At 41.2% G+C, this 461373-nt stretch carries 451 protein-coding genes, 1 tRNA gene, 1 other RNA gene, 9 pseudogenes, 3 riboswitches and 9 other annotated features (2 of these 474 only partly in view); of the genes and pseudogenes, 98 read left to right on the forward strand and 364 right to left on the reverse strand.

The genetic code is table 11. The features are described from left to right. The 4 genes from MHI41_RS11595 to MHI41_RS11610 all read right to left on the reverse strand — a co-directional run. Positions 1-91 carry the 5' portion of a Fur family transcriptional regulator gene (locus MHI41_RS11595; RefSeq protein WP_003217433.1) on the reverse strand. It extends 338 nt beyond the left edge of the window, so only the first 91 of its 429 coding nucleotides appear in the window; it begins with the start codon at positions 89-91; its stop codon lies beyond the left edge, outside the window. Then, positions 69-929: a metal ABC transporter permease gene (locus tag MHI41_RS11600; RefSeq protein WP_007501274.1), complete on the reverse strand. Its 861-nt coding sequence runs from the start codon at positions 927-929 to the stop codon at positions 69-71. The genes MHI41_RS11595 and MHI41_RS11600 overlap by 23 nt, the downstream gene beginning before the upstream one ends. Further along, positions 929-1705 (reverse strand): ABC transporter ATP-binding protein, encoded by a 777-nt coding sequence (locus tag MHI41_RS11605; protein ID WP_008342368.1) that lies wholly within the window; start codon positions 1703-1705, stop codon positions 929-931. The genes MHI41_RS11600 and MHI41_RS11605 overlap by 1 nt, the downstream gene beginning before the upstream one ends. 136 nt (positions 1706-1841) lie before the next feature. Beyond that, complete coding sequence (locus MHI41_RS11610) at positions 1842-2723, reverse strand: YitT family protein (protein ID WP_007501276.1); 882 nt, start codon at positions 2721-2723, stop codon at positions 1842-1844. 140 nt (positions 2724-2863) lie between these two features. Here MHI41_RS11610 and MHI41_RS11615 point away from each other — a divergent pair, with 140 nt between their 5' ends. After that, complete coding sequence (locus tag MHI41_RS11615; protein WP_008342377.1) at positions 2864-3118, forward strand: DUF2624 domain-containing protein; 255 nt, start codon at positions 2864-2866, stop codon at positions 3116-3118. Between the two features lie 49 nt (positions 3119-3167). On the opposite strand, the gene MHI41_RS11620 is transcribed toward MHI41_RS11615, so the two are convergent. Continuing rightward, positions 3168-4061, reverse strand: a complete 894-nt coding sequence (locus MHI41_RS11620) for a deoxyribonuclease IV (protein ID WP_048001534.1) — start codon at positions 4059-4061, stop codon at positions 3168-3170. Between the two features lie 9 nt (positions 4062-4070). Beyond that, the gene (locus tag MHI41_RS11625) at positions 4071-5390 is read right to left on the reverse strand and encodes a DEAD/DEAH box helicase (protein ID WP_048001533.1); all 1320 of its coding nucleotides are present in this window, start codon (positions 5388-5390) and stop codon (positions 4071-4073) included. 155 nt (positions 5391-5545) lie between these two features. On the opposite strand from MHI41_RS11625, the gene vrrA reads away from it, so the two are divergent. Together vrrA and MHI41_RS11635 are read left to right on the forward strand one after the other, a co-directional pair. After that, positions 5546-6241 carry a VrrA/YqfQ family protein gene (gene vrrA / locus MHI41_RS11630; protein ID WP_050827415.1) on the forward strand — a complete coding sequence of 232 codons (696 nt, stop codon included), beginning with the start codon at positions 5546-5548 and terminating at the stop codon, positions 6239-6241. Positions 6242-6397: 156 nt separating this feature from the next. Further along, positions 6398-7342 carry a 4-hydroxy-3-methylbut-2-enyl diphosphate reductase gene (locus MHI41_RS11635; RefSeq protein WP_007501283.1) on the forward strand — a complete coding sequence of 315 codons (945 nt, stop codon included), beginning with the start codon at positions 6398-6400 and terminating at the stop codon, positions 7340-7342. A 36-nt stretch (positions 7343-7378) separates the two neighbouring features. Here MHI41_RS11635 and MHI41_RS11640 read toward each other — a convergent pair whose 3' ends face one another. From MHI41_RS11640 to rpsU, 25 genes are all read right to left on the reverse strand, one after another. Further along, positions 7379-8500 carry a Nif3-like dinuclear metal center hexameric protein gene (locus MHI41_RS11640; RefSeq protein ID WP_048001530.1) on the reverse strand — a complete coding sequence of 374 codons (1122 nt, stop codon included), beginning with the start codon at positions 8498-8500 and terminating at the stop codon, positions 7379-7381. Continuing rightward, complete coding sequence (locus tag MHI41_RS11645; RefSeq protein WP_017367620.1) at positions 8493-9209, reverse strand: tRNA (adenine(22)-N(1))-methyltransferase TrmK; 717 nt, start codon at positions 9207-9209, stop codon at positions 8493-8495. Before MHI41_RS11645 ends, MHI41_RS11640 begins: the two co-directional genes overlap by 8 nt. A 120-nt stretch (positions 9210-9329) precedes the next feature. Continuing rightward, positions 9330-9689: a cytochrome c550 gene (cccA, locus tag MHI41_RS11650; RefSeq protein WP_008342390.1), complete on the reverse strand. Its 360-nt coding sequence runs from the start codon at positions 9687-9689 to the stop codon at positions 9330-9332. A gap of 301 nt (positions 9690-9990) precedes the next feature. Beyond that, positions 9991-11112 carry an RNA polymerase sigma factor RpoD gene (rpoD, locus tag MHI41_RS11655; protein WP_008342392.1) on the reverse strand — a complete coding sequence of 374 codons (1122 nt, stop codon included), beginning with the start codon at positions 11110-11112 and terminating at the stop codon, positions 9991-9993. A 203-nt stretch (positions 11113-11315) separates the two neighbouring features. After that, positions 11316-13145: a DNA primase gene (gene dnaG, locus MHI41_RS11660; protein ID WP_008342393.1), complete on the reverse strand. Its 1830-nt coding sequence runs from the start codon at positions 13143-13145 to the stop codon at positions 11316-11318. A gap of 33 nt (positions 13146-13178) precedes the next feature. Next, positions 13179-13679 carry a YaiI/YqxD family protein gene (locus tag MHI41_RS11665; protein ID WP_008342395.1) on the reverse strand — a complete coding sequence of 167 codons (501 nt, stop codon included), beginning with the start codon at positions 13677-13679 and terminating at the stop codon, positions 13179-13181. 261 nt (positions 13680-13940) lie between these two features. Continuing rightward, positions 13941-14762, reverse strand: a complete 822-nt coding sequence (locus MHI41_RS11670) for a pyruvate, water dikinase regulatory protein (RefSeq protein WP_108611178.1) — start codon at positions 14760-14762, stop codon at positions 13941-13943. A 25-nt stretch (positions 14763-14787) separates the two neighbouring features. After that, positions 14788-15426, reverse strand: a complete 639-nt coding sequence (locus MHI41_RS11675; RefSeq protein ID WP_024423017.1) for a helix-turn-helix transcriptional regulator — start codon at positions 15424-15426, stop codon at positions 14788-14790. A gap of 166 nt (positions 15427-15592) precedes the next feature. Continuing rightward, positions 15593-17638, reverse strand: a complete 2046-nt coding sequence (glyS, locus tag MHI41_RS11680; protein ID WP_046344006.1) for a glycine--tRNA ligase subunit beta — start codon at positions 17636-17638, stop codon at positions 15593-15595. Continuing rightward, entirely contained in the window at positions 17631-18518 is an 888-nt protein-coding gene (glyQ, locus tag MHI41_RS11685) for a glycine--tRNA ligase subunit alpha (protein WP_003217487.1), read from the reverse strand. The genes glyS and glyQ overlap by 8 nt, the downstream gene beginning before the upstream one ends. Positions 18519-18847: 329 nt before the next feature. Continuing rightward, complete coding sequence (gene recO / locus MHI41_RS11690) at positions 18848-19618, reverse strand: DNA repair protein RecO (RefSeq protein ID WP_007501304.1); 771 nt, start codon at positions 19616-19618, stop codon at positions 18848-18850. Between the two features lie 35 nt (positions 19619-19653). After that, positions 19654-19797, reverse strand: a complete 144-nt coding sequence (locus MHI41_RS11695) for a YqzL family protein (RefSeq protein ID WP_008342408.1) — start codon at positions 19795-19797, stop codon at positions 19654-19656. A gap of 147 nt (positions 19798-19944) precedes the next feature. Then, positions 19945-20850 carry a GTPase Era gene (gene era / locus MHI41_RS11700; RefSeq protein ID WP_007501305.1) on the reverse strand — a complete coding sequence of 302 codons (906 nt, stop codon included), beginning with the start codon at positions 20848-20850 and terminating at the stop codon, positions 19945-19947. Next, positions 20843-21241: a cytidine deaminase gene (locus MHI41_RS11705; RefSeq protein WP_008342410.1), complete on the reverse strand. Its 399-nt coding sequence runs from the start codon at positions 21239-21241 to the stop codon at positions 20843-20845. The genes era and MHI41_RS11705 overlap by 8 nt, the downstream gene beginning before the upstream one ends. Positions 21242-21353: 112 nt before the next feature. Then, the gene (locus MHI41_RS11710) at positions 21354-21740 is read right to left on the reverse strand and encodes a diacylglycerol kinase family protein (RefSeq protein ID WP_008342413.1); all 387 of its coding nucleotides are present in this window, start codon (positions 21738-21740) and stop codon (positions 21354-21356) included. Next, the gene (ybeY, locus tag MHI41_RS11715) at positions 21718-22197 is read right to left on the reverse strand and encodes an rRNA maturation RNase YbeY (RefSeq protein WP_017358013.1); all 480 of its coding nucleotides are present in this window, start codon (positions 22195-22197) and stop codon (positions 21718-21720) included. The genes MHI41_RS11710 and ybeY overlap by 23 nt, the downstream gene beginning before the upstream one ends. Then, complete coding sequence (locus tag MHI41_RS11720; protein WP_173408463.1) at positions 22198-24288, reverse strand: HD family phosphohydrolase; 2091 nt, start codon at positions 24286-24288, stop codon at positions 22198-22200. A gap of 138 nt (positions 24289-24426) precedes the next feature. Further along, positions 24427-25386: a PhoH family protein gene (locus MHI41_RS11725; protein ID WP_008342419.1), complete on the reverse strand. Its 960-nt coding sequence runs from the start codon at positions 25384-25386 to the stop codon at positions 24427-24429. A gap of 3 nt (positions 25387-25389) precedes the next feature. Continuing rightward, positions 25390-26580: a sporulation protein YqfD gene (yqfD, locus tag MHI41_RS11730; protein ID WP_041506935.1), complete on the reverse strand. Its 1191-nt coding sequence runs from the start codon at positions 26578-26580 to the stop codon at positions 25390-25392. Positions 26581-26598: 18 nt separating this feature from the next. Continuing rightward, on the reverse strand, positions 26599-26880 hold the full coding sequence (gene yqfC, locus MHI41_RS11735) for a sporulation protein YqfC (protein ID WP_012010618.1): 282 nt from the start codon (positions 26878-26880) through the stop codon (positions 26599-26601). 206 nt (positions 26881-27086) lie between these two features. After that, on the reverse strand, positions 27087-27566 hold the full coding sequence (locus tag MHI41_RS11740) for a hypothetical protein (protein WP_272511712.1): 480 nt from the start codon (positions 27564-27566) through the stop codon (positions 27087-27089). A 31-nt stretch (positions 27567-27597) separates the two neighbouring features. Next, positions 27598-28590, reverse strand: a complete 993-nt coding sequence (floA, locus tag MHI41_RS11745; protein WP_272511713.1) for a flotillin-like protein FloA — start codon at positions 28588-28590, stop codon at positions 27598-27600. A 27-nt stretch (positions 28591-28617) separates the two neighbouring features. Beyond that, positions 28618-29931, reverse strand: a complete 1314-nt coding sequence (locus MHI41_RS11750; protein ID WP_007501318.1) for a nodulation protein NfeD — start codon at positions 29929-29931, stop codon at positions 28618-28620. Between the two features lie 141 nt (positions 29932-30072). Then, the gene (locus tag MHI41_RS11755) at positions 30073-30522 is read right to left on the reverse strand and encodes a GatB/YqeY domain-containing protein (protein ID WP_007501319.1); all 450 of its coding nucleotides are present in this window, start codon (positions 30520-30522) and stop codon (positions 30073-30075) included. Positions 30523-30536: 14 nt separating this feature from the next. Continuing rightward, positions 30537-30710: a 30S ribosomal protein S21 gene (gene rpsU / locus MHI41_RS11760; protein WP_003152957.1), complete on the reverse strand. Its 174-nt coding sequence runs from the start codon at positions 30708-30710 to the stop codon at positions 30537-30539. Between the two features lie 182 nt (positions 30711-30892). Between rpsU and MHI41_RS11765 the strand changes: the two genes are divergently transcribed. Beyond that, complete coding sequence (locus MHI41_RS11765; protein ID WP_116307164.1) at positions 30893-31822, forward strand: Na/Pi symporter; 930 nt, start codon at positions 30893-30895, stop codon at positions 31820-31822. A 40-nt stretch (positions 31823-31862) separates the two neighbouring features. Here the strand turns inward: MHI41_RS11765 and mtaB are convergent, their stop codons facing one another. From mtaB to gpr, 12 genes are all read right to left on the reverse strand, one after another. Then, positions 31863-33221, reverse strand: coding sequence for a tRNA (N(6)-L-threonylcarbamoyladenosine(37)-C(2))-methylthiotransferase MtaB (mtaB, locus tag MHI41_RS11770; protein ID WP_017367626.1), 1359 nt, complete (start codon positions 33219-33221; stop codon positions 31863-31865). Beyond that, positions 33221-33991 carry a 16S rRNA (uracil(1498)-N(3))-methyltransferase gene (locus tag MHI41_RS11775; RefSeq protein WP_039964037.1) on the reverse strand — a complete coding sequence of 257 codons (771 nt, stop codon included), beginning with the start codon at positions 33989-33991 and terminating at the stop codon, positions 33221-33223. Before MHI41_RS11775 ends, mtaB begins: the two co-directional genes overlap by 1 nt. Before the next feature lie 23 nt (positions 33992-34014). Next, the gene (gene prmA / locus MHI41_RS11780) at positions 34015-34950 is read right to left on the reverse strand and encodes a 50S ribosomal protein L11 methyltransferase (protein WP_035390850.1); all 936 of its coding nucleotides are present in this window, start codon (positions 34948-34950) and stop codon (positions 34015-34017) included. 22 nt (positions 34951-34972) lie between these two features. Continuing rightward, complete coding sequence (gene dnaJ, locus MHI41_RS11785; RefSeq protein WP_008342467.1) at positions 34973-36106, reverse strand: molecular chaperone DnaJ; 1134 nt, start codon at positions 36104-36106, stop codon at positions 34973-34975. A gap of 165 nt (positions 36107-36271) precedes the next feature. After that, positions 36272-38110: a molecular chaperone DnaK gene (gene dnaK, locus MHI41_RS11790; protein ID WP_008342469.1), complete on the reverse strand. Its 1839-nt coding sequence runs from the start codon at positions 38108-38110 to the stop codon at positions 36272-36274. Between the two features lie 24 nt (positions 38111-38134). Continuing rightward, positions 38135-38692, reverse strand: a complete 558-nt coding sequence (gene grpE, locus MHI41_RS11795; RefSeq protein WP_008342471.1) for a nucleotide exchange factor GrpE — start codon at positions 38690-38692, stop codon at positions 38135-38137. 63 nt (positions 38693-38755) lie between these two features. Next, positions 38756-39787 carry a heat-inducible transcriptional repressor HrcA gene (gene hrcA / locus MHI41_RS11800; protein ID WP_008342473.1) on the reverse strand — a complete coding sequence of 344 codons (1032 nt, stop codon included), beginning with the start codon at positions 39785-39787 and terminating at the stop codon, positions 38756-38758. 81 nt (positions 39788-39868) lie between these two features. Beyond that, the gene (gene hemW, locus MHI41_RS11805) at positions 39869-41008 is read right to left on the reverse strand and encodes a radical SAM family heme chaperone HemW (protein ID WP_342494204.1); all 1140 of its coding nucleotides are present in this window, start codon (positions 41006-41008) and stop codon (positions 39869-39871) included. Between the two features lie 114 nt (positions 41009-41122). Continuing rightward, positions 41123-42961: a translation elongation factor 4 gene (lepA, locus tag MHI41_RS11810; protein ID WP_008342476.1), complete on the reverse strand. Its 1839-nt coding sequence runs from the start codon at positions 42959-42961 to the stop codon at positions 41123-41125. Positions 42962-43126: 165 nt separating this feature from the next. Further along, on the reverse strand, positions 43127-43459 hold the full coding sequence (locus MHI41_RS11815; protein WP_019743214.1) for a YqxA family protein: 333 nt from the start codon (positions 43457-43459) through the stop codon (positions 43127-43129). A 13-nt stretch (positions 43460-43472) separates the two neighbouring features. Next, entirely contained in the window at positions 43473-44681 is a 1209-nt protein-coding gene (locus MHI41_RS11820; RefSeq protein ID WP_242730687.1) for a stage II sporulation protein P, read from the reverse strand. A 66-nt stretch (positions 44682-44747) separates the two neighbouring features. After that, positions 44748-45863, reverse strand: coding sequence for a GPR endopeptidase (gene gpr, locus MHI41_RS11825; RefSeq protein WP_008342483.1), 1116 nt, complete (start codon positions 45861-45863; stop codon positions 44748-44750). Between the two features lie 198 nt (positions 45864-46061). Between gpr and rpsT the strand changes: the two genes are divergently transcribed. After that, entirely contained in the window at positions 46062-46328 is a 267-nt protein-coding gene (gene rpsT, locus MHI41_RS11830; protein ID WP_008342485.1) for a 30S ribosomal protein S20, read from the forward strand. 134 nt (positions 46329-46462) lie between these two features. On the opposite strand, the gene holA is transcribed toward rpsT, so the two are convergent. Further along, on the reverse strand, positions 46463-47482 hold the full coding sequence (gene holA / locus MHI41_RS11835) for a DNA polymerase III subunit delta (RefSeq protein ID WP_017358025.1): 1020 nt from the start codon (positions 47480-47482) through the stop codon (positions 46463-46465). 238 nt (positions 47483-47720) lie between these two features. Between holA and MHI41_RS11840 the strand changes: the two genes are divergently transcribed. After that, positions 47721-47855, forward strand: coding sequence for a YqzM family protein (locus tag MHI41_RS11840; protein ID WP_008342491.1), 135 nt, complete (start codon positions 47721-47723; stop codon positions 47853-47855). A 39-nt stretch (positions 47856-47894) separates the two neighbouring features. Here the strand turns inward: MHI41_RS11840 and MHI41_RS11845 are convergent, their stop codons facing one another. From MHI41_RS11845 to MHI41_RS11855, 3 genes are all read right to left on the reverse strand, one after another. Further along, positions 47895-50222 (reverse strand): DNA internalization-related competence protein ComEC/Rec2, encoded by a 2328-nt coding sequence (locus tag MHI41_RS11845; RefSeq protein ID WP_317329485.1) that lies wholly within the window; start codon positions 50220-50222, stop codon positions 47895-47897. Continuing rightward, positions 50215-50784: a ComE operon protein 2 gene (locus tag MHI41_RS11850; RefSeq protein ID WP_008342495.1), complete on the reverse strand. Its 570-nt coding sequence runs from the start codon at positions 50782-50784 to the stop codon at positions 50215-50217. The genes MHI41_RS11845 and MHI41_RS11850 overlap by 8 nt, the downstream gene beginning before the upstream one ends. Positions 50785-50849: 65 nt before the next feature. Further along, the gene (locus MHI41_RS11855; protein WP_342494205.1) at positions 50850-51479 is read right to left on the reverse strand and encodes a helix-hairpin-helix domain-containing protein; all 630 of its coding nucleotides are present in this window, start codon (positions 51477-51479) and stop codon (positions 50850-50852) included. Positions 51480-51569: 90 nt separating this feature from the next. On the opposite strand from MHI41_RS11855, the gene comER reads away from it, so the two are divergent. Beyond that, positions 51570-52418 carry a late competence protein ComER gene (comER, locus tag MHI41_RS11860; protein ID WP_039964044.1) on the forward strand — a complete coding sequence of 283 codons (849 nt, stop codon included), beginning with the start codon at positions 51570-51572 and terminating at the stop codon, positions 52416-52418. A gap of 47 nt (positions 52419-52465) precedes the next feature. Here the strand turns inward: comER and MHI41_RS11865 are convergent, their stop codons facing one another. Genes MHI41_RS11865 through MHI41_RS11900 form a run of 8 tightly spaced genes read right to left on the reverse strand, consistent with a single transcriptional unit; the run spans position 52466 to position 57483 of the window. Beyond that, on the reverse strand, positions 52466-53209 hold the full coding sequence (locus MHI41_RS11865) for a class I SAM-dependent methyltransferase (protein ID WP_017367636.1): 744 nt from the start codon (positions 53207-53209) through the stop codon (positions 52466-52468). Next, positions 53206-53562, reverse strand: a complete 357-nt coding sequence (gene rsfS / locus MHI41_RS11870) for a ribosome silencing factor (protein ID WP_008342502.1) — start codon at positions 53560-53562, stop codon at positions 53206-53208. The genes MHI41_RS11865 and rsfS overlap by 4 nt, the downstream gene beginning before the upstream one ends. 12 nt (positions 53563-53574) lie before the next feature. Then, positions 53575-54138 carry a bis(5'-nucleosyl)-tetraphosphatase (symmetrical) YqeK gene (yqeK, locus tag MHI41_RS11875; protein ID WP_017367637.1) on the reverse strand — a complete coding sequence of 188 codons (564 nt, stop codon included), beginning with the start codon at positions 54136-54138 and terminating at the stop codon, positions 53575-53577. Continuing rightward, positions 54128-54697 carry a nicotinate-nucleotide adenylyltransferase gene (locus MHI41_RS11880; RefSeq protein ID WP_045034392.1) on the reverse strand — a complete coding sequence of 190 codons (570 nt, stop codon included), beginning with the start codon at positions 54695-54697 and terminating at the stop codon, positions 54128-54130. The genes yqeK and MHI41_RS11880 overlap by 11 nt, the downstream gene beginning before the upstream one ends. Positions 54698-54710: 13 nt before the next feature. Continuing rightward, positions 54711-55001 (reverse strand): ribosome assembly RNA-binding protein YhbY, encoded by a 291-nt coding sequence (yhbY, locus tag MHI41_RS11885; protein ID WP_008342507.1) that lies wholly within the window; start codon positions 54999-55001, stop codon positions 54711-54713. Then, positions 54995-55837, reverse strand: a complete 843-nt coding sequence (aroE, locus tag MHI41_RS11890) for a shikimate dehydrogenase (protein WP_342494206.1) — start codon at positions 55835-55837, stop codon at positions 54995-54997. Before aroE ends, yhbY begins: the two co-directional genes overlap by 7 nt. A 21-nt stretch (positions 55838-55858) precedes the next feature. After that, positions 55859-56959, reverse strand: a complete 1101-nt coding sequence (gene yqeH / locus MHI41_RS11895; RefSeq protein ID WP_007501357.1) for a ribosome biogenesis GTPase YqeH — start codon at positions 56957-56959, stop codon at positions 55859-55861. A gap of 2 nt (positions 56960-56961) precedes the next feature. Beyond that, positions 56962-57483 (reverse strand): YqeG family HAD IIIA-type phosphatase, encoded by a 522-nt coding sequence (locus MHI41_RS11900; RefSeq protein ID WP_008356191.1) that lies wholly within the window; start codon positions 57481-57483, stop codon positions 56962-56964. A 362-nt stretch (positions 57484-57845) separates the two neighbouring features. On the opposite strand from MHI41_RS11900, the gene MHI41_RS11905 reads away from it, so the two are divergent. Continuing rightward, positions 57846-57986 carry a sporulation histidine kinase inhibitor Sda gene (locus tag MHI41_RS11905; RefSeq protein ID WP_003217327.1) on the forward strand — a complete coding sequence of 47 codons (141 nt, stop codon included), beginning with the start codon at positions 57846-57848 and terminating at the stop codon, positions 57984-57986. 136 nt (positions 57987-58122) lie between these two features. On the opposite strand, the gene MHI41_RS11910 is transcribed toward MHI41_RS11905, so the two are convergent. The 4 genes from MHI41_RS11910 to MHI41_RS11925 all read right to left on the reverse strand — a co-directional run bounded on the left by MHI41_RS11910 (position 58123) and on the right by MHI41_RS11925 (position 61179). After that, positions 58123-58272: a hypothetical protein gene (locus MHI41_RS11910; protein ID WP_003217499.1), complete on the reverse strand. Its 150-nt coding sequence runs from the start codon at positions 58270-58272 to the stop codon at positions 58123-58125. 78 nt (positions 58273-58350) lie between these two features. Next, positions 58351-59079, reverse strand: coding sequence for a GDSL-type esterase/lipase family protein (locus MHI41_RS11915; protein ID WP_224563799.1), 729 nt, complete (start codon positions 59077-59079; stop codon positions 58351-58353). Between the two features lie 71 nt (positions 59080-59150). Beyond that, positions 59151-59891 carry a polysaccharide deacetylase family protein gene (locus tag MHI41_RS11920; RefSeq protein ID WP_322535879.1) on the reverse strand — a complete coding sequence of 247 codons (741 nt, stop codon included), beginning with the start codon at positions 59889-59891 and terminating at the stop codon, positions 59151-59153. A 166-nt stretch (positions 59892-60057) separates the two neighbouring features. Next, the gene (locus tag MHI41_RS11925; RefSeq protein ID WP_058214208.1) at positions 60058-61179 is read right to left on the reverse strand and encodes a tetratricopeptide repeat protein; all 1122 of its coding nucleotides are present in this window, start codon (positions 61177-61179) and stop codon (positions 60058-60060) included. Positions 61180-61569: 390 nt separating this feature from the next. Here MHI41_RS11925 and MHI41_RS11930 point away from each other — a divergent pair, with 390 nt between their 5' ends. Then, complete coding sequence (locus MHI41_RS11930) at positions 61570-61881, forward strand: sigma-70 family RNA polymerase sigma factor (RefSeq protein ID WP_342494765.1); 312 nt, start codon at positions 61570-61572, stop codon at positions 61879-61881. Here MHI41_RS11930 and spoIVCA read toward each other — a convergent pair. Continuing rightward, positions 61789-63249: a site-specific DNA recombinase SpoIVCA gene (gene spoIVCA, locus MHI41_RS11935; protein ID WP_342494766.1), complete on the reverse strand. Its 1461-nt coding sequence runs from the start codon at positions 63247-63249 to the stop codon at positions 61789-61791. The two genes, MHI41_RS11930 and spoIVCA, sit on opposite strands and share 93 nt — an antisense overlap. Beyond that, positions 63207-63385, reverse strand: a pseudogene (locus tag MHI41_RS11940) (hypothetical protein). The gene spoIVCA and the pseudogene MHI41_RS11940 overlap by 43 nt, the downstream one beginning before the upstream one ends. 316 nt (positions 63386-63701) lie before the next feature. Here MHI41_RS11940 and MHI41_RS11945 point away from each other — a divergent pair. Both MHI41_RS11945 and MHI41_RS11950 read left to right on the forward strand, forming a co-directional pair. Further along, positions 63702-64040, forward strand: coding sequence for a hypothetical protein (locus MHI41_RS11945; RefSeq protein ID WP_342494207.1), 339 nt, complete (start codon positions 63702-63704; stop codon positions 64038-64040). Positions 64041-64112: 72 nt separating this feature from the next. Continuing rightward, positions 64113-64337 carry a HEPN domain-containing protein gene (locus MHI41_RS11950; protein ID WP_342494767.1) on the forward strand — a complete coding sequence of 75 codons (225 nt, stop codon included), beginning with the start codon at positions 64113-64115 and terminating at the stop codon, positions 64335-64337. A gap of 103 nt (positions 64338-64440) precedes the next feature. Here MHI41_RS11950 and MHI41_RS11955 read toward each other — a convergent pair whose 3' ends face one another. Further along, positions 64441-66408 (reverse strand): hypothetical protein, encoded by a 1968-nt coding sequence (locus tag MHI41_RS11955; protein ID WP_342494208.1) that lies wholly within the window; start codon positions 66406-66408, stop codon positions 64441-64443. A gap of 144 nt (positions 66409-66552) precedes the next feature. Here MHI41_RS11955 and MHI41_RS11960 point away from each other — a divergent pair. From MHI41_RS11960 to MHI41_RS11980, 5 genes and pseudogenes are all read left to right on the forward strand, one after another. Beyond that, a pseudogene (locus MHI41_RS11960) lies at positions 66553-67023 on the forward strand (tetratricopeptide repeat protein); the annotation flags it as partial. After that, positions 67019-67102 (forward strand): annotated as a pseudogene (locus MHI41_RS11965) (hypothetical protein); the annotation flags it as partial. The pseudogenes MHI41_RS11960 and MHI41_RS11965, both read left to right, overlap by 5 nt. A gap of 321 nt (positions 67103-67423) precedes the next feature. Then, positions 67424-70405: a hypothetical protein gene (locus MHI41_RS11970; protein WP_342494209.1), complete on the forward strand. Its 2982-nt coding sequence runs from the start codon at positions 67424-67426 to the stop codon at positions 70403-70405. Positions 70406-71459: 1054 nt separating this feature from the next. After that, positions 71460-71691: pseudogene (locus tag MHI41_RS11975) on the forward strand (ImmA/IrrE family metallo-endopeptidase); the annotation flags it as partial. Between the two features lie 8 nt (positions 71692-71699). Next, positions 71700-72092, forward strand: a pseudogene (locus MHI41_RS11980) (sigma-70 family RNA polymerase sigma factor); the annotation flags it as partial. A 132-nt stretch (positions 72093-72224) separates the two neighbouring features. Here MHI41_RS11980 and MHI41_RS11985 read toward each other — a convergent pair. The 3 genes from MHI41_RS11985 to MHI41_RS11995 form a co-directional block, all read right to left on the reverse strand. Then, on the reverse strand, positions 72225-72740 hold the full coding sequence (locus MHI41_RS11985) for an Imm6 family immunity protein (protein WP_342494210.1): 516 nt from the start codon (positions 72738-72740) through the stop codon (positions 72225-72227). Positions 72741-73077: 337 nt separating this feature from the next. Further along, positions 73078-73494 (reverse strand): Imm1 family immunity protein, encoded by a 417-nt coding sequence (locus MHI41_RS11990; RefSeq protein ID WP_181891355.1) that lies wholly within the window; start codon positions 73492-73494, stop codon positions 73078-73080. 32 nt (positions 73495-73526) lie between these two features. Continuing rightward, positions 73527-73952, reverse strand: a complete 426-nt coding sequence (locus MHI41_RS11995) for an NUDIX hydrolase (protein ID WP_224563805.1) — start codon at positions 73950-73952, stop codon at positions 73527-73529. Positions 73953-74087: 135 nt separating this feature from the next. Here MHI41_RS11995 and MHI41_RS12000 point away from each other — a divergent pair, with 135 nt between their 5' ends. After that, on the forward strand, positions 74088-74219 hold the full coding sequence (locus tag MHI41_RS12000; RefSeq protein WP_263485752.1) for a hypothetical protein: 132 nt from the start codon (positions 74088-74090) through the stop codon (positions 74217-74219). Between the two features lie 47 nt (positions 74220-74266). Here the strand turns inward: MHI41_RS12000 and MHI41_RS12005 are convergent, their stop codons facing one another. From MHI41_RS12005 to MHI41_RS12025, 5 genes are all read right to left on the reverse strand, one after another. Continuing rightward, a complete protein-coding gene (locus tag MHI41_RS12005; RefSeq protein WP_017367648.1) occupies positions 74267-74458 on the reverse strand; it encodes a hypothetical protein in 192 nt (63 codons plus the stop codon). A 97-nt stretch (positions 74459-74555) separates the two neighbouring features. Beyond that, the gene (locus tag MHI41_RS12010) at positions 74556-75968 is read right to left on the reverse strand and encodes a polysaccharide deacetylase family protein (protein ID WP_342494211.1); all 1413 of its coding nucleotides are present in this window, start codon (positions 75966-75968) and stop codon (positions 74556-74558) included. Positions 75969-76122: 154 nt separating this feature from the next. After that, positions 76123-76677: a hypothetical protein gene (locus MHI41_RS12015; protein WP_039956011.1), complete on the reverse strand. Its 555-nt coding sequence runs from the start codon at positions 76675-76677 to the stop codon at positions 76123-76125. Continuing rightward, positions 76631-77185, reverse strand: a complete 555-nt coding sequence (locus tag MHI41_RS12020) for a GNAT family N-acetyltransferase (RefSeq protein ID WP_072368055.1) — start codon at positions 77183-77185, stop codon at positions 76631-76633. The genes MHI41_RS12015 and MHI41_RS12020 overlap by 47 nt, the downstream gene beginning before the upstream one ends. A gap of 140 nt (positions 77186-77325) precedes the next feature. After that, a complete protein-coding gene (locus tag MHI41_RS12025) occupies positions 77326-77619 on the reverse strand; it encodes a CotD family spore coat protein (RefSeq protein ID WP_317327657.1) in 294 nt (97 codons plus the stop codon). A 180-nt stretch (positions 77620-77799) separates the two neighbouring features. Here MHI41_RS12025 and MHI41_RS12030 point away from each other — a divergent pair. Both MHI41_RS12030 and MHI41_RS12035 read left to right on the forward strand, forming a co-directional pair. Beyond that, positions 77800-78119 (forward strand): annotated as a pseudogene (locus MHI41_RS12030) (hypothetical protein). A gap of 27 nt (positions 78120-78146) precedes the next feature. Next, positions 78147-78368 carry a hypothetical protein gene (locus MHI41_RS12035; RefSeq protein WP_224558471.1) on the forward strand — a complete coding sequence of 74 codons (222 nt, stop codon included), beginning with the start codon at positions 78147-78149 and terminating at the stop codon, positions 78366-78368. 36 nt (positions 78369-78404) lie between these two features. On the opposite strand, the gene MHI41_RS12040 is transcribed toward MHI41_RS12035, so the two are convergent. The 4 genes from MHI41_RS12040 to MHI41_RS12055 all read right to left on the reverse strand — a co-directional run bounded on the left by MHI41_RS12040 (position 78405) and on the right by MHI41_RS12055 (position 83591). Next, complete coding sequence (locus MHI41_RS12040; RefSeq protein WP_007501378.1) at positions 78405-79745, reverse strand: sugar porter family MFS transporter; 1341 nt, start codon at positions 79743-79745, stop codon at positions 78405-78407. 83 nt (positions 79746-79828) lie between these two features. Beyond that, the gene (araA, locus tag MHI41_RS12045) at positions 79829-81250 is read right to left on the reverse strand and encodes an L-arabinose isomerase (RefSeq protein ID WP_342494212.1); all 1422 of its coding nucleotides are present in this window, start codon (positions 81248-81250) and stop codon (positions 79829-79831) included. 17 nt (positions 81251-81267) lie between these two features. Further along, complete coding sequence (locus tag MHI41_RS12050) at positions 81268-81972, reverse strand: L-ribulose-5-phosphate 4-epimerase (protein ID WP_007501382.1); 705 nt, start codon at positions 81970-81972, stop codon at positions 81268-81270. Next, positions 81966-83591, reverse strand: a complete 1626-nt coding sequence (locus MHI41_RS12055) for an FGGY-family carbohydrate kinase (RefSeq protein WP_342494213.1) — start codon at positions 83589-83591, stop codon at positions 81966-81968. The genes MHI41_RS12050 and MHI41_RS12055 overlap by 7 nt, the downstream gene beginning before the upstream one ends. A gap of 272 nt (positions 83592-83863) precedes the next feature. Between MHI41_RS12055 and MHI41_RS12060 the strand changes: the two genes are divergently transcribed. Then, positions 83864-84976, forward strand: a complete 1113-nt coding sequence (locus tag MHI41_RS12060; RefSeq protein ID WP_206113974.1) for a GntR family transcriptional regulator — start codon at positions 83864-83866, stop codon at positions 84974-84976. 5 nt (positions 84977-84981) lie between these two features. On the opposite strand, the gene MHI41_RS12065 is transcribed toward MHI41_RS12060, so the two are convergent. From MHI41_RS12065 to MHI41_RS12125, 13 genes are all read right to left on the reverse strand, one after another. Next, positions 84982-85998: a serine hydrolase gene (locus tag MHI41_RS12065; RefSeq protein ID WP_342494768.1), complete on the reverse strand. Its 1017-nt coding sequence runs from the start codon at positions 85996-85998 to the stop codon at positions 84982-84984. A gap of 10 nt (positions 85999-86008) precedes the next feature. Beyond that, entirely contained in the window at positions 86009-86464 is a 456-nt protein-coding gene (locus MHI41_RS12070; RefSeq protein WP_317327662.1) for a MarR family transcriptional regulator, read from the reverse strand. 94 nt (positions 86465-86558) lie between these two features. After that, complete coding sequence (locus tag MHI41_RS12075; protein ID WP_017358064.1) at positions 86559-87284, reverse strand: DsbA family oxidoreductase; 726 nt, start codon at positions 87282-87284, stop codon at positions 86559-86561. A 148-nt stretch (positions 87285-87432) separates the two neighbouring features. Continuing rightward, entirely contained in the window at positions 87433-87990 is a 558-nt protein-coding gene (gene hxlB / locus MHI41_RS12080) for a 6-phospho-3-hexuloisomerase (protein WP_035702682.1), read from the reverse strand. Then, entirely contained in the window at positions 87987-88619 is a 633-nt protein-coding gene (gene hxlA / locus MHI41_RS12085) for a 3-hexulose-6-phosphate synthase (RefSeq protein ID WP_007501390.1), read from the reverse strand. Before hxlA ends, hxlB begins: the two co-directional genes overlap by 4 nt. A 338-nt stretch (positions 88620-88957) precedes the next feature. Next, positions 88958-89296 (reverse strand): winged helix-turn-helix transcriptional regulator, encoded by a 339-nt coding sequence (locus MHI41_RS12090; protein WP_034646559.1) that lies wholly within the window; start codon positions 89294-89296, stop codon positions 88958-88960. Between the two features lie 89 nt (positions 89297-89385). Then, a complete protein-coding gene (locus MHI41_RS12095) occupies positions 89386-90255 on the reverse strand; it encodes an alpha/beta hydrolase (protein WP_035702679.1) in 870 nt (289 codons plus the stop codon). A 301-nt stretch (positions 90256-90556) separates the two neighbouring features. Beyond that, positions 90557-90778: a YxiJ family protein gene (locus MHI41_RS12100; RefSeq protein ID WP_342494214.1), complete on the reverse strand. Its 222-nt coding sequence runs from the start codon at positions 90776-90778 to the stop codon at positions 90557-90559. A gap of 198 nt (positions 90779-90976) precedes the next feature. Then, positions 90977-91453, reverse strand: coding sequence for a hypothetical protein (locus MHI41_RS12105; protein WP_099496628.1), 477 nt, complete (start codon positions 91451-91453; stop codon positions 90977-90979). A 428-nt stretch (positions 91454-91881) separates the two neighbouring features. Beyond that, positions 91882-92250 carry a hypothetical protein gene (locus tag MHI41_RS12110; protein ID WP_099496629.1) on the reverse strand — a complete coding sequence of 123 codons (369 nt, stop codon included), beginning with the start codon at positions 92248-92250 and terminating at the stop codon, positions 91882-91884. Positions 92251-92255: 5 nt separating this feature from the next. Further along, entirely contained in the window at positions 92256-99296 is a 7041-nt protein-coding gene (locus MHI41_RS12115) for a DNRLRE domain-containing protein (RefSeq protein WP_342494215.1), read from the reverse strand. Positions 99297-99465: 169 nt separating this feature from the next. Then, on the reverse strand, positions 99466-100254 hold the full coding sequence (gene blaBPU, locus MHI41_RS12120) for a BPU family class D beta-lactamase (protein WP_035390929.1): 789 nt from the start codon (positions 100252-100254) through the stop codon (positions 99466-99468). A 115-nt stretch (positions 100255-100369) separates the two neighbouring features. Then, on the reverse strand, positions 100370-101539 hold the full coding sequence (locus MHI41_RS12125) for an acyl-CoA dehydrogenase family protein (protein ID WP_282833829.1): 1170 nt from the start codon (positions 101537-101539) through the stop codon (positions 100370-100372). Between the two features lie 120 nt (positions 101540-101659). Here MHI41_RS12125 and MHI41_RS12130 point away from each other — a divergent pair, with 120 nt between their 5' ends. Genes MHI41_RS12130 through MHI41_RS12145 form a run of 4 tightly spaced genes read left to right on the forward strand, consistent with a single transcriptional unit; the run spans position 101660 to position 104726 of the window. After that, on the forward strand, positions 101660-102448 hold the full coding sequence (locus MHI41_RS12130) for an amino acid ABC transporter ATP-binding protein (RefSeq protein ID WP_083495524.1): 789 nt from the start codon (positions 101660-101662) through the stop codon (positions 102446-102448). Beyond that, positions 102445-103305: an amino acid ABC transporter substrate-binding protein gene (locus MHI41_RS12135; RefSeq protein ID WP_142155560.1), complete on the forward strand. Its 861-nt coding sequence runs from the start codon at positions 102445-102447 to the stop codon at positions 103303-103305. The genes MHI41_RS12130 and MHI41_RS12135 overlap by 4 nt, the downstream gene beginning before the upstream one ends. Then, on the forward strand, positions 103302-104000 hold the full coding sequence (locus MHI41_RS12140) for an amino acid ABC transporter permease (RefSeq protein ID WP_282833828.1): 699 nt from the start codon (positions 103302-103304) through the stop codon (positions 103998-104000). Before MHI41_RS12135 ends, MHI41_RS12140 begins: the two co-directional genes overlap by 4 nt. Positions 104001-104012: 12 nt before the next feature. Further along, positions 104013-104726 (forward strand): amino acid ABC transporter permease, encoded by a 714-nt coding sequence (locus tag MHI41_RS12145; RefSeq protein WP_342494216.1) that lies wholly within the window; start codon positions 104013-104015, stop codon positions 104724-104726. A gap of 41 nt (positions 104727-104767) precedes the next feature. Here the strand turns inward: MHI41_RS12145 and MHI41_RS12150 are convergent, their stop codons facing one another. The 5 genes from MHI41_RS12150 to MHI41_RS12170 all read right to left on the reverse strand — a co-directional run bounded on the left by MHI41_RS12150 (position 104768) and on the right by MHI41_RS12170 (position 111055). Further along, a complete protein-coding gene (locus MHI41_RS12150) occupies positions 104768-105808 on the reverse strand; it encodes a 2,3-butanediol dehydrogenase (RefSeq protein WP_017358082.1) in 1041 nt (346 codons plus the stop codon). A gap of 70 nt (positions 105809-105878) precedes the next feature. Continuing rightward, positions 105879-107099 (reverse strand): MFS transporter, encoded by a 1221-nt coding sequence (locus tag MHI41_RS12155; RefSeq protein ID WP_282833826.1) that lies wholly within the window; start codon positions 107097-107099, stop codon positions 105879-105881. Positions 107100-107474: 375 nt separating this feature from the next. Beyond that, positions 107475-108224, reverse strand: coding sequence for a glucose 1-dehydrogenase (locus tag MHI41_RS12160; RefSeq protein WP_017367675.1), 750 nt, complete (start codon positions 108222-108224; stop codon positions 107475-107477). A 234-nt stretch (positions 108225-108458) separates the two neighbouring features. Beyond that, positions 108459-109616 carry an iron-containing alcohol dehydrogenase gene (locus MHI41_RS12165; RefSeq protein WP_282833825.1) on the reverse strand — a complete coding sequence of 386 codons (1158 nt, stop codon included), beginning with the start codon at positions 109614-109616 and terminating at the stop codon, positions 108459-108461. Then, the gene (locus MHI41_RS12170; protein ID WP_187424760.1) at positions 109613-111055 is read right to left on the reverse strand and encodes an alanine/glycine:cation symporter family protein; all 1443 of its coding nucleotides are present in this window, start codon (positions 111053-111055) and stop codon (positions 109613-109615) included. Before MHI41_RS12170 ends, MHI41_RS12165 begins: the two co-directional genes overlap by 4 nt. A gap of 130 nt (positions 111056-111185) precedes the next feature. On the opposite strand from MHI41_RS12170, the gene MHI41_RS12175 reads away from it, so the two are divergent. Beyond that, a complete protein-coding gene (locus MHI41_RS12175; RefSeq protein ID WP_057079274.1) occupies positions 111186-112079 on the forward strand; it encodes a LysR family transcriptional regulator in 894 nt (297 codons plus the stop codon). 96 nt (positions 112080-112175) lie between these two features. On the opposite strand, the gene fdhA is transcribed toward MHI41_RS12175, so the two are convergent. After that, positions 112176-113390 (reverse strand): formaldehyde dehydrogenase, glutathione-independent, encoded by a 1215-nt coding sequence (fdhA, locus tag MHI41_RS12180; RefSeq protein WP_342494217.1) that lies wholly within the window; start codon positions 113388-113390, stop codon positions 112176-112178. Between the two features lie 427 nt (positions 113391-113817). After that, positions 113818-114420, reverse strand: a complete 603-nt coding sequence (locus MHI41_RS12185; RefSeq protein WP_017367683.1) for a methyltransferase domain-containing protein — start codon at positions 114418-114420, stop codon at positions 113818-113820. Positions 114421-114738: 318 nt separating this feature from the next. On the opposite strand from MHI41_RS12185, the pseudogene MHI41_RS12190 reads away from it, so the two are divergent. Continuing rightward, a pseudogene (locus MHI41_RS12190) lies at positions 114739-114813 on the forward strand (YjcZ family sporulation protein); the annotation flags it as partial. Between the two features lie 43 nt (positions 114814-114856). On the opposite strand, the gene MHI41_RS12195 reads toward MHI41_RS12190, so the two are convergent. The 7 genes from MHI41_RS12195 to MHI41_RS12225 form a co-directional block, all read right to left on the reverse strand. After that, positions 114857-115012: a hypothetical protein gene (locus MHI41_RS12195; RefSeq protein ID WP_223255651.1), complete on the reverse strand. Its 156-nt coding sequence runs from the start codon at positions 115010-115012 to the stop codon at positions 114857-114859. A 165-nt stretch (positions 115013-115177) separates the two neighbouring features. Then, a complete protein-coding gene (locus MHI41_RS12200) occupies positions 115178-115312 on the reverse strand; it encodes a YrzI family small protein (protein WP_008342648.1) in 135 nt (44 codons plus the stop codon). 445 nt (positions 115313-115757) lie between these two features. After that, positions 115758-115988 (reverse strand): YrhC family protein, encoded by a 231-nt coding sequence (locus tag MHI41_RS12205; RefSeq protein ID WP_035391005.1) that lies wholly within the window; start codon positions 115986-115988, stop codon positions 115758-115760. A 72-nt stretch (positions 115989-116060) separates the two neighbouring features. After that, entirely contained in the window at positions 116061-117209 is a 1149-nt protein-coding gene (locus MHI41_RS12210; RefSeq protein ID WP_338705656.1) for a bifunctional cystathionine gamma-lyase/homocysteine desulfhydrase, read from the reverse strand. Between the two features lies 1 nt (position 117210). Beyond that, on the reverse strand, positions 117211-118134 hold the full coding sequence (locus MHI41_RS12215) for a cysteine synthase family protein (protein WP_007501427.1): 924 nt from the start codon (positions 118132-118134) through the stop codon (positions 117211-117213). 46 nt (positions 118135-118180) lie between these two features. Continuing rightward, positions 118181-118876, reverse strand: coding sequence for a 5'-methylthioadenosine/S-adenosylhomocysteine nucleosidase (mtnN, locus tag MHI41_RS12220; protein WP_317327678.1), 696 nt, complete (start codon positions 118874-118876; stop codon positions 118181-118183). Positions 118877-118891: 15 nt separating this feature from the next. Further along, positions 118892-119533: a class I SAM-dependent methyltransferase gene (locus MHI41_RS12225; RefSeq protein WP_135226663.1), complete on the reverse strand. Its 642-nt coding sequence runs from the start codon at positions 119531-119533 to the stop codon at positions 118892-118894. Positions 119534-119720: 187 nt separating this feature from the next. Between MHI41_RS12225 and MHI41_RS12230 the strand changes: the two genes are divergently transcribed. Then, positions 119721-119924 (forward strand): YrzA family protein, encoded by a 204-nt coding sequence (locus MHI41_RS12230; RefSeq protein WP_052320851.1) that lies wholly within the window; start codon positions 119721-119723, stop codon positions 119922-119924. Between the two features lie 150 nt (positions 119925-120074). On the opposite strand, the gene MHI41_RS12235 is transcribed toward MHI41_RS12230, so the two are convergent. The 11 genes from MHI41_RS12235 to MHI41_RS12285 all read right to left on the reverse strand — a co-directional run bounded on the left by MHI41_RS12235 (position 120075) and on the right by MHI41_RS12285 (position 131714). Beyond that, positions 120075-120740, reverse strand: coding sequence for a YrrS family protein (locus MHI41_RS12235; protein WP_144625302.1), 666 nt, complete (start codon positions 120738-120740; stop codon positions 120075-120077). A 67-nt stretch (positions 120741-120807) separates the two neighbouring features. Next, complete coding sequence (locus MHI41_RS12240) at positions 120808-122550, reverse strand: penicillin-binding protein 2 (protein WP_342494218.1); 1743 nt, start codon at positions 122548-122550, stop codon at positions 120808-120810. A 50-nt stretch (positions 122551-122600) separates the two neighbouring features. Then, positions 122601-123074: a transcription elongation factor GreA gene (gene greA, locus MHI41_RS12245; RefSeq protein ID WP_007501433.1), complete on the reverse strand. Its 474-nt coding sequence runs from the start codon at positions 123072-123074 to the stop codon at positions 122601-122603. A 648-nt stretch (positions 123075-123722) separates the two neighbouring features. After that, on the reverse strand, positions 123723-124355 hold the full coding sequence (gene udk, locus MHI41_RS12250; RefSeq protein WP_007501435.1) for a uridine kinase: 633 nt from the start codon (positions 124353-124355) through the stop codon (positions 123723-123725). Positions 124356-124362: 7 nt separating this feature from the next. After that, positions 124363-125631, reverse strand: coding sequence for a U32 family peptidase (locus MHI41_RS12255; RefSeq protein ID WP_017358097.1), 1269 nt, complete (start codon positions 125629-125631; stop codon positions 124363-124365). 20 nt (positions 125632-125651) lie between these two features. After that, a complete protein-coding gene (locus MHI41_RS12260; protein WP_317327684.1) occupies positions 125652-126581 on the reverse strand; it encodes a peptidase U32 family protein in 930 nt (309 codons plus the stop codon). After that, the gene (locus tag MHI41_RS12265; RefSeq protein WP_008342672.1) at positions 126578-127243 is read right to left on the reverse strand and encodes an O-methyltransferase; all 666 of its coding nucleotides are present in this window, start codon (positions 127241-127243) and stop codon (positions 126578-126580) included. Before MHI41_RS12265 ends, MHI41_RS12260 begins: the two co-directional genes overlap by 4 nt. 212 nt (positions 127244-127455) lie before the next feature. Continuing rightward, positions 127456-128538 (reverse strand): endolytic transglycosylase MltG, encoded by a 1083-nt coding sequence (mltG, locus tag MHI41_RS12270; protein ID WP_035701691.1) that lies wholly within the window; start codon positions 128536-128538, stop codon positions 127456-127458. Between the two features lie 73 nt (positions 128539-128611). Continuing rightward, entirely contained in the window at positions 128612-129700 is a 1089-nt protein-coding gene (locus MHI41_RS12275; protein ID WP_342494219.1) for an acetyl-CoA C-acyltransferase, read from the reverse strand. Further along, positions 129688-131145, reverse strand: coding sequence for an acyl-CoA synthetase (locus MHI41_RS12280; RefSeq protein WP_342494220.1), 1458 nt, complete (start codon positions 131143-131145; stop codon positions 129688-129690). The genes MHI41_RS12275 and MHI41_RS12280 overlap by 13 nt, the downstream gene beginning before the upstream one ends. Then, on the reverse strand, positions 131145-131714 hold the full coding sequence (locus MHI41_RS12285) for a biotin transporter BioY (protein WP_272511741.1): 570 nt from the start codon (positions 131712-131714) through the stop codon (positions 131145-131147). Before MHI41_RS12285 ends, MHI41_RS12280 begins: the two co-directional genes overlap by 1 nt. A gap of 288 nt (positions 131715-132002) precedes the next feature. On the opposite strand from MHI41_RS12285, the gene MHI41_RS12290 reads away from it, so the two are divergent. Beyond that, positions 132003-132872 carry a hypothetical protein gene (locus MHI41_RS12290; protein WP_342494221.1) on the forward strand — a complete coding sequence of 290 codons (870 nt, stop codon included), beginning with the start codon at positions 132003-132005 and terminating at the stop codon, positions 132870-132872. 313 nt (positions 132873-133185) lie between these two features. Here the strand turns inward: MHI41_RS12290 and MHI41_RS12295 are convergent, their stop codons facing one another. The 5 genes from MHI41_RS12295 to MHI41_RS12315 all read right to left on the reverse strand — a co-directional run bounded on the left by MHI41_RS12295 (position 133186) and on the right by MHI41_RS12315 (position 138293). After that, positions 133186-133470: a DUF1292 domain-containing protein gene (locus MHI41_RS12295; RefSeq protein ID WP_017358102.1), complete on the reverse strand. Its 285-nt coding sequence runs from the start codon at positions 133468-133470 to the stop codon at positions 133186-133188. Positions 133471-133485: 15 nt separating this feature from the next. After that, a complete protein-coding gene (gene ruvX / locus MHI41_RS12300; RefSeq protein ID WP_003216519.1) occupies positions 133486-133902 on the reverse strand; it encodes a Holliday junction resolvase RuvX in 417 nt (138 codons plus the stop codon). Between the two features lie 3 nt (positions 133903-133905). Next, positions 133906-134172: an IreB family regulatory phosphoprotein gene (locus MHI41_RS12305; protein ID WP_024718370.1), complete on the reverse strand. Its 267-nt coding sequence runs from the start codon at positions 134170-134172 to the stop codon at positions 133906-133908. An 89-nt stretch (positions 134173-134261) separates the two neighbouring features. Next, positions 134262-136898 carry an alanine--tRNA ligase gene (alaS, locus tag MHI41_RS12310; protein WP_017358103.1) on the reverse strand — a complete coding sequence of 879 codons (2637 nt, stop codon included), beginning with the start codon at positions 136896-136898 and terminating at the stop codon, positions 134262-134264. 79 nt (positions 136899-136977) lie between these two features. Continuing rightward, positions 136978-137185, reverse strand: a binding site (T-box leader). A 43-nt stretch (positions 137186-137228) separates the two neighbouring features. Continuing rightward, the gene (locus MHI41_RS12315; RefSeq protein ID WP_017358104.1) at positions 137229-138293 is read right to left on the reverse strand and encodes an AI-2E family transporter; all 1065 of its coding nucleotides are present in this window, start codon (positions 138291-138293) and stop codon (positions 137229-137231) included. Positions 138294-138517: 224 nt separating this feature from the next. Here MHI41_RS12315 and MHI41_RS12320 point away from each other — a divergent pair, with 224 nt between their 5' ends. From MHI41_RS12320 to MHI41_RS12335, 4 genes are all read left to right on the forward strand, one after another. Next, positions 138518-139246 (forward strand): amino acid ABC transporter ATP-binding protein, encoded by a 729-nt coding sequence (locus MHI41_RS12320; protein WP_007501456.1) that lies wholly within the window; start codon positions 138518-138520, stop codon positions 139244-139246. A 14-nt stretch (positions 139247-139260) separates the two neighbouring features. Then, on the forward strand, positions 139261-140070 hold the full coding sequence (locus MHI41_RS12325; RefSeq protein WP_008342689.1) for a transporter substrate-binding domain-containing protein: 810 nt from the start codon (positions 139261-139263) through the stop codon (positions 140068-140070). Positions 140071-140150: 80 nt separating this feature from the next. Continuing rightward, positions 140151-140804: an amino acid ABC transporter permease gene (locus MHI41_RS12330; protein WP_007501460.1), complete on the forward strand. Its 654-nt coding sequence runs from the start codon at positions 140151-140153 to the stop codon at positions 140802-140804. Between the two features lie 15 nt (positions 140805-140819). Beyond that, entirely contained in the window at positions 140820-141470 is a 651-nt protein-coding gene (locus MHI41_RS12335) for an amino acid ABC transporter permease (RefSeq protein WP_048001804.1), read from the forward strand. Between the two features lie 38 nt (positions 141471-141508). Here MHI41_RS12335 and MHI41_RS12340 read toward each other — a convergent pair whose 3' ends face one another. The 8 genes from MHI41_RS12340 to MHI41_RS12375 all read right to left on the reverse strand — a co-directional run bounded on the left by MHI41_RS12340 (position 141509) and on the right by MHI41_RS12375 (position 148523). Next, on the reverse strand, positions 141509-141640 hold the full coding sequence (locus MHI41_RS12340; protein ID WP_008362324.1) for a YrzQ family protein: 132 nt from the start codon (positions 141638-141640) through the stop codon (positions 141509-141511). A gap of 20 nt (positions 141641-141660) precedes the next feature. Next, the gene (locus MHI41_RS12345; RefSeq protein ID WP_003216308.1) at positions 141661-141852 is read right to left on the reverse strand and encodes a hypothetical protein; all 192 of its coding nucleotides are present in this window, start codon (positions 141850-141852) and stop codon (positions 141661-141663) included. Between the two features lie 13 nt (positions 141853-141865). Next, positions 141866-142324 (reverse strand): PRC-barrel domain-containing protein, encoded by a 459-nt coding sequence (locus MHI41_RS12350; RefSeq protein WP_342494222.1) that lies wholly within the window; start codon positions 142322-142324, stop codon positions 141866-141868. A 286-nt stretch (positions 142325-142610) separates the two neighbouring features. Next, positions 142611-144995 carry an ATP-dependent RecD-like DNA helicase gene (locus tag MHI41_RS12355; RefSeq protein ID WP_317327691.1) on the reverse strand — a complete coding sequence of 795 codons (2385 nt, stop codon included), beginning with the start codon at positions 144993-144995 and terminating at the stop codon, positions 142611-142613. 19 nt (positions 144996-145014) lie between these two features. Beyond that, positions 145015-145668 (reverse strand): tetratricopeptide repeat protein, encoded by a 654-nt coding sequence (locus tag MHI41_RS12360; protein WP_058214178.1) that lies wholly within the window; start codon positions 145666-145668, stop codon positions 145015-145017. 61 nt (positions 145669-145729) lie between these two features. Then, positions 145730-146848 (reverse strand): tRNA 2-thiouridine(34) synthase MnmA, encoded by a 1119-nt coding sequence (mnmA, locus tag MHI41_RS12365; RefSeq protein ID WP_008342709.1) that lies wholly within the window; start codon positions 146846-146848, stop codon positions 145730-145732. Positions 146849-146942: 94 nt separating this feature from the next. Next, the gene (locus MHI41_RS12370) at positions 146943-148085 is read right to left on the reverse strand and encodes a cysteine desulfurase family protein (RefSeq protein WP_342494223.1); all 1143 of its coding nucleotides are present in this window, start codon (positions 148083-148085) and stop codon (positions 146943-146945) included. 18 nt (positions 148086-148103) lie between these two features. Continuing rightward, positions 148104-148523 (reverse strand): Rrf2 family transcriptional regulator, encoded by a 420-nt coding sequence (locus tag MHI41_RS12375; RefSeq protein WP_008342713.1) that lies wholly within the window; start codon positions 148521-148523, stop codon positions 148104-148106. 207 nt (positions 148524-148730) lie between these two features. Between MHI41_RS12375 and MHI41_RS12380 the strand changes: the two genes are divergently transcribed. After that, positions 148731-149996, forward strand: a complete 1266-nt coding sequence (locus tag MHI41_RS12380) for a replication-associated recombination protein A (protein ID WP_008342715.1) — start codon at positions 148731-148733, stop codon at positions 149994-149996. A gap of 235 nt (positions 149997-150231) precedes the next feature. On the opposite strand, the gene MHI41_RS12385 is transcribed toward MHI41_RS12380, so the two are convergent. From MHI41_RS12385 to MHI41_RS12405, 5 genes are all read right to left on the reverse strand, one after another. Further along, positions 150232-150996: a tRNA threonylcarbamoyladenosine dehydratase gene (locus MHI41_RS12385; RefSeq protein WP_008342718.1), complete on the reverse strand. Its 765-nt coding sequence runs from the start codon at positions 150994-150996 to the stop codon at positions 150232-150234. Between the two features lie 92 nt (positions 150997-151088). Continuing rightward, positions 151089-151269, reverse strand: a non-coding RNA gene (ssrS, locus tag MHI41_RS12390) — 6S RNA. A 77-nt stretch (positions 151270-151346) separates the two neighbouring features. Continuing rightward, the gene (gene aspS, locus MHI41_RS12395; protein ID WP_035391010.1) at positions 151347-153125 is read right to left on the reverse strand and encodes an aspartate--tRNA ligase; all 1779 of its coding nucleotides are present in this window, start codon (positions 153123-153125) and stop codon (positions 151347-151349) included. Positions 153126-153143: 18 nt separating this feature from the next. Then, on the reverse strand, positions 153144-154418 hold the full coding sequence (hisS, locus tag MHI41_RS12400; RefSeq protein WP_017358112.1) for a histidine--tRNA ligase: 1275 nt from the start codon (positions 154416-154418) through the stop codon (positions 153144-153146). A gap of 73 nt (positions 154419-154491) precedes the next feature. Then, positions 154492-154731 (reverse strand) — a binding site (T-box leader). Between the two features lie 58 nt (positions 154732-154789). After that, a complete protein-coding gene (locus tag MHI41_RS12405) occupies positions 154790-154960 on the reverse strand; it encodes a YrzK family protein (protein WP_003216250.1) in 171 nt (56 codons plus the stop codon). 137 nt (positions 154961-155097) lie between these two features. On the opposite strand from MHI41_RS12405, the gene MHI41_RS12410 reads away from it, so the two are divergent. Then, positions 155098-156678, forward strand: a complete 1581-nt coding sequence (locus tag MHI41_RS12410) for an SH3 domain-containing protein (protein WP_017367705.1) — start codon at positions 155098-155100, stop codon at positions 156676-156678. Between the two features lie 93 nt (positions 156679-156771). On the opposite strand, the gene dtd is transcribed toward MHI41_RS12410, so the two are convergent. The 8 genes from dtd to MHI41_RS12450 all read right to left on the reverse strand — a co-directional run bounded on the left by dtd (position 156772) and on the right by MHI41_RS12450 (position 166249). Beyond that, positions 156772-157215, reverse strand: a complete 444-nt coding sequence (gene dtd / locus MHI41_RS12415; protein WP_008342725.1) for a D-aminoacyl-tRNA deacylase — start codon at positions 157213-157215, stop codon at positions 156772-156774. An 18-nt stretch (positions 157216-157233) separates the two neighbouring features. Continuing rightward, complete coding sequence (locus MHI41_RS12420) at positions 157234-159444, reverse strand: bifunctional (p)ppGpp synthetase/guanosine-3',5'-bis(diphosphate) 3'-pyrophosphohydrolase (RefSeq protein ID WP_007501480.1); 2211 nt, start codon at positions 159442-159444, stop codon at positions 157234-157236. Between the two features lie 142 nt (positions 159445-159586). Continuing rightward, on the reverse strand, positions 159587-160099 hold the full coding sequence (locus MHI41_RS12425; protein ID WP_008342729.1) for an adenine phosphoribosyltransferase: 513 nt from the start codon (positions 160097-160099) through the stop codon (positions 159587-159589). A gap of 23 nt (positions 160100-160122) precedes the next feature. Then, positions 160123-162456, reverse strand: a complete 2334-nt coding sequence (gene recJ / locus MHI41_RS12430; protein WP_342494224.1) for a single-stranded-DNA-specific exonuclease RecJ — start codon at positions 162454-162456, stop codon at positions 160123-160125. Positions 162457-162537: 81 nt separating this feature from the next. Then, a complete protein-coding gene (locus tag MHI41_RS12435) occupies positions 162538-162894 on the reverse strand; it encodes a lipopolysaccharide assembly protein LapA domain-containing protein (protein WP_286108431.1) in 357 nt (118 codons plus the stop codon). 99 nt (positions 162895-162993) lie between these two features. Beyond that, complete coding sequence (locus MHI41_RS12440; protein ID WP_008342734.1) at positions 162994-163482, reverse strand: cation:proton antiporter regulatory subunit; 489 nt, start codon at positions 163480-163482, stop codon at positions 162994-162996. A 200-nt stretch (positions 163483-163682) separates the two neighbouring features. Beyond that, entirely contained in the window at positions 163683-165911 is a 2229-nt protein-coding gene (secDF, locus tag MHI41_RS12445; protein WP_342494225.1) for a protein translocase subunit SecDF, read from the reverse strand. A gap of 41 nt (positions 165912-165952) precedes the next feature. Beyond that, entirely contained in the window at positions 165953-166249 is a 297-nt protein-coding gene (locus MHI41_RS12450; RefSeq protein WP_003216788.1) for a post-transcriptional regulator, read from the reverse strand. Between the two features lie 116 nt (positions 166250-166365). Between MHI41_RS12450 and spoVB the strand changes: the two genes are divergently transcribed. Then, positions 166366-167916, forward strand: coding sequence for a stage V sporulation protein B (gene spoVB / locus MHI41_RS12455; protein WP_019743030.1), 1551 nt, complete (start codon positions 166366-166368; stop codon positions 167914-167916). Position 167917: 1 nt separating this feature from the next. Here spoVB and MHI41_RS12460 read toward each other — a convergent pair whose 3' ends face one another. Next, a complete protein-coding gene (locus tag MHI41_RS12460) occupies positions 167918-168580 on the reverse strand; it encodes a DUF421 domain-containing protein (protein ID WP_019743031.1) in 663 nt (220 codons plus the stop codon). Positions 168581-168744: 164 nt separating this feature from the next. Here MHI41_RS12460 and MHI41_RS12465 point away from each other — a divergent pair, with 164 nt between their 5' ends. Then, on the forward strand, positions 168745-169122 hold the full coding sequence (locus tag MHI41_RS12465) for a TIGR04086 family membrane protein (RefSeq protein ID WP_007501492.1): 378 nt from the start codon (positions 168745-168747) through the stop codon (positions 169120-169122). Between the two features lie 49 nt (positions 169123-169171). Here MHI41_RS12465 and yajC read toward each other — a convergent pair whose 3' ends face one another. The 7 genes from yajC to MHI41_RS12500 all read right to left on the reverse strand — a co-directional run bounded on the left by yajC (position 169172) and on the right by MHI41_RS12500 (position 174200). Then, on the reverse strand, positions 169172-169438 hold the full coding sequence (yajC, locus tag MHI41_RS12470) for a preprotein translocase subunit YajC (protein WP_003216659.1): 267 nt from the start codon (positions 169436-169438) through the stop codon (positions 169172-169174). A 47-nt stretch (positions 169439-169485) separates the two neighbouring features. Beyond that, positions 169486-170631 (reverse strand): tRNA guanosine(34) transglycosylase Tgt, encoded by a 1146-nt coding sequence (tgt, locus tag MHI41_RS12475; RefSeq protein WP_007501495.1) that lies wholly within the window; start codon positions 170629-170631, stop codon positions 169486-169488. Between the two features lie 31 nt (positions 170632-170662). Continuing rightward, a complete protein-coding gene (queA, locus tag MHI41_RS12480; protein ID WP_007501498.1) occupies positions 170663-171691 on the reverse strand; it encodes a tRNA preQ1(34) S-adenosylmethionine ribosyltransferase-isomerase QueA in 1029 nt (342 codons plus the stop codon). A 34-nt stretch (positions 171692-171725) separates the two neighbouring features. Further along, on the reverse strand, positions 171726-171926 hold the full coding sequence (locus tag MHI41_RS12485; RefSeq protein WP_008342752.1) for a DUF2905 domain-containing protein: 201 nt from the start codon (positions 171924-171926) through the stop codon (positions 171726-171728). After that, a complete protein-coding gene (gene ruvB / locus MHI41_RS12490) occupies positions 171919-172923 on the reverse strand; it encodes a Holliday junction branch migration DNA helicase RuvB (protein WP_007501501.1) in 1005 nt (334 codons plus the stop codon). The genes MHI41_RS12485 and ruvB overlap by 8 nt, the downstream gene beginning before the upstream one ends. Before the next feature lie 11 nt (positions 172924-172934). Continuing rightward, positions 172935-173540 (reverse strand): Holliday junction branch migration protein RuvA, encoded by a 606-nt coding sequence (gene ruvA, locus MHI41_RS12495; RefSeq protein WP_017358123.1) that lies wholly within the window; start codon positions 173538-173540, stop codon positions 172935-172937. A gap of 147 nt (positions 173541-173687) precedes the next feature. After that, positions 173688-174200, reverse strand: coding sequence for an intercompartmental signaling factor BofC (locus MHI41_RS12500; RefSeq protein WP_025207711.1), 513 nt, complete (start codon positions 174198-174200; stop codon positions 173688-173690). A 226-nt stretch (positions 174201-174426) separates the two neighbouring features. Between MHI41_RS12500 and MHI41_RS12505 the strand changes: the two genes are divergently transcribed. After that, a complete protein-coding gene (locus tag MHI41_RS12505; RefSeq protein WP_017367714.1) occupies positions 174427-175071 on the forward strand; it encodes a serine/threonine protein kinase in 645 nt (214 codons plus the stop codon). Between the two features lie 232 nt (positions 175072-175303). Here the strand turns inward: MHI41_RS12505 and MHI41_RS12510 are convergent, their stop codons facing one another. Then, on the reverse strand, positions 175304-175486 hold the full coding sequence (locus tag MHI41_RS12510; protein ID WP_008342761.1) for a hypothetical protein: 183 nt from the start codon (positions 175484-175486) through the stop codon (positions 175304-175306). A gap of 192 nt (positions 175487-175678) precedes the next feature. Between MHI41_RS12510 and MHI41_RS12515 the strand changes: the two genes are divergently transcribed. After that, positions 175679-175828 (forward strand): hypothetical protein, encoded by a 150-nt coding sequence (locus MHI41_RS12515; protein ID WP_008342763.1) that lies wholly within the window; start codon positions 175679-175681, stop codon positions 175826-175828. Positions 175829-175860: 32 nt separating this feature from the next. Here MHI41_RS12515 and thiC read toward each other — a convergent pair whose 3' ends face one another. Beyond that, entirely contained in the window at positions 175861-177621 is a 1761-nt protein-coding gene (gene thiC, locus MHI41_RS12520; RefSeq protein WP_065461567.1) for a phosphomethylpyrimidine synthase ThiC, read from the reverse strand. Positions 177622-177747: 126 nt separating this feature from the next. Further along, a riboswitch (TPP riboswitch) is annotated at positions 177748-177857 on the reverse strand. 238 nt (positions 177858-178095) lie between these two features. Between thiC and MHI41_RS12525 the strand changes: the two genes are divergently transcribed. Then, the gene (locus MHI41_RS12525) at positions 178096-178728 is read left to right on the forward strand and encodes a LysE family transporter (protein ID WP_008342767.1); all 633 of its coding nucleotides are present in this window, start codon (positions 178096-178098) and stop codon (positions 178726-178728) included. Positions 178729-178774: 46 nt separating this feature from the next. Here MHI41_RS12525 and MHI41_RS12530 read toward each other — a convergent pair whose 3' ends face one another. The 5 genes from MHI41_RS12530 to nadB all read right to left on the reverse strand — a co-directional run bounded on the left by MHI41_RS12530 (position 178775) and on the right by nadB (position 184387). After that, a complete protein-coding gene (locus tag MHI41_RS12530; protein WP_057079257.1) occupies positions 178775-179395 on the reverse strand; it encodes a YhcN/YlaJ family sporulation lipoprotein in 621 nt (206 codons plus the stop codon). 133 nt (positions 179396-179528) lie between these two features. Then, positions 179529-180743, reverse strand: a complete 1215-nt coding sequence (gene safA, locus MHI41_RS12535) for a SafA/ExsA family spore coat assembly protein (RefSeq protein ID WP_342494226.1) — start codon at positions 180741-180743, stop codon at positions 179529-179531. 131 nt (positions 180744-180874) lie between these two features. Beyond that, positions 180875-181984 (reverse strand): quinolinate synthase NadA, encoded by a 1110-nt coding sequence (gene nadA / locus MHI41_RS12540; protein ID WP_007501511.1) that lies wholly within the window; start codon positions 181982-181984, stop codon positions 180875-180877. After that, positions 181971-182834 carry a carboxylating nicotinate-nucleotide diphosphorylase gene (gene nadC, locus MHI41_RS12545; protein WP_342494227.1) on the reverse strand — a complete coding sequence of 288 codons (864 nt, stop codon included), beginning with the start codon at positions 182832-182834 and terminating at the stop codon, positions 181971-181973. Before nadC ends, nadA begins: the two co-directional genes overlap by 14 nt. Next, on the reverse strand, positions 182816-184387 hold the full coding sequence (nadB, locus tag MHI41_RS12550) for an L-aspartate oxidase (protein WP_342494228.1): 1572 nt from the start codon (positions 184385-184387) through the stop codon (positions 182816-182818). Before nadB ends, nadC begins: the two co-directional genes overlap by 19 nt. 92 nt (positions 184388-184479) lie before the next feature. Between nadB and MHI41_RS12555 the strand changes: the two genes are divergently transcribed. Both MHI41_RS12555 and MHI41_RS12560 read left to right on the forward strand, forming a co-directional pair. After that, positions 184480-185628, forward strand: a complete 1149-nt coding sequence (locus MHI41_RS12555) for an IscS subfamily cysteine desulfurase (protein WP_060781240.1) — start codon at positions 184480-184482, stop codon at positions 185626-185628. Positions 185629-185631: 3 nt separating this feature from the next. Further along, positions 185632-186171 carry a transcription repressor NadR gene (locus tag MHI41_RS12560; protein WP_017358132.1) on the forward strand — a complete coding sequence of 180 codons (540 nt, stop codon included), beginning with the start codon at positions 185632-185634 and terminating at the stop codon, positions 186169-186171. 24 nt (positions 186172-186195) lie between these two features. Here the strand turns inward: MHI41_RS12560 and pheA are convergent, their stop codons facing one another. The 20 genes from pheA to MHI41_RS12660 all read right to left on the reverse strand — a co-directional run bounded on the left by pheA (position 186196) and on the right by MHI41_RS12660 (position 204276). Further along, on the reverse strand, positions 186196-187074 hold the full coding sequence (gene pheA / locus MHI41_RS12565; RefSeq protein ID WP_048001816.1) for a prephenate dehydratase: 879 nt from the start codon (positions 187072-187074) through the stop codon (positions 186196-186198). Positions 187075-187092: 18 nt separating this feature from the next. Next, positions 187093-187536 carry an ACT domain-containing protein gene (locus MHI41_RS12570; protein WP_008342790.1) on the reverse strand — a complete coding sequence of 148 codons (444 nt, stop codon included), beginning with the start codon at positions 187534-187536 and terminating at the stop codon, positions 187093-187095. Between the two features lie 55 nt (positions 187537-187591). Continuing rightward, the gene (gene obgE, locus MHI41_RS12575) at positions 187592-188878 is read right to left on the reverse strand and encodes a GTPase ObgE (RefSeq protein WP_007501521.1); all 1287 of its coding nucleotides are present in this window, start codon (positions 188876-188878) and stop codon (positions 187592-187594) included. A gap of 21 nt (positions 188879-188899) precedes the next feature. Next, positions 188900-189493: a sporulation initiation phosphotransferase B gene (locus tag MHI41_RS12580; protein WP_007501522.1), complete on the reverse strand. Its 594-nt coding sequence runs from the start codon at positions 189491-189493 to the stop codon at positions 188900-188902. Between the two features lie 277 nt (positions 189494-189770). Continuing rightward, positions 189771-190055, reverse strand: coding sequence for a 50S ribosomal protein L27 (gene rpmA / locus MHI41_RS12585; RefSeq protein ID WP_003216586.1), 285 nt, complete (start codon positions 190053-190055; stop codon positions 189771-189773). 12 nt (positions 190056-190067) lie between these two features. Further along, positions 190068-190406 (reverse strand): ribosomal-processing cysteine protease Prp, encoded by a 339-nt coding sequence (locus tag MHI41_RS12590; RefSeq protein WP_007501524.1) that lies wholly within the window; start codon positions 190404-190406, stop codon positions 190068-190070. 14 nt (positions 190407-190420) lie between these two features. Continuing rightward, positions 190421-190729 (reverse strand): 50S ribosomal protein L21, encoded by a 309-nt coding sequence (rplU, locus tag MHI41_RS12595; RefSeq protein WP_342494229.1) that lies wholly within the window; start codon positions 190727-190729, stop codon positions 190421-190423. A 12-nt stretch (positions 190730-190741) separates the two neighbouring features. Then, positions 190742-190815: a sequence feature (ribosomal protein L21 leader region), on the reverse strand. Positions 190816-190881: 66 nt separating this feature from the next. Further along, positions 190882-191751, reverse strand: coding sequence for a M50 family metallopeptidase (locus MHI41_RS12600; protein ID WP_076822351.1), 870 nt, complete (start codon positions 191749-191751; stop codon positions 190882-190884). Beyond that, positions 191744-192535, reverse strand: coding sequence for a M23 family metallopeptidase (locus MHI41_RS12605; protein WP_050827517.1), 792 nt, complete (start codon positions 192533-192535; stop codon positions 191744-191746). The genes MHI41_RS12600 and MHI41_RS12605 overlap by 8 nt, the downstream gene beginning before the upstream one ends. Positions 192536-192644: 109 nt before the next feature. Then, positions 192645-193448, reverse strand: coding sequence for a septum site-determining protein MinD (gene minD, locus MHI41_RS12610; protein WP_017358134.1), 804 nt, complete (start codon positions 193446-193448; stop codon positions 192645-192647). Positions 193449-193450: 2 nt separating this feature from the next. Further along, positions 193451-194134 (reverse strand): septum site-determining protein MinC, encoded by a 684-nt coding sequence (minC, locus tag MHI41_RS12615; protein ID WP_007501533.1) that lies wholly within the window; start codon positions 194132-194134, stop codon positions 193451-193453. A gap of 54 nt (positions 194135-194188) precedes the next feature. Continuing rightward, positions 194189-194707, reverse strand: coding sequence for a rod shape-determining protein MreD (gene mreD, locus MHI41_RS12620; RefSeq protein WP_025207721.1), 519 nt, complete (start codon positions 194705-194707; stop codon positions 194189-194191). Beyond that, the gene (gene mreC / locus MHI41_RS12625; RefSeq protein ID WP_007501536.1) at positions 194704-195603 is read right to left on the reverse strand and encodes a rod shape-determining protein MreC; all 900 of its coding nucleotides are present in this window, start codon (positions 195601-195603) and stop codon (positions 194704-194706) included. Before mreC ends, mreD begins: the two co-directional genes overlap by 4 nt. A 27-nt stretch (positions 195604-195630) precedes the next feature. Next, the gene (locus tag MHI41_RS12630) at positions 195631-196650 is read right to left on the reverse strand and encodes a rod shape-determining protein (protein WP_007501538.1); all 1020 of its coding nucleotides are present in this window, start codon (positions 196648-196650) and stop codon (positions 195631-195633) included. A 90-nt stretch (positions 196651-196740) separates the two neighbouring features. Then, complete coding sequence (gene radC, locus MHI41_RS12635; protein WP_026050121.1) at positions 196741-197415, reverse strand: DNA repair protein RadC; 675 nt, start codon at positions 197413-197415, stop codon at positions 196741-196743. Positions 197416-197463: 48 nt separating this feature from the next. Further along, the gene (locus MHI41_RS12640; protein ID WP_007501543.1) at positions 197464-198033 is read right to left on the reverse strand and encodes a Maf family protein; all 570 of its coding nucleotides are present in this window, start codon (positions 198031-198033) and stop codon (positions 197464-197466) included. A 176-nt stretch (positions 198034-198209) separates the two neighbouring features. Next, complete coding sequence (locus tag MHI41_RS12645; RefSeq protein ID WP_342494230.1) at positions 198210-199403, reverse strand: SPOR domain-containing protein; 1194 nt, start codon at positions 199401-199403, stop codon at positions 198210-198212. A gap of 14 nt (positions 199404-199417) precedes the next feature. Continuing rightward, on the reverse strand, positions 199418-200101 hold the full coding sequence (locus MHI41_RS12650) for a prepilin peptidase (RefSeq protein WP_317329496.1): 684 nt from the start codon (positions 200099-200101) through the stop codon (positions 199418-199420). Between the two features lie 162 nt (positions 200102-200263). Next, positions 200264-201568: a folylpolyglutamate synthase/dihydrofolate synthase family protein gene (locus MHI41_RS12655; protein WP_342494231.1), complete on the reverse strand. Its 1305-nt coding sequence runs from the start codon at positions 201566-201568 to the stop codon at positions 200264-200266. A 65-nt stretch (positions 201569-201633) separates the two neighbouring features. Next, positions 201634-204276 carry a valine--tRNA ligase gene (locus MHI41_RS12660; RefSeq protein ID WP_342494232.1) on the reverse strand — a complete coding sequence of 881 codons (2643 nt, stop codon included), beginning with the start codon at positions 204274-204276 and terminating at the stop codon, positions 201634-201636. 60 nt (positions 204277-204336) lie between these two features. Further along, positions 204337-204566: a binding site (T-box leader), on the reverse strand. 166 nt (positions 204567-204732) lie between these two features. Here MHI41_RS12660 and MHI41_RS12665 point away from each other — a divergent pair. After that, complete coding sequence (locus tag MHI41_RS12665; RefSeq protein WP_024718406.1) at positions 204733-204924, forward strand: hypothetical protein; 192 nt, start codon at positions 204733-204735, stop codon at positions 204922-204924. A gap of 74 nt (positions 204925-204998) precedes the next feature. Here MHI41_RS12665 and ysxE read toward each other — a convergent pair whose 3' ends face one another. The 8 genes from ysxE to hemA all read right to left on the reverse strand — a co-directional run bounded on the left by ysxE (position 204999) and on the right by hemA (position 213699). After that, on the reverse strand, positions 204999-206030 hold the full coding sequence (gene ysxE, locus MHI41_RS12670; protein ID WP_255835821.1) for a spore coat protein YsxE: 1032 nt from the start codon (positions 206028-206030) through the stop codon (positions 204999-205001). A 37-nt stretch (positions 206031-206067) separates the two neighbouring features. Beyond that, positions 206068-207312: a LysM peptidoglycan-binding domain-containing protein gene (locus MHI41_RS12675; protein ID WP_282833774.1), complete on the reverse strand. Its 1245-nt coding sequence runs from the start codon at positions 207310-207312 to the stop codon at positions 206068-206070. A gap of 132 nt (positions 207313-207444) precedes the next feature. Then, positions 207445-208737 carry a glutamate-1-semialdehyde 2,1-aminomutase gene (hemL, locus tag MHI41_RS12680; protein ID WP_282833773.1) on the reverse strand — a complete coding sequence of 431 codons (1293 nt, stop codon included), beginning with the start codon at positions 208735-208737 and terminating at the stop codon, positions 207445-207447. Positions 208738-208764: 27 nt separating this feature from the next. Then, a complete protein-coding gene (gene hemB / locus MHI41_RS12685; protein ID WP_282833772.1) occupies positions 208765-209736 on the reverse strand; it encodes a porphobilinogen synthase in 972 nt (323 codons plus the stop codon). Beyond that, a complete protein-coding gene (locus tag MHI41_RS12690) occupies positions 209733-210524 on the reverse strand; it encodes a uroporphyrinogen-III synthase (protein WP_008342826.1) in 792 nt (263 codons plus the stop codon). The genes hemB and MHI41_RS12690 overlap by 4 nt, the downstream gene beginning before the upstream one ends. Further along, complete coding sequence (hemC, locus tag MHI41_RS12695; RefSeq protein ID WP_017358143.1) at positions 210521-211456, reverse strand: hydroxymethylbilane synthase; 936 nt, start codon at positions 211454-211456, stop codon at positions 210521-210523. Before hemC ends, MHI41_RS12690 begins: the two co-directional genes overlap by 4 nt. Positions 211457-211493: 37 nt before the next feature. Next, on the reverse strand, positions 211494-212324 hold the full coding sequence (locus MHI41_RS12700) for a cytochrome c biogenesis protein (RefSeq protein ID WP_008342830.1): 831 nt from the start codon (positions 212322-212324) through the stop codon (positions 211494-211496). A gap of 7 nt (positions 212325-212331) precedes the next feature. Further along, complete coding sequence (hemA, locus tag MHI41_RS12705) at positions 212332-213699, reverse strand: glutamyl-tRNA reductase (RefSeq protein WP_008342832.1); 1368 nt, start codon at positions 213697-213699, stop codon at positions 212332-212334. Between the two features lie 240 nt (positions 213700-213939). Between hemA and MHI41_RS12710 the strand changes: the two genes are divergently transcribed. Further along, the gene (locus MHI41_RS12710) at positions 213940-214425 is read left to right on the forward strand and encodes a hypothetical protein (RefSeq protein WP_017358144.1); all 486 of its coding nucleotides are present in this window, start codon (positions 213940-213942) and stop codon (positions 214423-214425) included. A 43-nt stretch (positions 214426-214468) separates the two neighbouring features. Here the strand turns inward: MHI41_RS12710 and yihA are convergent, their stop codons facing one another. The 14 genes from yihA to ilvE all read right to left on the reverse strand — a co-directional run bounded on the left by yihA (position 214469) and on the right by ilvE (position 232820). Further along, positions 214469-215056 (reverse strand): ribosome biogenesis GTP-binding protein YihA/YsxC, encoded by a 588-nt coding sequence (gene yihA / locus MHI41_RS12715; RefSeq protein WP_007501562.1) that lies wholly within the window; start codon positions 215054-215056, stop codon positions 214469-214471. Continuing rightward, positions 215053-217377: an endopeptidase La gene (gene lon / locus MHI41_RS12720; protein WP_268448758.1), complete on the reverse strand. Its 2325-nt coding sequence runs from the start codon at positions 217375-217377 to the stop codon at positions 215053-215055. Before lon ends, yihA begins: the two co-directional genes overlap by 4 nt. A gap of 171 nt (positions 217378-217548) precedes the next feature. After that, on the reverse strand, positions 217549-219210 hold the full coding sequence (gene lonB, locus MHI41_RS12725) for an ATP-dependent protease LonB (protein WP_007501566.1): 1662 nt from the start codon (positions 219208-219210) through the stop codon (positions 217549-217551). A gap of 138 nt (positions 219211-219348) precedes the next feature. After that, positions 219349-220614, reverse strand: coding sequence for an ATP-dependent protease ATP-binding subunit ClpX (clpX, locus tag MHI41_RS12730; protein WP_060781248.1), 1266 nt, complete (start codon positions 220612-220614; stop codon positions 219349-219351). A gap of 251 nt (positions 220615-220865) precedes the next feature. Then, positions 220866-222140, reverse strand: coding sequence for a trigger factor (gene tig, locus MHI41_RS12735; protein WP_017358146.1), 1275 nt, complete (start codon positions 222138-222140; stop codon positions 220866-220868). A gap of 240 nt (positions 222141-222380) precedes the next feature. After that, complete coding sequence (gene ddcA, locus MHI41_RS12740; RefSeq protein ID WP_008342841.1) at positions 222381-223388, reverse strand: DNA damage checkpoint antagonist DdcA; 1008 nt, start codon at positions 223386-223388, stop codon at positions 222381-222383. Between the two features lie 123 nt (positions 223389-223511). Next, positions 223512-224111 (reverse strand): 3-isopropylmalate dehydratase small subunit, encoded by a 600-nt coding sequence (gene leuD / locus MHI41_RS12745; RefSeq protein ID WP_008342843.1) that lies wholly within the window; start codon positions 224109-224111, stop codon positions 223512-223514. A 15-nt stretch (positions 224112-224126) separates the two neighbouring features. Continuing rightward, positions 224127-225542 carry a 3-isopropylmalate dehydratase large subunit gene (leuC, locus tag MHI41_RS12750; RefSeq protein WP_007501575.1) on the reverse strand — a complete coding sequence of 472 codons (1416 nt, stop codon included), beginning with the start codon at positions 225540-225542 and terminating at the stop codon, positions 224127-224129. Between the two features lie 42 nt (positions 225543-225584). Beyond that, on the reverse strand, positions 225585-226682 hold the full coding sequence (gene leuB, locus MHI41_RS12755; RefSeq protein ID WP_019744119.1) for a 3-isopropylmalate dehydrogenase: 1098 nt from the start codon (positions 226680-226682) through the stop codon (positions 225585-225587). Between the two features lie 18 nt (positions 226683-226700). After that, a complete protein-coding gene (locus tag MHI41_RS12760) occupies positions 226701-228254 on the reverse strand; it encodes a 2-isopropylmalate synthase (protein ID WP_008342850.1) in 1554 nt (517 codons plus the stop codon). Next, positions 228241-229269 (reverse strand): ketol-acid reductoisomerase, encoded by a 1029-nt coding sequence (ilvC, locus tag MHI41_RS12765; protein WP_007501581.1) that lies wholly within the window; start codon positions 229267-229269, stop codon positions 228241-228243. Before ilvC ends, MHI41_RS12760 begins: the two co-directional genes overlap by 14 nt. Positions 229270-229287: 18 nt before the next feature. Further along, positions 229288-229806: an acetolactate synthase small subunit gene (gene ilvN, locus MHI41_RS12770; RefSeq protein WP_007501584.1), complete on the reverse strand. Its 519-nt coding sequence runs from the start codon at positions 229804-229806 to the stop codon at positions 229288-229290. Beyond that, positions 229803-231527, reverse strand: a complete 1725-nt coding sequence (gene ilvB, locus MHI41_RS12775) for an acetolactate synthase large subunit (protein WP_008342854.1) — start codon at positions 231525-231527, stop codon at positions 229803-229805. Before ilvB ends, ilvN begins: the two co-directional genes overlap by 4 nt. A 122-nt stretch (positions 231528-231649) precedes the next feature. Then, positions 231650-231897: a binding site (T-box leader), on the reverse strand. 8 nt (positions 231898-231905) lie between these two features. Further along, entirely contained in the window at positions 231906-232820 is a 915-nt protein-coding gene (ilvE, locus tag MHI41_RS12780; protein ID WP_060781250.1) for a branched-chain-amino-acid transaminase, read from the reverse strand. Positions 232821-233252: 432 nt separating this feature from the next. Here ilvE and MHI41_RS12785 point away from each other — a divergent pair, with 432 nt between their 5' ends. After that, positions 233253-234296 carry a lactonase family protein gene (locus tag MHI41_RS12785; RefSeq protein WP_008342861.1) on the forward strand — a complete coding sequence of 348 codons (1044 nt, stop codon included), beginning with the start codon at positions 233253-233255 and terminating at the stop codon, positions 234294-234296. A 195-nt stretch (positions 234297-234491) separates the two neighbouring features. Here the strand turns inward: MHI41_RS12785 and MHI41_RS12790 are convergent, their stop codons facing one another. The 7 genes and pseudogenes from MHI41_RS12790 to MHI41_RS12820 form a co-directional block, all read right to left on the reverse strand. Beyond that, positions 234492-234911 carry a YkvA family protein gene (locus MHI41_RS12790; RefSeq protein WP_058213892.1) on the reverse strand — a complete coding sequence of 140 codons (420 nt, stop codon included), beginning with the start codon at positions 234909-234911 and terminating at the stop codon, positions 234492-234494. 95 nt (positions 234912-235006) lie between these two features. Next, a complete protein-coding gene (gene dltD / locus MHI41_RS12795; RefSeq protein ID WP_017358151.1) occupies positions 235007-236173 on the reverse strand; it encodes a D-alanyl-lipoteichoic acid biosynthesis protein DltD in 1167 nt (388 codons plus the stop codon). Continuing rightward, positions 236173-236409, reverse strand: coding sequence for a D-alanine--poly(phosphoribitol) ligase subunit 2 (dltC, locus tag MHI41_RS12800; protein WP_003216498.1), 237 nt, complete (start codon positions 236407-236409; stop codon positions 236173-236175). Before dltC ends, dltD begins: the two co-directional genes overlap by 1 nt. A 21-nt stretch (positions 236410-236430) precedes the next feature. Then, positions 236431-237615, reverse strand: coding sequence for a D-alanyl-lipoteichoic acid biosynthesis protein DltB (dltB, locus tag MHI41_RS12805; protein WP_008342868.1), 1185 nt, complete (start codon positions 237613-237615; stop codon positions 236431-236433). Beyond that, positions 237612-239117 carry a D-alanine--poly(phosphoribitol) ligase subunit DltA gene (gene dltA, locus MHI41_RS12810; protein WP_342494233.1) on the reverse strand — a complete coding sequence of 502 codons (1506 nt, stop codon included), beginning with the start codon at positions 239115-239117 and terminating at the stop codon, positions 237612-237614. The genes dltB and dltA overlap by 4 nt, the downstream gene beginning before the upstream one ends. A 14-nt stretch (positions 239118-239131) precedes the next feature. Continuing rightward, entirely contained in the window at positions 239132-239281 is a 150-nt protein-coding gene (locus MHI41_RS12815; RefSeq protein ID WP_024427820.1) for a teichoic acid D-Ala incorporation-associated protein DltX, read from the reverse strand. Positions 239282-239535: 254 nt separating this feature from the next. Continuing rightward, a pseudogene (locus MHI41_RS12820) lies at positions 239536-239676 on the reverse strand (DUF1668 domain-containing protein); the annotation flags it as partial. Between the two features lie 146 nt (positions 239677-239822). Between MHI41_RS12820 and MHI41_RS12825 the strand changes: the two are divergent. Continuing rightward, on the forward strand, positions 239823-241433 hold the full coding sequence (locus MHI41_RS12825; protein WP_342494769.1) for a T7SS effector LXG polymorphic toxin: 1611 nt from the start codon (positions 239823-239825) through the stop codon (positions 241431-241433). 20 nt (positions 241434-241453) lie between these two features. Next, positions 241454-241843, forward strand: a complete 390-nt coding sequence (locus MHI41_RS12830; protein ID WP_224558517.1) for an immunity 50 family protein — start codon at positions 241454-241456, stop codon at positions 241841-241843. A 443-nt stretch (positions 241844-242286) separates the two neighbouring features. On the opposite strand, the gene MHI41_RS12835 is transcribed toward MHI41_RS12830, so the two are convergent. The 18 genes from MHI41_RS12835 to MHI41_RS12920 form a co-directional block, all read right to left on the reverse strand. Then, on the reverse strand, positions 242287-242889 hold the full coding sequence (locus MHI41_RS12835; RefSeq protein ID WP_061419831.1) for a recombinase family protein: 603 nt from the start codon (positions 242887-242889) through the stop codon (positions 242287-242289). Positions 242890-243357: 468 nt separating this feature from the next. Beyond that, a complete protein-coding gene (locus MHI41_RS12840) occupies positions 243358-244863 on the reverse strand; it encodes a restriction endonuclease subunit S (protein WP_342494234.1) in 1506 nt (501 codons plus the stop codon). Beyond that, the gene (locus tag MHI41_RS12845; RefSeq protein WP_342494235.1) at positions 244860-246290 is read right to left on the reverse strand and encodes an N-6 DNA methylase; all 1431 of its coding nucleotides are present in this window, start codon (positions 246288-246290) and stop codon (positions 244860-244862) included. Before MHI41_RS12845 ends, MHI41_RS12840 begins: the two co-directional genes overlap by 4 nt. 114 nt (positions 246291-246404) lie before the next feature. Continuing rightward, positions 246405-249611 (reverse strand): type I restriction-modification system endonuclease, encoded by a 3207-nt coding sequence (gene hsdR, locus MHI41_RS12850; RefSeq protein WP_342494236.1) that lies wholly within the window; start codon positions 249609-249611, stop codon positions 246405-246407. A gap of 480 nt (positions 249612-250091) precedes the next feature. After that, the gene (locus MHI41_RS12855; protein WP_342494237.1) at positions 250092-250553 is read right to left on the reverse strand and encodes a hypothetical protein; all 462 of its coding nucleotides are present in this window, start codon (positions 250551-250553) and stop codon (positions 250092-250094) included. A gap of 283 nt (positions 250554-250836) precedes the next feature. Further along, the gene (locus MHI41_RS12860) at positions 250837-251490 is read right to left on the reverse strand and encodes a hypothetical protein (RefSeq protein ID WP_317327723.1); all 654 of its coding nucleotides are present in this window, start codon (positions 251488-251490) and stop codon (positions 250837-250839) included. Beyond that, a complete protein-coding gene (locus MHI41_RS12865; RefSeq protein WP_317329502.1) occupies positions 251487-252428 on the reverse strand; it encodes a type I restriction enzyme HsdR N-terminal domain-containing protein in 942 nt (313 codons plus the stop codon). Before MHI41_RS12865 ends, MHI41_RS12860 begins: the two co-directional genes overlap by 4 nt. Positions 252429-253296: 868 nt before the next feature. Next, complete coding sequence (locus MHI41_RS12870; RefSeq protein WP_317327724.1) at positions 253297-253545, reverse strand: tyrosine-type recombinase/integrase; 249 nt, start codon at positions 253543-253545, stop codon at positions 253297-253299. A 438-nt stretch (positions 253546-253983) separates the two neighbouring features. Then, positions 253984-254057, reverse strand: a tRNA-Arg gene (locus MHI41_RS12875). Positions 254058-254177: 120 nt separating this feature from the next. Continuing rightward, on the reverse strand, positions 254178-254702 hold the full coding sequence (locus MHI41_RS12880) for a metallophosphoesterase (RefSeq protein WP_008345914.1): 525 nt from the start codon (positions 254700-254702) through the stop codon (positions 254178-254180). A 14-nt stretch (positions 254703-254716) separates the two neighbouring features. Continuing rightward, positions 254717-255319 (reverse strand): XTP/dITP diphosphatase, encoded by a 603-nt coding sequence (locus MHI41_RS12885; protein WP_202734306.1) that lies wholly within the window; start codon positions 255317-255319, stop codon positions 254717-254719. Between the two features lie 10 nt (positions 255320-255329). Beyond that, the gene (gene rph, locus MHI41_RS12890) at positions 255330-256058 is read right to left on the reverse strand and encodes a ribonuclease PH (RefSeq protein WP_342494238.1); all 729 of its coding nucleotides are present in this window, start codon (positions 256056-256058) and stop codon (positions 255330-255332) included. Between the two features lie 151 nt (positions 256059-256209). Continuing rightward, entirely contained in the window at positions 256210-257271 is a 1062-nt protein-coding gene (locus MHI41_RS12895; protein ID WP_035701809.1) for a GerMN domain-containing protein, read from the reverse strand. A gap of 101 nt (positions 257272-257372) precedes the next feature. After that, positions 257373-258191 carry a glutamate racemase gene (gene racE / locus MHI41_RS12900; RefSeq protein ID WP_273542933.1) on the reverse strand — a complete coding sequence of 273 codons (819 nt, stop codon included), beginning with the start codon at positions 258189-258191 and terminating at the stop codon, positions 257373-257375. Between the two features lie 7 nt (positions 258192-258198). Next, a complete protein-coding gene (locus MHI41_RS12905; protein ID WP_007501606.1) occupies positions 258199-258639 on the reverse strand; it encodes a MarR family transcriptional regulator in 441 nt (146 codons plus the stop codon). Positions 258640-258788: 149 nt separating this feature from the next. Continuing rightward, a complete protein-coding gene (gerE, locus tag MHI41_RS12910) occupies positions 258789-259013 on the reverse strand; it encodes a spore germination transcription factor GerE (RefSeq protein ID WP_003184172.1) in 225 nt (74 codons plus the stop codon). Positions 259014-259219: 206 nt separating this feature from the next. Beyond that, positions 259220-260536, reverse strand: coding sequence for a citrate:proton symporter (locus tag MHI41_RS12915; protein ID WP_017358236.1), 1317 nt, complete (start codon positions 260534-260536; stop codon positions 259220-259222). 155 nt (positions 260537-260691) lie between these two features. Continuing rightward, on the reverse strand, positions 260692-261552 hold the full coding sequence (locus MHI41_RS12920; RefSeq protein WP_007501609.1) for a LysR family transcriptional regulator: 861 nt from the start codon (positions 261550-261552) through the stop codon (positions 260692-260694). 135 nt (positions 261553-261687) lie between these two features. Between MHI41_RS12920 and MHI41_RS12925 the strand changes: the two genes are divergently transcribed. Then, positions 261688-262818, forward strand: a complete 1131-nt coding sequence (locus MHI41_RS12925; protein WP_282833767.1) for a PrpF domain-containing protein — start codon at positions 261688-261690, stop codon at positions 262816-262818. A gap of 123 nt (positions 262819-262941) precedes the next feature. Here MHI41_RS12925 and MHI41_RS12930 read toward each other — a convergent pair whose 3' ends face one another. From MHI41_RS12930 to MHI41_RS12950, 5 genes are all read right to left on the reverse strand, one after another. Next, positions 262942-263658 carry a biotin--[acetyl-CoA-carboxylase] ligase gene (locus MHI41_RS12930; RefSeq protein ID WP_282833766.1) on the reverse strand — a complete coding sequence of 239 codons (717 nt, stop codon included), beginning with the start codon at positions 263656-263658 and terminating at the stop codon, positions 262942-262944. A 71-nt stretch (positions 263659-263729) separates the two neighbouring features. Further along, on the reverse strand, positions 263730-264188 hold the full coding sequence (locus tag MHI41_RS12935) for a thioesterase family protein (RefSeq protein WP_007501614.1): 459 nt from the start codon (positions 264186-264188) through the stop codon (positions 263730-263732). 123 nt (positions 264189-264311) lie between these two features. Then, positions 264312-265076, reverse strand: coding sequence for a succinate dehydrogenase iron-sulfur subunit (gene sdhB / locus MHI41_RS12940; protein ID WP_072367454.1), 765 nt, complete (start codon positions 265074-265076; stop codon positions 264312-264314). A 1-nt stretch (position 265077) separates the two neighbouring features. Next, positions 265078-266838 (reverse strand): succinate dehydrogenase flavoprotein subunit, encoded by a 1761-nt coding sequence (gene sdhA, locus MHI41_RS12945; protein WP_008345971.1) that lies wholly within the window; start codon positions 266836-266838, stop codon positions 265078-265080. Positions 266839-266875: 37 nt separating this feature from the next. After that, entirely contained in the window at positions 266876-267484 is a 609-nt protein-coding gene (locus MHI41_RS12950) for a succinate dehydrogenase cytochrome b558 subunit (protein ID WP_007501622.1), read from the reverse strand. Positions 267485-267767: 283 nt separating this feature from the next. On the opposite strand from MHI41_RS12950, the gene MHI41_RS12955 reads away from it, so the two are divergent. Then, on the forward strand, positions 267768-268211 hold the full coding sequence (locus tag MHI41_RS12955; RefSeq protein ID WP_008345974.1) for a YslB family protein: 444 nt from the start codon (positions 267768-267770) through the stop codon (positions 268209-268211). 168 nt (positions 268212-268379) lie between these two features. Here the strand turns inward: MHI41_RS12955 and MHI41_RS12960 are convergent, their stop codons facing one another. The 15 genes from MHI41_RS12960 to zapA form a co-directional block, all read right to left on the reverse strand. After that, the gene (locus tag MHI41_RS12960; protein WP_202734303.1) at positions 268380-269615 is read right to left on the reverse strand and encodes an aspartate kinase; all 1236 of its coding nucleotides are present in this window, start codon (positions 269613-269615) and stop codon (positions 268380-268382) included. A 131-nt stretch (positions 269616-269746) separates the two neighbouring features. After that, positions 269747-269924, reverse strand: a riboswitch (Lysine riboswitch). Between the two features lie 61 nt (positions 269925-269985). Beyond that, positions 269986-271758, reverse strand: coding sequence for an excinuclease ABC subunit UvrC (uvrC, locus tag MHI41_RS12965; protein ID WP_007501627.1), 1773 nt, complete (start codon positions 271756-271758; stop codon positions 269986-269988). A gap of 140 nt (positions 271759-271898) precedes the next feature. Continuing rightward, positions 271899-272213: a thioredoxin gene (gene trxA, locus MHI41_RS12970; RefSeq protein WP_057079227.1), complete on the reverse strand. Its 315-nt coding sequence runs from the start codon at positions 272211-272213 to the stop codon at positions 271899-271901. A 246-nt stretch (positions 272214-272459) separates the two neighbouring features. Then, positions 272460-273938, reverse strand: a complete 1479-nt coding sequence (locus MHI41_RS12975) for an alpha-N-arabinofuranosidase (RefSeq protein ID WP_057079226.1) — start codon at positions 273936-273938, stop codon at positions 272460-272462. 75 nt (positions 273939-274013) lie between these two features. After that, a complete protein-coding gene (locus MHI41_RS12980; protein ID WP_041092509.1) occupies positions 274014-274991 on the reverse strand; it encodes an electron transfer flavoprotein subunit alpha/FixB family protein in 978 nt (325 codons plus the stop codon). 44 nt (positions 274992-275035) lie between these two features. Further along, a complete protein-coding gene (locus MHI41_RS12985; RefSeq protein WP_007501632.1) occupies positions 275036-275809 on the reverse strand; it encodes an electron transfer flavoprotein subunit beta/FixA family protein in 774 nt (257 codons plus the stop codon). A 31-nt stretch (positions 275810-275840) separates the two neighbouring features. Beyond that, entirely contained in the window at positions 275841-276620 is a 780-nt protein-coding gene (locus MHI41_RS12990; RefSeq protein WP_008345984.1) for an enoyl-CoA hydratase, read from the reverse strand. Positions 276621-276645: 25 nt separating this feature from the next. After that, positions 276646-277230 (reverse strand): TetR/AcrR family transcriptional regulator, encoded by a 585-nt coding sequence (locus tag MHI41_RS12995; RefSeq protein ID WP_017358246.1) that lies wholly within the window; start codon positions 277228-277230, stop codon positions 276646-276648. A gap of 174 nt (positions 277231-277404) precedes the next feature. Next, on the reverse strand, positions 277405-279114 hold the full coding sequence (locus MHI41_RS13000; RefSeq protein WP_008345988.1) for an AMP-binding protein: 1710 nt from the start codon (positions 279112-279114) through the stop codon (positions 277405-277407). 100 nt (positions 279115-279214) lie between these two features. Further along, positions 279215-279670: an Imm63 family immunity protein gene (locus tag MHI41_RS13005; RefSeq protein WP_317327736.1), complete on the reverse strand. Its 456-nt coding sequence runs from the start codon at positions 279668-279670 to the stop codon at positions 279215-279217. A gap of 162 nt (positions 279671-279832) precedes the next feature. Beyond that, positions 279833-280237 carry a DUF350 domain-containing protein gene (locus MHI41_RS13010; RefSeq protein WP_008345990.1) on the reverse strand — a complete coding sequence of 135 codons (405 nt, stop codon included), beginning with the start codon at positions 280235-280237 and terminating at the stop codon, positions 279833-279835. A 14-nt stretch (positions 280238-280251) separates the two neighbouring features. Then, on the reverse strand, positions 280252-282609 hold the full coding sequence (locus MHI41_RS13015; protein ID WP_342494770.1) for an endonuclease MutS2: 2358 nt from the start codon (positions 282607-282609) through the stop codon (positions 280252-280254). 21 nt (positions 282610-282630) lie between these two features. Continuing rightward, on the reverse strand, positions 282631-284343 hold the full coding sequence (gene polX / locus MHI41_RS13020; RefSeq protein ID WP_317327738.1) for a DNA polymerase/3'-5' exonuclease PolX: 1713 nt from the start codon (positions 284341-284343) through the stop codon (positions 282631-282633). 114 nt (positions 284344-284457) lie between these two features. Continuing rightward, positions 284458-284991, reverse strand: coding sequence for a CvpA family protein (locus MHI41_RS13025; RefSeq protein ID WP_282833760.1), 534 nt, complete (start codon positions 284989-284991; stop codon positions 284458-284460). Between the two features lie 7 nt (positions 284992-284998). Continuing rightward, positions 284999-285256 (reverse strand): cell division protein ZapA, encoded by a 258-nt coding sequence (gene zapA / locus MHI41_RS13030; protein WP_008345998.1) that lies wholly within the window; start codon positions 285254-285256, stop codon positions 284999-285001. Positions 285257-285390: 134 nt separating this feature from the next. Here zapA and rnhC point away from each other — a divergent pair, with 134 nt between their 5' ends. Next, positions 285391-286314: a ribonuclease HIII gene (gene rnhC, locus MHI41_RS13035; RefSeq protein WP_144610569.1), complete on the forward strand. Its 924-nt coding sequence runs from the start codon at positions 285391-285393 to the stop codon at positions 286312-286314. A gap of 42 nt (positions 286315-286356) precedes the next feature. On the opposite strand, the gene pheT is transcribed toward rnhC, so the two are convergent. The 3 genes from pheT to MHI41_RS13050 all read right to left on the reverse strand — a co-directional run bounded on the left by pheT (position 286357) and on the right by MHI41_RS13050 (position 290941). Next, entirely contained in the window at positions 286357-288771 is a 2415-nt protein-coding gene (gene pheT / locus MHI41_RS13040) for a phenylalanine--tRNA ligase subunit beta (protein WP_342494239.1), read from the reverse strand. A 15-nt stretch (positions 288772-288786) separates the two neighbouring features. Next, on the reverse strand, positions 288787-289821 hold the full coding sequence (gene pheS, locus MHI41_RS13045; protein ID WP_008346004.1) for a phenylalanine--tRNA ligase subunit alpha: 1035 nt from the start codon (positions 289819-289821) through the stop codon (positions 288787-288789). 376 nt (positions 289822-290197) lie between these two features. Then, positions 290198-290941 (reverse strand): RNA methyltransferase, encoded by a 744-nt coding sequence (locus MHI41_RS13050; RefSeq protein ID WP_282833757.1) that lies wholly within the window; start codon positions 290939-290941, stop codon positions 290198-290200. Between the two features lie 113 nt (positions 290942-291054). On the opposite strand from MHI41_RS13050, the gene sspI reads away from it, so the two are divergent. Beyond that, positions 291055-291276: a small acid-soluble spore protein SspI gene (sspI, locus tag MHI41_RS13055; RefSeq protein ID WP_008346010.1), complete on the forward strand. Its 222-nt coding sequence runs from the start codon at positions 291055-291057 to the stop codon at positions 291274-291276. 45 nt (positions 291277-291321) lie between these two features. Here the strand turns inward: sspI and cstA are convergent, their stop codons facing one another. Together cstA and MHI41_RS13065 are read right to left on the reverse strand one after the other, a co-directional pair. Next, positions 291322-293118 (reverse strand): carbon starvation protein CstA, encoded by a 1797-nt coding sequence (gene cstA / locus MHI41_RS13060; protein ID WP_008346013.1) that lies wholly within the window; start codon positions 293116-293118, stop codon positions 291322-291324. Between the two features lie 351 nt (positions 293119-293469). Then, positions 293470-294558, reverse strand: coding sequence for a M42 family metallopeptidase (locus MHI41_RS13065; protein WP_282833756.1), 1089 nt, complete (start codon positions 294556-294558; stop codon positions 293470-293472). Between the two features lie 179 nt (positions 294559-294737). Between MHI41_RS13065 and MHI41_RS13070 the strand changes: the two genes are divergently transcribed. After that, positions 294738-295142: a hypothetical protein gene (locus MHI41_RS13070; protein ID WP_008346017.1), complete on the forward strand. Its 405-nt coding sequence runs from the start codon at positions 294738-294740 to the stop codon at positions 295140-295142. Between the two features lie 17 nt (positions 295143-295159). On the opposite strand, the gene MHI41_RS13075 is transcribed toward MHI41_RS13070, so the two are convergent. The 8 genes from MHI41_RS13075 to MHI41_RS13110 all read right to left on the reverse strand — a co-directional run bounded on the left by MHI41_RS13075 (position 295160) and on the right by MHI41_RS13110 (position 300736). Beyond that, complete coding sequence (locus MHI41_RS13075) at positions 295160-295426, reverse strand: DUF1294 domain-containing protein (RefSeq protein WP_008346019.1); 267 nt, start codon at positions 295424-295426, stop codon at positions 295160-295162. Positions 295427-295489: 63 nt separating this feature from the next. After that, on the reverse strand, positions 295490-295849 hold the full coding sequence (gene rplT / locus MHI41_RS13080) for a 50S ribosomal protein L20 (RefSeq protein ID WP_007501659.1): 360 nt from the start codon (positions 295847-295849) through the stop codon (positions 295490-295492). Positions 295850-295880: 31 nt separating this feature from the next. Next, a complete protein-coding gene (gene rpmI, locus MHI41_RS13085) occupies positions 295881-296081 on the reverse strand; it encodes a 50S ribosomal protein L35 (RefSeq protein WP_003216324.1) in 201 nt (66 codons plus the stop codon). A gap of 25 nt (positions 296082-296106) precedes the next feature. Continuing rightward, a complete protein-coding gene (gene infC / locus MHI41_RS13090) occupies positions 296107-296622 on the reverse strand; it encodes a translation initiation factor IF-3 (RefSeq protein ID WP_024718649.1) in 516 nt (171 codons plus the stop codon). Between the two features lie 71 nt (positions 296623-296693). After that, positions 296694-296825: a sequence feature (ribosomal protein L20 leader region), on the reverse strand. Positions 296826-296953: 128 nt separating this feature from the next. Next, a complete protein-coding gene (gene lrgB / locus MHI41_RS13095; protein WP_172673019.1) occupies positions 296954-297649 on the reverse strand; it encodes an antiholin-like protein LrgB in 696 nt (231 codons plus the stop codon). Positions 297650-297663: 14 nt separating this feature from the next. Continuing rightward, positions 297664-298107 (reverse strand): antiholin-like murein hydrolase modulator LrgA, encoded by a 444-nt coding sequence (gene lrgA, locus MHI41_RS13100; RefSeq protein ID WP_035391171.1) that lies wholly within the window; start codon positions 298105-298107, stop codon positions 297664-297666. Between the two features lie 137 nt (positions 298108-298244). Next, positions 298245-298982: a LytTR family transcriptional regulator DNA-binding domain-containing protein gene (locus MHI41_RS13105; RefSeq protein WP_048002761.1), complete on the reverse strand. Its 738-nt coding sequence runs from the start codon at positions 298980-298982 to the stop codon at positions 298245-298247. Next, a complete protein-coding gene (locus MHI41_RS13110) occupies positions 298979-300736 on the reverse strand; it encodes a sensor histidine kinase (RefSeq protein ID WP_138826244.1) in 1758 nt (585 codons plus the stop codon). The genes MHI41_RS13105 and MHI41_RS13110 overlap by 4 nt, the downstream gene beginning before the upstream one ends. A gap of 177 nt (positions 300737-300913) precedes the next feature. Here MHI41_RS13110 and MHI41_RS13115 point away from each other — a divergent pair, with 177 nt between their 5' ends. Continuing rightward, positions 300914-301693 (forward strand): HAD family hydrolase, encoded by a 780-nt coding sequence (locus MHI41_RS13115; RefSeq protein ID WP_019743726.1) that lies wholly within the window; start codon positions 300914-300916, stop codon positions 301691-301693. Positions 301694-301748: 55 nt separating this feature from the next. Here MHI41_RS13115 and MHI41_RS13120 read toward each other — a convergent pair whose 3' ends face one another. From MHI41_RS13120 to MHI41_RS13215, 20 genes are all read right to left on the reverse strand, one after another. Then, complete coding sequence (locus MHI41_RS13120) at positions 301749-302669, reverse strand: methyl-accepting chemotaxis protein (protein ID WP_282833755.1); 921 nt, start codon at positions 302667-302669, stop codon at positions 301749-301751. A gap of 171 nt (positions 302670-302840) precedes the next feature. After that, a complete protein-coding gene (gene thrS, locus MHI41_RS13125; protein WP_282833754.1) occupies positions 302841-304781 on the reverse strand; it encodes a threonine--tRNA ligase in 1941 nt (646 codons plus the stop codon). Positions 304782-304826: 45 nt separating this feature from the next. Further along, positions 304827-305074: a binding site (T-box leader), on the reverse strand. Positions 305075-305117: 43 nt separating this feature from the next. After that, entirely contained in the window at positions 305118-305987 is an 870-nt protein-coding gene (ytxC, locus tag MHI41_RS13130) for a putative sporulation protein YtxC (RefSeq protein WP_282833753.1), read from the reverse strand. A 60-nt stretch (positions 305988-306047) separates the two neighbouring features. Continuing rightward, positions 306048-306686 (reverse strand): TVP38/TMEM64 family protein, encoded by a 639-nt coding sequence (locus MHI41_RS13135; protein ID WP_007501676.1) that lies wholly within the window; start codon positions 306684-306686, stop codon positions 306048-306050. 32 nt (positions 306687-306718) lie between these two features. Continuing rightward, positions 306719-307648 carry a primosomal protein DnaI gene (dnaI, locus tag MHI41_RS13140; RefSeq protein ID WP_008346034.1) on the reverse strand — a complete coding sequence of 310 codons (930 nt, stop codon included), beginning with the start codon at positions 307646-307648 and terminating at the stop codon, positions 306719-306721. 17 nt (positions 307649-307665) lie between these two features. Beyond that, entirely contained in the window at positions 307666-309090 is a 1425-nt protein-coding gene (locus tag MHI41_RS13145; protein ID WP_052320466.1) for a replication initiation and membrane attachment family protein, read from the reverse strand. Between the two features lie 99 nt (positions 309091-309189). Further along, positions 309190-309648 carry a transcriptional regulator NrdR gene (gene nrdR / locus MHI41_RS13150; protein WP_003216720.1) on the reverse strand — a complete coding sequence of 153 codons (459 nt, stop codon included), beginning with the start codon at positions 309646-309648 and terminating at the stop codon, positions 309190-309192. A 4-nt stretch (positions 309649-309652) separates the two neighbouring features. After that, a complete protein-coding gene (locus MHI41_RS13155) occupies positions 309653-310039 on the reverse strand; it encodes a hypothetical protein (RefSeq protein ID WP_057079219.1) in 387 nt (128 codons plus the stop codon). 185 nt (positions 310040-310224) lie between these two features. Further along, positions 310225-310605, reverse strand: a complete 381-nt coding sequence (speD, locus tag MHI41_RS13160; protein ID WP_003216492.1) for an adenosylmethionine decarboxylase — start codon at positions 310603-310605, stop codon at positions 310225-310227. A gap of 235 nt (positions 310606-310840) precedes the next feature. Next, positions 310841-311863, reverse strand: coding sequence for a glyceraldehyde-3-phosphate dehydrogenase (locus MHI41_RS13165; protein ID WP_008346043.1), 1023 nt, complete (start codon positions 311861-311863; stop codon positions 310841-310843). Positions 311864-312035: 172 nt separating this feature from the next. Further along, positions 312036-312641 (reverse strand): dephospho-CoA kinase, encoded by a 606-nt coding sequence (gene coaE / locus MHI41_RS13170; RefSeq protein ID WP_079919754.1) that lies wholly within the window; start codon positions 312639-312641, stop codon positions 312036-312038. Between the two features lie 13 nt (positions 312642-312654). Further along, complete coding sequence (gene ytaF / locus MHI41_RS13175; RefSeq protein ID WP_048001856.1) at positions 312655-313287, reverse strand: sporulation membrane protein YtaF; 633 nt, start codon at positions 313285-313287, stop codon at positions 312655-312657. Positions 313288-313461: 174 nt separating this feature from the next. Further along, positions 313462-314295: a DNA-formamidopyrimidine glycosylase gene (gene mutM / locus MHI41_RS13180; RefSeq protein ID WP_017358266.1), complete on the reverse strand. Its 834-nt coding sequence runs from the start codon at positions 314293-314295 to the stop codon at positions 313462-313464. A gap of 25 nt (positions 314296-314320) precedes the next feature. Next, a complete protein-coding gene (gene polA, locus MHI41_RS13185) occupies positions 314321-316960 on the reverse strand; it encodes a DNA polymerase I (protein WP_342494240.1) in 2640 nt (879 codons plus the stop codon). A 254-nt stretch (positions 316961-317214) separates the two neighbouring features. After that, the gene (locus tag MHI41_RS13190) at positions 317215-318957 is read right to left on the reverse strand and encodes an ATP-binding protein (protein ID WP_342494241.1); all 1743 of its coding nucleotides are present in this window, start codon (positions 318955-318957) and stop codon (positions 317215-317217) included. Beyond that, a complete protein-coding gene (locus MHI41_RS13195) occupies positions 318950-319678 on the reverse strand; it encodes a response regulator transcription factor (RefSeq protein ID WP_007501691.1) in 729 nt (242 codons plus the stop codon). Before MHI41_RS13195 ends, MHI41_RS13190 begins: the two co-directional genes overlap by 8 nt. Before the next feature lie 187 nt (positions 319679-319865). Next, entirely contained in the window at positions 319866-320804 is a 939-nt protein-coding gene (mdh, locus tag MHI41_RS13200; protein WP_007501693.1) for a malate dehydrogenase, read from the reverse strand. Between the two features lie 34 nt (positions 320805-320838). Beyond that, positions 320839-322110 (reverse strand): NADP-dependent isocitrate dehydrogenase, encoded by a 1272-nt coding sequence (gene icd / locus MHI41_RS13205; protein ID WP_008346060.1) that lies wholly within the window; start codon positions 322108-322110, stop codon positions 320839-320841. Between the two features lie 146 nt (positions 322111-322256). Further along, positions 322257-323375: a citrate synthase gene (gene citZ, locus MHI41_RS13210; RefSeq protein WP_008346063.1), complete on the reverse strand. Its 1119-nt coding sequence runs from the start codon at positions 323373-323375 to the stop codon at positions 322257-322259. 375 nt (positions 323376-323750) lie between these two features. Further along, positions 323751-324215: a DUF441 domain-containing protein gene (locus MHI41_RS13215; RefSeq protein ID WP_017367832.1), complete on the reverse strand. Its 465-nt coding sequence runs from the start codon at positions 324213-324215 to the stop codon at positions 323751-323753. A gap of 100 nt (positions 324216-324315) precedes the next feature. Here MHI41_RS13215 and ytvI point away from each other — a divergent pair, with 100 nt between their 5' ends. Continuing rightward, positions 324316-325434 (forward strand): sporulation integral membrane protein YtvI, encoded by a 1119-nt coding sequence (gene ytvI, locus MHI41_RS13220; protein ID WP_008346068.1) that lies wholly within the window; start codon positions 324316-324318, stop codon positions 325432-325434. Positions 325435-325458: 24 nt separating this feature from the next. Here the strand turns inward: ytvI and MHI41_RS13225 are convergent, their stop codons facing one another. The 7 genes from MHI41_RS13225 to dnaE form a co-directional block, all read right to left on the reverse strand. Continuing rightward, a complete protein-coding gene (locus MHI41_RS13225; RefSeq protein ID WP_007501703.1) occupies positions 325459-325848 on the reverse strand; it encodes an FxsA family protein in 390 nt (129 codons plus the stop codon). 100 nt (positions 325849-325948) lie between these two features. Beyond that, positions 325949-327709: a pyruvate kinase gene (pyk, locus tag MHI41_RS13230; protein WP_282916954.1), complete on the reverse strand. Its 1761-nt coding sequence runs from the start codon at positions 327707-327709 to the stop codon at positions 325949-325951. A gap of 27 nt (positions 327710-327736) precedes the next feature. Continuing rightward, positions 327737-328696: a 6-phosphofructokinase gene (pfkA, locus tag MHI41_RS13235; RefSeq protein WP_017358271.1), complete on the reverse strand. Its 960-nt coding sequence runs from the start codon at positions 328694-328696 to the stop codon at positions 327737-327739. Between the two features lie 339 nt (positions 328697-329035). Continuing rightward, positions 329036-330013 (reverse strand): acetyl-CoA carboxylase carboxyl transferase subunit alpha, encoded by a 978-nt coding sequence (gene accA, locus MHI41_RS13240; protein ID WP_008346075.1) that lies wholly within the window; start codon positions 330011-330013, stop codon positions 329036-329038. Further along, positions 329998-330873 (reverse strand): acetyl-CoA carboxylase, carboxyltransferase subunit beta, encoded by an 876-nt coding sequence (accD, locus tag MHI41_RS13245; protein ID WP_017358273.1) that lies wholly within the window; start codon positions 330871-330873, stop codon positions 329998-330000. Before accD ends, accA begins: the two co-directional genes overlap by 16 nt. A 305-nt stretch (positions 330874-331178) precedes the next feature. Further along, entirely contained in the window at positions 331179-332411 is a 1233-nt protein-coding gene (locus MHI41_RS13250; protein ID WP_007501712.1) for a malic enzyme-like NAD(P)-binding protein, read from the reverse strand. Between the two features lie 141 nt (positions 332412-332552). Continuing rightward, on the reverse strand, positions 332553-335888 hold the full coding sequence (gene dnaE, locus MHI41_RS13255; RefSeq protein ID WP_342494242.1) for a DNA polymerase III subunit alpha: 3336 nt from the start codon (positions 335886-335888) through the stop codon (positions 332553-332555). Positions 335889-336025: 137 nt separating this feature from the next. On the opposite strand from dnaE, the gene MHI41_RS13260 reads away from it, so the two are divergent. From MHI41_RS13260 to MHI41_RS13270, 3 genes are all read left to right on the forward strand, one after another. Further along, the gene (locus MHI41_RS13260; RefSeq protein ID WP_007501717.1) at positions 336026-336367 is read left to right on the forward strand and encodes a YtrH family sporulation protein; all 342 of its coding nucleotides are present in this window, start codon (positions 336026-336028) and stop codon (positions 336365-336367) included. Beyond that, positions 336364-336867 (forward strand): sporulation membrane protein YtrI, encoded by a 504-nt coding sequence (ytrI, locus tag MHI41_RS13265; RefSeq protein ID WP_007501718.1) that lies wholly within the window; start codon positions 336364-336366, stop codon positions 336865-336867. Before MHI41_RS13260 ends, ytrI begins: the two co-directional genes overlap by 4 nt. 109 nt (positions 336868-336976) lie before the next feature. Next, positions 336977-337162 carry a hypothetical protein gene (locus MHI41_RS13270; RefSeq protein WP_008346082.1) on the forward strand — a complete coding sequence of 62 codons (186 nt, stop codon included), beginning with the start codon at positions 336977-336979 and terminating at the stop codon, positions 337160-337162. Positions 337163-337211: 49 nt separating this feature from the next. On the opposite strand, the gene MHI41_RS13275 is transcribed toward MHI41_RS13270, so the two are convergent. Then, positions 337212-338153: a bifunctional oligoribonuclease/PAP phosphatase NrnA gene (locus MHI41_RS13275; RefSeq protein WP_243824396.1), complete on the reverse strand. Its 942-nt coding sequence runs from the start codon at positions 338151-338153 to the stop codon at positions 337212-337214. 147 nt (positions 338154-338300) lie between these two features. Between MHI41_RS13275 and MHI41_RS13280 the strand changes: the two genes are divergently transcribed. Beyond that, the gene (locus MHI41_RS13280; protein ID WP_008343164.1) at positions 338301-338603 is read left to right on the forward strand and encodes a YtpI family protein; all 303 of its coding nucleotides are present in this window, start codon (positions 338301-338303) and stop codon (positions 338601-338603) included. Positions 338604-338806: 203 nt separating this feature from the next. Here MHI41_RS13280 and MHI41_RS13285 read toward each other — a convergent pair whose 3' ends face one another. The 14 genes from MHI41_RS13285 to sppA all read right to left on the reverse strand — a co-directional run bounded on the left by MHI41_RS13285 (position 338807) and on the right by sppA (position 352176). Continuing rightward, on the reverse strand, positions 338807-340129 hold the full coding sequence (locus tag MHI41_RS13285; protein WP_017358275.1) for a CBS domain-containing protein: 1323 nt from the start codon (positions 340127-340129) through the stop codon (positions 338807-338809). A gap of 144 nt (positions 340130-340273) precedes the next feature. Continuing rightward, positions 340274-340957 carry a metal-dependent hydrolase gene (locus MHI41_RS13290; RefSeq protein WP_035391153.1) on the reverse strand — a complete coding sequence of 228 codons (684 nt, stop codon included), beginning with the start codon at positions 340955-340957 and terminating at the stop codon, positions 340274-340276. 66 nt (positions 340958-341023) lie between these two features. Beyond that, complete coding sequence (locus MHI41_RS13295; RefSeq protein ID WP_008343153.1) at positions 341024-341779, reverse strand: SDR family oxidoreductase; 756 nt, start codon at positions 341777-341779, stop codon at positions 341024-341026. 95 nt (positions 341780-341874) lie between these two features. After that, complete coding sequence (locus MHI41_RS13300; RefSeq protein WP_282833751.1) at positions 341875-342780, reverse strand: phosphotransferase; 906 nt, start codon at positions 342778-342780, stop codon at positions 341875-341877. Between the two features lie 119 nt (positions 342781-342899). Beyond that, complete coding sequence (gene argH / locus MHI41_RS13305; protein WP_025207780.1) at positions 342900-344273, reverse strand: argininosuccinate lyase; 1374 nt, start codon at positions 344271-344273, stop codon at positions 342900-342902. Next, positions 344270-345481 (reverse strand): argininosuccinate synthase, encoded by a 1212-nt coding sequence (locus tag MHI41_RS13310; RefSeq protein WP_008343148.1) that lies wholly within the window; start codon positions 345479-345481, stop codon positions 344270-344272. The genes argH and MHI41_RS13310 overlap by 4 nt, the downstream gene beginning before the upstream one ends. A 173-nt stretch (positions 345482-345654) precedes the next feature. Next, positions 345655-346170, reverse strand: coding sequence for a molybdenum cofactor biosynthesis protein B (locus MHI41_RS13315; protein WP_342494243.1), 516 nt, complete (start codon positions 346168-346170; stop codon positions 345655-345657). Positions 346171-346269: 99 nt separating this feature from the next. Continuing rightward, on the reverse strand, positions 346270-347454 hold the full coding sequence (locus tag MHI41_RS13320; protein WP_007501728.1) for an acetate kinase: 1185 nt from the start codon (positions 347452-347454) through the stop codon (positions 346270-346272). 229 nt (positions 347455-347683) lie between these two features. After that, positions 347684-348658, reverse strand: a complete 975-nt coding sequence (locus MHI41_RS13325) for a class I SAM-dependent methyltransferase (protein ID WP_268448832.1) — start codon at positions 348656-348658, stop codon at positions 347684-347686. A gap of 88 nt (positions 348659-348746) precedes the next feature. Further along, on the reverse strand, positions 348747-349247 hold the full coding sequence (tpx, locus tag MHI41_RS13330) for a thiol peroxidase (RefSeq protein WP_007501731.1): 501 nt from the start codon (positions 349245-349247) through the stop codon (positions 348747-348749). 112 nt (positions 349248-349359) lie between these two features. Beyond that, positions 349360-349812, reverse strand: coding sequence for a GerW family sporulation protein (gene ytfJ / locus MHI41_RS13335; protein WP_007501733.1), 453 nt, complete (start codon positions 349810-349812; stop codon positions 349360-349362). Positions 349813-349826: 14 nt separating this feature from the next. Next, positions 349827-350534, reverse strand: a complete 708-nt coding sequence (locus tag MHI41_RS13340) for a DUF2953 domain-containing protein (RefSeq protein ID WP_148780120.1) — start codon at positions 350532-350534, stop codon at positions 349827-349829. Between the two features lie 101 nt (positions 350535-350635). After that, the gene (locus MHI41_RS13345) at positions 350636-351160 is read right to left on the reverse strand and encodes an RDD family protein (protein WP_008343136.1); all 525 of its coding nucleotides are present in this window, start codon (positions 351158-351160) and stop codon (positions 350636-350638) included. A gap of 14 nt (positions 351161-351174) precedes the next feature. Then, positions 351175-352176 carry a signal peptide peptidase SppA gene (gene sppA / locus MHI41_RS13350; protein ID WP_008343134.1) on the reverse strand — a complete coding sequence of 334 codons (1002 nt, stop codon included), beginning with the start codon at positions 352174-352176 and terminating at the stop codon, positions 351175-351177. A 447-nt stretch (positions 352177-352623) separates the two neighbouring features. Here sppA and MHI41_RS13355 point away from each other — a divergent pair, with 447 nt between their 5' ends. From MHI41_RS13355 to MHI41_RS13390, 8 genes are all read left to right on the forward strand, one after another. Continuing rightward, entirely contained in the window at positions 352624-353427 is an 804-nt protein-coding gene (locus tag MHI41_RS13355; protein WP_008343132.1) for an NAD kinase, read from the forward strand. 116 nt (positions 353428-353543) lie between these two features. Continuing rightward, positions 353544-354986, forward strand: coding sequence for a DEAD/DEAH box helicase (locus MHI41_RS13360; RefSeq protein WP_017367842.1), 1443 nt, complete (start codon positions 353544-353546; stop codon positions 354984-354986). Positions 354987-355175: 189 nt separating this feature from the next. After that, positions 355176-356225, forward strand: coding sequence for a fatty acid desaturase (locus MHI41_RS13365; RefSeq protein ID WP_008343127.1), 1050 nt, complete (start codon positions 355176-355178; stop codon positions 356223-356225). Between the two features lie 117 nt (positions 356226-356342). Then, positions 356343-357479: a sensor histidine kinase gene (locus tag MHI41_RS13370; RefSeq protein ID WP_165379033.1), complete on the forward strand. Its 1137-nt coding sequence runs from the start codon at positions 356343-356345 to the stop codon at positions 357477-357479. Then, on the forward strand, positions 357476-358075 hold the full coding sequence (locus MHI41_RS13375) for a response regulator transcription factor (protein WP_035391139.1): 600 nt from the start codon (positions 357476-357478) through the stop codon (positions 358073-358075). The genes MHI41_RS13370 and MHI41_RS13375 overlap by 4 nt, the downstream gene beginning before the upstream one ends. A 190-nt stretch (positions 358076-358265) precedes the next feature. Beyond that, the gene (locus tag MHI41_RS13380) at positions 358266-359186 is read left to right on the forward strand and encodes an iron-hydroxamate ABC transporter substrate-binding protein (protein WP_281215583.1); all 921 of its coding nucleotides are present in this window, start codon (positions 358266-358268) and stop codon (positions 359184-359186) included. A 110-nt stretch (positions 359187-359296) separates the two neighbouring features. Further along, positions 359297-359986 carry a response regulator transcription factor gene (locus tag MHI41_RS13385; protein ID WP_058213913.1) on the forward strand — a complete coding sequence of 230 codons (690 nt, stop codon included), beginning with the start codon at positions 359297-359299 and terminating at the stop codon, positions 359984-359986. Beyond that, complete coding sequence (locus MHI41_RS13390; protein ID WP_255234020.1) at positions 359986-360990, forward strand: sensor histidine kinase; 1005 nt, start codon at positions 359986-359988, stop codon at positions 360988-360990. The genes MHI41_RS13385 and MHI41_RS13390 overlap by 1 nt, the downstream gene beginning before the upstream one ends. Positions 360991-361064: 74 nt before the next feature. Here MHI41_RS13390 and MHI41_RS13395 read toward each other — a convergent pair whose 3' ends face one another. Together MHI41_RS13395 and MHI41_RS13400 are read right to left on the reverse strand one after the other, a co-directional pair. Then, positions 361065-362309, reverse strand: coding sequence for an FtsW/RodA/SpoVE family cell cycle protein (locus MHI41_RS13395; RefSeq protein WP_282833747.1), 1245 nt, complete (start codon positions 362307-362309; stop codon positions 361065-361067). After that, complete coding sequence (locus tag MHI41_RS13400; protein WP_148943429.1) at positions 362300-362644, reverse strand: PadR family transcriptional regulator; 345 nt, start codon at positions 362642-362644, stop codon at positions 362300-362302. The genes MHI41_RS13395 and MHI41_RS13400 overlap by 10 nt, the downstream gene beginning before the upstream one ends. A 298-nt stretch (positions 362645-362942) precedes the next feature. Between MHI41_RS13400 and MHI41_RS13405 the strand changes: the two genes are divergently transcribed. Together MHI41_RS13405 and MHI41_RS13410 are read left to right on the forward strand one after the other, a co-directional pair. After that, the gene (locus MHI41_RS13405) at positions 362943-363704 is read left to right on the forward strand and encodes an ABC transporter ATP-binding protein (protein ID WP_272511781.1); all 762 of its coding nucleotides are present in this window, start codon (positions 362943-362945) and stop codon (positions 363702-363704) included. Then, on the forward strand, positions 363694-365631 hold the full coding sequence (locus MHI41_RS13410) for an ABC transporter permease (RefSeq protein WP_342494244.1): 1938 nt from the start codon (positions 363694-363696) through the stop codon (positions 365629-365631). The genes MHI41_RS13405 and MHI41_RS13410 overlap by 11 nt, the downstream gene beginning before the upstream one ends. Positions 365632-365675: 44 nt before the next feature. Here the strand turns inward: MHI41_RS13410 and MHI41_RS13415 are convergent, their stop codons facing one another. Beyond that, a complete protein-coding gene (locus tag MHI41_RS13415) occupies positions 365676-367025 on the reverse strand; it encodes an amidohydrolase family protein (protein ID WP_317327787.1) in 1350 nt (449 codons plus the stop codon). A 105-nt stretch (positions 367026-367130) separates the two neighbouring features. Next, a complete protein-coding gene (locus tag MHI41_RS13420) occupies positions 367131-367718 on the reverse strand; it encodes an NAD(P)H-dependent oxidoreductase (RefSeq protein WP_268448844.1) in 588 nt (195 codons plus the stop codon). Between the two features lie 119 nt (positions 367719-367837). On the opposite strand from MHI41_RS13420, the gene MHI41_RS13425 reads away from it, so the two are divergent. Continuing rightward, positions 367838-368269, forward strand: coding sequence for a MarR family transcriptional regulator (locus tag MHI41_RS13425; protein ID WP_342494245.1), 432 nt, complete (start codon positions 367838-367840; stop codon positions 368267-368269). Between the two features lie 52 nt (positions 368270-368321). Here MHI41_RS13425 and MHI41_RS13430 read toward each other — a convergent pair whose 3' ends face one another. The 6 genes from MHI41_RS13430 to MHI41_RS13455 all read right to left on the reverse strand — a co-directional run bounded on the left by MHI41_RS13430 (position 368322) and on the right by MHI41_RS13455 (position 373953). Continuing rightward, positions 368322-368498 (reverse strand): hypothetical protein, encoded by a 177-nt coding sequence (locus MHI41_RS13430; RefSeq protein WP_268448850.1) that lies wholly within the window; start codon positions 368496-368498, stop codon positions 368322-368324. A gap of 243 nt (positions 368499-368741) precedes the next feature. Then, positions 368742-369356, reverse strand: coding sequence for a LysE/ArgO family amino acid transporter (locus tag MHI41_RS13435; RefSeq protein ID WP_268448853.1), 615 nt, complete (start codon positions 369354-369356; stop codon positions 368742-368744). 136 nt (positions 369357-369492) lie between these two features. Continuing rightward, entirely contained in the window at positions 369493-371073 is a 1581-nt protein-coding gene (locus MHI41_RS13440) for an acyl--CoA ligase (protein WP_041092562.1), read from the reverse strand. Positions 371074-371298: 225 nt separating this feature from the next. Then, a complete protein-coding gene (locus MHI41_RS13445; protein ID WP_003216385.1) occupies positions 371299-371511 on the reverse strand; it encodes an alpha/beta-type small acid-soluble spore protein in 213 nt (70 codons plus the stop codon). 89 nt (positions 371512-371600) lie between these two features. Beyond that, a complete protein-coding gene (thiI, locus tag MHI41_RS13450) occupies positions 371601-372806 on the reverse strand; it encodes a tRNA uracil 4-sulfurtransferase ThiI (RefSeq protein ID WP_007501769.1) in 1206 nt (401 codons plus the stop codon). A gap of 4 nt (positions 372807-372810) precedes the next feature. Then, a complete protein-coding gene (locus MHI41_RS13455; RefSeq protein WP_342494246.1) occupies positions 372811-373953 on the reverse strand; it encodes a cysteine desulfurase family protein in 1143 nt (380 codons plus the stop codon). A gap of 202 nt (positions 373954-374155) precedes the next feature. On the opposite strand from MHI41_RS13455, the gene brnQ (MHI41_RS13460) reads away from it, so the two are divergent. Both brnQ (MHI41_RS13460) and brnQ (MHI41_RS13465) read left to right on the forward strand, forming a co-directional pair. Next, entirely contained in the window at positions 374156-375499 is a 1344-nt protein-coding gene (brnQ, locus tag MHI41_RS13460; protein WP_057079202.1) for a branched-chain amino acid transport system II carrier protein, read from the forward strand. Between the two features lie 209 nt (positions 375500-375708). Next, positions 375709-377052 (forward strand): branched-chain amino acid transport system II carrier protein, encoded by a 1344-nt coding sequence (gene brnQ, locus MHI41_RS13465; protein ID WP_142155744.1) that lies wholly within the window; start codon positions 375709-375711, stop codon positions 377050-377052. Between the two features lie 40 nt (positions 377053-377092). Here the strand turns inward: brnQ (MHI41_RS13465) and ezrA are convergent, their stop codons facing one another. Further along, entirely contained in the window at positions 377093-378796 is a 1704-nt protein-coding gene (gene ezrA, locus MHI41_RS13470) for a septation ring formation regulator EzrA (protein WP_342494247.1), read from the reverse strand. A gap of 336 nt (positions 378797-379132) precedes the next feature. Between ezrA and hisJ the strand changes: the two genes are divergently transcribed. After that, positions 379133-379948, forward strand: a complete 816-nt coding sequence (hisJ, locus tag MHI41_RS13475) for a histidinol-phosphatase HisJ (protein WP_050827565.1) — start codon at positions 379133-379135, stop codon at positions 379946-379948. Here the strand turns inward: hisJ and refZ are convergent. Beyond that, positions 379918-380583 (reverse strand): forespore capture DNA-binding protein RefZ, encoded by a 666-nt coding sequence (refZ, locus tag MHI41_RS13480; protein WP_008343081.1) that lies wholly within the window; start codon positions 380581-380583, stop codon positions 379918-379920. The genes hisJ and refZ overlap by 31 nt on opposite strands. A gap of 126 nt (positions 380584-380709) precedes the next feature. Between refZ and MHI41_RS13485 the strand changes: the two genes are divergently transcribed. The 3 genes from MHI41_RS13485 to MHI41_RS13495 all read left to right on the forward strand — a co-directional run bounded on the left by MHI41_RS13485 (position 380710) and on the right by MHI41_RS13495 (position 382920). Continuing rightward, positions 380710-381210, forward strand: a complete 501-nt coding sequence (locus MHI41_RS13485) for a GAF domain-containing protein (protein ID WP_046344223.1) — start codon at positions 380710-380712, stop codon at positions 381208-381210. A 310-nt stretch (positions 381211-381520) separates the two neighbouring features. Next, positions 381521-382123 (forward strand): 30S ribosomal protein S4, encoded by a 603-nt coding sequence (gene rpsD / locus MHI41_RS13490; RefSeq protein ID WP_007501777.1) that lies wholly within the window; start codon positions 381521-381523, stop codon positions 382121-382123. A gap of 236 nt (positions 382124-382359) precedes the next feature. After that, on the forward strand, positions 382360-382920 hold the full coding sequence (locus MHI41_RS13495) for a hypothetical protein (protein ID WP_342494248.1): 561 nt from the start codon (positions 382360-382362) through the stop codon (positions 382918-382920). An 8-nt stretch (positions 382921-382928) separates the two neighbouring features. Here MHI41_RS13495 and MHI41_RS13500 read toward each other — a convergent pair whose 3' ends face one another. The 3 genes from MHI41_RS13500 to MHI41_RS13510 form a co-directional block, all read right to left on the reverse strand. Beyond that, positions 382929-383471, reverse strand: a complete 543-nt coding sequence (locus tag MHI41_RS13500) for a cysteine hydrolase family protein (protein WP_342494771.1) — start codon at positions 383469-383471, stop codon at positions 382929-382931. Positions 383472-383577: 106 nt separating this feature from the next. Next, the gene (locus MHI41_RS13505; RefSeq protein WP_342494249.1) at positions 383578-383790 is read right to left on the reverse strand and encodes a hypothetical protein; all 213 of its coding nucleotides are present in this window, start codon (positions 383788-383790) and stop codon (positions 383578-383580) included. A 94-nt stretch (positions 383791-383884) separates the two neighbouring features. Next, positions 383885-384526 carry a triacylglycerol lipase gene (locus MHI41_RS13510; RefSeq protein ID WP_148943407.1) on the reverse strand — a complete coding sequence of 214 codons (642 nt, stop codon included), beginning with the start codon at positions 384524-384526 and terminating at the stop codon, positions 383885-383887. Positions 384527-384734: 208 nt separating this feature from the next. Between MHI41_RS13510 and MHI41_RS13515 the strand changes: the two genes are divergently transcribed. After that, positions 384735-385073 carry an antibiotic biosynthesis monooxygenase gene (locus tag MHI41_RS13515; protein WP_250026742.1) on the forward strand — a complete coding sequence of 113 codons (339 nt, stop codon included), beginning with the start codon at positions 384735-384737 and terminating at the stop codon, positions 385071-385073. Positions 385074-385227: 154 nt separating this feature from the next. On the opposite strand, the gene tyrS is transcribed toward MHI41_RS13515, so the two are convergent. Both tyrS and acsA read right to left on the reverse strand, forming a co-directional pair. Continuing rightward, positions 385228-386496, reverse strand: coding sequence for a tyrosine--tRNA ligase (gene tyrS / locus MHI41_RS13520; RefSeq protein ID WP_342494250.1), 1269 nt, complete (start codon positions 386494-386496; stop codon positions 385228-385230). Between the two features lie 53 nt (positions 386497-386549). Continuing rightward, positions 386550-386785 (reverse strand) — a binding site (T-box leader). A 59-nt stretch (positions 386786-386844) separates the two neighbouring features. Continuing rightward, a complete protein-coding gene (acsA, locus tag MHI41_RS13525) occupies positions 386845-388569 on the reverse strand; it encodes an acetate--CoA ligase (RefSeq protein ID WP_250026740.1) in 1725 nt (574 codons plus the stop codon). Positions 388570-388724: 155 nt separating this feature from the next. On the opposite strand from acsA, the gene MHI41_RS13530 reads away from it, so the two are divergent. The 3 genes from MHI41_RS13530 to MHI41_RS13540 are packed head-to-tail and all read left to right on the forward strand — an operon-like array spanning position 388725 to position 391194. Then, entirely contained in the window at positions 388725-389357 is a 633-nt protein-coding gene (locus tag MHI41_RS13530) for a GNAT family N-acetyltransferase (RefSeq protein WP_050827570.1), read from the forward strand. 38 nt (positions 389358-389395) lie between these two features. Beyond that, positions 389396-390037 carry a CBS and ACT domain-containing protein gene (locus MHI41_RS13535; RefSeq protein ID WP_041092583.1) on the forward strand — a complete coding sequence of 214 codons (642 nt, stop codon included), beginning with the start codon at positions 389396-389398 and terminating at the stop codon, positions 390035-390037. After that, positions 390034-391194, forward strand: coding sequence for an acetoin utilization protein AcuC (locus tag MHI41_RS13540; protein WP_250026738.1), 1161 nt, complete (start codon positions 390034-390036; stop codon positions 391192-391194). Before MHI41_RS13535 ends, MHI41_RS13540 begins: the two co-directional genes overlap by 4 nt. A gap of 43 nt (positions 391195-391237) precedes the next feature. Here the strand turns inward: MHI41_RS13540 and ccpA are convergent, their stop codons facing one another. The 11 genes from ccpA to MHI41_RS13595 all read right to left on the reverse strand — a co-directional run bounded on the left by ccpA (position 391238) and on the right by MHI41_RS13595 (position 402817). Further along, positions 391238-392239, reverse strand: a complete 1002-nt coding sequence (gene ccpA, locus MHI41_RS13545) for a catabolite control protein A (protein WP_035702055.1) — start codon at positions 392237-392239, stop codon at positions 391238-391240. A gap of 450 nt (positions 392240-392689) precedes the next feature. Continuing rightward, entirely contained in the window at positions 392690-393766 is a 1077-nt protein-coding gene (locus MHI41_RS13550) for a bifunctional 3-deoxy-7-phosphoheptulonate synthase/chorismate mutase (protein WP_017358315.1), read from the reverse strand. 214 nt (positions 393767-393980) lie between these two features. After that, positions 393981-394304 (reverse strand): bacillithiol system redox-active protein YtxJ, encoded by a 324-nt coding sequence (ytxJ, locus tag MHI41_RS13555; RefSeq protein ID WP_224558580.1) that lies wholly within the window; start codon positions 394302-394304, stop codon positions 393981-393983. A 30-nt stretch (positions 394305-394334) separates the two neighbouring features. After that, positions 394335-394805 carry a YtxH domain-containing protein gene (locus tag MHI41_RS13560; RefSeq protein WP_007501807.1) on the reverse strand — a complete coding sequence of 157 codons (471 nt, stop codon included), beginning with the start codon at positions 394803-394805 and terminating at the stop codon, positions 394335-394337. Between the two features lie 29 nt (positions 394806-394834). Beyond that, positions 394835-395251, reverse strand: coding sequence for a DUF948 domain-containing protein (locus tag MHI41_RS13565; RefSeq protein WP_008343048.1), 417 nt, complete (start codon positions 395249-395251; stop codon positions 394835-394837). Positions 395252-395474: 223 nt separating this feature from the next. After that, entirely contained in the window at positions 395475-396773 is a 1299-nt protein-coding gene (gene murC / locus MHI41_RS13570; protein ID WP_008343047.1) for a UDP-N-acetylmuramate--L-alanine ligase, read from the reverse strand. 302 nt (positions 396774-397075) lie between these two features. Further along, positions 397076-399832 (reverse strand): DNA translocase FtsK, encoded by a 2757-nt coding sequence (locus MHI41_RS13575; RefSeq protein WP_318010717.1) that lies wholly within the window; start codon positions 399830-399832, stop codon positions 397076-397078. A 196-nt stretch (positions 399833-400028) separates the two neighbouring features. Continuing rightward, on the reverse strand, positions 400029-400634 hold the full coding sequence (gene ytpR, locus MHI41_RS13580; RefSeq protein ID WP_050827573.1) for a YtpR family tRNA-binding protein: 606 nt from the start codon (positions 400632-400634) through the stop codon (positions 400029-400031). A 16-nt stretch (positions 400635-400650) separates the two neighbouring features. After that, entirely contained in the window at positions 400651-401463 is an 813-nt protein-coding gene (locus MHI41_RS13585; RefSeq protein ID WP_007501814.1) for a DUF1444 domain-containing protein, read from the reverse strand. Positions 401464-401481: 18 nt separating this feature from the next. After that, on the reverse strand, positions 401482-401802 hold the full coding sequence (locus tag MHI41_RS13590; RefSeq protein ID WP_003217665.1) for a thioredoxin family protein: 321 nt from the start codon (positions 401800-401802) through the stop codon (positions 401482-401484). Beyond that, on the reverse strand, positions 401789-402817 hold the full coding sequence (locus tag MHI41_RS13595) for a PTS sugar transporter subunit IIC (protein WP_019743715.1): 1029 nt from the start codon (positions 402815-402817) through the stop codon (positions 401789-401791). Before MHI41_RS13595 ends, MHI41_RS13590 begins: the two co-directional genes overlap by 14 nt. A gap of 200 nt (positions 402818-403017) precedes the next feature. Here MHI41_RS13595 and MHI41_RS13600 point away from each other — a divergent pair, with 200 nt between their 5' ends. Next, positions 403018-403464: a YtoQ family protein gene (locus tag MHI41_RS13600; RefSeq protein WP_007501817.1), complete on the forward strand. Its 447-nt coding sequence runs from the start codon at positions 403018-403020 to the stop codon at positions 403462-403464. Between the two features lie 218 nt (positions 403465-403682). On the opposite strand, the gene MHI41_RS13605 is transcribed toward MHI41_RS13600, so the two are convergent. After that, positions 403683-404756: a M42 family metallopeptidase gene (locus tag MHI41_RS13605; protein WP_159159894.1), complete on the reverse strand. Its 1074-nt coding sequence runs from the start codon at positions 404754-404756 to the stop codon at positions 403683-403685. 199 nt (positions 404757-404955) lie between these two features. Between MHI41_RS13605 and MHI41_RS13610 the strand changes: the two genes are divergently transcribed. Beyond that, positions 404956-405270: a PepSY domain-containing protein gene (locus tag MHI41_RS13610; RefSeq protein ID WP_003217759.1), complete on the forward strand. Its 315-nt coding sequence runs from the start codon at positions 404956-404958 to the stop codon at positions 405268-405270. 41 nt (positions 405271-405311) lie between these two features. Here MHI41_RS13610 and MHI41_RS13615 read toward each other — a convergent pair whose 3' ends face one another. From MHI41_RS13615 to trmB, 3 genes are all read right to left on the reverse strand, one after another. Continuing rightward, complete coding sequence (locus MHI41_RS13615; RefSeq protein WP_008343042.1) at positions 405312-407009, reverse strand: NAD-dependent malic enzyme; 1698 nt, start codon at positions 407007-407009, stop codon at positions 405312-405314. Positions 407010-407082: 73 nt separating this feature from the next. After that, a complete protein-coding gene (locus MHI41_RS13620; RefSeq protein ID WP_008343041.1) occupies positions 407083-407931 on the reverse strand; it encodes an MBL fold metallo-hydrolase in 849 nt (282 codons plus the stop codon). Between the two features lie 115 nt (positions 407932-408046). Beyond that, complete coding sequence (trmB, locus tag MHI41_RS13625; RefSeq protein WP_025207815.1) at positions 408047-408688, reverse strand: tRNA (guanosine(46)-N7)-methyltransferase TrmB; 642 nt, start codon at positions 408686-408688, stop codon at positions 408047-408049. 188 nt (positions 408689-408876) lie between these two features. Between trmB and MHI41_RS13630 the strand changes: the two genes are divergently transcribed. Beyond that, a complete protein-coding gene (locus tag MHI41_RS13630; RefSeq protein ID WP_024719286.1) occupies positions 408877-409152 on the forward strand; it encodes a YtzH-like family protein in 276 nt (91 codons plus the stop codon). On the opposite strand, the gene MHI41_RS13635 is transcribed toward MHI41_RS13630, so the two are convergent. From MHI41_RS13635 to thpR, 4 genes are all read right to left on the reverse strand, one after another. Continuing rightward, complete coding sequence (locus tag MHI41_RS13635; RefSeq protein WP_205627782.1) at positions 409149-409949, reverse strand: phosphotransferase family protein; 801 nt, start codon at positions 409947-409949, stop codon at positions 409149-409151. The two genes, MHI41_RS13630 and MHI41_RS13635, sit on opposite strands and share 4 nt — an antisense overlap. A 284-nt stretch (positions 409950-410233) precedes the next feature. After that, positions 410234-411163 carry a YegS/Rv2252/BmrU family lipid kinase gene (locus tag MHI41_RS13640; RefSeq protein ID WP_057079190.1) on the reverse strand — a complete coding sequence of 310 codons (930 nt, stop codon included), beginning with the start codon at positions 411161-411163 and terminating at the stop codon, positions 410234-410236. A gap of 47 nt (positions 411164-411210) precedes the next feature. After that, on the reverse strand, positions 411211-412146 hold the full coding sequence (locus tag MHI41_RS13645; protein ID WP_008343036.1) for a hypothetical protein: 936 nt from the start codon (positions 412144-412146) through the stop codon (positions 411211-411213). A gap of 25 nt (positions 412147-412171) precedes the next feature. After that, positions 412172-412723, reverse strand: a complete 552-nt coding sequence (gene thpR / locus MHI41_RS13650) for an RNA 2',3'-cyclic phosphodiesterase (protein ID WP_060781647.1) — start codon at positions 412721-412723, stop codon at positions 412172-412174. 90 nt (positions 412724-412813) lie between these two features. On the opposite strand from thpR, the gene cysK reads away from it, so the two are divergent. Continuing rightward, a complete protein-coding gene (cysK, locus tag MHI41_RS13655) occupies positions 412814-413746 on the forward strand; it encodes a cysteine synthase A (RefSeq protein ID WP_224558583.1) in 933 nt (310 codons plus the stop codon). Between the two features lie 52 nt (positions 413747-413798). Here cysK and MHI41_RS13660 read toward each other — a convergent pair whose 3' ends face one another. Both MHI41_RS13660 and pepV read right to left on the reverse strand, forming a co-directional pair. Continuing rightward, positions 413799-414416: a Type 1 glutamine amidotransferase-like domain-containing protein gene (locus MHI41_RS13660; RefSeq protein WP_017367872.1), complete on the reverse strand. Its 618-nt coding sequence runs from the start codon at positions 414414-414416 to the stop codon at positions 413799-413801. A gap of 27 nt (positions 414417-414443) precedes the next feature. Beyond that, positions 414444-415844: a dipeptidase PepV gene (gene pepV / locus MHI41_RS13665; protein ID WP_212338386.1), complete on the reverse strand. Its 1401-nt coding sequence runs from the start codon at positions 415842-415844 to the stop codon at positions 414444-414446. A gap of 94 nt (positions 415845-415938) precedes the next feature. Between pepV and MHI41_RS13670 the strand changes: the two genes are divergently transcribed. Beyond that, the gene (locus MHI41_RS13670; RefSeq protein ID WP_017358329.1) at positions 415939-417237 is read left to right on the forward strand and encodes an NCS2 family permease; all 1299 of its coding nucleotides are present in this window, start codon (positions 415939-415941) and stop codon (positions 417235-417237) included. 369 nt (positions 417238-417606) lie between these two features. Then, entirely contained in the window at positions 417607-417828 is a 222-nt protein-coding gene (locus tag MHI41_RS13675; protein ID WP_008356419.1) for a DeoR family transcriptional regulator, read from the forward strand. A 67-nt stretch (positions 417829-417895) separates the two neighbouring features. On the opposite strand, the gene MHI41_RS13680 is transcribed toward MHI41_RS13675, so the two are convergent. Further along, positions 417896-418612: a pseudouridine synthase gene (locus tag MHI41_RS13680; protein WP_017367874.1), complete on the reverse strand. Its 717-nt coding sequence runs from the start codon at positions 418610-418612 to the stop codon at positions 417896-417898. 16 nt (positions 418613-418628) lie between these two features. After that, a complete protein-coding gene (locus tag MHI41_RS13685; RefSeq protein WP_019743707.1) occupies positions 418629-420251 on the reverse strand; it encodes a polysaccharide biosynthesis protein in 1623 nt (540 codons plus the stop codon). Positions 420252-420426: 175 nt separating this feature from the next. Between MHI41_RS13685 and MHI41_RS13690 the strand changes: the two genes are divergently transcribed. From MHI41_RS13690 to MHI41_RS13705, 4 genes are all read left to right on the forward strand, one after another. Next, positions 420427-421698, forward strand: a complete 1272-nt coding sequence (locus MHI41_RS13690; protein WP_019743706.1) for an NAD(P)/FAD-dependent oxidoreductase — start codon at positions 420427-420429, stop codon at positions 421696-421698. Next, a complete protein-coding gene (locus MHI41_RS13695) occupies positions 421695-421892 on the forward strand; it encodes a hypothetical protein (RefSeq protein ID WP_019743705.1) in 198 nt (65 codons plus the stop codon). The genes MHI41_RS13690 and MHI41_RS13695 overlap by 4 nt, the downstream gene beginning before the upstream one ends. 140 nt (positions 421893-422032) lie before the next feature. Continuing rightward, positions 422033-423565, forward strand: coding sequence for a BCCT family transporter (locus MHI41_RS13700; protein WP_019743704.1), 1533 nt, complete (start codon positions 422033-422035; stop codon positions 423563-423565). Positions 423566-423698: 133 nt separating this feature from the next. Next, positions 423699-424223, forward strand: a complete 525-nt coding sequence (locus tag MHI41_RS13705) for a CbrC family protein (protein ID WP_342494251.1) — start codon at positions 423699-423701, stop codon at positions 424221-424223. 31 nt (positions 424224-424254) lie between these two features. Here MHI41_RS13705 and MHI41_RS13710 read toward each other — a convergent pair whose 3' ends face one another. The 7 genes from MHI41_RS13710 to MHI41_RS13740 all read right to left on the reverse strand — a co-directional run bounded on the left by MHI41_RS13710 (position 424255) and on the right by MHI41_RS13740 (position 429538). Next, positions 424255-424437, reverse strand: coding sequence for a sporulation protein Cse60 (locus MHI41_RS13710; protein WP_003217582.1), 183 nt, complete (start codon positions 424435-424437; stop codon positions 424255-424257). Between the two features lie 101 nt (positions 424438-424538). Further along, a complete protein-coding gene (locus tag MHI41_RS13715; RefSeq protein WP_061419953.1) occupies positions 424539-424850 on the reverse strand; it encodes a rhodanese-like domain-containing protein in 312 nt (103 codons plus the stop codon). Positions 424851-424904: 54 nt separating this feature from the next. Beyond that, positions 424905-425588, reverse strand: a complete 684-nt coding sequence (locus tag MHI41_RS13720) for a YesL family protein (RefSeq protein WP_342494252.1) — start codon at positions 425586-425588, stop codon at positions 424905-424907. 24 nt (positions 425589-425612) lie between these two features. Next, positions 425613-426902: a Gfo/Idh/MocA family oxidoreductase gene (locus MHI41_RS13725; protein ID WP_342494253.1), complete on the reverse strand. Its 1290-nt coding sequence runs from the start codon at positions 426900-426902 to the stop codon at positions 425613-425615. Positions 426903-426920: 18 nt separating this feature from the next. Then, on the reverse strand, positions 426921-427445 hold the full coding sequence (locus tag MHI41_RS13730; RefSeq protein ID WP_342494254.1) for a lipoprotein YteS: 525 nt from the start codon (positions 427443-427445) through the stop codon (positions 426921-426923). After that, positions 427442-428554, reverse strand: a complete 1113-nt coding sequence (locus MHI41_RS13735) for a glycoside hydrolase family 105 protein (RefSeq protein WP_342494255.1) — start codon at positions 428552-428554, stop codon at positions 427442-427444. Before MHI41_RS13735 ends, MHI41_RS13730 begins: the two co-directional genes overlap by 4 nt. Before the next feature lie 18 nt (positions 428555-428572). Then, entirely contained in the window at positions 428573-429538 is a 966-nt protein-coding gene (locus MHI41_RS13740; protein WP_342494256.1) for a sugar ABC transporter permease, read from the reverse strand. 231 nt (positions 429539-429769) lie between these two features. Between MHI41_RS13740 and MHI41_RS13745 the strand changes: the two genes are divergently transcribed. Beyond that, positions 429770-432070, forward strand: coding sequence for a helix-turn-helix domain-containing protein (locus tag MHI41_RS13745; RefSeq protein ID WP_008343018.1), 2301 nt, complete (start codon positions 429770-429772; stop codon positions 432068-432070). Positions 432071-432105: 35 nt separating this feature from the next. Here MHI41_RS13745 and MHI41_RS13750 read toward each other — a convergent pair whose 3' ends face one another. After that, positions 432106-432477: a winged helix-turn-helix transcriptional regulator gene (locus tag MHI41_RS13750; protein ID WP_342494257.1), complete on the reverse strand. Its 372-nt coding sequence runs from the start codon at positions 432475-432477 to the stop codon at positions 432106-432108. A 154-nt stretch (positions 432478-432631) separates the two neighbouring features. On the opposite strand from MHI41_RS13750, the gene MHI41_RS13755 reads away from it, so the two are divergent. Both MHI41_RS13755 and MHI41_RS13760 read left to right on the forward strand, forming a co-directional pair. Continuing rightward, positions 432632-433819 (forward strand): MFS transporter, encoded by a 1188-nt coding sequence (locus tag MHI41_RS13755; protein WP_342494258.1) that lies wholly within the window; start codon positions 432632-432634, stop codon positions 433817-433819. A 13-nt stretch (positions 433820-433832) separates the two neighbouring features. Beyond that, a complete protein-coding gene (locus MHI41_RS13760; protein WP_007501869.1) occupies positions 433833-434672 on the forward strand; it encodes an aldo/keto reductase in 840 nt (279 codons plus the stop codon). Positions 434673-434716: 44 nt separating this feature from the next. On the opposite strand, the gene MHI41_RS13765 is transcribed toward MHI41_RS13760, so the two are convergent. The 6 genes from MHI41_RS13765 to MHI41_RS13790 all read right to left on the reverse strand — a co-directional run bounded on the left by MHI41_RS13765 (position 434717) and on the right by MHI41_RS13790 (position 442324). After that, complete coding sequence (locus tag MHI41_RS13765) at positions 434717-436216, reverse strand: extracellular solute-binding protein (RefSeq protein WP_060781309.1); 1500 nt, start codon at positions 436214-436216, stop codon at positions 434717-434719. Positions 436217-436241: 25 nt separating this feature from the next. Further along, the gene (locus MHI41_RS13770; RefSeq protein WP_098680761.1) at positions 436242-437102 is read right to left on the reverse strand and encodes a carbohydrate ABC transporter permease; all 861 of its coding nucleotides are present in this window, start codon (positions 437100-437102) and stop codon (positions 436242-436244) included. Between the two features lie 218 nt (positions 437103-437320). After that, on the reverse strand, positions 437321-438073 hold the full coding sequence (locus MHI41_RS13775; RefSeq protein ID WP_060781310.1) for an NAD(P)-dependent oxidoreductase: 753 nt from the start codon (positions 438071-438073) through the stop codon (positions 437321-437323). Between the two features lie 52 nt (positions 438074-438125). After that, positions 438126-439028, reverse strand: coding sequence for an alpha/beta fold hydrolase (locus MHI41_RS13780; RefSeq protein ID WP_017367887.1), 903 nt, complete (start codon positions 439026-439028; stop codon positions 438126-438128). A 130-nt stretch (positions 439029-439158) separates the two neighbouring features. After that, complete coding sequence (gene leuS, locus MHI41_RS13785; protein ID WP_019743697.1) at positions 439159-441573, reverse strand: leucine--tRNA ligase; 2415 nt, start codon at positions 441571-441573, stop codon at positions 439159-439161. Positions 441574-441670: 97 nt separating this feature from the next. Then, positions 441671-441892, reverse strand: a binding site (T-box leader). Positions 441893-441994: 102 nt separating this feature from the next. Continuing rightward, positions 441995-442324 carry a DUF4257 domain-containing protein gene (locus MHI41_RS13790; protein WP_008343006.1) on the reverse strand — a complete coding sequence of 110 codons (330 nt, stop codon included), beginning with the start codon at positions 442322-442324 and terminating at the stop codon, positions 441995-441997. 425 nt (positions 442325-442749) lie between these two features. On the opposite strand from MHI41_RS13790, the gene MHI41_RS13795 reads away from it, so the two are divergent. Both MHI41_RS13795 and MHI41_RS13800 read left to right on the forward strand, forming a co-directional pair. Further along, positions 442750-443553, forward strand: a complete 804-nt coding sequence (locus tag MHI41_RS13795) for an STAS domain-containing protein (RefSeq protein ID WP_019743696.1) — start codon at positions 442750-442752, stop codon at positions 443551-443553. Positions 443554-443834: 281 nt separating this feature from the next. Further along, positions 443835-444530 carry a hypothetical protein gene (locus MHI41_RS13800; RefSeq protein WP_060781311.1) on the forward strand — a complete coding sequence of 232 codons (696 nt, stop codon included), beginning with the start codon at positions 443835-443837 and terminating at the stop codon, positions 444528-444530. 60 nt (positions 444531-444590) lie between these two features. Here the strand turns inward: MHI41_RS13800 and MHI41_RS13805 are convergent, their stop codons facing one another. Genes MHI41_RS13805 through MHI41_RS13830 form a run of 6 tightly spaced genes read right to left on the reverse strand, consistent with a single transcriptional unit; the run spans position 444591 to position 449060 of the window. Continuing rightward, a complete protein-coding gene (locus MHI41_RS13805; protein ID WP_060781312.1) occupies positions 444591-445901 on the reverse strand; it encodes an ABC transporter permease in 1311 nt (436 codons plus the stop codon). Continuing rightward, on the reverse strand, positions 445891-446589 hold the full coding sequence (locus tag MHI41_RS13810; RefSeq protein ID WP_060781313.1) for an ABC transporter ATP-binding protein: 699 nt from the start codon (positions 446587-446589) through the stop codon (positions 445891-445893). Before MHI41_RS13810 ends, MHI41_RS13805 begins: the two co-directional genes overlap by 11 nt. Positions 446590-446610: 21 nt before the next feature. Next, the gene (locus tag MHI41_RS13815; protein WP_019743692.1) at positions 446611-447606 is read right to left on the reverse strand and encodes an ABC transporter ATP-binding protein; all 996 of its coding nucleotides are present in this window, start codon (positions 447604-447606) and stop codon (positions 446611-446613) included. Then, complete coding sequence (locus tag MHI41_RS13820) at positions 447600-448478, reverse strand: ABC transporter ATP-binding protein (protein ID WP_007501894.1); 879 nt, start codon at positions 448476-448478, stop codon at positions 447600-447602. Before MHI41_RS13820 ends, MHI41_RS13815 begins: the two co-directional genes overlap by 7 nt. After that, positions 448471-448863: a GntR family transcriptional regulator gene (locus MHI41_RS13825; protein WP_019743690.1), complete on the reverse strand. Its 393-nt coding sequence runs from the start codon at positions 448861-448863 to the stop codon at positions 448471-448473. The genes MHI41_RS13820 and MHI41_RS13825 overlap by 8 nt, the downstream gene beginning before the upstream one ends. 17 nt (positions 448864-448880) lie before the next feature. Beyond that, complete coding sequence (locus MHI41_RS13830; protein ID WP_008342991.1) at positions 448881-449060, reverse strand: hypothetical protein; 180 nt, start codon at positions 449058-449060, stop codon at positions 448881-448883. A gap of 184 nt (positions 449061-449244) precedes the next feature. On the opposite strand from MHI41_RS13830, the pseudogene MHI41_RS13835 reads away from it, so the two are divergent. Then, positions 449245-449423, forward strand: a pseudogene (locus MHI41_RS13835) (IS1595 family transposase); the annotation flags it as partial. Positions 449424-449458: 35 nt separating this feature from the next. Here the strand turns inward: MHI41_RS13835 and MHI41_RS13840 are convergent. Then, positions 449459-449791 (reverse strand): hypothetical protein, encoded by a 333-nt coding sequence (locus MHI41_RS13840; protein ID WP_019743688.1) that lies wholly within the window; start codon positions 449789-449791, stop codon positions 449459-449461. A gap of 149 nt (positions 449792-449940) precedes the next feature. Further along, positions 449941-450216: a YtzC family protein gene (locus tag MHI41_RS13845; protein ID WP_019743687.1), complete on the reverse strand. Its 276-nt coding sequence runs from the start codon at positions 450214-450216 to the stop codon at positions 449941-449943. A gap of 152 nt (positions 450217-450368) precedes the next feature. On the opposite strand from MHI41_RS13845, the gene MHI41_RS13850 reads away from it, so the two are divergent. Together MHI41_RS13850 and MHI41_RS13855 are read left to right on the forward strand one after the other, a co-directional pair. Next, positions 450369-451334, forward strand: a complete 966-nt coding sequence (locus MHI41_RS13850; RefSeq protein ID WP_017358356.1) for a TIGR01212 family radical SAM protein — start codon at positions 450369-450371, stop codon at positions 451332-451334. Continuing rightward, positions 451331-451909: a class I SAM-dependent methyltransferase gene (locus MHI41_RS13855; RefSeq protein ID WP_019743686.1), complete on the forward strand. Its 579-nt coding sequence runs from the start codon at positions 451331-451333 to the stop codon at positions 451907-451909. The genes MHI41_RS13850 and MHI41_RS13855 overlap by 4 nt, the downstream gene beginning before the upstream one ends. Positions 451910-451928: 19 nt before the next feature. Here MHI41_RS13855 and MHI41_RS13860 read toward each other — a convergent pair whose 3' ends face one another. The 3 genes from MHI41_RS13860 to MHI41_RS13870 form a co-directional block, all read right to left on the reverse strand. Then, positions 451929-452705, reverse strand: a complete 777-nt coding sequence (locus tag MHI41_RS13860) for a sporulation protein (protein ID WP_035702113.1) — start codon at positions 452703-452705, stop codon at positions 451929-451931. 265 nt (positions 452706-452970) lie between these two features. Continuing rightward, positions 452971-454050 (reverse strand): tetraprenyl-beta-curcumene synthase family protein, encoded by a 1080-nt coding sequence (locus tag MHI41_RS13865; RefSeq protein WP_019743684.1) that lies wholly within the window; start codon positions 454048-454050, stop codon positions 452971-452973. A gap of 29 nt (positions 454051-454079) precedes the next feature. Next, positions 454080-454859 carry an alpha/beta hydrolase gene (locus tag MHI41_RS13870; protein ID WP_019743683.1) on the reverse strand — a complete coding sequence of 260 codons (780 nt, stop codon included), beginning with the start codon at positions 454857-454859 and terminating at the stop codon, positions 454080-454082. Between the two features lie 45 nt (positions 454860-454904). Here MHI41_RS13870 and MHI41_RS13875 point away from each other — a divergent pair, with 45 nt between their 5' ends. Then, entirely contained in the window at positions 454905-455420 is a 516-nt protein-coding gene (locus MHI41_RS13875) for a gamma carbonic anhydrase family protein (RefSeq protein ID WP_008342977.1), read from the forward strand. A 141-nt stretch (positions 455421-455561) separates the two neighbouring features. Here the strand turns inward: MHI41_RS13875 and asnB are convergent, their stop codons facing one another. Both asnB and metK read right to left on the reverse strand, forming a co-directional pair. Continuing rightward, positions 455562-457460, reverse strand: coding sequence for an asparagine synthase (glutamine-hydrolyzing) (gene asnB / locus MHI41_RS13880; RefSeq protein ID WP_019743682.1), 1899 nt, complete (start codon positions 457458-457460; stop codon positions 455562-455564). Positions 457461-457608: 148 nt separating this feature from the next. Continuing rightward, on the reverse strand, positions 457609-458811 hold the full coding sequence (metK, locus tag MHI41_RS13885; protein ID WP_008342973.1) for a methionine adenosyltransferase: 1203 nt from the start codon (positions 458809-458811) through the stop codon (positions 457609-457611). A gap of 195 nt (positions 458812-459006) precedes the next feature. Then, a riboswitch (SAM riboswitch) is annotated at positions 459007-459140 on the reverse strand. Positions 459141-459367: 227 nt separating this feature from the next. Between metK and pckA the strand changes: the two genes are divergently transcribed. Further along, positions 459368-460954, forward strand: coding sequence for a phosphoenolpyruvate carboxykinase (ATP) (gene pckA / locus MHI41_RS13890; protein WP_019743681.1), 1587 nt, complete (start codon positions 459368-459370; stop codon positions 460952-460954). A gap of 40 nt (positions 460955-460994) precedes the next feature. On the opposite strand, the gene MHI41_RS13895 is transcribed toward pckA, so the two are convergent. Beyond that, positions 460995-461237 carry a DUF2584 domain-containing protein gene (locus MHI41_RS13895; protein ID WP_017358362.1) on the reverse strand — a complete coding sequence of 81 codons (243 nt, stop codon included), beginning with the start codon at positions 461235-461237 and terminating at the stop codon, positions 460995-460997. Between the two features lie 39 nt (positions 461238-461276). After that, a protein-coding gene (locus MHI41_RS13900; RefSeq protein ID WP_008342969.1) for a prolyl oligopeptidase family serine peptidase crosses the window boundary here: on the reverse strand, positions 461277-461373 show its 3' end. It continues 698 nt past the right edge of the window; only the last 97 of its 795 coding nucleotides appear in the window; its start codon lies off the right edge, out of view — the gene reads right to left on this strand; its stop codon occupies positions 461277-461279.

Raw genomic sequence — 461373 nt, forward strand, 5'->3', positions numbered from 1 at the left:
AATCAGAAAACAATTGAAGCATATCTTCACGTTTGCTTGTATATTTATAGCCTTTTTCCTTTAATAAATCAAGCGCTTCTTGTACGTTCATGATGATTCCCCCTTCTGAATTTCCCAATACTAATACACCCGATTAAAATCAAAATAGACAGCATCACAATGGTTCCACCCGGCGCTAAATCAAGATAATAACTTAAAATCAAGCCGACCATGACAGACAATTCCCCAAATAAGATGGAAAGGAAAATCGCCTGTTTAAACCCTTTGGCAATCCGAATACTTGCCGCAACTGGCAGTGTCATGAGTGCGGACACTAGGAGTGTACCAACAATACGCATCGATGCTGCGATGACAAGTGCAACGACTAAAATAAAAATAAAATGAATCCACTTAGCTGAAATACCAGAAGCCTTCGCATGTTCTTCATCAAAAGAAAGCAAAAACAATTCTTTATACAAGAGCACAACCACTAATACAACGACTAGTGAGATCCCAACAATGATCCAAAGATCGAGCCTTGAAACCGCACTGACACTTCCGAACAAATAGCTGAACAAATCTGTATTAAAACCATTTGCAAGTGAAATGAAAATAACAGAGATCCCAATACCACCTGATAAAATAATGGGAATCGCCAGCTCCTGATAATGTTTATACACAGAGCGCAGACGTTCAATAAACAACGAGCCAGCCACAGAAAAAGCCATTCCTAAGTAAAGCGGGCTAACCCCTGTCAAAAGTCCAAATTTTTTATCAAGGAATAAACTTGCCGCTATCCCAGCAAGTGACACGTGACTAAGCGCATCTGCGATGAGAGAGAGCCTTCTCACGACAATAAATACACCAAGCAAGGGCGCAATAAAGCCGATCAGCATCCCTGCGATAAACGCATTTTGTAAAAATTCATAATGAAAAAATGGAAATAGCATTATTCATGTCCCCCATGATGGTGATGATCGTGATGAATCACTTGAATGTCATGCCCGTAAAACTGAGAAAGCGCCTGATCATCCATCGAATCAAACGTTTCCGCATCTCCATGAAAATGAAGTGTCTGATTTAAACAAGCCACATGCGTGACTTTGTCAGAAACGGTTCCTACGTCATGTGTAACGAGAATTAAAGACATCCCTTTTTCTTTGTTCAATGTTTCTAACAGCTGATAAAAGCCCTCTACTGTTCTTTGGTCTACCCCAACTGTCGGCTCATCTAAAATAAGCAGCTTCGGCTGACTGACGAGTGCACGGGCAATAAATGTACGCTGCTGCTGACCGCCTGAAAGCTCACCAATGTTTTGGTGTTTTAAGTCTTGTATGCCAACTGAGCGTATGGCCTCATCTACTTGAAGCTTATCCTGCTTACTCATGCGTTTGAATAAACCAATCTTCGCCGTTAAACCACTTGCCACGACCTCGTATACAGAAGCAGGAAACCCTGTATTAAAGCTATTCGCCTTTTGAGAAACAAATCCAATTTGATCCCAGTCTTTAAATTTTTGAGCAGGTGTGCCAAACAGCTTCAATTCTCCCTGCTGGGGTTTAATCAAGCCAAGCAGGCATTTTAATAAGGTTGTTTTACCAGATCCATTCGGTCCAACAAGTGCTAGAAAGTTTCCTTCCTCTACCGTTAAATGAATGTGATCGATGACATTTCGCTGTCCATATGAATACGAAATGTCCTTCATTTCAATAATTGGCTTTGCCATAAATCTTTCCACCTTTAATCCAATATAAAAAGAATGATTACGATTTATACAACAAAAAGAAAATGGCAAAAGCCATTTTCTTTGTCCATACATACATTTCATTATATAAAAGAAAGATAAAAAAGTAAAATAAAAGCTAATGAATGGCTGTTTTGAATTTACCGCCTTTTGTTTCATGCGTATCCATAATCGTAATAAAGGCTTGACCATCAATTTCAAACACAATAGATTTCAGCTTCGTAATTTCAAGTCTTGTCACGACGGCGTAAATGACATCTTTTTCTTCATCGGTATAACCGCCTTTTCCTCTAAGCTTGGTCGTTCCCCTGCCGAGACGATGAAGAATCGCATCTGAAATTTCATCATAATAATCCGAAACGATAATGACAGCTTTTGTTTCATCTAGTCCTTGAATGACAGCATCAATTGTTTTCATTGCCAAATAATATGTCATGACAGAATACATAGCTTGCTCCGGTCCGAAGACAAAGCCCGCCCAAATAAAAATGAACACATTGACGATCATGACAAACTCACCGACGGAGAAAGGAATTTTTTTCGTCAGCAGAATTCCTAAAATTTCCGTTCCGTCCATTGAGCCTCCATTCCGTATAACAAGCCCAACGCCAAACCCGAGTAACAGCCCTCCAAATACAGTAGCTAAAATCGGCTGCGTCGTAAATGCTTCTACATGATGGAGTGAAGATTCAATCACGGCCAAGCTGACAATCCCAATCACAGTGGAAATCAAGAAGGTTTTCCCAATATGTTTGTATCCTGATATCATAAATGGAATATTTAAAATGACAACAATCGTCGCAAAATTAATGAATGGGTTATCCGTAAAAAGATAATCCAAAATAAGCGAAATACCGATGATGCCTCCATCAATAATATTGTTTGGCACTAAAAATAATTCAATGCTGACTGCTGCACATGCAGCTCCTACTAGAATCAGAAAAATTCTCAAAATAAAATGAGGCACTGATTCCTTTTTATGCTGTTTACTATTTGCCATACGTTCTCCCTTCTACACATGTTTAGTTTTCAATGAACATTTTATTCACTTTACTATTTTATCATTTCACAGAGTAAAATAAAATTTTTTGCACATTTTCCGTTTTCGCCCATACATTGATACAGAGGGGAGGAATGGAATTGATTTTAATCCAAAAAATTGTGTTGCAGCGTCTGAATCAGATCACAGCAAATGACTTGTTAAGGTATGCGAAACAGTATGGGGTCAGTTTAACATCCAATCAGGCTGCTGAAGTCGCCAAACTCATGAATGGGAAAAACGTCAATATTTTTAACGATGCAGAGCGCAACCGGTTGCTTAAGCAAGTGGAAGCGATTACGTCTAAACAAACTGCACAGACCGTCAACGATCTGTTTAATCAGTTCACAAATTAGGCAAAAAAGGGCCGCATTTAGCGGCACCTCATCACATTGCATGCACTTTTTATTGACCCGTAATCTTATCTAGTAAACCTTCATCAAATTGCTTTTCTTTCAACATCGCAATTTCGAATTTATAAGGTGGTTTCTTGTTCTTTTTATCTTCACCTACATAAGGCGTTTCTAGAATCTTCGGCACATCTTGAAGCTGTGGATGATGAACGATATAGCTCAGGGCATCAAAACCAATTTCTCCAAAACCGATATTTTCATGTCGGTCTTTTCTTGCGCCTTGTACATTTTTACTATCATTAATATGAAGAACTTTGATTCGGTCGATCCCGACAATTCGATCAAATTCTTCTAAAACTCCATCAAAATCACTCACAATGGGATAACCTGCATCGTGCGTGTGACACGTATCAAAGCAAACAGAAAGTGCTTCGTTATGTGTCACACCGTCAATAATTTGGGCAAGCTCTTCAAAGCTTCTTCCGCACTCTGATCCTTTTCCCGCCATTGTTTCCAGCGCAATTTGAACCTCCTGCCCCTTCACAATGACTTCATTGAGACCTTCAATGATTTTTTGAATTCCAGCATCTGCACCTGCTCCGACATGCGCACCTGGATGAAGAACAATTTGTCTTGCACCTAGCGCTTCTGTACGCTCTATCTCAGAGCGAAGGAAGTCCACTCCAAGCTCAAATGTCGCTGGATTCACTGTGTTCCCAATATTGATAATATACGGTGCATGAACGACGATATCTGTCATACCATGCTCTTTCATATGCGTTTGTCCAGCTTCAATATTGAGATCTTCAATTTTTTTACGGCGCGTATTTTGCGGTGCACCTGTATAAATCATAAAAGTATTTGAACCATAAGAGGCAGCTTCCTCACTCGCTGCAAGAAGCATATGTTTTCCGCTCATGGATACATGTGATCCAATCTTCAACAATGTGTCCCCCTACTTTCCGTTACGCTTTGACTTTCTACGTTCTTGTCTTTTGATCTTATCCATCTCACGTGTCATTTTCTTTTTATATCCAGGTTTGACGGCTTTCGGTTTTCTGACAAGGCGTTTTGCTTTTTCTTCAATTTCATTTGGTGCTTTTTTACGTCTTTGACGCTTCAAACGATCATCTGCATCTCGCCATTCGCCATGAACAATTGTTTTGTTTTCAAACACAACACCCATTTTTTCAATTTGAACGAGTGCATCCTCATCAGCGAGATCATAAATGGTCATTGCAATGCCAGATGAACCAGCGCGAGCCGTTCTTCCCACACGGTGAACATAAAAATCAAGATCGGATGGGAGCTCATAGTTAATCACGTGGCTGACGCCCTTAATATCAATCCCGCGGGCAGCAAGATCAGATGCCACAATATAGGTGAACTCCAAATCTTCAATTTGTTTCATCACTTTTTTACGTTCACGAGGCGTTAAACCGCCATGAAGCACCCCAATTTTCATTCCTTTTTCCTGTAGGAATGAGGCAATTTCATCAACAGTTGATTTTGTATTGGCAAAGATGATCCCTAAATAAGGCTGTACATTCGTCACCATTTCATGAAGTAATTTTAATTTATCACGTTGTTTAGATGGAACTAAAATATGCTGAATGTTTTCAGCCGTAATGCGTTTCGGTTCAACATGTGCATATTTCGGATTATCCATATATTTTTTGAGGAAAGGTTTTAATTTTTCTGGAATAGTTGCTGAGAACACGAGCATTTGCAACTGTTCTGGCATTTGTGAACCAATACGATCCACATCTTCTAAAAAGCCCATATCTAGCATAAGGTCTGCTTCATCAATGACAAGAGATGTTGCTTTGTACACATTCAGCGCTTGCTCATGAATAAGATCAGCAATACGTCCAGGAGTGCCGACCACTAAGTGCGGCTGATTCTTTAGCTTTTGAATGGATTTCTGCTTGTCCGTTCCGCCAATGTAAAGCTTTGCCTTGATTTCTTCTTCTGGAGACGTATTTTTTAAGATCGTTTGTGCTTCTTTAAAAATTTGATTCGCTAATTCTCGTGTTGGTGCAGTAATGACCACTTGTACTTGCTCTTTGCTTGGATCAATTGAATGAATAAGCGGCAATAAATACGCATGGGTTTTCCCTGTCCCTGTTTGTGACTGTCCAATCACGCTTTCACCTTTTAAAACAGCAGGGATGATTCTTTTTTGAATATCAGTCGGCTCATAAAAGCCCAGTTCATGAATAGCATCTATAATAAAAGACTTTAATTCATATGTCGTAAATTTCGTTTCTTTCATGTTTTCACTCCTTAAGGCAATGCCTTTTTGCTCATCTCCTCATTATAGCTGATTTTCAGCAAAAAAACCATGTCCGCTTTTCTCACAGGAAACCAAATGATACTTCCCTGCATAACCTATGAAGAGAAAGAGAATGCAGTAAGGGAGGTACAAGTATGTTAGGGCAAAGGCCTATGGGCGATTTTCAGCCGCATCGTCCCTCACGCCGGCACCTTGGAAATGGCGGTCAGCCCGGGATTTTTCAACGGAGACAGCAGGCTCCGATCGAACAGCCTTTTCAAGGGCAAGGCAACCAATTTCAACAAATGATGCCTCGCGGCGGTCTACGCGGGATGGGTGGCATTCCTGGAGGCGAAAGCCGAGCACTAGGCGGCGGCGCCGGAATTAAGGGCATGCTGGCAAAATTTCTTCCTGGAGCTGGAGGAGCAGGGATCTCTGGAGCTGGAGGTGGTGCGGGATTACAAGGAATCCAGAGCTTCGCAAACCCTGCGAACCTTTCAAGCATGTTAGGAAATGTTCAAAAAGTACTCGGAATGGCGCAGCAATTCACGCCTATGATTCAGCAATACGGTCCTTTAGTCAGAAATTTGCCTGCCATGATTAAACTCTATAGCCAGCTTGGCAGTGCGGATGATGATGAAACAAATACGAATGATGCAGACGAAGAACCAAAAGAAATCACTGCAGAAACAGACGTTCCGCACGAACCGGTTGATGATGAAATAGAAGAAGGAAAAGAAGAAGAACCAGAGGACATCCTTGTCAAAAAAGGGACTGTACACACATCATCTGCTCCTGAAGCAAAACCGAAAAAAAGATCGGGCAGTTCCATTCCGAAACTATATGTCTAGTGATCTTTTAAAGGCGAAGTGTTTCCCATGTATAACAATCTTTGATATATGCGCTTACTTTGGCTATAATGAAGGAAGAGAATGATCAAAAGCCGTTTTTCACGGCTTTTTATATTGTTCTTCTCTAGCAGCACTTCCCTACAGGAGGACGAATAAATGAATGTAATTAAAATTTCGCCGCGTGGCTATTGCTATGGCGTTGTAGATGCAATGGTCATTGCTAAAAATGCCGCACTTGATAAAAACTTGCCACGCCCAATTTATATATTAGGTATGATTGTGCACAACAAACATGTCACAGATGCCTTCGAAGAAGATGGAATTTACACACTGGACGGACCAAACCGTCTAGATATTTTAAAACAGGTTGAAAGTGGCACAGTGATTTTCACCGCTCACGGCGTATCTCCTGAAGTCCGTCAAATTGCAGAAGAAAAAGGCCTTGTCGCCATTGATGCGACGTGTCCAGATGTCACGAAAACACATGAACTCATTTCAGAAAAAACAGCTGATGGATATGACATTATTTATATCGGGAAAAAGGGGCACCCTGAGCCAGAAGGAGCCGTCGGTGTTGCACCTGACAAAGTGCACCTTGTCGAAACAGAAGCTGATATTAAAGCGCTCGATTTAACGTCAGATAAACTACTCATCACCAATCAGACGACAATGTCTCAGTGGGATGTTCATGATCTGATGGAGCTCATTAAAGAAAAATACCCTCACGTCGAGTACCATCAAGAAATCTGCCTTGCGACACAGGTACGTCAGGAAGCTGTGTCACAGCAAGCAGGCCAAGCCGATCTGACCATTGTGGTCGGCGATCCAAAAAGCAATAACTCAAATCGTCTGGCGCAAGTGTCAATGGAGATTGCAGGAACGCAGGCTTACCGAATTGGTGATCTCAGTGAGTTAAAGCTTGAATGGCTCCAAGGTGTAAAAACAGTTGCCGTTACTGCAGGTGCTTCCACACCAACACCTATTACAAAAGAAGTCATTCGTTTCTTAGAAAACTATGAACCTGATGATGAATCGACATGGAAAATTGAACGGACGGTTCCTCTTTCTAAGATATTACCTCGCGTGAAAACAAAGAAATAAAAAAACGTCAGAGCTGCTATGCTCTGACGTTTTTATTTACACAAATTGAAACGGATTTGTGTTTGATTCTGATACAAAGAATTGCACATCATATTTTTTATCTGTACATAGCGATTCTAGCTTTGTCTTCACGCCCTCTTTCATGATCTTTTCTGCGTAATGACCTGGGTCCACTACATTCAGTCCGAGCATCATGGCATCGTGAGCGACATGGAAATAAAGGTCGCCAGTCACGTACACATCTGCACCCATTCTTTTCGCTTGATGGATATATTTATTTCCGTCTCCTCCAAGCACAGCTACTTTTTTCACGACCGCTTCCTGATCTCCTACAAAACGCGCTCCATTCACATCTAACTTCGTTTTCACAAATTGAGTGAAGTCTTTAAGTGTCATAGGTTCTTTTAATTCTCCAATACGGCCAAGGCCTTTTTGAATAGGAGGAAGATCTGTCGTGTGTACACTGTAAGCCACTTCTTCATAAGGGTGTGCTTTGATCATTTCACGAATCACTTGTTTTTCAATACTCGCTGGGAAAATGGTTTCAATTCGTACTTCTTTCACAAATTCCAATTTACCCGTCTCACCAATAAATGGCACAGCTTCTTCTGATGGCAGAAAACTGCCTGTCCCTTCATTTGAAAAAGCGCAATGACTGTAGTTGCCAATATGGCCAGCTCCCGCATTTCCTAAAGCCGTCCTGATGGCCTCTTCAAATTCCACTGGGACATACAAAGCTAGCTGCTTAATTGGATCTTCGTATGTTGGAACTAGCACTTTTGTTTCCCCGAGCTCTAAAGCCTCTGCAAGCAAGTCATTGACTCCTCCATCAGCCACATCCAGGTTTGTATGTGCTACATACACCGCAATATCATGTTTGATGCATTTCTCAATGATCCGTCCTGCCGGCTGATCTGTCGCCACATGTTTTAATGGACGGAAAATTGGCGGATGGTGGGCAATAATGAGATCCACCTTCCGCTCAATTGCCTCATCTACCACATTTTCTAATACATCTAAGGTGATCATGACATTGGTCACTTTTTTATTCAGCGTTCCAATCTGGAGCCCAATTTTATCACCTTCCACCGCATATGCCTTTGGTGAGAATTGCTCAAATAATTGGATGATTTCATGCCCGTTCACTGTTTTAGCCAACAGTCAAAACCTCCTTTAGCATTTTTATTTTCGCATTCAGCTCTTTCAGACGTTCTTTGTTCTCTTCCGTCGGCGCTGCTTTTTGAATCTGGCCTTCTATATGCTCCATGTGCTGAAGCTCATTCATCCATTTGCGCCGGAAGACATCATTTTGCTCTTTGGCAAGAAACGGACCAACGAGCATGCCTTTTTCAATCGACATGCCTTCATAGGCTTTATCTTTGTCGCCAGTTTCGGCAATGATGATTTCGTATATTTTGCCATCCTCTTCTAAAATCACTTCATCCATCAATTCATACCCCTCTTGATAGAGCCATAAACGAATATGGTGGGCATGAATATTAGGCTGAAGAATAAGCCTCTCCTGCCCTGTGAGCTTGTGTTTACCTTCATTTAGAATGCTTGCAATAAGTGCTCCGCCCATCCCTGCAATCGTGACAGCATTTACCTCGCCTTTTTCAATCACTTCAAGGCCATTTCCTTTTCTGACTGAAATCTGCTCATCTAATTCAAGCCTATGTACTTGCTGCTTCGCAGATTGAAGTGGTCCATCAGTAATTTCACCAGCAATGGCTTTCAATGCTTTATGATGTAATATCGCATAACATGGCAAATAGGCATGATCTGAGCCAATATCAGCAAAGACCGCCTCTTTTGGTAAAAAGTCTGCGACTCTTTTTAATCGTTTTGACAAATTCATTTCATTCATCCATATCACTACTTTTCTTTAATGTTCATACTTGTCTATCTTATATAAATTATGGACTTTTTAAAAGTCGTTTTCAAATGAAAAAAGCTCTTCTGATGAAAAAGAGCTTTTTGCGCTTTATTATTTAATTTTGGATACCCATTCTGACATTTCATCGAGCTTTTCATTCGGAATTAGCCCGCCTGGCATCCCATTTCCGCCTTCTTGAATTTTCTTCTTGATGTCTGCTACTTCAAGCTTGTCGCCAACACCTTTTAATGCAGGACCAGCGCCACCTTCGTAGTTTTCCCCATGACAGCTAATACAGTTCTGCTTATACAATTCTTCCGGCGTTGCATTTGCGGTCTCTTCTTGCTTTTGCTCTTTGCCCCCAGAGGCAATTTTGTCTTCATCTTTCAGCCCCTTCATTGATAAGAAAAAAGTGAGTCCAATACCTAAAATGGCAATCAATAAGAATGGTATAAGTGGATTCCGTTTCATTTCTTTCATCCTCCCCTTTGTGAAAAACCCCTTTGAGACTATGCAAACAATTCTAATTCTACTTTAATTTTACAAAAAGTAAACGAATTATGATACAAAACTTTGGTCAAGTTCACAGATTAGACAAAAATGATTCAAAATGAGAAAAGAAGCCTTCAGCACATTTAGATGTATTTTTTATACATCTTTTCTCTAAGAACGTTGCAAATTCATTTGTTATTCAGTAAAATATAATCAGATCAAAAAAGCGTTTTCATTTTGATGAAGAAAGAACGGATCTCTCTCAAGATCCGTCCGGTTTCTATTCTAAGAAGTCTTTTAATCGTTTACTTCTGCTTGGGTGTCTTAATTTACGAAGAGCTTTCGCTTCAATTTGGCGAATACGCTCTCTTGTTACGCCAAAAACCTTTCCTACCTCTTCTAATGTGCGTGTTCTTCCGTCATCTAGTCCGAAACGCAGTCTCAGCACATTTTCTTCACGGTCCGTTAGCGTATCTAATACATCTTCAAGCTGCTCTTTTAAGAGCTCATAGGCAGCATGGTCTGATGGAGAAGTCGCCTCTTGGTCTTCGATAAAATCACCAAGATGCGAGTCATCTTCCTCACCAATAGGTGTTTCTAAAGATACTGGCTCTTGCGCAATTTTAAGAATTTCTCTTACTTTCTCTGGTGTTAAATCCATGTCTTCCGCAATTTCTTCTGGCGTTGGTTCTCTACCTAGATCTTGTAGAAGCTGTCTTTGGACACGGATTAATTTATTAATGGTTTCCACCATATGAACCGGGATCCGGATTGTTCTCGCCTGATCGGCAATCGCACGTGTGATCGCCTGTCTAATCCACCAAGTCGCATATGTTGAGAATTTGTATCCTTTGCGGTAATCAAACTTCTCAACCGCCTTCATGAGCCCCATGTTTCCTTCTTGAATTAAGTCAAGGAACAGCATACCACGACCAACATAACGTTTCGCAATGCTGACAACAAGACGAAGGTTCGCTTCCGCTAATCTTCTTTTTGATTCCTCATCGCCTTCTTCAATCTTTTGAGCATACGTAATCTCTTCTTTCGCAGATAGCAAATTGACGCGCCCGATCTCTTTTAAGTACATACGAACAGGATCATTAATTTTGACACCTGGTGGTACGCTTAAATCATTTAGGTCAAATTCCTCTTCTGCCTTAGCCAGCTGCTGAACATTTGGGTCTTCAGTCTCTTCGTTTTCACTGATGAGTTCTACACCCTGTTCGCCTAAGTATTCATAGTATTCATCCATCTGGTCTGATTCAATTTCAAAGCTAGACATACGCTCTGCAATTTCTTCGTATGTTAAAACGCCCCGTTTTTTACCCGTTTCAGTGAGCTTATCTCTCACCTGTTCAAAGGTTAATTCAGTTTCAGTTTCGTGGGCTTGTTTATCAGCCATTATGGATCCCTCCTTCCAAAGCTTGCAACGAATTCTAAAGTAACTTGCGATTTGCTTCTGCTCTGCCTTTCTCTCTCTATCAAACAGAATGAGCAAATAGGAATAAAATAAATAATGATGAAGGCAAGATGCTTGCGGTCTTATGCTCCTCCCATTAAAGGATTCATTGCCAGCCGTAAGTCTTGTCATAAATAGTAGACGTATTACTTCAGCGAACGGTTCAACTGAATAATTTCTTTTGCAAGTGTTGCCGCTTTGAAGAAATCTTTTTGCCTCTCCGCCTCTGCACGTTCTAGTTCTTTTTCCTTTATCATTGACAAATTCCGATGATTCAACACTTTTTTTACATAATCACTTAATTCAGCTTCACTTAGTTCGTCTCCAACTTGAATCATGAAAATATCCGTCAGGAGCTGATTGATCACATCATCTTCTATACGGTTCATCAGATGCTGCGGGGTCGGCTCCTTGCCTTCTTCATACAATGCATAAATGTATGTTGCCAGCGCTCTGTGCGAATCTATATTAAATTCAAACCCTATCCTATCAAGCACTTTTCGGATCACGTCATCATTTTTCAACATATGTGCAAGGAGCATTCGCTCTGCGTTTTCATATGCCGGCCTTAGACGTTTTCGTCTTACCTGTGTTGACAGATGTGCACGCCGCTTTTCAAGCCCATTTTCTTCTTGCGAGCTCTTGGCCTCTTGTCGCTGCTGCTTTTCAAAAAGCTCCAATTGCTCCTTTAATGAGTCAAGTGAAATGGAGAACTCCCCGGCCAGCTGCTTCATGTAAATCTCTTGTTCCAAGGAACCGTTTAATCGGCTGATTTCTCGGAGAACCTGCTTCATGTAAGTCAGGCGGTCTCCTTCGTCAGACAAATTCTTTCCTCTTCGGAAAAAATTCATCTTAAATGTCATTAATGTCACACTTGCATCTATGATGTCATTCCTAAATTTCTCGCCGCCATATTTACGAATGTAATCATCTGGATCAAGTCCATCTGGTATCATGGCAACGCGAACTTTACATCCTCTTTTTCCAAGCAAATCTGATGCTTTCATGGTCGCTTCATACCCGGCCGTGTCAGAGTCATAACATAAAATGATCTCTTCAACGTTCCGCCTAAGAAGCTTTACGTGCTCTTCTGTTAAAGACGTACCCATTGTTGCAACACTTTCGCCAACACCACTTGTGACAGCCGAGATGACGTCAGCAAATCCTTCGAAAAGGACTGCACGTTCGCGTTTTCTAATATGCATACGCGCGTCATGAAAGTGATAAAGCAGCTTACTTTTATGAAAAAGTGGCGTTTCAGGACTATTCATATACTTTGGCTGCTGATCACCAAGTGATCTTCCAGAAAAAGCGACGACCGTCCCGTGATGATCATGAATTGGAAACATGACACGATCTCTAAAGCGGTCAAAAAAACCTGTGCCGTTTTCTCGTTGAATCAAAAGACCAGCCTTCTCCATCATCGCAGGATCAAACCCTCGTTTTTCTAAAAACTTGGTCACGAAATCCCACGAGTCGAGAGCATACCCGATCTCAAACTTGGCAATTGTTTCATCCGTAAAGCCCCTGGACCTTAAATAATCGAGTGCGTTTTGACCTTCCTTTGTATTTACCAGCAAATGGTGGTAAAATTTCTTAAGAAGCTCATGCGCCTCAATCATTTTATGATCTGCTGTATCCTCTTGCTGTGAGGAACTGATCTGCGCATTCGCTACATGATCCGGCAAATCAATATGGTACTTATCAGCAACATGTGAAACGGCTTCAATAAATGAGTAGCCTTCCATTTGTCTGAGGAACGAAAATACATTGCCTCCTGCACCACAGCCAAAACAATGGAAGATTTGCTTATCTGCTGAAACAGAGAATGAAGGAGTATTTTCACCATGGAATGGACAAAGACCGAAGTAATTCCGCCCTTGTTTTCTAAGCTGTACGTATTCTCCAATCACTTCGACAATGTCTGCGTTTTTTTGGATTTGCTCCAAAAGTTCATCTGGTATACGTTTGCTCATCCTAATAACACTCCGTCGTACATTATTCGCCTTTTAATTCAAAAATCCTTCATGATTCGACAGGATTTTTTGTAGTTGGGCAATAAATCGCTTTTTATCCTCTTCTAAAAGCTTTTTGGGACCTTTTCCGTATACACCTTTTCTTCGCTGTTTACTGGAAACATGCCTGCGTTCCAAATCAAAATCAATTGTTTCGTTTGTGTACATTCGTCCTCTTTCAGACAGAACAATGACTTGTCTTGGAAGCAGTAAGGAGGCCAGACCAATATCCTGGGTGACAACAATATCGTGCTTGACAGCTAAGTTCGCAATGACTAAATCTGCTGCTTCCTTATGTGTATCAACAAACCGCCAATCTTCAAGTGGTGATCGTTTGGTTTGAAAATGCTCATATGAAGCAATGAAAGTCACAGGTACTTGAAATTGAGATGCGACAGAAAGGATTTCGTCTTTTACAGGACAAGCATCTGCATCGACATAAATCGTCCTTTCTTTTTTACGTTCATTCAGGTGACTAATTCTCCATCCCTCCACCTTATTCCTGCTTTAGAGAAGCAAAAAGACCATACTTTTCCCCCATAAAGCAATCAACAGTAAAACTCATTTTGTCGAAAAGTTATGTTCAGAATCACTTGACTTCTGCCAATATTAGTTTATTCGTTCTTGACTTAACTTAAACCTAAAATCAATCATTTTATCACAATTTTTTATTATAATACAAATGCAGCAAATATGCTATTGTTTTTGTTTACCCGTTTCCCACCATAGGAAAAACCCAGGAGGAGCATCCTGAGTTTATTCGGAACCTCTTTTGGTCAGCATTTGATGAATGACATTTGCTGTCTCCTCAACTGCTTTATTCGATACATCAACAACTTGACAGTTAATGCGGTCAACCACTTTTTCAAAATATTCTAGTTCCTCTTTAATCCGCTCGATATTCGCATAAATGGCACGGTCATTTAAACCGAGTGATTTTAAACGTTCTTTACGGATATGATTCAGTTTGTCTGGACTAATTTTCAGGCCGATGCATTTCTTGGGATCAACTGAGAATAACTCCTCTGGCGGATCAACTTCAGGAACAATCGGAACGTTTGCTACCTTCAAGCGTTTATGTGCTAAGTATTGAGAAAGTGGTGTCTTAGACGTACGTGATACACCAATCAGCACAATATCAGCCTTTAGAATACCTCTTGGGTCCCGCCCATCATCATATTTCACAGCGAACTCAATGGCTTCTACCTTTTTAAAATAGTCCTCATCTAATTGACGTACACGACCTGGCTCATGTTTCGCTTCATTTCCATATGCCGTCTCCATTTTATCAATAAGTGGACCGATAATGTCATAGTATATGACGCCATTCGCTTCTGCTTCTTCTATTAGGAATTGGCGCATTTCTGGAACAACAAGAGTAAAGCAAACGATTCCATTATCTGCTTTCGCCAATGAAATCACTTCTTTAATCGTACCGACATCCTCTACATATGGGATTCTTCTAATATTCGAATGGTCGGATGAGCCGCCATCAAATTGGCTAAGTGCCGCTTTGACCACGAGCTCTGCCGTTTCTCCTACTGAATCTGATACAACAAAAATTACGCGATTACTCATAACATCCCCTCGCAGTCTTCTGTAATTAGATAATTTCGTTCTCTGATAAGCTAACAAGTATTTTCGTCATGTTTGTTTTCGTAATTCTGCCGACCACTTCAAAGCCTTTATCCGTATCTTTTATAACAGGAAGTGCATCTATTTGCTTTTCAATCAAGTGCTTGGCCACATCCATAATAAAATCTTCTTTGCGGCAAACGGTAATGTTCGGCATTCTTGTCATAATAATATGGACAGGTATAGATGGAAGCTCTTGTTTCCCAATACTTGCTCGAAGGAGGTCTTTTCTTGATAACACGCCTGTTAAAATAGAGTGATCGTCCACAACGAATAATGTGCCCACATCCTCTAAAAACATCGTACAAATCGCATCATAAACCGAAACATTCTCGTGTATCACGACCGGAATGGACTGAAAATCTTTCACTTGAAGTTTTTTCAGCTTATCTGCCAGAAGCTGCGTGCCTGTTTTGCCTGTAAAAAAGTAGCCGACCCTTGGTCTTGCTTCTAAAAAGCCAGACATCGTTAAAATGGCTAAATCCGGTCTGAGGGTAGCCCTTGTTAAGTTCAGCCGATCGGCGATATGCTCTCCAGTGATCGGACCATTCTCTTTGACAATCTGTAAAATCTGCTCTTGCCGTTTATTTAACTCGATTGTACTCACCACCTTTAAATAGAGAGAGCGAATCCTTACTTTATGTATATCAATTTCATAACTCATCATATTATAGCGCATCTTCGTCCGAATGAAACAAAAATCCACTCAAAAACCGTGAATTAAATGAGTAAAAAACGATTGCCCTTCGAAAAAGGCAACCGTTCTTAGGTATTTATTTTACAATTAAATTGTTCATATTCGCAAATGATTGAATGACTTTTGCAAGTTTGACCATTTGTGCCAAACGATTTTGTTTCAGTTTTTCATCATCGGCATGAACCATGGTATGGTCGAAATAATGAACAATTGGTGCTTTTAATGTATCTAGCGCTTCAAGTGCTGATTGGTACTGACCTTTTGCCATATACTCGTTGACGGCTTTTTCCGCTTGCTGATACGCTTCAAATAGCTTTTGTTCGTGTTCATTTTCAAACAGTTCAGGCTGAATCTGTGCGTCTTCCCCTTTTTTACTGATTGAAATGACGCGGCCTAGTGCCTCAGCCGTTTCTTTGAAACTCTCCTGTTTCACGCTCTCTTCAAGAACAGCCGCTTTTTTCACAACCGCATATGGTTCAATATTTTCAACATCAAGGACTGCTTCCACCACGTCATGACGGATATGTTCTGCTTGGAGAACATATTTCAAACGGTGTGTTAAAAATTCAATGAGAGCCGCTTCATGTTTTGTCTCTACTTGAGCTAGTGCTAAAAGCTCTTTAAATGAAAGATTCCATTGGCGGTCTAGCAGGATTTGAACGATACCGCTCGCTTGTCTTCTTAATCCATAAGGATCTTGAGAGCCTGTTGGAATGACATCAATTGAGAAGAATGAACAAATAGAATCTAGCTTATCCGCCACTGCAACAATCGCCCCAATAAGTGTTGACGGCGCATCGTCACCGGCAAAGCGCGGCATGTAGTGCTCGTTGATACTCTTTGCCACTTCTTCATGCTCGCCAAGTGCTCTAGCATATTTTTCACCCATGATTCCTTGCAGTTCTGGGAATTCATAGACCATCTGAGTCACAAGGTCAAATTTAGAAATACTGGCTGCTCTTGCAGCGCGTTTAGACGTTTCTTCATCTGCACCCACATGACTAGCAAGGCGGATGGCAATGTCTGTTACTCTTTTCAGCTTGTCGCCAATCGTGCCAAGTTTCTCATGGAATACGACTTTATCAAGCTTTTGAATGTTGTCTTCAATGACGAGTTTTTCGTCTTCTTTATAGAAAAATGCCGCATCTGATAAACGTGCGCGAAGGACCTTTTCGTTCCCTCTTGCCACATTTTCAAGTGCCTCACTGTTTCCATTTCTGACCGTAATAAAGTGCGGCAGTAATTCCCCTTGTTCATTTTTCACAGGGAAATAACGCTGATGCTCTTTCATTGTCGTGACAAGCACTTCTTCTGGCAGCGCAAGAAATTCTTCTTCAAAAGAACCAAATAGAACGGTTGGATATTCAACAAGATCGTTCACTTCTTCTAGAAGCTCAGGATCAACTGGAATGACCCAGCCTTTTTCGGAAGAAAGGGCATGTAATTGCTCAGTAATTAATTGTTTTCTTTTATCTGAATCTACAATGACAAATTGATCTCTTAATGTTTGCTCATAAGAAGCTGGTGTGTCAATGCTGGCTGTCGTTCCTAGGAAACGATGTCCTCTAGTCTCCCGTCCGCTTTTCACTCCTGCAATTTCGACAGGGATGATCTCTTGACCAAATAAACAAACAATCCATTTAATTGGACGGATATAGCGTAAATCCTCGCTTCCCCATCTCATGTTCTTTGGAAAACTCAATGAAGCGGCAATGTCCCCCAATGCTGGAAGAAGGTCTTTGACTTGCTTACCTTCTTGAAACTTTTGGACATGGACATAATCCACACCTTTGATGTCTTTGAAATACAGATCATCAGTTGAAGCGCCTTGTCCGCGGGCAAAACCTTCGGCAGCTTTTGTCCAATTGCCTTCAGCATCTTGAGCAATCTTTTTAGCCGGTCCTTTTGCTTCTTCTTTGATGTCCTCTTGTTTTTCTGCAACACCTTTAACGAGTACAGCTAGACGTCTTGGTGAATTAAATAAAGCAACGTCTTCGAATGAAATATTTTGCGCTACGAACCAAGCTTTTACTTTGTCACCTAGCTGCTTTGTGCTTTCTGGCATGAAACGAGCCGGCATCTCTTCTAAGCCGATTTCAAGTAATACATCTTGTTTATTCATGAGAAGCCGCCTCCTCTTTTAGCATAGGGAATCCTAGTTTTTCTCGTTCTTCGTAATATGTTTTGGCTACTTTTCTCGCTAACTGACGTACTCTTCCGATATAACCTGTTCGCTCAGTCACAGAAATCGCGCCTTTGGCATCAAGCAGGTTAAAGGTGTGAGAACATTTGAGTACATAATCATATGCCGGGTGAACAAGTCCTTTGTCCATTTGGCTATGTGCTTCTTTTTCATATGTTGTAAATAAATCGAACAGCATATCCGTATTAGATGTTTCAAACGTATACACAGAATGCTCGTATTCAGCCATTAAGAATAAATCTCTTACAGTAAAGCCATCTGTCCATTCAAGGTCAAACACATTTTCTTTGTCCTGAATGTAAGAAGCAAGGCGCTCAATTCCGTATGTGATTTCAACAGAAACTGGCTTACATTCTAAACCGCCAACTTGCTGAAAATACGTAAATTGCGTAATTTCCATTCCATCAAGCCAAACTTCCCAGCCAAGTCCTGCACAGCCAAGAGATGGGTTTTCCCAGTTGTCTTCAACAAAACGGATATCATGTTTCAGCGGGTCAATGCCAAGCGCCTTCAATGATTCTAGATACAGTTCTTGAATATTGTCAGGTGATGGCTTAATGATCACTTGAAATTGATGATGCTGATACAATCTGTTTGGGTTTTCTCCATATCTGCCATCAGCCGGGCGTCTTGAAGGTTCTACATAGGCTACCTTCCATGGCTCTGGTCCAATGCTTCGCAGGAACGTGTATGGACTCATCGTTCCAGCACCTTTTTCTGTGTCATATGCCTGCATTAATACGCAGCCTTCATTTGACCAATGCTTTTGCAGTGTCAAAATCATGTCTTGAATATTCAATGATCGCACCTCCATCTTTTTTACACCATCCGCTATGTATGGCGGTGGGGCCTAGAACCTCTTTGCAAAACACAAAAACTCCCGTCTCTATGCTCGCAAGGTTCCTTGCAAACATAGGGACGAGAGTTTTTCCCGCGGTTCCACCCTATTTGCTGGTGTCGTAGCACCCAGCCGCTTTGTTTTACGTTGCTCAAGAATGCCTTTCGTTACGTGTCCATCCTTAGCTCACACCGTCCTAAGGTCGCTTTTATGGCTGATACGTAAGTACTTCTTTCTGTCAATGCAACATATTTGATCTTAGATGATCTTACAAAAAGTCACGAGAGATGTCAACTTTTGTTTTCACCGTCCATTAGCTTTTTCATGGATTCCATTTGATTCATGAATTTTTTTGATTTTAAATAAAGACCTGAATACTCTTCATAATAATGATCGAGCACTTGACGAATTTCTTGTTTCGTTTGTGGTTTCACGTCAACCTGACCAAGCCTTGATAAATCAAAATAATGAAACAAACGGAGCAGTCTTGCTGCTGCTGGGGATAAGGGCAGTTTATATGGATCTTTAGAAAAGCATTGCCTACAGATGAATCCGTTATCTCTAATTGAGAAATGGAACTGCCCTTCTTTTTGACCGCAGTGTACACATTGGTCCAGTTCAGGCTTCAACCCCATCACTGAGAGCATTTTAACCTCTACGATAAATAAAATAATATCAGCATCTGTGCCTTCATTGAGATGGCGTAAAGATTGAAGAAGAAGTTCAAACAAGTAAGGGTTTGGCTTCTTTTCTTCTGTTCCTTTATCAAGTAATTCTGTCATATATGCGGCATATGCGGTCAGAAATAAATCTTCCCGAATGGTCCGCATGCTTTCCATCATTTCACCTTGCTGGAGCGTTCCAAGTCCTGTTGATGATTGGATCAGAAAGGTTCCGTATAAAAACGGCTGGCTTATGGCTGACAGGCGGCTGTTCGATTTCTTAGCGCCTCTTGCCATCACACCAATTTTCCCATGTTCTCTAGTGAGCAGCGTGACAATTTTGTTTGTTTCGCCATAATCTGTTGTTCTAAGGACGATTCCTTCACTTTTAATGAGCATTTGTCTACACTCCGAGCATTGGAGGGGGTCAAGAATTATAAGATTGGAAAATCAAGTCGTGCTATTTCTTCTTCAAGTACATCGGGTCTTTCCAGGTTCTCCTTTTCTAACTCTTTGAAAAGCAGATACGTGTCAACGCTTCCTGTTTGTGAAAATACGTTCCATGTAAAATTCAACATAAAAACCCCACCTTTCTTTATTAGAAGCAGCAACGCTACATCCAACATATTAATTTTATCTTGACCAGGCTACCTCCATTTCATGATAAACAATTTTTACTAATCGAACCGCACCATTGTCAGATCTACTAACAACTGTATGGGTTTTTAATATTCGTCTTCTCTAAATCCGAAATCACGAAGATGTGTGGATTTATTACGCCAGTCCTTCTGCACTTTTACCCAAAGCTCTAAATACACCTTTGAGCCTAAAAGTGCTTCAATGTCTCTGCGCGCTTTTTGTCCCACTTCTTTTAATAAGCTGCCGCGCTTACCAATCACAATCCCTTTTTGTGAATCACGTTCTACGACGATGGTCGCTGCAACATGAATCTTGCCGTTTTCATCTGGCTTGATCGATTCAATTGCAACCGCAATACTGTGAGGGATCTCTTCTCTCGTTAAATGCAGCACTTTTTCACGAATTAATTCAGAAATAATAAATCGCTCTGGGTGATCTGTTACTTGATCTGCCGGATAAAATTGAGGGCCTTCTGGAAGATAACCTTCAATTTGCTGAAGAAGCGTATCAATGTTGTTGCCTTCAAGTGCTGAAATTGGCACAATTTCCTTAAATGGGTAACGTGTGCGGTATTCATCAATTAAAAGGAACAGTTCATCCGGATGAATTTGGTCAATTTTATTGACGACAAGGAACACCGGTGTCGATGTTTGCTTTAGTCGTTCAATGATGAATTCATCACCTTTGCCATAGCCTTCCTGTGCGTTGATCATAAACAAGATCAGGTCGACTTCCTTGAGTGTATTTTGAGCCACCCTCATCATAAAATCGCCAAGTTTGTGCTTCGGTTTATGAATTCCTGGTGTATCAATAAAAATCGTTTGTGACGTGTTCGTTGTCAGAACACCTTGCACTTTGTTTCGAGTCGTTTGGGGCTTATCACTCATAATCGCTATCTTTTGTCCAATCACACGATTAAGAAAGGTCGATTTCCCTACATTTGGTCTTCCAATAATTGATACAAATCCTGATTTGAAGCTTTCGTTAGTCATTTAAATCCTCCGGTGAAAATGCGCCTGGCAATAGTTCGTTTACTGTCGTTTCGTATATATGTCCTTTTAAGTTCGTTAGAATCACTGGCATATCAGGTGCACATAGCTCTGAAATGACCTGTCTGCATGCGCCGCATGGTGAAACAGGCCGATCTGTATCAGCCACTACTGCAAGCATTTGAAAAGATGTGATGCCCTCTGAGTAAGCTTTAAAAAGTGCTGTTCTTTCCGCACAATTACACATACCATATGCTGCATTTTCAATATTGCAGCCGCCATACACTTTTCCGTCATGCGATAATAATGCTGCACCGACTTTGAATTTAGAATAGGGTACATATGCAAAATCTCTTGCTTTGACTGCTTCTGAAATCAACTCTTGTTTGTTCATTCTAGTTCCCACTTTCAGAAGAAATGGTACCACTGTCACATTTATATTTTACATAATTCACGTGACATTTTCACGCCCATTTCTAAAAATGTTAATAAATAGTAATATTGTTCTATTGCATGATCTTCGGTAAGAAGATGATCAACCCAATCATAACCGAAATGGCGGCGTAAACGCAAACAGCGCCTGCTGCGGCGTCCTTCGCTCTCTCAGCAAGAGGATGCTTCTCTTCTGTGAAAAGATCTACTGTATGTTCAATCGCTGTATTCACAAGTTCTAACGCAAACATCCCGCCGCATAAAAGCAGAATGATCATCCATTCAACCGGATGAATGTGAAACCAAAAGCCGCAAATCACCACGATGATGGCTGCGACTGTGTGGAATCGAAAATTCCGTTCATTCAAGAAAGTTCGCCATATTCCTCTAAATGCATAATAAAAACTCCGAAAAAAACGGACAAGCGGCGTTCGCTTCTTACGATGATCTCGAAAGGCCATAATCATCCAAAATTTTTGTCTGTTTGGCGAACATTTCTTTTTCATCTTCTTCTGTCATATGATCATAACCAAGCAAATGAAGAAAACCATGAATCGTTAAAAATCCTAGCTCTCTCATAAAGGAATGTCCATATTCCTCTGCTTGCTCTTTCGTTCGATCAACACTAATGATAATGTCACCTAGTACCGGCGGAATGTCATCAGCACCAATGATTTCAATTTCCCCTTCGCCTTCTTCCTCAAGTGCAAATGAAATCACATCTGTTGGTGCATCTTTTCCTCGGTATTCTTTATTAATTTGATGAATTTCCTCATTCGAAACGATCGACACTGATACTTCCGCTTGATCTTTTACCTCAAGGGCATCCGCAGCAAATTGAAGAAGCTTTTCCACTTCTTCAAGCTGCTCTTTCGTTACTTGTCCTGTTTCATCTATTAAATCGATTAACAATGTCATTTACTTCACCTTCTGCTTCGGGGCATCTGGATATTCAATCCGAGAATGGAAAATCCCCTTTAATGTTGTACAAATTGTTTGGCTAATAATATTTAATTCTTTAAATGTCAGATCACATTCACTAAATTGTCCATCCTGCATCTTATCTGAAATAATGCCTTTCACAAGCTTTTCAATCCGTTCAGGGTTTGGATTATGCATCGAACGAACCGCCGCTTCCACGCTGTCAGCTACAGAAATAATGGCCGCTTCTTTCGATTGCGGTTTTGGACCAGGATAACGAAATTCTTCTTCTGTCACCTGATCATCCCGTTCTTTTGCCTTATAGTAAAAGAACTTCAGCAGGGACTTTCCGTGATGCTGTTCTGCAATGTCCACAAGTTCCTCTGGAAACTTCTTTTCTCTCAGCATTTCAGCACCATCTGTCGTATGGGCAATAATAATATTCTTGCTCAGCTGAGGAGAAAGCTTGTCGTGTGGATTATCAATGTTCATTTGGTTTTCGATAAAGTATTGTGGTCTTTTCGTTTTTCCAATGTCATGATAATAAGCCCCGACCCTTGCCAACAATCCATTTGCACCGACTGCTTCACATGCAGCATCCGCTAAATTCGCCACCATGACACTATGATGATAAGTACCTGGTGTCTCTGTTAAGATCTTTTTCAGCAGCGGATGATTCGGGTTCGATAATTCAATAAGCTTCATGGTCGAAAGAATGCCAAACATGCTCTCAAAGACTGGCATTAACCCAATAACCAAAATAGCCGATGCAAACCCTGACACAATCGCCATGATGAGGTTTACACCTATTTCAAGCCCTGATGGAGAAGAATTTTGAATCAGCGTAATGGACAGCACAACAAGTACATTCACCAAAGCTACCCAAAGCCCCGCCTGCAAAATTTTCGATCTCGCATTATGTTTTCTCAAAAATAAAATTCCCGCCATCCCGCTTATTAGATAATAAGCACAGATGACATAGTTAAAGACGCCTGTTACTCCTTGATTAAACATCATACTGCCGCAAAGGGCAAATACAAGGCCGGAGAAGATTGCCAGCCGCTCATTGATCAGCAGCTTAATCAGCATCGTGCCAAGTGCCACAGGCACGACATAGCCTATGGTCGTATACTTCGTTTCCTGGAAGAGACTGAATACTTCCATGATGATTAAAATAATGGTGAAAATGAGCGAGTACAGCAGTAACGATTTATTCTTATGGACGAGCGACTTTTTCCTCGATTCCAGTGAGTGGACAATCGCCGCTAAGAAAAGACCGATTAAGATGATAAGACCGCTTACAGGCTTAAACAAATTGGAACTGTTTAAAAGACCGGTCAGTTCTAATTTACGATACACTTCACGGTCAATGAGCTCGCCTTCTTCCACTAAAATTTGCCCTTGCTTGATTTGAACTGGCTGAATATTATCAGCTGCTTCTTGTCTTTTCTTCTCTGTTGCCACCGGGTCAAATACATAGTTTGGAATAATCGCAAATTCACCAATTTCTTTCGCTGCATTTAAATATTTTGACGGAATCGAATTGTTTTCAAGCTCTGCTTTCACTTGTTTCTTTTCATCTTGCAGCTTAGAAGCTGTGATTTCTTTACCCATGAGCGAATTGACCACTGTGATGATGGAGTCCTTTGTAAAAGAAAGGTTTTCGTCACTTGCTTGGAGCAGTGCTTTAATCGATTGATCCGAAACAGCTTCCTGCATATCGGTTGTGAGTTTCTCTTTTACACGCTTCACCATCTCTTGATCTGTTGGCGGGTTCTCTTTGTCATCAGCTGCTGCTTTCTTCTCTTCTTTAATGGCTTCAAAGAGGGATGAAATGAGGTCAACACGATTATCAGAATACGCTTTTTTGAGTGTATATTGGTCTTCTACTTGATCCGTTGCTTCTTGTTTCTTTTCTTCTGTTGCTTCTTGGTCATCAACGGTAGACGGAGAATAGATGGTCTGTTCGCTCACTGAAAACAAATCTAGGTCGAGCGATTCAGGCTTTACATGGAAGAAGAGCACCACAAACAGGATGGCCGCTAAACCAGCGTATAGCAGTACGTTTAAATAGCGTGAGCGCTCCATTTTCTGAGGTTCTTTTTTAGACAGCAGCCTTTTGCGCTTACTGCCTTTCTGATTCTTTCTCAAGGAAAGTACCTCCTTTTTTACTTTAAACCACGATCGAAACAAAATGACCCGATTAAGGCGATCGGGTCACTCAGTTCATTTTTGCTTTTCGTATGCTCCAATGATCTTCGCCACAAGCGGGTGTCTGACCACATCTGTCTGGTCTAATTCAATGAATGAGATACCCTTGATCTCTGCAAGCATGTCCTTTGCAGCCGCAAGACCTGACTGCATACCTTTAGGCAGATCAATTTGTGTAATATCTCCTGTAATGACCATTTTAGAACCAAAGCCTAGTCTCGTCAAAAACATTTTCATTTGAGCTGGCGTTGTATTCTGCGCTTCATCTAAAATCACAAATGCATCATCAAGCGTCCGCCCTCTCATATAGGCAAGAGGGGCAATTTCAATCACTCCGCGCTCAATTAAACGTTCCGTATGATCACTGCCAAGCACATCGTGCAGAGCATCATATAGCGGTCTTAAATAAGGATCGACTTTTTCCTTTAAATCTCCTGGCAAAAAGCCAAGACTTTCTCCTGCTTCAACAGCTGGCCTTGTCAGGATAATCCGTTTGACATGTCCATTTTTCAGGGCATGTACTGCGTTGACCACTGCCAAATACGTTTTACCTGTACCAGCAGGTCCAATCCCAAAGACCAGATCATCTTTTTTCATTGCCGCAGCATATTCACGCTGGCCGATCGTTTTGACTCTGATCGACTTTCCTTTGGCATTTTTCGTAATTTCATCTTCATACATATTTTCAAAATAATTGAGCTTGTCTTTTTGCGCCATTTTAATGGCATAGACGACATCCCGTTCAGAAATCTCAATTCCTTTACGAATGAGATGTAAGAGAGATGTAATCAAACGGCTCACAGTATCTCTTGATGCTTCCTGACCAGAAACATACACTTTCTCTCCACGTGTAATAATGGAGACATTCAGCTCGTTTTCCATCAGTTTCAGATAAGCATCTTGATTGCCAAATAAAGCAATGGCTTCGTTTGGGCTATCCAATTTTTGTTGAATCTCAAGTAAATGTTCTGTCATTCTCTAGTCTCCCTGAACAATAGGTGTTGGTTGAACAATATCTTCTATTACTTGGTAAAGGATGATTAACTTAACTTTACCATTCCCTGTTGTCTCGTGCAAAACTTTTTCACTTTTCACCTCACCTGTTTGACCTAGCTTTTCTTCTAATTCTTTTTTACCCATTTTAATCCCTGCTTGAACCGCTTCTTTATTTGTGTATTCTCGATTTATTTTTTCACTTTCTCGTGTGATTTCCTTTTCATAGGAGAACGGCAGCTGCATATTCAAGAAATGAAGCGGGTGAACTTCTTTTTCTGTTTTCGGCTGCTGAAAATCATCTTTTTTAAAGGAAAATCCCCAAAATGGGATGGAGCCTCCAAACAAGGAGAGCTTGTGCTTTGTCTTCATTTTACCCGTAAAGACATCAAAAGATGTTCGGAGAGGGACAGAAACTTCAGATCGGTACCATGTTTCACCATATATTTTCGCTTTGGCTCCGACCGTTTTTTTCTGATCTTCACTCCCAATTAAACCTGAGACGAGCATCTGCCCTTTTTTCACATGTTCATCGACCTGGGCAAGCGGTTCCCCCTTTTCTACATACATTCTCGTGATGACCGCCTTTTTCTTGGCAACGATGTGCTGAGGACTCGTATATTTCTCCTTTTCAGGTTCATTTTTTTCGACCACTTTCATTTGAAACGTCGTTCCGTTCAGTTCAACTCCGACCCATGTAATGCTCTGAATATTGGTCGTCAATGACTTTTGTATTTTTTCAGGGGTCCCCATAAGAAACTGAAAACGCCCTTTTTGTACCCCTATTTCGTCCAGATGCTTTCTCATTTGGTGTTCTGTTTCTGGATTCGCACCTTTAATCTCAATTTTCCACACCATATTTGAAAGAGCCAATATCGTCACTAGGAAAAAAGCCATCCCGAGGGTGAAGCCAATATTTCTTCTCGACCATAGAAGAAGAAACGGGAACCCTTTCTTTTGATGAAACGAACATTTCACCTCATGATGTCTGCGCACTTTTCTAAAGGCATGTACATCTGAGAGGCGAATAAATAAGCGCACGCTGTCTTGACGGCGGCTCACTTGAAAAATTGTGATCCCCTGTCTCGTGCACTCATTGATCAGCCGCTCAATACCGCTTCCTCTTATCTCCACTTCCACTCTGCCAATAAAATAGGCAAACCATTTGTTCTTCACGTTTCTCCCCTCCGTCAGTTAAGAATCAATATAACGGACCTCATCGATTTTCCCCTCTAATAAGATCTCTTCTGGCAAAATCGTTTTAATCACAAAGTCTTTTCCTGAAATAATGCACTGTCCTTGCTTGAGCATCAGCCTTACCTCTTGATCACTGAAAAGTAAAAGCCCTTTATGGTTCTCTATGTAAATATGGAGTCTGCCAACCATCGTAATACGGGGAAGATCCATCATCACGTCCGGAGGGATTTCAAGTGTTCTTGTCAGCCATGCTTTAAGTCGATTTTTTCTTTTTCCCATTCAATAAGAACCCCTTCCCACCTCATGTGTATGAGATCAAACTGAAAGATGGTGAGACTGATGAGAAAGCCTCTATATCATCCTATTCCTTAGCGGTTCATATCATGCTAATGAATCCCGTAAAACAGCCGTTTCATCATTTTGACTAAGAAAAATCTCCATTACGCAACAAAAAAGCCCCCTTAAGAATAAGGGGACTTTCTTCTTTATCTTTTATATGGTCGTTTCATCGTTCGATGCGGCTTTTTCGCACGAGGCTCTCCAAATACTTCACCAAGGATCATCCCTTGAACGACCGTATCTTGGTTGAGCTTCTCAATGATTTTCGGCTTTATTTCAGCAGATGCTGCCTTTGGCCTAGTAAGCTGTCTTTCAAGCGATTGAAACTCTTTATTCAGCTCGCTTTTTCTTTCTTCCATTTCGGCAAGTGTAGCGGTATAACGATCCTGTAAGGACTGTGAACCTTGTTTCTTCATCCCGCCATGGTCATGTACATCGCCAAAATCGTCCAACTGGTCTGTTTTGACCGGGGCTGGTCGTGTTTGTTCTGCCTTCTTTTGAGGAGCCGGCTTTTGCTGCCGGTTATTTTGTTCCTTCTCCTCTTGTTTGCCGATTTTCCCAAAGACCGCAGAGATAATACCGATGATAATCGCTATTAGTAACGGATTTTCAAATAGAATGTCCAATGGGCTCCCTCCTTAAAGCGTGAGAGGATGCTTATTTTTTTTCATTATCAGATGGACCTTTTGTCATTTTGCCAAATGAATCTCTCATATCCGTATCAGCATCGATATTCTTAATGTTCATGTAGTCCATAACTCCAATATTACCTTCACGTAGTGCTTCGGCCATTGCAAGTGGTACTTCAGCCTCTGCTTCTACTACTTTCGCGCGCATTTCTTCAACTCTCGCACGCATTTCTTGTTCTTGTGCAACAGCCATCGCGCGGCGTTCTTCTGCTTTCGCCTGTGCAATGTTTTTGTCGGCTTCTGCTTGGTCTGTCTGCAGGATTGCCCCGATGTTCTTACCGATATCAACATCTGCGATATCAATCGAGAGAATTTCAAATGCTGTACCTGAATCTAATCCTTTACCAAGAACCGTTTGAGAAATCATATCAGGATTTTCAAGAACCTTTTTATGATTATCTGATGAACCGATTGTAGAGACAATCCCTTCACCTACACGAGCAATGATCGTTTCTTCCCCTGCACCACCGACAAGTCTGTCAATGTTTGCACGAACTGTAATACGTGCTTTTGCTTTTACTTCAATCCCGTCCATCGCAACACCTGAGATAAATGGTGTTTCAATGACTTTAGGGTTTACACTCATTTGGACAGCTTCAAGTACGTCACGTCCTGCTAGATCGATTGCCGCACAGCGAGCAAAATTCAATTCGATATTCGCACGCTGAGCTGCGATCAGTGCGTTGACAACGCGGTCTACGTTACCACCTGCAAGATAGTGGCTTTCTAATTGGTTAATCGTCGCATCAAGACCTGCTTTATGCGCTTTGATGAGCGGGTTGACCACTCGGTTTGGAATCACTCGGCGAAGTCTCATTCCTACAAGTGTAAAAATGCTCACTCTTACGCCAGCCGCTAGGGCAGAAATCCACAGCATCACCGGTACAAAGGTGAAGAAGATCGATAGAACGATCAAACCTGCTGCGATAATCACAAATAATAGTAAAGTAGATGGATCCATTTTATTCCTCCTATAAAATCAGTATATCTATACTTTCCTCACGACAATGCGTGAGCCTTCCGCTTTCACAATTTTTACTTGTTCATCCTTATCGATAAAAGCACCTTCTGACACAACATCAATGCGCTCGTCTCCGAATACAATCGTACCAGATGGACGAAGTGCTGTTGCTGTCACTGCGATTTGTCCTACAAGATCATCTCTTGTTTCATTTGAGACATAACCACTTTCTTTATTGGTTGAATCGGTTAAAATGAACTTTTTAAAAAATTTCATACGTTTCCCCAACACCTTTGTCAATAAAATAACTGCTATGATTGAAACAGCAGTGGCAATCAAGATGGAAATCGCCATTTCTGTAAAGCTTCCAGCTGCTAAAAATAAGCTGACAACGACACAGATTAGTCCAATGACACCCACGATTCCCCCTGGCAAAAATAATTCCAGAATGATCAACACAATCCCTGCCAAAAACAGGAACAATGTCTCATATCCTGCAAAACCTGCCACGAGATGACCATAAAAGAATAGAAGAAGCGCTGTGACTCCCATGGTACCTGGGACCCCAAAGCCGGGAGAATATAATTCAACAATTAACCCTAAGCTCGCGATGGATAAAAGGATAGGAATGACGATCGGATGCGTGAGAAAACGCGCAACCTTTTCAGCAAAGCTCACTTCATCGTATTGAACAGAAGCATCTGCTAAGTTCAGCTTCTGAAGCAAGTCATCCATATTTTTCGCTTCTCCTTCTGCATAACCGAACTGAAGCGCCCGATCTGTGTTAAAGGTCAGCAATTCTCCTTTTGGTGCACCAGCTTCTTTTGCGTCTATATCTACATCTGCCATCGCAAGAGCATATTTTGGATCACGCCCCTGCTTTTCAGCAGCGTCACTCATTTCAGCAAGCCATAGAGATTCAGATTTTTGATCGGCAGCGTTGCCTTCACCGTCAATGATCGCAGCAGCCCCCATCTTTCCGTTTGGGGTCATATAAATTTGATCGGCATTTAGGGCGATGAATGCCCCGGCTGAAAGCGCTCTATGATTCACAAACGCTGTCACTGGGATGTCGGATGCACGAATGGTATCGGCTATTTCAAGCGCCGCATCGACTGCACCACCTGGTGTATTGATGTCGAGAATGATGTGCTTCGCCCGTTCCGACTTTGCCTGCTCAAATGATCGTTCAATGAATTTAGAAAGTCCTTTTTCTACTGTATCTTCAATTGGGATAACATGAACTTTCTGATCTGCTGATTTCGCGGTCAATTGAACCCCTAATAACAAGCATATTATAAAACAACTGAAGAGAGCAATAGAAATTTTCATTTTTTTCATCTATTTGGTGATCCCCCCTCTCTTTCTTTCATTTTACCGTTCCTTTACATACGTTACAAATGTATCATAGGTTTCATTTTTATATGACAGAATGATGGAGGCATAAAAAAAGTACCCTTCTAACATGAGAAGGATACTTTTTTATTGAGACAGTTGCTCGCTGACAAGTCTGTTAATCACAGCACCATCAGCTTTACCTTTTACCTTTGGCATTATAGCGCTCATGACTTTACCCATATCAGCTTTCGATGAAGCACCGGTTTCAGCGATTGTTTCTTTCACAACCGCCTGCAGTTCTTCTTCAGAAAGCTGTTCAGGTAAATAAACGTCTAAAATGTCAATCTCTTTTTGAACTTTATCTACTAAATCTAAGCGATTAGCTTTCGAAAATTCATGGAGGGAGTCTTTACGTTGCTTAATCTCGCGGGAAAGGACGGTTAGTTCCTCATCTCCGGTCAAACTGTCTTTCTTAAGCTTTATTGCTTCATTTTGCAGTGAAGCCTTTACCATACGAATGACAATAAGCTTGTCTTTCTCTCGGTTTTTCATAAAAAGCTTCATATCAGAATTTAATTGCTCAAGAAGACTCATAAAATCCACCCTCTTTAGAATTTACGTTTTCTAGCAGCTTCAGACTTTTTCTTACGCTTTACGCTAGGCTTTTCATAAAATTCACGCTTTCTTGCTTCTTGCAATGTTCCAGTTTTGGATACACTGCGTTTAAAGCGACGAAGAGCATCTTCAAGCGATTCGTTTTTTCTAACGACCGTTTTTGACATTCTCTTTCCCTCCCTCCGAATACACCAATCGACTGCATTAAAAAAAGATATACATGCAAAACATGTACCTAGACATTATAATATAAGCCTAGGTTGAGGTCAACTAAGTGATTTGGAAATATATTTTCGTCATGAGCAGGTAGACAAGTCCATATATTCATTGGTAAGAGGAGGACTTTTCTATGATGGCGATCATTTATTTTTGTGCACTTATTTTCATTTTTTTATGGGCAATGGGTTTGCTTAGGAAAGGATTAATGGCGCTCACGTCGTCTCGTATTGAGAAATCTCTTCTTCTCTTTACAGATCATCCAGTCAAAGCATTCTTGGTCAGTATTGTGTTTACAGGGGTTCTTCAAAGCAGTTCGGCGTTTATGGTCATCGTTATCGGCTTTGTGAGTACAGGTATTCTCACGTTTAAAAAATCCATACCCATGATTCTTGGAACGAATATCGGCTCAACATTTACGACAGAATTTATTGCCATTAAGATGGACGTGTTTATGTGGGTTCTGATTGCAGCTGGTCTTTTATGTATCATTTTGGGCAGGAAGTCTTTTCGATATGCAGGAAAAAGTTTATTTGGGCTTGGCATGATCTTTTTTTGCATTCAAGGTTTTTCAAAAATTGCAGGTATGATGACCAGCCAGCCAGAGACACTGCATTTCCTTGAAATGATGCAGCACTCCGATTGGACAGCTCTTCTCTCTGGTACAGTGCTCACGGCGATTGTTCATTCAAGCTCCGTATGTATCGGTATTTTGATGGGATTTATGAATGAAGGGACTGTCGCTCTAAAAGAAGGCATCAGCTTTGTTTTAGGGTCCAATATCGGGACATGTATTACTGCCGTGATGGCTGCTATCTCTGGCGGTTATGCAGCACGCCAAACCGCGTATGCACACGTCGTATTTAATGTTCTAGGTGTTCTTTTATGTCTTCCTTTTCTCGCCTTTATCACAGAGTTTGTTGCGCTTCTCGCAAGCTCTCCTGCCCAGCAGATTGCTCACTTTAGTCTGCTGTTTAATGTTGCAAGTTCTCTCCTCTTTTTCCCGTTCATCCGCCCTTTTCACGCCTTGATTTTGTTCCTTCTTCCGAATCGGTCAACATAAAAGAAACCGGCTTGCCTAATGGCTGCCGGTTTTTCATCTATTATGAAGTCATTCTCACTTGATCCGTCTGCACGTCATCACTTATACGGACGAATTGTCCTTCGTTATATGGATAACCTGCTTTCGTAATCTTCACTTTTACCAAACGGCCGATCATGTCTTCTGTTCCTTCAAATACAACCTTCATGTAGTTATCAGTATATCCTACATACAGATTGTGCGTTCCGTCTTGTTCTTTGAAGGATTCTTCTGGAATAATCTCTAAGACATCGCCTTCATATGCCGATGCATATTCTTTTGCAAGCTGATCAGAAAGAGCAATGAGGCGGTGAACTCGTTCATTTTTCACATTCTCATCTACTTGATCTTCCATTCTTGCAGCAGGCGTACCTGTCCGTTTGCTGTAAGGGAACACATGGAGCTCAGAGAATTGATGGTCTTTGACAAAATTGTATGTTTCCATAAATTCTTCTTCTGTTTCTCCTGGGAATCCAACGATCACATCTGAAGTGACAGCAAGACCTGGCAATGCTTTTTTGAGCTTCGTTAAACGCTCTGCAAAGAATTCCATTGTGTATTTACGGCGCATTCTTTTCAGTACAGTATTAGAGCCAGATTGAAGCGGAATGTGCAAGTGTCTCACAATTTTATCTGACTGATCGAGCACTTCAATCACTTCGTCTGTAATTTGACTTGCTTCAATGGATGAAATGCGGATTCGTTTTAATCCCGCCACACGTTCATCTAATTCTTTCAGAAGCTTAGCAAAGTTATAATCCTTTAAATCTTCACCGTATCCACCTGTATGAATACCTGTTAATACAATTTCTTTGTAGCCGGCATCGACAAGCTGCTGCGCTTGATTGATGACTTCTTCTGGATCGCGAGAACGCAGTAATCCGCGAGCCCAAGGGATAATGCAGAATGTACAGAAATTGTTACAGCCTTCTTGGATTTTTAATGAAGCACGTGTTCTGTCAGTAAACGCAGGAACATCTAGTTCTTCAAAGACCCGTGCTTTCATGATATTGCCAACTCCGTTGATCGGCTGTCTTTCTCTTCTGTATTCTTCAATATAACCAAGCAGTTTATGTCTGTCTTGTGTGCCAACCACAATATCAACACCAGGAATCGCCATGATTTCTGCCGGAGATGTTTGTGCGTAACAGCCTGTTACACAAATGACACCATCCGGATTATGACGAATGGCTCTTCTAATGACTTGGCGGCTTTTTTTATCGCCTGTATTGGTGACGGTACATGTATTAATGACATATACGTCTGCTTTTGATTCATAATCTTTTCTTTCATAGCCAGCTTCTTTAAACAGCTGCCAGATGGCTTCTGTTTCGTAGTGATTGACCTTACAGCCAAGTGTATGGAACGCTACTGTTCCCATCATGATTCACCTCTTAATAACTCTGTTTGATAAGATATAGCAGAAAGCGCGTAAAGAGGAGCTGTTTCTGTTCTTAAAATGCGTGGTCCAAGCCCGCAAATGACTGCACCATGCGCTTCAAGTTCTTCAATTTCCTTTTCTGCTAAACCGCCTTCTGGACCAAAAACCACTAATAAGGTTTGTCCGCCCTTCATCTGTTGGAGCACCGTTTGAAACCGGCTTTGCTCGCCTTCTTTCGATGATTCTTCGTATGCAACGACACATTTATCGAATTCACCGGCCAGTTGAATCAGCTCTTTAAATGTTGATACTGGATGAACATGCGGAATGATATTCCGGTAAGACTGCTCGGCAGCTTCTTTCGCAATTTTTTCCCAGCGATCTCGTTTTTTCAATGACTTTTTTTGGTCAAGTTTTGTAATCGAACGAGCCGCTTGAAACGGAATAAAAGCACTTGCGCCAAGCTCGGTGCCTTTTTGAATAATCCATTCAAGCTTATCCCCTTTTGGCAGACCGCTTGCAATCGTCACCTTGATCGGAAGTTCTCGATTCTGATTCGTCCAGCCTTCCAAGTGACAAATCACTTCTTCCTTTGTTATTGTATCAATTTTACTGAGCGCTTCAAAGCCGTCTGTCGTTAAGCAAAGAATGTCCTCTCCTGCTTTCATCCGCATGACGTTTGCAAGGTGATGAACATCTTCACCCTTTATGACGATGTTTCCCTTTTCCGTCACTTCTTCTTTTGTGAGGTCGATAAAATATCGTTGCATACGTGTCCTGACACCTACTCGCTTTATTTTTTCGCTATAATGCTGACCCAATCTTCCATTGACAGCACTTCAACAATCTCAAAACCGGCTTCTTCTAAAGCAGTTTTGACTTGTAATTTCTTTTGTCCGATAATGCCTGATGTAATAAAGTAACCGTCTTTCTTCAATAGATCATACGCTTGATCTGTAAAGCGCAAGATGACCTCTGCAAGGATGTTGGCCACAATCACATCGCGTTCACCTGAAATCCCATCAAGTAAATTGTTTTGTTTTACCGTTACTTGCTCGCTCACACCATTTAATTCGATGTTCTGCTTTGCACTTTCCACTGCAACGGTGTCGAGATCAAATGCATGAATGTCTTTTGCACCGAGCATTGCAGCGGCAACACTTAAAATGCCAGATCCTGTTCCAACGTCAATCACCGTGTCGTTTTCCTTCACATAGCGCTCAAGCGCCTGAATGCAAAGAACCGTTGTTGGATGTGTACCGGTTCCAAATGCCATTCCAGGGTCCATTTCGATGATTAATTCATCAGAATGAACGGGTGTGTACTCTTCCCATGTTGGGACGATGGTAAATTTCTCAGAGATTTTCACAGGATGATAGTATTTCTTCCATGCAGTCGCCCATTCTTCTTCGTTTACTTCACAAATTGACAGTGTATTTCGTCCAAGGTCAATATCATATAGAAGAAGATTGTTGATGGCTTCTTTGATCTCATCTACCGTTTCCATCAAAAAGCTATTCATCGGAAGGTAGGCTTTGACGATAACCCCTTCCTCAGGATAATCATTCGGATCGAGCTGGTAGATCTCACCGTATACATTTTCACGTTCCTTGACTAAATCAAGCGGGTCCTCAATCACGACACCACTTGCTCCTGCTTCATGCAAAATATTGGTGATCGGTTCCACCGCTTCATTTGTTGTATGGACGCTAATTTCTGACCACTTCAATACTACCAACTCCTTATCCGTCTTACTCGCCTTTAAATGCGCGTTTCACCTTATCGAAAAAGCTCATTTCTTGTTCGTCCGGTTTATTTCCGCTCACTTCAGCAAATTTTCTAATGATATCTTTTTGATTTTCAGTTAAATTCGTCGGTGTTACGACGCGTACAACGATATGCTGATCGCCTTGACCATAACCGCGTACATTTTTTACACCTTTTCCTTTGAGTCTAAACTTCGTACCCGTTTGTGTGCCCGCAGGAACTTTTAATTTGACTTTCCCATGTAATGTCGGCACTTCAATTTCATCACCTAGTGCAGCCTGCGCAAAGGTAAGCGGCATTTCGCAGTAGATGTCATCTCCATCTCGTTCGAAGAATTCATGCGCCCTCACATGGAAAACAACAAATAGATCGCCTGGAGGTCCTCCATTTACACCTGGTTCACCTTGACCAGATACTCTAAGCTGCTGACCATCGTCCACACCTGCTGGGATCGTCACATTGATTTTCTTGCGCTTACGCACTTTACCAGATCCACCACATGTTGAACACTTATGTTCAATTTGTTTACCAGTTCCGCTACAGTAGTTACATACTCTGCGGTTGACTACTTTACCAAATGGCGTGGATTGTTCGACATTTAGTTGACCTGATCCGCCGCAATGTGAGCATGTCTTCGCCTGTGTTCCAGGTTTTGCACCTGATCCATGACACGTTTCACATGATTCCTCGCGGGGAATCTCGATCGTTGCTTCTTTCCCAAATGCTGCTTCTTCAAATGAAAGGGTCATTGTATATTGAAGGTCCGCTCCTTGACGCGGTGCATTTGGATCTCTTCTTCTGGCTCCGCCGCCAAAAATACTAGAGAAGATGTCATCAAAGCCGCCGAAGCCGCCAAAGTCTCCTCCACCGCCAAATCCGCCGCCACCAAATCCTTGGTTTGGATCGGTGTGACCGAACTGGTCATAATGTGAACGTTTTTGATCGTCAGAAAGGGTTTCATAGGCTTCTTTTACTTCTTTGAATTTATCATCTGAGCCAGCTTCTTTATTAATATCAGGGTGATACTTTTTTGAAAGCTTGCGGTATGCCTTTTTGATTTCGTCCTTTGAGGCGCTCTTACTCACGCCAAGCACTTCATAGTAATCACGCTTACTCATCTCTTCACACTCCCGATTTTCTCACATAAATACGATTGTATCATTTTAAATTGATCTTTTTCAATTCCTTTTCATCGTTGAAAAGAAAAAAGTCAAAGCCAAGAGATCCTGACTTTGACTTTCTGACGAGTACGTTTCAGCAGTCTTTTTCAAAAGTAAAGGTGATTATTTTTTCTCTTGATCGTCGTTTACTTCTTCGTATTCTGCATCCACTACATTGTCATCTGCTTTTTGAGCACCTTCAGCGCCTTCTTGCTGAGCTTGTGCTTGTTTTGCAGCTTCTTCATAGAGCTTTGTCGTTAATTCTTGAACGATTGTTTGTAGCTCATCTTTTTTCGCTTTGATGTCTTCAAGCTCGCCTTTTTCGATCGCAGCTTTTAGCGCATCTTTTGCATCATTCGCTTTTTTCACTTGCTCTTCATCGATTTTGCCTTCAAGATCTTTTAATGTTTTTTCTGTTGTAAACACTAATTGATCTGCTTCATTGCGCACTTCGATTTCTTCTTTTTTCTTTGCATCTGCTTCAGCATTTTCTTCTGCTTCTTTGACCATTTTTTCGATCTCATCATCAGAAAGACCTGAAGAAGATTTGATTGTGATATTTTGCTCTTTGCCTGTACCCATATCTTTCGCACGTACGTTGACAATACCATTTTTATCGATATCAAAAGATACTTCGATTTGTGGTACGCCGCGTGGTGCTGGTGGAATGTCAGTCAATTGGAAACGACCTAATGTTTTGTTGTCTGCTGCCATTGGACGCTCACCTTGTAAGACGTGAATGTCTACAGCAGTTTGGTTGTCAGCAGCCGTTGAGAATACTTGAGATTTGCTTGTTGGAATTGTTGTATTACGTTCAATCAGCTTTGTGAATACGCCGCCCATTGTTTCAATTCCTAAAGAAAGTGGTGTGACGTCAAGAAGAACAACGTCTTTGACATCTCCTGTGATAACTCCACCTTGAATTGCCGCACCAAGTGCAACCACTTCATCAGGGTTTACGCCTTTATGAGGCTCTTTACCTGTTTCTTTTTTGATTGCTTCTTGTACTGCAGGAATACGAGTTGATCCACCAACAAGGATGACTTTATCAATCTCGCTAGCAGATAGACCAGCATCTTTCAGTGATTGACGTACAGGTGTCATTGTACGCTCTACAAGGTCTGCAGAAAGCTCTTCGAATTTAGCACGCGTTAGCGTTAATTCTAGGTGAAGAGGACCTGCATCTCCAGCTGTGATAAATGGCAGTGAGATTTGTGTAGAAGATACACCAGAAAGATCTTTTTTCGCTTTTTCAGCAGCATCTTTTAAACGCTGAAGCGCCATTTTATCTTTAGAAAGATCAATGCCGTTTTCTTTTTTGAACTCAGCCACTAGATGATCGATGATGACTTGGTCAAAATCGTCTCCACCTAGACGGTTGTCCCCAGCAGTTGAGCGTACTTCAAAGACGCCGTCTCCAAGCTCAAGGACTGATACGTCAAATGTACCGCCACCAAGGTCATATACAAGAATCGTTTGATCTTCATCTGTTTTATCTAAACCATAAGCAAGTGCAGCTGCTGTTGGTTCGTTGATGATACGTTCTACTTCAAGACCAGCAATTTTACCAGCATCTTTTGTTGCTTGGCGCTCTGCATCGTTGAAGTAAGCAGGAACTGTAATAACCGCTTTTGTTACTTCTTCGCCAAGATAAGCTTCAGCGTAAGATTTAAGGTGTTGAAGGATGATTGCAGAGATTTCCTGCGGCGTGTAGTTCTTGCCTTCAACTTCTACTTTATAATCTGTACCCATATGTCTTTTAACAGACATGATGGTGTTCGGGTTTGTAATTGATTGACGTTTCGCTACTTCACCTACTTGGCGCTCTCCATTTTTAAAAGCGACAACAGATGGTGTTGTACGTGCTCCTTCAGCGTTTGCAATAACTTTTGGCTCGCCGCCTTCGAGTACTGCAACACATGAGTTTGTTGTTCCTAAGTCAATACCAATGATTTTACTCATATTCGATGACCTCCCATTATGTAGTTATTGATTTACTTTTACCATTGATGGACGAATAACTCGGTCTTTGAGTTTATAGCCCTTTTGCAATTCTTCTACAACGATGTTTGAATCGTAGTTTTCATCTTCAACTTGCATGACGGCTTGATGAAGGTTTGGATCGAACTCTTTGCCGACAGCTTCAATTGGTTCAACGCCTTCATTTTTCAACGCTTCTACCAGCTGGCGGTAAACCATTTGCATACCTTCTAACAAACTTTTCGTCTGCTCATTGTCTGGATCGATTCCAAGCGCTCTTTCAAAGTTGTCGAGAGCTGGGAGAAGGTCGCTGACAACATGTTGAGAACGATATTTTTGCACGGTCTCCACTTCAGTTCGAGCACGGCGTTTATAGTTTTCAAAATCTGCTTGAACACGCAGAATTTTGTTTTCTTTTTCATCTAGAAGCTGCTGCAATTCATCAATCTTCTCTTGGAAGGCAGACTGTTCATCGTGCTTTACTTCCTCAGTTTCTGCTTGAACTGCTTCTTCTTGTGCTTCAACCTCTGCTGCTTGCTCAGGTGTCTGTTTTTCTTCTGACATTGTGTTCACCTCCCTCAAAAGATTCAATTATACGAAGGGGCTGTGCCCCCACCTTTTATCACCCTACTCATCATACAAATTGGAAAGTGCGTTTGACAAGTCTTTTGATACATGATGCAAAAGACTAACGACTCGCCCGTAATCCATACGGGTTGGACCAATGACAGCGATGGAGCCGAGTGATTTTTGATCAATCGCATAAGTTGCTGTGATTAAACTGCAGTTCTCCATTGCTTCCAAATTGTTTTCTGAACCGATTTTAATGGTGATTCCTTGCTGATTTGGATGAAACAGCTGCATGACATCATTCTTTTGTTCAATCAGCATCATGAGTGAACGAATACGGTCAATGTCATGAAACTCTGGCTGGTTCAACATATTAATCTTCCCGCCAAAGAAAAGTTTTGATTCATTTTGTGTTGAAGTGAATGTGTTACCAAGCGCATCTAAAATATGATCATAGTCTTTTAAATGCGTGCGAAGGAGCATCACTACTTCTTTATACATCCTGTCCTTCAGCTGATCCATCGGGACTCCGGCTAAGCGGCTGTTTAAAATATTCATCAGCTTCTCAATATCGGAGACATCAAGATGCTCAGAGAAGGTAATGGTTTTGTTTTCAACATGCCCGCTGTCTGTAATCATAATCGCTACTGCTTTATTAGGCTGGACGGGGACAAGCTGAATTTGCTTCAATCGATTTTCACTTAGCTTTGGACCAAGGACAATCGATGTGTAGTTTGTGAGATCTGATAAAATTTCCGCCGATTTTTGAACTGTTTTTTCCAGCTCAAAAATTTTCTCCTGAAATACTGACTGGATGAGCACAAGCTCTTTAGATGACAGTTTTCGCGGAGAGAGCAAATGATCTACATAATAACGATATCCTTTTTCGGAAGGAATTCTTCCTGATGAAGAATGGGTCTTTTCAATAAAACCGAGTTCCTCCAAATCAGCCATTTCGTTTCTAATCGTCGCAGAGCTGAATGTAATGTCTTCTTTTTTGGAAAGAGTCCTTGATCCAACTGGCTGCGCCGAACGAATAAAGTCATTAATAATGACTTGTAGAATCAAAAGCTGACGATTTGTTAACATCATCATCACCCCTGTTAGCACTCTCTTTCAACGAGTGCTAATTGTATAAACAAAATTACCAAACTCAAATTAAAATGTCAATTATAACTCACCGAGAAACGCTTGAAATACTTCATTTCCTAACAATTTTCCTTTTCTTGTTAAACGAATGCCAATCTCATCCTGTTCAATGAGACCTTTTTCTGCTAATTCTTCAAGAACGGCGGGAAAGAGTGCTTCTGGTGATGCTCCAAATTTCGCTTGAAAGTGAGCACTTTTCACGCCTTCAATTTTCCGCAAACCTAAGAACATTTCTTCTTCGATCTGTTCTGCTTTTGTCACCTGATGCGTTTCCTTATATGGAAACCCTGTTTGTTCAATGAGCTCTAAGTAATGCTTCACTGGTCCAGCGTTCACATTACGGACGCCATCTACATACCCGTGCGCTCCAGCTCCAAAACCAAAGTAATCTTCGTTGCTCCAATAGGTGAGGTTATGCTGGCTTTCAAAACCTGGTTTGGCGTAATTGCTAATCTCATATTGTTTGAGTCCATGCCGTTCCATTTCATCCATGACGAGCTCATACATTTCAGCCTCACGTTCTTGCGGTGGTAAATGCAGTTTCCCTTTTTGCATTAAATTGTAAAAAACCGTCTTCGGCTCGACAATCAGCGAATAAACCGAATAATGCTCTGCACCTAATGAAAAAGCGGTCTCTAGTGAATGCATGACATGATGCTTCTCTTGATGAGGCAAACCAAACATAAGATCAAGACTAATGTTGTCAAACCCAACTGCTCTTGCTCGCTCGAAAGATGTGAGAACATCTTTCTTTTGATGAACCCGTCCGATTTTTTTGAGCAGGTCATCTTCAAATGTTTGAACACCAAAGCTGAGCCGATTAACGCCTGCTGATTTTAAGACATTCAATTTCTCAAGCGATAGTTCGTCGGGGTTTGCTTCTACTGCAAACTCGCTTAAGTTTTTGGTTGGTTTTAATACGCGGTGAATGCTGTCCATAAGTTGATCTAACTGGCTGGTTGTCAGTGATGTCGGGGTTCCCCCACCAATAAAGATCGTCTTTAGTTCTTGCTCTCCTTTTTGATCGATCGTGTGCTGCATTTCTTTTTCAAGTGCGGCTAAGTATTCATCGACAGGTTGGGTTTTAATGAAAAATTTATTGAAATCACAATAGTGACAAATGTGCTCACAAAATGGAATGTGAATGTATGCTGCTTTCAATTATTGACACCTTCTTTACAGGTAAAGAGCCGCAGTTTATCGCTGCGGCCTCTTCGTTTGTTTTCGACTATAAACGTCAAGGCGAGCATTGTAAAGCAGGTTGCCTTGAGGATGTTATTTTTTCGGTGTGCTGTCGTCCATTTTCAGCACGGCCATAAATGCTTCTTGCGGGACTTCTACAGAACCCACTTGCTTCATGCGCTTTTTCCCTTCTTTTTGCTTCTCAAGAAGCTTTCTTTTCCGGGAAATATCTCCACCATAACACTTCGCTAGTACGTTCTTGCGCATTGCTTTAATGGTAGACCGAGCAACAATCTTTTGACCGATCGCTGCCTGAACTGGTACTTCAAAGTGCTGGCGCGGAATCAGTTCTTTCAGCTTTTCTACAATGATCTTTCCGCGTTCATACGCATAGTCACGGTGAACAATAAAGGAAAGTGCATCGATTTTTTCGCCATTGAGCATGATATCCATTTTCACTAGAGTGGATGGGCGATAGCCGATCAGCTCGTAATCAAAGGATGCATACCCTTTTGTATTGGACTTTAATTGATCAAAGAATTCGTATACGATCTCTGCCAGAGGAATTTCGTACACAATGCTCACGCGGTTTGCATCAAGATATTGCATATCAATGAAATTGCCGCGCTTTCCTTGGCAAAGCTCCATCACAGAACCAACATAATCATTTGGCACCATCATTGTTGCCTTCACGTATGGCTCTTCAATTCGCTCAATCTTTTGCGGATCAGGCAAATTGGATGGGTTATCTACAACAATTTTTTCTCCGTCTGTCATATACACATCGTAAATAACACTTGGCGCTGTCGTAATGAGGTCGATTTTAAATTCACGTTCAATCCGTTCTTGGATGATTTCCATATGAAGCATGCCAAGGAAGCCGCAGCGGAAGCCGAAGCCAAGTGCTTGGGATGTCTCTGCCTCATATTGAAGTGAAGAATCATTTAATTCAAGCTTTTCTAACGCTTCACGCAAGTCGTTATATTTCGCTGTGTCAATTGGATAAAGGCCGCAGTACACCATTGGGTTCAGCTTTCTATATCCAGGCAGAGCTTCTTTCGCAGGGTTTACCGCACTTGTGATCGTATCCCCTACTCGTGTATCACCAACGTTTTTAATGGCAGCTGTTAAATAGCCAACATCTCCAACAGTGAGTTCGTCTGTTGGCATTGCTTTCGGTGTAAATACGCCGACTTCAAGCACTTCAAATTCTTTGCCTGTCGCCATCATCTTAATTTTTTGACCCGGTTTTACGGTTCCTTCGACAATTCGTATGTAAGCAATGACGCCACGATACGCATCGTAGAGAGAATCAAAAATGAGGGCTTGAAGTGGTGCTTCTGGATCTCCAGCTGGTGCCGGCACCTTTTCGACGATTTGTTCTAAAATATCCTCGATCCCGATGCCCGCCTTAGCAGAGGTGAGAACAGCTTCAGATGCATCCAACCCGATGACATCTTCAATTTCTTGTCTTACACGTTCAGGCTCTGCGCTCGGCAGATCAATTTTGTTAATGATCGGCAGGATTTCTAAGTTGTTATCAAGAGCTAAATAAACGTTCGCAAGTGTCTGTGCCTCAATGCCTTGTGCTGCATCCACCACAAGAATTGCACCTTCACAGGCAGCTAGGCTTCGAGATACCTCATAGGTGAAGTCGACATGCCCTGGTGTATCAATCAGGTGCATAATATATTCTTCTCCATCCTTCGCCTGATATTTCAGCTGGACAGAGTTTAATTTGATCGTAATGCCGCGTTCACGCTCTAAGTCCATGGAATCAAGTAATTGTTCTTTCATTTCTCGTTGCGTAATCGCCGCTGTTTTTTCTAAAATACGGTCAGCCAATGTGGATTTCCCATGGTCAATATGGGCGATAATGGAGAAATTTCGAATTCTTGATTGCCGTTCTAATCGTTTTTCTTTATCTGTCACAATCTATCACTCCTACTATAAAACGCGGGTTGCGCTAGGTTAGATTATATCAATAGGGCTGTAAAGATTCAATCGAAATCGAGAAAAGCCACTCATCGGTTAGCGGCTTTCATGAAAAGGTGTGATATCTTATGAAATAACATCCAACATAATGCTTACAACAGTTTATTTACCATTCACCCAATCATAAAGTGTACGGGCTGCATGCGTCATACCATCTGATAATGCTTTTCCGGCCTTAGAGAAGGCATTAAAGCTCTCCATTTCTTCTAGCTGCTTTTGTTTTTCTGCTAAGTCTTTTTGTGTGACAGCTGTTCCGAGGATAGAGGCTTCTTTTTCTTGATCATCATTCATTTGGACAGTGAAGGCCCCTTTTAATTGCGGATCATGATACCCTTTCATTTGCAGCATGCCATTATTGGCTTGCTGCATTCCTAAAAAGACACCGAATAGCAATACGAGCGATAAAATAATGGTTTTTCCGATAAATGAGCCCATGTCCTCCACCACCTTAAGACCGTTTTTTCTCATCCTTTGCTTTGCCGTCTACCTTTTCTGCGTCCCAGAAAATTTCACTGAACACATCAGCTGCTGCATTGGATGCGTTTTTCAGTTCTTCCATATTATTATCCACACCGCCAAATTCTAATAGGAGGGCTTTGTCAGATAAATCTTGATTATAGATTCCATTATCACCAATTTCTCCTTTGGCAAACACACCGACACTAAGTCCTTTATATTTTTTCTCCATCAAATGGTGGAACTCTGTCGCCAGCTTTAAGTTTTTCTCATAGCTTTGATTTTTCTTCCCTACAACAAAAGCGATTCTCGCATATTTCTTGCCTTTGATTTCTACTGTCGTATCTTTCTTTCTTCTTGAATCCCGATGAATATCGATTAAGTAATCTAGGTCATCATTTTTAGCGAGAGCTTCTTTTACAACCAATCTGGATTCATTATATGATTGAGGATACTTCAATCCTTTTTTCAGCAGTCTTTTTTCAATTTCTGTTTTATCCACTGTGTTGCCGATTCCTTGCTGATCGAGCGCTTTACCAAACATCTCCCCGACAAGGGTGACGTTCACTTTTGAGTGGCGCGCATTGTTTGGGTTTGTTTCTCCTTTTAAAAATGGTAAATATGATTCCGTATTATGTGTGTGATAAATGTATACAGCTTTTCGTTTTCCTGTCGACTGGTTCGGCTCTTTTGCAGGCGTTTTCGGTTCATCTTCATCAAGCTTGTCCAGCTCAGCTAGATTTGCTTCTTTTTCATCTTTGATGACTTCACTTGGAGGCGGCGATTCCATTGGCATATTCGTATAGTCTGTACCTTCACCTGCTAGGATGATTTTTGTATCAAAATGTTCAAAGCCTGGCAGCTCTCTTCCTAGAAAACTGCGGGGGTCTTCTAAATTGATACTTGTGGCAAGTTTGAGTGACAGCCCGGAGAAATGAAATCCTTTTTGATCTTCAGGGACTGCTGAAGCAAAATATTGATTTTCCATCCCCATTAGAGTTGCAAAGAATGCCCCTGACAGCTCATCTGCCACACCATATAATGATGCTTGAGGCCTAAGCTCAGGTTTTAAAGACGTCAAAGCCCCTGACATGACAAACACAACCACCAGAGAGACAATAAACAAAAAAATACTCTTCACTACTTTTGTTCCATTAATCGCAACGACCAACTGTCGAGGACGGCGAGGTCTTTTTTTCATGATTTACTCCCTCCAGCACGCTTTCTAGTAATTACACTATGAGCGAGCTAGAGAAAGTAGAACTGATTAATGATTATAAGAACCCATGTTGTCTTGAGAGATTTTTTGATGAAGTGCTGTATTTAACCCATTGGCGAGTACGTTCGCCATGTCATCAATGAATGTATCCACTTCCTTCGGTGTGACCATTAGATTTTGTCCAAGCGGCGCAAGCACTTCATGGATCAACTGTCTTTTTTCTTCTTCAGGAAGCGTTCCGACGATTCCTAAAAAGGATTGACGCGTTTCATCATCTGGCAAATCTTCTTCATTCAGCACTTTTTTCTTCCCAAATGTCAGACCCGCTGGTACTAAAGATCGGGAAGGTCTATCATCTTTCAGTTCTCTACCAAAATGCTTTAACACGTAATCAATCGTGTCACTTGCGATCGTCACTGCATCGACTACTGTCGGTACACCAATGGCAATGACTGGAATCCCCAAGGTCTCTTTGCTTAATTCTTTTCGTTTATTTCCGACACCCGATCCTGGATGTATACCTGTATCAGAAATTTGAATCGTCGTATTCACCCGTTCTACTGCACGTGCAGCCAGTGCATCGATGGCGATCACAAAATCTGGTTTAGATCGTTCAATGACACCTTGTATAATGTCACTTGTTTCTATACCAGTCAGTCCCATGACTCCAGGCGATAGTGAAGACACCGGGCGATAGCCTTCCTGCACATTCTCAGGCTGTAATTCAAATAAATGGCGTGTCACCAGCAAATTTTCAACTGTGAGCGGCCCTAAAGCATCCGGCGTGACATTCCAGTTTCCGAGTCCTACGACAAGACAGCTCGCATCTGCCTGAATGCCGTGATCTTTTAAAAACTGAGCAAAATGATGGGCAAAAACTTCAACCACTTTTTCTTGCATCTCAGAGTCTTTCTCCCGAATTCCTTGCGCCTCAAGCGTCAAGTATGTCCCCGCCTTTTTTCCGGTCAGTTCTTCTCCTTCTGTCGTAATCTCCACAGTGCGGATGCGGATGCCATGCTCTTCCTTCTCCTTCTCAACAATTCCTTGAATACCGTCCTTTTTGACCACATTCGGATCGTTCTCTTGTTCTAGTATCTCTTTTGTTTCAACGGCCAAATCGGTCCGGATTTGATAAGCGCTTAAATCGAGTTTCTGTTTCTTCATGAAAAGGCTCCTTCCATCAAGTAATTAACAGTAGTCTTTCCATCTCGTTCAAGAAACATTCGAGCGCTTCATCAATGAAAAATACTTTACATTTATATTGCATTCTAAAGGTGTGTTTGATAGAATACAATTTGTTCTATTGTGAAGATTTAACCTTAAGACAATTGTGTTTAGGTTGTATCTTAGGAGGTGAAACACATGCCAAATATTAAATCAGCGATCAAACGTACAAAAACGAATAACGAACGCCGTGCACACAACGCAACAATCAAGTCTGCGATGCGTACTGCGATTAAACAAGTTGAAGTTTCTGTAGCTAACAACGATGCTGAGCAAGCAAAAGCTGCTCTTTCTTCTGCTGCAAAACGCATTGACAAAGCCGTTAAAACTGGTCTTGTACACAAAAACGCAGCTGCGCGTTACAAATCAAGACTTGCGAAACAAGTAAACGGACTTTCTGCATAATGTTTGCAACGCCTCAGTGATGAGGCACCTGTTTAACTGTACGTCCGTCCTGAACGGCTCAGCCATAAGGACAGACTGGCAATTATACATCTAAACAAAAACGACCCTCTTTTGAGAAGGTCGTTTTTTTATGTTCAAGCCCCTAATAGCCGAAGCAGGAACAATTCTAATAATAGCTGCTTGTCCTTTTTACCCGTTTTCATTTCATAATCAATCGTGGAGAGCTCTTTGACGATGTACTTTAGCTCTTCTTCTGAAAACAGTCTTGCTTGATCCATCGCGAGTTTGACCCGAAATGGGTGGACTTTCAGGTTTGACGCAATTTGTTTTTGCCCGTATCCCTGTTGAGCAAAGTACTTTGTCTGCAATATCAACCGAAATTGATTTGAAATGAGTGCCAATATTTTAATGGGCTCCTCATTTTGCTTTAGGAGATCATAAAACATTTGCATCGCTTCAGACCGGCGCCTGTTCACGATTTGGTTAATCAGTTCGAAAATATTCTGCTCCAAACTTCGTGCAACGAGCTGATTGACATCCGCCAGCTCAATTTCCTCTCGCTGCCCAATATATGTACTTAGCTTTCGAACCTCTTGAAAAAGTGAGGACAGGCTCCCGCCACATAACATGACAAGCTGTTCTGCCGCTTCAGCCGAGATTGTTTTTCCTTCTGTTTTCACCAGCGTGATGGTGAAATCTGTTGTTTCTTTCGGATTTAACTCTTTCGCCTCAACTACAGCCGCTTTCTTTTTTAACAATTTGGTGATTTTCTTACGTTCGTCCAGTTTTTCATATGGGGCCAATAACACGAGAATCGTGTAGGGTGCTGGCTTTTCTAAATAAGCTTCTAACACAGAAAGCTGATGCTCGATCTTTTCTTTTTTCTTTTCTGCAGTGAGGAAATAAGGGTTCTTGATCACAACGAGACGCCGCTCTCCCATAAACGGAAATGTTTCTGCGTCCGTCACAGCCTGCTCAAGCGGCACCTCTTCCATATCGAAGACAGAGTAATTAAAATCCTTTGTTTCTTCGTCGACGACAGCTTGTCTCAATTTTGCAGCTGTCTCTTGAAGTAAATACGTTTCTTTTCCATATAAGCAATAAACGGGATGGATATCCCCTTTTTTTAAATTGTTCCATACTTCAAAGACCATTCGCTTAAATCCCTCTCTTTCACTTCCTCCTCTATCCTAAAGTGTGTAGAGACATTAGTAAAGAGGAAGCTGAAAGTGCCGCCTCCTCATTTATAGTAAACGTCTCACGTAAGCTCCCGGGTCAGCTTACAGTCAGACGATATTCACAAAATGATCATGAAAATGGAAAACGGTTACTTTACCTTCTAGCAATTCCAAATGAGTTCAAGTATACTAAAAATAGCCAGGAGGGATGAAAATGAATGAATTTGAAAAGAATGTTCAAAGCAAGCGGAATGATGTGACCGACTCAGCTGTTGGTTTTATCGTCACATTCGGATTTTTCGCCTCAATGTTTATTTTGGCAACAGTGATACACCTCGTTGGATCTTAACTACATGAATGCAAGATGACTGCCGTTTTGGCAGTTTTTTTATTGATTTTGTAAGATATCATATGGAGGATGAGCGTAAAATGTTCCATCCTCTTCAAGAAATTCATAGGTCACACTTCCATCGATATCTGTACGATACACCTTTGTTTGATGCTCATTTAATTTTTTCAAAACTTCTTGATGAGGATGGTGATACCGATTTCGTTCACCTGCTGAAATCAGTGCATATGACGGGTTCAAATGCTGAAGCCATTCTTCACTTGTTGATCCTTTACTCCCGTGATGCCCAACCTTCAAGACATCCGCTCGTAGCTTGGGGTAAGCTTGAATGATGTCTCGTTCCCCTTCTTGTTCAAGATCCCCAGTCAGCATAAAACGCTTGCCGCCAAGCGTAAAGGTGAGGACCAGTGAATCATTATTTTTACTCGTCACCTGGTCACTTGCGGGATGCAGAACGTCAAATTTTTGTCCTCCAATTCTCAGCTGATCCCCTCTTTCTAACTCATCTATAGGAATCCTTTGATCGGCCGCTTCCTTTAAAAGCTGCGCATCCTCTGGATTTCGAGCAAAGCCTTTTGGGATTGCAAGGCGTTTGACTTTATTTCGCTTTATTAACCGCATCGCTTCTCCCATATGATCTTGATCTGCATGGGTAAGGATGAGGACATCAAGTTTTGCTATGCCTTTAGAATGCAGAAATGGAATAAGCGTTTGATCCCCAATTGTAGATACTTTACGTCTTTTTTTCCATGGCTCTTCTTCAAAAGAAAGTCTGCCTCCTGTATCGACTAATATATGCCCGGTTCGATAAGGTAGCTGAATAAACAAACTATCCCCTTGTCCTACATCTAACATCGTGACCTCTCCTTTTTGGAGAAAATTCGGCGTGAAATAGTGTACAGCCAGCACACAAACGAGAATCAAAATCGGCACAAGATAAGATTTGATAGAAGTTTTACATTCCATCACAATGAATAGAAAAACAATGGAGGAAACCTCTAGGAGCACATGCCACCATGTCGATTTCATAAAAATCAGAGTAAGACCATCGTAAGCAGCCATGTGTGCAGACAATTGATGACCAAACTGGATCACCCAATCAAGCAGCTGAAACAGTGTTTGTCCAAGCGGAAGATAAATGATAGATAAAAGAAAAAAGAATAAGGACAGAGGCATGACAACCATTGTGTAAAAAGGAACAAACATCATATTTAAAGGAACACTCAGCAAGGAAAATTGTTGAAAATAATATAAAAGAACAGGAAGCGAAGCAAGCTGTGCAATCAAGGAAATGAGGAATAACTGCATCACCGAACTTTTTGCTTTTGATAAAATACTAGTGGATAGCAAAATAAATAAGGTCACCACAAATGACAGCTGAAAACCGACATCAAATATATAAAGTGGTTGAATAGCTAATAAAAGCAAGAACGCTGCACTTAACACGACCGCAGAAGGCTGTTTCATTTCTTTTGGCAGGCTTGTGATGACTAAATAAATTCCAGCCATGAGACAGGCTCTTAACACAGACGGTGCAGCACCTGTTAAACAAGCATAAACCGGCAAAAAGGATATTAAAAGAATACGTGCTGTCTCTCTTGTCACGCCAGCGCGGAGTAGACACCAAAATAGACAAGCGAGCAATGTTTGAACATGAAGTCCTGAAATGGCTAATAAATGAATGATGCCAAGCATTTGATAATCTCTTAATGTATCAGGGTCTATTAAATCACGATCGCCAAAAATAAGTGCCTGCACAATCCCAACAGAACTCTTCGGGACATGATCTTCTAGAAATTTCAGCCCCTTCTGCCTAATAGATGAAAGGTCATGTGAAGGACTGTCATGTTTCGTGCAGCTTTTCATAGACTGCGTTAAGAAAATAGCATCAATGCCTTTTGTTTTTAGAAATTGATCATATTGAAACCCGTTCGGTATGGTAGCATGTTTAGGTAACCGAACCTCACCTGTCATATGACAGCTCATACCTGGCTCAACATCTTTTAACGCTTCTTTTTCACGCTCCGTTTGAATCGTATAAAATGCCGCTAGTCGACCATTCTCTGATGAAACAGTCGCTGAAAAGCGATTGCCATCTATTTTCGGAATCGTTTCAATCACAACCGAATGAGAAAATACTTTTTCTTGTATGGGATGATCCGTTTCAAAAAACTGATGCACCATAAAAATGAGCATATAGATCGTTCCACACAAACTGACCATTAAAAAGAGCAGGGGTGTTTTTTTCAGCAGACTGAAAAGAAGACATACAAGAAGAAAAAGGAGAAAATACAAATGAAGATGATATGCGGCCAGAGCAATTCCAGCAGCTGCTGAAATCGCCCCGAACGGCAAATACTTAGACATAGGAAGTAAATAATTGATTCGCCTTTTCATGCATTTGACGAATTTCTGTTTCGCTACGTCCTGATTCACTTAGTTTGCCTATTAAATCCGCAACAAAGGCTAATTTTTCTTGGTTTTTTAAGTCAATAATCATCTCATCTAGTTCAACCTGTTCTGTTTGAACTCCGGCTTGTTCGAATAAATCAACAGCATATGGATGATTTTTATAATCCTTCGCATAATACACTGTTCGAATACCTGCTTGAATAATCGCTTTACAGCACTGCAAACAAGGAAAATGCGTCACATATATTTCAGCATCAGCCGTTGGTGCACCAAATTTGGCACATTGTAAAATAGCGTTCATCTCCGCATGGATTGTACGAACGCAGTGATGATCTATCACATAGCATCCTACATCTGCACAATGCACGTCGCCGGCAATGGATCCATTATATCCACCTGCGATGATGCGCTTGTCTCTTACGATCGTTGCCCCAACAGCTAGCCGCTCACAGGTGCTTCGCAAGGCAAGCAAATGGCTTTGAGCCATAAAATATTGATTCCATGAAATTCTCTCCACGAGCTGATCCCTCCAGAATGATGGTTGGTATTAAGTGTACATGCCTTTCTTCTATACCGTCAATTCTACTTGACCGTCAGTTGATTTTTCAGCCGTTCAATGGTCTTCTCTCCAAAACCCGAAATATTCCGTAAATCTTCAATTTGCTGAAATTCTCCATGTTCTTCTCTATACGCAATGATGGCTTCCGCTTTGGCTGGGCCTATTCCGTTAATGGTCTGCAATTCCGCTGCATCAGCTTGATTGACATTCACCCCTTGACTCTGTTCATTTCCCGGCGGCGTATCAGCCGCTGCTGTTTGTCCCTGCTTGTCAGCCTCCCCCTTCTTTCGTACATAAATCATCATACTATCCTCTAATTTTGCTGCTTGATTGATGTCAACTGTATCTGCCTTGCTCGTAAAACCACCTGCTCTTTTAATGGCTTCTTCAACTCTGTCCTCAGCCATAAATGCATAAACGCCCGGCTTCCGTACAGCTCCTTTGACCTCTACTACGATGGATGTTGGCTCTTTTTCTGCACTCTCTTGTTTTTCTTCTAATGTGACTTGCGTTTCATGTTGTTCTTTCAATACACCTGGCTCGGCGCTGCCTTTCTCTTTTCCTGCTAAAAAGAAGAAACAGATGATGACGAGGATAATGATTCCCACTATCAGATAAAGACTGTATTTTTTCAACGAAATGAGCTGCTTCACTTGTTCACGCTTCTTTCAATCATATTTTCACGCTGCTTCACATACTGTTTAGAAGATAACAGATCCTATGCGTCTAAGGAGGGAGAACGTTTGAATATAGGGTTAATCGGTACAGGAAACATGGGTACCATACTTACTGAGGCATTTATTGAATCAAAAGCAGTCAATCCCTCATCCATCACCATTACAAATCGGACCATCGAAAAAGCGTTCAATATAAAAAAGAATCACCCAGAGGTCGAAGTGACGAAACAGCTTTCAGGAGCTGTAACAGATAAAGATTTCATCTTTGTTTGTGTCAAACCACTTGATATTTATCCGCTTTTAAAAGAACTGAGCCCACTTTTAAAAGAACAGCAAACCATTGTCATCATTACAAGTCCGGTTCATCCTGAACAGCTTCAAGACATTGTTCCTTGTCAAACAGCCAGACTGATCCCAAGCATCACCAACCGCGCGTTATCAGGCGCATCACTTTTAACATTTGGTTCATCATGCAATGTCACGACAAAAGCAGCACTCAGACAACTCGCTTGCCGCATTTCAACACCAATCGAAATTCATCATTCAATCACACGGGCAGCCTCAGATATTGTCAGCTGCGGTCCTGCCTTTATTAGCTTTCTTGTTCAGAAAATGATTGAAGCCGCTGTTGAAGAAACGGATATTTCAAAAGAAGAAGCCACCACCTTATCAGAAGATATGCTTGTAGGACTTGGCCGTTTGATTGAAAAAAGGGTGTATACCCTGCCTACACTGCAAGAGAAGGTGTGTGTAAAAGGCGGCGTCACCGGCGAGGGCATTAAAGCACTTGAAGCAGGTGTTCAAGATATGTTCCACCAACTTTTTCAGAACACTCACGACAAGTTCGATGAGGATGTAGAAGCGGTTGCGCATCAATACCCGCCGAGTGTGTTTACTGATGATCTCAGAAATTAAACATGTTCGCAACAAGCGAAAAAAGGGTTTTAAAAAACCATCGTCCATTAAACGATGGTTTTTGGTTTCTTCGCTGAAATAAAATACCTTTCGGCCAATTCCTGAGGTGCTTCATTTGTAAAATCAGCGGTCACTTCAATCTGTTCAAAGCCAGCGGACTCAAGGAACGCTGCATATGTCTCAAAAGGAAACGTACGCTGTTCGTGCGTTTCATCATAACGCTCATACACGTCTCCGTCTTTTACAAAAAAGCTTAAATCATGAATGACCGAATATGGATGATCTCCTTGATCACTCTGCCAAATATAGCTGATCTCTTCATCTTGATCGGCATAAGTAGAGCCAGGAAATACCTCTTCCATTTTATAAGGGGTATGAACATCAAACAATAAAACCCCACCTGCTTCTAAAAGCTGAAACATGTTTTTAAAGGTTTTTTTGACGTCATTTTCGTTTTTTAGATAATTCAAAGAATCACAGCAAATAACCGCTGCTTGAAAAGTTTGTTCAAACCCCTCAAGCTCTCTCATATCTTGATGTAAAAATTGAATAGACTGCTTATGAGCCTGTGCTTTTTGCTGCGCAAATGCCAGCATCTCTTCACTTAGATCAATTCCTGTGACCATGTGGCCTTTTGCAGCTAACCGAAGAGAGATCTCTCCAGTTCCACAACCTACATCGATAATCGCACTATTTGGCTTGATATACCGCTGTATCCACTGAACCCATTCATCATAAGGGGCATGTGTCATGAGCTCATCATACACACCTGCAAACCCTTGATAAATCATGAGTTAATGCCAAGCGAAAGCGTTTCTCTCGGCGCATCTCCCCAAAGCTTCTCTAAGTTATAGTATCCTCTTTCCTCTTTGTGGAACACATGAGCAATGACATCTCCTAGATCAATCAAGACCCATCTTGCTTCGTCAAAGCCCTCCATCTTTTTGACTTCGATGCCGCCTTCTTCTGCAAGGTGTTTTACTTCTCTTGCAATGGCCTGTACTTGTTTGTCAGAATTCCCGTGACAAATGAGAAAATAATCTGCAACAAGTGAGATCCCTTGCATATTCAGGGCAATAATATCCTCTGCCCGTTTATCATCGCACGCTCCAGCTGCGATGTTTAAAATTGATGATGCATCCATCAAAATTCCTCCTTAGTTGTTCTTTTGCACAAGTGAGTTATAAGTAGCAAGTGTATCTGGGAAAACTGGCTGATTCTTTTTCATTAAAAAGCTGACGGTGTTTTTTAAAGATTGAATCAAGGCAAGATCCAAATCCTGCTCTGCTAACTCTCTTACTTCCTCTACACCAGGAAAATGGCGTCCTGGCTCTATATAGTCGGCGACATAAATAACTTTTTCAAGCAATGTCATGTTCGGTCTGCCGGATGTATGGAATTCAATGGCTGTTAAAATATCTCGGTCGTCAATTCCAACTTCTTTTTTGACCAAATAGGCACCAACTGGGGCATGCCAAAGCTCAGGTGAATATTTAAGCAATAGAGGGTTCATCTGTTCTTGCTGGATGATGCCCTTCATTTCTTCTTTCGGTCTAAATTTAGCATAATCGTGGAAAATAGCCGCGACCTCTGCTTTTTTCACATCTACACCAAAACGTTCAGCTAATGAAATGGCCGTCTCCATGACCCCAATTGTATGTGTATATCTATGCTCTGTTAACTGCTGTTTGACACAGTTTAACGCTTCTTCACGATTCATATAAATGATGCTCCTTTATATAACACTCAACAGCTTTCGGAATCAAATAATCAACAGGTTTCCCCTGCTTCATTCGCTGCCTAATCAATGTCGATGATACATCAAAAGCCGGAACATCTGCAAACAAAAGAGGATACGCCGTACTTCCTTCATAACCTGGTCTTTTCATCCCAATAAAGGTGATCATCTGAAGCAAATCATCGATTCTGTGCCATTTCGGCAAATACTCGACCATGTCCGCTCCAATCATAAAAAAGAACTCATCTTCAGGATGGCGCTTCTTCAACAGCTCAACCGTATCTACTGTATAAGATGGGCCCTCCCGCTCCATTTCAATAAGCTCAACTCGAAAATGAGGATTTGACTGAATCGCTTTTTCCACCATTTTTACGCGGTGATGACTCTCTGCTCGTTTTCGGCCCGTTTTATGAGGGGGCTTGTGATTTGGGATAAACCAAATTTCATCAAGCCCTACTTGGAAACGCACCTCACTTGCCATCAGCAAATGCCCATTATGCGGGGGATCAAACGTACCGCCGAACAACCCTATTTTTTTCATATCATATCCACCTTTACGGCAGCTTAATTTGTTTATTTTCCTTTGATTCCTTATAAAGGACAATCACATTTCCGATCGTTTGAACGAGTTCAGCTTTTGCACCTTTTACAAGTGCTTTTGCAACCTCTGTTTTGTCCTCGTCGCAGTTTTGCAATACGCTGACTTTCAAAAGTTCTCTTGCTTCAAGCGCCTCGGAAATTTGCTTGACCATATTGTCATTTACCCCGCCTTTTCCAACTTGAAAAATAGGTGATAAATGATGTGCTTGCGCACGTAAAAAACGTTTTTGCTTACCTTTTAACATGGTGTTCCTCCTAATTTCTCTATGACAATTGACTTCATTTTTCGGGCGTCAGGTGTAATGCCCGTCCACAGTTCAAAGGCTCTTACCGCCTGACCAACAAACATGCCGACGCCATCGACCGTTTTCAAACCTAACCCGGCTGCTTCGCTTAGCAGCTTTGTTTCTATTGGATTATACACAATATCACAAACGACCGCTGTTTTTTTTGCGTTCGCTAAAGAAATTGGGGTTTCTTCAACATTCGGATACATACCAATCGAGGTCGTATGGATGATGACATCATATTCCCCAAGCCGCTCTTCTGCTGTATTTAATGCAATGGCACGAGATGTAATTTTCCCACCGGCACTTTCAATTAAAGCCTCAGCTTTTTCAATGGTACGATTCGTAATGTCAAAGCTTTTCGGTGCATACTCAGCAATTGTCATATAAATCGCTCTTGCCGCTCCGCCAGCACCAATCATGAGAAATGACAGCTCTGATAACGGCCGATCCAAGGCTTCAAGCAACGAATGAAGAAAACCCTCTCCATCTGTATTGTACCCAACGAGTTGACCATTTTCGAGGCGAACCGTATTGACGGCACGCAGGCGTTCAGCTGTCACATCAATTTTGTCGAGGTACTTCATGATTTCTACCTTGTGCGGAACAGTGACGTTAATGCCGCTGATTCCTAACGCTTTCATGCCGCTAATCGCATCTTTCAGGTCATCATTTTCTACTTGAAAGCCATGATAATGTCCATCAATTCCAGCATCCTTTAATGCTGCATTATGAATATCCGGAGACATTGAGTGGCCAACAGGGTTACCGATTACTCCGTATAAAGGTTTCAAGGTCTCTCCCCCTCTGAACATTTAAATTAACGAACGTCTCATAAACACGTGCACGCCTTTTGGCGCATACACTTTGATTTGTTTTCCAGCATCATTCGCAGTCACCCAGCCCAATCCTGAAAAGACAATGTCCATTTTTGGCTGATCTATGGTGAAAGTGTGCGGAACGAGCGGCGGGAAATCTTCCATCCCCTCTTTTGATGGCGGTGAAAGCAGCTCACCTGCATGCTTTTCATATAAGTCATCTGCATTCTCCATCTTCGTTCTGTGAATGTTGAGTTCATTTGGCATGTAGCAGACAAAGGATGTTCTGCCGCCTTTTACATAATCAAATCGTGCCAGTCCGCCAAAGTAAAGCGTTTGAGCTTCATTTAACTGGAACGTTCTCGGTTTCAATTCTTTTTTCGGCGTTAAAATCTTTAAGTCATTTTTGCCGACATAGTGCGCCATTTGATGGCGGTTGATGATACCCGGTGTATCGAATAAAGCAGACCCGTCATCAAGCGGGATTTCAATCGCATCAAGTGTTGTCCCTGGGTATTGGGATGTGGTGATCACATTCTCTTCTCCAGACACCTCTTTGATAATGCGATTAATAAATGTTGATTTCCCAACATTTGTACAGCCGACAACATAGACATTTCTGCCCTCACGGTAATGATCAATTGCCTCCATGACCTCAGGCACACCTTGTCCTCTGCTCGCACTGATTAAAAACACATCGATCGGATTGAGCCCATTTTCTTTTGCTTCTCGCTTCATCCATTGAACAAGACGGTCTTTTTTCACGGATTTTGGTAAAATATCTACCTTGTTGCCGACAAGTAAAATGGGATTACCACCAACAATACGGCTCAGTCCATTAATCCAGCTTCCGTTAAAGTCAAAAATATCAACGACCTTGACGATCAGAGAATCAGTCTCGCCAATGCTGTGTAAAATATTTAAAAAGTCGTCTTCTGTTAAAGACACATCCTGAATTTCATTGTAGTTCTTTAACCTAAAACAGCGCTGACAGATCACATCTTCTTTCAATAGAGATGCTGCCGGCGCATATCCTAATTGATCTTTATCTTCCGTCTGAATGGCTACACCGCAGCCAATACAAACAACCTTTTCCATTATTACTCTTCCTCCCACTGAATGTGGCCCTTACGCTTTAAGGCTCCTAAAATTCTGCGTTCAATCTGCCTGTTAAACTTCGTGAAAAATCCGTCCGATGCCGCAACAGGTACAACCAAAATGGTATGGAAGCCATGCCTGTTTCCGCCAAGCACATCTGTCATAAGCTGATCGCCAATGACAACCACATCTTCTTTCTTCAATTGCATATCAGCGACGGCCTTATTAAAGGCTCTTCCCATCGGTTTTCTCGCTTTATAAATAAACGGGATATGAACCGGCTCAGAAAAAAGCTTGACCCTTTTTTCATTATTGTTCGATACAATCGTCACCTGTATCCCGTGATCTTTCATCTCTTGAAACCATTCAATTAAACGCGGGGTCGCACTTGGACGATCCCATTCTACTAGTGTGTTATCTAAATCCGTAATAATTCCTTTTACATTTCGTTCTTTTAGTTTTTGCGGCGAAATGTGGAAAATACTTTTCACAAATTCATCCGGTAAGAAATACTTCTTTAGCACAATTTGCACCCTTTCTTCCATTGGTTTTTCAGCGATTGTGTCGAATCAAATCACAATTTGTCTGTCTATCGAATACAACGAAAAAGTTTTCGACATATGATGAGGACCTTCAACAGGTGTGGATAATTTTACACACATTATCCACCTATATTTCATCACGCTTTCATTCAATTATAAACACTCTACCCACAAGTTATCCACTTAACCATGTGGATAACAGAACGATTGTTCTTGTTTCCCATTCATGGTAGATTAAAGGTACTTCAAAGACATTCGATCAACCTATGATGATATGTCTTTTCCTCAAGTTTTATGCCAACTTTTTCAGGGGAGGTGTTTTTCCCATCATATGGGTTTCTAGTATGAAAAAGCTGTCAGATGATTTACTTATAGAATCGTATTATAAAGCAAATGAAATGAACTTAAATCGCGACTTTATTGAATTAATTGAGACAGAAATGAAAAGACGTTCGCTCGGGCATATGCTCTCTGTTTCCTCTTAATTCCATATATCCAGGAACCATGCCTCCCGAGCACTCTCCTTTTTTAAACTCAGGTGACTGATATTATATCACTTGCGCTATAGGCTTACTACTATTTTCCGTAAAAAACACCCCTTCTGATCAAAGAAGAGGTGTCTTATTTGCAAGGCTGTTCATTCCAAAACCATAACCCTCCACCTACGACCAAAATGACGACAAGGAACACAACAAGAAAAGCGTAACCGATTCCTGCTCCTTGAGCTGGATAAGGTGAACACGCAGGGTAAGGATAAGGACATCCCCACATATCAGTTACCTCCTTCTAAGAAGATATACTGTTAGACTATGCTGGATGGATCGTCTTGTTTAGGCTGATGGCCTGCATTTAAAAATGTTTAATGACATCACGCTCTTTGATTTCGTTATAAATGATTCTTGCCCCTTTTGGTGTCATATGATTGCCAGAAGGGTCAATGAGGCCAGACTGAATCAAGGCGTTGTCACTATCTTCACCCGCTTCTCGGATGAACGCTTTCCAATTGTCGACAAGCGGCACTTGCTGTTTTTCAGCTACTTGTCTTGTGATGTCATTGTATGAGTTTTGCCAAGCTCTCGCCCCGCCTCTCTCAGCAAAATAAGATGACTTATATCTAGAGTAATAATACAAGCCCTTTTTGCCTCCTTCCACCACAGGCACGCACGTCATGAGGATCGGGGTAATTCCCTCTTTCCTACTTTCAGAAATGAAGTAGGATAAGTTTTCTTTAAATCGTTTTTTGGTCACACGGGGATGTTTCCCGTCTAGAATCGCCGCATCATTTGTACCGAACATGATGAGGACGTAAGTTGGTTTTTGTTTTAAAATATCCTGCTCAAAGCGCAGCTTCGCATCTTCCGTTGTCTGCCCGCCAATTCCGGCATTCTGTACCTTGATTTGGCCGCGCTCGACGTTTTTCATGAGATTCACCCATTTTTCAGATGTTGGATAATCTCGAAAATCCCAGTTCGATCCTCTTGTGTTACTGTCACCAAATGCAATCACACTTTCCTGCGCCTGCTTCGAGCACCCAGCCGCAACACATATCAGGATAAAAAGGAAAACAAATTTCTTCACAACATTCACCTCCAAAAGCCCTCTTCATATAGTAAACGACAAGACTTTTGGTTTCAATGAATGACTGTTTCTTATTGTAATTGAACCGGCAGATAATCTCTGTCATGGTGCAGTAGTTCGCTTACTTTCACAAACTCATAGCCCCTTTTCTTTAGTTCAGGTACGACTTGTTTCAGCGCTTCTACTGTCTGCTTACGATTTCCTCCGCCATCATGTAAAAGGATGATATCACCGCCCTGAATATTCTCAATAATACGGCTGGCAATTTTGTGTGCACCTGGCCTTGACCAGTCCTTCGGATCTTGCGTAAAGGACCACATTACGATATCGTATCCTTGCTTAGAAAGAATGCGGAATGATTTCATCGTCAAGCGCCCGCCCGGAGGACGAAATAATAAGGGTCCGCCAGGCTGGAGAGAAGCGATATGAGCCGCTGATTCTTTTAATTCTTGCTTGATTTCTTTCGATGACAAAAGGTCAAAATACGTATGGTTCATCGTGTGATTGCCAAGCTCATTTCCTTCGCTCACAATCCGCTCTGCGAGCAGGGGATATGCATGAATACGGCTCCCGATGACAAAAAAACTGGCATTCACTTCATGCTCTCTCAGTACATCTAGTATTTGATTTGTGTATACCGGATGAGGCCCATCATCAAAGGTTAACGCAATCTTTTTCCGTTCCTCTCTCATGTCCCAAAAGGCTCGTCCCGTTTTTTCTAGGTCGATTCTTTTTAATGTACGCGCCTCTATGTTATCAGGAACAAAAGCGCATAATACCAATATACATAACAAGATATGCAACCCTTTCATCAGACCGCCTCCACAGAACATCATTACACATTAAATTGCCCGCTTTCTGATGAATTCATTCAAGTATCGTGATCGTCTACGCTTCTTTTTCACATAAAAAAAGCCGGCCCATTAGGCCCGCTTTTTGTCTCACGTTTGGTTTCTCTCTTCAACTGTCGAACGTTGCTTAGAATTCATACAGACACTCTCCTTCTTGGATTTGATTTTGAGCCCATAACAATTTTTGATAATACTGGTTGGACTTCTGGTATTGTTGAGAGGCTTCTAAGGCTGTCGCAATTTCTAGTGAGATATCCTCTATATAAGAGTATAGGCTAAGTTTTTCCAAATAATCAATGGTTTTTTGCAGTTGTTCTTCATTGATTTCCTGAACATATAAAGCATCCAGATACTCAAACATATGACAGAACAGCTGGTCTTCATGCTTCTTTGCGGCCAATTTCCCATCCTCTAATATGCGCCTTGCTTCAGTCTGCTCATTTTGTCTAAAAAGCAGCTTTGCCAGTGTATAAAGTGTATGAGGCAGCGTGGGAAGCAGCTCTTTTTTGGCGAGGTCAGCCGATTCGGTTAAATATCGTTCTGCTTCTTCTCGATAACCTAACTCCCCATAACATTTCCCTAAATTATAGAGTGCTGAGCTATAAATGCGCGGGTGATCAATTACGGATGCGAGTTGTTTCGCCTTTTTCAAGTGAGGCAGTGCCCGATCTTTACGTTTTAAATCTTGATAATTTCCCGAGATGACAAAGAGGCACTGAATAATGCGAATGGAATATGCATCATGCTGATCGTATATTTCAAGCGCTTTTAAAATATGGTGCATGGAGACATGCGTTTGTTTCATTATATAGTAGGCTTCTGCTACTTTAAAATGAAACTCGGCCTGCTCAATATCATCAAATACCATAGACAGCTGTTTTTCTGCCATACGATAATATTTGACGGCCTCCAAATATTCTTTTTGACTAAACTCATGCATGCCACGAAAAAATGCATGGTAATAATGCAGCATATCAGATAACTCATGATTGGAATTTTCGATTTTATCGACAAGGTTAGATACTGAGAAAGGTTGATATTTTGAAGGGTGTATATAGTCGAGCATAATTTGGTGTCGAAAACACATGAGCTGATAATAAATCAGTAAATGCTGGTCCTCTTCCATACGTTCAATTTCCGCTTCTACTTCTGCTTTCAAGATTTCCGCATCTGGAACACTGAACTGCCGTATCATTCGATACCATTCATTAATTTTCATACCGACATGTGAAGAAAGAACCTTCCCCATGTTCCGAAAAAACCCCTTCCTTTTCGGTCTAATATTACATATTTTAGCACGCTTCTAGACCGCCAAGCACCGCAAAGAAACCGCAAACATATGAGATGTGCAGCAAAAACATACCCACAGAAGCACGTTTCTTTCAAATAAGATGATTTTTTCATCGTACAGACACAGACAATCCTTCCTTCACATACATTTGAGGATATAGGCAGCGGCCTAAACATGGTGGAGGTGAAAATCGTGGCAGGAGTATTTACAGCGATGGGATTGATGGTCAAAGAATTGGTGTTTTTAGTGTCCTATGTCAAAAACAATGCCTTTCCACAACCCCTTTCGGGAGATGATGAGAAAAAATACTTAGCCCTCATGGCAGAGGGCGATGAACACGCAAGAAACATGCTGATTGAACATAACCTTCGGCTCGTCGCCCATATTGTCAAGAAATTTGAAAATACCGGGGAAGACGCTGAAGACCTCATCTCCATCGGGACGATCGGACTCATTAAAGCCATCGAAAGCTATTCCTCTGGAAAAGGAACAAAGCTGGCAACATATGCTGCGCGGTGTATTGAAAATGAAATTGTAATTACAAAAGGGGGGTGCATACACCCCTCTTTAATAAGTTTCAATATATATGGTGTCAGAATCCACAACGGTAACTTCTTTCACGATAAAGTTAAGAATTGTTTTTTTATCTTCAAGAGTTAGGTTATCTGCACCGATTGCTATAAAATAGTCGATAGCTCTTTTAAAAGCATTTTCGCTTGAGCTTGTATCATCTAATACTTTCATTTTTGATTGAATTTCGTTACACTTTTCAGTAAGCTGGTTTTGCTTTTTTTGCAACTCAATAATTTGTGTTTTGATTTCATCAATATCTAAATCATCGTCATCGCATAGGCTGATTAGCGTTAAAAGACGCTTGCGGCCTTTTTTTGTTTTTTCTATCTCTTTTTGAATAAGTTCTAATTCATCAGACAGGTGATTTGATTGTTCAATCTCTTTAAAAGAAGCATACTTTTGGGGATTTGTGATGAATTTAAAAATTTCACCCCATACATGCCGATTCAATTTATTCTCCGACATTTCCTTTCCGCATCCGCGGTCCTTTGCTCCAGAATAATTTTTCCGACATGTATACACATAGTAGTCTTTACCGTGTGATTTTCTTTTCTTACCTGTCATGGTATTTCCGCATTTCCCACATCCAACCAAACCCGATAACAAGTAATTGTGAGGGCTGATACTCAAGTGTTTTCTTTTACTTTGCCCTAAGAGTTCTTGAGCATAGTCCCATTGTTCAGCTGGAACAATTGCTGGAATTGCCACAGTGATTTGCTCTTCTTCAGGTCTAATTTTAATTATAGATTTGTTTCCTGCTTGTTTTGAAACATAGGAACCCTCTGTATCATATTTATACTGTTTATGTTCACCCTTATAAGAAGAGTTCATTAATATCTGTCGAACAACCTGCCTGTGCCATACTCTGGCGCCTTTTTTTGTTTTAACCCCCATCTGGGTTAAATGTAGAGCAATACCATTTACCCTGCCAAAAAAAGGGCTCTTATGATCAGTGAAGTAGTTGAAAATCATCCGAATAATTTTTGCTTCTTCTTCAAATATCTCAAGAGTTCTTTTCTCTTTAACAAATTTATAGCCATATAGTTTGGAATCTTTAATGATCATGCCTTTTTTCATTTTTTGAAGTCGGCCGCTTGATGTTCGTTCTTTGATTTTGGCTTTTTCAAATTCTGAGATTGCTCCGCGCATTGCGAAAAATAATTGACCTTCTGGAGAATTGGCGTATTCTCCATTTACAAATATCAATGGTATATTTCGCTTTCGCAGTTCATCATCAATGATAAGCTGATTCATTAATTTCCGAGAAAGACGGTCTGGATCGTAGCAGATGACTTGACTTATTAGCCCTTTGCTTGCATCCTCCCTCAAGCGATTTAACGCCGGACGTTGTAAAAGCTCTCCAGAAAATCCTTCATCGGCATACTTCAGCACATCCCTAGTCCCTGCTTTCTTTATACAGGCCTCGATTTGGCTGTCAATGCTCGATCCCTTGATCGCTTGTTCCTCGGTCGATACCCTTACATATATTGCTATCACCCTGGATCTCCTTCCTATAAAGTTTTATTAAATAATGATAGCAATCGTTAACGCATTTATTAGCTTGAGGTCCCTCGATGATTACCACCTTCATTAAATGCATCACCCCTTGGGTAATGCTATGTAAAAGGTGTTTGTCCAAATGCTGAATTTAAAACACATTAGTTAATATTCTTGGAATGAGTTTAGATATTCTTTTGTTATTAGCTCGTAATTAATGGGCTGATTTGAAATAATTTCATCATATTTTTAACTTTATTAGGAGCGACAACAAATGAAAGTCAAATTCACCACGACCGGGTCTTGGAGTATAGGAAATTCTAGGTCAGACTATAGAGGAGATCTTTACTTAAATCAAAGCGAAGGACGAATTGTATTAAACATTCACATCCCCAATAAAAAATGCTCCTATGAGCTATTTTAACGATGATGCTAAAATAACTTTAATAGATTGTTCACGAATTTCAACAAAAAGCATAATTGGATCGGAAGAGATTTATGTACATCAAGCTAAGTTTATGCTACAAGGAGTAAATTTACGACTTATACAAACAAGAATTGTCAATCAGCCGCCATTTCTTAAACTTGATTCAAGCTCTAGAAACATAAGGATTTGTAGTGGAAGTTTCGGAGAATATAAAAAAAGAATTGAAAGAATTACATCAGATAAAAAGGATGACAAAGCTGATGCTATAGAATTTCTATTGGGGTTCAGTAAAAACTGGAACAATAAAAAGCAAGTCCCTTGAAGAAATAGAATAGCAGATTTTAATTTCTTTTTCTATACAGTTGAAATACATAGACTTGATTTCCCAAAAATAATTACATACACAAGAAATTATTACACCCATTATAACCTCAGTTTAGCGAATAAGGCTCTTAAAGATGGAGATTTGTTAAATGCGTATTATTTTCTCAAAAATATTCTAGAATTTTATTTACTGAAAGAACTCGGTTTTAATGAAGATTTTATACACAATCATATTAGAAAAAGAATAGAACCAATTAGAATTGGAATTGATACAAAAGCAACAAACAAAAATTAGATGTACTTTGTATAAATAGAGCAAAAACCACACCTACATAATTTGGTATGGTTTCCTAATGATGATATAGTATCAGTTAATGTAGTATATATTTGTTAAAAACTTATGTTTCTAAATAGAATTTCCGAATCAAAGATTTGTCAGTTTTGTTTAATTTAACACCCATGTGTACAGTTGAATTGACTTTAACATTCCTACTAACATTAAATAATCCTAAAGACAAACTTCTCTCTTTGTACAATTCCTCATATATTTTTATTTGTGGTGGCGAATTTAGAAATTCAATCATTTTCTGGGCTGTTAATTCTCCTTTATACACATCAAACTTTTCACTTTCTATGCTTATTGACGCTCCTTTCCCAAAGTAATCGAGTCTAGGTGGTGTTCTATTTACAAACATTGTAAATGAAGATTCATCTACAATATGCACACCATTTGTATACATAGGTCGTCCTATCATGGATGTTGTTAATAAAATTTTATGTATTTTTTTAGGTATGAAGCTATCTTTTAAATTTAACTGTTCTTTAACTAAATGCAAGTTGACTTCATAAAAGTCAGCTATTCGATTTATCTGAAAAGTTTCATTGTATAATTTGTTTAAATGGTTCGCATGTTGTCTTGTTGTAAAGGGTTGTACATGCGCCTTGCACTCTACGAAAAATAACTCATTATCTAAAACAAATGCTAAATCGCATTCATATTCTGTATTATCATCTCTTTTATAAAGCCTCGAACATTTTATATTGCTTAATTCTAGACCTTTTATAGTCCTTTCTTCGAAATTGGGACCTTTAAAGTCCATATTTAAATTTTCATTTAGAAAATTTGAAGCTAATGCTCTGGCAACATCGGCCTGAGATGTTAATGATGGTATAACTATAAGTTGATCGTTAACTTCAATAAATGGACAATCAATTAAATCTAAAGATTTTTTGTTAAATGTAAAATAGTTTATAATTTTTATTGAATTTTCTCGAGAAAACCCATTTTTCTCAAAAAATCTTTTCCAATTTTCTTTTGATTTACTAAGACAAACTTTATCTAAGTTTAATGTTGATAAGTGCTTTCTCCGTTTCAAATATTTTTTACTTTCATTTATTATTAATTGATATGCATAGATCCAATATTTAAGTTCTATTCCATCAATTTTGACATCTAGACGAGGTGAGCCAAAATATAAAACTGAAAACAAATGATTGAGATAGTTAGTAACCTCTGATAATTGTCTATCAAAATCATCTTTTTTTCCTAGGTACTTATTTTGTATTTCATTTATTTGATTCAATTGCCAACTCTCACGCAAATTAATAAATCGTTCATTAGAAATTAAATTATTTAACTCGAAGTCCTTATCAGATATTTCAAATAATGGTTTTCCATCTGCTTCTTTAGTTATTGTGACATCAGAGTACTTCCAGTACTCCAAAATATCATTTAACTGCTCCCACATTTGACTAAAGATTATATGTTTTTGAGAAGCTTTAATTATTTTCGGTGAAATGTTTCTTTTATATCCATTAAACTCATACTTCTGAAACATGAAGTATTTTAAAATCAGTCCTGTCGAACCAATAGTAGCCTCATATAGAGCTGTTTTCAATTCAAAGTCGTTAGTATTGGAAAAATCCACAAATTTGTTTTTGGTATTTTCTTTTGAATCAATTAAAATTTCATTAAGATATAGTTCTAAGGAGATTAAATATGAAACAACTTTATACTTTTCATCAATATTTTCAAATGTGTTAAAAAATTTAGTTCTTTCTTTTGCAAATTGATTAAAGAGGTTCTCAAATATTAAAATATTCTTTTTGATGTTATTGATTTTATAATGCTGGTCAGCGTTACAATAAGAAGCAATGTGTTCTATTGTACCTTCTAACAATTCCTTGTGACTCTTACTGTTAAATAAGTTTACAGATAAACCTGACGACTTTAATACTGTTAATGCTCCATCTACTCCCTTCATTTTCAAAGTATTATCAATAAACTCAATGAATTTCTTTTTCCCTTTTTTCACCTCATTTTCAGCTTTATAAAAATTAAACCTATCTAAATTTTTGAATAACATAATATAACTCCCTGTTCTACTTAGAATTTCAAAATATAACAAAGTTCAAAGTTGTTTTTAATAACACAATAATTATATAACAAAATTCTAATGAAATTTCAGTTAAATTTTAAACCAGAACGCAAGCAAAATTCACGTTTTTTAGCTTTAAAAGATGCCGTACTACTTAAAAGTAAAATACTCACATCTATGCCACTGCATTTTTCAATCTCGGCAACTGCTATCACAAAACGGACAACTTAAATAAGGCTCCACATTACATTGAACAAGCCTTGGTTCAATACAGAAAAATAAACTCTGACGTACTTCCGCAAGCTTACCATCACCTAGCGTTGATTTATTATAAACAAGATAAAAAACAACAAGCAAAGGATTGCTTCCGCAAAGGAATCAGAAGTGCTGTAGATTTTAAAGACGAACTTTTTATGAACTTATTTGAAGCATTAAACGTTCTTTAAATAAGAAATGCGATACACCTAAAATTCTCAACATTTGTTCTCCTTTAGAGAACGACATAGGATACCCCATCTGAAATATATAGAATTTTTAGGAATAAACCTTTTTGATTATAATGGGAAAATAGAGGATAGTATTATCTGTTTCAAGAAGATGGTATTGCTCAAAAACAAATGGCGAAATGAAGGAAGCATCCCGGAATGTAACTCTAGCACCTACTCATAAATTCCTTGTTTGATTCGAAAAACAACATTAGTTCTATTTCCCTTTAGCCACATTTTATTCTTGAATCTATTAGAACCTTTTTTTGGTCTTCAAATTAAACAAATCAGAAACTGCTGAAAAAGTCCAACAAGGTCTAATTAGTATAGTGAATTTAAAACAATATTGTCTAATAAATCATCTATTTCACCTAAAAATTCTTCATCATTAATATGACAATTTTTAACCTCTTTCAACTTCCTTTTTAAAAAACTTTAATTGCTGATAAAAATTTTCAAATTGAATAAAATATGAACAATTAAACATCACGATTTTGTAGAAAAGGAGTTGTAAGATAGTGGATTACAATCAATTGAAACAGTTAATTCAACAGCATACAAACGGAACAACATTCAATATTCCAATAAATTTTATAGAATCCGCGAATATTATTACGATTATCCAGCAATTCATCTCAGGAGAAACACTGCAACTTGGGGAAGTATCTGTAAGGTATCTAGATCAAGAGCAATGCATAAAGATACGAGGAATCATTGAAAAAATTCATTTTTCAGAGCCCCCTTTATCAATTGCAATCAATTTTTACTTTAAAGATGAACAATTGCAATCAATTTTCACGTTATCAAAATTTTCACCACAGTGGGAATTGAAAACTTTTCTTCCAGAACTTCATGGTACATTCTTTGATGCTTGGAAAAATCCCAATTCAGAACTCGTATTTAACTCTGAGCACCTTAATCATATTCAAGTTCATCTTTCTTCGGATGATACGTATGAAATAGCTACTCCATCATTACGCTTAAGCATATCGAATATGGTTGCTAAATTCGACATTTCGAATCCTTCTGAATCATTACGACAAATTTCAGCCAATATAAAAGGCGCTTATAATTTAAAGGGGATTTATGGAGGAGATGTTCATTGGATAGGTACACTTTTGTTCGATACAGTAACCAATGAAACAGAATCAGGCTACACATATGGAGTACACTTTCCTCAACCATGGTCCCCAGCTGTTTTAAATGTTGTTCTCACTCCAATTCTTGATAAATTCGGAATTCAAATGAATTTTTTGGATTCTGGTTTGATTATATCCACTATTGATAGGGTAGCAACTCCCCCTAATTTACAATTGAGTCCAAGTATTCCTGCTCAATTACAAAAAGGAACCATCTTTTTCTCAAAAATCTCTCTAAAAGGAAAACCTTTTAGTTTGTTTAAACCACTCTTTGGTGAGATAGATAAACTTACCCTCTCAACAAATCTCAGTGGGGATATTCGTCATTCTCCGTTAATAACAGGATTAATACAAGAACCTGAACCTAAAGGAAACCTGCAATTTTCAGGATTTCGTGTAGTCTTTTCTCCTGAGAACAAAACAATTAGTCTTCACGGTAATGTAAGTTTAGTTGTTGAAAACAATCGGCTAGACTTGGAATGTATAGGGGGGTTAAGCTCAGAAGGAGACCCTCATCTCCTACTGAGCCTCAAAGATGACCAGTCCCAATGGAAGAATCCATTTGGTATACCCGGTATAACCATTATGGACCTTGCTCTTGGCATAACGTTTACTGGACCTATTTTTATTCTGACTGTTGGAGGAAAAATTCTCTTAGGAGGAGACAACCCTAGTGATCAAGTAATACTAACAGCTGTAATGGAGTTAAAAAACGGAGAAATTCCAACTGCTTTGTTTGCAGAAACATTACCTAGTCCGAGTGCTAAAAAAGGGATTATGCTCAACAGATTGATCAAAGCTTTCACACAAGTTAATGTGGATTGGATTCCGCTTCTAGATAAGATAATACTGAAGAACCTGTTGCTTTGTATTGCAACAAGTCCAAAAGGGTTTCAGAACCCCTTTGACGGGAAGACTTATAAAGGGCTAATTGTAAATGCTGATGTCAATTTCTTTGGCTTAGAAACCAAAACAGTACTACAGTTTAACTACGAGACAGGTATTTTTGCTAATGCAGAATTGAGATCCCCTATTGGAATCCGAGATATTCTTCGCATCTCAGATGCTTCTGGAAAAAAAGGGCCAATTGTCATGATTGATACAACTGGTATGAATGGGACGCCGAATGAAAAAAAATATTTTTACTTATCTGCTGCAGTTTCTATATTTAATTTAAAGCAGGAAACCGAAATTCTTGTATTAGACAACGGATTCTCTTTTACACTACATTTTAGTCTCGGAACAATTGCAGACTTTGATATGAATTGCACACTTGAAGGGACAAAAAAATTAGAAGCCACAGCCACTCTGAAATTTGATATTAACAATATCAAAATACAATGGGAAGGGGTTTCCCTCAACCTCAATGTTTCAATAAGCGGAGATACCAAGATACGGATAACTCCCGACGAATTTCAATTAAGCATGGAAGCAAGTTTCTCTTTTTTTGGAAATCATCTAACCATTTCATTAGAAACCAATGCTCTTATTAAAGATTTAAAAGAATTGCCCACTCTACTAATTAAAGATATTCAAAATAAGGGCTGGAATTACTTGAAATCTCAATTAATCGATCCTGGAGAATTTCTCAAGATGTGCAAAAACGGCATTTTAGAATTCACAGGCGAGGTTGGGAATTTTCTTAAAGAAACATTCCAAGATATATCAGTCGATGACTTTGTAAAAGCATTTCAAAAAGCCGAATATAATGTAGAAGAAGCAATTGTACACCTTCAGCACTCGTTTGATTTAGCCCGTCATCAAATCGCAGGGTTATTAAAGAATGCAAATTACGCAGTCACAGATATTGCTTCTGGACTCAGAGGCGTATTGGGATTCAATGACGAAGAAATTTTTGAGCAATTGATAGACATAAACCTTCCCTCTTTTGATATCGGAGCAACTATGTTTTCCCTTTTCAATTGGGACAGCAACACTTTAGCAGTCCGTATGAAGCTAAAAGGATTTGTTGTTCAAGATGTTGCAGCACTCGTACAAGGGCTATTCCAAATGGGTAATGACGGACTTTCTACAGTATTAAAAAATGCTGGGTATTCCATTAAGGAAATTACCAGTACATTTCAAGAGATGTTTCATATAGATCTAAATAGTATTGTGAAGTCTTTACATGTTTCTGGATTCTCGACAGAGGATATTACAGATCTATGTAAAAATAGCTTTAATATGACAAATGCAGTTGATATTGGAGATATGTTAGAAAGAGCTGGGGTCAGTTCGGTCCATATTGAACATGTAATTAAAATAAAGTTTCCAGAAGCCGTAACAAAATGGACTCCTGTGACTTCTCTAAATAAGGCTGGCGAACAAATAAAAAGGTTAAGGTTAAAGAAGCTATTCTAAAAATCATGAAAGAATGCTGTATGAAAGTTCAACTAATAAAACATGTCGGTTGAATGAATCATATCAACTTATTCAATTTGAGGAAAGTCATAAAAAAATGAAAAATCAAAATGTAATATAATGGATATTTTTGTAGAATGACTTATCAATTTTAGATGAAAATTAAAAATGAGGTGAAAGTAAAAAAAAACAATTTCAACAATAAAAAAATGAGATCAAACAACCAAATGAACATAGCCACTGAGACAATCAGTAAAAAATATCTCTGAAAAATCCATTTATTCAATAATTACCCAATTTTTTCACTTATGCTTCCAAAAATTTTTGGGGAGTATAGTATACCATTGAAAGCCACATCAAGCCTGTTGTTTTAAGCATTTTTTATAAAGCTGTTGGTGATACCTTAGTACTTGGGAAGATCCGATATTTTTCTGAGAACGGTAAAAAAGAACAAAAGTTAATTGACTCCGTACAGATTTCTTGTGGAAATGCAGTTGATAACATTGAAGTTTGTTTCAAAGGTGTTCCAACTGGTTCTGCAGTAGAAGGCTGGGTCGGCTAATAATACCTAGTTAAAAAATGAAAAACCCTTCTCAATATGAACTCTAAACAGTGAGAAGGATTTTTATTCCAAGTGTTATTTTACACGGATAATCACCTTGCGCGACACTGCCAACCAGATAACGATCCTGAAACTTTCCTTGCAGCTAAAGACGGAGAGGTAACTGATTAAATTTTACACGCTGATTACATAAGAAGCGTTTATAGTGAAGAGAACCATTGAGTTTGTTTTAAAGTTTGATAGGAAACATATTAGGTTTTGTAACATCTATTCTAGCTTTAGTTAGATTAATTTTTCATTGATCAGATATTTTGATATGACAAGCAATCATCTTGTTGGGGCATGGGGGTCTTTATTTTTCATGCATTGGGTTTACGGTTTTCTATGTTGAACAGTGCTCTACTTTTTATTTCAAGGATTGGAGGATTTATAAGCATTGACTGATTTTACTTAATACTAATTATACTTATGATTATCCCTGGAATCATGGTAACTGATTATTTAGAGTGGCAGTCCAATTATTTTACATCACTTTTGCATTCCAACTTTCATGTTGTGTAATATTAATCTTTCGTACATACAATCACATGCAATTGAAAATGTAGCCTGTTTTTTTAAGGTATCCCCTTCATTCGCTAAAAAATGTTCAAGCATTTATTACAGAAAACTGACTCAACACTTATTTAGTCAAGCTGTTACGGGAAATTTATGTACGCCCCTTTTGACTTTAATAACGAAATTCTCATGCACTTACGCGCGCTCAAAAAAACAAAAAAAGACGTCTCCTTACATGACCCAATCGGTCAGGATAAAGAAGGCAACGAAATTTCATTAATTGATGTCTTAAAATCTGAAAATGAAGATGTGATTGATACCATTCAGCTCAACATGGAGCTTGAAAAAGTAAAGGAGTATATCGACATTCTCGACGGCCGGGAAAAAGAAGTGATCGTCGGCAGGTTCGGCCTTGATTTAAAGAAAGAAAAAACGCAGCGGGAAATAGCCAAGGAGCTCGGGATATCGCGGAGCTATGTATCCCGTATTGAGAAGCGGGCGCTGATGAAGATGTTTCATGAGTTTTACCGGGCTGAGAAGGAGAAACGGAAGCGGGAGAAGGGGAAATGAAAATAAACTTCCTAACTTCTAACAAAAACAGACCTCATTAGGTCTGTTTTTAATTTCGGCACTAAGCTACGGTCTCTCTGCATTTCTTTTGATAATAGCTGCCCTTTATTCATATTGCCCAATAAAACTAATTTAAATGACTGCGATGTCCTCTTTGTTAATTAGAAATATTTTGTTATTATCGTGATCTTTGCTAGGATAATGATCAATTAAATATTTTCTCAAGGTATTTAATTCAGCCATATCAATCTTTTTTGATTCAATTGCATTTCCCCACATTACAATTAATGTTTCATCATCTATTACCTCTAGCACTTGAGAAACAAACTTTTTATTTTCTCGTCTATACGCTTGATACGCTGTGTAAGAAACTGCATCTAATACTGAATACCAGCCATATTGTTTTTGTTCATCTTTTTCTTTATTTGCGAACTCGGCTACATCTATATAATCTTCACTATCTATGTAGTTACATAAATCATCTGCACTTAACTCTTTACCAGAAAGCCATTTCCAGCAATCTTCTAGAGCTTTTTCTCCTATGTGGTAACCATCATCTTCTTTATCTATGAATGCATACATTTTTTCGGCTATTGCTAAGCCTAGTGCAACTTTAGCTTCTTCACTAATGTCATTTATAAAATCCATTCTATAGCCTCTTTTCTATTTTTTTATTTTAACGACATTTTCTGTAACACCATTTTTAACATCAAAAGATAAAGTATCTCTTGGGTACGGGACACTTGGATCTCGTTCTGATGTTACTTTTATTTTCAATTCAGGATAGTGATCTGTCAGTTGCTTGAATATTCCTCTTTCCTCACTTGGAACTTGATCAAACAAACCTTTTGTACATTTCCTATCTAAACTCTAAAAAAACACGCCTTCATAATCAAAACCATGTTCATCATACCCTACATGTAAATGCATAGTTTCATCTAAGTTATGTAACTTCTCATATGTACTCACTTTCATCTTGCTCCCTCTAACTTTTCTTATCATACTGAAAATCAATATCCCTCAACTCTACCCATTCAACAAGGTCAGGAACTGTTTTTGTCGTCAAAAAATGGTGAACGATTTGATAAGCTTGATCCCGATTGATGTAGCTACATGACGGCACATACAATGGGGCGCCTGCGACCAAATGCTCGATCGTTTCAATTTTTTCTCCCTTTTTAAAAGGGACCAAAAAATTTGGATATCTCATGATCAAGAACCCATACGGTTCCGTATAAAAGAAAACTAGACTTTCACTTTCCCAATCTTCTTCTATCTCAATGGAAGATTCACCGTTTCCTTGTTTCCAATACTCTTCACCCTCCTGAAAAAAAATTCTTTTCATGAATTCTTCTCCCGGATTTTCTACTGGAGCTCCTGTGGGGCCGTAGTATAAAAACATCCATATCTCTCCTTCATACCTATATCAACTTGTTAACCAACTGTTCTATTTCCTTCAAATTGATAAAAAGCTTGTGAGTCTTCGTTTAATTTTAATAAGTTATATAACTTTGGGTTTAACTTTTGAAAGTTTTGCTTGCTGACCCATTTTACTTCTTCAATATCATGATCTGGATCGAGAATATCTATTTGCCCTCCGGTGATTTCAGCAAAGAAGGTGATTATCAGAGCATGATGCTTTTTGTCTTGAAAGACTGCTTCTCGAACCGAATGAATTTCATTTACTTTGCAAACATACCCTGTCTCTTCATTCACCTCGCGTATCACGGCTTGATGCAGGTGTTCGCCTTTTTCTACAGCCCCACCAGGCAGTTCCCAATATCCCTTTACATTTTTAACTGCTAAAATATTTTCTTCCGCATCGTAAATAATAGCTGATACTACATCTACTCGTTTCAAATATATCTACCTCCTTCGCTCTTTGTTTACATCAATTGTCGAATAAATAGCACGAACTGTTCATTTCAATACATTCATTATACGGTATCCTTGATACATTCAAAAAGAAGCATTCAGCAGATTGGATGCCCCAGCATGTGGATCACCATCATTTTACTGATTGTCCTCATTTGGTTTACTTGGAGTATCGTTTCGTTATTAAGACACATGAAAGAATCAAATGAGAAAAATATACAACTGTTAGAACATCAAAAACCGCAAAAATAAAAACCTCACTCTTTTAGAGAGAGGTTTCTTAGCGTACGCAAGTATTCTTACCGTTTCTCATGAAACAACATATTTCTGATTCGATGAATATAATGCAGCGCAATATGAACGAGACATAAAATAAGCCCGATCATCGCAAGTATATAGATGGGCAGCATCAAACCAGGTACATAGTTAACGATAAAACCCAAACTAAATGCTGTCAGCATATATAGGCTAATCAACCTCATGAATACCATCCGAAGCCCTCCCTTGCTACACTCACTTTAACATGATTTCCCTTTATTTCCATAATATGCTTTAAAAAATGCGAATCTACTAAGATTCGCATAATCATTACGTATTCAATTCACCTTTCTTCTCACGCGCTTCCTTCCACTGCTCAAGCTCAGATACCGTCAATAATTGATATCCCTGTTTTGTGAGTTCTTTGATAATCGTGACGGCTGCGTTTGCTGAGGTGTCATAGATGTCGTGCATTAAGACCGTTTCACCGCTAGATACATGGGCTAGAATGTAGTTCGCGACGTATTGGCTGTTTCGATATTTCCAGTCTTCAGGATCCACATCCCAAAGGGTCACTTTCATGTGAAGAGCTTCGTTGATTTGCCCGTTTGTCCCGCCATATGGCGGTCTAAAATGAGTCGGTGTGAACCCGCTCGCTTTTTCAATGATCTGTTGCGTGTCTTCTACTTGTTTGACCGCTTGTTTTAAAGGAAGTCTTGTGAGCAAAGGGTGGTTATAGGAGTGGTTTCCAATTTCATTTCCACCCTTTCTGATTTCACTTAACATATCGGGATAATACTGAACCCTGCTGCCTAATACAAAAAATGTAGCATGTCCTTTGTTCTCTTTTAATGCTGTTACAATTTTTGAGGTCGTTGATGGATTGGGCCCATCATCAAATGTGAGTGCAATGGCTTTTTGATTCGGATGAAATGTGGATGGTTTTGGCAATTTCACAATCTTTCTTGTTGGAATCGGTTCTTTTTTCTCGTTTTTGTTCAATTCTTTCTTAATATATTCAGGTTTTAATATTCCTTTCAGCAGTGTTTTCTTAATCGCTAACACTTGAGGGCCTTGATGATTTGGAGCGATTTGTCCTCTTGGAAAGTAGAATTCGATATAGCGATCCTTGATGGCAAAATACTGATAATTCTTCGCCACAGGAGACGTTCCCTGTTTGAGCAGCGACTGATTTTCAGCTAGCGTTCGATCTTTTTTTAATTCCTCAAAAGTCATATGAGATAATTTTTGAAGGTTGTCCTTCTTTGATAGAAAGATATCGTTGATTGATAAAAATGTCTGTTTCTTGAAATCAAAGTTCATCACCTTCGTTTGATTGACGCCTTGCTTTCCGCCCTTCACTTCATATGTATTGAATTTGATTGCGACGGTTTGCTTGGCATAATGAATGATCTCATAATCGATGTTTAACTCGTATCGTTTTTCTTCATTGACATCACTCGCTTGACTAAACGATGTTTTAAACCTTTCTAACGCTGTCTCTGCAAATCTTTTGATCTCCTGATCTAGTTTTTCTTGATGAAACAGCGGATAGTTGACAGCATATCTCATGAATTTCCCGTCATTCACAAGTGTGACAATTTCAACTTGTTTGTAGCTCGCATCTTGTTCTACTTTTTTTCTCTCTGTCCCGCTTGCTTGCTGATTATGATAAAATCCAGCGATTCCGATGACAATCGCAAGTCCGCATAGAACAAGAATGACTTTCCCTTTGATTGACACAATGATTCTCCTCTCGTGATGCCGTCCTGTCTGGATGACGTGTGTTTGTAGGATAGACTTTTCGCAGCCCCTTTTTAGTTTGCAAAAAACACATTTGTCACATTTTCGACATATTTTACGAGAGACATATAAAAAGGGCTTGATTGCTCAGCCCTTATTTTTGCATATACAGTTGGAATAACTTTGTTTCTTCATCAATAGAGCGTGCCTGGTCAAAAGCTGCTCTGACTGTCTTTGAGTTGTTCACCAGCTCATACAGCATGGTGAGAACAAAAATAAATGACGCATTTCCATCAATGTAGTCATCGGGCGCTGTATAGGATATCGCCCCTGTTTCTAAAAAAGCTTCTGCCAACTTTTTTTCGCCTAGTGTACAGCCTGTACATATAATGTGGACTCCATTTAACGAAGCATAGCGCTTTATGTCATCCGCACCAAAAGCAGCACCTCTCGGCTCACCCTCTTCGTATACATCTTCTCCTAACTCCGGCATGAGAAACGCTCCTTCTTCTCCGTGAAAGGATAAAAGAATGAAATCCGTCTCGCCTCTATTCCTCCCGGATAAAACATTAATCAGGTCATTCGGTCTGCCTATCCAATGCATATCGACTTTTGCGCCAAAGTTTTCAAGTGCTGCACGAAGCGCAAAGGATTCCAGCTCACTATTTGGTCCGGCTGCCAATGTGATGCGCATGACTGGCTGGCTCATTTATATCCCCTCCAAACGATGATAAACATAGCACCATTTTTTCCTCATCTACATATGCACCATTTATTTTTAGTGCTTTTTCTTCTACCGCATACGACTTAAATCCAACAGACTTATAAAGATGTTTGGCTGGGTCGTTTGTTGTGACCACTGTTAAATATATTTGTTCGATGTCTTTTTTTTCGCGTGCAAAAGAAAGTACTTTTGTCAGAAGTGCCTTCCCCATTCCTTTTCCGCGTCCATTAGCCGTTACATACATCGCTACCACATTGGCACGGTGCTTTAATTTCTGCAAGGTTTCTTGTATGAGTGTAACCGAGCCGACCAGCTGACCTTGATGAAAGGCACCGAATGTCCACATAGATTGTGTAGAGGCAAAACGAGCCTTATATTTATTCTTCGTATCTAGCTTCTCTTCCTCGTAACTCATAGCAAAACTCTCTGGATTTAATCGGAGTGCTTCTAATCTCAAGTTCGCATATTCTTGAGCATCTTCTGGTGTTAACAATCGAATATTCAGAAAATCGCCTCCATCAGAATGAATTGATACTTCCAATTTTATCTTGAAAGGCGCTTTTGATCAAAATTTTTATGCAAAAATAAAAAGGCATCCCATCACAGGATGCCTCACTTCTTTTTACCATTAAACTACCACTTACAGCGTTTGACCGGGCGGCAGCAAGGATTCTTGATATCACTGCCACAGTCATATTCTTCCATAATATACTCATTTCGAGTAGATTGCGTTACAGGGTAGTAGTTTTCAATTCTTTTGATGTTTTTATTGACGTTTGTGATATGAGTTGGATGAATCTTTCTGATCGTTTGTTCATTTGTTGTCGTGTTGACAATTTGACGTGTAGGGGATACAACCGTTTCAACTTCTCCATGATTCCCTCTGCGAGGCCCAAAGAAAAAATTGTCTAATCGATTCCGGCTCATCTCAACACCCCTTCAAGTTGTCTTTCACTTACACTCTATCGTATGTCAGAGGCGCAATTTGTGATTAGATGATTGTCTATTTTTGATAAAATCCACTGGTGATCTAGTAGTCTCTTTCTTTACAACAGGACAAATTTAACATATTATACAAATGATCTCTTGTGAAGGAAAGGACATTCAATGCTGAAAACAACACATAAGCTCTTTTCATTTTTCATTCTGCTCGTCGCAATCATCACCCTTCCCTTGCTGTCGCCATGGGTTTTTACAAATGAGACTGAGAGAGGAGCGATACGGCATGCCATTTATCAAGAAGGCTACCCTTACCAAAGCTATTTTGCTATTTTGCAAAAAAGGACGGTGTAGACCCTCAATATGGTCAGCTGTATGATGTGTATTGGCAGGCTTGGAAAAGTGAGACGGGAATGACGCCTTCCGTCTGTTATTCAAAAAAGATAGGAGACCATGAATTTAAGGTCAGCTGCGGAACTGCACCGTAACATTTTTCAATAACTTTAAAATAAGAGGTGAACGATTTGATCAACACAACACAAACCATCGAACGAAACAAACTGGACATTGCACTTGAACTGACGCAATTGCACTTGAATCGATATGAAGCAAATCATCCTGATCAACTGAGTGAAATTTATGCGAAATATTATGCGCTTCTTGAAGTGCTGGACGTATCCTCATCTGATCAATTAATGGATTTACTGCCAGATGAACTGAAACAAATACTTGATTAAAAAAACCATCTATCCACACAGGATAGATGGTTTTCTTTAGACACGTGCAGCCATATCGGTTTCGATTTGTTCTAAGCTTCTTCCTTTTGTTTCGACTAATACAAAGCGCGTGAACAACAGGCCAATTAAGCAGATGACCCCAAATGAAGAGAAAATGACGCCGAAGCTGAATTGGTCAGCCAAGATTGGGAACACAAGGCCAACTGCTAATGATCCCGTCCAGTTAAAGGCAGAGGAAATGCCCGCTCCAATACCCCTTACAGAAAGTGGGAAAATTTCACCAATGATAATCCATGTGATCGGTGCCCATGAGAAGGCATAGCACAAAATAAAGCAGCAAAGTGAAATTAATGTGACCCAGTTTAATATACCTTCACTCACTCCGAGCGCACCTAATGCCGCTGGTGCAAAGAAAGACAGGGCCATCCCCGTTCCCCCAACTGTGAGAATCGTTCGGCGGTCGAACCGGTCGACGAATTGTAAAAAGATCACGGTCGTCACAACAAATATGACACCAACAATGACGGTAAAACCTGCGGCAACTTGCGGAGCAAGACCTACATTTCTTGCGATACTCGTTGCATAATACACAATAGAGTTCGCCCCCTGTATTTGCTGGAGTGTCGCCATTCCGACCCCAATAAAGAGAGCCATTCGGAATTTCTTTTGAAATAATTCACGAATGCCTGAGCGTTCTTCTTTTGCCACTTCTAAAATTTCTTGCATTTCTGCTTCAATCTCTTCACGTGATGAACGAAGTGATCCTAATACTTCACGTGCCTTATGAGCCATTCCGTGTTTAATTAAATATCTTGGAGATTCAGGAAGTTTCAGCATGCCAATATAAAGCACGATCGCAAATAAAGCAGCACTTCCCAGCATCCAGCGCCAGCTGTCTGGAATTGGTTCAAACACAAATGCGACGATATAGCTAAGCAATAATCCACTCACAATCATCAGCTGATTCAGGCCGGACAATTTCCCGCGGATTTTAGCTGGAGCGATTTCAGACATGTAAGCAGGCACGAGCGATGAGGCTGTCCCTACAGCTGTTCCTAAGAAAATCCGGGCAATGGTTAATGAGATTTCTTCTGGTGCAATGGCTGAGCCAAGCGCACCGACAAAAAAGATAATTGATGACACCAAAATGAGCTTTCTGCGGCCAAACTTATCCCCCATCAGACCGCTTAAAATGGAACCAATGATCGCCCCGCCCATTAATGAAGAAACGACGATGCCAAGCCATAACGGGCTGAGCTGAAATTCTTCCTGAATGTGCCCTTCCGCCCCTGCGATAATGCCAATATCATATCCAAATAAGATACCTGCAAAGGACCCGAAAAAGAAGATAAATTTACTTGATACTTTTTTCTCCAAGTGGATGACCCCCTCACTTAATAAACCGCTTTCATTTCTCCCTGCCATTCTACCGTTCACAGTAGAATGCATTTCACCCTTCTTTATAAAACCACATATTCTGCATTCACAAGCTTTGCAAAATGAACAATTTGATCAACCGTTAAATTGAGAGATACGACTGTATGATGACCTCCGCCGTGCTTAATCCATGCTTTGACGCCATCTTGAAAGTTCGGTTTGATTGTCCAGAGGACTCGTGCCACCGGTAATTGAGGTGCTGCTTCCTGCGGCTCAAAGGCTTCCACTTCTTGAATCAGCCATTTGAAATGTGTTCCAAAATCAGCAATGGAGACAACAACGCCCTCGCCTTTTTTTCCATCAAACACAAGACGTGCTGGGTCTTCCCGGTTTCCAATGCCTAGCGGAGACACGACAATGACAGGTTTTGTATGTGCAAGCGCTGGATCTACTTCTAGCATATGAGATTGCAGCACTGCTTCCTGACCAGAGGTCATTTCATATGTGTAATCTTCCATAAAACCTGTGGATTGATGATGGCTCATCACCTTTAATAAACGATCCAGTGCGGCGGTTTTCCAATCCCCTTCACCTGCAAAGCCATACCCCTTTGCCATGAGGCGCTGAACAGCTAGACCCGGAAGCTGCTTCATGCCATGTAAATCTTCAAAGTTTGTCGTAAAGGCATTGTAGCCGCCTTCATCTAAGAAACGTTTGATGGCAATTTCATATCGTGCTTGCACTTTTACACTTTGTTCCCATTCTTCTGCCGAATAACTCCCATAATCCACGTCATATAACGTTAAGTACTCAGCAAACAGAGCATCAACTTCTGCTTCTTCCACAGCATTTACATAGTTCACAAGATCGCCAATTCCAAAGTAATCAACGGTCCATCCTAGCTGGATCTGCGCTTCAATTTTATCTCCTTCTGTCACCGCAACGTGGCGCATATTGTCACCAAACCGAGCCACTTTGATGTGGAAGCTCTCATGATAGGCAGCCGCAACGTCCATCCAATCAGCGATTTGCTGCTTCACCTCCTGCTTCGACCAATGACCTGCAACGATTTGGTTTTGCTTATTTAAACGTGCATTGATATAGCCGTACTCTCTGTCTCCATGTGCCGATTGATGGAGATTCATATAGTCCATATCAATCGTGTCCCACGGAATGTTTTCATAGTATTGCGTGACGAGATGCAAAAGAGGCTTTTGCAAAAGAGACGTACCACGTATCCACATTTTTGCTGGAGAAAACGTATGCATCCAAGTCATCACACCGATGACCTCATCACGATAGTTGACCTCTTTCATCAGCTCTGTGATTTGATCCGCACTAACCGCCAGCTCCTGCAGAATAATTGGATAAGGCAGCAAACCGCTCTCATTTAAGGCATCTGTTATCTTTTGCGCATCTGCCTTCACTTGCTTCAGTGCCTCGTCCCCATATAAGTGCTGTGACCCGACGACAAACCAACATTCTTTCTTCTGACTTGTTAACATAGAAATCCCTCTTTTCTTTATCTTGAAGGTTTTTGTCCGTAATACGCATGTGTTCCATGTTTTCTCAAATAATGTTTATCTAAAATCACCTGCGGAAGAGGCTCCGCATATTCGTTCAATTGCTTTGCAAACAGGTTCATTTTCGCTACTTCATCTAAAATGACACTGTTCGTTACCGCACTTTTTGCATCTTTTCCCCACGTAAAGGGACCATGACCTTGTAGCAAAATACCAGGAACCGCCATGACATCTATCTGTCTTTTCTCAAACGTTTCAATGATCAGGTGTCCTGTTTCCACCTCATACCCGCGATTCACCTCTTCTTCTGTGAGAAATCGAGCGCACGGAACAGGTCCGTAAAATGTATCTGCATGTGTTGTGCCCATTGCTGGTAAATCAAGTCCAGCTTGCGCCCATACCGTTGCCCACATTGAATGGCTATGTGAAATGCCGCCAATTTCCTCAAAGTGTTTGTAAAGAACAGCATGTGTGGCAGTATCGGAAGAAGGATTGAATTCCCCCTCGACCACTTGACCGTCAAAATCGACCACGACCATGTCTTTTGCTGATAATTTGTCATACGCTATGCCGCTTGGCTTAATGACAAACAGTCCACTGTCACGATCGCACGCACTGACATTGCCCCATGTAAATTTCACAAGTCCGTACTTTGGCAGATCTAGATTCGCTTGAAACACTTCTTCTTTTAACCGCTCTAACATACAGGTGCCGCTCCTTTCTGTGGCGTGAGATGTTCTACTGCCGTCTTTTCTATCGGGAGTCCTTCTTGATAGCGCTTTATAAATTCCTCAAAACCTTTAACATCCAGTGGATCAGGATCAATAAGCTCTTCTAATGTATGGGCAAACACTTGATGCTTGAGAAAATGGCTCAGTGTTTGCTGCTGGTGATTGAGCATATATGAAGCAAGGACCGCCATCCCAAACGCACCGCCTTCTCCCGCAGTTGATACGACGGATACAGGTGTCCCGAGTGCAGCAGCGACCATTTTTTGCCCAACTATCGGTGTTTTAAATAAACCGCCATGTCCTAGTAAGCGATCAATCTTGACTTGTTCATGTGCTTTTAAACGATCCATCCCAATTTTCATTGCGCCAAATGCAGAGAAGAGATGCGTCCGAATGAAATTAGCAAGGGTAAACCGGCTTTGAGGAGATCTAACAAAAAGAGGTCTTCCTTCTTTTAGTCTCGTAATATTTTCACCAGAATAATAGCCATAGCTTAAAAGCCCGCCCCCATCATGATCTGCTTCTAAAGCTTGATTTAATAGAGTTTCGTACAATCTTTCTGTTTCAACTGGCTGACCCATTGCTTCAAACGCTTCTCTGAATAGATTCATCCAAGCGTTGAGGTCACTTGTACAATTGTTGGCATGAACCATCGCGACTGGCAGGCCATCTGGTGTCGTGACAAGATCCACTTCTGGGTACACACCTTTTAGATGATGCTCTAACACAATCATGGCAAATACAGATGTCCCAACTGAAATATTCCCAGTTCTCTTTTCCACACTGTTTGTTGCGACCATTCCTGTTCCTGCATCACCCTCTGGTGGGCAAAAAGGGATACCTGGCTGCAACTGTTTGCCTTGGTCTAAAATCGCTGCTCCAGCTGCTGTTAACACACCAGCTTCTTCGCCTGCTAAATAGACGCGCGGCAAAAGATGACGAAGCTTCCACGGATAGCCTTTTTCTGCAATCAATGCTTCAAATTGATGAAGCATCACTTCGTTGTAATCCTTCGTTTTTTCATCAATGGGGAACATTCCCGACGCATCGCCAATTCCGATGGCCTGCTTCCCTGTTAACAGCCAGTGAATGTAGCCTGACAAAGTGGTCACATACTCTAACCGGGACAGATGTTTTTCCTCTCCTAATATCGCTTGATATAAGTGAGCGATGCTCCATCTTTCTGGAATATGAAATTGGAATACATCTGTTAGCTTTTGACTCGCCTCGGTCGTTGTTCCATTCCGCCACGTTCGAAACGGGACGAGGAGTTCTCCTGTATGATGACAGGCGACATAGCCATGCATCATCGCAGATATCCCGATGGAGCCAATGGTTTGAATCGTCACCCCATACAATTGTGCTGCCTGTTCTTTCATCTGACGGTACGCCACTTGAAGACCTGTAATGATCTCAATTAAATTGTACGTCCATATTCCTTCTTGAAGAGAACTTTCCCATTCAAATGCACCTTGCGCAATTGGCTGAAACTCTTCATCTATTAAAATCGCTTTAATTCGTGTGGAACCAAATTCAATGCCCAAAGATGTCCGTCCTTCTCTAATGGCTTTGGCCGTCTTTTCACGATTCATTTTGTTCACCTCCAAGATGATAGCGGTTTCAAATATCTTTTTCATTTGATTCATCTTTACCTGTGCACAAAAACAATATAATATTTGTACGTACATATGTCAATAATAAATATAGTTGTGCATACATAATTAGACAAAAACTTTCATATTCTCTAAGGAACAGACGATAGACACTGTAAGCGCCTGTTTTTGATTAAGCAACCATGTTAGAATATGTTCATACAAGTTCTTCTCAACCCGAGTAGAGGATCAACTGTGAAAGAAGTGAAACGATGAAAAAGAAGTACCAGATCATTATAGATGATATAAAAAGCAAAATACTGACAGGGGATTACCGGATCGGGGAGCGTATTCCAACCGAATCAAGCTTACAAGAGATGTATCAAGTAAGCCGGCATACGGTGCGAAAAGCCATCTTGGAATTATCGAGTGAAGGTTTTTTACGAAGCGAAAAAGGCTCAGGCACATTTGTCACCAATCAATATCAAACAAAACCTGCTGGACATGCTCATATGAAAACGATTGGCGTCATCACCACATACATATCCGATTACATTTTCCCGTCGATCATTCGGGGCATCGAAAGCCGATTAAATGAAGAGAACTATTCTTTGTTACTGGCGAGTACAAATAACGATGTGGAGCAAGAGAAAAAAGCGCTTGAAATGATGCTGTCCTTTGGTGTGGACGGATTAATTGTCGAACCGACAAAAAGCAACTTATATAATCCAAACATTTCGTACTACCTATCCTTTAAAGAGCAGGATGTCCCGCTTATTATGATCAATGCCTACTATGAGCAGTTAGAAGTTCCCTTCCTTTGTTTGGATGATGTAAAGTCCAGCTATTTAGCGACAAAGGAGCTGATCACCTCTGGACATCAGCACATTGGACTGATTTCAAAAACAGATGATTTACAAGGAAAATATCGAATGAAAGGCTATATTCATGCACTCGGTGAAGCGAAGCTCAATTTCCTACCAGAACATGTCCTTTTTTTCGATACAGAATCGAAGCAGTATTTAGGGGATCATATCAAAACCTTTTTACAAGCGCACCAGCATGAGCTAACCGCCCTTGTTTGCTATAACGATGAAGTCGGGTTAGAAGTAGCAAATGTATGTAGTGAAATAGGTTTATCTATTCCAGATGATCTTTCCATTATTGGACAGGATAACTCGTATATTGCCCAAAAAAATGCCCATGTGAAACTGACAACGCTGACACACCCTCAAGAGCAAATGGGACGAGATGCGGCAGACTGGATGATTAAAAAAGTACAAGGGAAAAAGAATCTCCCTGATCAAACATTTTATGAGCCTGAACTCGTTCCTGGTGAAACGATTAAAGCGCTGAACGCAAGAAAAAATGAGCCCTCTTCATAGAAGGCTCATTTGACTTTAGGCTCTTGTTCAAGCATATTCATCACATCATAGGCAATTCGGTCGGGAGAATCTTGCGTGATACGATTGCGATAGTTAGACAAGACGACTACTCCTGTTTTTGAATGCGGGCGTAAGCCCATGAAGCTGGAGAAACCAGAAGTTGCCCCATTATGGCAAATCAACCCCGTATCATCTATGACCCACCCGAGTCCCATTGACATGTTTTTCCCTATCTTTACCTTTGGTTCGTGGGTCATTTTCCATGGAGAAGCGGCGTCTGCACTCATGTGTGCAGAGAGAAATGAAAGCAAATCAGTGATCGTCGACCGAATCGCACCAGCCCCTTGGTAGTCTTGCATCTGAAGCGGAGGAACCTCTTTTCCATTCTCTTGATGACCGAGGATCATCTTCTCTTTGACGTCCTCCTTGATCGTAATAAAGGTGTTCGATAGTTTCAGCTCATCCACGATATATTCAGTCAGCAACTCTTCATATGTTTTGTGAAGAGACCATCCCATGATCAACCCGAGGAGCCCCATCCCTACATTGGAGTAACGAGATGGGTATTCTTTTCGCTCATTCCATTTTTTCGAGTGTAACAGTTTCATTAATTCATCAAGGGAGTATTGACAGTACATATCTCTTCTCACTTTTGGAAGGAACCTTAGTTGTAAATCTCTGAGAAAACGATGTGAAGGAAGTCCAGACGTATGGGTTGCCAGCTGTTCCAATTGGATGGGGTGATTCTTTCTTATTTCGGGACAATACAGTGAAATGGAATCGTCTAGCTTCATCTGCCCTTTTTGAATCATGCTTGCCAATATACTTGTCGTAAAGACTTTTGAAATAGAGCCGATTTCAAAAATGACCTCCTCAGGCTGGACGCGCTGCTGTATGGGGTGAACTCCGAAATGAAAAACGTGTCTTTCTCCTTGATGAATCAGGCCGATCACGAGCAGTGCCTGTTTCTTTTTTTCCGTATAAGAAGAGGCAATTCGCTGTACTTCTTGTTTGAGCATCATCAATGGATCATCATCCTTCCCCTTCATTTTGATCTACAATCAATTGATCAAGCTTTGTATAAATGGATGTCAATGTGTTGATCTCTTCGAGGCTTAATTTTGAATAGTATTTTTCAATGATCGCAAGTTCTATCTTTCTCATATTCTCCAAGTACGTCTTTGCCTTTTCAGAAAGTTCAACGTGCAATTCCCGGCGGTTTTGCGGGTTGATGCTGCGGCGAATCCATTCTTTTTTTTCAAGCGTGTTTAATAACTGGCTCACAGCACTTTGGGTGATGCCTAGTTGCTGAGCAATTTGAATAGGTGAGCTTCCCCCTTTTCGCTCTACGAAATCAAGGACAATGTGCTGCTTATCAGTTAACTCATCTACAAATAACTCTTCAAACTCTAATCGGAGCTTTTGATTGATGCGCGCTTCGATTTGGTTTAATTCTTGGATCATCGTTGTTTTGGATGTCACTGTCATCACCTTTATAATTAAGATAACTTAAGTATAAAGGTGTCTTTATGATTAATCAACAAAAATCCCTATCTTTTATTAAAGATAGGGAAAATGCCGATTATAATTCTTCTTTTGGCGAGGGCACTGCACATACGCCATCTGCACATGCTTCTTCAAATGAAGCATCAGCCGCTTTCTCCGTTTGCGCTGCCTCTTCTGTCCAAGCCGTTTCAAGTGCACGAAGGAACGTATCTGCTGGCTGTGCACCAGCAACCGAATATTGATCATTGATCAAGAAAAAAGGCACAGCAGAAATCCCGAGCTGTCTTGCTTCTTTTTCGTCTTCTCGCACATCGTCTGCAAATTCTTGCCCGTCTAGAACCTTCTGTACTTCGTTCTGATCAAGGCCTGCTTTTTCTGCAATATCTAAAAGGGTTTGACGATCACCAACATGCTTTCCATCTGTAAAATACGCTTGAAACAGCTCTCCCATGACGAGATCGCCTTTTCCCATTTTTCCAGCATATTGAGCGAGCTGGTGGGCATCAAAGGTGTTTGTCAAAACGAGTGGATCGAATTGAAAATCGATTCCTTTCTCCTTGCCCGCCTGTTTCACCTGTTCATTCATCGCGATGGCCCGGCTGCGGCTCATGCCATATTTTTTGACAAGCATATCATGCACATCATAATCCACTGCAACAGGTGCATTCGGATCAAGCTCAAAGCTTTTAAACTCTACTTCTACCTGTTCTTTATGAGGGAATTGCTCAAGCGCTGTTTCCAACTGTTTTTTTCCTATATAACAAAAAGGACAGGCGATATCTGACCAAATTTGCACTTTCATCTTCATCTTCCTTCCACTGCTTACGTTTTTTCTTTCAAGATGTAACTATTATAGTTACATCCATTCCTTTATGTCAAGTGATCCTTCTTTTTAAGTACCATGTAATAAAAAAACCTTTCCTTCAAAAAAGGAAAGGTTTTCATCACGGCTATTCTAAGTTCGCATGGTGACCGTACATTTTATGGGTGTCGAGCTCTTTCAATTCCATCAATCTCAAGATGACCGCATCGTACATAAGAAGCAAAGTTTGCTCAAATAATGAGCCCATCGGCTGAATCGTATGATGATTTCCTTCATGTTGATCCTTTGGCGCACCTGAAAGTAAGATGACTTCATCCGATAGATCAGCTATAGGTGACTCAGCTGAAAGTGTGAACGCCGCGACACTTCCGCCAATCGCCCTTGCCTTTTTCGCGAGCACAAGCAGCGTCTCTGTTCGGCCAGAACCGCTCCCTACAATCAATAAATCCTCAGATGTAAAAGCAGGCGTATTCGTTTCACCGATCACATAAGCTTCGACACCAATATGCGTGAGTCTCATCGCAAACGATTTCCCCATCAAACCAGACCTGCCAGCCCCTGCGACGAAGACCTTTCGAGCCGCTAAAATGCTTTTGACAAGCTGCTCTGATTGTTCGTCTTGAATAGCGGGCGAGTGCTCAGAAAGCTCGCTTAGAATTGCTCTCACATAGTCACTTGTTTTCATGATTGTGCAATCAACTGCTTCATTTGCGCAGCCACTTCTGCTTTATTGTCTTGAGCCGCAATGCCGCCGCCGACAATAATCAAATCTGGATTTAATTTGACGACTTCAGGCAATGTATCAAGCTTAATACCGCCTGCAATCGCTGTTTTCGCCTGTTTGACCACTTGTTTAATGGTCATGAGGTCAGCAAATGAGTTTTGACCAACCGCTTGCAGGTCATAGCCTGTGTGCACACAAATATAATCTACCCCAAGCTCATCCAGCTCTTTCGCACGGCCGGCGATATCTTTGATACCAATCATATCGACTAAAATTTGTTTCCCTCTTGCTTTTGCTTCTTTCACCGCTCCTTGGATAGACATATCTTCCGCTGCCGCAAGAATGGTGACGATATCCGCTCCAGCTTCGGATGCCTGCTGCACTTCATAACCGGCAGCATCCATAATTTTGAGATCCGCTAGCACACGTAAATTCGGAAACGCCTGTTTGACTTCTTTTACAGCACGAAGCCCTTCGTTGATCACAACAGGTGTCCCAATTTCCACCACATCAATAGACGCTTCTACTTCTTTGATCAGCTCGATCGCTTCTGGTATATTCACTAAATCTAACGCTAATTGTAATTTCATGAACGTTCACTCCCGTTTTTTCATCTCATCTTCAAGAGCTCTGTGAATAGGGCTTCTTGAACGATGAAATGAGTATAACAACAGGATGGAAGCAATCCAAGTACGCACTTTTTTTTTACATACTATACTTTTTCGCATATGGTTACAAAAAAGACACTGTCTTTTCGACCAGTATCTAAACGTACTGACAAACCCTCGCATTCGGTGTCAAGTCTGTGTTGTGATGCCGCTCCAGTACTCGTCCTTCCTAAACTGCAAAGGTTTTCAAGTCACGCTAAAAAGAAAACAAAGAGCTAAAATAAAATGATTTTAGCTCTTTGTCTACATCTATCGTCTTTCTATTTATCATCCTTTAAAAAATTGCTGTCGAGATATTGTTTGCCCCAATCATACATCGCCTCTAAAATCGGCATTAAGCTTTCTCCGAGTTCCGTGAGAGAATACTCAACCTTTGGCGGGACGACAGGATAAACCTCCCGGTGCACAATGTGATCTTCCTCTAATTCTCTTAGCTGATTGACAAGCATTCTTTGCGTAATTCCAGGCATTAACGACTTTAACTCACCAAACCGTTTTGTCCCTTCTCTGCCAAGGTGCCATAAGATCAGCATTTTCCACTTCCCGCCGATAATATTCAGCGTCAGCTCTTTTTCGCAATTGAACACTTTATTTTCCATTCTTGATGACAACGACATACACTCCTTTAATCTCAAACCACTTTATCATATACTGAGGCAAAATGGATTGCCCTAGCATACAGTCTTTGTTATTGATTTTGTTTTTTGACGAAAGCCATCACAGCCTTTGTCATCTCTTGCGCTTCTTTTGGCGCTCTGTCAGATCCAAACCATTTATTTAAATCACTGTGGCTCAGCGAATGAACCCGAAACACAAAATTAGAGCCTTTCTCATGATTCAGTTTTTCTGCAAATCGGTACACCTCAGGATTTTCCCAGCCTGTAACCAAATAGACAGGAGGTACATTCTTTTGATTCATATAAGTGACAGGTGATGCCTTTGTCCAATTCTCCTCTTGTTTGCCAAAGACTTTTTTATACGAGGGAATGGCTTGTATAAATTGATTGATGTTTAACGGTCCATCTAAAATCACGATGGAATTGATCGTTTTTGGCGACAACCCCACACGTTTTAAGTAGGTCGAATCTGTGGCAACCAGCGCCGTCAAATGACCGCCCGCTGAGTGACCCATGACATTGATTTTTGACGAATCGATTTGATATTCATCTGCATGATCCTTGACCCATTTAATAGCGCTTGCCGTATCATCTGCCATCTGCTCGTAGTTGGCATCAGGGTGAAGCCTGTAATTCATTGAAACAAACACATACCCTTGACCCGTAAAATAATCAGCCTTTGAAGCGACTCTATTCTTATCGCCGCCTGTCCAGCCTCCGCCATGGAGATAGATCATGACTGGATGCTTCTTCTTTTTGTCTTCATCTTTTCCCTTTGGCATATATATATCCAGTGTTTGCTGTTTGTTTTGTGTGTCTGCATAATGGATGTTCGTCGTCGGCTTAGGCTGGTTGAAACGGAACACAAAGAATGCGCATACCAATAATCCAGCGATGACCGCCGCAAATAAGAGCCATTTCATGATTCGATTCAATGTCATTGCACCTTTCTGTGTTGGGATGGGGAAGACTGAATGTCCAATAAAAACTAGAATCGTCTGTTAAGTACAAACCTTTGATTTAAACAGAAGGTAGATTGGTGAATTTTAGATATATGTCGGCTTGAATCACAGATTCAAATGGGTTGTGCACGTCAATACAATAGATCAAGTCGTAATGTTCATTATACTCTTTAAAGTAGTGAAATTCATTGATTTGCTTTAGATGCTTGATATTGAAATCGGGATTTGTTTCTGGATTTTTTCATCTAAAAAACCATGTCATCGTTTGTCCTCCAGAAGGTTATTGTATAAGTGCAATGATTCGTTTTCTTGTTTCTTCATGATATTGAACATAGGAATGCAATAAAGGATACGATTCAAGGATGTGTTGATACGTTTTGATTTGAGGATATTGCTCTTCAAATGACTGACGCAGCACGTTTAACTGTCTTTTCGGTATTCGTTTATGATCGATCACAAGACTTAAGCTGCCTGCAACAAGTGAAAAAAACATAAAAATCATCTGAATATATACCAGTTTCCTCTTCAAAAGAGACGATTTCATCTGGATAAGATGAATCTAATAAGTATTGATAACGTTGTTTTAAATCATCGAATAAACCTTGTTTATCTCGGCTGATTTTCATGGACCTTTCTCTCAATGTTTATAATCAAACACTCTCCTAACGTATTTTTCAGAATGAACTCTATTCTTAGAGTGTCACAGAGTTTTTAAATATTCTTCAAATGAAATAAAGTCCGCTTTTTTTCGAAATTCGCTTAAGATTATCTGATCTCCTGTAAAAATAACATCTGTCGAATCAAAAAATCCGATTTCAAACATAGCTTGAGGAATAACGGGTGTATAATTCACGTTCCAATATCGTTCATTATCTTCAATTTGAGGTATTGAACTAATATTCAAATGATCTATATGACGAGGCAATGCGGTCAAAACAGCGAAAATAAAAGAATAAGAATAGTAGTTTAGGAATTTTTTGAAATGTTCACCCTTCAGAAATAAAAAATCCTTATAATCCAGCATGACTTCTGAATGAGATTGATTATTCCGATCATGAAGCAATGAGAGTGTCACATCACTTATGACCCAATGATACTCTTCTACGTTTAAATTGATTTTCTTTATTAATTCATTTACTTCGAATAAATTTTCTTCTTTTGCTAATACGATTCTCATTACTTGTTCCACCTCATCAATTTAAAACATCAGACGAAACTAAAAATATTCTAAAGTATCAAAATCTAACCACAGTTTACAATCAGTGTTCGTGTTTACATTGAATGAAATCTAATCTAAAAATATACAGAAATATAAAAATATAAATAAAATTAATTAGTTTTAATAATTTCGAATGAGTTCCTTTTTAAAATCGTCAGGAAGTTTTTAATTCGGAAATAACTGAATTTCACTCTAATACGTCATTAATATATATTCATCTTCATGATTTAAAGCTAGATTTCTTAACACCACCAACTGTCAGTGATAATAATCAATGACACTCTTTGAACAAGAAATACTTTGGTACTTTTTAAAATTTGAGCAGAAAATGTTTATATATTAAAGTCCCCCTTACTTAAGTAAGGGGGATATAATTCCCTAATACTTCATACTTTTAAGACACTAAGAACTTTATAATCTTCACAATAGAATTTAAAGGTCTGTTCTTCGAAATCCTCAACTAAATAGTTTAATCTTTCCCAACCTTTGTTAAGTTTTGATATGTTAAAACTTAATATCGATTCTTCATGAAAGTCTAAATCTTTTATTTCAATAGATTTAACATTTATAAACTTTAGATGTATTTCAAAATTTTCTTTTGAGTTTTTATATGGTATGTTTAATTCGATTGACTTTATTTTTTCATAGGCTTCATTATAATCTTTGTAATAACGAAATTCGTTCAATTGCATTAAATGGATTACATCAAAATCTCTTATATATTTTTGAATTTTACTATCTAAATACCAATCCATTTCATTCACCTCCAAAAATTATATGTTTTTTTCTTACCTCTATCTCCATAGCCCTTTTTATAAATAAATTCATGAAGATGTGGTTTTGAATGGGTTTTTGGCATTCCATGATCAGAGTGATCGACTCGATATTTCTTACGGCCGAACTTATCATATATTACAGTCGATTTCTCCTTTCTACCTTCTTTTAATCGATAGTGAGTGACCCGACTATTTGGCTTCCCCACAAAAGATGCTTTTCTACTCCAATAGCTGTCCGGTACAAACCTCTTTTTAGTTCTTATATGACCTCTATATTTTCCACCTTTTTTCTTCCTTGAAAGTTTATAAGACTTCTTCCCAACACTAAATACCTTTTTCGCAGCCTTTAACTTTCCACCACCTACAAATCCTGATGCGGCTGCAACTGCTGCACCTTTCCAACCTTTTCCTGATTTATAAGCTTTGTATCCATCATATACCGCAAATCCTGCATTGACAACAAACCATACCCAATGACCATCCGGGTCCACATTCATGACTGGGTTGTTGTTTCCATAGGTATATCCGTTTTGATCTAGTGCATCTCCATCGCTTCCTGGGTCTGGGTCAAGTGATAGGAATACGCCATTTTTTGGTTCATAGTAGCGGGCGATTAGATAGTAAAGTCCTGTTTCTTCGTCGAAGCGGTAACCTGCATATCGATATGGGTTGCCTTTTACTTCTTCATCTTCTTTTACTTTTGTTGGAACGCCCCATGTATCGTATTCGTACTCAGCAACGATTTTTCCTGCACTATTTGTGATGGCTATGACATCACCGTGTGCATTGTAGTGATAGAAATATTTTTTCCCGTTTTGCGTGAATGCAAGGAGTTGTCCACTCTCACCGTATGTGTATGCTTTTGTGACTACGTTATCTTTATCTGTTTCGTATAAAACATTCAGGCTATCGCCGTCATAAAAGTAATTGGTGACTTTTCCATTCACTGTTTTTTGAATTCTGTATCCACGCTCATCATATTTGTAAGTGACAAATGGCTTGTCTTCGCCTTTTTTCGTGATGGCCGTTATGTTATCTTCTGCATCCCATTCATAAAGGAATTGCCCGTCAGACGTTCGGTTGCCATTTTTGTCATAAGTTAAAGTCTCATCATTTACCTTTGTCAGTTGGTTCATGATGTTGAATGATGCGTTGATTGTTTTTTTAGTGCTATTTTTTTCAATCGTAACGGTTTTTCTGTTTCCAAACCCATCATATGTGTACTCAATGACCGTGCCTTCTGGATGAGTTTCTTTGATCAATTGATCTAATTTTCCATATTCATAACGAATCTTCCCATTGCTTCCTTGATCAATCGTTATTCTGTTTCCATTTTGATCATATTCGTAAGCTTCGTTTAAGATCGTTGCCCCTTGGCTTGTTCCAATGTGCAAATCATTAATTAAATTGCGCTCATCATAAGCAAAACTAGCACCACTGCCGTTACCTGTAATAAAGGACTGAACATTTCCATTTTCATCATAATCAAACGAATACGTAGAACTCGAATCCTTCATCTGCGTCATTTGATCAAGCTTATTGTAACTGAATTGGTTCGTCCCTTTTTGATTTCCGTGTGTCCATTCAAAGGATTTTAGTTTATCTGAATCGGCTGGATACGTCCAAGTTTGGCTGCTGCCACGCTCTGCTAACTTTGTGATGCGGTTTTGTTGGTCGAACGTTCTGTTTTTGGTTGTGTTTTGTTCTTTGTTGACAACCGTTGTTTCGTTTCCGTTTTTATCATAGCTAAAGTTATATTTTTCTGTTCCATTGTATGACTTGGATTTCACTCGGTCTGTTCCATCATACGTGAGAGACACTTCATGTCCATTTGCAGAAATGGTTTTGATCAAGTTGCTATTCGCATCATATTCACTTTTCAACACATTCCCTAATGGATCAATGGTTTTTGTCAATTTACCCATCAGATCGTATTCAAACTGATACGTCTGATCTGACTCTGCACGAATGGTTTTCGACCGTTCATTGCCCTCTTTATCATAGGTTCTCACAATGGATGTCCCGTTAGATAAAGTGATTTTCTTTAGTTGATCAGCCTGGTCATATTCAAATGTTGTTTTTTCGCCTTTCGCATCTGTTTCAGAAAGTTTTTTGCCTGTTTCATCGTAGGCAGATTGAGATGAGTAACCAAGCTCGTCCTCTTCTTTAACTGCATAGTTCCCTTTTTCGTCGTAAGTGGTTTTCGTTAACAGACTACCTTCTACTAGACGGATATCATCAAACCAAGCCGTGCCAGTCGCGCTTTTTTGGAAAACAATCTGAACGTCGACTTTTTTCAATGGTTTTGTTTTTGGTATGACAACCGCCGCTCGGTTCCATTCCTGTGTACCGGTTGGGAATTTCGCATTAAATGTTCCTGTTGTGCCATCTGTATACGTAACGAACGCTTGAAGTGAGTAATCATTATCATTTGAGGCTTTGACATTTTCAGCCTTAGACATCCCAGTCAAGGTGACATACACAGATTGATCATTCGCACTTTGTTCAATCGGTACAGATTGTTTATAGATGGCATTTGCTTGAGTTGAAGAGGTTCTGGTCATTTTTAACGAAACGTCATCGTTAAAGCCTTCTTCATTATCTAACGAACCACCTGACCCACTCCAGCTTGTTGTTTTATCCGTAAAGGAATTATTTTTGACTGGATTATAACTTGATGAAACTTCGCCTTTTTCCAGCTGAATCTCATCGAACCAGGCTTTTCCTTTTCCAGCCCTATCTCGATGATCCACTTCCATATAGATCACAGCTTTACCTGCATGAGATGGCGTCGTAAACGTGACTTGGCGTTTTGTCCAATCGTTTTTGCCTGATAATGTGCTGTAACCGTTGCTGATCCATTGAATTCGTTTGTTGTTTGTATCTCTTAAATCGATGTTAAAAAATGCTCTTGCTTTTGTTAGCTCTGTCTTTATTTTCCCACTAAGTGTATACGTCGTATTTGGCTCTAGTGTCACTTCTTGAGTAGCAGAAGAATAGCCAAGTTCAGTTCCTTCAGTGGTCGACTGTGAACTGACCTCTAATACTCTGCCGCCAGATAACGGACCACTTTTCCCAGCTGTTTGCGCTAATTTCCCATCATCCTTAGATGCTGTAAGCTTCCAGCCAGTTAGCGTATCTTCAAAACTGCCATTTTTCAATATACTCGCACCTGCAGCAAGTTCTTTACTCGTTTGTACCAAATTCCCGTACGAATCATAAATACTTGCTGAAGACATATTTCCACTTTGATCCGTTTCAGATACAGCATCTAATCCATCGTAGGCGATATCTGTAATATCTCCTTCTGTATCTTTCACTTTAGTAACATCATTGTTTTTGTTATACTCGTAGGTTTCTGTCCCGTAAGCATCTTTCGCCAGAATGACGTTGCCATTTTTGTCATACGAATAGCTTTCTGTAGCTTTTCCTTTTTCTACATCATTCGGATCCGCTTCTTCAACGATTTGATTTCCTTCATATTTGGTTTTGGTCGTAATCTTCAAACCTTCCGCATCATCTACAACTTGAATCGGGTTGGCTGCTTCATTATACGTATACTGTATTTTCCGACCGTTTGGCTGCGTCAGCATGAGTGTCTTTTTAGACATATCATATGCATACTCAAAGGTTTCTTTTTTTGCATTGATCGCTTTGACTAAACGGTGATTTTCATATTGGTATTCTGTAAAAACAGGCTGATCTTCTGTGCTGTTTTGAGAGAATTGTTTAATCAATTTTCCTTCTTTGTCGTATTCATATGAGATACTCGTTCCATCTGAATCAATGACTTTTACTAGTAAGCCTGCATCATACTCAAATGAAAGTTTTTTCCCTTTTGGTCCTTGAACCGAGGTGATATGACCATCTTCATCATATTCCATCGTTATTTTTCGGCCAGATGCATCTTCCATTGATATGAGCTGATTGTTTTCGTTATATTTGTATGTCGTTGTATTTTTATGTCCATCTACAATCTTGGTGATTTTCCCACCGTTTTTACTAAAGTGCGCAAAGGTTTGATCCTTCGTTTTTAACATGTATTCATCTTTTGATTCCGTTAATTCAAGGAAAATACCGGTTGGTGGTTGATACGTACCATCTGCTTTTTTTGTAAAAACATGAGTTGTGGCATCCTCATCAAGATAGATGGCACCTTCTTTTGTTGGCGTGATACTAGTTTCTACATCTGCGTACCACCCTTGTCCAAACAGGTGGTCAGCTGCATCTAAACTGTTATAAGTTCGACCAATTCCAAGTCCCGGTCCTCTTCCATCAATCGACATTTCTTCTTCACTGACAATCACATTACCAGTTGCACCATTCAGCTGACCGTCTGGTATATCAATAATCGACCAGTAATCCTCTATTCCAAGGAATTCGGCACCTTCATGGAATGTCGGGTTAAAGGCTGGTGTTGGAATGGTTTCTCCATTTGCATCGTAAGCGGAAAGGGTAAAGGAGTAGTTCTTGCGTCCTTTATAATTTCCATTCGCATTTTCATAAACTGGTGATGGGTCTAGCGCTAATTCCCCGCCTTTACCATCTGTATGAAGCACATATTTCCCACTTGTAACTTCAGTAGGAGTCGGCCAAATATTCTTATTTTGTGTTGTCCAATGATCGACATCACCAACATCAAATGATTGATATGCCTTACCATTATAGATGTTAATTTTATATCCTTTTGCATTTTTTACTTTGTCCCAATGTAAATTGATATAACCTGTTTGGCTCTCTTTCGTATTCGTATAAGCATATCCAGATAAAGCTTTTGGTCTAGATAGATCAGGTAAAGTTGGTCCAGATGGCGGTGAAGCAATAGCTTCTCCATCTTTATTGTAGGCAATCACTCTGAAGGAATAATGTTTTTGAGCCGCATCTCCTCCAGCATTTTTATAAGTCGCACCAGGATGAATTGGAAGCTCAGCCCCTTTTCCATCTTGGAGGTGCAATGCAAATTTACCTGCTTTAATTTCAGCAGCTGTTGGCCATACTTTTTTTCCTTTTGTTGACCATGATGTTTGATTACCGAGATCCAATGTCTCATAGCTTTTCCCATTAAACATTTGTATTTTATAACCGGTCGCACCGGAAACTGAAGTCCAAGAAAGATCAAAGTAACCTGTTGCGTTATTATTATTAAATCCTTTTGTACTAGGTGCTTTCGCTCTAGCCACATTCGGCACGACAGGTTTTACTTTTGCTGACATTGCGCCTTCACCTTGGTCAAAAATCGCACTTACAGCTACCCAATAATTTTTGCTTGTCGCATAATTACCACCTGAGTTTTTGTAAACCGGGGAAGGATCAACTGCTAATTCTGTCCCCCCTTTTCCATCTAAATGAAGTTTATATTTCTTAGCTGCAATCTCACTTGCTGTCGGCCAAATATTCTTTCCTTTTGTACTCCATGATGCTACATTTCCAACTGAAATGGCTTCATATTCTTTTCCGTTGTATAGCCACACTTTGTAACCTTTTGCGCCAGACACCTTTTTCCAACTTAAGTTTAAGTAACCTGTCCCATTTCCATTACTAAAACCTTTTACAGTTGGTGCATTTGCTTGTGGAATCGTATACGTGACTTCAATGACTGGTTTATTGGTAGAGTTTGTTGATGAGATTATTTTTTTCCAATGGTCTTGTCCATTTCCATTAGCATGTAATTTAAAGCCATAGTTAGCTGTTCCGCTATTCCAAGCTTTGATGGTCGATGTCACATCATAACTCGCCCATTGTCCTTTATATACGTTGGCCTTACCGATGTTTTTAGAACTTGGTTTATTGTTCCATGTTAGCTTTGTCTGATCATAGTTGGCATTCACTGTATCAAGCCAAAGACCAGTTGCTTTCGTCCCGTAATATGAATGAGCAACATACGTTTTGAGCGTCGCTTTTGTTACATTCATATTTTGAATCGGTTTGAATGAATTAAACTTCATGAACGCGTAGTTTGTACCAGTTGTTTTATCATAATAACCGGTTTTCAGGACATAACTTTTCAGATTAGCATCCCATTTTTGCGAAGATGTTGAATAGTTTGTTGTTGGGTATGCACTCATAATGAATGTGTCTGATGAAACAGATAAAGAAGTCGATGGATCGATAGACACAGGATAAACTCGTTCAGGATCCTTAAGCCATTTCTCATCAGCAGTTACACGAAGTAAATAGCCATCATCTTCTTTTTGCAATTCAAAGCTCACATCTTCTGATCGAGCCACTTCGCCTGACTTTTCATCTAGATTTGAATCGGTCATAAACGGTTTTGGAACTTGAAAAATGGTCTGTTTTTTCTGATCAAAGAATCTAATAGAACCATCTTCCTCAATTTCTCCAGTTAGATCTGTCTTTATTTTAAATGTAAAAGAATTGTAGCCATCATATCGTTTGAGTACAATATCTTCTTTGATATTTTCATTAAAAGTAAATGATCGTAAATCAATATGTGGAAATACCTCTTCGTATGTAAGTTCGTTGGTGTTTTCTTTAAATTGTGCAGAGGTATCTTTGGAACGAATTTCTGATTTGTTTGTTCCTGAAGCTTTTAAAATTGAAAATTCAATTTGATGCTTCTTGTGTTCGAATGTAGCATAAAGCCCTTGCTTCATTTGTTTTTGAAAGGTTGAATCTAACCTTGCATTTTCCGTTTCTATTTCTTTTTTCGAAGTTGCTTTTAACTCTGGAGAGATGTCCTCCCACTCAGCATCTGGTGACTCTTTTATATGAATGGGGTCAGGATATACTTCTTGCGTAAATACTCCCTCTCCTTCATAGAAAAGTTTGCTATTGGCTGTTCTTTCCGAAAGAACTTCTCCGTCTTTACCAATTTCAGCTTCATCAATCCCTGCTATTTCAAGGGTTTTTGAATCGTCTGTTTCTGGCATGCTGTTATGACTTGATTTTGTATTTTCTACATGTTCTTCTGCAAAAATGTCAGAAGGTAACATTGATATAAGCATCACAAAGGCCAGAAGCGCTGCAATATTTCTTCTCCAATTTACTTTTCTTTTTAGATTCATATTAATCTCCTTATCATATATTTGTAACATTTGTAACAATACGTCATATATCATAATATATTTGAGATAACGTTTCAATATTTTTCTAAAAATATATCATCCTTTCAAACTAACCCAAGTATCATCTTTTTATCAATATATCCCCAAATTCACTCATAAAAAAAGCACCCTAAACGGATGCTTCTACCAAATGATATTTTTTCAAAATACGATAGGTGATTTCTTTTGCTTCTAGTCCGGTGCCTTCTATATTTGTGGCGAAGATGTAGGTTTTGTTTTCATGTTTGATGAAGCCTGCGTACCAGCCGATTCCTGATCCGGAGCCTGTTTTTCCGTATAGCGTGGTGTGTTTCTCTTCTTCTTGTATCATCATTCGTTTGACGGTTCTCATAACCGATAGGTCAAATGGGAGACTTTCTTCATATAGCTGTTTAAGGAAATGAACTTGTTCTACTGGAGAAATGCGCAACGTACTGCTTAGCCAAAATTGATCGATTCCGCCAGATATGTCTTGATTCCCATAATGAATGGCTTTTATCCAATGGCTCATGCGTTCTTCCCCGATATCACGCGCCATGGCTTGATAATACCAGACGACTGAATCTCTCATGCCAGAGCCCAGTGTATGGTCCTTATTCCAGTTATCAATCTCTCTTTTTACTCCGTCCCAATATTTGATGTCGTATTCATCTTTAACTGCGCCAGTTTGAAGTCCGATTAAGGCATTTGCTATTTTAAACGTTGATTGTGGTGCAAAGCGCTTGTTCGCTCTTCTTTTGTTATACACCCATGGTGATTTTTCTTTTACTTCTTGAATCACAAATGTGCCTTCCCGATCTTTCATGAATTCATCGACGGACCATTTTGGAGATGTTCCTTCACTTGATGCTGGCTCGCTCATACAAAGTGCTGCAAGCATCACGGCAGCAATCAGCCATTTCATCTTCTTTTTTTGCAAACAATCACCCTCTTTGCTCATGATTGCAATTGATTGTAGCATGCTGACTGATCAGAAATAAGAGCCGCTCGTCCTCTTTTTCAATAAAAAAAACCGGTTTTATCCGGCTTTCTGTTTATTGTACGTTCAATTTTTTCTCTTCAATCGCTTGCTTTGCAATTTTTGAAATTGTCATATCGTCCATTGGTGGGTTATGAAGGCCAGCACGAATGTCTCGATAGTAACGTTGAAGCGGGCAGCTAAGGTTTAAGCTTTTTGCACCGACTAAACGCATGGCTTTATCGACCACTTGCAGACTATCATTAACGACTGTATGCTTCACAGCACCGAATTCATTGATTAACAGCTCTCTTTTCTCTGGCTGCTCATATAATGTTGTCGTTGAATAGATGACATGGCGTGCTTGCTTTAGTAGTAAATCAATTTCGCCAATCAGTGTTTGGACATTTGGCAGTTCGCTAATCGTTCCGCTAATACTGTTCGGTGAATGGGTGATGGCATACTGAACAGCATAGTCTCTTGCCGCTTGCGCAATCCCTAAATAACAGGAAGGGATATGTGCGATCCAAGGATTCAGCATACCGCCCCGAGGTCCTTTTTGCACTTCAACCAACATGTCATCTGGGACTTCCACTTGATCTAGAATTAAATCATGGCTCTCTGTTCCTCTCATGCCAACAACATCCCACGTTTCTTCTATAGAAACACCTTTTGTATCACGGTGAATTAAGAAGAAGCCCATCGCTTCTTTTTCTTCGATCCATACACCGACGAGAAAGTATGTGAGTGCTGGTGACATCGTTGTGAATGTTTTCCGGCCATTGATCACCCAATGATCTCCTGATTTCGTTGCAGTTGTTCCAGGTTTGCCTCCTCTTGTTGGACTCCCTGTCTGCGCCTCACTGACGGCCCGGTTCACAAGAGCCCCATTTTTGATTTCTTCAGCAAAAAATTGCAGCTGCTTCTCATTCCATAGTTTCTTTTCATAAATTTCACCAACAACTCCTTGGTGCCAGCCGATCGATAAGGCAGTTGCTCCATCCATACTTCCTAGCGTTTCTTGAAAAAGGACCATATCCTTTACAGATTGACCCCCGCCCCCGTACTCAACAGGCAGAGACAACGTTGTATAGCCCAGTTCTACTAATGATTCGATATTCTGTTTAGGAAAATAGGCACCCTCATCATGTTCTTTTGCAGAATGTTCGATCGTTTCACGAAGGGATTCTAGTTGATTTAGCCAATTTTTTTGAAAATCTGTATCGACAAATAATGCTTTAGACAAAACGTATCCAACTCCTCTGTTTCTCGCAATCTATCATATCCGATTTATCCAATAGGTATTATTAAAACACACTTTACTTATAGGATTTAATGTGTTAAATTTTATCAATATTAAGTACATATGTCAAAGGAACGTGATGCTTTTATGATTTCTGCTACTAATCTACATAAATCCTATGGGTCAACTCATGTGTTAAAAGGAATTGATTTCACCGTACAAGAAGGTGAAGTGGTCGCCATTATTGGACCGAGCGGATCAGGAAAAACAACACTTCTCCGCAGTCTAAACAGCCTTGATATCCCAGACAAAGGAACGCTGACAGTTGGAGAAGCTACGATTCAATTTGAACAATATCGAAAAAAAGATCTTCTAAAACTCAGACAGCAATCGTCTATGGTGTTTCAGCATTATCACTTGTTTCAAAATAAACGAGCACTTGAAAACATCACAGAAGGATTGATTGTGTCTCAAAACATGTCTAAAAAAGAGGCAGAAAAAATCGGAGAGCAATTGTTAACACGAATTGGACTGCTTCATAAAAAAGATGCGTTTCCAAGTGAATTATCCGGCGGTCAACAGCAGCGGATTGGGATTGCCCGTGCGCTTGCCATGAATCCTGCGGTACTTTTGTTTGATGAACCAACGTCTGCACTAGATCCAGAAATGGTTGGAGAAATCCTTGAAATGATGAAAGATATTGCGAGCCAAGGCATGACGATGGTCATTGTGACGCATGAAATTTCGTTTGCAAAGGATGTAGCGGATACAGTGATCTTTATGGCAGATGGGGAAATCGTTGAAAAAGGCTCACCAGAAGACGTCCTGATGAAGCCTCAGCATGAACGGACGAAACAATTTTTATCAAGAATTCATCGCGGGATGTGGAAAGGATTGGAGGAAGACAGATGAAGCGCAAGACTTTATTCACCGCCGCTAGTATCCTTCTGTTTCTCCTCTCTCTCATTGGCTGCAGCAGTGTGAAAACGACAACAGATGATGGCAGACAAATTGTCAAAGTCGCACTAAGCGCAGAAGTCAATCCGCCTTTTTTAGCCACAAATGACCGCAACGAGCCGATTGGCTATAACATCGATTATTTAAATGAAGTCGAGAAACGTTTGCCACACATTCATTTTGATTATATCTTTGGCGAGGAAGAATCCAATTTAATTGGGATCGGCGCTGGGAAATTTGAAATGGCGGCTAATTGGTTTTTTAGTAATCCTGAACGTGAAAAACGTTTTCTTTATCCTAAGGTGCCATACGGCTATTCGATGACAGGTTTAATTGTGAATGAATCAGAGCAAGATATTCAATCTCTAGACGATATGACATCAAAAAAACTCGCTCCCGTCAGTCCTAGCGGCGGCCTTCGTTCCATATTAAATCAATATAATGAAGAAAATGATCGGAAAATTCCGCTCACGACCATTGAAAGTCCTTCAAACGAACTCAATTTAAAACGAGTCGAAAGTGGACGGTCCGATGCGGCTTTTATGAATATTTCAACCTTTGATACGATACAAAAACATCTTCACCTGAAAGTCAAAGTGGGCGGCATTGTCTCAAAGGAACCTATTTATCTTGTCTTACAGCCTAGTCAAAAGAAACTAGCATCAGAATTGGACCGAGTGACACAAGAGATGATAGAAGACGGAACATTACCTGACCTTGCGAAGAAATGGTTTGGCGTTGATTTCTTTCAAGATATTGACTATATATCAGAGCAAGGCTATCAATATGAAGAAAGGAAGGAAGCGCCATGACGTTTACAGCTGGAGATTGGCTGAGAATCTTTTTACAAGTGGTTGATCGTCTGCCACTCACATTTCTTATGATTGTGGTGTCATTGTTTTTTGCCATCATCATCGGATTGCTGTTTGCTTGCATTCGAATCAAACAAATTCCAGTGCTGAAACAATTGGCGGTCATTTATTTGTCATTTACACGAAGTACACCGCTCATTGTTCAGTTATTTCTGATTTATTTTGGCCTGCCTCAGATTTTACTCATGGCCGGAATTCAAATCAATCATTGGGATCGTGTGTTATTTGTGATGATCACATTCTCGTTACATACGGGCGCTTATTTATCTGAAGTCTTTCGCAGTGCATATTCCTCTGTTGGGAAAGATCAGCTTGAAGCAGCTTACATTGTTGGGATGACAGATACGCAGGCATTAATGAGGATCATTATTCCGCAAGCCTTTCTCATTGCACTTCCGAACCTTGGAAATTACACCATTGATCTCGTGAAAGATACCGCCATTGCATTTACAATCGGACTCATTGATATGATGGGACAGGTCAAAATCATCCTAGGCAATAACTACGGGATAGGGATGTTTGAAGTGTACGTCATCATTGCAATTGTGTATTGGCTGATTTGCATCAGTATTGAACTGATCACGATGCTACTTGAAAGAAAATTTGTGAAAGGCCGCACCAGCCTGTCACGCTAAGGAGGCGATGTGATGCAAACCATTGATATATCATTTGCCATTGACCAAATACCACATATTCTAAAGGGCGTTCCCTTCACCTTATTGATTGCACTAGTATCTATGGCTGTGAGCCTTTTGATTGGATCTGTTTTTGCTTTCATTCGCCTCTTTCGTATCCCTGTGCTCCGCCAGCTTGTCACGCTCTATGTCTCATTTTTTAGAGGAACACCTCTCATTGTTCAGTTGTTTGCTTTCTTTTATGGCATTCCATTTGTTCTGACCAAAATGAATAGCACTTTTGGGTTGACCTTTCACCCGGATATGGTCTCCCCGCTTACCGTTGCCCTTATCACCTTCAGCCTGCATTCAGCCGCACATTTAACAGAAGTGGTCCGCAGCGCACTTCTTGCAGTAGACAGAGGGCAGCTTGAAGCGGCGAAAATCGTTGGCATGACCACCAGACAGGCGATGATTCGCATTATTTTACCGCAAGCGTTTGTGGTTGCCCTGCCAAACCTAGGGAATCAGCTCATTCAGCTGTTAAAAGCCACATCCATTTCGTTTACAATTGGTGTACTGGAAATCATGGGAATCTCGCGCATCATTGCAAATGATGGCTACAAGTTTTTAGAAACGTATCTGGTCTCTGCTTTGATCTATTGGATGCTTAGTATTTTCTTTGAACTCGCTTTTGCTTTGTTAGAGAAACGAGTCAGCGTGTACGGAAAATCTCTTGGACGTTAAAAAAAAGAGAATGGCAGATGCCATTCTCTTTTTCGTCCTACTTATTCAGCACTGACTAAAATTTTCACTTGATCTTTTTCATTGATTAATGCATGGAAGCCATCTTCGATCACATCGTCCAGCTTGATTTTCTTCGTGACGAGTGTGTCTGCAGAGAAATAGCCTTTTCTCATTAAGTTTAATACAGATGGGAAAACATCTCTGTAGCCGATGATTCCTTTGACTGTACGTTCTTTAATGACAATGTCATTCGGCATAATTTCTGCGCCTTTTTCCCAAATGCTTACAATGACTGTTTCACCTGAAATTCTAGTTGATTGGATTGCTTGCTTCAATACAACAGGTACACCTGTCACTTCAAAAGAAACATCGACTCCACCATTTGTACGGCGTGCGATTTCTTGAACAACATCTTCATACTGAGAAGGATCTACAATGATCGCTCCAAGTTCTTTTGCTTTTTCTTGGCGCTCTTTTGATAATTCCACTGCATAAATGTCAGTAGCACCAGCTGCTTTTAATGCTTCAATGACAAGTAAACCAATTGGTCCACAGCCAAACACAGCTGCTGTATCCCCAGCTTGTACTTTACTAGAACGAACGGCATATAAAGCAACTGCAGAAGGTTCAACAAGTGCACCTTGCTCATATGAAATTTCGTCTGGTAACAAATGAAGTAATTCTTCATCGACAGATACATATTCAGAGAATCCTCCACCGCCACCAGCAAGTCCTAAGAAGCCCATGTTTTCATCTAAGTTGTAAGCACCTTGGTGCCCGTGAGTTGCAAAAATAGGTTCAACAACCACTCGATCGCCTACTTTGTAATTACTCACGCCTTCTCCAACTTCTACAACTTCACCAGAGAACTCGTGTCCCAGTGTAATGGGTGCTTTTTCTTTTGTAAGTGGATGAGGTTCATTCACAGGAATGAAGATCGGCCCGCCTAAATATTCATGTAAATCACTACCACAAATGCCGCACCATTTTACTTTCAGTTTCACTTTTCCTGGAGCAACTGTTGGTTCGTCAATTTCCTCTAGTCGAATGTCCTTTTGATCGTGCCAGCGTAGTGCTTTCATTTGTAAGACTCCTTTTCTCATCAATTTAATTAACTTACTTAAATAATGATAACATAATTTTTTTAATTTTCTAAGTAAGATGCACTATTTTTTTGACAGTCAATGGACGAAAAATGACAAAACATAGCAACAGACAAATAAGAAGCATACATATGCAGCCGATTATGACAGAAGTACGTATCGATAACACATGCGCCAATGCGCCGCATATTCCTGTCATCATCATCGTCAGAACAGCTTCACATAACGCATAAAAACTTGCCACTCTCCCCATAACCTCTACCGGGATATTCGTTTGATAAAAAGTCATAAAACCGGTGTTTGCAAATGCTAAAAAGAAAGCTAGAACAAAAAAGCCAGCTGCTGCGACAGTCAATGTGCTTGAAAAAGCATAGATCAAGTATCCAAAAGCCACAAACAAACTTCCCGCACCAAGCATCACTGAAATAGGCAGCCTTTCGACAATGACCGTATTGAGACATGCCCCTGTGATAATCCCTGCTCCAGCTACACTGACAAGAAACCCATATTCGGTATTGGTCAACATCAGCACTTCCTTTGCAAAAGCTGCTTCAAGCGAGTCAATGGCAGTCGGCAGCACCGTGATGGCGGCACTAAATAATAAATACACGGCCATCACTTGACGGGATGTGAGACTGAAATGAAAGACAAGTTTTGCATCTTCCTTTAATACCGAGAGAGAAAAGCCTTTTTGTGCCCCGGCTGCTTTTGACAAAATCGGTAAACACATCGTCAAAACAGCAGATATCAAAAGGCAGATTGCATTTACATAAATTGAAAGGACTGGTGTACCAATGAGAAAAAGCAGCCCTGCTACGGCGGGTCCGAGTAAAAATCCACCAGACTGAAGCAAAGATCGAATGGCATTAAACCGTTTTCGTTTATCCGCCGGGATTAGTGCTGTCATATACACCATCGAAGCTGGATGAAACATGGCTTGTGCCATATGAATGAGAAATAGCATCACATATACGATCAATAAGTGGCCAGAAAATAAGGCAAAGGGTAAACAAGCAATCAGAACGGCCCGGCATAAATCTAGACTGATCATGACATTCCGCTGATTCAGTCTATCTACTAAACTACCAGACCAGCTATTTGTTAAAAGAGCCGAGACAGGTCTTAACATATAGACGGCTGTTACAGCAAGAACGGAGCCCGTTTCCTGAAAAATCAGCAGGTGGAGAGCAATCATATAAATCCATTCTCCTATGTTCGCAATACCAATCGCTCCAAGTAACATGCTCATATCCCGCCAATGTTTTTTCATCGTAGTGTCCTCCTTTTTGTCATCAAAAAAAATCCCGCCCCCAAGACATTTCTGTCTTGAGGACGGGATTGACTCCGCGTTGCCACCTCAGTTCATTCACCTGTTACCAGATGAACCTTAGCAGGTTATCGCTAACCCTTCTCTATAACGGGAGAATGCCGCTGCATCACCATCACAATGAATCCGGTGCAGAGCTAAGAGGCTTGGTTCTGTAACGCTTCCCAGCTCCTTCTCAGCTTCACGGAGTTCTCTGTGTGAGGCAGCCATTACATACTCTTCTCTATTTGCGCTTTATCTTTTTTTCATCACGATCTTCAGCTGAATTGTTACATATTGTACTGCGCCTCCGTCAAGGCGTCAATGTTTTTTTTCATGTTAATCCGCATAAATCATTTTTCTAGTCATGCCGCCATCAACAACCAAATCGGTTCCTGTCACAAATTGATTGTCTTCATCTGTTAAATAAAAACAAGCTTTGACAATATCCTTTGGCGTTCCTACTCGATTGGAAAGATGCTGCTGATGGTCAATTTCTCGCAAATTTTTCTCATCCTTCGTTTCAATCCACCCAGGGGAAATGCTGTTTACTGTTATATGATCCTGACTAAAGGAAACAGCCAGCGCATGAGTAAGTGCTGATATCCCGCCTTTTGATGCAGCATACGCTTCTGTATCTGGTTCTGACATGGTCGCGCGAGTGGATGAGATATTAACGATAGAACCGCCTGATTGATTCTCTTTTATATAACGTGCCGCTTCCCTTGCACATAAAAAAGCACCTCGTAGGTTTGTATGCAGCACATGATCAAACTCATCAACCGTTAGCTCATAAGGCGATTTTGTACACATAACCCCTGCATTATTGATGAGAATATCGATCGTTTGATAACGTGCCACGGCAGCCGACATGATGTCTTGAATATCTTTCTCTTGTTTCACATCCGTTTTTTTAAAAAAAGCCTCAAAGGACTCCTTTTTCAGCTGATCTTCCAAGCGCTTGCCCTTCTCTTCGTCAATATCCGCAAGCACGACACGCGCCCCTTCTTTCGCATAGCCATACGCGATCGATTCACCAATTCCATTGGCTGCGCCAGTGATAACGACTGTTTTATTGTGAAAATTCATCGTTTATCCTATCCTTTCTCTTGAGATGTTGTCGTCTATCATACCACTCATGTATACATGATACCTAGTCAAATGGGACATAGAAAAACCACCACCTAAATCATACATTAGGAGGGTGGTATATTTGTAATTCTCCATATTGACGACATAGTCGTTTGCTTCTTGTGTAAAGTCTAGGACAGTTTGTGTTTATCATTCAGTCATTCTATTCGGCTCTTTTTCTGTATGATTATATTAAAAAGCAGCCTTTAGTATATCTAAGTAGTCCGCTTTCGTAACGGCACGAACATTGCTTTTTGTAGAGTTGTTTTGTTCTGCTAGTTCAGCCATTTTTTCAAAATCTTCTACTTTTACATAAGATAATTCTTTTAGTGATGGAATACCTAAATTCTTTGTGAATGTATATATACCATCCATTAATTTTTGAATCGCCACATCATCTGCATCCGTTTTATCTGCAAAGCCCATGATGTTTGCAAGCTCTATGTGCAATGATTTGTTTTCAGCTGCATTAAATTGTATGACATAAGGTAAAAATACAGCATTTGCGATACCATGAGGCGTATCATAAAGACTGCCGAGCGCTTCGGCTAAACAATGCACGGCTGCTACATCAGCGGAACCGAAGCATAAGCCAGCGAGTAAACTGCCTTCCTGCATTTTGTATCTTGCTTCTAAATCAGATCCGTCTTCATACGCCTTCGGTAAATAGGTCACAATGGTTTTCATTGCGCTTGCCCCCATCGCCTTAGAAATAGGGTTTGTTTCTTTACATGTATAGCCTTCAATCGCATGTACCAGTGCATCAACACCTGTTGCCGCTGTTATACTTTTTGGCACCGTAGAAGTAAGAGCAGGATCCAAAATCGCAATAGTTGGTCGAAGCAAGGCATGTTTTAAGGTGATTTTTTTATGTGAAGCAGCTAACGTAATCACAGATGAACGGGTCACCTCAGAGCCAGTTCCAGCCGTGGTTGGAATACAAATTAAGGGTGATACATTTGTGTACGCTTTCTTGCCTGCTATATACTCTTCAGGATTACCGCCATTTGGACCTAATAAAGCAATGGCTTTTGCCGTATCCATTGGGCTTCCTCCACCAATCGCAATAACCGCTGATGCTTGTACTTTTCTAAAGAGCTCTGCACCCGTTAGACATTCATGATCTCTAGGGTTTGGAGATACTTGATCAAAGACGACAACGGAATAACCAGCTTCTTGCAAATAGGCTTCAATAGGCGTCACCAATCCTGCGCTTTTTACACCAGGGTCAGTTACAATCATAATTGTAGCACTAGGCAATACAATGTCCTCTACAATAGAGGCAATATCTTTAGATTTCCCCGCCCCCATGATCATTTTCGTATGACAATCATATTCAAAATTTATCATTGATTTTCTACCCCTTCATTTGTTGATTTAATCGCTTGTTTTTCTGCTCCCCACCATTCTATTCCTTTTAAACCTGGAATGGTAGAAGCGTAAAAAACAGGGTTCTTTCCTACCTTTCTTTGTCCCATGTAATCATTTAGAGCCGCAAAAGCAAATTTGCCTAAAATCGCAATGGCAACCAAGTTAACAATGGCCATAATCGCCATCGACAAGTCCGCTAACGTCCAAACGATTTGTAAGTTGGCGAGAGCACCAAACATAATCATCATTAAAACAGTGATTCGATACACGAATAGCGCGGTTACACTGTTATGAATAAAACCGATATTGGCTTCACCGTAATAGTAGCCACCTACAATGGAGCTAAATGCAAAAGTAAAGATCGCAAATGCTAAGAAAATACTAGCCCAAGAACCGAAATGCTGCGCCATTGCAGCTTGAGTAATTTCAATACCTGACAAATCACCTGCTGTTTCTACTGTTGATAGCATAATAATAAATGCTGTACAACTACAAACAACTAATGTATCAAAAAATACGCCTAATAATTGAACAAACCCTTGTTTTACTGGGTGTGAAACATGGGCAGCAGCAGCCGCATTTGGCGCACTTCCCATTCCTGCTTCATTGGAAAATAAACCGCGTTTGACACCGTTCATTATTGCAGCGCCGATTCCGCCTCCAACCATTTGCTCTAATCCAAACGCACTTTTCATAATACTTGCTAATGCTGCGGGTACATCAGCGATATTTGTCACAATCACATAAAGTGCTAAGATAATATAAAACGAGGACATGATTGGCACAATGATTTGGGTAAAGCGGGCAATTCTCTTTACACCACCAAAAATGATGAGAGCCGTAAGAATGGTTACGAATACCCCCATGCCAATTGGACTGATACCAAATGAATATCGAAAGGCATTTGTGATGGTGTTCGTTTGTACTGCATTAAAAATTAAGCCAAAACTAATAATAACAGAAAAGGCAAAGATCCTACTTGGCCATTTCAGTCCAAATTGCTTTTGTATATAATAGCCTGGCCCCCCTTTAAAACCATCACTTGTTCTCACTTTATATATTTGAGCGAGTGTGCTTTCGACAAATGCAGAAGCTCCCCCTAAAACCGCTGCAAACCACATCCAGAAAATAGCTCCAGGACCACCAACTGTGATGGCAATAGCAACACCTGCCATATTTCCAGTTCCAATCCTCGTCGCTGCTCCGATAAAGAAAGCTTGCATTGAAGAAATGTCTTGACTCCCTTTTATTTTTGGGGCTTTTTCAAAAATAGAACGGAAGATCTCTTTTAGTAAGACAATTTGCATAAACTTCATTCTCACCGTAAAGTAGATTCCAATCCCTATTAACATAACGACTAAAATATATGTCCATAAAAAGTCATTTATTGAATTGACAATCGTTTCAAACAAAGCCATCCCCCCTATAAAATCTGAACATTCTAAATAATGAAAGCGCCTACTTTTATCATAGTAAAAATGTTATGATCTATCTATAGAAGTTTTCTGATTGCATCAATCGGCTCATCCGATTTAGGAGGGATTGACGTTGGAAATAAAGCAACTGATGATGTTCCAAACAGCATCAAAAGTATTAAACTTTACAAAAACAGCACAAATACTTGGCTATGCTCAATCTAGTATCACGGCAAATATCGCTGCATTAGAAGAAGAGCTAGGAACCCCTCTATTTGAAAGGCTTGGAAAAAGGGTAATTTTAACAGAAGCTGGTATGAAGTTTCAAGATTATACGGATAAGATTTTAGGTTTAACAGGAGAAGCATTAGAGGCTGTTGGTGGGATGAGTGAGCCAAGCGGCATTTTGAGAATATGTGCATCTGAAACACAATGTACCTATCGACTTCCTCATATTTTAACGGACTTTCAAACAACGTATCCTAAAGTAGAACTGATTTTTCGTCCCGGAATAGCTGAAAAGGATGTTTTAAATCTATTACTGGAAGGACAAATTGATGTCGCCCTATTATCGATGAATCCTGTCGTATCCTCACATTTAATTGTAAAAGAATTAAAAGATGAACCGATGGCGATTGTATGCTGTCCAACAAATCCATTGAGCAAAAAACAAAAAGTATATCCTATCGATTTAGACGAGCAAAGATTGTTGTTAACCGAAGACTGCGATTATCGTTATGCCTTCGAACACTCTTTGACACAGGCAGGAGCAAAACCGAGAAGTAAACTAGAACTAGCAGATGTAGAAGCCATAAAAAAATGTGTAATGGCTGGTTTAGGAATTGCTGTACTTCCCGAAATTTCTATAAAAAGAGAAATAACAGAAGGCCATATGATTAAAATCAATTGGATGGGACCCTGTCTCACAACGAAAATCCAACTATTCTGGCATAAAAACAAATGGATGTCTCCTGCTTTGAAGGCGTTTGTTGATTTAACAGAGGATTATATACTCAGGCACGGCTAACAATTGACATGGAATGTAGCAGAACAGCTTCATCTTTTTATATGTAACAAACAAAAAACTTACAGGAAAAACCCTGTAAGTTTTTTCGATGGATCATTATTTAGAAATCATGCCATGCGGGTCAATCACAAATTTCTTCGCCACACCCGAATCAAAATCGCTATATCCTTTAGGGGCTTGATCAAGGGAAATCACGGTGGCATTAACGGCTTTGGCGATTTGTGCTCTTCCGCTTAAAATAGATTTCATCAAGCTGCGATGATATTGCATGACAGGGGTTTGGCCTGTCACAAAGGTATGGGCTTTGGCCCAGCCAAGTCCAATTCGCACTTTCAGAGATCCAACTTTTGCATCTTCATCCACAGCACCTGGATCTTCTGTGACGTAAAGTCCTGGAATTCCAAGTTTACCGCCAACTTTGGTAATATCCATAATTGTATTTAAAACGGTGGCTGGTGCTTCTCCTTGATCTCCATGACCTGAAGCTTCAAAGCCGACACAATCGACCGCACAGTCGACTTCTGGCTCTCCAAGGATATTTGTCATTTGTTCACCGATTCGATCATGTTTTCGTAAGTTAATTGTTTCGCAGCCAAAGCTTCTCGCCTGCTCCAGCCTTTGTTCATTGAGATCGCCGACGATGACAGCAGAAGCGCCAAGGAGCTGAGCGGAATGCGCTGCTGCTAGACCTACTGGCCCTGCACCAGCAATATAGACGGTAGAGCCCGGTTTTACGCCAGCCGTATAAGCACCATGAAAACCTGTCGGGAATATATCAGAAAGCATCGTCAAATCAAGTATTTTTTCCATCGCCTGATCTTTGTCCGGAAATTTGAGTAGCTGGAAATCAGCATATGGCACCATGACGTACTCCGATTGGCCGCCAACCCATCCGCCCATATCTACATATCCATAAGCTGAGCCAGGTCGATCGGGGTTTACATTTAAACACACATGGGTTTTTTGTTCCTTACACATGACGCAACGGCCACAGGCAATATTAAACGGAACTGATACGAGATCACCCTTTTGGATAAACTCTACATCTCGTCCAACTTCAACGACTTCACCAGTAATCTCATGACCAAGGACAAGTCCTTCAGGCGCAGTTGTGCGCCCTCTTACCATGTGCTGGTCGCTCCCGCAAATGTTTGTTGTCACCACTTTTAAAATGACGCCATGCTCACACTTACGTCCAATATTGGCTTTAGGTACACCAGGGCCATCCCTTAAAACCAAATCAGGGTATCCAATATCTTCAACTGCTACATTTCCTGCTCCTTTATAAACGACACCTTTGTTTCCCGACATGTTTTCATTCCTCCCTTTTTGTTTAAAAATGAAGTCTCTCCAAAGTTCTCTCTTTCTCGGGCTTTTTCCTTCTTTCAACCACACATTGACTCAAATAGTAAATGAAAAATGTCTATCCAGGAGAGAAAAATGTATTTTCCAGTCAAATAAAAAAGAAAATATTGAAAAAAAAGCTAAACATTTGAAGAACATTGTCGATATAAGGAATAAGCCAGACAGGTATCCTTAATCGACAAACAAATTCCTTATATATACTATCATTCCTTACACACCTGGCTGGCCCCTACATATGAAATGAATGCAAAAGACTCTTCTTGTGAAGTGTCTTTTTTATTGATGAATGATCAATTCCCACATGCAAAAAAGGCCCTTCTGACGAAGAGCCTTTTTTAATTGCTTGTTCATTACCTGGGAAATATTTTCATCATCATTTTAAGGCTTTGATACAGATGTATGTATCATAATGGTAAACAGAGACGTCTCTAAAGTGATACGCTGAAAAAAGACAGCTGATGTCTTCTTCACTGTACGTTGAAAGAGACTGTGAGCGTTTTTGTTCCTTCATTAGTTCCTGCTTTTGAAAAGATAAGAATACTTCTCCATCCACTTGAAGAACACGATATACCTCTTTCATAACTTGTTCGATATCTGGCAAGTAATAGATGGTCTGCACTGTGAACAATTTATTGAATGATCTGTCTTCAAAAGGTAATTGCTCAGCCTTTCCAAGTGTGATAACGGCTTTTTCCTGCTCGACAAGCCTCTTATGTTTTCTTTTCGCGTATTTTACCATATGACGCGAAGCATCGATTCCATATACTTTTCCTCGATCAAGTTTTTCTGCTACTTTAGATAATGTCATACCTCTTCCAGTACCAATTTCTAAAATCCGGTCGTTTTCTTGTATATTTAAGAGTTGAATCGTCCATTGATTGATATTATGATGATTTTTTTCCATATAGCGGGCAACCCATTTTGAGAACAAGCCCTTTGGTTCCCTCATTTGTTTTCCAATCCAGCTTTGAATCAATGTCAACACCTGCTTTGCACCAGTAAATAAAACTATTTACGAATTTTCTTACTTTTCATATCGGCTCTCGCCTAACAAAAGTTAAGACCTAGTCCTAATTCCTTTGTCTTTTATTAGACGGCACCTTTTCTGAAAATGTTTCGCACGTAATGAAAAATATTTAAACAAATAGGCATTTTCATTAATTGTGTTCAGATTGATTTCGTTTTCCGCATGAGCTGCATATTTTATGAATGTATCTTGATTAGATAAAGGTGGTGCTAGATTATGGGCTTTGGCGGTTATTCTGGAGGCTACTGCGGTGGCTACGGTGGCGGTTTTGCAGGCGGATTCGCATTGCTTGTTGTACTGTTCATTTTGTTAATCATCATCGGTGCAAGCTGGATTTGCTAATGTAAAAGGAGCAGGAAACGATGACGTTTCCTGCTCCTTTTCTTTAATACCAATAGGTTGGATAATTGTACATATAGCGTCTGAGCATTTCTTCTTGCTCTCTTTGCATTCTGTATGGATTGCCGTACCCGTGCTTTAAAGAATGCGGAATAGACGCATACCCGTGCCCCACTGACGGAAACCTCATATATGGTGACATCGACATTCATTGATCACCTCACAATCTCCTTTTACGGTTATCATATGTGCAGGTGATCAATGTGGAGCGTGTCTAAACCTGGTCCTTCTCCCTTGTATAACAATCAAGCATTGCAAGCATCATAAACATGTCAATCTCCTCCTTTTCATCTTTTTATTGTCCTTTTTAGTTCATGTACTTTAGTTGTTTCTGCTTCATTTCTTCATAAAATGTTTCGACTTGTTGTTCATAAAGAACCGTTTCAATGTCTTTGTATTTACGTTGGATCGTCAAAGTAATAAAAAATAAATGGATTGTCATATACGCTCACCTCCCTTCAGTTCGCAGCACGCGAAATAGCCCGCAGATCTTCTTTATCAGTTGACCTGCGGGCACACAAAAATGCAGATCAAAAGACAGTGTCTTCTAACCTGCGATGGATGATACGTGAAATCCTCGTTTACTTAAACAGTTTTGTAGCGTGAACCGTAAAAGGTAAAGGAAGGACACGAGCTCTTCCACAGGCTGATGACATGATGAAATTGGTTGTTGAATTGATCACAAGTAGATACGAATAACATATTCTTCAGCCTCCTTTACGTTTTTAATTACTTTGTAAGTATATCCAGCAAGCACCATTTTGTAAACCTGTTTTTAGTAAATTAGATGATTTTTGTGTGTTTGACTAAATTTCTACAGACATTCTTGTCCGATTATCCAGTGCAATTAAAAAAAGTCTCCTCATCATATGAGGAGACTTTTCGACTTAATCTTCATCAAGTTCTTGCAATTTTTTTTGAAAAAAGATCGCACGTTTCACGCAAAGAAAAGCGGCTAATAAGAAAACACAATCAACTGCCATCATCAGCATTTTTGGTGATGCTTCTAGGTGCTGATTCGGTAAAATCGTACCAATATATAAAAAGGTGCTAACAGCAAGCAAAATAAAAGCGTATTGCTTGTAATCTGTCACTAAACCATCCCACTTTTTCTTCACTTGATTCACCTTCCCGTTATCAATGTCTATTGATAGCTTACCATAGTGAGAGAAAGCGAGGGGCATGTAAATCTATCCATTCGTTAGTGCGTCGAGCCCTTGTTCAATATCATGTAATAAGTCATCAATATCCTCAATACCGACAGAAATACGGATTAAACCATCTGTGATGCCAAGCTCTTCTCTGCGCTCTTTTGGAATGGATGCATGGGTCATGCGAGCAGGAACAGAAATTAAACTTTCAACCGCCCCAAGGCTTTCTGCGATTGTAAACAATTTCAATTGGCTTAAAAACACGTCGACATTTTCTTCTTTTCCAATATCAAAAGAAATCATACCGCCAAAGCCTGTTGCTTGAGTTTTTGCAAGCTCATGACCTGGGTGAGCGCTTAAACCTGGGTAATAGACACGTGTAATCGCAGGATGCTGTTCTAAAAACTCAGCGATTTTCTGCGCGTTTTGTTGATGTGCTTCCATTCTTAGTCCGAGCGTTTTCATCCCTCGCATTAGAAGCCACGCATCTTGCGGTCCAAGAATACCGCCTGTAGAGTTTTGAACAAAGTGCAGTTCTTCACCAAGCTCTTCAGTAGCTGTCACGACAAGTCCGCCCACCACATCACTATGGCCGCCTAAATATTTTGTGGCACTGTGCAAGACAATGTCAGCCCCATATGAAATCGGCTTTTGAAAATATGGGGTAAAAAACGTATTATCGACAATCATCAAGATGCCAGCTTCTTTTGTGATCCGGCTTATGGCTTGTAGATCGGTCATTTTCAGCAATGGATTGGTTGGTGATTCAATATAGACGGCTTTTGTTTCTGGTAAAATTGCTTTTTTCACCGCTTCAGGATCACTTGTGTCTACAAATGTGGCTTTAATGCCAATCCGGTTGAGCACCTTTGTCATCACACGATAGGTTCCGCCGTACACGTCGTCAGTCAGTACGATATGATCTCCGCTGTTAAACAGCATCATCACAGCTGTAATTGCAGCCATCCCTGAACCGAATGCATAGCCGTTTGCCCCGCCTTCAAGATCACGAATGACTGTTTCCAGTGCTGTTCTTGTTGGATTCGCAGTTCTGGAATATTCATATCCAGTGTGCTCGCCTGCTTTAGGCTGCTTATAGGTGCTGACTTGATAAATAGGAACAGACACGGCTCCTGTTTTTTCATCACCAGTGATTCCACTATGAATCATCATTGTTTTTGGCTTCATTTTATTTTCCTCCCTCATAAATACCTTTACTTAGATAACGCTCACTGCTATCAGGAAAAATGGTGACGATCACTGTCCCAGGTGATGCCTTTTTCGCTTCCTCTAAAGCGGCAAATAGAGCGGCACCAGACGAGCTTCCGATCAGAACACCTTCCTTTTCAGCTGCTTCTTTCACCATTCGGAAAGCATCATCGTCACTGACGGTATAAATCTCGTCAAATAAAGTCGATTCCATATAATCTGGAATAAATTCAAGGCCAATTCCTTCCGTTCTATGCGGCCCCGGCTTTCCGCCATTTAAAATAGATCCTTCTGGTTCCACGATCACTGTTTTTAGCGCTTCTTTTTGCTCTTTTAAATAGGCAGCACATCCTTGAAATGTTCCGCCAGAACCCGCTCCTGCTACAAACACGTCTATGTTCCCCTGGAGGTCAGACCATATTTCTGGCCCGAGCGTTTTATAGTAAGTCAATGGATTTACTTGGTTTTTAAATTGTAAGACACAATAAGCATTGTCAAGGCTTGCCTCTAGTTCAAGGGCTCGATCAATCGCACCCTTCATCCCATCTTTTCTTGGTGTATGAATAATTTCTGCACCAAGCGCTTTCATGAGCTGTTGTTTCTCTTGACTAAAATGTTCTGGTACACAGAAGATCGGATGCAATTGATGTTTTCTTGCACTTAGCGCAAGCCCGATACCTGTGTTTCCTGCAGTTGCTTCAATAATGGTGCCGCCTGGGCGCAGTTTGCCCGATGCTAGCGCTTCTTTAATCAGCATATCACCTAAGCGATCCTTAATACTTCCGCCTGGGTTCATCATTTCAAGTTTTGCATAAACGTCAACACCTGCCGGCACACCCATCCCTGACAGTTTTAAAAGCGGTGTGTGGCCAATTAATTCCGTAATATCATGTATGACAGCCATATAAATCCCTTCCTTTGTATGGAAAAGAAGGGGGAAACCCCTTCTTTTATTGTGTTTGCTTTATCATACGCAGGACAAGGTCTGTTGAGTGAATCGCTGCTTGCTCTAGAAATTGATCAAAAGAGATATTGGATTCTTTCCCAGCAATATCTGACAACGCTCGAACGACCACAAATGGCGTTTCAAATAGATGGCAAACTTGCGCAACTGCAGCTGCCTCCATTTCCACTGCATACAGCTCTGGAAATTTCTCTCTTACAAACGCGACACGACCAGGATCATTCATAAATGAATCTCCTGTTGCAATCGTTCCTTTTGCCACTTGAATATGATCGATTTCTGAAGCAGATTCCTCTGCCAGCTTCACAAGCTTTTCATCTGCGAGAAAAGCAGCTGGTAATCCTGGCACTTGTCCATATTCGTAATCAAAGATCGTCACGTCCACATCATGATGTCTAACATCAGTAGAGATGACAATATCACCTACATTTAATGAGTGATGGAAACCGCCAGCTGATCCTGTATTGATCACATAATCTGGCTGAAAGCGGTCAAGCAGAAGTGTTGTGCTGACCGCTGCATTTACTTTTCCAATCCCTGATTTTAATAAAATCACTTCTTTATCTTCATAAACACCTGTTGTAAATTCACACCCAGCGATGTTTTCTTGTGTGGCATTCTTTAGTTGGTCTCTTAAAATCGTCACTTCTTCTTCCATTGCACCTATCACTGCGATTTTCAAATCAAAAACATCCTTTCATTCCCTTTTCTTCGCTTCTACGATCCACACAAAATCATTCATTTGATGAAAAGATGTGCTAAAACCTTCTTCTTCAAAGATTTGCTTTAACACACCTATGGATGGATAATATTCCGTTTCTAAATCCTCTGCAAGCTGATCGAATCCAGCGGCTTTCGCTTTGTTCGTTTCAGCTTGATGTGCTGCTTGATTTTGAAACATTGTATCAGCAAAGACTATTTTACCACCTGAGGGAAGGATGTTGCCATAGGTGTGAATGGCTTGTTTTTTTTCGTCGTCCGTTAAATGATGGAAAGCATATGAACTGACGATCGTGTCTGGCTCAAAAGGTGGAGATGGAAACGATAAAAAATCCCCGTCATGAAATACATTTGGTATTCCTTTTTGAAGAGCCGCTTTCTTCATGGCCTCTGAAGGTTCAACGCCAAACACTTTCTTATCTGCTTGAAGCAGTGCCGCTGTTAGGTTTCCTGTCCCGCTTCCAAACTCAATGACATGTTGACCTGCACGGCGAGTAATCTCTTTTAGAATGGCCGGATACCGGCGAAACACTTCTTTATACTGCTCGTCATGACCACTTACAGTGTCATCATAAGATTCAGCCCAATGATCAAATAAAGAAAGAAACTCACGTCCCATTTTTCTTTCCCTCCACTTTATCTATTTATTCCTATCCGTATAGTATGCTTTATTCCGTCGAACAGTTCTTATCCTACCACATCTTCTGATTCTTTCCTACTAAAAAATACTGGGTGGGGTAGAAAAATATTTGCCCTTTTGAATGTGAGAGATTATGATGAATCTAGAGCATGGAGGGATGAATGAAATGGATTTTCAACTGGATTTTTTAAAGGACAAAATTGAATTTTTTGAAGCAACGTCTTTAAAAGAACTTGAACAAAAGATCCAAAAACAAATTGAACATAATCAGGCGATCTTGCTGACTGTTCATTCTGTGAGTCATCAAACAACTGTCATTGATGATAAGATTTTGTATACAGCGGTTGTTCATTTTAAAGCGAATATCTAATGTCTAATAAAAAAGATCAGCGTGTAGTCAGTCAGGTCTGTGCGCCGGTGCTAGTCCTTCCTAGACTGCAAAGGTTTTCTATCACGCTGAAAAGAAGAAAAAGGCTAAAATGAAGTTCATTTTAGCCTTTTTGCATGCATCTTTTTTATTTTATTTTAATTTTTCAACCTTCACAGGTTTCCAGCCTTTTTCGTCCACCCACGTAATTTCTACACGGTAGCGTTCACCTGTTGATTTATCACGGATGGTTCCTTTTGCATCTTGAGGTCCTCCGTTATTTCCTAACCAAATAACAGTCATTTGATCTTCTGAGATTCCTGTCGCATAGGACATGGCTTTGATCATTTCTTTCCAGTCTTTTGAGTTAGCATCATAGGTTGCTGTATGTGATCCCGATTGCTCTGTTCCTACAGGCTCCCAGTTATCGTTTTCATATGTTTTGTCTACGTCACTTGTTTTACCGCCATCTGTTTCTGTGGCGTCTTTTAACGCATCTTTGTTTGGCTCTTCTTCTTCATCTGTTTTCTTTGTATCGTCTTTTTTGTCAGATGAATCGTCTTTTTTTGCATCCGCATCATCGGATGTATCTTTCTTTTGATCTTTCACATCTTCTTCTGAGTTTTGTTTATTTTCACTCGATGCAGGTGCTGTTTTTGATGGTTCGTCTGCTACATTTGTATCTTTCGGTTTATTAAAAATTAACAAACTCGATGCGACAACCAAAATAAGCACCACAACGATACCAATTAATATGTTAAGCACCATATTAGCCTTTCTGCGCTTATCACGATGTTCAAATCGAGAATTTCTACTCAAAATCTCTGCACTCCTTTGCCTCTGTTCCCTAAGTCGTTACTATTCTAACATGACATGAAGGGATGTTCTATGTCTGTTTCTTTTCAATTTCATTGACCTTTTTTACAATATCATAAAACGCTTCATTTGTCTTAGCCCGGCCACTTGCCTCATCAAGGTGAACAACGACGAGAGCGTATTTTGGTTTTTCTGCCGGAAAGTATCCGGCAAACCACTTGTGATAAAGTGGATTCCCCTGTTTATCTTTGCTACCGGTTTGGGCAGTGCCTGATTTCCCTGCTATATGGAACGGCAGGTCTTGAAATCTTCTTCCTGTTCCGTTGTCAGAGGTCACCACCTGCCTTAAGTACTTTTGCAAGGTTTGAGCTGTATAGCGGTCAATACTGTCACCATCAGGTCGTTTGTTTTGAAAGGATAGCATCGTTGTTCCGTTTTGATACATCACTTTATCTGCAATCCTCACTTCTTTTCGTTCTCCGCCCCTTGCAATCGTTGCCATCATATTGGCGATTTGCAAGGGAGTTGTTGTGACATTTTTTTGACCAATTGCCGTTTGCGCAATGGCTTTTTTGACATGCTTGTCTCTTTTATCTCCCCACACATTGCCTGTTTCTTCACGATCAAACTGTTTGAATTGCCTCTTATGGTATACATCCCCTTCCCAGCCTGCTCGATCCACAAGCCCAAGCTTTGAAGCTGTCTTTTCAATGATTTGATCATCTGTTTGGATGAGCTGCTCAGCGAGTGTCGCAAATGTATAATTACAGCTTTGCGCAAAGCTTTCAGACAGATTCAGTACTTCCTGCTTTCCTTCTGGCTCTCCATATAAATTCTTTCGACAATCATACATCGTTTGTGGCTGGTTCAAATTTTTTTCAATCGTTGCGGCAAGCACGACCGTTTTAAATACAGAACCGGGAGCCATTGCGGTCAGCATGTAATTTCTTGCCTCATGCCGGTTTTTGCTGGTCACATTTGGAACACTCGCCATCGCCAGCACACTGCTATTTTGAATGTCGAGCAGAACCGCTCCGCCTTTTTCAACCCCTTGCGCTTTGAGAACATTCTCCATTTCCCTCTGCATGTCTTCGTCCATAGTTGTCTGCACTTGCAGCGGATAAAACGAATGAGCTTCTGCTGTATATTTGACGTCCATCCCAAACAAAGGGTTTCCCCTTCCGTCCACATGATATAACAATTTTGTGTCTTGCTCTGGTAATAGAAATTCGTCAAATGTACTTTCCAAACCGAATGTACCGATCTCAGTGCGGATTGAAAGTTCTTTTTTGTCCGGATAACGCTTTCTCAAGAGTTCTGGATTCTCACTTGTGAAGCCTAATGTGTGGAGGGCAAGTCTTTTTTTGTCCTTCTCTTTCATATATACGCCGTAAACACCTGAATATTTCATATCATTGATGTCTTTCAGCTTTTTTTTCGTCATATCATCTTTTAAAATGAGTGGTTTCTTCGTTTCTGTCAGCTGGCTTTTCAGTTCATCTTCTTTCATCTCAAGTATAGAAGCGGTTTGCTTTAAGTGAGGGAGGTCATATTGCAGGAAAGGAAATATGATGACCGCAGGCTCTTCTTTTGTGAGAAGTGCCTCGCCGTTTCGATCTAAAAATTCGCCGCGTCCGTCTGAAATGACTACTTCTTCTGTCCGCTGCCTGACACTTTCTTGGATCAAATTAATATCAAGTTTTGAAAAAGATTCTGTGAAAAACAACTGAATTTCCGCTAGTCTAAACAGAAGACCGAGCAATAATATAAAAATAATGGCACCTGTCCATTGGATTCTTCTTGTTTTCAGCATAAAAACACCTCGTCCCTATTGTGGACGAGGTGTTCATCGTATAAACGTAATTATGAAATTTTTACAATTTGGACGAACATTTCTCCGCCAGGTGTTTGAACCGTGACTTTGTCGTCTACTTGTTTGCCTAAAAGACTTTTTGCAATTGGTGAATCGTTTGAAATTTTGCCTTCAAACGGATCAGCTTCTGCACTTCCTACAATCGTATAAGACTCTTCTTCACCGTCCGGTAATTCAACGAATGTCACCGTTTTACCGAGTGAAACAATATTTGAGTTACCTTCATCTTCAATAATTTTGGCATTACGAATCATATTATCAAGCGTTGTAATACGACCTTCTACAAACGCTTGCTCTTCTTTAGCAGAATCATATTCCGAGTTTTCAGAGAGGTCTCCAAAACTTCTAGCGATTTTAATACGCTCTACAACTTCTTTACGTTTAACCGTTTTCAAATATTCAAGCTCTTCTTCTAATTTGCGCTTTCCTTCTTCTGTCATTGGAAATACTTTCTCTTGTGCCATGAATCATTCACTCCTTCTATTAATCCTCATCATACAAGCTTTCTGCATGTGAGTGACGACTGAAATATACAAGAATGAGGACATATTCCGGCCCTCATTCCTTCTGTCCCATATTCGTAAAAGTCCATCTTACATGGCGTCCCTTTTAGATGCAACTATTATGCCTTTTTATTAGGCAGGAACAGCAGCGGTCTCATGATGATGTATTATCTTCATCGCACAAACTGTGGAAAGGCACAGGAAGCTCCTGTACCTCGTTCGGCCATTTCGATCATATGTAGAAGAATAGCTTATCCATTCTCCATCTTCCAATACATAATATGGTCAGTGTACGATATGTCTATGCTATATTATTACAAAATTGCATTTTGATCAAGAATTGTTTGAAAATTTGTGATGATTTGTTTGTCATTTTTTTAATATACTTTTACAAAGCAGGAATAACTGAAACTTTCAGCATCCCATCGTGATTTTCCTGTTTTCATTTCGCAGCATTGTTTTCCTATCATATCAAATCTTTTATTCAGGGGGCTGCTTCTTACAATGCTCATCGATGATTTCAGACTAGCCATTACTAAAGTATTGACTACAAGAGCATGATGTTGAAAAGACCTTTACAACGTAAAGGTCTTTGTTCTTCTCCACCATTTACTCTCCGCGATTTTGAAGAATCGTTTGAATTTTTGTCACCATGAGGTCAATGGCCACATGATTTTGACCGCCTTCTGGGATGATGATATCGGCGTATCGTTTTGACGGTTCAATGAATTGATTGTGCATCGGTCTGACGACAGATACATATTGTTCAATCACGGAATCAATCGATCTGCCTCTTTCTTTCGTATCACGTAAAATACGGCGAATGATCCGAAGATCTGCATCTGTATCCACATACAGTTTAATATCCATTAAGTTTCTTAGACGTTCATTTTCAAGGGCAAAGATTCCTTCAACGATGATGACATCCTTTGGTTCAACATGTACCGTCTCTTCTGAACGTGTGTTTAGTTTAAAATCATAAATTGGTTTTTCAATGGACTCGTACTTTAGCAGCGCTTCTACATGCTCAATCATCAGGTCATTGTCAAATGCAAGCGGATGATCATAATTGGTCAGCAGGCGCTCTTCAAATGGCATATGACTTTGATTTTTATAATATAAATCTTGCTGAAGCATGAGGATTGAATGTCCTTTAAATTTTTCGTAAATGGAATTGGTGACGCTCGTTTTACCTGAACCCGAGCCGCCAGCGATTCCAATCACCACTGGTTTTTTCCCCATGTGCCGGTTATTTCCCCTTTCTCATCATGTTGCTAGGGTATACTTTTTGATCAAGCTTAAATTTCACAATTTGCAGTGGATGACGAGCGGCATCGAGTTCGTTCCCTTTTTCGTCCCAAATCGTCTCAATCTTGCATGTGAAATTTTCGATTTCTGGACCGAAAAATTCAACTTCGTCGCCAGCTTTAAAGAAATTACGCTGCTGTAATGTGACAATTTGTTCTTGTTCATCATAATGAAGCACAAGTCCGACGAAATCAAAGGTCGTTTTCTTTCCGTGAATGCCAAACATTTGTTCATCCGTTCCTGGTACACCTTCAAAAAAGGCAGGAGCCGTGTCACGGTTGGCACATTTGTCTAATTCATCGAGCCATTCTTGTTGAATGACGAAATTGTCTGGATCAGCACAGTAAGCATCAATGACTTTACGATAGACACTGACAACTGTTGCTACATAATGAATGGACTTCATTCGTCCTTCAATCTTTAAGCTGTCAATTCCCATTTCGATCATTTGCGGTATGGATTCGATGAGTTTTAAATCTTTTGGACTCATCGCAAATGGTGCATCTTCTTCACCGAATAAAGGCGCTTCCTCAGAGCCTTCTAGTTTATAAAGGTCATAATCCCAGCGGCAAGATTGGCAGCAGCCTCCGCGGTTTGAATCTCTCGCTGTCATATGGTTACTGAGCACGCAGCGGCCAGAATAAGCAATACACATCGCCCCGTGAATGAACGTTTCGATTTCAATATCCACTTTTTCTTTCATTTCTTTAATCTCTAGAGCGCTTGTTTCACGTGCAAGGACCACACGCTCAAGCCCCTCTTCCTTCCAAAACTGCACCGCTTTCCAATTTGAAAGAGACTGCTGTGTGCTTAAGTGGACTTCAAGCTTTGGAGCTACTCGTTTGCATGTTTCAATAATGAGTGGATCAGCGACAATAATTCCCGCTACACCGGCTCCTTCAATCCCTTGAAGATATTCTTCCAGCCCGTCCATGTTTTCGTTGTGGGCGAAAATATTCGTTGTCACATAAATGCGAGCACCGTATTTGTTCGCAAATGCGACACCTTCTGCCATTTCTTCGATTGAAAAGTTATCTGCATTTGAACGAAGTCCAAATTCTTTCCCACCAATAAAAACAGCGTCTGCTCCATAATGCACAGCAATTTTTAGTTTTTCTAAGTTTCCTGCTGGCGCTAGCAGTTCTGGTTTTTTTGTAATGACACGTTTTCCATCGATCACTTCAGAAATTCCATCTTTTAAAAGTGCCATTTCCTCTGCCTCCTTTTATCTTAATAAACCGTTTCTTTAAAGAAAAATCCTGTATCGATTGAGCGGTTGACAGGCTGGATCTCTTCAATACGCTCCACCCATTCATCTTTTTGATCTTCATAGGCTTCCTTATCAGTCACTAGTAAATCAATGGCTTTTCGATAGAGGGATGTCACCTCTGTCATATAAGAAAGTGACTTTAAAATTCCGTCAATTTTAAATGAGTCAATGCCTGCGTCGACAAATTCTTCTAATTCATCAATCATACATACATCATTTGGACTCATAATGTGTGTGCCATTTTCATCCTCAAAAATAGGATATTTGTTTTGACGCTCCTGGTCGTGAAGGAATAGACCTTCTTCCATATTTCTTCCTTCCACGTCCATTTGTTTGCCTTGATATTCAAAATAGTTGCCAACAAGTGTCCGTTTCGATTGAAACATACAAGTCATGCCGTGGACTTGAATTTCAATCTCCACTTCAGCGTTTTCTTTGATATCAATCACACTGTCCATATTGAGTTCTTTGGCAAGAACAGCACGTGTTGCGCCTTTTCTGCCCCAGTAGTTACAAGTGTAATAGTTTGTCCCAGTTGTTTCTGTACTCCAGTGTAGATTCAAGTTGACACCTGTTTCTTTTGCGGCCATGATCACTGCCGGATCTCCAAAAACGACACCATCCACGTTTAACCCATCGAGAAAGGTTAAATAATCTCCAAGCAGTGCGACACGGTCATTATGAAAAATCGCATTCATGGCCACATATACTTTTTTGTGATGTGCATGTGCGAGTTGAACCGTTTGTTGCACATCTTCTCTTGAAAACTCACCTGCAAGACGGATTCCATATGTTTGTTCACCTATTAAAAATGCGTCAGCACCCGCTTCAATGAGCGGCAGTACATCCGACACCTTGCTTGGTGTCACAAGCAATTCTGGTTTTTTCATGATTGGTCACCTCTTTTTGTACTAATGGCGATCCCATCTCCAACCGGAATGATACACGTTTGGTAGTCAGGATTTGACATCAGCCATTGATTGTATCGATCAATTTTGCCTATTAATTGTTTTTTTCGTTTATCTTCAATTTCTTCTTCATAATTTGTCGCAACTAAGCCTTTAAATAATACGTTGTCTGTAATAATCATTCCGTCATCGGACAGCATCGGTTCAAACAGCTCAAAAAAGCGTTGATACTGGCCTTTTGCCGCATCAATGAAGATCACATCATAGGGCGCCATCGTCTGAACCGTTTTAGCTGATTCGATCGCATCGCCAAAAAACACGTGAATTCTATCTTTGAAATGTAATTCTTCAATATTCCGTGTCGCTTCCTCATAACGTTTTGCATTTCGCTCAATCGTATAGATTTCAGCATCTGGCAGAGCTTCTGCCATTCGAATCGCTGAATAACCAATCGCTGTCCCAACCTCAAGAATCTTCTTCGGTTTTTTCAAAGAAAGCAGCTGCAATAACAGTTCAATGCTCACCTTTTCCATGATTGGCACATGATGCTCTTTCGCATACTCCTCTAATTGAGCGATGGCATCAGGACTCGGCTCAATTAAATCTTCAATATAATCATTTATTTGATCATCTTCGATTGTCATTATATGTCTAGCTCCTTCATGACCTGAAAAAGAAGAGTCCTGCCTGCTGCAGCTCTCTTTCTCGTCAATCTTTCGTTCATCTAAGTAAAAACAACCCGATATATTTTACCACAAAGATGTGGTAATTGCGAACCTATAAAATGGATATAACAACGAAAAAAACTGCAGGCAATTTCACCATTGTCTACAGTCTTTTTCCTCTCACATGGGCGTTAGTTGCTGCCTGTGATGTATTTCGCTTTTGCTTTGTTGTGCTCATTTAACGTTTTCGTAAAGACGACTTCGCCATTTTTCTTTGCTAGGAAGTAAACAAAATCTGTTTTCTCTGGATGGAGTGCTGCTTTCCAAGAAGATTCTCCAGCATTGGCAATAGGTCCAGGCGGCAGCCCTTTGTTTGTATACGTATTATAAGGTGATTTCACTTTTAAATCTTTGTAATAAACACGGGACTTATGCTCGCCAAGCGCATAAAGAACGGTTGGATCTGTTTGAAGCGGCATGTCCTTTTTCAACCGGTTATAAAACACACTTGAGATTTTTGCCCGGTCTGTTTTTTCGGTTGCTTCCATTTCTATTAGGGATGCCATCGTTAGGACATCATGGATGGACATCTTTCTCTTTTTCATGTCCTTTTCGTACGTTTTCACATATTGATCTGTTTGTTTAATCATCGTGTCAATGATTGTTTCAAGTGATTCATCCTCACGATAAAACGGATACGTCGCCGGGAATAAATATCCCTCTAACGGATGCTTGACTTGTTTCCCGTTCACTTGTGATGTCACCGTTTTCGGGTATTTTTTCATCAATTTTTTAATAAAGGCTGGATCATCCAGCTTCGCTTCAACTTCTTTCGCTGAAAAATTCGTCTGGTTTGCAATAATGGCTGCAATATCAGACAACTGTTTCCCTTCAGGTATCACAAGCTGAAATGCGTAGTCTGTCCCGCCAGATGTCAGCTTTTGAATCAGCTGATCCGCATCCATTGTTTGTTTGAGATGAAAATAGCCCGCTTTAAAGCCTGACGCTTTTTTGTACTTTGCATAGTAAGTGAAAATCGTGTCATTTGAAATCAGTTCATTTTCTTTTAAAATGCTCGCAATTCCACTGACAGATGTCCCATTTGGAATATGAATATTAATGGTTTGTTTGCTTTTTTGATCGACCGGCCCGAGTGCTGATTTTACATATAAAAAACCTGATAATGCTGCAATGATGATCACAGCAAGTACAGATAACAGGACGATCCCCATTTTTCGTTTAAAAAATGGTCGTTTCTTTTGTTCTGAAAACATGCATGGCCCTCCTCACATCTAGCTTTTATAGTACATGATTCGACGGAGTTCGGCAATTACTTGCTCATGCATGTCATGACAGAACTTGCCATAGTACGGCTAAGCCGACACCGCCCCCACTGCCAATTGCAGCCATGACATAGCTTCCATTCGGTAAGGCGCGGGCTTCGTAAAACAGTCTCACCATCATAGCAGCTCCCGAGGCGCTATATGGATGCCCAAGACAAAGCGCACCGCCTCTTTTATTGATACGGTCATAAGGAATACCTAGTGTCCGGGCAATGAGCACTACTTTGAGCGCAAACGCTTCATTGATTTCAAAAAGTGCAACATCTTCTATCTTCACCTGTTCTTTATGTAAAAGTTTCTTGATTGCATCAATTGGTGAAGCAGCAGGATAATGCGGGTCCATAGCGGTCACGGCACTCCCGATATACCGCAGCATAGGGCTGAAGCCTTTTGCCTCCGCTTCCGCTCTTTCCATCACAACGACGGCAGCTGCACCATCTGCCTCTTTACAGCTATTGGTCACAGTCACAGTACCTTTGCCTGGTAAAAAGACAGGTTTTGCCCGCTTTATCAAGCTTGCAATCGGTCTTATTTTAGCTGCCGCTTCATCTGTGCTCATCCCGCTAATCGGAACAATTTCTTCTGAATACGTTCCTTGCTTGAATGCGGTTATACTTCGTTCCCAGCTTAAAAGTGCATAGTCATCTTGCTCTTGTCTCGCAACTGAAAATCTCGACGCCGTCAGCTCTGCCGCTTCCCCCATATGAGGGTCCCCTATCCACTCTGGAGAAAAGCGGGCCCTTTCTTTCATTGGTGACCGAGAAATGCTTTCCGTTCCACCAGCGATATACATTGATCCCTCCCCCGACTGAATCATGATGCACGCTGTTCTAATGGCTTCAAGACCAGAAGCACACTGCCTATCAATGGTCATACCCGGAATATGTAATGAAAGCCCTGCTTCTAACGAAGACAGACGGGCAATGTTGCCACCACCCCCGACGACATTGCCTAAAATGATGTCATCTGGCTTGGTCACGTTTGAAAAATGCTGGATCAAGGGCGCGGCTAGATGCTCTGGCCGGTAATCCTTCAACATTCCATTTTTCTCACCGAAAGGCGTCCGCTTCGCTTGTACGATCACGGCTTGCATGATAATTGTTCCTCCGCCCACTTTTTCATACTGGCACGAGCGATTTTCCCTCCTGATGTTTCGATCATTTTGTCCGTGACGAGCCATTTTTTTGGTACTTTGTATGCCGCTAATGTTTCTTTTACAGCTTGCCGAATGGTTTTTGTTTGCTGTACATTCTCAATAATGGCAACAGGGATTTCGCCCCAATATGGATCAGTAAGTCCAATCACGATTGACCGATTCACCTCTGGCTGTTCATTCAGCACACGCTCAATTTCCTCTGGAAAAATATTCAGTCCCCCATAGACAATCATGCCATTCTCGCGGCCGCTCATATACAAGTAACCATCTTCGTCAAGCCACCCCATATCATAAACGGTCAGCCACTCCTCAGGCGGCTTTTCATCTTGTAAATAGCCTGAAAAAGACATTGGGCTTTTCACATAAATTCTCCCGATTTCATTTGGCTTGCAAACGGTTTGATCTGCCATCCTGATTTCAACCTGAATAGAAGGAAAAGGCTTTCCGACAGAAGTAGGCTTTTGCAAAAAATCATCTGAAGATAAATAGGAGACAAAGCTCAATTCTGATGTTCCATAAAAATCAAAAAATGTGATGTGAAGATAGCGGTTGACGAGCTGTTTTTTTGAAGAGTTTCCCCAATCTGCACCAGACGATAGGACAAGAAGCGGATTTTTTCCGAAAGCATCCATTTGCAGTAACGATTCTGTCATGGTCGGAACCGTATAAATAGCCGTGATGTCTCCTCTTTCTAAGATGTTCTTTGCTTTATCTGGCACAAATTTTTCTAACAATGTCACGGTGCCCCCGAAATAAAGTGTGCTGATCGCACCGTATAAAAAATGAGAAGATAAAAGTGTGCCCAAAATCAGTACATGATCTTTATGTGTGATCCGAAAGACGGAGGTTGTCATTTGAAAGCTCTCGATCCATGACTGCTGGCGTCTTATAAAGGCTTTGGGCGATCCCGTTGATCCTGAAGTAAATCCCATATAAAAAGCAGGATCTTCCTCCGTATTACTTTTGTTTGATTGAACGTTTACGCTGAGACTGATTCTTTCTTTCCATTCAGATAAAGAGAACACTGGCATGTCCAGCTTGTACTTTTCAATCCTTTTGATATATCGATCTTCCACAATGACAAGGTCCGCGTCGCTTAATAAGAGCTTTTCCGCGCATTCCTTGTCACTCCACCGCGGATCAAGAGGCACCGCTGTCCACCCTGCAGAAGCTGCGCCAGCAAAGAGTTGGAGAAACGGAACACCATTTGATAATAAAAAAGCGACTCTTTTTTGCTGATGAGGCGTTTCTTTTAACCATTGTGCAGATGACTGCACACGCTCATGCCATTCTTCATAAGTGATCTTCTCTTTTTCATCTATAATCGCCATCTGATCTGGCTTCACTTTTGCATGAGCTGCATAGCTTTCCGTTATTCTCATCAAACTGCTCGCCTCCCTCTATGTAAGTCCCTTTTTCGATATGACATCGCTTGAATGATTTTCACCGTGAAGACGGCACATATTCCTGCTTTGATCAGATCACCCGGTAAATAAATGACGCTGAACAGAGCTGCTTGCGTGATCTTTATATGCATCATCATGGCTTGAAAAGGAATTCCGCCTATATATAATATCCCGATACTGCATACCGCATAGATCAAAAATAGTCGTAAGGCCGTCACTTTCTTCAGCCGGTTCAGCCACAGGCTGATCATAAAGGCAGCCACTGGATAAGCAATTAAAAAACCGCCGCTTGGCCCAAAAAAGACCCCTATACCGCCTCTCCCTCCAGATAAAAGAGGTGCGCCTGCTGCCACTATTAGGAGAAACAGAAGTAAACTAATCAGCGCTTGCTTTGGTTTTAACAGCCCACCAGCAAGCAAAAGACCTGCGGTTTGCATTGTGATTGGTACAGGTGTAAACGCAAGAAAAATAGGCGGAATCAACCCTAACATCCCAATAACTGCTGTCATTAATGCCATTTGCATCATATCGTGAATTTTCAACATTCATACCCCTCACTCGATTCATTGTTAAAAATAGAGTAAAAGGAACAGTCCATTATGTCAACTTAAAATAAATTTAAGTTGACATAATGGATGTAAAAAAGAATTGACTTAATATAAAACTTTAATTCCTCTAGGCTTGAAGTTGAATGTCGGCGTTAACATCATGTCTTTAAATTAAACTTAATTTAACTGTAGATCTATTTATTTCCTGATTAACTAAATGCTATTATTTTCTTGATAAGGATATATTTCATTAATACCTATATCTTATCTTACTAGGAGATACAAATGAGTGAAAGTACATACTGGAGGAAACACATTTTGCGTAAAATCTTTTATATTTTAATGATACTAATTGGTTCAGTAACTCTTTTATATCTAGGCGGATGTAGTCAAAAAAAGACCGTTTCAGAAGATCATAAAATAGAGTTTAAAATTGAGGACAAAGAATTTGGTCATACAACTATGCTCAACTATCTTGTGACAAACTCTGTTTCAGCCATTGGAGATCGTTTATTTTTAAGTGTAGATGACCATAGTCCTTCAAAGATGGCAAATAAAGTAGTTGAATTTAATAGAAAGACACAGAAAAGCAACATACTATTTACAACCACTTTCGAGCGTTCTTCCATTCAAGGTTTAAAAGCTAATAAAGACTGGGTCGTTTGGATTGACAGTGATGAATTAGGCGGACAGATGAATTATTACGTCATGAATTTGAGCACACAAGAGATAGAGTCGATCAAAAAGAATAACACTTCGGAGACATTAAGTGACACTCTTGAATTAACAGGTCATCGTGCAGTGTGGATATCTCATGATGAAGAAAAGGATGCTACTCATATTTATATGAAAGATCTCAAAAAAAAGCAGACGAAAAAGCTCTTTAAACTAGACTCAATGAATAACGCCCATCTCTCTGTTCACAATGATAAGCTCCTCTTTTTTAATAAAGACAATGGAAAGCAGCAAGCATACACTTACAATCTGACTACTGAGTCGCTTAAAAAAATTCCATTGAATCAAAGTTTAATCAATAATGGTCAACTCATTAACGACCATCAATTTGTTTACGAGAAGGCTTTTACTGACTCCGAAGGAACAATCAATAAAAGCCAATTAATCTTTTATGACATAAACACAAAAAAATCAAACTAATTAAGAACACTGATTCGGGTATCGGATCGATCGTGATTGATGATCATAATCGATTTTTCGTCGAAACAGATGAACCTAAAAAGAGTGGTTACACGATACTTAAAGAAAAGAACGATTCCATCAAAAAAATTGGTTCCCTAAAGAAAGAAAATTATTTTCATTTAACATTTGATCATGGTCTTTATTTACTTAACTTTCAAAATGCACAACGAAATAATCAAAAATTAACCATCACTTCAAAGCTTCCATAAATAATAAAAGGCCTGTGATCATGCAGATAACTCTTATCTGCTTCACAGGCCTTTTATTCGTTCTATTCTTCTTCGTCTTCTTGATCTAAGAACGTATTTAACGTTTCTTCAATCATGTCCCACTCTTCATCCGTTTCAATTGGCTCTAATTCGCCATCTTCACCGTCTTCATTTGGTGTGAAGCTTGATGCATGAATTTCAATTTCTTCGTTATCTTGTTCAGAAATTGGGTAGTAAAGAACATATGATTTGTTAAAATGGTCGCTTTCAAAAGTAAATAGTACTTCGCAAAGCTGCTCATTTCCATTATCATCAACGATTGTAATTTGCTTTTCTCCGTGTTCCATTTGATTCACCTCATTTTAATTTAAGCTGTCTAAGTACCCTTGAAGGATCATAACAGCCGCCATTTTATCAATGACTTTTTTACGCTTTTGTCTGCTCACATCTGCAGAGATGAGCATTTTTTCTGCTGCCATCGTTGACAGACGCTCGTCCCAAAGCACAACAGGAACATTGTACGTGTTTTCTAACACTTTCGCAAATGATTGGCTGGCCTCGCCTCTTGGACCGACCGTACCGTTCATATTTTTTGGAAAACCAAGGACAATTTTATCCGTTCCATATTGCGAGACGATCTCAGACAGGCGGCTGAGACCAAAGTCTCCGCCTGCTTCATCAATTTTAATGGTTTCAATCCCTTGAGCTGTCCATCCCATTTCATCACTGATTGCCACACCAAGGGTTTTCGTGCCTAAATCTAAGCCTAAAATTCTCATGTTTTACGCCTCTTTATGTGTCTCTAAGTACGATTTAACCAATTCCTCAATTAATTCGTCTCGTTCTAGTTTACGAATTAGGTTGCGTGCATCCTGATGTCTTGGAATATAAGCAGGGTCGCCTGACAGCAAGTATCCGACAATTTGATTGATCGGGTTGTATCCTTTTTCTTGGAGTGCGTCATAAACTGTTATGAGCACTTCATTCACATTGGTTTCAGCTGAATCATCAGAGAAGTTAAACTTCATTGTCTTATCAAATGAACTCACTGCTTCTTGCACCTCTCTTCCAACATTCTACTAGCAAGCTTTTTTCTAACCGCTCATCTAATACCATTATTCTACACTACATTGACTGATTATAAAACGGATTTGACAGATTCTTCGACAGTTGCCAGTGCTTCTTCAAGCTTTTCTGGCTGTTTCCCGCCTGCTTGTGCCATATCTGGGCGTCCGCCTCCGCCTCCGCCGCAAATTTCAGCTGCCTGCTTCACAAGTTTTCCTGCATGAAGACCTTTTTCAATGACGTCTTTCGTCACACCGGCTGAAATGTTGACTTTTCCATTTTGAACGGCACCAAGTACGATGACAGCTGAACCTAATTTCGCTTTTAAGTCATCAACCATCGTTCTTAAATGGTTCATGTCTTTGGCGTTTACTTTTTCAGTTAACACGTTCACTCCGCCAACTTCGATGACTTTTTCTAAAATAGAGCCAGCTTCTGCTTGACTTAATTTCGCAAGAAGTGATTCGTTTTCTCTTTGAACTTCTTTTAAATCAGCCTGCAAGGAAGCGATGCGTTTTGGTACATCTTTTGTATTTGATTTCAGTTCATTAGCTGCCTTTTCTAAAATCGCAAGCTGATCATTTAATTCTTCATAAGCACCTTTACCTGTTACAGCCTCAATACGGCGTGTTCCAGCACCAATACCCGATTCAGATGCAATTTTAAACAATCCGATCTCTGCAGTGTTTTGAACGTGACAGCCTCCGCATAACTCGATGCTGTAATCACCCACTTGCACAACACGGACAATATCGCCATACTTCTCGCCAAACAGCGCCATTGCGCCCATTTCTTTTGCTTCAGCAATTGGTTTCAGGTCAATGGCAACCGAAATGCCTTCCCAAATCTTTTCGTTGACGATTTTTTCAATTTGTGACAATTCTTCTTTCGTTACTTGTCCAAAGTGAGAAAAGTCAAAGCGAAGTCTGTTTTCATTCACAAGTGAACCCGCTTGGTTAACGTGGCTGCCCAATACATCTTTTAGCGCTTGGTGCAAAAGATGTGTCGCTGTGTGATTTTTCACAATGCCTTTTCGAAGCGCTGATTCGACTTCTGCAGTGACTTCAATGCCTTTTTGAACCGTACCACTTACGACGACTCCTTCGTGGACATGCTGGCCGTTTGGCGCCTTTTTCACATCTTTGATATCAATGATCGCTTCGGCACTTTTTAACGTTCCTTTATCCGCCACTTGTCCGCCGCTTTCCGCATAGAAAGGTGTTTCATCTAATAAAATTTGCACCGTTTCCCCTTCGTGAGCTTCTGTGACAATTTCACCGTTTTGAAGCAATTCGATAATGCGAGCATCTGCAGTTAAATTTTCGTAGCCAACAAACGTACTTTCTGCTTTAATATCGCCTAAAGCCCCGCCTTGAACCTGCATACTACCCACATCTTGTCTGGCATTTCTTGCACGTTCACGCTGCTTCTCCATTTCTAGCTGGAAGCCTTCACGATCGACTGTCATGTTCTCATCTTCTGCATATTCTTCCGTGAGTTCGACCGGGAATCCATATGTGTCATAAAGCTTAAACACATCTTTACCGGAAATTTGTGAGCTGCCATTGTCTCGTTCTTTTTTGATCACTTCTGATAAAATGGCTAACCCTTCATTCAGTGTCTCATGGAAACGCTCTTCTTCATTTTTGATCACTTTTGCAATAAATTCTTCTTTTGCTTGAACATCTGGATAGAAATCCTTCATGATCTCCGCAACAACTGGAACTAGGTCATACATAAATGGACGGTGGATATGGATCGTTTTTGCATAACGCACAGCACGGCGCAGCAAACGTCTTAACACATAACCTCGGCCTTCATTAGAAGGAAGTGCTCCGTCACTGACGGCAAAGGCAACAGTACGAATATGGTCAGCAATGACTTTAAATGCTGTGTCTTTTTCTTTTGACTCCCCATAGCTTTCTCCAGAAATCGTTTCTACTGCACGAATAATCGGCATGAACAGGTCTGTATCAAAGTTCGTCGGTACGTTTTGAATCACAGAGACCATACGCTCAAGACCCATTCCTGTATCAATGTTTTTCTTCGGAAGCGGTGTGTATGTACCATCTGGATTATGGTTAAATTCTGAAAAAACAAGATTCCATACTTCTAGATAACGTTCATTTTCTCCGCCTGGATATAATTCAGGGTCGTTCATGTCGTTGCCATATGCTTCGCCGCGATCATAGAAAATTTCTGTATTCGGACCACTTGGCCCCTCGCCAATATCCCAGAAGTTGCCCTCTAGACGAATAATTCGTTCCTCAGGGACACCCATTTTATCTCTCCAAAGAACATACGCTTCTTCATCCTCTGGATGTACCGTTACAGATAACAGATTCGGATCAAAGCCAATCCACTCGTCACTTGTGAGGAATTCCCAAGCCCATTCGATTGCCTCTTCTTTGAAATAGTCTCCAATAGAGAAGTTGCCCAGCATTTCAAAAAACGTATGATGGCGTGCTGTTTTCCCTACATTTTCAATGTCATTTGTACGAATTGATTTTTGTGCGTTGCATATACGTGGATTCTCAGGCACGACGCGGCCATCGAAGTATTTCTTTAATGTTGCCACCCCGCTGTTAATCCATAAAAGTGTTGGATCGTCATGCGGTACGAGGGACGCACTCGGTTCGACAGCATGTCCTTTTTCTTTAAAAAAATCTAAAAACATTTGACGTACTTGAGCTGAAGTTAAAGTTTTCATCATAAATCCTCCTTTATTATTCCTCAATCTTCACACAAACGAAAAAACATCCCGCCCTATGCAAGCAAAAAACTACTTACACAGGGACGAGATGCTCTCGCGGTACCACCCTGATTATAGACATATGCGTCTATCACCTTCAAATCCGATAACGCCGGAAGAGAGCGGCAGTGTTTATCTGCACTCGGGACTAGCTTCCGTTAAAGGTCTGATAAGGCTTTTCTCAGCAAATAAAGCCTCTCTCTGCAACAGCTTTTTAACGTACTAGGGTCCGTCATTGAATTCAATATGTATGAATCGAAATTATTATAGACAACTCGGCTCGTCTTGTCAATGAACGCTTCGTCTCATGTGAATATATTGCACAATAATGACCCTCATAATGGCTGCGGACGGCACGGCTAAAATCATTCCAATCAAGCCAAACAGCTCACCTCCAGCGAGTAACACCAGCATGATTACGACAGGATGCATATGCAGGCTTCTCCCGACAATGATCGGACTCAGTACATTGCTTTCTAAAAATTGAAGCACGGCTACTGTAATTAGCACAATGATCACTGACTTCACTGAGATGGTAAAAGCGATAAAGACAGCTGGAATCGCTCCAATAATCGGGCCAAAATACGGAATGACATTCGTTGCGCCGATTAACATACCTAGTACAAGCGGATATGGAATATGAAACAGCCAAAGAACAATGGCGGCAGCACCTCCAATTAAAGAACAGACAAGCAATTGCCCTCTAATATAATCCCCAAGTGAGTCATCCACTGCTTTCACAAAGGCATGTCCCCTTTTTCGGAAGCTTGGCGGGGTTAAATACCATGCTGCCCGCTTCATCGTGTTCATATCTTTCACCATATAAAAAACAAGAAACGGAATAAGTGCAGCAACTAAGGCGTAATCAAGCAGTACTTTACAGCTAAGAATCATCCGCTCTGCCCCATTTGCGGCATACGTCTCAGATTGGACAATAAAACGATCCAGCCGTTCATGTAGTCCATCAGGCCAGTGGCTTGTATGACGATGAACATGTGATAAAGCACCATTATACGTTTCGGCAAGCATGGGAATTTGCTCCGACAATTCATTTAACTGAGCGATTAAAACCGGTGCCCCTTTATACACAGCCAAACCAATGCCGCCAAAAAACAGCACATATATCAATAAGAGACTGACCGTCCTTGGCAAACCTCGCTTATGTAGTCTTTCAACAATTGGATAAAGAAGATAAGAAATAAAAATAGCGATAAGAAGCGGGATCAAAACCGCTTTAAGCAATAAAAAAATAGGCATCCATAACTCGTCGAGCTGAACCAAAATGAGTAAAGACGCAAGGACAAGCAGTACACCTGCAGCATATATTAGAAACTCGATCGGACGTTTCTTCACCTTTTTCACCTCTCTTCTTATTGTTTAACCAACTTCTGCAATTATCCATGTAAATAAAATTTGTCCTAACTTTGTTAAAAATGAATACACATGAAACATACGGCTCCATCCAAAGTCACTGTTTGCTGTAAAATCTCGTTAGAAAACATTCCATTATTTTCTTATTTTTACCTCATTTATGCTAGAATCCGCTTTAGCTCAATCATTAGAAGAGGAGGTTCTTCATGATCACATTCGAAGAAGTCAACAAGCATTACGGCCAGTTCCATGTACTTAAGGACATTAACCTACATATTCAAAAAGGTGAGGTTGTTGTGATCATCGGTCCTTCAGGGTCTGGAAAAAGCACGATGCTCAGATGTATTAATCGTCTTGAAAGCATTGATGAAGGAAAAGTCCTTGTCAATCAAGTGTCTGTTCAGCATCCGAAAACAAACATCAATCTCATCAGGCAAAATATCGGGATGGTGTTTCAGCACTTCCATCTTTATCCGCATAAGACGGTGCTTGAAAACATTATGCTTGCGCCGATGAAGGTTAAAAAAGTGAGCAAAGAAGAAGCAAAGGAAACAGCTGAATTTTATTTAAATAAAGTTGGCATTCCTGAAAAAGCAGACACCTACCCTTCTAGACTCTCAGGAGGACAGCAGCAGCGTGTGGCAATCGCAAGGGGACTTGCAATGAAACCTGAGGTCATGCTTTTCGATGAACCAACATCAGCTCTTGATCCAGAGATGATCGGTGAGGTGCTAGATGTGATGAAACAGCTGGCAAGGGAAGGAATGACAATGGTCGTTGTCACACACGAGATGGGGTTTGCCCGTGAAGTCGCAGACCGTATTGTGTTTATTGATGAAGGAAGAATTCTTGAAGAATCTACACCAGCTGCCTTTTATGAAAAACCGCGCGAGAAACGCGCTCAGCTCTTTTTAAGCCGTATTTTAAATCACTAGGGGGAATGAATTTGATGAAAAAAATGAAACGCTTTGGCCTATTACTGTTGATGACTTGCTGTATGATCGCTCTCGCTGCCTGCGGCTCTGCCGAGAAAGGCTCAACCGATGCAAAACAAGGCAGCTCATTAGAAGCCATTAAGAAAGACAAAAAAATCGTTTTCGGTGTGAAAAACGATACTCGTTTATTCGGTCTAAAAAACCCTAGTAGCGGGGATATTGAAGGGTTTGATATTGATATCGCAAAAGCGATCACTAAAGAAATGCTCGGTGATGAAGGAAAAGCAGAATTTAAAGAAGTGACATCTAAAACAAGAATTCCTTTACTCCAAAAAGGAGATATTCATGCCATTGTTGCCACAATGACGATCACAGAAGAGCGTAAAAAAGAGGTCAATTTCTCAGATGTTTACTTTGAAGCAGGACAATCACTGCTTGTGAAAAAAGGCAGCGACATTCAATCGATTGATGATCTTAAAAAAGGTACGAAGGTGCTTGCAGTGAAAGGGTCCACTTCTTCTCAAAACATTCGCGAAAAGGCACCAGAAGCATCCGTTTTAGAATTTGAAAATTACCAAGAAGCCTTTACAGCCTTAAAATCAAATCAAGGGCAAGTTCTGACAACTGATAATGCAATTTTATTTGGCATGGCAGACGAAGATTCAAATTATGAAGTCGTTGGTGGAACATTTACCGATGAGCCATATGGCATTGCTGTGAAAAAAGGCGATGAAGAATTGACAGAAGCCATTAATAAAGCGTTAAAGGCATTAAAAGACAATGGAGAGTATGACAAGATTCATAAAAAATGGATCAAAGAATAATCAATTGACTCAATCAACCTCAACACCCTCAGAAGAGCCGCTTGCCGGCTCCTCTGTTGATTAGGAAGGAAGTGAACTGATTGCTGCGGTTTTCCATTTTAACTGAGAACTTCCATCTTTATTTAGAAGGGTTTAAATATACGATTGGTGCAAGTGTCATTGCGTTGATTGGAAGCTTTTTCATCGGTACACTCATTGCCATCATGAGAATTGCGCCACTAAGGCCGCTCAACTGGTTAGGGACGGCTTATGTGGAATTTATTCGGAATATTCCGTTATTATTGATCACCTTTGTGTTCTTCTTTGGTTTACCGGTACTTGGCATTGTGGCAGATGGCTTTACAGCAGGAACCATTGCCCTCTCCATTTATACGTCTGCTTTTATCGCTGAAGCCATTCGTGCAGGTATACAAGCTGTACCGCTTGGACAAATGGAAGCAGCTAGAGCTTCTGGTCTGTCATATGGCGGAACGATGCGATATATTATTCTGCCGCAGGCAATCAAAATTGTCATTCCCCCACTTGGGAATCAATTTATCAATCTTGTGAAAAACTCGTCTATTTTAGGTGTCATTGCAGGGTTTGATCTGATGTACCAAGGAGACCTTATCGCTTCGAGAACGTTTGTGACATTTGATGTATACATCTTTGTTGCCATGTTCTATCTTCTATTGACCATTCCGCTTAGTCTAGGCGTTGGTTATTTAGAAAAAAGATTAGCCCGAAGCCACTAGAAAGGAGGAAACACAATGGATTTTATAGGTGCCTACCAGCCCGATCATCTCGCCTTTTTACTTGAAGGATTTGCTGTCACCTTAAAAGTGGCTTTTATCTCCATCATTTTAAGCTTTATCATCGGATTAGTCGTTGGCACATTGAGGTTCGCACAAATCCCTATTTTATCAAAGGTGCTTGCGGTCATTGTTGAAACCGTCCGGAACCTGCCGCTTTTGCTGATCATCTTTTTTACGTATTTCGCCCTGCCTGAAATCGGTATTAAGCTGAGCATCACCGCCTCTGCCATTGCGGCTTTAACCGTGTTTGAATCCGCCATGCTGTCAGAAATCATTCGCAGTGGGTTAAAATCAATTGATAAAGGACAAATCGAAGCTGCCAGGTCCTCTGGCTTAACGTATATGCAAACGTTAAAAATGATTATCATGCCACAGGCGTTACGCCGAATGGTACCGCCGATTGTCAGCCAATTTATTTCTCTTTTAAAAGATACATCGCTTGCCGTTGTGATTGCCCTTCCAGAATTATTGCATCACGCACAGATTTTAAATGGTCAAAGCCAATCTTATTTACTTCCTATTTTCCTCTTGGCTGCCATGATGTATTTTGTTGTTAACTTCAGCTTGTCCTTACTTGCACGGAGATTAGAGTACAGGCAGGCATAAAAAAAGGACATCCGCTCATGGTGGATGTCCCTTTTTGTTTAAAACATTCGCATAACTCGTTTTCTCATCTTTTTCATATCCCGCTTAGATGGCATATCATATCGACTTGCAAAGTGATATGCGAGTGCACCTGCACCAAGCGTTAATAGTGAAGAAGTCATTTTGCCCATTCGAAATTCCCCCTTAACACTTATAGTTGAATTGAACGTTCATCATCACTAAACAGGTCGTCTAAACTGCTTAGTGTACCGTCTTCCTCCACTTGGTGAGTAGATATTTTGCCTTTTGACAGCGTCAATTCAATAAAACAGCCCCAGCAATAATATTGATTGACCCCAATTTTTCCGATGTCTTTACATTTGCAATTTGGGCAAATGAGCATATTCAGCACCTCTTTACGTTCGGTTTAGAACAAGTGCTTCCTTTTGAACGTCCATCAAGGTTCCGGCAGCATGTAGCTGCTTTCGAATCCCTGATAGCTCTGTAAAGAAGCCGTCCGAGAGTTCATATGCTACGATTGTGCCCGAATTCATGCAAAAGTATACATCTTCCAAAACACCTAATGTTTCACCATCTGGCGTATGGATCATTTTCTTTTTTAATTTCGAAAAGAAGAAGGATGGGGCGGAGGCATCTATTTCGACTCCCTTCTGGCAGCTCACATATAGACCTTCGTCTGTCAGTTTGTCGCCAGCTGAGAATGGAATGAAAGCACAGTCTTTCTTTTTCCCATCTAATACATATCCTCCGCAGCTGCCGCCGGCTAAAAAGCAAATATCTTTGATCGCCCCAAGTGAATGAGACAGCTCGTCTGTATAAATCGTCTGTCCTTCAAGCTCTCGACATGTTCTCAAAATGTGATCAACCACCTTTTCGGAACAGTCTTATCGTGTGCGTTTCCTCTATGACTCATACGAAGAAATGGCTTCCATGAAGGAAGCCATCAGCGTGTAGACAAACCCTCGCATTCTTTGTCAGTCCTGCGTGCTGGTGCTCACGAATGTCAAATTCGCTCCGCGCCAGTACTCGTCCTTCTTAGGGCTGCAAAGGTTTTCTTTCACGCTGAAAAAAAACAAAGGGCTAAAATCAAGTTCATTTTAGCCCTTTGTTTAACAATATGATGGCTTCCATGGAAGCCATTTACTCTTGCATAAAATCAAACGGAGTGATTCCCTCCATGCCAATATTGGCATCGTGTACGCTGAAAGGAAGTTCTTTTTGGAGGGCTGCTAGCTCAGCATCCATGACTTCTTCCGTTTCAGTAAGACGCATGGTTAAAGACGTTTGTCTGAGGGAGTCTTCATTATTTTTTACGCCCCACTCTAATGCTGATTCCTCACCGCACAAAATTAAAAACTTTTTACTTCGTGTAATGGCAGTATAAAGCAAATTTCTTCGAAGCATTCGATAATAACTTCTCACGACTGGCAGCACCACGATTGGGAATTCACTGCCCTGGGATTTATGAATCGAGCAACAATAAGCGTGTGTAAATTGATGAAAATCTTTTTTCGTAAACGTGATTTCGTTTCCATCAAAGGAGATGACCGCCATATCTTCTTTTTCCGTGTTTTCTTTCGCATAAAAGATCGAGACAATTTCTCCAATATCTCCATTAAAAATGTTATTCTCGGGCTGATTGACAAGCTGAAGTACCTTATCACCTGTCCGGTAGACGACATCACCAAATGGAATTTCTCTTCCTTTTGGCTTTTTAGGATTCAAAATTTGCTGGAGCATTTTATTCAGTTCATTAATGCCTGCTTTTCCTTTATACATCGGGGCAAGCACTTGAATGTCCTTTGCTGAATAACCCTTTTGAGCAGCATTGCTGACCACTTTCTCGATGACTTCTTTCATTTGGTCACTAGAGCATTGAATAAAGGATCGATCCTTCGAGCGTGCAGTAATATCCTTTGGCAAAACACCATTTTTCATATCATGCGCAAGCTCAACAATTGTTGAACCGTCTGCCTGCCGGTAAATATCAGTTAGTGTAACTGCCGGTATAGCTTGTGACGCAAGCAGGTCTCTTAACACTTGACCAGGTCCGACAGATGGAAGTTGATGTTCGTCTCCAACCATAATGACTTGAATATGATCTGGGATCGCCTTAAACAAATGGTTCGCCAGCCAAATATCCAGCATACTCGATTCATCAATGATGACAAGCTTTCCTTCAATCGGCTGGTCTTCATCATGTGAGAAGCCTTCTGATCCATTCCAGCCTAGCAGCCGGTGAATGGTCACAGCAGGAAGTCCAGTGGATTCTGTCATTCGTTTCGCAGCACGTCCAGTTGGTGCGGCAAGTACGAACGGAAATGCTTCATCTTTTTTATAATCACCCGGGTCAAGAGATACGCCGTGAAGATCGCTGTAAAGCTCGACAATCCCTTTAATGACCGTCGTTTTCCCTGTACCCGGCCCGCCTGTTAAGAGCAGCATCGGGGACATGAGTGCCTTTTGAATGGCTTCTTTTTGGGTCGGTGCATACTGGACACCCAGCCGCTCCTCCAATTCACCAAGTGCGAGCAGAAATTCTGATTCAGGAAATTGATCTGCATATTCTGTTTGAGAGACAATTTTTTGAATGCGTTTTGCCACACTTTGTTCCGCATAAAAGAGCGAAGGATGGTAACAGCGATCATCTTCAATGATCATGTCTTTCCCTTCACCAAGTGCAATGATCTGATTGGCAACGTCCATTTCAGTCACTTTGTAGTCATTGCCTGTTTGATTCAGCAATTTACGGGTTTCGATGATCAGATCTTTCGTTTGTATGTACGTATGACCGTCTTGCAGGCTTGCTGTCTCAACGGTATACAAAAGGGCTGCACGAATGCGGTCTGGATCATTTCCAGATATCCCTGTTCTAGCGCCGAGTTCATCTGCTTTAATAAATCCAATCCCCTCTACGTCTTTGACGAGCTGATAAGGATTTTCTTCAATTTTCTGCAACGTTTCACTCTCGTACACTTGGTAAATCTTCATGCTAAGCTGAGGACCAAAGCCATATTGATTCAGGCTGATCATGATTTGCTCAAGCCCCTGATGCTCCTGAAGTGCGGCAGCCAGCTTATCTGCCTTCTTTTTTGACAGGCGCGGGACGTCATACAACACAGACGGATCACGCATAATTTGATGAAGCGTCTGATTACCTAACTTACCGACGATTTCTTCCGCCGTCTTTTTTCCAATCCCTTCAAACAAGTCACTAGAGAGATAATGAATGATGCCTTGCTTTGTTGTAGGGACTTCCTTTTGAAAATGAGTGGCTTGAAACTGCTCGCCAAACTTCGGATGACTTGTGACCTTGCCATAGAAGGTGTAGGTTTCCTCCTCATGAAGCGCTGGGAAGTACCCTGTGACAGATGCTGTTTTTTCCTCTAAATTCTCTGATGTTTCAATGACTTTTACTTTTAACACCGAGTATAAATTACTTTCGTTATGGAAAATAACGGCTTGAACCGTCCCTTTTAAAAACGGTTCGTCTTCAAGCTTCATTTGATCTGGATGTTCCTGCACAGGTCTTCCCTCCTTCCGGTTATTCTGCCTCTTGAATCAGCTTTTGCGCATGCAATGCAAGCATATGATCAGGCTGCACGTCAATGGCTTTTCCTAGCATTTCAAGCGCTTCGTCCTTTTTCTCTAAATACGCATACGCAACGCCTGCATTATAAAAGGCGTCTGCATGCTGCGGATCTCGCGCAATCACTTCAGTAAAGACTGTGACCGCTTCCTCCAGTAGATGTTCATTCGCTAAGCACATGCCAAATTGAAATCTTGCTTCGTTATCTTCTTCGTTTAGCTCAACTGCACGCTGAAGATAAGGCATCGCAAGCTTCGGCTGCTCTAATTTCATCAGTGTCTGCCCTAACATATAAAACAAATCACTGTTTTCCATTCCAGCTTGTAGCGCTTGCTCAAAATAGTCTTTCGCTTTCATGAAGTCTTCTTTCATCGTGTAGACATTTCCTGCCCCGTAATAGGCTGCAGCTGCTGTATGATCAAGTTCAATGGCTTTTTGAAAGAAGTTCAAAGCACGTTCAAATTCATGAACGCTTGAAAGTAAATTCGCAAAGTTAATATATGGAACCGGGTCCTTTGGGCTTTCTTCAATGGCTTTCGTAAAAGCTTCAGCTGCCTGTTCGATGTTCCCTTGATTTAAAGCTTCAATACCGATTTCGTTATGATTCATTCGCTCTCTTCATCCTTTCATTAAAAAACCTCAACAGCGACGTTGAGGTTTTTAACACATGTTACACATACGACAGCTTTTGGCCATCTTTAAAGACATCGTCAATGGTCCCGCCGCCAAGACATTCTTCGCCATCATAAAAAACAACAGCTTGTCCTGGAGTGACAGCACGAACGGGTTCATCAAAGATCACCATTGCTTCCTGCTCACCTGTCATTTTGACTTTTACATGATGATCTTCTTGACGGTATCGGAATTTCGCTGTGCATGTGAGTTCACCGTTTTCGCCGACAATATGAGGACGAGTCCAGCTGATGTTAACAGCTGAAATACTTTCAGAGTATAAAAGCGGATTGTGGAAGCCCTGTTCAACAAATAAGATATTTTTCTCTAAGTCCTTCCCAACAACGAACCACGGATCACCGCTTCCGCCAATGCCAAGTCCTTGGCGTTGACCGATCGTGTAATACATGAGTCCATCATGTTCACCTTTTACTTCTCCGTCCATTGTCTGCATCACACCGGGCTGTGCAGGCAAATATTGGCTGAGGAATGTTTTAAAGTTTCTTTCCCCAATAAAGCAGATGCCCGTAGAATCTTTTTTCGTTGCTGTTGCGAGCTCTGCTTCTTTCGCTAATTCACGCACTCTTTTTTTCTCTAAATCTCCGATTGGGAACAACACTTTATCAAGCTGTTCTTGAGTCAGCTGATTCAAGAAATAAGTTTGGTCTTTGTTTGTATCAAGACCTCTTAGCATTTTGACTTCATCGCCGGTTCTGTCGACACGGGCATAGTGGCCCGTTGCCAAATAATCCGCTCCAAGCGACAATGCATGCTCAAGAAATGCTTTGAACTTAATTTCTTTGTTACACATGACATCTGGGTTCGGCGTTCTGCCTGCTTTATATTCATCAAGAAAATATTGAAACACTTTGTCCCAATACTGTTTCTCGAAATTCACTGCATAATATGGGATTCCAATCTGGTTACAAACACGAATGACATCCTCATAGTCCTCCGTTGCTGTACATACACCATTTTCATCTGTGTCATCCCAGTTTTTCATAAATATGCCGATTACATCATAGCCTTGCTCCTTTAACATGAGCGCAGCAACTGATGAATCGACGCCTCCGGACATACCGACCACAACTCTTGTGTCTTCAGGTCTTTTTGTCATCTTCATCAACTCCAATTTCAATGAAACAACGTGCGCGTTTCGTTCTTCAGGTGCCTAGCTGTTTCATTTTTCACACACGAACAAAAGGGAGCATTTATTTGGCTAGGCGTTTCACGACAGCCGCTATCTTACGCGCCGCCTGCTTCACATGTTCCTCTTCATTTCCAAGACCGAAGCTTATTCTGACTGAGGATGTCAGCTCTTTTGCTTCTTCACCATACATGGCGCTTAATACGTGCGAAGGAAGGACAGATCCAGCCGTACATGCTGACCCGCTTGAAACAGCAATCCCTTCCATATCTAAGTTCACAAGTAACGATTCAATGGAAACGCCCGGGAAGTGAACATTTAAAATGTGCGGCAATGTCTCTTTCGGATGTCCATTGATAGAGAAATTGAGTGATTCCTCTTCGAATACTTGCAGCATCGCTTCTTTGAGCTTACCATAGTGCACTGCTTTTTCTCTTCTATTTTGCTTTGTTAATTGAACTGCTTCTGCAAGTCCAATGATCCCCGCCACATTTTCAGTGCCAGCACGGCGTTTTCTTTCTTGTTCTCCTCCGAATAACTGCGGAGAGAGCTTCACACGTTCGTTGACGTATAAAAAGCCTGTTCCCATCGGACCATTTAGTTTATGGCCAGATGCAGATAAGAGATCAATATGAAGATCTTGTACATCAATTGACACTGTTCCAAATGCCTGTACAGCGTCTGTATGAAAATGAGCAGCGTGATCATGCAAAAGTTGACCAATTTCTTTGATTGGCTGGATCACACCTGTTTCATTGTTGCCGTACATGATGGTCACAAGAATTGTATCGTCTCTTAGTGCTTGTTTTAATTGATCAAGATGAATCAATCCAGTGTGATCCACATCTAAATACGTCACATCAAAACCAAGCTTCTCTAAGCGTTCGCATGTATGCAGCACTGCATGATGCTCAGTTTTTGTTGTGATGATATGTTTTCCTTCATGCTGCCTTGCCATTGCCACACCTGTAATGGCCAAGTTGTCTGCCTCTGTTCCCCCGCTTGTGAGGATGATCTCCTGCTGCTTACAGTGTAATTCTCCTGCAATGACTCCCCTTGCTTCATCGAGCCACTTTCTTGCCTCGCGTCCATATGAATGAATACTAGAGGGATTGCCAAATATCTCTGTAAAGTAGGGCATCATCTTGTCCACAATTCGCTGATCCATCGGCGTTGTGGCTGCATGATCTAAATAGATACGTTCCATTTCCGGTACACCTCTGATCTAAATATAGAACATATACGCCTCTTGATCCTCGTCATCTTTATAGCTTGCCAAGTCTTCAAGAGTTGTATTGTCTAGTACGTCTTTTACTGCATCACGAATACGAATCCAAAGTGCACGCTTTGCTGGCTCTTCGTTTTCGATCACTTCAACAGGACTAATAGGTCCTTCTAATACACGAATAATATCACCGGCTGTAATCTCGTTTGGCTCATGGGCAAGCACATAGCCGCCATACGCTCCGCGGATACTTTTCACAAGACGTGCATTGCGAAGTGGTGATACAAGCTGCTCTAAATAATGCTCAGACAAATCATTGTTTTGAGCGATTGATTTTAATGATGTAGGGCCTTCGCCATGTTTTTTGGCTAATTCGATCATGATCGTCAGACCATATCTGCCTTTAGTAGAAATTTTCAAGTTAAACACCTCTGCGTTTTCTATTTCTATGTCATCAATTTTTTTTCTGATTTCATATACGCTTATATAGACCAAAAGCAATTATATCATACTTTTAGCCAACTTTCATTTGCGGGTTCTGAGCTCAAAACGAGGACGCATCCCTTTTCTATTTGAAGAAATTTCGGTACTCTATACAAACAAGACATTGCTTTAGGAGAGATAATCATGAAACCTTTAGCGTATCGGATGCGACCAAGTCATATTGGAGACATTATTGGGCAGGAGCATCTCGTTGGAGAAGGTCAAATTATTAGACGAATGGTCGAGGCGAAACATTTGTCCTCGATGATTTTATACGGGCCGCCGGGAATCGGCAAAACATCCATTGCAACTGCAATCGCTGGCAGTACAAGCATTGCCTTCCGTACATTGAATGCGGTGATTCATAACAAAAAAGATATGGAAGCTGTCGCCGCTGAAGCGAAAATGAGTGGTCAGGTCATCTTGATTTTAGACGAAGTCCACAGACTCGATAAAGGGAAGCAGGATTTCCTTCTTCCGTATTTAGAAAATGGCATGATCATTTTAATTGGCGCGACAACAGCTAATCCGTATCATGCGATCAACCCAGCCATCCGTAGCCGGACACAAATATTTGAGCTGAAGCCGCTGGAAACAGAGCAAATCAAAGCTGCATTATCTCGAGCTTTACAGGATGAACATCGCGGGCTTGGCGGTTATTCGGTCAAAGTTGATGAGGAGGCAATGAATCATTTTGCAAATGGATGCGGAGGAGATGTGCGTTCCGCTTTAAATGCGCTTGAACTAGCCGTCTTATCGACAAAAGCGGATGAATCTGGACAGATCACGATCACTCTAGCTGCAGCAGAAGAATGTTTACAAAAAAAGAGCTTCTCGCATGATAAAAACGGTGATGCCCATTATGATGTCCTCTCGGCTTTTCAAAAATCCATCAGAGGATCTGACGCAGATGCTGCGCTACATTACCTTGCAAGACTCATTGAAGCGGGAGACCTTGAAAGCATTTCGAGACGATTACTTGTGATGGCTTATGAAGATATTGGCTTAGCCAGTCCGCAGGCAGGGCCACGTGTGTTAAGCGCTGTTCAAACAGCTGAGAGAGTTGGTTTCCCAGAAGCACGAATTCCACTCGCTAATGCCGTGATTGAACTGTGTCTTTCTCCAAAGTCAAACTCCGCTTACCAAGCGATTGATGCGGCACTGCATGATATCCGCACGGGGAAAATTGGTGAAGTTCCCGTTCATTTAAAAGATGCCCACTATAAAGGGGCAGCTGCACTTGGAAGAGGCGCCGATTACTTATATCCGCACGATTATGAAAATGGCTGGGTGAAGCAGCAATATTTACCTGACCCGCTGAAAAACAAGCAATATTATGAACCAAAGCAAACTGGAAAATTTGAAGGTGCACTAAAGCAAGTGTACGAAAATTTAAGACGGCAAAAATAAAAAAAGCCCCCTGCTCTAAGCAGGCGGGCTGTAGATTGTTGACAAAGGGCTAAAATGAACTTTATTTTAGCCCTTTGTCTTCTTTTCAGCGTGATAGAAAACCTTTGCAGTCTAGGAAGGACGAGCACTGGCGCGGAGCGAATTTGACATTCGTGAGCACCGAAGCGCAGGACTGACACCGAATGCGAGGGTTTGTCTACACGCTGAAGCCCCCTGCTCTAAGCAGGCGGGCTGTTTATTTATCTTTCACACGTGTAATCGGAATGTCTTTTAACAGTTTCATAATGACATGACCACCCATGATCAGTCCAGCCACAGATGGAACAAAAGCATTGGATGATGGCGGCATTTGTGCCTTACGAATTTTCGCTTCATCATTTCCCACTTCTTTTCTCACATCTTCACGAATGACAATCGGACTTTCATCAGAGAAAATAACTTCAATTCCCTTACGAATGCCTTCCTTCCGCAGGCGTGTTCTAACGACTTTCGCAATTGGGTCTGTATGTGTTTTCGAGATGTCATCAATTTTAAAACGTGTCGGATCTGTTTTGTTTGCAGCACCCATACTCGAAATAATGTTCACATCGCGTTTCAGGCACTCTTTCATTAAATGAATTTTATAATGAATTGTATCTGATGCATCAATGACATAATCAAGTGGATACTCAAAGAATTGTTCATATGTTTCTTCTGTATAGAACATTTTGAGCGCAACAACTTCACATTCTGGGTTAATGTCAGCAATTCTTGCCTGCATTAAGTCAACTTTAGGCTGACCAACCGTTGATAGCAAAGCTGGCAGCTGCCTATTTACATTTGTAATATCAATATCATCTTTATCAACAAGAACAATACGGCCAACACCTGAACGAGCAAGGGCTTCTACTGCAAAAGAACCTACGCCGCCTACTCCAAGCACTGCAACTGTACTGTTTTTTAATATATTTAAGCCTTCCTTGCCAATGGCAAGCTCGTTTCTTGAAAACTGATGTAACAAGTGCCTCACTCCACCTTTATTTAAAATGAATCGAAAGAATCATATCATATTCAGCGTTCTCCGTCATCCTTCTCAAATAGAAAAAAACACAAAAAAGTCCCGATCACGCCGCCAGCTTTTCCTTCGTTTTGAACCCCGCACCATGCAGGTGGGTGCTTTCTTCCTCACTTTATAAGTCCTCAGAAGAGGCATTTATGCAGAAAGGAAAGGCAAGCTCCCGTAGAAAAAAATGTTCGGTCAAAACTAGGTAACCACCGTACGTATCAGGACTTTATTTATTGGTTGATGAAAGCATATCATAGGCATGTCCCTTTTTCAAGCGTTTACATGCCTATAAACATGCGCCTATTTTACTGTTTTACTTTTGTTTTAATAGCCAAACTCAGTTCATCTAGCTGCGCTGTGCTTACAGTGCCAGGAGCATCTGTGAGAACACAGCTTGCACTTGCCGTTTTCGGGAACGCAATGGTATCTCTTAGGTTAGATCGGCCGGCAAGCAGCATCACTAAGCGGTCAAGTCCAAGCGCAATTCCGCCGTGCGGAGGCACACCATGCTCAAATGCATCAAGAAGGAAGCCGAACTGATCGTACGCTTCTTCTTTAGAAAAGCCAAGTAAACCAAACATTTTCTCTTGAATGTCCTTTTCAAAAATACGAATAGAACCTCCGCCAAGCTCATAGCCGTTCAGCACAAGATCATACGCTTGAGCTTTCATATCTTCTGGACTTGTTTCAATTAATTCAAGATCATCCCGAACTGGCATTGTGAAAGGATGGTGGGCAGCATAGAAGCGGCCTTCTTCTTCATCTTTTTCAAGCAGCGGCCAGTCGACTACCCATAAGAAATTGAAGACAGACTCATCGATGAGTTTAAGCTCTTTGCCAAGTTTTAAACGAAGTGCGCCAAGCGCATCATGGACAACAGACGTCTTATCTGCAACAAAGAGTAAAAGGTCGCCTTCTTCAACTTGAAGCTGTTCTTTTAATTCTGCTTGTTTTGACTCATCAAAGAATTTAGCGATTGGTCCTTTTAACTCTGTCCCTTCAGCTTTTAGCCAAGCAAGACCTTTTGCACCATAGTTCGCTGCAAATGCACCAAGTGCATCGATGTCTTTTCTTGAGTAGTTTGCTGCAGCCCCTTTGACATTAATGGCTTTGACAGCTCCGCCATTGTTTACAGCACCGCTGAAGACTTTGAAATCTGAGTCTTTTACCGTGTCTGAAATGTTGACAAGCTTCATGTCAAATCGGGTATCTGGCTTGTCAGAACCATAGGAATTCATCGCTTCATCGTACGTCATACGAGGTAATGGCAATGTCAAGTCAACACCTTTGACATCTTTCATCACCTTTGCCATCATCTCTTCAGCAAGCGTCATGATGTCTTCTTGACTCATAAAGGACATTTCAATATCGACTTGTGTAAATTCCGGCTGACGGTCAGCACGTAAGTCTTCATCTCTAAAGCAGCGAGCGATTTGATAGTAGCGGTCCATCCCAGACACCATGAGCAATTGCTTAAATAATTGCGGAGACTGCGGCAGCGCATAGAATTCTCCTTCATGTACACGGCTTGGCACAAGATAGTCACGTGCACCTTCTGGCGTACTTTTTGTTAAAATTGGCGTTTCAATGTCTAGAAAACCGTGATCATCTAAGAAATGGCGGAATGCTTTTGTGACTTCATGTCGCATTTTCATCGTTTCAAACATCGCAGGACGGCGAAGATCTAGGTAGCGGTATTTTAAGCGCACATCTTCTGATACCTCATCTGCTTGATCAGAAATCACAAATGGAGGCGTCTTGGCTTCATTTAAAACAGTGACCGTGTCGACTTGAATTTCAATTTTGCCTGTTTTTAAATTTGGGTTGATCGTGGCTTCTTCTCTTGCGACCACTGTCCCTTTAATATCAAGGACATATTCATTACGAATCGATTCTGCTGTCTCAAGAGCCTCTTTTGATTGGTCTGGATGAAAGACAACTTGCACAATGCCTGTACGATCACGCAGGTCAATAAAGATTAATCCACCAAGGTCACGACGTTTTTGTACCCATCCTTTTAATACAACTGTTTGACCGATTTGGTCTTCTGTTACTTCTCCACAATAAAAAGTTCTACCAAACACAAACATTCCACTCCTTCTTTACGCTTTCTGGTGGGCTTTCATCATTTGAATCAGCTCATCAAGCTTCACTTCAATTTGTTCACCCGTTGTCGTATCTTTTACATTTACAATTTGCTGCGCCAGCTCATCTTCACCAAGAACTGCAATAAACTTGGCTTTCGAGCGGTCTGCGGCTTTAAATTGTGCTTTTAGCTTTTTCCCTGTATAGTCCATTTCACTTGAAATGCCTTCTTTTCTTAGGCGATTCAATAAGCCAACAGCATAATCTTTTGCTTGATCTCCTAATGCCGCAATGTATAAATCAATGCCGTCTTGAACAGGAAGCTCAATCTTCTCTGCATCAATCGCTGATAGGAAACGTTCAATACTCATCGCAAAGCCGATACCTGGTGATTCAGGACCGCCAATTCCTTCAACGAGTCCATCATAACGGCCGCCGCCGGCTAATGTTGTGATTGCCCCAAAGCCTTCTGCATTACTCATAATCTCAAAGGCTGTGTGATTGTAATAATCAAGACCGCGCACTAAGTTCGGATCGACGACATATTCAATGCCTAGATCGGTTAAGTATTGTTTTACTTTTTCAAAATAAGTCCGTGATTCTTCATTTAAGTAATCTTGAATGGATGGTGCCGTTGCCATCAGTTCGTGGTCGCGGTCCTTTTTACAATCAAGAATACGTAATGGATTTTGATGTAAACGAATTTGGCAGTCGTGACAGAATTCATCAATTCTTGGTTCAAAATGCTCGACAAGTGCTTGGCGGTAATCAGCACGGCTTTCTTTGTCACCAAGGCTGTTAATGACGAGTTTTAAGTTGGAAAGACCCGCTTTCTCATACACACTCATCGCTAATGAAATGACCTCTGCATCAATGGCAGGATCTTTTGAACCGATCGCTTCAATTCCGAATTGATAAAATTGACGATATCTTCCCGTTTGCGGACGCTCATAGCGGAACATTGGTCCAATGTAGTACAGCTTTGTAGGCTGTGCAGGCTGTGCAAACAGTTTATTTTCAACATAAGAACGGACAGTTGAAGCTGTTCCTTCTGGGCGAAGTGTGATGCTACGTCCTTTTTTGTCTTCAAATGTGTACATCTCTTTTTGAACGATATCTGTTGACTCGCCTACTCCTCGTGCAAACAGTTCCGTATGCTCAAAAATCGGTGTGCGAATCTCTTTGTATTGAAAGGCTGCACATGTATCTCTCGCAATTTGTTCAACATACTGCCAGCGTTCTGATTCTCCCGGTAAAATATCCTGTGTGCCTCTTGGAATATTAAAACTCATTTTTCGTCCTCCTACGACCATCATTCATTTTTTATGTGGACATATAAAAAACCCCCGCCTCTACTATGTGTATAGTAGGGACGAGAGTTATACCCGTGGTGCCACCCTAGTTGGAACATGATCTAGCCATGTTCCCGCTCAAATCCTTAACGCAGATTCACGTTCTCCGCCTAATGACTCATTTTTTGAGTGTTCAGCAGGAAACCTACAGAGTGTTCTTTCGTGATAAATGCCATGCGGATTCGCTTTCAGCCTAAGGCGATTCCTCTCTGCTCACGCAATTTACCCTACTATTCTCTATCATCAGTTCCACATTTTAAATTTTCAAGTGTGTTGATTTATATTATAATAAGGTCGGTGCTGCCACTCTGTCAACCCTTGCCGTGCCTCTTTTTCTTTTCCAGCTCTTCTTTTGACGTGCATCCGTATTCAGATGCCGTTTCTTCAAGGAAGCCTGGTTGATCCATTTCGTCGTGCTGCCAGCGATCGATATCACGATGTCCATTATATTGCACTCGTCCTAATTTTCTGCTTAATCTCATGTTTGTACATCCTTTTATCACATTTTTATCTAGTATAAACAGATTGATTCATTTTTATTAGGGAAACTGCAAGGAATTCATCCATTACATAACGAATTAACATTCATCGGTTTTACAAGGGAGGGGAAAACACCGTTTTGAATCTGAAAACACACCATCACATCATGTTGCTGCTCACCTGTTTTATCCTCATTGCCAGCACTTGGCCAATGACACATGCGACGGCTCAAACAGATCAAGCTGTCGTTGCAACAGATGAAATCAATGTGCGAACCGGACCTGGTTTAAGCTACGGGATCGCAGCAGTTGTGAAACGAGGAGAAAGCTATCCCATTCTCACTGAACAAGGAGAATGGGTACAGATCGGGCTATCGAACGGACAAAAAGGCTGGGTCGTCTCATGGCTGATTACCAAGTCATCTGATGCACAAAAGCCTGCTAAGCAAAAGACGCAAGGTCAAAGTACGCAAGGAAGCAGTTCGATTACGTCAACAGCCTCTGACCTTCGCATTCGGACAGGCCCAGGGACTTCCTATCAAGTCATTGGCACTTTCCCTCAGGGCGCTTCCGCTAAAAAGCTGGACACAAGCGGCGAATGGACAAAAATATCGTACAAACAAGCGGAAGGCTGGGTCCACTCTGATTATATTTCTGGCGGACAAAACGCTTCTTCATCCAGTTCAGCTGAGCCCGCTCGTTCTAAACAGTCCGGCACAGTTGGCGTATCAAGCTTGAATGTTCGTAAATCGGCGGCACCAAACGCACAAGTGGCCGCTTCACTTTCCCGTAACACTCAAGTCACCATTTTACGGGAGCAAAATGGCTGGTATGAAATCGAAGCAAAAGGCGTTAAAGGCTGGGTTGCAAGTTATTATATTGTCTCAAGCCAAGGAACAAGTTCAGCATCTGAAAAGAATTCATCCTCTTCGTCATCTCATCAGAAAGCGTACATTGTTTATGATGGAACGAATATTAGAAAAAGCGCTTCTACCTCTGCTGGTATTGCAGAAAGAGCATCAAAAGGAGCTGCTTATCAAATTGTTCGTACGCAAGGTGACTGGTACGAGGTGACATTATCAAACGGCGGAACAGGCTACGTGGCGAGCTGGGTCGTTCAAACAAAGAAAAATAGCAGCGAAGCACCAAGACCTCAGCAGGATTCATCGTCTGGCACTGGATCTTTAAAAGGCAAAACAATTGTGCTTGATCCTGGTCATGGCGGAAAAGACAGCGGCACGATCGGCGCAGACGGTGCATTTGAAAAGAATATCACGATCAAAACCGCTCATTTGCTGGCGGGTAAGTTAAGAGCTTCTGGAGCAAATGTCTATTTAACAAGAAGTGATGATACATTCATCAGCCTTCAATCGAGGGTTGCCACTTCACATTACCGAAATGCAGATGCATTTATAAGTCTTCATTATGATAGCTTTATGGACCCAAGTATCAGAGGGAGCACCGCATATTATTATCAGGCATCCAAAGATCAACGTCTGGCGACAAGCGTTCATACTGAAGTCGCAAAACGATCACAGATCCCTGATAAAGGAGTCAAATTTGGAGATTATTTTGTTTTAAGAGAAAACAAACGCCCTTCCCTTTTATATGAACTCGGCTATTTAAGCAATCCTCAAGAAGAAGCGATCATTTATAGCGCCTCTTACCAAGAACGAGTGACAGAAGGAATGACAGAAGGATTAAAACAATATTTCCGATAGAAAAAAGAGGCCGCTGCGCCTCTTTTTTGATACCAAAAGAAAAAGACTCTAAACAAACTCTCAGCAAGAGTTTATCTACAGTCTAATGTCTTTCTATTCTTTGCTGTCCATCAACATGGTGACAGGCCCCGAATTGGTCAATGAGACGTCCATCATCGCCCCAAAACGTCCAGTTTCAACATGGATGCCTTTTTCTCTAAGCGTTTCATTGAAGCATTCGTAAAGTGAATTCGCCACATCCGGTTTGGCAGCTTTCATAAAGTTCGGCCGTCTGCCTTTTCTCGTATCACCATAAAGGGTAAATTGAGACACAGACAGTACACTTCCTTTTACATCTAACAAAGAATGATTCATTTTCCCGTTTTCATCTTCAAAAATACGCAAGTGTGCGAGCTTTTCAGCTAAGTAATGCACATCTTCTTCTGTGTCTTCATGTGTAACCCCAACGAGCACCATATAGCCTTCATTGATGGCACCTGTGATCTCTTCTTCTACTTTCACAGATGCACTCGTCACACGCTGAACAACAAGCCTCATAGACGATATACTTCCTTTCTAATTCATAAATCGGCGAACTGAGTAAATGTCTTTGATTTGTTTAATACGTTCCACTACTTTATGCAAATGATTAATATTTTGGATAAAAATAGCCATATGAATCGTCGCTACTTTGTTCCGATCCGACTTCCCAGAAACAGAGGAAATGTTTGTTTTCGTTTCATTCACCGCTTGAAGCACCTCATTAAGTAAGCCGCGTCGATCGTATCCTAATATCTCAATTTCCACATTGTATTCTTTACGGTTTCGAGCAGGCTGTTCGTGCTCCCACTCAACCGGAATTAACCGCTCCTGCGCTTCTCCTGTCTTCACGTTTGGGCAGTCCTCACGGTGAACAGATACGCCACGGCCTTTTGTAATAAAGCCAACAATGCTATCACCAGGAACAGGATTACAACACTTAGATAAACGGACAAGCAAGTTATCAATTCCTTTCACTCGTACGCCAGCTTCGCGTTTTTTCCCGTGATATGGTTTTGACTCTACAGACACTTCTTGAACGGTTTTCTCTTGTTCTTCCTGATCTCTTTGTTTTCTTTCTTTTTCCGTTAAACGATTCGCCACTTGGAGTGCCGTAATTCCGTTATAACCGACAGCTGCATACATGTCCTCTTCATTTGAGAAATTAAATTTATCGGCCACTTTTTGCAGATTTTCAGCTGTCAAAATGTCTTTGACATCGAACTCAAGGTTTTTGATTTCTTTCTCCACAAGTTCTCGGCCTTTTTCGACATTTTCTTCACGGCGCTGTTTCTTGAAAAACTGTCTGATCTTGTGCTTCGCTTGGGAGGTTTGGGCAAGTTTTACCCAATCCTGGCTTGGTCCATAGCTATGCTTAGATGTCAGAATTTCAATAATGTCACCTGTTTTTAGCTTATGATCAAGTGTGACCATTTTACCGTTGACCTTGGCTCCGATTGTTTTATTCCCAATTTCCGAATGAATCCGGTATGAGAAATCAATTGGAACAGAACCAGACGGCAGCTCTATGACGTCTCCTTTTGGTGTAAATACAAACACCATATCAGAGAAAAGATCAATTTTTAACGATTCCATAAATTCTTCCGCATCTGTGGATTCATTTTGGAATTCAAGGATTTCTCTAAACCAAGACAGCTTCTTCTGGAAAACGGCTTCTTCCGTCGATTCTGCTGACTCTTTGCCTTCTTTATACGCCCAGTGTGCCGCAATTCCGTATTCCGCAATTTCGTGCATTTCCACTGTACGAATCTGAACTTCAAGCGGGTCCCCTTTTGGACCAATCACCGTTGTATGAAGAGACTGATACATGTTCGGCTTTGGCATCGCAATATAATCCTTAAATCTGCCTGGCATCGGCTTCCAGCACGTATGAATAATACCAAGTACCGCATAGCAGTCTTTAATGCTGTCAACCAAAATACGTACAGCCAGCAAATCATATATTTCATTAAACTGCTTATTTTGCATGACCATTTTGCGATAAATACTATAAATATGTTTCGGTCTGCCGGAGAATTCAGCCTTAATGTTCACCTCAGACACGCGGTCTTTCACTTCATTGACAACCTCGTCCAAGTATTCTTCACGTTCCGCTCGTTTGCGCTTCATGAGATTCACAATCCGGTAGTATTGCTGCGGATTTAAATAGCGGAGGGCTGTATCTTCAAGCTCCCACTTAATCTTTGAAATCCCTAATCTGTGCGCAAGCGGTGCAAAGATCTCAAGGGTTTCATTTGAAATTCTTCGCTGCTTTTCCTGCGGAAGATGTTTGAGTGTTCTCATATTGTGAAGACGGTCTGCCAGCTTAATTAAGATGACGCGAATATCCTGCGCCATTGCAACAAACATTTTACGATGGTTTTCAGCCTGTTGTTCTTCTTGTGATTTATATTTAATCTTTCCGAGCTTTGTCACACCATCAACAAGCATGGCCACTTCTTCGTTAAAATGCTCTTTTAAATCTTCTAATGTCACATCCGTGTCTTCGACAACATCATGCAAGAAGCCGCCTGCAATGGTCGAAGGGTCCATTTCAAGATCAACAAGAATTCCCGCCACTTGAATAGGATGGATAATATAGGGCTCACCGGATTTCCGGTATTGTTCCTTGTGAGCATTTTCAGCATATTCGTATGCACGCTCTATAAATTGAATATGTTCAGCGGACAGGTATTCTCTTGCCTTATCAATGACCTGCTGCGCCGTTAAAACTTGTTCGTTCGCCATGGAATCACCTTTTTAAATGAAAACTGTATTGTAGTTTATTATCAAGAAAAATTCGATAGATGTAAAGAGAAGAAGTCCGCTAAAAGATTTTTGATAGGAAAAAAGCACCCTTCTTACTGAGTGCTTTTTGCGTAAAACTCCATTAGTATTGCATTAACGTCAAGATGTCGTAACCGTCAAGCTTCTTTCTGCCATCAAGATACGTCAGCTCAATTAAAAACGCAATCCCTGCCACAACGCCGCCTAATTCCTCAACCAGCTTGATGGACGCTTCAATCGTTCCACCTGTCGCAAGCAAATCATCTGTGATCAGTACACGCTGACCAGGACGAATTGCATCTTTATGAATCGTTAATACATCTTTACCGTATTCCAAACCGTAATCGACTTTGATGACTTCACGAGGAAGCTTTCCTTCTTTACGAACTGGGGCAAAACCTACACCAAGTGCGTATGCTACAGGGCAGCCAATAATGAATCCACGCGCTTCAGGTCCAACAATCAGATCAATGTCTCTTTCCTTCGCGTATTCAACGATTTGATCCGTTGCATAACGGTACACTTCGCCTTTATCCATTAACGTTGTAATATCTTTAAATTGTACACCTTCCTTTGGGTAGTCAGGTACAACTGTCACATATTGTTTTAAATCCATCTTTTCCTTTTCCTCCTCGTACGTCAAAGCACAGGTGAGACTTCGCTCATCATGCTATTCAGCCATTCCTTCAGCTCTTTGGCTGAGGAATATGTTAGTGTTTGATCGAGTTCCATCAATCGTTGTTTTGCTGTATAAGACGATGATGCGGTTAAATCTTTTTTAGGGGCATCACGCACTATTGACAGCACACCATTCTCTATTTTAACAAAACCGAGTTCAAAAAACACCTTTGTCATAAAAATGATTGTATCTTTTGTCCAACCTCTATGTTTGGCAAGCTCCATGCCTTGTTCTTTAATAGGAAAACTTCCCCGTTTGAACAAGAACCCATAAAACCATTTGAATTGATCACGGCTCGGGAATGAGGACATAAAGTGATCTTCTTTCCGCTGAAACACCGTATAAATTCTTGCTGGTTGTTGGTTTTCTAAAAGCAGCTTGAGCAAGTGTTCATCGGCAGGAACATCGGCAAAGATCACATACTTTTCCTGCACATCAAACGTGGATACATTTTCTGCATCAATAAGATGAATCGGAATATCCACTAGCTCCGATTGCCTTTTTGTTTCTTCGTCAAAACAGAAGACCATCGTTTTTGCTGGATCAAGTGTTAATACTTTCTTTTCCCAATCTTTTTTCCCGCGCAAATCAAACAGCTGCCATTCATCGACTCTAGCGTCTTTTAGCATGAGCTGAGGTTTCTTTCGGTTATTCCATTCATTAATCGAGACCTCGCCAACGACAGAAATTAGACTCCCCGGGACAAGTTCTTCTTTTAGTTTGCCTTGGTGAAAACCGACACAGTCGAGCAGCTTGTCTTCGTCTTTTAGTGACATTTTAATGTGATTTTGATTGGCCCCGATCGTTCGGATGTCTTCAAGCTTGGCGTCTTCAATCATAATGAACGGCTTAGGATTCTGCATGCCAAACGGGGACAGCAGCCCCACTTCTTCAATGGCTTGCACCGTCATTTCGTCCACTTTACATACTGCATCGACCCGTTGAATTGGAATAAAATCTTCTTCTGTCAACGTTTCATTTGCATATTGATTCAATCTTTCCCTAAGTAAAGGAACATCATCCGCTTGAAGTGTCATTCCTGCTGCCATCGGGTGTCCACCGAAATGCGGCAGGATGTCACGGCACTTGCTCAAATGGAAAAATAAATCAAAGCCAGGAATACTTCGTGCTGACCCTTTCGCCATCTGCGTTTCTTCGTCTATTCCAAGCACAATCGCCGGACGAGAAAATGTATCCGTCAATTTTGAGGCAACAATGCCAACAACGCCTGGATTCCAGCCAGCTTTTGCTACGACGATAGCAGACTGGTCAGCGCCTGTCTCTTCAACCATTTGAATGGCTTCTTCCGTGATCGTACTCACAATTTTCTGCCGTTCTTTGTTCAATTCTTGTACAAAACGAGCGAGTTCTTCTGCTTCATCCATATCCTCAGTCATGAGAAGATGAACAGCCGGATCTGCCTGCTCAATTCGTCCAACAGCATTCAGCCTTGGCGCAATTTGAAAGCCGATCGTTTCCTCATTTGCTTCTTCAAGAGTGGCGCCTGCTTCTTTTAATAACGCTTTTAACCCAGGCCGTCTAGATTGACGAAGCTGCATCAGACCTTTTTTTGCAAGCCATCTATTTTCATCAAGCAGCGGGACAAGATCGGCAATTGTACCGATTGCAGCAAGATCTAATAATTCTACTGGGAGTTTACCAAGGAGTGCATGTGCCACTTTAAACGCAACACCGACACCCGCAAGCTCTTTAAACGGATACTCACATCCAGGCTGCTTAGGATGTACAATCGCAAGTGCCTCAGGCAGTTCCTCGCTTGGTTCATGGTGATCTGTGATGATCAGGTCTAATCCTATTTCTTTTGCAATACGTGCTTCATTTACAGCAGCGATCCCTGTATCTACGGTGATAACAAGCGATGCCCCTTGCTCTTTGATATATCGGAAAGCCTGTTCGTTTGGCCCATATCCTTCTTTAAATCGATCTGGAATATAAAAGTCTACCTTAGCAGATCGTTCTTTTAGTGTATGTAAAAGTACAGACGTACTTGTCACACCATCTGCATCATAATCTCCGAAGATCACAATCGATTCCTGCTCTTCGATCGCTTTGTTGATGCGCTCTACTGCTTCTTTCATTCCTTTTAATAAGAATGGATCATGAAATTCGGCTTTTTGATCAAATAAAAAAGACCTCGCTTCTTCTACTTCTTCGAGCCCTCTTTGTACAAGAAGTGATGCAGTCAGCGCTGAAATATTCAGATTTTCAGAGAGTGATTTCACTTTTTCTTCGCTAGGATGTTCATATTCCCAACGCATTTTGGATAATAACATAAATTCACCCCTCAACCACACTATTATACTAGAGTGGACTGAGGGGTTTCAATTTTTATTTTATGAAATGATACTGGAAGATTATTTTTCCTTCCGGTCAAAAGACGCTGGCTGTTCTTTTAAAGGCGTGACATTCGTTTTCTTTTGAACGTCTTTGTCCACCTTTTTATGGGAAGAAGCAGGGCTTGCTTTAGCGGCTGCATGTTCAGCTTTTAATACTTTTAATTCACGTTTCAGTTTCACAATTTGGAAAATCCCTGCAAAAGCCACAATGAGTCCGCCCATAAGAACAGAACCGATAATGACAAGAATCAGCGGCCATTCAGCCGTTCCAAATAAGTAGTCTACCTGTACAGGCCGCACGTTAATGACAGCAAATACTGAGACAATTAATACGAAAATAAATGCGAGTATGATGGTCCATTGTTGTTTATTCATCTACAAATCCCCCAAGCTTTTTCTTTTATTCTTCCCTCTTTCTTGTCCTTTTTAAACACAGAAAGAAAATTGCGGAAGGTTTTCTATCAGCATGGGCGCTTAGCTGCTGAGTTTTTCTTTAATGAGGCTCTTTAATTCTTTTCTTTCTCCAGAGATGACAAGGGTGTCTCCTTCTTCAATCACCGTATCTGGTCCTGGGTTTAAAATTTTCTCATGTGATTTTCTCACAATGGCGATGACTGTCACTTGATAGTTTTGGCGAACACTCAGGTCTCCGATCGTCTGGTTAACAGCCGGTGCGTTCTTTTCAATCTTAAACCATTCAATGATGAGTTCATCAATGGCCACCTCCACTGTCTCAAGCGCTTTTGGTTTATAGACCATGCCGCCTAAAATAGCCGAGATTTGTCTTGCTTCTTCATCGCTCAGCAAGATACCAGAAATACATTCTTCGTGATCATCTTCTTGAAAATGATACATCTCTCTTCTGCCGTCATCATGTGTGATAATGGCAAGCTTCTCATTATTTCTTGTGATCATTTCGGCTTTGTGACCGATACCTGGCAGTTCAGTTTCCCGAACCTTCATAACAGCCCCTCCAATGAATAAAAGCCAAATGCCCCAAACAGACACTTGCTTTCTATACTGATCTAAACGTATGTCATTATAGCAAAAGACCATTTCAAGATCAATGAAACCCGAAATGTTTTTACATATCATCTTATTGTTGTGACGATGACAAGTATGATGCATGAAAAAAAGACTGCCAAGGTGGCAGTCTTTCTTGTTTAAATATCTTGTTCTGTATCTATTTTAGCCGGCTTTTTCAGCTCACGGCCTTTCCATATCAGCCAAATTTGTGCCGCAATGTAAAGGGATGAATACACCCCTGTTAATAGGCCGACAAGTAAGGCGATGGAGAAGTTTGTAATAGATGCTGAACCGAAAATGAGAAGTGCAATCACCACTACAAGTACAGTGAGTACAGTGTTCACAGAACGCGTAAAGGTTTGCTGTAAACTTAAATTCACAATGTACGATAAATCTTCGATCGTTTTCGGTTTGCGTTTCTTCATTTGCTCACGCACCCTGTCGAAGGTGACAATCGTGTCATTGATCGAATACCCAATGACCGTGAGTATCGCTGCTATGAAGGTGACATCCACCTCTAAGCGCGTAATGCTAAAGAAGGCAACGATAAAGAATGCATCGTAAAGCAGAGAGACAATCGCTGCAATCGCCATTTTATACTCAAATCGGACGGATACATATAAGATAATCCCGATAGAAGCAATGATGATAGCGTATAATGCGTTACGCGCAAGCTCTTTTCCAACTGTCGGAGACACTGTACTTACGTTAGGCTCCGTTCCGTATTTATCTTTGAAGTAATCTTTCACTTCAGCGATTTTTTCTTTATTTGGAACACCGACAAATCGAGCTGCTGCTTGATTTTCTTTTTGACCCGATAACACAACACTGTCTGTCTCAAGGTCTAGCTTTTTAAAATCTTGCTCCACCTGTTCTGTTGACAGCTTATGGTCACTTTGAATATCAACTCTAGTACCACTTGCAAAGTCAATACCTGCATTGAGCTTGAAGACTGAAAGCACAATGATTCCAGCAATGGTAATGGCTGCTGAGAAAATCATAAAGCCTTTACGTTTGCTGACGAAATCCCATTTATCAAATGGTGTTTTCGGTTCAGTATTTTCAGTTGTTTCATGAATATCAATAATGTCTTTCTGACGAACCCCAAACCAGCCTTTTCTGCGGTCGAGATAGCGGCTTTCTACAAGTAACCCAAGAAGGAATCTTGATAGGAAGACAGCCGTGATAAAGCTTGTCAAAATCGATAGGATAAGCATAGTTGCAAATCCTTTGACAGAGCTTGTTCCAAAGAAGAACAGAACCCCGCCGGCAATGATACTTGTTAAGTTTGCATCAAAGATCGTGGCAAACGATCTGCGGTTACCCGATCTGAAAGCAGAACGGACAGATTTACCGAGCTTGAGCTCTTCTTTAATCCGTTCATACGTAATAATATTGGCATCAACAGCCATCCCTACCCCAAGAATCAATGCAGCGATTCCAGGAAGTGTCATGACCGCACCCATCCAGTCAAAGACTTGCAGTGTGATATAGATATAAGCTGACAGTGTAATGACAGCAACAAGACCTGGTAATCGGTAATAAAACAGCATGAATAAGAAGATAAATGCTATTCCTACAATTCCTGCGAAGACTGTTTCGTTTAGTGCTTGCTCACCAAACTGTGCACTCACAGATGTTGAATATTTTTCGGTTAATTTTACTGGCAATGCGCCGGCATTTAAAATGCTCGCAAGGTCTTTTGCCTCTTGAACCGTAAAGTTTCCTTCAATTTGTACGTCACTGCTGTTAATTTCTTGGTTTACATTCGGCGCAGATACATACTTGTGATTTGATTTAGAGACTTCTTTTTTGAAGGAATCTCCCTTATGATAATCAAGCCAAATGACAAGCTGATTGTTTGGTGCCATTGCCGCTACTTTTTTTGTCACGTCACCAAACTTTTTCGCATCCTTTAGTTTGACCGTCACGATCGGCTCATTCGTTTGATTGAATGTTTGTTTTGCACCATTTTCAACAAGATCAGATCCGTTTAGAAGCTCTTTGTCATTCGTATCTCTGAAGGAAAGCTGTGCTTCAGTCGATAGAATCTCCCGTGCTCTGTTTTGATCTTTTACGCCCGCAAGCTGTACGCGGATACGGTTGTTTCCTTCGATCGAAATGTTCGGCTCACTGACCCCAAGCACGTTGGCTCTTCGGTTTAAAGCCTCTACTGTACTGACGAGAACACCATTTGTGATCTTGTCTTCTTTTTTCACTGGGTGTACATCATACAGAACTTCAAATCCACCCTGTAAGTCCAGCCCTAGCGTCATATCTTTCGCAACGGGCTTCGTTAATAAGCCCACACCAGTTCCGATTAACAGAACCACTAAGAAAAACGCAAGTATGCGCCCTTTTTTCATTATGTATTTCCTCCTTAAACACCTGAATCCATTTAGATGGCTTATTTCAACAGTTCGTCCAGCATATTCTTGCCATCTTCACTGTCCAAAAAAGCAGACGTTTTAAACGACTGAACGGTTGCATAGTTCATAAATTCGCCAATTTTCACAGATAAAATATCTGCAACCATTTCATGAATCGGATACTCTTGTTTTTTCTTCCACTTCTTATTCTCTAAGTATGACCATAATTCCTCTAAATCTACATCTTTATAGCCCAAAACGATGAATTCTTCAAGCTTACTGAACAGAAAAGGCTTTAAATGGTCTTTGTATATAGCAGCCGGATGTTGTGTCAATGTGAGGCTCCCCCTTTTCAGTTTTTTATCGAGAGACTTGTCATGCTTGGACGATATACACGCATATCTTATTGTATATGATTCTATGTCGTTTGAGAAGGCAGGTGATCTGTGATTTGACGAAGCAAACGTTTTTAAAAGGGACCATTATTTTAATTTTAGCAGGTTTTATTACAAGAATATTGGGTTTTGTCAATCGAATTGTGATTGCAAGGTTCATTGGTGAAGAAGGCGTAGGGCTTTATATGATGGCAGCGCCTACCTTTTTTCTCGCCGTGACGCTGACTCAATTCGGACTTCCTGTTGCGATTAGTAAGCTAGTCGCAGAAGCAGAAGCCCGTGGTGACAAACAGAAAACAAAACGCATTCTAGTGATGTCCCTTGCGATAACAGGAACACTCAGCCTGATTTTCACGCCGCTCTTTTTATGGTTTGCCCCTATTATGGCGGAAAATATGCTGACAGATCCTAGAACGGTCTATCCTCTGCTTGCCATTACACCAGTCGTACCCGTTATTGCGATCTCTAGTGTGTTAAGGGGCTATTTCCAAGGAAGACAGCAAATGAGCCCGCTTGCGATGTCACAAGTACTAGAACAGGTCGCAAGAATTTCACTCGTGGCAGTATGTACAACAGCATTCCTGCCTTATGGAATTGAATATGCAGCAGCAGGCGCCATGATTTCATCTGTCATCGGGGAAATGATTTCACTTGCTTACTTACTGATTGCCTTTCGTTATAAAAAGACCATCCGTATCCGAAAACGTTTTTTCAAGGCAATTCATGATGGGAAGGATACGTTTAAACAGCTCATGAGTATTGCCCTGCCAACGACAGGCAGCCGTTTCATCGGCAATATCTCGTGGTTTTTAGAACCGATTGTCGTCGCGCAAAGCCTTGCGATTGCCGGTTATGCAGCTGTGGAAGCAACAAGGCAGTACGGAGAATTGACAGGACTTGCGCTCACCCTTTTGACACTTCCTAGTTTTATCACGTATTCTCTCTCCACCGCACTAGTTCCAGCGATTAGTGAGGGGATGGAACAGAACAAACGCAAAACGGTCGAATACCGGCTCAAGCAGGCGATGCGCCTTTGTTTATTAAGCGGGGGCATTTCATGTATTATCCTTTTCGTGTATGCAGAAAATTTAACCCTCTTCATGTATGGTTCATCACATGCCGCTGTCTATGTAAAATTCATGGCCCCCTTCTTTTTGCTCTATTACTTTCAAGGGCCGTTGCAGGCTGTCCTTCAAGCATTAAATTTAGCTGGGGCAGCGATGACCAACAGCTTGATAGGAGCTGTTGTGAAAACAGGCATGATCTTTGTTCTTGCTTCACAGCCAAGCTTTGGCATTATGGGCGCAGCGCTTGCGATACTCATCGGCATCGTCCTTGTCACATTGCTCCATGCGGCAACTGTCGGTAAAGTGCTGCCTATTCATTTACCATTAAAAGAATATGGACTTTGCGTCCTTGTGATCATCGGTACTGGGGCAGTCAGTTTATGGATGAAACATCAAGCGAGCGGACTCTTTTCCGCCCCTTTGGAGCTTGTCATGATGATCTTTTTGACGTGCGTGCTGTATGTCATTCTATTAATCTGTCTTGGGCTAGTGAAACGAGAAGAGCTACGCCGCATCCCGTTTATTGGGAAGCTGCTTTAGCTCATTCTTTCTTGATCACTTCATCTTTCAAATCAATATAAAAATCCTTCTGATTAAAGCTACAGTAGGAAATCTGCTCGATGTCATCATAGCCTCTTTTGGCAAGCTCCTTTATCAGCCACTGTTCATCATGGTTGATCTGCTTGAGATGATCATGCTGAACCACACCGTCTGCAATAAGAGGGAGCTCAAGCGCTGCATGTTTGCGCTTGTTTTCTTTTTCAACAACGGCGAGCTTCCCTGAAGGCTCTAAGATGGCATATGAGACATCCTGGATACTATCGATGTTATTTTCTCTTAATTGAATCAGCAAATCATCAAAATTGTATCGCTGTTTTCTCATCGCACCCTCATCTATTTTTCCGTTGATGATGAGCAGGGCTGGCTTACCGTCGAGAAAACGCCGGACACCTTGAAATTTTAATGACAAATAGGCAAGGGTGATTTGAATGAAGGTTAACAGCAGGATCGGCCATACTGTATGTAACATGTGATCCTCTACTTCTTCTATGGCGAGCACCGCAATTTCAGCGATCATCATAAAAATAACAAGATCTAAAATACTCAGTTCCCCAATCTCCCTTTTGCCCATTAAACGAAAGATAAACCAAATGAGAAAATATAAAATGATCGTTCTCATGGAGATAATTAAGATGTCCTGCATATGATGTAAACCCTCCTTCTCCACCATAGCTTGTGTCAAAACACTTTATTTATGTAGAAAAGAAAGCCTCGGTTTTTATCACGAGAACATGTCTATTTTTTCTCCTCCGTGAATACATTTTAGTAAAAGACAAGCTTCGGTCAATTGGAGAGGAGACGAATCACATGCAGGAAACGAAACAAATAGGAAAAGGCATTTTATCTGGCTTAATTGCTATTTTTGTCGTGATGATTGTGACAAGCTTACTTGTATCACTGATGCTTACCTTCACAAGTATGCAGGAATCATCGTTTAAATGGATGATCATGATCTTGTCCTTTGCGGCACTTTTTCTAGGAGGAATGATTTCTGGAGGGAAAGCAAAGGAACGAGGCTGGCTCATTGGCGCCATGACCTCTTTTATCTTTTCACTCACTGTCTTTTTATTTCAATATTTAGGGTTTGGAGAAACCTTTTCACCAGAACAATTCATCTATCATGCAGCCTTTTTGGGAATTTGTATGCTAGGGGGAATGATTGGCGTCAATCTTCGGGGCAAATAAAAAAAGAGCGAATGATATCGCTCTTTTTTTATCGCTATGTATTGGAGGATTAGCCTTTGTCAGCTAATTCTCTAATAGCACGTCGGTCGAAAGTTAAACGGTTGTTTTCGCTTGTTTTGATGACCACTTTTGATTCATCAATGTAGTCGATTTCACCGTGTAAACCACCGATTGTGACGATTTTATCGCCTTTTGATAAAGATTGCTGCATCTGACGCACAGCTTTTTGTTGCTTTTGCTGTGGACGGATTAACAAGAAGTAAAGCACAGCAAACATGACAACAATCATAATGATTGAACCCATACCACCATCCATTCTATCTCACCCCTTTCTAAAGCATTGTAAAGCCTTTCGTTTATGCGTTAAAAGTTTTTCGCATTCGGTTTGTTAAAACCATAACGCTCAAAAAACTCTTCTCTAAAATCACCTAAACGATCCTCACGGATAGCTTCTCTCACTTGCTCCATTAATTTTAACAGAAAATGAAGATTATGATAAGTTGTTAATCGAATTCCGAACGTCTCATTTGTACGGATTAAATGTCTAATATAAGCGCGTGTGTAGTTTTTGCATGTGTAGCAGTCACAGTTTTCATCGATTGGTCTGAAATCTCGCTCATATTTAGCATTTTTCACAACAAGGCGTCCTTCACTTGTCATCAGCGTACCGTTTCTTGCAATTCGCGTAGGCAGTACACAGTCAAACATATCGACACCGCGAATCGCACCGTCAATTAATGAATCTGGCGAGCCGACACCCATTAAGTACCTTGGCTTGTCTGCCGGTAAATATGGCGTTGTAAACTCCAGCACACGGTTCATCACATCTTTAGGTTCACCAACAGATAAACCTCCAATGGCGTATCCTGGGAAATCAAGTGAAACAAGATCTTTTGCACTTTGTTTACGAAGCTCTTCGTATTCTCCGCCCTGCACAATGCCAAACAGCCCTTGATCCTCTGGACGCTGGTGCGCTGTTAAGCAGCGCTCTGCCCATCTGCTTGTCCGCTCTACAGAACGTTTCATATAATCGTACTCTGCTGGATACGGAGGGCATTCGTCAAATGCCATCATAATATCTGAGCCGAGCGCATTTTGAATCTCCATCGCTTTTTCAGGAGAAAGGAACAACTTATCTCCATTTAAGTGATTACGGAAGTGAACGCCTTCTTCTTCAATTTTTCTAAATTCACTCAAAGAAAACACTTGGAAACCGCCTGAATCTGTTAGAATCGCTCGATCCCAGTTCATAAATTTGTGCAGGCCGCCTGCTTCTTTGACAATGTCATGCCCCGGGCGCAGCCATAGATGATACGTATTGCTTAAAATGATGCCTGCTTCCATTGCTTTTAACTCTTCAGGCGCCATTGTTTTCACTGTAGCCAGTGTACCAACTGGCATAAATACAGGTGTTTCAAAGGAGCCGTGCGGTGTATGAACGCGTCCAAGACGTGCACCTGTTTGTTTGCATGATTTAATGAACTCATAACGTATCGGTAATTGCGACAAAAATGAGCCCTCCTGTCTTTGTTGTATGATGTTATTGAATCAGCATGGCATCGCCAAAACTGAAGAATCGATATTCCTCTTTTACAGCTTCATTGTACGCTTTTAGGACGTGTTCTCGTCCAGCTAATGCACTGACAAGCATAATTAAAGACGATTTTGGCAAGTGGAAATTCGTGATCATGCCATCAATTGCCTTAAATGTATAGCCTGGGTAAATGAAAATCGATGTCCAACCGCTTGACGCTTTGAATTCACCATCATAAGCACTTGCAATGGTTTCAAGCGTTCTTGTCGAAGTTGTTCCGACTGAAATAATCCGCCCGCCTTCTTTGCGCACGCGATTAAGCTCTTCTGCCGTTTCTTCATTCATTTCGTAAAACTCTGCGTGCATTTCATGTTCTTCAATGCGTTCAGCACTGACCGGTCGAAATGTGCCAAGTCCTACATGGAGCGTAATAAACGCAATATGCACTCCTTTTGCTTTAAGAGCATCTAGCAGTTCATTTGTAAAGTGAAGACCGGCAGTAGGCGCAGCAGCGGAACCAACCTCTTTGGAATAGACGGTTTGATAACGCTCACGATCGTCAAGCTGCTCTTTAATGTACGGAGGCAGCGGCATTTCACCTAAGGATTCAAGTACTTCATAAAAAATGCCTGTATACTGAAACTCAACTTTTCTTCCGCCATGTTCCAGTTCTTCTGTACATACCGCTTTTAATCGTCCATCACCAAATGTAATGACTGTTCCGTTTTTCACACGTTTTGCTGGTTTCACGAGCGTTTCCCATTTGTCTCCTTCTTCTTGTTTCAAAAGAAGCAGCTCCACTTTAGCACCCGTATCCTCTTTCGTTCCAAACAGACGTGCAGGCAATACACGTGTATTGTTTAAAACGAGACAATCACCCTTTTGAAAGTAATCTGTGATTTGCGAGAATGTATCATGTGTGATGTCACCTGTTTGTTTATTTAAGACCATCAGTCTTGATGCATCTCGTTTTTCAAGCGGCACTTGTGCAATCAATCTTTCTGGTAAATCAAAATCAAATAGTTCTAACTTCATTTCCTTCACCTATTCTGTAGTTAACTAGTTAACGTTATTTCATCCGTCCGAAGACATTGAGTAAAATGGTTAGGACGATGCTAATGACAATGCATGTAATCACAGGAAAAAAGAACGTTACGTTCCCTTTTTTCACGAAAATATCGCCTGGAAGTTTCCCAACCAATTGAAACACTAAACCTGCGGCAAAAAGAACACCACCTAAAATCATCAACATTTTAGGGAATTCAGTCACGAATCGGAACCTCCATATGAAAATGTTCATACGCTTCTCTTGTGACGACCCGCCCTCTTGGTGTTCTTTGCAGAAAACCAATTTGCAGTAAATACGGTTCGTACACATCTTCAATCGTATGTGATTCTTCTCCAATTGTCGCTGAGATCGTATCAAGTCCAACAGGACCGCCTCTAAATTTTTCAATCATACTTAAAAGCAGTTTATGATCGATATGATCAAGTCCGAGTCTGTCAACTTGCAGACGCTCAAGAGCATCTTCTGCAATGTCTTGTGTGATCGCATGATTTCCAAGCACCTGCGCAAAATCTCTTACTCTTCTGAGCAGACGATTGGCGACCCTCGGTGTACCTCTAGATCTTCTTGCAATCTCTTCAGCTGAACGAATGTCGATCCCAATCTCAAACAGCTCGGCTGTTCTTGCTACAATGTGAGCCAAATCTCTTTGCTCATAGTATTCCAATCTTGCATGAACCCCAAACCTATCACGAAGTGGCGCTGTTAATAGCCCAACACGGGTTGTAGCACCTACAAGCGTAAATGGCGGTAAATCAAGCCGCACAGAGCGTGCTGTATCTCCTTTTCCAATCACGATATCTAGACAAAAATCCTCCATCGCTGGATATAGCACTTCCTCTATTGAACGCTGCAAGCGATGAATTTCATCAATAAACAGAACATCGCCAGGTTCAAGAGATGTTAAGATCGCCGCCAAGTCGCCAGGGCGTTCAATCGCTGGTCCAGACGTTGTACGCAGCTGAACATTCATTTCATTGGCAATGATCGACGCAAGCGTTGTTTTCCCAAGTCCCGGCGGTCCATATAAAAGAACGTGATCCAGCGTTTCCTGCCTCATTCGGGCAGCTTCAATAAATACGCTGAGATTATCCTTTACTTTCTGCTGGCCAATATATTGACTAAGCGTCTGTGGACGCAGACTTTGCTCAATGGCTGATTCATGGTTGTCTGCTTCAGTTGAGACGAGCCGTTCATCCATGAGACATCACCCTATTTCAACATTTTTTGTAAAGCTTTTTTCACATATTGATCGGTTGTAAGATTCTTCTCTTCTTTTAATAAAGGAAGAACCTTTTTGATTTCACGATCACCATACCCAAGGACACTTAAGGCTTCAACCGCTTCATCTAAAGCGCTTTGCTGTGTTTCAATTTGAATATGATCCTCGTGGTTAAATAAGTTTCCTATCATTTCAGGCACCACATCTGCGAGCTTCCCTTTCAGATCTAGAATGATCTGACGTGCTGTTTTTTTGCCAACACCCGGGAATTTAATGAGGAAAGCTTCATCCTCTCGTTCGATCGCTGAAATGACAGCGCCAGGGTCACCGGAAGCAAGAATCGCAAGCGCACCCTTCGGTCCAATCCCTGTGACATTTAACAGTTTTGTGAACAACGCTTTTTCTTCTCGTGTTTGGAATCCATATAACGAAAAAGCGTCTTCCTTTATGTAATGATACGTATAAATCGTTTCTTGTTTTGTTACTCGATAGATAAACGGATTTGGGGTATAGACTTGATATCCCACTCCGCCGTTTTCAATGACAACATATTGCGGGCACACATAATCAATGGTCCCTTTTACAAACTCTATCACCGTTTTCACCTCTTTGACTGTTCTCCATTGTAACATAAATCGAAGAGAAAACCGTAATAAAAGTTAACATACGTTCGCTCAGCCTTTTTTCATCGTCAACCCATGAAAAAGAGCTTGCGGTCTTCACACCAGCAAGCTGTCATACGATTAAAACGATTGTTCATTTCGGTAAGGTTTCATGACTTCAAGCACATGCTCAAATTCATCTTTTGTTCGAAACGGAATGCCTTGTGCAAGCTGTTGCTCTACATGACTTTCCAAACGGGACGTATCAATTTGAAAAAAGAGATGAATAGGCTCCGCCCACCCGTCAGGCCTTCCATGAAACGTAGAAATCACGCCGTCTTCTGATAATCCGATATATCCATTTGCTTTACTCAAAGGCGATATATCATCAATTTGTTTTCTAAAAAGGGCAAAATCTTCTCGCTGTTCTACCAATGTCCAGCCCTTATACTGGGCCCAAAATGTGTCTTTGTCTTCTAATGATGCCCGCTGTCTTTCAATACTCACATCGCCGTCTAGATAGACCTTTTCAAGCTGAACGTTGATGGTTTTTGACTCTTTTTGCAAGTGTTCTGCTGCTTCCATATCAAGAGCGAAAAAGAGTACACTTGTCATGATAAGCCCTGTAACGAAATACTTTATTTTCACTTTCACTATTTACACCTCTTTAGAACATAAGATCGATGCATGACATATGTAGTTTGACCCATTTTGCTAAACATTAACCAAATCGATGTCTTGACACATATTGAGCGTCTTTCGTTGTATCCTTCGTGCGTAAATGTTATGTTTTATACAATCCATTGCTCTACCGAATCACATGGTTTTTTCATCATTCGTTTTTCAGCCGCATAAACTGAAACCAAAGAAGGTGAAGTCAATGTCAGATGTCAAAAGATTAGCCGAATCGATTCAGTATCAAGAAGAAAAGCGTTTTAATAAGCTCGTCTTTAAACCGGCTGAGCTTGAGCTGTGCGGCAAAGGAAGAAGTGCCTATGTATTTTCATACAAAAAAGACGGCAAGAAAATGGCGTTAAAAGTCTTTTTTCCTTCTTATCGAAACATCGCCCGCAAAGAGGCTGCAATTTATGAAAAACTTTCCGGCTCCTCCTATTATCCTGAGATTTACGAGTCTGGAGATCAGTATATTTTAATGGAATATATTAAAGGTTATACTTTCTATGAATGCCTGACAAAAGGAATTCCGATCAAAAAACAAATGATTGAACAAGTAGATGATGCATTGGAAGAAGCACGCGCGAAAGGTTTAAATCCTTCTGATATTCATCTACGAAATTTAATTTTAACAAAAGATGGCCGCGTCAGGGTCATTGACGTCGCCCGCTTCACGCAAACGAAAACATGTCATCAATGGGATGATTTAAAAGCTGCATACGCCTATTATCAAAAACCTTTTTTCCCTAAAAAAGCGCCGCGTCTGTGGCTTGAAGTGATTGCCTATTTGTATAAGAAAAACTGGCTGTCTCGAGGTCAGCTGAACAATCGAAATGATTTTACTGCATAATGAAAGCCGCTCGAAAAGAGCGGCTTTCAGATTGTTGACAAAGGGCTAAAATGAACTTTATTTTAGCCCTTTGTCTTCTTTTCAGCGTGATAGAAAACCTTTGCAGTCTAGGAAGGACGAGTACCGGCGCGGAGCGAATTTGACATTCGTGAGCACCGGCACGCAGGACTGACACCGAATGCGAGGGTTTGTCTACACGCTGAAAGCCGCTCTCTTTGAGCGGCTTTTCGTTTTATTCTGTTTCTACATGGATACTATTCACATTTAATAGGTTAATGATTTCATTATTCAGCTTAAACCAATGATTGGCTTCCTCAATTTTTTTATACACATCATAGGTAGCTGGACGTTTCAGCTCGAAATCGAGCACTTCCCCATTGTTCATATGAAATGTTACCTTAAATACTTTCATCATAAGATCACCTTCCACTCTGTCTTGTTCACTAACCGGATCGGTCAGCTCTTTTCATTCATTCTCTATTCAATCCGTTTCCCCTGCTTCTTTCCTTCTAAACACAAGAAGTTTAAATTTTGTTTAAATTCGCACAACATATCTATCTAGATACGCTTCAAAAGAAGTATATTGAATGAAAAGGAGGCTGCCTTTATGAAACAAAAGAAAAAACGAACATCTCCAGAGAGACAAACAGTCCTGTTTCATTTAACAGATGCCCTCATCCCAAGTATTGAAACGATGGCGATTGCAGTTAGAGCATTTTTGCACCTCGTGAGAAAAGCCATTTCAGCCGTTTTATAAAAACCCCGCACTAGAGGAGTGCGAGGTTTTTTTTAGGATTGGTAGATTTGACTTCCTTGACTGATAAACTCTTTTGCCTTCTTCTCCATCTCTCTTTTCACTTCTTCTGATTGGTTGCGGATGTCATGGGATATTTTCATACTGCAAAACTTTGGTCCACACATGGAACAGAAATGAGCGGTTTTAGCACCTTCAGCAGGCAATGTTTCATCATGGAATGCCAGCGCTCGTTCTGGGTCAAGTGACAGGTGAAATTGATCCCGCCATCTGAATTCAAATCTCGCTTTTGATAAGGCATCATCACGCTTTTGAGCAGCAGGATGTCCTTTTGCTACATCAGCTGCATGTGCGGCAATTTTATAGGCGATGACGCCTTCTCTTACATCTTCTTTGTTCGGCAGACCTAAATGCTCTTTTGGTGTCACATAGCACAGCATGGCTGTTCCGTACCAGCCGATCATCGCCGCACCGATCGCGGATGTAATATGATCATATCCCGGTGCAATATCTGTTGTTAGAGGGCCTAACGTATAAAAAGGTGCCTCTTTGCATATCTCCATCTGCTTATCGACATTCTCTTTGATTTTATCCATTGGAACATGACCAGGTCCTTCAATCATGACCTGTACATCATGTTTCCAAGCGATCTCTGTCAATTCCCCTAACGTTTCGAGTTCTGCAAACTGCGCTTCGTCATTTGCGTCCGCAATGGATCCAGGTCTGAGCCCGTCCCCAAGCGAAAAGGCAATGTCATATGTTTTCATAATTTCACAAATTTCTTCAAAATGGGTATACAGAAAGTTCTCTTGATGATGAGCGAGACACCATCTTGCCATAATGGCTCCGCCTCTTGAAACAATTCCTGTGACCCGGTCGACTGTGAGCGGAATATACCTTAACAGGACGCCCGCATGAATGGTGAAGTAGTCAACCCCTTGCTCTGCCTGTTCAATTAATGTGTCTCGGTATACTTCCCACGTCAAATTTTCTGCGATTCCATTCACTTTTTCAAGTGCCTGATAAATTGGGACAGTTCCTACTGGGACTGGGCAATTGCGGATAATCCATTCTCTCGTTGTATGAATGTCCTTTCCTGTAGACAGGTCCATCATCGTATCTGCCCCCCATCTAATTGCCCATGTCATCTTCTCCACCTCTTCTTCAATGGACGACGTCACAGCTGAATTGCCAATATTCGCATTAATTTTCACGTGAAAATTCTTTCCGATGATCATCGGCTCACTTTCAGAATGGTTGATATTCGCTGGAATGACCGCTCTCCCACTAGCCACTTCCTCTCTAACAAACTCAGGACTTAGCTGTTCTCTCAAAGCGATAAACTCCATTTCAGGCGTAATGATGCCCTTTTTTGCATAATGCATTTGCGTCACACAAGCACCTTGTTTCCCGCGGAGCGGCACATGATGAAAATCTGTATGGGCAGCTTGAAAGGATTCTTTCCCATTCAAGCGATATCCATTATCTTCTGGCTTTACTTGACGCCCTTCATAGCTTTCAGTATCTTCTCTTTCCTTAATCCATGCTGATCTCAGGCGCTTTAATCCCTTTGTGACATCAATATGAGCCTCCGCATCTGTATACGGTCCACTTGTATCGTACACACGAATCGGTTCATTTTCGATATCACCTGCTTGTGTCACTGTATTTGTGAGCACGATTTCTCTTTTTGGCACCAAAATGTCAGGTCTTGAGCCTTGTTCATATACCTTTCGACTGCCTTCAAAGTTTGATAATAAAGATTGCGTTGATGGAACATTTGTCTTTTCATTCATTTGCTGTTCTCTCCTTCTTTTCGTGTGACCGGTCAGGATGGAATCAGCACCAGCAAAAAACCAGATTCTATGTAAAGAACCTGGTTTCGTCGTCAGAAAAAAACATGTATGCCATTCATATGGCACATGTATCATCTTCAACTTCCCCACGCTGGTACGAGCCAGATCAGGTCCAAAGGGTTAAGAAGCTTGTCTTCTCTCTCAGCCCGCATTTCCGGGCACCCCTAGTCACTTATATTGATTTCCACAACAGTGTAGCATAGCTGAGAAATGAAAAAAAGAAGTTTTAGGAAAATAGTTCCTTTCCCCTACAATGAATACACGATCTTCACGATATACATCTTTCTATACACGATTTATCTCTCTCATTTCGATTAAATAAGAAATAATCATTGATCCTTTTCTCCTAATATGTATAATTAATCTAAACGGAGAATTTTTATACAAACATGATTCAAAGGAAGTTCTAGTCGATTGCAAACATTTCTTACATTTATCGTCGTTGGATTCTCAATTGCTCTACCTGTTGGAGCGATCACGGTTGAAATGACAAAGCAGGGATTAAAAAACGGATTCTTTCATGGATTAACTGTAGGCGCTGGTGGTATGACCATCGATATATTGCTCATCTTGGCTTTATATGCTGGATTTGCTCAATTTTTATCTTTGCCCTTTATCCAAATTCCGCTCTGGCTGATCGGTGCCATCTTTTTAATGATTCTTGCCTACGATTCGATTAAAAATGCGGATCAAGACATCCATTTAGCAGGAGAAAAAGTGAATAAATCATTCGCTAAAACATACCGAAATGGGCTGCTCGTCGCGGTATCACCTGGAAACCTTGTGTTCTGGGTATCTGTGTTTGGTGCTGTACTGGCAGATGCTTATACGAATACAAATTCATCTGAATTTATATTGGCTGCTGCGGGTATTTTGGCAGGGATTCTTCTTCATGACATCGGTCTTCTCACAATTGTTTCCCTAACAAGAAAAGTGATGAATCGAACAATGATTAAGTGGACATCCATTATTGCCGGTATTTTATTACTTGGGTTTGGCTGTTATTTCTTTTATGAATTTTATATCGGGATCAAAGTGTATTTTTAAAGAAAGGCTAAAGTTCGTCATGAACTTTAGCCTTTTTTATTCCCGCCTAGCGGGTCACGCCTGTCTGACCTGTTTCAAATTGCGTTTTTCTCATATCTCTGAAGCGTGTAAATGCGCCTTCGTCTTTAATGACTTGGACAGCTCTTCCATCTGCATAACGAGTCGCTGCTTCTTCTACTTGTGATACACCCTCTGATGTCAAGCGCCCATCTGTTTTAAGAGCAATATACACATTTTCATCCGTCACCATGACTTGTGAGTCTGTCACATGGTTCATTTTGTTCACTCGGTTGGCGATTTTTCTTGAACGCTGGATGTTCTCTTGTTTATCGTAGCCAGAGAACGACATTTGGTTATGATAGTTCATATCTCCATGACTGTAGCGTCCATCTCCACCAGTAAGCGGCATTCTCACTTGATCCTGTGTAGGGCGTGAACGATAATCAACATTCGTTGTATTTCTTCCGTTCATTCCCTCCATAAGCTCAGAAACCGGTCCTTGATGATCTTGATTGTTGTCTGTTGCCTGTTGATTGGAGTGGTATCCAACTGGCTGGCCAGATTGATTATGACGTGTATCTACACCCGCATTGTTATTTGTACCACATGCCGTTAATCCAATAGGTAGAAGCACTAAGGCGATTGTTTTTTGCCATTTTTGTCTCAAACGAAAAACCCCCTGTACAAATTGAATCTCATGAGCGCAAAACAGGCTCTGTTTTAGCATGTACAGTTGAGGACAAAAACAAGCTGTCAGTTATAAACAAAAAAAGGAACGATTGAGATCGTCCCTTGTGTCATTAATCTTCTTCCTCTTCTTCTGGTCTTGCAAAGACAGATGGGTTTTGATAAGGCTGCTGCATATAAGGCTGAGCTGGATAAGCACCCATTTGACCATATGGAACAGGGTTTGGATAATGTCCAGGCCATGGCTGATGATGCTTCATACCATCATCGCATCCGCAGTCTTCCTTGCCATATGCTTCATTTGGAGCGTTTGGATAAAAGCCTTGATTGGCATTCGCATTCGCATTCGCTCCTGCATTTGGATGCATATGGTGGTGCCAGTGATGCCCATCGTTTGCATGATGCTCGTGATGTTCACCGTAATAAGCTGGTGCTTGATACGCAGGGTAATACGGCTGAGCCGCCGGATAAGGGTACGGCATCATGTGATGGTGATAATACGGCTGTACCGGATAACAAAGGCCTGATCCCGGTAAAATAGGAGAAGCGGGTACCATTTGCTGCGGATATGGATACATTGCTGGCATGTAATGACCATAACCATAATAAGGATCATATGATTCTTGATGATGGTGGTGATGCTCTTTATTTTCAGCCATGCCCCCTACTGCTGACCCTCCAACATTCGGCATTTGCGGGAAATTAGGAAGGTTTGGGTAATTACTTTGCTCCATATCTTTTCCCTCCTCTTTTTGATGTGGGATATGAATGAATGGATCATATCCCTTTGCTACTTCATCTTTGAAATGATCCTTATTTTCATGATGAAAATGGTCCTTGTGATCTTTATGATCCTTTTTCTCATGAATATGATCTTTCTTTTCATGAACGTGATCTTTTTTCTCATGATGTTCTTTTTTGGGAGGAGGCGTGAATGGCTGGTAGAGATTCGTCTGATAATAGTTTACATCAACTTGTGGAAAAACTGGCTGTTCAATCTTTGGTACTGGTGGCACATAAGGTACCGGTTCATTCGGCTTTTCCTTCGGCTTCGTATCTTGAACTTGCACGACATCCTTTGGCTTTTCTTTTACATACGGGTGTTCTTTTGCTTTTGGCATTTCTTTTGCTTTTGGCATTTCTTTTGCTTTGTGATGATCGGTTTTTACAGGAACACCACTAGATGGAATTTTGATTTTCATTCCTGGCATAATCAAATCTGGATTACTGAGCTGCGAATTTAATTTTTTCAATTCTTGAAAGTCGACTCCGTACTTCTTTGAAATTTTCCAAAGGGAGTCTCCTTTTTGCACAATATGAATTTTCAACGTTTTCCCCTCCTATGCAAAACGTGAACGTAGCGGTTATGTCAGAAGTACAATATGTTTCAACATAAATTTATGCCTATTTACAAGCCAATATGATAAAAACTTGTTTTCTGATAGGAGGGGACACTTCATTATTTAATGGTGAGCATCTTATTTAAAGCGAGCAATGCCTCTTTTGTCGTCTCTTCATTCACTTGAATCAAACCGACCGGCTCCCCTTTTTCAATGCTTTCAAGTGACCATAGTAGATGAGGCAGATCAATACGGTTCATTGTCAAACATGGACACATATCTGGATTGAGGGATTCGATTTGTTTGTCAGGGTGCTGGTCAATGATGCGTTTCACTAAATTCATTTCTGTTCCAATGGCCCACTTACTTCCTGCTGGTGCCTGCTTGATCGTATCAATAATAAATTTCGTTGAACCAGCTAGATCAGAAGCCTTTACGACTTCATGCGTACACTCTGGATGAACAAGAATCTGTATGTCACGGTCACGTTTTCTCGTTTGTTCAATATTCTCAATGGTAAATTTCTCATGAACAGAGCAATGACCTTTCCATAAAATCATTTTGATTCGATGAAGCGGTTGGTCGGTGATGAGCTTTTCTTCTATTTGATCCCAGACAGCCATTTCCTCTAGCGGAATCCCTAAATCATAGGCTGTGTTACGCCCTAAATGCTGATCAGGAAGAAAAAGAATTCGCTCTTTTTGGGTCAGCGCCCACTCCAATACTTTTTTAGCGTTTGAAGATGTGACAGTCGATCCGCCATGTTTGCCGACAAATGCTTTAATATCAGCCGTTGAGTTTACATAAGTCAGCGGAAGGATCGTATCTCCAAACAGCTCAGTGAGCTGATCCCACGCCCTGTCTGTTTGTTTCATATTCGCCATATCTGCCATTGAACAACCTGCTCTCATATCTGGCAAAAAGACGTGCTGATTCTTTTTTGATAACATATCGGCCGTTTCTGCCATAAAATGAACCCCGCAAAATACAATGTATTCTGCTTCGTGATTGTCAGCAGCAATTTGTGCAAGCTGCAATGAATCACCTGTCACATCAGCAAATTGGATGACTTCATCTTTTTGATAATGATGACCCGGTATAAAAAGCTTTGATCCAAAAGCGCGTTTAATCTCTAATACTCTCTCTTTCATTTCATCATAAGAGCGCTGTTTATATTCATCTGGCATCATGGCTGTATGCTGCGCTGCTAACACATCAAGCATGGACATGAGTCGTTCCCCCTTTATGGCTGAATTCCATATTCATACTAAAATCGAATGATGGAGCAGAATGTGTGAGGAATCCAAGTGAAATAAGGTCTACACCTGTCCCCCGGTAGTTAGCCACATTCTCTAACGTGATGCCGCCTGATGCCTCTGTCAATATGGTTTCAGGGGTCATTTTTTTAAAGCGCTTCACTTCGTCTGGAGAGCAGTTGTCAAACATGATGACATCTGCTTTGGCATCAATGGCTTCCATCAGCTGTGCTTCTGATTCAATTTCCACTTCAATTTTCACCATATGACCGGCGTATGCTCTTGCTTTCTCCACAGCTTCCCTGATAGAACCACAAGCCGCAATATGATTATCTTTAATCATCACACCATCGGATAAGCCGAAACGATGATTCTTTCCGCCTCCGACTTTTACTGCATACTTCTCCAGCATGCGCAAACCGGGTGTCGTCTTTCTCGTATCACAAATCGTAATAGATGGATCAGCTAATCGCTCTACTGCTTCATGCGTTAGTGTAGCAATCCCTGTCATTCTTTGTAGGATATTCAACACCACCCGCTCCCCTTTCAGCAAATCGTTGACGGGGCCTGTTATTTGTGCCAGTATAGCCCCTTCATGAATCCAATCACCTTCCTGGAAAAACAGCTCAGTTTGAACTTGTTCATTCAGCAGTTTGTATCCCATATCAATGACTTGTGTCCCGGCCAATACGCCTGATTGTTTCGCCATGATGTAAGCTGTTCCTTTCTTGTCTCCAAAGATGGCATCAGCGGATACATCTCCAAACCCAATATCTTCTTTTAAAAAATGAGTGAGCATTTGCTTTAACTGTAAACGTTCCATTTGGCACCAATCCTTTCATTTTTTACGGTATAAATATGGCCCTGTTCATGTACAATCTGTTTTGCTCGCCACGAAGCATCGTGCCGATTTGGATAATCGGTGCGATAATGACCGCCCCTGCTTTCTGTTCTGAGTAATGCGGATTTGACAAGGCATATGGCTAAAGCCCATTGATTAGTTATTTCGATCTGTTCATTTGTGATATTCTTCACATTGATTTGCTGAAAAGAGACTTGTTCTAAATGATCGAGCAAAGTCTGTAAGCCTTTCTCATCTCTCACAATTGCGGCATATGCTGTCATCCATTTTCCGAGCTGAGCCTGTGACACCGTTGGGACAGACCATACTTCTTGAATGGAAAGAGCAGGGTTTTTATCTTGCTGGGCTTGCAACCGCTCAACATACCGTGCCGCCTTGTTTCCTAAAACGAGACCTTCTAAGAGCGAATTACTTGCCAGTCGATTGGCGCCGTGTAAACCTGTACAAGCTGCTTCACCAATGGCGAAAAGTGATGGAACTGTTGTTTCTCCATGTTCATTCACCTTAATTCCACCCATTAAAAAGTGCATACCGGGTGAAACTGGCAGCCTTCCGTTTGCCATATCAACTCCCGCACGCTGACACATCGAAGCAATCGCAGGAAAACGTGCAGAAAAACGCGGAATATCACGGATGTTAAGATAAATGGAATGACCGAGTTGTTGCTCATGGAAAATGGTCCTTGCCACCACATCTCTAGGCGCTAAATCGCTTTGCGGGTGGATTCCTTTCATGATCCGCCTGCCTGATTCATCTTCTAAATAGGCACCCTCCCCCCTGACTGCCTCTGATACGAGACCGATCGCTTTACCTGAAGTGGTCAAAAGGGTCGGATGGAATTGCACAAATTCGAGATCTACTAGCTGTGCCCCTGCGCGATAGGCCAGCATCAGACCATCTCCTGTCACAGACGGATCATTTGTGTTTGTTTCATATAAGGATCCACAGCCGCCAGTGGATAATACAACTGCATCTGCGGTCATTGTATGTACATGACCTTTTTCGTCTTTCCACACTACACCGGTACATACCCCTTCATGAACTAATAGATCCATGACATGATGATTTTCGTATACATGAATGTGTGAGCCGAGCTTCCCTTTCAAAAACTGCACGAGGGTTTTTCCCGTTTGATCTCCTCCTGCATGCAGAATACGATGGGTCGTATGGGCTCCCTCTTTACCTAACTGCGGGATTCCCGTTTCATCTCGATCAAATGGGCAGCCCTCTTCTACGAGCTTCTTTACAAGATCTTTTCCATGACGGACGATCTCCTGTACAGTTTTGTCATCATTGTGACCACACCCCGCAGCTAAAGTGTCTTGCACATGCTGATCGACAGAATCATGTGCGGAAAAGGCTGCAGCGATTCCCCCTTGTGCGAGCATGGAATTACTAGAGGAAAATTGTTTTTTTGTCATCATGATGACTTGGCAGTTCTCTGAGATCGTATTCACAAAGGAAAGAGCCGCAATGCCCGACCCCACCACAATGACTTTTTTGATAGATGACACAATTGCCCCTCCTGTCATTTACACCTGTCTTGACACATATCATTACACAACACTACAATAAATACAAGAAAAAATTTTCACACAGGAGATGGATGGATTTGATTTATTTAGATTATGCAGCTTCTACACCTGTTTCTGAGGAATCACTGCATGTATTTCAGCAGTTGAGCAAAGAATGTTACGGAAATGCGAGCAGCCTGCATGATGCAGGAGGAAGAGCAAATGAAATCTTGGCTTACAGCAGACAATCACTTGCAGCGATTCTAGGGGGCGAACCTGATGGCATTTACTTTACAAGTGGCGGAACTGAATCCAATATCCTTGCGATTCAATCGATCATAAATGGGCTGCCTCCACATAAACAGCATGTCATTACCACATCAGTAGAGCATCCTTCCGTTCATCATGCGGTCAATGCCTTGCAGCGTCTCGGTGTGAAGGTGACGGTCATAGAACCGAATCAAGAAGGAATCATCACAAAGGAGATTCTCAAACAGGCTCTATTGCCTGAAACCGGACTAGTATCCATCCAGCATGCCAACTCAGAAACTGGGATTATTCAGCCATTAGCTGAATTAGCAACGCTCTTAAAAGAAAGAGATATTCTTTTTCATACAGATGCAGTGCAGACATTCGGAAAAATGCATGTGTCGATTAAAGAACTTGGGGTCGATGCCCTCTCCATTTCGAGTCATAAAGTGTATGCACCTAAGGGCGCCGGTGCTGTCTATATGGGGGCACATGTCCCTTGGAAGCCTATATATCAAGATACTGTACAGGAAAATGGTCTACGCCCAGGGACAGTGAACGTTCCATGTATCGGTGCTTTTGTTGCCGCGAGCGAGCAAATCATGCTGAAAATAGAGCATCAGCAGCAGCTGGATATTCAGCTTCGTAATTATTTTCTTCAGCAGCTAAAAAAACGGAAGCTGTCTGTCCGCATGCTGCAAGAAAGTGACCAGCGCCGCACGCTGCCTCATATTATTGGTTGTTTTTTTGAAGGGTTTGAAGGACAATATGTAATGTTAGCTTGTAACCGGCATGGGATTTGTATATCCACAGGAAGTGCGTGCGCTTCTGGTTATCACCACCCTTCCCCTGCTGTGAAGGCATTACATGTATCAGATCGTGATGCCCTTCAATTCATTCGACTATCATTTGGACGAGGATCATCAAAGGATGACATCGATCAGCTTTTGCATACATTTGAGAGCTTGCAAAAGGAGAAGAAAGGAGCATAAAACGTGGAACAAGAGAGAAAACTCATTGGCGAAGAAAGAAGAAACGCCATTTTAAAGTGGCTACAAGAGACTGATACACCACTCACCGGAAGTTTTTTAGCTAAAAAAGCCGCTGTCTCACGACAAGTCATTGTACAAGATATTTCATTACTAAAAGCAAAAAACGAACCCATTATTGCCACAAGCCAAGGCTATGTGTATATGGCGCAGCATACACCGGAAACTGAAATTGAACAGATTATCGCTTGCAAGCACGATCCTCATCGTACAGAAGAGGAGCTGACACTGATTGTAGACTACGGTGTAACGGTGAAAGACGTGATCATTGAGCACCCTGTCTACGGGGAGCTGACGGCCTCTATTCGAGTGAGTACGCGCAAACAAGTGGCTGACTTCGTTCATCATATTTCTAATACGGGCGCCTCCTACTTATCAGAGCTGACAGACGGCGTACACTTACATACCCTTACTTCATACAGCCAAAAGCAGCTTGACCAAGCCATTCAAGCGCTTGATGACGCTGGATTTCTCATTAAAGACTAAAAAAATAGTGTCCCCAAGAGGACACTATTTTTCATTCGTTAATTCATATGTTTGATAGCTGCCGAGTAGTTTCACTTCACAGCCAATCGCTTCTAATTCTTGAATGGCGCCAGGGACAAGTACATCATCCATCTCTTTTTCGATATCAATGATAAATAAATAGTGTCCAAGGCCTGTTTTTGTCGGACGCGATTCAATTTTGGACAAATTGAGATTCCGCCATGAAAAAGCTGATAACACACGGTGCAATGCACCTGACTGATCATCCTTTGGGAGGCTGACAACAATGGTCGTTTTTGGCTTTGAAGAAAAACCAGAATTCATTGGGAACGATGCCTTCGCCTCTTTATGTAAAATAACAAAGCGTGTATGATTGTGCGGATAATCATGAATGTCTTTTTTCGCAATCGTCAATCCGTACGTTTTTGCGGCGATTTCATTTGCAATCGCACCAACAGCTTCATCTGGATGGTCACTGATGTATTTTGCTGCATAGCCTGTTGATTCCACTGGCCGATGCGGAATATCAGGGAACTGCCTCTTCAAAAATTGATGACACTGCGCAATGGCGTGCGGATGTGACTGAATCACATCTAATGTCTCCCAGCTCTCCGCTCTCGATGGATGGACAAGCAGGTGCTGGCGAATCGGTGCTGTCATTTCGCCCACAATGGACAAAGCGTCCTCATGAATTAAATAATCAATCGTTAAGTTCACAGATCCTTCGAGTGCATTTTCAAGTGGAACGACCGCCAAATCTACTTCTCCCTTTGACACTGCATCCATACATTGCGGAATGGTTGCATAAGCCCGCTGCTCTGCATCTTTTGGAAAACAAGAACAGACAGCCAAATGAGTAAATGTGGCCTCTGGTCCAAAGTAACCTACCGTTAATTGCTTCATCTGCTATGATCTCTCCTTTTACGCCCCAGAACCTAGAATTTCAACTTTTTCGACAAATTCAAGTTTTCTTAATTGATTCATGACTGTATTGATATCATCTGCCATGCCGGCCGTACTGATCGACAGGGTGACATTCGCTCTTCCTTGCAGCGGAATCGTTTGGTGAATGGATAACACATTACAGCCAGAGTCAGCCACAATTTGCAGCAGCCTAGACAAAGCCCCAGACCGATCCTCCAGGTGGAAAAACAATGTGATGATCTGCTCTTTGACCATTGTATAAAATGGAAAAACAGCATCTCGATATTTATAAAAAGCACTGCGGCTTAAATCCGCTTTTTGAACAGCATCGGCAACTGAATCCGCTTTTTTGCGATCGAGAAGCTTTTTGACTTCAAGCGTTTTTCGCATCGCATCCGGAAGTACATCCTCTCTTACTAAATAGAACGTTTCTTCTTTCACCTGTTTTCTCCCCTTTTAAAAACGGGAGAGCCCATGAACTGGACCCTCCTTTTGATCAATCGATAAATTCAAATTCAAATTCAAGCAGACGAATGATGTCTCCATCTTTTGCACCACGTTCACGCAGGGCATCATCAACGCCCATTCCGCGCAGCTGTCTAGAGAATCGTTTCACTGACTCGTCTCTTGAGAAATCTGTCATCTTAAACAGTCGCTCAAGTGCTTTACCAGTTAAGACAAATGTACCATCAGGATCTCTTGAGATCTCAAATGCTGCTTCCCCTTCATCAAACTTGTACATCACACGGTTATCAGAGAGCTCTTCTTCATTGTAGAGCGGGAATTCCGGTGTTGTTTCAAGCTGATTGGCGATTTCAAATAAGAGCTCACGAAGCCCTTCTCTTGTGATCGCACTAATTGGGAACACTTTATAGTCATCTGTTAATTTTTCTTTAAATGCCGCTAGATTGTCAGCTGCATCCGGCATGTCCATTTTGTTCGCTACAATGATTTGCGGACGCTCTGTCAATCTCATATTGTATTGCTCAAGCTCTTCGTTAATCGTCACGTAATCTTCGTATGGGTCACGCCCTTCAAGTCCAGACATATCAATGACATGGACAATGACACGTGTACGTTCAATGTGGCGTAAAAATTGATGACCTAAGCCAACACCTTCGTGCGCTCCTTCGATCAGTCCTGGCAGATCCGCCATGACAAAGCTTCGGTTATCGTCTGTTTCAACAACTCCGAGGTTTGGCACAAGCGTTGTAAAATGATAATCCGCAATTTTTGGTTTCGCAGAAGAGACAATCGAAAGCAGCGTTGACTTCCCGACACTTGGGAAACCAACAAGTCCAACATCTGCAAGTACTTTTAATTCTAAGATGACGTCACGTTCTTTACCTGGCTCACCGTTTTCAGACAGCTGTGGTGCAGGGTTTGCTGGTGTTGCGAAGCGTGAATTTCCACGTCCGCCACGTCCGCCTTTGGCAATCACAGCCCGCTGTCCATGCTCTGTCAAGTCAGCTAGCACTTGTTCCGTCTCGGCATCTGTCACAACTGTACCAGGCGGAACTTTAACAATCATTTCTTCCGCATTTCGGCCATGCTGGTTTTTACTCATTCCATGCTCGCCGCGGTCCGCCTTGAAATGACGCTTATAACGAAAGTCCATTAACGTTCTAAGTCCTTCGTCTACTTCAAATACTACATCTGCACCATTTCCGCCGTCGCCGCCAGCTGGCCCGCCTTTTGGCACATATTTTTCACGACGGAACGCCACCATACCGTTTCCGCCGTCACCGCCTTTAACATACACTTTAACCTGATCTACAAACATAACTTCCTCCGTTTCTCTGCATCACATATCTCGTTCTTGCCTCAAACAAAGCTCAATCATGGACTCATGATTCGTCACATGAAATTGCGTTATACTCATACATGGATAGTTTGCGTCATGAAACGCATTTAACGCATCCAAACTTGTTAATTTTCCTTTGAAATCAAAATATAAGATCACATCATTCTCTTCATGATCCGTTTGGAAAGTGACCGTTAAATGATTTTCAGTTTTTTGGCAAACTGATTGATCGAATATCGAAAACAACTCCCGTGATACCGTTAGCAGCTGCGATTCATATGCTGATAAGTCTCGGGTTTCACCAAGCACTTCATATTCTAGGGTGATAAAATGCGACTCCCAATTAAAGGTTAGAAAGTAATAGGCCAATTGGGGAATTTTTAAATTTGAGAGTTTGGATTCATGCTGTGCTTCAATGACCATTTCTTCTATTATTTCGAACACTCGGTCATATTTTTCTAATGTCAAGTTGCCTTTGATTAACTGCAATTTATTCATCCAGTCGTGTCTTGAACGACTAAGCAGATGGATCAATTCATTCGTTAATGCAACGTGAGTTAATTTTTCGTTTTGTTTACTTGGTATCTCTTCCATTATCGCACTCCCAATCGTTTGGTCTCTCTTTTAGGAGTCTTATCATCAATATGTCTCCCTGAATTATAACAGAGAAGACAGCTTAGAAAAACACTAGTTATGTGAGGAAAGGTTGTTTTTTCTGATCGTATAGGAGAAAATGAGGCAAAGTCAGCAAACATTCTTTGATATTTATGGAGTGCATCTTCTTTTATCATCTTCGGTACTACTTGTAAAAAGCGCAAAAGCTCCCTGAATAGTGAAAAAAACTCCAGTCAATGACCGGAGTTTTTAGCAATTATTGTGCCGCAGGATATACGCTCACTTTTTTACGGTCACGACCGAAACGTTCGAATTTAACTGTTCCGTCGATTTTAGCGAAAAGAGTGTCGTCGCCTCCGCGTCCAACGTTTTCACCTGGATAGATTTTCGTTCCACGTTGACGATAAAGGATAGAACCACCAGTTACGAATTGACCATCAGCACGTTTAGCGCCTAAACGTTTAGACTCAGAGTCACGTCCGTTCTTTGTAGAACCTACCCCTTTTTTAGATGCGAAAAATTGAAGATCTAATCTAAGCATGAAGTTCACCTCCTATTTTTTTGTAGATATTCTCACATAATCGTGATAATCTCGTTCAATTGTTTCTAAGGAAACGACCATGCCTTCTAAAAGCAACTGGGCTTTTTCAAAGGTGACTGGATCTGTATCAGCTGGCAGTTCAAAAGAGAAATACCCGCCTTCATCTCCAATATCAAGCAGTGGATCCATTCCTGTCAGTGCAATAATTGAATTGACTGACCCGAAAACAACAGCAGATACACCTGCACAAACGAGATCCTGACCTTTTTCAGCAAACTCGGCATGTCCAGTCATCTGAAAAGACGTAATGCTTTCATCTGCTGGCGACCGAGTAATGGTTGCTTTGATCATATCACTCACACGCCTTAAGCGTTGATTTTTTCGATAACAACTTTAGTGTAAGGTTGACGATGACCTTGTTTCTTGTGGTTGTTTTTCTTCGGTTTGTACTTGAACACAGTAATTTTTTTACCGCGACCTTGTTTTTCAACTTTAGCCGTTACTGTTGCTCCAACAACTGAAGGGTTACCCACTTTGACAGTGTCTCCGCCGACAAACAATACGTTTTCGAAAGTAACTGTTTCACCTGCTTCAGCAGCTAGTTTTTCAACATAAACAGTTTGACCTTCTTCAACTTTTACTTGTTTACCACCAGTTTCGATAATTGCGTACATCTCTGCACCTCCTAATAAACTCAGACTCGCCGAATACAGGGGGCCAATAGGCACTTTACACCTGCTCCGCGCGGTTGTAGCACGGGTGCTACATATCCATAACATTAAAAAATATATCAAATTAGACGCTGAATGTCAATGTATTTTCACCATTAGTACGGCAAAAGAAGATCTTCCATGGAAGAGGTGGTTCTTCGATCTGAAAAATAAGCATGGAGCAATTCATTTTCATCGAGCTGGCTCATTTTCACACCATTCCGTTCGATAATAATGGGATGCTTACAGCCCCTTTGGAATCGCGCCATCACTTCATATATTTTCTCCTCAGCACTGGCTCTCAGCGGAATGAGTTTCTCTACCTTTTGCTCTTTTTTACCGTAATAACGTTCTAGTAAAAAACGTACCCTGATATAATGCCGCTGCCGGTGCTCCATTACAAGCGAGTAGGCTAAAAAAGTGAGCAGGATCCAACCGTTGAATTGCAGCGGAGCAAAACAGAGTAACCCTGCTGTCAAAAGACCGAAAAAAATGAGTGAGCCTTTTATTGCAAGGGCATGTGCCTGTTGGAAAGGGTAAAAAACAGATAAGAGCAAAAAGAATAATTTTCCGCCATCAAGCGGCCAAATGGGCAAAAGGTTCACTAGAAAAATCGCTATATTATAAAAAGTAAACATCGTAAAGACGTCATATGAAATAAGTGAGGCTTCCATGAGAAGCCAGGCGACGAGCTGGAGCGGGACATGCTGAATCGGTCCGCATAAAATGACCGCCAGTTCTTCTTTTAGCGGACGGTTGCCATGCTCTTCTACTTCTACCGCCCCGCCAAATGGCAGTAAAAAAATCCGCCGAATCCGCCAGTGATAATAACAAGCAGCCGCTGCATGTCCAAGCTCATGGACACAGACGATGATGAGCAGACAAAGCAGCGGCTTAATTTGACCTGATAGCATGGCAAATGCCATGACTATCCAAAGGAGCGGGTGAACATGGACCTTTGTCAGCATGAGCAGCCATCTATTCAAAGGTCATCACCTGAATGGGATCAATAAACTGTTCATTTTGCTTAATGGCGAAGTAATATGTCCCCTTCCCTTGTTCATCAAGCGCAATTTGACCAATTTTTTCCCCCTTATCGACAAAATCGTATAAAGCCACGTCAGCTTCTTTTAGTTGGCCGTACCAGCTATAGCTGTTATCTGCATGCTGCACCACGACTGTGAGCCCTGTATCACTTTTCTTTTTCACTTCTACGACATAGCCTTCTTTCATACTATCGATGGCTTCAGCAGATGTTTCAACTTTGACTCCGGCACCATTTTGCGTGAAGGATTCCTGTACTTTTCCAGAGGCAGGGACAGCCAGTTCTTGATTGGCTTGTACGTCCTTTTGCCCTTCTTTTCTATCGGTTAAAAAGGCAAGTGGGTTTCCGACAGTTTTCTCAAACCACCGGTTGGCGGCGGCAAATTGAAAATCTTGTTCAAAGGTTTGACTGATCATCGGCTTCAGCTGCTGAAAAGGCCCCGCCTGCCCTTTAAATGAAATAGCGGCAATCAGTACAAGAGAGGCAGAAAGTAAACATTTAAGCACAAACGTATTTGAATGAAATAACGGATGGCGAAATTTTTTCGTTTGGTGAGACGTTGACTCGTAGGAAGCCGAGCCAGAATGCTTTTCTTCTTCTGTTAACATGACCCATGGCGGAATATCATCTTTCTTCTTGAAAGCTGCCTTCTTAGGGGCAGCAGCTGGCTGCTTCATTTTGCGGCGCTGCGCTATTTTCTTTCGATACTCGTCCACTCTTTTCATAAGATCACCCTTTACATACAAACAGTTTGTACATTTTATGTGGCGACCTCATATGATATGCAACAAAAAGACCGATTCTCATCGAATCGGTCTCATCTCACGTGAATCATTATGCTCTTACACCGAAAAATGCTTTCAGCTTTGCAAACATCCCTTTGTTTTCTTCTTCAAAGGATTGAAGAGGAACAGATTCACCTAGTACGCGGCGAGCAATATTGCGATACGCAATGGAAACTTTATTTTTAGCATCCATGACAATCGGTTCACCATTGTTTGAAGCCTTAATGACATCATCATCATCGGCTACAATGCCGAGAAGATCAATTGATAAATGATGGACAACTTCATCCACATCCATCGAATCGCCATTTTTCGCCATGTGTGTACGAATGCGGTTCACAATCAAACGAGGCGGTTCAATATCCTCTTGTTCCAGCAAGCCGATAATTCGGTCTGCATCTCTCACAGCTGAGATTTCAGGTGTCGTGACCACAATCGCTTTGTCAGCACCTGATACAGCATTTTTAAAGCCTTGCTCAATTCCAGCAGGGCAATCAATGACAACATAATCAAAGTCTTGTTTCAATGATTGAATTAATTCTTTGATCTGCTCCGGCTCAACCGCCGTTTTATCGCTTGTTTGAGCAGCAGGTAAAAGATACAAAAGATCCTCGAACCGCTTATCCTTCACAAGCGCTTGGTGAATCTTGCATCTTCCTTCTACTACATCGACTAGATCATAAATAATGCGGTTTTCAAGCCCCATCACGACATCTAAATTCCGAAGGCCGATGTCGGTATCAACTAGACACACTTTTTTCCCTTGAATTGCTAGTGCTGTGCCTAAGTTTGCAGATGTTGTTGTTTTGCCAACGCCGCCTTTTCCTGAGGTAATCACAATAGCCTCGCCCAATTTCACATTCCTCCCTCAAGCCTTGTCAGATTAGGTCTTATATGAGCCAATTGCTGCAGGCGTTCAATGATCATATTGCCATCTATATCTAAATAAGCACATTCCATTTCATTTCCATCTTCTTTTTGATCCGGTGCACGGTTAAACACTTGTGCGATGCGAAGCTGGGTTGGAATCATATGAGATGCCGCAATCACAGCTTGTTTGTTTCCATTACATCCAGCATGCGCTACACCTTTTAATGCACCGAGCACAAAAATATTCCCCCCAGCACGAATAGTTCCACCAGGGTTGACATCTCCTATTAATAAAAGATCCCCTTCGACATAAAGCACCTGTCCAGAGCGTACAATTTTTGCTACAGAAGTAATCTCAGCCTCTGCTTTTAAACGTCTCGCCTCTTCAGTTGACATGACGTCACTTTCAATAGAGTGAATGACGAGATGTTCATTTTCAGACACCGCTTCAGTTAAACGCGCCTCTTGATCCTCTGTTAAATATCGAAAACCAAGTTTAATATGCACATTGACTTTATGTCCTTCTCTTCCGTCTGTATATTGCTCAAGTAAAAGAACCTCTCGCAAGCCAGAAAGAAGGTCTTCAAACGAACAGTCATCATTTAACTGTAATGTTAATCCGTTTTTTGTACCTTTTATTGTCACATACTGCTGTTTTTGAGTTTTCAAGATGCTCACCTCAACAACATACTCATTTCGCCGTAATTGGACAAACTCCTGCTTTTATTCGTCGATCAGTCCTTGTTTCACATTGATGAAAAAGAGCCTAAGCGGCACAACAAGTATGAGAGACGCAGCAGTATTTAAAAGAATCGTTGGAATAAAGCGTTCGATGACATACGTATTAAAAGGCATAATACCTGGTTGAATCGTCGCTTGAACGCCGTACACATAAAACTCCATCACTGCAACAGCAATCATCGATAGAAAGACAACGACTAACATATTCGTTTGGAGGACTTTGAAGGCTTTTGCTAACAAATAGCAGAGTGCACCAAAGCCAAACATATGAACACCAAGAATACCTGTATACGAAATATCATATAAAAGTCCAAAGACAAATCCATAAATCACACCATATTTTTGATTCACAAAAGCTGTCATAAATACAAGTGCGAGTAAGATGAAATGAGGTGCTAAAATTTGATTGTCTGAAACAAATGGGAGCTTCACTAAATCGACAAAAATACTGTCAAATACGAAAATAAACAACATGACGAAAGCAAGAAGGACACGTTTCACGAGCCTTCCTCCTTCGTTAATTGAGATGCATCTGCCGTACTTGTGCTGCGATTCACAACAATCACGCGGTCTAAATTATTGAGTTCAGCAGCTGGTTCTACATAAATAATTTTTGTCAGTCCGTAATGGTCCGGCTCAATTTCGCTTACCTTCCCAATCGTCAAGCCCTGCGGGAATACGCCCCCTGCTCCAGATGTTTCAACAAGATCTCCTTTTTTGACATCCCCATCAGCATCGGATTTTAAAATGTTCATTGTCAGCATTTTTTTCTTGCTGTCATAACCGTTAATAATTCCATTGAGTTCTTCTTTGCCCTTTTTCGCAAAAATTTTCGTTGAAATTCTATTATTTTGATCTGTAGAGCTTAGCAACCTTACAGTCGACGTAAAATTGTTGAGCTTATCACTTTCAATTTTCCCAATTAACGCACCACTCTCATTGGTGACCGCCATATCTTTTTCAACGCCTTGTTTTTTCCCTTTATCAATCATGACAAAACTATCCCAAAGGGACGGGTTTCTCGCAATGACTGTTGAAAGAATGGGCGTGTAGTCACGAATAGAGTTCACATATCCGAGCTGCTTGCGGAGCTTTTTGTTCTCATCTTCTAGTTCTTGAAGTTTCGCCTCATATTGGGTTTGTCCATCAAGTTTTTTTCGAAGACGCTCGTTTTCATCATATGTGTTCTTTAAATCTTGTACATTCCCATAAATACCGGCAATAAATTGTGATGGTTTATGAAAGACACCTTGAAAAAAGCCTGTCGTATCCCCCACTAATTTTTCCGGCCATGAAGCACCTCTGCCGCTTTTCACTGAAAAACCAATCATGGCCACCAGTACGATGACACAGACAAGGAGCAACATTAATCTTTTATTCATAAAAAACTGCGGCATGTCTTACACCTCTTTATTTACGCCCAATTATCGATTATCTTTAGATTTTCCTTTGAACAAGTGAATATGTTCTAGTGCTTTCCCTGTTCCGATCGCCACACAGTCAAGCGGATCTTCAGCAATAATGACCGGCATTTTTGTTTCATCACTAATGACTTTGTCAAGATTACGTAGCAATGCACCGCCGCCTGTTAATACAATTCCACGGTCCATAATATCTGCTGCTAGCTCAGGTGGCGTTTTTTCAAGTGTCATTTTGACCGCATCGACAATTGTTTCCACCGTATCGCGAAGCGCTTTTGCAATTTCTTCTGCCGTAATAGAGATCGTTTTTGGCAGACCTGTTAAAAGGTCACGGCCGCGAATGTCCATCTCATCATGTACGTCAGGCTGCGCAGAACCGATTTCCATTTTAATCGCTTCTGACGTGCGATCACCAATCATAAGATTATACGTTTTACGAATGTAGCTGCTGATCGCATCATCCATTTCGTCTCCTGCAACACGGATCGATTGAGATGTCACAATACCGCCAAGTGAAATAATGGCTACTTCTGTTGTACCGCCGCCAATATCTACAACCATGCTTCCAGTTGGCTCCCATACAGGAAGGTTAGCACCGATTGCCGCAGCAAATGGCTCTTCAATAGGGTATGCGTCACGAGCACCAGCTTGTCTTGTTGCATCAATGACTGCACGCTCTTCTACTGCTGTAATACCAGATGGTACACACACCATCACGTACGGTTTACGAGCAAAAAGCCCTTTACCTTTTAATGCTTGATTAATGTAATATTTCATCATTGTTGCTGTCGTCTCGTAGTCTGCAATGACTCCGTCTTTCATTGGGCGCAGTGCCACAACATTACCAGGTGTACGACCGATCATGTTTCTAGCGTCATTTCCAACCGCCACTATAGACTTCGTATCAGTTTCCAAAGCTACGACCGAAGGTTCTCTCACAACAATTCCTTTTCCTTTAATAAAAACAAGCGTATTCGCTGTTCCAAGATCTATTCCAAGGTCTTTTGTACCAATTCCAAACATATGTATGTATCTTCCTTTCTTAAACCAAAATTCCCTTTAGGGAAAAACTCATAAACTCTATTATATCGTAAAACATTGAAAAAAAAAGTGTTACAAATACCCTTTTTCCTTCAAACTCACAAATTTTTGATCACCGATCACTAGATGATCAAGCAGCTGTATTCCAATCAGCTTCCCACATTCAAAAAGTCGCTGTGTGACTTCAATATCTTCCCTGCTGGGCGTCGGATCTCCAGATGGATGGTTGTGCACACATATAAATGAAGCGGCCGAACGTTTAAAGGCCTCTTTAAAAATTTCGCGCGGGTGAACAATCGACGAATTTAGACTTCCGATAAACACAGTATGTTTATGAAGAACTTGATTTTTGGTATTGAGATAAAGACAAACGAAATTCTCCTGCGTCAAAAATCTCATATCTTCCATCACAAAATTCGCACCATCCTCCGGCGTGCGGATCACATAACGATTGTCCGTCGTTTGATGGTGTAATCTAGTGCCGAGTTCTAAAGCAGCTAAAAGAGAGATCGCCTTCGCTTTTCCAACTCCTCGAATCTTTGACAATTCTTCAATCGAAGCTTCCTTCACAGAACGAAGACCACCAAATGTTTGTAAAAGTCTTGCGGACACTTGAAGAACTGATTCCTTTTTTGTGCCTGTTCTCAAAAGAATCGCGACAAGTTCATGGTTTGATAAGCTGCTTGGGCCATATTTGACAAATCGTTCGCGCGGCTTTTCATCATGAGGAAAATGCTTCAGCAGCATAGGGAAATGATTCAAGATCTACACTCCTTTTTTGATTCCTTCCCGTCATCAAAAAGGGGTGATACCAAATGTTTCAAGCACTCTGACTGTTTTAGCAATAGGGAGTCCTACAACGGAAAAATAATCACCGTCTATTTTTTGTACAAACAGGGCACCTTTTCCTTGAATGCCGTAGCTTCCAGCTTTATCAAGAGGCTCACCGGTTTCAATATAGCGGTCTATTTCATCTTGTGTAAGCGGCCAAAATGTCACGTCTGTCTGTTCATAAAATGTTTCTTTTCTATTCTCTGATTGAATCGTGACACCAGTCAAGACTTGATGTGTCTTACCTGACAATAATTGAAGCATTGAGGCTGCATCTTCCTTGTCTTTTGGCTTTCCAAGACATTTGCCATCAATTGCAACAATTGTATCTGCACCAATGATCACAGCTTTGGGATGTATTTTTTGAATATCATTTGCTTTTTGTTCTGCCAACCATTGGACGTTCTCAGCAGGAGAAAGGTTTCGATTTATTTCTTCTTTTAAATCACTTGCTTGAATGTCATAAGAAAACCCTGCTAAATCAAGCAATTCTTTTCTTCTAGGTGATTGAGATGCGAGTATTAACTGGTTCATGTTTGTTCATCCTTTCAGGGTTTAGCCTAAGAGGTAAGATACCCATTATCCTATCAAATGAATATCTTACCGACAATTGACGAAAATGCCATTTTCATGTTCCTACATCATTATGTTGGAAGCAAAAGAAAAAAACTAGTCATTTTTTGACTAGTTTGGCTGTTAAAAACATGATTTTACGTATTTAGTTGATCTAATAGCGCTTGCTGAGATTTCCAGCCATTTTCAGCAGATGGGTCATTTAAAAGCTGAACAGCTTTCAGTAAACTGCTTTTAGCTGGTGCATCGGTTGTTTTGGCATTTTCGAGTTCAGAAATCAGCTGAGTGACTTCTTTTTGATCCACATCATCTCCTGCAATCATCTTAGAGGATAAGACAGATGCCTTCTCTATTAAACCTGTCAGCTCATCCGGCACTTGAAACGAGAGCTCTTTTCCTCCCCATGCTTCAAAGTGCTGATCGATCAATTTTTTCCCAACGGCACTTGTCATGCCTTGTTCTGTGGCAAGTCCGGCAATCACATAATATCCATCATCCATTGATACCTTTTTACCTGCATATCCTGCCTCTTTTAAACTGTCCACTAAGTCATCTGCTCCTTTTTCAGAAGAAAACTTTCCAGCCTGCACCACAAAGGTTGAAAAATGACCTGATGCACTTTTTTCACCTTCATTGTCCTTTGACGTATCTGCAAGATCAGCCGGTGGTGCATCTCCCCCAGCTTTCGCCGAAGGCCCGCTTCCAGATGCTGAGACGCTGATATGATCGCCTCCTGATGGATTGGCAGACCCATCTTTACTTAAACTTAATGCAAATACACCGAGGCCTGTCCCTAGAACGACTGCAAACACAATCGTTGTCATCACTCGTATGAAGGGACCGCGGTTTTTACTGAACTTCTGGTCAAAAGAACCTTTTTTCTTTTGATAAGGTGTGACGACCTTTGGATCCGAATGGTAAATGTGATCAGCTGCATCGTCCCATTGAAAATCTTCTTCTTTCGGTTTGGACGGTTCTTCCTCGGAAGCGGCTGTCTCCTGTTCCGACTGCCTCTTTTCCTCCCAATTCGAAAACGTCACTTGATCCTCTTGCTGTTTTTGAGGTTGATGATCTTCTTCATGCAGCATTTCTTCCTTGCCATTAATATTGACCTTTAACCCTTGTTTTTTTGCCTGCCTTTTTTTCACTGTCATTCCCCGCTTTCTGACATTGTTTGTAAGAAAGACCTTTCTGTCCAATGAAATAGCGCGAATGTAACCCGTCCTTCTTTCTGTTTCACACTTTAACATAGCCAATAAAAAAAAGAACAAGACTTTTGTCGGCAGGTTCAAAAAGTGTTCGCCAATTTTCTCATCCAAAAAAATGACCAATTGGGCTTAACAAATCACCACAAAAAAAGATAAAGCCAGAAAGAACAAGCGATGGCAGGAACAAAAGGAAAGGGTTCATTTGCCTTGTAAGAAAACACCTTTGCGTAAACCATTCCCGTGACAGACGAAAGAAAAAGAATGATCAGAAATGGCTTAAATCCGAAGCAAAATGCAAGCACACCAAATAGTTTGACATCCGCTCCCCCCATACTATTTGGCTTGAATTGTTCTAAACTATAAAACAAAAGAAGACAAATAAGAAGAGATGCCACTCCTTCCCACCAAATAAAAAGCGGTTCTTGCGTGCGGTATATGACGAAAAGAGGAAAAAAGAAGAGAAAGAGCTCGTTGGGTACTCTCATATAAAAAAGATCGCTCACGACAGCAATCACGAATAAACTACATAGACTCACAAGAAAAAGGCCCTCAAAAGAGAAACCAGCATGTCTATAAACGAGTAAAAAAAGGCCGCCTGTCAACAGCTCAACCAGTGGATAAAGCAAAGAGAGCCGGGTTCCACAATGCTTACATGACCCTTTCAATACAACATAAGAAACAAGCGGGAGCATGTCGTGAAAAGAAAGCGGCTCTTTACAAGCTCCGCAGTGTGAACGAGGAAAAAGAATAGACCGCTTCATTGGAAGCCTCTCACCAACTAGATGAAAAAATGACCCCATGACCATGCCTGAACAAAACATAAAAAAATCAATCAAATCAAGTCACTCCTTCCGGAAATAGAATAGACCGGATTGTACCATAGCGATTCACCTTTGATCACCTTGCGAAAAAGTGAATTTCCCCCTCTCCTACATATCAAAAAAAAAGACGCACACTGCATAGAAGCAATTTGCGTCTTTTCCTTACTGTAAAATACGACTTCGTACATCTGAGATAAAATAAAGCGAACCTGTCACCAGAATCATTGCTGCAGGGTCAGCGCTTTTTTTCTGAATGAACTCAAGTACTGTACGAGGGTCTTCATCAAACGATTTTGCTTTTAAATGGCTGCAAGCATAAAGCTTTTCCGCTGATTCAGCTCTTGGAAAGTCAAAGGAAACAAAATGAATCGATGAACTAATCCTTTCAAGCTTTTCGATCATTTGCTTGTACGGTTTATCTTTTAACGCACTAAAACATACATGAACCTGTTTACTGGAAAAATGAGCTTGTACAGTTTCGATTAAACGGTCCATTCCTTCTTCGTTATGAGCACCATCTAAATAAACAAGAGGCTCATCTTGGATCTTTTCAAATCTTCCAGCCCACACCGCTTGCCGAATTCCTTCATACACTTGCTCATTTAGCACATGGATATATCCTTCTTGCTCCAGCCATTCGATCAGTAGAACGGCAAGGGAGGCGTTCTGCCTTTGATGTGTTCCGATTAACCCTGTCTCTAGCTGCGAGTACTCCCTTTTTGGGGTAGTGAATGTGAAGCGTTCACCTGTTTCAGTCGGCTGCTGGTCCTTAAAGGTACAAGTATCATGTAACGAGATAAACGGCGCATTCTTTTCTTCTGCTTTGTGTTGAATCACAGTAAGAGCTTCCGCTTGATGAACGGCCGTGATCATCGGAATCCCAGCTTTAATAATGCCAGCTTTTTCTGCTGCAATCTGATCAAGTGTGTCGCCTAAAATGGCCATATGATCGTGACCAATCGACGTAATTGCTGTTAAGATGGGCGCTGCCACATTTGTAGAATCAAGTCTTCCGCCAAGCCCTGTTTCCAAGAGGACAAAGTCTACTTGGTGCACATGGGCAAAATAAGCAAACGCACAGGCTGTAATGATCTCAAACTCTGTTGCTGCACCAAGCTCTGTATCATCTAATTCATCAACTAAAGGCTTGATGTCGTTCACCAAACTCAGCCACTCTTCGTCCAAAATCGGCTCCCCATTTACACTAATTCGTTCATTGAACGTTAAAATAAATGGAGAGGTGAAGGTTCCAACTGAATAGCCCGCTGACTGTAAAATGGACCGAGTAAATGCAATCGTTGATCCTTTTCCATTTGTTCCAGCCACATGCACCGCTTTTATTTTTTGTTCAGGATGGTCTAGTCTGTCCATCAGCCATTTCATTCGTTCAAGTCCCGGTTTGACACCGAAAGCGAGTCTGCTATGAATCCATTCAATGGCTTCATGATAGGTTGTAAACAATGTCATCTCTCATTTCATACGAAATTTTCAAAAAAGACGACTCCATTCCGTTAGGAGCCGTCTTTTCAACATTATGCTTTCAGCTCTTCAATACGCTTTTGAACAGCTTCGCGTTTTGCGACATAATCACGTTCTTTCGCACGCTCTTCTTCTACGACGCTTTCAGGCGCTTTTTTCATAAAGCCTTCATTCCCAAGTTTTTTCTGTACGCGCTCAACTTCTTTTGTCAGCTTATCAAGCTCTTTTTGAAGACGGGCAATTTCTTCGTCTAAATTGATTAAACCTTCAAGCGGAAGAATGAGCTCTGCTCCAGAAATAACTGCTGTCATCGCTTTATCACTAGCAGGAACATCCGTGCCAATTTCAAGCACACTTGGATTCGTAAAGCGTTCAATATATGAACGGTTCTTCTCTAAACGTTCCTTTACATCAGAAGTGGATGCTTTGATATATAGCTCCACTTGTTTGCTCATTGGTGTGTTGACTTCACTGCGAATGTTACGAACAGAACGAATCAGTTCAACAAGCAGCTTCATGTCAGCAGAAGCCTGTTCATTTGAAAGCTCCGGCTTCACTTCAGGCCATTTCGCAACCGTAATAGACTCACCTTCGTGCGGCAGATGCTGCCAAATTTCTTCTGTTAAGAACGGCATAAATGGATGAAGAAGTCTCATCGTTTGATCTAAAACATATGCCAGAATCGAACGAGTCGTTTTCTTCGCTGCTTCGTCTTCTCCGTAAAGCGGAAGCTTCGCCATCTCAATATACCAATCACAGAAATCATCCCAAATGAAGTTGTATAAGTGTCTGCCCACTTCTCCGAATTCATACTTATCAGCAAGCTGTGTGACACTTTCAATTGTTTCATTTAAGCGTGTTAAAATCCATTGATCAGCAACTGATTTTTCTCCTGTCAAATCAAGCTCATCGTACGTTAAACCATCCATATTCATGAGAGCAAAACGGGATGCGTTCCAAATTTTGTTCGCAAAGTTCCAAGTGGATTCAACCTTTTCAAAGCTAAAACGTAAATCTTGACCTGGAGAGCTTCCAGTCGCTAAGAAATATCTCAATGAATCCGCTCCGTACTTGTCGATGACCTCCATTGGATCAATTCCGTTGCCAAGTGACTTACTCATTTTACGCCCTTGTTCATCGCGAATAAGACCGTGAATGAGGACATCTTTAAATGGTTTTTCTCCTGTGAATTCAAGACCTTGGAAGATCATACGGGATACCCAGAAGAAGATGATGTCATAGCCTGTTACAAGCAGATTGGTTGGGTAGTAGCGCTTGAAGTCTTCACTGTCTGCATCCGGCCAGCCCATTGTAGAGAAAGGCCAAAGCGCTGAACTAAACCATGTATCAAGTACATCGTTATCCTGTTCCCAGTTCTCTATATCTTCTGGCGCATCAAGTCCCACGTATACTTCCTTCGTTTCTTTATGATACCAAGCCGGGATGCGGTGTCCCCACCATAGCTGACGAGAAATACACCAGTCACGGATATTTTCCATCCAGTGTAAATACGTCTTTTCAAATCGGTCTGGAACAAATTGAACTTGCTCATCACCTTTTTGCAGATTGATGGCTTCATCTGCGAGCGGCTGCATTTTCACAAACCATTGTGTTGATAAATATGGCTCCACTACAGCGCCACTGCGCTCACTGTGACCAACTGAATGCATGTGGTCCTCAATTTTGAACAAAATGCCTTCTTCTTGAAGATCTTTCACAAGCTGTTTACGACATTCGAAGCGGTCCATTCCTTTGTATTGAAGTGCGTTTCCATTCATTGTGCCATCTTCATTCATCACAAGAATGCGCTCTAGGTTATGACGGTTTCCAAGCTCGAAGTCATTCGGGTCATGAGCCGGCGTTATTTTTACAGCTCCTGATCCAAATTCCATATCGACATAGTCATCCCCGACGATTGGAATCTCTCGGCCTGTAATTGGTAAAACAACTGTTTTCCCAATCAAATGCTGATAGCGTTCATCTTCAGGATGTACAGCGACTGCCGTATCTCCCAGCATCGTTTCAGGTCTTGTTGTCGCAATTTCAATCGAACCGGATCCATCTGCAAGCGGATATCTCAAGTGATAAAACGCTCCTTGCACATCCTTGTAGATGACTTCAATATCAGAAAGGGCCGTTTTTGTTGCTGGGTCCCAGTTAATGATGTATTCTCCGCGATAGATCAATCCTTTTTCATACAATTGAACAAACACTTGGCGGACCGCTTTATTCAAGCCTTCATCTAATGTGAAACGCTCACGCGAATAGTCTAGACCTAGACCCATTTTCGCCCACTGGCTGCGAATAAAATCGGCATATTCTTCTTTCCACTTCCACGTTTCTTCTACAAATTTTTCACGTCCGAGATCATAGCGGCTCACGCCTTCTTCGCGAAGCTTTGCCTCTACCTTTGCTTGTGTTGCAATACCCGCATGGTCCATTCCTGGCAGCCATAAAACATCATAGCCCTGCATCCGTTTCATACGAGTCACGATGTCTTGAAGGGTTGAATCCCAAGCATGCCCTAAGTGTAATTTTCCTGTCACGTTTGGTGGAGGAATGACGACTGTATATGGATCTTTCGTTTTGTCATTTTGTGCTTCGAAGAATTTCCCTTCAAGCCAGTACGTATAGCGGTCTTTTTCAATCGCATTTGGATCGTACTTTGTTGGCATTTCTTGATTATTTGTTTCCATTTGTGTTACCTCCACATTTTTTCGGCTGATGAAACATAAAAAAAAGCCTTCTCATCCTTATAAAAGGACGAAAAAGCTTTTTCGCGGTACCACCTTTTTTCACGAAACACTTAGACGTGTCCCGTACTCTCTAAAGGATAACGGGGATCTCCCGAATTTCTCTACTACATGTTTCAAGAAATTAAGCTCACAGGCGACCTTCCAAACAAGTGCATCCTAGAAAACCTTTCAGCTATTGGTTTCCCTCTCTTTAGGGTCTTGCTCGTACTCTTCCTGATCCACGCTTACGATATATCACGTTCATCAGCTTATACTCATCTTTTATTAATATTACTAAATGCCTTTTGTTTTCGTCAATCATCTTTTCCGCTTTTCTTCTTCTTTATACAAATTGGGCAGGCACCCTTTGCTTTATTGCCCATATGATAATAACAAAATAAAGAAGGAGGGCGTTTTATTTTGAAAAAGATCAATCCTTACACACTCCCCCCATGGCTTAGACAAATTCGGGCAGTTGCCTCCCAAGTCGTTCTCCCGATTGCCATATTTCAAGGCTTTCGCACGATCATTTTTCCCACAACATTTGACGTCCTCATCTTAGGAATTCTCATATTTCTCGCCTGTGCCTTTCATCTTGATTGGTTTTAAGAGAGCTGAAAGCTGCAGGCTCACTCTTATGTAACGATTACCCCATATTAGACATTTGACAGCAAACAACCTCGTCACTCTTCTGATGACGAGGCATTTTGTTCTTCTTCAAGGCGTCTAGCTTGCTCAATTTCGTGTATTTTCATGACGATCGGCTCAGAATTTTTCATTTGCCAATACGCCCTTAACAGCTCCTGACAACTTTCCATCTCATCCTGTCCGCCTGCTTCATAGGCTTTCACCGTATCAAACAAACCCTGCGGATAAGCGAGGTAGCTCAAGAACAAATGAATCTCTTCCTCACGAAGTTTATTTCCCTTTTGATACGTATAAAACAAAGATGTGCATTCAGGACAAGGAGTAGGGTAGGTTTTGAATGTACGATAGTAAAAGGTCAAAAGGTCATAAATGGGGGCAGCCTTTTTGGACCGCTCAAAATTGGTGAAATGTCCTGTACCTACATCATTGTACAAAAAGTGATGGATCGACAATTGTCCATGGTTTAACACAATACGTGTCGTCTCTTGGTCTTTCATTTCCTCATGCCAATCCTCTAAACGTTCAAGTGCAAATTCACTTGCAGACATCGCTTCTGAAAAATACATAGCAGCAGCCAGCTCAAATGGCGACATATACCATGTTTGTTCTGCCCGCTCGATAAATCGTTCATACATGTCTTTCTCTGTTTCCCATTTGCTTTTCATTTGGGTGTAGTGAGCTTCTATTTCCTGCTCAGTAATGTCCATCATGACTTCTGTTCGTTTATGAAGTCTTGCAATCTCTTGAAATAAATATTCATGTTTATCGTCCTGCTCTTCTCTCTTTTCATTCGTCAGCCATGGCATAAGGTAATACGTGTACTGGCTTTCTCGTTGATTTGAGAAAAAGGAACCGCTCTTCGTGCGATAAATCGGCACAAAGGAGCGATAGCCTTTTGATTCTAGTTCAAGCATTTGCTCTGTAAATTGCATTTGTCGATGGGGTTTTACTCGCTTTAGTGCAAATACGCCCTGCTTTGTATACACTCTAACGACAGCTGGACTGACAGGTTCGATATATTCAGCCTCAAGCCCATATTCGTATAGGACAGATTGGATTTCATCCACGTTCTCTCACCACATTTTCTCGGTCCATCATCTCATACTATGCATTGCTTTTTTGATATTCAGGAATATAAAGAATCTGCCCTTCTTCAAGCTCTGCATCCACCGACAATGAATTCGTTCGAAGGAGCTGCTGCACATTCAACTGATATCGCTCACAAATACGATCGACCGTATCTTCTTGCTGAACTATACATATTTTCATGCGAGAAAAATCTTCCTCCTCCTGCTTAGCGAACAGCTTCGTTAAATAAAGAGAATTCTCACTGCCAGACGCTTCTCTCTGGTCATGTTCAAACTCCTCAGCTTCTTGAGCTGATTCATACACCTTTGGTGCTTCACGTTCATATAATCGTTCGAACTGATAGCTGTCATCCCGCTCTTCCTGCGTCTGTTCCATCTGATAAGCAGGTGATTCAAAGGCTGGATAAGCTGGCGGCTCTTCTTCTTCCTTGCTCTCTGCTTCAGGGTCTTTCCTCACTTCCACCTCAAAGAACGTATCATCCCGCTCCTCTTCTTCTAACAGCTTAGGCGGGTCAAAGAATGGCGGCTCTTGTACTTGAGCTTCTGGGAAGGAACGATACCCAAGCGCCACGGCTTCTTCTTCCTCATATTCCTCCTCTTCTTCTGCTTCTTCCACCATCACCGTCTCGATGTCTATTTCATCCTCTTCTTGTTCAGTTCGCGCTTCATGTTGCATAACGGCCTGCTGTTCTGCATTTTCTTCATGCTCTTCACGTGGCAGCATTTCTTGCTCTTCATATTCAGACTGCGCCTGATATTCATAAGTGACATCGCCATATTCCTCTTCAGCACGATGGACAAATCCATATGGCTCTTCTACAAGCGATTCAGGCGTTCCTTCATCTAACAGACCTTCAATGGCCAAATCAGCCTGAATCGTGAGCAAACGGCTTTCTGTCAGCTGGTAATCAAATGCATCAATAAACACAAATACATCATTTAAATGACTAATTTTGTTCTTGGGGATCGTGATATCCACCGGAAATTGATGCAGCAGCTCAGCCGTTCCGTCCTCTCTTACCTTCACCTCATCAGCCTGCCTGTATGATGCATAGGAACTGAATTCACCCATTAGCTCCTCTTGATTTATGTTGTATTCTCCTGTTAGCTCGAGTGAACCTCTAATGGAAACATAATCATTCACTTCTTGAACGAGAATGTCAGGATCGAGAGAAATTGACAGCAGCTCACTGACTTCCTGTCCGTTTTTGAAATAAATGGACTCTTCTACCGAAAACTGTAATCGATTGTTTTGAGACAAGTCGGTGTCCTCCTTTCATCTAATCCTTCAAAATAAAATTAGATGTCAATACAGGTGTATGAAAGAGGCGGTGAAAATATGATTGGTTTTATGCAAAGCAAAAAGCCGATATGTCTCCATATCGGCTTTTGGTTACTGAGCTAATTTTTGAAATACCTTTTCAACTGTCTCAATCGTATACTCGATGTCTTCATCCGTATGAGCAGTTGATAGGAACAGCCCTTCGAATTGTGAAGGTGGAAGGAAGATGCCGTGATTAGCCATTTCCTTGTAGAATTCAGCGAATAGAGCGAGGTCAGCTGTTTTCGCTGTATCGTAATTGACGACTTGTTCGTTTGTAAAGAAGAATCCAATCATGGAACCTGCACGGTTAAATGTTAGTGGAATCCCATGTGCTTTCGCCGCTTTTGAAATGCCTTCTTCCAAACGATCTCCTTTGCGTCTAAACTCTTCATAAGACTCAGGTGTCAGCTGTTTTAATGTTTCAAGACCTGCTGTCATCGCAAGCGGGTTACCGGATAACGTTCCTGCTTGATAAATCGGGCCGCTTGGCGCAATTTGTCTCATAATGTCCGCTCTACCGCCATAGGCACCAACTGGCAGACCGCCTCCGATGACTTTACCAAGACATGTCAGATCAGGCGTAATGCCAAAATAGCCTTGTGCACAATGATAATCCACACGGAAGCCTGTCATGACCTCATCAAAAATGAGTAAAGAGCCATATTGCTCAGTGATGTCTCTCAATCCTTGCAAGAAACCTTCCTGCGGAGGGACAACACCCATATTTCCTGCAACTGGTTCTACAATGACACCTGCAATGTCGTCTCCAAATTCTTCAAAAGCGACTTTGATGCTCTCTAAATCATTGTATGGAACAGTGATCGTATTGCTTGCTGTACCTTCAGGGACACCAGGGCTATCCGGAAGTCCAAGCGTTGCCACACCCGAACCAGCTTTAATAAGCAAAGAATCACCGTGGCCATGATAACAGCCTTCAAATTTCACAATTTTGTTTCTGCCTGTAAAACCACGTGCTAGACGAAGCGCACTCATCGTCGCCTCTGTTCCAGAGCTGACCATACGAATGACCTCAATAGAAGGAACTCGTTCTGATACAAGCTTAGCTAATTCATTTTCAACTAAAGTAGAAGCACCGAAGCTTGTACCATGTTCAGCTACTCGCTGAATACTTTCAACCACACGGTCATTTGTATGCCCTAAAATAAGCGGTCCCCATGATAAGACGTAATCAATATATTCATTTCCGTCAATATCGTATATTTTTGCGCCTTTGCCTCGTTCCATAAAAATCGGGTCTGTATTTACTGATTTAAATGCGCGCACAGGGCTGTTCACACCACCCGGCATTAACTGCTGCGCTTCTTTAAATGCTTGCTTTGACTTTTCATAGCTACGTCCCATTTCAACGTCCTCCTGTCTATCCGTTCTTTATTCTGAGAGCCATTTTGCTGCATCTTTTGCATGATACGTAATGATTAATTCTGCGCCTGCACGTTTCATGCTAGTCAGCATTTCAAGAACAAGCTCTTTTTCAGAAATCCACCCATTTTGAGCTGCTGCTTTGACCATTGCATACTCTCCGCTCACATTGTAAGCAACAACAGGAAGTGTAAATTCATTTTTCACATCACGCATGATATCTAAGTATGAAAGTGACGGCTTCACAATCAGGAAGTCAGCGCCTTCTTCTACATCAGACTGCGCTTCTCTCAGTGCTTCTAAGCGGTTTGCAGGGTCCATTTGATACGTTTTACGATCTCCAAACTGCGGTGTGCTATGCGCCGCATCACGAAACGGACCGTAAAAAGCACTTGCATATTTCACAGCATATGACATCACAGGCACATGAACAAAGCCGGCCTCATCAAGCGCCTCACGAATTGCAAGCACAAAGCCATCCATCATATTTGATGGAGCAATGATATCTGCACCTGCACGAGCCTGACTGACAGCGGTTTTCGCTAAGAGCTGAAGAGATTCATCATTTAAAATTTCTCCATCTTCAACGATTCCGCAATGTCCGTGATCTGTATATTGGCATAAGCAAGTATCAGCAATGACCACAAGCTCTGGGAAATGCTTTTTGATTTCAAGCGTTGCTTTTTGAACGATCCCATGATCGTGATAAGCTTCACTGCCTACATGGTCTTTATGGTCTGGTACCCCAAAAACAATGATAGATTTAATCCCAAGGTCAACAAGCTCTTGGACTTCTTCTTTCACAAGATCAACTGAAATGTGATAGACACCCGGCATTGAAGGGACTTCTTTCCGGACATTCTCTCCCTCTACAAAAAAGATGGGATAAATGAAATCAGAGGATCTTAAAAATGTTTCTCTCACCAATTCTCTCATTCCTGCGCTTGTACGCAATCTGCGGTGTCTGTTAAATTTCATCATTGGTTCAACTTCCTTTCAGATAAACGGCACATCAAATCAAGCATCCCGTCTATCGTATAAGTATCTGGGGTTTCAGAAGAAATCCCGTATTGAAGCAGTGCCTCTTGTGTAAGAGGACCGATGCTCACAAAACATGTGTCTGATGCAGCTAATCTATCGATATCAGCCTCCATGGCGTGCATAAAAGAATGAACAGTGGAGGAGCTTGTAAATGTAATAAAATCAAATGATTGCTCCATCATTGCCGACTTGAGTGCGATAATTCCGTCCTCATCCTTCACTGTTTCATATATAATCCACTCTTTTACGTCAATACCAAGCGGAACGAGGGTATTCTTCACCACATCTCGTGACAGGTGGCCTTTTGCTACAAAGACACATTCTTCTGGGTGTACATGTTCAATTAAAGCGTCTGCCAGTTCTTCTGCTATAAATCGCTCTGGAACCACATCCACTTTTAAGCCGTGCTGCATCAGATAGGCAGATGTTTTTTCACCTACAGCCGCCACTTTCAAGTGGGATAAGCTTTGATGTAATTGATGCTTCTCTATATAACTGAGAAAAAAAGACGCACCATTTACACTTGTAAACACAAGCCAATGGCTTGCTTCTAAATCTTCTAAAAATGCCTTCGCTTTTTCTTTTGTCAGCGTTGGTTCAAACCTGATAAGAGAGGTTAAAACAGCATGGCCGTTCAGCGCTTCAATTTTCTGCTGAAACGCACCCGCTTGACGTTCATTTCGAGTGACAAGCACCGTCTGTCCGTAAAGCGATTTGGCTATCGTCATTGGGAAGACAGATCCTTTTTCACCTTGTCGATCAAATCCTTTGCTCCCTTATCAGCCATCTGCTTCGCACATGCTGTTCCGATTGCCTCAGGGTCAGTACCTGTTACGGTTTCTCGAATAATCGTATGCCCATCCGCAGATGCCACAAGACCTGTCAATTCAATTTCATCACGCTCATTCATCGTTGCGTAACCAGCGATCGGCACTTGACAGCTTCCATCCATTTGCTTAAGGAAGGCTCTTTCAGCAAGGACCGTTTTCTTTGTATACTCATTTGTGAATTGAGATAACAGCTGCAATAGCTCTTCGTCATCTCCGCGGCATTCTATCGACAATGCGCCCTGCCCCACAGCAGGAAGGCAAGTATCAGGAGATAAAAATTCCGACACGACTTCTTGACTCCAACCCATTCTAGACAATCCGGCAGCCGCTAGAATAATCGCATCATATTCTTCATTTTTCAGTTTTTCGAGTCTCGTATCAATGTTTCCACGGATCCATTTAATCTCAAGATCTGGTCTCTCCTGAAGAAGCTGAGCACTGCGCCGTAAGCTGCTCGTTCCCACAATCGCTCCCTTTGGTAGTTCATGAAGACGGAGATGATCCTTTGAAATCAATGCATCCCGCACATCTTCACGCTCAGGAATACAGCCGATGACTAAACCTTCTGGAAGAGAAGCCGGCATATCTTTCATGCTGTGTACTGCCATATCGATGTCATGGTTCAGCATTGCCTGTTCAATCTCTTTAACAAACAGACCTTTTCCGCCAACCTTTGATAAGGTCACATCTAAAATTTGATCACCCTTTGTCACAATCTCTTTAATTTCAAAAGAATAAGAAGGGTTTAGTTCAGACAACTTTTGAATGACCCATTTTGTTTGTGTAATCGCAAGTTTGCTTCGTCTAGAACCTACTTTAATTGTTCGCATTACGTCTTCCTCCCGACAATGCCCTTAAGACTCATCATTATTGAAACCAATGAAAGGTTGATAAGCTACCAAGCAGAAAATAATTGATCATCAGCACAAGAAATGAAGCGACATTCCAACGCGCCACGATTTTGCCTTGCATATTTCTCACCAGTCTAATGTATAAGTAAAAGCCATATAAAAACAGCATAATAAACGAACCGAGCACCTTTGCATCTGTCCAGTACAACGTATCATACGAAATATATGCCCATATAATGCCAAGAATCAAACTAAGCAAGAGCATCGGTACGCCAATAATATTTAAGACATACGCCATATGATCAAGCTTTGATAAGTCTTCAATTCTCAAAAGCCATTTTCCCCATTTTTTCTTTTTCAGCAAACGATATTGAAATAGATAGAGTAGTGAAAAAGCAAATGAAAGTGAAAAAGCGCCATATGATAAAATGGCCATCGTAATATGAATGACGAGCAGCTCACTCGTCAGCTTTCCCGTCAGTTCGGCAGAATGAAGATCGGATGGTGTAAAGGTGTGAATCGCCATCATGGAAAAACCAATTACATTTGTAAAAAAGACAATAAATTCAACGCGTAATACTTTTGTCAAAACGAGTGACAATGTCACAAGCACCCACGTATAAAAATATAACCCCTCTGCTACATTCAACACAGGGAATCGGTCTGTTTCCATCATAATATAAAACATGTAGACTGTTTGCAGCAGCCAGACAATAGAAAGCAACCAGAAAGCCATTTTTCCAGCCTTCCGGTTGTGTTGAAGAAAATCTATGAAATAGAACAAGACACTGAGTGCATAGATCAAGATCGTCGCTTCGCCTAGTCTCGCTACAATGGATTCCATCATCGCCTAATCACTCACTGGCAACTGTAGCAAGGCCTTGTGCCATATTTGATTTGAACAGCTGAAATGCCCCTTGCTCCACCTGCATCGGCTCTGCCTTTTGCTCTTCATCTTCAACCTGTAAATCAAAGATTTCTTTAAAGAGTAAAAGTTTTTCCTCTGCATTCGGCTCCCCGGCAATTTCTTTGGCCTTTAAGATAGGATCTTTCAGCATTTGATTGATGATGCTTTTCGTATGTTTATTTAACAGCTTCATTTCACGATTTGTGAGGTTTGGAAGCTTTCGTTCGATGCTTTGCATCGTATCCGCTTGAATTGAGAGTGCTTTTTCTCTTAAAGCAGAAATCACAGGAACCACTCCGAGCGTATTAAGCCATTGCTTAAATTCCACAATTTCAGCTTCGATGAGAAGCTCCACCTCTTCAGCTACTGCACGTCGCTCTTTCAGGTTGGCTGCCACAATACCCTCAAGGTCATCAATGTCATACAAAAAAGCACCTTCTACTTCAGAAATAGCTGGATCTAAATCACGCGGTACTGCAATATCCACCATGAATAGAGGTCTGCCTTTTCTCTGTTTGTTCGCTTTTTCGACCATTTCTTTTGTAATCACAAATTGTTTAGCCCCAGTAGAGCTAATTAAAATATCCGCTTCAGATAATGTCTTTTCTAATTGATTCAAGCTCTTAGGCTCTCCTGAAAAACGGCCTGCCAGTTCTTTGGCCTTTTCGAACGTTCGATTGATGACTGTTACCTGGCCAATCCCTTGACCTTGAAGGTTTTGAGCCGCCAGCTCGCCCATTTTACCCGCACCAAGAATAAGGACATGCTTATCAGAAAGACGTCCAAAGATTTTTTTGGCAAGTTCCACTGCCGCATAGCTGACAGATACAGCATTAGACGCAATATCTGTTTCCGCATGAGAGCGCTTCGCAACTGTTACCGCCTGCTTAAATAAATAATTGAAAACGGTACCAATGGTCTTCTCCTCTTGAGCAACTTTAAAGCTTGAGCGCACTTGACCGAGTATTTGTGTTTCACCAATGACCATAGAATCAAGTCCACAGGCAACCCGGAATAAATGCTCAACCGCTCCATCATTTTCATAAAACTTCAAATATGGAGAGACATCTTCTTTTTCTAAACCGAACCAATCTGCTAAAAATCTTTTTATATAAAACCGACCAGTATGAAGCTGATCTACAACTGCGTAGATCTCTGTTCGATTACATGTTGAGATGACGATATTCTCTAGAATGCTTTTTTCTTCTTTAAGCTTGGACATCGCTGTTCCGAGCTCGCTCGGTTCAAAGCTCAGCTGTTCCCGTATCTCAACAGGGGCTGTTTTATAATCTAAACCCACAACAAGAATATGCATAACTTCAGCTTGCACCCCCAACGCCCTGTCTAATTTATAATAATTACAATATAGAATTTATTATTTATAATGATTATAACATATATTCATTTTTAACTGGATAAAAATTGTGAACAGATTTCAAAAATGTTGTGATATAGTAGAAAAATGTTCGACATCGAATGCCATATCATCACTTCAAGCAATTTACCAGATTTGGCGCGTGCGGACAAATGATCTGCTTATAAGAAGGTGACATCTTTGAAGAAGAAATCTATTTTGCTGCCGCTCACTTTGCTGGCTGTAGCGCTATATGCCATTCTCTCAGGAGATCAATTTGACATTTGGAAAGATCAGGAGAAATGGTATACACTTGTACTGCTTTTTGGCCTTGCTTTCTTATATCAAGGAAAGAAGGAACAGGAAACCTCTCATGTGTTTATCGGTATGCTCATGACAGGCCTTGCGCTACACTTTATCCTTCAGCCGAAATTAGAACACTGGCCAGATACATTTACGATGATTGTGTTCATCATCGGCCTCGCACTTTTGATGAAATCATCACAGAAAAAGGAATATCGAATAGAAAGTGTTGTTCTCATTGCACTCGGTCTATTCCTTTATTTCTTTCAACAAATTACGAAGCAACTTAGCACACTTTCCATCCCTACTTCCGGTTTTGAATTGTACTGGCCATATGTATTGATTGCTGTCAGTCTCCTCTTATTATTTTTAAAAAGGAAATAACTTATACAATAAAAAGGCATCTGCATATAGCAGATGCCTTTTTTTAGCTGTTAATCTTCGCAAGGATCGCATTCCAGGCTTCGTCTTTTCCCTTTTTTGTTTCAGAAGAGAAAAGGATTAGTTCATCTGAAGGGTCAATGTCGAGTGTCTGTTTGACGACTTTCGCATGCTTTTCCCATTTGCCTTTTGGAATTTTATCGGCCTTTGTCGCAATAATGATCACAGGAACTCCATAATATTTAAGAAATTCATACATGTTCACATCATCTGCGGATGGCTTATGACGCAGATCCACAATTTGAACGACTGCTTTTAACTCTTCACGCATTGTAATATACGTTTCGATCATTCTCCCCCATGCTTCGCGCTCTGTTTTTGATACTTTGGCAAAGCCATAACCTGGGACGTCCACAAAATGGAGCATATCATTAATAATGTAAAAATTAAGCGTCTGGGTCTTTCCTGGTTTAGAAGACGTACGCGCTAAATTTTTCCGATTAATCAATGAGTTAATGAACGAGGACTTTCCAACATTTGATCGTCCAGCAAGTGCGATCTCAGGCAGTCCCCCGCTCGGGTACTGCTCTGGTTTCACCGCACTAATGACGATATCTGATTTTGTTACTTTCATCTTCCCTCTCCTACTAACGCTTTCTCAAGCACCTCATCTAAATGTGAAACCGGAATAAAAGTTAATCCTTCTCTCACACTTTCAGGAATATCATCAATATCCTTCTCATTGTCCTTTGGAAGAATAATCGTTTTCAGTCCTGCACGATGTGCGCCTAATGCTTTTTCTTTTAATCCGCCAATCGGAAGCACTCTTCCTCTTAACGTAATTTCTCCTGTCATGCCAACCTCTTTTGAAACAGGACGTCCTGTGAGTGCTGATACAAGAGCCGTCGCAATGGTAATACCAGCTGATGGCCCGTCCTTTGGAACCGCACCCTCTGGAACATGGATATGAATATCGTGCTTTTCATTAAATTGAGGATCAATGTTCAGTTCATCTGCTTTTGAACGGATATAACTGAATGCCGCCTGCGCAGATTCTCTCATGACATCACCGAGCTTACCTGTTAGCAAAAGCTTGCCTTTACCCGGCGAGAGTGAGACCTCGATGGACAAGGTGTCTCCGCCAACTGTAGTATATGCAAGGCCTGTGACAACGCCGACCTGATCGGTCGTTTCCGCCTGACCATAACGGTAAAGTCTTTTTCCGAGGAATTCAGATAAGTTCTTTTCCGTCACTGTGATGCGTTTGCGGTCTTCAGCCACAATTGCTCTTGCCGCTTTTCGGCAAATCGCCGCAAGCTGACGCTCTAACCCGCGGACTCCTGCTTCTCTCGTGTAATAGCGAATCATATCGTAAATCGCTGATTCACGAAGCTGCAAGTTCCCTTTCTTTAATCCGTGCTCCTTTAGCTGCTTCGGCAGAAGGTGATCTTTCACAATTTCTGCTTTTTCAACTTCCGTATACCCTGCAATCGTGATAATCTCCATTCTATCACGAAGTGGACCTGGAATGGTTGCTAAATTGTTGGCAGTTGCGATAAATAACACTTGAGACAAATCAAATGTCTCTTCAATATAATGATCGCTAAAGTTATGATTTTGCTCTGGATCTAACACTTCAAGCATCGCAGAAGACGGATCTCCTCTAAAGTCAGAAGACATTTTATCAATTTCATCTAAAAGAAAGACCGGATTCATCGTGCCCGCCTTGCTCATCCCGCGAATGATACGGCCCGGCATCGCACCTACATAGGTTCTTCGATGACCACGAATCTCAGATTCATCACGTACACCGCCAAGAGAGATACGGATAAACTTTCGATCGAGTGATTTAGCAATGGATTTTGCAAGTGACGTCTTCCCTACCCCAGGAGGTCCTGCCAAGCAAAGAATCGGTCCCTTTAATGAATTTGTTAGTTTTTGAACAGCAAGATATTCGAGTACCCGCTCTTTTACTTTTTCAAGCCCGTGGTGCTCGTCATCTAAAATTTCGCTTGCAAGCTTTAAATCTAGACGATCTTCTGTATATGTGCCCCACGGCAGATTGATCAGCCAATCAATATAATTGCGAATGACAGAACTCTCAGCAGAGCTTGAAGGGATTTTTTCATAACGGTTCAGTTCTTTTAAAGCCGTTTCACGAACGGAATCTGGCATGCCGGACTCTTCAATTTTAGCCATAAGCGTACTGACTTCGCCTGTTTTCCCCTCTTTGTCTCCAAGCTCTTTTTGAATAGCTTTCATTTGTTCGCGCAAATAATATTCTTTTTGCGTTCGCTCCATTGAACGTTTGACACGCTGGCCAATTTTCTTTTCAATCTCTAGCACTTCTTTTTCATTGTGAATGAGACTGATGACCCGGTTCAACCGTTTTTTGACATCGACTGTTTCCAGCACTTCTTGCTTGTCTTTTAATTTCAAAGGCAGGTGGGAAGCGACGATATCCGCCATTCTTCCAGGTTCTTCAATATCCGTCACCGTTGCATATGTTTCAGCTGAGATTTTTTTTGAAATTTTTATGTACTGATCAAAGTGATCTAACAAAGTGCGCATGAGTGCTTCTGCTTCTGCGTCCTTTAATTCTTCTTCTGTCAACTCTTTAATATCGACTGACGTATAGTCTTCTAGCTCCATGTAGGATTCGATCTGCGCTCGATTTAAGCCTTCGACGAGCACTCGGATCGTTCCATTTGGCAGCTTCAGCATTTGTTTAATTTTTGTGTAGGTGCCGACTTTGAAAATTTCCTCTTCACCTGGTTCATCTATTGAAATTTCCCGCTGTGTTGCTAGAAAAATCATATGATCGTTCATCATGGCCTGTTCTAATGCTTGAACAGACTTTTCGCGCCCAACGTCCAAATGCAAGACCATTGTTGGATAAACAAGCAAGCCTCGCAGCGGAAGGAGCGGAACATTCTTTTTGATTTCATCTGCCATGTTGATAGACACCTCCGTCACTAGTATGAATCATTATAATATACCTGTTTCAGTCTTGTACAATGTAAAAGACTTGAGAAATGATGATCTTACCGTAGTATACCCTTTCTTTTTATCTTGAAAAAGAAAAAAAGATCTATTTCACTAAAAAATCCCCATATGAGATGGGGATTAAACAGATTTCCTTTTCATTTCTTCTTCTAGTCCATCTTTCTTCTCATCTGGCGGATTGACCAAACACTGATCCAGCACTTCTTGGAAGTGCTTCACAGGCACAATCGTAACCCCTTCAATCTCTTTTAAGATCGACTGCTGATTGTCATAAGGGATGATCACTGTTTTGACACCTGCTTGTTTGGCTGCCTTGATTTTTGGTATGACACCGCCGATCGGCTTCACCTGACCTTGTAATCCAATCTCACCGGTCATCGCCGTTAAATGATCAATCGGGATTTGATGAATGGCTGAGAAAATGGCTGTGGCCATCGCAATTCCAGCAGACGGCCCATCAATCGGGGCACCCGCCGGAAAATTAATGTGGATATCATATTCATTTGTTCGTATGCCTAAGTTTCGAAGCACGGTTAATACATTTTCAACTGAGCCCTTCGCCATACTTTTCCGTCTGATCGATTTAGACTGATTGCCGATGCTTTCTTCTTCCGCAATACCTGTAATATTGATACTGCCTTTTTCAAGCGCTTTACAAATGTTCACTTCAATTTCAAGCAGAGCCCCGCTGTTCGGTCCATACACGGCAAGACCATTTACTACTCCTACCTTTGGCTTTTCCGGTACTTTTTGTTCATATCTTGGTGTCAGCTGGCTTGAATGAATGACCCATTCTACATCGGCGATCGTAATATCTTTTCGGTTTTCAGTGACAGCCATACCTGCGGCGATCTGTACCATGTTGACCGCTTCACGTCCATTTTTCACATAAGATGTTAACAGGTTCAGTCCTTCGTCACTTAATTCCTTCTGTATTTTCTCGACTGCTTTAGCTGCAACAATTTTCAGCTCATGCTGATCCAAATCCTTGAAGAAAATCTCCAAACATCTTGATCGAATAGCCGGCGGAATTTCGTCCGGTGTTCTTGTCGTGGCGCCAATCAGTCGAAAATCAGCGGGCAACCCATTTTGAAAAATATCATGGATGTGATTCGGGATCTGCGTATTTTCTTCACTGTAATAAGCACTATCTAAAAACACTTTTCGATCTTCTAGCACTTTGAGCATTTTGTTCATTTGAATCGGATGCAGTTCTCCAATTTCATCGATAAAGAGAACGCCGCCATGAGCATGTGTGACGGCTCCTTGTTTCGGCTGCGGAATGCCTGCCTGTCCCATGGCCCCTGCTCCTTGATAAATGGGATCATGTACGGAACCAATCAAGGGGTCTGCGATGCCTCGTTCATCAAATCTTGCCGTTGTGGCATCAAGTTCAACAAATACTGCATCTTTTTTAAATGGTGAATCAGCGTGACGCTTCGCCTCTTCCATTACTAGACGAGCAGCAGCTGTTTTTCCAACACCAGGCGGCCCGTAGACGATGACATGTTGCGGGTTCGGTCCACACAAGGCAGCTTTAAGTGCACGTATACCGTCTTCCTGCCCTACAATATCTTGAAACCCCTTTGGCCGGACTCTCTCTGATAAAGGTTCACTCAGTTTAATGGATCGCATCTTTCTGAGTGCTTCCATTTCTTTCTTTGATTCTTTGTCGATCGTCACCTTTTGTGTGCGCTGATTTTTCAGTAAGTTCCAAAAGTACAACCCGATGACGATACCAAAGAACAGTTGTATGAATAATACGATTCCTGTCCAGCTCAATCGGTGCTCCCTCCTTCATCTATCGTTATGTATTGGTTTCTGTCTGCTAGTATTTCCTAGAGCTGGACGGAATAAACACAACTTCCACGATAAATAAAAAACTCCTGAATCAAACGATTCAGGAGTCATCAAACGGGCTTATGCCGATGTTTTTGTATCTTTATTCACGACTGTACCGTCTTTTAAGACAAGACGAGGCGGCTCACCATCAGCAACCGTTTCACCAGTAATGACACATTTCTCAATATCATCACGAGATGGAAGATCAAACATCACATCAAGCATGATGCCTTCAATGATGGAGCGAAGACCACGAGCTCCTGTTTTACGCTCAATTGCTTTTTTCGCAATTTCGCTAAGAGCATCTTCTTCAAACTCAAGCTCAACATCATCAAGCTCAAGCATTTTTGTATATTGCTTAACGAGCGCATTTTTAGGCTTCGTCAAGATTTCTACAAGTGCTTTTTCATCTAACGGCTCTAGGCTTGCAATAACCGGAAGACGACCGATGAATTCTGGGATTAAACCGAAGCGAAGTAAGTCTTCTGGCAGAACTTTTGATAGAAGGACTTCTTTTTCAAGATCTTCAACTTTATTTTCCGCACCGAATCCAATGACTTTTTGACCTAGGCGGCGTTTAATGATTTGCTCAATGCCGTCAAAGGCTCCACCACAAATGAAGAGGATATTTGTTGTATCAATTTGAATGAATTCTTGATGAGGATGCTTACGTCCACCTTGAGGCGGTACACTAGCGACCGTTCCTTCAAGAATTTTCAAAAGGGCTTGCTGTACACCTTCCCCAGATACATCACGAGTGATAGAAGGGTTTTCTGATTTTCTTGCTACTTTATCGATCTCATCAATGTAGATAATGCCTTTTTCAGCTTTTTCTACATCATAATCTGCTGCTTGGATCAGCTTTAGTAAAATATTCTCTACGTCTTCCCCAACGTAACCTGCTTCCGTTAAAGACGTCGCATCTGCAATCGCAAATGGAACATTTAAAATACGTGCAAGCGTTTGAGCAAGTAATGTTTTACCGCTTCCTGTTGGACCAATCATAGAAATGTTACTTTTCGAAAGCTCAACATCATCAATCTTACTGTTGGAATTAATCCGCTTGTAATGGTTATAAACCGCTACAGCTAAGGATTTCTTCGCATTCTCTTGTCCGATGACATATTCATCAAGAATTTCCCGGATTTCATGAGGTTTCGGAACATCCTTGAATTCAACTTCTTCCTCAGTACCGAGCTCTTCTTCAACTATTTCCGTGCAAAGCTCGATACATTCATCACATATATATACGCCAGGTCCTGCGACCAGTTTACGCACTTGATCTTGCGTTTTTCCGCAAAACGAGCATTTTAATTGACCTTTTTCCTCGTTGAATTTAAACATTCTTTCACCCCTTATTCTTCTTCACTTGCCTGTAGCTAACAGTCAGCTACCCTTCTGGGTCCAGTATGTATGCATTTTACCATACTTTCCTAAAAGACGGTAATGATGTGTTTGTAACACTGCACATTGAGATATGTATGACAGAAAGATGCGACTTACACTATCGTTTCCAAAAGAAGCGATGATAAGTCAAAAATTGTACAAAACAAGGCACGAGTCACTCGCGCCCTGTTTTATTATTATGCACCATATTAACGGTTTTCTACAAGAAAATCAATTGCTTTACGAACTTTTAAATCTTCTTTCATTGCTTCAGTAGAACCGATCGCTTGTTTGATATTTTCAACTGGCATGTTGTATGCTTCAGCCATTTTTGAAAGTTCTTCTTCCACTTCTTCATCAGACACTTGTAGGTCTTCTGCAGCAGCAATTGCTTCAAGAGTAAGATTAGATTTTACGCGTTTAGCAGCATCTTCTTTCATTTGCTCTTTTAGCGCATCTTCATCTTGTCCAGAGAACTGGAAGTAAAGCTCAAGGTTCATCCCTTGCATTTGAAGACGTTGTTCGAATTCTTTCATCATACGGTCTAGCTCAGTGTCAACCATCGCTTGAGGAACGTCAACTTCCGCATTTTCAGAAGCTTTTGCTACTAGCTCTTCACGAAGTTTGCCTTCTGCTTCGTTTTCTTTTGCTTCTTCAAGACGTTTCTTCGTTTTTTCAGTTAATTCAGCAATCGTTTCAACTTCTTCATCAACATCTTTAGCGAACTCATCGTCAAGTGCTGGAAGTTCTTTTGCTTTGATTTCATGAATTTTCACTTTGAATACAGCTGGTTTACCTGCAAGGTCTTCAGCATGATATTCTTCTGGGAATGTCACTTCAACGTCTTTTTCTGCACCTGCTTCAAGACCAACCAATTGCTCTTCGAAACCAGGGATGAATGAACCAGAACCTACTTCAAGAGAGTAGTTCTCAGCTTTTCCGCCTTCGAATGCTTCTCCATCAACGAATCCTTCGAAATCTAGAACAACTGTATCGCCGTTTTCGATTGCGCCTTCTTCTTTGACAACAAGCTCAGCTTGACGGTTTTGCATAGCTTTTAACTCTTCTTGGACATCTTCATCAGATACAGATGTGTCGTCTTTTTCTACGTTAAGACCTTTGTAGTCACCAAGTTTTACTTCTGGCTTCACTGTTACTTTTGCAGTGAAGATTAAGCTTTCGCCTTTTTCGATTTTCTCAACATCGATTTCAGGGCGGTCAACCGGCTCGATACCAGCTTCGTCGATTGCTTTTGGATATTCAACTGGAAGAAGAATATCTAGTGCATCTTGATAAAGAGATTCTACTCCAAAACGCTGCTCGAAAAGACCACGTGGTACTTTCCCTTTACGGAATCCAGGGATTGATACTTGCTTAACTACTTTCTTAAATGCATCATCAAGTGCTTTGTTAAATGTTTCAGCGTCAACTTCTACTGTTAAGACACCTTCGTTACCTTCTTGTTTTTCCCATTTTACTGACATGTGTGTTTCCCTCCAAAAATCTATTCAGATTGTGCGTTGTTACATTCTAAAGCATCATAAAGACTTCGTCCAATCAAAAACCACGCACTCCGCTAAAGAAGCGGTCTTATGTATACAACATTTGACTTGATTATACATAACGTCTTTCAACCGTTGGAATCTTACAACCGCACGATATATGCACAAATACAACCATTATATTATAACATAACAAGTCCGTCTTTCAACTAAATCGACAAATTACAAATAAGAAATTTCTTCAATATCTTTCAGCATTGTACAAGCTTCTCTCAGCTCTCGTTCGTTAAAATCATACAATAAATGCAATTCTTCGAGGTCAATCTCGATTCCATGCATTTCATAGCCGACTTTATGAAGTGCCGCAGCCCAAAGATTCGGATCCGTATATTTAGGAAGAAATGGATATAGCACAAATAAGTGCCGGCGCCATAACTCTTCAACCCCTTGGTAAAGGGTTGGGTTCTCATTGCCGAGTGTGTCATCGAGCTTTCGAAGGACTTGCTGAAGCAGTGGCATTTGCTCTGGCTTGACAGCCTCAGAAGGAACAAGCGTTAAAGAATCACCGAACTTCGTCACATGAACCGGCTTTGCCACATCATGATCTGACAGAAGTTGCAGGATCAATGATTTGACCAAAGGGTTTCCATCAGGCTTTTGTAGGATCGTATTTAATAGACCCATATGCGGCGTGATGTTTCGGTCTTTCAGCGAATGGATGAACTGCACCTGCTCTTCTGGCCGCTCGAGCATTTCATCTATATTGATTTCTCCGCTGCCTTCCTCGTCTTCGTCTAAAATCTCTTCTGGTGATTCAATCATCTTTCTGCTAAATTCAAGCAGCTTATAAAAATGCTCCGCGCTTTCTGCTGGAAGGTGATTTTCTTCAAGGACAGCCTCAATTGTTTGTTTGACTTCCTCGTACTCTTTCAGCTGAATTAAGATGGTCATATACACTTGAAGCACAGTGAAATAGTGTCCATATCCTTCATGTAGCATCTTTTCACATACTCGCTTTGCATCCTGCAGCTCACCAAGCTCTAGAAAACAAATCGCCATACCGAGATGAATATCGGATTCTTCATCGTCATCATACGATTTCGCTTCTGAAAATAAGTGAAGCGCCTCTTGATACTGTTTATCTTTTAATGCTGCCATTCCTTTTTCAATCAGTCTTTCTTTCAGACCAGGAAACAAAATGACATTATCTTTCTTCTTGTCATGTTTCATGCTTACGTTCCTTTCGGGCGCATATTTTTTATCAGTTTACCAACGAAGGTTAGTAAACACAAGTAACGAGAGGTTTTCATGCAAAAAAGAAGCCGTCACACCACGGGGACGGCTTCTCGTTGTTTATGCACGCAGCCAGCTGCTACGTTTCTCTTCAAATGCCTGAATCTCATCTTCTAGTAACAATGTTAATGAAATCTCATCATAGCCATTCAGGAGCATTTCTCTCCAGTGTGGATCTACATCGAAAGGAGTAACATTCCCTTCATGGTCTTGAATCTGTTGTTTTTCCAGATCAACTGTCATTTCATATCCTTTGTTTTCATATGATGCAGCAAACGTTTTCCACACATCATAATCAAGGCGGATTGGAAGCATCCCATTTTTAAAACAGTTTTGATGAAAAATATCGGCGAAAGATGGGGCAATGACAATTTTGAAGCCATAATCATCAAGTGCCCAAGGCGCATGTTCCCTTGATGATCCGCAGCCAAAGTTTTCGCCTGCGATCAAAATAGAGGCTCCTTCATAAATCGGCTGATTGAGTTCAAAATCTGGATTCGGACTGCCATCTGCTAAATATCGCCAGTCAAAAAAGGCAAATCGGCCATATCCTGTTCGTTCGATTCTTTTCAAAAACTGTTTCGGAATGATTTGATCTGTATCTACATTAATACGGTTAAGCACAGCGGCTTTTCCTTTATGAGTGACTAAAGGCTCCATCTATGACACAACTCCTTACACGACTGTTTTCTCTTGATTAAACTTCCTGACATCGACAAATCGGCCATGTATGGCAGCCATTGCAGCCATTGCCGGGCTGACTAGATGCGTTCTTGCACCCTTCCCTTGACGTCCCTCAAAGTTACGGTTTGATGTAGATGCACAGCGTTCACCTTCTGGGACCACATCGTTATTCATACTGAGGCACATACTACAGCCAGATTCTCTCCATTCAAATCCTGCTTCTAGGAAAATTTCATGAAGACCTTCTTCTTCTGCTTGCAGTTTGACACTTTGTGAGCCAGGAACCACAATCGCTCTGACATGATCAGCTACTTTTTGTCCTTCAATCATAGAAGCGGCTTGGCGTAAATCAGTCATTCTTGAGTTCGTACATGAGCCAATAAACACATGCTCAATCGTAATATCTTCAATACGCTGATGCGGGTGAACCCCCATGTATTCATAAGCACGCTTTGCTTCTTTTTGGTCATCTTCTTGTGCAAAATCTTCAGGTCCTGGAATTGCTGCATCCACAGGGAGCACCATTCCTGGGTTAATTCCCCACGTGACCATTGGTGAAATATGATTTCCATCTAAAACAATGGTTTTATCATAGGTCGCACCCGGATCTGTTCTTAGTTCTTTCCATTCTTTGATCGCTGCTTCGAAATCTTCACCCTGCGGTGCGTATTTGCGTCCGCGGCAATATTCAAAGGTCACTTCATCAGGTGCGATCAACCCTGCTCTTGCGCCTGCTTCAATTGACATATTACAAACGGTCATCCGCTCATCCATTGACATGTTTCTGAATACTTCCCCAGTGTATTCAATGACATAACCTGAACCGAACTTCACGCCATGTGCGCCAATGACTGCTAAAATGACATCTTTGGCTGTTACCCCTTTTTGAAGCGTTCCGTCTACTCTAATTTCTAGTGTCTTCGGACGCTGCTGCCAAAGTGTTTGTGTGGAAAGCACATGCTCAACCTCACTTGTGCCAATCCCAAAGGCAAGTGCACCAAATGCGCCATGAGTAGATGTATGACTATCTCCACACACGATTGTTTTCCCCGGAAGTGTTAAACCAAGCTCTGGTCCAACGACATGAACGATTCCTTGGTCTACACTGTGAAGGTCAGCTAGACGGACCCCGAATTCAGCACAGTTGCGCTCTAGAGCACTGACTTGCTTCTTCGCAATCTCATCTTTGATCACAAATCGATTCACAGTCGGAATGTTGTGATCCATCGTCGCAAATGTGTTTTGTGGTCTTCGCACCTTGCGCCCTTTTTGTCTTAATCCTTCAAATGCTTGAGGTGACGTCACCTCATGCACCAAGTGCAGATCAATATATAAAAGGTCTGGTTTTCCCTCGCCATTTTTGACAACATGCTGATCCCATATTTTTTCGATGATTGTTCGAGGCATAACCCTTTTTCCTCCCTCTACCTAATTCAACAAGATTTCTATTTATACAATTGATTTCGTACGTTGTTTGAGTGCATCTACAACGGCTTTCGTGATATCATCAGTCGTTTCATACGTTCCCTCTTTTGATGCTAGGTCCTTTGTTCGTTTGCCAGAGGCAAGAACGGCTTCCACAGCTGCTTCAATTGCAGCCGCTTCTTCTTCTAAAGCAAAGGATGTTCTAAGCAAGCTGGCTGCTGACAATATAGTAGCCAGAGGGTTTGCGACATTTTGCCCCGCAATATCGGGTGCTGAACCATGAATCGGCTCATATAAATGAAGGCCGGTGCTTGATAAACTAGCAGATGGCAGCATGCCGAGTGAGCCAGTAATCATAGATGCTTCGTCACTTAAAATGTCACCAAACATATTCTCTGTCACGATGACATCAAATTGAGCGGGCTTATAAATAAGCTGCATCGCGGCATTATCGACGAGCATGTGCTCATATGCGACATCTGGATATTGGGATGCAACTTCTTCTACCGCATCCCGCCATAATTTACTCGAAGCGAGAACATTCGCTTTATCCACAGACGTTACTTTTTTCCGTCTCGTTAACGCCATGTCGAACGCTTCTTTTAATACACGAACAATCTCTTCCTTTGTATAAAGAAGTGTATCAACCGCAGCTTCTTTTCCTTCATCATCCGTGTAGCGCTCACTTGGTTCGCCAAAGTAGAGGCCTCCAGTTAATTCACGAACGATGACAAAATCTACTCCGCTAATGTGATCTTGTTTTAACGGTGAAGCCTCACTCAAGCTATCAAATACTTTGACAGGGCGGATGTTCGCAAATAAGTCCAGCTGCTTGCGAATGGAGAGCAAGCCTTTTTCTGGGCGAAGCTCTGGTGGGTTTTGATCCCACTTTGGTCCGCCAACGGCTCCTAATAAAATCGCATCTGCGCTTTTGCACACTTCTACTGTTTCTTTAGGGAGCGGATTGTTTTTTTCATCTATCGCTATACCGCCAATGAGAGCTGTTTCGAATTCAAATTCGTGTTGAAATTGATCCGCTGTCTCTTTCAGAACAGCGACGGCTGATGTGACGACTTCCGGTCCGATTCCATCGCCGGGCAAAAGTGCAATTTTCTTTTTCATGAGTCCCTTCCTCCTTTCTTATGAGATGGCGTGATGTTTCTCAATTTCTATTAGGTTTGATTTAAAGATTAAATGTCTATTCACTGCATTGACGTAAGCTTTAGCCGATGCTTCCAGCACATCTTGCGCTACACCGCGTCCTGCTGTTTCTTTTCCTTCTATTGAAACAGTGACATATACTTCCGCTAGTGCGTCTCTGCCTTTTCCATTGGATTGAATACGATAATCTAGCAAATGAATTCTTTCCTCCATACAGCGCTCAAGCGTGTTGTACACAGCTTCTACACTGCCTGCACCTGTAGCTGCTTCTTGAATGACTTCCTGCGTTTCTTGATTTTTAAGAGAGACTGTTGCTGTCGGCATTTGCTCTGTCCCATAGTGAACTTGAAGACTTTCAAATTCATAGCCGATTTTACGGTCTGCTACTTTTTCTTCTAATATAATAGAGATCAAATCATCATCTGTGATTTCTTTCTTCTTCTCTGTTAAGTTCTTAAAAGTTTCGAAGAACTTATTGATCTCTTCTTCAGTCAATTTAAAGCCGAGTGTTTTTAAGCGGTCTTTAAACGCGTGTCTTCCGGAGTGTTTACCAAGGACAAGCACATCTGTTGTGACGCCTACAAGCTCTGGAGAGATAATTTCATAGGTTGTTTTTTCTTTGAGGAATCCATCTTGGTGAATACCTGATTCATGGGCAAATGCATTGTTTCCAACGACTGCTTTATTACGCGGTACAATCATACCTGAGTATTTGCTCACTACATCACTTGTGCGCTTAATTTCATTCAACTGAATGGTTGATTCGACTTGGTAAAAGTCTTTGCGAATATGAAGGGCAACTGCAATTTCTTCTAAAGCAGCATTTCCTGCGCGCTCTCCAATACCGTTGACAGCTGTTTCAATTTGATCTGCTCCATTTTCAATGGCAGCAAGTGAGTTCGCTACAGCCATTCCTAAATCATCATGACAGTGTGCTGACAAGATGACTTGATCGATATTTGGAACGTGTTCCTTCATATATTTAAAGATATTTCCGTACTCTTTTGGTGCTAGGTATCCAACAGTGTCAGGCAAGTTAATGACACTTGCGCCTGCGTCGATCACTTTTTCTACAATTTCTGCTAGGAAAGAAAGATCTGTTCGGCATGCATCTTCTGCTGACCACTGAACAACTGGGAAGCGCTCTTTCGCGTATTTCACCATTGAAACAGCTTGTTCAACCACTTCTTCACGTGTTTTCTTTAGTTTATGCTTGAGGTGAATGTCAGAAGTCGCAATAAAGACGTGTATTCTTGGTTGAGCTCCATCTTTTAATGCGTCCCATGCAGCATCAATGTCACCTTTCACACATCGTGCAAGTCCTGCAACTGAACAGTTCTTAATCGTTCTTGCAATTTCTTGTACGCCTAAGAAATCCCCTCGGGATGAAGCGGGAAAACCCGCTTCAATGATATTAACCCCAAGGCGCTCAAGCTGCTTAGCAATGATTAGCTTTTCTTGTGCATTTAAGTTCACTCCTGGTGATTGCTCTCCATCTCGAAGTGTTGTGTCAAAAAAATTAATTTTTCGCACCGACGCTCACCGCTTCCTTTTTCTTTCCTTGTTTAACGAAAGGCATCATTTCACGAAGCTTTCTTCCGACGATTTCAATTTGGTGCTCATTTTCATTTGCATTGATCGCATTGAAACGTGGACGATTCACTTGGTTTTCAACAATCCATTCTTTCGCGAATGTTCCGTTTTGGATGTCAGTCAAGACTGCTTTCATTGATTCTTTTACTTTTGCATCCACAACGCGTGGTCCTGATACGAAGTCACCCCATTGCGCTGTATCAGAGATTGAATATCTCATACCTTCTAATCCTTCTTCATACATAAGGTCAACGATCAATTTCAGTTCATGCAGACACTCGAAGTATGCAAGCTCTGGCTGATACCCAGCTTCTGTTAATGTTTCAAAACCTGCTTTAACTAATGAAGTAAGACCTCCACAAAGAACTGCCTGCTCACCGAATAGATCCGTTTCTGTTTCTTCTTTAAATGTTGTTTCAAGAACGCCTGCTCTTGCTCCGCCGATTGCTTTTGCATAAGCAAGTGCTTTGTCTTTCGCTTGACCTGATACATCTTGATAAATAGCAAATAGTGCAGGTACACCAGCGCCTTGCTCATATGTTCTTCTGACAAGATGTCCTGGACCTTTTGGAGCCACAAGATACACATCTACGTCACTTGGAGGAACAATTTGATGGAAGTGAACGTTGAATCCGTGTGCGAATACAAGAGAGTTGCCAGCTTCTAATTGATCTTTGATTTCTTCATCATATACTTTCTTTTGCTGTTCGTCAGGAAGTAATACCATGACGACATCTGCTTGTGCTGCTGCTTCTTTTACTGTGAATACTTGATGACCGTCTTCTTGTGCTTTTGTATAAGATCCGCCTTTTCTCACACCGACAATCACATCTACGCCGCTCTCTTTTAAGTTCAATGCATGTGCATGACCCTGTGATCCGTAACCAATGATAGCTACCTTTTGACCGTTTAATACGTTTTCTTGAATATCACCGTTATAATATACTTTTACCATTTGACTCTCTCCTTTTGTTTAGACAATTGAAATTGTTTTATTTGTTTGCGGCTTTTGCTGATTATCTCTCGCAAAGGCCGTGGTGCCAGTTCTGGCGACTTCTTTAATGCCGTATGGCTTAAGTAATTCAATGAGTGCTTCAATTTTTGAAGACTCACCTGTCACCTGAATGACGACACTCTCTCTGCTCACATCTACAATAGAAGCCCTAAACGGTTCAATGACCCCCGTGATCTCCATTCTAGATGCTGGTGCAGATACGACTTTTATCAAAGCCAGCTCTCGCTGAACGATTGATTGGTTTGTAATATCCGTTACTTTGAGGACATCGATTTGTTTGTTCAGCTGTTTTGTCAGCTGTTCGATGTCTTTCTCTTGGTCTACATGGACGACGAACGTGATGCGTGATACATCTTGAATCTCAGAATGGCCGACCGTAATGCTTTCAATGTTGTAGTGTCTTTTAGTAAAAAGGCCTGTGATTCTGTTCAGTACGCCTGATCGATTTAATACAGTCAACACAATAATTCTTTTCAAGGTTTCACCCCCACCATCTCATGAAGTCCTTTCCCCGGTGCTACCATCGGGAATACTTTCTCATCTCTCGCTACATTGACATCGATGAAAACAGGCTCTCTAGACGTTAATGCTTCTTCGAGCTTTTCTTGCGCCTCTTCGTCTGATGAGATTCTGATCCCTTTAATGCCATAAGCTTCAGATAATTTCACGAAGTCTGGCTGCTCTGAAAATTTAGAATGTGAGTAGCGTTCTTCGTAAAAAATTTCTTGCCATTGTCTTACCATTCCAAGACTGTGATTATTGAGAACAATCACTTTCACTGGAAGGTTCAGCTCACGGATAACGGCAAGTTCTTGCAGGGTCATTTGAAAACCTCCGTCTCCTAAAATCGCCACAACCGTTGCCTCTTGATCAGCTAGCTGCGCGCCAATCGCTGCCGGTAAACCAAATCCCATTGTGCCAAGCCCACCAGATGTCACCCACTTATCGGCATTTTCAAATGGATAGAACTGTGCAGCCCACATTTGGTGCTGTCCGACATCAGTTGCCACAATGGCTTCACCTTTTGTAAATTGATGAATGTATTCGATCAGCTTTTGAGGCTTAAAGCCTTCAGCTTCGTTTTCGACATACCAGAGTGGATATTCTTCCTTCCACTGATTTAGCTGGCTCTTCCACTCGTCTGATTCACCTTGTTTCCCGTCCTGCTTGATCAGTTCTTGAAGCACTAGCTTACTGTCACCAACAACTGGGATATGGGTGTGAATGTTTTTACCAATTTCCGCTGGGTCGATGTCAATATGAGCCACCTTCGCATGCTTTGCAAAATGATTGAGGTTGCCGGTTACCCTGTCATCAAATCTCGCTCCGATTGAAATGAGTAAGTCACATTGATGTAGTGCCATGTTCGCTGCATATGTGCCGTGCATACCCGCCATTCCTAGGAAAAGAGGATGCTTTGCCGGGAATCCGCCAAGCCCAAGCAATGTATGAGCGACAGGGATTTGCTGCTGCTCTACATATTGCCTTAATTCTTCCGACGCTTTGCCATGAAGAACGCCAGCTCCTGCTAGAATAACTGGTTTCTTTGCTCTGCTTACAGCTTCTACTAACTTGCGAATTTGCAAATAATTCGGCTCAATTTTCGGCTGATAACCAGGCAAATCAATTGGCTGATCGTATTCAAATGTCCCTTCAATACCAGCGACATCTTTTGGAATATCAATCAAGACTGGACCAGGTCTGCCGGTTGTTGCGATGTGAAATGCCTCTTTAATGACACCCGGTAACTCTTCTGGACGTCTCACTTGATAGCTGTGTTTTGTGATTGGCATTGTGATACCAAGTACATCTGCTTCTTGGAATGCATCTGATCCAATGACTGAGGTTGCCACCTGTCCAGTGAAGATAACCATAGGTAGTGAATCAATCATCGCATCTGCAATTCCTGTGACTAGGTTTGTTGCCCCCGGTCCTGATGTGGCAATAACAACGCCTGGTTTACCAGATACTCTTGCGTATCCCTCCGCTGCGTGAATCGCTCCTTGCTCATGTCTTGGCAGAACATGAAATAAACCAGAATCGTAAATTTTATCGTAGATTGGTAAAACGGCTCCGCCAGGATAACCAAAAATGACTTCTACTTTTTCTCTTTTGAGTGCTTCAATTAACATGAGTGCACCGTTCATCGTTTGTGGTGCATTTGATTTTTCCGTCTCCATTTGTACATTTGTCCCCATTTGATTTCCTCCTCTTTGTCTTGCTTCAGTCAAGTCCTTTCACCCTTTTCCATTCAAGATAGAGATATGAGACCATATAAAAAAGCCTTCTCACCCCACAATGACACTACTTTTCACTAGGTCAAAGGGGCGAAAAAGCTTTGTTTTTCGCGGTACCACCCTTGTTCACGGCAAATCATGCTGCCGTCTCATGGACATCTTTCATCCATTTTGGTAACGAGTGATGCAATGTCACTCGGTCTGCCCTACTATCATTTCAAGCAGACACTCAGAGGTGAGTTCACTTTAGAAAGTAACACCGGTTTCCAGCTAGCACCGGCTCTCTGTAGATACTGACTCTAAAGCTACTAGTCCTCTTCAACGTTTATCGATATCTATTTAGCTTGCGTGAATGTTTTCATCGGTAAAGACTACTTTTTCTCCTTCTTCAACGACTCGCTTGCGGAATTGTTCAAGAAGTTTGTTTGTGTGGAACCCTGGTTTTCCTTCGCCAATGATACGGCCGTCAACTTTTACAACAGCGATGACTTCGGCAGCGGTTCCTGTCAGGAAGACTTCTTCAGCTGTATACACATCATGCCTTGTGAAAGGTTCTTCTTTCACTTCGTAGCCTAAGTCTTCTGCGATTTCCATGATGGCATTTCTTGTGATGCCTTCAAGTGCGCCGATATAACCTGGCGGTGTATAAAGCTTGCCTTTTTTATAAATAAACACGTTGTCCGCTGAACCTTCAGCCACATACCCTTGATCGTTCAGCATCAGCGCTTCACTCACACCGGCCATATGGGCTTCAATTCGGACAAGAATGTTATTCAAATAGTTTAATGATTTCACTTTCGGACTCAATACGTCAGGACGATTTCGTCTCGTTGGTACTGTCACAATATCAATACCTGTTTCATATAGGTGCTTTGGAAAGATGGCCAGCGGCTCTACAATGATCACTGTGTTGGCTCTCCCGCAGTTGTTTGGATCTAAGCCAAGATCACCGGCTCCTCTTGAGACAACAAGGCGGATATAGGCATCTTTTAGGCCGTTCCTTTCAACTGTATGAATCATTTTTTCAGTGAGCTCCTCAAGTGAATATGGAATGTTCAGCATAATGGATCTAGCGGAATCATACAGGCGATCTAAGTGTTCTTTCATTCGAAAGATATTTCCGTTATATACACGTATTCCTTCGAACACACCGTCACCATATAAGAAGCCATGATCATAAACTGAAATTTTCGCATGCTCTTTTTTCACGAGTTCATCGTTTAAAAAGATCCACTGTTCCTTTTGGTCTTCCATCTTCAGTGAGCACCCTCTCTTTCAAACAAAAAGTAGTTGAATTTTCAGACACTTTATATTGAAGTGTCTCACGCTTACTCTGCGTGTCTGTTTGCTTTTGTTGAACCCATCTTACGCCGCTTTCCATACAGTGTCAACAGCATTTTTAAAATTATTAGACAATTTAGACTAATCAAAATAAAATGTATACGCTTACACCTTTGCTAGACAAGGAATGAAAAAACTTAAAATTTTTTGTATTTTTTCTTCAATTTATTTACTCTACATGAACGGTTTTCTTTTGAACAAGCTTTTGTGATATTTTTTCACATGGTTTTTGAAGAATATTGTGAGATTTCATTGCGTTTGTTTTTTCCTTCAGCATGCCTTTCTAAAGCGTTTTCCTATGAATTTGTGATAGAATGAGAGCATCTAATAGAAGGAGGGCAATACATGGCTAACATCAGAGGTTATATCGGAACGTATACAAAGGGAGACAGTAAAGGAATCTATTCTTTTACTTTAAATACGGACAAGCAGCAGATTGAACAAGTAGAAGTGGCTGCAGAACTTGAAAATCCTACATATTTAACTGTCTCAGATTCTCAAAAGTTTGTGTATGCTGTTGTGAAAGAAGGGGCACAGGGCGGTCTTGCTGCGTATCAAATTGATGCCGACACCGGCGCACTTCGTTTCATCAACCAAGAGCTTGCCGATGGGGCTTCTCCTTGTCACGTCAGCGTGGACAGCCAAACGAAAACGGCGTTTACAGCAAACTATCATAAAGGAACAGCAGAGATGTATGAAATTGATGCTGAAAACGGCTCAGTGATCCGCACACTGTCACAGGCGCAGCATGAAGGCACTGGACCAAACGAAGACCGTCAAGAAAAACCGCACACCCACTTTATGGGTTTGACGCCTGATGAACAATTTGCGGTGGCTGTTGACCTTGGCACAGACGGTATTTATACGTATAAGAAAGAAAACGGCAAACTTGAGCTTGCCCATACATTTGAAACAAAACCAGGCAGCGGCCCTCGTCATATCACATTCCACCCAACGAAACCTGTGGCATATGTCATGACAGAGCTCAGCTCAGAGGTCATTGTACTTCGTTATTTTGAAGATGGTCATTTCGAAGAGATCCAAACGATCGCAACCATTCCTAATGACTTCACAGAGAATAATCAAGGCAGCGCCATTCATGTGTCTTCTGACGGTCAATTTGTGTATGCAGGAAATCGTGGACATGACAGCATTGCCATTTTCAAAGCAGATCATGACGGCAAACTAAGCCTCGTTGAAATTGCTTCATCTGAAGGAAATTGGCCTAGAGACTTTGTCCTTGATCCAACAGAAGAATTTCTCGTTGGTTCAAACCAAGAATCTAGCAATCTTGTGTTATACAAACGTGACAAAGAAACCGGTCGACTCACTGTCTTACAATCAGACATCACCGTTCCGCATCCGGTTTGCGTGAAATTTTTAGGGTAATGAAAAAAGCCTCCGTTTAGGAGGCATTAGATTGTTGACAAAGGGCTAAAATGAACTTTATTTTAGCCCTTTGTCTTTTTTTCAGCGTAGTTGAAAACCCTTGAAGTCTAGGAAGAACGAGCACCGAAGCGCAGGACCGACAAAGAATGCGAGGGTTTGTCTACACGCTGAAGCCTCCGTTTAGGAGGCTTTTCTTTAAGCAGACGGCATACCGCCATCTTCAAGCTTTTGATCAATGAAAGACGTATCGCTTTTTTCACCGAACCATTTTCCCAGCCTGTCTTTCGCTTTTCCTTTGACATCGTCATCAATGTACATTGCCACTTGAAGCAGAGCAAATGTGATGGCGCCTAGATCATCTGTGTAGCCGATCCCCACCAATGTATCAGGGATCAGATCAATCGGAAGGATAAAGTACCCTAGCGCCCCAATGATGAGGGTTTTCGCTTTAACCGGTACTTCGGGTTTTTGCAATGTATAATAAAGTAATAACACAGCATAGACAAGAGAAACTCCAGCTTTTTGTGCCGTCTTTTTTAACTTTTTCCAAAAGGCATGATCATTAAAATGCTTCTTTGAACGCTTTAATAGTTCTTTTTTCTCAGAACGATTCATCGTATCGCCTCCATATTCAGCATAGCCCTTCCACCTTATTTATACAAGAAATCCACTCATTCGACAAACAAAAAGCAGCAGAAAGCTGCTGCGTTCTACTGCTCTTTGTAAAATTTTTCGATCGCCTTATCGATGTATACCCATCCTTTATACGACACATGAATCGTATCCTTAAAGAAATATGGGTCATACTCATGAGAAGTCAAATCTGCGACTTCATACCCATTATCTCGAATTTGACGATTGATTTTTTGATAATAATCTGTACGTCCCTCTTTCGGAAAACCAGTGTAATCATACCATTTTCCGTTGACGGGAATCGTCACAAATAAAGGCTTCGCCCCTGCCTGTTTTAAAATATCCAGCATGATCTGGAAATCTTTATATTCAGGTGATTCTGCATAAGAATTGTCGCGACGAGAATCCTTCATCTTTTTCATGATCGGCTTCAGCTTGCGATCAAACAGTCTCTGATCAATATAAAACGGGTTGTCCCCTGCTTTTTCAGATCCTAGGACGCTCGCTTCTTTTTCAAGCTCAGTCCATGTTTTCCCTTTCACTGAAGGAGACGGACGAAGCTTGCGCTCATGCCCAGACCCGATCGTATAGTACATGTCTTTCTTTTGAAGCATGCCATAATACATTTTTGCAATAGGAGAAATCGCGCCATAGGCGAATTTGTTCCCAGAAAGCTCTGCTTTAAAAAGCTCTGTGATGACCATGTCGTTCTTTACTGCCTTAAACTTCATGATTCTTTTGATGAGCTCTTTTTTAACAGCTGGATCAATTTCTTTATTATAAGCGAGATCAAGCGCCTGAAGCGCTGAATAGTTAGGAGCAAAGTGATTCTCGTCTGATCCCCATTTGACAAACCACTGCGGGGACACGATAAACACAAGCTTTTTCCCTTTTAATTCATCCATATGCGCTGCAAAGTTCATGGCATGAATTAATGATTGCGATCCACCTTTTCCAACAAGATAAGGTGTAAACCCTTGAGGATTTTCATGAAAGAAATTCGAAGGGTGATATGGATCAAAACGTGATAGTTCAGAAGATCCATAGATCGGCAAATAAGTTGGATCTTTTAGCATTTCATCTTGTAAATAAAGCCCTTGGAACATCCCTGGATCTAATTCTGTGGCTGACTTTTGTAATTTGTCTTTTGGGATCAGATGTGAGAGCCATGCATTTGGTACAAGAAGAACACCAATGAATAGAACAGCCGCTAAAATAAGCGGCCCAAAAAAACGCTTTTTCATTACTTCATCTCTGCCAGCTGCTCAGCAATGTGATTCGGTGTATCCCACACATCACGATCAAATTCTGTAATCGGAACAGTAATTCCAAGTTGACTTTCAATTGCCATAAGTAGTTCTACTGTACCAAATGAATCTAGAAGACCTTCGTCAAAAATTGCAATCTCTGGATTTTCTTTCACAACGTCGTCCTGACAAACCTCTGCAATAATACCGTATACTTGATTTTTAAATTCCATAATTTTCTACTCCCTTAATCATTAATGATGAAATGGTTTTCCTGAAAAAATATAAAATCCGAAACAAATCACATGGAATGTAATAATGATCGACACAACCATTGTGACCTTATTATCCGGCCACCACTTGTGCTTTTTATTCCACTTCTCAAATAAATTGTAACCGGACATCACAACTGCATGGTATAGTCCGTAAATAATATATTGAAGGGCGAGACCATGCCAAGCACCCATCAATAGAAAGAGGACAAAGTACCCAATATTTGATACAGCCATCCGGTTCTTGATCCACTTCTTCTTTGTCATAAAGAACACAAATCTCATAAACACATAATCTCTGAACCAGAAGGATAGCGACATGTGCCAGCGATTCCAGAAGTCTTTAATATTACGGCTGATAAACGGTTTATTAAAGTTTTCTGGTGATTTAATACCCATGATATAACTCACACCTACAGCAAATGCTGTATATCCAGCAAAGTCAAAGAACAAATACATACTGTACGCATACATATACGTTAACTGTTGAACAAAGTGACTGCTGCTAATGTGGTGAATATTCATCAGAATATATGTGTGAATGAGATAACCAATAATGAACTTATATAAGAACCCGATAAAAATTTTATGAATCCCTGCATATAAAAGATCACTGTACACTTCTTTTTCAGGCGGTGTATCCATATCCTTTTCAAACCGGCGGTAACGGTCAATTGGACCTGACGAAATCGTCGGGAAAAAGACGATGAAATAGACCAAACGGTGAATCGGGATTTTCTTTTTAATCAAGCCGTCTCTCGTCTCGATAATTAACTGAACACCTTTAAATGTTAAGTACGAGATCCCTAAAAAGCTCAGCCAGTTCATTGGTGGCGGTTGATGCGGCTGATGAGTTAAAAAGAACGGTAAAATCTTTGATAGTACAAGCGGCAAAATAGATGCCACCACTGCCATATAGAAGACAGACGCCTTGTTCGCCTTCAACCGGTACGCAAGATATAGGCGGATAATCAAGACTTGCCATACTGTGAACAAGAACAGCAACAAAGCGCCATGTGCATCCTTTGAGAAAATAAGCGCGAGTGCCACAACCGTTGCAAACATGTTGTAGCCCTGCATTCTTTTGCCGCGAAGACCAAGAATCATCGTCGGCAAAAGAAGAATACCAATTAGAATGAAGAAAAAGAATGAACTAAACGGAATCATAGAAGAACCTCTTTCGCGATTCTTTTACGGTCAACCTTCCCGTTTGGCGTCATGTACAGCTGCTCAAGATAGACAAACTTTCTTGGAATCATGTACGCAGGCAGTGAATCCGCCATTTCTTTCTTAATCGCACTTGTCAGCTGATATTCTTTTTCAAAGGAATGCTCAGTTGGGACAATTGCTGCAATTAAGTACTCCACATGCCCGTTTGGCTGGAATGGCACAATCACACAAGCATTGACATACGTTGTCTCGCTCACATGATATTCAATTTCTTCAAGCTCCATCCGGTATCCATGTAGCTTAATTTGATAGTCCAGACGACCGTGGCACGTAATCAAACCATCCTGCGCCACACCTGCGTCACCTGTGCGGTAAGCAGGGCGTCCTTCATGTTCAAAAAACACTTTATCCGTTAAGGCTTGTTCACCTAAGTAGCCTTTTGTGACGCTTGGCCCCACGATGACAATTTCCCCTTTTTCCCCATCAGGCAGTGTCTTGCCTTCTTCATCTAAAATGACGATATCTGTATCCGGTTTGGCATAACCGACTGGTAAAGAATCGTGCTGATCAAGAATCTCCTGCGTGACTTCAATCGATGTAATCGCAACAGTTGCTTCAGTTGGACCATACGTATTAAAGACCTGCGCCTTAGGAAAACGCTCAAGAAGCGCACTTGCTACAGAGACAGGAAGTGCCTCACCGCAGAAAAGGAAAACGTTTAGCTTTGGTAAAAGCTCCCCTGTAAAGGAAGGATCCATTAAGCACATTTGCACAAAGGAAGGTGTGGATGTCCACACTTCAACGTCAGATTGACCAAGCGCTGCAAACATATCCTTCGGCTTATTCACAAGATCTTTCACTAAACAGTAAAGCGTGCCGCCTGATTGAAGCGCTGGATAGAGATCCATCACTGATAAGTCAAAAGAAAATGGCGCTTGATTTAAGAACGTGCGCCCCTCACCAATTGGGAAATCGCGGCACATCCACTCTGTAAAGCTTTCTAAATTATTGGCTGTTACCTGAACGCCTTTCGGTTTTCCGGTACTGCCAGACGTGTAAATAATGTAGAAAACATCATCTTGTTGAACCCACTGCGTGGATGGGGGTGCTTCTTTTTCAAGTGCTAAAAGCGATGCCGCACTCTTCACTTCAATGTGTTCTTCTACATCTGGTATAGCCTGCTCATTTGCACAAATCAATAGACTGGCTTTTGAGCTTTCAATGATTGAGACGATGCGCTCGACAGGTATTGAGATATCGACCGGAATATAGGGTCTGCCTGATTTCACAGTACCTAAGAAAGAAATCAGCATCTCTGGCTCCATATGACCGTAGACAATGACAGGTTCACTGCCAACTGCGACTGCATCGATCGCACCAGCCATTTGGTCTGATAGACGCCAAAGCTCATCATATGTGATCGAAGCATGTTGAGAAACAAATGCTGGCTGTGTCGGTTTCGTTTGTTGGTATTCATGAATCGTGTGTAATAGTTTCATAGTTTAATCTCCAATTAAAAATCGTTGTAAATGAATGATCCCGTATTTGCTGTATGGAATCCGTAAATAAAGAACAATAATAGCAAAATAAGTAAGTAAAAGCTTGTATATCCTATCCATTTTACAGACTTATTTTCTGATAGCTTTTTGAATAGCATATTGATAACCTCTTTTCTTTTGACACTTATAAAGACGCATGGATCATCAAAAGAGTTTCATATCAAAACATAAAAATTTTAAGAATTGATGAAAAAAAGATGTCCAAAGTATGAACGTGTCTTCAGGCAAAGCTGTCTTATTGTAACAAAGATTTAATGTAATTGAAATGAAATAGAAGCTTAAATTTGCCTTAAAATTGGTGAAAGCTGTCGAACAAACGCAAAAGCCACCTAGTTAGACTAGATGGCTTTGATGTTATTTACTTTTTATATTTATTCACTTCGAACATGAGAATGTTGTTGAATACCACATAGTCCTTTTTACTTTCAAAAGGGCCTTTGTTGTTGTCATGCTCGTCAATTTCATAAAACCCAGGACCTTCGCCGGCATCTCGCTTTTTGCCAGGATGGAAAGGTCAAATTACTTCAGCAGTGTGTTGACCAATCTAGTATTTAGAGCTTTAGCACTCACTACTTTTTTCCTATTCATTACATTTTTTTATATTGTTAAAATAAACATACTTATTTGAGAAGGGAGTGAACCTTTCTGGGTAAAATACTTGATGCAAAAGCACTAACCAGTGCCATGGATACAAGGGCAAAACACTATCAGGCACTCCGCGAACAAATGATAGATTTAAAAAAAGCACTTCAAGGTGTTGCCAATCTCGGTGACGACTTCACTGGAAAAGGTGCCGATAACATTAAAAGCTTCTACAAAGAACTCGCCGGAAATGTGGACATGTTCATCAGCTTCATTGATAAACAAAAAGCCTTTCATGAAGGTGTTTCTGGGACACTTGATGATACAAACTTTGGCGGCGATACCTTCGTAGAAGAACACTTTTTAGAGAATGCTGTCCATATGGGTATAAAAAATGCTAAAAGCATTGTAAAAGATCAAAAAAAGGCACTCAAAACGATTTTTCAAGATATTGATGACCTCATTTCACTGGAGGTATTTGATAGCCAAACCTTTGATGAAAAGATCGAAGATGCGGAAGATGAACGAAAAAAGACAGTAAAAGATTTAATAGAGCTTGATCAAAATCTAAAAGATGAATATGCTTTGTCAGAGACGGAGCAGCAGGCTACAATGGCATTGTACGCAGAAATGATGAATGCGACAAATGACGGAAAATCCATTTCGCCTATGAATTTTGACAAGAAAGCGTATCAAAATAGCGAAATCTACAAGGCAAAAAGCGATATTGAGAAGCAAACTTCTGAATATCTAAAAATCAAAAAAGATCAAGGAGAAGCCCGCAAGATCGCAAAGGAACAAGAAGCGCTCGCCAACCGTCCGTGGTATGAAAAAGCTCTTGATTACGGAGGAAATATCGTCAATGAACTGACAGGCGCGAACGATGCAAAACGTGCCGCAACAGGTGTCGATCCAATCACAGGAGAAGAACTCACCGCAGGACAGCGAGTCGCCTCAGGCGGCATGGCAGCAGCAGGCTACATTCCGATTGTCGGCTGGGCAGGCCGGATTTTCAAAGGCGGAAAAGCCGTCTATAAAACGACTCAAGCCACGTCAGCCGCAGTCAGAGCAGTCGACATTTACAAGACATCACAGAAGTCTTTCGATGCGTTGAAAACATCACAAAAAGGCTTATATGGACTCACCGCAACTAACGGCTTCAGCGAAGCGATTACGGGTCGAGACATGTTTGGAAATAAAGTCTCGAAAGAACAGCAGGAAGCGAGTATGAATGCGGCGCTGGGGATGCTTTTGCCCTTTGGGCTAAATAGTGTAAGTAATAAATTAAAAACTAAAGCAACACTAGACGTACAGAAAAACTTAAATAAAAACCATCATGAATCTAGAAAAGCTAGTTTAAAAGAAATTAAACGCCAATTAAATATACCAAGAACACAGAATCCTGAAAGTCAAAAGATGGTGCCCTTAACAGATAAGAATGGAAAACGAATATTAAATGAAAAAAACCAACCCATCCTTACGAGAGAACTTACGTATGATGTTAATGGTAAAAAGATTGTTATTCAGGATCATTCAAATGGTCACGATTTTGGAGAAGGAGGCGTCGGAAACCAACCTTCACACCACAATGTAAGACCTGAAAACAACACACGCAATGGTAAAGTTGAAGGTGTAGAAGACCATTATTATTTTGAAAGAAGAAACAATAAATAACCCAAACGAGGAGTTTCCAAATGATTAGAGAAGAAAAGTTTATGAACCCACAAGCGATGACTCAAATTTTTGGGGAGATCCCACAATTTAAAAATGCAGAGATCATGAATATTGATTTAAACAGAGATGGTCCTACCCTATTTATAAGACTAATGACAAAGGACTCCGTGAAGAATAAACCTAAACGTTGGGGGAATTTTGATGTTGTCTACGTTGAATTATCATTCATTGGTGTAACAGATTTAAAAATTAATCATTTAGGAAATAATAATATAATTGATCATTTTGAGATTAGCACAACAGAGAATGAAGGATTTCTAAAAATAAATTGTAAGAATCAAATGCAAATCGAAACCATATTTGATTGGGCAAGGGTTGAACAAATTTCTCCGGGGCTAATTGGTTCTTAAGATAACTTTCGTTTTCATAAACACCAAATATTAAATCCACTTTAAAGTTGATTTTAGCCTGACCATCCTGTTGGACTCGAGTCATAAAAGATCGCTAAAATACTTTGTTAAACAATAGGAAAAAAATAAAAAAGCCAGAAACTTTGATTCATCAATGTTTTTGGCTTTTTAACAGTTTCAAATCATCATACGTCCCAGTAGAGATTCGAACTCCCGATCGACGGCCTAGAAGGCCGTTGCTCTATCCTGCTGAGCTACTTTATATATCCGCTATTCGTTCACGTTCAAATAGACTATAATTAGATTCGTTTCGAAAAAGTCAATTTTTTCATGGTGTGTGGATGAACCGACTATAGGTTTATCCCTTTCATGTCGCCAGTGAAAATGTGGAAATATCCCCCCATATCCTTTATATAAAGAAAGAGAGAAGTAATAGGAATCCTTTAGCTTTCTTCATATTCCTTAACTCTGCGATAGAATGTAGCCTTAGTCATACTTGATTTCTTCATTGCTTCAACCGCTGTAACTTCTCCTGCTTTCCATTGTTTATAAGCCTGCTCAAACTCAGTTGTAATAGTTGTTTTAGGTCTTCCAAGGTGTTTGCCCTGTGCCTTAGCTGCAGCTATCCCTTCAGCTTGACGAATCTTAATCTTGGTTCTCTCTTCTTCAGCAACCCACGATAATACCTGTAACACCAAGTCAGCCACGAAAGAACCGATGGAGTCATTGTATTTCCGTGTATCCAACAAGGGCATATCCATTACAACAATATGTGCTTTGATGTTCTGTGTGATATCTTTCCACTCGTTCAGAATCATCTCTTTGTTACGACCTAGCCTATCTAATGAATGTATGTATAACGTATCTCCTTTACGCAAACGCAATTTCAAAGCTTGGTACTGAGGTCTATTGAAGTCTTTCCCGCTTTGCTTATCTATATGAATATCACGCTCATCAATTCCAAGAGCATACATACTATCCAGTTGTCGTGCTTCGTTTTGATCTTTGCTGCTTACTCTAACGTATCCAAATTCTTTGTTATCCATAATTAATTCCGCCTTGTTATTTGATACTCTAATCGTAACGCCCTTGTTTCAAAAGGTCAATATCAATTATGATGCGTATCAAAAATTAATCAGATACCATATGAGTCTACCCGCACCCTTATTCTACCGTTCTACAAAGTACGTCGCAAAAAATGCAACCTTTTGAAACAGGCAACTTATCGAAAATAATGTGATAAAGGCAGCGGTATCTTTTCTTTGACATCACTTAAAAGGTTACATCTTTGCTATCGTCATCATTCTCGAACACGAATGGGGTTTCACTGCAATTCTTGTTATTTTGCCGTGCTAAATCATATTGATAATGTGAATCGTGTCGGAAATTTACCGATTGTCAGTTTGTGAATAAGAGTGGTTCTGTATCAAACCAAGACACCAACATACCCAATACCACAACTTGGCATGTACGCATCAAAAAAGCATCCAACTAATTTGGATGCCTTCTTACAACTATTTCACTTGTTCTTGTAGTATTTCTTTTAATAACTCAATTGCATTTTCATCACTTGGATCGTCTGTGCCAAGTTCACCTTGAAAGGCTTTGGAGAGGATGGATTGTTTTAATGTGTCTAATTTTTCTTTTACCTGGTAGTATTCCTCTTCAACTTTACCAAAGATGTTGAAATAATAATTTATGACTTCAACTATTTTTTCTTGTTCTTCCTCAGGAGGAATAGGAATAGGCAATTTACCTAACACTGTCATATTAATAGACGCTAAATTTACTGACTGGCTAGCGTTATCAAAAAAGTATGTTTTTGCAAAACGCGTTCTTAACATATAAGAAATGTATTCAGGTTTAAGTCCCGCATACAATCTAGCCCTATAAATATGATTTTGATGTATACAACCAGGAATTTCATTGTTCCAAATAGCACATCTACCTAATTTATCACGATCTCCCCCTTCAGTGATTAATAGATCGCCTATCGCCAACTGATATTTATTCACATCTTCCTGTGATACAGCTATCTCTTTTACCTCGTCAAAATACAAATAGCCTTCTTGAACATTTGCTACTCTCAAGTATGGAACTGAAACTTTACTCTTATTACCGTATTTTTTACCTTTAGTTACTCCACCTTGAATATCGGCAACATTTTGAAAAATATCCCATACCCATGTATCTGGAATGTTTGGCAGATTGACATCTTCCTCCATTACTTTTCCAGACTTTATCCTTCTCGGACTTCTACCTTCTATCTTCGCCATCTTTTTTTCCTTAAGAATCTTTTGTTCTCTGTCTTTGTTAACTCGTTCAATTAGTTTCGTAACCGATTCTATATTTTCAGTACTTATCCTCCAAGCTTCTGATAATTCACCAAGAAAAGCTGCTTCCAATAAACTTTTACGAAGTCGATCAAGTAAATTAGGCAAATCTTTTATCTTCTTTTCGACCTCTTCAATTTTACCTAAAAGACGCTCTACTTTCCCAGCAATACGTTTTTGTTCATTTAGGGGCGGAAGCGGAAAAGTGATATTCCATAATACTTCGGGATTGACATGAGGAATACCAGTTCCTCTATGGTTGGAGTTAATATAGTCATACTTAGACAGCAAAAAATAATAAAGATAATCCTTATCAATTCTTTTGCTATCTAACCTAACTAAAGTAGAACCAATTTCACCTTCAACACCTTTTCCTACAAGTCCTGACCTAGCACCATCCCAAACCATTAGTACGTCATCTTTATTACATTTGACCTTAGATATCTGCTCAGGGACATACTGGGTTTCCTCTGTAACACCTTTTGTTAGATAGCTAATTGTTACATACGGTATAGTACCTTCCCCTTTATTTCCCAATAATTCTTTAGGTTTTTTCCCTTTTACACTATTAACGACATTACCGAGTTTTGTAAATACCCAATTTGTAGATGCTTCAACGGAAGGTCCTTCTTCTGAAACTAACACTTCTTCTAACAATTCCTCAATGGTCTTTTTTTTCTTACTCATTTTATGACCACCTCGTCACCTTCAACAGCACGTAACTCCTCAACTACTTCATTTAATAAATCCATTGCTTGTTGAAGTTTCACAATCGCTTCTTCTGCTGATTCGATTGGGTCTGGTAAGTTTTCATAGGAGGATAGCGATGCATCTGCAATCAATCCGATATCTAAACTATCATCTTTTTTTGCAATATCTTCTCGTGTAAACATGTTCCAGCGTTCATCTTCTATTTTCCAACGGTCTTCTGCCACATAGGCTTTCATGAAATTTTCAAAATGAGCCATTGTTAGCTGATTACGTTTTCCAAATGAAGTCATATTTGTACGAAGGTCATATACCCAAACATCTTTCGTGTTATCTTGGTCTGTTGTTCCTCTTGTAAAGAACAAGACATTTGTTTTTACACCTTGAGCATAAAAAATCCCTGTTGGTAATCGTAAAATTGTGTGTAAGTTACATTTATTCATCAAATCACGTCGAATCTGTGCACCAACCCCACTTTCAAACAAGACATTATCAGGTAATACAACTGCTGCGCGTGCATGACCATCGTCTTTTAAAGCGTTATAAATTAACTGTAGGAAGTTCAGCTGTTTATTGGAAGTTGCAAACGTCAGGTCATCACGGGAGACGCTCTCTCCACCTTTCTTCGTCCCAAATGGTGGATTGGTTAAAATGACATCAAAGTTTTTCATCCATTTTCCATTACTAGATAACGAATCCCCTTGTTCCAGTCGCCCTTCGATATCATGAAGTAATGCATTCATTAGAGCAAGACGATGAGTCCCTGTGACGAGTTCCATGCCAGTAAATGCTTCTTTCTTTTGGAAAACGCCCAGTTGTGGATCTAAATCATAATAGTTATCTGTCTTATTTTTCAGATACTGGTCTGCCGCAATCATAAAACCAAATGTACCAGCTGCAGGGTCATTGCATCTTTCTCCAGGTTTAGGGTCAATCAGCTGCACCATTACATCAATTAATACACGCGGTGTAAAGTATTGACCAGCACCTGATTTTGTTTCGCTTGCGTTTTTTTCTAACAAGCCTTCATATAAATTACCTAAACCTTCTTCTTTTGCGTTGTACCAATCAAGGCCATCAATGGTCTTCAGAATTTTCTCTAGATTCTTTGGTTCTGTAATACTTGTAGCAGCATCCGTGTAAATCTGACGCAATTGAGCATTCTCGCTATTACCCAGCTTAATTAAAAGATGTTGATAAAATGTTTTGAGTTCTACCCCTTCTTTTTCTAGCAAATCATCCCATCTATATCCTTCAGGTATTACATTTTCTGTTTGCTGTTCTTTCATCATTTTTAAAAATAAAATATAGGTTAACTCCGTGACATATTGTTGATATGTAATACCATCATCACGAAGTACATTGCATAAATTCCATAATTTTTGAACGATTTCTTGGTTATTCATCTTTTTTCCTCCTGAAAAGCTTCTAATCTATTAAATCAAATTTGATGATTTTTAGTTGAAAGCGAACCTTTTCATTATAACCCAAAAAAGTGCCTCAATGAAGAGGCACCGTCGTTAGCTGATATAAAGGTTCTCATTGATCGTATTCACAATTTGATCAATATCATCACCGAATTCACGTTTCAGTAATTTGTAGCCACCAGACGTTCTAAAAGGCTCTTCCGAGAATGCCTCTTCTGCGGTAGGCGCAAGAACAGGCACTTGAAGTAATTGCTTTTCTATTCTCTCTAACCACTTCTTTTGCCTTGGCGTCCAATCATGCAGTGAATACACTTTATGCATTGCCTGTTTAATACGTGCTTCATGGTCAACGAGTGCTTCACCTAATGCAGCTTGGCGAATAAAACTAATAATATCTGCTGCAATGTCCTCATTTTTTGTCTGTTTCCAAGCGGTTTGTAAATGAGATTGCTTAAAGCCTTTTGTTTCTAAAATCGTCATAAGTTCTCGCAAATCTTGTCTCGTTAGATCTTTTGGTCGTGTACAGATCAGATGCAAAGCGGGAATTTCATTGATATTTTCTTTGATAAATCGAACAAAACCATCCAGATAATCTTCTGGTCGCTTGTTCCCTTCACCATACCCACGAATGACGTCTGTTACTTCATCTTCCTTATCAGATATATAGCGTTTTTCACGTGTTACTTGGTACGTTTCCATGTATTCAAATAGGATATTATGCTGGGTGGCTTCTTGTGGTGAGTATGTTTGAATTTCCTTCACCCATTCATCCACATGTTTTCCATTTGATAATTCTTCAAACTTCCCAATGCCTTCTTCGTCAAATCTTTGTTTGCGACGCTGAATTTTCGCTACTAATTGATCACGATAAAATGAAGCTTCCTCATTAGTCGTCGCATTTATAAGAGAATCATACAACTCACCAATACTATAGTTTTGTTTCTTCACAACTGGTTTCATTTCTGTATAATGTTGCAACTTGTCATATATTCCAACGGCATCGTAGATGTTAAAGTGTGTTTTCCCAATCTCTGGGCAGAGACGAGTCGCACGGCCAAGCATTTGATCATAGAGAATACGAGATTGTATTCTTCTTAAAAACACCAAATTTGTGATCGGCGGCACATCAATACCTGTTGTAAGTAAATCAACTGTAACAACGACATTAGGTAGTCGCTCATTTTTAAACCGTTTAATGGCATCTAATGGCTTGTAGATATAGCCAGTGATTTTCATAATGGCATCATCTTCAATGTCATCACCACGTTCTTTAAAGGCTTCTTTTAATAAGCGAACAACAAGATCTGCGTGTTGATCAGTAGCTGCAAAGATGAGCGTTTTTTCTTTACCTGCAGGGTCAATATAATCAACTAATTTATTTAAAACTGCACGGTTAAATGGTTCTGTAATGACTTTTTTATTAAACTGCTCCACTTCAAAGTGCACAGTATCTTCTACTTTTTCTAGTTGAATCTCCCCTTTATCAACATCATATACTTCTACTTCCTCATCTTTTTCAAAGGTGATGCCCACTTGTGAGAGTTCTGTTTTAAACAAATAAGGGGGCTCATGGTCCACTAGATATCCGTCCAACACTGCTTCGCTATATGAATATTTAAAAATTGGCATACCGAAAATGTCTGTTGTATGTAGAGCAGGTGTTGCGGTAAGCCCTAAACATGCCGCATCAAAATAATCGATAACGCGCCGATATTGACTAATATAATCATTCTGATCACGGAATTCCAATTCTTCCTCTGTCATTTCTCTATCACTTGTATAGCCTCGATGCGCCTCATCTACAATGATGAAATCATATTGCCCGACGCTTGGAAGCTTTTCGCTATCGTTATAAAAAAGTCTGCGAACCATTCCCTGCACGGTTGCAATCTGCACCTTCGTTTCAACTTCCGGTGTGAGATCGCCTAATGACTTCACATCATATATATCAGCAAACGAGTAACCTTCAATTTTCGTATCTTTCAGTGAATCCTCTGTTTGTTTACCGAGTGAATTACGATCGACAAGAAAAAGAATGCGGCGACACTTTTTAGACTTAATTAAGCGATACATAAGCGCAATAGCGGTACGAGTTTTTCCAGTTCCTGTAGCCATTGCAATAAGCATTCTTCTGTTTCCCTCTTTTAACGACTTTTCTGCAGCCAGAACCGCATTCTGCTGATAGTGACGCAATCCAAACTTCGTTATATCATCTTCTTCTAGACGCTTATCCGCATCCTTATCATCTTGGCTAAGAAGAAGCTGTAAATCTTCTGGTGAATGCCACCCTTCAAGCGGACGTGCATGTTCAAATGGTTTGCGTGAATCCCAGAACCAAATACCCGATTCCTCTTGAAGCTGTCTTAAATAAGGGCGACCATTTGTTGCATATAAGAATGGGACTTGATAATCACCAGTTGTTGGTGTAATCTGTTCATCTTCTACTTGCATGACATTTTTCGCGTACACTTTTGTTTGACTATCTAATGCCCCAGGAATCGTTTTCTTTTCTGCTTTTGCTTCAATGAAACCAACAAGCTTGAGTCCAATAAACAATGCATAATCAACCCAGCCGCCATCGACCTTCCACTCAGCAATGGCCATATGTTTGTTTTTCTCTGGTAGCGTCCTGTTTTTTTTATAGTTTAGTAAATTCGTGTCTACTTCCCATCCAGCAGCACGTAACTTCTGATCAATGATGATACGTGTTTCATCTTCAGTCAGCTGCTGCCTACGCATGAAGTTTTTGGACGCTTTTCTACGTTTCATTTTCTCATCTGCTTGCTCTAATTCAGCTTGATGGCGAATTGTCTCTAATTCCTCTTCAAGCTGCCTCACTTTCACTTCATACTCTTGTTGGAGCTGTCGTGTATCTATTCCTGTTTGTTTATTTGGCTCTATGTACTCTGGAGCTTGAAAATTCCAATCACCGTATACCTCCATAAACCAAGTCGACAAACGAAAAGCCAAATGCAATAAAGATTTCGCTTCTTCTGTTTTTTGATAACCTGCTTCATGCATGGCCACATTCCCTTTGCGACGAAGCGTTTCAACGATATCTATTAACTCTGGTTCAAGTATTCCTTCTCGACGTAATATATTGATGCGCTCTACTTGTTTCGTGCCATATGCTTCCTTAATATTTTCAGCGGCTAGAATAAATTTTGTTAATGTTTCGGCAAATAACCGTAGTTTCATTACTGTTGTATGTGGGTCATGATATACATTTTTCTCAGCTGTTTCTCCTAAATTGGAAAGTACTGCCCACTTCCCTTGAAAAAAAGAAAAATTGCTATTCATCATTATCACCGTTTCCCAAAAGGTTTTATATGTTTATTATACTATATTTATACAAAAATTAGGTAGTCTTAATCCACAACTGACAAAGTTAAGTGACATTGGTGTTTGATCAACAAATTTCACATCATCTTTTTGTGCTTTTAAACTTTTTATCGGCAAGAACACCATGGGAATTGGAGAGCGATGAATTACAATGAAAAGCTCCTCCGAATAGGAAGGGCTTTTCTACTTTAAATATATTTATTTGCTGCCTTCATATATAAGCCTATTTTCATTTTATACATTTTGGATCCATTTACGCTCATGTCATTGAGGAAACTGACCAAAAAGCAGCTACTCATTTTGATAGCTTATTTGATACAAAAACAGGATAACTAGAAAAAGAACTTGGAGAGTATCGACGCTACTATGACAACTATCAGAAATTCAAATCAGCTTTAAGGTAACTTCTAGAAAGGGAAGGGAATATCTCCCCTTTTATTAAGCCCGTACTATCGTCATGGCCATTTCATTTGTCCAATCATTTTCAACTGTACGTTTGATATAATTAACCAAGTTTTTTTTATAGTCTTCATCTTCATACCACTCATAGTTATAGAAAAGGTCTGTACCACTGATATGTCTATAATGCCCTTCATTCCCGCCAAAAGCCTTAACAATCATCATTTCAATCTGTTTAATCGCTTCGTCCAGCATACCATGATTTTCATCCGCACCTAACACTTTAATAACTCCATTCAATGCAAGTTGCTTGTCCACCAATTCATCCAATAACCTAAATAAAGATTCAATTTGCTTTTCACGATTGAAATACATAGTAAGGGCATCATTAAAAATTTTCTGCTTATCTCCTTTACCTTCTCGAGCTTTCTGAACTTTATTACCTAACGAATCTTCAATATAAACCGAATGTTGTGTGTAATTCTCTTCAAATTTACTCATTATGATTTATCCTCCCTAAAATAAATTATCTCCCTGGAAGCCGTAGGAGGTATTTCCCCCTTACCACGGCAGGACGTCATTTCATTCTCTATAAACTCCTTATTATCCCTATGATATTTCCACAAACAATAGTATAAAAGCGCTTTCTTCTTCAATTAGTTTTTTAGTACATCTTTGAAACTCTTCCTCACCTCAAGTGCAGTATGCTCATATAAAGTTTACCGAAAAAAATCACAGTTTTTCCATTTCAGTTTAAGTACATTCATTTCTAAAAAACATGTTACTAGAATGTGATTTTAATATTAGTGAGAGATTCAAGGTATAGTTCTAGACATTTGAAACTCAAACCTCCCCAGTCATTTACAGGAAAGTCAAAACCTAATGTATTAACTTTTTTTATCCAATCTGGTGTATCTGAATGAGTAGGGAACTTTTTGCTGCGGAGAACCATTATATCTCTAAGGTTTTGAATTATATTTTGATTAAATCCGCCTTCACCATATGTATCTTTTAAATATTGTTCAAATGCATTAATAGACCCTTTTCTATCATCAGGCAGAGTTACTATGTTGTTAAATTTAGGTAAATCTTTATCTATTATACCTGCCAGTATAAGTATGAAATTGTTAAAGTCCGATTCAGTATTACATGGTTTTAATAAATAAATTACTTTTTCATTTGATTCAAATACTTCTTTTACCCTAATAGCTTTAAAGTTAGTATTAATCGCTCTTCTCGCTTCAACTATTTCTTCCACAATAGTTCCTACCTTATCTTTATGAAGCTGAGAGATAAGAACTATTTGTAATTGTTGTTTAACCTTTCCAGATAGAGTCATTTTCTCAACTGCTCGTTGTAATACCTTCAAACCAATTCTTTTATGTTGAATCTCTAATTCCTCAATATCCTCTTCTTCAAATAATTCTAGGAGGTTCATCGACTAACTCCTCCTTTTACACTCTCAGTCCATTTATTAATTGGTGATAATTCAGATTGTCTAATTAATCGAACTGTACGTCCATTATCCTCTAATTCATCGGTTCTAGCGTACCCAATGACCTCTGCATGTTTAAAATTATATCCAAGAAGTGCTTCATCGTCTAAATCTACATATATTGCGATACAAATTATCGTTACAGCTGACTTGTCTTGTTGATATATAAATATATTCCTATTTGATTTATTATCTACTAATGTTGCTTTAACCTCAACTTTTTCTAAACCCACTATAAAGTCAAAACTAGAATCTAGATTGACCTTTCTATGTGGAATTTCTTCTTTTTCGCAAAATTTACCAAAAACTTTTTCCCCAAGATAGCTTATAACCTTCCTACCAATGTTTTTGATTTCATAATTTGCATCCTCTAAAAATAATACCTCTTCATCTATTTGTGATAACCATTCTCTTTCTAATTCGATAACACTTGATATTTTATTTTTATCTACCTTTAATCCTCCAATAAACTCCTTCAAATTATCTTTAGAAAGTAAATCTACTAATCTTTCTCTCTCATTTTCAAGTGAATCTATTTTGACTAATAAATTTTTATTTTCTGAATATAAATAAAAAGAAATACCATCAGTAATTGCGAAAATAGGTAAACCTATTTCCTTTGAATAAAAGAGTGTTTGACCTATAGTTTTTTCCAGTTTTTCTCCTGTTAGTGAGTAAGAAGATTTCATTTCAATTACCAGCAAAGGAGTCTTTTTGTCCTCTTCACTAAATAAAACTATATCTGGTTTTAACCTAATCTCACCACCGCCAATATTAGATGTAATCATATAATCCAGTGATACTTCTTCATTTCTATATCCCGCCTGTAAGACAATAGGGTGTAAAATCTTGTGTAATATATCTGCTTCCTTCATAATCATACTAATCACCGATCCTCCATTACAACTAACAACTAAAATACCACCTATAATTAACCATTATAAACCTGTAGCTATCCACAGAAAAAAATACTTGTTTATTAATTTGAAAATATTAAATTTTAATTGTAAAAAAAATAGTCTATTAAGGATAACTCTTACTCTGTAATTACATCCTCTCCAAAAGGATTACTTCTTACTATAGAGAGTTTCTCAATATCTAAAAGTTAAAACTTTAATGATTATTCTCGATACATCTATTTTGCACTAACATAGATAATTAGCTTTTAATTTAATAAAACTTACTACGGCTATCTTCATAATTAAAGTACTTCTTATAACACTTTACAGGGAAATCATAACATATTTATAAAAAAAGAGCAGCACTTTTCATGCTACTCTCATAAATAGAAAGGTATACTGTAAAAATATCTTTCTTGCAAAACAAATAGGTAATTTTGTTTCTGACAAAATAAAAGACAGGATTTATTAGTTAGTGTAATTCGATATTACTAGTTCTGACCCATTGTCCACTCAACCAGTTCACAAAAAGAGAAAAGAGTCTCTATTAAGAGACTCTTCTCAGAGTGATTTTCACACAATACTCATCTTTTGATAACAATTGCTTATTGTTTTAGCCTTCAGTTATAAAGCGGATGGCTTGGAAAGTTACTAATGGGTTAGTCTTCTTTGATTCATTTGGGGCTTCAAATTCAACTCCATCAATTTTAACTATAGTAGGTATGATTGCTTTACTTCAACTTCATTTGGATTTAATTTGAGGCAGCTTGAGCATCTAAAGAATTTCAATAGCAACTCCCACATCGGAGCATATTGTTTCATAATTTTTAAATACTTGATCCTATTCGAATCAAAATTGTTTGGTTACCGATATATCACTATGTCCCAATGCTTTGGAAATCATAGCAACATTCGCCTTTTTATCTAACAAGGACTTTGCAAACCCCCGTCGTAAAGCATGAGGCACCTCCTTCACCTCTTGATCAACCTTTATATTAATTGTCTCCCAGAACTTCATTTCAATCCAACCTTTATCAAAACATCGGGAGAGAAAAGCCTTGAGACATTTCAGACATGTTAGTTTGGTTTGATTACTCATTCATGCTATCTATCCATTTATATATAGTGTCGACTGTTATATCCGCAATATATTGTACATTTGTTGTGCTTTGAAAATGCTCTGTATGAAGGACATTATCACTTATCATATGGCTTCTATTACAGCTCCCTTTCATTTGCCTAGTAATCACTTCAAGAACATTTATAATTGTGTCATTAATCGTAGAAGACTGTTCTTTCTTTGGTTTTGAAGGGGCAGGTTTTGAAGGGGCAGGTTTAGCAGCGGATATTTTCCCTATTAGCTCTTTAACATCCGGCTTAACATCTAATAATCATTTTCTTTTGGTCATACAAAAAACCTCCTGTATCGTTAGTAAGTCGATATACGGTGTAATTTCTTACATGACCGTTATATTGACCGTTTCACTATACGATATAGAAGGTTGATTTGACGGGCTTTAGCACCCGATTTATTATACGTCCCAGGAGAGATTCGAACTCCCGACCGACGGCTTAGAAGGCCGTTGCTCTATCCTGCTGAGCTACTGGGACATGTTGTTATGTAGTGTGCTTTGGCGTATTACCTCAGCGACAAGATTTATTATATTACTATTGTTCTTTAAAGTCAACGGTTTTTCGAAAGTTTTTTCATAAGGGGCAAATGCTGCACCCTTATGAAATACCTTCCAATGTGACAGTGTTTTCGAGGTCTTGTATGACGTGACCTTCGTCCGTGAAAAACTGTACGTTTGCTTCGCTTCCATCTAGTGTCAGTATAGCATAGCTGCGCTCTTTGCGCACTCTTGGCAGGTGCACGCTGCCTGGGTTAATGAGGAGTTTTCCTCTTAGCAGTTCACTGCCAGGGATGTGCGAGTGGCCAAAGCAGATAATGTCTGCGCCTAGCTCTTCTGCACGGTAGTAGACTTGGAGCAAGGATTGTTTGATGCCATGCAGATGTCCGTGGGTGAGAAATAGTTTTCCGCCTCCATCCAGTGGGAGCAGGAGCTCTTCTTCAAAATCGCCCATAAAGTCACAATTTCCTTTGACGACTTTGTATCCTTCGAGTGCTGGGTGGTTCGTTTCGAGTTCTGAATCTCCGCAGTGAATCATCATGTCCACTTCAGCCGCATGCCTCTTGGCAATGGTTTGAAGTTCGTCTGTGAGTCCATGACTGTCACTAATGATGAGTATCTTCATGGCTTCATTCCCCCTTATTCATTTGCGTCTAGCAGTGATGAAAGCTTTTGAAGCGCGACCGCTCGATGGCTGATCTTGTTTTTTTCCTCTGGTGATAACTCGGCCATCGTCTGGTCTTTGTCTTTGACGATGAAAATCGGGTCGTATCCGAAGCCGTTTTCGCCGATCGGTTCTTCTGCGATAAAGCCTTCTACTGATCCTTCTACCGTTTGAGTCTCTTTGCCCGGTATACTGACAGCCAGGGCACATCTAAATCTAGCAGTGCGGTCTTCTTTTTCAATGCCTTGCAGCTCATTTAGCACCTTTTCCACGTTCTCAGCATCGTCTTTATGCTCGCCCGCATACCTCGCTGAATAGACTCCAGGCTTTCCGCCAAGGTAATCAATCGACAGACCCGAGTCGTCTGCAATCACCATTTCACCTGCTTTGGCTTGAATGGCCTCGGCTTTGATGATCGCATTTTCTTCAAAGGTATGTCCTGTTTCTTCAATCTCTTCCGTAAATCCGATGTCCGCTAGTGTTTTGACCGTGAATCCTTTTGGCTCAAGAATGGCTTTGAATTCTCTCGCTTTGCCCGCATTGTGCGTTGCGATGATGGCAGTTTTCATCCTGATCAAACCCTTCTCTTTATTCGGTAACTTCTCCTGTCACTGCTTTTTGCTTTTCAATTAATTCTTTGATGCCTTTTTCGGCTAAATCAAGCAGTCCGTTTAGTTGTTCTCTTGAGAATGTCGCTTCTTCGCCGGTGCCTTGAAGTTCAACAAAGCGTCCAGCACCTGTCATGATGACATTCATATCCACTTCAGCTGAAGAATCTTCTTCATAATTTAAATCTAACAGAAGTCCCTGTTTAGAATCAATTCCGACGGATATCGCGGCTAAATAATCAGTGATCGGATTTTCTTTCAAAACGCCTTCTGATTGAAGCTTTTGAATCGCTAGTGTCATGGCCACAAATGCACCTGTAATAGATGCTGTGCGTGTGCCGCCGTCTGCTTGAATGACATCACAATCAATCCAAATGGTGCGTTCACCAAGCTTTTCTAAGTCAACGACTGCGCGCAGAGCTCGTCCAATTAAACGCTGGATTTCCATTGTACGTCCTGTGACTTTTCCTTTAGATGATTCTCTTATCGTTCTTTGAGCCGTTGCTCTTGGAAGCATGCTATATTCTGCTGTAATCCAGCCTTTTCCTTCTCCTCTTAAAAAAGGAGGTACGCGGTCCTCGATAGATGCGTTACAAATCACCTTCGTATTTCCCGCTGAGATTAAGACAGAGCCTTCTGGATGCGTAATGTAGCCTGCCTGTATTTCAATTGTTCTTAATTCGTCGTATTGTCTTTCATCTAATCTCATGTTTTACCTCCGTTACAATATACATTCCGCGCGGGTGTCAGCGTGGTTCTCCTATTAACTTTGACAACCTCGATCCGTTCTAATCGCTTGGAATAAAAAAGAGGCAGCGAATGTGCATGCCTCTTTTTCTCCATTATATCAATGTGTGACGTTAAAAACTACCTGTATTCACTTGTTCTGGTCTTGAAACTGGCTTTGTGAGTTCTGTTCCTTTTTCGTTCACAAGCTCTGCCTTTCCGTTTACCTTCACTGACACGCTTTTCACATCTGGCAGCTCTGTTAATGTCAGCACAATGCTATCAAGAACTTTTTGTGAAATGACCTTTTTCTTTTCATCTGCACTGCCAAAAATGGATTCATTGAAATCTAGTGTCACATGACCGTCTTTTACTTTCGGGACATCATTCAGCTTCACATCTTGATCAAAGTCTGTCAGCAATTGGCTTGTTTTGCTTGGCCCAGAGACGAGCTCATCAATGGCTGCTGTAATTGGATCATCATCGTCTTTTGGTGCTCTTTTGGTCACCGGGACATAGTACGTCTGTTTGTCAGATTCAGCTAAATAGTAGACGGTCACAGGCTTTGTCGATGTCATATCAGCCGCAGCCTCGTGCTGAATATTAATGCCGTCCTCTCTGCTTAAATCATCTGAAATCGGTGTCCCATTCACAGGCATCTCTTTTAATTCATGGCCATTCATCTTTAATTTGACTTTCGCTACCGAATCAAACTGCGTTAATGTCCAAGTGACTGATTGCAAAATGCGCTGTTCGTCTTCTTTTTTATAGTTTTTGAATTCATTTGAGAAATCAACAACCGCGGTGCCATCTTTAATATCGACAGATACGCTCGTGTCCGCCGGCAGCACGGCTCTGAATCCATTTGGCATCAGGTTAGAAATCGGTCCCCCGTCTACGAGGTATTCAAGTGTTTGTTTCGCACTTCCTTCATTTTTCGGCAGCGGAATGGATTGAGACACAACATACCCATTTTTATCAATTAAATATAATTCTCTCATGACGGTATCTGCTTGCTTCTCTTCTTTTCCTTCTTTCGCTGTTTGTTTCTCTTCTTTATTTTCTTTCACAAACGTGACATTTTGTGGTGGATCAATCTCTGTTTTCGCTTGGTCTGTTTGAAACAATCCGCATCCTGATAAAAGCATGGCTGACGCAATACACGTAACAGCTGCTGTAGTTCCTTTTTTCAGCATACTTCACCCTCCTCTAGTGGTTTGTACTAGTATGTATACGAGCTCCCTCAGAGGATTAGACCCTTTTCATAAAAAAATAACCCACTTCCATGAGAAGTAGGTTATTGCTGATATACGTGTTCAAGCGAAACCGTTTCGACCTTCCCTGGCAGGTAGCCGAACCAGTCTTGAGCGATATTTTGAAAGTTTTGCTGCTCCCCTGTTGTATAAAAAGTATGAACAGGCTCTTCCTGCGAATCATTTAACAGCCCTTTATATGAAAGAATTGTGCTCGCTTCTCTCGCTGTTTCGTCTCCTGAAGAAATGATGTTGACGCCACTGCCCATAAAGCGCTGAATCGGTTCTTTTAAAATCGGGTAGTGCGTGCAACCAAGAATGAGCGTATCAATGCCTTTTTCTTTCATCGGTTCAAGAGAAGCTTTTACGACTTCATCTGCTGTATGATCTAAAAACGTACCGCTTTCCACAAACGGCACCAGCATTGGACATGCCAGACTTTGAACAGTTAGTCCTGCTTTTAAAGAAAGCAGTGCTTCTTTATAGGCTTCACTTTTGATCGTATTGGCTGTGCCGATGACACCAATATGCTGATTGTTTGTGACCTTGATCGCTGTGCGGGCTCCGGGCTGGATCACGCCAATGACCGGGATATCAAGTGTTGCTTTAATTTCATCAAGTGCTATCGCCGTCGCAGTGTTACACGCAATGACTAGCATTTTAATATGGTGATGTCTTAATAGGTAGTGCGCCATTTCCCATGTATATTGAAGAACCTCTTCTTCTGCTCGAGGGCCGTATGGACATCGTTTTGTGTCGCCTACATAAATAATCTTTTCTTTTGGCAGTTGTCTCATGATTTCCTTCGCAACGGTTAAACCGCCTACGCCGGAATCAATCACGCCGATTGGTTGATCCAACAAAATCGCCTCATTTTCTTTTCATTTGCTGCTGTAGTTTCGTTAAAGATTGGTTGAAAACGATGGCTTCTTCTTCAGAGAAAGCCCCTAGAAGTTCACTGACGTATTCTTGGCGTTTGACAATCACTTCTTGAATGATCCGCTCACCTTCAGGCAATAAATGAATGCGAACCACGCGGCGGTCAGACGGATCTTTCACCCGTTCAACAAGTTCACTTTTTTCCATTCGATCAATTAAATCGGTTGTCGTGCTGCAAGCCAAATACATCTTTTGTGATAGCTCACCTATTGTCATATCTCCGAATTCATAAAGCCACTGAAGCCCTACAAATTGAGGAGGTGTAATCGTATATTGATTCAGAATTTCTCTACCTTTTTGCTTAATGATTGCAGCAATATGGCGCAATGATTTTTCAATTTCTGCAACATGGCCTGACTCATTCGTTTCCATTTCATTGATACCTCACTATAGCATCTCACTTTGATTAAAACGTACATTCCTATTTTCCTCGTTTTTCAATGAAATTGCAAGAAGAGACTCATGGAAACGATATAGAAATAACCGGCTCCTCCCTGGTGCGGAAGGAAAACCGGCTGACGTTAGAGCTCTAGCTCACCCATACGCAGAAGCTCGACTACGGCCTGTGAACGACCTTTGACTCCTAGCTTTTGCATGGCATTCGAAATATGATTTCGAACAGTCTTTTCGCTAATAAAAAGCTCGCTTGCAATTTCTTTTGTTGTTTTATCTTGGACGAGCAATTCGAATACTTCTCTTTCTCTTTTGGTTAATAGCGGCTTGGATTGAAACTCTTTCTCCTTCAAGTATTGTAACCCTCCTTGCTAAGGTGAGAGCTCTAGTCTCTATAGAATGGGATTCTGTATAGTCGAGATATCATATGCCGGGTACTTGAGGTAGGTGACGTTAAAATCGAGAATTCCCGTAGATGAGCGTCCAATTTCCTCCCCTTCAAACCGCACAAAAAAGGACGAGTCCCCTATAGAGACATCGTCCTTTATCAAACAAGCTTTTAAAATATCGAAATGGCTCCTGTTAAAAGAGCAATAAGTGTTGTAAACAGGGCTGTGAGTACGGTCCATAACAGTGCGTACTTTTGCAAATCACCGATATCTTTATTCAGCATACTCACAAGTAGTAATGTGGAAGCCACAAGCGGACTCAGTAAATGGACAGGCTGTCCGATAATAGAGGCGCGCGCAATTTCTACTGGATCAATTCCGTAAGCTGCGCCGGCTTCAGCTAAGATTGGCAGCACCCCGAAATAATACGCATCATTTGAAAGAACAAATGTAAATGGCATACTCGTCAAAGCGACAATGAGTGGAAAAAATGAGCTGTATGAATCTGGAATCATGTAAATGACCAAGTTAGCAATGGACTCCACCATTTTTGTTCCCGAAAAAATGCCTGTGAAAATTCCTGCTGCAAACACAAGGGTAATGACCGTTAAAGCATTTCCTGCATGCGATAAAATCCGCTCACGCTGATCTTCAACTTTTGGATAGTTGATCATAAGCGCAATGACAAAGCCAATGAGAAAGAGTACAGGAATCGGTACGATATCCAATACAAGTGTGACCATGACAGCAATCGTCAGGAAGAAGTTGACCCAAATCAGGTTTGGTCTCTTCATATCTGCAACGCCATCTTCAATTGATGCCGCCAATTCAGGAGAGATCGAGACCTCTTCTTTATACTGAATCTCGGCAACCCCAATGCGCTTCCGTTCTTTTTTTCCAAGAACATACGCTGTAAAAAGGATAAAAAGACCGCCCCCTATCATCGTCGGGAGTAATGGAATGAAGAATTCCGCTGCATCTAAACCAAGTGCAGCAATCGCACGAGTAGCTGGACCGCCCCAAGGCGTCATTCCGCTCATAATGCCTAGTGATAATAATGAAATCGTCCCTAAAATCAGTGGGTTCATCCCAATTCTTAAGAAAAGTGGCAGCATAGCTGATACGGTAATCATGTACGTTGTCGTCCCATCACCATCTAATGCAACAAGCATAGACAAAATCGCTACCCCAAAAGCAATTTTGACCGGATCGCCTTTCACAAGACGTAAAATCAGTTTGATCAATGGGTCAAACAATCCAGCATCCAGCATGACACCGAAGAATAAGATGGCAAATAACAATAAAGCAGCAGATGGTGCAACGGTCTTGAGTCCATCAAGCATCATGTCCCCTAATCCGCTGTAAAATCCACCGATTAATGCAAAGATGATTGGCACAACGGTTAGAGCCACCACCGGATGCATACGTTTTGTCATAATAAGAAATGTAAAAGTCACGACCATCAAGATCCCTAAAATAGCTAGCACTTCATATCCCTCCATCCTCTTCTTTACACGATCCACAAGCGCCCCTTTTGCACTTGCGGCCCGAAATGTTAGCGCTTTCTATTTCAAGGATATAATAGCTTTTTTTATAATGAAAATATCGATTTTTTCGTCTATTCAATAAATTTTTTTTATAATTAGCCTTGCTGACTTCTTAAAAACTCAATGAATGCTTTCACAACAGACAAATGAAGCGAATCCGGCTGGTACATGAGCCATGTATCTCTTAAAACAGGCTGTCCATCTTTATACGAAAGACCTTTTACAAATAGCTCATCACTTGGTCTGAGGCAAATTTCCGGGACAATGGCATAACCTAAACCATGCTTCACCATTTCTTTTGATGTATCTTGCCTGTCTGTCTCCATTGTCACAAGCGGAGGCATCGTGAATGTCTCCTGCCACCATCTGTTAATCAATCGTTTTAATGAACTATCCGTGTGATAGTCAATGAGCGGCAGCTTCGGGAGGTCCTTTAGCTGTATTTCTGATTTTGAAATAATACAAAGGCGTTCTTTATCAAGCAAAAATCGCTCTCCATTCCAGTCGTAATCTCCTCTTAAAATGCCTAAATGTACACTTGATGTACCTAATAAATCCATGACTTTTGTGCTCCATCCTGTGTTCACCATAAACTGAACATGTGGATACTGCTTAGAAAACTCTCTTAAAATTTCCGGCAGTTTATATTGAGCAAAGTTACTCGAAACCCCTAACCTGATCGTTCCTTTGACCTTTTTTTGCATATTGAGCATGCCATCTTTCGTTTGCTGGAGCTGCTTGAGCATGTCATTTGCGTATTTAGCCAAGTATTCGCCCTCTGATGTAAATTCAATGCCTCGCTTTCTTTTAAAGAAAAGCTTCATGTCAAATTCCTCTTCAAGCTGTTTCAATCGATAACTTAAGGCAGGCTGCGATACAAATAATTTTTCTGCCGCTTTTGTGATGTTCTTCTCTTCATATAGCACCTTTAAAAACCGCCAATCTTTCTCATCCATTGTGTGCCCTCCTTTTGACCTTGTTATAAAAATATTTTATCGGTTTCTCTTAAAATAATGTATTTAACTTATTTCTTATTATACTTTACCATTTTGATTAGATAAATAGTAACTAAACAATTGAGGGTGAGAGCAATGAGAAAAGTTCCAATCACAATCATGCGAGGCGGTACAAGCAAAGGGGTCTTCATTCAAGCAAATGATGCACCTTACGAACACGATGAGCTCGAAGCATTTCTATTAGACATTATGGGCAGCCCTGACCGGCTGCAAGTTGATGGAATCGGGGGCGGTAATTCTTTAACAAGTAAGGTGGCCATTATCGATAAAGCCACTCGTCCAGATGTGGATGTGAACTATACGTTTGCACAAGTCAGCATCAATGAAAGGTTTGTCGACTTTAAAGGAAACTGTGGGAATATCTCATCAGCAGTTGGACCGTATGCCATCATTAAAGGACTTGTCCAAGCAGTTGAGCCTGTCACAACAGTAAGTATTCTGAATACCAACACGAATAAAATCATTGTGGCAGAGGTAGAAGTCGAGAATGGAGAAGTAAAATTTGAAGGACAGGCAGAAATTCCAGGAGTGAAAGGAACAGGTTCTCCCATTTATTTATCCTTTGAGAAACCTGAAGGCGCTGTCACAGGTAAAACCTTTCCGACTGGAAACAAAATGGATACGATCCAGACAAAGTTTGGAGAGATTCCGATCTCAATCGTTGACATTGCAAATCCAATCGCCTTTGTCCGTGCCAAAGATATTCAATTAAAAGGAACTGAATTGCCTGAGGAGTTTACAGACGAATTGCTGGATGATTTAGAAGAGATTCGTTCCATCGCTGCTGAAATGTGTCACTTCGCACCAAAAGAACTGGCCACATTACAGTCTCCTGCTGTTCCAAAGCTTGCGATCATCAGCGAGCCTGCTGATTATGTAGATACAAATGGAATATTGAGAAGAGCAGCAGATATGGACATCATCGTTCGGATGCTATCGATGCAAAGACCGCACCAAGCACTTGCCATCACCGGATCTGTCTGTGTGTCAGCCAGCTGTTTCATGGATCAAACGCTTCCGGCACAGCTGTTTCAAGGTCAAGATGATACACTTCGAATTGGTCATCCTGCTGGTATTATGCAAACTGAAATTGATATCTCACAAAACAGAGTGAAAGTCATTCGAACCGCAAGAGAAATCCTAGATGGAGTGGTCTTTACAAAAAAAGACTACATGGTTCAACCTCAAATAAAAAGAGAAGCATAAATGAGACGTCATCTTGTCGACAAAGAGCTAAAATGAACTGATTTTAGCTCTTTGTCTTTTTTTCAGTGTGAAGATCTTAAAGCAACTCCGTTCTAACACCGAATAATCGAACGAAAAATTGGGCTACTTGGGCGGTGCATCAATATCTCCTGCTGAATGGGCTTTTATATGGCCTTGATCATCTTTTAACTGAATATGACCATAACGGTTCACACCACAGCAAATCCCTTCCTGCCATGTTTGCTTTTCACGATCTAATGAAATACGAAGCGGTTGATTCAGCCGATATAATCGTTTGTTATAAAGGGCAGTGAGGGCTTCAAATCCTTCCATTTGCCAGCGTGCATGGTATTTTTCAAAGGCAGCTGCCAAATCTTTCACTAGCTGGTCCGCTTTCACCTCAGTGAGTTCTGATAGGCAAATGGTTTTATACGGAACGTGCTCCGGCTTTGTTTCTACATTGATGCCCACACCGATGTAAATGGCGCTGCGGTCTGCTTCAATTAATGTGCCAGATACTTTCGCTTCATTAATCAATAGATCATTTGGCCATTTGATTGCCAGCTGATCCTCTGCTCTCATAAGTGGTTTGAGTACATCATAAATGGCGAGTGCCGTCAGCGGGGCAATCGTTGATTGGGTGGAGATATCTACTGGCGGTTTTACTGTCATTGTGACAGCCACATTCCCTGTAGGCGTTTCCCACGGTCTGCCAAGCCTGCCTCTCCCTGCTGTCTGCTGCCGGGCATATACGGCAAATGAAAGTATTTCTCCTTGCTGAATAAGCCTTTTCGCTTCATTATTTGTACTATCAATGGTGTCGTATTGAAAAATCTTCATGTGATCTCCTTTTGTTTCTTCTTCATCTGATTTTTTTATTATAACAAAATGAAGCATCTACCCGTGATTCTTTAATGTCGCTGGGCTTGAAAAGTTTCTTTTTCCTCTTCTGTAAACGGCACAGGGGCACCGGTGTCTTTACTTATTTGCACCATCGTAACAGAGCCTGTAAAACACGGTTCTTGCTGCTCATTTTCTCCTAAATAATGAAGGATGAGAGAGCTTGATCCAACCTTTTCCGGCTTTACATACACACGCAGCCTCTCACCGATCTCCACTTGCTTGATGTAATCACATTGAAGGTTTGCCACGACCGTAATCGTCTCTCTCGCGCGCTTCATTCGTTTATCTACAATTCCCGTTTTTTGAAAGAAGGCAATCCGCGCCTCTTCAAAATACACAAACGGGGTGACATTGTTCATGTGACCAAACATATCCGTTTCTGAAAAACGGACGGTTGTTTCCACATAAAATCGAAACGATGCCCTCCACTCTTCAAACGGTTCTTCAATATATGACGGCAGCCTCATTTGATTCACTCCTTATTCGCAATCAAAACGCCTCTCCCGTATTGGAAGAGGCGTTTGTTATGTTTTTGCATCCAGCCTCTTGTAAACACTCATCATGATTGGCAAGGAGGACTGAATGTGATGTTATTCTGCGTGATCGCTTCCGAAGAAGTTACGGAAAGCTTGTAATGTTGTATCTCGGTTAAGTGCTGCAATTGATGTTGTGAGCGGGATTCCTTTCGGACAAGCCTGCACACAGTTTTGAGAGTTCCCACAGTTTGCAAGACCGCCATCACCCATAATTTCTTCTAAACGGTCAGACTTATTCATTGCACCTGTCGGATGTGCGTTAAATAAACGAACTTGTGACAGTGGTGCAGGGCCCATAAAGGAAGACTTATCATTCACGTTTGGACAAGCTTCAAGGCAGACACCACATGTCATACACTTCGAAAGCTCATACGCCCATTGACGCTTTTTCTCAGGCATTCTTGGTCCAGGTCCAAGATCATATGTGCCATCGATCGGCACCCATGCTTTGACTTTTTTCAATGAATTGAACATGCGGCTTCGATCAACCTGCAAGTCTCTCACAACCGGGAACGTTTTCATTGGCTGAAGACGAATCGGCTGCTCTAGCTTGTCAATCAGTGCTGTACATGACTGGCGAGGCTTTCCATTAATGACCATGGAACAAGCGCCGCATACTTCTTCAAGACAGTTCATGTCCCAGTTGATCGCCGTTGTTTTTTCACCTTTTTTATTGACCGGGTTACGTCTGATTTCCATGAGTGCAGAAATGACGTTCATATTCGGACGGTAAGGGATTTCGAATTCCTCATCATAAGGCTTGCCATCTGCTGTATCTTGACGTGTGATAATAAATTGAATCGTGTTTTTTTCACTCATCTTATTTCTCCACCTTTTTCTTCGAGTAATCTCGTTTACGAGGTGCAATTAACGATACATCGACGTCCTCATAGTGGAATGCAGGTTTTTGGTTTTTCCCTTTGAACGTAGCCATCGTTGTTTTTAGGAATTCTTCATCGTTTCTTTCTGGGAATTCCGGTTTATAGTGTGCGCCTCGGCTTTCATTCCGGTTGTAAGCCCCAATCGTAATGACGCGTGCCAACTGAAGCATGTTGTCAAGCTGACGCGTGAAGGCAGCGCCTTGGTTGCTCCATGAAGCTGTATCGTTGATGTTAATATGCTTATAGCGCTCCATCAGTTCTTCAATCTTCTGATCTGTTTTTAAGAGCTTCTCGTTGTAACGAACCACTGTCACGTTGTCCGTCATCCATTCTCCAAGCTCTTTATGAAGCACATATGCATTTTCTGTGCCATCCATGCTAAGGATGTTGTCCCATTTCTCCTGCTCTTTCTTCACGGCACTGTCGAATGTTGCAGATGATAAATCTTCTGCAGACTTTTCAAGACCGCTAATGTATTTCACAGCATTTGGTCCAGCAACCATTCCACCGTAAATCGCAGAAAGCAATGAGTTTGCACCAAGTCTGTTTCCGCCGTGCATAGAGTAATCACATTCTCCTGCAGCAAACAAGCCTTTGATATTCGTCATTTGATCATAATCAACCCACAATCCGCCCATTGAATAATGAACAGCCGGGAAAATTTTCATCGGAAGCTTACGCGGGTCATCACCCATGAATTTTTCATAGATTTCAATGATTCCACCAAGCTTAATATCAAGCTCTTTTGGATCTTTGTGAGAAAGATCTAGGTACACCATGTTCTCTCCGTTGATGCCAAGCTTTTGCTCCACACATACGTCGAAAATTTCACGCGTTGCAATGTCACGCGGTACAAGGTTCCCGTATGCTGGGTACTTTTCTTCAAGGAAGTACCAAGGTTTTCCGTCTTTATATGTCCAAACACGTCCACCTTCACCACGAGCTGATTCACTCATGAGACGCAGCTTGTCATCTCCTGGGATCGCTGTTGGGTGAATTTGAATGAATTCTCCATTAGCATAATGAGCACCTTGCTGATAAACGATCGATGCAGCTGATCCGGTATTAATCATGGAGTTCGTTGATTTACCGAATACGATACCAGGGCCGCCTGTTGCCATGATGACAGCATCTGAACGGAAGGATTCGATTTCCATTGTCGTCAAGTTCTGTGCGACAATGCCTCGGCATACTTCTTCGTCATCTAAGACAGCGCCAAGGAATTCCCAGCCTTCATATTTCGTCACAAGCCCCGCTACTTCATAGCGGCGAACCTGCTCATCTAGTGCATATAATAACTGCTGACCTGTTGTCGCACCAGCAAATGCTGTACGGTGGTGCTGTGTTCCCCCGAAACGGCGGAAGTCCAGTAATCCTTCTGGTGTTCTGTTAAACATTACACCCATACGATCAAGTAAGTGGATAATGGACGGCGCTGCTTCACACATTGCCTTTACTGGCGGCTGGTTAGCTAAAAAGTCTCCGCCATATACCGTGTCATCAAAATGCTCGTAAGGTGAATCTCCTTCACCTTTTGTATTGACCGCTCCGTTAATTCCGCCCTGTGCACAAACAGAATGCGAACGTTTTACAGGTACGATTGAAAATAGTTTAACAGCTGTTCCCGCTTCTGCTGCTTTGATAGTTGCCATGAGACCAGCTAAGCCGCCTCCGACAACGATGATGCTAGAATTACTCATTGTAGCCCCTCTCCCTCTTCTACTAATCTATTTCCTCTTAAACAAAAGCGAAAATTGCTCTTAGCCCTACATATGAAAGCGCTATAAATATACCTAATGTCACATATGTGGAGATTCTTTGTGAGCGTGGTGAAACTGTAATTCCCCAGCTGACAGCAAATGACCACAAGCCATTAGCAAAGTGGAAAATAGTAGATAAAACGCCGACAATATAGAAACCTAGCATAAATGGAGAGCTTAAAATATTCGCCATCATGTCATAGTTTACTTCAGCACCAAGCTGCGCTTGAATGCGTGTTTCCCATACGTGCCAAGTGACAAAAATCAATGTGATGATACCTGTAATCCGTTGCAGTCTGAACAACCAGTTTCTTAAGTAACTGAAGCGAGACGTGTTGTTTTGTGCCGTAAAGGCTATGTACACCCCATAAACAGCATGATAGATCAGTGGTAAGAAAATCACGAACAGCTCAAGTGCATATCTGAATGGAAGCTGTTCCATAAAGTGTGCAGCTTTGTTAAACGCCTCTGGTCCATTCGTCGCAAAGTGGTTAATCACTAAGTGCTGTACTAAAAATAGACCGACCGGAATGACGCCAAGCAAAGAATGCAATCTCCGATAAAAAAATTCTTTGTTCCCCGACATTACTTTACCCCCTAGTAAAAAAAGTGCAATTGCTTGAAAATTGTCTTACCCCCGCTTCTTTCAATTGTAAGCACTTTATTCAAATTTATTGACAATTTCATTTTACTCCTATGTCAAAAAAGCGTCAAGAAACCGCGTACATAAATTAAAATTTTCCGAAATTTAAAAGTTTTAAATCAAAATTCGTTTTACTACAATAAGAATTTCTTAGACTTCAGGGAAAACTCTGTCATCATATGCCCACATAAGCTATAATAAATTGTTGAAAGAGGGGAGCCATACAATGAATAAATTCGAATCTAACTTAGAACAGCTAAAAGAAATTGAAGTCAATGGATTTGCCTACGAGCTGATACGCGAAGTTCTGCTGCCTGACATTCTTGGTCAGGATCATTCATCTATGATGTATTTTGCGGGTAAGCTACTTGCTCGTAAATTTCCTCAAGAGTCATGGGAGAAGATCCCCGAATTTTTCCATGATGCCGGATGGGGAACTCTCACGATGGTCCATTCTAAAAAACAGGAAATTGAGTTTGAGCTCGAAGGTCCACTTGTATCGAATCGACTCAGCTATCAAAAGGAGCCATGCTTTCAAATGGAAGCAGGTTTTATCGCTGAACAGATTCAGCTGCTCAATGAGCATGTGGCTGAATCCTATGAACAAGTAAAAAAGCGTGCTGATAAAGTCATTTTGACCGTTAAATGGGATTTAAGAGACCCTAGCTAACACTGCTTCTGAAAGGCGAGGACTTCGTGTCACGCCTTTTTTATATGCCCTTCTATCATAGCACAGTTGGCGTACCGGTTTACGCATGTTTTTCTTTCTTCATATGCTGATGATTTCCAATATAAAAAAGAGGTGTATCTTTTTATGAGATGCACCTCTTTTGAAGATTTAAGAATGAGCAGCTGCGCTCACTTTTGATAATTCAAACGCATCATGAAGGGCTTCTACAGCTTTTACCATATCTTCACGATCAACGACTGTTGAGACTTTAATCTCAGACGTACTGACCATTTTCACTTGAATGTCTTTTTGAGCTAACACAGCGAACATTTCAGCCGCAACGCCTGGGTTTGAAACCATACCAGATCCCACGATGGATACTTTCGCTAATTTGCTTTCTGTCTCAATCTGCTCGTAGCCAAGCGCCCCTTTATATTCTTCTAATACTTCAACTGTTTTGGACAAATCATCCGTTTTGACAGAGAAAGAGATCGACGTTTGATTGGTGCTTGTGACAGACTGAATGATGATATCAACATTGATATTTTGCTTTGCAAGTGTCGTAAAAATCGTCGATAGCGTTGTTAAACCGCTTGAAAGGCCACATACCGTCACGCGTGTCATCTGATCTTCAAATGCAATGCCTCTTACAACTAAATTTTGTTCCATGGATGATTCCTCCTCAATTAACGTACCCGATTCATTTTCAATACTAGAACGGACTTCTAGTGGGATTTGATAATTTTTCGCAAATTCGACCGCTCTCGGATGCAGCACACCTGCTCCTAAATTGGCTAACTCAAGCATTTCATCATATGAAATTCCTGCAAGTTTTCGCGCAGACGGCACATAACGAGGATCTGTTGTAAACACACCTGGTACGTCCGTATAAATATCACATTTGTCCGCTTTGAGTGCCGCAGCTAGTGCCACTGCTGTCGTATCTGATCCACCACGCCCAAGTGTTGTAATATGTAGATCATCCGCAATTCCTTGGAAACCTGCTACAACGACGACTTTTCCCGCACTCAGTTCTTCTTGGATTCTTGCTTCATCGATGTCCACGATTCTTGCATTTCCGTGTACCTTCTCTGTTTTCATCCCAGCTTGCCAGCCTGTAAAGGAAATGGCATCATAGCCTTTTGCTTGGAGCGCCATCGCTAATAATGAAATGGTCACCTGCTCACCAGTTGTCAGTAGCATATCCATTTCTCTTTTGCTTGGATCATTTGTGAGTTCTTTCGCTAGGTCTACTAGAACATCCGTTGATTTGCCCATCGCAGACACAACCACGACCACATCATTTCCTGCTTCGCGTTCAGCGATGACTCTCTCTGCGACATTGCGAATTTTTTCTGTCGATCCAACAGATGTTCCACCAAATTTTTGTACAATTAGTCCCATGTCTACCACCCTTTTTCAAAAGATCACGTGTGAGAGAAGAGGCTGCGGAGATTGCTCTCTGCACTGCAAATAAAAAAGCAATGAGAGAACAAATCTCCCATTGCTTTAAAATCATCATCAAACGATGCAAACAATGAGATAGCCCTCCAAGAAATACATTCTTGACAGCCCTACATTTCTTCAATGTACAGCCAGCGAATAAAATGAGTGGATTTTATTCACTTCGGCGACGCTCCCCTTTCAGCCCTCTTCCTAGATCCCCTCGATCTCTGAAGGCTTACTCTTGAAGTTCGCACCTCTATCTTCAACAAACAACACGTTCATTTATTAAATTAGTCACATCTTAACAGACTTTTGGAAAAAGTACAATCTATTTTTTTAATGCCTCCATTAAAAGTTCAGCCGTTTGTTTCGGAATACCAGCGTCCTGAAAATCCTGGATAGAGGCTTCTTTCATCTTTTTCACAGAGCCAAAATGTTTAAGCAACTGCTTTTTACGCTTTTCTCCGATACCTGGGACATCGTCTAGAATAGACTGAAAAGCATTCTTCCCGCGCAGCTGCCGGTGAAAACTAATCGCAAATCGGTGCACTTCATCTTGAATACGCTGCAATAAATAAAAGGCCTGACTATTCCGTTCCAGCGCAACAATTTCAAGCGTATCACCCATCATCAGATTCGATGTCCTGTGTTTTTCATCTTTCACAAGACCTGCCACAGGAACAGACAGATTTAATTCATTTTCGAGCACATCTATGGCTGCGTTGATTTGTCCTTTTCCTCCATCGATTAAAATCAAGTCAGGAAGCGGCAGTTCATCTTTTAACACACGGGTATACCGCCTTCTAATGACTTCACGCATGGAAGCATAATCATCAGGCCCCTCAACGGTTTTAATTTTGTATTTTCGGTATTCCTTTTTATACGGCTTCCCGTCTTGGAAGACAACCATAGCGGAAACGGGGTCTGCTCCTTGGATATTGGAGTTATCAAAAGCCTCAATCCGGTATGGCATATAAATATTGAGTGCATCTCCAAGCTGCTTCACTGCACCAATTGTCCGTTCTTCATCACGCTCTATAAGCGAGAACTTTTCTTTGAGAGCAATTTTGGCATTTTGGTGGGCAAGTAAAAGCAAATCCTTCTTCTTTCCTTTTTTCGGCTGATGAACATTCGTTTCAAGCAATTGCTCAATCATCTCTTGATCGACGCTGTCTGGCACCAAAATTTCCTTCGGCAAAAAGTGGTTGTTCTTTTCATAAAACTGCCCCATAAACGTGAGAAATTCTTCCTCAGGGTCTTGATACATCGGAAATAGGCTGACATCACGTTCGATTAATTTCCCCTGTCTGATGAAGAAGACTTGGACACACATCCAACCCTTATCATAAGCATAGGCAAATACATCGCGATCGGATAAGTCACTCATCGTCATCTTTTGCTTTTCCATCGTTGAGTCAATGTATGCGATTTGATCTCTCAGCTCTTTTGCCCGCTCAAATTCTAATTGTTCGGCCGCTTCTTGCATCTTCTCTGTTAATTCTTTCTTGATTTGCTGATGACCTCCGTTTAGAAATCTTGTGATTTCATCGACGAGCTGCTTATTCGTTTCTTCAGAAATGTCATACACACACGGAGCAAGACATTGTCCAAGATGATAATAAAGACAGACTCGGTCAGGGAGTGTCGCACATTTTCTAAGTGGATATAAACGGTCGAGCAGCTTTTTCGTTTCTCTTGCTGCTTGTACGTTCGGATATGGACCGAAGTATTTCCCTTTATCCTTTTTCACATTGCGAGTGACAATCAGCTTAGGGTGACGTTCATTCGTAATTTTAATAAAAGGGTACGTTTTGTCATCCTTGAGCATGACATTGTATTTTGGGTCATATTTTTTGATTAAATTCAGCTCTAAAATAAGTGCCTCAATATTTGAAGAGGTGACAATGTATTCAAAGTCTTCGATTTCACTGACAAGCCGCTGCGTTTTGGCATCATGAGATCCTGTAAAATAAGAGCGGACCCTATTTTTTAATACCTTTGCCTTTCCCACATAAATGATCGTATTTTGTCTATCTTTCATTAAGTAACAGCCTGGTTGATCAGGTAAGACTGACAGCTTTTCTTTGATCAATTTGTTCATATTTTCATCCGTCCTTGTTTTCCGCTTTCACTCCTTCTAGTGTATCACGAACATTTGTTTTATACCACGATGAAAGAAAAGCGGCTCTCGACTATACGAGAACCGCTTTTTGAGATCATGCCACGCGGGCATAGATCGGTTTATAGATGTTTGTTTACAAGCTCAGCTAGTGCTTCTTTTGGTTTGAAACCAACAGACGTTTCGACGACTTCACCGTCTTTTAAAACAAGAAGTGTTGGGATACTCATAACGCCGTATTTACCAGCAGTTTCTTGGTTATCATCCACATCAATTTTAACAATTTTCATTTTATCGCCCATTTCTTGATCAAGTTCTTCAAGAACTGGAGCAATCATTTTACAAGGTCCGCACCAAGGTGCCCAAAAGTCTGCAAGAACAACACCGTCTGCAGTTTCTTGTGAAAATGTTGCGTCAGTAGCTTTTACGATTGCCATTATTCATTCCTCCAATGTAAATTATGCTTTTTAGTATAGCATCTACCAATGTGACTTGCGAATGAAATGCTTACGAATCATTTTTTATGAAATGAATTAAAAAACAAACCGTATAATCGCACCAATAACAACAATCGCACCAATGATCATCAGAATGGTTCTAAGCATATGACATGACTCCCTTTCCGCTTCATTTACAATGTATGATGCCCCAACATTCTTCTCATCAAACATCGAAATATGCAATTAAGTGAGGTCTATAGTTATCATGACCACTGACATTGGCGGCAGCTCTACCGTTAATTCGCCGGGCTTTACAGTCATTTGCTGAAAGTCTTTTGGCTGAACAGAATGAGGATCATCGAATGTATTATGCGCATTCATGCGATCAGCCGTCAGCACACGTCCAGTGACTTTCGTTTGTTCATCAATCCCTTCAATGGCAAGGGATATCTCTCTTTGTTCATGCGGATTCAGATGACAGTAGCTGATATGCATCTTATCTGATGAACGCGAGGCTGACACACTGACCTGAGGAATTTTTTCACCTCTTCGTTCATACGGCGGTGAAACGAACTCCACTTCAAGCGCTTCTTCCTCTTGATGCACTTGAAACATGTGAAATACATGATACGTAGGCGTCAGAAGCATCTTTTCGTCCTTTGTTAGTACCATCGCTTGCAGCACATTGACTGTCTGAGCGATATTTGCCATGTGAATCCGCTCGCAATGGCGATGAAAAATATGAAAATGGAGAGCGGACACAAGGGCATCTCTTAATGTGTTTTGCTGGTACAAAAACCCAGGATTTGTACCAGGCTCTGGATCATACCATGTCCCCCATTCATCAATAATCATCCCGATTCGCTTGTCTGGGTCATAACGATCCATGATTTCTCCATGGTCTTCGACAAGCCGTTCCATCTCAAAGGCCTTTTTCAGCGTGATAAACCATTCATCCTCATCGAATTCAGTCGCTGATCCTTTCTTCTCCCATGTACCAGGTACCGTGTAATAATGTAAACTGAGCCCATCCATCCACGGTGCAGCCCGCTCCATCAATACTTTCGTCCAATTCACGTCATTAGAGTTCGCGCCGCAGGCGATTTTGTAAATACGCTGCCCTGCAAACTCTCTTACGTACGTTTGATAGCGTTTATATAAATCTGCGTAGTATTCAGGCGTCATATTCCCGCCGCAGCCCCAGCTTTCATTGCCTACACCAACATAGGTCAGCTTCCAAGGTTCTTGTTTTCCGTTTTTAATGCGCCAGTCTGACATAGGTGTCCCTTTTGGAAATGTCATGTATTCGACCCAATCGGCTAATTCTTGAACAGACCCGCTTCCCACATTGCCGCAAATGTATGGCTCACATTCAAGCAGCTCACATAATGCCATAAATTCATGCGTACCAAATGCATTGGATTCAACCGTACCACCCCAATGGGTGTTTACCATCGGCTTTCGTTCACTCAGATCACCTACACCATTTGCCCAGTGATACTCGTCTGCAAAACAGCCACCCGGCCACCTAAGCACCGGGATATGTAATGCTTGAAGGGCCTTTAGCACATCAGTACGAATCCCTTCAACATGATCAATCTCTGAATCTCTCCCTACCCAAATTCCGTCATAAATTCCTCTTCCTAAATGCTCTTGAAAGTGTCCATAGATGTGTTTAGAAATGCGTCCAATCACTTCATTGACTTTTACTGTCCCATTCACTTGTAAACCGCTCCTTTGTTTCGTGATGACATACAAAAAAACCCAGAATACCTAGGCATTCTGAGTGTATGAGCGTTAAGAATGGATATTCATCTTTTTTAACTCTTCATTTAAAAGCGGAACGACTTCGAATAAGTCACCGACAATTCCGTAATCGGCAATTTTGAAGATTTCAGCTTCAGGGTCTTTGTTGATCGCAACAATAACTTTACTGTTGGACATACCGGCTAAATGCTGAATAGCTCCTGAAATTCCGCAGGCAATATAAAGGTCAGGTGTAACGACTTTACCGGTTTGACCAATTTGCAGGGCATAATCGCAGTAGTCAGCGTCACATGCACCACGCGAGGCACCGACTGCTGCGCCAAGCGTTTGGGCAAGTTCTTTCAGCGGTTCAAAGCCTTCTTTGCTCTTGACCCCCCTGCCTCCGGCGACAATGACCTTCGCTTCAGATAAATCTACACCTTCTGATGTTTTTTTAATGACTTCCTTCACGATTGTTCTTAGGTTTTGAATATCGACAGAAACTGGCGTCACTTCTCCGCTGCGTGACGCATCACGCTCCAGCGGTGCCACGTTGTTTGGGCGGATAGTAGCCAAAAGCAGACGATCTGTTGAAATGACTTTTTCAAAAGCTTTTCCTGAATAAATCGGTCTAGTGAAAACAAGGTGTTCACCGGTAACGCTTACATCTATTGCATCTGAAATTAAGCCTGTTTGCAGGCGCGCAGCTATTTTGGGTGACAAGTCTTTTCCGATCGATGTATGACCGAAGAGCACTGCATCAGGATTGACTTGATCTAATATTGCCTGAAGCGCCTGCGCAAAACCATCAGACGTATAATAAGAAAGATGCGGGTGCTCGACGAGCATCACATGATCCGCTCCATAATAAAGCAGTTCATCCGCTTGGTCTTTGACGTGATCCCCTATTAAAACGCCAATTACTTCACCGCCATCAGCCACCTCGTGAGCGGCAGCAATCGCTTCAAATGTCACATTTCTTAATTTACCGTCACGACTTTCTCCAAGTACAACAACTTTTTTACTCATCCTATAAGCTCCCCCTTGTTCTCGTGATATCGTAAAGTGGATGTTTAGATGACTTTTGCTTCATTTCTTAGCAGGTCTGTCAGTTCCTTGACCTGATCCTGAAGCTCGCCGCTCAACACCTTGCCACCCTCTTTTTTCTCCGGTAAGAAACGTTCGATTGTTTTGATTTTAAATGGCACATCGTCTTCATCTAGATCTAAATCGTCTAATTCTAATTCTTCTAAAGGCTTTTTCTTTGCCTTCATGATTCCTGGTAACGATGGATAACGAGGCTCATTGAGACCTTGCTGCGCGGTGACCACTAGCGGGAGCTCGGCAGAAATCACTTCCACATCACCCTCTGCATCTCGTTCAATTGAAGCTGAGCCGCCGTCGATTTGAATACTTGTAATGGTTGTGACATATGGAAAGCCGAGTAATTCAGCAAGACGCGGGGCCACCTGTCCAGACCCGCCGTCAATCGCTACATTCCCTGCTAAGATCAAGGAAGCTTCTTTATCCTTGAAATAGTGATATAGAATCGTAGAAGCGGAAAATTGATCCCACTCCTCCAAATCATCTTCAACATTTAATAAAACGGCTTGATCGCAGCCCATTGCAAGTGCTGTTCTAAGCTGTTTCTCCGCATCTTCATTGCCAACTGTCACGACCGTTACTTCTCCCCCGTGCTCATCCCGAAGCTGAATCGCTTCTTCAATTGCGTACTCATCATAAGGATTAATAATGAACTCTGCCCCATCTTCTTGAATAGCACCAGACTGAATAGAGATTTTCTCTTCCGTGTCAAACGTACGCTTCATTAAAACAAAAATATTCATTCATTTCTCCCCCTTGTGTCGTACTAATCCCTTATTCCCCTTTAAAATTCGGTTTACGCTTTTCAATAAAAGCTTGGATGCCTTCTTTGGCATCATTCGACTGGAACACTTCACCAAATTTTTTGGCTTCCAGCTTCATTCCGCCATCATATGAGTACACTTTTGTCGCATTCAATAACTCAAGCACATACTCAAGCGTTTTAGGGCTTTTCGCTGCAAATTTCGCCGCCAATGTTTTCGCTGTTTCCAGCGCTTCTTCCTCTGTTTCCGCAAGTTTTGAAACAAGTCCGCAGGCAAATGCTTCTTCTCCTGTAATCGGCTCAGCTGTTCCCATCATTTCAAGTGCTTTAGCTGATCCAACGTAGCGAGGCAGGCGCTGCGTTCCGCCGAATCCTGGGATAATACCGAGATTTAATTCCGGCAGTCCCAGCTTTGCATCTTTTGTGGCGATTCGAATATCACACGACATCGCCAGCTCAAGCCCGCCGCCTAATGCTGCCCCGTGAATGGAAGCAATCACCGGTTTTGGACATTGTTCAATTCGTTCAAATACTTGCTGTCCTCTGTCTGCAAGGCTGGCATAATCAGACTCTTCCTGCAAGGTCGTAAATTCTTTAATATCAGCGCCTGCTGAGAAAAATCTACCTTCTCCATGAATGACAATTGCTCTCACTTCACTGTTTTGTTCAAGCTGATCAAACATGTCGTTGAGTTCAGTGAGAAGCTGAGAGGATAAGGCATTTGCAGGTGGGTGTTGAATCGTGATGAGTGCTGTCTGTTCGTCTTGGTGTAAGCTAAGTATTTTTTCCATGTCAATCATCCTTTTTCAATTGTCTTTAAGATTGATGTATTCCGTTTAAGAGAAGATCATGTACACTTTCTGCGAGTGCAGGCAGGTCATACTTTTGATCATTCATGACCCATGTTGTAGCGGTTTCATCAATCGTCCCAAATACCATTTGTCTCGCTAAGCGGACATCTAGATTTTGTCTAAATTCTCCTGTCTTCTTTCCCTCGGTTAAAATGGAGTCGAGCATATTTAAATACCCTTTCAGCACCTCATTGATTTTTTGGCGCAGTTCAAGGTTTGACTGCCTGAGTTCAAGCTGTGTCACAAGGGCCAAATGATGGTCTTGCGATAGCAGGCGAAAGTGTTCTCGAATGAGGAGAAGAAGCTTTTCTTTGGCAGACGGTTTCTTTTGAATATCTGTTTCCATCCGTTCGATGAATTGTCCCATTTTTTCTTTAAACAACGAGATCAAAATATCCTCTTTGTTTTTAAAATAGAGATAAATGGTTCCGTCTGCTACTCCTGCTTGTTTGGCAATCTTTGAAACTTGTGATTGATGGTAGCCGTTCTCTGCAATCACCACAACGGCTGCATCAATAATTTGCATGTACTTCGGTCTTTTCTGCTTCAATGTGCTTCGTCCCTTTCTAAATTGAATGAGCATTCATTCATAACTTTATGTTAAAAAGAAACGAGTGATTTGTCAAGTGATGTTCTTCTTTCTTTTCAACCTTTAGCATACCAGAGCAGACACGTACAATTCAAATCATCCGGCCGCTTGACCGGATGATGCTGGTTCATTCTCTCATTGATCGACTGGTTCTTCTGTTGAAGATGATTGCTTTCTTTTTTCTTCTTCAATTAACACTCTGCGCAAGATTTTTCCTACAGCCGTTTTAGGCAGTGATTCCTTAAATTCGTAGACACGCGGCACTTTAAATGAGGCAATTCTTGTTCTAACAAAACGATCCAGTTCATCCTCTGTTACATAGGCATCCTTCTTCGGGACAACAAAGGCTTTTACTGTTTCCCCTCTATACGGATCAGGAATACCCGCCACAACAACTTCTTGTACAAGCTCATGCTCATAAAGGGCTTCTTCAACCTCTCTTGGGTAAATATTATAGCCGCTCGCGATGATGACATCCTTTTTCCGGTCGACGATATAGAAAAAACCATCCTCATCCATATACCCAATGTCTCCTGTGAAAAACCAGCCGTCTCTTAACACTGCCGCTGTCTCATCCGGCTGATTCCAGTACCCTTTCATGATTTGAGGACCTTTGACGATAATCTCTCCGTGCTCATATGGCGCTTTGAGTCCACCCGTTTCTTCACAATAAATACCGGCATCTGTATTCGGCCAAGGGCACCCGATACTTCCTATTTTGTTCGCTCCCCATAAGAAATTGGCATGAGTGACAGGAGAAGTTTCAGAAAGTCCATACCCTTCTACCAGCCTTCCTCCTGTTAATTTTTCAAAGCTCTGTTTGACTTCAACAGGAAGAGCAGCCGATCCGCTTAAGCATGCCGTGATGGATGATAGGTCATACTTTTCAATATTCGGATGATGAAGCAGGGCAATATACATCGTTGGTGCTCCTGGGAACAGCGTCGGTTTCTGTTTTTCAATGGTCTTCAAGGCATCCGCTGCATCAAAACGCGGAAGAAGAATCATTTGATGACCTTCTTTGACTGCAAGGTTTAGCACGGTCGTCATGCCGTATACATGAAAGAACGGAATGATCCCAAGAATCCGCTCTTTTCCACGGTTCGTTTTATACATCCAGGATGCACACATTTCTGTATTGGCTACTATATTTTCGTGTGTGAGCATGACCCCTTTTGGTAAACCGGTCGTTCCGCCTGTATATTGCAAAACTGCGACATCCTCTTTCGGTTGAAAGGATATTTGCGGAATCTGTTCTCCTGACGACTCTTTCATGATCTGTGAGAAATGATGAATGGAATCACTCTTCTCCACTTGGATGACCATGTTGTTTTTCCTTCGCTGGACGATCGGAAACAATATGTTTTTCGGAAATGGCAAGTAATCTTGTAATTTTGTGATGATCAAATGTTCCATACTTGTCAGCGCTTTCATTTTATAGGCCTTTGGATACAGTAGATCGAGAGTGATCAGCACCTTAGAGCCGCTGTCCTCCATTTGATATTCCAGTTCTTTCTCCGTATAAAGCGGATTGGTTTGAACGACAATGCCGCCTGCTATTAAAACCGCATAATAAGAAATCACCGATTGCGGGCAGTTTGGCAGCATAATCGCTACTCTGTCGCCTTTTTTGACACCGATGTCAATCAAGTGACTGGCTAATTTCAGCGCATCTTCTTGTAACTGCTGGTAGGTGATGTTTTTTCCTAAAAAATGAATGGCTGTATGCTCAGGTGCTGCCTCTGCGGAGCTGAATAAGTAAGATTGCAATGTTTCATTTGGGATGGTGAGTTCGTGGGGAATTTGATTCGGGTAATGCAGAAGCCATCGTTTATCTGACTGCATAAAAACCCTCCTTCCTGAACTTTCGTACTATTTTATTATAGCAAACTTTTCCTTATGGCAGTTTGCTTTTTTCAAATCGAGCTCGTTCTATGGCACATCTTCATTTTTTCGCCGGTGTTTCTATAGAGGCTCTTTTCCCTTCATGATGCCACTTTTCGTATAATCCACCGATCGCACGAAATGACTCATGGACTCTCTCCACAATCTGTTTATGGATACTAGGGTCATTAGGTAAATGTGTTTGGATGTTGTCCACTTGATATTGTCTCATCATGTCTAGATACACAGTTAGAAAGATGGTGTCTTCTAAAATCCAATAAACGACTTCATCCGCCTCTTTTGTTCTTTTATGAAGCACTTTAATCCCTCGTTCATATTGAATAAGAATATAGCCGGATGGATCAATGTCGATATATGGACTCAAATCATCAAAAAAAACAGTCGTTTGAAAAGGACGTGCAATATACGGTTCATATATGTCTTGGGGAAGAGATGTCTTTTTGAGACAAGTGTCAATGCGCTTTATGAGTTCGTCTTTTTGCAAGATTTGATTCATTCTGATTCGCCGCCTTTGATGAGTGAAAAGCTGTCAAGGTTTTCCCTGACAGCTTTCAAGAATGTATTCTTCATTTTACAGGAACATGTAAACGGCACCAATAACCGCAAAAGTGCAGGCAACTACAATTAATACTTTGGCTAGTTTTTCCATGTCGTCTCCTTAAATGCCGGCTGCTACTACATAAGACAGCCCAACAGAAATAATGAGTGAAATAAACCCGACCGCTCTATTATCATTCTCAATCTCTTTGTCTACTTTAAATCGTGGTGTTAAAAATTCAAAAATGAAATAGCTGACAAGCAGCATCACAAAGCCGTATACGCCCCATCCGATCATTTGAAGAAGGGAGTTGTGCTGAGCGATGGAATGCTGAAAGACATTGGCAATCCCAAAAATCTTCCCGCCGGTTGCCATAGCAACAGCTAAGTTCCCCCGCTGAATCTCTTCCCAGTTTTTATAGGAGGTCACGAGTTCAAATATGGTAAGAAATAAGACAAGACATAGGACGGCCACGCTGTAATAGGCGGCAATTTCCACAAGTTCATTTTCCCAAAAGGCTTTCATGCGTTTTCTCCTTTTTACTTTAATTCGACGATGGTGACGCCTGATCCTCCCTCGCCTTGTTCTCCAAAACGAGCATTTTTTACACTACGGTGCTGCTTTAATAAGTCCTGGACCCCTTTTCTCAAGGCGCCAGTGCCTTTACCGTGAATGATCGACACGCGCGGATAGCCAGCTAAGACGGCATCATCTAAGTATTTCTCGACTCTGCTTAAGGCATTCTCATAACGCTCTCCTCTTAAATCAAGCTCAAGTGATACATGATAGTCTTTTCCTTTGACCGCCGTGATGGCTTTCTCTTGCTTAAATTCCGGTGCTGATTTGATAAATTCCATATCTTTTTCTTTTACTTTCATTTTCAGAATGCCCATTTGAACACTCCATTCTTTGTTACCCGTTTGTTCGATGAGCGTTCCTTTTTGGCCAAACGTCAGCACTTTGACTTCATCGCCTGGTTTTAGCTGTCTTGCTGCTTTTTTCACTGGCTCTGGTTTTTTCTTACGGTCAAACTCAGGGACAGCTTCTTCAAGACGCTTCCTCGCATCAATGAGTTCATGTTCTTTGAACGAGCGATGCTCACTTTTAATGGACCGAAGTTCTTGAATAATCTCTTCTGCTTCTTTTGTTGCTTGTTCAATTTTTTCTGCCGCTTTTTGTTCAGCTTCTTCCAGCAGTTTGTCCTTTTGTTCATTCCATTCAAGGATTTGTTTTTGCAATTCTTTATGGAGCTTCTCTGCTTCTTTTCTATAGACTTCCGTCTCATGCAGTTCTTCTTCTGCTTGTTTTTTGCTGTCTTCTAATGAAGCAATCATCTGATCGACTTCATTATGTTCTGCGTGCATATCTGCTTTTGCTCGGTCAATTAAATGATGAGGCAATCCTAGACGTTTAGAAATTTCAAATGCATTACTTCGTCCCGGCACCCCGATGAGCAAACGATATGTTGGGGATAAGGTTTCAATGTCAAACTCTACACTCGCATTTGTAACGCCTTCTCGGTTATATCCGTATGCCTTCAGCTCAGGATAGTGAGTCGTTGCGATAACGCGCGCATTTGTTTGATGAACTTCATCTAAGATGCTCATCGCAAGTGCTGCACCTTCAGCAGGATCCGTCCCCGCACCTAATTCATCAAATAACACGAGTGAATTAGACGTCAAATGCTTTAAAATATCCACAATATTGACCATATGAGATGAGAATGTACTCAAGCTCTGTTCAATAGACTGCTCGTCTCCAATATCAGCAAAGACTTGATCGAATACAGCCACTTCTGACCCTTCTTCGACTGGAATATGAAGACCTGCCTGCGTCATCAGCGTAAGAAGTCCAAGTGTTTTTAAAGTGACGGTCTTACCGCCTGTATTTGGACCCGTGATGACGATCGTAGAAAAATCTTTGCCTAGCTCAATATCATTTGCCACAACCTGATCTCGGGGCAATAGGGGATGTCTTGCTCGTTTTAAATAAATCTCCCCTTGGTTATTCACAGTAGGTTTTGTGGCTTTTTCTGCTTTTGCATATTTGGCTTTAGCGAAAATAAAATCTAATGTCTGAAGTTCATTCACATTATGAAGCAATTCATCAATGTGCTCTGAGACACTCGCTGTTAGCATTTGCAAAATCTTTTCAATCTCTTGCTTTTCCTTTAGGCGAGTTTGCTGCAAGGTGTTATTTAAATCCACGACCACCTGCGGCTCAATAAAAAGAGTTGCGCCTGAAGAAGATTGATCGTGAACAATCCCTCCATAATTCGAACGATATTCTTGTTTTACGGGAATGACAAATCGATCATTACGAATGGTCACAATGGTGTCTGACAGCATTTTCGAGGCAGATTGTGAACGAATCATTGATTCTAATTTATCTCGTACTTTTGATTCTAGTGATCGTAACTGCGTTCGTATGGTGCGGAGGGCTGGCGTTGCGTGATCAAGCACTTCTCCATTATCACCAATACAGCTTTCGATTTCTTTTCTCACGTCTGGCAGTAAAATCAGCGATTCTGCATATGTATGAAGACGCGGTATCTCTACTCCGTCCTCATACATAGAGGTGAGAAAGTGCTTCATGTTTTTTGTGGTATATAACAGCGCCGCAATTTCCATCAGCTCAGCAGGGCTTAATATACTGCCTATTTCTGCTCGTTTGACGCCTCGTCTAATATCCGTTAACCCGCCAAACGGCGCAGATCCTTTTAAACGAATCACATCTTGCGCTTCTGCTACCTCTTCTAGCAGATGCTGAATGCTCTCAATATCTGTGAGCGGTGTTAAGTCCTGCGCTTTTTCTTTCCCTAAAGTCGAAGCAGTATAGGACATGACTTTTTCTTTTACTTTATGAAATTCTAATGATGCTAACACTTTTTGTTGCAGCATGGTCCAGCCTCCTAACGACTACCTGTCACGCGTTAAAAACTTTTTCATCTCATCGAGAGAAAATGTATTCACGACATTTGCTTTTGGTGTCCAGCCCTTTCTTGCAGCTGTGACACCGACCTCCATATGATCGAGCATGGCGATGTTGTGCGCATCTGTGTTGATCATGATGTTCACACCCGCTTCGTTTGCTTTCATTAAATGCTCTGTTTTTAAATCCAGTCTTGACGGGTTGCTGTTGAGTTCCAGTGCAGTGCCCGTTTTTTTCGCAAGCTCTATGAGCTGATCAATATTTAAGGCATAGCCATCTCGTCTACCAATCAAACGGCCTGTTGGATGGGCAATTAAATCCACATGCTGATTATTCAAGGCATTTTCTAGGCGCTCCATAATGACTTCCTCCGGCTGAGAGAAGCTAGAATGAATAGACGCAATGACAAAATCCATGTCTGCTAGAAAGTCATCATCATAATCTAACGATCCATCCGGCAGAATGTCCATTTCGACCCCTTTGAAAATGTAAAAATGCTCGAATTCTTGATTCAGCTTGTCAATTTCTTTTGCTTGCAAACGCAAACGTTCTTTTGTTAAACCGTTTGCTACTTTTAAATATTGTGAGTGGTCTGTAATGGCCATGTATTCATAGCCTTTTGTGATACATGCCTCTGCCATTTCGCGAATAGAAAAAGCGCCATCACTCCATGTCGAGTGCATATGAAGATCGCCTTTGATATCTTTTCGTTCTACAAATTGCATACTTTCTTTATACGTATCAATCTCTGCTCCGGTTTCACGAATTTCTGGCGGAATGAGCGGAAGTTGGAAATGTGCATAAAAAGCGCTTTCGTCTTCAAATGTTTTCACATCCCCAGTTTCGATCGTTTCAACCCCATATTCACTAATACGCTCACCGCGCTCCTTCGCAAGTTGTCGCATACGAATGTTATGATCTTTTGAGCCAGTGAAATGGTGCAGCGTTGTTGCAAATTGGTCTGTTGTCACAAGCCGGAAATCTACACTGATTTCAAAATCAAGTGCAAGAATGACCGATACCTTCGTATCACCGCTCGCAATGACATCTTTGACATCATCAAGAGCAACAAGCTGCTTCCTCACTTGTTCAGGGTTGTCAGTCGCAATGATGTAATCTAAATCTTTGACCGTTTCACGCGCACGTCTTAAACTACCCGCTCTTGAAAAACGGATGATTCCCTCCATCTGTTCCAGTGCATGATCAATTCGCTCTGCCACATCTAATGCAAAGCCAATTGGTAGTCGTTCTGGCTGCTTTCCTGCCTCCTCAAGAGCGGCAAGAATCTTTTCTTCTGTTTTTTTGCCAAACCCAGCAAGCGTTTGTACTTTTTCCGCTTCACATGCTTCTTTTAAAGACTGTGCATCGTGAACACCAAGCTCTTGGTAGAGCTTAGCAATCTTCTTCCCGCCGAGTCCTTGCAATTTTAAGAGCGGGACAAGTCCTTCAGGCACTTCTTTTTTTAATTGTTCGAGTGTTTCAGACTGTCCTTTTTCGATATACTCTGTGATCACAGCAAAGGTTCCTTTTCCAATGCCGGGTAATGCTAATAGGTCATCTATTTGAGAAAGACTGCGGTCATCTTGTTCTAGTGCCGCAGCTGCTTTACGAAAGGCAGAAATTTTAAAAGGATTATCTCCTTTTAGCTCCATATAGACTGCAATTGTTTCAAGAAGTTTGATAATATCTTTTTTATTCATCTCTCATCCTCCAGCCGCTTTGGCATCTTCCTATATAAATATACAAACTTTCCCTTCATCCGACAACTTTCTGTCATGGAATGAGAAAGAACTTCTCCAGGAAAGGAGAAGTTCTTAAACTCCATACGTCGACCAGAGGTCTTTGACAAGACCGGACAAGTAAGGGGTGTTGCTTACGATCGCATCTGCTAACATTGATTTGCTCATCATGGTTTGAAGCGCATCGACTGGAAGTAATGCAGCCACAAACAATAGAATAAACACAAATAGATAGGTTTCAAGAAATCCTAAAACAGCGCCAAGTAGTTTGTTGACCTGTTTAATCACAGGGATACTTGCAATGGTTGTGAGCAATCCGCCGATGATAGCGAGCAGGATTTTGGTCAAGATAAACAGAATGATAAACGCAATGGTATTATAATAAGCTGTTTCTAGATTCCCACTAAAGAAAGCGAGCTGCGCTTGACCGCCGCTAAAATTAGGTGCTGGAATCCACGTAAGCTGTGGTGCAAGTGACTGATAAAACAGAGAAGCCACTAAAATAGAAACAACAAAGCTAATCAATTTAATAAATTGAAGAATAAACCCGCGTTTTAGACCGACAAGCGTTCCCATAAGAAGCAAAAACAAAATGATGATATCGATCACGGTAATTTCATTCCTTTTCTTTTAGATGAAGCTCTAGTTTTTCGTATTGCTCTTTTAATTTCAAGTAGTCGTGGACGACATTGACTGCTGTCAGTACAGCTAATTTGTTTATATCAAGGTATGGATTTTTTTCATTGATTTCTCTCATTTTATCATCAACAATTGAAGCAACATGTCGCATATGCATCTTCGTTTCTTGACCGATGATCGTATAGGACTGTCCGTAAATCTCAACTGTTGTTTTCGTTTTACCGCCGTCAGACAACGTTTCTCCTCCATTCCACGAGAATCCTAGTCTCTATCATAACATGTTTAGACATTGAATGGAAAGACGAGCCCTTCCCTGTTATGGTACACTTTAGAAATCAATGATATCAAGGTAAAAAGGAGTTATCCACTGTGCCCCAATCCGTCTTAAAAGCAACATCAGAAGACATGAAAAAAATGAAGAGCGTGTACGCTCAGCATTTAACTGACACTTTGCCGCCAGGCGCTCTTTTTCAAGCAAAGGTTCCCGGCTGTACGATTACAGCCTACAAATCTGGAAAAGTACTGTTCCAAGGGCAAAAGGCAGAAGCTGAAGCAAGTCAGTTCAACCATTTACAAGCAGCTGAAACAAAAAGCAAAAAAACACCATCCATCACACAGTACAGCCCACCACCTGGCATTGCTTCCATGTCGGTTATTGGCTCAGATGAGGTCGGTACTGGCGATTATTTTGGACCCATTACGGTCTGTGCGGCTTATGTTGATTCCAGTCAGCTTGCTCTCATGAAAGAGCTCGGGGTGAAAGACTCAAAAGGACTAAAAGATCCGCAGATTATCAACATTGCCAAAGACTTGATCAAAACCATTCCGTTCAGCCTTCTCGTGCTTCGGAATGAAAAATACAATACGATGCAGGAAAAGGGCATGAGCCAAGGGAAAATGAAGGCACTGCTTCATAACCAAGTCATTACCTCCGTGCTAGAAAAACTGGATGGCAAGAAACCAGAAGCCATTCTCATTGACCAATTTGCCGAACCAGGCATTTATTTCAGGCACCTTGCGGGGAAAAAGATCATTCGGGAGCGTACATACTTTAGTACGAAAGCAGAAGGCATCCACTTATCGGTTGCTGCAGCTTCTATTATTGCAAGATATGCTTTTTTAATTGAAATGGATAAATTATCAAAAGCAGCAGGCTTTGACATTCCAAAAGGGGCCGGTCCGCATGTTGACAAAGCGGCAGCAAAGCTGATGAAACAGCACGGCGAAGAGGCTTTACGCCAATTTACAAAACTTCATTTTGCCAACACCCAAAAAGCGAAAAAATGGTTATAATCAAAAAAGAGCTATCGCCCATAAGGCGATAGCTCTTTTTTATTATCCGCGCAAGACGGCTTGATACGTATCTTCTAATGCTTTCAATACGTTTGTATGAACAGCCGTGACTTCTTCCTCGGTCAACGTTTGTTCTGGGTTTAAATATTGCAGAGAGAATGCAACAGACTTTTTACCTTCTTCCATATGCTCACCCTCATACACATCAAAGACGGAAAGGTCTGTGAGCAATTGGCCGCCAGCTTCATAAATGACTTGCTCCAGCTGTCCGCTTGAAATATGCTGATCGACGACAAGTGCGATGTCTCTTGTCACTGCTGGGAATCTCGGAATAGCCGTATATTTCATATCCTCTGTTTCAGACGTCATTACATCTGTTAAATCAAATTCAAATACATACGTTTCTTTTAAATCTAATTCCTTTTCCACTACTGGATGAAGTGCAGCTACAAAGCCAATCACTTTTCCATTTAAATGAACATCGGCTGTACGTCCTGGGTGAAGGCCCTCACGCTCTGCTTGAACATACGTGATCTCTTCTGATACACCAAGCTTTTCAAACAGCCCTTCTGCAATACCCTTCGCTACATAAAAATCGACAGCTTTTTTCTCGCCCTGCCAAAGATTTTTATGCCATAAGCCTGTCAGCGCACCAGCGACATGTTCTTTCTCCACCGGTTTTGCCCCTTCAGCTTCTGCTAAGAACACAGAACCCGTTTCATAAAAGGCAAAAGAATCAGCTTGTCTTGCTAAGTTATATGCAACAGAATCAAGTAAGTTTGGCAGAAGGCTTTGTCTCAGCACACTTCGTTCCTCACTCATCGGCAAGGAAAGTCTTGTTTGATAAGCTGGATTTAAAGCAAAGGCTGTGGACTTATGCTGATTCGTTAATGAATACGTAATCGCTTGAGAAAGCCCTGCTCCCTCTAAGAAACGTCTCACCTTTCTGCGCTTCACTTGGTATGGCGTGAGACCGCCAACGGTACCAGCTGTCGCAGGGAGTGTAGATGGAATATTGTCGTAGCCATATAACCTCGCGACTTCTTCAATGAGGTCTTCTTCAATCGTAATATCCATTCTGCGGGAAGGAACCGTTACGACAAGCACATCATTTGATTCGCCCACAGTAAAGCCTAGTTTGTTGAAAATCTGAATCATATCTTCTTTTGAAATGCTCATACCAAGCACCTTGTTCACACGCTCAGTTGATACGTGGATGACATTCATACTTGTTTCAAGGTGGTTTTCCTCCACAGTCCCGCTTAACACTTCACCACCTGCATAGATGCTGATCAATTGCGCTGCTCTTTCGGCTGCTGATTTCGTCCGCTGCGGATCGAGCCCTTTTTCAAATCTTGTGCTTGATTCACTGCGAAGCCCTAAGTCTCTAGATGCTTGACGGACGGTTTGACCGTTGAAATATGCCGCTTCTAAAAGAATCGTTGTCGTCTCATCACGCACCTCTGATTCAAAACCGCCCATGACGCCTGCAACAGCATGCGCTTTTGTGCCATTTGTAATGACAAGATGCTTCGAAGACAATGTACGTTCTTGTTCATCCAGAGTTTGAATCATTTCATTTTCAGCCGCTTTACGTACGACCACCTGCTTTGAACCAAAGCGGTCATAATCAAAGGCATGTAGAGGTTGGCCGTATTCAAGTAAGACAAAATTCGTAATATCCACGACGTTGTTAATTGGGCGGATACCTGCATTCATCAATCTTGTTTGCATCCAAAGCGGTGCTGGTCCAATCTTTACATTTTTAATGATCTTCGCTGCATAAAGTGGATTCGCTTCTTGATCCTCAATTTTAACAGAAATATAGTCTGCTGCTTTTTCAGAAGAAGTGTCATGCGCTGTATCAGGAAGCTTGATGTCTCTCCCTAAAATGGCGGCAACCTCATAAGCCACTCCTAGCATATTAAGGGCATCAGCACGGTTTGGTGTTAAGCCAAGCTCAAGTACCGCGTCATCTAATTGAAGTGCTTGAAGGGCATCATCCCCTGGTTTCACGTCATTCGGGAAAACAAAGATGCCTTCTGCATATTCTTTTGGTACGAGCTTGCTCTCTACGCCTAATTCTTGCAGAGAACAAATCATGCCATGAGACTCTTCACCGCGCAGTTTTGCTTTTTTAATTTTAAAGTTTCCAGGAAGGACTGCACCAACCGTTGCGACAGCCACATGCTGTCCTTTATCCACATTTGGAGCCCCGCATATAATTTGCACCGGTGCGTCTTCGCCGATATCAACAAGACATTTGTTTAATTTATCCGCATTCGGATGCTGTTCACGTTCAATGACGTGTCCAACCACAACGCCTTTGATGCCTTCGCCTTTATACTCAACGGCTTCCACTTCAATTCCGCTTCTTGTGATTTTCTCTGCTAATTCATCCGGCTTGATGCCTTCTAAATCGACATAGTCCTCTAACCATTTATATGAAACAAACATGTTGATTTCCTCCTCTTAGTCCTGCTTAAATTGCTTCGTGAATCTAATATCATTTGTGTAGAAATGACGAATGTCATCTATGCCGTATTTCAGCATCGCAATACGTTCAACACCCATTCCAAAAGCAAAGCCTTGGTAAGTATCTGGATCAAATCCGCTCATTTTTAATACATTCGGGTGAACCATTCCTGCACCTAAAATTTCAATCCAGCCTGTTCCCTTACATACGGAACAGCCTTTCCCGCCGCATTTAAAGCATGACACATCAACTTCAACGGAAGGTTCTGTGAATGGGAAAAAGCTTGGGCGCAGTCTAATTTCACGATCTTCCCCAAACATTTTTCTTGCGACTGTCTCAAGCGTTCCTTTGAGGTCACTCATGCTAATATTGTGATCTACCACAAGTCCTTCAATCTGCATGAATTGATGCGAGTGAGTGGCATCATCGCTGTCACGTCTATATACCTTACCAGGACAGATGATCTTCACAGGACCTTGGCCTTTATATTTCTCAAGTGTACGTGCTTGAACGGGTGATGTTTGCGTTCTCATGAGTGTGTCTTCAGTAATATAGAAGCTGTCCTGCATATCACGCGCCGGATGTTCTTTTGGAAGATTGAGCGCTTCAAAGTTATAGTAATCTGTTTCCACCTCAGGGCCCTCTTCAACGGTATAGCCCATTCCGATAAATAAATCTTCAATATCTTCTACGACAATCGTTAATGGATGTCTTGCCCCGATTTTGATCGGACTTGCTGGCAATGTGACATCAATGGTTTGAGAAGCCAGTTTCTTTTTCACTTCTTCTGCTTCTAGCTGCTCATTTTTTTCAGCAATGGCACCAGCAATCTGCTCTCTTACTTCGTTTGCAAGTGCGCCCATTTTTGGTCTTTCTTCAGCGGAAAGCTTGCCCATTCCGCGCAGCACTTCTGTAATCGGACCTTTTTTCCCTAAATATTGAACACGAATGTCATTGACTTCTTTGAGCGAGCTGGCTGCTTCTACCTTCGCTATCGCTTCTGTTTCAAGCTGTTTTAACGTTTCTTGCATGAGTGTCATCCTCCTTTTAATATACAAAACCGTCTGAATAAACGGGTGTTTGATTGTTTGAAGACAATAAAAAAACCCGCCCCTCCAAAAAAGAAGGGACGAGTTGTGGTCGCGGTACCACCCTTGTTAAGCACAAATATATGTGCGAATAAGCTTCATTGACATAACGGAATCAAACGAATCCGGTCCACCTTTACGCAAAACCTGCGGTCCCGGTGACAACTCCAGAGGTGAATTCCTGTTTCAGCATTCCTTAAATGCACTTTCAGTCTACGATGCATTCTCCCTATTAGGACGCTCCGTGAAACAATCTTCCTCTATCATGGTTTTTAAAATATTAGTTTCATTATAGTGAAAAATAGGACGTGATGCAACACTATCCGCGCAAATGATAGACAAGAACCGCTGCTGCCACAGCCACATTTAATGATTCCGCTTGTCCGTACATCGGAACGTATAAATTCTGATCTGTCATTTGAAGGATCTCTGGATCAATACCTGCTCCCTCGTTGCCCACAATTAACGCAAATGGACCTTCTGATGCTATGTGTCTATACTCTTTCGCATCTTTCAAAGCACTGCCATATACAGGTATGCCTTGCGCCTTTAATGCTGGAATTGTCTGTTGTAGTGTTTGTTTTAAGATAGGCAGGTGAAAATGAGACCCTTGTGCTGAACGGAGCGTTTTTCCGTTAAACGCATCAACGGTTCCATCGCCTAGAACCACAGCATCAAGACCCGCTGCATCTGCTGTCCGAATGAGTGTGCCTAAATTCCCTGGATCCTGCACTGCATCTAACAGAAGCATTCGTTCATACTTTTTCTCCTCAAATACAGGAATTGTACAAACCGCTGCGATTTGCTGAGGTGTTTCCGTTTCCGTCATCGCAGTAAAAGCCTCTTGACTTAATTCATACAACTCAATGTCAGGCTCGATGTCAGCAGGGAGCATATCAGGCGTTGCGACCATTAACTCTTTCACAACCCCGCTTTTTAATGCTTCTTCTACTAAGTGTTTTCCTTCAACAAGGAACAGCCCTGTTTTCGTTCGTTCTTTTTTTGTATGGAGCTTTTTCCATTGTTTAATGTGTGCGTTTTTAGCTGATTCTATATATTTCAAGCGACTTTAACTCCTTTAAATTTCATGAATTTATTATATCTCAAGCACACTACATAATAAACCTGTCTTTGACACAGAATAGAGCTATCACCATCAAAAAAGGAGTGTGGGCAATGGATTTTAATTTAAGAGGCGCAGTGATTCAAAACATTACTGGCCATAATCAAGAGCAGCTTGAGCATACGATTTTAGATGCGATTCAAAGCGGCGAGGAAAAAATGCTGCCAGGTCTTGGCGTTTTGTTTGAGGTGTTATGGCAAGAGGCATCAGAAGATGAAAAAAATGAAATTCTTGAAACATTAGAGCAGGGCTTAAAGCCTGAACATCAGCAATAACAAGAAGCCGGTTTGCTTATCTATGAGCAAGCCGGCTTTGTTCATTTAGCCAGTGATTGGCGTCTCCATTCGAAGAGCTGGATCGCGCCAAATCTCGATCCATTTTTTAATAGCGAACACGATAATGACAAAACCTAAAATCAGCATAATCATCGAAAGCACGGCGTTCAGTACACTGTAGCCAGATGCTTCAGGATTGAGATAGACATTCGCAACCATCCAATAACCCGCATAATTCACCGTCACATATAAGTAAGCAAGTGGAATTAAACAAGTCAACATATACCGCCTTTTATCCGCAATTTTTAACACAACCGTCGCCCCAATGATTAATCCGACCGAGGCCATTAGTTGGTTTGACACGCCAAAAAGTGCCCAAATGGACCCAATGTCTCCAGAGTAAAGCAAGTATCCCCACATAAAACAAGCAAGTGCACTTGCAAAGACTGACCCTGGTACCCAGTCATTTCGTTTCAGCGGTTTATATGCTTCTCCAAAGAAGTCTTGGATCAAATATCGCGCGACACGGGTTCCTGCGTCAATCGCCGTTAAAATAAAGACGGCTTCAAACATAATCACGAATTGGAAGAAATAAGAGGCCAAATGACTAAAGAACGGAATTCCCGTAAAGATGTACGCCATCCCTACAGCTAATGTAACAGCTCCACCTGTTCTTCCTTCTAAATCAAGACCGATTTCTTTACTTAGCTGCGGAAGATTCTCGACACTCATACCAAGCGTTCGGAACACTTCAGGTGTACTATTAATTGCAAAATAATCTCCCGGATGAAGCGCAGTAGCGGCAATTAACGCCATGATTCCCACTAAACATTCTACGAGCATCGCGCCAAACGCAACCGGCTTCATATCACTCCAACGATCTAGCATTTTTGGCGTTGTGCCTGAGCCAACAAATGCATGAAAACCCGAAATCGCGCCACAAGCAATGGTAATCGAAATAAAAGGCCAGACAGGTCCAGCTAAGACAGGTCCTCCGCCACTCACAAACTCTGTAAACGCCGGAAATTGGATGGTTGGATTAACCACAAAGATTCCCGCAATCAGCGCGATGAATACACCAATTTTCATAAAACTGCTTAAATAGTCTCTGGGTGCCAAAAGCAGCCAAACCGGCAGGGCCGCGGCAAAGAACGCATAGATTGGCAGGGCAAGGGCAAGCGTTTTTGTATCAAGTGTTAACAAATCTCCAAGTGCTGTTCCTTGAATATTCGGTCCAAGGAATACCCCCAACATCAGTAATATGAATCCCGCAGATGTCGCCAGCTTTAAATTGCCAGTCTTTTTATAATAAAGGCCGACTCCCATCGCTATTGGAATGGTAATACCAACCGCAAAGGTTCCCCAAGGATTTCGTTCTAAAGCATGAAGCACAACCATGGACAGTCCTGCCATTGTAATTGTAATAATAAATAACATGGCGAGTCCTGTGCAAAATCCTGCCACAGGACCAAGCTCCTCTTTCGCTACCTCTGATAGTGATTTCCCCTTTTTTCGCATCGAAGCAAACAAGACCACGAGATCATGAACAGCTCCGCCAATCACCGCTCCAATTAAGAGCCAAAGGAGACCAGGTAAATACCCAAATTGTGCGGCTAAAATCGGACCAACTAATGGACCGGCAGCAGCAATTGCAGCAAAGTGATGCCCAAATGTGACCCATTTGTTTGTTGGCACATAATCTTTCCCGTCCTCGAGTGCATGGGCCGGCGTAGGATGATCATCTGTGACCTTTAATACCTTCACCATCATAAACGTACCATAGAGGCGATAGGCAATCGCTAAAATACACATCGATCCTATCACAATTGAAACCGCATTCATTTAACCATCCCCTTTGTATAAACAATTTGTTACAAATATAACATAAATTGATTGATTTTTCTTTCTTTTAAAACCAAGTTGACAAATAGGAATAATTGATTTAATCTGAAATAAGCTTCACCTACTTCCATAAACTCTCTTTTGACAGAGCAAGTTTGAGGCTCTGTCCTTTTTTATTGATTTCATCTTACATAAATACAAGATGGATCACATGTGCCTTCCTCACTAGAAAAATATCACTTCATTTACTTGAAAACAGTTCTTTTGACACAACTTACATTCCAACGTTCATTTCCTGGGAAATTCAACGCAATTAAAAAACCTTTCCCCATATTGGAGAAAGGCTTCGTCTTAAGAACCGTACGTAATTTGGTTTACCGCTTTTTGGTCAAGTCTTTTAATGACTTCTGTTAAAAGCTTCACCGCATTTTCATAATCATCTCGATGAATCATGGCTGCATGGGTATGAATATATCTGCTTGGAATCCCGATGGATAGTGATGGAACACCATGACCTGTTAAGTGAATACCTCCAGCATCTGTTCCTCCACCTGGCATGGAATCGTATTGATAAGGAATGTTTAATTCATCTGCAGTTTGGACAACAAAATCGCGAAGCCCTTTATGAGAAACCATGGAAGCGTCGAATACGACAACCGTTGGTCCTTTGCCAAGTTTGCTTGTTGCTTCTTTTTCAGTAATACCTGGTGTATCACCTGCTACTCCAACATCAATAGCAAATCCAATATCAGGCTGGATGGTAGCTGCCGCTGTTTTAGCTCCGCGCAAGCCAACTTCCTCTTGGACAGTTGCTACACTGTATGCAATATTTTCATGTTGAGTATCCTTTAAATTCTTCATGACATCAATCGCTACTGCACAGCCGATACGGTTGTCCCAGGCTTTTGCAAGAAGCATTTTTTCGTCATTCATTACCGTAAACTCAAAGTAAGGTACGATTTGATCTCCAGGGAGGACACCCCATTCCATTGCCTGTTCTTTGCTCGAAGCCCCAATATCAATGAACATATCTGTGATTTCGATTGATTTCTTTCGTGCTTCTGGTGATAAGACATGTGGCGGTTTAGAACCAATCACACCTGTAATGTCCCCTTTTTTCGTCACAATGGTGACGCGCTGGGCCAGCATAACCTGTGACCACCAGCCACCGACCGTTTGAAAACGAATATAACCTTTGTCATCAATTTTTGTCACCATGAATCCTACTTCATCTAAGTGACCAGCAAGCATCACTTTAGGCCCGTTTGCATTTCCTTCCTTCTTAGCAATTAAGCTGCCAAGGCGGTCTGTAGAGACTTCATCTGCATATGTTTCTATGTATGACTGCATGACTTTTTTTACATCACGTTCATTTCCTGGAATCCCTTTTGCATCCGTTAGGTCTTTCAGCATAGTTAATGTTTGATCTAGTTTTGTCATCCTGTTTATCCTCCTTTTTCTTCATGGTGCATTCTTATTATACAAAACCTCTTTCGTTCAATACGATCTTTTTATGAATATTTTTTCGTTTATCGAAATATTTTTTTAAAAAAAGTTGAAACCTTTTGACTTTCTCATTCGTAGTACATCAGATAACGGTATTGGAGGTGCATCCTGTCATGTTTGTCATCCTCATTAGACTTGCTCTTGTTGCACTGCTTGTCTATATTTTCTACATGGCGGTAAAATTCTTCTCAAATCCGAGAAGAAAGCTGAAACAAGCACAATTAAAAGAAGGCTTTTATTTTATGGACGAACAGCAAAATGCTCGCAAAAATTTCAATTTCGTCTATAAAGGTGTCTTGTTTGAAGGGGAGAAACATGTTCCTTCTAAGGATCATCCTCTGTTTGTCCACTCCATTTACGTTTGGACCGAGTCACCTGAGAAGCTAAATGAATTCACATTAGAAGACTTTGAAAAACTTGAGGAAAACATCATTGAACGGTATCCTCAAACAAAAATTGATTGGGATCAGCCCATCAAAAAAATCAAACAAAAAAAGGGAGCTGACACGCCGACTTAACGGCGTCTGCTCCCTTTTTAGATGAGATTGAGATAGACCAATATCACCAATTGGACAACAATTAAAGCAGGCATACCCATTTGAAAGGCAGGGTGCTTCGTTTTATGACGGAAATACTGCATGCCAAGAAATGACCCAGCAGCACCAAAAAGTACTGCGGCACTCCATAAGTGCGCTTCTGATATTCTCCATTTGTGTGCTTTCGCCCGGCGTTTATCCTCTCCCATGAGACAAAACCCATAGACATTGACCAAGATGAGCAGCACGATCAGAGCGATATTCATTGATTTCACCTCACATGATGAGAAAAAAAGATCACTCCTTGGCGGAATGATCTTTTATATGACTTACTTGTCTAGTTGTGCTTTTGCAGCATCAGCAAGCTGGTTGAATGCGTTTAGGTCATTCACAGCAAGATCAGCAAGCATTTTGCGGTTTACTTCGATACCAGAAAGCTTTAAGCCATGCATTAAACGGCTGTAAGAAAGACCGTTCATACGAGCTGCAGCATTGATACGAGTGATCCATAGTTTACGGAAGTCACGTTTTTTCTGACGACGGTCACGGAAAGCGTAGTTTCCAGATTTCATCACCTGTTGGTTTGCTACTTTATATAATCTATGTTTTGAACCGAAATAACCTTTTGCTAATTTAAGAACCTTTTTACGACGCTGACGCGACACAGTTCCGCCTTTTACTCTTGGCATTGTAATTCCCTCCTATGTTTCCTATTCCAGATTACTTGATGTTTGCAAGTTGTTGTTTGATACGTTTGAAATCTCCAGCACTTACGATTGCGCTCTTACGCAATTTACGTTTTTGCTTTGTAGATTTGTTAGCGAACAAGTGACTTGTGTACGCATGAGAACGTTTAAGTTTACCAGAACCTGTTTTTTTGAAACGTTTAGCAGATCCGCGGTGAGTTTTCATTTTTGGCATTGGATGTTTCCTCCCTCTGTTACTTTTACTTTTCGACTTTTGGTGCAAGCATGAGGAACATGCTGCGTCCGTCCATCTTAGGTTTTGTTTCTACTGTTGCTACTTCAGCGCAAGCTTCAGAGAAACGGTCTAACACGCGCTGTCCGATTTCTTTATGCGTAATCGCACGGCCTTTAAAGCGGATAGAAGCTTTCACTTTATCTCCCTTTTCAAGGAATTTGATTGCATTACGGAGCTTCGTGTTAAAATCATGTTCATCGATTGTCGGGCTCAACCGAACTTCTTTTAAGCTAATGATTTTTTGATTCTTACGTGCCTCTTTTTCCTTCTTCTGTTGTTCGAATCGGAACTTACCATAGTCCATGATTCGGCAAACAGGTGGTTTTGCATTTGCAGCAACTAACACAAGGTCAAGATTGGCTTTCGTAGCAATTTCCAGAGCTTCCTGGCGGGTTTTAATCCCAAGCTGATCGCCATTTTGTCCGATCAAACGAACTTCACGCGCACGAATACCTTCATTAACTAATTGATCTTTGCTAATAGTGAGCCACCTCCATGAGATTTTGAATTGAGTTCACAATTCATTTTGACCATTTCGTTGTATGTTTTACAGGCAAACAAAAAGTGTGGGCATATAAAACACCCACACTGCGAACATTTGCATGAAAAAATAAATGTACGGTCAACCTGTCAACTACAAACATGTGTCAATCAGGTGAGAAGCGGGTGCTTCTGCTTGTGATATCTATTCAATTCGTTAACTATTCTACACAATTTTCATTTGTCCGTCAAGTAACCGAACTCTTGAAACAACTTTTTCATTTTAGCATGACGAAATGATTTGGGCAAGCCTTTTTCAAACAATGCTGATATTAAAGAATCAATTGCAAGAAGATTGGGATGACAATCACGGTGACAACCCCTACTACCACAACAGCGATACTTGCCATTGCCGCTTCCACTTCGCCCATCTCAATCCCAACAGAAACGCCAAGTGCATGTCCTGAAGTACCAAGTGCAAGGCCTTTGGCCACTGGGTTTTTAATCCGAAACAGTTTTAAGAAGAAGGCACCTAGCGCATAGACAATCACCGCATTAAAAATAACCGCAAAGGCTGTAATATCTGCAATTCCGCCAATATCCTTTGCAATTGGCAAAGCAATTGCTGTCGTCGCCGCTTGTGGGAGCATGCTTTTCATAACAGCAGCATCAAGATGAATCCCTTTTGCTACTACATAAACAATCGTAATAGAACAAAGTGAGCCGACAAAAATAGCGGATAAAATTTGCCACCAATATTTTTTCAGCAAAGCTCGCTGTTTATAAAGAGGAATCGCAAACGCGATGGTCGCAGGCTCTAAGAAAAACTTGATAATCTTACCGCCTTCATTATAATCTGCATAGGAAAAACCGCCAATTTTCAAAAACAAAATGCCTAACACCATGGCAACAAATAGCGGGGTGAATAAGAAGAAACCTTTAGACTTTTTAAATAAAAATGTGCCAATCCCAAAGGCCACTAATGAGACGACAATGCCAAAATAAGGACTCATAGTACTTGTACCCATCTTACACCTCTCCTTTAATGCGTAGTTGAAGCTGGTTTATTTGAATGAGAAGGAGTGGATTTGCTCTCCTTTGTCTTTTGACGCTGCTGTGGTCTTTCTGATAACTGCATCAGAAGCTGAGAGAACAGCCCAGTGGCGGCAAGTAACATAATGGTTGCAATGATAATCACACCCACTACCTGTACCCCTACTTCTTGCATGACACCTAATGATTGAATGACTGAGATACCAGAAGGAACAAATAGAAAACTAATAAGACCTGTCAATGAACTGCCTAATTGCTCTACTTGCTCTAGTTTCACAATCTTTGTTGTTAATAAAATAAATAAAAGAACCAAACCAATAACAGATGCAGGCATCGGAATCGGTAAATACATTGAAATGAGATTAGAAACGAACATTACCGTTGCAAAGATAAATGCTTGAGATAGAAATCCATATACTTTTGTGGCACTCATGCCCTTTCACCTCTTTCTTCGACTGCCCTCAGTATATGGCATGAAACAAACAAATGAAGCGTTTACAATAAAACTCACCTAATATCCTGACTGAAATGCAAAAAATGAGGATTGAAATACAAATGAAAAAAGCCGCCCTATTCTAATAGGAGCGACTTCTTTAGTTCTTTCGCATATGTTCGGCTGACAGGGACGATAGACCCGTCTGTCATATGAAGATTATACGTTGAATTAAACCAAGGCTGTACTTCTTTCATATGAGACGTGTTGACGATATAGCTTCGGTGAACTCTCATAAAATAAGCCTCGGGTAATTTCTTTTCAATGACCACAAGCGGTTCTGTCACCTCATACATATGATCTCTTGTTTTCACAACCTTTTTTCCTTCACTAAGCCCTACATACATAATCTCGTCAACCTGCAAGATCACAATAGACTCATCGACAGAGATCGCTAATTTTTGGTTGTGAGAAAATTTGTCTTCTGAAAGAGACGGCTCCTGCGTCTCAATAGCTTTCCACTTCTTAAACTTTTGCATCGTTTGCAAAAGCCGCTCTTCATCAAAAGGCTTTGTTAAGTAATCTAGTGCACTCACCTCAAACGCCTTCAGCGCATATTGATCAAATGCTGTAGCAAATACGATCGCTGGCGGATCAGACATTCGGTTGAGTCTTTTGGCAATATCAAATCCATTCTCACCTGATAAATCGATATCTAAAAAGAGCAAATCGGGCTTGTGATCGACCATCCGGTCAAAAGCAGATTCTATATTTTCCGCTTCCTCTATTTGAACATTCTCTTTTGTTCTTTGTAACAAATATTTTAATTCGTCTCTTGCTAAAACTTCATCATCTACAATCAATACCTTTATCAACGAGAATCATCCTTTTTTACATAATCCATTGGAATGCGAAATGAGATGTCAGTGCCTTTGTCACTATGAATGGATAAAGCAGCTTGCCGGCCAAAAATTCCTCTTAGCCGCTGGTCTAAATTATAAAGTGCTGTACCTGTTCCTTCTTTTGATTCAACTGGCGATTTTAATAATTGAGCCATCTTGTCGTCTTCAATCCCCTGGCCATTATCTGTGACTTTCATATAGACATGCCCATCTTTTATCAAAGCGGATACGATGACTTCACAATTTGTTTGATGTTTAGGAAAAGCATGTCTCACTGCATTTTCAACAAGCACTTGAAGCACAAAGGGAGGGATCATCACCTGTTCCAGCTCTTTTTCAATTTGAAAGGTCACTTGATATTTATTTGGAAATCTCGCTTGTTCCAGTGATAAATAAGCCTCCACATGCTGAATTTCTTTATGCATTGGAATGAGCAGCTGGCGGGCGCCTTGTAAATTTGATCGAAAATAAATACTCAGTTGCAGTAGCAGTTTCCTTGCCATCTCTACATTCGTTCTACACAAAACGGAGATGGTGTTAATGGCGTTAAATAAAAAGTGCGGATTCACCTGGGCCTGAAGCGCCTTGATCTCTGCATCTTTCAGCAGACGGCTTTGGGTCTCAGCCTCCCCAAGCTCAAGCTGTGTGGAAAAAAGCATCGCCAAACCTTCTGCAAGCTCCTCTTCTACTCTGCTTAATCCGACTGGAGAATTGAAATACATTTTTAATGTTCCGATTGTTTGACCATTAGACGTGAGTGGTAGCACAATGGCTGCTTCAAGAGGACAGTGAGCGACTGAACAATTGATGTCATCTTTCGAATGCGCCTTCATAATCTTTCCACTCATCAACACTTGCTTAGACAACCCTGTAATCAGGCTTTTCGATGGAATATGATGATCTGTTCCATCTCCAACATGCGCTAAAATCTTTTCTGTATCTGTTAAGGAGACAGCATCTGTTTCTGTTAAACGATGAATGATTTCTGCCACACTTTTACATGATTGTTCGTTTAGCCCTTGCCGGAAATAAGGAAGTGTTTGATCTGCAATAGAAAATACTCGATGTGTCTGCATCGCTTTCGCCTGCTCTTCTTGGCGAATTACTGACTGTAAAATGGATAAAAAGATAAAACTCCCGATTCCATTCACAAAGATCATCGGCAACGCAATAATACTCACAAGGCCCCAAGCATCAGCAAATGGCTTCGCAAACAGAAGGATAATGACCATTTGTAAAGATTCCATCGCTACACCAAAAATCGCTGCTTGTCGCGGTGTGACCATTCGATTCTTCCGCTTAAATCGCCTGCCGACATAGCCTGCAATCACACCGGCTAAAATGGAAGAAATTGCGCAGCTAAGCGCGGTGCTCCCTCCTAGTGAATAGCGATGAATGCCAGCTAAAAGCCCAGCACCAATCCCTACAAACGGCCCCCCTATTAAGCCGCCCATTTCGATCCCCATAATTCTCGTATTGGCGATAGAACTTGATGAGCCTAGGTGATATGAAAATTCGTGGTTCATCACAATCTGCTGCTGGATTTCAATTCCAGTGTAATTGCTGATGATACTAAAAGAAGCAAAAATAAAGACAAGGATTGCTTTTTTTCGAAACCCTTGATTATGTAGTAAGAGATTGCGAAAGCCCTTCACATGGGCAAGCACAAATCCCAAAATAACGATGATTCCTACACGCTCAATCATCATAATAATTAAATGAAGCAAACCGGCCACCCCAATTGATGTATGTGATATCTACTGTCTATCTATTCTATCATGCACGGTCAATGCTCAAAAATCTCTCAAATCTTTTCTTTATTGCCCTCTCCTTCTATTGTAAAATGAACATGAGCCTGTCACATGCAATTGAGGGTAACTACATACATAACAAGGGAGAAGATCATGAAAGCCGTATTTTTCGATTTAGATGATACTTTGCTTTGGGATGAAAAAAGCATTCATACCACTTTTCAGGAAACATGCAGGGAAGCGGAAAAGAAATATGGACTTGATCCAGAATCGTTTGAACAGATCGTGCGTGAAGAAGCAAGAAAGCTGTACTCTTCTTATGAAACATATGATTATACTGTTATGATTGGCATTAATCCTTTTGAAGGACTGTGGTCTAATTTTAGTGAGCCGATTAGCGAAGGCTTTCAAAAGCTGAACGCCCTTGCACCAGAGTATCGCAAAAACGCATGGACGAACGGCTTAAAAGAGGCAGGAATTGACGATGAAGCATTTGGTCAATACTTAGCAGATTTCTTTGCAGCAGAGCGCAGAAAACGCCCGTATGTCTATGAAGAAACGTATCCTGTTTTAGAGCGCCTGAAGGGCAGCTATGAATTACTCCTTTTAACAAATGGAGATCCTAGTCTGCAAAAAGAAAAACTTGCAGGTGTCCCGGAACTTGCCCCTTACTTTAATGAAATTGTGATTTCAGGAGATTATGGGAAAGGAAAGCCTGATCCTGGCATCTTTGAGCACTGCCTTCAGCTGTTAAATCTCACAAAAGATGACGTCATCATGGTAGGAGATAATCCAAAAACAGATATTCTCGGAGCTTCTCGCGTAGGCATTCAAACCGTTTGGATCAATCGTCATGGCAAGAAAAATGAAACAGATGTGACACCAGATTATGAAATTAAAGACTTACACGAATTGTTTGATATTTTAAAATAAACCATAGGAAAAACACCCTTCTCCTGATCGAGATTGGGTGTTTTTTCGTTTTCGGCTAAACAATTGCTGCTAAACTTTGTGCTTGACGATCTAAGCCTCGTGCTGCTTCTCCTACATTCATGAATTCCTCGCTTGCTTGCTTGACAAGATCCCGGTTTGTAAACACACTTGTCTTTGCACGGCTTGTTCCGTTGCTGACCTTTTCAACTTCTAAATGGATCGCCTTCACATAACGATCCACCTTTACGATCGCTTCCTTTGAATCTGTCGCAAGCTTACGGATTTCTGCCGCTACGACACTAAAGCCATTTCCATAGGAACCCGCATGCGCAGCTTCTATGGCCGCGTTCAATGCGAGCAGCTGCGTTTGGGAAGCGATACTGTTAATCGTTGTAGCAATTGAGCTGATCGACTCCACCTGCTCTGTTAGCCCTTCTAGCAAACTCATGTTTTGATCCGTTTCACTCGCAATATGTTCAAAAGAAGCATTTACACTTTGACTATGCTGGATGCCGATTTCCGCTCGCTCCATTAATTTTGCAGACATATCCTTTAGGTCTTCTACTACCTGCTTCATTGTGTTTTCTCTCTCCGTAATATCTGTTGCCACTTTCACGACGGCCACTACGTTCCCCTCTTCATTGAGCACTGGTGTATACGTCGCTTCAAGCCATAAGGTGTCACCGTACTTCGTGATCCGCTGCACCTTTTCCTGAAACACTTGACCATTCTTCAAACGCTTCCAAAACATTTGATAACTTGCGTCTTCTGCAATATGCGGAGGACAAAACTGTCTATGCTTTAAACCAATCATTTCTTCCTTTGAATATCTCATGGCTTTTGCAAAAATATCATTGACCCATAGGACCTTACCTGTGACATCAAATTCAATCATCGCCAGTGAGTGCTCTAGCGCACGAAGCACAGCTGATTGCTCCAATACTTGTGTTGATGAAGTGTTTGTTGTTTGAATCATCGCTTTCATTCCCCCAATTTGCCTCTATCTAATAGTACATACTTACCCATACTTTAGTACTATCTAAACGTATCATTTGCGCACTTGGATCACCAGTGGAGAATTTTTTTCCATAAGAAAAAAGCCAGCAACCTCAAGAGATGAGATCACTGACTGTTTCGTTTGCCTTCATTATTTTTTTGCTTCTGCGACTGCATGTTTCACAAAAGCTTCGAGGTCCATTGTTTCTGAATCTTGCTCCCCATATTTTCTTACATTGACCGCGCCATTTTCTGCTTCTTGATCACCGACAATCAGCATGTACGGAATCTTTTGCATTTGCGCTTCTCTAATTTTGTACCCTATTTTTTCATCACGACTGTCTAGTTCTACACGCAGTCCTTCAAGCTGCAAACGTTCTTGCACTTTTTTCGCGTAATCTAAATGGACAGATGGTGAAACCGGGATGACTTGGAATTGTACAGGTGCCAGCCATGTTGGAAGAGCTCCTTTGTATTCTTCAATTAAGAAGGCAACGAAGCGTTCCATTGTGGACACAACTCCTCTATGAATGACAACCGGACGATGATGTTTTCCATCTTCTCCGATATATGTGAGATCGAAACGCTCTGGAAGTAAGAAGTCTAGCTGTACAGTAGACAAAGTCTCTTCTTTTCCAAGGGCCGTCTTTACTTGGACGTCAAGCTTCGGACCATAAAATGCCGCTTCGCCTTCTGCTTCATAGTAGTCATGTCCAAGCTCGTCCATTGCATCTTTCAGCATGGACTGCGCTTTATTCCACATCGCATCATCGTCAAAATACTTCTCTGTATCCTCTGGATCACGGTAAGATAAGCGGAACGTATAATCATTTAAACCGAAGTCTTGATACACTTCTTCAATTAAACGAACTGTACGGATGAACTCATCTTTGATTTGATCTGGACGAACAAAGATATGGGCATCGTTTAATGTCATCCCGCGAACACGTTGAAGGCCGGATAAAGCACCTGACATTTCATAACGGTGCATTGTACCAAGCTCTGCAATCCGAATTGGCAATTCGCGATAGCTATGCGGCTCGTTTTTGTAAATCATCATATGGTGCGGGCAGTTCATTGGACGGAGAACAAGATCTTCATTGTCCATTTCCATGACCGGGAACATATCTTCTTGATAATGCGCCCAGTGGCCTGATGTTTTATACAATTCCACACTCGCAAGAACGGGTGTATACACATGCTCATAACCAAGGCGTACTTCTTTATCAACAATATAACGCTCAATGACGCGGCGGATTGTTGCCCCTTTTGGCAGCCAGAGCGGAAGACCTTGGCCCACCTTTTGAGAGTTCGCAAACAGTTTCAATTCTTTTCCTAGTTTACGGTGATCGCGCTCTTTTGCTTCTTCAAGCAGACGTAAATGCTCGTTTAATTCTTCTTTGCTGAAGAAAGCTGTTCCGTAAATACGCTGAAGCATTTGGTTGTTACTGTCGCCTCTCCAGTAAGCACCTGCAAGGCTTAACAGCTTGAATTCTTTGATTTTCCCTGTAGACGGCAAGTGAATGCCGCGGCATAGATCGAAGAATTCACCCTGCTCATAAATTGTGACAGCTTCGCCTTCCGGGATTGCCTCTAACAACTCGAGCTTCAATTCATCGCCAATTGCTTCAAAGCGTGCTTTCGCTTCTTCTCTTGAAACTTCAATGCGCTCAATCGGCAAATTGCTGTTAATGATTTTTTTCATTTCTTTTTCAATCTTTGGTAAATCTTCAGGTGTAATCGCTACATCGATGTCGACATCATAGTAAAAGCCATTTTCGATGACAGGGCCTACGCCAAACTGGACGTGATGCTCTTTTCCATAAATGCGTTTGATTGCCTGTGCTAGTAAATGCGCTGTGCTGTGGCGCATAATATCGAGCGCTTCTTCACTCTTATCTGTGATGATCTCAATTGTTCCACTTTCTAACAGCGGCGTACGCAGATCTATTTCTTTGCCGTTCAATTTACCGGCAAGCGCTTTTTTCTTTAGGCCTGGGCTGATTGATGCCGCGATGTCTTCTGTTGTAGCTGTTTTGTCAAACTCCTTGACTGCTCCATCGGGAAATGTAAGTTGAATTTGTTCTGACATCTCTAGTCACTCCTTTTTTTGGCAATATAAAAACCCCGCCCCCTGGAAAGGGACGAGGTTGAATAAACGGAATCGTGGTTCCACCCTTTTTCCCGTATTTGCAGCTTGCTTTGTCAAAAGCAAATACGGCTTGTGGTTCAATAACGGGAATTCCCGTCAGCTATTACTAAACAGTTCACAGCTGATGTTCAAAGGTGGTAAAGCAAATGGTCCTCTGCTAGGAAGCTTTCAGCCGCGGCTTCCCTCTCTTTAAGCGGGTGTTCATTTGTTCATGTCCTTATCAATACGGTCTCTGTATGAAGTTACACCGTATTATAAAACGTTTTTTCGTGAAAATCAAGAAAGCTTTTCACTTTTCTTTTCCAAATGGCTAGGAACAAATTGTACATGCTGATCTTGAAACGAATGAGGCGGGAATACCTCGACTCTTTCTTGAAAAATATTTTGAATGGTTTGCACCATCGAGTGACCTGTATCATCTGTAAATAGGTCAATTTTTTGTGGCGCAATGGATACAAGCGGTGCAATCAACTGCGAATCAATATACATTGGATGCTCTCTTACAAACTGTCTGTCTATGTATTGTTTTTGATCACGCTCAGAAGCGTACCGAAATTCCCAAATCATCAGGCGGTCCTGATGCACAACATGTACTTTTTCAAGCTTAGGTTCTCTTGACATCACATAGTCTCGAAGGGATTGAATAAAGTTTTGATATTCTTGTTCCATTTTATATTCTTCGATGGATACTTCAACATAGTTCTTCAGCCTTCTGTCATACGCTGAGAGCCTAAATGTCATAAATGAACCAATGGAAAAAACACCTTTCTGTAAAGAAATCGTCTCAAGCTCTTTTTTTAACAGATCCTCCCTCGGCGGGTCTTGATGAATTCCAGGGATATCATCTAGATCCCCTTTCATGATGCTATGTGCGATTGAAAGAATTTGGTGCTGCTCTTCTGGATCTTTAAATAAGTATGTGTTTTCAAGGATGCTGCGCATGCGTTCATTTTCTTTGCATTCCAAAAAAAAGTGAATCAGCAATGTCCGCACAATGTGCTCTATGGCTTCTCCTGATTTCTTCGCTTCTATGAGAAGCCGGTCTTTCCCTTGTTGAATCGAAATGTGATGCCGACTGTCCAAGTGTTCAGCAAGATGTAAAAAAGCGGCGGTATCATATTCATCTTCAAAGATTATTTCAAGCATGTTTGTCCCCCCTAACGACATCTGTTACATATATATGGGGGGAACATAAAAAATAGACGCCTAAAATAAATCAGGCATCTTTCTTTTTAAAATCAGTGGCACTGAGATAAAGATCAAATAAATCAAACAAACAATCGCTAAGGCGGCATAATTTCCGCTCACAAAGCTTGATCCAAGGACATTTAACGCCACAGTACCAGGTATTAATCCTAAAAAAGTAGCTGCCGCAAATGCACGATAATTCGCACGTGAAGCTGCTGCGGCATAACTGACAAAATCAAAGTGAATGGGTGCAATGCGTAATAAGAGGATATAAAGAAATCCATGCTCTTGAATACGGGACGTCACCGCTTTTAGCTTCCGATTGCTTGATTCAGTTTCCTGCTTGTTTGAACGGAAGGTTGAGGCAAGCAGGAAAGATCCTGTTGCACCTGCTGTCGCACCAGCTAAGGCATAAATGGTCCCAAGGACACTGCCGAATGCCAAACCCGCTGCCAGCGAAAAGACGGTGAGAGGGACAAGCACAAATGGACGAAAAAGTGATAAGAAAAGAAAGACAAAGGGAGCCAGCATCCCAAATTGAAGAATCCAATTCTTCACATCTTTCGGCGACAGTTGAAGATGCTGTTTGTTGAGCCACCATAGCACAGCAGCTAGAACGCCAATCACGAGAAAAAGCAGCCATTTTCTTTTGTTCATCTTATCCGCTCCCCTTCACGTGACCTATCTTTTTATAAATGACGGCGATTTTCCCCTTCAAGCAAAACTGGTTCAGCTAGGTAGAGAATACGTTCCATTAATCGAGCTGCCTTCACCTCTTCTTTTTCCCCGCGCTGTGAGTACGTAAAGTGATGCTTTAACTCATTCGGTGAGAAATTAGAAGAGAAAAAAGTCGGCAGCTGCTCTGCCATGCGGTATTGCAAGATTGTTCCTAAAAGTTCATCTCGTACCCAGCTTGTCATCGACTCTGCTCCAATATCATCAAGCATTAAAATCGGTGTTGATTTGACCATATTCAGCTTCTCTTCGAGTGTATGATCGGCTAACGAATTTTTTAACTCTCTCACAAATTCAGGCACGTATACAAGGAGAGATGGATACTCTTTTACCGCTAACTGCTGCGCAATCGCTGCCAGAATAAATGTTTTTCCGACCCCAAACTTTCCATGTAAATAGAGGCCTTTGCCCTTACCTGTTTCATCATAACTTTGCAAGAATTGACCTACTTTTTGAATGACTTCTTGTCTTCCAACCACATTTAAATCAGCAAACGTCGCTTGAAGAACATTCTGCGGAATATACATACTTTTCATGAGTTCTTGCTGTTTTTTCTGTCTATCAAGCCGCAGTTTGACAGGACAAGGGGAATATTCAATATCAATGCTCTGACCTTTGATCACAAGCTTCGGGTGATACCCGTCTAAAATGACATTTACATTCTCTTCCTCTAAGCAGTAAGAACAGCCCTTTGATTGCTGTACATATTCAAAGAGCCTGTTCAAACTGCGATTGATCATGTCTTCTTGGATGTCCTCTTGATGCTCCTTTAAAAAAGCTTTTACATCTTCATCAGCTAGGACACTTTCTTTAATCTGATTGTATCTCACGCGAAAATCTACCCGCCCTTTTAGCTGATCAAATGAACGACCGATCGGTTTCATCTCCATCTCACCTCACATTAATGTGCATTGTACTTTTTCATATTATTAAACTGATCTAACAATTTTTCTTTTTCTCGTTCAAGGTCCTCTGTAGACAAGTTATCTGTCTGTTCTTTTGCGGGCTGTTCTTTCGTTTCAGCTTCTTTCATCCAGTCAGGCAGCTTCTCCTCGCGGATCACTTTTCCTGATCCATAGGATTGACGCTTATTTTTTTGCTGCGCCCATTCTGTCATTTGCCTATTCTCTTCTTTGGCAATTTTCATAGCAGCTGCCACGGTTTTGATTTTCTTTCGCACCCAATGGGCGGCGATTTTCTGCATATATGTTTTGGACAGTTTCATATCCGTTTTTAGCAGTGTATAGTAGATCAGGACATTCATGACCCCAGGCTCTAGCTGCTGCTCAAGCATAATATCTTCAACAATTCTTAAGTCTGCATATGTTGGCTCAATGCCATCTGCCATATCTTTTAGAAGCTCTCTAGGCGAAATATGATCAAGCTTTTCAATCAATTTCGCATCAGGCGCATCTGCACCTGGCTGTTGCGTGGCATCGTGACGTAAATGCCTTGGCTGTTTTTGATCAATCAGCTTCGGCTGTTCGCCCCTGTATTCAATTTGATACCAGTCTCTCGCTGCTTTTCGCAGATCCTCAGTTGATATCATCTGATCTGAACCACAGGCACCTGCGACAATATTTTGCATTTGCAGCGGTGTGATGCCATAGACGACCGCTAACTTCTTAATTGTCTCTTTCACTTGCTTTGTCAAAGCTTTTCTCGGAATCATCATGTCCGACATGCCTGCTAACAGGAGATCAAAATCAAAAGATTCATCTGAAAGCGGTGCAGGCTGACTTGAGCCAACTGTCACATATTCGTAGCCCTCATCAAGCGATGACGCCTGATTGATTTCCTCTGTCATCTTGCGCTCTCCTGGCTGCAAGACGTGAAACACTTCTTCAAACGATCGGGAGATGTTCTTTGCATCAGCAGGAACTCCTGGATAAGAAAAATAATCACGGAGCTGCATATATTTTGCTTTCTCTACCCGATGATACAAAAGGACATTCAGCATACCGTCTTGGAAAAATTCATCCGGTCTCAGCGGCGGCACGAGCTCATATGTAAACAGTCTGCCTTCTTCCGTTTCCTGTTCATATGTGCGGAGTAATCCGATCGCTTCAAGCTTTAAGCGCTCCTCAAAAATATCATTTAAATTCGTTTGCAGCATCACCATCAGCTGACGGTGAGGTGCGGGTTTCCCCCACATTCGATTTTGTTCCAGCTCTCCCCATAGCGTCATGTATAAACTGAAAGCGGACATGCCAATAAGCGGCTGATATAAAAGAGTAATAAGCTGTCTATCGATGTCACCGAGCAATGAAGCGCTTTTGACGACATACGGATCGACGGCTAGCACTTCCTTCCAATGCTCTGTCATATGCTGATCCTCCCTTAATACGGTTGTCTTCATTGTACACTCTTTTTGCGTTTTACGCTTTACGCAGGAAAAAGAGCATGAAGAATCTTCAGCTCTTTTTTAGCGTTCTTTCTTTAATAAATCTTTTAATTCATCAATAAACACATTGATATCTTTAAACTGACGGTAAACCGAGGCAAACCTGACATAAGACACTTCATCAATTTTCGCCAGCTCGTCCATCACCATTTCCCCTACAAGCTCGCTTTTCACCTCTGACATGCCTTGGTTACGCAATTCCTTCTCGATGTTAAAGCAGACATCCTCGAGCTGTTTTAAAGCGACAGGACGTTTTTCACACGCTTTGATGAGGCCTCTTAGCATCTTTTCCCGGCTGAATTCTTCTCGAATTCCTTCTTTTTTCACCACAATCAATGGCAATTCTTCTAATTTTTCAAACGTCGTGAAGCGATATTGACAGCTTTCACACTCTCTTCTCCGACGAATGGATTTTCCTTCATCTACTGGTCTTGAATCAAGCACCCTTGTGCCAAGGTGCTGACATGTGGGACATTTCATTTCATCAGCTCCGATCTGTTCTTGGAAGTTGTTTGTCTAGTTCTTTATAAAGGGACAAAACAGCCTTTTGACTGTAGCCAAAGTCTGTTGGCAGTGCTGTTTCTGTTGTCACATTAAAATCGACAGCTGTTTCAAAAGGACGAATTGAAATGACAGTCGCCACGAGAAAAGCTTTTTTCGGCGTTCGTATGTTTGCGCTGATTTCACCTCGTTCTGCTGAAACAGATGTCACTTGATAGGAATCGTTTCTTGAAAGAACGGCTTCTACCGTTTGGAAAACTTGAGTTTGTGTCGATTTGTAGTAATGGCTTTTCAGCTCTGACACTGGATGATGGTCAGATGTTTCTGTATGATTTGAAATGAATCGTTTTAGCTTTTGCCCTAAAGTCATACACGTATCCCCTTTGTCATAAACCCTCTTCTTTATTTTATAAAAAAAACCTTTGTTTTCCTAGAACAAAAGTATAGACAGGTTAGATCATGCTGGATGCCCGTGTATGGAACAAATATAAAAAGGAGCATAACACAAAGGCATTTAATGCTTTTGGCCAGCTCCCATTGCAATCTTTTTTATGTTTACAGTGCTTTGGCTTGCGCCTGTTTCACTTGTACAGGTCCCATGCCTCGAGGAATTTCGATGTTTTCTCTTGTTTCAGCACCTAGTTCATCTCCGATATGATCTGCTGCAATATTCGGATCTAGATCGCCGCAAGTATAAACATCTATGCTCGCATAACCATGTTCAGGAAAGCTGTGAATTGTCAAATGAGATTCAGAAATAATGACAACTCCACTTACTCCTTGAGGTGCAAATTTGTGAAAAGCAACCTCTCTTACTTCAGCTCCTGATTTCAAAGCTGCATTTACAAACGTTTTTTCAATAAAATCCATGTCGTTCAGTTTATCACAGTCGCATCCCCATAACTCGGAGATAACGTGACGTCCGATTGTTTCCATCATGGACCCCCCTTAAACAAGAATGAAAGAGTGAAGTTCTAAGCAGCCGGACCGGACATATACCACGGGGGAAAGTTAGTCCAAAGAGGTCCTAACCCTTTAAGTATACCCGAATGAGTCTGCGAACAAGAAGTTCACGAAAAATAGTATACTTTGTTTAGACCCATTTTGCAAGCTGTGTTTTTAGTGGGATTTTCTCTCATTTCTTGAAAAGGGACGTTCAGTCTTCCTCATTTCAAACAGCTGAAAGCTCTTTCATCTGGGAACCAACAAACTTTACAAGATCAACCACTCTGCAAGAATAGCCCCATTCATTGTCATACCATGCAAGAACTTTTACTTTTCTGCCTTCCATCACCATCGTTGTGAGTCCATCAACGACAGCAGAATAAGGGTTTGTGTTAAAGTCTGTGGAGACAAGTGGTTCATCGGTGTAATCTAATATGCCAGCAAGAGATGTTTTTGAAGCCGTTGCAAAGGCAGCATTGACCTCTTCAGCTGTGACATCTTTTTTCAAGTCGACCACAAGATCAACCATCGACACATTTGAAACCGGCACACGAAGCGCAAGCCCATGCAATTTTCCTTTCATATGCGGCAGCACTAAAGAAAGCGCTTTAGCGGCACCCGTCGTCGTTGGAATGATGGACTGAGCACATGCTCTTGCCCGGCGCAAATCCTTGTGGGGATTGTCGATATTTTTTTGATCATTTGTATAAGCATGAACCGTTGTCATTAAGCCGTTGTCGATGCCAAATTCATCATCTAACAGCTTGACAACTGGTGCTAAGCAGTTTGTTGTACAAGATGCGTTTGAAATAACGACGTGCTTTTCAGGATCAAGATCATCCTCATTGACACCCATCACAATTGTAACGTCTTCATTTTTACCTGGAGCTGTAAGTACGACTTTTTTCGCTCCGGCATCTATATGGCCCATCGCTTGATCTTTTGAATTAAATTTCCCTGTTGCTTCTATGACGATATCAATCCCAAGCTCTCCCCATGGAAGCTGCTTTGGATCTCTATTATTAAGCAAAAGCACTCTTTTTCCATTGACAATCAAAGCGTCATCTTCTGCTGTCACATCGCATTCGTAACGTCCATGATTTGTGTCATATTTAATTAAATGTGCTAGCGTTTCGGCAGGATAGCTTGCGTTCACCGCTACAATTTGAATTTGATCATCAAGCATTGCTTTTCTGAAGACCATGCGTCCAATTCTGCCAAACCCATTGATCGCTGCTTTTACCTTCATGAACAGGTCACTCCTCTATTATGTGTTATACTCAATAAATTTATTTATGAAATTAGTATATCACATTAGAATGTAATTGCCAGTATATAAACGTATATTTTCAAAAAAGGGCTGTTCTTTTCAAAGAATTTTAAGAAAAAAACATAAAAAAAGAAGAGTACTGTATGTACTCTTACTTATCTGTATGTTCCCATTCGTTTAATATGTTCTCTAATTGCTTTCTCATAAAAGCGAGATCTTTTGTGTTTTCTATCACGCGGTCTGCTTTTTGGCATTTTTCCTCAAGAGGCTGCTGGGAGTGAATGCGATTCAGCGCTTCTTCCTCACTCAAGTCGTTTCGATTCATGAGCCGCGACAGCTGCAAATCAGGCGTCGTGTACACAACGATGATACGGTCGACTAGCCCTTCCAGCTTGCTCTCGAATAGGAGCGGGATATCAAGCACAACAAATGTTTCATTGTTGCTCACCCCTTCATCACGCTGCTTGAGCATTTCCTTTCTGACTTCAGGATGAACGATGGCATTGAGCTGTTTTCTTTTCTCTTCATCAGAAAAAATGATCGCTCCAAGCTGCTGCCGGTTCAGTTCACCATTTGGCAGAAGAACCTCTTCACCAAAAGTTTGAACGATTTGATGAAGGGCAGGCGCTCCTTTAGAAACCGCTTCTTTTGCAATGATATCTGCATCCACCACCCGAATGCCTTTCTCTTTTATCATCTGCGAGACTGTGCTTTTTCCGCTAGCAATCCCGCCTGTTAATCCAATGACGAGCGTCAATTCATTTCCTCCTTTACAGCTTCCACACCCCAATTAAAATGAGCAACAGCCCTGGTAAGCATGCGAGTTTATCGATCCAGCGCCAATTGGCCAAATAATGACCCGCACGCAGTCCGATGCATACAAAAAGAGAACTCATCACAGCGACCGCGATGCTCATGACAATTGGAGAAAAACCAAGAATCGCTGCACCAATCCCTGCACCAAATGCATCGATGGATAAAGCAATTCCAAGAAGCACCGCTTCCATTCCATTAATGGTGCCAGAGCGGTCAATATCTGCACTTGTAGGCTTTCGCAAAATATGAATGACAAGCCCAAGAGACTGCACTTCTACATTGAGAAGTGTTTTTTCATGAAGGAGCAAATCACGCTCTTTCGCTGGTTTATAAAATTGATACAGAACCCAAAGTCCGATAGCAATTAAAATGCCTCCACCCAGTTTATCTGTCACTGAGACAGGGAGGAATGTCGTGAGCAGGCTGCCAATCAGCATGGAAATGAGCAACACAATTCCTGAACAGCAAGCAATAATAACGATGGCTTTAAATGGAATCCTCATCTTGCGAAGACCATACGTAAAACCTACAGAAAAGCTGTCAATGCTGACGGCAATAGCTAAAAACAGAAGCGAAAACGAAATCATACCTGTACTCTTCCTTTCTGTTCATGCAACGATGATCAAGAGTCTCTAGGCGTCCTTAGACTCTTCTTCACTATATGAAGAGCAGGTGGGCTGTGTGTCAGTCTACACCTTGCTGAAAAAAGAATGTTTTTTATCGTATGCATGGCAAAAAGGAAGCATGCTGACGGCTTACTTTTATGAAGGGCGTTTTTGGCAGGTCACACAAAAATGAGTGCCGCGCCCTCCCACCACTGTTTTCTCTATGATACTTCCGCACGTCTGGCAAGGTTCTCCCCGCCGGTCATATACAAGAAGCTGTAATTGAAAAGTCCCAATATCACCTTGTGAATTGATGTAGGAACGAATGGTGCTACCTCCTGCATCAACAGCCACTTGAAGCGTATCAATAATATGTTTGTGGAGCACCTTACAAGATGCAAGACTTAGCTGATTCGCTTTTGTTTCTGGATGAATGCCTGATTTAAACAGCACTTCATCTACATAAATATTACCGAGGCCAACCACAATCTTTTGATCAAGTAAAGCCGTTTTGACCACGCGGGAGGTTTTCTTTAATTGCTCCCATAAATATTCTGGTGTAAATGAGTCTGAAAAAGGTTCATATCCCAGCTGTGATAGCGGAAGTTCTTTTTCTTCTTCGCCTGGCTGAAATAGATGCATCGTCCCAAATTTACGGACATCATGGTACCGAAGTTCGGTACCATCTGTGAACGTAAAGACGACGTGTACATGTTTATCATAAGGCTCACCAGTTTCATGTACACGGTATTTCCCTTCCATTCTTAAATGGGAGACCATCACATAGTGGTCTAAATGAAAGAGTAGAAACTTCCCTCTTCTTTCAATGGTTTGAATGGTTTCTCCTACCATCCTTCTAGCGAACTCTTCCGGTTCCCCAGGACGTTTGATGATATTTGGCCATTTGATATCGACCGTTTCAATCGTTTTTCCTTTGACTAACCGCTGAAGAGTGCGCCGGACGGTTTCTACCTCTGGTAATTCCGGCATGCTCCTCGCTCCTTTTTCTCTCTCTTTATTTTGCGTCGTACCAAGATGGACCTGAAGCGAAATCGACTTTTAGCGGCACATCGAGCTGAAGTGCATTTTCCATGACTTCAGGGACGATTTTTTCTAATATGGCGATTTCTTCTTGTGGCGCTTCAAAAATCAGTTCATCGTGCACTTGCAATAACAGATTTGTCTGCAGGTTCTCTTCTTTTAACTTTCGTGCCATATCAATCATCGCTTTTTTAATGATATCGGCGGCACTTCCTTGGATCGGTGTGTTCATTGCCGTTCTTTCCGCAAAGCTTTTCACATTAAAATTACGGCTTGTGATATCTGGAATATATCGTCTACGTTTAAGAAGCGTGGTCACATACCCTTTTTGTTTTGCTTCCTGCACGATGTCTTCCATATAGGTTTTCACGCCTTTAAAGCTTGTTAAATAACGTTCAATGAAGGCCGCTGCTTCTTTTCTTGTAATCCCAAGGTTTTGAGACAGTCCATAATCACTAATTCCATACACGATTCCGAAGTTGACAGCTTTGGCCTGTCTTCTCATAGAGGAAGTCACTTCTTCTTCTGACACATGGAACACATCCATTGCTGTTTTCGTGTGAATATCCATATCTTGGGTAAAGGCTTCAATCAAGTTCTCATCTTGAGAAATGTGCGCGAGTACACGCAGCTCAATTTGAGAATAATCAGCCGCAAACATGAGCCAGCCTTCTTTTGACGGGACGAACGCTTGACGAATCTTTCGGCCTTCTTCTAAACGAATCGGGATATTTTGAAGGTTTGGATCTGTTGAGCTTAGTCTTCCTGTTTGTGTAAGTGCCTGATTAAATCTTGTGTGCACTTTATGCGTATCTTTTCGCGTCACTTTCATTAAGCCTTCCACATAAGTGGATTGCAGCTTTCCTATTTGACGGTAATGCAGAATGGACCGAATAATTTCGTGCTTGTCTTCAAGCTTTTCAAGGACATCCGCAGACGTAGAGTAGCCTGTTTTGGTCTTTTTGATAATAGGTAGTCCTAATTTTTCAAATAAAATCACACCAAGTTGCTTCGGTGAATTGATGTTAAATGTTTCTCCTGCTAACCGATGAATGGTTTCTTCATATTCCTTCAGCTTCTTCGTGAGTTCTTCACCCATTTTCTGAAGACGTTCAACATCCACTTTTACCCCAAGAGATTCCATTTCACCTAAGATGAGGGCAAGTGGCAGCTCTAAATCTTCATACAGCTCATGCTGATCATTTTTTTCTAGCGCTTCAAGGGTCAAATCATGCAGCGCAGAGATCGCTGCTGCTTTTCTTCCAAGATGGTCTTTTAGCTCTTCTTCAGGTGGAATCGCCTGTTTCGCTCCTTTTCCGTAAACTTTTTCATCGGAAAGGGCAATGTTCAGGCCATATTCCTTCGCCACACTTGCAACGTCCTCATAAGATTTCTGCGGATTGACCACATAGGAAGCGAGCAGGACATCGTTATCGACACCTTTAAGATCAACATCATGCCATCTGAGCGCAACAACCGCTCTTTTGGAATCAAAGACCCATTTCTTCTTCGTTTCATCCTGTACCCATTGTTTAAATGCTTCAGATTGCAGGGCATCTTCTTTTGTCATAAAAAATGCACCGTTCTCATTATGGATCGCAAACCCTATCAAATCGGCTTCGTGATAATTGTCTCCTAGCTGTTCTACCACAAGTGCAGCGTGATCTGTCAGCATGTCCTCCGTAACATCTGTCATTTTCTTCACATCTATTTCATCTATTTCAACTGGTTCATCTGATTCTGGCGCTTCTCCTAAACGCTCTAGCAGCGTTTGAAAGCCCAGTTCTTTATAAAGCGAGATGACCTGCTTCATGTGAGGACCTTCATAGGCGAGCTCTTTGCTTGATACATCTATTGGTGCTTCTACGAGAATCGTCGCCAGCTTTTTACTCATCACCGCTTGTTCTTTATATTCTTCAAGCTTTTCTTTTAGCTTTTTCCCGCTGACTTCGTCAATATGATCAAGCAGATTTTCAAGGCTTTCAAACTGTTTTAGTAATTTGATCGCTGTTTTTTCACCAACACCAGGCACGCCAGGAATATTGTCTGATGAGTCTCCCATCAGCCCTTTCATGTCGATGATTTGATCTGGCCTGAGTCCGTATTTCTCTTCAATATGTGCCGGTGTGTAATATTCTACTTCTGTGATCCCTTTTTTCGTAATGGCTACTGTTGTATGGTTTGTTGAAAGCTGCGTTAAGTCTTTATCTCCTGAGAAGATCTTGACCTCAAAGCCGTCCTTTTCTGCCTCTACAGCCAGTGTGCCGATAATGTCATCCGCCTCGTATTGCGGAAGCTCGTACCTTTTCACTTGATAAGCATCTAATAGCTCACGGATGAATGGCATTTGTTCTGATAGTTCTGGCGGAGTTTTTTGTCTTCCGCCTTTATATTCCTTAAAGGTCTCGTGACGGAAGGTGGTTTTACCCGCATCAAATGCTACGAGCATATGAGTCGGCTTCTCGTCTTCCAGCATCTTCATTAAGATCATCGCAAAGCCATAAATGGCATTTGTATGTACGCCTTTATCATTGGATAATAGCGGCAAAGCAAAAAAGGCTCGATAAGCGAGACTGTTTCCATCCACAAGTACTAATTTCTTTTGATCTGTCATCTTTTAATCCTCCATCGACTGAGCCGGCTCAGCCGTCTCTTTCGCACATTGTATGTTCATTTTATCAAAGTTTATTTTGAAAAGAAAATAGACGAGCCTGCATAAAAAAGGGACGAAAACAACAAGTGTTTTCGTCCTTCCAAAATTGGCTCCTTGGATGAAGGGGTTCCTATTCATCCTACCAATGATTGATTAACAAAACATGAATTCATTGTAAAGATCATGTAAATTTTAACGCCACTTTCCATTCTTCTCTATTTTGACTTTAAACTCACGGTAAACGTCGTCCCTTTGCCTTGTTTGCTATGAACAGAAATCGTTCCTTCATGTGCTTCGACAAGGTGTTTGACAATGGCAAGACCAAGCCCTGTACCGCCTGAGTTTCTACTTCTATCTTTATCAATTCGATAAAATCTCTCGAATATTCTTGGAATTTCACTCTTTTTCATACCGATCCCTGTATCTGCTACATCAAATTCATAGCTGTCTTTCCTCTGTCTTGCTGTGATCGTGACATTTCCTCCCTCTGGTGTATAGGTGAGGGCATTATTGATCAGGTTGAGGAAAATTTGTTTTAATCTCAGCGGATCTGCCATGACATAGACCGGCTCTTTCGGGACACGCACTTGTAGGTCAATGCCTTTTTCAGCAGCCTTTTGTTTTAGCAGCACTTCAATCTCTTGAATGATTTCTGTCGCATTGGCTTCTTGAATATTCAGCTTAAAATGCTGCTGTTCAATTTTCGAGAGATCAAGTAAGTCTTGGATGAGCGTTTCTAAACGAATACTCTCTTTTAGGATGATAGACAAAAATTGTGTCAGCGCTTCTTTGTCGTCAATGGCACCATCAAGAAGTGTTTCAGAAAAGCCTTTAATTGACGTGATCGGTGTCTTTAATTCATGTGACACGTTAGCGACAAAGTCTTTTCTCATTTGTTCTAGCTGCTTTGTTTCTGTCACATCATGAAATACAAGAACAATTCCTTTCCATTCATCGTCCGTACTTAAGATCGGAACACCATCGACTTGGAAATAACGCCGCTCGATGTCAACAGCGAGACGTAAAAACTTTCGGACCTTGGTTTCTGTCATGAAAATTTCGTCTATTAACTCAATAATCTCTTCATGGGTAAAGGCTTCATGATACAGCTTGTGCATGTAAATATGTTTTTGCACTTTGAATTGCTTGCGGAATGTTCGATTGACTAAGTGAATATAGCCCATTTTATCAATCAAAATAATCCCCGCTCCAATGTTTTCAATGACTGTTTGCAGACGATCTCGCTGCATTTCGCCAGCGCTTGTCATGTCTTGAAGACTTTCTGCCAGACGCTTCATTGATGTATTGAGTTCACTTGTTTCAATGATCAGCTCTTCATAGTTATTTGTATCATAGTTCCCTCGTTCAAGCTGTTTGGCCACCTTTGTGGCATAATCAATCGGCTTTACATACTTCATCGACATGCGATAGCCAAAAAAGACGATGATAATGATGGCTGAACCAAGACAAAAGGCTAATGCAAGCCAGAGCTGACCATCAATCTCATTCAAAGGCTGGAATGAAGCATGAAGAAATAAATATCCCGCCGGTTCGTTTTGTTTCATCATTGGAACTGCATAATGAAACAGCGCATCTTTCTCATCCTCAATGAACGTTCCTTTTGTTTGGAGCTGCTCATTTTCCAGCGTGTTTAAAATGACGGCTCTTTGTTCTGCTTGACCCGTTGTATGTATGATATTCCCCTTCACGTCCACAATCGACGCATTCATATCGAGATGCTGCTTTGCTTGATTGAGAATCTTCTTGTTTTGCTCCGCGTTCAAATCTTCAACATTCATTGAAGAAAGGAGAAAACTCGATTCCTTTTCCATTCGTTCGGTTAATTTTGTTTCATAGAAAATATGAAACATATGATCCAAGAAAAGACCAAGCGCAACAAACACAATAAACAGGAGAAAAATGAGCCCAGAAAAAAGGCGGGTTCTCACTTTACTCATTTGGCTTTGGCTCCTCCAATTTGTAGCCTAAGCCTCGAATGGTTTTAATATATGTTGGTTTTTTCGTGTTCTTTTCAATTTTGTCCCGCAAGTGGCTGATATGCACATCCACAATACGAGTATCACCTGCAAAGTCATAATTCCAAACCGCACTTAACAATAGATCACGCGTAAGGACACGGCCTTTATGCTTAGCCAAATAAAGAAGCAGTTCAAATTCCTTTGGCGTGAGCTCTAGACGTTCTTCTTGGAAATAGACTTCGTAATGTTCAGGTAAAATGCGCAGGTCTCCAATTTTGATTTGGTCTGCAATGATCTCTTCCTTCTCTTCTTGCACGGGAGCCGGCTGAGATTGCTGTGCTCTTCTCAAAATGGCTTTTACCCGAGCACCCACTTCTCTAGGACTGAAAGGTTTTGTCATGTAATCATCGGCTCCAAGTTCAAGACCGAGCACCTTATCAAATTCATCGTCCTTTGCTGTCAGCATTAAAATAGGGAACATCATTTTTTGAATTCTCAGTTGTTTGCACACTTCAATGCCGTCCATTTTCGGAAGCATTAAATCAAGCACAATCAGATCAGGCTGTTCACTTGCTGCTTTTTCAAGCGCTTCTTCTCCGTCTCTTGCTGTGACGACATCGTAGCCCGCCCTTTCAAGGTTATAGCTTAGAAGTGTTACAATTGATTCTTCATCATCCACAACTAATATTTTTTTATTCATGTTGTGCCTCCAATTAGTGATTTCCCCTGCATCCGGTTTTTTGTATCTTATGTGAAAAGCGAGAAGTCATGCTTTCTCTTTCATTTTAACGAAAGCTTAACAAGAGAACAATTTAAAATTTCGACAAGATTGGTTTTGTAAACAAAAAGAAGACTCCTCATACGAGAAGCCTTCTTTTTTATTCATATTAAGACAATACTTTCATGACGTTCTTTACAGATTCAACAGAACGGTCAAGCTGACTTCTTTCTTCTTCTGTCAGCTCAAGCTCGATGATCTGCTCAAGGCCGTTTCCACCTACGATTGTTGGAACGCCAAGGTAAATGCCTTCGTAGCCATATTCACCTTCAAGGTATGCAATCGTCGGCATGACGCGGCGTTGATCTTTTAAGATCGCCTCAACCATTTCAACGAGTGAAGCAGCAGGTGCATAATACGCACTACCGTTACCTAATAGGTTAACGATTTCACCGCCGCCTTTTCTTGTTCTTTCAACAATTGCATCAATTCGCTCTTTAGGAATTAATGTTTCCAGCGGGATACCGCCTGCATAAGAGTAACGTACAAGAGGAACCATGTCGTCCCCATGTCCGCCAAGAACAAAGCCCGTCACATCTTTCACAGATAGGTTTAATTCTTGAGCAACGAACGTACGGAAACGTGCTGTATCAAGAATTCCTGATTGTCCGATGACTTTTTCTTTTGGTAATCCTGATTCTTTATAAACTGCATATGTCATTGCATCAACAGGGTTTGTTAACACAACAATGATCGCTTCTGGAGAATATTTAACGATTTCACGTGTCACACTGCGCATGATTTTTTCATTTGTTGACACGAGGTCGTCACGGCTCATTCCCGGCTTTCTTGCAATTCCTGCCGTAATGACCACGACATCAGAACCGGCTGTATCTTCGTAGTTAGAAGTTCCTGTAATATTCGCATCGAAGCCTTGAACAGGGCTTGCTTCCAGCATGTCAAGTGCTTTCCCTTTTGTCGGGTTCTCAAGCTGAGGGATATCCACTAATACGACATCCGCTAATTCTTTTTGAGCTGTTAGAAATGCTGTAGTTGCTCCAGTAAAGCCTGCTCCGATGACAGATACTTTTTTACGCTTGTTTGCCATTTCCTTTTTCCCCTTTAACTTTAAAGTTTAAGAATCAAGACAAGTTTTTGATGAGCTCGTCAGCAAACTCAGAACATTTCACTTCTGTTGCACCGTCCATTAATCTAGCAAAATCGTACGTGACGACTTTAGATGCAATTGTTTTTTCAACAGATTGAATCACTAGATCAGCAGCTTCTTGCCATCCAAGGTGCTCAAGTAAAAGCACGCCTGATAGAAGAACAGAAGATGGATTCACTTTATCAAGACCAGCATATTTCGGTGCTGTTCCGTGAGTCGCTTCAAAAATAGCGTGTCCTGTTTCGTAGTTGATGTTTGCACCAGGTGCGATACCAATTCCACCAACTTGTGCTGCAAGTGCGTCAGAGATGTAGTCTCCGTTTAAGTTCATTGTTGCGACAACATCGAACTCAGCTGGACGAGTTAAAATTTGTTGAAGGAAAATATCTGCAATGCTGTCTTTGACAATGATTTTGCCAGCAGCTTCTGCTTCACTTTGCGCTTTGTTTGCCGCATCTTTTCCATCTTGTTCTACAATACGATCATATTGTGCCCATGTAAAGACTTTGTCGCCAAACTCTTTTTCAGCCACTTCGTAGCCCCAGTTTTTGAAGGCTCCTTCTGTAAATTTCATGATGTTTCCTTTGTGAACAAGTGTCACAGATTTACGGCCTTGGTCAATCGCATATTGGATCGCTGCTCTGACAAGACGAGATGTTCCTTCTTCAGAAACTGGTTTGATTCCGATACCTGATGTTTCTGGGAAACGGATTTTATTCACACCTAATTCGTTTTTCAAGAAGTCGATTAACTTCTTCACTTCGTCTGATCCTTTTGCATACTCGATTCCTGCATAGATATCTTCAGTGTTTTCACGGAAGATGACCATGTCTGTGTCTTCTGGACGTTTCACAGGAGATGGTACGCCTTGGAACCAGCGAACTGGACGTAAGCATGTGAATAAATCAAGCTCTTGTCTTAGTGCCACGTTCAATGAACGGATTCCTCCACCAATTGGTGTTGTCAGTGGTCCTTTGATCGCGATTAAATATTCACGAATGTCTTCAAGTGTTTGCTCTGGAAGCCACTCGCCAGTTTTATTGTAAGCTTTTTCACCTGCATATACTTCTTTCCAAGTGATTTGCTTTTCACCTTTATATGCTTTTTCTACAGCTGCTTCAAGAACTCTTGATGCTGCTTTCCAAATGTCAGGACCGATTCCGTCCCCTTCGATAAACGGGATAATTGGATTATTTGGTACATTCAATACGCCGCCAGTAACTGTAATTTTTTCGCCTTGTGACAATGATATTACCTCCCAGGTTATGTAGTGAATATTTGAAACTTCCAAGCTTGATGTCTGCAAGCCAAGAAGTTTTTCACATGATTCGTTTTTTGTTGATATGGAGGCTGATTGGTTTAGATGGATCAGCCTCCGCTATTCTATAAACATTAGTCTCTTTCACTGATCGGAACAAACGTTTGAAGATCAGGTCCAATATAGTCAGCTCTTGGACGAATCAGACGGTTGTTGTCATATTGCTCTAAAATGTGAGCAATCCATCCAGAGAATCGGCTGATCACGAAAATTGGTGTAAACAAGTCATGATCAATCCCAAGACTGTGATAGACAGAAGCAGAATAAAAATCAACATTTGGTGGAAGATTTTTCTCTGATGTCACGATTTCCTCTGCGCGTACAGACATTTCATACCATTTTGGCTCGCCTGTGAGATTTGTTAAGCGCTGGCTCATTTCTTTTAAATGTTTTGCACGCGGGTCACCCTGGCGGTAAACGCGGTGGCCAAAGCCCATAATTTTCTCTTTCTTCTCTAGCTTACCATGAATATAGGAATCTACGTTTTCAACTTCGCCAATTTCTGACAGCATCTTCATTACGCCTTCATTTGCGCCGCCATGAAGTGGTCCTTTCAATGCGCCGATAGCCGCTGTTACACCAGAGTAGATATCTGATAGTGTAGCAACACATACACGTGCTGTAAATGTCGATGCGTTTAATTCGTGATCCGCATGTAGAATGAGCGCTTTATCAATCGCTTCAATTTCTACTGGTGAAGGCTCTTCGCCGTTTAGCATATATAAGAAGTTTGCAGCATAGCTGTATTCTTCTTTTGGCTGTACAGGCTCAAGCCCCTTTCGAATACGTGAGAATGCAGCGACAAGTCCAGAAATTTTCGCTTGTAAGCGAATGGCTTTTCTGTAATTCGCTTCTTTGTCCATAATCTCTGATTCGTCATCAAGTAAACCTAATAAGGATACCGCTGTACGAATCGCAGACATTGGATGAACCCCATCCAGCGAATAAGATTTAAAGTGCTCAATGATCTCTTGCGGAATATGAGCATTTTCATTGAGCTGCTGCTTTAACTCGCTTAGCTCCTGCTCATTCGGCAGCTTTAAGTGCCATAACAGGTAGACAATTTCTTCGAAAGTAGCTTTTTCAGTTAAATCATCGATATTGTACCCTACATAAGTAAGAGTATCATCAATAATTGAGCTTACGGATGAAGTTGTTGCCACGATACCTTCAAGACCTCTTGTTGCTGTCATGTTCAATCTCCCCTTTTTAAAAAGATTCCCCTTCGTTGCAAAATTCTCGCTTTTTGAAAGCGCTATCCAACCAAAATAGGCTGGCAGGTTTAGAAAAGAAAATGCTTACATTTACCTATACGGTTAGAGCGCTTTTAGCCTCATATCTCTTGTTTGATCAATGAGTTCAAAATTAAGCCTATTCCCATTATAAACAATAATCAGACATTTGTTAAATGTTTAACTATAATTTTTTTTGATATTTTTTTTTCCAGCCTTCCGGTTCGGGCATGGAATAAAGGGATTTTGCTTCTTTTAATATATTTAATTATGTTTTTTTGCAAAAGCTCACGTCAGAAAAAATATCAAAAGAAAGTGGCATGAGCCACTCTCTTTTTAACCGCTGAAAAATTTCACTGCTTGCATCGCTAAATAGGCAATTCCAGCACCAATCAGCGGGCCAACAGCTACACCTTTGAATAAACTGACTGCCAAAATCGTACCGAATACAAGCGCTGCTGTGATATGCGGATCGTTTTCGAGTAGCACAATGCCGTTTTTTGCAATTAATGCTACTAATATACCCGCTCCGAGTGCAATCCAAGCATAAGAGGATTTCATTGCTTCTCCAAGCTGTTTAAATCCAATGTCCCCTGTTGCGATCGGTACAAGCACAGCGATCGTGATGACCGTCACACCCCAATTGATACCTTTTGATTGCAGAACCGGGAAAATTTTTTGATCTAATCCAATGAGTTTAATCGCAATCAGCACAGAAACCGCTAAAATTAACGAATTGTTCTTCGCTATGAGTGCAATGACGAGTAAAAGAATTAAAAATAAATTGGCTTGAGTGAACATATGCCGCCCCTTCCTTTCTTTTTATTGCGACCTTTTCATATTACTAATCTTTTTGAATAAAATGAAGTATCGGACATGCTTGTTTTTTGGAGGGGATTGTGTGAATCACACGTATGTGGCCATTTTTTTGCGAAGTTTGATGATTTTCAGCATCGCCGTTTGTGCGGTTGTTTTTTTATATCAGTCTTTTCCGTTTTTATATCCATTTTGGATTGCATTTGCCGTGTCGTGTTTGATTCATCCAGCCGTATGTAAAATCGAAAACATGACCGGGATGCCAAGAGGTTTTGTTGTCATCATTGTGCTATTACTCTTTTTAGTGGTAGCAGCCGGATTCATGACACTTTTAGTAGCGGAAATCATTTCAGGAAGTGCTTATTTAGCAAAGGTACTTCCAGGTCATCTTGACCAAATGATTGGGATCGTGGAACGTTTTTTCACAGATCAGATTTTGCCTTTATATCATGATTTGACTGCTCAATTTAATACACTTCAAGCAGGTCAAAAGGAGTCGATTTTAGGACAAATCCAAGCACTTGGTGACGAAGCAGCGGCAAAAATCGGGACTTTCCTTTCAAAAACTCTTGAATTCATTCCAGCTTTTTTAGGTCTTTTGCCTGATGCAGCAGCGACGCTTTTATTTTCCGCACTAGCGACTTTTTTTATCACAAAAGATTGGTTTACATTAAAAAAATATGGTTCTCGTATCTTTCCCGCCAAATGGATGCTTCATACACGTGCCATCTTATCTGAAATCAAAAAAGCCATTTCTGGCTTTATGAAAGCCCAGCTTCTCCTTGTTGCCATGACAATTGGTATCGTGCTGATTGGACTTTTCATCTTAAAGGTCGAGCATGCGATTGTGATCGCTCTATGTATTGGTCTAGTTGATTTACTTCCTTACATCGGGAGTGGCACGGTTTTTCTTCCGTGGATCATTTACTCCGCCATGACAGGAAATCTTTCACTCGCCATTGGACTGGGCATTTTGTATATTGTGGTGCTCATTCAAAGACAAATATCAGAGCCAAAAGTCTTAAGTAAATCAATCGGTCTTAATCCTTTAGCAACACTCGTGGCATTGTTTGTCGGGTTAAAATGCTTTGGTTTTCTTGGACTTGCACTCGGTCCCGCTTCTCTTGTCGTTTGGCAGGCGTTTCGTAATGCAGGGGTTTTCAGAGACCTTTATCAGTACATTCGGTATGGTGCGCAAAAGTAAAAGAGACCTGATGCGAAGGTCTCTTTAGCGTATAATCGTATAGCGTTTGCGATTGGACATGTTTCTAAGCCAGCGCTCAAAGAGCGGTTTGATCCGTTTTCTTGTCATGGGAATGAGCAGAACAGCCCCAATCAGATCAGAAAGGAATCCAGGTATGAGCAGCAGCAAACCACCGATCAGAATGCAGAAGCCATCGACAATGGTGGCCCCTGGCATTTTGCCATATTGTAAATCTCGCTGCACTTTCTGAAATGCTTCTATTCCTTGTTTTCTTGCAAAGTAAGCACCTAGTGCACTTGTCAGCACAATGACTAGCATCGTTGGTAAAATACCAATGATGTTACTTGAGATTAAAAATAAACTAATTTCAACTGCTGGGAACAGAATCAATAATAGTAGAAAATATTTTTTCAAGCCATATCACCTCATGGGGTCTCTTTCATCGAAAGCTGTTTACTTTTTTTAGTGTAACATAAAAAAAGAGAGGAGTCAGATAACTCCCCTCGTGTGTGATTTAAAGGACGCTTGCACGGCCTTTGTAGATCGCTCCGCGTGCTGGATCTACTGTAATCTCTTCGCCTTCTTTTAGAAGTGTTGTGGCACTGTCAAGGCCAACAATCACTGGAATGCCAAGGCTAAGCCCAACGACTGCTGCATGGCTTGTTAAACCGCCTTCTTCCGTGATAAGGGCAGACGCTTTTTCTAAAGCACCCATCATATCACGATCTGTGCAGTTTGCGACAAGAATCGCACCATCGTACATTTTTTCCTCTGCTTCTTTTCCGCTTTGTGCAATAACAACCGGTCCAAATGCAGATTTGCGGCCAATTCCTTGACCCTTCGCAATGATGTCACCGACAACATACACTTTCATTAAGTTGGTTGTACCTGTTTCACCAACTGGCACACCAGCTGTAATCACGATTAAATCACCATGTCTTACATAGCCTGTTTCAATTGACTTTTCTACTGCATTCTCAAGCATTTCATCAGTAGATGTCGTTTTTGAACCGCTCTTTGCAAATACACCGAATACGAGTGAAAGTTTTCTTGCCACTGATTCGTTTGCTGTGACTGCTACGATTGGTGCTTTTGGTCTATATTTTGAAATCATTCTTGCAGTATGACCACTCTCAGTAGGTGTCACAATCGCTGCCACATCAAGCTTCATAGCTGTGTGCGCAACAGATTGACCGATCGCATCTGTAATGCTGACCTCTACTTCTTCGCTTCTGCGAGAAAGGATTGCTTTATAGTTAAGTGCTTCCTCTGAACGTGAGGCAATGTTGTGCATTGTTTGCACAGCTTCAACTGGATATGTTCCTGCTGCTGTTTCACCAGATAGCATGATCGCATCTGTACCGTCAAAAATAGCATTTGCCACATCACTTGCTTCTGCACGAGTTGGACGCGGGTTACGCTGCATGCTATCCAGCATTTGAGTTGCTGTGATGACAGGCTTGCCTAAACGGTTGCATTTTTTGATCAGCATTTTTTGAACAAGCGGTACTTCTTCTGCCGGAATCTCAACACCAAGATCTCCACGAGCGACCATCAGTCCATCTGATACCTCAAGGATTTCATCGATGTTATCAACGCCCTCTTGGTTTTCAATCTTAGGAATGATTTGAATGTCAGCTGCGTTGTTCTTTTCAAGCAGCTCACGAATTTCAAGAACATCAGAAGCTCGTCTTACAAAAGAAGCTGCGATGAAATCGACACCTTGTTCAATTCCGAACAGAATATCATTGGCATCCTTTTCTGTAATACCCGGCAAGTTCACACTCACACCCGGTACGTTAACACCTTTTTTGTTTTTCAGTGTACCTGTATTCATCACTTTTGTGACGATTTCTTTTCGGTCCATATTTAATTCTTTTACTTCTAGACCAATCAGACCATCATCTAATAAGATGGTTGAGCCCACTTCTACATCATGAATTAAATCTTCGTACGTCACACTGATTTTTTCAGTGTTTCCCACAATGTCTTCCATACTCACGATAAGATCAGCACCAGCAACTAACTCAATTGAGCCGTTTTCAACTGTACGTGTACGGATCTCTGGACCTTTTGTATCAAGAAGGATCGCAATGTCCTTGCCTAAAGTTTTACCTGCTTTGCGAATGTTTTCAATACGTGCACCATGCTCTTCAAAATCTCCATGAGAGAAGTTTAGTCTGGCTACATTCATTCCTGCTTCAATCAATTCAGTCAGCTTTTCAATGCTTTCACTTGCTGGACCGATTGTACAAACGATTTTTGTCTTTCTCATTACTGTTCCTCCTAAGGTCTTCTCGTTTTATATAGAGAGCTCTTGTGAAAGTCGGTACATATTTTGATCGACTGTATGCTTTTTATCTAAGATGTCTAAAATATCGTGATGAACGAGTTCGTTGCTTTGAATTCCTACACAGCGTCCGCCTCTTCCTTCAAGAAGAAGTTCTACTGCATACGCTCCTAGGCGGCTTGCGAGCACTCGGTCAAACGCACTTGGAGAACCTCCACGCTGAATATGTCCTAAGACAGATACACGCGTTTCAAGGCTTGTCTCTTCTTCAATTCTCTTACCAAATTCGACACCGCTACCTACGCCTTCTGCGACGATGATGATACTGTGCTTCTTGCCGCGCTCATGTCCTCTTCTCAATCTGGCAATAATTTCGTCCATGTCATAGTCTGCTTCAGGAATTAAAATCGATTCAGCTCCGCCTGCAAGACCTGACCAAAGGGCAATATCCCCTGCATGTCTTCCCATTACTTCCACTACGTATGTACGTTCATGAGATGTGGCTGTATCACGAATTTTATCAATGGCATCAATGACTGTATTTAGTGCTGTATCAAAGCCAATAGTGAAATCAGTACCTGGAATGTCATTGTCAATCGTGCCGGGAACACCTACACATGGAAAACCGAGCTCTGTTAATTTCTTCGCTCCCATGAATGAGCCATCTCCACCGATGACAACAAGTCCTTCAATACCGAATTTTTTTAAGTTCTCAATCCCTTTTTCACGACCTTCAACTGTCTTGAATTCAGGACATCTTGCCGTGTAAAGTTTTGTTCCTCCACGATGAATGATATCGCCTACTGAACCTATTTCGAGTTTCTCAATTTTACCGTTAATTAGACCTGAATATCCATTATAAATACCGTAAACTTCTACATTATGGTAAATTGCTTTCCTTACAACTGCGCGCACAGCTGCATTCATTCCTGGGGAATCCCCACCGCTCGTTAAAACTCCTATACGCTTCATCTTTTTCACCTCAGAGACCATATATGAATTAAACATACCATTTCCACTGCTTGAAAACAATCATGAGCAAAACCGGATGTTTTCAATACGAATTTCTAAAACCGTACTTATTATACAATTAAATAAAATGTTTTTAAACAAAAGTTAAGAAAGTCATGAAAGCACTTTGTTCAAAAAACAGTTGTTTCAAGTGCTCTAAACCTTGTCAAATCAACGTTTTCAGACGTTTCAAATTTTATGAAAACAAAAGAAAATTATTTTCAAATAGCGCTTACATCAGATCGTTTTGATGAAAAAAGACGAAAAAAATAAACGCCAGCCAAAAGGCTGTACGTTTATTTAGTTTACCCCAATATATTGATTTTCAATCGATACTTTGCCGATTGCTTTGTATTTTTGATATCTTTGTTCGACTAATTCTTCAGGCGATTGTTTGAGCAAAGATGTAAGTGACTGTTTTAATGTTTTTTCAATGTAGGCTGCTTGTTGTTTCACGTCTCGGTGTGCTCCACCTTGCACTTCTTTAATAACATCATCTATAATATCTAATTCTTTTAGGTCTGGAGCGGTAATTTTCATTGATTCTGCAGCTTTTTTTGCAAGTGATGAGTCCTTCCAGAGCAGTGCTGCTGCACCTTCAGGTGAAATCACTGAATATGTTGAGTTCTCTAGCATAAATAGGTGGTTTCCTACGCCTAAGCCTAGTGCTCCGCCACTTCCGCCTTCTCCAATGACAATACAGACAACCGGTACACGAAGTCCTGCCATTTCGAAAAGGTTTTTCGCAATTGCTTCACTTTGCCCGCGTTCTTCAGCTGCTTTACCAGGATAAGCTCCTTTTGTATCAATAAAGCAAATGATTGGACGATTAAATTTATCTGCTTGTTTCATCAAGCGCAATGCTTTACGGTAACCTTCTGGATGCGGCATCCCGAAATTACGGCGCAAGTTTTCTTTTGTGTCTTTTCCGCGCTGATGACCAATGACTGTGACAGGAAGTCCTTTAAACGTGGCAATTCCTCCAACGATGGCTTCATCGTCACCATAAAAACGATCACCGTGACATTCGAAAAAGTTATCAAACAGCTCTTGAATGTAATCGAGAGTTGTTGGGCGCATCGCATGACGAGCAATTTGCACTCTGTCCCACGGCTTTAAATTTGTATAAATGTCTGTTTCAAGCTTACTCAGACGTGTTTCAAGGCGCTCAATTTCCGCACTTAAATCCATCTCTGAGTTTTGTGTGAACTTTTTCAATTCATCAATTTTCGCTCGAAGTTCAATGACAGGTTTTTCAAATTCTAGTTCTCCAGCCACTCTCGTTCACCTCCTGTGCTGTGTAATGCTAAGATTTGGCCTAATGTTTCTTTCATTTCTGCACGGTGAATCACAGCATCTAGCTGACCATGCTTCATTAAAAATTCAGCCGTTTGGAAGTCCTCTGGTAGGTCTTCACGAATGGTTTGTTCAATGATTCTGCGACCAGCAAAACCAATTAATGCACCAGGCTCTGCAAAGTTGTAATCACCGAGAGACGCGAAACTAGCTGATACACCGCCAGTTGTCGGATTGGTCATCACAGAAATAATCAGACCTTGATCCTCGCTGAACAGCTTTAATGCTGAACTTGTTTTTGCCATCTGCATCAGACTAAGAATCCCCTCTTGCATTCTTGCTCCTCCAGATGCAGTGAAGATGATAAATGGCACCTTGTCCGCTTTTGCTTTCTCAATAGCTAGTGTAATCTTTTCACCAACGACCGAGCCCATGCTGCCCATACGGAACGTGGCATCCATGACAGCAATGACAGCACTTTGACCTTTAATTTCACCTTTTCCTGTCACGATGGCTTCATTCAAAGATGTTTTTTCTCTGTCTTTCTCAAGCTTTTCTTCGTAGCCTGGGAAACCGAGCGGGTTCTCAGAAATGAGGTGACCGTTAAATTCTTCAAATGTGCCTTCGTCTACAAGGCTTTCAATACGTTGTTTTGCATTCATTTGCAAATGTCTGCCGCAATTCATGCAAACACGTAAATTTTTATCTAGTTCTTTGGTGAGCATTATTTTTTTACATTGCGGACATTTGGTCATGATGCCTTCAGGCACATCTTGACTTGCCTGTTCAGAGGGTACAGATGCATATTTTTTCTTTTTACTGAAAATATTCTTGATTGACAAATGACTACCTCCCTTTTTGAAGGGTTTTTTCTTTACACGCACATCCACTATTATAGGACATGTCATAACTGTACCGAAACTATTGTACTTTTTTTGTCAAACGCTGTCATCCTTCATTCAATTTTTTCAGTGGGGAATTGATGAGAAATGAGTATAGGTTTGGGGCGCTGAGTAGTTGGTATATGTGAATTGTGAACGTCTACAAAAAAATCTCATTTAGGATGAAAAAAATTTCGTGAAAGAGAGGAAATGGTGCACGTTTTTCCTCCAAATTCAGAAAAAACGTGCACACTTTTCCAATTTGATTACTCGCCGATAATCGTTAATTTTCTTGTTTTTTCTGCAACAGCTTCTGGGTCTACCTTGATTCTTGAAACGCCCGTTTCCATTGCTGCTTTTGCCACTGCTTTGGCTACCGCTGGCGCTACTCGTGCATCAAATGGTGCAGGGATAACGTATTCCGCTGACAATTCTTCATCTGATACAAGAGAAGCAATCGCTTCAACAGCTGCAATTTTCATTTCTTCGTTAATGTGTGTCGCACGTACATCAAGCGCTCCGCGGAAAATACCAGGGAATGCAAGGACGTTGTTCACTTGGTTCGGGAAGTCAGAACGGCCAGTTCCTACAACACTTGCACCTGCTGCATGTGCATCTTCTGGCATGATCTCTGGGTTTGGATTAGCCATTGCGAAGATGACAGGATCTTTTGCCATTTTCCCAACCATTTCTTTAGTTAAAGCACCTGCTACTGAAACGCCGATAAAGACATCTGCGCCTTCAATCACTTCTTCTAAAGAACCTTCTTTACGATCTTGGTTCGTGAATTTAGCTACTTCATTTTTCACTGCATTCATACCATTCGGACGGCCTTCATAAATAGCGCCTTTTGTATCACACATGATGATATCACGTACACCGAAATGATAAAGAAGTTTGATAATCGCAATTCCTGCTGCTCCAGCGCCGTTTGCAACCACTTTAATTGAAGACATTGATTTTCCAGACAGCTTCAGTGCATTCACAAGTCCTGCCACTGTTACAATCGCTGTCCCGTGCTGATCATCGTGGAAAACAGGAATGTTTGTCTCTTTTTTCAAACGCTCTTCAATGATAAAGCAGTTTGGTGCTGCAATATCTTCAAGGTTCACGCCACCAAATGTCGGCTCAAGAAGCTTCACTGTTTCAACGATTTTGTCTACATCGTTTGTTGCAAGTGCGATTGGGAATGCATCAACACCTGCAAAGCTTTTGAATAATACAGCTTTTCCTTCCATTACTGGAAGAGATGCTTCTGCCCCAATGTTTCCAAGCCCTAACACAGCACTTCCGTCTGTGACAACAGCAACCATATTGCCTTTCATTGTATAATCATACACTTTGCTTGTGTCGTCATAAATATCTTTACATGGCTCTGCCACACCTGGTGAGTAAGCCAAGCTCAAGTCTTTCGCATTTTTCACTTGTACCTTTGATTTTGATTCGAGTTTGCCTTGATTCTCTTTGTGCATATGTAATGCTTCTTCTCTTAATGACATGTGATGAACACTCCTTCAAGTGGAAAATGATTTAATGAATTGCTAAGTTGATAAGCACATACTTGGCAGTTTAAATACACAGAATCTTTAAAATGATAACACAATAGGTGAAATTGTAAAACATATTCAGACGATTTGTCATCATTTAATCACAACGTTTTGTTCACCTAGCAGCTCTTTTAACTGGAAAATGACCGCATGATCTGCATGAACTTTGTATGCATCTGGAAGTCTCATCGTCTTTTTTTGCTTTTCATAATACAAATAGACATCTGCTTCTCCGCTGTGCATGGAGATCACTCGTTTCACTTGTTCTAGCAGCTCCTGCGTATGGTTCTCTTCTTTGACTCGAATGTAGACAGATTCTTTTCTTTTAGAGCCTATCTCTTCCAGTAGAACAGCTTCTTGCACGATGATTTGACTGCTCTCATTTCTGACATCTATTCTGCCTTCAACATAAAGCATTGCGCCCTCCTCAAGTAAGGGGGACAGCTTTCTAAATTGCTCTGGAAAGACGACACCTTCCATTTCTCCCGTTTCATCCCCGAATGTGACAAATGCCATCGATTGTCCATTTTTTGTCCGAATCGATTTCACCTTTGTCAAAAGACCACCCATTGAGATCTTTCGCTTTATATAGGAAGAAAGTCTGATGATTTCCACTGCACCATTCTCTCTCAAACGATCTCGATACGCTTGTACTGGGTGATTTGATAAATATAACCCGAGTGCTTCTTTCTCAAATTGCAAGAGATCGACAAGCGGCATTTCTTCTATCTCCGCATATTTTGGCTTAATGGAGAACGTTGTATCCCCAAGAAAGTCCAATTGATCCTCAGGTGTTAAAAATGACACATGGTCTAACGCAATATCTATCGATGCTAATAACGAAGCACGATTTGGATGAAGCTCATCCATTGCCCCTGAGAAAATGAGGGCTTCAATCGTTTTTCGGTTGACACTCTTTGTTGATACCCTTGCGCAAAAATCAAATAAATCTTCAAATGGCTTTTCCTGTCTTGCTCTGTATATATCCTTTACAGCTGACACTCCGACATTTTTGATCGCTCTTAAGCTGTAGCGGATCTCCCCTTTTTCAACCGTGAATGGAAATTCGCTCTTATTAATAGAAGGCTTCAACACAGATATCCCTTTTTCCTTTGCCTCATAGAAATATTGAGCCACTTTGTCTTCATTTCCAATCACACTCGTTAAAAGACCGCACATAAAATATAACGGATAATGCGCTTTTAAATAAGCAAGCTGAAAGCCGATCATGCTATATGCAACAGCATGGCTTCTATTAAAACCATAGTTTGCAAATTTGACGATTAGGTCATAAACGTCATTTGCAATGTTAACAGGATACTCCTTTTTTAGGCATCCTTCAACAAAATGGCTTCGCTCTTCATCAAGCACCTTTTTATCCTTCTTTGAAACGGCTCTTCTTAGTAAATCAGCCTCGCCCAGCTTAAAGCCTGCCATCTTTGCTGCAATCAGCATGATTTGCTCCTGATAGACGATGACCCCATATGTATCCTTTAAGATGTCATACAAATCTGGATGCGGGTAGGAGACTTTCACTCTGCCATGCTTTCGGTCGATAAAGAGCGGGATATTCTCCATCGGACCCGGGCGGTATAAGGCATTGACAGCCACGATATCTTCTAGACTAGAAGGTTTCAGTCGTCTCAGCACCTGACGCATACCTTGTGACTCCAGCTGAAAAATCCCCGTTGTATCTCCCGCTGATAACAAATCAAACGTTTTCTGATCTTCATATGAAATGTCACTAAAGTTAATGTGGACGTTTTCCTGTCTTTCAATCTGGTTTTTAATGGATTCAATTAATGTTAAGTTTCTCAAACCTAAAAAATCCATTTTTAAAAGACCGAGATCTTCTAAATAATTCATCGCATATTGTGTCAAATACACTCCATCATGGCCTTCTTGAATAGGCACGACTTGTGTGAGCGGCTCCTCACTTAGGACAACGCCGGCTGCATGTGTTGATGTATGTCTTGGTAATCCTTCTACCTTTAAAGCGGTTTGAAACACTCTTTGCAGCTCTTCAGATTGCTGGAGCAGTGTTTTTAATTCTGAGGAGACCGTCACCGCTTCTTTCAGTGTCGTCCCTGGCTTTGATGGGATGAGCTTTGCAAGGCGGTCTGCTGCTTTTGAATCAATTCCCATCACACGTCCGACATCTCTTAAAGCTGCCTTTGCAGCAAGTGTTCCAAACGTGACAATTTGCGCCACATGCATATCCCCATATTTGTCTTTTACGTATGAAATGATTTCATCTCTTCTCGTGTCAGGAAAATCGATATCTATATCCGGCATACTGATTCGTTCAGGATTTAAAAAACGCTCGAATAAAAGCCCGTGACGGATCGGATCGACATCTGTAATAAACAGAACATACGCAACTAAAGAGCCTGCTGCTGATCCCCGGCCAGGACCTGTGACAATGCCATGATCATGAGCATACTTCATAAAATCCCACACAATGAGGAAATAGTCACTGAAATTCATTTTTTGAATGATGCTCAGCTCATACTCAAGCCTTTTGATATATGTGTCATTTGAAGCAATCTGTCTTCGTTTCATGCCTTCTTGGCACACTCTTCGTAAAAACTGATCAGCTGTTGATTGATCAGGCGTCGGATAAGTTGGCAGTTTCGTCTGACCAAGATTTAAATCGACCTCACAGCGGTTTGCAATCTCAACCGTTCTTGCCAGCAATTCTGGATCATCACCATACCACTTCATCATTTCTTCGATCGATCTGAAATGCTTGTCTCCTTGGTCTTCCTCTATTTCTGATAACTGCTGGCCTGCTTTAATGGCTTTTAAACATGTATATGCGGTTTTGTCCTCTTGATGGATATAGTGGACGTCACCTGTTGCCACAAGCGGGATGTTCGCCCTTTTTGAGAGTTCCCTGAGCTTATGAGACAGCTCTTCGTCCTGCTGAAACGGCTGAACGGCTAAATACACATGTTCCTCACCAAAAAGATCTTTTAAATGGCTCGCTGCATCCCTTGCTTCATCTAGCTGATCATGTTGCAGCAGCGTTTCAATATAGCCGGATACGCCTGGTGTGATGGCAATAAGGCCATGATGATAGGCTTTCAGCCATTTCTCTTTCAGGCCGGTTTTTGACTTTGATTTCAAGACACTGCTAATTTTGATCAAGTTTTGATAGCCTTCATTGTTTTTGGCAAGGAGGATCAAAGGATAAGCCTCTGTCTCTTGTTCATCTATGAAGACAGAAGCTGTTAAACCGATAATCGGCTTGATGCCATGTGTTTTACATTCCTTATAAAATTCAACCGTTCCATACATCACATGGTCATCGGTAAGAGCGAGCGCTTGATAGCCAAGTTCTTTCGCCTTTAATACGAGCTCCTTGACCTTCGCTGCACTGCTCAACAAGCTGTATCCACTGTGGACCTGAAGATGAACATAGGACATGCTTAATCCACTCCTTTCGTCTAAATTCATTCTTTCATTATAAAACGCGATGCGGTGAGAAACAAATGTTCTTTCTTTTCCGCTCGTTCATACTTGTCCAGCACACGCCATATATTGAATAGAGTGAGGTGGGAAAAATGGATGTGAAGGAAGCCTTTATTCCAAACTTTATTAGCTGTTATTTTATCGCACTGGGGGTTATTTTGGGCGGTGCCATTATCGGCGGGGTAGGTGCATATTTATCTGGTCAGCCACCGCTATCAATTATTTCAAGTCTTGCCAACCGCTTAAAAATTTGGGCACTTGTTGCGGCAATCGGTGGAACTTTTGATGCGGTCTATAGTTTTGAAAGAGGGATTTTCGAAGGGAACACACGTGATATTTTCAAGCAGATCTTGTTAATTATCTCTGCTATGGGCGGTGCGCAAACGGGGTATCTCCTGATTACGTGGCTCACTCAGGAGCATGTGTCATCATGAGGGTGCCTGAGCTGTATAAACGTCCAGGCTGGCAGCGTTTTTTTGCTGGGATGATGTTCGGCGCAATTATCAGCTGGCTGATTTTTCTCTTTACGTATGGCACCTTTCAAGAGAAGCAAGTGACACTGCTCAGAAGCCAGCAGCACCATATGGACAGTCTGAAAGAACAAATCACACTCTATCGGGAAGATTTGCATAAATTAAATGAAGACAATAAGCAGCGTCTGCTTATTCAGAGCGTAGATGTTCACCTCGTCAACCGTGAGCAGTACAAAATCCCGGAGCCAGATACCTTGAAATTTGAAGATCAGGTGAAAGAGGATATCTCAGAGGTGATCACAAAGGATATTGAAAGTGTCTATAAAACAAAAGAGCTCTTAAAACGGACCGTGGAAAATAAAGAATATACGATTAGAGAAAAGGCATACCGCGCCAAAGTCACTGAGCTGACCATTTATACAAAGCTATCGCTTGAAGTGCGTATTTCCTTTGCTGAATAATAGATGATGTGGAATTTTTATGAATTTCTGCACTCAATGATCGCTTTTCACTTGTTATTTTTATACACTAAAAGAAGAACGAGATCATCACAAGAAAGAGGTGAGAACAATGGAGGTTTACAGCTATCGTCAAATGGCACGAGACAAAGCAAGCCGGATTAAAGACGGCATGTGTGCTTATGCCGAGACAGAAATGATGGCCCATTTAATTAAAAAAGAATTAAAGCATCAAAATCTCCAAGCCTATGAAGATTCAACTGACATCGGCTGCTGGTTTATCCCTGTATCCAAGTAACCCTTTTCTCAAGCACAAAAAAAGAGAGGGGGGACTTGAAGCCCCTCTCTCACGATGATGATTTACATACTTCTTCTAAATCACGCAAAATCTCATCTGCAACTGCCCAATCATATATGGACGCACCGGCTGCAAGCGGGTGACCTCCGCCATGATATTTTTTAGCAATGGTGTTAATGACGACGCCTTTTGAGCGGAATCTCACACGAATCTGATCGTTCTCTTCCACAAAAAAGACCCATGCCTTAATCCCTGCAATATTTCCAAGTGTTCCAACAAGCTGTGAGGCTTGCTGCGCTGTTGTTTGGAACGACTCCAAAATGTCACGTTTAATAAAAACAGAAGCTACGCCATTCTCTGATAAGGAGATATGTTGAAAAATATAGCCATTTAATTTCACGACATTCAAATCTGTCTCATACAATTGATTGAAAAGGTCTGATGATGAAAACGGATATTCGATGAGTTCACCCGCATATTTGAGTGTCTTTTTCGTTGTGTTTGGGAAAAGGAAACGGCCTGTGTCTCCTACAATGCCGGCATAAATGAGTTCTGCCGCCTTTGTATTCAGCTGATATCCTTCTTCTTTCCCCTCTAAATACAGCTCATAAATCATTTCACTAACAGAGCTTGCTTCTGTATCAACCCAAAGCAAATCACCATACGGATCTTCATTCGGATGATGATCAATTTTCATCAGCTTATCGCCCATTGAATAACGCTGATCATCAATTCTTGCTTGATTCGCAGTGTCACAGACAATGACAAGGGCACCTTTGTACACTTCATCTGGCACCTCATCTAATTCATATAAAAATGAAAGGGATGGCTCAGGGGTTCCTGTCACATAAATATTTTTTTCTGGATAGGTGGCACGCAAGATTTCCGTAAGGCCGCACTGCGATCCATATGCGTCTGGATCAGGTCTTACATGTCTATGAATGATGATGGTGTCATATAATGATATGGTTCTAATCAGTTCTTTTTTCATAAATACTCCTTCTTATGCGATACTCTTTTTATTATTAAATCATAATCTACCCAGACAGAAAAGTGAGGAATAGACAATTTATTCTAGTAAGCAAGCCTATTTACGTTTAAAATAGGGTTGTAACCACTTACAATGGAGGCTTGGCACATGCTTGTTTTGATTGTGTTTATTATTTGTTCTGCCATGTTTTATTTATACTACAAAGCAAAGAATGTCCGTACGAACCGGCCGGTCGAAAAGAAATTCTGGTCTGCCAAATCAAGTATGGCACTTGGCTGCTTTGTCCTGCTCTTCGGTGTAAATCAATTATTTTTAAACCGCTCGTCACTGGCATTTGTCATTGGGTTTGTTTTTGTTGCAGTTGGTATCGGCAGTACATGGGCCGGATATAAAGCCTATAAGCACTATCTTCCGCTCTTTTTAAAGGAAGGCGAAAAAGACCACGCATAATAGAGAAAAGGGCTAAAATGAACTTTATTTTAGCCCTTTCTCTTCTTTTCAGCGTGATAGAAAACCTTTGCAGCCCTAGGAAGGAGGAGTACTGGCGCGGAGCGAATGTCACATTCGTGAGCACCAGCACGCAGGACTGACAACGAATGCGAGGGTTTGTCTACACGCTGAAAGGGCGCATTCATGCCGACCTTTTTTGCCTATTATCCTCTCTCCATCAGCTGCACCATCAGCATCGCTTTGCCTACAATATTTGACTGGTGGTAAACTTCCACTTCCAGCTTTCCAAACTTGCGCCCAACTTCTAAAATATTCGGTTTGATCTGTATCGTGGATTCCATTTGAACCGGTTTTAAGAAATAGACAGAAAGACTTTCTACAATTAGCTCGCCTTTTTTATGAGACTTTAAGAAGCGGTTGGCTGATTCGATTAAAATTTGTGTAAACACACCATACGAAATATTGCCGAGCTGATTTGTCATTTGTGGTGAGACTTCATATTGGTACACCGCATCTGTTTTTGGTTTTTCTGTCTCAGTCTCCTTAAATCCTCGTGACACGACATCATCCAGCTTTTCACCGACCTGCGGCTGCTTTTGAATCATTTGTAGCGCCTTCAGCACGTCCTGACGGCTAATCATCCCAATCAGCTTCGCATGATCATTTACAACTGGCAGCACCTCAATACCTTCCCACACCATCATTTGTGCAGCTGAAGCGACAGATGTTTTGCCAATAACGGTCAGCGGATTTTTTGTCATCACCTTTTCAATCGGTGTAGAACGGTCATGGCCGGCAATATCCTTTGAGGTCAAAATGCCGTGAATTTTCATTTGATCGTCTGCTACCGGGAACCGGCCGTGCCCGGTTTCATAATTCTTTTCATACCATTTCTCAAGTTTGTCTTCTGGCGATAAATAGACGGTCCGTTCTATCGGCGTTAAAATATCCTCCACAAGCACAATTTCTTTTTTAATCAACTGGTCATAAATGGCCCGGTTAATGAGAGCCGCTACGGTAAATGTATCGTAGCTTGTTGATAAAATGGGCAGCTCAAGCTCATCTGCGAGCTGAATAATTTCATCATCTGTTGAGAATCCGCCCGTGACCAGCACAGCCGCTCCCGCCTCTAATGCTTGCCGGTGAGCATTGATTCGGTTTCCGACGATCAACAGGTTGCCTGCTGCTGTGTATCGCATCATCGCATCCAGTTCCATTGCACCGATGACAAATTTATTTAACGTTTTATGTAAGCCGGCTCGTCCGCCAAGCACCTGACCATCAATGACATTGACTACTTCCGCATATGTCAGCTTTTCAATATTTTCTTTTTTCTTCTGTTCAATTCGAATGGTACCCACTCGTTCAATGGTGCTCACGAACCCTTTATTTTCAGCATCCTTAATAGCCCGGTAAGCCGTGCCTTCACTGACTTTCATTTCTTTCGCTATACGCCGGACAGAAATTTTCTCTCCGACATCTAATGAATCAATATACGATAAAATTTGCTCATGCTTTGTCGCCAATCCCGTTCACCCTTTTTGTTTTCAGCGTTTTCATCTATATTTCATTATAAAGGCAGGAGGCTTTTAATAGCAATTTGTCTTTTACACGAGTACGATACAGGCAAATAAAAAAGCCGGTAGGGTGCCGGCTTTTGTTTATCATGATTATATATCGATGGATTCTCCGCTGTTTAATACGTGACCCACGCCGCCATGCAAGCTGTCTGCAAAGGCATGAGGATCTTGTTCAATCGGCGGGAATGTACTGTAATGAATTGGTACGACTTGTTTCGCACGAAGCCATTCTGCTGCGATTCTCGCATCGTCTGGTCCCATTGTGAAGTTATCACCTATTGGCAGGAAGGCAAGCTCAATATGATTCAGTTCCCCAATGAGTTTCATATCCGAGAAGAGAGCCGTGTCTCCAGCATGATAAATTGTTTTGCCTTCAGCAGTAAATAAAATACCGGATGGCATACCTGTATACGTAATCGTTTTGGATTCTTCATCAATGACCGCTGAGCCATGGAACGCTTGCGTCAGCTTGACTTTACCAAATTCAAATTCACGGCCGCCGCCAATAGAAAGCGGGTGTGTTTTCACCCCTTGCCAGCCTAAATAAGTGGCAAGTTCGAATGGCGCAATCACGAGTGCGTCATTGTTTTTAGCGATTTCAATCGTGTCTCCGACGTGATCTCCATGCCCGTGCGTGAGCAAAATCACATCTGCTTTCACATCTTGCGGTTTGATATCCGTGTGCTTATTTCCATTTAAAAATGGATCAATCCAAATATGGTATCCGTTTGTTTCAATGTGTACGACTGAATGTCCATGATATGTAGCTTTCATGTAAATATATCCACCTTTCGAATTTGATCTCATTTTGTCTATTCCCTCTATAAAAAGCTGAAAAACTTAGTGCCTGTGAATGACATTAAGACCACCTGTTGCTTCAATGACGGTTCCTGTAATGAGGTCTGAACGGTCATCACATAGAAATGAAATGATACGACCGATATCCTCACCTGTCCCAGACCGACCAATCGGTGTTTCATCGTCTTTTATCTGACGTGCTTCCTCTATCGTTGATTCTTTCATGTCTCCAACGATTTTGCCTGGACACACCATATTAGCGGTGATGCCGTTTTCGGCTTCTTCAATCGCAATGGTTTTCGTTAATGACGCAAGGCCCACTTTTGCCGCTCCGAAGGCTGATCTATGCATCCATCCTGGCGCATGGTCTGCACCTTGGAAGCCATATGTGATAATCCGGCCAAAGCCTTGTTTTCTCATCATAGGGATCACCATTCGAAACAAATGGAACACTGCGGATAGGTTGCCTTCCATCATTTGATACCATTCGTCTTCAGAGTAATCCGCGAGTTTTTTTCGTTCAAAAATATAAGGTCCAGCATTATTGATCAAGGCATCAATCCGCCCAAATCGCTCTGCTGCCAGCTCGACCATGTTTTTTAAATCTTCTTTGTTTGTCACATCGCCTTGGACAAATTGAAGCTTTTCTTCGTATTCTTGCAGTTCTTCTTTCATCTGCCGGACAGCTTCATCATCACTTCGATAATTCACTGTCACAGAATACCCCATATTCAGTAAAGACTCGGTAACTTTCCTGCCAAGTCCTTTAGAACCCGCTGTTATTAATGCGTGTCGCACACAATCTCCTCCTAAAGCAAAGGTTGCAAGTTCATGTGTTTCTTTTATTATCTTTACTTTACTATAAACCGGCTCCCTTCGCACTTTTGAACCCTTTAACAATGAGGGGAAAACCGTATAGGGTGATTCATCCACTTTTTCATATCCCATGAACCATGGATATCGAGAAGCAGCGAAACAAACCGATAGCATTCTCTCACCTCATGAAGCTGGCGAGGAAGCGGGCAAATCTCTTCATAGCCCAATTGAACAGCTTGTGCAGCTTCTTTTGTCAAAAGATATTCTAGTGCAATAAAATCAAACGCAGCTGGTCCAAATACGACATATTCCGTATCAACTAGACTCGCCACTTGATCATCGTCTTCAATATATTGCGATGGGTCTAAATCAATTAAAATGAGACTGGCTGCATCAGGAGGACTTAGCTTTTCAAGCTTTTGCTGCACCTTTTCTGCATAATCCTGATATTCAGGCTGATCAGCGTAATAGCGGCTGATGAGTTTGGAGACTGTCTTTTTTAACAGCGCATGGAATTCTCTCAAATGTCTCTTTTCTCCCCCGTATACTGCACCGAAAAAGGTTGTTTGATATGAATGAAGATGCGCTAGTTTCCTCCCGTAATCCCTATAGAATTGTGCTGAACGGCCCTCAAAAGATGTTAAAGGGATTCCTTCTACTTTTTCCATGACGTAAAAGTGTTTCCCCGCCTTCTTCACTTTACGAACAACTTTCGGAATATGATAGGAATTCGTATGAGCCAGCTTTTCATTGATTTCATCAAGATGCTCCTGTACAGTACGGACATCTACTCCATAAATCAAGTTGATCCCATACACAAATTCACTTTCTTCTCTTGCAGTTTTTGGAGATTTCACTACATATTCCGTTTGGTCTTGTAAGGAAATCAGCCACACATCATTAGCCCGGCCATCGTATGGTTCTCCTAACGTTTTCACTGATACGATAGGCTGATCAAACAAAGCCTGAAGCGTTTTCTTCATGAACTGTTGTCACTCCTTATTCAGCTTGACACTGGTATGCTTTCCTTTTCTCCAGTGAAGATCAATCTCCTTTTTCCCATGACAAAAAACCATCCGTATAAACGAATGGTTTTGGCGAATTATGCTAGGCAGGCTTTTGCTTTTTCTAAAGCGAGCTGAATTTGTTTGAATCCAGTTCCACCTGCACTTGTTCTTTTTTCAACAGCAACATACGGATCAAGAACAGTGTAAATGTCTTGTTCAAAGAGGCCGCTTGCTTCTGTAAATGTTTCAAATGGAAGGTCACTTAAATAGATGCCTTTTTGAATGCATGTATACACAAGCTTCCCAACGATTTCGTGTGCTTCACGGAATGGCATGCCTTTTTTCGCAAGGTAGTCTGCCACTTCGGTCGCATTTGAGAAATCTTCTTTTGTTGCTTTTTTCATGACATCTTCGTTCACTGTCATTGTTTGAATCATGCCTGTGAAGATTTGCAGGCTGCCAGCGATCGTTTTCACCGTATCAAACATGCCTTCTTTATCTTCTTGCAAGTCTTTGTTATACGTAAGCGGCAAGCCTTTCATAATGGTGAGCAGCCCCATCAGGTTGCCATATACCCGCCCTGTTTTTCCGCGGATCAATTCAGCCATATCCGGGTTTTTCTTTTGCGGCATCATGCTGCTGCCTGTTGCGTACGTGTCATCGAGCTCAATGAATTTGAATTCTTGAGAACACCATAATATGATTTCCTCACAAAGACGTGAGAGGTGCATCATCACAAGACTGCTATTAGACAAGAACTCTAAAATGAAATCACGATCACTCACGCCATCAAGGCTGTTCTCGTAAATATGGTCAAAGCCAAGAAGCTCTGCTGTATATTCACGATCAATTGGGAATGTCGTTCCTGCTAACGCCCCGCATCCAAGTGGTGACACATTAATCCGCTTCAATGAATCTTGAAAACGCGCTTTGTCCCGCTCAAGCATCCAAAAGTAGGCAAGCATATGATGGGCAAAGGAAATAGGCTGTGCACGCTGTAAGTGCGTATATCCCGGAAAAATTGTTTCAACGTGCTGTTCAGCTTTTTCTACAAGCACTGTTTGAAAAGAAGAGATCAGCTCAATGATATGCTCTACTTGGTTATTCAAATATAAATGCATATCGGTTGCGACCTGATCATTCCGGCTTCTCGCTGTGTGTAATTTGCCGCCAAGCGGACCAATCTCATCAATGAGCATTTTTTCAAGGTTTAAATGAATGTCCTCATAATCCACTGAGAATTCAAGTTCATCCGCCTCTGCCTTTTTCATGAGCGTATTCAGTCCGTCTTTGATTGCAGCGGCCTCCTCATCGCCGATGATACCGCATTTATTCAGCATACTTGCATGGGCAAGGGAGCCGGTCAGATCTTCTTTGACTAATTGTTTGTCGAAATGAATGGATGCACCAAACTCATCGACCCATTTTTCTGGTGTTTTTTGAAATCGGCCTCCCCAAAGCTTTTTCATGCTTTAACCTGCTCCTTTTTATTCACGATGCTGTTTACTTTTGTTGGTAAACCCCAAAGGTTAATAAATCCTACAGCTGCATCATGATCGAATTCATCTGCTTTTGTATAAGTTGCTAGATTTTCATCATAAAGTGAATATGGTGATTTACGTCCTTCTACAATGGCATGGCCTTTAAATAGTTTCACACGTACAACACCTGTTACGTTCTTTTGCGTTTCTTGTAAGAATGCATCTAGTGCTGATTTAAGTGGTGAGAACCATAAGCCGTTGTATATTAATTCAGCCATTTTTTGTTCAACGATTGGCTTAAAGTGTGCTACTTCTTTGACAAGCGTTAAGTCTTCAAGTTCTTTGTGTGCTTTTAATAGGGTAACTGCACCTGGGCACTCATATACTTCACGAGATTTGATTCCAACAAGACGGTTTTCAACATGATCGATTCTGCCTACACCATGCTGGCCAGCAACTTCATTTAAATGAAGGATCAGATCAGATAATGAATACTGGATTCCGTCAATCGCTGTTGGTTTTCCTTTTTCAAACGTGATTTCAATGATTTCAGGTGTGTCAGGTGTTTTTTCAAGTGGATTTGTCAGATCATAAGCACCTTCTGGCGGCGCTGCCCAAGGATCTTCTAAAATACCACATTCGTTACTTCTGCCCCAAAGGTTTTGGTCGATTGAATATGGGCTATCTAAGTTAATCGGAATTGGAATACCGTGCTTTTGTGCATAGTCGATTTCTTCATCACGAGACCATTTCCATTCACGCACTGGTGCAAGAACTTCTAGGTCTGGATTCAAAGCTTTGATTGATACTTCAAAACGAACTTGGTCGTTTCCTTTCCCTGTACATCCGTGTGCAACGGCTACGGCATTTTCTTTCTCTGCGACTTCCACTAACTTTTTGGCAATGAGCGGACGAGATAGTGCAGACACTAACGGGTATTTCCCTTCATACATCGTGTGTGCTTGCAGTGCTGCAAGTGCAAATTCTTCAGCAAACTCTTCTTTTGCGTCGATCATGTAAGATTGAACAGCTCCGACTTGAAGTGCTTTTTGTTGAACGAATGCTAAATCTTTTCCTTCACCTACGTCCAGGCAGCAAGCAACAACTTCGTAACCTTGCTCCTGTAACCATTTAACTGCAACAGAGGTATCAAGACCTCCGGAATATGCTAATACGACTTTTTTATTTTGTGACATGTTTGAAAAGCTCCTCTCGCTTGTTTTGATTCTGTGAATGTTTTTTGCATAAAAATAAGTTTTAATTTATAAACATGCATTTAGTATGTATACACTGTAACAAGGAAAAATTGTTTTTTCAACCCCTTTATGAAAAAAACTCTGCCAAATTTTCTTGGCAGAGTCATTTTGGGCTATTTTTGATCTTTTTCAAGCTCTCGCAAGACATGAGGAAGCTCTGGAATAATGAGTTTGGTCATGGCTAACCGAACTGCTCCGGTAGAGCCTGGTGTGGCAAAAACGGCTTTTTGGTTAATCACCCCTGCCGTCGCTCTAGATAAGATAGCGGCTGATCCAATATCTTCTGTATAGCTCAGCATGCGAAAAATTTCTCCAAAGCCCGGCAGCTCTTTTGAGAAAAGAGGTGTAATGGATTCAATCGTGACGTCCCTTGCTGCAATACCAGTTCCCCCGTTTAACAAGACGGCATCAATCTTCGCTTCGCTTGTTCCTTCTAAAACGGCGTCTTGAATCGCCCCAATATGATCTTTCACAATATCGTATGAAAGAATAAGATGCCCTTGTTCTTTGAGCAAATCAATCATCAGACGGCCGCTTTTATCTGTTTCTTTTGTCCTTGTATCACTGACGGTAATGACTTTTACATGAAGCCTCGTTTTCGCTTCACGTTTATGTTCTTCGACGCTCATCTCTTCACACCGCTCCTTTCATATTGCCTCACATTATAGCATGCTGATTTCAATAGAAAAAAGCCCTTTTCCGCTGAGGAAAAGAGCTTTAAAAGGATGTTACGCTAAACGCATAACGTCTCTTGCAATCATAACTTCTTCGTTCGTTGGAATCACGATGACTTTTACAGGAGAGTGAGGGTAGCTGATGAATGCTTCTTCGCCTCTCATGTTGTTAAGAGATGGATCCCAATATACGCCCATGAATTCTAGACCACGAAGTACACGTGCTCTCACTTCTGAGCTGTTTTCACCGATTCCAGCTGTGAAGATGATGGCATCTACACCATTCATTCTCGCTGCATAAGAACCGATGTATTTATGAATACGGCTTGCAAAAATATCTAGTGCTACTTCTGCACGGTCGTTTCCTTCTTCTGTCGCTTCTTCGATATCACGAAGATCACTTGAAAGACCAGACACACCTAAAAGACCACTCTTCTTATTCAAAGTAGAAAGTACTTCTTCAGCTGTATGTCCTGTTTTCTCCATAATAAATGGAATAAGGGCAGGGTCAATGTTACCTGAACGTGTTCCCATTGCAACACCCGCAAGTGGTGTGAAGCCCATTGACGTATCGATTGATTTTCCGCCTTCAACTGCTGCGATACTTGCACCATTTCCAAGGTGGCAAGAAATCAAACGAAGCTCTTCAAGAGGACGGCCTAATAGCTCTGCTGCACGCTCTGTTACGAACTTATGGCTTGTCCCGTGGAATCCGTATTTACGAATACCAAAGTTTTTGTAGTAGTCGTACGGAAGGCTGTATAGGTAAGACTGCTCTGGCATTGTTTGGTGGAACGCTGTATCGAACACAGCAATCGCTGGTACGTCAGGCAGAATTTGTTTAAATGCTTTGATTCCTACAACGTTTGCAGGGTTGTGAAGTGGTGCAAGCTCTGAAAGCTGATCAATGTCATTGATGACTTCATCTGTTAATACAACAGAATCGCTGAATTTTTCTCCGCCGTGAACGACGCGGTGTCCTACGCCATCAATTTCATTAAAGTCTTTGATGATGTTAAATTCAATTAGTTTTTCAAGCAGCATTTTAACCGCTACTGCATGATCTGGAATATCTGTGACTTCTGTTTTCTTTTCTCCATCTACAGAAATCGTGAAGATACTGTTGTCCATTCCGATTCTTTCAACAAGACCTTTTGTTAAAACGGTTTCTTCTGGCATGTCGAACAATTGGAATTTAAGAGATGAGCTTCCTGCGTTGATTGCAATAATTTTGGACATTACTGTCGCTCCTTTTACTCAGTTGTTATATAAGGTTTCACGTTTTTTCGGTGCTATATTCAACCTGTTTGAACGGGTCTTTTATAGTTTAACGATAAGTCCGAAAAATATCTGACTTTTTCATTTAAACATTGAAAACTTTGCATTTCAAGTACACCTTCGAACTGTTACCGCTTACATCAATAAGTCGTTATTTTCTGAATAATAAAATAGCCAGACATCACTCTGGCTATTCTTTCGTTTCTTTTTCTTCTATAAACCATTGGTCTAATTTTCTCATGACGCCAACCATTGCTTCTTTCTGTGAGAAAGATGGCAGATTGGCAAATAGCATACGTTTCGGTGCTTCGAGCCCCTCTTTTTTCTTTTGCATCACAAATAAGCTTTTGGCATGCTTTTTGTCTTTGAACATAGAGACTGGCAGCTGAATTAACGCATTCATATATGCATGTTCTTTGATGAAATCCTTTAATTGTACGCTTTCTTTTCCTTCAAATAAATCGTTTGGAATGATGAAGAATAAGAAGCCGCCTTCTTTCGTGTAACGAAGACTTTGCTCAATGAATAAATAATGCGCAAAGGAATGACCTTCTTTTGCCTTTAATTCATAGTCTTTAGCGCACTCATCATTTGGATAATACCCGACAGGAAGACTGCATACAGCAACATCTGCTGGTGAGATAAGAAGCGGCTCAAGGCTGTCCTGGTGGAAAAGCTCTACTTCTTTTTCTTCTAAGTTCGCTTGTGCCCACGCAATTTTAATGAGCACGTCATCAATTTCAGAGGCAAAACCACGTTTTGTTTCTGCTGTTACATTGTTGAGGACCGCAAGCAGTAAATTCCCTGTTCCCGCTGCTGGATCAAAGACAACCAGCTCTTTTTGTCCTTCTAAAAATTTATTGACCAAATAGCTGACAAACAGACCAATTGTATCAGGTGTCATCTGCCGGTTTGGATGTGAAATATCTTTTTGTCCTTTCAGTACGGCGAGCTGAAACGCTTTACGAATCTGCTCATGATCATAAGAGGCGAAATCTGCTTTCTCTATTAAATCTTTTAGTAAACCGTTTCGATCATTTGACTGGAAAAAGGCTTCTCCTGCTTCTGCCAATGCTTCAATATAGGAAATGTTCTGTTCCTTTTTTAAACGAATTGAAGCTGTATCGAGCAGCTCATAAATCGTACTCACTTGATCTTTCTGCAATGCTTTTCTCTCCTCGCTTTGTTAAAAGCTATATGTTCTCATTGAAAAGAGCCCCAGTATGAAGCCGGAGCTCTTGTCGATGCTGCTTTTATAACAGTGATTTCGCAGCCTCAATGGCTTTTTCATAATTTGGATGATTGGTTGCTTCGCTTACATACTCAGTGTAAACGACTTTTCCGCTTGGGTCTAATACGAAGACCGCACGCGCCAATAAACGCAATTCTTTCATATATAAACCAAACGCTTCACCAAATGACATATCTCTATGATCAGATAATGTTTCGACATTTTCAATTCCGTTTGCTCCGCACCAGCGTGCTTGTGCAAATGGTAGGTCTGCACTAATGGTATAAATATTGACCGGACCTAAACCGGCTGCCTCTTCATTGAAACGTCTTGTTTGTGCGTCACACACACCTGTATCAATAGAAGGAATCACTGAGATAATCGTCACTTTTCCTGTTAAATCAGAAAGTGAAACTTCCCCTAGTGAGTTCGTTAATACCGTGAAATCTGGAGCCTGCTCGCCTACTTTCACTTCATTTCCTACAAGCGTTACTGGGCTCCCTTTAAATGTGATCGATGCCAAAACAATTCCTCCCTTATCAAATGTATGGTTCTATCATAGTAGAGAAAGCAAAAAACTGCAAAGCCTAATCGTCCATTTTGAAAAAAAAGTTAACTGCAGGGCAGCTAACTTTTTAAAGGTCTATGTCATCTAGTTTTCGTTCTTTGTGACGATGCTCCCGTTCATCCTTCTTAAACATGTGCTGAAGACGTTCAATTGCTTGAGGAGCAGAATCCAATATTTTATCGAGCAGATGTGTGTGTTCATCCAAATGAAGCATTCTAACGCCATTTGTTCCCACAATTAAAAAGGCGATTGGTGTAATCGATACTCCGCCACCGCTTCCGCCTCCAAATGGGAGTCTCGGTTCTTTTCGTTCTTGTTCATCAGACCGTTTTTCTTTCTTTTGGTTACCGTTGAATTCACTGCCGCCGGCTGCAAATCCAAAACCAACCTTTGACACAGTGAGAATGACACTGCCGTCAGGGGTTTCGACTGGATCGCCGATGATCGTGTTCACATCAATCATTTCTTTTAAGTTTTCCATCGCTGTCTTCATCAGACCTTGGATTGGATGATCTGCCATTTTCGGGTTCCTCCTTAAACAGATGATTCATTCTTCGTTGCTTGAAGAGAGGCATTTTTTCTCGCCTTTCTCCCTTTTAACCAATGGACAAGTAATCGAATGGCTGCAAGCATAGCATGTCCAATCCGAAAATAAGCTATACATGCAAAGTGTGTCTGTGATACATTGTGCTGAAAAGCGGGAATCACTTCATAGACGGGTTTGTGCTTAAAGGTGAGATGCTCCTGCATAAAGGCAAGAAGTGCTCCTTTGACTGACCACACACCGCCGGCTGCTACACCTGTTAAAGCTGCGTCATGAAAACCAATCCAGGTGGACCAGTGAAATGAGACGATTTTTATATGAATGAAGAACTTTCGCATGATCCGGTTTAGATCGACAATTTCTTTTGTAATACGCTCCATTTGATGAAGGATTTCCTTTACATCACGTTTTCCCACTTTTTTATGCATGGTTTCTTTTTCTTGATTAGACGTTTTGGTGCTGGCCATTTTCTTTTCACGAATATCAATCGTTTGATCTTCCGTATTCACTTTCACCATCGGAATGTCTTTCTTCAGTCTGACGATTCCATATAAGGTGATGATCTTCACCGCAATATGGTCATTGTCATTTGCATGTGAATAGTCCAGTGAAATGGTCACTTTCATAAAGATCAATAAGATCACAAGGAACAAAAAAGCTGCGATCCAAACGTACAGCACTGTGCTCACTTCCTCCATAACAAATGATGCTTCCTCTACGATTATGGCTCTCCTTCTGGATTTTATACCCAATCACCCAAAAAAAGAGTTTGACCGGTACCCGGCCAAACTCTCTTTGGTTATGCGTTTGATTCTGTTTTTTCATATAAATGTTCATGAACAACCACCGTATCTGCAAAGTAGTCATGAACCCCTTGCTTTTTCGGCGTGAACCCAACCACAGCATAGAGAACAAAAAGCGTATTAATATATCTCCCCACAATTTCTCTAAAGAAAATGACATCCCATGGCAGCTTCTTCTCCGGCTGAAGTGAGACGACTTTGATTCCAAACACCATCTTTCCAAGTGTTTGTTGGAAAATCTTCGTCATGATCGCAAAATAAAGCAGAAAGACAATTGTGGTTGTGACGGAAAATGGGGAAAACCAGCCTCCACCTTTTGACCAGCCAAAGAGACTAAAGATTGGAGAAACCGTCAAATGGTTAACACCCCATACGACGAGCCAATCTAGGATAAATGCCCAAAATCTAATCCAGAAACCTGCAAAGGCCTGCGCTTCAATTGAAGTGCGCTTCGCAAGAGTCGGCCTTGATTCTCCCTCTTGGCTGCGACTTTCCGTTACTTCATCGAATGTAGAATCCATCTATGATCCCTCCTTTATTTTGAATAGAGATACATCGGTTTAGACCCATTTGAGCCAGCCAGTGTTTCTTTTAAGTTCAGAAAATCAATTTCGCTTTTAAAGAGCTTGCTTGCACTCATATTGAAAAGAGAGTTCCAGCCAAAGCTTTGTGAATAGCTGATAACCTTTGCTCCTTTTAGGCCTTTTTCATTTTTCTTCATTGCTTTTAGTGCATCTTCATAGTACCCAAGCTCATCCACTAATCCGTTCGATTTCGCCTGTGTTCCGTCATAGACCCGGCCGTCAGCAATTTTCTTGACGTCCTGCTTAGACATGCCGCGTCCTTCAGAAATGACTTTCACAAAGCCTTCATAAGAGTTGTCAACCATGCTTTGCATGATAGCACGCTCATCTTTTGTCATATCACGATTTGGAGACATGATGTCTTTGAATTTTCCACTTTTAATGGTTTCATATTTGATGCCTAAATTATCTGCCAGCTTTGCATAATTCAAACTTTGCATGATGACCCCTAGAGAGCCTGTTAACGTTTCAGGTGAAGCAAAGATTTTTTTCGCTGGAGTGGATACATAATAGCCGCCAGAAGCCGCCATTGAACCCATGGAAACATAAATTGGCTTCTTCGCTTTCTTTACTTCTTCTAATTTTTTATGTATTTCAGCACTTTCATAGACACCGCCGCCAGGAGAGTTGACACGCAGCAAGACACCTTTCACAGACGCATCGTCTTTTGCTTTATCTAATTCTTTTAAGAACGCACGATGATCATATGCTTCCCCGCCTAAAAGGCTGGATGCACCACCGTTATCTTGAATCGTACCATTAATCTCAAGTACAGCAATTTTACTCGCTCCGCTGCCATCCTCTAGTACCTTTTCTTCGATTTCGTCCCCGAATTGATAGCTCATCTTATTATCATTGAAGCTTTCATACAAGGCCGTCGTGATACTAATCACAATCGAAAAGCCGAAAACACCAAGTGCAATGATTAAGGCTACCCATCTTTTCGCATTCATTTCTTTCTCCTCCTTTTTGTCTCACTTCGTTCATACGAATACACACATGAAATGTTTCACAGGAACTGTGGTTTTTTTACATTTCATTTCAACATATGATAGCACCGATGTGAAATGACGATCAACTTTACATCTTCTATCATTTGCTCATCATGACGAAAAATTGGTTATTTTATCCTCTTCCTACATCTAATAGCTCAGATCATCTCCACAACGAAACGCCCAGACCTCTCTAGCCTCCAAAATGAGCTATTAAATTATGCTCAAAGTCAGCGTTGTCTAATCACTTACAATGACTCATTTCTCAAATGGAAGCCTCTATCATGATGAAGCGTCTTTCTAATATTTTTACTTTCATATGAAAAAAGTGTAAAATGTGAGCAAGGGTTTTTATGTAAGCCCTTTACTACTCGAAATCTATTTTTGACAACAAAGGGGAGAACGTCAATGACAGACAATCGTCGCAATGTATTTTTCTTTTACAAAAAAGATCATGAATTGGATGGACACATTTCTTCTCTGGAGAAGCTCGCTACCGATCAAGGCTTTCACGTCGTAAAGCGTGCAGAAGATGCCCATATCATTGCTTCAATTGGTGGAGATGGTACATTTCTTCAAGCGGTCCGCAAAACGAACTTCCGGGATGACTGCTTGTATGTAGGGGTATCAAAAACAGAGAATTCGCACCTATACTGCGATTTTTCGTTAGAACATTTTGATAAAATGATTGATGCCATGAACACTGAACAAATTGAAGTGAGAAAATATCCGATCATCGATGTAAGCGTTGACAGTACAAACCAGTTCCATTGTTTAAACGAACTGTCGATCCGCTCTAGCATCATTAAAACATTTGTCATCGATGTGTATATAGATGATTTCCATTTTGAAACCTTTAGAGGCGACGGGATGATTATTTCCACTCCGACCGGTTCAACGGCCTACAATAAATCTGTCAACGGCGCCGTGGTGGATCCGATGCTTCCGTGTATGCAAGTAACCGAGCTGGCATCACTGAATAACAACTCATACCGTACACTTGGAGCTCCTTTCATTTTAAGCAGTGATCGCAAGCTGACACTAAAGGTTGTTCAGGACGGTAACGACCATCCGATTATCGGTCTTGATAACGAAGCGCTAGGTACAAAACATGTCAAACAAATTGATATTGGCCTTTCTGGTAAAGTGATCAAAACGGTCAAATTAAAAGATAACTCCTATTGGGAAAAAGTAAAACGCAGATTCCTTTAATCATTGACAAGCTCCTTTACGGGGCTTTTTTTCATGCCTTTTCATTCAAGGTCATGGTGTCTTTGAAAAGATATGGTATGATGTCACAAGTATACATGTACGAAAAGGAGAACACGATGCCATTACAACATTTTGATCAATATCCATTAAGCGATGAATTGAAACAAGCGCTAGAAGCGCTTCATTTCCATACACCTACACCCGTCCAGCACGAGACATTATCCGTTGCTTTTTCAAAGCAGGACCTCATTGTCAAATCTCAGACAGGCAGTGGCAAAACAGCAGCCTACGGTCTGCCAATTTGTGAAATGGTGGATTGGGCTGAGAATAAACCTCAAGCCCTCATCCTCGTCCCAACAAGAGAACTTGCCATGCAGGTCAAACAGGATCTGACCAGCCTCGGACGATTTAAACGAATCAAAGCGGCCGCCATTTATGGAAAAGCTCCATTTCAAGCACAAAAAATAGAGCTTGCACAAAAGAACCACATTGTGTGCGGAACGCCAGGACGAATATTGGATCACCTCGAAAAAGGGACACTTTCTTTAGACAATCTGTCATTTTTCGTGTTAGATGAAGCAGACGAAATGCTGAACATGGGATTTATTGATCAAGTCTCTTCTATTATTCAGCATCTGCCGCCAAAGCGGATGTCGATGTTATTTTCAGCGACGATGTCTGATGAAATGAAGGATTTGAGTGAGCAGTTTTTACAATCGCCAAAAGTGATAGAGATTGCTCGGGAGGAAACGACGAAGCAGCAAATCACCCACACGTTGATTGAAACCGAGGAAGAAGGCAAATTTTCATTACTTCAACGAACGATTGTCATTGAAAATCCAGATAGCTGTATCATTTTTTGCAATACGCAGGAGCGAGTGAATGAGCTGACGATGAAGCTGGATGAGTGGGATGTTCCTTGCGATAAGATTCATGGCGGGATGAGGCAGGAAGACCGCTTTGCCGTCATGGATGAATTCAAAAACGGGGAATTCCGTTATTTGATCGCAACAGATATTGCAGCCCGAGGAATTGATGTCAGTGATATGACACATGTCATTCATTACGACTTGCCATATGAAAAAGAACGCTATATTCACCGGACCGGAAGAACTGGCAGAGCGGGTAAAAGCGGAAAAACGATTGCGTTTATGACAAGGCACGGGCAGCCGCTCATTGAAGAATTAAAAGAGGAAGCTGGCATTCATTTTCAAATTCAGCCTTATCCTACAAAAGAAGAAGCAGAACAGCATGTGGCAAGCTTTGAAGAAAAAATTGAAACACCGATTCAAAAGGAAAATAAGCAGGCCGGCATAGAAAAAGATATTATGAAGCTGTATTTTAATGGCGGGAAGAAAAAGAAACTCCGGGCAGTTGATTTCGTTGGAACGATCGCCAAAATAGACGGCGTTGCGTTTGATGACATTGGGATTATTACCATTCAGGAAACGAAAACATATGTAGATATTTTAAATGGCAAAGGCCCTCTTGTGCTAAAAGCCATGCGGCACACAACGATTAAAGGCAAGCAGTTAAAAGTACATGAAGCACGTGCATAAAAAGTGAAGGCTAAGCGCCTTTACTTTTTTTATTTAAAATAAAATAAGCTTACAACCCTTGAACCATCAGCCTTTCCCGCGTCCAACATGACAAATGTCATATTGAATACATGATGGGTGCTACTATGAGCATGACACCTTTCCTTCTATACTTTGAAGTAGAAAGAAACGGAAAGGACTTGAACGTTCATGACGACTTCAACAAACACACAGCAGCAAGCCACTTTAAGAAAACAAGTTGGCCAATTCTCTGGTGCTAATTCGAAAAAAAGTATCATTCAACTCTTTAATACATTCATTCCATTTTTGGGGCTTTGGTTTCTTGCCTATTATAGCCTGAACATCTCCTACCTTTTAACCCTCTTCTTTGCGGTTATTGCAGCTGGTTTTTTAGTACGTGTCTTTATTATTTTTCACGACTGCTGCCATCAATCCTTTTTTAAACAGAAGCCGCTGAATCACCTGTTCGGTTTTGTAACGGGCGTACTCACCCTTTTCCCTTATCTTCAATGGCAAAGAGATCATTCAATTCACCATGCCACAAGCAGTAATCTAGACAAACGAGGTACTGGCGACATTTGGCTCCTGACAGTCAAAGAATATCAAGAAGCATCAGCTTGGACGAAATTTCGCTACAGATTTTACCGTAATCCTTTTGTGATGTTTATTTTAGGACCGATCTTTGTTTTTCTCTTAAAAAACCGTTTCAACGTCAAAAATGCTCGTAAAAAAGAGCGCTGGAACACGTATTTCACAAACGTGAGCATCATTGCGCTAGCAACTGCAACGTGTCTTCTTTTTGGCTGGCAGGAGTTCCTGCTTGTCCAAGGTCCAATCTTCCTGATCTCAGGGTCAATCGGTGTATGGTTATTTTATGTGCAGCATACATTTGAAGATTCTTACTTTGAAGCAGATGAACATTGGAATTATGTGCAGGCAGCTGTAGAAGGCAGTTCTTTTTACAAATTGCCAAAGCTTCTTCAATGGTTAACAGGCAATATTGGTTACCACCATGTCCATCATTTAAGCCCGAGGGTACCGAATTATCATTTAGAACATGCCCATGAACACAGTGAACCACTTAAAAATGTGCCAACCATCACGTTAAAGACTAGTATTGAGTCGATGAAATTCAGACTATGGGATGAAGAGACGAAAGCATTTGTGACCTTTAAAGAAGCACGTCAGACTAGAATCACCCCTGTCATAAAAGGAGACATTCTGAAGAAGAATGCATAATTGGCGCAAGCTCTTTCTTACAATAGAAGGAGCTTGTTGTATTTGCAGGATGCGCTCATCTGTTCAATTTGATAAAGTAGTGAAAAAGACTGAAAAAATGAAAAAGGTGAATCACGGATGAAAAAACAACTTAAAATTCAAAAACTGCATGGGATTTCCCCATATATTTGGGCGATTTTTTTCATCCTGCCCTTTTATTTTATCTTTAAGACCCCTTCGACTTTAGGCATTGTGATCGGCATTATTTTAAACGTCGTCTTTTTTGCGGTCTACCGTTTTGCCTTTGTCTCAAAGGGCTGGTCGTTATATGTATTCGGCCTTCTATTAATCGCCATTTCGACTGGTTATGTGATGCTCTACAGCTACATTTATTTTGCTTTTTGTATCGCCTATTTCAACGGGCATATCAAAAGAAAAGTCCCTTTCTATATCTTATACTATATCCATATAGCGAGCGCTGCCGTAGCGGTGAACTTTAGCCTGATCTTAAAAAAGGGCTGGTTTCTCACGCAAATTCCGTTTGTCGTGATTACACTGATCAGCGCCATCCTCCTCCCTCTTAGCATTAGAAGCAGGAAGGAACGTGAACGGCTAGAAGAGAAATTAGAATATGCCAATGAACGGATCGCCGATCTTGTCAAACTTGAAGAAAGACAGCGAATTGCTCGCGATCTGCATGACACACTTGGACAAAAACTCTCTCTCATTGGATTAAAAAGTGACCTTGCCCGTAAGCTCGTGTATAAAGACCCTGAACAGGCTCGTGCCGAACTAAAAAGCGTCCAGCAGACAGCTAGAACGTCTCTAAATGAAGTGCGAAAAATTGTTTCTTCCATGAAAGGCATTCGGATCAAAGATGAAATATTGAACATCAAGCAAATACTTGAAGCCGCCGATATTGACATGATTTATGATGAAAAAGAAGCGCCGAAACACATCTCTCTTCTTAACGAAAACATTGTGAGCATGTGCATCAAAGAGGCCGTGACGAATGTCGTCAAGCATAGCGACGCCACTGTCTGTCAAATCACGATTCATCAAAAGTCAAAGGAAGCTGTCATTACAGTTGAGGATAACGGCACATTTAAAGGCAGTCATCCATCCTCTCAAACGAAGGGACATGGCCTTGCAGGGATTAGAGAAAGATTGGAATTTGCAAATGGACGCCTGCACATTGAGACAAAAAACGGGACGAAGCTGATCATGAGCATTCCAAATGATTCAGCAGCGAAAGATAAGGAGGAAATAAAATGATTAACATCTTTATCGCAGAGGATCAGCAAATGCTGCTCGGTGCTCTTGGATCGCTTCTCGATTTAGAAGACGATATGACGGTTGTTGGAAAAGGCACAAACGGCCAGGACGCCATAGATTTTGCTAAAAAACACCCGGTCGACATTTGTTTAATGGATATTGAGATGCCAGGAAAATCTGGGCTCGATGCCGCTGAAGAACTCAAAAAGTCTGATGTGAAGATCATCATTTTAACAACCTTTGCCCGTTCTGGCTATTTTCAAAGAGCGCTGAAAGCTGGCGTTAGCGGCTACATGCTGAAAGACAGCCCAAGCGAGGATTTGGCAAGTGCCATCCGCAGCGTGATGAAAGGGAAAAAGGTGTACGCCCCTGAATTAATGGAAGACTTGTATAGCGACGAAAATCCTTTAACTGAACGAGAAAAGTCGGTTCTAGAACTCGTCGCAGACGGAAAAAACACAAAAGAAATCGCCAAGGAACTCAGCATAAAAAGCGGCACTGTCCGAAACTACATATCCGTTATTTTAGATAAACTAGAAGTCAAAAACCGAATTGAGGCCATTACTCGTTCCAAAGAAAAAGGCTGGTTTAAATAAGAAAAAAGATCAGGTCATACACTGCCTTGATCTTTTTTTCTTTCTATCATTATTCCTCTATCCACAGCTAAAATATCATTGACAACAAACCTCACATCTATGGTATGATATCTGAGTGATAATAATTATCATTATCACTCATACAACCAAATACACGGCTTAAGTGCCGATTTCAAAGGAGTCTACATTCATGAAGAAAATATTGTTCCCTCTGATGCTCATCTTCGTACTTGCGTTGAGCGCATGTGGCAATAGCAGCAACTCTTCCTCAAATAAAGGAAAAAATCAATCAACGTCAGACACGATTACATATCAATCTGAAAATGGACCTGTGAAGCTGCCAGCAAATCCAAAACGTGTTGTTGTTCTCGCCTCTTATACAGGAAATGTCTTGTCACTTGGTGTGAACCTTGTGGGTGTTGACTCTTGGTCAAAAAAGAATCCACGTTTCAAAAAGAAATTAAAAAATGTGGAAGAAGTCTCAGATGAAAATGTAGAAAAAATCATGAAGCTAAAGCCTGATGTCATCATCGGTTTAAGCGGTGCAAAAAATGTAGAAAAACTAAAAAAAATCGCCCCAACTGTTTTATTCACGTATAACAAAGTCGATTACCTTCAGCAGCATATTGAAATTGGAAAAGTCTTAAACAAAGAAAAAGAAGCAGAAGCATGGGTGAAAGATTTCAAAAAGCGCACAGCTGAAGCTGGCAAAGAAATCAAAGCAAAAATCGGTGAAGATGCAACCGTATCTGTCTTTGAAAGCGGCACAAAAGATCTTTACGTCTTTGGAGATGCATGGGGACGCGGAACAGAAATCCTCTACCAAGCAATGAAACTAAAAATGCCTGAAAAAGTAAAAGAAAAAGCATTAAAAGCTGGCTATTATGCGGTGTCACAAGAGGTCATCCCTGAATTTGCCGGAGACTATATGATCATTAGCAAAAACAGCGAGATGGACAATTCCTATCAAAACAGTGAAATCTATAAGTCCATTCCTGCTGTGAAAAAACATCGTGTGTATGAAGCAAATGCGGAAGAGTTTTACTTTAATGACCCGCTCACACTTGAATATCAATTATCATTCTTTAAAAAGCACTTTTTAGGTAAATAAACCGAAGCAAGGGACCTCTTCCCTTGCTTTTTTGCTGTCTGCTTCTAGCGGGAGTGCCTATTTTCCGCTACAATGATGTACAAGCTAATTTAAAAAGTGTGGTGCTCGTTTTGTTTAAAATTTTGCTGATTGAGGATGATACAACCCTCTTCCAAGAAATCAAAGAACGTTTAGTCAACTGGTCTTATGATGTGTATGGGATCAACAATTTTCAACAGGTCATGCAGGAGTTCACTTCCATCCAGCCTGATCTAGTCATTATTGATATTCAGCTGCCAAAGTACGATGGCTTTCATTGGTGCCGGATGATTCGGCATCATTCTAATGTGCCCATCATCTTTCTTTCCTCTCGTGATCACCCTGCTGATATGGTCATGTCGATGCAGCTTGGAGCTGATGATTTTGTACAAAAGCCCTTTCACTTTGACGTTCTCATCGCCAAAGTAAGTGCTGTTCTTCGCCGAGTCCATGATTATAATGCGGAACCAGCCAACTTAAAAGTTTGGTGCGGCGCTACCCTTGACCTCGAAAATAATACAGTGGCGAATGAAGACGGTGAGGTTGAATTAACAAAAAATGAGTTTTTTATTCTCAAAGAATTGATTCAGCATAAAAATCATATCGTCAAAAGGGAATCTCTCATCCAAGCATTATGGGAGGATGAACGATTCGTGAGTGACAATACACTCACTGTAAACGTCAACCGCCTTAGAAAAAAACTAGACGAAATCTCCCTTGGCGCCTTCATTGAAACAAAGGTGGGTCAAGGTTATCTTGCAAAAGAAAAGGATGATCAATAATGCTGCAAGCATTTCTAAAAGAACGAAGAAGCTGGATCTTGTTCTTTCTTAGTTTGCAGCTTCTCATTCTCTTTGTTGCTTATTTGGATACAACGATTCCACTCGCTTCTCTTTTTTATATCGTGCTTTTGTCTATATTACTCTTCATTGTCTTTCTTTTTTTTCGTTACCGGAAAGAAACTGCTTATTATGAACAACTGAAAGAATGGGACGAAAATATAGACCATCAAATGCGTCTCAAACCCTCTTCCCCTTTTGAACAAATTGTACAGGAGGCAGCGTCAGAGCAAATCGACCGATACCGCCAGATGACGGCTAAGCAAAAGACTGCGCTGGAAGAAGAAAAAGATGAACTACTCTCATGGATACATGAGGTGAAAACGCCGCTCACGGCGATGCACTTAATGATTGACCGCATAACAGAACAGCCGCTCAAATCAAATATGACATATGAATGGCTTAGAATACATTTACTCCTTGATGCACAGCTGCATCAAAGCAGGATCCAACATATTGAAAATGATTTATTTATTGAAAAACTGGATCTCCAAAACATGCTAACGAAAGAAATCAAAGCGCTCCAATCGTGGTGTATGCAAAAAGGAATTGGCTTTGACCTTTTATTAGAAGAGCGAGACGTATTAAGTGACACAAAATGGTTATCCTTTATGATCAGACAAGTGCTGACAAACGCAGTCAAGTACAGCCAATCATCTGACATTATCATCGAAAGCAAACAAATGAACGAACAAGTGGTGCTCACCATCACAGATCAAGGTAGAGGAATTGACCCAAGAGACGTGTCCCGTATTTTTGAAAAAGGCTTTACCTCCACAAGACATCACAATGACACGGCCTCCACAGGCATGGGGCTCTATTTAACAAAAAAGGGAGCTGACGCTCTTCATATCACGATCGAGGTCAACTCCACATTAGATCAAGGGACCACTTTTACCTTTATTTTTCCGAAAAAGAATGATTTTGTGCATATTGCGAGCATGTGAACATGCAGTTCAAGAAACCCAATCTCTTCATTCAACGATTCATTGAAGAGATTGGGTTATTTTATACAGCTATATCATGCTACTTCACGGGACATCCCCCCTAGATTTTTCCTTCTATAAATACTCATTAGCAGCCCGACTGACATCATTTCTAGAAGAATATGAGATCCCCCATAGCTCATAAAAGGCATGGAAACTCCTGATATAGGCAATAATCCAAAGTTTGTAAAAATACTTAAGATAAATTTTGCTGCAAATGTGGTTGCCAAACCAATCATTAATATTTTGCCATAAGCAGATTGAACTCGTTTCGCTGTATGAGCTACTCTATAAATCAAAGTCACAAACAAAATAAAAACGGCCAATCCTGCGAACCATCCGAATGAATAAATGATATACGTCAACATCCAATCAGTGTGAACATCATACAATGCGTACGGATTTATCTGAAAACCATTTGAGCTAAATTCATGAAGTGAGTATTGGTAAAAGTGGGACATATCAGCTTGATAAAGAGAAAATAATTGAACAATGAGATAGACAATACCTGCTGCTGTAAACAGAATAAGCTGTCTCATTCTTGCATGAGATACATACATCATCGTTATGCATATGACCATAAAGGTGATGGTTGCAGAAAGAGATCCGACTATATGTAATAAAATAATGGGTAAAGTGACAATCGCTAACCCTAGCCAGGACTTGAAACCATTCTTCCAATTCCAAGATTGATAAATGCCCGCTAACGAAATAATCATCAGAAATGGAAAAATTTCAGTCAGATTGATCGATCCATTATTTAAGCTTAAAAAGAGAATACCGTTCACTCTTGTCCCAATCATCATTGTAAGAATCAGCATTCCAATCGTTCCTATGTATAAATGCCATGAATAGGGTAAAAAGCGCCGATAATCAAAAGCAAACAGTCCAAACATCAACGCAAGACCAAATACATAGTAAATGAGACTTTTATAAAAGATATTCGTGTCTTGAAAATGAAGTAAATGAGAATGAAACTGAAAATAATACATTACAAACAGCCCAAATAAACAAGTAGCTAATACAAGAAGTATCGTTTTAAAGTCAACTTGAGTTTTGTGTGTTTCATGAAGCTGCATTCCGAGTATGGCTGCATCTCCAATTTGATCGAGCGCTTGATCTACCGCCTCTTCTTCTGACATGCCCGCACTGACCGCTTCCTCTTTCAGTGTGTATAAATGATCACGAAGCTCAAGCTTTATACTTGAATGTACGTCTTTATTTTTGATTCGTTTACACACATTTTTGATATATTGTTCAAATTTTTTCTCTAGTCCCATACGACTTTCTCCCCGTTCAAAACGCCATCTACTGCATCTTTGAACACATTCCATTCTTCCTTCTTTTCCTTCATAAACGCTTTGCCCTGTTCATTAATCCGATAATACTTCCTTTTTCGATTGCCATTCCCTTCACCCCAGTAAGACACAATGAATCCCTTCCCCTCCAAAGTGTGCAAAATAGGATATATCGTTCCCTCTTTAAAGCTAAAAATTCCTTCGGATTTCGACTCCAATTCCTTAATCATTTCATATCCATACATTGGCTTTTCATTTAGCAAGCTTAAAATAAGGGTAGCAGTACTCCCCTTTAGAAGCTCTTTACTCACTTTCATCCATCGTCACCTCTAATACATAGATTTACTATGCATATATTTGATATGCATATCTTACATGAAATCACATACTCTGTAAAGGTTCATCAGAAAAAAACAAGAAATTTGATACATCATAGCGAAAAACAGATAAAATAATTGAATATCAATCTGAATTCTACATAAGGCTTTGACATATAAAACAAGCATGTGACAACAATGTCACATGCACGTCTATTTTGTTCGCCAAATCGCAGGAAGTCTGATCGGCTTCTTTTTATACTAGAGATATCAATTAAATAAAAAAGGGGTTCGACAGATGAACATTTTAGAAGCTCGCAAGTTATATAAAAACTATGGAAACAAATTCAATAAACAAGAGGTGCTGAAAGGCATTGATTTGACGATAGAAGCTGGAGAATTTGTCAGCATCATGGGGCCATCAGGCTCGGGGAAAACGACCCTTTTGAACGTATTGTCATCGATTGATCATGTGTCCAGCGGATCGATTCGGATCGCGGATGCAGAAATGACGCAAATGAAAGATCAGCAGCTCGCTGAATTTAGAAAGAAACAGCTTGGCTTTGTTTTTCAGGATTATAACTTACTTGATACACTCACGGTTAAAGAGAACATCCTCTTGCCATTATCCATCTCCAAAACGCCTAAAAAAGAAGCTTTTGAACGCTTTCAACAGCTTGCAGAGGATATGGGGATTTATGAACTAAGAGACAAATATCCAAATGAACTGTCTGGGGGACAAAAGCAACGGACATCTGCGGTTCGTGCCTTTATTCACGAACCAAGCCTCATTTTTGCTGATGAACCAACTGGAGCACTTGATTCCAAATCTGCGTCTGACTTACTGAACAAGCTGCAAGAATTCAATCACAAGCGCAAAGCAACTATTGTCATGGTGACCCATGACCCTGTTGCAGCCAGTTATTCAAGACGAGTGATTTTTATCAAAGATGGACAGATCTATACACAATTGAATAAAGGCGCACTAGAGAGAAAGATGTTTTTCGAGGATATTATGAAAACGCAAGGTGTTTTAGGCGGTGTGAAGCATGAACATTAATCAGCTCGTCTTCCGCAATCTGAAGAAAAACTTAAAAAATTACTATTTATACGTGTTTGCACTTGTATTTAGTGTGGCGCTCTATTTTTCCTTTGTCACCTTGCAGTATTCACCAGCACTTGATGATGTAAAAGGGTCTATTAAAGGCGGTGCGTCAATTAAAGCCGCTTCTATTCTGCTAATCGCCATCGTCGGCATCTTCCTTTTATATGCAAATAGCATTTTCATCAAACGTAGAGGAAAAGAAATCGGCCTCTTGCAGCTCATTGGAATGACGAAACAAAATATTGCCAAGCTGCTCCATGCAGAAAATTTTATCCTATATATAATTGCGATGGCTATTGGTATATTTACCGGATTTATCGGCTCAAAGCTGATGCTGATGGTTCTATTTAAAGTGACCGGTGTTCATGCAATTGCCAATCTTCATTTTTCTGGCATGGCTCTTTTGCAAACGGTCATCGTGTTTCTCTTGATTTATGTTGTCATCATGCTAAGAAATAGACGTTTCATTCAGAAGCAAACGATCTTAGCTTTGTTTAGAACCACCTCTTCTACAGAGCAGCGCATTAAAAAAATCTCTGTCTTTGAAATCATCATCGGGATTCTAGGCATTGCCTTCATCAGCTCAGGCTATTACATTTCTTCTCAGCTTTTTAGTGGCACATACACATCGATGTTTTCGTTATTTTTAGCCATGATCTATATTTTAGGTTCTGTCATTATTGGTACTTTCCTTTTCTATAAAGGCTCTGTTTCATTCATTGCCAATATCGTACGAAAAAGAAAAAATGGCTACCTTGCCATTCATGAAGTCTTGTCTTTATCGTCGATAATGTTCCGTTTAAAATCAAATGCATTGCTGTTAACGATTATTACTACAGTATCTGCACTTGCCATCGGTTTGTTATCACTCAGCTATATTTCCTACTACTCAGCAGAAAAAACAGCTGAACAACAAATTCCAGCACATTTTGTCATGGGGTCAGAGAAGGATGCTGGCACATTCACTCGTGCACTTTCTGATCAGCATATTGCCTATGAGAAAAAGCAGTTCGAGGTCATTCAAGCCGATTTTGATGCAAATCAGATCATCGATACGAAGTTAAGCAGTGTGAATAAAGCTCCAGGAGTCTTGACACTACCTGTGATCAGCGAGAAAAACGCACCAAATATTCATGTAGAGAACAACGAAGTCATGTTAAGCGGCTACAATGATTTATTGAAAAAATTCATGCCGATTCAAAGCACCGGTGATGTGAAACTTTTAATAAAAAAACCAATTGATTTAAAAGTAATTGATATGAAAAAGGATCATTTAATCTCTTACCAGTTTACTTTTGGCGGCCTACCTGTTGCTGTCGTCAGTGAAAGTGTTTTTGAGCAGCTCGACCAAAACAAAGATCCTAAACTGCAGCGTGAGAATAACCAATATATTGCGATCAATATAAAAGATGAGGGAAAGGTTGAACAAGCCAATGACGTCTTTATGTCTGCGAAATTGAGTGATGAAAGCATGTCTAGATTTGCTAACACTCAGCAGCAAAAACAAACCATCGGATTGATGATGTTTGTAGTCGGATTTTTAGGCCTCAGCTTCCTTGTGACATCAGGCTGTATTTTATACTTTAAACAGATGAATGAGAGTGAAGAGGAACAAAGCTCATACACGATTCTGCGTAAGCTTGGTTTTACGGAGACAGATCTCTTAAAAGGCATTCGGCTCAAACAGCTCTTCAACTTTGGCATTCCGCTTCTCGTCGGACTGCTGCACAGCTACTTTGCTGTACAATCTGGCTGGTTTTTATTTGGCAGCGAACTGTGGACTCCTATGCTGATTGTGATGACGATTTATACCGTTTTATACTCCGTCTTCGGATTCCTATCTGTCCAATATTATAAAAAAGTCATTAAAGAATCGTTGTAAAGTATTCCCCATAGGCACTGGCCTATGGGGATATTGTGCTTCATTCATTTTGTTGATTCAAACTGATGCGATAAAATGTGATCTCTTGCCGCATAAGCTTTTTGTTTGACCTCTTCTAAGTTCACTCCAACCAGCTTCCCATTTTGTTTCACTGCTTTTCCAGCCACATAGACAGAATCAACATTTGAAGGGTGTGCCGTTTGAACAACTGCCCCAGCTGGATCTGTCATCGGAAGAAGATTCATGCTTGTCCGATCGATCAAGATAAAATCAGCTTCTTTTCCAGGTGTGAGTGAGCCGATTTTGTCATCAAGCTTCAAGGCACGAGCCCCGTTTATTGTGGCTGCTTCAAGCATTTGCTGTGCAGACAATCCAAGTTCAGGCCCTGGCATCGTCCCTTCCATCAATAAAGATTGATTTTGAATCGCTCGTTCTGCCTGTAGTCCGAATTTCATTTGGGCAAATAAATCTCCGCCTGTCGCTGTCACCACATCTACACCAAGCGTTGGCAGAACGCCATTTTCAATGGCGAGCCCTGTGACAGGATATCCGTGTCCCATCATCATCTCAATCTCAGGTGTAATAGAGATGGAGCTTCCGCTACCAGCTAACATCTTCATTTGATCTGCATCAATTGCATTGATATGCACCATATTCAAATCAGGCCCGAGCAGCCCTGCTTGATGAAGCCGCTCAATCGATCGATCCGCCGCTCCCCAATTTCCAAAGCCAATGTGCATACTGCATAATGCATCTAGTGATCTCGCTGTTTCAATTTCAAAGACGGTCGTCTCCCATGAAGAAAATTCAGGTCCACGAATGGCAAGTCCCATCGTCAACAGCTGATCCGATGATTGAAAATGTTTTTGTTTCACGCGGGCTGCGTCTTCCATATTCGTGAGCGTACTCTCTCTGTCCCAATACGCTGCATCTCCAGAGGTACCAAAACCAAAGACCGCTCGAATACCCGCATCTTTTAAACCTCCAATGAGTTCTTCTGTATGATCCATAGAATTGATCATCGTCCAGTCGAAAAACGTGGTCACTCCTGCATCTAATGCCTCTAATGCGCCTAAATAATTAGCAATTCGATCATCTGACGGACGTCTCATCGCCCCATAGTTGCCATAATAAATTTTACTCAAATACGTTTGCAAAGACCAATCTGTTCCGATTCCCCGTATGACAGACTGCCACACATGACGGTGGGTATCCACAAGCCCTGGCATGATGACCATGTCAGACGCATCAACAACATCAGCACCACTTGCTTCAATCGAAGGTCCGACTTCTAAAATATGTGCCCCTTCAATTAATAGATCTCCCTTCTCCAGAAAACCTAAAGATGGATCAAGTGTGATAAGAGCCGCATCTTTAAACAATGTTTTCTTCATCCATATCCCCCTTTTCAAATAAAGAGAATGAGTCACTCACTCTCTCTGTCATTTTAAGACATAACAGGTTCAAATTAGAAGAAAAGTGACTCAAGGAATGTGGTTTTATGAGCTGATATTCCGAAAATAGTTGTAAATTCGTTTTAATTTAGCGTCGTGCTTCCCTTTTGGACTTTCCATCATGCCAAATTCAAAGAACTTCACCGGTTTAATTCCGACATATTGCAAAAGAGCTCGTTTCATTAACATCTTATGGGCATTTTGCAAAAAGAAGAAAGGGTAGTGGGTCGGTCCTTGCATTGTCGATACACATACAGCCCTCTTTCCTTTTAACAAACCTTCTGGAAGTAGCCCGCCTGTTTGACGGTAAGCAAAATTCGCTGCAAACATTCGATCAATAAAACCAAGCAGCATGGCTGGCGGCCGCCCCCACCAAATCGGATAAACAAACACGATGTTGTCTGCCCATTTGATCTTCTCTTGATATTCTTGAATCTCAGGGTCCTTATGCATATCACGTCTTTTTTTCTCTTCGTTAAAAATAAGTACAGGATCAAATTTTTCTTTGTATAAATCTATGATTCTCACTTCTTGTACGTTTGGATTTCCTTCACTGCCTTTAAGGATTTCTTTTAAAAAAGCACCATTTAAACTATTGTGATGAGGGTGAGTATAAATAATGAGTACATTCATGGCTTGGCTCCTTTAGTTATCATTTGATAACCAATAGCATACACCTCTCTCATTTAGTTGTCAAATGATAATTGTTTTTTGATAACAAATTTGATATGGTATGTAGGAGGTGAAAAATGATGAAATACCCGTATTTTTTCAAAGAGTTCGTCGCATTTGCTTCTACTTTTTCTGAGCTGAAACATGCTATGATGAGCAAGATCAAACCATCTGATCTAACCACTCTACAATATTTGATTCTGGAGCAGCTAGCCGTCAGTGAGCCGCTAACACCTAGTGAAATCGCCGATTGTCAGCACATGTCTCTTCCGAATGTCAGCAGAGAATTGAAAAAACTTCACGAAAAACAATTCATTGATAGACAAGAAGATAAAGATGACAAGCGAAAACATGTCATTATGCTGTCTAAAAAAGGCCGTGCGTGTATGGACAAAGCATTTCAACAAATTGAATCCATGCTCATGGACAGCCTTTCTTCCTCTGACCAAAATCAAATGGATGATATCGTACAAGCCCTCCGTCTGTTAAATCAAACCATCTTCAAAAAATGATCGAATGAAAAAAGCATGAGCGTATCGCTCATGCAAATGATTTTTGAACACATTAGTAAAGAGATGCTAAAAGATAAGTGATCAAACCTACTATTGGAATAAGCGGGATCATCAGCTTCAATGTTTTATTCGTATTCTTATATAAATTCCACAACAAGACTGGTACACCAAACGTCAATGTATCAAAGACAGCAAGCACTGCCCCTTTACGCTGTTCTCTATGAGCCATTTTGAAAACCACCACATCCAATAAAATACATTTATTATAGTGTAGCATAGATCCTATTTTGATCATTTCCTCCAGGTAATTGAATTGTCAGCATGTCTGATAAAAATGAACAGGATGTAACTGAAGCTTCGCCCGAGATAGTAGAAAGAAAAAAGCGCCGGATGTTTTCCATCCAACGCTTCTTCCCATGACATGTTCAGCATCCATTTTCGCGCATCACGTCTCTTTTGCTCTATGTATCCTTTATGCAATAAGCTGATAGGCGATATATAATGCAACCAGCCAGATCATGACGGCTGAGGCTTTATTGATACGGTTCATCCACTTGCCGTTTGTATCTAGCTTCCCTAACATTTTCCCAAGAAGGGCAAGACCCATAAACCATAACCACGAGACAATCATACAGGCTGCGGTAAATGCCATTTTTTCCGCCCCATGATATTGAAGGGAGTTCGTTCCAATCACGCCAATCGTATCGAGAATCGCGTGAGGGTTTAATAGTGAAACGGAACAGGCAAATACGATTTGTTTTCTCACAGGCATCAAGTCCACCTTTTCTTGATTACCTGATGCAGAGCTTGTGTTCCAAACTGACCACCCCATATAAAGTAAAAAGAAAAATCCAATGATAAAAAGAGCTATTTGCAAGATCGGAATGGTGAGAACAACAACCGAAACCCCAATGACAGCTAAAGTGATTAAAAGTGTGTCGCAGAGGGCGGCTGTGATGACCACAGGCAGCACGCGATATAATCGAGGCTGAAGGGCTCCTTGCTGAAATACAAATACATTTTGCGCGCCCAAAGGTAAAATAAGACCAAAGGCAAGCACAATTCCATGAATAATCGCAATTGACATCTTCAGAACATTCTCCTTTTCAAATCATCCTTACACATTTTAACATAAAACATCATGAACGAATTTTACATATTTGATTTGTCCAATAAAAAAAGCGCTGGATGGTTTTCCATCCAGACGCTTATTGTTTCTACTGTTATGATGATTTTCGTGCAAGCTCTCTTTCTCTCAGCTCGACACGTCGAATTTTCGCTGACGGAGTTTTTGGTAGCTCGTCAATGAATTCGATTTCTCTTGGATATTTGTACGGTGCTGTTGTATTTTTCACGTGTGTTTGCAGTTCTTTAATCAGCTCATCGCTTTGTGCAGATGCATCTCGCAGGACAACGTATGCTTTCACGATTGATCCTCTGATTTCATCTGGACTTGCCACGACCGCACATTCTTTCACTGCTGGGTGTTTAATGAGTGCATCTTCGACTTCAAACGGGCCAATTGTATAACCTGAGCTGACGATGATGTCATCCCTGCGGCTTTCAAACCAAAAATACCCGTCTTCATCTTTTTTCGCACGGTCACCGGTGATAAAGTAATCCCCGCGGCGCTGCGCCTTTGTACGCTCTGCATCTTTGTAGTATTCCTTGAATAAAGCCGGCGTTTCAAGATGAACGGCAATGTCACCTATTTCTCCTGGAGCACAGATCTGGCCATTCTCATCAATGATCTCTACTTCATTGCCAGGTGTTGGTTTGCCCATACTGCCCGGCTTGATGTCCATTCCTTTCAGCACCCCGACCAGCAGCGTGCTTTCTGTTTGCCCGTAACCATCTCGCACTTCGATATTGAAATGTTTTTTGAACGTATCGATGACTTCACGGTTGAGCGGCTCTCCCGCAGAAACAGCACTATGCAATGTTGGCAGCTCGTACTGACTGAGGTCATCCACTTTTGCCATAAACCGATATTCTGTTGGTGTACAGCATAGAACATTGATTTCATTTTTTTGAAGCAGCTCTAAGTACGTATTCGGATTAAATTTCCCTCCATAAACAAAACCTTCTGCTCCGCTTCCTAAAACAGATAAGAGAGGACTCCACACCCATTTTTGCCAGCCTGGTCCTGCTGTTGCCCATACTTTATCCCCTTCATTAATGGAGAGCCATGCCTTGGCCGCAGTACGTAAATGTGCATACGCCCAGCCATGTGTATGAACAACCCCTTTTGGATTACCTGTTGTGCCTGATGTATAAGATAGAAACGCCATGTCCGTACGTGTTGTTTCTGCCATTTTTAACTCGCTTGATTGCTCTTCCTTTTGCGCAACAATATTTGTCCAGCCATGATCATTCTCACCAATCGAGAATGTTTTAAAATCTTTTGGCTGATTGGTTCCGTCGAATGATTGAATGAATGATGCGTAAACAATTGCTCCTTTTGCTTCTGCATGCTCAATTCGGTAATCTATATCTTTAGCGCGAAGCATTTCTGAACAAGGAATTACAACCATTCCTGTTTTTAAAATGGCTAAATAAATGCTGTATGCCTCTAGCATACGCGGCACCATCACAATGATTTTATCGCCTTTTTTAAAGCCTGCATTTAATAGAACATGACCAATTTTATTCGCCTCTTCTACTAATGCTGCATATGTCACATGCGCTTCATGGCCATTCCCGTCCTGCCAGTGCAGGGCGATTTTCTTCTGGTCATGACTGAACGCTTCAATCTCACTGACTAAGTTATATTGTTCTGGTGCAATTAAGTCTTCTCTTTTCATGGTACAGCTCCTTTTAGCCTCTTTCTATGAAACGAATCATGTTTCAATTTACCTATTCTAACACTCATAACTGAAAAATGCTTGAATTAGGACCTACTCCTAGTATTATGCCATAATTTTTTTATTTCGTCTTCTTTTTTAAAAATATTCTAACAATTTATATGTACAAAAAGAAAAGAGCGGGAATGAACCCGCTCATAAGCCATAGCTTTTTAATTGTGTGTCTTAGAAAGATCCGCCACCCATATGTTGTTGAGCGTAAGATACAAGACGCTTAGTGATTTCTCCACCAACTGATCCGTTAGCGCGAGCTGTTGTTTCTGGTCCAAGGTTTACGCCAAATTCTGAAGCGATTTCGTACTTCATTTGGTCGATCGCTTGTGCAGCGCCTGGAACGACTAATTGATTAGAACTGCTTTGTCTGTTTTGTTGAGCCATGTGTTCTCACCTCCTTGTGAATATAGAATGTGTAGAAACACATGACTTCATGCGATTGATTTTATGGTAATTATTATGAAATTTTTTATTTAGAATAAATCAGCGAATTTGTCAGCTGCTTTCTTTTCATTTGTGACGACGATTGTTTCGATCTGCTCCACTGCCTCGTCAAGCATTGGCTCGAATTCAGCAAAGCTTTCGTAGCGTTCTACCTTTTCAAGCTTTGGTTTTGTTTTTGGAGATGGCGGCGTAAAGATTGTGCAGCAATCCTCAAATGGCTGAATGCTTGTCTCATATGTGCCAATTCGTCTCGCTTCTTCGATAATGTCATTCTTATCCACGGCAATCAGCGGGCGAATGATTGGTGTGTTTGTGACATGATTAATGGCATACATGCTTTCAAGTGTCTGACTTGCCACTTGACCAAGGCTTTCACCTGTAATAATGGCAAGCGCATCACGCTTGGCTCTTATTTTATCTGCAATTTTGAGCATCATTCTTCTCGTTGAAGTCATCGTATAATTTTCTGGTACTTGTTTGTGTATTAGCTCTTGGATTTTCGTAAAAGGAACGATGTGAAGCTTGACTTCGCCTCCATAAGCAGCTAAGCATTCCGCTAGATCAATGACCTTTTGCTTGGCACGTTCACTTGTATAAGGCGGGCTAAAGAAATGAACAGCTTCAATTTGAATGCCTCGTTTCATTGCCTGATAGCCGGCCACTGGGCTGTCAAAGCCGCCAGAGAGCATCAACATCGCTCTTCCGCTTGAACCAACTGGCAGTCCGCCTGCTCCTTTTACATCTTTAAATGTAATGTACGTCGCGTGTTCTCTTATTTCAATTCGCAAGTGAACATCTGGCTGTTTCACATTAACGGTTAAGTTGTCTGTATTCCTTAGAACATGTCCACCAATTTCTCGGTTCATTTCATTTGAATCAAGCTCAAATTGTTTATAAGAGCGTTTCGTTGAGACCTTAAATGTATTTCCTTGTTCATACACTTCCTGAACCGCTGAGAGTGCCGCTTCTTTGATGGCATCAAGATTTGTCTCACATTTCACAGCCAGGCTAAAGCTTTGAATGCCAAATACACCTTTAAGCTGTTCTGAAATCGGTTCAGGGTCTTCTCCGTTTAGCATGATCGTAATGCGGTCTCTGTCAGATGCATACTTTAATGCTTCAAAGTCTTTCAATACAAACCGGATATGCTGTCTTAGTTTTTCGATAAATTTCTTTCTATTTTTCCCTTTTGTTGAAATCTCACCAAAACGGACTAAAATATGGTCATACTTCATGTTGTTATCTCATTCCTTTTAATTTTTTCACACTTTGTGCGATCGATGTGATGATTTGCGGCGCTAGCTCTGGTCCTTGTCCATATGTCAAACTGATTCTCATGCTGCTTTTGGCTGCTTCTTCTGATTTCCCCATCGCCAGCAGGACACGGCTTGGTTCCTTTTTCTTAGCAGAACAAGCAGACGTTGTCGAAACGTAAATGCCTTCTTTTTCGAGCATATGGAGAAGGACTTCGATTTGAATACCAGGCACTGAAAAATTCACAATGTGCGGTGCACTATGCGTCAGCGGTGTGTTTATTACGATGCCTTCTATCTTTCCAAGCTGTTGCTCTAGCTCCGTTTTTAAGGCGATCATCTCATCATGATGCTTGTTTAAATATTCAAATGATTGCTTTATGGCTTTTGCTAAGCTGACAGCTCCAGCAGGGTTCTCAGTCCCTGAGCGAAGGCCAAGTTCTTGCTCTCCTCCTGTGATAAAAGGCGCAAGCACGATCTCTTTCTTTAAAAAGAGGGCACCTGTTCCCTTCAGGCCGTGAATCTTGTGGCCTGACATCGTTAAAAGATCAATATCCATCTTTTTAGGCAGCGGAACCTTGCCGATTCCTTGTACGTCGTCGACATGAAAAATCGCCTCTTTGGCATACGTCCGAATGATGCTGGCCGCTTCCTCTATCGGCTGAATCGCGCCTGTTTCATTGTTTACATGCATGAGACTGACAAGCACTGTATCAGGGCGAAGCACTTCTTTTAAATGCGTCATATCTGCACGGCCATGCTCATTTACTTGAATATAGGAAATATCAAAGCCAAATAATGTTTTCAGCTGTTCAAACGATTCGATGACAGATGGATGCTCAATCGCTGTTGTGACAATATGTCTGCCTCGGTTCATCTTGGCAAGAGCAGCCCCTTTGATGGCAATGTTATTTGCTTCTGTTGCACCTGAAGTAAAAATAATCTCATATTGTGTAAAGCCTGTATAGTGAAGGATTTGTTTTCGCGTTTCACTTAATAGACGGCTCGCATCAATTCCAAGTTGATGCAGCGAAGACGGATTCCCAAAAAAACGCTCACTCACTTGCTGATGCACTTGTAAAACCTCTGGATAAGGCTTTGTTGTGGCACTATTATCAAGATAAATCATATCTTAAACTCCTTACAAAAAAACTTAAAAAATAAATGCATTTATATGTTACCATAATGAAGTCAGACAGAGAATTTTCTGAAAATGGCAGTTGACAACTTTTCATTTTCACTATATCATCCATAGTGCAATTGTCATATAAACACCTAAATTGTCAGAATATTTAAATTTGACACAATACACTGATTGAGGAGGGACTATTTTGAAAAATAGTTTAAGTATAAAAGAGACATTGGCTATTGGGCTAATGCTTTTTGCATTATTCTTTGGTGCAGGAAATATGATTTTCCCACCTGTTCTTGGGCAATATGCAGGTGAAAATGTATGGCTTGCCATCGGCGGATTTCTACTCACAGGCGTAGGTCTTCCGCTATTAGGGGTTATTGCTGTCGCCCTTACAGGTACCGGAGCCAAAGGTCTTGCGGATAAAGCTCACCCTAAATTCGGGACCATCTTCACCGTTATTCTGTATTTATCCATTGGACCATTTTTCGCCATTCCGCGAACTGGTACGGTTTCTTATGAAATTGGATTAGCTCCATTTCTTTCTGAAGGACAGGCTGAATCATGGATTCCATTATTCATCTTTACTCTGGTGTTTTTCACCATTACGTATCTTCTTGCTTTAAACCCTTCAAAGCTGGTTGATCGAATTGGTAAAGTGCTGACACCAATCTTATTAGCGGTTATTGCCATTATTGTGTTTAAAGCCATTGCTACACCGATGGGAATGATCGGTGCGCCTGATGCGACATATAAAGCAAACCCTCTCTTTACTGGGTTTTTAGAAGGTTATAAAACAATGGATGCTCTTGCTTCTATCGTTTTTGGAATCGTGGTCGTAACAGCTGTGAAAGATAGAGGGATCACAGAACGAAAATCACTTGCATCGGCTTGTATAAAAGCTGGTCTTGTTGCAGCAGTGGGACTAGCACTCGTGTATATTTCACTTGCTTATGTTGGTGCTTCAAGCCCTGATGCAACTGGAATGGTCGGAGCAAATGAAGGAGGAAAACTACTTTCACTTTCTGCAAACTTTTTATTCGGTTCTGCTGGTAACATTGTTCTTGGCGCAGCCATTTTATTCGCTTGTCTCACAACAAGTGTTGGACTTGTCTCGTCATGCGGGGAATATTTTTCAAAGCTTTTCCCAGCACTTTCTTATCGTACCGTCGTTCTAATTGTTTCTTTATTTAGCACATTTGTTGCAAACCTCGGACTGGCACAAATCATTTCTCTATCGGTGCCTGTACTCGTAGCGATATATCCACTGGCCATTGTCATTATTTTATTATCGTTCCTTGACCGCTGGATTAACGGCAGACGAGTGATTTATGTCGTATCCTTGATCTTCACTGGATTTTTTGCCATTATTGACGGCTTACTTGCTGCCAAATTCAATCTAGGGGGTTTACCTAACTTCTTAGATTCATTCATTCCATTTTACGATTTAGGCATTGGGTGGGTTGTACCAGCGATCATCGGCGCAGGGATTGGCGTACTCATCTCTATGTTGACTGGCCCGCCTAAACAGCTTGCATCCTAATCATTCTTTAAACATCCTCTTCCAAAGTGAAGGGGATGTTTTTTTATTGTTCTTCATATACTAAAATAGAAAAATTCATGACTTTTGTACGAAAACACATGTTGACATCAGGCGTACATCCTTTATAATTAGTGATTGTTAATGATGAACGGTTACCTAGCAACTAATTAACAGAATATTTCAACATAATAATGGAGGCTTTAAATGCAATGAAGGCAACTTTGTCGACGAAAGATACGGTTATCATAGGTTTTATGCTGTTTGCTCTATTCTTCGGCGCCGGTAATATGATCTATCCACCTGAGCTAGGTCAATATGCTGGGCAAAATGTGTGGAAAGCAATGGGCGGATTTTTATTAACAGGTGTCGGTTTACCTCTTCTGGGGATTATTGCAATCGCTTTGACAGGTCGAGATGCGAAAGGATTAGCTGATAAAGCTCACCCAGCTTTTGGAACAGCGTTTACCGTCATTTTATATTTATCTATCGGGCCACTTTTCGCTATTCCTCGTACAGGAACGGTTTCATATGAAATTGGTGCACTACCCTTTTTAGCTGGTGTACCAGCTTGGCTCTCACTTCTTTTATTTACACTGGCCTTTTTTGGTATTACGTATTATCTTGCGCTAAATCCAACGAAAATTGTGGATCGTGTAGGGAAAGTGTTAACACCGATTAAATTTACGATCATTTTGATTATTATCGTCAAAGCCATTTTGACACCGATGGGCGTCATTGGCACACCTGATGTGTCCTATAGCAATGGATCATTTTTCAAAGGGTTTTTAGAAGGCTATAAAACCATGGACGCTCTTGCATCTATTGTGTTTGGAGTTGTTGTCATCAACGCCATTAAAGGACGCGGCGTAACAAGTAAAAAAGCACTCACATCTGCTTGTATCAAAGCTGGCCTAATTGCAGCTTGCGGATTAACATTTGTTTATCTATCACTTGCTTATTTAGGTGCTTCAAGTACACACGCCATTGGTTTTGTTGGAGATGGTAGTAAAATCTTGGCTCAGTCTTCACAATTTCTTTTTGGCAGTTTAGGTAATATTGTGTTAGGCGCGGCGATTACGGTTGCCTGTTTAACCACAAGTATCGGTCTCGTGACATCGTGCGGAGAGTATTTCTCAAATTTATTACCTAAACTTTCTTATAAAATGGTCGTTACACTCGTCACATTATTCAGTTTTATCATTTCAAATTTTGGACTTGCTCATATTATCGCTTTTTCAGTACCTGTGTTAACTGCGATTTACCCGTTAGCAATTGTGATTATCGTTTTATCACTTGCTGACAAATGGCTTGGTCATAGAAGACCTGTGTATGTCCTTACTTTGATTTTAACTGGCTGCGTCAGTCTGTTTGACGGTTTAGCAGCGGCGAAACTGCCGATTGGTCCTGTGAAAGATCTCTTTCAAACGATCTTGCCGCTATATGACCTTGGTATAGGCTGGATTATGCCTGCCATACTCGGAGTCGTGATTGGATTTGTCATCTCTCTTTTCACTTCTTCTGCTTCAGAAGAACGCCAAAAGCAAGCTTCATAACATGGAAAAAGCTGAAGTCCTAAAATGGACTTCAGCTTTTTTATTGATGCTGATATTCTTTTTCTTGCTGAGTTAAAAGCTTCTGAACGGCTCCAGGTGATGCTTTTTCGACAGCTGCTGCTGCCACTTCAAATGAATCGTTATAATCATAGGCATAAAATCTTCGTTCTGCCTCTTTTAATTGCTCTGAAAGAATGTGGTTTTGACTTCTAAACCGGTTGCCGTATTGTATAATCCGTTCAATTTGATCCACTTTACGAAGCATGTCATGTGTTTCATCAACGACATGTCTGACTGTTTCAGAGGCTTCTTTTAATTGCTGGTTCACTGCAGGCATATTCAGCGGCAAATTTTCTAGCTGCTCCTGCACTTGCTGAATCATCTCCTGCGCTTTTTCAGCACGGTCTTTGATGTCAGCAGGTACACCTGGAATGTTGCTTTTGTGCAGCTGGCGCACTATATCTGTCAGCATGGTTTTAAGTTCAGCCAATGTTTCTCTTGCCTGTAATTCTTCTTTTCGTAACGATTGAAGGTGATCTTTAAACGCTTCATGAAGCGTTTTGGCATCCTCGATAAAGGTCTCAAGCTGATTGATTTCATCCATTAATAATGTGTATGCGACATGGTCACGATCAAGCTTCTCTCGTATTTGCTTCATAAGCTTTTCAATTTCTTCTAATCGTTTTTCGAATGCTTTCTGCTGATCCAGCTCTCCTGCTGTAAGCTTGTAGCTTTCTTTCACAAGAGCCGTTTCTGCCTTTGTCTGCGTGTGGTCTTGTTCAAGTTTTTCAAATGCTTCGGTCAGCTCAGGCATTTTGCTCTTGATTTCCTGACCTGCTTCTACTTCTGCTTCTAACTGATCATACAGCGTCTGAATCGCATCATCAATCATTTGCAGAATGCTTGATGCTTCATCTAAGTTGAGTTCATCAATCAGCAGCTTCTCCGCACGGGTCAGCTGTTTATTCAAGTTCTCCAGCTCTTTTGAGATCTGGATGTGCTCTAGCTTGTAGCCTTTGTCTGTCATTTCTTTATAACCGTCTTTCAGCTTCGTCAGCTGACCTGGCACAGTTTGTTTGCAGTCTGCGATGAGCTTCGGTACATCATTGATATATAATTGCAGCTGATCGAGTCTGCGGTCTTGCTCAAGCAAAATTTTCCTTGCTGTCATGTAGTTTCCGTTTTCTGTCTCTTCTTCATACTGCTTGATCCCTTCCCAGGCCTCGTCCAAGTCCTGCTCCATTTTGTCATAAAGGGTGCCATATAAATGGCTGTAAGCAAGTAGATTTTTTCGTACCGTTTGATATTGCTCTTTGACCTTCTCGATGTCTTTTCGGTTTTGCTCTTCACTTGTGACAAGGTCTGCAATCTCTTTTAAAATGTCTTCGATGTTTGAATCAGCAGCGGTGAGCAGATCTCCTATATGTGCAAGAACTTGCTTTGCTTTGGAGAATCGATATTTATCAGAATACTCCTCTGCATCATATAATAGCTCCTCTACCTTTGGAAGATGGGCTGTGACGATATCGTCCCACTCTGCACGCCATCTTTCAAAAAACTGCTCTGTTTCTCCGGTCATTTTTAAATGTTTGATTTTTGAAATTTCTTCTACAATTGATCTGTTTAAAATTTCAATTTTCCATGCTTCCAACCGGTCAATCTCTTTATATATATTTTTTCTGAGGAAATAACCGACTGAAAACAAAGCAAGCAAAATGACAATTAAACCGATGATAAACTCCATAATGAGCCCCCTTGTTGTGATCTAAGTGATGTCAGGGTAGTGTCCCGAGTAGACCTGAGAACCCTTTCGTGTCCGCTTTGCATTTGTTTTTTATAAGCAGGATTGTATTTTTGCCAATACGATCCATTCACCGTTTTATGTATGTTTTTTCAAGAAAGTCATTCAGGCTTTCTATCATTTGGCCACATGTATTGATGTAACCTGTTTTTATGTATGCGGAAGCTGTCGTTTTCATTGTTATTATGATACCATGTAACCAGCATTTTTGGTCATGATTTTTCATTATTTTCGCTGATAAACATGACGTTTTTCAAAATATCGACAAGAGGTGACGACATGTTGAAACAAGATGCACATTTACATACGCCATTTTGCCCGCACGGTACGCTTGATCCTTTTCATTCTTATATTGAAAAAGCAATGAAAAAGGGATTTGATTCCATCACCTTTACCGAGCATGCCCCGCTGCCTCCTTCGTTTCGAGATCCAACGCCTGAGCAGGATAGTGCCATGAAGCTTCAAGACCTTGAAGCGTATTTGACGAAGCTGGATCAGCTGAAACAGGAATACAAAGGACAGTTAATAGTAAAAACTGGGCTTGAGGTCGACTATATCAAAGAGTATGAAGAGGAAACAAGTGCCTTTTTAGACTGCTACGGCCCTGAACTAGACGATAGCATTTTATCTGTTCACTTTCTTCCTGCTGGCAATGATTATATTTGTCTTGATTTTGATGAGCACGCCTTCAAGCAGCTGATCAGTATCTATGGCAGCACCGAACACGTCTATCAAAGCTACTATGACCAAATTCATTCTTCTATTCTATCATCTTTAGGTCCATATAAGCCAAAGAGAATCGGTCATATCACCCTTGTCCAGAAATTCAAACAACTTTTCCCATACGAAATGTCGCCAGAACTATGTCAAAGGGTCACCCTTTGTCTTGAAGAAACGGCAAAAAAAGGCATGTCCTTAGATTTTAATACATCAGGTCTTCGTAAAACATATGCCAGAAGTATCTATTTAGATCAATGGATGATTGATCTTGCAAAACAGAAAAAAATTCCGCTCATATTCGGGTCTGATGCCCATCAAGCGGAAGATCTCGGATATGCGTATGATCAATTTGAAGACATCATGAGTTTCAGGTGAGGATCAAGTGCGGGTTCATTTGGTTCTAACAGATGATGAAGCGACCGGCTCAGTTCCTTATAGTACGTTTGATAAAAGTAAGGCTCGTTTGGGTTGATATAAAGCACCTCTGTTAAATATTGCGGCTGCAGATATGGCATCATCAGAAGTGATTTTAGCTGGATCATAAATGATGAGAGTGACAGCTGCTTACAAATCACATGGGTGCTTTTTCCTTTTTCAATGATGAGCTGAAACAAGTATTTTTCCTTTGTTAAATAGGTGGACATGATTTCCCTGATCAGCGTTGAATCAATGGTCACTTCTCGATAAACGAAACGGGTTAATTGACGATTTTCATGCTGATAAGATAAAATATCAAAAACCACATGAAGTAAACATTCTTTTGCATGACGGGTTTCCATGTGCTGGATATGCGATTCAATCATCTGAATGTACCCTTCATAAAAATCGGATACGAGCTGCTCGAGCAGCCCTCCTTTTCCTTGAAAGTAATAAGATATATGGGCAACGTTGACGTTTGCTTCCTTCGCAATCTCACGGACAGAGGTTCCAGAAAATCCTTTTTGGTTAAAAAGTCTGATGGCAGCTTCAATAATACGGTCTTTTGTTTGCACGGTTGTTGATGTTTTCATCCGCTCACCCCTCTTCATGTGTACATACTTCAAGGTGAAGGCGGAAGTTCCTTTAATCATTGCTCGACAAATCCCACATGCGAAGCGCAAGTTATGTATTTTTGAGATAGAAAGTAGGAGATTTTCATGTTTCATGTCGAAAAACAGTCTGGCGATCCATCGAAAGACTATCAATTACTCATCAAGCAAGTAGAAGCGATTACGGATGGTGAACCTGATCTCATTGCCAACCTAGCCAATGCTGCGGCGCTGCTTTATCACTCGCTTCCTGAAGTCAATTGGGCAGGATTTTATTTAGCAAAAGGCGGAGAGCTTGTGCTTGGTCCATTCAACGGACTACCCGCATGTGTACGCATTCCTTCTGGAAAAGGGGTTTGCGGTACAGCATTTGCGACAGGTGATGTACAGCGTATCGCTGATGTCCATGCATTCCCTGGTCATATTGCATGTGATGCCGCATCGCAGTCTGAAATTGTGATCCCACTTAAAGTAAATGGACAAATCATTGGGGTACTCGATATTGACAGTCCAGTGAAAGATCGTTTCAATGAAATAGATGAAACGTACTTAGTTCAATTTACAGAGGTTGTCCAAAATGCGTTATCAGCCTCTACTGATGCGTCATGATGCTTGAAAAGCAGACAATGTGTCTGCTTTTTTATTTTGCTTTCTTCCCGGATGAATGCCGACCACGTTTGACATTCTCCTCTTTAAATAGGTTGACTTCTCCTATCTGGCGTCATATAATAGAGTTTGTGTGAAATATGGCAGCCTTTTTGTTCGGCTTTTTTGTATCATTTTGTTCCTTCTATATGGAGGTGCATCTTGTAACTCCCTGCTGCTGGAGCGAGGATGCATGAAAACATAATGACGGAAAAGACAAAGAACAGACGGTTTTTATTTTTCACAAATAAAAACAATAAGGAGGAGTCACATTATGGCTCGCTATACAGGTCCAAGTTGGAAGATTTCCCGCCGTTTAGGCATTTCATTAAGCGGAACAGGTAAGGAACTTGAAAAACGCCCTTACGCTCCAGGCCCACATGGTCCAGGACAACGCAAAAAACTATCTGAATACGGTTTACAATTACAAGAGAAGCAAAAGCTTCGTCACATGTACGGTGTCAACGAACGTCAATTCCGTACACTATTTGACAGAGCTGCTAAACTTCCTGGTAAACAAGGTGAAAACTTCATGATCCTTCTTGAAACTCGCCTTGACAACCTAGTATACCGCCTTGGCCTTGCTCGTACGCGCCGCCAAGCTCGTCAGCTAGTAAACCATGGTCACATCCTTGTTGATGGAAGCCGTGTAGACATCCCATCTTTCTCTGTGAAACCAGGTCAAACGATTGCTCTTCGTGAGAAATCTCAAAACCTTGCAGTTGTGAAAGAATCAGTTGAAGTGAACAACTTCGTACCTGAATACCTTACTTTCGATGCTGAAAAGCTTGAAGGAACTTTCACTCGTCTTCCAGAGCGTTCTGAATTAGCGCCTGAAATCAGCGAACAACTAATCGTTGAGTTCTACTCTCGTTAATTTCATTGCTCTCTCAGAGAGTGATCAAACAAACCCTAGAGACCTTGATTGTTCAAGGATTTCTAGGGTTTTTTGTTTGGTCTTTTGTACGATACTCTCTAGCTACAAATTTACACACAAGAAAATTAGAACACCGATTACTCTTTACTCTTTTTCGTTTTCCTCTTACAATTACATTTACTGGATAACTCACAACTTAAAACAATAATGTAAGGAACGTTAAGGAGGATAGCAATTTGTCGATTATTTCATTTATGTTAGCACTTATGCTCATTTCAATTATTATCTATGCGATTTTGAGAAAGACAAAAGTTGTCGATGAAGCGCCTGGAGCTATCGCTGAAATTCTCCTCATTTTACTCATCTTTTTTTCGATTAGTTTTGTCATCATCATTCCAAGTTCTGTACTTTATGTTGTTTCATTAGGAGTGAATTTTCTTTTTGGAGAATATATTACCTATGCATCATTTCTTTCATTATTGACCTTCTGTCTATTCGTCAGTGGGATTGTTCTTTTTTGGTCGATCTTTTTAGTATTCATTGGTAAAGGAATTTCCACTTTGCTAAGATTCCCTCAATGGTTCACGTTTATCTTTGAATTTCTACTCTCATGGATCGTTGTGCATTTCTCAATTAAGTTTGTCCTTAATATGAACATAGTCAATATCTCCATTTGGGAGCACGGCACACTCATTTTATCTTTCTTTGTCAGCTTCTTATTTATTGGAATTGATCTCATCTACTCAAGTATTGAACAACGAAAACAGCCGCTGGATGAACAAGCAAAAAGCTCCTAGAGATGATTCTAGGAGCTTTTGCTTGCCCAATTTGTGATCAGCTGCTCTGTTGTCAGGACAGTCGCAAATTCATCATGCAGTGTTGCAAGTGAGAGGCGATGGATCGTTTCTGCGTCATAATATGTACCGGTTTGATCTGCGAGTCCAAAGGCGGCTGTCGCATCCGAAATGAGGTATGTATCAAAGCCTAGGTTTCCACTCATTCTTATTGTGGTAGATACGCAGTGCGGTGTTGTGAGTCCAGCGATCACAACAGTGTCGATCTCGTTTGATCTTAGTTGTTCCTCTAAGTTTGTACCTATAAAGCTGCTGTTGACTTTCTTTTGTATGACCGTTTCTTCATCTAGCGGTTTAGCGATCTCTTTGAAGGAGTGCCCTTCATTTGCTGGATGAAATAAGGAGTGCGGCTGATCCGATGTATGCTGAATATGAATGACTGTCCAGCCTTTTTCTCTCCAAAACGTCAATAGACGACTGATATTCTTCTCTGCATCTAGGTTATTCCGTTCTCCCCATTTTTCGTGCTCGAATGCTTTCTGTACATCGACCATAATCAAAGCCTTTTGATGATGTTGCACAAATACCCACCTCCGAAGAATCTGAATCATTACTTGTAGTGTAAGGAATGGTGGTTGATTTGTACATGTTTTTATTTGGCTATGTACGATGTTTTGTCTGTTTTTGCACTAAAAAGACAAACCACACACTGGCTATTAAGTAATAGATACCAATGATGGATGTACAATTAGATATGACTTCTACCCTTTGCACTGATTTGACGATTGTCATCCAAATCATATAGATGATCAGAAATGAACATGGGAAATAGAGAAAGTAGCCTAAGAAATGTTGTTTGAGTTTTTGCGTCATTTTTTTCCTCCTAAAAATCTTCTCCAACACCTAGCAGCTCCCATATAACCATGACATCAAAAAAGACAGCACAAATCGCTGTCTTTTTCATTTTTTAATTCGTATTCTGTCCTCCGCCATTCAATCCTTCTTTCACATAGCCTTTGACTTGGCTTGAGGTTAATAGACCGATATGTCCAACGCCGTGGATGAGGACGTTTCTCGCGCCAATTAAGCGTGAGAGGCTGTTGACGACAATGAGATCGGCTGAGCTATAGACAGATGTGTAAAGAATTTTTTGATTTGGATCGGTGCCTGGTAATGCTCTGAGTGAAACGAGCCCGTTCGCTCCACCAAGTGTGACGACGTTTTCAATTTTATCTCCGCCGTCTAGGTTTTTAATATAGTATAACGTGTTCGCACCACCCATACTATGAGCCACAATATCTACTTTTTTGGCGCCCGTTTTGGCTAGTACATCTTTGACGAATCTCGAGAGACGCGGGCCATTGTTCAGGTTATTACCTGTTTTGTCTATGAAATCGATTGCAAAAAGCTGGTTTTGATCCCATCCCTGTGATACCAAGTATCGTTTGATCGAAGCAAAGTTATAAGACGCACCGCCCATGCCGTGTACCATCACTACCGGATTATGCTCAGCCGCTTTGGCCTCTTTCGGCTGGACGAAAGCCATTGATCCAACCACTAATGCAAGCGCAATCAGAATTTGCAAACTCCTTTTCTTTAAAACGATCATGTTCATTCCCCCTTAATTTTCTGATACGTCTCTATTTTAAACAAGAAAAATATGACAGAAAAGTGAACAAGGTAATATTTATCAGATGATTTTACAGCACAATACCTAATGAAAAAGCACCATGGTCTTTTTGAAATTAAAACAAAAAGACTACGGGCCTCTCTATCTTTCATATATAATGTGAATAGACAAAAGGAGGTTCTACTAGATGCTATTTACTCAAACACCTGCACCACCTTACTATGCAGTCATTTTCACATCAAAACGAACGAAGGTTGAGCAGAAAGAATACGCTGCTGCTGCTCAAAGAATGGAACAATTAGCGAAAGACCTAGACGGGTTTCTTGGAATTGAGAGTGTACGAGATGAGCATGGTGTTGGGATCACTGTATCGTATTGGGATTCATTAGCAGCAATTAAAGAATGGAAAGAACATACAGCGCATCAGCGTGTTCAAAAAAAGGGAAAAACAGATTGGTACGAATCCTATACAACCCGAATTTGTAAGGTGGAACATGATTACACAAACAAACATTCACTCCTTTAAAAAGAAGCAAATCAATTAGGCCCTGCAAAATAGTTGGCCTCTTTTTTAACAGGCGCTTGAACTTGAAGCAGCATTCATCGTCATTCCTGCTTCTAAAAAAAGAAAAGCACCCCACATACGAACATTTGAGGTGCACTTCAATGATACTTGCTATTTATTTATACGTCACAAGGAAGTATTTCTTTTTCCCTCTTCTTAAGACCGTAAATTGGTTTTCAATTCGGTCTTCATCTGAAAGAACATAGTCTTTGTCGGTTTGTCTCTCTCCGTTGATGTAGACGGCACCGTTTGTGATATCTTCACGCGCTTGACGTTTTGATGGAGACAGTTTTGATTCGACAAGAACATCAACAAGTGTTAATTCTTCTGCACTGTCTTTCTCCATTGATGGCACATCTTTAAAGCCTACTTTCACTTCTTCTGCTGTAAGAGATTTGATCTCGCCTTTAAATAGCGCATTTGAGATGTTGACAGCCTGTTCTAGTGATTCACGGCCATGCACAAGTGTTGTGACTTCTTCTGCCAAACGGCGCTGTGCTTCACGCTTTTCAGGGGCTGTTTGCACTTTTTCTTCGTACGATGCGATCTCTTCTTTTGATAGGAACGTAAAGTATTTTAAGTATTTCACGACATCACGGTCATCTGTGTTGATCCAGAATTGGTAGAATTCATATGGTGATGTTTTTTCTTTATCTAACCAGATGGCACCGCCTTCTGTTTTCCCAAACTTCGTGCCGTCTGCTTTTGTGACAAGCGGCATTGTGAGACCGAATGCTTTTGCGCCTTCTGCTTCAGACTTACGGATTAACTCCAGTCCAGATGTGATATTTCCCCACTGGTCACTTCCGCCGATTTGCAGCTTACAGTTTTCATTTCTGTAAAGGTTCAAGAAGTCTAACGATTGCAGAATCACGTAGCTGAATTCTGTGTACGAAATCCCTGTTTCAATACGGGAGCTGACGATATCTTTTGCGAGCATGAAGTTGACACCGAAGTTCTTTCCAATATCACGAAGGAACGTGATGACATTCATTTGACTGATCCAGTCATAGTTATTGAAAATAACAGCTGGGTTGTCACCTGCTTCAAAATCAAGGAATTGAGAGAGCTGGCCTTTGATTTTCTCTGACCACTGTTCGACGATTTCTGCTGGGTTTAGTGAACGTTCTGCTTTTTTGAAACTTGGGTCACCAATTAGTCCAGTTGCGCCGCCAACAAGTGCAATCGGATGATGACCTGCTTCTTGGAATCTGCGCAATGTTAAAATTGGCAGTAAGTGACCAATGTGCAAGCTGTCAGCTGTTGGATCAAAGCCGGAGTATAGCTTGATTTTTTCTTCTGCTAATAATGTTGTTAAACCTTCTTCATCTGTTTGTTGCTGAATTAATCCTCTGAACGATAATTCTTCCATCAATTGACTCATATCCAAATCTCCTTTTTTTACAATTCAACATAAAAAACGCCCCTTCGAATGAACGAAGGGACGATATATATCGCGGTACCACCCTGCTTAAAAGACAAAACAACACGTCTTTTCACTTACACTGATAACGGACAGATCCGTTCTTTCACTAATCAGATAGCATATGCTCCTTTTCGTAAAAGCGGTTCGTGAGGGTAATTCGAATATCTCTTTGTACTGACTCGCACCAGCCGTCAGCTCTCTTGGACAGGGAAAGATGATTCTACTGAATCTCAGTCAAAACCTTTTCATATTCAACTAAAGTCATTTTTAACATACTTTTGATATCAAGTCAACTGACGGAAGAGATTAATCTTCCATTGTCGAGAGATCGCCAGCAGGTAAATTCAGCTCCCACGCTTTTAACACACGTCTCATAATTTTACCGCTTCGTGTTTTTGGCAGTTTGTCTTTAAACTCAATTTCTCTCGGTGCTGCATGTGCAGCGAGCCCTTTTTTCACGAACGTACGAATTTCTTCTTTCAGGTCATCAGACGGTTCGTATCCGCTTCTAAGCGCTATAAATGCTTTAATAATTTCACCGCGCACAGGATCTGGTTTTCCGATGACACCAGCCTCTGCAATGGCCGGATGTTCCACCAGTTTACTTTCTACCTCAAATGGACCGACCCGCTCTCCTGACGTCATGATGACATCGTCGACACGTCCCTGGAACCAGAAGTATCCGTCTTCATCCATATAAGCAGAATCTCCTGAAACATACCAATCTCCCGGCATAAAGTAAGATTCATATTTTTCAGGATTGTTCCAGATCGTATGCATCATAGACGGCCAGCCTTTTTTGATGGCAAGGTTCCCCATCCGGTATGGCGGAAGTTCATTTCCGGCATTATCCACAATTGCAGCTTCAACGCCTGGAATTGGTTTCCCCATCGAACCTGGTTTGATATCCATGCATGGATAGTTACAAATCAGCTGTGCACCTGTTTCTGTCATCCACCAAGTGTCATGAATTCGTTTACCGAATACAGCGTCTCCCCAGCGGATCACTTCTGGATTAAGTGGCTCTCCTACACTTAACACATGACGGAGTGAGCGGAGATCATATTTTTGAATGAGATCGTCTCCTGCTCCCATCAGCATTCTGAAGGCTGTCGGTGCACTGTACCAAACGGTCACACCAAGCGATTCAATGGTTTCGTACCACGTATCAGGGTTGAACCGACCGCCTAAAATCACATTCGTCGCTCCATTCAGCCACGGAGAAAAAATACCGTACACCGTCCCTGTTACCCAGCCTGGATCAGCTGTACACCAGTAGACATCTTCTTCTTTCAAATCAAGTACCCATTTACCCGTCTGGCCTTGCTGCACCATTGCCCCATGAACATGGAGCACACCTTTTGGCGTACCAGTGGACCCTGACGTGTAATGAAGCAGGTATCCATCTTTTTCATCCATCCACTCGATTTCAAGTTCCTTCGCTGCCTGCTCAAATGCTTCTTCAAAGTGAATCGTCCGCACACCACCTGCATCCTCTTTTTCACCACCGACAATGATGACGGATTCAAGCTTTGGAAGTTCTGCAAACGGAATCCGCTCAAGCAGATCAGGCGTTGTCACAATCACTTTTGCCTCACTATTTTCTAAACGATCTTTGACGGCACCTTCCATAAATGCCTCAAATAACGGACCGACGATCGCACCAATTTTGACAGCACCAAGCAGTAGAAAATAGAGCTCAGGTGATCTTGGCATAAAGATAAACACGCGATCCCCTTTTTGCACATGTGCCTGTTCTCTTAATAGATTTCCTGCTTTGTTTGTCTTGATTTTCATATCCCTGAACGTATACTTTTCATCCCGCTGTGAATCTTTGTAGTGAAGCGCCACCTTGTTTTTACGAAACGAGTCCGCATGTCTGTCAATCGCTTCATAAGCTGCATTTACTTTTCCTGTTTCATACCAAGAGAAATTTTTTCTCGCTTTCTCCCATGAAAATTCTTTGTATGCTTGCTCATAATCATTTAAATGATAGTCCCCTTTTACTGATGGTAGCGTTTCCACTTTCATCAAACAGTCCCCCTTTGCATACGTTTACAATGACCATTATAGTATAGATGACTTTTTTTCTCAATTTTTAAAAAACTTCTGATGAAACCGTTTTAATTATTGTCAGATTTAAGATAAAATAGAGACGACTCACTAGAATTTGAGGCGGTGGATACGTGGAGCATCCTAAAACTTATTATTCAAAAACAATTGAGAGAGAAACAGGCACCATCCTGATTGAAGGCCCGGTACCTGCATCAGAGCTTGCGAACTATACGTTTCATGAAGGACTAACAGCATTTCGCACGCCTGAGGAACAGAAACAAGCACTTGTTGAAATAGCAGATCTTCCTGAAGGACGTATTATCATTGCTAGGGTGGATGAGCTTGTCGTAGGCTATGTCACGTATTTGTACCCTGATCCGCTTGAACGCTGGTCAGAAGGCAACATGGACAATTTAATTGAGCTCGGTGCCATTGAAGTCGCTCCTCCATTCAGAGGCTGCTCACTTGGCAAGCATTTACTGGATGTGAGCATGATGGATGAGCAAATGGAGAATTACATTATCATTACAACCGAATATTACTGGCATTGGGATTTAAAAGGGACGAAGAAAAACGTGTGGGAGTACCGCAAAATGATGGAGAAAATGATGAACGCCGGCGGTCTGGTTTGGTTTGCAACAGATGAGCCAGAGATCAGCTCACATCCAGCCAATTGTTTAATGGCACGGATCGGAAAACATGTGAGTCCAGATTCAATCGAGCGTTTTGATCGTCTTCGCTTCCATCAGCGCTTTATGTATTAACGTTCAATTCGTTTTTTTGGCAAAGGGGATTGGTAAACATGATGATTGAACAAATTATGGAGCGTGATGTGATCACGCTGCGAAAAACCGATACGATTGAAGAAGCCATTCAAAAAATGAGTGCACATCACATTCGGCATATTCCCATCGTATCTGAGCAGGGATCTGTCATTGGGATGGTGACAGATCGGGATATTAAAAATGCCAGTCCAAGTATTTTTGAAACAGAGAAAAGGCAGCTTTTTATTCAGCGGCCGGTTGAAGACATCATGGTGCTAGAGACGATTACCGCTCATCCGCTTGATTTCGTTGAGGAGATTTCAAGTGTCTTTTTTGAACACGGAATTGGCTGTCTTCCCGTTGTGAGACGTGGCAAGCTTGTAGGGATCATCACAAAAACAGATTTACTTCGTACGTTTGTAAGACTAACAGGTGCAGATCAGCCTGGATCACATTTAGAGGTTGAAGTAGCGCAAGTGACAGAGGGTCTTGCAGACATTACGGCCATTTTAAAAGAGCAGCATATTCAAATGCTGAGTGTACTCGTGTACCCACATGCCAATGAAGCCTCTAAAGTGCTCGTCTTCCGCCTTCAAACGATGCATGCAGATCATGTGATGAAGCTGATTCGTGCAAAAGGCTATAAAGTGCTCTGGCCTATGGAGCAGACGATCAAATGAAGGAAGCGACCTTTGTTTTTTCACCATCTTTTCAAACGTACCAGTTTCACCAAGATCATCCCTTCAATCAGCTTCGTGTCTACTTAACTTATGATCTTCTTCAAAAAATGAAGGCGTTAACGGATGATGAGATTGTCGCACCTCGTATGGCGACGCTGGAGGAGTTAAAGCTTGTCCATACAGCAGACTACATTCAAGCAGTAAAGCGGGCAAGTGAAGGAAAACTGTCCACCGCAGAGGGGGAACGTTATGGTCTTGGCACTGAGGACACCCCGATGTTTGCAGGGATGCACGAGGCAGCTTCTCTCCTAGTTGGCGGGACATTAACAGCGGTTGATCAAGTGATGCTTGGACATTCGCAGCATGCGCTCAATCTTGGCGGCGGGCTTCATCATGGATTTAAAGGACGTGCCTCTGGCTTTTGTATTTATAATGACAGCTCGGTGGCCATTCAGTATATTCAAAAGACATATGGCGCTAGAATTTTATATATTGATACAGATGCTCATCATGGCGATGGTGTACAGTTTAGCTTCTATGATGATCCAGAGGTATGTACTGTTTCCATTCATGAAACAGGGCGCTATTTGTTCCCTGGAACTGGACAAGTACAGGAAAGGGGTCATGATAAAGGCTATGGCTATGCATATAATATCCCGCTTGACGCATTTACAGAAGACGAATCATTTTTAGAAGCCTATCGAACAGCAGTGACAGAGATTGCTGCTTTTTTTAAACCAGATGTCATTTTGACGCAAAATGGAGCAGATGCCCACTATTATGACCCTTTGACACATTTATCTGCTACCATGAAAATATATGAGGAAATTCCTAGAATTGCCCATGAGCTGGCGCATCAATATTGTGATGGAAAATGGATCGCTGTGGGCGGAGGCGGCTATGATATTTGGCGTGTCGTCCCAAGAGCATGGAGCCGCATTTGGCTTGAGATGAAAGGCATTACACCACCAGATGCGCTTCCTCTGGAATGGATTCGGGCATGGGAAAAACAATCGCCTGTTCCGCTTCCATCCACATGGCTAGATCCTGACGATTTATATCCACCGATTCCAAGAAGAGCAGAAATTACAGAAAAAAATGCACAAACGGTAGAAAAAGCACTCATGCCTGTTCGACGAGAAAAGAAAAAGGCATAAAAAAAAGCAGGCGTCCACTGATCAAGTGAGCCTGCTTTCTTTTTTATTTCGTCGATTGTCTTTCTTCGATTCTATGTGGCAATTCAACAATTTGATCTTCTACTTGTTCTTTGTTCATGAGCTTTGTCAAAAGTCTCATCGCAACAGCGCCAATATCGTAAGTCGGCTGAACAACTGTTGTCAATTGAGGGCGCACCATGAGGGATAGTCTTGTGTTATCAAAGCCAATCACTTCTAAATCTTCAGGAATTGATACGCCTCTGTCCTGCGCTCCATGAATGACACCTAGCGCCATTTCGTCAGTCGCTGCAATCACAGCCGTCGGCTTGTCAGATTGATCAAGCAGATTAGCCAGCGCTTCAATACCAGAGTCATATGAGTAGTCTCCTTCAGCAACAAGCGCTTCGTCAAATACGATACCAGCTTCTTCAAGCGCACGCTTATAACCAGCAAGCTTTCTCATAGAGTTAATTGGTTCTGACATTGGTCCAGATACAAACGCAATTCGTTTATGTCCTTTTTCAACTAATAGCTGAACTGAATCATAAATGGCTTGTTCATAGTTAATGTTGACTGATGGTGTTTGTGCCTGCTCTTCAACAGATGCTGCAAGTACAATGGGTACAGGAGAGCGCTTAAATTCTTCCACATGCACATCTGTAATGTTTCCGCCCATAAAAACGATTCCATCTACTTGTTTGCCAAGCATTGTGTTTAACAAATGAAGTTCTTTATCAGTATTTTGGTCTGAGTTGCTCAAAATAATGTTGTACTTGTACATCGTCGCAATATCTTCAATTCCTCGTGCAAGCTCTGAATAGAAGATACTTGAAATATCAGGGATGATGACCCCAACTGTTGTGGTCTTTTTACTTGCAAGGCCTCGTGCGACTGCGTTCGGACGGTAGCCGAGACGATCAATTGCTTCAAGCACCTTTTTTCTTGTTGTTGGTTTTACGTTTGGATTACCATTAACAACGCGTGATACCGTTGCCATACTTACGTTTGCTTCTCTTGCTACATCATATATTGTAACATTATTCACATAAATCACTCCTTCAAATACACTTCATATCTATAGCATTCACCAATTGGATAGAGACATGTCAGATACGAGGAAAATAATATCCTATTTGTCATTAAAACGATGAAAAGAGACACATAATTTTTCAATCTACATCAAAATGACCTTCTTTTATGAAATTATACACGTTTTTTCATCATATGAAAACGTTCCCTTTCTTTTTATAACTAAATTAAACAAACTTTAATGAGCTTGTTACCTGTAAATTGAATCATATTTCACCAAAAGTCGTCGTGAACGTCAGCTATGACAATGATCTTAGCAGATTCTATCAAATTTTAAAAATGAAAACATTGTGAACAAGCGTGTTTTAAGCTTGCAATGTGTTTTCTTCCTTTCATTGCCAGTCTTATCGTATTTTTTCATGAAAAAAACCGCCGGGCTGTCATCCGGCGGCTTTTCTATTTATGATTATGCGTGAATGTTGACAAGTGGTCTTAACGCATCTAACCATTTTTCGAATTGTGGAATGTCCATTTGCTGCGCTGAATCAGATAGGGCAACAGATGGATCTGGATGTACTTCTGCCATCACACCGTCTGCTCCGATCGCAAGAGCTGCTTTAGCCGTTGGAAGAAGTAGATCTCTACGTCCTGTTGAGTGTGTCACGTCAACAAAGACTGGTAAATGTGTCTCTTGTTTCAAGATTGGCACAGCCGAGATATCTAGTGTATTTCTTGTGGCTGTTTCGTATGTGCGGATGCCTCGCTCGCAAAGGATGATTTGGTCATTTCCTTGTGCGATGATGTATTCAGCTGCATTGATGAATTCTGAAATCGTTGCTGCAAGACCGCGTTTTAAAAGAACTGGTTTGTTCACAGATCCAGCTTCTTTTAAAAGCTCGAAGTTTTGCATGTTACGTGCTCCAATTTGGATGACATCGATATGCTCAATCGCTTCTTCAATATGAGCAGGGTTCACGATTTCACTAATAACAGCAAGACCGTATTCATCCGCTACACGCTTTAGAATCTTTAGACCGTCTACGCCAAGTCCTTGGAAGTCGTATGGACTTGTGCGAGGCTTAAATGCGCCGCCACGAAGAAGTTTTAGTCCCTGCTGTTTCGCTGCTGCCGCTACTTCTGCAACTTGCTCGTAGCTTTCAACGGCACATGGTCCAACGATGAAACGTTGTTTTCCGTCACCGATCGCTTCTCCATTGATATTTACAATTGTATTTTCAGGTTTTTTCTTACGAGAAACAAGAAGTGCTTTGCTGTGGTCATCTTCTTGAAGCTCTAAACCTGCTTTGAAAATTTCTTTGAAAATATGTTGAATCGTTGAATTTTCAAATGGGCCATCATTTTCTTCAAGAATTTGATTTAGCATTGTGCGCTCTCTGACAGGGTCATAACGGTTGACACCTTGCGCTTCTTTTGCCTTTCCAATTTCTTTTACAATGTTTCCTCTTTCATTGATCAGTTTTAAGATTTGAAGATTTAGTTCATCTGCTTGCTGTCTCAATTGTTCCAATTCATTGTTGCTCATTTTTGTCATCCTTTCCTCTGCCCGCTCTCGCTTTTTATTTTTGATCTCTTATAATAGGGTTTATTATAAACAAAGATTTCGGAATTGTCACGAAAAAATTCTTTATTACCCAAACGCTTTTAAGCGATAAAGTATTATGTGTAAGATTATAGCATACTTTTGATACAAGTAAACCTTTTTTATAAAAAAAACGTCAGCAATCGCTGACGTTTTTCTACATGTTATGTTCAAGCGCTTCTTTTGTAATGCTTGAGTGAGAAGCATGCCACTTTACTTTGCCACCGCTAAAGATGAGTGCCTGCGGGCTTTCGTGCTTGATCCCTGACTTTTCAGTCACATAGGATGAAAGCTCTCTTGTGTTTTGAATTTGCAAGAAATAAGCAGGAACATCCTGATGTTCTGACGCAAACGCTTCAAACTCTTGAAAAGCAGCTTGGCTGATTGGACATGTCAAACTGTGCTTAAAAAAGACAAAGGTTCCGTCTTGATTTGTTAGTTGATCAAACTGTTCTTCTGTTTCTATGAGTTGTTTAGACATGATGTGCTCCTTCCTAACTTAAGCAGCGAGTTAGCCTTTCGTAGATTGTTCTACTTTTTCTTTGACATCTTTGATGCCGTCTTCAATGTCTGCTTTTGCTTCTTGTGCTCTTACTTTTGCTTCATCTGCTACATCTGAAGCTTCATTTGCAATATTTGCTGCAGCATCTTCTGCTTCGCTTTTTACTTGTTTAGCTTTTCCAGCTGTACGATCTTTTATGTCTTTTACTTTGTCTAAAATCTGGTTTGACTGCTCTGCTACGAGCTGAGACAATTCAGATGTTTTGTCTTTCGCAATCGTCACATATTCAGTGCCTTTTTCCTTTGCATCTGTTGTAAGACGATCTGTTTTTTCTTTTAGGGCATTCGCTTGGGTGTTCAAATCATCGCGAAGCTCTTTCCCTGACTTTGGTGCTAAAAATAATGCCGTTGTTGCACCGATAATGCCACCGATAAGTGTTCCGATCAAAAAGTCTTTGCTATTGATTCCGTCTTTGCTCATGATTATTCCTCCTATGCGAAAATGGTTGATTATTGTTGTTTACGCTGTTTCCATTTTTTATAGATTTCAAGTGCTGCGTTACTCCAGCTTACCACATCCGTGACTTTCTCTTGATTTCGTTCAACGGATGAAGTAACCGCACCAGCTGCCTGCTTTATGCTTGTATTAAATTGGTTGATCGAGCCGCCAATTCCCTGCACCGCATCCACAACTGTGTTAAGTTTTGCCGATTTGTCTTGAATATCTTCAGCAAGCTGATTGGTCTTATGTAGCAACTGTGCTGTCTCTGTGGTGATGCCTTGCATCTGTCCTTCAAGACCTTCTAAAGTTGATGCGACATTCTTTAATGTCAGCTGTAAGGATTTCAATGTTTTGGACAAGTAGATGACAAGAATGAGGAAAGCAATTGCGATGAGTGCAACGCTTAAATAGAGAATAATAATCATCTGATACCTCCTTTGCTGCGGGCATATTCAATTCAATACCCTCTCGTTGTATCATTCAAACATCGCCTAGAATGACCGATTGAATAATAATTCTACACTTATTCGCCAATTCCTGTCCACAGCGAACGAAAAAAAGCGGCACATCTTGTCACATTTAGCCCCTTTGTCACATTTTATTCAAAATAAAAAAGTGCCGATTGAATCGGCACTTTTTGACAGGCAATTATACTGCGACTTTCTCATAAGCACGAAGATACTTTTGAATATCTCCTGCCCCCATAAAGACCAAGATCGCATTTTCATGTGCTTTTAGCACAGATGTCTCTTCTTCTTCAATCAATTGGGCTTGCGGAATTTTTTCCCGCAAATCTTCAATGCTTAGTTTCCCAATGTTTTCACGAGCTGAACCGAAAATATCACAGAGGTATACATAGTCTGCTTTTTTCAGACTGTCTGCAAATTCACTTAAAAATTGCTGTGTACGAGTGAAAGTGTGCGGCTGGAAGACTGCTACAATATCACGGTCTGGATACTTCTGGCGAGCTGCTTCGATCGTGACTTCAATTTCAGTCGGATGGTGCGCATAATCGTCAATTAAGACTTGTTCACCGACTACTTTTTCATTAAAGCGTCGTTTCACACCGCCAAATGTCGTTAAAGCACCTTTGATGAGCTCTACATCAATGGCCTCATAGTGGCATAATGCAATGACCGCTAATGAGTTAAGGACATTGTGGTTTCCGTAAGCAGGAATGTAGAAGGTATCATAAAACGTATTACGTACAAATACATCAAATGTGGTGCCTTCTGTGTTTTTCACAACATTTCGTGCTTGGAAATCATTTTCTTCATTGAATCCGTAGTACACAACAGGTACTTTTGCTTGGATCTTGAGAAGATGCTCGTCATCACCGCAAGCGATGATAGCTTTTTTCACTTGAAGTGCCATGTTTTGAAACGCATCGAACACGTCATCAATATCCGTGAAATAATCAGGGTGATCAAAATCAATATTGGTCATGATCGCATAATCTGGATGGTAGCTGAGGAAATGTCTGCGGTATTCGCACGCTTCAAATACAAAATACTCGCTGTTTTCTTTCCCCATTCCAGATCCATCACCGATTAAGTAGGAAGTTGGTTTTGCCGCTTGCATCACATGTGCAAGCAGACCTGTTGTCGATGTTTTACCATGAGCACCAGTAATTGCAACGTTTGTGAATGAATCCATGTATTCTCCAAGAAATTTATGATAACGAATAACAGGAATCCCTTCAGAAAGAGCACGCTCAATCTCAGGGTGTGTATCTGGGAATGCATTTCCTGCAATCACCGTCATCCCTGGCTGAATATTATCTGGGTCAAATGGAAGAATTTTAATATTTCGTTCTTCTAATGCTTTTTGTGTAAAGATATGTTTTTCGATATCCGATCCTTGGACAGTATACCCAGTATCATGAAGAATTTGGGCCAGTGGACTCATACCTGTCCCTTTTATTCCAACAAAATGATAAACAGTCATAATTGTACCTCCAACAAACGTCTATCTGACTTACAGTATATGACGCTCATTTCAATTTGCAACTTGTGATTTTTGTCTCTAGCTGATCACAAATCGCAGCTCCAAATAAAGATTTTTTTCCGATCTTCCTATTCTAATCAATATTAACTATGATTAGTATCCGACAACTTTCCCATTTCTAACACCTGCTTTCGCTCATTTTCATTAAAAAGCGTTCAGACAGGCATGCGAAAAGCGTCCAATTCAAAAATTGCACCTATGTGCTATCATACCATGTTTATCAAAAAAATGAAGTGGTTTGTTTAGATCAATTGTTCTAAGTCACTCAGTGTCATGAGGACCTCTCTTGGCTTACTACCTTTTGCACCAGAGATCATCCCTTCACGTTCCATCATATCAATCAATCTCGCTGCTCGATTGTAGCCAATTCTAAACCTTCTTTGCAAACTGGATGTACTTGCACTATTTTGCTCGATGGCAAATCTGCATGCGTCCATAAACAATTCATCTTCGTCTGTAATGGCAGAGCCTTGGAGCATCAATTCTTCCTGTTCAAAAAGGAACACAGGTTTGCGCTGTTTTCTCACATGCGCTACCACTTCATCAATCTCTCGATCTGATACAAAGTTCCCTTGTAACCTTGTCGGTTTGCCAGAGCCATTTTCTAAGAACAGCATGTCTCCTTTTCCGAGAAGCTTTTCAGCACCTGCCATATCAATGATGGTTCTTGAATCCACTTGGCTTGAAACAGAGAAAGCAATTCTTGTTGGGATGTTTGCTTTAATGAGGCCTGTAATGACATCAACAGAAGGTCTTTGCGTCGCAATGAGTAAGTGAATCCCGCATGCTCTTGCTTTTTGGGCAATTCGGCAAATGCTTTCTTCGACTTCATTTGGTGCGACCATCATTAAATCAGCCAGCTCATCGATGACAACGACGAGATATGGCAGTTTTTCACCCATTTGTTTTTCTTTCACCAGTTCGTTAAATCGTTTGATTTCTCTCACACCAGAGTGTGCAAACAGTTCGTAGCGTCTTTCCATTTCATCTACTACCCATTTCAGGGCAGCTGTTGCTGTCTTGGCATCAGTAATAACTGGGCTCACAAGATGCGGAATGTGATTATACGGCGCGAGTTCGACCATTTTAGGGTCGATTAACAGCATTTTCACTTCATCAGGTGAGGCTTTAAACATCAGGCTCACGAGAATGGTATTAATACAGACACTTTTCCCTGAACCTGTTGCTCCAGCAATTAAGCCGTGCGGCATTTTTTGCAAATCAACCACAACGGGCTGACCGGAAATATCCAATCCGAGCGCCGCCGTTAATGGAGATGGATTGTCTCTAAAGGCACTGCTTCTGATCATTTCTCTCAAGAAAACCATTTTACTGTGAAGGTTCGGCACTTCGATTCCAATCGTGTTCTTCCCAGGAATCGGCGCTTCGATTCGAATATCTTTTGCAGACAAACTGAGTTTGATATCATCTGACAGGTTTGTAATTTTGTTCACTTTCACGCCTGGTTCAGGATGCACTTCAAATCTTGTAACAGAAGGACCTTGCGTCACATGAACAACACTTGCTCTGACATTGAAGTTTTTCAGTGTGGCATTGAGCAGTTCTGCCCGTTCTTTCACCCATGTTCCGTCCTCTTCTTTTTGTGCTGGCGGAACGTCTAAAAGGGCTAAACTAGGAAATACATATCCTTGTGCATCTGCCGTTTTCTTCTGTCCTTGCACGCGCTGATCACTTTTTAACATCATGACGTTAAAAGGAACGGTGGAGGTTTGACCGCTTGAGCGCTTTGGCTGTGGAGAAGACGGTTTTGGTTCTTCACGATTCGGTGCTTCTCGTTTTACTTCGGGCGTTTCTTCATGCTGCTCTGCCATATCCGCGGCGATCTCTGCTTGCCCAGAGTCAGCGAATTCATCTGATGCTTCTTCAACTGGCATGACTTCATCATCTGTTATTTCTTCTTCCGGCATAGAATCATCATCTTGCGAATCCTGTATGATCACCGGTTCTTCATGTTCAAATGCTGCCGCTGACACGTCTGCTTGACTTTCTTCTATCCATGCAGCCTCTGTTGTTTCTTCCATAGCCTCTATGTTCTTCTCTTCCAGCACCGCAGTTTCTTCTACTGGGCTTTCTATCTCCATGTCGAGTGCTGGTGATGCGCTTTCAGCTGTTTCAAATGTAAAGCTCTCTTTTTTCTCAGCATCATCTTCAAGCGGAATCATCGGCTCTTCTTGTTCAACGGTGACTGCCTGTTCTTGCTCCATCTCTAGAGGCTCTTTAGATGCTTCAGCTTGCTCCATATGTAAGAATGCTTCCCGATCGTCTTTGGTCTGTGACAAAGCTTGATCTTGATCCTCTGTCTCACTGAAAGGCTCGTCATATAAACGTTCCATCGTTGATTGAACATGATCTTGATAAGCGAGTTCCTCTTGCAAAGTAAACGGCGTCGTGACAGGTTGCTTCTCTACTTGTTCTTCTGTTTGGGCTGACATCATGTCTTCCAACCGTTGTTCTTTTCGTATAGACGGGATGTTCATTTGCTGTCTTACATTCCGTTCACGCTCTGCTTCTTCTGATAACAGTGTGACACGCTGTGACGTTTCTTCTGCGGATTTCATTTTGACAGAAGATGTGTCTTCTTTGGCTGCTGCATGTTTTGGACGCATATCCTGGTGGTAGCCATAGATGGGTGAAGGGATTTGCTCTGGTTTAAAAGGCTTTTTATTGAGATCAGGCTGCACCGTTTGTTTTGGCTGATAGGTCGTCTGCTTTGCCTTTGGCTGACTTGGCCGCGTGCGCCTTCTTTCTTGCTGCTTTGCTGCCTCACGTGCAGGTTCATCTGGAACGAGAGGAAAGCGGAAATTGCCTTTTGGATATTCATAATACACTTTCGTATCTTCAACTTTTTTATATTCTTTATGCTGTTCAACAGCTGGCTGCTTTGGTGCAATCGGACCTGTTTCAGGCCTCTCAGCTTTTTCTTCTTTTTTTTCTTCTCCTAAAAATACACTAAAAAATTTATCTAACCAACTCATCATTTATCACTCACTTTAACTCCCCTTACGTTTTCTTGGGCGATTTTTAGTATACCATTGCTTTTTCATGCAGAAAAGCGAGAAAAGTGCTACACTTTGCTGTTCATGCTGTCTGTAGATGAAAAAAAGTCACTAAGTACATACTTAGTGACTTTTGGTATAACACATTCTTCGCTCATTTGTACCCGTTTATGGGAGGTTACGCTTCAAATGGTTCGCCAGCTTGGCGGCTTCCTTCTAGAACAAGGATCCCTTTTTCAGCAGGCGCATTCGGAAGATCTAATTCTTTTGCAGAACAAATCATTCCGCTTGAAGGAACACCTCTTAGTTCAGCATCTTTGATCACCAAACCGCTCGGCATCACAGCACCAACCTTTGCAACCACAACATATTGACCTTGATCAACGTTTGGTGCACCGCACACGATTTGTAAGGTTTCATCGCCAACATCTACTTGGCAAATGTTCAGTTTATCTGCATTCGGATGTTTTTCTTTTTCCTTCACATAACCGACCACAAACTTAGGTGATAGATCAACTGTTAATGTTTCACTGACACCGTTGCGGTTCAAAATTTCATTGATATCTTGAACAAGCGTTTCAGAAAGCGGTACAGATCCGTTTTCATCAATTTTCATGTAAGTAGATGCATTGAAAATATTAAAACCTGTTGTTTCTTTTGTGTCTTGATTGAAGATTCTTACGACATCTCCAAACGTTTCATGACCTACTTCTTCTCTTGTTACATCTTTCAATGAAATAAGGAGTGTATCGCCGACACCTTCTGCATTATAAAAAACGTTCATTCTTCAAAATTCCCTTCTACTGCTGTTTTGGTCTGCTTTTTGCAAGAATAAAGATCGGTTCAAGCTTGCCTTCGTCATATAAAAATGACAAGGCCGTAATCGGAACCGTGCCACTGGCGAAGAAGCTCATCGACATTTGCCCTAAAATATCATAGCCTGATTCATTGCGTACATCTGCAATGATGAACACATCTTGATGGGGAACGGAAATAGCCATTTGCCCCTCTACTTTTTGCGCGTATTCTTGTAAAATCGATTCATTTAATATTCTGCTTGCATCGTACCCGTCGTTTGCACGGAAGAAATAAAAACGGTTGCCCGCCACTTCATCCATTTTCACGACAGTCTTTAGTGAACGGACGTTAAAACTTGCGGTTTCTCTGATTCGTTCTTTTGTCCAGTTTTCCTTTTGCAGCATCTTCTCGTCAATTAATCTGTAGGTGCTTCCAAGGTCAAGTGCATAGTAGATTCTTGTCTCTGCTGTATGCTCATCAAAAACGAGCGGAATCTTATCACTTGATGTTTCTGGAAAGGACGTTGAACGAATGACCGGATAAATGTGCTTCTCTTTACCTGAGATGTGCTGCGCTTCACCTTTCATAGCGCTGAGCGCCTCTTTCACATAATAAACGATCTCATCCAGTGTTTCATCAGGCTTTACTTCCCACTTTGCAATAATCGGCGGGAGCTCAAGCGTGATGCCCTTTCCTGTATGTTTATCTTCCACACGAAGCGTATCTTTTTCCCTGTCAAACTGGTGGGTCCAGCTGTCGTTCGTCAGACGGCTTTTCAATTGATTGGCAAGCTGTCTTGATGTCATTTTCGCCATGATAAGACCCTCCTTTCGTTATTTAGAAAGAGAATCTGTTAAAAATGCTTCAATCTCTTCCTTTGTCTTACGATCTTTGCTGACAAAACGGTTGATCTCTTGTCCGTTTTTAAAGACTAAAAAGCTTGGAATTCCGTAAATTTCCCACTCTGCACAAGTGTCGATGAACTGATCTCTATCCACATAGAAGTATTCAAATTCTGGATAGTTTGCTTCAAGCTCTGGCAAAAACGGCTCAATAAATGTGCAGTCAGGGCACCAGTCAGCTGAAAATAGTAATACGGTTAAGTCTTCTTGAATCACTTTTTGTAATTCTTCGTTTGATTCAATTTTTTTCATGTTTGATTCCTCCAGTTTGTATACTTAAATCTCCGAATTGTATATAGCCTTTCTTTCTCATCCATTCTGATACTACCAAACTAATCACTGCCGGGCCAACGATATGCAAAAGAGCAATTGCGAGGAAAACGGATGGATGAAATCCCATGACTGTGAGTGTCATGAGCTGGCCGACAAGACCGCTCGTTCCCATACCCGCTCCTGCCGCATTATTGACCATCCCAAAGCCAATAATACCAATTGGCGCAAGAATCAGTCCTGCAATCGTCGGCGGAATGAGAATGAGCGGATTTTTCACAATGTTCGGCAGCTGTAGTTTTGATGTTCCAATGCCTACCGCAGCAAGACCGCCAAAACGATTTTCTCTAAATCCTGCAGCAGCAAAGCCGACCATCTGCGCACAGCAGCCAATCGTTGCCGCACCAGCAGCAAGACCGCTTAAATCAAGCATCAGCGCAAGCGCAGCGCTTGAAATCGGTGAGCTAAGAGCAAGTCCAACAATGGTTGCAACCAGCATGCCCATGATGAGTGGACTTTGATCAGTCCCCCATACGATCAGCCTGCCGAGCCCTGTCATCACCGCCTGAATCCCAGGGCCGATGAAAGCAGCGGTGAGAAAACCTGTGATAATGGTCACAAGCGGCGTTAAAATAATATCAATTCTTGTCTCACCACTGATCAGTTTGCCTAATTCCACACCAATGAGAGCAGCCACGAAGCTTCCAGCAGGTCCCCCAAGCTCTGCTCCAGCGGCACCTGAAACAACACTTGCGAAAATAATTAAAGGAGAAGCGTTTAAGCGATAAGCAACCGCTACGCCAATTGCTGGTCCCATCAGCCCCATTGCGAGCGTTCCCATTTCCACGATGAGAGGAAATGATAACAGGCCGCCTGCTGTTTTTAAAATCAGCCCTACCACTAATGTAGCAAATAGACCTAAAGCCATATAAGAGAGTGCATCAATAAAATACACCTTTGGCGAAAGGGAAATACCCTTTCTTTTTAAATAAGTCATCAACGTCGTCTTCCTGCTTTCTCATAGGAAAGACGAAGAGGCCTGTCCTTCCCATTATATGTAGTCTTCTTACGATGAAAAATAGTCTCTACCATGAATATCATAATCATATTTTTTTTGCTTTATCAAGCACTTCTTGTGTAACATGAAAAGAAACAGGGCAAACCTTTACTAAGTTTGTGCACAAGGAGGAGATTGTTATGCAATTAACGGTTTATTTAGCTGGAGAAATTCATAGCCAGTGGCGCGATGAAATTAAGGAAAAAAGCCAGTCGTTGAAACTCCCAGTGACGTTTGTTGGTCCAATGGAGAATCATGACCGATCAGATAACATCGGAGAAGATATTTTAGGCGGGCAGCCAAATGCCATCTTGAAAGACGATGCGGCTTCTGATTTGAACAATTTCCGCACCGAACTATTATTAAATAAGGCAGACGTCGTCATCGCCCGCTTTGGTGAGAAATATAAACAGTGGAATACTGCAATGGATGCTTCTTCTGCCATCGCCAAAGGAAAACCCCTTATTTTGATTCGTCCTAAAGAATTACATCATCCACTAAAGGAACTATCAAACAAAGCAAATATCACTGTCGAAACAGTGAATCAAGCGATTAAGGCGTTGTCATACGTGTTTGAACAGGAATAAGAAAAAGGCTGTGCTCTTAATGAGACAGCCTTCATATTATTGACAAAGGGCTAAAATGAACTTTATTTTAGCCCTTTGTCTTCTTTTCAGCGTGATAGAAAACCTTTGCAGCACTAGGAAGGACGAGTACTGGCACGGAGCGAATTTCACATTCGTGAGCACCAGCTTCTACACGCTGAAGGCTGTGCTCTTAAAAGAGGCAGCCTTTTTCTTATCGTTTACACTTGTTGATAAATCGAATCCACCGTGCTTTGATCACAATTTTTCACAAGACGAACAATTAATTCTTTTGCCGCTGCATAATCGTCCACATGCAAGACAGAGTGACTTGTATGAATGTAACGCGCACATACACCAATAACAGCAGACGGTACACCTTGATTTGAGATATGAACACGTCCAGCATCCGTACCGCCCGGCGATACGAAATATTGATATGGAATATTGTTTGTTTCGGCTGTATCGAGGACAAATTCTCTCATGCCTCGGTGCGTAATCATCGTGCGATCATAAATACGAAGAAGTGCACCTTTTCCAAGCTGGCCAAATTGTGATTTGTCTCCCGTCACATCATTTGCAGGACTCGCATCTAGAGCAAAGAACAGATCCGGCTGAATCATATTCGCAGCTACCTCAGCCCCTCTGAGCCCTACTTCCTCTTGTACGGTTGCACCTGAATACAATTGACATGAGAGGGTTTCGTCTTTTAATTCTTTCAATAATTCAATGGCAAGTCCGCACCCATAGCGGTTATCCCAAGCTTTGGCTAAAATCTTTTTTGGATTGGCCATTGGGGTAAAGACCGTTGCAGGAACGATTTGCTGCCCTGGGCGGACGCCAAGCTCTTTCGCTTCTTCTTCACTGTCTGCACCAATATCAATGAGCATATCTGACGGTTTTACTGGTTTGCTTTTTTGTTCTGGTGTCAGAAGGTGAGGAGGTGTGCTCGATACAACTCCCGGAATTGGTCCGTGATCCGTATGAACATCCACGCGCTGCGCAAGCATCACTTGACTCCACCAGCCGCCAAGTGTTTGAAAACGAATCATTCCATTTTTCGTAATGGATGACACCATAAAGCCGACTTCATCCATATGACCAGCCACCATAATCTTAGGTGCCTTCTCTGGACCTTTGCGGACACCAAACACTCCGCCAAGACGATCCTGTATGAGTTCATCGGAATATTTCTCAAGTTCCTTTTTCATAAAAGCACGCACATGGTGCTCATTACCTGGAGTCCCCTGTAGTTCTGTTAAATTTCGGAAAAGCGACATTGTTTCTTCGTTCATTTGACAGTTACCCTCATTTCTATGTAATGACCATATAAATTCCTATAAAAATAACACTCACTTTATACTATAAGAATTCTTTCGGTTTTCCAAGTATCTCTCCAGAAATTTTGAATATGCTTTCAAGTATTCGGATTTCTTAACATCGCTGGACAAGTTTTGTATAATGGAAAAAACAGCAATACGGAGGTGCAGCACGTTGAAGTTAAAACATGTTCTGATTGGTGCGAGTATTGGCGTAGCCGCTGCAATTGTTGCAAAGAAAGTCTTTTTCCCGACGTATATCTCGTCTGAAAAAGCGTTAAAAATTGTGAAATCCGCTTTTAAACAGCGCGGCCCGATTGATGGCTCTTGGATTTATACTGTACCTGAACCGTATACCGTAAATGGTGAAACGATTGATGTGTACAAATCTGGCATTACACGCTCCGCCTTTGGCGAGCTTGAACAGTATGAAGTCATGATTGATGCAAAAACAGGCATGATCGTTGATGTCATTGATTCTGTTGCTTAATTAAGAAAGCTTCGCAAAGACAAGTCCTTGCGAAGCTTTTTTTAGATGGCTTTGATTTTTTTGTATACAGGGTGCCACATGGCGTCTTGCACAGCCTGAATGAGATCATCAGGGGTTTCTTCCGCAATTCCTTCGTCAATCGCTGCTTGTGCCACACGGACAGCCACTGTCGCTGAAACTGTTCGAAGCTGATCAACACTTGGAAGCATCGCAGCACCCGGTTTTCCGACATTGACCATGCTCGCAATCGCTTCAGCACTCGCAACAAACATGCTGTCTGTCATGAGGCGGGCTTTACACACAATCGTTCCAAGACCAAGCCCTGGAAACACAAGGGCATTATTTGCCTGCCCAATTTCATATGTCACACCGCCATATTCAACTGGATCAAACGGGCTTCCCGTTGTGACAAGCGCACGTCCTTCTGTCCACTCAATGAGATCTTCTGGCTTTGCCTCTGAAAGAGGTGTTGGGTTAGACATCGGTAAAATCGCTGGCCGCTCTACATGTGACGCCATTTCTTTCACTATTTCCTCTGTAAATGCCCCACCTACAGTTGAGGTACCAATTAAGATCGTAGGTTTCGCCTGCTTCACGACCTCTAACAAATCAATTGAATGCTTTGGACCATTACGTGCATAGTCCTTCACTTCATCAGAACGTCTTGCATACGGCTTTTGGAATGGCTGAATGTCAGGTGAATCATCTGTGAGCAGTCCCGTTTTATCAATACACCAGAAATGATCATATGATTCCTCTTCTTTGACACCATCTCGCACGATGGCATCACGAATTTGCTCGGCTATACCAATCCCTGCTGTACCTGCTCCAAAGATCACGATTCGGTGATCTTTCAGCGGAACCTTCGATGCTTTTGCACAAGCCAGAACGGCAGCAAGTGAGACGGCTCCAGTTCCTTGAATATCATCATTAAACGTACAAATACGGTCCTTATATTTTTCCAAAATGGCGCGCGCATTTTTTGTACCGAAGTCTTCCCAGTGAAGAAGTGCATTTGGAAAAGTCGCACGGGCAAGCTCAACATATTGATCAATAAACTGATCATAGCGCTCTCCTCGAACGCGGGAGTGCTGATTTCCCACATAAAGCGGATCATTTAAAAGGCTTTCCTGGTTGGTCCCAGCATCAAGCACCACTGCCAGCACACGGCTAGGATCAATACCTGCTGCGGCTGTATAAACAGCCAGCTTCCCGACTGAAATGGCAATTCCGCCAACACCCCAGTCGCCGATGCCTAAAATTCCTTCTGCATCTGTTGCGACAATGAGATCAATTGATTCATCCACTCCGTAAGATGCAAAAATTTCTTCCATTCCTTCTAGGTCATCAATAGATAAATAAATTCCTCTTGGCTTTCTATACTCGTGGCTGTAACGCTGAATCGCTGTTCCTACGGTCGGTGTGTAAACAATCGGCAGCATTTCTGCCAAATGCTCATTTAATAATTTATAAAAGAGCACTTCATTTCTGTCATGAAGCGCAGTTAAATAGACATTTTTCCCAAGTGCGTCTGGCTGTGCTTTGAACTGCTCATATGCACGCTTTGCTTGATCCTCTAGTGTTAACACCTTCGGCGGCAGAAATCCCTTTAACCCAAGCTCTTCCCGCTCTTCCTTTGTAAATGCGACCCCTTTGTTTAAATAAGGGACAGACATGACTTCCATCCCTCTTAACGGTGTCTCGATGACATCACCATGTACACGATAAAATTGATTCACCTGCACTCTTCCTTTCACAAGTTCATTTTGTCGTTATTTTGTGTGAAAGGCGAAAAAACATACAGATGATCTTTTATCTTCCGGTTTCTCTTTTGACCTCATGGGTCATTGCCCCGTCTTCATCCCACTTTACAGCACGGTAGATGGCATCATGATAAAACAAGTACCATGCATTGTTTTCTTCGGCGAATGCCTGCCATTTTTGCTTCGCTGGGATCGAGGTCATTGGATAATCATCGTATGCCAAGACCCATAGCGGGTTTTTATGAGCGTGTGTCGGCATGATATCCGCTAAATGTATAGCCGTTTCTCCCTGACTTGTGAGCGTTAAGATGCTATGCCCATCGCTATGTCCGCCTGTATGATGCAGGCGGATGCCTTCTGTTACTTCGATGCTATCTTCAAATGTCATGACTTGATCGGCAACAGGCTCCCAGTTTTCTTTCCAATATGTATTTCTTGAGCGGATGTTCGGCGCTCTCATTTCGTCCCATTCAATTTTGGACGTGATGATTTTTGCCTGCTGAAAAACAGACACGAGCTCATCGCCTTCACGTTTTGTCAGCCCGCTTGCATGATCAAAATGCAAATGAGTCATTAAGACGTAATCTATATCAGATGGGCGCAAACCGAGAGCCGCAAGTGATTCTTCTATTTTCGTTTCCTCTGTGACGCCATAATTGCGTTTTTGTTTCTCTGTCAGCTTCCCTGACCCGATGCCGGAATCTACTAACAGATGAAGACCGTTCCACCGTATGAGCATTGGATCACACCGTAATTCAATTTGATTTCGATCATTCACAGGGTATTTTTTTGACCATAATGGCTTTGGCACCACGCCAAACATGGCACCGCCATCCATGTGTGTATCTCCCCCATTTAACCAGAACAGTTCCATTTCACCTATTTTCATTGTCTCCATTGCTGTCATCCCTCCTTTTTCTATCGTAGCAAATACAAAGGAAAATCGCATGTGCTAATCTTTTCATCAAAAAAGCTGACCGCAATCGTTCGTTGCAGCCAGCTTTGTTCGCTTTTTATTCAGGGAATTTTACTTCTGATCGATAGATCGGTTGTCCCATGGAAGAGAATTTCTCTTCATATTCTGTCATGACATTTCCTTCGAGACCATCCTCATGTAAATCAAGGCTCACATACGTTAAAAGGAGTCCGTAAGACGAAAAGCTTTTCAAGGAATATTCAAATAGTCCGCGGTTATCGGTTTTGAAATGTAATTCACCGCCTGGACGGAGGATCTGTTCATATCGCTTTAAAAAAGCTTTAAATGTCAATCTCCGTTTTTCATGCCTTGATTTTGGCCACGGATCAGAGAAGTTTAAATACACCCGATCAATCTCATTTTCCGCAAAGACATCTGTCAGTGTCTCTGCGTTGATGTTTAGAAGCTTTACGTTTTCTACATCTGTTTCTTTGATTTTATCGACTGCCGTCACAATGACACTTTTAAATAATTCAATGCCGATATAGTTTATCTCAGGATGAAGCTTGCCCATTCCGGCAATAAAACTCCCTTTTCCTGTACCGACTTCGATATGGATTGGATGATCATTTCCAAACAGCTCATGCCATTTCCCTTTGTATTGTTCAGGGTTGGCTAAAGCAATATGAGCATTTTCAGCTAAGTAATCATCCGCCCACGGTTTATGTCGCATTCTCAATTTGATACACCTCTATTTTCTTTACATTTTATCAAGATACCATGAAACATAAAGAGCCGCAAGACAGCAACTTATCCGCACATATGAAAAAGACCAGCTGCTATTTGGGCTGGTCTGCTTCATGTATAAAATCAAAGCTGAATGCACAGTTTAACCACATAAATGACACGCTTGAAAGGAGCATACGTATGGGATTAAACCGCCAACATCAGCTTCAATTAATCAAAGATATTTTAACTGATCACCAGCTGGATTGCTGCGGGACTGTTGCAGAATATGAACAGGTGGGACGAGTGATTCAATTAATGCTGGCAAAAGAAGATTTGGATGCTGACGTTCGTCAGCTACTAACCGATATTTATGATTACAGCCAAAAAGGCACTTCTGTCAGTTCAATTGATGCACATATCGAAGCGCATCAATCGCATCTATCTGACTGGGTCGAGAACATTCCACTGTCTTAATGGATGTTTAACCGTTTTAAGAGTGCATGTAGCTCGGCTTGCACTTCTTTTTGCGCCTTTTCATTTCCTTTTCTTTTATGCCAAACGACAAACGATACGGTTTCAGCCAGCACATACCATGCCATGCGTTTTCGCAAGTTGTCAGTCAGCGGAGCACCATACATAGAGAGCCAGCTTTCCCAGTTCTCTTCTTCAACATAATGGTATAAGAGCGGTCCAAGATCAATCGCTGGATCTGCAATCATTGCCCCATCCCAATCAATTAAAAAGAGCTGATTTTCATCTGTCAGCAGCCAATTATTATGGTTGAGGTCACAATGGCATACGACCTTATCCTCGAAATGAACTGCCTCCACATGTTTCTCTAAATACTGGATAGCACGCGTGATATCATGTGAGTCAATCTGCTCTTTTAAGATCGATGCCTTGAGATGCATCAAGATCGATGCCGGGTCAAGCGAGTGCTTTTCTAATCGTTTCAGCATATCGAGCAGCTCTTTTGATGTATGAATTTTTCTTAGCTGCTCCGCTACAGGACGGTCATTCATGTCCTTTGGCTTCAGCTCTCTGCCGCTCAGCCAGTGCTGCGCAGTAATGACATCCCCATTTTCCATCCGTTTTGTCCAGACAAGCTTCGGCACAATGCCTTCAGCTGACAAAACCGCAAGAAACGGTGACGTATTGCGTTTTAAAAATAGCTTTTGGTCATTGTGTGTTGCGAAGTACGCATCTCCCGTAGCGCCTCCAGCAGGAGAGATGTGCCATTCGCTACCTAATATTTGTCCCAACCAGTTCATATCAATTTTCAACCCATCATTTCTTAAAATATTTTAAATCATGCTTTTTTAGTCGACAAAATTCAGCCGATTGAGATCAATTGGCTGTTTATTTTTTATTTATATGATCATAAAAACAAAAAGGACAGCTATTGAGAATGAGATGCTAAACAATAGCCGTCCTATAGATTTTATCGCTACCTTCTTATACTCGTCAAGCAAAACTAGAAAATCAGGACAAGAACCTTATGAAAAAGGAAGTCTTTTTTCATGTTTCTTTTGCTCGTGCGCACACTGGCTGCTTCTTAGCCACGTAATTTTAACGATCGATCACTAGCCTTAACAAACACTGGAGTGGCGCCAATCACTTCTCCATCGGCGTGAAATAAGATTTTTTCATCTGCCTCCAAGTAGGCTTCTTCATGCTGAAAAAGGGTGACTCCCTCCATTACAAGGTGCTTTTTAAAAACCATTGCACTTAAAAATAAGAGAACTTTCAATGGATTCAAATCCGTGACAACGAGCGTTTGAAATCCTGATTGCCTCGCACTCGCTTCGGGCGCTGCTTCCAGCCCGCCCCCATAATAAGGGTGATTACATACGATCACAAACCACACTTGGCGAAATACTTTTCTCTCATTTTCAATAAAAAGAGCAAGGTCAAACGGTTTGAATGACCATAACGAATGTAGAAAAGACAGCGGGTAGATGATAAACCCGAGTTTGAGTCGGTTGAGCCACTTTTTCCCTCTAAAATGTACCGTTCTCTTCAAAACATGCGCATCAAACCCAACACCAATATGATTGAGAAAAAGAACAGATTGCGGACTTTCTGCATGATCTTGAAAGGAACCGAGAGAAAATGTTTTCGTCAGCATCCTCTTTTGTTTTCTCACTTCTTTGATCACATCATGACGCTGGATGCCCAGCCCCTTCGCAGCATCATTCCAATGACCTGCTGGGACAAAGCTTAGCTGCACATGATCGATTTCTTTTAAACCATTTAGCACTTCATGAATTGTGCCGTCACCGCCAATGACGATCAACCGTTTCAATCTGTCGTCTTGCATAGCGCTAATCTGTCTCGCCAAAACTTCGGCATGTCCTTCATGCTGGGTAAGAAACGATCTGTATGAGATCTCTACCTTTTGTAATTCTTTCTCTATGCTTCTCCAAGTGCGGAGTCCTTTTCCTTGTCCTGCTGCTGGATTGACGATAAAGTACCATTCATTCATATATTAGCTCCACTCAGGTCTCATTTTTTGGTGACCTTGATATGCCTTTAATCAAGCCATTCCTGCCTTCTTTTGCTGTCTGATTCACCATAAGCGAGCAATGCCTTTGTCGCCTTAAATTGCTGGTGCTTTGTCGGCGCGGTGTTTTTCCGCTGCTTTTCAAACCAATCCTCCGCTTTCTTCTTATCGACAACCTCCATCCCGAATGGAACTTCGGGCAAATCAATATACGAGGTGCGGCTGATGAGGATTTTTTTCACAGGAAGCTCCACACCACTTTGCTGTAAAATTTTTGACACAACAGTTCCAGAGCGAAGAAGGCTTGCGCAAGGGTTCAAGACGGATTGAACAGCTTTTCCAGTCGCCCGCTTTTCCCAAAAACGTTCCTTCGATCCAATATATACGCTGTCTGGCTCTGCTTCTAAGAAAGATAAACAGATGACTTCAAGCGGCGTAATGAGCACTGGACACAATTCCATCTCAGCTTTTTGAATGAGCAGCACCGGCTTGTACATCACAAAATAAGAATCTGGCAGCTGCCTTGCAAGCATCCGCAGCTTTTCATCATATCGAATGTGGTGAGAGACAGTTGAAATATGAGAGATCGTCGAGCTGGCCCATTTTAATTGAACATCGTAAAGATGATCCTTAAAAAAGTGAATCAGCTTCGTTTCATCGGTAGGAACGTTTGTAAAAACACCTTGTTCTATATCTGTTGGCTCGTTAAAAAGACTCAGGTCCCGTTCCTTTTTCATATCGGCTTCTTTTTGCTTTCTTTTTAAGGAGAATTTCTTTCTCTTTTCTTCCTCTTGCTCAGGTGCTTGCTCGGTGGCTTGGTCAGCCTGCTTTTGCACCTGCTCTTTTGAAGCCTTTTTTAACTCGTCCCACCTTTGTTTTTTCAACCGAATAAACTGATTGATGTAATGATGCGGGTCTTGTTCATATCGTGATATATAATCTTGGATTTTAATAATTTGCGCCATCTGCTGCTCACTCCAACCTCTAGAATCATTTATGTAGTGTAAATTGTTTGATCGCGTGATAACGTGGGGTTTCTTTTAGACGAATTTCAAATAAAGCGATACTAGAAACCTCCATCGAATATGGTTCTTTCCGTAAGGGCGCTTGTTCTATATAGGACTGTTCTCTATTCCATTTGCGCGCAATCGTCATATGTGGATGAAAGGGTCTCTTTTCGACAGGATGACCTGCTGTCAAAACGGCTGTTTTTACCTTTTCTCTTAGATCCATCAAAGGCTTACTTTCACTAGGCTTTGCAAAAAAGACTCTCGGCCGCTCCTTTTGACCAAATATTCCTACTTCATTCAGCTTCAACGGGAAAACAGACACCTCATGAGACAGCTGTTCAAGCAGCTCAGATATCTTATTTAAACGGTCCTCTGGAATCGCGCCTAAAAACACAAGGGTGACATGATAATCAGTGGGTTCTGTCCATTTTTGAAAGGAAAGTCCGCTCCTCTTGTCTATATCCGCTTTCATTTGATACGCGAGTTGTTCAGGGATTGGAATCCCGATAAAATAATGACGGCTTTCGGCCATATTTTCACCTGTCCTTTTTAACAAACTTTACGAATCCCCATTGATGATAGTATAACTAAAGTAATGCGGAATGAGAAGAAAGGGTGTCACATGATGAAGGTTGCACAAAATATAGCTGAATTAATAGGTCATACACCACTTGTAAAATTACAGCGCCTTCAGCCAGAACATGGCGCTGCTGTTTATTTAAAACTGGAATCATTTAATCCTAGCGGAAGTGTAAAAGATCGGGCTGCTTACAATATGATCCTTGAGGCAGAAAAACAAGGAAAGCTCACAAAAGGGGCAACAATTATTGAACCAACGAGCGGGAATACAGGAATTGGCTTAGCGATGAACGCTGCTGCAAGAGGCTACAAAGCCATTCTGATCATGCCTGATTCGATGACCCAAGAAAGAATCAATATTTTAAAGGCATACGGCGCACAGGTCGTCTTAACCCCAGGGGAGGAAAAAATGCCAGGCTGTATTCGCAAGGCAGAAGAATTAGCTGCTCAAATTCCTAACAGCTTTATTCCCATGCAATTTGACAACGGTGCGAACCCCGATGCTCATAGAGGGACAACGGCTGTAGAAATTATCGATGCAGTGCAACAGATCGGGCAGCCCCTTGCCGCTTTTGTCGCAACTGCTGGAACGGGCGGAACCATTACAGGCACTGGAGAGGAACTCAAAAAAGCATTCCCGGAATTGACGATACATGTGGCAGAGCCAAAGGGGTCTCCTGTTTTATCAGGCGGGAAACCTGGCAAACATAAGCTTGTTGGCACAAGTCCAGGATTTATCCCACATATTTTAAACGAACAGGTGTATGATGAGATTGTGCAAGTGAGTGATGAAGATGCTTACGACATCACACGAAAGCTCGCCCGTCTTGAAGGTATTTTAGTCGGTCCATCATCTGGTGCGGCATGCTATGCAGCGATTGAAGCGGCCAAGCAAATGCCAAAGGATCACATTGTCATTTGTATGACAGCAGACACGGGTGAACGTTATTTATCAAGTGATGTGTTTCAAGATTAAAAAAGGAACAGGGCGTATGCTCCTGTTCCTTTTTCATCGTCATATGAACAACTCAGACCGTCTTGACCTCAGTCTGTTCGCCTGTCACAAGCAAAACTTGTTCATCAGTGAGCGGGCATAAAGAGAGCGTATTTTGATCTTTCTCTATGATATGCTGCGCGGCTTCACCTAAATAAGGATTGTTTATATGCGGTACCGGATAGCTGTTGATCTCATCGAATCCTTCAAAGGAGGATAACTCTAGTGCTTTCTCCTGATCATCCATCAGTGAGATGTATTCAATGCTTGGCGCCATGATAATACTCCCCGCGGATTCTCCGATATACAGCTTGCCTTTGCCGATCTCTTCTTTCAATACACGATCGAGTCCGTGCTTTCTTAATTCTTGCAGCAAATAAAAAGTATTGCCGCCAGATACATAAATGACATCATTCTTTCCAATGATCTGTGTGATCTCCTGAACCGTTTGCTTGGGCAGATGAACAGTCTCTACACGCATTTCTAATTGATGAAAGGCTTCTTTTGCTGCATCGACATAGTGCGTGACTTCTTCCACTTCACTGGCTGCCGGAATGAATGTCACACTTTTTCCTTTTAAGGTGTCACCTGCAAAGTCAGACAAGAGAGAATAGCTGTCTTTGAATGAAGAGCATAAGAACATTTTTTTCACGGTGAATCCCCTCTTCTCTTTTCTTTCTTATTTCGCCAATTCATACATGGCTTGTGCATATAGCGCAGTTGCTCTTAGTAAATCATCGATTTCGATATATTCATCCTTTTGATGTGCGCAATCAGGTCTTCCTGGGAATAGAGGACCAAAGGCAACACCTGCTTCTAATGACCTTGCATACGTTCCTCCCCCAATTGCAATAAGATGGGCAGGATCTCCTGTTTGTTCTTCGTAGACACGCTGTAATGTTTTCACAAGTGGATGGTCTTTTGAGACGTGATGAGGTGGACTGTCATCAAATTTCTCAATCGCTGCCCCTTTTATTCGTTCAATCCCTTTTTTGACTTCCTCACCGTCCGCAGTTACGGGATAGCGGACATTCAGCCCAAGCTTCGCTTCTTCGTTTTGCGAATAGCGGATTGTGCCAACATTCAAGGTCAAGTCACCACTAATATCATCCTTACAAGCGATGCCGAGTTTTTGTCCTCTTGTGTCTTGATCAAATAAAGCCTTTATTTGTGATGTAAATGCGAGCCCTCTTTCATCTAATTCATGCTCACATAAGAAATTCGCCATATGAATGCCCGCATTTGTGCCATTCGCCGGCTCCATTGCATGAACTGATACACCTTTTAATGTGAATGTCAGTCCATCTGCTGTATGGTTTGCCTCACCGGTTAACTGATTTTCCGCAAGATAGGCTGCAAAAGCCGTTTTTAATGCTTCAGCATCGTGATCGTTTGCTGCTGCCACAATTGCGCGAGCCTCATCTGGAACCATATTGAGACGCATGCCTGATGTGAATTGCTTGAGGATGTAACGCTTGTTTTCTTCTGATTGTTCGTATGTAAAGGATACGATGGCATCTATGATCCCTTTTTCAGCATGAATAATTGGAAAATCAGCATCTGGTGCAAACCCAATTTGTGGCATCGCCTCATGCTTGAAATAGTGATCGACGCAGCGCCAATCGCTTTCTTCATCTGTGCCAATGATGATTCGAATCTTTTTCGACAGCGGCAGACCGGCATCTTTTAACATTTTCAATGCGTAAAACGCCGCCATGGTCGGCCCTTTATCATCAATGGCTCCTCTTGCAAAGATTTTATTTTCTCTTATGTCCGCTGAAAATGGTGGGGTTGTCCAGTCGTCACCCGCAGGCACGACATCCACATGGCATAGCACACCGACGATGTCTTCGCCTTCTCCATATTCAATATGACCAGCATAACCATCAACATTTTTCACTTTGAAGCCCTCGTCCTGCCCTTTTTTGAGCAAATACTGAAGAGCCTCATCCACTTTTTCACCGAACGGTTTTCCTTCTGTGCCGCCTTCTTCATCCAAGACACTTTCAATTTGTAAAAAAGATTGTGTATCTTGAATCAAACTGTCTTTTTTTCGTATGACTTCTGCTTCCCAATTCATTTTTCCATTCCTCCTTGAAAAAAGGTTGCAATCCACCCTTAAAACGAATATTATATTAAGTGTTTTGTAATAATGTTCGTAAATGGAGGATTTTATGTTTCAGTTAAAAGAGAACCAAACCAACATAAAGAAAGAATTACTCGCTGGTATGACGACATTTTTTACGATGGTATATATTGTAGCCGTCAATCCAGGAATCCTTTCAGATGCAGGCATTCCTTTTGACCAAGTCTTTACTGCAACCATTATCGCTGCTGTTGTCGGTACACTCTGGATGGCACTCTTTGCAAACTATCCAATTGCCATTGCACCAGGTATGGGGCTGAATGTCTATTTCACCGTCACTGTTGTCGGTGGTGGGGGTCTCAGCTATCAAACAGCATTTAGTGCGGTATTTGTTGCTGGAATACTCTTTATTATTTTATCGTTAACATCCCTTAGAAAACAACTCATTGAGGCGATTCCAGATAATTTAAAGTACGGGATTACAGCAGGTATCGGATTATTTATTGCATTCATTGGGCTAAGACAGTCTGGAATCATCACTGCTGATCCACAAAATCTTGTGAAGCTTGGCAATTTAAGCTCACCTGTTGTCATTTTGACACTCGTTGGTTTAATGATTTCTGTCATATTAATGGTTCTTCAAGTGAATGGAGCGCTGTTTATCGGCATGTTAGCAACCACATTAATTGCACTTGCAACAGGCCAGCTTCATTTTCCTAAAGTGCTAGTGGATACCCCAGCACTGCCTGAAGGAATGCTGATTACAAACCCATTCGCTGCGTTTGGCGATGTATTTTCCCATCACTTGTATGCTGTTGTCTTCTCCTTTTTACTTGTGACGATTTTTGATACAACAGGAACAATGATCGGGGTTGCGGAACAAGCAGGTTTAATGAAAAATGGTCAGCTCCCAAAAGTACGCAGAGCCTTACTTGCTGACTCTGCTGCAACGACAATTGGCTCAATGTTTGGAACAAGCCCAACCACAGCTTACATTGAATCATCATCAGGAGTTGCTGCTGGCGGAAGAACTGGACTGACCTCTTTAACCGTTGCTGCATTGTTTATTGTGGCCTTGTTTTTTGGTCCACTCGTTCAAGCCATTTCGTCTTTGCCGTCCATCACTTCACCTGTCTTAATCATTGTCGGCTGTTTGATGATGAATTCAGTGTCACGTATTCGCTGGAATGAGCTTGACGAAGCATTTCCTGCTTTTCTTGTGATTCTTTCCATGCCGCTGACATCTAGCATCTCTACTGGGATTTCACTAGGATTTATTTCATATCCTCTTGTGAAGCTGGCAAAAGGAAAATGGAAAGAAGTGCATATTCTTGTGCTCATTTTTGCCGTCTTATTTTTCGTGCAGCTCTTTTTCTTAGAAGGATAACCAAAATAAAAAGACACATTTCTCATTTGAATGTGTCTTTTTTGTATAAATGATTTTTTATTTTGTAAATTTTCTGTGTTTATTTTTTGATCTTTCTTAAGTGATAAACTTCTTTATACGCCTTGTGTTTATTGGGTTGTAACCGGATTCAAATCATGATATATAACATAATTTCATTCATGAAGACAAGTTTAAAAACACGTAAAGTTGACTTTTTGGTGGAACTAGATGCATAATAACGTGTATAATAGAATAAAACATTAAGAAACACGAACATTTACCATTGTTGCATGTCCTTATGTCGCAGTTTTAGTGTAGTAAGTTGTGGTTAGTCAAGTCCATCCGATCTTATTGATAGGGAGTGGTTTTTTGAAACCTTCAACAAACCGTATGATGACTCGAATAAAATCAGTTTATATGTTCATTCAAGAGAAAGGTCTTGTGACGACACAAGAGCTGGTTGATGAATTCGGGATCACACCTAGAACCATCCAAAGAGACTTAAACGTGCTTGCCTATAACGATCTTGTTCATAGTCCAAGCAGAGGCAAATGGGAAACAACGAGAAAAAAAGTAAAAATATCATCATAAGCGAATAATGAACTTCCATATAACAAAAAGAACCGGCGATATGCCGGTTCTTTTCATTTTCTCTATATTAATCACGATTGATTAAGCTGTCTAACTCTTCCTCCGTCAATTCACGGTATTCTCCTGGCGCCAAATCTTCGTCTAATGAAACAGCCCCCATCGAGAGCCGTTTTAAAAAGATCACTTCATTGCCCACTGCTTGTGCCATCAGCTTCACTTGATGGTATTTCCCTTCAGTAATCGTTAAACGGATCCGTGTATCTGCCTCTTGGTTGGCATCTACTTCAACCTTCGCCGGCTTCGTCCGGTAGTCGTCTAAAATCACAACTCCCTCTTCAAGACGAGTGATGTCTTGATCTCCAAGCGGGTATTTTAGATGAACTTCATACGTTTTCGGGACATGCTTTTTCGGAGATAGCAATTGATGAGCAAGCTGGCCGTCATTTGTAAGGAGGAGGAGACCGACTGTATCCTTATCCAGTCTCCCTACAGGGAATGGCTCCCTTGCAATATCCTCTGGCTCTAGTAGATCAACAACCGTCTCATCTCGCAGATCCTCCGTTGCTGAAATGACACCGTCTGGCTTGTTCATCATGAGATAAATGAATTCTTTATACTCTACACGCTCTCCATGCACGAGCACTTCATCATTTGTTGGATCGACATGATCTTTCACCTGCTTCGCCACTTCTCCATTCACTGTGACGGCCCGGGCCTTGACCAGCTTCTTTACATCTTTCCTTGAACCAAAGCCGGTATTGGCCAGCAATTTATCAAGCCTCATGCTTCTCCACCTCTTCTTAACTCTTTTTTCTTAAAAATGACGGCATCCGGCTGCCAAGTACACGCTCTAACAATCCAACTTTATAAGATAAGAACATATACACACCGCCGCCAGTAATCATTGAAATCAAAATAACAATACCAGCTTGTACGATTCCACCTTCATATGAAATGACTTGACTCACAAGCTGACATGTCACATAAGCCACTACAGCCATGATTGCCGTTAAAATACCAATTAAAATAAACCGTTTGAAAATCCTGCGGAACGAATAGCCTGCATGGCGCTTGATCATGATGAACATATACAAAATCGAGGCACTGTAGCCTAATGCCGTTGCAAGCACAGAACCGTTTCCTTGCAGCCAGCTAATCAGCGGGATATTAAGAACCGTTTTAATGATAATCCCTAACAAAAGACTGACGATCGCAAATTTTTGTTTGTTAATCCCTTGTAAAATGGCTGCATTAATGGTGAATAAAGAAAACAATAACGCAACAGGTGCATACCAAAACAAAATAGAAGTTCCAATCTCAGGATGCACAGACGGATAGAAAAACCAATAAACTGGTCCAGCCAATGCCGAGATACCAAATGAAGCAGGCAGAACGAAGAATAGAATGACCTGCATCGTTTGATCAATTTGCCGATTCAGCAGCTTGTAATTTCGCGCTGTAAAGGATTCCGTTATGGTTGGAATCAATGTTAAACCAAATGCAGTTGCAAGTGACACAGGAATCATGACAAGCTTCGGTAAATATAACGTCACAATAGACAGAACCGCTGTACTAATATCCTGATGTCCTGATGCAATCATCGCTCTGTTAATTGTATTTGTATCAATATAAGAATAAATCGGAATGGCAAGTCCAACAAATACATAGGGTGCTGCATAACTGAACAGCTCTGTAAACATTTGCTTATAAGATAATCCAGAATAGTCCCCTGTATTCGGCTGCATTGCCAAAAGCCGATCTTTCCGCTTCAGCCAATATAAATAAAGCGTAAATAGACCGCCAAACGCACCAATGAGTGCGGCAAATGTGGCATAACCAACCGCAATAACAAGACCACCGTCAAGCACTTTTAAAATGATAAACGTCGCTGTTAATAGGAAGATGATTCTGACAAGTTGTTCGATGACTTGGGAAACAGCTGTCGGGCCCATCATCGAGTGCCCTTGGAAAAACCCTCGCACAAGACTCATAATGGGTACAACCAATAGACCCAAACTGACCATCCGAATCACATAAACCACTTGATCGACCGTCAAACCGCCCGTTTCATTCGATCCTCCAAGCTGAATCTTGGCGAAAATCGGTGCGGTCAAATATAAAATAGAAAAGGCGATAATACCGGTGACAAGCATGACCGACATACCCGCCCTGAACATTTTTCTTGTTGTCTCATAATCGCCAATTGCATTATATTTAGAGACGAATTTCGATACCGCTGTTGGAAAGCCGAGCGTAGCAATACTTAAAAAGATCGTATACTGATTGTATCCATATTGGAATAGCGCACCACCAGTCGCTCCGACCATTGCGCTAAATGGAATTAAGTAAATCATACCAAGAATACGAGAGAGATAAGTCCCTATCGTTAAAACCAACGTACCACGAAGCAGTTTATTAGACATGCGCTTAACCACCATTTTTCTAATGAATATTCAACTTAACTATTTTAACACATCATTTCATCGCACAGGTAACAAATCCAATACAGAAGTCACAAAACCAATCAATTCATATTTCAGCCTTCCCCAATCTTCGTTATAATAGAGAAATGACTGAAAGTAGAAAGAGGAATGTAACATGAAACATTATGATGTCATTGTCATTGGCGGTGGACCTTCTGGACTGATGGCCGCGATTGCATCGGCAGAACACGGTGCATCGGTTCTGTTAATTGACAAAGGAAACAAACTTGGCAGAAAGCTCGCCATTTCTGGCGGTGGACGCTGCAATGTGACCAATCGCCTTCCAGTAGAAGAAATCATCAAGCATATTCCCGGAAACGGCCGTTTTCTATATAGTGCATTTTCTGAGTTCAATAACGAGGATATTATTTCGTTCTTTGAAAATCTAGGTATTGAACTAAAAGAAGAAGACCATGGACGTATGTTCCCTGTCTCAAACAAAGCACAATCTGTTGTGGATGCCCTATTAGATAGGCTCCGCGTGCTCAATGTGACCATTCGAACGAATGAAAAGATTAAAACCGTTCTGTATCAAGACGGACAAGCAGCTGGAATTGTTACAAATAATGATGAAAAAATTTCAAGTCATGCCGTTGTCATTGCTGTTGGCGGGAAAAGTGTGCCGCATACAGGCTCTACTGGCGATGGCTATGCATGGGCAGAAGCCGCTGGTCATACCATTACAGAGCTCTTCCCAACAGAAGTACCCGTCACGTCAGACGAGCGTTTTATTAAGGACAAAGTGCTTCAAGGTCTTTCATTAAGAAGTGTGGCCGTGAGTGTTTTAAATAAAAAAGGAAAACCCGTCGTCACTCATGTCATGGATATGATCTTTACACACTTTGGCTTATCAGGTCCTGCCGTTCTGAGATGCAGCGGATTTGTTGTGAAGGAACTGAAAAAGCAACCGGCCGTCCGTCTTCAAATTGACTTATACCCAAAGCTCAATGACGAGGAGCTATTCCAAAAGCTTCATCGCGATCTAAAAGATGAACCAAAAAAAGCCATTAAAAATGTCCTGAAATCTTGGATGCAAGAGCGCTATTTATTGTTCCTTTTAGAACGAAATGGCATTGATCCGCAGGAGACATTTTCTGGTCTCGCTAAAGATAAACTGCGCGCTTTTGCTCATGATTGTAAACATTTCATCGTCCATGCAAATGGGACGCTTTCTTTAGATAAAGCCTTTGTTACAGGAGGCGGCGTTTCTGTCAAAGAAATTGAACCGAAGAAAATGGCATCCAAAAAAATGAACGGTCTTTATTTCTGCGGAGAAATTTTAGATATTCACGGTTACACAGGCGGTTACAATATTACGTCAGCACTTGTGACAGGCAGGTTAGCTGGCATGAATGCCGCACTAGAAGTAAAGGAGAGATTTCAATGATTAGACGCGCACTTCCGATTGTCCTTGCAGTTGTCATTAGTTTGACAGCCGCTTTCTTTATGAAGCTGTCCATTACCCCGTTAAAAGTCGCCATTGTTTTAGCGTTTACGATTTTCGCTGTTTGTTTAAAAGAATATGTCTACCGTCTGCGCAAACGAATTGAAGAAAAGTCATCTTCACATATCGATGGTTGATAAATGGAAGGAAAACATGTTACGGTAAAATAGAGGTCGAGTGAGAAACTCGCCTCTTTTTGTTTGAAAATAGTTGAGACAGGGGATATTAAATTAAATTCTCTGCTTAAACGTGTAGAACAACAGGAGAGTGAGATGGTGTGAAAAACGTATCAAGTGTATTTTGGATTGTGATTGCTATCACATTTATTGCCGTTCTATGGGGAGCCCTTTCTCCAGATACGCTGCAAAATGTGACAGATCAAATTCAAACATACATTACAAATGACTTTGGCTGGTATTATTTATTAGTCGTATCGCTGCTAGTCGGCTTTTGTCTATTCTTTATCTTTAGCCCTATCGGAAAAATTACGTTAGGAAAGCCAGGTGAAGAGCCTGAATTTGGTCTTTTTTCTTGGTTCGCCATGCTGTTTAGTGCTGGAATGGGCATTGGGCTTGTTTTTTACGGAGCCGCTGAACCGATCAGCCACTTTGCCATTCAATCCCCAACAGGCGAGACGGAAAATGCACAAGCCTTCCGTGATTCCCTTCGTTATACCTTTTTCCACTGGGGACTTCATGCATGGGCCATTTATGCAATTGTCGCCCTTTGCATTGCATACTTTAAATTTAGAAAAGATGCACCTGGATTAATCAGTTCCACCTTATACCCAGTATTCGGGAACAGAATTCATGGATGGATTGGAAAAACCATTGATTGCATCGCAGTATTTGCAACGGTGGTCGGTGTAGCTACTAGTTTAGGACTAGGTGCCGCACAAATTAATGGCGGATTAAACTATTTATTTGGAATTCCAAATAACTTCCTGACTCAGCTCATCATTATTGCAATCGTCACGGTCCTGTTCCTTCTCTCTGCTTGGAGCGGTATTGGTAAAGGGATTAAATATTTAAGTAACACAAACATGATTCTTGCTGCTTTACTCATGTTCTTTTTACTCATTGTTGGACCAACTGTGTATATTTTAAATTCATTTACTGATTCAATCGGACAATACTTATCAAATATTGTACAGATGAGCTTTAGATTATCACCAAATGATCCAGAAAAGAGAGAATGGATTAATGGATGGACCATCTTCTATTGGGCATGGTGGATCTCTTGGTCGCCATTTGTCGGTATTTTTATTGCAAGGGTTTCACGCGGGAGAACCATTCGAGAATTTTTAATTGGTGTCTTAGTGGCTCCTTCCATCCTCGTGTTCCTTTGGTTCTCGATCTTTGGTGTATCTGCAATGGACTTACAACAGAACAATATCGTCGATGTTGCAAACATGTCTACTGAAACGATGCTGTTTGGTGTTTTAAATGAATACCCACTCGCCATGATTACATCCATTCTGGCACTGATTTTAATTGCGGTATTCTTTATCACATCAGCAGACTCAGCTACATTCGTTCTCGGAATGCAGACAACCTATGGATCATTAAATCCAGCGAATAGTGTAAAGATCAGCTGGGGTATTATCCAGTCAGCAGTAGCGGCAGTGCTCTTATTTTCAGGCGGTCTTCAGGCCTTGCAAAACACAGCCAAACTTGCTGCTTTACCGTTCTCTGTTGTCATCATTTTAATGATTGTATCCCTGTACAAATCATTAAATGAAGAACGAAGAGCGATTAAACAAGCAAATAAGTACAATAAACCAAGAAGTCCAAGAGTAAAAAAAGCATAATCATCACAAGAGAAAAGTCGTTCCTCATCCGAACGGCTTTTTTTCTCGTTGAAATAATTGAAGATTGTCATGACATCGCGTATTCCGATAAAATAGTGTTGAATCATCACTTTTCTACATAATGGAGGTTTATATGACGTTACCTACGTTCAAGTACAACCCAGACCCAGTTTCATTACATGTGATTAAAAAAGAGCAGACGATATGCCCCGTTTGTGAGAAAGAACGAGATTATGTATATCATGGTCCTTTTTATTCTGTTGAAGACGTTTCTGGCATTTGTCCTTGGTGCATTAAAGATGGATCAGCTGCTCAAAAATATAATGGAATGTTTCAAGACGATGTGAGTTGTGATGACGTCGATCATGAGGAATATATAGATGAACTGATCTACAGAACGCCGGGTTACCGCGGATGGCAGCAGGAATATTGGTTAAGCCATTGCCGGGATTTTTGCGCGATTGTGCAGTATGTTGGATGGAAAGAGATTGAGCATTTAGAGGAAGAACTCTCAGAGGATATTGAAGAGATTTGCAGTGGTGGACATTTCACAAAAGAGAACTTGAAACAATGGCTCGTGAACGGAGGAGACTTGCAAGGCTACCTCTTTCAATGCGTTCACTGCAAAAAGCATCGTTTACATATTGACGCTAGTTGATCATGGCAAAAGGACCTTTCAGCAGGTCCTTTTATTTTTTATATAAAATGAGCGCTGAAAAACAGTAGAGTTGCTCTCCTCCTTGCTCACAGATCACCGCCACATTGTATTTGATGTCAATAATTTGGTCGTCGTCCATTCCTTTTAAAAAAAGATTGATTTCGCTTTGCAAATCTTTCTCGTGTTCTTCATCAAATACAGCTACCTTCAGCACATATGCCACTCTCCCTTCTCTTGCTACTCTATTTTTATGCAAATAGAGACGGACATATGAACAAAAAAAGCCTTCCATCTTGTCGATGAAAGGACTTCTTTTTACAGTTTCGGTTTTGTTTCTCCTGTCCATGCAAGCATGCCGCCAACGACATTGGTTGCTTGATAGCCTTGGTCTTCTAAGAAATAGCAGACATTCTCACTGCGTTTACCAGAACGGCAAATAATATAATACTCTTGTGTCTTATCAAACGCATCTAGCTTCTCAGGAATATCGCCCATTCGAATATGGACTGCCTCTGGAATCATGCCTTCTGCTACCTCTTCATCCTCACGCACATCGACGAGTTGAATGGCTTTTTCTTGCTCTAGCTTTTGCTTTAATTCTTCTATTGAAATTTCTTTTACTGACACGACTCTCATCTCTCCTTTTATTCACGGTGACACCATTATAGCAAATCATACACATCACTGCGTATTCACCCGCTTGGATTGAAGGAAAGACGGGAAGCGTTTCTTCACATCAACTGCCGGCTGCTCGCTTTCAAACTCTATCTTTTTAAACACTTGATAGGCTAGCCACATGTGGCCATATGCGAGAATGCTGATGCTAAAAAACGGCACGATCCCTGGCAAATAAGCAAATAGGATAAAGAGAACAGCCGAGAAAACGAGCATAGAGAGCGTATATTGCAAATACGAGATGCCAAGCAGAAGGGAAAATTTCAAATAAAGACGCTTTTTCCAATCATAATGAGCCAGCAGCGGAAAGATATAAAACAAGCTGACAATAAACAGAAAACCAAAGATATAGATCGCAAAGCGAAGCAAGTGTAAAAACCAGCTCGTTGGATAAATATAAGCAAGGTCTACATAAATAATTGTCCCGATGATGACCAGCACCACTCCAATGACATTAGAGCGTACAAATTCTTCGCGGTATACTTTCCAAAAGGTTTGAAAGACGCTGACTTGCTCATGCCCTTGTATCCACTTTCTCATCACAGAAAATAACGCTGTTGTTGCAGGCATGAAGCCAAAGATTCCAAGCCCAAGTAAAGTGAACAAAAGCCATAACAAATTCGTATAGGCAAGTCTCATCACCCACTCACACATGCGCAGCATTCTGCTCATTGATCCATCATGATCCATCTCTCTTCCCTCCTCTCTTTCTCGTTACACCATCTCTTTTTGAAACAATTCTTCTATTTCAATCGGGCGTTTTTCTGCAACTGATCGCCACATGCCTTCGCCAAGTGCAATGGAATAAGCACCCGCCTCTGCTCCTGCCGAAATGTCATAAGGAATGAGCGGATCTTTTCCTAAAAATAAATCTGCTAATAATAGCGGATCTCCGCCTCCATGACCCCCTGATTGCTTCACAACTTCAATCGTTTCTTTTCCACCAAACATCGGGTAGTATGCAATTGTCTGTTCAGGGAATTGAAATGGGATTCTCGATGGCACATGAAACTCATTTGTTTCAATCCGTCCCTTCGTCCCGTTAATCGCAAGCCGGTAGCCTTCATATGGCGCTGAAAATTGAATCGAGTAACTTAACAAAGCTCCCTGATCATAAACCACTGACGCCACATATGTATCCTCAATATCAATTTCTTGATCAAAAATACAGGCATCCGGGCGATAATTTGAGTATTGCTTTGACTGCTGCTCACCTGATTCAATATGGTCATCCTCCACCTTTGTGCGCTCTACCCGCGGATTCCACCTTGCTTCATAATGACAGGTATCTCTTACATGACAGGTTCCGCAATATCGATTCCCTTCACCCTGCAAAGGATTCCAAGGACTTTCATTCCCATAATAATTCAGTGCGCCATAGGCAAATACTTGCTTCGGCTTTTGATCAATCCACCAGTTGACCAAGTCAAAATGATGGGTCGATTTATGAATAGACAGTCCGCCAGAATATTGACGCGAGCGGTTCCACCTTTTGAAATAACTCGCTCCATGATACGTATCAATGAGCCAGCTTAACTCAACAGACGTGACCCTTCCAATCTTTCCATCTAAAATGAGCTCTTTTATCTTTCTGTGGAATGGATTGTAGCGATAATTAAAGGTGACGGTGACCTTCCCTTTGCTTTCTGCCTCTTTTTCCATCACCTGTTTGGCTTCTTTTGCTGTTGTGACCATCGGCTTTTCCGTTATGACATCCAGATCATGATCCAGTGCCTGCAGGATATATGTGACATGTGTATCATCTCGCCCCGCCACAATGACGATATCTGGTCTTGCTTCCTTCACCATCTGATCAAATGCATCCTCATGAAAAAATGAGACGCCCCTTAGTGATGGAAAACGCTCCTGACACAGTGTATACCGCTTCTCATCTACATCTAAGAGCCCTGTAATCCTGTAATGCTCATTGAAATCCTCGGTGAGCGGTTTGATAAACATATTGAAAGCACGGTGACTGAGCCCGCAAACGGCGACCCTTTTCACATTCCCCCACCCCTTTTTCTATTGGTTTTCACGAAGCTGCTTCATGAGAGACAGTGCCTCTTTAGATTTCTCCGCATACACAGGTATGAAGGCGACCATATCTCGGTGTAATCGAAAGGTATAGCCATTTAGCTGCTTTGTTCCTTTCTTGATTTGGACCGCATAATCGACTGTATTTCCCGTCTTTGCATCTTCTACCGTATATGGTCCTGCCCCTTCGCCATCTACCCGCATCTCTTCAAGCAGCTGAAAGCTTTCAGGGTCATCATATGTTCTAAACATTTCTTCCGGGACAAACATCACGTCCCCCTCTTTTGCAGTAATTTCAACAAGAAGTTTTTCAGGAATTGCAGGGAAGATGTGAACGTCGTATATCTCCTGATTTGGTTGAAAAGCCTTCTCCACTAATTGGTCTTTCATTCCCTTTGACATGTCAGAAAAAATAAGGACATCCATTCCCTCTGTCTTCCCCTGACAGGCGGACAAATAAAAGGCAGCGATGAAACTTAAGAGCCATGCCGCAGCCCTTTGATGCCGCCTCATACCTTTTGAAACACAGACAGCTTTTCTAGTTCAGTTAACGCCATAATAAAAGCGCCTGCTCCATGCAAATCATTCGTGCTCCGCTCTCTGCCAACGTAATAATCATAAAAACCCGCAGATGTTCCAATACAAATGTCGTTCACCGTAAAATCGCCGTTGTCTTTTTCCTCCGTTTTATACTCAATCAACCCTTGATACGCTTTGACCACATGATCAACATATCGAAGACTGACATACCCTTCATTCATGGCTTTTGCCATCGCATACATGAATAGACATGACCCTGAGCTTTCAAGCCAGTTGTCGCTATGACTTCCTTTATCAATGATTTGATGCCATAAACCCGTTTTGTCGTCCTGATATTTTGCCACACTTTCCAGCATATCTGTCAGTGTGTCCTTCCACAATTTTCGTCCTTCATGACCTTCTGGCAAATCTTCGATCATATCGGCTAACGCAAGGACATACCAGCCAAAGGATCTTGCCCAAAATTCTGGGGAACAGCCCGTCTGTTGATCAGCCCATGGCATCACTTTCCGTTCATCCCATGCGTGATAGTAAAGACCCGTTTTGTCATCTTTGGTATGCTTTCTCATGAGATGCTCTTGATGGATGACCATGTCCACCAGCTCCGATTCTCCTGTCAACTGGGCATACTTTAAAGCAAAAGGCCCACCCATATAAAGACCATCTAGCCACATTTGATAGGCATAATTGTCTTTATGCCAAAATCCGCCCTCAGACGTGCGATTCAGCGTCAGGTAAAGCCCCCGAAGCTTTTCTGCTGCCTTCACATACCGCTTCTCTCCCGTTCTTTCAATCAGCGGGAATAAAATGAGCCCTGCTTGAATGGCATCAAGCTCGTCTCTGCGGAATAACAGATTCCCATGGTCATCAATGAGTGAGTCTGCATAATTTTTCACATAATCAAAGTACGCCTCGTTTTCTGTTGCTTCGTAAAGCTTCATCACTCCGCAAAGGAAAACCCCTTGATGATAGTGCCACCTTCCAGCTGGCGGAAGTTCAATCGGTGTATACGCTTTCATTATTGTTTGTGCTAATTTCTCTGCATGCTCAAGCGGTGATCCCTTTTCAATCGATAATGTCATTGGTCTTCATCTCCCCTTTTAATAAATCCCTTCTTCTCCAAACTTCTTCGCTAAACGGTTCGCCATCATGACCAAAATAAGTCCAACGGCTGCTTTAAATAAACCAACAGCGGTACTATAGCTGAATTGTCCTTGCTTCAGACCAGCTGTATACACATACGTATCAAAAATCTCTGCAACTTCCCTGTTGGTCGCATTGAGTAATAAATAGACATGTTCAAATCCAAGCTCTAACGTATCACCGATTTTTAAAATGAGCAGTACAACAATGACACTTTTAATCGCAGGAAGGGTGATGTGCCACATTTGTCTGAGTCTGCCGGCTCCATCCATTTTTGCTGCTTCGTATAGCTGCGGATCTACTGCTGTAATCGCTGCAAGATAAATAATGGTTGACCAACCCGCTTCTCTCCAGATTACCTGCAAAATGTACATGGGTCTAAACCATTCTTGACTAAGAAGGAAGTTAATCTTTTCTCCTCCAAAGAAAGCAATCAATTCATTGATTAACCCGCCATCTACCGTTAACAAAACAAAAGATAAGGACACGACAATCACCCATGACATGAAGTGAGGAATATAAATCATTGTCTGAACAAATTTCTTAAACAGTGCCAATCTGACCTCGTTTAAAAGAAGGGCTAATAAGATCGGAATCGGAAAGAAAATCACGACATTCATGGCAAATAAAATGAGCGTATTTTTTAATAAGATGAAAAATGTTGGTTCTGTAAATAAGCGAATAAAGTGTTTGAAGCCAACCCACTCACTGCCAAGAATTCCGAGAAACGGCTGGTAATCTTGAAAGGCAATGATCAGCCCCCACATAGGGACATATTTAAAGACAAGAAAATAAATGAGCCCTGGCAAAATCATTAAATACAGAAATTTTTGACTAAGCAATTGATTAAGTAAGCGCTTTCTATTTTCTTTTTTCAAAGCTGCCGCAGGCACACCCTTGGCAGTGACATCCTGTGTTTTCACAGATAAAGCCTCCCCTCATGCTGATGCATGTGTTAACTGTATCTTAAGGATGAAAAATCCGTCTACAATCATATCATCAGATCATATTTACTCAGGGGAAGCTACTCAAAACGTTACATAAAACATAAGAAAATGATCCTAATCTCAGAAAATGATTATTGACAAACCTACCAGATTTTTGGATTAATAAACTAAGGGGAAAAGATTGTTTCGTTTGAAATGGGGGGTTTTATGAAAAGAAAGCAGTATAAATTTTATTACAAGCTGGTGACGTTTTTTTTCGTGCTTAGTACGATTCCTGTTATTATTGTCGGTATTTTTTCTTATCAGCATTCGCAAAAAACTGCACTCGAAAATATTTCAAATGAAAAGCTGGACAGCGTCAAACAAACGCAATCCAATATTGAGCATATTCTAAAGACAGTAGATCATTCTCTCACTCACTATGTCAGTTCGCCGCCTCTCCTTCAAACACTGGCAGAACCTTTAAATCCAGACCAATTCCAACTTTATAATCAAGTCCAGCAAGAACTGAATTACCTGCAAACCTTCGACACCGATCTCTCCAATATTACACTTGTTAGTAAAATGGAAGATTGGTATATGAACAATTCTGGTCTTTATCATGTCTCAAACGGGGATCAAGAGAAAGCGTTAACCTCTTACCTCAATATTCCGAGTCATTCCAGCTGGGCACTTGAAGAAAATAATCCACTTGTCTCAACAAAAGAAGGAAAGACATCCTTTTGCAAATACAATGTGAATTTAATCAAGCAGCTTCCGATGAATAGTGTCCAAAAGAAGGGGATCGCCGTCGCCAGCATTCCAAGCTGCGTGATTGCTGACAACATGCCTGACTTCTCACAATCTGATAGTATGTTTGTCATTGATACAAACGGAAAAGTGCTGCTACATAATCGAAAAGAACAAATTGGTGACTCGTTAAAAAATCAAGATTTCGTCAAACATGTCCTGTCACTTGAAGAACGATCCGGACAATTTGATATGAAAATCGATGAACTAAACTATCAAGTTACGTTTCAAAAATCAGATTATAACGAATGGACATACTTATCCTTTGTCTCCATTCCCGAACTAAAGCAACAAACGAAATCAATCGGGTGGATCACCTTTATTATTTGCTTTATTTTGTTAGCGCTTTCATTATTATTTTCATGGTTTGGCTCTAGACACTTTTATAAACCGATTCGCTTATTATACGAATCCTTTGCACGTAATGAGTCGTTTTTGCATAAACAGCCTTTCCAAAATGAATTTGAGCTCATCGAATCGAGCATTAAACAAATGAAAGATCAAAACAATGATCTAGAGGAACGAATTGAACAGCAAGTGACACACTTACAGCAATACTTTATGGTGCGGCTGCTGCTTGGCAAGCTGACGGAAGAAGAGATTCACAACCGATTTCAAAGTCTAGGCTTTCCTCGTGACTGGTCCCATTTGTCCATGCTTGTGACCCAAATCGATACACTAAAAGGAACGCCGTATGAAAAAAAGGATGCAGACTTGCTTTTATTTGCGATAAATGGACTGATTGAGCAGATTATTCCGCTAGAGGAGCATCTTCAGCCAACCGTTGTCAATCAGCATCAAACGACGATTGTCCTCAACCAATCGAAGTCAGAAGAGGAATTTACTGAATATTTAAATCAATTAGCCGAAACAATTCAGCAGCGAATTGAGGAAGAGCTGGGCTTGTCGATCAGCATTGGGATCAGTCGCTCATTTAAAGAGCTCTCTATGGCCAAACATGCTTATATTGAGGGAAAAGAAGCCTTAAAATACAGGCTCAAAGCAGAGAAAAAATCCATTCTTTTATACGAACACATTCAGCAAGGAAAGACGTTTAAGACTCATTTCCCAAAACAACTGCAGCATGATTTATTTGATGCCATTAAAGCAGGCGATCAAGGCAAGGCAGATCACTATTTACATGTGCTTCTGCAATCCATTTTTTCTAAAAATGCTGGACCACATGAGTACCAGATTGCTCTCGCTCGTTTTTTAAACAATCTCATCGAGCTGATGCATTTGCTAGGCATTGAATTGTTTGAAGTCGAAGATAATAAAATGCTCTATGATACGATCTTTGAGTTTAAAACGTTTGAAGATACAGAAGCGTGGCTGAAACATGAGATCATTCGACCCATCATTGATCAGCTCGGCGCGCGTGAAGACTCTCAATATAAAAATATCTCAGAGAAAATCATTCATATCATTCATCAAGAATTTGACTCAGATCTGACATTGGACGAAATCGCTACACGCCTGCACTACAATCCAAATTATTTAAGTAGTATTTTTAGAAAAGAAATGGATATCTCCTTTAGTGAATATCTCTCGTCTTACAGACATCATGTCGCCAAAAACTGGTTGGTGGAGACGGATATGTCGGTGAAAGAAATTTCGGAAAAGCTAAAATACAAAAATCCGCAAAATTTCATCCGCTCCTTTAAAAAGCTGGAAGGCACGACGCCTGGAAAATACCGTGATCAGAAAAAAGGCACATAAAGCAAAGTCCCGCTCTCACAAGAAGCGGGACTTTTTTATTTAAACTGTTCATTTAGAATACTGTCTTCCAGCACTGAAAACGGCTCGCCATACACTCGTTCAATATGGGCTGCCCCCCAATCACATAGCGCATTCAAAATTCGCTCAAGTGACTGTCCGTATTCACTTAATTCATACTCCACTTTAGGCGGCACTTGTTCATATACAATGCGGTTAATCACACCGTCATTTTCAAGCTCTCGCAGCTGCTGTGTGAGCATTTTTTGCGTGATATTTGGCATGAGGCGCTTCAGTTCACTCGTCCGCTTTTTCCCATGTGTTAAATGACATAAGATGACACACTTCCATTTCCCGCCGATCACCTCAAGCGTTGCCTCCACAGAGATATTATATTTCTTCTTTTCCAACGTCGCTTCACTCCTTTTGATGCTGAACAGGCACTTTTTAGTACCTATATTACAAAAAAGTACGTACTTTTTTTTCTGTCATCTATGTTAGATAATAACTCTTGCCGATCGGCTTCGTCTATCAAAATGTCATGAAAGAAGGATGTGAATCACGATGCAAAACAAACAAAATCACTTTGCCCTTCTCGCACTAGCGATTAGTGCATTTGCTATAGGTACAACTGAATTTATCTCTGTAGGTCTTCTGCCGATGATCTCAGAGGACTTTGGCGTGAGTGTCAGCCAGGCCGGCTGGACCGTTTCTTTATATGCGCTCGGTGTTACCTTTGGCGCGCCAATTCTAACCTCTCTTACGTCAACGATGAAAAAAAAGACATTGCTTTTGCTCATTATGCTCGTCTTTTTGATCGGAAATACACTCGCCACGATTGCCCCGACTTTTTCTGTACTCTTAATCGGACGAGTGATTTCAGCCCTATCACATGGCGTATTTATGTCGATTGGCTCGACCATTGCCGCAAGCCTTGTGGTGAAAGAAAAGCGGGCAAGCGCTATTGCCTTTATGTTCACTGGTTTAACAGTCGCTACTGTGACTGGTGTGCCATTCGGTACGTTTCTTGGTCATGAGCTCGGCTGGCGGACGTCATTTGGTGTGATTGTCATGATTGGCCTAATCGCACTGATTTCTAACTATTTCCTTGTTCCGTCTCAATTGAAACAGGGCGTAAAAACAACGTTTAAGGATCAAGCAGCCTTATTAAAGTCGAAAAGAATGTTGCTTTTATTTGTCATTACTGCTACAGGGTATGGAGGAACCTTTGTCGTCTTCACCTATTTATCCCCTCTCTTGCAGCATGTGACAGGTCTTGCGCCTGGAACAGTTGCCTTGATCCTGCTGTTATACGGGATGACCATCGCCGCTGGGAATGTCATTGGCGGAAAAGCAGCGAATAAACAGCCAATGAAAGCACTGATTTATATGTTTATCATTCAAAGTCTCATCTTGTTTATCCTTAGCTTTACTGCTGGATTTATGACACTCGGGATTGGAACTGTGATGCTGATGGGACTGTTTGCTTTCATGAATGTACCCGGCCTTCAAGTTGCCGTCGTTGATTTTGCAGAAAAGTATACACCTGGAGCTGTCGATGTTGCTTCCGCTCTGAATATCGCTGCCTTTAATGCAGGTATCGCCATTGGTTCATTTTTAGGCGGCATCGTGACAGATACCCTTGGGCTTGTGCATACTGGCTGGGTTGGCGGCATCATGGTGCTCATGGCGGCTATACTCACGATGGTGAGTCATCGAATCGAACAAAAAGAATACAAACAAACCATGTAAAGGAGTCTTTCATATGAACGATTTACAAAGTACAAAAACATTAAACAACGGCGTCCGCATGCCAGGATTTGGTCTTGGGGTCTTTCAGGTTGAAGAAGGAACGGAATTAATTGAAGCTGTTAAAACAGCCATTCAATTAGGATATCGCAGTATTGATACAGCTTCTATTTACGGCAATGAAGAAGGTGTTGGACGAGGCATACAACTTGGTCTAGCAGAAACAGGCCTTCGCCGCGAAGACATCTTTGTGACATCCAAAGTGTGGAATGCCGATTTAGGATATGAAGCGACACTAAAAGCATACGAGGACAGCCTGAAAAAACTTCAGCTTGATTACCTTGATCTGTATTTAATTCACTGGCCAGTTGAAGGGAAATACAAGGAAGCATGGCGCGCGCTTGAAACGCTGTACCGTGAAGGAAAAGTCAGAGCCATCGGTGTGAGTAACTTCCAGCCGCATCATCTAGATGAATTATTGAAAGATGCGGACATCATTCCAGCGATTAATCAAGTCGAGTTTCATCCAAAACTCACGCAGGAAACCCTGTTTACGTATTTGAAAACACATGGCATCCAAATGGAAGCCTGGTCACCACTTATGCAGGGAGAGCTGCTGCACCACCCGCTGATCACGGAGCTTGCGGGCACATACAGCAAAACACCTGCTCAAATTATTTTGCGCTGGGATGTGCAAAAAGGCGTCATTACGATTCCTAAATCAACGAAAGCCCATCGTTTAAAAGAAAATGCCGATATTTTCGATTTTGTCCTATCTGATGAGGATATGAAGCGCCTGTCTGACTTAAATGAAAATAAACGAATTGGTCCTGATCCAGACAACTTCGACTTTTAATGAAAACACCCCCGCTTTTTACTAAGCGGGGGTCTTCATGTTCATCATTTTGATTTTTTAAAGGAAGTTTCATATTCTTCTATGATTTTATTTCCACCATTTGATTTCCACTTCTCTACATCTTTCTTAAACTGTTCTTCGTTGATATCACCAAGAATGAACTTATAGGTCGCATCATCGATGATTTTCTTCAATTCATTTCCTCGCTCTGATGCTGTTTCTGAATACAGGCTTTCAGCAGGGTTAGCGACAATGATGTTTTTATTGTCTTCTTCTAGCTCTTCATATTTTGTACGAACTGCATCGCCTTTATTTTTCAAGTAACGCTTATCAATCCCTACGAGGCTGACAAGCGGCTGTACATCTGTCTGCCAGCTTTTCACTTGGCTTTCTTCCCTCACAAATGTATTTCCATCTTGTTTGTTATAGTGCTTTCCATCAATCCCATACGTCATGAGACCATACACGTCTTCTTCTGCAATGCGGTCAAAGAAAGCCAAAATTCTCTTTAACTCTGCTTCTGATTTGACGCTTGTTTTAGGGAAGGCGAAGATGCCATTATGACCGCCTGATGCCCATACACGTTCTTTGCCATCTGGGCCTTTGATTCGGTTGATAATATCCACTTCCATGTTCTTATCTGTTGCATCATCTCTTAAGTTCACTGCATCTACCATATTTCCAACATAGATACCCGCTTTTCCTTGTGAGAACAATTCTTGCTGCTGCGTTTTGCTTGTGACTGGGAAGTCTTTGTTTATATAGCCGTTGTCACGCAGCTTTTTCATATATTTCATTGTATTCATATACTCATCCGTCATAAAGTCTGGCGTAAATTTGCCGTCTTCTTCTTTCCAATCTGTTGGCATTCCTTCATAAGAACCAAGCGTTTTAAATGCACCGTAAATCAAATCGTTACGGTCTGTAAAACCAATTGTATCGTCCTTGCCATTTTTGTTCGGATCTTTTTCAGTAAATGCCTTGGCTACTTCATAAAGGTCATCCAGCGTTTTTGGTGTATCCAAATTTAAATTTTCAAGCCAATCCTTTCGAATGACAATCCCTTGTCTTGAAAGTGGTCTCTCTCTATAAATGCCATAAAGCTTCCCATCGATAGAGGCATTTTTATTAATCAGTTCGTTCATCTTACTTAAATTTGGATAATCCTTTAAGTATGGACCGATTTCCCAGAACATGCCTGATCTAAACGCATTGATAGCAGATGAATTCTTAATGTCTTGAATCGTCACAATTTGTGGGAGGTTTCCTGCGGCAAGTGCTGAATTTAAACGGTCTTCTTTCACCGCATCAGGCACCCACGTAATATCAAGCTCTGTATTTGTGAGCTTCTCAATCTCTTCTAACACTGAATCTTTTGGCGGCTGCTGATGATACAAAATCGCCATCCATGTCAGTTTCACCTTTTTGTCTAAATCAACCTTTTCATCTGATGAGCTTGCTCCTTTACTTGAACAAGCTGACAGAATACCGCTTGCGGCAAATAACAAAACAAAGGCAATCAGCCATAATTTCTTTCTCCCCATAAGATCCCTCCGTTATTCCATCTTTTTAACCCTTTACAGAACCTAGTAATGCCCCTTTGTTGAAATGCTTTTGAATAAATGGATAGACAAGCAGAACGGGAATGGTCGCCACGACGATGACCGCCATTTTAATGGTTTGGTCTGGCGGCGGTGTTGATGAGCCCATATCTGACATATCTCCCTGCATACCGCTTGATACAATGACGATTTGTCTTAACAGGACCTGAATCGGCCATTTCACTGAATCGTTTAAATATAAAATGGCTGTCATGTACGTATTCCAATACGTCACGGCATAAAAAAGTGAAATCGTCGCAATAGCTGGCAAAGAAAGTGGCAGCACAATTTTAAAGAAGATCCCTAAGTCGTTACAGCCGTCCATCTTCGCTGATTCTTCAAGGCTTGCCGGAATGTTTTGAAAGAAGTTTTTCAAAATGATCAAATTGAATGCATTGATGGCCACTGGCAGAATGAGTGACCAGTAAGTATCAAGCAGCCCTAGTGTTTTCACGACAATAAACGTCGGAATCATCCCTCCGCTAAACAGCATCGTGAAGACAACGAGAAACATGAGGGTTCGCCTGCCCTTTAGCTCCTGACGAGACAGCCCATACGCCATAAGTGAGGACAAAAACATGCTGACCGCTGTTCCAACGAGTGTCACAAGAATGGATACAATCAGGCTGCGATACACAATATCTGTAGAAAAGATATAGCGATAGGCCTCTAGAGAAAACGTCGTTGGAAACAAAATAAACTTCTTTGAGATGACCTCTTCTACTGTCGCAAAAGAGGCGGCAATGACATGGATGAACGGGAGCACACATATTAATGCGAACATGAGTAGAAAAGAGTAATTAAATACATTGAACAATCGGCCTTTAATAGAACGATCTATGTTCATCACGCCCTTTCTTTGTAAGCGTTATCATTTCGTCTGAACATAAGCTGCAGCCTTTGACGATATCGTGATTAAAATGTAACAAACGGGGGAAGAAAGCGTCTATAATCATCATGACAGACCACAGAGATGATCATGCCATTCGTGCTTTTAGCCTCATCAATGAAAAGAAAAAGATCATGAGCTAATGTCATGATTATGCCCTATGCCTGATCGTTTTCTTTCAGAATTTCTGCCGTATTGACATCTGGCCTGTAGCCTAACTCCTGCTTCGTTTTCTCAGTAGACCAAGGTTTTCCCTCGTTTTCTGATACGGCATAATAAGTCCCAAATGGAACGTCTGTTTCGATGGCAGCCTTGATCATGCTGAAAAGATCTTCATGTGAAAGAAGCGTTCGTTTCGTTCTTTTTTTGGTGTGCAATCCTTCCATCTCATCTGTCACGACGGTTCCAATTCTCAAATTGATGACAGACATACCTGTTTGATCGTGAAACAAACGCCCAAGCTGTTCGGAAGCAAATTTTAAAATGCCATACACATTTTTTGTTGCTGGTACATCATCAGTCGTAATTTCTCGCCCTAATAAGGAGTGACCATCTTTTTCATAGCGATCTGTCACATGATTACTGCTTGCAAAAATGACTTTTGGAATGCTTAACCGGGCCGCTGAACGAAACATATCATACGTGCTTTTCCAAAACACATCATTCATTTTTGCAAACTCCTTTTCATTCATCACATCATGCGTCATGTCCACGTTTAAAAGATGAATGATCACATCTGTATCTCTTGGGATGGCTTGAAACAAATTCTCTTCAATTGCCGCATCTGCCATGATGACTTCTTCTACACACCTTGTTTGATCAATGATGGTCACGTCATACTCCGAAGAGAGCTCTTTAGTTAATAAACGTCCGATGACACCACATCCGCCAATCATGGTGATTTTTTTCATCTGTTTCCTCCTTCATCTTCTATCGGAGTAGTATGTCCATGCCGTCTATTGATTACAGCCACTTTTTCAAAAAACGTGTAGCCTCGTGGCGCATAGCAGCCGTTTCAAAATGACCTGCATGTAAACCTACAAGCTGATAACGTTCCTTTAAGGAAGCAGCTTGATAGGCTTGACTTAATGTCTGTTGAATTCGTCCAACACCTTCAGCAGGTGTAAGCTGATCATGTTTTCCAACTAAGCTTAAATGCGGTCTTGGGAAAATCATTTCTTGGATGTCAGCTGCTGTAAAGTGCTTAGCTAAGCTCGGTACATAATAGTAAAAACCGTGTCTATCTAAATGATTCGTTTCAATCAATGTGTGATGATCAACCTGTGCGCAAAGATCCACACACACACTGACCCTCTCATCAAGTGCTGCCGTCCACCATGAAAGAAGACCGCCCATTGACATCCCAAAAACAGCTAAACGCTCTGGGAGCACATCAGAGCGGGACAACAAATAATCAATTGCACACATGCTCTCATACAGCATCATGCCCCACATCACTTTTCCTGTTAACAGCATTTCTTTGAAAATTTCACTTTCTGTTCTGCCCCTTCTTTCACCAAATCCCGCGTGGTCAATCGCCAACACACTATAACCTTTTGAAGTGAATTCTTTTGCGTATGAAGGCGCTTGCAAATAATGAGCCCCCTTCAATAACTCTTCTTTCCCATCCACATAATTCCCACCATGAGAATGCTGGAACAAGACAACAGGCCTTTTTTTCACTGTATCTTTCGGCTTCACAAAATAAGCCGGAACTTCCTCCACCCCATGAATAGAGAGAATGAGTGTTTCTACTAAGTACGATTCACGTTCCTCAATCTTTAACGTATACGCCTCCACACGATGGCGCTCTGGCATTTCCCCTAATAAACTGAGCAGTTGTTCACGTTTGCTTTCCTTTTCCATTGACGTCACTCCTCATTTTCTTGATCAACTTGTTAAATACGAGATTGATGGGGGAATCACCTTGTTTTCGACAAAATTATGTCCCGGGAAATAAACAACACCCACCGGTATCAACCGATGGGTGCGTTCATTAGTTCGCGACAATATTGACAAGTTTTCCAGGAACCGCAATCACTTTACGGATTGTTTTCCCTTCAAGCTGTTCTTTTATCCGTGCATCATTTTTCGCAAGCTCTTCTAGTTGCTCTTTTGTTGCATCAGCAGGAACCGTTAATTTTGCTTTCACTTTTCCATTTAGCTGTACGACAATTTCCACTTCATCATCGACAAGTTTTGACTCATCATATTGCGGCCATGCTTCATAAGAAATAGACCCTTCATGACCAAGTTTGTTCCAAAGCTCTTCCGCTACATGCGGTGCAATTGGAGAAAGAAGTTTCACAAAGCCTTCTGCATATTCTTTCGGCAGTGTGTCAGCCTTGTATGCATCGTTGATGAACACCATTAATTGTGAAATCCCAGTATTGAAACGTAAGCCTTCATAATGATCCGTTACCTTCATGACGGTTTCATGGTAGCTGCGCTCTAATGGCCCGCCAGATTGCTCTGTCACTTTATCACTGATGGAGCCATCTTCATTTGTAAACAGACGCCATACACGATCTAGGAAACGACGAGCACCATCAAGACCTGTTTCAGACCAAGCAATTGACGCATCTAAAGGCCCCATGAACATTTCATACAGTCTTAATGTATCTGCACCATGAGATTCTACAATATCATCTGGGTTGACAACGTTCCCTTTGGATTTACTCATCTTTTCATTGTTTTCTCCAAGGATCATTCCTTGGTTGAACAATTTCATGAAAGGTTCTTTTGTTGGGACAACACCGATATCATACAAGAACTTATGCCAGAAGCGCGCATATAGAAGATGCAGTACAGCATGTTCTGCTCCGCCGATATACACATCAACTGGAAGCCATTTCTTTAGCTTCTCAGGAGATGCAAGCTCTTCTGAGTTATGTGGATCAATATAACGCAAGAAATACCAGCAGCTGCCTGCCCATTGCGGCATTGTATTCGTTTCACGGCGGCCTTTCTTGCCTGTTACAGGATCTACAACCTCAACCCAGTCTTTAATATTGGCTAATGGTGATTCACCTGTGCCACTAGGTTTAATCTCCGTCGTCTTAGGCAAAATCAGTGGAAGCTCTTCCTCTGAAACAGCTGAAGATGTTCCGTCCTCCCAATGAATAATTGGAATTGGCTCTCCCCAGTAACGCTGACGGCTGAATAGCCAGTCTCTTAAACGATAAGTGACTTTCTTTTCACCTTTTTGATGTTCTTCTAGCCATGCAATCGCTTTTTCAATTGCTTCTTCTTTCCCTAAGCCGTTTAAGAAATCAGAGTTGATGTGCTTTCCATCACCTGTGTAGGCTTCTTTGTCAATGTCTCCGCCTTCAACAACCTCTTTGATTGGAAGATCGAATGTTTTGGCGAATTCATAATCACGCTCATCATGAGCAGGAACTGCCATGATCGCTCCAGTGCCATATGTGGCTAACACATAATCTGCAATCCAAATCGGCATCTTTTCCCCATTCAATGGATTGATGGCATAAGCACCTGTGAAAATGCCCGTTTTCGTTTTAGCAAGATCTGTCCGCTCTAAGTCACTCTTAGATTGAATTTCTTTGATATATGCTTCAACTGCTTCTTTTTGAGCAGCTGTTGTAATTTTTTCAACTAGTGCATGCTCTGGTGCAAGAACGGCATATGTTGCACCAAATAGTGTATCAGGACGTGTTGTAAATACCGTAAACTGTTCGTCATGTCCTTCTACTTCGAAGTGAACATGTGCACCTTCAGAACGTCCAATCCAGTTGCGCTGCATATCTTTGATGCTTTCAGGCCAATCAATGTCTTCTAAATCTTCTAACAGCCTGTCCGCATATGCTGTAATTTTTAGCATCCATTGCTTCATTGGACGTCTTTCAACAGGATGTCCTCCGCGTTCACTTTTCCCATCAATGACTTCTTCATTTGCAAGGACTGTACCGAGTGCTGGGCACCAGTTTACAGGTACTTCATCAATATACGCCAATCCTTTTTCGTACAATTTCAAGAAAATCCACTGTGTCCATTTATAATAATTCGGATCTGTCGTGTTAATTTCTCGATCCCAATCATACGAGAAGCCTAATGATTGAATTTGACGGCGGAAATTATTAATGTTCTCTTCTGTAAATGCAGCTGGATCATTTCCTGTATCCAGCGCATATTGTTCCGCTGGAAGACCAAATGCGTCCCATCCCATTGGATGAAGAACATCGTATCCTTGCATACGTTTCATACGTGATAAAATATCCGTTGCTGTGTATCCTTCAGGATGCCCTACATGAAGCCCTGCTCCTGATGGATAAGGAAACATATCTAGCGCATAAAACTTTGGTTTATCTTCCGAGTCAGATGTGGCGAATGTTTTATGTGTCAGCCAATAATCCTGCCACTTCTTTTCAATTTCCCGATGCTGAAAACTCAATGTGAAAACCTCCTTTAATATGTACGGCTTTATCTGCTCAGATGACCACTGCAAGAATTCAGATTTTTCTAAAATCAACAAAAAACCCTCATCCCTGGAAAGGGACGAGAGATTTTTTGGTTCCCGCGGTACCACCCTTGTTAGCGTCATGAACTGTTCATACGCTCACTTAATATCTTTAACGCAGACATGCGACAGAAGCTTTAACGCAACTGCAACTCTGAGGCGAGTTCAGAAGCAGATTTGATTGACTTTCACCAGCCGTCAATTCTCTAAAGACAAATACTGCTTTCCTACTACTCCTCTTCACTGTTCTTATCGTAACCGTCATCTAAGTAGTATTTTATAGAATTATGATCATAAGTGCAAGCAGGTTTGTATACAATGGGAATGTACCCTAGACTAGGGTAAAGTGAGGATATTATTCGTGTGGAGATCGGTTATGACGGTTGGAGCCTGCATCCTGTGAACGTTCTTCTCTCACAAAATCGAAGCTTCGCAGAACTGCTTCTCCTCCGTAACCTGAAATAATGGATAAGATGATCAAGTGCAGACTAGATTCGGGATTTGAGGATAAGACAAGCAGTGTAGCAGCAATCATCCCAACGAGCCAATCTTCAATAAACCCTAGATAAATAAACTTCTTTGTCATTCTGGGCTTCTCTAGCCTGCCTTTTTTCTTTACGTGACCGAGAATGCCCATGACCCCTCCAATGGCGCAAGCAATAATGACTTGTTGCAGCATTTTCATCACCTTCCTAAAGCCCTTAGAATAGTAAAGCGACTTCAGGCTGTCCAGCCCCCTGTAATGCCATTCTGCTGTTCCGTCATAATCCATGTAAAAGGTCTATTCTCTCTAACGAAGAAAAAAAGCTTGTTTCTTCCATTATATGTGAATGACCCAAAAACAATCTTGATGCATTGGAATCATTTTCACCTAATCCATATTAACTATTTTTGTCATTTTATGAATTATTCCCAAATGATTCCTTCTTTTTCTAATGAAAAGTCTCCTTACTTACTCTATTCTAATGGAGGACAAACTATGATGACAAATTTAACAAAACGATTGCAATCATTGAAACAGAACATATGTTATGTTACGTTTAAAAAGAATTCATTTGGTTTTAAAAAAACCATCTTAAATGTCTGATAGTAGCAGCAAAGGAGGGTAATATGGTCAGCTCGAACATCTTCGGCTTGCAAAAACAGCTTGAACTCATAAAAAAAGCGCTGGATCATGCGCGGATTGGTGTTGTCATTACAGACCCTTCTTTAGAGGATAACCCTATCGTTTATGTGAATCATGGCTTTACACAAATGACTGGATACAAACCAGATGAGATTCTTGGACGTAATTGTCGATTCCTCCAAGGAAAAGACACAAATCAAGAGCAACTTGACTTAATACGTCACGGAATTCAAAACAAAACACCTATTACCACACAGCTCAAAAATTATAAAAAAGACGGTACTTTTTTTTGGAATGAACTCAATATAGATCCTCTATACATTGAACAAGATGACAAAACATTTTTTATTGGCTTTCAAAAGGATATTACAAAACAGAAAGAATATGAACAACTCCTAGAAGATTCCTTACAGGAAGTCACCTCTCTGTCGACGCCAATTGTCCCAATCAAAAATGGTGTTTCCGCTCTTCCACTCATCGGAAAATTATCAGAAGAACGCTTTGATGCCATCGTCGCGAAGTTAACTTGTATATTAGAAGATTCAAAGGATGATTATTTAATTGTCGATCTTTCTGGTTTAATAGATGTCGATGATTCCGTTGCAACGCGAATTTTCAAACTGCATCACCTGCTGAACTTAACTGGAACTGAACTCATCATCACTGGGATCAAACCACAGCTTGCGATGAAAATGAAAGACTTAGATACAGACTTCCAGAGTACGATCACTTATTTAACGGTAAAAGAAGCAATCAAAGGATTGCCATTAGCTGAAAACCCTGTATAAATAGGGTTTCAGATTGTTGACAAAGGGCTAAAATGAATTTTATTTTAGCCCTTTGTCTTCTTTTCAGTGTGATAGAAAACCTTTGCAGTCTAGGAAGGACGAGTACCGGAGCGAATTTCACATTCGTGAGCACCGGCACACAGGACTGACACCGAATGCGAGGGTTTGTCTACACGCTGAAAACCCTGTTTAAACAGGGTTTTTTTAATTGAACCGCTCCCCAAAATGGAAAAATGAGGTATGATAGGTGTAAATAGCGATTTAGGGGGGGCTGCTAGACGATGATGTTACTCATCATAGGTCTTTTATGTATTTGTTTCGCCATAGGATATGCCGTCAATTTCTTATTACTTAAACACCAAAATCAACCAATTTTTTCAAAAAAACTCTTCTATCCTTTTTTGACCATTGGTCTTGTTTTTTCTATCATGTCATTACCGTTTGCCAGCACAGGTGCTCCGAAAGCACAAGCAGATCCATCTTCTGAACAGCTGCTGAAAGAGCAAAAACAATTAGCATCTGACATTTCTCGTCTAAAGGAAGACAAAGAAACGCTGACGGCCTCTCTAGAAGACGTGACCAAAGAAAAAGAAAAGCTATCCAAGAAATTAGAAAACATCACCTCCGAAAAGAAAACAGTCAAACAGCAAGAAAAAACCATCCATGAGCTTGAAGAGAAAATAGACAAGCTAACCTCTACAAACGAAACACTCAAAAAAGAAAACCAAAAAGTTAACAAAGACACCACGTCATCGGCCCAGCGATCTGCTCCTAAAGATGATGGGGCCAATACTGGCGGTCATGAGTCACAAAAAGAAACAAAAAAAGAATCCGCCGCCTGTAATATTAAAGGAAGTGTCAACGGCATCTATCACACACCGAGCAGCAGATACTACTCACGGACAAAAAACGTGACCAAAATGTTCTGCTCCGTAGAAGAAGCTGAGCGTGCAGGGTACCGGGCACCAAAGCAATAGACATCTTTTGACGATAAAAAAACCTCCTGTCAGCCCACTATAGGTACAGGAGGTTCTTCTTTAAATTTCTCTTCTTAATGCTGTTAATACATTCGTTTTTGTCGCCTTACGTGCTGGGTTGAGTCCAGAAATAATGGCGACTCCTGCACTAATCACTGTTGCTGTGACCACAAGGCTTAGCGGAATATAGGAGAAGGTGATCGAGAATTGATCACTGGATCCCCCTTCAGACATGGAAGACAAAATCGCTGGAATGATTAAATTCACTGCAAAACTAACGATGTACGAGATGATGATCCCGATGATCGATCCAATCACCCCAATATACGCACTTTCCATGAGGAACATTCGCTTAATAATGGAAGGATTCGCACCGATGGCTTTCATGATCCCAATCTCTTGTGTCCGCTCTGTTACGGCCATTGTCATCGTATTGAAAATGCCGATCGCCGAAATAATCACCGCAATACATCCAACAAAGATGAGTCCAATTTTAAAGACTGTAAAGAACATATCCATTCCTTCAAGCTGATTCGTCACAGAGATGACTTGATAGCCGTCATCTGTCAGCTTATCTGTGAGCGCACCGACATTGTCGAACTTATCAGCATAGACAGACGTCATTTTTTCGACATTTCCTGCATCAGGAGATAGATCGAGCACTTGACTAAATTCTTTTTCATAAGCATTCGGAATAAGAATCTTATGATCCTGCTGCCACTCCAAATTCGGTTTCTTCAATACACCAACGACACGGAAATCGAACGTCTTTTCTTTCACCACTTCATTTTCTTCATTCAGTTTTGGCACCTTGATTTGAATGACTTTATTTAAAATTTCCTTCGTATAGCCTTTTGGCTCTTCCGGTGTATCTTCACCATTTGATGTCTGATTCATTTCTTTTTCATAGTCTTTTCGTTCTTTTTCCGTCCAAAGTTGTTCTGCCATATGATACCCAATTACAATTTCATTCGCCGATGTTGGGACTTTTCCACGGTCTAGTTCAAGGCCTGCCTCTTTTTCTTCTTTCATATCTGTCAGTACAGCCTGCGTATCACTTGAGCGATTATCGAGCTCGACGTGAACCGATGGAATGATTGACGTTCTTGCAACGACAGATTTCGCATGGTCATATTTCTTTAAATCGTCAAGCTTGACGTCACCTTTTTCTTTGCCTAACACTTTAATTTCTGTGATAATTTGTTGTTTCATGATTTCATCTTGAGCCGATTTTTGCAGACCAAAACCAACTGACGCTAGAACGATTAAGAAAGAGCATGCCATTGTCGTTGCAAGTATGGTCATAAACACACGCAATCTATTTTTCTTCATATTTCTTCTAATGAATTTGACCTGATCTCTAAATTTCAATGGACTGATCCCCTTTCTTTAATACACCATCATGAAGCTGGAACGTTGTGTCTGCGATGGAAGCGACTTCATCGTCATGTGTAATGATGACAAATGTAATTCCTTTTTCACGATTAAGCTGCTGGATAAAGGCTAGAATTTCGCCTTCAGTTTCTGAATCCAGACTGCCTGTTGGTTCATCTGCTAAAATAATAGACGGATTAAGGATCAAGGCTCTTGCAATACTCACACGCTGCTGCTGTCCACCTGATAGTTCATTAGGATAATGTCCTGCGTGATGTTCCAGACCAACTCGTTTCAGCATTTCCTTTACTTTCACTTTTCGCTCAGACGGCTTCACACCTTTTAAAGTGAGCGGAAGTTCAACGTTCTCATATGTTGTTAAACTCCCGATCAATTGAAAGCTTTGAAAGATAAAGCCAAAATGATCTAACCGAAAGTCTGCCCATTCTTTCTCATTAAAGCCGGTCACATTGGTGCCATCAACGACAATTTGTCCGCTTGTTGGCGTAATATATCCCGATATTAGATTCAGTAAAGTCGATTTCCCCGAACCGCTTCGTCCGACGATACATGCAATATCGCCTCTATTAATAGACAAGTCAATGTCTTTGAGCACAGGAATTTCGTTCTCCCTGCCCTTTTTCCCAATTTTAAACACATGATCTAACGATTGAATTTGAATCATCTCTACTCCCCTGCTCTCTGTTTATCTTTTTCGATAGATTAAGAAATAACTCGTCAGTGCACCTACAGCTCCACCGATGAACATGCCGGCGATATAACCAAAAATGGAGTTGTCTGAAGAAAATCCAACCCAGCCAAATCCTAGAACACCGAAGGCAATGACCAATATCTGAATGGGCCTATCCATTTTGGGGTAAACAAAGAATCGTCCATTTCGTTCAACTGGATGTTTAATAAAACTGAACAAACCAATGAGATAAAATACGATTAGCATCACAATTGGCACAATGAATTCTACACCTGTAAACCAAATTGGATTTTCAACTAAATTTCGAAATTGAAAACGGTCTGTTATATAAGTAATTGGAGCTATGGGCATAATAAAGTAGTCATAACTGATATCAACCCAACTTCTATCCGTTTTTAATAAATAGTCTAAATGAAACATCGGTAGCCAAATTAATAAATAAGGTAAAATTGATGTACTGAATGTAACAATGGCTTGACTAATTGCGCTTCCTGTTAAAGCACCTGCTGCAAGACACAAACTATAAAACATTAAGGTGGACACAAGTGCAATCAAATAACCACTGTTAAACGCAATCGTATATTGTGGTTGAATGCATAAAATGAGTATATAAGTAAAGACATATGACAATACATGAACAAGCGTGATAATTCCGGCACCTAGGAAAAACTTTGTGTGATAAATGGTCGTTCTGCTAAACGGCAAAGATAAAGTAAAATCAATTTGCCCTTTATTTCTTTCAAAACCCAACTGGGTAATTGCAAAAATTAAACTCATCGTCCATGAAAAGGTGATAAACATATCAGAACCGAAATCATAATAAAAGTAATTATCGAGTGGTGTACAAGTCGGATCGTTTAAACAAGTTTGAAAGGATGAGTATCCCATTAAAAAGGATAATGGCGTCGCAAAGATCGCAACAAGCATCACTAAAATGAATGTCAGCTCAGACTGCTTCCATTCCTTATATAACAATTGCCGCTTTACCATCTGCGTTTCCCTCCAAACTTCGCAATGAATACTTCTTCTAAATTTACAGGCAGTTCATGCCAGACTTTTGGTTCAAGCGATTTCAAATACTCTTTTGCTTCTTCATCTGTTTTGAGTACAAGTGCTGTATAGAACACACCCGCTTGATCTAAGATGGCAACGCCTTTTTTTCTAATACTTAAGTTCATATCCTCTTCAAATGCCATCTGGATTTTAACGTAGTCATTCTTTAATTCGTCTAAATCCATAACACTTGTGAGCTGATTTCCTTCCAAAAACCCGATTCGGTTACACATACGCTCAATATCCTCTAAACGGTGAGATGTAATTAAAATCGTTGTTTGTCGTTCTGCCACCTCGTCAATCATCAGCTGAAGAACGTCATTTCTTGTGACTGCATCAATCCCGTCTGTCGGCTCATCTAACAAAATGACTGCTGGTTTGATGGCAAAACTTAAAATGAGAGACAGCTGTTTCTTTAAACCTGTCGACAATTCACGGTATTTCACTTTTTCCGGAATCTCATACCGGTTCACAAGCTCATTGGCATATGTCACGTCAAACTTTGGATACAGTTGTTTTAACAGCTTCACAAGCTGTCCATAATTGTACCGGTCAAAGTAGGGATTTACGACTGGCATATACACAATATTTTGTTTCACTAACGGGTGGTCTTTTACGAGTACATCTTTAAAATAAATCTCTCCTTCATCCGGAAGAAGGATTTGCTGAATCAAGCGAAGAAGTGTTGTTTTACCAGAGCCATTCCGGCCAAGCAGACCAAAGATCTCTCCTTCGCCTATCTTGAAGGAAACGTTGCTGAGTACTTCGCGTCCATTTAATTTCTTTGATACATTTCTGACCTCAATCAACTTGTTTTCCTCCTTTTAGACTTGAGCCGATCTCCTCCAGCCACTCTTTGAGTTGATGAATATCAATACCGGCATAATGAGCTTCAATAATGAGTTGCCTTAATTGCTCCTTCATCTCTAACACCTTCCCTTCATTCAGCTTTAACTGTGCACCTTCTGTCACATACGTTCCACGGCCTCTTAATGTTTCAATAATTCCTTCCCGTTCAAGCTCTTTATACGCTTTGCTGACGGTGTTTGGATTCGCAATAATAATGGTGGCAAGCTCTCTCACAGAAGGCAGTTTGTCACCTGGTTTCATCACGCCTTTTAAGCACAAAATTTTTAACTGCTCAATGATTTGTTCATATATTGGTGCAGCGCTTCTTGGATCTATTTGAATCATGATGGCTCCCTCTTTTCTCATTCATGCTTTTGCAGTCCTATCGCTTGATCATGTCCTTGCATTAAAGGGACCGAATTTGGAATAAAATCTTTTTGAACTTCAAAACCAATGAAAACGAGAACGAAAAAAAATGTACATGCTAACGCAACAGCCAGCACCATCCACTTTAAATTGATTGGTTTTTTTTCTTTTTTCATGGTTAAACACCTTTCTTCACGTTTAAGTGTCTATAGTGTATTAGTTGATGTAGTACACTTAATACAATATAGACACTTGATTGAAAAGTCAAGGGACTCTAGAAAAAAATAGGCAGACGAACCAGATAAAATGACGAAGCTACTTAAAAGCTTTCGGAAGCCAGGTTTGCTTCTGGTTTAGGGTGTTCAACACGTTCATAACTTTCATAATCGCCTGAAAAAGTGGATGGAGCGTTTTAAGGAGTTGCAACACAATATTTGGAAAACTATCTCTGCTGGTTCCGATGGCTTGATAAGGAAAAGAATGTAGCATTTGAAAAACGAGTAGAGCAAATGCTTGTTTTAGCGTGTCAAAGTGCATAATAAAAGACCCCGAATATTGAGGTCTCTACAATGTTTTAATTAGATACTATTACTTTGTTTTTGGCCTTGCTTTTGAACAGGATTAGCACCCACCATACTAATAAAAATATATAGCCTATAACTGTAAAGATAGACCAAACTGCACCCTGTCGCAATTGACTAAATAAGTGTTCAAATTCATTCATTCCTTCTACTCTACCAATGCTATTTATCAGGCTAATCATCGGAATTGTAACAGTAAATACAATGGTTAGAATGGACAATCCCCTATGTTTATTTTTCACGACACTGAATATTGCGGTTCCTAATGTTGTTAAGAAAAACAAGTAATATAATGCCCAAAACCAATTAGGAAGAGTCTCCCACATTTCTTCTACCCCCTTGAAGATATTTGCAATTTCTATATATAACATACTTTAACAGAATAAAAACCTATTACAAATATATATCCAAAAACAACAATCTTTGCGAAAACAGCCAAAAAATAAAACAGACCCTTAAAAGAAGGATCTGTTCATCATTCGTTCTCGTATGAAATACCCAAAATCATTTGATTTTGAAGACTTTGAATTTGTACACGCGTTCTGTCTAAACGTTCTCTTTGCTGATCATTGGCGACATCTTTTAACTTTTCTAATTCATTCACTGCGTCCTCTAGCATGAGCTGCGCTTTTGAAAATTCTTCTTCGTTATAATGTTCTTGGCGAGAGCTCAAATCAAACTGTTCGCTTGCAAACTCAAGAGTCTCAGTGCTTTTTTGGACAAATTCATCGATTGATTTTCTTGTTGCCATCTTGCCATCCCTCCATTTCATCATTGCTCTCGCCTATTTTGCCCACGTAAAGCTTTTTCACTAAAGAAAATGTTGGACAGATTCAATTGTCCTCTTTCGTGATTTTTGTTAAACTTTAAGGATGCCTATTATTATGCAAGGAGGTTACTGACTTGGATCAGCATAACCCTTTTTTATATTCAAACAGCGAAAAACGTTATCACACATGGAATTATCATTTGCGTGAGCACTTTGGTCATAAAGTATTTAAAGTCGCATTAGACGGCGGCTTTGATTGTCCAAACCGTGATGGTACTGTCGCACATGGAGGTTGCACATTTTGCAGCGCAGCAGGATCTGGTGATTTTGCAGGGAACCGGGCGGATGATCTCATCACTCAATTTAATGAAATCAAGGACCGGATGCATACAAAATGGAAAGATGGAAAATACATGGCGTATTTCCAAGCTTACACAAACACACATGCGCCGCTGCCTGTTTTAAAAGAAAAATACGAAACCGTTATGAATCTGGATGGAGTGGTTGGTTTATCGATTGCCACAAGACCTGATTGTCTGCCAGATGACGTGGTGGAATATTTAGCTGAGTTAAACGAACGGACGTATCTATGGGTTGAACTTGGTCTACAAACTGTACATGAGCGGACAGCGATGCTCATCAACCGTGCTCATGATTATGAATGCTACGTAGAAGGTGTAGAAAAACTGCGAAAACATGGCATTCGAGTCTGTTCACATATCATCAACGGTCTTCCTCTTGAAAACCGAGATATGATGATGGAAACAGCAAAAGCTGTCGCTGATTTAGATGTGCAAGGAATTAAAATTCATCTACTTCACCTGTTAAAAGGAACACCGATGGTGAAGCAATATGAGAAAGGCAAACTAGAATTTCTCAGCCAAGAGGAATATGTTCAGCTTGTCTGTGACCAGCTGGAGATCCTGCCGCCAGAAATGATTATTCATCGTATTACAGGCGATGGTCCCATTGAATTAATGGTAGGCCCAATGTGGAGTGTGAATAAATGGGAAGTGCTCAATGCCATAAATGCTGAGCTTGAAAGACGTAACAGCTACCAAGGCAAACGCTTCGTCAGATTGGAAGAAGCGGCAAAATGATTTTAAAACGGATGCTCCCTTTTAGTAAAGAGCTGTTAGAACGTGCTTGTCAAAAAGGCGATATTGTCATTGATGCAACGATGGGAAATGGCCATGATACACGCTATTTAGCTGACCTTGTCGGGAAGGATGGACAAGTTTTCGCATTCGATGTACAGAAGGAAGCCATCGAGCAAACAAGCAAAAGACTTGGTGAGCACTACCCTTACGTTCACCTTATCCATGACGGACATGAACAACTTGCTGAGCATCTGCCAGCCGAAGCTTATGGTCACATATCTGGTGCAGTGTTCAATCTTGGGTACTTACCAGGAGGCGATAAAACCGTCACAACTCAGGCCCATACAACCATTGAAGCGATCAAACAGCTCATTGATTGGCTTAAGCCTGGAGGTCTGATCGTTCTTGTGATTTACCACGGTCATCCCGAAGGAAAAAAAGAGAAGGACATCCTTCTTGATTATTGCAAAACACTCCATCACGAAGAAGTACAGGTGATCTCTTATCAATACATGAATATTCAAAACGATCCGCCCTTCGTGGTAGCCATCGAAAAAAAACTCAAATCCTCTTAATGGATTTGAGTTTTTTTATTTAATAAGCGTATTGGTCAATGATTTCTTCAAGTACTACTTCCAGCTCTTCTACATCTGCAAGCTCTGATTGAGTAAAGCGGACACGTACAAGCTGTTCTCCGTCATTATACATTTCTTCCAGCCAGCCACGCAGCCCTCTTGCTCTACGGTCGACTTCAAAAATGATATCTAGCCCCTCTTCATCAATGAAGAAAATCACCTCTAACTCATCAAGCATTTGACGATAATAGTCGGAAGTCGGTATGAACTCAAATTCTTGAACAAAGGGAAGGCGGCGCCTAAAATAAGGTGCTTCTTCGCAGTCTGCTTCATGAAGGTGAAAGCCTAAGTTTCCAACAGCTTCAAGCACACGATTCACCCAAGGGTGTGCGTTTACAAAAATGCGGTCATGATCAAATTTATCAATACCACCTTGAATATCAAGGTCTGTCACAACAGCCACCTCTACTTTACCTACAGTCATTGGTGTATCAAGAGGAAGGTGAAACGAGAATGTAAACTGCTGAGCTTCCCCAGGCTGAATCGTGAATGATTCAGTCACTCGGACAGAATGGATGGTTGTGTGTTTTCGTTGCTCTTCATCATCTTTTACAATGGTGTACCATGTTTTCAACTTTAAATCAATATAGCGAATATCTTGAGGCACTTTTCCGCCCTTCACATGGACTGTTCCCTTTACTTCTTCTCCCGGTTCATACGCATCTTTCTCCAAAATTGTATCCACTTTTGCTGCACCGATTCCTACACTTGCTGCAAACTTTTTAAAAAATGACATATTCGACCTTCCCCTTTTTTAAGTTTTTCAACAAATATACGTCATAAGGAGTAGATACGATTCATTCGATCCATACTTTTCTCCTATTTTTCGTACACTAAGAATATTATCGGCAGCAAATAAGAGGATTGTAATGAAAAAAGAGGATACGTCTGATCATGGTTCGCCTTAAAAAGTGTACATCGCCCAAGCAAAACCGTTCAAAACAAAAAAGCTTGTAGAAAACCATTGTGTTTTCTACAAGCTGATGAGCTTACTTTATCCTTTATGAAGATTTCATCCAAGGCATTTTCTGATAGGTGCGATAGGCTCTGCCATTGATATAGAAAAAGAACGATGTTTTCCCGCTTGATTTGATCAACCGCTTTGCCAGCTTGTTCATCTCTTTTTGGGCTGTCACTTTTTCATCAGACAAATAGACCGCAAGTAACCCTCTATTGATTAGTTTGTGAAAATTCTCGTGTGGAATGCCTTTCAGCTGTTCATCCGCTTTTTCAATAAAATGCTGTAGTCTATCCATCATCTCATGATGAGAGTTGTAGTACGAGCAAAAATTCAAATCGCCTTCCAGCCTGTCCTCTTCTTGGTCGATTAAATAGTCCAGTAAGATGTGCAGACCTTGAATATAAGGGAAATAGCTTTCGTAAATTTGCTTCGCCTGCTTCTCTGTAAAATCAGGCTGCAGTGCATAAGCCACAAGACAGAAAATGCCCAGCGTTGATCCTGCACATGCGGAAAACTCATACCACTCCATCTTCGGTAAATCCTTTTCATACTGGCGGAACCATGACTCTAATCGAGGTTCACGCTCATGAGGAACCACATGCTTATGTACTTGTAAATCACTATAATAATCACACAGCGTATGTAAATAGGGCTGAATGATCGGATAATGCGCTAGACGTGATAACACATTTTGGCATGTCCTAACAAGCGCATGCAGATATCCATGATCCTCTTGATCATCACGGAATTGATAGTACGGCTTAAGCTCCGCATGAATATCGAGTGCATCTCTCATCGCTTGATGCAGCATATGAAAATCCTTTGGATCAAGTGATGTACTGCGGTCACACAAGTTATCTAAGTAATCGCTAATCGTTTGGTACGCCACAATGAATTCAATACACGTTTCCTTCGCTTCACCTGCAAGAAGAGATAAAATTCCCCCGCCTTCACAGTGAAAGGTTTTACTGGATATGCTCGCTAGTGCCTGCGTTCTCAGTTCTTCATTTTCAATCATTTCTGCATGAGCCCGCCACTTTTTTAGCTCCTGATGAACTAGCGGAAAAATATCTTTATACACCTTCGTCATCAGTGCAAAAGGACGTTCTGGTACTGACAAATCAATCCACCCCCAACTTAAGCTCACAATCAAATATATTGATCAGTAAAGGCTCTTGCCGCCTTAAACACATCTTCTCGCTCGGGCTCATTAAAAATTTCATGATAAAGCCCTTCCCATTCACGGTATGATTTATTGGTTGATTCAATGCCATTGAACCATTTCATCACTCTTGTTTTATCTACAATCTTGTCATCGCCTGCCTGCATGAGCAGGAGCGGAATCGACCGAAAGACATTCGTAGGCTGCATCGCCGCATCGATATTTTTGACCAGTTCTCGATACCAGCGAACCGACACCTTCGTCACATAAAGAGAATCATTCGAATCCGCCTCAATCACATCTTGATTCCGTGTGGCAAGTTCGATCGACAGCCCAGATTCGACTTTAAAAGACGGCGCCAGCACATTTAGCCCTTTTGACGCAAAATCCATCAGCTTCTTCGGTTTAAATTGCAGACCTAAACAAGGTGATGATAAAATAAGGCCATCAATCTTCGTATGGGTATACTGCTTGAACCATTCAATCGAAATCAGTCCCCCCATACTATGTCCAAGTAAAAATGTGGGAAGTCTGAACGACTTCGCATGTTCAATCCATTCATCGACTGTATCAATGTATTCTTGAAAAGAACGAATGTGGCCTCTCGCACGTGTCGATGTCCCTTGCCCAGGCAGGTCACCCATGACGACGTGATAGCCTGCATTTCGCCACATTTCGATCAGCCATTTATATCGGCCATGATATTCACTAGCACCATGTACAATTACAATTGTACCAACCGGTCTTTCAGCATGCCAAGTCCACAAAGTAAACACCTCACAAATGTTGTATTAAGAAAGGAAGTCGAAAAAGTGATTTATCCATATCATCAGTTTACACCTGAGATTCATGAATCGGTCTTTGTTGCAGAAAACGCCACCATTACAGGTGATGTCACAATTGGAGAATATTCAAGCGTTTGGTTCCAAACGGTCATTAGAGGCGATGTAGCTCCTGTAAGAATTGGAAAAAACGTCAACATTCAAGACTTATCCTGTCTGCATCAAAGTCCTGGAAAAACACTTCTGATTGAAGATGGTGCTACCATTGGACACCAAGTCACATTACATAGCTCTATCATTCGAAAAAATGCCCTCATTGGCATGGGATCCATCATTCTCGATGGTGCGGAAATTGGCGAAGGAGCCTTTATTGGTGCAGGCAGCCTTGTCCCGCAAGGAAAAGTCATCCCAAAAGGTTCACTCGCTTTTGGCCGTCCAGCCAAAGTCGTTCGCCAGTTAACAGATGAAGATATCCAAGACATGGATCGTATCCGCAGAGAATATGTAGAAAAAGGACAATACTATCGTTCCCTTTTATCGCGTTAACATCATACATGTATCTTCACTTTATCATGTTTTTTTCAGGATATTAAGCAATAACTGTGTACCACTTGTTATTTTACCCTTTTCCACCACTTTCTATCATGACAAAAAAGGTTTTCAGCACAAAGCTGAAAACCTTTTTCATTAGCTAAAAATAACTTCTTTCGGCTGGTGATTCAACTGCTCTGGATCAATGCTGCGCTCTACATAGATGCTATGCCAGATCATAAAGATCAGGACAGTCCAAATCTTACGGCTATGATCTGCTTTTCCAGCACAATGATCATTTAATAAATCAAGCACATATGCCTTGTTAATGTATTCATCTGTTTGACTGCTTTTAATGATATCTTTCGCCCAAGCGTTCATCTCATTTTTCAGCCAATGACGAATTGGAACAGGGAAACCTAGTTTTTTACGGTTTAACACATGGTCCGGCACAATGCCTTCTGCTGCTTTACGCAATAAATATTTCGTTGTGCCGTCTTTCGTTTTCAGCTCTTCTGGAATTTTAGAGGCTGCTTCAAATACGACCTTATCAAGGAATGGAACACGAAGCTCAAGAGAATTCGCCATTGTCATCTTATCTGCTTTCAGCAAGATATCCCCGCGCATCCACGTATGGATATCAACATATTGCATTTTGTTAATATCACTGTAGCCTGCACTTTCCTCGAAGTATGTTTTCGTCACGTCACGATACGTGATGTTCGGATCATACTGCTTTAAGAGGTTTTTCTTCACTGGCTCTTCAAAGATTTTTGCATTGCCGATATAACGTTCCTCTAATGGCGTACAGCCTCGAACGATAAAGCTCTTCCCTTTCATTCCTTCTGGCATTAAACGAGCCAGACGAAGAAGAAGCTTTTTCAGCATGGATGGTACAGATTCAAAAGGCTTTAGAGACAGCGGCTCACGGTAAATATTATATCCACCGAACAGCTCGTCTGCTCCCTCACCTGAAAGAACAACTGTGACTTGTTTTTTCGCTTCTTTTGCCACGAAATACAATGGAATCGCCGCTGGATCAGCCAAAGGATCATCTAAATGCCAGACGATCTTCGGAAGCTCATTCATATATTCCTCAGGAGAAATCACAGCACTAAAGTTTTGCAATCCCAGCTTATCAGCTGTTTCTTTTGCTACATCCACCTCACTGAATCCATCCTGCTGGAAACCAACAGAGAATGTCTTCAGTTCAGGGTGAAATTCCTTTGCGACCGACACGATGAAAGAAGAATCGATCCCGCCTGATAGGAATGAACCAACAGGCACATCACTTCTCATGTGGACTTTTACAGAATCATAGATAGCATCACGTACTTCTTCTACTAATTTCTGCTCTTGTGTTTGCTCAGGTTTGAATTGAACTTTCCAGTAAGTCTTAAATGCAATGTCTTGGCCTGGACGCAGTGTAAACTGATGACCTGGCTCAACTTTGTGCACTTTTTGATCAAGTGTATTTGGCTCAGGAACGAACTGAAAAGACATGTACTGCTGCAAAGCAGCCTCATCAAATAAAATATTCTCATTCACAGCCATTAAGCTTTTGCGTTCAGAAGCAAAGTACACTTGGTCATCCATTTGTGTAAAATAGAGCGGTTTAATGCCGAAAGGATCTCTTGCGCCATATAATAACTGCGCTTCTTTATCCCAAATTAAAAAGGCAAACATGCCGCGAAGCTTCGATGCCGCTTCTTCTTTATAGTGGCGATATGTGGCAAGAAGGACTTCCGTATCAGAATCTGTGCTGAACGTATAGCCTTTTTTCACAAGCTCTTCTTTCAGCTCCACATAGTTATAAATTTCTCCGTTGAAAATAATCCAATATTTTTCATCTTCATAAGAAAGCGGCTGCTTTCCATGTTCAACATCTATAATACTTAAACGTCTAAATCCAAATCCTACATGCTCATCATGAAAGTACCCCTCATCATCCGGACCTCGATGAACGATGAGACGATTCATTTGCTTAATTAACTCTTCCTGCTCAGTAGTTTCGGACAATGGACGGTGATTAAATACACCAACAAACCCACACATATTATTGCCTCCACGTTATGTTATTTCTTAAAAGTAGACCTATAATTAGACAGTATTTTGTCCAATTTTGTTTCACATTTTTACGCTTTTTGTAGAATTTTTTTTAATCAAAAGGAAAACCGCTTAAAATAAGCGGTTTTGTATGTTGTTATTCTCCTAATGCTTCCTTGCGAAGCGTGTCGGCTTTATCCGTTTTTTCCCATGGAAGATCCAAGTCATGACGGCCAAAGTGTCCGTATGCAGCGGTTTGTTTATAGATCGGACGACGTAAGTCAAGCATTTTAATAATGCCAGCTGGACGAAGATCAAAGTTTGCACGTACCACTTCAATTAATTTCTCTTCAGAGGCTTTTCCTGTTCCAAATGTATCAATTGAAATGGAGACAGGCTGTGCAACACCAATTGCATAAGCAAGCTGCACTTCACATGAATCTGCAAGACCAGCTGCTACGATGTTTTTCGCTACATAGCGAGCCGCATATGCTGCAGAACGGTCAACCTTCGTTGCATCCTTACCAGAGAAAGCACCGCCACCGTGACGAGCATACCCGCCATAAGTGTCAACGATGATTTTACGTCCAGTTAAACCAGCATCCCCTTGAGGTCCACCGATAACAAAGCGGCCTGTTGGGTTGATGAAGTATTTTGTTTCTTCATCGATCAGTTCACTTGGAACGACAGGGCGGATGACATGCTCTTTTAAGTCGCTTTGAATTTGTTCAAGCGTCACTTCTGGTGCATGCTGTGTAGAAATAACCACCGTATCAATACGAACTGGCTTGTTTTGTTCATCATATTCAACTGTTACTTGAGTTTTTCCGTCTGGACGAAGGTATGCAAGTGTTTCATTCTTGCGTACTTCTGTTAAACGGCGAGATAATTTATGTGCAAGAGAAATCGGCAGTGGCATAAGCTCTTCAGTTTCGTTGTTTGCAAAACCAAACATAAGACCTTGGTCACCTGCACCGATCGCATCAATTTCTTCTTCAGTCATTGTTCCTTCACGTGCTTCAAGCGCTTTGTCTACACCTTGCGCAATATCAGCAGACTGTTCATCAATTGATGTAAGAACCGCACATGTTTCCGCATCAAAACCATATTTCGCACGTGTGTAGCCAATTTCCTTAATCGTGTCACGCACCGTCTTTGGAATGTCGACATAAGTAGACGTTGTAATCTCACCGCTTACTAATACGAGACCGGTTGTTACAGAAGTTTCACAGGCAACACGTGCATTTGGATCTTTCTTTAAAATTTCATCCAAAATGCTGTCTGAAATTTGATCACAGATTTTATCTGGATGTCCTTCGGTCACTGATTCTGAAGTAAATAAACGACGATTTTGACTCATAATGGCTATTTCCTCCTGTACAAGACCACATCATCCCAAGATGAGGCCTCCAATATGATACGGAACTCGTTCCCTCTTATATTTCAACATGTTTATATTAGAGATGTTATTGGCAATTTGTTCATATGATATCCCAAAAATAAAAAAACCATTTCCTTCATTGCGAGGAAAGGGTCTGAGATCGCATGCCTTTCACTCTTATCGCTCAAGGTGTTCTTGTACCTTGCATCAGGTTAGCACCTTGGTTTCTCAGCATGTTCATGCCTTTTCATAAGAAACCGGTTGCTGGGCTTCATCGGGCCTGTCCCTCCACCAACTCGGGATAAGAGTATCCGTTCAATAAGATATCTTATCTTAAACCCTTGCGTCATGTCAATGGTTCATAGGAATTATCTCCCCTCTTTTTTCACCTCATCATTAGCATCACCAAAAAGCATATTTTCATAGCAGAAATGAAAAAACACACACAAAAATGTTTAAATAGTATAGACTATTATTATCAATGTGTTATACTAATCAAAACAAACAAATTCAACGGTAAAGGAAGGGTTTTTTTATGAACTCAGTGGATTTAAAAGAAGATTTGCAGTCATTGCTCTCATTAGAAAATACGCACCAAAATTTATCTGTTCCGAAACTTGTTGAAAAGATTTTGGCACGTAATGAAGGCGTTTTAACTTCAACTGGTGCTGTACGCGCCACAACGGGTGCCTACACTGGACGTTCGCCTAAAGATAAATTCATCGTAAAAGAAGAAAACTCTGAACATAAAATTGATTGGGGTCAAGTCAATCAGCCGATCTCGAAAGAGGCATTTGATCGTTTATATACAAAGGTTGTGTCATACTTAAAAGAACGTGATGAACTATTTGTCTTTGATGGTTTTGCCGGTGCTGACGAAAAATACCGTATGCCAATTACAGTTGTAAATGAATTCGCTTGGCACAATCTCTTTGCAAAGCAGCTATTCATCAGACCTGATGGATCAACACCATCATCAAACGAAAAACCTTTCACCATCTTATCTGCACCTCACTTTAAAGCAGATCCTGAAACAGATGGCACAAACTCTGAAACGTTTATTATCGTTTCTTTTGAAAAACGTACGATTCTGATCGGTGGAACAGAATATGCAGGAGAGATGAAAAAATCCATTTTCTCTGTTATGAACTACCTGCTTCCTGAACAAGATATTTTATCTATGCACTGCTCTGCTAACGTCGGTCAAGAAGGCGATGTTGCTTTATTTTTCGGCCTTTCAGGTACTGGAAAAACGACGCTTTCTGCAAGTGCAAGCCGCAAGCTGATTGGAGACGATGAGCACGGCTGGTCTAACACAGGTGTCTTCAATATTGAAGGCGGATGCTATGCAAAATGCGTGAACTTAAGTGAAGAAAAAGAACCACAAATTTACAAAGCCATCAGCTTCGGATCAGTGCTTGAAAATGTAGTACTTGATGAAGAAACACGTGAAGCAGATTATGATGACACATTCTTTACTGAAAATACACGTGCGGCTTACCCAATCGAAATGATTGATAACATCGTGAAACCAAGTATTGCAGGTCACCCATCTGCTATCGTCTTTTTAACAGCTGATGCATTCGGCGTTTTACCTCCAATCAGCCGTTTAACGAAAGAACAAGCCATGTACCACTTCTTGAGCGGTTACACAAGTAAATTAGCTGGAACTGAGCGTGGTGTAACGTCACCAGAAACAACGTTCTCTACTTGCTTTGGTTCACCATTCTTGCCACTTCCTGCTCATGTCTATGCTGAAATGCTTGGCAAAAAAATCGATGAGCACGGCGCAAAAGTATTCCTTGTGAATACAGGCTGGACTGGCGGCGGCTACGGTACGGGCAAACGAATGAATCTTGCTCATACAAGAGCAATGGTGCAGGCAGCGATCGAAGGAGATCTTGACAACGCTGAAATGATCACTGACGACATCTTCGGATTACACATCCCGCTTCATATTCCAGGAGTGCCAGATGAAGTGCTTCAGCCTGCTAAAACATGGGACGATCAAGAGGCTTACAAAGAAAAAGCACACTTCCTTGCAAATGAATTTAAAAAGAACTTCAAAAAATTCAGCCATGCAGCAAGTGATATTGAAGCAAAAGGCGGACCACTCGTCTAATCAAAAGGAAAAAGCTGAGGGAATGAATCCCTCAGCTTTTTTAGTTCGTTGAATGCAATGACACAAGACGATACGTCACCTTCGTGATATTGTCTGTGAGCTCCAGCTTTTCAACATGTGCTGTTCCTGTTTTTTCTCCGTCTTTCGTTTTACGCACCTCAAGCGGAATATTTAATGGATAAATGCGGTACCCTTCCTTCATGAGCTCAAACACATTTTCTTCAATTCTTGTCTCTTTTCCTTTTGTGACAATCATTGTATTAAATTCAACAGGCATTCCCATAATGAAAATCCCCCTACTTTCTATATTTCTTTCTACCGTTTATTTTACCACATTTCCGCCTTTTCGGCTGTGCATCCATGTCGTCAGCCGTCTGACAATCTCCCGGTTATGCTGTGGCGGGAAATAATGATGATAT

The sequence above is a fragment of the Bacillus sp. FSL M7-0307 genome, assembly GCF_038627835.1.
Taxonomy (GTDB): domain Bacteria; phylum Bacillota; class Bacilli; order Bacillales; family Bacillaceae; genus Bacillus; species Bacillus altitudinis.

Bases quoted from the DNA above. Each gene is read 5' to 3' on its own strand.
- MHI41_RS11600 (WP_007501274.1), bottom strand. From the start codon at position 929: ATGCTATTTCCATTTTTTCATTATGAATTTTTACAAAATGCGTTTATC.
- MHI41_RS11605 (WP_008342368.1), bottom strand. From the start codon at position 1,705: ATGGCAAAGCCAATTATTGAAATGAAGGACATTTCGTATTCATATGGA.
- MHI41_RS11610 (WP_007501276.1), bottom strand. From the start codon at position 2,723: ATGGCAAATAGTAAACAGCATAAAAAGGAATCAGTGCCTCATTTTATT.
- MHI41_RS11625 (WP_048001533.1), bottom strand. From the start codon at position 5,390: ATGAAAGAAACGAAATTTACGACATATGAATTAAAGTCTTTTATTATA.
- vrrA (WP_050827415.1), top strand. From the start codon at position 5,546: ATGTTAGGGCAAAGGCCTATGGGCGATTTTCAGCCGCATCGTCCCTCA.
- MHI41_RS11635 (WP_007501283.1), top strand. From the start codon at position 6,398: ATGAATGTAATTAAAATTTCGCCGCGTGGCTATTGCTATGGCGTTGTA.
- MHI41_RS11645 (WP_017367620.1), bottom strand. From the start codon at position 9,209: ATGAATGAAATGAATTTGTCAAAACGATTAAAAAGAGTCGCAGACTTT.
- cccA (WP_008342390.1), bottom strand. From the start codon at position 9,689: ATGAAACGGAATCCACTTATACCATTCTTATTGATTGCCATTTTAGGT.
- rpoD (WP_008342392.1), bottom strand. From the start codon at position 11,112: ATGGCTGATAAACAAGCCCACGAAACTGAAACTGAATTAACCTTTGAA.
- dnaG (WP_008342393.1), bottom strand. From the start codon at position 13,145: ATGAGCAAACGTATACCAGATGAACTTTTGGAGCAAATCCAAAAAAAC.
- MHI41_RS11670 (WP_108611178.1), bottom strand. From the start codon at position 14,762: ATGAGTAATCGCGTAATTTTTGTTGTATCAGATTCAGTAGGAGAAACG.
- glyS (WP_046344006.1), bottom strand. From the start codon at position 17,638: ATGAATAAACAAGATGTATTACTTGAAATCGGCTTAGAAGAGATGCCG.
- recO (WP_007501304.1), bottom strand. From the start codon at position 19,618: ATGCTCATTAAAAGTGAAGGAATCGTCCTTAGAACAACAGATTATGGC.
- MHI41_RS11695 (WP_008342408.1), bottom strand. From the start codon at position 19,797: ATGTTGAATTTTACATGGAACGTATTTTCACAAACAGGAAGCGTTGAC.
- era (WP_007501305.1), bottom strand. From the start codon at position 20,850: ATGACTAACGAAAGCTTCAAATCAGGATTTGTATCAATTATTGGAAGA.
- MHI41_RS11705 (WP_008342410.1), bottom strand. From the start codon at position 21,241: ATGAACAAACAAGAGTTGATTTCAGAAGCAGTCAAAGCAAGAGATTTT.
- MHI41_RS11710 (WP_008342413.1), bottom strand. From the start codon at position 21,740: ATGGCCTTTCGAGATCATCGTAAGAAGCGAACGCCGCTTGTCCGTTTT.
- ybeY (WP_017358013.1), bottom strand. From the start codon at position 22,197: ATGACATTGTTAATCGATTTAATAGATGAAACAGGACAAGTAACGAAA.
- MHI41_RS11720 (WP_173408463.1), bottom strand. From the start codon at position 24,288: ATGGAGCGCTCACGCTATTTAAACGTACTGCTATACGCTGGTTTAGCG.
- MHI41_RS11725 (WP_008342419.1), bottom strand. From the start codon at position 25,386: ATGACAGAACATTTACTTGAGATTCAACAAAAATTGGATAGCCCAAAC.
- yqfC (WP_012010618.1), bottom strand. From the start codon at position 26,880: ATGGGAAAAAGAAAAAATCGACTTAAAGCATGGCTGACAAGAACACTT.
- floA (WP_272511713.1), bottom strand. From the start codon at position 28,590: ATGGATCCATCTACTTTACTATTATTTGTGATTATCGCAGCAGGTTTG.
- MHI41_RS11750 (WP_007501318.1), bottom strand. From the start codon at position 29,931: ATGAAAAAAATGAAAATTTCTATTGCTCTCTTCAGTTGTTTTATAATA.
- MHI41_RS11755 (WP_007501319.1), bottom strand. From the start codon at position 30,522: ATGAGTCTTCTTGAGCAATTAAATTCTGATATGAAGCTTTTTATGAAA.
- rpsU (WP_003152957.1), bottom strand. From the start codon at position 30,710: ATGTCAAAAACGGTCGTTAGAAAAAACGAATCGCTTGAAGATGCTCTT.
- MHI41_RS11765 (WP_116307164.1), top strand. From the start codon at position 30,893: ATGATGGCGATCATTTATTTTTGTGCACTTATTTTCATTTTTTTATGG.
- mtaB (WP_017367626.1), bottom strand. From the start codon at position 33,221: ATGGGAACAGTAGCGTTCCATACACTTGGCTGTAAGGTCAATCACTAC.
- MHI41_RS11775 (WP_039964037.1), bottom strand. From the start codon at position 33,991: ATGCAACGATATTTTATCGACCTCACAAAAGAAGAAGTGACGGAAAAG.
- dnaJ (WP_008342467.1), bottom strand. From the start codon at position 36,106: ATGAGTAAGCGTGATTACTATGAAGTGCTTGGCGTGAGTAAGAGCGCC.
- dnaK (WP_008342469.1), bottom strand. From the start codon at position 38,110: ATGAGTAAAATCATTGGTATTGACTTAGGAACAACAAACTCATGTGTT.
- grpE (WP_008342471.1), bottom strand. From the start codon at position 38,692: ATGTCAGAAGAAAAACAGACACCTGAGCAAGCAGCAGAGGTTGAAGCA.
- hrcA (WP_008342473.1), bottom strand. From the start codon at position 39,787: ATGTTAACAAATCGTCAGCTTTTGATTCTACAAGTCATTATTAATGAC.
- MHI41_RS11815 (WP_019743214.1), bottom strand. From the start codon at position 43,459: ATGGGCTCATTTATCGGAAAAACCATTATTTTATCGCTCGTATTGCTA.
- MHI41_RS11820 (WP_242730687.1), bottom strand. From the start codon at position 44,681: ATGAAAAAAAGACCTCGCCGTCCTCGACAGTTGGTCGTTGCGATTAAT.
- gpr (WP_008342483.1), bottom strand. From the start codon at position 45,863: ATGAAGAAACAGAAACTCGATTTAAGCGCTTATCAAATCCGGACCGAT.
- rpsT (WP_008342485.1), top strand. From the start codon at position 46,062: ATGCCAAATATTAAATCAGCGATCAAACGTACAAAAACGAATAACGAA.
- holA (WP_017358025.1), bottom strand. From the start codon at position 47,482: ATGGTCTTTGAAGTATGGAACAATTTAAAAAAAGGGGATATCCATCCC.
- MHI41_RS11840 (WP_008342491.1), top strand. From the start codon at position 47,721: ATGAATGAATTTGAAAAGAATGTTCAAAGCAAGCGGAATGATGTGACC.
- MHI41_RS11845 (WP_317329485.1), bottom strand. From the start codon at position 50,222: ATGTCTAAGTATTTGCCGTTCGGGGCGATTTCAGCAGCTGCTGGAATT.
- MHI41_RS11865 (WP_017367636.1), bottom strand. From the start codon at position 53,209: ATGATTTATCAAGGGTTTGCAGGTGTGTATGATGAGCTCATGACACAT.
- rsfS (WP_008342502.1), bottom strand. From the start codon at position 53,562: ATGGATGCATCATCAATTTTAAACATCGCAGCTGGAGCGTGCGATGAT.
- yqeK (WP_017367637.1), bottom strand. From the start codon at position 54,138: ATGAATCGTGAAGAAGCGTTAAACTGTGTCAAACAGCAGTTAACAGAG.
- MHI41_RS11880 (WP_045034392.1), bottom strand. From the start codon at position 54,697: ATGAAAAAAATAGGGTTGTTCGGCGGTACGTTTGATCCCCCGCATAAT.
- yhbY (WP_008342507.1), bottom strand. From the start codon at position 55,001: ATGTTAAAAGGTAAGCAAAAACGTTTTTTACGTGCGCAAGCACATCAT.
- yqeH (WP_007501357.1), bottom strand. From the start codon at position 56,959: ATGGAAAAGGTTGTTTGTATTGGCTGCGGTGTAGCCATTCAGACGGAA.
- MHI41_RS11905 (WP_003217327.1), top strand. From the start codon at position 57,846: ATGAAAAAGCTGTCAGATGATTTACTTATAGAATCGTATTATAAAGCA.
- MHI41_RS11910 (WP_003217499.1), bottom strand. From the start codon at position 58,272: ATGTGGGGATGTCCTTATCCTTACCCTGCGTGTTCACCTTATCCAGCT.
- MHI41_RS11920 (WP_322535879.1), bottom strand. From the start codon at position 59,891: ATGAAAGGGTTGCATATCTTGTTATGTATATTGGTATTATGCGCTTTT.
- MHI41_RS11925 (WP_058214208.1), bottom strand. From the start codon at position 61,179: ATGGGGAAGGTTCTTTCTTCACATGTCGGTATGAAAATTAATGAATGG.
- MHI41_RS11930 (WP_342494765.1), top strand. From the start codon at position 61,570: ATGCTGATTGAACATAACCTTCGGCTCGTCGCCCATATTGTCAAGAAA.
- MHI41_RS11945 (WP_342494207.1), top strand. From the start codon at position 63,702: ATGAGCTATTTTAACGATGATGCTAAAATAACTTTAATAGATTGTTCA.
- MHI41_RS11955 (WP_342494208.1), bottom strand. From the start codon at position 66,408: ATGTTATTCAAAAATTTAGATAGGTTTAATTTTTATAAAGCTGAAAAT.
- MHI41_RS11985 (WP_342494210.1), bottom strand. From the start codon at position 72,740: ATGGATTTTATAAATGACATTAGTGAAGAAGCTAAAGTTGCACTAGGC.
- MHI41_RS11990 (WP_181891355.1), bottom strand. From the start codon at position 73,494: ATGTTTTTATACTACGGCCCCACAGGAGCTCCAGTAGAAAATCCGGGA.
- MHI41_RS12000 (WP_263485752.1), top strand. From the start codon at position 74,088: ATGTGGATCACCATCATTTTACTGATTGTCCTCATTTGGTTTACTTGG.
- MHI41_RS12005 (WP_017367648.1), bottom strand. From the start codon at position 74,458: ATGGTATTCATGAGGTTGATTAGCCTATATATGCTGACAGCATTTAGT.
- MHI41_RS12015 (WP_039956011.1), bottom strand. From the start codon at position 76,677: ATGAGCCAGCCAGTCATGCGCATCACATTGGCAGCCGGACCAAATAGT.
- MHI41_RS12025 (WP_317327657.1), bottom strand. From the start codon at position 77,619: ATGAGCCGGAATCGATTAGACAATTTTTTCTTTGGGCCTCGCAGAGGG.
- araA (WP_342494212.1), bottom strand. From the start codon at position 81,250: ATGTTAACAAGTCAGAAGAAAGAATGTTGGTTTGTCGTCGGGTCACAG.
- MHI41_RS12050 (WP_007501382.1), bottom strand. From the start codon at position 81,972: ATGTTAGAGCGGTTAAAAGAAGAAGTGTTTCAAGCGAATCTAGATCTG.
- MHI41_RS12055 (WP_342494213.1), bottom strand. From the start codon at position 83,591: ATGAATCGTGAAAAGACGGCCAAAGCCATTAGAGAAGGACGGACATCT.
- MHI41_RS12060 (WP_206113974.1), top strand. From the start codon at position 83,864: ATGAAAAAGAAGTACCAGATCATTATAGATGATATAAAAAGCAAAATA.
- MHI41_RS12065 (WP_342494768.1), bottom strand. From the start codon at position 85,998: ATGATGCTCAAACAAGAAGTACAGCGAATTGCCTCTTCTTATACGGAA.
- MHI41_RS12070 (WP_317327662.1), bottom strand. From the start codon at position 86,464: ATGACAGTGACATCCAAAACAACGATGATCCAAGAATTAAACCAAATC.
- MHI41_RS12075 (WP_017358064.1), bottom strand. From the start codon at position 87,284: ATGAAAGTGCAAATTTGGTCAGATATCGCCTGTCCTTTTTGTTATATA.
- hxlB (WP_035702682.1), bottom strand. From the start codon at position 87,990: ATGAAAACAAGTGACTATGTGAGAGCAATTCTAAGCGAGCTTTCTGAG.
- hxlA (WP_007501390.1), bottom strand. From the start codon at position 88,619: ATGAAATTACAATTAGCGTTAGATTTAGTGAATATACCAGAAGCGATC.
- MHI41_RS12090 (WP_034646559.1), bottom strand. From the start codon at position 89,296: ATGGAAAATAAAGTGTTCAATTGCGAAAAAGAGCTGACGCTGAATATT.
- MHI41_RS12095 (WP_035702679.1), bottom strand. From the start codon at position 90,255: ATGACATTGAATCGAATCATGAAATGGCTCTTATTTGCGGCGGTCATC.
- MHI41_RS12100 (WP_342494214.1), bottom strand. From the start codon at position 90,778: ATGATTTTTATGTTTTTTTCACTTGTTGCAGGCAGCTTAAGTCTTGTG.
- MHI41_RS12105 (WP_099496628.1), bottom strand. From the start codon at position 91,453: ATGAGAATCGTATTAGCAAAAGAAGAAAATTTATTCGAAGTAAATGAA.
- MHI41_RS12110 (WP_099496629.1), bottom strand. From the start codon at position 92,250: ATGGATTGGTATTTAGATAGTAAAATTCAAAAATATATAAGAGATTTT.
- MHI41_RS12115 (WP_342494215.1), bottom strand. From the start codon at position 99,296: ATGAATCTAAAAAGAAAAGTAAATTGGAGAAGAAATATTGCAGCGCTT.
- MHI41_RS12130 (WP_083495524.1), top strand. From the start codon at position 101,660: ATGTCAAAGGAACGTGATGCTTTTATGATTTCTGCTACTAATCTACAT.
- MHI41_RS12135 (WP_142155560.1), top strand. From the start codon at position 102,445: ATGAAGCGCAAGACTTTATTCACCGCCGCTAGTATCCTTCTGTTTCTC.
- MHI41_RS12140 (WP_282833828.1), top strand. From the start codon at position 103,302: ATGACGTTTACAGCTGGAGATTGGCTGAGAATCTTTTTACAAGTGGTT.
- MHI41_RS12145 (WP_342494216.1), top strand. From the start codon at position 104,013: ATGCAAACCATTGATATATCATTTGCCATTGACCAAATACCACATATT.
- MHI41_RS12150 (WP_017358082.1), bottom strand. From the start codon at position 105,808: ATGAAAGCACTACGCTGGCACGATCAAAAGGACATTCGACTAGAGGAA.
- MHI41_RS12155 (WP_282833826.1), bottom strand. From the start codon at position 107,099: ATGAAAAAACATTGGCGGGATATGAGCATGTTACTTGGAGCGATTGGT.
- MHI41_RS12160 (WP_017367675.1), bottom strand. From the start codon at position 108,224: ATGAATTTTCACAATAAAACAGTCGTTATCACTGGCGCAGCCAATGGA.
- MHI41_RS12165 (WP_282833825.1), bottom strand. From the start codon at position 109,616: ATGATAAATTTTGAATATGATTGTCATACGAAAATGATCATGGGGGCG.
- MHI41_RS12170 (WP_187424760.1), bottom strand. From the start codon at position 111,055: ATGGCTTTGTTTGAAACGATTGTCAATTCAATAAATGACTTTTTATGG.
- fdhA (WP_342494217.1), bottom strand. From the start codon at position 113,390: ATGTCGGGAAACAAAGGTGTCGTTTATAAAGGAGCAGGAAATGTAGCA.
- MHI41_RS12195 (WP_223255651.1), bottom strand. From the start codon at position 115,012: ATGTCACCATATATGAGGTTTCCGTCAGTGGGGCACGGGTATGCGTCT.
- MHI41_RS12200 (WP_008342648.1), bottom strand. From the start codon at position 115,312: ATGACAATCCATTTATTTTTTATTACTTTGACGATCCAACGTAAATAC.
- MHI41_RS12210 (WP_338705656.1), bottom strand. From the start codon at position 117,209: ATGAAGCCAAAAACAATGATGATTCATAGTGGAATCACTGGTGATGAA.
- MHI41_RS12215 (WP_007501427.1), bottom strand. From the start codon at position 118,134: ATGGCTGTCATACATGATATTACGGAATTAATTGGCCACACACCGCTT.
- MHI41_RS12225 (WP_135226663.1), bottom strand. From the start codon at position 119,533: ATGGGACGTGAGTTTCTTTCTTTATTTGATCATTGGGCTGAATCTTAT.
- MHI41_RS12230 (WP_052320851.1), top strand. From the start codon at position 119,721: ATGGATTTTCAACTGGATTTTTTAAAGGACAAAATTGAATTTTTTGAA.
- MHI41_RS12240 (WP_342494218.1), bottom strand. From the start codon at position 122,550: ATGCTGAAAACAAGAAGAATCCAATGGACAGGTGCCATTATTTTTATA.
- greA (WP_007501433.1), bottom strand. From the start codon at position 123,074: ATGGCACAAGAGAAAGTATTTCCAATGACAGAAGAAGGAAAGCGCAAA.
- udk (WP_007501435.1), bottom strand. From the start codon at position 124,355: ATGGGGAAAAAACCAGTGGTGATTGGAATCGCTGGCGGCTCGGGTTCA.
- MHI41_RS12255 (WP_017358097.1), bottom strand. From the start codon at position 125,631: ATGGCACTTTTAAAAGATGGAATTTCTGAAGTGATCGATGGAAAACGT.
- MHI41_RS12260 (WP_317327684.1), bottom strand. From the start codon at position 126,581: ATGAAAAAACCAGAATTGCTTGTGACACCAAGCAAGGTGTCGGATGTA.
- MHI41_RS12265 (WP_008342672.1), bottom strand. From the start codon at position 127,243: ATGACAATCGAAGATGATCAAATAAATGATTATATTGAAGATTTAATT.
- mltG (WP_035701691.1), bottom strand. From the start codon at position 128,538: ATGTTTTCAGAACAAAAGAAACGACCATTTTTTAAACGAAAAATGGGG.
- MHI41_RS12275 (WP_342494219.1), bottom strand. From the start codon at position 129,700: ATGCAAGCCGTGATCGTACAAGCGAAGCGGACGCCTTTCGGTGAGAAA.
- MHI41_RS12280 (WP_342494220.1), bottom strand. From the start codon at position 131,145: ATGAGAATAACGGAAAGCTATGCAGCTCATGCAAAAGTGAAGCCAGAT.
- MHI41_RS12285 (WP_272511741.1), bottom strand. From the start codon at position 131,714: ATGTTGAAAATTCACGATATGATGCAAATGGCATTAATGACAGCAGTT.
- MHI41_RS12290 (WP_342494221.1), top strand. From the start codon at position 132,003: ATGAGTGAAAGTACATACTGGAGGAAACACATTTTGCGTAAAATCTTT.
- MHI41_RS12295 (WP_017358102.1), bottom strand. From the start codon at position 133,470: ATGGAACACGGAGAAAAGCAAATTACAATCGTTGATGATAATGGAAAT.
- ruvX (WP_003216519.1), bottom strand. From the start codon at position 133,902: ATGAGAATTTTAGGCTTAGATTTAGGCACGAAAACCCTTGGTGTGGCA.
- alaS (WP_017358103.1), bottom strand. From the start codon at position 136,898: ATGAAAACTTTAACTTCAGCTCAAGTACGTCAAATGTTTTTAGATTTT.
- MHI41_RS12320 (WP_007501456.1), top strand. From the start codon at position 138,518: ATGATCACATTCGAAGAAGTCAACAAGCATTACGGCCAGTTCCATGTA.
- MHI41_RS12325 (WP_008342689.1), top strand. From the start codon at position 139,261: ATGAAAAAAATGAAACGCTTTGGCCTATTACTGTTGATGACTTGCTGT.
- MHI41_RS12335 (WP_048001804.1), top strand. From the start codon at position 140,820: ATGGATTTTATAGGTGCCTACCAGCCCGATCATCTCGCCTTTTTACTT.
- MHI41_RS12340 (WP_008362324.1), bottom strand. From the start codon at position 141,640: ATGGGCAAAATGACTTCTTCACTATTAACGCTTGGTGCAGGTGCACTC.
- MHI41_RS12345 (WP_003216308.1), bottom strand. From the start codon at position 141,852: ATGCTCATTTGCCCAAATTGCAAATGTAAAGACATCGGAAAAATTGGG.
- MHI41_RS12360 (WP_058214178.1), bottom strand. From the start codon at position 145,668: ATGAATCATAACGAAATCGGTATTGAAGCTTTAAATCAAGGGAACATC.
- mnmA (WP_008342709.1), bottom strand. From the start codon at position 146,848: ATGACAAAAAGACCTGAAGACACAAGAGTTGTGGTCGGTATGTCCGGA.
- MHI41_RS12370 (WP_342494223.1), bottom strand. From the start codon at position 148,085: ATGGAACGTATCTATTTAGATCATGCAGCCACAACGCCGATGGATCAG.
- MHI41_RS12380 (WP_008342715.1), top strand. From the start codon at position 148,731: ATGAAACCTTTAGCGTATCGGATGCGACCAAGTCATATTGGAGACATT.
- hisS (WP_017358112.1), bottom strand. From the start codon at position 154,418: ATGAGTTTTAATATTCCAAGAGGCACACAGGATATTTTACCGGGAGAA.
- MHI41_RS12405 (WP_003216250.1), bottom strand. From the start codon at position 154,960: ATGAGATTAAGCAGAAAATTAGGACGAGTGCAATATAATGGACATCGT.
- dtd (WP_008342725.1), bottom strand. From the start codon at position 157,215: ATGAGGCTTGTTGTTCAGCGTGTGACGAGTGCATCTGTGAAAGTAGAA.
- MHI41_RS12420 (WP_007501480.1), bottom strand. From the start codon at position 159,444: ATGGCGAACGAACAAGTTTTAACGGCGCAGCAGGTCATTGATAAGGCA.
- MHI41_RS12425 (WP_008342729.1), bottom strand. From the start codon at position 160,099: ATGGATTTAAAACAATATGTGACAGTTGTACCTGACTACCCAAAGGAA.
- recJ (WP_342494224.1), bottom strand. From the start codon at position 162,456: ATGTTATTATCCAAAATGCGTTGGGAATATGAACATCCTAGCGAAGAA.
- MHI41_RS12435 (WP_286108431.1), bottom strand. From the start codon at position 162,894: ATGAATAAACAACAATGGACCATCATACTCGCATTTATTTTCGTATTA.
- MHI41_RS12440 (WP_008342734.1), bottom strand. From the start codon at position 163,482: ATGAAGGTTCGGGAAACTGAACTGCCAGGTATCGGTCACAAAGCCGAA.
- secDF (WP_342494225.1), bottom strand. From the start codon at position 165,911: ATGAAAAAAGGGCGCATACTTGCGTTTTTCTTAGTGGTTCTGTTAATC.
- MHI41_RS12460 (WP_019743031.1), bottom strand. From the start codon at position 168,580: ATGCAGGACATCTTAATTATCTCCATGAGAACGATCATTTTATATTTT.
- MHI41_RS12465 (WP_007501492.1), top strand. From the start codon at position 168,745: ATGCAGGAAACGAAACAAATAGGAAAAGGCATTTTATCTGGCTTAATT.
- yajC (WP_003216659.1), bottom strand. From the start codon at position 169,438: ATGGATGGTGGTATGGGTTCAATCATTATGATTGTTGTCATGTTTGCT.
- queA (WP_007501498.1), bottom strand. From the start codon at position 171,691: ATGAAGTTAGAACTATTTGATTTTGATTTACCAGAAAGATTGATTGCA.
- ruvB (WP_007501501.1), bottom strand. From the start codon at position 172,923: ATGGATGAACGGCTCGTCTCAACTGAAGCAGACAACCATGAATCAGCC.
- MHI41_RS12505 (WP_017367714.1), top strand. From the start codon at position 174,427: ATGTCAGATGTCAAAAGATTAGCCGAATCGATTCAGTATCAAGAAGAA.
- MHI41_RS12510 (WP_008342761.1), bottom strand. From the start codon at position 175,486: ATGATGAAAGTATTTAAGGTAACATTTCATATGAACAATGGGGAAGTG.
- MHI41_RS12515 (WP_008342763.1), top strand. From the start codon at position 175,679: ATGAAACAAAAGAAAAAACGAACATCTCCAGAGAGACAAACAGTCCTG.
- thiC (WP_065461567.1), bottom strand. From the start codon at position 177,621: ATGAATGAAAAGACAAATGTTCCATCAACGCAATCTTTATTATCAAAC.
- nadA (WP_007501511.1), bottom strand. From the start codon at position 181,984: ATGTCCATGCTTGATGTGTTAGCAGCGCAGCATACAGCCATGATGCCA.
- nadC (WP_342494227.1), bottom strand. From the start codon at position 182,834: ATGGAACGTTTACAGTTAAAGCAAATGCTCACTCATTTTTTAAAAGAA.
- MHI41_RS12555 (WP_060781240.1), top strand. From the start codon at position 184,480: ATGGATTTGATTTATTTAGATTATGCAGCTTCTACACCTGTTTCTGAG.
- pheA (WP_048001816.1), bottom strand. From the start codon at position 187,074: ATGAAGCAATTAACGGTAGGTTACTTTGGACCAGAGGCCACATTTACT.
- obgE (WP_007501521.1), bottom strand. From the start codon at position 188,878: ATGTTTGTAGATCAGGTTAAAGTGTATGTTAAAGGCGGTGACGGCGGA.
- MHI41_RS12580 (WP_007501522.1), bottom strand. From the start codon at position 189,493: ATGGAAGAGATACCAAGTAAACAAAACGAAAAATTAACTCACGTTGCA.
- rpmA (WP_003216586.1), bottom strand. From the start codon at position 190,055: ATGCTTAGATTAGATCTTCAATTTTTCGCATCTAAAAAAGGGGTAGGT.
- MHI41_RS12590 (WP_007501524.1), bottom strand. From the start codon at position 190,406: ATGATCAAAGCAACCATTACTCGGTCGCCAGCAGATGAAAGCATTACG.
- rplU (WP_342494229.1), bottom strand. From the start codon at position 190,729: ATGTACGCAATTATCGAAACTGGTGGTAAACAAGTAAAAGTTGAAGAA.
- MHI41_RS12605 (WP_050827517.1), bottom strand. From the start codon at position 192,535: ATGAAAAGAGTGGACGAGTATCGAAAGAAAATAGCGCAGCGCCGCAAA.
- mreC (WP_007501536.1), bottom strand. From the start codon at position 195,603: ATGCCGCAGTTTTTTATGAATAAAAGATTAATGTTGCTCCTTGTCTGT.
- MHI41_RS12630 (WP_007501538.1), bottom strand. From the start codon at position 196,650: ATGTTTGGAATTGGTACAAAAGACCTTGGAATAGATCTTGGAACAGCG.
- radC (WP_026050121.1), bottom strand. From the start codon at position 197,415: ATGCTGCTGAAGCATTTTCCTCATGATGAAAAGCCGCGCGAACGATTT.
- MHI41_RS12640 (WP_007501543.1), bottom strand. From the start codon at position 198,033: ATGAACCAGTTAATACTCGCATCTCAATCACCTAGAAGAAAAGAATTG.
- MHI41_RS12650 (WP_317329496.1), bottom strand. From the start codon at position 200,101: ATGTTTTGTTCAGGCATGGTCATGGGGTCATTTTTTCATCTAGTTGGT.
- MHI41_RS12655 (WP_342494231.1), bottom strand. From the start codon at position 201,568: ATGACATTGTTTACAACCTATCATGAAGCCATTGAATGGATTCATAGC.
- MHI41_RS12660 (WP_342494232.1), bottom strand. From the start codon at position 204,276: ATGGAAACAAATAATCAAGAAATGCCAACAAAGTACGATCCAAATGCG.
- hemL (WP_282833773.1), bottom strand. From the start codon at position 208,737: ATGGGACGTAGCTATGAAAAGTCAAAGCAAGCATTTAAAGAAGCGCAG.
- hemB (WP_282833772.1), bottom strand. From the start codon at position 209,736: ATGATGAAATTTAACAGACACCGCAGATTGCGTACAAGCGCAGGAATG.
- MHI41_RS12690 (WP_008342826.1), bottom strand. From the start codon at position 210,524: ATGACGATAGCCAAATCGCTTTACGGACAGACGGTGCTTGTCACTCGA.
- hemC (WP_017358143.1), bottom strand. From the start codon at position 211,456: ATGCGAACAATTAAAGTAGGTTCTAGACGAAGCAAACTTGCGATTACA.
- MHI41_RS12700 (WP_008342830.1), bottom strand. From the start codon at position 212,324: ATGATGGAATCCATTGTAGCGAGACTAGGCGAAGCGACGATCTTGATC.
- hemA (WP_008342832.1), bottom strand. From the start codon at position 213,699: ATGCATATTCTTGTTGTGGGTTTAGATTATAAAACAGCCCCTGTTGAG.
- yihA (WP_007501562.1), bottom strand. From the start codon at position 215,056: ATGAAAGTAACAAAATCAGATATCGTCATTAGTGCGGTGAAACCAGAG.
- lon (WP_268448758.1), bottom strand. From the start codon at position 217,377: ATGGCAGATGAAATCAAAAAGAATGTTCCGCTCCTTCCGCTGCGAGGC.
- clpX (WP_060781248.1), bottom strand. From the start codon at position 220,614: ATGTTTAAATTCAACGAGGAAAAAGGTCAATTAAAATGCTCGTTTTGC.
- tig (WP_017358146.1), bottom strand. From the start codon at position 222,140: ATGTCAGTAAAATGGGAAAAACAAGAAGGTAACGAAGGTGTCTTAACA.
- ddcA (WP_008342841.1), bottom strand. From the start codon at position 223,388: ATGAAACATGACAAGAAGAAAGATAATGTCATTTTGTTTCCTGGTCTG.
- leuD (WP_008342843.1), bottom strand. From the start codon at position 224,111: ATGGAGCCTTTAGTCACTCATAAAGGAAAAGCCGCTGTGCTTAACCGT.
- leuC (WP_007501575.1), bottom strand. From the start codon at position 225,542: ATGCCTCGAACAATCATCGAAAAAATATGGGATCAGCATGTTGTCAAA.
- leuB (WP_019744119.1), bottom strand. From the start codon at position 226,682: ATGAAAAAGAAAATTGCACTTTTGCCCGGCGATGGAATCGGACCGGAA.
- ilvC (WP_007501581.1), bottom strand. From the start codon at position 229,269: ATGGTAAAAGTATATTATAACGGTGATATTCAAGAAAACGTATTAAAC.
- ilvB (WP_008342854.1), bottom strand. From the start codon at position 231,527: ATGGGGACAAATGTACAAATGGAGACGGAAAAATCAAATGCACCACAA.
- ilvE (WP_060781250.1), bottom strand. From the start codon at position 232,820: ATGGAAGACCAAAAGGAACAGTGGATCTTTTTAAACGATGAACTCGTG.
- MHI41_RS12785 (WP_008342861.1), top strand. From the start codon at position 233,253: ATGGCTAACATCAGAGGTTATATCGGAACGTATACAAAGGGAGACAGT.
- MHI41_RS12790 (WP_058213892.1), bottom strand. From the start codon at position 234,911: ATGAATCGTTCTGAGAAAAAAGAACTATTAAAGCGTTCAAAGAAGCAT.
- dltD (WP_017358151.1), bottom strand. From the start codon at position 236,173: ATGAAAAAGCGTTTTTTTGGGCCGCTTATTTTAGCGGCTGTTCTATTC.
- dltC (WP_003216498.1), bottom strand. From the start codon at position 236,409: ATGGAATTTAAAAATCAAGTATACGGTATTATTGCAGAGGTTTGTCAG.
- dltB (WP_008342868.1), bottom strand. From the start codon at position 237,615: ATGATTCCGTTTAGTTCATTCTTTTTCTTCATTCTAATTGGTATTCTT.
- dltA (WP_342494233.1), bottom strand. From the start codon at position 239,117: ATGAAACTATTACACACGATTCATGAATACCAACAAACGAAACCGACA.
- MHI41_RS12830 (WP_224558517.1), top strand. From the start codon at position 241,454: ATGATTAGAGAAGAAAAGTTTATGAACCCACAAGCGATGACTCAAATT.
- MHI41_RS12835 (WP_061419831.1), bottom strand. From the start codon at position 242,889: ATGGATAACAAAGAATTTGGATACGTTAGAGTAAGCAGCAAAGATCAA.
- MHI41_RS12840 (WP_342494234.1), bottom strand. From the start codon at position 244,863: ATGAGTAAGAAAAAAAAGACCATTGAGGAATTGTTAGAAGAAGTGTTA.
- MHI41_RS12845 (WP_342494235.1), bottom strand. From the start codon at position 246,290: ATGAATAACCAAGAAATCGTTCAAAAATTATGGAATTTATGCAATGTA.
- hsdR (WP_342494236.1), bottom strand. From the start codon at position 249,611: ATGAATAGCAATTTTTCTTTTTTTCAAGGGAAGTGGGCAGTACTTTCC.
- MHI41_RS12855 (WP_342494237.1), bottom strand. From the start codon at position 250,553: ATGAGTAAATTTGAAGAGAATTACACACAACATTCGGTTTATATTGAA.
- MHI41_RS12860 (WP_317327723.1), bottom strand. From the start codon at position 251,490: ATGAACCTCCTAGAATTATTTGAAGAAGAGGATATTGAGGAATTAGAG.
- MHI41_RS12865 (WP_317329502.1), bottom strand. From the start codon at position 252,428: ATGATTATGAAGGAAGCAGATATATTACACAAGATTTTACACCCTATT.
- MHI41_RS12870 (WP_317327724.1), bottom strand. From the start codon at position 253,545: ATGAGTAATCAAACCAAACTAACATGTCTGAAATGTCTCAAGGCTTTT.
- MHI41_RS12880 (WP_008345914.1), bottom strand. From the start codon at position 254,702: ATGAAGATACTCATCATTAGTGACAGTCATGGACTCACAGACGAACTT.
- rph (WP_342494238.1), bottom strand. From the start codon at position 256,058: ATGAGATTAGATGAAAGACAATACGACGAATTAAGAACAATTGAAATA.
- MHI41_RS12895 (WP_035701809.1), bottom strand. From the start codon at position 257,271: ATGCTGAAAAAAGGAACTACAGCAGCTGTTACGTGTATTGCGTCAGCC.
- MHI41_RS12905 (WP_007501606.1), bottom strand. From the start codon at position 258,639: ATGGAAACGAATGAGTCAGGCCATGTTGCAGAAATTGAAAAATCATTG.
- MHI41_RS12920 (WP_007501609.1), bottom strand. From the start codon at position 261,552: ATGGATGAGAAAGATTGGCGGTTTTTAAAGGTGCTATATGAAGAGAAG.
- MHI41_RS12925 (WP_282833767.1), top strand. From the start codon at position 261,688: ATGAGAAAAGTTCCAATCACAATCATGCGAGGCGGTACAAGCAAAGGG.
- MHI41_RS12930 (WP_282833766.1), bottom strand. From the start codon at position 263,658: ATGAAGATTTTTCAATACGACACCATTGATAGTACAAATAATGAAGCG.
- MHI41_RS12935 (WP_007501614.1), bottom strand. From the start codon at position 264,188: ATGAGGCTGCCGTCATATATTGAAGAACCGTTTGAAGAGTGGAGGGCA.
- sdhB (WP_072367454.1), bottom strand. From the start codon at position 265,076: ATGAGTGAAAAAAACACGATTCAATTTATTATCACACGTCAAGATACA.
- sdhA (WP_008345971.1), bottom strand. From the start codon at position 266,838: ATGAGTAATTCTAGCATCATCGTTGTCGGAGGCGGCTTAGCTGGTCTC.
- MHI41_RS12950 (WP_007501622.1), bottom strand. From the start codon at position 267,484: ATGTCGGGGAACAAAGAATTTTTTTATCGGAGATTGCATTCTTTGCTT.
- MHI41_RS12955 (WP_008345974.1), top strand. From the start codon at position 267,768: ATGAATAAATTCGAATCTAACTTAGAACAGCTAAAAGAAATTGAAGTC.
- MHI41_RS12960 (WP_202734303.1), bottom strand. From the start codon at position 269,615: ATGGGACTAATTGTACAAAAATTTGGTGGAACATCTGTTGGATCGACA.
- uvrC (WP_007501627.1), bottom strand. From the start codon at position 271,758: ATGAACAAATTGATCAAAGAAAAGCTGTCAGTCTTACCTGATCAACCA.
- trxA (WP_057079227.1), bottom strand. From the start codon at position 272,213: ATGGCAATCGTAAAAGCTACTGACGCAACATTTTCACAAGAAACTGCA.
- MHI41_RS12980 (WP_041092509.1), bottom strand. From the start codon at position 274,991: ATGAGTAAAAAAGTTGTTGTACTTGGAGAAAGTCGTGACGGTAAATTA.
- MHI41_RS12985 (WP_007501632.1), bottom strand. From the start codon at position 275,809: ATGAATATTTTTGTTTTAATGAAGCGTACGTTTGACACGGAAGAGAAA.
- MHI41_RS12990 (WP_008345984.1), bottom strand. From the start codon at position 276,620: ATGGAAAAAATACTTAGCTTACACCAAGACGAACAGACAGCACTCATC.
- MHI41_RS13000 (WP_008345988.1), bottom strand. From the start codon at position 279,114: ATGCAGTCAGATAAACGATGGCTTCTGCATTACCCGAATCAAATTCCC.
- MHI41_RS13005 (WP_317327736.1), bottom strand. From the start codon at position 279,670: ATGAATCAAATCTTGCAAAAAGACGAACTCATAAAGCGCATTGACACT.
- MHI41_RS13010 (WP_008345990.1), bottom strand. From the start codon at position 280,237: ATGAAAGCCTTTTGGGAAAATGAACTTGTGGAAATTGCCGCCTATTAC.
- polX (WP_317327738.1), bottom strand. From the start codon at position 284,343: ATGAATAAAAAAGATATTATCAAACTTCTTGAAACAATTGCAGTCTAT.
- pheT (WP_342494239.1), bottom strand. From the start codon at position 288,771: ATGTTTGTTTCATATAAATGGTTAGAGGACTATGTCGATTTAGAAGGC.
- pheS (WP_008346004.1), bottom strand. From the start codon at position 289,821: ATGCAAGAAACGTTAAAACAGCTTGAAACAGAAGCGATAGCGAAGGTA.
- sspI (WP_008346010.1), top strand. From the start codon at position 291,055: ATGGATTTTAATTTAAGAGGCGCAGTGATTCAAAACATTACTGGCCAT.
- cstA (WP_008346013.1), bottom strand. From the start codon at position 293,118: ATGAATGCGGTTTCAATTGTGATAGGATCGATGTGTATTTTAGCGATT.
- MHI41_RS13065 (WP_282833756.1), bottom strand. From the start codon at position 294,558: ATGACAAAACTAGATCAAACATTAACTATGCTGAAAGACCTAACGGAT.
- MHI41_RS13070 (WP_008346017.1), top strand. From the start codon at position 294,738: ATGTTTGTCATCCTCATTAGACTTGCTCTTGTTGCACTGCTTGTCTAT.
- MHI41_RS13075 (WP_008346019.1), bottom strand. From the start codon at position 295,426: ATGAATATCGCTCTGATCGTGCTGCTCATCTTGGTCAATGTCTATGGG.
- rplT (WP_007501659.1), bottom strand. From the start codon at position 295,849: ATGCCAAGAGTAAAAGGCGGAACTGTGTCGCGTCAGCGTCGTAAAAAG.
- rpmI (WP_003216324.1), bottom strand. From the start codon at position 296,081: ATGCCAAAAATGAAAACTCACCGCGGATCTGCTAAACGTTTCAAAAAA.
- lrgB (WP_172673019.1), bottom strand. From the start codon at position 297,649: ATGGGTACAAGTACTATGAGTCCTTATTTTGGCATTGTCGTCTCATTA.
- lrgA (WP_035391171.1), bottom strand. From the start codon at position 298,107: ATGAGTGCCACAAAAGTATATGGATTTCTATCTCAAGCATTTATCTTT.
- MHI41_RS13115 (WP_019743726.1), top strand. From the start codon at position 300,914: ATGAAAGCCGTATTTTTCGATTTAGATGATACTTTGCTTTGGGATGAA.
- MHI41_RS13120 (WP_282833755.1), bottom strand. From the start codon at position 302,669: ATGATTCAAACAACAAACACTTCATCAACACAAGTATTGGAGCAATCA.
- thrS (WP_282833754.1), bottom strand. From the start codon at position 304,781: ATGTCAGAACAAATTCAACTTACATTTCCCGATGGAGCAGTCAAGGAG.
- ytxC (WP_282833753.1), bottom strand. From the start codon at position 305,987: ATGCTTGAAATAATCTTTGAAGATGAATATGATACCGCCGCTTTTTTA.
- MHI41_RS13135 (WP_007501676.1), bottom strand. From the start codon at position 306,686: ATGAACAAAAGAAAATGGCTGCTTTTTCTCGTGATTGGCGTTCTAGCT.
- dnaI (WP_008346034.1), bottom strand. From the start codon at position 307,648: ATGAAACCGATCGGTCGTTCATTTGATCAGCTAAAAGGGCGGGTAGAT.
- MHI41_RS13145 (WP_052320466.1), bottom strand. From the start codon at position 309,090: ATGACAGAGCATTGGAAGGAAGTGCTAGCCGTCGATCCGTATGTCGTC.
- nrdR (WP_003216720.1), bottom strand. From the start codon at position 309,648: ATGAAATGTCCCACATGTCAGCACCTTGGCACAAGGGTGCTTGATTCA.
- MHI41_RS13155 (WP_057079219.1), bottom strand. From the start codon at position 310,039: ATGACTTTAGGGCAAAAGCTAAAACGATTCATTTCAAATCATACAGAA.
- speD (WP_003216492.1), bottom strand. From the start codon at position 310,605: ATGGAAACAATCGGACGTCACGTTATCTCCGAGTTATGGGGATGCGAC.
- MHI41_RS13165 (WP_008346043.1), bottom strand. From the start codon at position 311,863: ATGAAGGTAAAAGCAGCGATCAATGGGTTTGGCAGAATTGGACGCATG.
- ytaF (WP_048001856.1), bottom strand. From the start codon at position 313,287: ATGATTTCGTTTTCGCTTCTGTTTTTAGCTATTGCCGTCAGCATTGAC.
- mutM (WP_017358266.1), bottom strand. From the start codon at position 314,295: ATGCCGGAATTACCAGAGGTAGAAACCGTCCGGCGCACTCTTCAGCGG.
- polA (WP_342494240.1), bottom strand. From the start codon at position 316,960: ATGACAGATCAAAAGAAATTAGTACTTGTGGATGGAAACAGTCTCGCT.
- MHI41_RS13190 (WP_342494241.1), bottom strand. From the start codon at position 318,957: ATGAGTAAAGTGAGAACCCGCCTTTTTTCTGGGCTCATTTTTCTCCTG.
- MHI41_RS13195 (WP_007501691.1), bottom strand. From the start codon at position 319,678: ATGAATAAAAAAATATTAGTTGTGGATGATGAAGAATCAATTGTAACA.
- mdh (WP_007501693.1), bottom strand. From the start codon at position 320,804: ATGGCAAACAAGCGTAAAAAAGTATCTGTCATCGGAGCAGGCTTTACT.
- citZ (WP_008346063.1), bottom strand. From the start codon at position 323,375: ATGACAGCAACAAGAGGTCTTGAAGGTATCGTGGCAACAACTTCATCC.
- MHI41_RS13215 (WP_017367832.1), bottom strand. From the start codon at position 324,215: ATGTTCACTCAAGCCAATTTATTTTTAATTCTTTTACTCGTCATTGCA.
- pyk (WP_282916954.1), bottom strand. From the start codon at position 327,709: ATGAGAAAGACAAAAATCGTTTGTACAATCGGTCCAGCAAGTGAAAGC.
- pfkA (WP_017358271.1), bottom strand. From the start codon at position 328,696: ATGAAGCGTATAGGAGTTTTAACGAGCGGTGGGGATTCCCCAGGAATG.
- MHI41_RS13250 (WP_007501712.1), bottom strand. From the start codon at position 332,411: ATGTCATTAAGAGAAGAAGCATTACATATGCACAAAGAGAATCAAGGC.
- dnaE (WP_342494242.1), bottom strand. From the start codon at position 335,888: ATGTCCTATGTTCATCTTCAGGTCCACAGTGGATACAGCTTGTTGAGC.
- MHI41_RS13260 (WP_007501717.1), top strand. From the start codon at position 336,026: ATGGATGTGAAGGAAGCCTTTATTCCAAACTTTATTAGCTGTTATTTT.
- ytrI (WP_007501718.1), top strand. From the start codon at position 336,364: ATGAGGGTGCCTGAGCTGTATAAACGTCCAGGCTGGCAGCGTTTTTTT.
- MHI41_RS13270 (WP_008346082.1), top strand. From the start codon at position 336,977: ATGGAGGTTTACAGCTATCGTCAAATGGCACGAGACAAAGCAAGCCGG.
- MHI41_RS13275 (WP_243824396.1), bottom strand. From the start codon at position 338,153: ATGAAAAAAGAACTGATTAGAACCATATCATTATATGACACCATCATC.
- MHI41_RS13280 (WP_008343164.1), top strand. From the start codon at position 338,301: ATGCTTGTTTTGATTGTGTTTATTATTTGTTCTGCCATGTTTTATTTA.
- MHI41_RS13290 (WP_035391153.1), bottom strand. From the start codon at position 340,957: ATGAAAGCTACATATCATGGACATTCAGTCGTACACATTGAAACAAAC.
- MHI41_RS13300 (WP_282833751.1), bottom strand. From the start codon at position 342,780: ATGAAGAAAACGCTTCAGGCTTTGTTTGATCAGCCTATCGTATCAGTG.
- argH (WP_025207780.1), bottom strand. From the start codon at position 344,273: ATGAAAAAGCTTTGGGGAGGCCGATTTCAAAAAACACCAGAAAAATGG.
- MHI41_RS13310 (WP_008343148.1), bottom strand. From the start codon at position 345,481: ATGTCACAAAATAAAAAAGTCGTATTAGCATATTCCGGAGGTCTTGAT.
- MHI41_RS13315 (WP_342494243.1), bottom strand. From the start codon at position 346,170: ATGAGCGTCGAAGAACATAAACGTGAAGCGAAAACGAGGCTTCATGTA.
- MHI41_RS13320 (WP_007501728.1), bottom strand. From the start codon at position 347,454: ATGTCCAAAATTATTGCAATCAACGCAGGAAGCTCATCTCTTAAATTC.
- ytfJ (WP_007501733.1), bottom strand. From the start codon at position 349,812: ATGGCAGATCATCCAATCCAAGGTCTGATGAAGACAGCGATGGAAAAC.
- MHI41_RS13340 (WP_148780120.1), bottom strand. From the start codon at position 350,534: ATGGAGGAAGTGAGCACAGTGCTGTACGTTTGGATCGCAGCTTTTTTG.
- MHI41_RS13345 (WP_008343136.1), bottom strand. From the start codon at position 351,160: ATGGATTCTACATTCGATGAAGTAACGGAAAGTCGCAGCCAAGAGGGA.
- sppA (WP_008343134.1), bottom strand. From the start codon at position 352,176: ATGAATGCGAAAAGATGGGTAGCCTTAATCATTGCACTTGGTGTTTTC.
- MHI41_RS13355 (WP_008343132.1), top strand. From the start codon at position 352,624: ATGACAGACAATCGTCGCAATGTATTTTTCTTTTACAAAAAAGATCAT.
- MHI41_RS13360 (WP_017367842.1), top strand. From the start codon at position 353,544: ATGCCATTACAACATTTTGATCAATATCCATTAAGCGATGAATTGAAA.
- MHI41_RS13365 (WP_008343127.1), top strand. From the start codon at position 355,176: ATGACGACTTCAACAAACACACAGCAGCAAGCCACTTTAAGAAAACAA.
- MHI41_RS13370 (WP_165379033.1), top strand. From the start codon at position 356,343: ATGAAAAAACAACTTAAAATTCAAAAACTGCATGGGATTTCCCCATAT.
- MHI41_RS13375 (WP_035391139.1), top strand. From the start codon at position 357,476: ATGATTAACATCTTTATCGCAGAGGATCAGCAAATGCTGCTCGGTGCT.
- MHI41_RS13380 (WP_281215583.1), top strand. From the start codon at position 358,266: ATGAAGAAAATATTGTTCCCTCTGATGCTCATCTTCGTACTTGCGTTG.
- MHI41_RS13390 (WP_255234020.1), top strand. From the start codon at position 359,986: ATGCTGCAAGCATTTCTAAAAGAACGAAGAAGCTGGATCTTGTTCTTT.
- MHI41_RS13395 (WP_282833747.1), bottom strand. From the start codon at position 362,309: ATGGGACTAGAGAAAAAATTTGAACAATATATCAAAAATGTGTGTAAA.
- MHI41_RS13400 (WP_148943429.1), bottom strand. From the start codon at position 362,644: ATGAAAGTGAGTAAAGAGCTTCTAAAGGGGAGTACTGCTACCCTTATT.
- MHI41_RS13405 (WP_272511781.1), top strand. From the start codon at position 362,943: ATGAACATTTTAGAAGCTCGCAAGTTATATAAAAACTATGGAAACAAA.
- MHI41_RS13410 (WP_342494244.1), top strand. From the start codon at position 363,694: ATGAACATTAATCAGCTCGTCTTCCGCAATCTGAAGAAAAACTTAAAA.
- MHI41_RS13415 (WP_317327787.1), bottom strand. From the start codon at position 367,025: ATGAAGAAAACATTGTTTAAAGATGCGGCTCTTATCACACTTGATCCA.
- MHI41_RS13420 (WP_268448844.1), bottom strand. From the start codon at position 367,718: ATGAATGTACTCATTATTTATACTCACCCTCATCACAATAGTTTAAAT.
- MHI41_RS13425 (WP_342494245.1), top strand. From the start codon at position 367,838: ATGAAATACCCGTATTTTTTCAAAGAGTTCGTCGCATTTGCTTCTACT.
- MHI41_RS13430 (WP_268448850.1), bottom strand. From the start codon at position 368,498: ATGGCTCATAGAGAACAGCGTAAAGGGGCAGTGCTTGCTGTCTTTGAT.
- MHI41_RS13435 (WP_268448853.1), bottom strand. From the start codon at position 369,356: ATGTCAATTGCGATTATTCATGGAATTGTGCTTGCCTTTGGTCTTATT.
- MHI41_RS13440 (WP_041092562.1), bottom strand. From the start codon at position 371,073: ATGAAAAGAGAAGACTTAATTGCACCAGAACAATATAACTTAGTCAGT.
- MHI41_RS13445 (WP_003216385.1), bottom strand. From the start codon at position 371,511: ATGGCTCAACAAAACAGACAAAGCAGTTCTAATCAATTAGTCGTTCCA.
- thiI (WP_007501769.1), bottom strand. From the start codon at position 372,806: ATGAAGTATGACCATATTTTAGTCCGTTTTGGTGAGATTTCAACAAAA.
- MHI41_RS13455 (WP_342494246.1), bottom strand. From the start codon at position 373,953: ATGATTTATCTTGATAATAGTGCCACAACAAAGCCTTATCCAGAGGTT.
- brnQ (WP_142155744.1), top strand. From the start codon at position 375,709: ATGAAGGCAACTTTGTCGACGAAAGATACGGTTATCATAGGTTTTATG.
- ezrA (WP_342494247.1), bottom strand. From the start codon at position 378,796: ATGGAGTTTATCATCGGTTTAATTGTCATTTTGCTTGCTTTGTTTTCA.
- hisJ (WP_050827565.1), top strand. From the start codon at position 379,133: ATGTTGAAACAAGATGCACATTTACATACGCCATTTTGCCCGCACGGT.
- refZ (WP_008343081.1), bottom strand. From the start codon at position 380,583: ATGAAAACATCAACAACCGTGCAAACAAAAGACCGTATTATTGAAGCT.
- MHI41_RS13485 (WP_046344223.1), top strand. From the start codon at position 380,710: ATGTTTCATGTCGAAAAACAGTCTGGCGATCCATCGAAAGACTATCAA.
- rpsD (WP_007501777.1), top strand. From the start codon at position 381,521: ATGGCTCGCTATACAGGTCCAAGTTGGAAGATTTCCCGCCGTTTAGGC.
- MHI41_RS13500 (WP_342494771.1), bottom strand. From the start codon at position 383,471: ATGGTCGATGTACAGAAAGCATTCGAGCACGAAAAATGGGGAGAACGG.
- MHI41_RS13505 (WP_342494249.1), bottom strand. From the start codon at position 383,790: ATGACGCAAAAACTCAAACAACATTTCTTAGGCTACTTTCTCTATTTC.
- MHI41_RS13510 (WP_148943407.1), bottom strand. From the start codon at position 384,526: ATGATCGTTTTAAAGAAAAGGAGTTTGCAAATTCTGATTGCGCTTGCA.
- MHI41_RS13515 (WP_250026742.1), top strand. From the start codon at position 384,735: ATGCTATTTACTCAAACACCTGCACCACCTTACTATGCAGTCATTTTC.
- tyrS (WP_342494250.1), bottom strand. From the start codon at position 386,496: ATGAGTCAATTGATGGAAGAATTATCGTTCAGAGGATTAATTCAGCAA.
- acsA (WP_250026740.1), bottom strand. From the start codon at position 388,569: ATGAAAGTGGAAACGCTACCATCAGTAAAAGGGGACTATCATTTAAAT.
- MHI41_RS13535 (WP_041092583.1), top strand. From the start codon at position 389,396: ATGATGATTGAACAAATTATGGAGCGTGATGTGATCACGCTGCGAAAA.
- MHI41_RS13540 (WP_250026738.1), top strand. From the start codon at position 390,034: ATGAAGGAAGCGACCTTTGTTTTTTCACCATCTTTTCAAACGTACCAG.
- MHI41_RS13550 (WP_017358315.1), bottom strand. From the start codon at position 393,766: ATGAGCAACAATGAATTGGAACAATTGAGACAGCAAGCAGATGAACTA.
- ytxJ (WP_224558580.1), bottom strand. From the start codon at position 394,304: ATGTCTAAACAACTCATAGAAACAGAAGAACAGTTTGATCAACTAACA.
- MHI41_RS13560 (WP_007501807.1), bottom strand. From the start codon at position 394,805: ATGAGCAAAGACGGAATCAATAGCAAAGACTTTTTGATCGGAACACTT.
- MHI41_RS13565 (WP_008343048.1), bottom strand. From the start codon at position 395,251: ATGATTATTATTCTCTATTTAAGCGTTGCACTCATCGCAATTGCTTTC.
- murC (WP_008343047.1), bottom strand. From the start codon at position 396,773: ATGACTGTTTATCATTTTGTTGGAATAAAAGGGACAGGTATGAGTCCA.
- MHI41_RS13575 (WP_318010717.1), bottom strand. From the start codon at position 399,832: ATGATGAGTTGGTTAGATAAATTTTTTAGTGTATTTTTAGGAGAAGAA.
- ytpR (WP_050827573.1), bottom strand. From the start codon at position 400,634: ATGAACGTTTTTTATAATGCAGAAGGTGTCGGCGATACACTCCTTATT.
- MHI41_RS13585 (WP_007501814.1), bottom strand. From the start codon at position 401,463: ATGGCGAAAATGACATCAAGACAGCTTGCCAATCAATTGAAAAGCCGT.
- MHI41_RS13590 (WP_003217665.1), bottom strand. From the start codon at position 401,802: ATGAAAAAAATTGAATCAAACGAAGAATTACAAAAAGTGATTCAAGAA.
- MHI41_RS13595 (WP_019743715.1), bottom strand. From the start codon at position 402,817: ATGACTTATTTAAAAAGAAAGGGTATTTCCCTTTCGCCAAAGGTGTAT.
- MHI41_RS13600 (WP_007501817.1), top strand. From the start codon at position 403,018: ATGCAATTAACGGTTTATTTAGCTGGAGAAATTCATAGCCAGTGGCGC.
- MHI41_RS13605 (WP_159159894.1), bottom strand. From the start codon at position 404,756: ATGAACGAAGAAACAATGTCGCTTTTCCGAAATTTAACAGAACTACAG.
- MHI41_RS13620 (WP_008343041.1), bottom strand. From the start codon at position 407,931: ATGGAGACAATGAAAATAGGTGAAATGGAACTGTTCTGGTTAAATGGG.
- MHI41_RS13630 (WP_024719286.1), top strand. From the start codon at position 408,877: ATGGGATTAAACCGCCAACATCAGCTTCAATTAATCAAAGATATTTTA.
- MHI41_RS13635 (WP_205627782.1), bottom strand. From the start codon at position 409,949: ATGAACTGGTTGGGACAAATATTAGGTAGCGAATGGCACATCTCTCCT.
- MHI41_RS13640 (WP_057079190.1), bottom strand. From the start codon at position 411,163: ATGAATGAATGGTACTTTATCGTCAATCCAGCAGCAGGACAAGGAAAA.
- MHI41_RS13645 (WP_008343036.1), bottom strand. From the start codon at position 412,146: ATGGCGCAAATTATTAAAATCCAAGATTATATATCACGATATGAACAA.
- thpR (WP_060781647.1), bottom strand. From the start codon at position 412,723: ATGGCCGAAAGCCGTCATTATTTTATCGGGATTCCAATCCCTGAACAA.
- cysK (WP_224558583.1), top strand. From the start codon at position 412,814: ATGATGAAGGTTGCACAAAATATAGCTGAATTAATAGGTCATACACCA.
- pepV (WP_212338386.1), bottom strand. From the start codon at position 415,844: ATGAATTGGGAAGCAGAAGTCATACGAAAAAAAGACAGTTTGATTCAA.
- MHI41_RS13670 (WP_017358329.1), top strand. From the start codon at position 415,939: ATGTTTCAGTTAAAAGAGAACCAAACCAACATAAAGAAAGAATTACTC.
- MHI41_RS13680 (WP_017367874.1), bottom strand. From the start codon at position 418,612: ATGAGGCTTGATAAATTGCTGGCCAATACCGGCTTTGGTTCAAGGAAA.
- MHI41_RS13685 (WP_019743707.1), bottom strand. From the start codon at position 420,251: ATGTCTAATAAACTGCTTCGTGGTACGTTGGTTTTAACGATAGGGACT.
- MHI41_RS13690 (WP_019743706.1), top strand. From the start codon at position 420,427: ATGAAACATTATGATGTCATTGTCATTGGCGGTGGACCTTCTGGACTG.
- MHI41_RS13695 (WP_019743705.1), top strand. From the start codon at position 421,695: ATGATTAGACGCGCACTTCCGATTGTCCTTGCAGTTGTCATTAGTTTG.
- MHI41_RS13705 (WP_342494251.1), top strand. From the start codon at position 423,699: ATGACGTTACCTACGTTCAAGTACAACCCAGACCCAGTTTCATTACAT.
- MHI41_RS13720 (WP_342494252.1), bottom strand. From the start codon at position 425,588: ATGGATCATGATGGATCAATGAGCAGAATGCTGCGCATGTGTGAGTGG.
- MHI41_RS13730 (WP_342494254.1), bottom strand. From the start codon at position 427,445: ATGAGGCGGCATCAAAGGGCTGCGGCATGGCTCTTAAGTTTCATCGCT.
- MHI41_RS13735 (WP_342494255.1), bottom strand. From the start codon at position 428,554: ATGACATTATCGATTGAAAAGGGATCACCGCTTGAGCATGCAGAGAAA.
- MHI41_RS13745 (WP_008343018.1), top strand. From the start codon at position 429,770: ATGAAAAGAAAGCAGTATAAATTTTATTACAAGCTGGTGACGTTTTTT.
- MHI41_RS13755 (WP_342494258.1), top strand. From the start codon at position 432,632: ATGCAAAACAAACAAAATCACTTTGCCCTTCTCGCACTAGCGATTAGT.
- MHI41_RS13760 (WP_007501869.1), top strand. From the start codon at position 433,833: ATGAACGATTTACAAAGTACAAAAACATTAAACAACGGCGTCCGCATG.
- MHI41_RS13765 (WP_060781309.1), bottom strand. From the start codon at position 436,216: ATGGGGAGAAAGAAATTATGGCTGATTGCCTTTGTTTTGTTATTTGCC.
- MHI41_RS13775 (WP_060781310.1), bottom strand. From the start codon at position 438,073: ATGAAAAAAATCACCATGATTGGCGGATGTGGTGTCATCGGACGTTTA.
- MHI41_RS13780 (WP_017367887.1), bottom strand. From the start codon at position 439,028: ATGGAAAAGGAAAGCAAACGTGAACAACTGCTCAGTTTATTAGGGGAA.
- MHI41_RS13790 (WP_008343006.1), bottom strand. From the start codon at position 442,324: ATGAAAATGCTGCAACAAGTCATTATTGCTTGCGCCATTGGAGGGGTC.
- MHI41_RS13795 (WP_019743696.1), top strand. From the start codon at position 442,750: ATGGTCAGCTCGAACATCTTCGGCTTGCAAAAACAGCTTGAACTCATA.
- MHI41_RS13800 (WP_060781311.1), top strand. From the start codon at position 443,835: ATGATGTTACTCATCATAGGTCTTTTATGTATTTGTTTCGCCATAGGA.
- MHI41_RS13810 (WP_060781313.1), bottom strand. From the start codon at position 446,589: ATGATTCAAATTCAATCGTTAGATCATGTGTTTAAAATTGGGAAAAAG.
- MHI41_RS13815 (WP_019743692.1), bottom strand. From the start codon at position 447,606: ATGGTAAAGCGGCAATTGTTATATAAGGAATGGAAGCAGTCTGAGCTG.
- MHI41_RS13825 (WP_019743690.1), bottom strand. From the start codon at position 448,863: ATGATTCAAATAGATCCAAGAAGCGCTGCACCAATATATGAACAAATC.
- MHI41_RS13830 (WP_008342991.1), bottom strand. From the start codon at position 449,060: ATGAAAAAAGAAAAAAAACCAATCAATTTAAAGTGGATGGTGCTGGCT.
- MHI41_RS13840 (WP_019743688.1), bottom strand. From the start codon at position 449,791: ATGTGGGAGACTCTTCCTAATTGGTTTTGGGCATTATATTACTTGTTT.
- MHI41_RS13845 (WP_019743687.1), bottom strand. From the start codon at position 450,216: ATGGCAACAAGAAAATCAATCGATGAATTTGTCCAAAAAAGCACTGAG.
- MHI41_RS13855 (WP_019743686.1), top strand. From the start codon at position 451,331: ATGATTTTAAAACGGATGCTCCCTTTTAGTAAAGAGCTGTTAGAACGT.
- MHI41_RS13860 (WP_035702113.1), bottom strand. From the start codon at position 452,705: ATGTCATTTTTTAAAAAGTTTGCAGCAAGTGTAGGAATCGGTGCAGCA.
- asnB (WP_019743682.1), bottom strand. From the start codon at position 457,460: ATGTGTGGGTTTGTTGGTGTATTTAATCACCGTCCATTGTCCGAAACT.
- metK (WP_008342973.1), bottom strand. From the start codon at position 458,811: ATGAGTCAAAATCGTCGTTTATTTACTTCAGAATCAGTGACCGAAGGA.
- pckA (WP_019743681.1), top strand. From the start codon at position 459,368: ATGAACTCAGTGGATTTAAAAGAAGATTTGCAGTCATTGCTCTCATTA.
- MHI41_RS13895 (WP_017358362.1), bottom strand. From the start codon at position 461,237: ATGGGAATGCCTGTTGAATTTAATACAATGATTGTCACAAAAGGAAAA.